This is a genomic window from Burkholderia sp. CCA53 (assembly GCF_001685525.1).
GTDB classification, from domain to species: Bacteria; Pseudomonadota; Gammaproteobacteria; order Burkholderiales; family Burkholderiaceae; genus Burkholderia; species Burkholderia multivorans.
Genome location: NZ_BDDJ01000001.1, coordinates 1414488 through 1872119 on the forward strand (window position 1 = coordinate 1414488; position 457632 = coordinate 1872119).

The 457632-nt window shown below is 67.5% G+C and carries 414 protein-coding genes, 5 tRNA genes, 4 pseudogenes and 3 riboswitches (2 of these 426 running past the window's edge); of the genes and pseudogenes, 193 read left to right on the forward strand and 230 right to left on the reverse strand.

From position 1 onward, the window contains the following. A protein-coding gene (locus BCR55_RS06625; RefSeq protein WP_006401319.1) for a DUF2957 domain-containing protein crosses the window boundary here: on the forward strand, nt 1-1045 show its 3' portion. Its footprint begins 203 nt before the window's first position; 1045 of the gene's 1248 nt are visible here — the last part of the coding sequence; the start codon falls outside the window, past its left edge; the stop codon is at nt 1043-1045. Between the two features lie 15 nt (nt 1046-1060). Next, entirely contained in the window at nt 1061-1894 is an 834-nt protein-coding gene (locus tag BCR55_RS06630) for an OmpW family protein (protein ID WP_006408260.1), read from the forward strand. A gap of 213 nt (nt 1895-2107) precedes the next feature. Here BCR55_RS06630 and BCR55_RS06635 read toward each other — a convergent pair whose 3' ends face one another. Then, entirely contained in the window at nt 2108-3037 is a 930-nt protein-coding gene (locus BCR55_RS06635; protein ID WP_065494353.1) for a LysR family transcriptional regulator, read from the reverse strand. 97 nt (nt 3038-3134) lie between these two features. Between BCR55_RS06635 and BCR55_RS30295 the strand changes: the two are divergent. Continuing rightward, nucleotides 3135-4412, forward strand: a pseudogene (locus tag BCR55_RS30295) (MFS transporter); the annotation flags it as partial. A gap of 81 nt (nt 4413-4493) precedes the next feature. Here BCR55_RS30295 and BCR55_RS06650 read toward each other — a convergent pair. Then, a complete protein-coding gene (locus BCR55_RS06650; protein WP_006401327.1) occupies nt 4494-5132 on the reverse strand; it encodes a LysE family translocator in 639 nt (212 codons plus the stop codon). A gap of 76 nt (nt 5133-5208) precedes the next feature. Then, nucleotides 5209-6078: an NAD(P)-dependent oxidoreductase gene (locus tag BCR55_RS06655; protein WP_006401329.1), complete on the reverse strand. Its 870-nt coding sequence runs from the start codon at nt 6076-6078 to the stop codon at nt 5209-5211. Nucleotides 6079-6199: 121 nt separating this feature from the next. Between BCR55_RS06655 and BCR55_RS06660 the strand changes: the two genes are divergently transcribed. Further along, the gene (locus tag BCR55_RS06660; protein WP_065494356.1) at nt 6200-6940 is read left to right on the forward strand and encodes a Mut7-C RNAse domain-containing protein; all 741 of its coding nucleotides are present in this window, start codon (nt 6200-6202) and stop codon (nt 6938-6940) included. 74 nt (nt 6941-7014) lie between these two features. Here BCR55_RS06660 and BCR55_RS06665 read toward each other — a convergent pair whose 3' ends face one another. Continuing rightward, nucleotides 7015-7251: a hypothetical protein gene (locus BCR55_RS06665; RefSeq protein WP_006413521.1), complete on the reverse strand. Its 237-nt coding sequence runs from the start codon at nt 7249-7251 to the stop codon at nt 7015-7017. A gap of 340 nt (nt 7252-7591) precedes the next feature. On the opposite strand from BCR55_RS06665, the gene BCR55_RS06670 reads away from it, so the two are divergent. The 4 genes from BCR55_RS06670 to BCR55_RS06685 are packed head-to-tail and all read left to right on the forward strand — an operon-like array spanning nt 7592 to nt 11847. Next, nucleotides 7592-8794 (forward strand): efflux RND transporter periplasmic adaptor subunit, encoded by a 1203-nt coding sequence (locus BCR55_RS06670; RefSeq protein WP_065494357.1) that lies wholly within the window; start codon nt 7592-7594, stop codon nt 8792-8794. 1 nt (nt 8795) lies between these two features. Further along, a complete protein-coding gene (locus BCR55_RS06675; protein WP_053296713.1) occupies nt 8796-9494 on the forward strand; it encodes an ABC transporter ATP-binding protein in 699 nt (232 codons plus the stop codon). Nucleotides 9495-9515: 21 nt separating this feature from the next. Continuing rightward, nucleotides 9516-10670 (forward strand): ABC transporter permease, encoded by a 1155-nt coding sequence (locus BCR55_RS06680; protein ID WP_006413518.1) that lies wholly within the window; start codon nt 9516-9518, stop codon nt 10668-10670. A gap of 10 nt (nt 10671-10680) precedes the next feature. Then, the gene (locus tag BCR55_RS06685) at nt 10681-11847 is read left to right on the forward strand and encodes an ABC transporter permease (protein WP_065494358.1); all 1167 of its coding nucleotides are present in this window, start codon (nt 10681-10683) and stop codon (nt 11845-11847) included. A gap of 18 nt (nt 11848-11865) precedes the next feature. On the opposite strand, the gene BCR55_RS06690 is transcribed toward BCR55_RS06685, so the two are convergent. Continuing rightward, a complete protein-coding gene (locus tag BCR55_RS06690) occupies nt 11866-12501 on the reverse strand; it encodes a DUF2239 family protein (protein ID WP_065494359.1) in 636 nt (211 codons plus the stop codon). A gap of 289 nt (nt 12502-12790) precedes the next feature. Here BCR55_RS06690 and BCR55_RS06695 point away from each other — a divergent pair, with 289 nt between their 5' ends. Together BCR55_RS06695 and BCR55_RS06700 are read left to right on the forward strand one after the other, a co-directional pair. Next, the gene (locus tag BCR55_RS06695; protein WP_065494360.1) at nt 12791-14131 is read left to right on the forward strand and encodes an MFS transporter; all 1341 of its coding nucleotides are present in this window, start codon (nt 12791-12793) and stop codon (nt 14129-14131) included. A 58-nt stretch (nt 14132-14189) separates the two neighbouring features. Then, nucleotides 14190-15587, forward strand: a complete 1398-nt coding sequence (locus BCR55_RS06700; protein ID WP_065494361.1) for an enolase C-terminal domain-like protein — start codon at nt 14190-14192, stop codon at nt 15585-15587. Between the two features lie 59 nt (nt 15588-15646). Here BCR55_RS06700 and BCR55_RS06705 read toward each other — a convergent pair. The 5 genes from BCR55_RS06705 to BCR55_RS06725 form a co-directional block, all read right to left on the reverse strand. Beyond that, nucleotides 15647-15722 (reverse strand) — tRNA-Ala (locus tag BCR55_RS06705). 100 nt (nt 15723-15822) lie between these two features. After that, nucleotides 15823-16179: a c-type cytochrome gene (locus BCR55_RS06710; RefSeq protein ID WP_006408249.1), complete on the reverse strand. Its 357-nt coding sequence runs from the start codon at nt 16177-16179 to the stop codon at nt 15823-15825. An 11-nt stretch (nt 16180-16190) separates the two neighbouring features. Then, nucleotides 16191-16988, reverse strand: a complete 798-nt coding sequence (locus BCR55_RS06715; protein ID WP_006408248.1) for a BON domain-containing protein — start codon at nt 16986-16988, stop codon at nt 16191-16193. Between the two features lie 17 nt (nt 16989-17005). Continuing rightward, entirely contained in the window at nt 17006-17590 is a 585-nt protein-coding gene (locus BCR55_RS06720; protein WP_006408247.1) for an SIS domain-containing protein, read from the reverse strand. Nucleotides 17591-17726: 136 nt separating this feature from the next. Beyond that, on the reverse strand, nt 17727-18143 hold the full coding sequence (locus BCR55_RS06725) for a YraN family protein (protein ID WP_172488706.1): 417 nt from the start codon (nt 18141-18143) through the stop codon (nt 17727-17729). A gap of 46 nt (nt 18144-18189) precedes the next feature. On the opposite strand from BCR55_RS06725, the gene rsmI reads away from it, so the two are divergent. Then, entirely contained in the window at nt 18190-19068 is an 879-nt protein-coding gene (gene rsmI / locus BCR55_RS06730; protein ID WP_059938212.1) for a 16S rRNA (cytidine(1402)-2'-O)-methyltransferase, read from the forward strand. An 81-nt stretch (nt 19069-19149) separates the two neighbouring features. Here the strand turns inward: rsmI and BCR55_RS06735 are convergent, their stop codons facing one another. Further along, entirely contained in the window at nt 19150-19758 is a 609-nt protein-coding gene (locus BCR55_RS06735) for a septal ring lytic transglycosylase RlpA family protein (protein WP_006401362.1), read from the reverse strand. Between the two features lie 655 nt (nt 19759-20413). On the opposite strand from BCR55_RS06735, the gene BCR55_RS06740 reads away from it, so the two are divergent. From BCR55_RS06740 to BCR55_RS06750, 3 genes are all read left to right on the forward strand, one after another. Continuing rightward, nucleotides 20414-21058, forward strand: coding sequence for an MBL fold metallo-hydrolase (locus tag BCR55_RS06740; protein ID WP_006401365.1), 645 nt, complete (start codon nt 20414-20416; stop codon nt 21056-21058). Then, nucleotides 21055-21714: a hypothetical protein gene (locus BCR55_RS06745; RefSeq protein WP_006401366.1), complete on the forward strand. Its 660-nt coding sequence runs from the start codon at nt 21055-21057 to the stop codon at nt 21712-21714. Before BCR55_RS06740 ends, BCR55_RS06745 begins: the two co-directional genes overlap by 4 nt. A gap of 79 nt (nt 21715-21793) precedes the next feature. Then, nucleotides 21794-22264 (forward strand): Lrp/AsnC family transcriptional regulator, encoded by a 471-nt coding sequence (locus BCR55_RS06750; protein ID WP_006477376.1) that lies wholly within the window; start codon nt 21794-21796, stop codon nt 22262-22264. A 45-nt stretch (nt 22265-22309) separates the two neighbouring features. Here the strand turns inward: BCR55_RS06750 and BCR55_RS06755 are convergent, their stop codons facing one another. From BCR55_RS06755 to BCR55_RS06765, 3 genes are all read right to left on the reverse strand, one after another. After that, nucleotides 22310-23464, reverse strand: coding sequence for a cation diffusion facilitator family transporter (locus BCR55_RS06755; RefSeq protein WP_035489615.1), 1155 nt, complete (start codon nt 23462-23464; stop codon nt 22310-22312). 245 nt (nt 23465-23709) lie between these two features. Next, entirely contained in the window at nt 23710-24003 is a 294-nt protein-coding gene (locus BCR55_RS06760) for an H-NS family nucleoid-associated regulatory protein (protein WP_006401369.1), read from the reverse strand. A gap of 342 nt (nt 24004-24345) precedes the next feature. Beyond that, nucleotides 24346-25005, reverse strand: coding sequence for a HugZ family protein (locus BCR55_RS06765; protein WP_065494362.1), 660 nt, complete (start codon nt 25003-25005; stop codon nt 24346-24348). A 280-nt stretch (nt 25006-25285) separates the two neighbouring features. On the opposite strand from BCR55_RS06765, the gene BCR55_RS06770 reads away from it, so the two are divergent. Continuing rightward, a complete protein-coding gene (locus tag BCR55_RS06770) occupies nt 25286-26440 on the forward strand; it encodes an MFS transporter (RefSeq protein ID WP_244104647.1) in 1155 nt (384 codons plus the stop codon). Nucleotides 26441-26519: 79 nt separating this feature from the next. On the opposite strand, the gene BCR55_RS06775 is transcribed toward BCR55_RS06770, so the two are convergent. Both BCR55_RS06775 and BCR55_RS06780 read right to left on the reverse strand, forming a co-directional pair. Continuing rightward, complete coding sequence (locus BCR55_RS06775) at nt 26520-27662, reverse strand: branched-chain amino acid ABC transporter substrate-binding protein (RefSeq protein ID WP_006401372.1); 1143 nt, start codon at nt 27660-27662, stop codon at nt 26520-26522. Nucleotides 27663-28078: 416 nt separating this feature from the next. Beyond that, the gene (locus tag BCR55_RS06780) at nt 28079-29155 is read right to left on the reverse strand and encodes a nitronate monooxygenase family protein (RefSeq protein ID WP_065494918.1); all 1077 of its coding nucleotides are present in this window, start codon (nt 29153-29155) and stop codon (nt 28079-28081) included. Nucleotides 29156-29385: 230 nt separating this feature from the next. Here BCR55_RS06780 and BCR55_RS06785 point away from each other — a divergent pair, with 230 nt between their 5' ends. Both BCR55_RS06785 and BCR55_RS06790 read left to right on the forward strand, forming a co-directional pair. Then, nucleotides 29386-30078 carry a dienelactone hydrolase family protein gene (locus tag BCR55_RS06785; protein ID WP_006401375.1) on the forward strand — a complete coding sequence of 231 codons (693 nt, stop codon included), beginning with the start codon at nt 29386-29388 and terminating at the stop codon, nt 30076-30078. 88 nt (nt 30079-30166) lie between these two features. After that, complete coding sequence (locus BCR55_RS06790) at nt 30167-31645, forward strand: amidase (protein ID WP_006409585.1); 1479 nt, start codon at nt 30167-30169, stop codon at nt 31643-31645. 67 nt (nt 31646-31712) lie between these two features. Here BCR55_RS06790 and metF read toward each other — a convergent pair whose 3' ends face one another. The 23 genes from metF to flhD form a co-directional block, all read right to left on the reverse strand. Then, nucleotides 31713-32543, reverse strand: a complete 831-nt coding sequence (metF, locus tag BCR55_RS06795) for a methylenetetrahydrofolate reductase [NAD(P)H] (RefSeq protein WP_006401377.1) — start codon at nt 32541-32543, stop codon at nt 31713-31715. A 19-nt stretch (nt 32544-32562) separates the two neighbouring features. Beyond that, nucleotides 32563-32916, reverse strand: a complete 354-nt coding sequence (locus tag BCR55_RS06800) for a phage holin family protein (protein ID WP_006401378.1) — start codon at nt 32914-32916, stop codon at nt 32563-32565. A 151-nt stretch (nt 32917-33067) separates the two neighbouring features. Then, complete coding sequence (gene ahcY, locus BCR55_RS06805; RefSeq protein WP_080512292.1) at nt 33068-34489, reverse strand: adenosylhomocysteinase; 1422 nt, start codon at nt 34487-34489, stop codon at nt 33068-33070. A gap of 31 nt (nt 34490-34520) precedes the next feature. After that, a riboswitch (S-adenosyl-L-homocysteine riboswitch) is annotated at nt 34521-34635 on the reverse strand. 293 nt (nt 34636-34928) lie between these two features. Continuing rightward, nucleotides 34929-35663: an RNA polymerase sigma factor FliA gene (locus BCR55_RS06815; RefSeq protein WP_006401381.1), complete on the reverse strand. Its 735-nt coding sequence runs from the start codon at nt 35661-35663 to the stop codon at nt 34929-34931. Between the two features lie 22 nt (nt 35664-35685). Then, nucleotides 35686-36510: a flagellar biosynthesis protein FlhG gene (locus BCR55_RS06820; protein WP_006408236.1), complete on the reverse strand. Its 825-nt coding sequence runs from the start codon at nt 36508-36510 to the stop codon at nt 35686-35688. Beyond that, a complete protein-coding gene (flhF, locus tag BCR55_RS06825) occupies nt 36503-38311 on the reverse strand; it encodes a flagellar biosynthesis protein FlhF (RefSeq protein WP_065494364.1) in 1809 nt (602 codons plus the stop codon). Before flhF ends, BCR55_RS06820 begins: the two co-directional genes overlap by 8 nt. Continuing rightward, nucleotides 38308-40410, reverse strand: a complete 2103-nt coding sequence (flhA, locus tag BCR55_RS06830) for a flagellar biosynthesis protein FlhA (RefSeq protein WP_006410632.1) — start codon at nt 40408-40410, stop codon at nt 38308-38310. Before flhA ends, flhF begins: the two co-directional genes overlap by 4 nt. Then, nucleotides 40407-41606, reverse strand: coding sequence for a flagellar biosynthesis protein FlhB (flhB, locus tag BCR55_RS06835; RefSeq protein ID WP_059938201.1), 1200 nt, complete (start codon nt 41604-41606; stop codon nt 40407-40409). Before flhB ends, flhA begins: the two co-directional genes overlap by 4 nt. 238 nt (nt 41607-41844) lie before the next feature. Then, complete coding sequence (locus tag BCR55_RS06840; RefSeq protein WP_065494365.1) at nt 41845-43140, reverse strand: DUF3443 domain-containing protein; 1296 nt, start codon at nt 43138-43140, stop codon at nt 41845-41847. Nucleotides 43141-43156: 16 nt separating this feature from the next. Next, a complete protein-coding gene (locus BCR55_RS06845) occupies nt 43157-43660 on the reverse strand; it encodes a DUF2844 domain-containing protein (RefSeq protein ID WP_006408232.1) in 504 nt (167 codons plus the stop codon). Nucleotides 43661-43852: 192 nt separating this feature from the next. After that, nucleotides 43853-44584: a protein phosphatase CheZ gene (gene cheZ / locus BCR55_RS06850; protein ID WP_006401388.1), complete on the reverse strand. Its 732-nt coding sequence runs from the start codon at nt 44582-44584 to the stop codon at nt 43853-43855. Nucleotide 44585: 1 nt separating this feature from the next. After that, the gene (gene cheY / locus BCR55_RS06855; protein ID WP_006401389.1) at nt 44586-44981 is read right to left on the reverse strand and encodes a chemotaxis response regulator CheY; all 396 of its coding nucleotides are present in this window, start codon (nt 44979-44981) and stop codon (nt 44586-44588) included. A gap of 67 nt (nt 44982-45048) precedes the next feature. Beyond that, nucleotides 45049-46140, reverse strand: a complete 1092-nt coding sequence (locus tag BCR55_RS06860) for a chemotaxis response regulator protein-glutamate methylesterase (RefSeq protein WP_012212515.1) — start codon at nt 46138-46140, stop codon at nt 45049-45051. Then, complete coding sequence (cheD, locus tag BCR55_RS06865) at nt 46137-46967, reverse strand: chemoreceptor glutamine deamidase CheD (protein ID WP_065494366.1); 831 nt, start codon at nt 46965-46967, stop codon at nt 46137-46139. Before cheD ends, BCR55_RS06860 begins: the two co-directional genes overlap by 4 nt. Then, nucleotides 46964-47950 (reverse strand): CheR family methyltransferase, encoded by a 987-nt coding sequence (locus BCR55_RS06870; RefSeq protein WP_059938193.1) that lies wholly within the window; start codon nt 47948-47950, stop codon nt 46964-46966. Before BCR55_RS06870 ends, cheD begins: the two co-directional genes overlap by 4 nt. Before the next feature lie 3 nt (nt 47951-47953). After that, complete coding sequence (locus BCR55_RS06875) at nt 47954-49933, reverse strand: methyl-accepting chemotaxis protein (RefSeq protein ID WP_065494367.1); 1980 nt, start codon at nt 49931-49933, stop codon at nt 47954-47956. Between the two features lie 40 nt (nt 49934-49973). Continuing rightward, nucleotides 49974-50498: a chemotaxis protein CheW gene (cheW, locus tag BCR55_RS06880; RefSeq protein WP_006401394.1), complete on the reverse strand. Its 525-nt coding sequence runs from the start codon at nt 50496-50498 to the stop codon at nt 49974-49976. A 47-nt stretch (nt 50499-50545) separates the two neighbouring features. Further along, a complete protein-coding gene (cheA, locus tag BCR55_RS06885; protein WP_065494368.1) occupies nt 50546-52807 on the reverse strand; it encodes a chemotaxis protein CheA in 2262 nt (753 codons plus the stop codon). A gap of 33 nt (nt 52808-52840) precedes the next feature. Then, nucleotides 52841-53218, reverse strand: a complete 378-nt coding sequence (locus tag BCR55_RS06890) for a response regulator (protein ID WP_006408310.1) — start codon at nt 53216-53218, stop codon at nt 52841-52843. A 106-nt stretch (nt 53219-53324) separates the two neighbouring features. After that, nucleotides 53325-54341, reverse strand: coding sequence for a flagellar motor protein MotB (motB, locus tag BCR55_RS06895; protein ID WP_006408309.1), 1017 nt, complete (start codon nt 54339-54341; stop codon nt 53325-53327). A gap of 13 nt (nt 54342-54354) precedes the next feature. Beyond that, a complete protein-coding gene (gene motA, locus BCR55_RS06900) occupies nt 54355-55215 on the reverse strand; it encodes a flagellar motor stator protein MotA (protein WP_006408308.1) in 861 nt (286 codons plus the stop codon). 200 nt (nt 55216-55415) lie between these two features. After that, nucleotides 55416-55970, reverse strand: a complete 555-nt coding sequence (gene flhC, locus BCR55_RS06905; RefSeq protein WP_006401399.1) for a flagellar transcriptional regulator FlhC — start codon at nt 55968-55970, stop codon at nt 55416-55418. Nucleotides 55971-56060: 90 nt separating this feature from the next. Then, a complete protein-coding gene (gene flhD / locus BCR55_RS06910) occupies nt 56061-56381 on the reverse strand; it encodes a flagellar transcriptional regulator FlhD (RefSeq protein ID WP_006401400.1) in 321 nt (106 codons plus the stop codon). A gap of 50 nt (nt 56382-56431) precedes the next feature. On the opposite strand from flhD, the gene BCR55_RS32985 reads away from it, so the two are divergent. Both BCR55_RS32985 and BCR55_RS06915 read left to right on the forward strand, forming a co-directional pair. Beyond that, nucleotides 56432-56806: a hypothetical protein gene (locus tag BCR55_RS32985; RefSeq protein ID WP_155490603.1), complete on the forward strand. Its 375-nt coding sequence runs from the start codon at nt 56432-56434 to the stop codon at nt 56804-56806. Between the two features lie 409 nt (nt 56807-57215). Continuing rightward, nucleotides 57216-58280 (forward strand): glycosyltransferase family 4 protein, encoded by a 1065-nt coding sequence (locus tag BCR55_RS06915; RefSeq protein WP_053296697.1) that lies wholly within the window; start codon nt 57216-57218, stop codon nt 58278-58280. A gap of 103 nt (nt 58281-58383) precedes the next feature. Here BCR55_RS06915 and BCR55_RS06920 read toward each other — a convergent pair whose 3' ends face one another. Next, the gene (locus BCR55_RS06920) at nt 58384-58680 is read right to left on the reverse strand and encodes an H-NS histone family protein (RefSeq protein ID WP_006401402.1); all 297 of its coding nucleotides are present in this window, start codon (nt 58678-58680) and stop codon (nt 58384-58386) included. A 289-nt stretch (nt 58681-58969) separates the two neighbouring features. On the opposite strand from BCR55_RS06920, the gene aqpZ reads away from it, so the two are divergent. After that, nucleotides 58970-59716 carry an aquaporin Z gene (aqpZ, locus tag BCR55_RS06925; RefSeq protein ID WP_006408306.1) on the forward strand — a complete coding sequence of 249 codons (747 nt, stop codon included), beginning with the start codon at nt 58970-58972 and terminating at the stop codon, nt 59714-59716. Nucleotides 59717-59809: 93 nt separating this feature from the next. Here aqpZ and BCR55_RS06930 read toward each other — a convergent pair whose 3' ends face one another. Both BCR55_RS06930 and BCR55_RS06935 read right to left on the reverse strand, forming a co-directional pair. Beyond that, complete coding sequence (locus BCR55_RS06930) at nt 59810-60643, reverse strand: Cof-type HAD-IIB family hydrolase (RefSeq protein WP_006408305.1); 834 nt, start codon at nt 60641-60643, stop codon at nt 59810-59812. A 545-nt stretch (nt 60644-61188) separates the two neighbouring features. Beyond that, entirely contained in the window at nt 61189-62073 is an 885-nt protein-coding gene (locus BCR55_RS06935; protein WP_006408304.1) for a BadF/BadG/BcrA/BcrD ATPase family protein, read from the reverse strand. Nucleotides 62074-62215: 142 nt separating this feature from the next. On the opposite strand from BCR55_RS06935, the gene BCR55_RS06940 reads away from it, so the two are divergent. Next, the gene (locus BCR55_RS06940; RefSeq protein ID WP_065494369.1) at nt 62216-62818 is read left to right on the forward strand and encodes a DNA-3-methyladenine glycosylase I; all 603 of its coding nucleotides are present in this window, start codon (nt 62216-62218) and stop codon (nt 62816-62818) included. Between the two features lie 36 nt (nt 62819-62854). On the opposite strand, the gene BCR55_RS06945 is transcribed toward BCR55_RS06940, so the two are convergent. Both BCR55_RS06945 and rpsU read right to left on the reverse strand, forming a co-directional pair. After that, nucleotides 62855-64093, reverse strand: coding sequence for a PepSY domain-containing protein (locus BCR55_RS06945; RefSeq protein WP_035489566.1), 1239 nt, complete (start codon nt 64091-64093; stop codon nt 62855-62857). Nucleotides 64094-64454: 361 nt separating this feature from the next. After that, nucleotides 64455-64667 (reverse strand): 30S ribosomal protein S21, encoded by a 213-nt coding sequence (gene rpsU, locus BCR55_RS06950; RefSeq protein ID WP_006401410.1) that lies wholly within the window; start codon nt 64665-64667, stop codon nt 64455-64457. Between the two features lie 510 nt (nt 64668-65177). Between rpsU and BCR55_RS06955 the strand changes: the two genes are divergently transcribed. The 5 genes from BCR55_RS06955 (at nt 65178) to vioA (ending at nt 72060) form a co-directional block, all read left to right on the forward strand. Continuing rightward, a complete protein-coding gene (locus tag BCR55_RS06955; RefSeq protein ID WP_006408301.1) occupies nt 65178-66335 on the forward strand; it encodes a flagellin in 1158 nt (385 codons plus the stop codon). Nucleotides 66336-66466: 131 nt separating this feature from the next. Further along, the gene (gene fliD / locus BCR55_RS06960; RefSeq protein WP_006408300.1) at nt 66467-67975 is read left to right on the forward strand and encodes a flagellar filament capping protein FliD; all 1509 of its coding nucleotides are present in this window, start codon (nt 66467-66469) and stop codon (nt 67973-67975) included. A 25-nt stretch (nt 67976-68000) separates the two neighbouring features. Further along, nucleotides 68001-68300 (forward strand): flagellar protein FliT, encoded by a 300-nt coding sequence (locus tag BCR55_RS06965; protein WP_006408299.1) that lies wholly within the window; start codon nt 68001-68003, stop codon nt 68298-68300. A 250-nt stretch (nt 68301-68550) separates the two neighbouring features. Further along, nucleotides 68551-70890: a tetratricopeptide repeat protein gene (locus BCR55_RS06970; RefSeq protein ID WP_065494370.1), complete on the forward strand. Its 2340-nt coding sequence runs from the start codon at nt 68551-68553 to the stop codon at nt 70888-70890. A gap of 27 nt (nt 70891-70917) precedes the next feature. Further along, nucleotides 70918-72060 (forward strand): dTDP-4-amino-4,6-dideoxy-D-glucose aminotransferase VioA, encoded by a 1143-nt coding sequence (vioA, locus tag BCR55_RS06975; RefSeq protein WP_006411258.1) that lies wholly within the window; start codon nt 70918-70920, stop codon nt 72058-72060. An 11-nt stretch (nt 72061-72071) separates the two neighbouring features. On the opposite strand, the gene BCR55_RS06980 is transcribed toward vioA, so the two are convergent. The 4 genes from BCR55_RS06980 to BCR55_RS06995 form a co-directional block, all read right to left on the reverse strand. Beyond that, nucleotides 72072-72734, reverse strand: coding sequence for an acetyltransferase (locus BCR55_RS06980; protein ID WP_065494371.1), 663 nt, complete (start codon nt 72732-72734; stop codon nt 72072-72074). Nucleotides 72735-72830: 96 nt separating this feature from the next. Beyond that, complete coding sequence (locus tag BCR55_RS06985) at nt 72831-74771, reverse strand: tetratricopeptide repeat protein (RefSeq protein ID WP_244104646.1); 1941 nt, start codon at nt 74769-74771, stop codon at nt 72831-72833. Nucleotides 74772-75060: 289 nt separating this feature from the next. Next, nucleotides 75061-76632 carry a TIGR04222 domain-containing membrane protein gene (locus BCR55_RS06990; RefSeq protein WP_371492603.1) on the reverse strand — a complete coding sequence of 524 codons (1572 nt, stop codon included), beginning with the start codon at nt 76630-76632 and terminating at the stop codon, nt 75061-75063. A gap of 212 nt (nt 76633-76844) precedes the next feature. Continuing rightward, nucleotides 76845-76920: transfer RNA gene (locus BCR55_RS06995), tRNA-Arg, on the reverse strand. A gap of 255 nt (nt 76921-77175) precedes the next feature. On the opposite strand from BCR55_RS06995, the gene BCR55_RS07000 reads away from it, so the two are divergent. After that, nucleotides 77176-78069 (forward strand): cytochrome c5 family protein, encoded by an 894-nt coding sequence (locus BCR55_RS07000; RefSeq protein ID WP_006408293.1) that lies wholly within the window; start codon nt 77176-77178, stop codon nt 78067-78069. Between the two features lie 87 nt (nt 78070-78156). Here the strand turns inward: BCR55_RS07000 and BCR55_RS07005 are convergent, their stop codons facing one another. After that, nucleotides 78157-80244, reverse strand: a complete 2088-nt coding sequence (locus BCR55_RS07005) for a UvrD-helicase domain-containing protein (RefSeq protein WP_012467743.1) — start codon at nt 80242-80244, stop codon at nt 78157-78159. A 316-nt stretch (nt 80245-80560) separates the two neighbouring features. Here BCR55_RS07005 and BCR55_RS07010 point away from each other — a divergent pair, with 316 nt between their 5' ends. From BCR55_RS07010 to BCR55_RS07040, 7 genes are all read left to right on the forward strand, one after another. Continuing rightward, the gene (locus tag BCR55_RS07010) at nt 80561-81613 is read left to right on the forward strand and encodes an oxidoreductase (RefSeq protein ID WP_006401418.1); all 1053 of its coding nucleotides are present in this window, start codon (nt 80561-80563) and stop codon (nt 81611-81613) included. Nucleotides 81614-81859: 246 nt separating this feature from the next. Next, entirely contained in the window at nt 81860-82237 is a 378-nt protein-coding gene (locus BCR55_RS07015) for a hypothetical protein (protein ID WP_065494374.1), read from the forward strand. 111 nt (nt 82238-82348) lie between these two features. Next, nucleotides 82349-82452, forward strand: a riboswitch (glycine riboswitch). Nucleotides 82453-82486: 34 nt separating this feature from the next. After that, nucleotides 82487-82618: riboswitch (glycine riboswitch) on the forward strand. Nucleotides 82619-82702: 84 nt separating this feature from the next. Continuing rightward, nucleotides 82703-83821 (forward strand): glycine cleavage system aminomethyltransferase GcvT, encoded by a 1119-nt coding sequence (gene gcvT / locus BCR55_RS07020; protein WP_006408844.1) that lies wholly within the window; start codon nt 82703-82705, stop codon nt 83819-83821. Between the two features lie 114 nt (nt 83822-83935). After that, nucleotides 83936-84316, forward strand: a complete 381-nt coding sequence (gcvH, locus tag BCR55_RS07025) for a glycine cleavage system protein GcvH (RefSeq protein ID WP_006401422.1) — start codon at nt 83936-83938, stop codon at nt 84314-84316. A gap of 142 nt (nt 84317-84458) precedes the next feature. Then, a complete protein-coding gene (gene gcvP / locus BCR55_RS07030; protein ID WP_006408288.1) occupies nt 84459-87386 on the forward strand; it encodes an aminomethyl-transferring glycine dehydrogenase in 2928 nt (975 codons plus the stop codon). A 146-nt stretch (nt 87387-87532) separates the two neighbouring features. Continuing rightward, complete coding sequence (locus BCR55_RS07035; RefSeq protein WP_053296686.1) at nt 87533-88675, forward strand: alginate lyase family protein; 1143 nt, start codon at nt 87533-87535, stop codon at nt 88673-88675. A gap of 26 nt (nt 88676-88701) precedes the next feature. Then, nucleotides 88702-90090, forward strand: coding sequence for an L-serine ammonia-lyase (locus tag BCR55_RS07040; RefSeq protein WP_065494375.1), 1389 nt, complete (start codon nt 88702-88704; stop codon nt 90088-90090). 121 nt (nt 90091-90211) lie between these two features. On the opposite strand, the gene BCR55_RS07045 is transcribed toward BCR55_RS07040, so the two are convergent. After that, a complete protein-coding gene (locus BCR55_RS07045) occupies nt 90212-90613 on the reverse strand; it encodes a type II toxin-antitoxin system VapC family toxin (protein WP_065494376.1) in 402 nt (133 codons plus the stop codon). Continuing rightward, nucleotides 90613-90849 (reverse strand): type II toxin-antitoxin system VapB family antitoxin, encoded by a 237-nt coding sequence (gene vapB / locus BCR55_RS07050; RefSeq protein ID WP_006408845.1) that lies wholly within the window; start codon nt 90847-90849, stop codon nt 90613-90615. Before vapB ends, BCR55_RS07045 begins: the two co-directional genes overlap by 1 nt. Before the next feature lie 187 nt (nt 90850-91036). Between vapB and BCR55_RS07055 the strand changes: the two genes are divergently transcribed. Together BCR55_RS07055 and BCR55_RS07060 are read left to right on the forward strand one after the other, a co-directional pair. Continuing rightward, the gene (locus BCR55_RS07055; RefSeq protein WP_065494377.1) at nt 91037-92740 is read left to right on the forward strand and encodes a thiamine pyrophosphate-binding protein; all 1704 of its coding nucleotides are present in this window, start codon (nt 91037-91039) and stop codon (nt 92738-92740) included. Further along, on the forward strand, nt 92737-93834 hold the full coding sequence (locus tag BCR55_RS07060) for a glycosyltransferase family 9 protein (protein ID WP_065494378.1): 1098 nt from the start codon (nt 92737-92739) through the stop codon (nt 93832-93834). Before BCR55_RS07055 ends, BCR55_RS07060 begins: the two co-directional genes overlap by 4 nt. Nucleotides 93835-93952: 118 nt before the next feature. Here the strand turns inward: BCR55_RS07060 and BCR55_RS07065 are convergent, their stop codons facing one another. The 3 genes from BCR55_RS07065 to BCR55_RS07075 form a co-directional block, all read right to left on the reverse strand. After that, complete coding sequence (locus BCR55_RS07065) at nt 93953-94984, reverse strand: helix-turn-helix domain-containing protein (protein ID WP_012212492.1); 1032 nt, start codon at nt 94982-94984, stop codon at nt 93953-93955. 170 nt (nt 94985-95154) lie between these two features. Next, nucleotides 95155-95697 (reverse strand): hypothetical protein, encoded by a 543-nt coding sequence (locus BCR55_RS07070; protein ID WP_053296681.1) that lies wholly within the window; start codon nt 95695-95697, stop codon nt 95155-95157. Between the two features lie 175 nt (nt 95698-95872). Then, the gene (locus tag BCR55_RS07075) at nt 95873-97399 is read right to left on the reverse strand and encodes an aldehyde dehydrogenase family protein (RefSeq protein WP_006401434.1); all 1527 of its coding nucleotides are present in this window, start codon (nt 97397-97399) and stop codon (nt 95873-95875) included. Between the two features lie 138 nt (nt 97400-97537). On the opposite strand from BCR55_RS07075, the gene BCR55_RS07080 reads away from it, so the two are divergent. Next, nucleotides 97538-98134, forward strand: coding sequence for a pyridoxamine 5'-phosphate oxidase family protein (locus tag BCR55_RS07080; RefSeq protein WP_065494920.1), 597 nt, complete (start codon nt 97538-97540; stop codon nt 98132-98134). A gap of 45 nt (nt 98135-98179) precedes the next feature. Here BCR55_RS07080 and BCR55_RS07085 read toward each other — a convergent pair whose 3' ends face one another. Beyond that, on the reverse strand, nt 98180-99772 hold the full coding sequence (locus BCR55_RS07085; RefSeq protein WP_065494379.1) for an MFS transporter: 1593 nt from the start codon (nt 99770-99772) through the stop codon (nt 98180-98182). Nucleotides 99773-99914: 142 nt separating this feature from the next. Here BCR55_RS07085 and BCR55_RS07090 point away from each other — a divergent pair, with 142 nt between their 5' ends. Then, complete coding sequence (locus BCR55_RS07090; protein ID WP_065494380.1) at nt 99915-100799, forward strand: LysR family transcriptional regulator; 885 nt, start codon at nt 99915-99917, stop codon at nt 100797-100799. On the opposite strand, the gene eutC is transcribed toward BCR55_RS07090, so the two are convergent. The 4 genes from eutC to BCR55_RS07110 all read right to left on the reverse strand — a co-directional run bounded on the left by eutC (nt 100792) and on the right by BCR55_RS07110 (nt 106127). Beyond that, nucleotides 100792-101598, reverse strand: coding sequence for an ethanolamine ammonia-lyase subunit EutC (gene eutC, locus BCR55_RS07095; protein WP_053296679.1), 807 nt, complete (start codon nt 101596-101598; stop codon nt 100792-100794). The genes BCR55_RS07090 and eutC overlap by 8 nt on opposite strands. After that, nucleotides 101595-102992, reverse strand: coding sequence for an ethanolamine ammonia-lyase subunit EutB (locus tag BCR55_RS07100; RefSeq protein ID WP_065494381.1), 1398 nt, complete (start codon nt 102990-102992; stop codon nt 101595-101597). Before BCR55_RS07100 ends, eutC begins: the two co-directional genes overlap by 4 nt. A gap of 90 nt (nt 102993-103082) precedes the next feature. Then, nucleotides 103083-104468: an ethanolamine permease gene (gene eat, locus BCR55_RS07105; protein WP_006401441.1), complete on the reverse strand. Its 1386-nt coding sequence runs from the start codon at nt 104466-104468 to the stop codon at nt 103083-103085. A gap of 195 nt (nt 104469-104663) precedes the next feature. After that, nucleotides 104664-106127 (reverse strand): mechanosensitive ion channel, encoded by a 1464-nt coding sequence (locus tag BCR55_RS07110; protein ID WP_006408118.1) that lies wholly within the window; start codon nt 106125-106127, stop codon nt 104664-104666. Nucleotides 106128-106444: 317 nt separating this feature from the next. Between BCR55_RS07110 and BCR55_RS07115 the strand changes: the two genes are divergently transcribed. Then, nucleotides 106445-106924, forward strand: a complete 480-nt coding sequence (locus tag BCR55_RS07115; protein ID WP_083211777.1) for a GyrI-like domain-containing protein — start codon at nt 106445-106447, stop codon at nt 106922-106924. A gap of 24 nt (nt 106925-106948) precedes the next feature. Here the strand turns inward: BCR55_RS07115 and BCR55_RS07120 are convergent, their stop codons facing one another. Together BCR55_RS07120 and BCR55_RS07125 are read right to left on the reverse strand one after the other, a co-directional pair. Beyond that, nucleotides 106949-107302: a zinc ribbon domain-containing protein gene (locus BCR55_RS07120; RefSeq protein ID WP_053296677.1), complete on the reverse strand. Its 354-nt coding sequence runs from the start codon at nt 107300-107302 to the stop codon at nt 106949-106951. A gap of 14 nt (nt 107303-107316) precedes the next feature. Then, nucleotides 107317-109869, reverse strand: coding sequence for a heavy metal translocating P-type ATPase (locus BCR55_RS07125; protein ID WP_065494382.1), 2553 nt, complete (start codon nt 109867-109869; stop codon nt 107317-107319). 83 nt (nt 109870-109952) lie between these two features. Between BCR55_RS07125 and cadR the strand changes: the two genes are divergently transcribed. Both cadR and BCR55_RS07135 read left to right on the forward strand, forming a co-directional pair. Then, the gene (gene cadR / locus BCR55_RS07130) at nt 109953-110384 is read left to right on the forward strand and encodes a Cd(II)/Pb(II)-responsive transcriptional regulator (RefSeq protein WP_006401446.1); all 432 of its coding nucleotides are present in this window, start codon (nt 109953-109955) and stop codon (nt 110382-110384) included. A gap of 68 nt (nt 110385-110452) precedes the next feature. Then, on the forward strand, nt 110453-111025 hold the full coding sequence (locus BCR55_RS07135) for a PadR family transcriptional regulator (RefSeq protein ID WP_006408113.1): 573 nt from the start codon (nt 110453-110455) through the stop codon (nt 111023-111025). A 28-nt stretch (nt 111026-111053) separates the two neighbouring features. Here BCR55_RS07135 and BCR55_RS07140 read toward each other — a convergent pair whose 3' ends face one another. From BCR55_RS07140 to BCR55_RS07155, 4 genes are all read right to left on the reverse strand, one after another. Next, nucleotides 111054-112484: an FAD-binding oxidoreductase gene (locus tag BCR55_RS07140; RefSeq protein WP_065494383.1), complete on the reverse strand. Its 1431-nt coding sequence runs from the start codon at nt 112482-112484 to the stop codon at nt 111054-111056. 13 nt (nt 112485-112497) lie between these two features. After that, nucleotides 112498-113286 (reverse strand): ABC transporter substrate-binding protein, encoded by a 789-nt coding sequence (locus BCR55_RS07145; protein ID WP_059784610.1) that lies wholly within the window; start codon nt 113284-113286, stop codon nt 112498-112500. Between the two features lie 42 nt (nt 113287-113328). Then, nucleotides 113329-114483, reverse strand: coding sequence for a pyridoxal phosphate-dependent aminotransferase (locus BCR55_RS07150; protein WP_006401450.1), 1155 nt, complete (start codon nt 114481-114483; stop codon nt 113329-113331). Between the two features lie 217 nt (nt 114484-114700). Beyond that, a complete protein-coding gene (locus BCR55_RS07155; protein WP_059938133.1) occupies nt 114701-115369 on the reverse strand; it encodes a TetR/AcrR family transcriptional regulator in 669 nt (222 codons plus the stop codon). Between the two features lie 89 nt (nt 115370-115458). Between BCR55_RS07155 and BCR55_RS07160 the strand changes: the two genes are divergently transcribed. Next, nucleotides 115459-117111, forward strand: a complete 1653-nt coding sequence (locus BCR55_RS07160) for an acyl-CoA dehydrogenase family protein (RefSeq protein ID WP_065494384.1) — start codon at nt 115459-115461, stop codon at nt 117109-117111. 217 nt (nt 117112-117328) lie between these two features. Here BCR55_RS07160 and BCR55_RS07165 read toward each other — a convergent pair whose 3' ends face one another. The 4 genes from BCR55_RS07165 to hemE all read right to left on the reverse strand — a co-directional run bounded on the left by BCR55_RS07165 (nt 117329) and on the right by hemE (nt 126636). Continuing rightward, nucleotides 117329-118468, reverse strand: a complete 1140-nt coding sequence (locus tag BCR55_RS07165; RefSeq protein ID WP_006408106.1) for a branched-chain amino acid ABC transporter substrate-binding protein — start codon at nt 118466-118468, stop codon at nt 117329-117331. Between the two features lie 84 nt (nt 118469-118552). After that, a complete protein-coding gene (gene putA, locus BCR55_RS07170) occupies nt 118553-122485 on the reverse strand; it encodes a trifunctional transcriptional regulator/proline dehydrogenase/L-glutamate gamma-semialdehyde dehydrogenase (protein WP_065494385.1) in 3933 nt (1310 codons plus the stop codon). 331 nt (nt 122486-122816) lie between these two features. After that, entirely contained in the window at nt 122817-125090 is a 2274-nt protein-coding gene (locus BCR55_RS07175; RefSeq protein ID WP_065494386.1) for a primosomal protein N', read from the reverse strand. Nucleotides 125091-125541: 451 nt separating this feature from the next. After that, entirely contained in the window at nt 125542-126636 is a 1095-nt protein-coding gene (hemE, locus tag BCR55_RS07180; protein WP_302622064.1) for a uroporphyrinogen decarboxylase, read from the reverse strand. A 149-nt stretch (nt 126637-126785) separates the two neighbouring features. On the opposite strand from hemE, the gene BCR55_RS07185 reads away from it, so the two are divergent. Together BCR55_RS07185 and BCR55_RS07190 are read left to right on the forward strand one after the other, a co-directional pair. Then, nucleotides 126786-127562 (forward strand): transporter substrate-binding domain-containing protein, encoded by a 777-nt coding sequence (locus tag BCR55_RS07185; protein WP_012212477.1) that lies wholly within the window; start codon nt 126786-126788, stop codon nt 127560-127562. A gap of 4 nt (nt 127563-127566) precedes the next feature. Next, nucleotides 127567-127842: a hypothetical protein gene (locus BCR55_RS07190; RefSeq protein ID WP_065494388.1), complete on the forward strand. Its 276-nt coding sequence runs from the start codon at nt 127567-127569 to the stop codon at nt 127840-127842. A 413-nt stretch (nt 127843-128255) separates the two neighbouring features. Here BCR55_RS07190 and BCR55_RS07195 read toward each other — a convergent pair whose 3' ends face one another. The 25 genes from BCR55_RS07195 to BCR55_RS07320 form a co-directional block, all read right to left on the reverse strand. Continuing rightward, nucleotides 128256-129983 carry an AMP-binding protein gene (locus BCR55_RS07195; RefSeq protein WP_006408100.1) on the reverse strand — a complete coding sequence of 576 codons (1728 nt, stop codon included), beginning with the start codon at nt 129981-129983 and terminating at the stop codon, nt 128256-128258. Nucleotides 129984-130223: 240 nt separating this feature from the next. Further along, nucleotides 130224-130649 (reverse strand): F0F1 ATP synthase subunit epsilon, encoded by a 426-nt coding sequence (locus BCR55_RS07200; RefSeq protein ID WP_006401461.1) that lies wholly within the window; start codon nt 130647-130649, stop codon nt 130224-130226. A gap of 244 nt (nt 130650-130893) precedes the next feature. Further along, the gene (gene atpD / locus BCR55_RS07205; RefSeq protein ID WP_006401462.1) at nt 130894-132288 is read right to left on the reverse strand and encodes a F0F1 ATP synthase subunit beta; all 1395 of its coding nucleotides are present in this window, start codon (nt 132286-132288) and stop codon (nt 130894-130896) included. 66 nt (nt 132289-132354) lie between these two features. Beyond that, nucleotides 132355-133230: a F0F1 ATP synthase subunit gamma gene (gene atpG, locus BCR55_RS07210; protein ID WP_006401463.1), complete on the reverse strand. Its 876-nt coding sequence runs from the start codon at nt 133228-133230 to the stop codon at nt 132355-132357. A gap of 119 nt (nt 133231-133349) precedes the next feature. After that, entirely contained in the window at nt 133350-134891 is a 1542-nt protein-coding gene (atpA, locus tag BCR55_RS07215; RefSeq protein WP_006401464.1) for a F0F1 ATP synthase subunit alpha, read from the reverse strand. Nucleotides 134892-134935: 44 nt separating this feature from the next. Continuing rightward, nucleotides 134936-135475: a F0F1 ATP synthase subunit delta gene (locus tag BCR55_RS07220; RefSeq protein ID WP_006401465.1), complete on the reverse strand. Its 540-nt coding sequence runs from the start codon at nt 135473-135475 to the stop codon at nt 134936-134938. 2 nt (nt 135476-135477) lie between these two features. After that, nucleotides 135478-135948, reverse strand: coding sequence for a F0F1 ATP synthase subunit B (locus tag BCR55_RS07225; RefSeq protein ID WP_006401466.1), 471 nt, complete (start codon nt 135946-135948; stop codon nt 135478-135480). Between the two features lie 129 nt (nt 135949-136077). Next, complete coding sequence (atpE, locus tag BCR55_RS07230) at nt 136078-136347, reverse strand: F0F1 ATP synthase subunit C (protein WP_004195828.1); 270 nt, start codon at nt 136345-136347, stop codon at nt 136078-136080. 76 nt (nt 136348-136423) lie between these two features. Further along, nucleotides 136424-137275: a F0F1 ATP synthase subunit A gene (atpB, locus tag BCR55_RS07235; protein WP_006411132.1), complete on the reverse strand. Its 852-nt coding sequence runs from the start codon at nt 137273-137275 to the stop codon at nt 136424-136426. A gap of 110 nt (nt 137276-137385) precedes the next feature. Continuing rightward, nucleotides 137386-137910: an ATP synthase subunit I gene (locus BCR55_RS07240; protein WP_006401468.1), complete on the reverse strand. Its 525-nt coding sequence runs from the start codon at nt 137908-137910 to the stop codon at nt 137386-137388. 591 nt (nt 137911-138501) lie between these two features. Next, nucleotides 138502-139638: an SLC13 family permease gene (locus tag BCR55_RS07245; protein WP_053296669.1), complete on the reverse strand. Its 1137-nt coding sequence runs from the start codon at nt 139636-139638 to the stop codon at nt 138502-138504. Nucleotides 139639-139645: 7 nt separating this feature from the next. Further along, a complete protein-coding gene (locus tag BCR55_RS07250; RefSeq protein WP_006401471.1) occupies nt 139646-140539 on the reverse strand; it encodes a ParB/RepB/Spo0J family partition protein in 894 nt (297 codons plus the stop codon). Nucleotides 140540-140569: 30 nt separating this feature from the next. Continuing rightward, nucleotides 140570-141349 carry a ParA family protein gene (locus BCR55_RS07255; protein WP_006401472.1) on the reverse strand — a complete coding sequence of 260 codons (780 nt, stop codon included), beginning with the start codon at nt 141347-141349 and terminating at the stop codon, nt 140570-140572. A 52-nt stretch (nt 141350-141401) separates the two neighbouring features. Continuing rightward, a complete protein-coding gene (gene rsmG, locus BCR55_RS07260) occupies nt 141402-142088 on the reverse strand; it encodes a 16S rRNA (guanine(527)-N(7))-methyltransferase RsmG (RefSeq protein WP_065494389.1) in 687 nt (228 codons plus the stop codon). Further along, on the reverse strand, nt 142085-144055 hold the full coding sequence (gene mnmG / locus BCR55_RS07265) for a tRNA uridine-5-carboxymethylaminomethyl(34) synthesis enzyme MnmG (RefSeq protein ID WP_065494390.1): 1971 nt from the start codon (nt 144053-144055) through the stop codon (nt 142085-142087). Before mnmG ends, rsmG begins: the two co-directional genes overlap by 4 nt. 340 nt (nt 144056-144395) lie before the next feature. Beyond that, nucleotides 144396-145151 carry an ABC transporter ATP-binding protein gene (locus BCR55_RS07270; RefSeq protein WP_053296667.1) on the reverse strand — a complete coding sequence of 252 codons (756 nt, stop codon included), beginning with the start codon at nt 145149-145151 and terminating at the stop codon, nt 144396-144398. Then, on the reverse strand, nt 145151-146935 hold the full coding sequence (locus BCR55_RS07275) for an ATP-binding cassette domain-containing protein (RefSeq protein WP_006411130.1): 1785 nt from the start codon (nt 146933-146935) through the stop codon (nt 145151-145153). Before BCR55_RS07275 ends, BCR55_RS07270 begins: the two co-directional genes overlap by 1 nt. Nucleotides 146936-146939: 4 nt before the next feature. After that, nucleotides 146940-147995 carry a branched-chain amino acid ABC transporter permease gene (locus tag BCR55_RS07280; RefSeq protein ID WP_006411131.1) on the reverse strand — a complete coding sequence of 352 codons (1056 nt, stop codon included), beginning with the start codon at nt 147993-147995 and terminating at the stop codon, nt 146940-146942. Nucleotides 147996-148184: 189 nt separating this feature from the next. Further along, the gene (locus tag BCR55_RS07285) at nt 148185-149342 is read right to left on the reverse strand and encodes an ABC transporter substrate-binding protein (protein ID WP_065494391.1); all 1158 of its coding nucleotides are present in this window, start codon (nt 149340-149342) and stop codon (nt 148185-148187) included. A 1108-nt stretch (nt 149343-150450) separates the two neighbouring features. Continuing rightward, nucleotides 150451-151425: a branched-chain amino acid ABC transporter permease gene (locus BCR55_RS07290; protein WP_012212466.1), complete on the reverse strand. Its 975-nt coding sequence runs from the start codon at nt 151423-151425 to the stop codon at nt 150451-150453. Next, a complete protein-coding gene (locus BCR55_RS07295) occupies nt 151425-152309 on the reverse strand; it encodes a branched-chain amino acid ABC transporter permease (RefSeq protein ID WP_006401481.1) in 885 nt (294 codons plus the stop codon). Before BCR55_RS07295 ends, BCR55_RS07290 begins: the two co-directional genes overlap by 1 nt. Before the next feature lie 132 nt (nt 152310-152441). Then, nucleotides 152442-153641, reverse strand: a complete 1200-nt coding sequence (locus BCR55_RS07300) for an ABC transporter substrate-binding protein (protein WP_006401482.1) — start codon at nt 153639-153641, stop codon at nt 152442-152444. A 76-nt stretch (nt 153642-153717) separates the two neighbouring features. Further along, nucleotides 153718-154473 carry an ABC transporter ATP-binding protein gene (locus tag BCR55_RS07305; protein WP_006411523.1) on the reverse strand — a complete coding sequence of 252 codons (756 nt, stop codon included), beginning with the start codon at nt 154471-154473 and terminating at the stop codon, nt 153718-153720. Next, the gene (locus BCR55_RS07310) at nt 154470-155249 is read right to left on the reverse strand and encodes an ABC transporter ATP-binding protein (protein ID WP_006401484.1); all 780 of its coding nucleotides are present in this window, start codon (nt 155247-155249) and stop codon (nt 154470-154472) included. The genes BCR55_RS07305 and BCR55_RS07310 overlap by 4 nt, the downstream gene beginning before the upstream one ends. 433 nt (nt 155250-155682) lie before the next feature. Next, nucleotides 155683-157371, reverse strand: a complete 1689-nt coding sequence (locus BCR55_RS07320; RefSeq protein ID WP_175403813.1) for a GMC family oxidoreductase — start codon at nt 157369-157371, stop codon at nt 155683-155685. A 286-nt stretch (nt 157372-157657) separates the two neighbouring features. Between BCR55_RS07320 and BCR55_RS07325 the strand changes: the two genes are divergently transcribed. Next, the gene (locus BCR55_RS07325; RefSeq protein WP_006401488.1) at nt 157658-158557 is read left to right on the forward strand and encodes a LysR family transcriptional regulator; all 900 of its coding nucleotides are present in this window, start codon (nt 157658-157660) and stop codon (nt 158555-158557) included. 138 nt (nt 158558-158695) lie between these two features. Next, nucleotides 158696-159229 carry a class IV adenylate cyclase gene (locus BCR55_RS07330; RefSeq protein WP_006401489.1) on the forward strand — a complete coding sequence of 178 codons (534 nt, stop codon included), beginning with the start codon at nt 158696-158698 and terminating at the stop codon, nt 159227-159229. Between the two features lie 91 nt (nt 159230-159320). Here BCR55_RS07330 and BCR55_RS07335 read toward each other — a convergent pair whose 3' ends face one another. Further along, nucleotides 159321-159806, reverse strand: coding sequence for an Lrp/AsnC family transcriptional regulator (locus tag BCR55_RS07335; protein WP_006408082.1), 486 nt, complete (start codon nt 159804-159806; stop codon nt 159321-159323). Between the two features lie 139 nt (nt 159807-159945). On the opposite strand from BCR55_RS07335, the gene phhA reads away from it, so the two are divergent. Further along, the gene (gene phhA, locus BCR55_RS07340) at nt 159946-160839 is read left to right on the forward strand and encodes a phenylalanine 4-monooxygenase (RefSeq protein ID WP_006414047.1); all 894 of its coding nucleotides are present in this window, start codon (nt 159946-159948) and stop codon (nt 160837-160839) included. 144 nt (nt 160840-160983) lie between these two features. Continuing rightward, a complete protein-coding gene (locus tag BCR55_RS07345; RefSeq protein WP_006408080.1) occupies nt 160984-161292 on the forward strand; it encodes a 4a-hydroxytetrahydrobiopterin dehydratase in 309 nt (102 codons plus the stop codon). A 108-nt stretch (nt 161293-161400) separates the two neighbouring features. On the opposite strand, the gene BCR55_RS07350 is transcribed toward BCR55_RS07345, so the two are convergent. Beyond that, nucleotides 161401-161631, reverse strand: coding sequence for a DUF3717 domain-containing protein (locus tag BCR55_RS07350; protein WP_006401493.1), 231 nt, complete (start codon nt 161629-161631; stop codon nt 161401-161403). A gap of 123 nt (nt 161632-161754) precedes the next feature. Between BCR55_RS07350 and BCR55_RS07355 the strand changes: the two genes are divergently transcribed. After that, a complete protein-coding gene (locus BCR55_RS07355) occupies nt 161755-162447 on the forward strand; it encodes a response regulator transcription factor (protein WP_006401494.1) in 693 nt (230 codons plus the stop codon). Between the two features lie 118 nt (nt 162448-162565). After that, nucleotides 162566-164047 carry a sensor histidine kinase gene (locus BCR55_RS07360; protein ID WP_012212460.1) on the forward strand — a complete coding sequence of 494 codons (1482 nt, stop codon included), beginning with the start codon at nt 162566-162568 and terminating at the stop codon, nt 164045-164047. 43 nt (nt 164048-164090) lie between these two features. On the opposite strand, the gene BCR55_RS07365 is transcribed toward BCR55_RS07360, so the two are convergent. The 7 genes from BCR55_RS07365 to mnmC all read right to left on the reverse strand — a co-directional run bounded on the left by BCR55_RS07365 (nt 164091) and on the right by mnmC (nt 173009). Next, nucleotides 164091-164624: an SET domain-containing protein gene (locus tag BCR55_RS07365; RefSeq protein WP_006410299.1), complete on the reverse strand. Its 534-nt coding sequence runs from the start codon at nt 164622-164624 to the stop codon at nt 164091-164093. A gap of 205 nt (nt 164625-164829) precedes the next feature. After that, on the reverse strand, nt 164830-165942 hold the full coding sequence (locus BCR55_RS07370; RefSeq protein WP_065494392.1) for an NADH:flavin oxidoreductase/NADH oxidase: 1113 nt from the start codon (nt 165940-165942) through the stop codon (nt 164830-164832). A gap of 183 nt (nt 165943-166125) precedes the next feature. Then, nucleotides 166126-166836: a glutamine amidotransferase gene (locus BCR55_RS07375; protein ID WP_035489573.1), complete on the reverse strand. Its 711-nt coding sequence runs from the start codon at nt 166834-166836 to the stop codon at nt 166126-166128. 28 nt (nt 166837-166864) lie between these two features. Then, entirely contained in the window at nt 166865-167503 is a 639-nt protein-coding gene (locus BCR55_RS07380; protein ID WP_006408074.1) for a MarR family winged helix-turn-helix transcriptional regulator, read from the reverse strand. A gap of 510 nt (nt 167504-168013) precedes the next feature. After that, nucleotides 168014-169129 (reverse strand): YbdK family carboxylate-amine ligase, encoded by a 1116-nt coding sequence (locus tag BCR55_RS07385; RefSeq protein WP_006408073.1) that lies wholly within the window; start codon nt 169127-169129, stop codon nt 168014-168016. A 17-nt stretch (nt 169130-169146) separates the two neighbouring features. Further along, nucleotides 169147-170361: a cation:proton antiporter gene (locus BCR55_RS07390; RefSeq protein WP_006408072.1), complete on the reverse strand. Its 1215-nt coding sequence runs from the start codon at nt 170359-170361 to the stop codon at nt 169147-169149. 674 nt (nt 170362-171035) lie between these two features. Next, complete coding sequence (mnmC, locus tag BCR55_RS07395; protein ID WP_065494393.1) at nt 171036-173009, reverse strand: bifunctional tRNA (5-methylaminomethyl-2-thiouridine)(34)-methyltransferase MnmD/FAD-dependent 5-carboxymethylaminomethyl-2-thiouridine(34) oxidoreductase MnmC; 1974 nt, start codon at nt 173007-173009, stop codon at nt 171036-171038. Between the two features lie 389 nt (nt 173010-173398). On the opposite strand from mnmC, the gene BCR55_RS07400 reads away from it, so the two are divergent. Further along, nucleotides 173399-173677, forward strand: a complete 279-nt coding sequence (locus tag BCR55_RS07400; RefSeq protein WP_006401505.1) for an HU family DNA-binding protein — start codon at nt 173399-173401, stop codon at nt 173675-173677. Nucleotides 173678-173792: 115 nt separating this feature from the next. Here the strand turns inward: BCR55_RS07400 and BCR55_RS07405 are convergent, their stop codons facing one another. Next, entirely contained in the window at nt 173793-175106 is a 1314-nt protein-coding gene (locus BCR55_RS07405) for a GTP-binding protein (RefSeq protein ID WP_269147904.1), read from the reverse strand. A 151-nt stretch (nt 175107-175257) separates the two neighbouring features. Next, complete coding sequence (locus BCR55_RS07410; protein WP_006401507.1) at nt 175258-175704, reverse strand: lytic transglycosylase domain-containing protein; 447 nt, start codon at nt 175702-175704, stop codon at nt 175258-175260. Nucleotides 175705-176081: 377 nt separating this feature from the next. Here BCR55_RS07410 and gspD point away from each other — a divergent pair, with 377 nt between their 5' ends. The 3 genes from gspD to gspF are packed head-to-tail and all read left to right on the forward strand — an operon-like array spanning nt 176082 to nt 181106. Then, nucleotides 176082-178391, forward strand: a complete 2310-nt coding sequence (gene gspD, locus BCR55_RS07415) for a type II secretion system secretin GspD (protein WP_065494394.1) — start codon at nt 176082-176084, stop codon at nt 178389-178391. Continuing rightward, nucleotides 178388-179884: a type II secretion system ATPase GspE gene (gene gspE / locus BCR55_RS07420; protein ID WP_006401510.1), complete on the forward strand. Its 1497-nt coding sequence runs from the start codon at nt 178388-178390 to the stop codon at nt 179882-179884. Before gspD ends, gspE begins: the two co-directional genes overlap by 4 nt. Before the next feature lie 4 nt (nt 179885-179888). Further along, on the forward strand, nt 179889-181106 hold the full coding sequence (gene gspF, locus BCR55_RS07425; RefSeq protein WP_006401511.1) for a type II secretion system inner membrane protein GspF: 1218 nt from the start codon (nt 179889-179891) through the stop codon (nt 181104-181106). A gap of 28 nt (nt 181107-181134) precedes the next feature. Here the strand turns inward: gspF and BCR55_RS07430 are convergent, their stop codons facing one another. Beyond that, the gene (locus tag BCR55_RS07430; protein ID WP_006401512.1) at nt 181135-181545 is read right to left on the reverse strand and encodes a type II secretion system protein N; all 411 of its coding nucleotides are present in this window, start codon (nt 181543-181545) and stop codon (nt 181135-181137) included. Nucleotides 181546-181722: 177 nt separating this feature from the next. Between BCR55_RS07430 and gspG the strand changes: the two genes are divergently transcribed. The 8 genes from gspG to BCR55_RS07470 are packed head-to-tail and all read left to right on the forward strand — an operon-like array spanning nt 181723 to nt 187845. Beyond that, nucleotides 181723-182175: a type II secretion system major pseudopilin GspG gene (gene gspG / locus BCR55_RS07435; RefSeq protein ID WP_035489561.1), complete on the forward strand. Its 453-nt coding sequence runs from the start codon at nt 181723-181725 to the stop codon at nt 182173-182175. 39 nt (nt 182176-182214) lie between these two features. Beyond that, nucleotides 182215-182847, forward strand: coding sequence for a GspH/FimT family pseudopilin (locus BCR55_RS07440; protein ID WP_083211778.1), 633 nt, complete (start codon nt 182215-182217; stop codon nt 182845-182847). Continuing rightward, nucleotides 182844-183287: a type II secretion system minor pseudopilin GspI gene (gene gspI, locus BCR55_RS07445; protein ID WP_006415278.1), complete on the forward strand. Its 444-nt coding sequence runs from the start codon at nt 182844-182846 to the stop codon at nt 183285-183287. The genes BCR55_RS07440 and gspI overlap by 4 nt, the downstream gene beginning before the upstream one ends. Continuing rightward, the gene (locus BCR55_RS07450) at nt 183265-183960 is read left to right on the forward strand and encodes a type II secretion system protein J (protein WP_088923770.1); all 696 of its coding nucleotides are present in this window, start codon (nt 183265-183267) and stop codon (nt 183958-183960) included. Before gspI ends, BCR55_RS07450 begins: the two co-directional genes overlap by 23 nt. Nucleotides 183961-183966: 6 nt before the next feature. Further along, nucleotides 183967-185091, forward strand: a complete 1125-nt coding sequence (gene gspK / locus BCR55_RS07455) for a type II secretion system minor pseudopilin GspK (protein WP_065494395.1) — start codon at nt 183967-183969, stop codon at nt 185089-185091. Between the two features lie 24 nt (nt 185092-185115). Then, the gene (gspL, locus tag BCR55_RS07460; RefSeq protein WP_065494396.1) at nt 185116-186522 is read left to right on the forward strand and encodes a type II secretion system protein GspL; all 1407 of its coding nucleotides are present in this window, start codon (nt 185116-185118) and stop codon (nt 186520-186522) included. Continuing rightward, the gene (gene gspM, locus BCR55_RS07465) at nt 186519-187025 is read left to right on the forward strand and encodes a type II secretion system protein GspM (protein WP_006401703.1); all 507 of its coding nucleotides are present in this window, start codon (nt 186519-186521) and stop codon (nt 187023-187025) included. The genes gspL and gspM overlap by 4 nt, the downstream gene beginning before the upstream one ends. Nucleotides 187026-187056: 31 nt before the next feature. Continuing rightward, entirely contained in the window at nt 187057-187845 is a 789-nt protein-coding gene (locus tag BCR55_RS07470) for a type II secretion system protein N (RefSeq protein ID WP_065494397.1), read from the forward strand. Between the two features lie 45 nt (nt 187846-187890). Here BCR55_RS07470 and BCR55_RS07475 read toward each other — a convergent pair whose 3' ends face one another. Then, the gene (locus BCR55_RS07475; RefSeq protein ID WP_065494398.1) at nt 187891-189465 is read right to left on the reverse strand and encodes an efflux transporter outer membrane subunit; all 1575 of its coding nucleotides are present in this window, start codon (nt 189463-189465) and stop codon (nt 187891-187893) included. A gap of 195 nt (nt 189466-189660) precedes the next feature. After that, nucleotides 189661-189945 carry a hypothetical protein gene (locus BCR55_RS07480; RefSeq protein ID WP_006407294.1) on the reverse strand — a complete coding sequence of 95 codons (285 nt, stop codon included), beginning with the start codon at nt 189943-189945 and terminating at the stop codon, nt 189661-189663. A gap of 164 nt (nt 189946-190109) precedes the next feature. Here BCR55_RS07480 and BCR55_RS07485 point away from each other — a divergent pair, with 164 nt between their 5' ends. Then, nucleotides 190110-190598: a MarR family winged helix-turn-helix transcriptional regulator gene (locus BCR55_RS07485; RefSeq protein ID WP_006407293.1), complete on the forward strand. Its 489-nt coding sequence runs from the start codon at nt 190110-190112 to the stop codon at nt 190596-190598. A 160-nt stretch (nt 190599-190758) separates the two neighbouring features. Further along, nucleotides 190759-192321, forward strand: a complete 1563-nt coding sequence (locus BCR55_RS07490) for a DHA2 family efflux MFS transporter permease subunit (RefSeq protein WP_006401709.1) — start codon at nt 190759-190761, stop codon at nt 192319-192321. Between the two features lie 88 nt (nt 192322-192409). Here BCR55_RS07490 and BCR55_RS07495 read toward each other — a convergent pair whose 3' ends face one another. Further along, complete coding sequence (locus tag BCR55_RS07495; protein ID WP_006401710.1) at nt 192410-193336, reverse strand: LysR family transcriptional regulator; 927 nt, start codon at nt 193334-193336, stop codon at nt 192410-192412. Nucleotides 193337-193475: 139 nt separating this feature from the next. Here BCR55_RS07495 and BCR55_RS07500 point away from each other — a divergent pair, with 139 nt between their 5' ends. From BCR55_RS07500 to BCR55_RS07580, 17 genes are all read left to right on the forward strand, one after another. After that, nucleotides 193476-193922, forward strand: coding sequence for a CidA/LrgA family protein (locus tag BCR55_RS07500; RefSeq protein ID WP_006401711.1), 447 nt, complete (start codon nt 193476-193478; stop codon nt 193920-193922). Between the two features lie 25 nt (nt 193923-193947). Next, nucleotides 193948-194670, forward strand: a complete 723-nt coding sequence (locus BCR55_RS07505; RefSeq protein WP_006401712.1) for an LrgB family protein — start codon at nt 193948-193950, stop codon at nt 194668-194670. A gap of 78 nt (nt 194671-194748) precedes the next feature. Then, nucleotides 194749-195279: a flagellar basal body-associated protein FliL gene (gene fliL / locus BCR55_RS07510; protein ID WP_045593759.1), complete on the forward strand. Its 531-nt coding sequence runs from the start codon at nt 194749-194751 to the stop codon at nt 195277-195279. Between the two features lie 22 nt (nt 195280-195301). Next, entirely contained in the window at nt 195302-196300 is a 999-nt protein-coding gene (gene fliM, locus BCR55_RS07515; protein ID WP_006401714.1) for a flagellar motor switch protein FliM, read from the forward strand. After that, complete coding sequence (gene fliN / locus BCR55_RS07520) at nt 196293-196772, forward strand: flagellar motor switch protein FliN (RefSeq protein WP_006407291.1); 480 nt, start codon at nt 196293-196295, stop codon at nt 196770-196772. Before fliM ends, fliN begins: the two co-directional genes overlap by 8 nt. Continuing rightward, the gene (gene fliO / locus BCR55_RS07525; protein ID WP_045593756.1) at nt 196769-197344 is read left to right on the forward strand and encodes a flagellar biosynthetic protein FliO; all 576 of its coding nucleotides are present in this window, start codon (nt 196769-196771) and stop codon (nt 197342-197344) included. The genes fliN and fliO overlap by 4 nt, the downstream gene beginning before the upstream one ends. A gap of 41 nt (nt 197345-197385) precedes the next feature. Further along, nucleotides 197386-198147, forward strand: coding sequence for a flagellar type III secretion system pore protein FliP (gene fliP / locus BCR55_RS07530; protein ID WP_006407289.1), 762 nt, complete (start codon nt 197386-197388; stop codon nt 198145-198147). 16 nt (nt 198148-198163) lie between these two features. Next, nucleotides 198164-198436 carry a flagellar biosynthesis protein FliQ gene (gene fliQ, locus BCR55_RS07535; RefSeq protein ID WP_006401718.1) on the forward strand — a complete coding sequence of 91 codons (273 nt, stop codon included), beginning with the start codon at nt 198164-198166 and terminating at the stop codon, nt 198434-198436. A gap of 23 nt (nt 198437-198459) precedes the next feature. After that, a complete protein-coding gene (gene fliR / locus BCR55_RS07540; RefSeq protein ID WP_006411157.1) occupies nt 198460-199242 on the forward strand; it encodes a flagellar biosynthetic protein FliR in 783 nt (260 codons plus the stop codon). Between the two features lie 198 nt (nt 199243-199440). Further along, a complete protein-coding gene (locus tag BCR55_RS07545; protein WP_035489485.1) occupies nt 199441-200445 on the forward strand; it encodes an ABC transporter substrate-binding protein in 1005 nt (334 codons plus the stop codon). 107 nt (nt 200446-200552) lie between these two features. Continuing rightward, nucleotides 200553-201350, forward strand: coding sequence for an ABC transporter ATP-binding protein (locus tag BCR55_RS07550; RefSeq protein WP_006407286.1), 798 nt, complete (start codon nt 200553-200555; stop codon nt 201348-201350). Nucleotides 201351-201366: 16 nt separating this feature from the next. Then, nucleotides 201367-202224, forward strand: a complete 858-nt coding sequence (locus BCR55_RS07555) for an ABC transporter permease (RefSeq protein WP_088928974.1) — start codon at nt 201367-201369, stop codon at nt 202222-202224. Between the two features lie 85 nt (nt 202225-202309). After that, a complete protein-coding gene (locus BCR55_RS07560; protein WP_045593751.1) occupies nt 202310-203677 on the forward strand; it encodes a sensor histidine kinase in 1368 nt (455 codons plus the stop codon). 13 nt (nt 203678-203690) lie between these two features. After that, complete coding sequence (locus tag BCR55_RS07565) at nt 203691-204368, forward strand: response regulator (protein ID WP_053296650.1); 678 nt, start codon at nt 203691-203693, stop codon at nt 204366-204368. Nucleotides 204369-204643: 275 nt separating this feature from the next. Then, a complete protein-coding gene (locus BCR55_RS07570; RefSeq protein WP_059938084.1) occupies nt 204644-205777 on the forward strand; it encodes a porin in 1134 nt (377 codons plus the stop codon). A gap of 766 nt (nt 205778-206543) precedes the next feature. Continuing rightward, complete coding sequence (locus BCR55_RS07575; protein ID WP_006401726.1) at nt 206544-208562, forward strand: site-specific DNA-methyltransferase; 2019 nt, start codon at nt 206544-206546, stop codon at nt 208560-208562. Next, entirely contained in the window at nt 208562-211588 is a 3027-nt protein-coding gene (locus BCR55_RS07580; protein ID WP_065494399.1) for a type III restriction-modification system endonuclease, read from the forward strand. Before BCR55_RS07575 ends, BCR55_RS07580 begins: the two co-directional genes overlap by 1 nt. A gap of 217 nt (nt 211589-211805) precedes the next feature. On the opposite strand, the gene BCR55_RS07585 is transcribed toward BCR55_RS07580, so the two are convergent. The 5 genes from BCR55_RS07585 to egtB form a co-directional block, all read right to left on the reverse strand. Continuing rightward, entirely contained in the window at nt 211806-212171 is a 366-nt protein-coding gene (locus BCR55_RS07585; protein ID WP_006407278.1) for a hypothetical protein, read from the reverse strand. A 206-nt stretch (nt 212172-212377) separates the two neighbouring features. Beyond that, complete coding sequence (locus tag BCR55_RS07590) at nt 212378-212632, reverse strand: glycine zipper 2TM domain protein (RefSeq protein WP_035946387.1); 255 nt, start codon at nt 212630-212632, stop codon at nt 212378-212380. A 52-nt stretch (nt 212633-212684) separates the two neighbouring features. Continuing rightward, the gene (locus BCR55_RS07595) at nt 212685-212975 is read right to left on the reverse strand and encodes a hypothetical protein (RefSeq protein ID WP_006407276.1); all 291 of its coding nucleotides are present in this window, start codon (nt 212973-212975) and stop codon (nt 212685-212687) included. A gap of 225 nt (nt 212976-213200) precedes the next feature. Further along, a complete protein-coding gene (egtD, locus tag BCR55_RS07600; RefSeq protein WP_065494400.1) occupies nt 213201-214214 on the reverse strand; it encodes an L-histidine N(alpha)-methyltransferase in 1014 nt (337 codons plus the stop codon). Next, nucleotides 214198-215412: an ergothioneine biosynthesis protein EgtB gene (egtB, locus tag BCR55_RS07605; RefSeq protein ID WP_053296645.1), complete on the reverse strand. Its 1215-nt coding sequence runs from the start codon at nt 215410-215412 to the stop codon at nt 214198-214200. Before egtB ends, egtD begins: the two co-directional genes overlap by 17 nt. 629 nt (nt 215413-216041) lie before the next feature. Here egtB and BCR55_RS07610 point away from each other — a divergent pair. After that, nucleotides 216042-216515, forward strand: coding sequence for a carboxymuconolactone decarboxylase family protein (locus BCR55_RS07610; protein ID WP_006407272.1), 474 nt, complete (start codon nt 216042-216044; stop codon nt 216513-216515). Continuing rightward, nucleotides 216515-217384 carry a sigma-70 family RNA polymerase sigma factor gene (locus BCR55_RS07615; protein ID WP_006409651.1) on the forward strand — a complete coding sequence of 290 codons (870 nt, stop codon included), beginning with the start codon at nt 216515-216517 and terminating at the stop codon, nt 217382-217384. Before BCR55_RS07610 ends, BCR55_RS07615 begins: the two co-directional genes overlap by 1 nt. Before the next feature lie 147 nt (nt 217385-217531). Here the strand turns inward: BCR55_RS07615 and BCR55_RS07620 are convergent. Beyond that, nucleotides 217532-217608: transfer RNA gene (locus tag BCR55_RS07620), tRNA-Val, on the reverse strand. Nucleotides 217609-218090: 482 nt separating this feature from the next. On the opposite strand from BCR55_RS07620, the gene BCR55_RS07625 reads away from it, so the two are divergent. The 5 genes and pseudogenes from BCR55_RS07625 to BCR55_RS07645 form a co-directional block, all read left to right on the forward strand. After that, nucleotides 218091-218273 carry a type IV secretion protein Rhs gene (locus tag BCR55_RS07625; protein ID WP_254661820.1) on the forward strand — a complete coding sequence of 61 codons (183 nt, stop codon included), beginning with the start codon at nt 218091-218093 and terminating at the stop codon, nt 218271-218273. A 2-nt stretch (nt 218274-218275) separates the two neighbouring features. Further along, entirely contained in the window at nt 218276-219856 is a 1581-nt protein-coding gene (locus BCR55_RS07630; protein ID WP_006409649.1) for a hypothetical protein, read from the forward strand. Continuing rightward, the gene (locus tag BCR55_RS07635) at nt 219853-220923 is read left to right on the forward strand and encodes an Imm72 family immunity protein (protein WP_006409653.1); all 1071 of its coding nucleotides are present in this window, start codon (nt 219853-219855) and stop codon (nt 220921-220923) included. The genes BCR55_RS07630 and BCR55_RS07635 overlap by 4 nt, the downstream gene beginning before the upstream one ends. A 162-nt stretch (nt 220924-221085) precedes the next feature. Continuing rightward, a complete protein-coding gene (locus BCR55_RS07640) occupies nt 221086-222162 on the forward strand; it encodes an Imm72 family immunity protein (RefSeq protein ID WP_065494402.1) in 1077 nt (358 codons plus the stop codon). Between the two features lie 166 nt (nt 222163-222328). Further along, nucleotides 222329-223222: pseudogene (locus tag BCR55_RS07645) on the forward strand (Imm72 family immunity protein); the annotation flags it as partial. A 472-nt stretch (nt 223223-223694) separates the two neighbouring features. On the opposite strand, the gene BCR55_RS07650 reads toward BCR55_RS07645, so the two are convergent. Both BCR55_RS07650 and BCR55_RS07655 read right to left on the reverse strand, forming a co-directional pair. Continuing rightward, a complete protein-coding gene (locus BCR55_RS07650) occupies nt 223695-224456 on the reverse strand; it encodes an anti-sigma factor (protein ID WP_006407264.1) in 762 nt (253 codons plus the stop codon). Further along, nucleotides 224453-224971: a sigma-70 family RNA polymerase sigma factor gene (locus tag BCR55_RS07655; protein WP_006407263.1), complete on the reverse strand. Its 519-nt coding sequence runs from the start codon at nt 224969-224971 to the stop codon at nt 224453-224455. Before BCR55_RS07655 ends, BCR55_RS07650 begins: the two co-directional genes overlap by 4 nt. Nucleotides 224972-225126: 155 nt before the next feature. Here BCR55_RS07655 and BCR55_RS07660 point away from each other — a divergent pair, with 155 nt between their 5' ends. The 3 genes from BCR55_RS07660 to BCR55_RS32310 all read left to right on the forward strand — a co-directional run bounded on the left by BCR55_RS07660 (nt 225127) and on the right by BCR55_RS32310 (nt 227947). Beyond that, on the forward strand, nt 225127-226218 hold the full coding sequence (locus BCR55_RS07660) for a catalase family peroxidase (RefSeq protein WP_065494404.1): 1092 nt from the start codon (nt 225127-225129) through the stop codon (nt 226216-226218). Beyond that, a complete protein-coding gene (locus BCR55_RS07665; protein WP_006401747.1) occupies nt 226215-226748 on the forward strand; it encodes a cytochrome b in 534 nt (177 codons plus the stop codon). The genes BCR55_RS07660 and BCR55_RS07665 overlap by 4 nt, the downstream gene beginning before the upstream one ends. A gap of 653 nt (nt 226749-227401) precedes the next feature. After that, complete coding sequence (locus tag BCR55_RS32310) at nt 227402-227947, forward strand: hypothetical protein (protein ID WP_139094024.1); 546 nt, start codon at nt 227402-227404, stop codon at nt 227945-227947. Between the two features lie 309 nt (nt 227948-228256). Here the strand turns inward: BCR55_RS32310 and BCR55_RS07670 are convergent, their stop codons facing one another. The 4 genes from BCR55_RS07670 to dnaA form a co-directional block, all read right to left on the reverse strand. Beyond that, nucleotides 228257-229507 (reverse strand): IS256 family transposase, encoded by a 1251-nt coding sequence (locus tag BCR55_RS07670; RefSeq protein ID WP_065494405.1) that lies wholly within the window; start codon nt 229505-229507, stop codon nt 228257-228259. Nucleotides 229508-229573: 66 nt separating this feature from the next. Beyond that, nucleotides 229574-232048, reverse strand: a complete 2475-nt coding sequence (gene gyrB, locus BCR55_RS07675; RefSeq protein ID WP_006401749.1) for a DNA topoisomerase (ATP-hydrolyzing) subunit B — start codon at nt 232046-232048, stop codon at nt 229574-229576. Nucleotides 232049-232239: 191 nt separating this feature from the next. Beyond that, nucleotides 232240-233346 (reverse strand): DNA polymerase III subunit beta, encoded by a 1107-nt coding sequence (dnaN, locus tag BCR55_RS07680; protein ID WP_006401750.1) that lies wholly within the window; start codon nt 233344-233346, stop codon nt 232240-232242. A 168-nt stretch (nt 233347-233514) separates the two neighbouring features. Then, nucleotides 233515-235089, reverse strand: a complete 1575-nt coding sequence (dnaA, locus tag BCR55_RS07685; protein ID WP_006407258.1) for a chromosomal replication initiator protein DnaA — start codon at nt 235087-235089, stop codon at nt 233515-233517. Between the two features lie 418 nt (nt 235090-235507). Between dnaA and rpmH the strand changes: the two genes are divergently transcribed. The 5 genes from rpmH (at nt 235508) to BCR55_RS07715 (ending at nt 239490) form a co-directional block, all read left to right on the forward strand. Beyond that, a complete protein-coding gene (gene rpmH, locus BCR55_RS07690; protein ID WP_004198824.1) occupies nt 235508-235642 on the forward strand; it encodes a 50S ribosomal protein L34 in 135 nt (44 codons plus the stop codon). Nucleotides 235643-235657: 15 nt separating this feature from the next. Next, nucleotides 235658-236119: a ribonuclease P protein component gene (gene rnpA, locus BCR55_RS07695; protein WP_012214387.1), complete on the forward strand. Its 462-nt coding sequence runs from the start codon at nt 235658-235660 to the stop codon at nt 236117-236119. Nucleotides 236120-236195: 76 nt separating this feature from the next. Continuing rightward, nucleotides 236196-236462, forward strand: a complete 267-nt coding sequence (gene yidD, locus BCR55_RS07700) for a membrane protein insertion efficiency factor YidD (protein WP_006401754.1) — start codon at nt 236196-236198, stop codon at nt 236460-236462. 8 nt (nt 236463-236470) lie between these two features. Next, nucleotides 236471-238129, forward strand: coding sequence for a membrane protein insertase YidC (gene yidC, locus BCR55_RS07705; protein ID WP_035489466.1), 1659 nt, complete (start codon nt 236471-236473; stop codon nt 238127-238129). 138 nt (nt 238130-238267) lie between these two features. Continuing rightward, nucleotides 238268-239490, forward strand: a protein-coding gene (locus BCR55_RS07715; protein WP_105775252.1) for an IS3 family transposase whose coding sequence is annotated in 2 segments (ribosomal slippage) — nt 238268-238633 and nt 238636-239490 — 1221 coding nt in all. Because the reading frame shifts where the segments join, the coding sequence is not laid out codon by codon here. A gap of 56 nt (nt 239491-239546) precedes the next feature. On the opposite strand, the gene BCR55_RS07720 is transcribed toward BCR55_RS07715, so the two are convergent. Beyond that, the gene (locus tag BCR55_RS07720) at nt 239547-239981 is read right to left on the reverse strand and encodes a transcriptional regulator (RefSeq protein ID WP_006407253.1); all 435 of its coding nucleotides are present in this window, start codon (nt 239979-239981) and stop codon (nt 239547-239549) included. Nucleotides 239982-240314: 333 nt separating this feature from the next. Between BCR55_RS07720 and mnmE the strand changes: the two genes are divergently transcribed. Next, the gene (gene mnmE, locus BCR55_RS07725) at nt 240315-241709 is read left to right on the forward strand and encodes a tRNA uridine-5-carboxymethylaminomethyl(34) synthesis GTPase MnmE (RefSeq protein ID WP_053297846.1); all 1395 of its coding nucleotides are present in this window, start codon (nt 240315-240317) and stop codon (nt 241707-241709) included. Between the two features lie 438 nt (nt 241710-242147). Here mnmE and BCR55_RS07730 read toward each other — a convergent pair whose 3' ends face one another. Then, a complete protein-coding gene (locus BCR55_RS07730; protein ID WP_006407251.1) occupies nt 242148-242396 on the reverse strand; it encodes a DUF2795 domain-containing protein in 249 nt (82 codons plus the stop codon). A gap of 79 nt (nt 242397-242475) precedes the next feature. Continuing rightward, entirely contained in the window at nt 242476-242646 is a 171-nt protein-coding gene (locus BCR55_RS32990; RefSeq protein WP_006407250.1) for a hypothetical protein, read from the reverse strand. A 150-nt stretch (nt 242647-242796) separates the two neighbouring features. On the opposite strand from BCR55_RS32990, the gene speG reads away from it, so the two are divergent. The 3 genes from speG (at nt 242797) to BCR55_RS07745 (ending at nt 244885) form a co-directional block, all read left to right on the forward strand. Then, nucleotides 242797-243339: a spermidine N1-acetyltransferase gene (gene speG, locus BCR55_RS07735; RefSeq protein ID WP_006411849.1), complete on the forward strand. Its 543-nt coding sequence runs from the start codon at nt 242797-242799 to the stop codon at nt 243337-243339. 453 nt (nt 243340-243792) lie between these two features. Beyond that, complete coding sequence (gene sap1, locus BCR55_RS07740) at nt 243793-244140, forward strand: surface attachment protein Sap1 (RefSeq protein WP_006401763.1); 348 nt, start codon at nt 243793-243795, stop codon at nt 244138-244140. 190 nt (nt 244141-244330) lie between these two features. Further along, the gene (locus BCR55_RS07745; protein ID WP_065494406.1) at nt 244331-244885 is read left to right on the forward strand and encodes a YaeQ family protein; all 555 of its coding nucleotides are present in this window, start codon (nt 244331-244333) and stop codon (nt 244883-244885) included. A gap of 24 nt (nt 244886-244909) precedes the next feature. Here BCR55_RS07745 and BCR55_RS07750 read toward each other — a convergent pair whose 3' ends face one another. Next, a complete protein-coding gene (locus tag BCR55_RS07750) occupies nt 244910-245323 on the reverse strand; it encodes a VOC family protein (RefSeq protein ID WP_006407247.1) in 414 nt (137 codons plus the stop codon). 378 nt (nt 245324-245701) lie between these two features. Here BCR55_RS07750 and ada point away from each other — a divergent pair, with 378 nt between their 5' ends. From ada to gshA, 3 genes are all read left to right on the forward strand, one after another. After that, a complete protein-coding gene (ada, locus tag BCR55_RS07755) occupies nt 245702-246799 on the forward strand; it encodes a bifunctional DNA-binding transcriptional regulator/O6-methylguanine-DNA methyltransferase Ada (protein ID WP_065494407.1) in 1098 nt (365 codons plus the stop codon). Beyond that, nucleotides 246796-247767, forward strand: coding sequence for a DNA-3-methyladenine glycosylase (locus BCR55_RS07760; protein WP_065494408.1), 972 nt, complete (start codon nt 246796-246798; stop codon nt 247765-247767). The genes ada and BCR55_RS07760 overlap by 4 nt, the downstream gene beginning before the upstream one ends. 282 nt (nt 247768-248049) lie before the next feature. Beyond that, nucleotides 248050-249663 carry a glutamate--cysteine ligase gene (gshA, locus tag BCR55_RS07765; RefSeq protein ID WP_006410378.1) on the forward strand — a complete coding sequence of 538 codons (1614 nt, stop codon included), beginning with the start codon at nt 248050-248052 and terminating at the stop codon, nt 249661-249663. 84 nt (nt 249664-249747) lie between these two features. Here gshA and BCR55_RS07770 read toward each other — a convergent pair whose 3' ends face one another. Continuing rightward, the gene (locus BCR55_RS07770) at nt 249748-250059 is read right to left on the reverse strand and encodes a DUF4148 domain-containing protein (RefSeq protein ID WP_065494409.1); all 312 of its coding nucleotides are present in this window, start codon (nt 250057-250059) and stop codon (nt 249748-249750) included. Between the two features lie 367 nt (nt 250060-250426). Between BCR55_RS07770 and BCR55_RS07775 the strand changes: the two genes are divergently transcribed. Further along, the gene (locus BCR55_RS07775; protein WP_065494410.1) at nt 250427-252091 is read left to right on the forward strand and encodes an L-lactate permease; all 1665 of its coding nucleotides are present in this window, start codon (nt 250427-250429) and stop codon (nt 252089-252091) included. 136 nt (nt 252092-252227) lie between these two features. Then, a complete protein-coding gene (locus tag BCR55_RS07780; RefSeq protein WP_006410383.1) occupies nt 252228-252953 on the forward strand; it encodes a phosphonate utilization associated transcriptional regulator in 726 nt (241 codons plus the stop codon). Between the two features lie 119 nt (nt 252954-253072). On the opposite strand, the gene BCR55_RS07785 is transcribed toward BCR55_RS07780, so the two are convergent. From BCR55_RS07785 to BCR55_RS07805, 5 genes are all read right to left on the reverse strand, one after another. After that, nucleotides 253073-254461, reverse strand: coding sequence for an FAD-dependent oxidoreductase (locus tag BCR55_RS07785; RefSeq protein ID WP_065494411.1), 1389 nt, complete (start codon nt 254459-254461; stop codon nt 253073-253075). Nucleotides 254462-254530: 69 nt separating this feature from the next. Beyond that, complete coding sequence (locus BCR55_RS07790; protein ID WP_065494412.1) at nt 254531-255661, reverse strand: 2-aminoethylphosphonate--pyruvate transaminase; 1131 nt, start codon at nt 255659-255661, stop codon at nt 254531-254533. 46 nt (nt 255662-255707) lie between these two features. Beyond that, the gene (locus BCR55_RS07795; RefSeq protein ID WP_065494413.1) at nt 255708-257435 is read right to left on the reverse strand and encodes a putative 2-aminoethylphosphonate ABC transporter permease subunit; all 1728 of its coding nucleotides are present in this window, start codon (nt 257433-257435) and stop codon (nt 255708-255710) included. After that, nucleotides 257432-258523, reverse strand: a complete 1092-nt coding sequence (locus BCR55_RS07800; RefSeq protein WP_006407233.1) for a putative 2-aminoethylphosphonate ABC transporter ATP-binding protein — start codon at nt 258521-258523, stop codon at nt 257432-257434. Before BCR55_RS07800 ends, BCR55_RS07795 begins: the two co-directional genes overlap by 4 nt. Nucleotides 258524-258614: 91 nt before the next feature. Next, nucleotides 258615-259670, reverse strand: coding sequence for a putative 2-aminoethylphosphonate ABC transporter substrate-binding protein (locus BCR55_RS07805; protein WP_006407232.1), 1056 nt, complete (start codon nt 259668-259670; stop codon nt 258615-258617). Nucleotides 259671-259879: 209 nt separating this feature from the next. On the opposite strand from BCR55_RS07805, the gene phnA reads away from it, so the two are divergent. Beyond that, nucleotides 259880-261118 (forward strand): phosphonoacetate hydrolase, encoded by a 1239-nt coding sequence (gene phnA / locus BCR55_RS07810; protein WP_059940132.1) that lies wholly within the window; start codon nt 259880-259882, stop codon nt 261116-261118. Between the two features lie 24 nt (nt 261119-261142). Next, a complete protein-coding gene (gene phnY, locus BCR55_RS07815) occupies nt 261143-262597 on the forward strand; it encodes a phosphonoacetaldehyde dehydrogenase (protein WP_045593739.1) in 1455 nt (484 codons plus the stop codon). Between the two features lie 66 nt (nt 262598-262663). On the opposite strand, the gene BCR55_RS07820 is transcribed toward phnY, so the two are convergent. From BCR55_RS07820 to BCR55_RS07830, 3 genes are all read right to left on the reverse strand, one after another. Continuing rightward, nucleotides 262664-263572, reverse strand: a complete 909-nt coding sequence (locus BCR55_RS07820; RefSeq protein WP_006407229.1) for a DUF3592 domain-containing protein — start codon at nt 263570-263572, stop codon at nt 262664-262666. Nucleotides 263573-263986: 414 nt separating this feature from the next. After that, the gene (locus tag BCR55_RS07825; protein WP_006401782.1) at nt 263987-264811 is read right to left on the reverse strand and encodes a glycosyltransferase family 2 protein; all 825 of its coding nucleotides are present in this window, start codon (nt 264809-264811) and stop codon (nt 263987-263989) included. Continuing rightward, a complete protein-coding gene (locus BCR55_RS07830) occupies nt 264798-266312 on the reverse strand; it encodes an O-antigen ligase (protein ID WP_254661821.1) in 1515 nt (504 codons plus the stop codon). Before BCR55_RS07830 ends, BCR55_RS07825 begins: the two co-directional genes overlap by 14 nt. Before the next feature lie 136 nt (nt 266313-266448). Between BCR55_RS07830 and BCR55_RS07835 the strand changes: the two genes are divergently transcribed. Continuing rightward, on the forward strand, nt 266449-267642 hold the full coding sequence (locus tag BCR55_RS07835) for a glycosyltransferase family 9 protein (RefSeq protein ID WP_065494415.1): 1194 nt from the start codon (nt 266449-266451) through the stop codon (nt 267640-267642). A gap of 148 nt (nt 267643-267790) precedes the next feature. Here BCR55_RS07835 and BCR55_RS07840 read toward each other — a convergent pair. Next, nucleotides 267791-267866 (reverse strand) — tRNA-Lys (locus BCR55_RS07840). A gap of 191 nt (nt 267867-268057) precedes the next feature. Between BCR55_RS07840 and BCR55_RS07845 the strand changes: the two genes are divergently transcribed. Further along, nucleotides 268058-268462: a PaaI family thioesterase gene (locus BCR55_RS07845; protein ID WP_012467421.1), complete on the forward strand. Its 405-nt coding sequence runs from the start codon at nt 268058-268060 to the stop codon at nt 268460-268462. Between the two features lie 8 nt (nt 268463-268470). Continuing rightward, the gene (locus BCR55_RS07850) at nt 268471-269337 is read left to right on the forward strand and encodes a patatin-like phospholipase family protein (RefSeq protein ID WP_065494416.1); all 867 of its coding nucleotides are present in this window, start codon (nt 268471-268473) and stop codon (nt 269335-269337) included. Between the two features lie 19 nt (nt 269338-269356). Here the strand turns inward: BCR55_RS07850 and BCR55_RS07855 are convergent, their stop codons facing one another. Further along, nucleotides 269357-270370, reverse strand: a complete 1014-nt coding sequence (locus BCR55_RS07855) for a D-2-hydroxyacid dehydrogenase family protein (protein ID WP_006401838.1) — start codon at nt 270368-270370, stop codon at nt 269357-269359. A 423-nt stretch (nt 270371-270793) separates the two neighbouring features. Between BCR55_RS07855 and BCR55_RS07860 the strand changes: the two genes are divergently transcribed. After that, the gene (locus BCR55_RS07860) at nt 270794-271843 is read left to right on the forward strand and encodes a LysR family transcriptional regulator (RefSeq protein WP_006401839.1); all 1050 of its coding nucleotides are present in this window, start codon (nt 270794-270796) and stop codon (nt 271841-271843) included. Nucleotides 271844-271989: 146 nt separating this feature from the next. Here the strand turns inward: BCR55_RS07860 and BCR55_RS07865 are convergent, their stop codons facing one another. From BCR55_RS07865 to dprA, 3 genes are all read right to left on the reverse strand, one after another. Beyond that, nucleotides 271990-274587 carry a DNA topoisomerase III gene (locus BCR55_RS07865; protein ID WP_006401840.1) on the reverse strand — a complete coding sequence of 866 codons (2598 nt, stop codon included), beginning with the start codon at nt 274585-274587 and terminating at the stop codon, nt 271990-271992. A 204-nt stretch (nt 274588-274791) separates the two neighbouring features. Further along, nucleotides 274792-275172: a thioredoxin family protein gene (locus BCR55_RS07870; RefSeq protein ID WP_065494417.1), complete on the reverse strand. Its 381-nt coding sequence runs from the start codon at nt 275170-275172 to the stop codon at nt 274792-274794. A gap of 37 nt (nt 275173-275209) precedes the next feature. Continuing rightward, nucleotides 275210-276547 (reverse strand): DNA-processing protein DprA, encoded by a 1338-nt coding sequence (gene dprA / locus BCR55_RS07875; protein ID WP_175403814.1) that lies wholly within the window; start codon nt 276545-276547, stop codon nt 275210-275212. Between the two features lie 186 nt (nt 276548-276733). Here dprA and def point away from each other — a divergent pair, with 186 nt between their 5' ends. The 14 genes from def to BCR55_RS07945 all read left to right on the forward strand — a co-directional run bounded on the left by def (nt 276734) and on the right by BCR55_RS07945 (nt 289450). Next, nucleotides 276734-277237: a peptide deformylase gene (def, locus tag BCR55_RS07880; RefSeq protein ID WP_006410713.1), complete on the forward strand. Its 504-nt coding sequence runs from the start codon at nt 276734-276736 to the stop codon at nt 277235-277237. A 34-nt stretch (nt 277238-277271) separates the two neighbouring features. Next, a complete protein-coding gene (gene fmt, locus BCR55_RS07885) occupies nt 277272-278255 on the forward strand; it encodes a methionyl-tRNA formyltransferase (protein WP_006407222.1) in 984 nt (327 codons plus the stop codon). 121 nt (nt 278256-278376) lie between these two features. Beyond that, nucleotides 278377-279018 carry a LysE family translocator gene (locus tag BCR55_RS07890; protein WP_006407221.1) on the forward strand — a complete coding sequence of 214 codons (642 nt, stop codon included), beginning with the start codon at nt 278377-278379 and terminating at the stop codon, nt 279016-279018. Between the two features lie 97 nt (nt 279019-279115). Next, nucleotides 279116-279973, forward strand: coding sequence for a zinc metalloprotease HtpX (htpX, locus tag BCR55_RS07895; protein WP_053297820.1), 858 nt, complete (start codon nt 279116-279118; stop codon nt 279971-279973). A gap of 183 nt (nt 279974-280156) precedes the next feature. Further along, a complete protein-coding gene (gene rsmB / locus BCR55_RS07900; protein ID WP_065494418.1) occupies nt 280157-281560 on the forward strand; it encodes a 16S rRNA (cytosine(967)-C(5))-methyltransferase RsmB in 1404 nt (467 codons plus the stop codon). Further along, nucleotides 281557-282147: a DUF4390 domain-containing protein gene (locus BCR55_RS07905; protein ID WP_006401849.1), complete on the forward strand. Its 591-nt coding sequence runs from the start codon at nt 281557-281559 to the stop codon at nt 282145-282147. The genes rsmB and BCR55_RS07905 overlap by 4 nt, the downstream gene beginning before the upstream one ends. After that, nucleotides 282137-284590 (forward strand): sensor histidine kinase EsaS, encoded by a 2454-nt coding sequence (gene esaS / locus BCR55_RS07910; protein ID WP_012214364.1) that lies wholly within the window; start codon nt 282137-282139, stop codon nt 284588-284590. The genes BCR55_RS07905 and esaS overlap by 11 nt, the downstream gene beginning before the upstream one ends. Beyond that, a complete protein-coding gene (gene esaR, locus BCR55_RS07915) occupies nt 284591-285292 on the forward strand; it encodes a response regulator transcription factor EsaR (RefSeq protein WP_006401851.1) in 702 nt (233 codons plus the stop codon). It begins immediately after the preceding gene. Nucleotides 285293-285354: 62 nt separating this feature from the next. Further along, nucleotides 285355-285430 (forward strand) — tRNA-Phe (locus BCR55_RS07920). Nucleotides 285431-285755: 325 nt separating this feature from the next. Further along, entirely contained in the window at nt 285756-286490 is a 735-nt protein-coding gene (queC, locus tag BCR55_RS07925; protein ID WP_006401852.1) for a 7-cyano-7-deazaguanine synthase QueC, read from the forward strand. 74 nt (nt 286491-286564) lie between these two features. Further along, a complete protein-coding gene (gene queE, locus BCR55_RS07930; RefSeq protein WP_006401853.1) occupies nt 286565-287197 on the forward strand; it encodes a 7-carboxy-7-deazaguanine synthase in 633 nt (210 codons plus the stop codon). A gap of 19 nt (nt 287198-287216) precedes the next feature. Then, a complete protein-coding gene (gene queD, locus BCR55_RS07935) occupies nt 287217-287669 on the forward strand; it encodes a 6-carboxytetrahydropterin synthase QueD (protein ID WP_006401854.1) in 453 nt (150 codons plus the stop codon). Between the two features lie 225 nt (nt 287670-287894). Beyond that, the gene (locus BCR55_RS07940; RefSeq protein ID WP_006401855.1) at nt 287895-288680 is read left to right on the forward strand and encodes an HpcH/HpaI aldolase/citrate lyase family protein; all 786 of its coding nucleotides are present in this window, start codon (nt 287895-287897) and stop codon (nt 288678-288680) included. Next, complete coding sequence (locus tag BCR55_RS07945) at nt 288677-289450, forward strand: tetratricopeptide repeat protein (RefSeq protein WP_006407216.1); 774 nt, start codon at nt 288677-288679, stop codon at nt 289448-289450. Before BCR55_RS07940 ends, BCR55_RS07945 begins: the two co-directional genes overlap by 4 nt. Nucleotides 289451-289492: 42 nt before the next feature. Here the strand turns inward: BCR55_RS07945 and rodA are convergent, their stop codons facing one another. The 5 genes from rodA to BCR55_RS07970 all read right to left on the reverse strand — a co-directional run bounded on the left by rodA (nt 289493) and on the right by BCR55_RS07970 (nt 295843). Further along, nucleotides 289493-290641 carry a rod shape-determining protein RodA gene (gene rodA / locus BCR55_RS07950; RefSeq protein WP_006401857.1) on the reverse strand — a complete coding sequence of 383 codons (1149 nt, stop codon included), beginning with the start codon at nt 290639-290641 and terminating at the stop codon, nt 289493-289495. A gap of 11 nt (nt 290642-290652) precedes the next feature. Continuing rightward, nucleotides 290653-292980 (reverse strand): penicillin-binding protein 2, encoded by a 2328-nt coding sequence (gene mrdA, locus BCR55_RS07955; protein ID WP_053297817.1) that lies wholly within the window; start codon nt 292978-292980, stop codon nt 290653-290655. A gap of 102 nt (nt 292981-293082) precedes the next feature. Beyond that, the gene (gene mreD / locus BCR55_RS07960) at nt 293083-293595 is read right to left on the reverse strand and encodes a rod shape-determining protein MreD (RefSeq protein WP_006401859.1); all 513 of its coding nucleotides are present in this window, start codon (nt 293593-293595) and stop codon (nt 293083-293085) included. Next, a complete protein-coding gene (gene mreC / locus BCR55_RS07965; protein WP_006407214.1) occupies nt 293592-294674 on the reverse strand; it encodes a rod shape-determining protein MreC in 1083 nt (360 codons plus the stop codon). The genes mreD and mreC overlap by 4 nt, the downstream gene beginning before the upstream one ends. Before the next feature lie 125 nt (nt 294675-294799). Further along, nucleotides 294800-295843, reverse strand: a complete 1044-nt coding sequence (locus tag BCR55_RS07970) for a rod shape-determining protein (protein WP_004189550.1) — start codon at nt 295841-295843, stop codon at nt 294800-294802. Between the two features lie 364 nt (nt 295844-296207). Here BCR55_RS07970 and gatC point away from each other — a divergent pair, with 364 nt between their 5' ends. The 5 genes from gatC to BCR55_RS07995 all read left to right on the forward strand — a co-directional run bounded on the left by gatC (nt 296208) and on the right by BCR55_RS07995 (nt 301309). Beyond that, nucleotides 296208-296507 (forward strand): Asp-tRNA(Asn)/Glu-tRNA(Gln) amidotransferase subunit GatC, encoded by a 300-nt coding sequence (gene gatC, locus BCR55_RS07975; RefSeq protein WP_006407213.1) that lies wholly within the window; start codon nt 296208-296210, stop codon nt 296505-296507. Between the two features lie 70 nt (nt 296508-296577). Further along, nucleotides 296578-298068, forward strand: coding sequence for an Asp-tRNA(Asn)/Glu-tRNA(Gln) amidotransferase subunit GatA (gatA, locus tag BCR55_RS07980; RefSeq protein ID WP_006407212.1), 1491 nt, complete (start codon nt 296578-296580; stop codon nt 298066-298068). A gap of 4 nt (nt 298069-298072) precedes the next feature. Then, a complete protein-coding gene (gatB, locus tag BCR55_RS07985) occupies nt 298073-299545 on the forward strand; it encodes an Asp-tRNA(Asn)/Glu-tRNA(Gln) amidotransferase subunit GatB (protein WP_006407211.1) in 1473 nt (490 codons plus the stop codon). 115 nt (nt 299546-299660) lie between these two features. Further along, nucleotides 299661-300500: a polyphosphate kinase 2 family protein gene (locus BCR55_RS07990; protein ID WP_006407210.1), complete on the forward strand. Its 840-nt coding sequence runs from the start codon at nt 299661-299663 to the stop codon at nt 300498-300500. 38 nt (nt 300501-300538) lie between these two features. Beyond that, nucleotides 300539-301309 carry an exodeoxyribonuclease III gene (locus BCR55_RS07995; RefSeq protein ID WP_006407209.1) on the forward strand — a complete coding sequence of 257 codons (771 nt, stop codon included), beginning with the start codon at nt 300539-300541 and terminating at the stop codon, nt 301307-301309. A 102-nt stretch (nt 301310-301411) separates the two neighbouring features. Here BCR55_RS07995 and BCR55_RS08000 read toward each other — a convergent pair whose 3' ends face one another. After that, nucleotides 301412-302464, reverse strand: a complete 1053-nt coding sequence (locus BCR55_RS08000) for an NAD(P)-dependent alcohol dehydrogenase (RefSeq protein WP_006412226.1) — start codon at nt 302462-302464, stop codon at nt 301412-301414. 229 nt (nt 302465-302693) lie between these two features. Here BCR55_RS08000 and BCR55_RS08005 point away from each other — a divergent pair, with 229 nt between their 5' ends. Further along, nucleotides 302694-303644: an AraC family transcriptional regulator gene (locus tag BCR55_RS08005; protein ID WP_006407207.1), complete on the forward strand. Its 951-nt coding sequence runs from the start codon at nt 302694-302696 to the stop codon at nt 303642-303644. 13 nt (nt 303645-303657) lie between these two features. On the opposite strand, the gene BCR55_RS08010 is transcribed toward BCR55_RS08005, so the two are convergent. The 13 genes from BCR55_RS08010 to argB all read right to left on the reverse strand — a co-directional run bounded on the left by BCR55_RS08010 (nt 303658) and on the right by argB (nt 320667). Then, complete coding sequence (locus BCR55_RS08010) at nt 303658-304716, reverse strand: M48 family metallopeptidase (protein WP_065494419.1); 1059 nt, start codon at nt 304714-304716, stop codon at nt 303658-303660. Continuing rightward, the gene (locus BCR55_RS08015; protein ID WP_006407205.1) at nt 304706-306127 is read right to left on the reverse strand and encodes an AmpG family muropeptide MFS transporter; all 1422 of its coding nucleotides are present in this window, start codon (nt 306125-306127) and stop codon (nt 304706-304708) included. The genes BCR55_RS08010 and BCR55_RS08015 overlap by 11 nt, the downstream gene beginning before the upstream one ends. A 141-nt stretch (nt 306128-306268) precedes the next feature. After that, the gene (metW, locus tag BCR55_RS08020) at nt 306269-306877 is read right to left on the reverse strand and encodes a methionine biosynthesis protein MetW (RefSeq protein WP_006401872.1); all 609 of its coding nucleotides are present in this window, start codon (nt 306875-306877) and stop codon (nt 306269-306271) included. Beyond that, a complete protein-coding gene (locus BCR55_RS08025) occupies nt 306874-308019 on the reverse strand; it encodes a homoserine O-acetyltransferase (protein WP_006401873.1) in 1146 nt (381 codons plus the stop codon). Before BCR55_RS08025 ends, metW begins: the two co-directional genes overlap by 4 nt. Nucleotides 308020-308308: 289 nt before the next feature. After that, nucleotides 308309-311299, reverse strand: a complete 2991-nt coding sequence (locus BCR55_RS08030; RefSeq protein WP_065494926.1) for an autotransporter outer membrane beta-barrel domain-containing protein — start codon at nt 311297-311299, stop codon at nt 308309-308311. 568 nt (nt 311300-311867) lie between these two features. Then, nucleotides 311868-312407, reverse strand: a complete 540-nt coding sequence (locus BCR55_RS08035; RefSeq protein ID WP_006407200.1) for a fimbrial protein — start codon at nt 312405-312407, stop codon at nt 311868-311870. Between the two features lie 232 nt (nt 312408-312639). Next, on the reverse strand, nt 312640-313683 hold the full coding sequence (locus BCR55_RS08040; protein ID WP_065494420.1) for a fimbrial protein: 1044 nt from the start codon (nt 313681-313683) through the stop codon (nt 312640-312642). Continuing rightward, nucleotides 313680-316403, reverse strand: coding sequence for a fimbria/pilus outer membrane usher protein (locus BCR55_RS08045; RefSeq protein WP_006407198.1), 2724 nt, complete (start codon nt 316401-316403; stop codon nt 313680-313682). Before BCR55_RS08045 ends, BCR55_RS08040 begins: the two co-directional genes overlap by 4 nt. A gap of 70 nt (nt 316404-316473) precedes the next feature. Further along, on the reverse strand, nt 316474-317238 hold the full coding sequence (locus BCR55_RS08050; RefSeq protein ID WP_053297810.1) for a molecular chaperone: 765 nt from the start codon (nt 317236-317238) through the stop codon (nt 316474-316476). Nucleotides 317239-317331: 93 nt separating this feature from the next. After that, nucleotides 317332-317895 carry a fimbrial protein gene (locus tag BCR55_RS08055; protein WP_006407196.1) on the reverse strand — a complete coding sequence of 188 codons (564 nt, stop codon included), beginning with the start codon at nt 317893-317895 and terminating at the stop codon, nt 317332-317334. 452 nt (nt 317896-318347) lie between these two features. Beyond that, complete coding sequence (slmA, locus tag BCR55_RS08060; RefSeq protein WP_065494421.1) at nt 318348-319013, reverse strand: nucleoid occlusion factor SlmA; 666 nt, start codon at nt 319011-319013, stop codon at nt 318348-318350. After that, nucleotides 318980-319771, reverse strand: coding sequence for a pyrimidine 5'-nucleotidase (locus BCR55_RS08065; RefSeq protein WP_065494422.1), 792 nt, complete (start codon nt 319769-319771; stop codon nt 318980-318982). Before BCR55_RS08065 ends, slmA begins: the two co-directional genes overlap by 34 nt. Further along, the gene (gene argB, locus BCR55_RS08070; RefSeq protein ID WP_006401887.1) at nt 319768-320667 is read right to left on the reverse strand and encodes an acetylglutamate kinase; all 900 of its coding nucleotides are present in this window, start codon (nt 320665-320667) and stop codon (nt 319768-319770) included. The genes BCR55_RS08065 and argB overlap by 4 nt, the downstream gene beginning before the upstream one ends. A 293-nt stretch (nt 320668-320960) precedes the next feature. On the opposite strand from argB, the gene BCR55_RS08075 reads away from it, so the two are divergent. The 3 genes from BCR55_RS08075 to BCR55_RS08085 all read left to right on the forward strand — a co-directional run bounded on the left by BCR55_RS08075 (nt 320961) and on the right by BCR55_RS08085 (nt 323245). Next, complete coding sequence (locus BCR55_RS08075; protein WP_006407190.1) at nt 320961-321185, forward strand: cysteine-rich CWC family protein; 225 nt, start codon at nt 320961-320963, stop codon at nt 321183-321185. Between the two features lie 99 nt (nt 321186-321284). Then, entirely contained in the window at nt 321285-322688 is a 1404-nt protein-coding gene (locus BCR55_RS08080) for an ATP-binding protein (protein ID WP_006407189.1), read from the forward strand. Between the two features lie 14 nt (nt 322689-322702). Then, nucleotides 322703-323245 carry a response regulator transcription factor gene (locus BCR55_RS08085; protein WP_006402999.1) on the forward strand — a complete coding sequence of 181 codons (543 nt, stop codon included), beginning with the start codon at nt 322703-322705 and terminating at the stop codon, nt 323243-323245. Between the two features lie 93 nt (nt 323246-323338). Here BCR55_RS08085 and hslU read toward each other — a convergent pair whose 3' ends face one another. The 8 genes from hslU to dapF form a co-directional block, all read right to left on the reverse strand. After that, entirely contained in the window at nt 323339-324682 is a 1344-nt protein-coding gene (gene hslU / locus BCR55_RS08090; protein WP_006402997.1) for an ATP-dependent protease ATPase subunit HslU, read from the reverse strand. Nucleotides 324683-324692: 10 nt separating this feature from the next. Next, on the reverse strand, nt 324693-325229 hold the full coding sequence (gene hslV, locus BCR55_RS08095) for an ATP-dependent protease subunit HslV (protein WP_006402996.1): 537 nt from the start codon (nt 325227-325229) through the stop codon (nt 324693-324695). 234 nt (nt 325230-325463) lie between these two features. After that, the gene (gene dksA, locus BCR55_RS08100) at nt 325464-325880 is read right to left on the reverse strand and encodes an RNA polymerase-binding protein DksA (protein ID WP_006402995.1); all 417 of its coding nucleotides are present in this window, start codon (nt 325878-325880) and stop codon (nt 325464-325466) included. 475 nt (nt 325881-326355) lie between these two features. After that, nucleotides 326356-327429, reverse strand: a complete 1074-nt coding sequence (locus BCR55_RS08105; RefSeq protein ID WP_006409693.1) for a GTP-binding protein — start codon at nt 327427-327429, stop codon at nt 326356-326358. Nucleotides 327430-327682: 253 nt separating this feature from the next. Further along, the gene (locus BCR55_RS08110) at nt 327683-328897 is read right to left on the reverse strand and encodes a class I SAM-dependent rRNA methyltransferase (RefSeq protein ID WP_065494423.1); all 1215 of its coding nucleotides are present in this window, start codon (nt 328895-328897) and stop codon (nt 327683-327685) included. 76 nt (nt 328898-328973) lie between these two features. Then, on the reverse strand, nt 328974-329894 hold the full coding sequence (gene xerC, locus BCR55_RS08115; RefSeq protein WP_006402990.1) for a tyrosine recombinase XerC: 921 nt from the start codon (nt 329892-329894) through the stop codon (nt 328974-328976). Nucleotides 329895-329907: 13 nt separating this feature from the next. Further along, complete coding sequence (locus BCR55_RS08120; protein ID WP_006407184.1) at nt 329908-330645, reverse strand: DUF484 family protein; 738 nt, start codon at nt 330643-330645, stop codon at nt 329908-329910. A gap of 39 nt (nt 330646-330684) precedes the next feature. Further along, a complete protein-coding gene (gene dapF, locus BCR55_RS08125) occupies nt 330685-331554 on the reverse strand; it encodes a diaminopimelate epimerase (protein WP_006407183.1) in 870 nt (289 codons plus the stop codon). Nucleotides 331555-331962: 408 nt separating this feature from the next. On the opposite strand from dapF, the pseudogene BCR55_RS33360 reads away from it, so the two are divergent. Beyond that, nucleotides 331963-332073: pseudogene (locus BCR55_RS33360) on the forward strand (XRE family transcriptional regulator); the annotation flags it as partial. A gap of 36 nt (nt 332074-332109) precedes the next feature. Here the strand turns inward: BCR55_RS33360 and lpxL are convergent. Further along, a complete protein-coding gene (lpxL, locus tag BCR55_RS08130) occupies nt 332110-332994 on the reverse strand; it encodes a lauroyl acyltransferase LpxL (RefSeq protein WP_006407180.1) in 885 nt (294 codons plus the stop codon). A gap of 265 nt (nt 332995-333259) precedes the next feature. Between lpxL and metK the strand changes: the two genes are divergently transcribed. After that, a complete protein-coding gene (gene metK / locus BCR55_RS08135) occupies nt 333260-334447 on the forward strand; it encodes a methionine adenosyltransferase (RefSeq protein ID WP_006407179.1) in 1188 nt (395 codons plus the stop codon). A gap of 95 nt (nt 334448-334542) precedes the next feature. On the opposite strand, the gene BCR55_RS08140 is transcribed toward metK, so the two are convergent. Further along, complete coding sequence (locus BCR55_RS08140; RefSeq protein ID WP_006413290.1) at nt 334543-334884, reverse strand: hypothetical protein; 342 nt, start codon at nt 334882-334884, stop codon at nt 334543-334545. Nucleotides 334885-335236: 352 nt separating this feature from the next. Between BCR55_RS08140 and BCR55_RS08145 the strand changes: the two genes are divergently transcribed. Next, nucleotides 335237-336010, forward strand: a complete 774-nt coding sequence (locus tag BCR55_RS08145; protein WP_065494424.1) for a phytanoyl-CoA dioxygenase family protein — start codon at nt 335237-335239, stop codon at nt 336008-336010. A gap of 165 nt (nt 336011-336175) precedes the next feature. Here the strand turns inward: BCR55_RS08145 and BCR55_RS08150 are convergent, their stop codons facing one another. Then, nucleotides 336176-336385 carry a DUF3185 family protein gene (locus BCR55_RS08150; protein ID WP_006402979.1) on the reverse strand — a complete coding sequence of 70 codons (210 nt, stop codon included), beginning with the start codon at nt 336383-336385 and terminating at the stop codon, nt 336176-336178. 178 nt (nt 336386-336563) lie between these two features. Here BCR55_RS08150 and mgrA point away from each other — a divergent pair, with 178 nt between their 5' ends. After that, nucleotides 336564-337607 (forward strand): L-glyceraldehyde 3-phosphate reductase, encoded by a 1044-nt coding sequence (mgrA, locus tag BCR55_RS08155; RefSeq protein WP_065494425.1) that lies wholly within the window; start codon nt 336564-336566, stop codon nt 337605-337607. 87 nt (nt 337608-337694) lie between these two features. Here mgrA and BCR55_RS08160 read toward each other — a convergent pair whose 3' ends face one another. Both BCR55_RS08160 and BCR55_RS08165 read right to left on the reverse strand, forming a co-directional pair. Further along, the gene (locus BCR55_RS08160) at nt 337695-337880 is read right to left on the reverse strand and encodes a hypothetical protein (RefSeq protein ID WP_006402976.1); all 186 of its coding nucleotides are present in this window, start codon (nt 337878-337880) and stop codon (nt 337695-337697) included. A gap of 292 nt (nt 337881-338172) precedes the next feature. Then, complete coding sequence (locus BCR55_RS08165; RefSeq protein ID WP_006407174.1) at nt 338173-339054, reverse strand: DMT family transporter; 882 nt, start codon at nt 339052-339054, stop codon at nt 338173-338175. A gap of 683 nt (nt 339055-339737) precedes the next feature. On the opposite strand from BCR55_RS08165, the gene BCR55_RS08175 reads away from it, so the two are divergent. Both BCR55_RS08175 and BCR55_RS08180 read left to right on the forward strand, forming a co-directional pair. Next, nucleotides 339738-339950, forward strand: a complete 213-nt coding sequence (locus tag BCR55_RS08175; protein WP_006402972.1) for a hypothetical protein — start codon at nt 339738-339740, stop codon at nt 339948-339950. Nucleotides 339951-340008: 58 nt separating this feature from the next. Continuing rightward, on the forward strand, nt 340009-341031 hold the full coding sequence (locus BCR55_RS08180; protein WP_006407170.1) for a serine/threonine protein kinase: 1023 nt from the start codon (nt 340009-340011) through the stop codon (nt 341029-341031). Between the two features lie 147 nt (nt 341032-341178). Here BCR55_RS08180 and BCR55_RS08185 read toward each other — a convergent pair whose 3' ends face one another. Further along, complete coding sequence (locus tag BCR55_RS08185) at nt 341179-342621, reverse strand: coniferyl aldehyde dehydrogenase (RefSeq protein WP_006409946.1); 1443 nt, start codon at nt 342619-342621, stop codon at nt 341179-341181. Nucleotides 342622-343247: 626 nt separating this feature from the next. Here BCR55_RS08185 and BCR55_RS08195 point away from each other — a divergent pair. Continuing rightward, entirely contained in the window at nt 343248-344888 is a 1641-nt protein-coding gene (locus BCR55_RS08195) for a GMC family oxidoreductase (protein ID WP_065494426.1), read from the forward strand. A 24-nt stretch (nt 344889-344912) separates the two neighbouring features. Here the strand turns inward: BCR55_RS08195 and BCR55_RS08200 are convergent, their stop codons facing one another. The 6 genes from BCR55_RS08200 to fliF are packed head-to-tail and all read right to left on the reverse strand — an operon-like array spanning nt 344913 to nt 351781. Then, nucleotides 344913-346262: a flagellar hook-length control protein FliK gene (locus BCR55_RS08200; RefSeq protein ID WP_045594310.1), complete on the reverse strand. Its 1350-nt coding sequence runs from the start codon at nt 346260-346262 to the stop codon at nt 344913-344915. 32 nt (nt 346263-346294) lie between these two features. Further along, a complete protein-coding gene (gene fliJ / locus BCR55_RS08205; RefSeq protein WP_065494427.1) occupies nt 346295-346753 on the reverse strand; it encodes a flagellar export protein FliJ in 459 nt (152 codons plus the stop codon). Between the two features lie 41 nt (nt 346754-346794). Beyond that, the gene (gene fliI / locus BCR55_RS08210; RefSeq protein WP_233632825.1) at nt 346795-348327 is read right to left on the reverse strand and encodes a flagellar protein export ATPase FliI; all 1533 of its coding nucleotides are present in this window, start codon (nt 348325-348327) and stop codon (nt 346795-346797) included. Nucleotides 348328-348362: 35 nt separating this feature from the next. Continuing rightward, nucleotides 348363-349040 (reverse strand): flagellar assembly protein FliH, encoded by a 678-nt coding sequence (gene fliH / locus BCR55_RS08215; protein WP_053297799.1) that lies wholly within the window; start codon nt 349038-349040, stop codon nt 348363-348365. Then, nucleotides 349033-350028 carry a flagellar motor switch protein FliG gene (gene fliG, locus BCR55_RS08220; protein WP_006402963.1) on the reverse strand — a complete coding sequence of 332 codons (996 nt, stop codon included), beginning with the start codon at nt 350026-350028 and terminating at the stop codon, nt 349033-349035. The genes fliH and fliG overlap by 8 nt, the downstream gene beginning before the upstream one ends. Next, a complete protein-coding gene (gene fliF / locus BCR55_RS08225) occupies nt 350018-351781 on the reverse strand; it encodes a flagellar basal-body MS-ring/collar protein FliF (RefSeq protein ID WP_006407162.1) in 1764 nt (587 codons plus the stop codon). Before fliF ends, fliG begins: the two co-directional genes overlap by 11 nt. A gap of 248 nt (nt 351782-352029) precedes the next feature. Here fliF and fliE point away from each other — a divergent pair, with 248 nt between their 5' ends. The 6 genes from fliE (at nt 352030) to BCR55_RS08255 (ending at nt 356113) form a co-directional block, all read left to right on the forward strand. Continuing rightward, nucleotides 352030-352374 (forward strand): flagellar hook-basal body complex protein FliE, encoded by a 345-nt coding sequence (gene fliE / locus BCR55_RS08230; protein ID WP_012214333.1) that lies wholly within the window; start codon nt 352030-352032, stop codon nt 352372-352374. A 199-nt stretch (nt 352375-352573) separates the two neighbouring features. Continuing rightward, entirely contained in the window at nt 352574-353008 is a 435-nt protein-coding gene (fliS, locus tag BCR55_RS08235) for a flagellar export chaperone FliS (protein ID WP_006402960.1), read from the forward strand. Then, nucleotides 353005-353337, forward strand: coding sequence for a flagellar protein FliT (locus BCR55_RS08240; RefSeq protein ID WP_006407159.1), 333 nt, complete (start codon nt 353005-353007; stop codon nt 353335-353337). The genes fliS and BCR55_RS08240 overlap by 4 nt, the downstream gene beginning before the upstream one ends. A 78-nt stretch (nt 353338-353415) precedes the next feature. Then, nucleotides 353416-354810 carry a flagellar hook-length control protein FliK gene (locus BCR55_RS08245; protein ID WP_065494429.1) on the forward strand — a complete coding sequence of 465 codons (1395 nt, stop codon included), beginning with the start codon at nt 353416-353418 and terminating at the stop codon, nt 354808-354810. After that, the gene (locus BCR55_RS08250) at nt 354807-355124 is read left to right on the forward strand and encodes an EscU/YscU/HrcU family type III secretion system export apparatus switch protein (RefSeq protein ID WP_006402715.1); all 318 of its coding nucleotides are present in this window, start codon (nt 354807-354809) and stop codon (nt 355122-355124) included. The genes BCR55_RS08245 and BCR55_RS08250 overlap by 4 nt, the downstream gene beginning before the upstream one ends. Nucleotides 355125-355378: 254 nt before the next feature. Next, entirely contained in the window at nt 355379-356113 is a 735-nt protein-coding gene (locus tag BCR55_RS08255) for a PepSY-associated TM helix domain-containing protein (RefSeq protein WP_065494430.1), read from the forward strand. 58 nt (nt 356114-356171) lie between these two features. Here BCR55_RS08255 and BCR55_RS08260 read toward each other — a convergent pair whose 3' ends face one another. The 8 genes from BCR55_RS08260 to BCR55_RS08295 form a co-directional block, all read right to left on the reverse strand. Next, on the reverse strand, nt 356172-357197 hold the full coding sequence (locus tag BCR55_RS08260; protein WP_006409350.1) for an XdhC family protein: 1026 nt from the start codon (nt 357195-357197) through the stop codon (nt 356172-356174). 156 nt (nt 357198-357353) lie between these two features. Continuing rightward, complete coding sequence (locus tag BCR55_RS08265) at nt 357354-358754, reverse strand: amino acid permease (protein ID WP_006402719.1); 1401 nt, start codon at nt 358752-358754, stop codon at nt 357354-357356. Between the two features lie 221 nt (nt 358755-358975). Next, nucleotides 358976-359632, reverse strand: a complete 657-nt coding sequence (gene rqpR, locus BCR55_RS08270) for a response regulator transcription factor RqpR (RefSeq protein ID WP_006402720.1) — start codon at nt 359630-359632, stop codon at nt 358976-358978. 7 nt (nt 359633-359639) lie between these two features. Next, entirely contained in the window at nt 359640-360452 is an 813-nt protein-coding gene (gene rqpS, locus BCR55_RS08275; protein WP_065494431.1) for a quorum system sensor histidine kinase RqpS, read from the reverse strand. Nucleotides 360453-360866: 414 nt separating this feature from the next. Then, a complete protein-coding gene (locus tag BCR55_RS08280; protein ID WP_012214327.1) occupies nt 360867-361637 on the reverse strand; it encodes a ferredoxin--NADP reductase in 771 nt (256 codons plus the stop codon). 253 nt (nt 361638-361890) lie between these two features. After that, a complete protein-coding gene (locus BCR55_RS08285) occupies nt 361891-362706 on the reverse strand; it encodes an endonuclease/exonuclease/phosphatase family protein (protein ID WP_053297794.1) in 816 nt (271 codons plus the stop codon). 5 nt (nt 362707-362711) lie between these two features. Beyond that, nucleotides 362712-363200: a hypothetical protein gene (locus tag BCR55_RS08290; RefSeq protein WP_059939325.1), complete on the reverse strand. Its 489-nt coding sequence runs from the start codon at nt 363198-363200 to the stop codon at nt 362712-362714. Between the two features lie 244 nt (nt 363201-363444). Continuing rightward, nucleotides 363445-364164 carry a nitroreductase gene (locus BCR55_RS08295; protein WP_065494928.1) on the reverse strand — a complete coding sequence of 240 codons (720 nt, stop codon included), beginning with the start codon at nt 364162-364164 and terminating at the stop codon, nt 363445-363447. A 227-nt stretch (nt 364165-364391) separates the two neighbouring features. Between BCR55_RS08295 and BCR55_RS08300 the strand changes: the two genes are divergently transcribed. The 11 genes from BCR55_RS08300 to BCR55_RS08350 all read left to right on the forward strand — a co-directional run bounded on the left by BCR55_RS08300 (nt 364392) and on the right by BCR55_RS08350 (nt 377377). Continuing rightward, nucleotides 364392-365372, forward strand: a complete 981-nt coding sequence (locus tag BCR55_RS08300; protein WP_006402726.1) for an AAA family ATPase — start codon at nt 364392-364394, stop codon at nt 365370-365372. A 141-nt stretch (nt 365373-365513) separates the two neighbouring features. After that, entirely contained in the window at nt 365514-366623 is a 1110-nt protein-coding gene (locus tag BCR55_RS08305; protein ID WP_065494432.1) for an NAD(P)/FAD-dependent oxidoreductase, read from the forward strand. A 170-nt stretch (nt 366624-366793) separates the two neighbouring features. Next, complete coding sequence (locus BCR55_RS08310) at nt 366794-367105, forward strand: high-potential iron-sulfur protein (RefSeq protein ID WP_006402728.1); 312 nt, start codon at nt 366794-366796, stop codon at nt 367103-367105. 189 nt (nt 367106-367294) lie between these two features. Further along, nucleotides 367295-368602 (forward strand): MFS transporter, encoded by a 1308-nt coding sequence (locus BCR55_RS08315; protein WP_006408783.1) that lies wholly within the window; start codon nt 367295-367297, stop codon nt 368600-368602. A 340-nt stretch (nt 368603-368942) separates the two neighbouring features. After that, nucleotides 368943-370571, forward strand: a complete 1629-nt coding sequence (locus BCR55_RS08320; RefSeq protein ID WP_053297790.1) for an ABC transporter substrate-binding protein — start codon at nt 368943-368945, stop codon at nt 370569-370571. A 112-nt stretch (nt 370572-370683) separates the two neighbouring features. Then, nucleotides 370684-371694, forward strand: a complete 1011-nt coding sequence (locus tag BCR55_RS08325) for an ABC transporter permease subunit (protein WP_035952688.1) — start codon at nt 370684-370686, stop codon at nt 371692-371694. Nucleotides 371695-371697: 3 nt separating this feature from the next. Beyond that, nucleotides 371698-372615 carry an ABC transporter permease subunit gene (locus BCR55_RS08330; RefSeq protein WP_006408053.1) on the forward strand — a complete coding sequence of 306 codons (918 nt, stop codon included), beginning with the start codon at nt 371698-371700 and terminating at the stop codon, nt 372613-372615. Nucleotide 372616: 1 nt separating this feature from the next. Further along, nucleotides 372617-373615: an ABC transporter ATP-binding protein gene (locus BCR55_RS08335; protein WP_065494433.1), complete on the forward strand. Its 999-nt coding sequence runs from the start codon at nt 372617-372619 to the stop codon at nt 373613-373615. Next, the gene (locus BCR55_RS08340; RefSeq protein WP_006408052.1) at nt 373612-374628 is read left to right on the forward strand and encodes a peptide ABC transporter ATP-binding protein; all 1017 of its coding nucleotides are present in this window, start codon (nt 373612-373614) and stop codon (nt 374626-374628) included. Before BCR55_RS08335 ends, BCR55_RS08340 begins: the two co-directional genes overlap by 4 nt. After that, nucleotides 374621-375769, forward strand: coding sequence for a TraB/GumN family protein (locus BCR55_RS08345; protein WP_035488790.1), 1149 nt, complete (start codon nt 374621-374623; stop codon nt 375767-375769). Before BCR55_RS08340 ends, BCR55_RS08345 begins: the two co-directional genes overlap by 8 nt. 822 nt (nt 375770-376591) lie before the next feature. After that, nucleotides 376592-377377 (forward strand): response regulator transcription factor, encoded by a 786-nt coding sequence (locus tag BCR55_RS08350; protein WP_226823100.1) that lies wholly within the window; start codon nt 376592-376594, stop codon nt 377375-377377. Nucleotides 377378-377439: 62 nt separating this feature from the next. Here the strand turns inward: BCR55_RS08350 and BCR55_RS08355 are convergent, their stop codons facing one another. The 8 genes from BCR55_RS08355 to pxpB all read right to left on the reverse strand — a co-directional run bounded on the left by BCR55_RS08355 (nt 377440) and on the right by pxpB (nt 386186). After that, complete coding sequence (locus tag BCR55_RS08355) at nt 377440-378879, reverse strand: TolC family protein (RefSeq protein WP_065494434.1); 1440 nt, start codon at nt 378877-378879, stop codon at nt 377440-377442. Beyond that, a complete protein-coding gene (locus BCR55_RS08360) occupies nt 378876-381041 on the reverse strand; it encodes a peptidase domain-containing ABC transporter (RefSeq protein WP_065494435.1) in 2166 nt (721 codons plus the stop codon). Before BCR55_RS08360 ends, BCR55_RS08355 begins: the two co-directional genes overlap by 4 nt. 13 nt (nt 381042-381054) lie before the next feature. After that, a complete protein-coding gene (locus tag BCR55_RS08365) occupies nt 381055-382323 on the reverse strand; it encodes an HlyD family secretion protein (protein ID WP_006408046.1) in 1269 nt (422 codons plus the stop codon). A gap of 462 nt (nt 382324-382785) precedes the next feature. Beyond that, on the reverse strand, nt 382786-383052 hold the full coding sequence (locus tag BCR55_RS08370; RefSeq protein ID WP_048995242.1) for a hypothetical protein: 267 nt from the start codon (nt 383050-383052) through the stop codon (nt 382786-382788). An 83-nt stretch (nt 383053-383135) separates the two neighbouring features. Further along, nucleotides 383136-383330, reverse strand: a complete 195-nt coding sequence (locus BCR55_RS08375; protein ID WP_006402740.1) for a hypothetical protein — start codon at nt 383328-383330, stop codon at nt 383136-383138. A 310-nt stretch (nt 383331-383640) separates the two neighbouring features. Next, nucleotides 383641-384405, reverse strand: a complete 765-nt coding sequence (gene pxpA / locus BCR55_RS08380) for a 5-oxoprolinase subunit PxpA (RefSeq protein ID WP_065494436.1) — start codon at nt 384403-384405, stop codon at nt 383641-383643. Between the two features lie 60 nt (nt 384406-384465). Then, entirely contained in the window at nt 384466-385533 is a 1068-nt protein-coding gene (locus tag BCR55_RS08385) for a biotin-dependent carboxyltransferase family protein (RefSeq protein ID WP_065494437.1), read from the reverse strand. Then, nucleotides 385530-386186, reverse strand: a complete 657-nt coding sequence (pxpB, locus tag BCR55_RS08390; RefSeq protein ID WP_006409605.1) for a 5-oxoprolinase subunit PxpB — start codon at nt 386184-386186, stop codon at nt 385530-385532. Before pxpB ends, BCR55_RS08385 begins: the two co-directional genes overlap by 4 nt. A 148-nt stretch (nt 386187-386334) precedes the next feature. On the opposite strand from pxpB, the gene BCR55_RS08395 reads away from it, so the two are divergent. Beyond that, complete coding sequence (locus BCR55_RS08395; protein WP_006408041.1) at nt 386335-386847, forward strand: winged helix DNA-binding protein; 513 nt, start codon at nt 386335-386337, stop codon at nt 386845-386847. Between the two features lie 56 nt (nt 386848-386903). On the opposite strand, the gene BCR55_RS08400 is transcribed toward BCR55_RS08395, so the two are convergent. Beyond that, nucleotides 386904-387512 carry a 5-formyltetrahydrofolate cyclo-ligase gene (locus BCR55_RS08400; RefSeq protein WP_044582484.1) on the reverse strand — a complete coding sequence of 203 codons (609 nt, stop codon included), beginning with the start codon at nt 387510-387512 and terminating at the stop codon, nt 386904-386906. 8 nt (nt 387513-387520) lie between these two features. On the opposite strand from BCR55_RS08400, the gene BCR55_RS08405 reads away from it, so the two are divergent. From BCR55_RS08405 to BCR55_RS08420, 4 genes are read left to right on the forward strand one after another with little or no spacing between them, the layout of a single operon-like run. After that, on the forward strand, nt 387521-389473 hold the full coding sequence (locus tag BCR55_RS08405; protein ID WP_006409600.1) for a lytic transglycosylase domain-containing protein: 1953 nt from the start codon (nt 387521-387523) through the stop codon (nt 389471-389473). A gap of 58 nt (nt 389474-389531) precedes the next feature. Continuing rightward, complete coding sequence (locus BCR55_RS08410; RefSeq protein ID WP_065494438.1) at nt 389532-390491, forward strand: complex I NDUFA9 subunit family protein; 960 nt, start codon at nt 389532-389534, stop codon at nt 390489-390491. A 59-nt stretch (nt 390492-390550) separates the two neighbouring features. Continuing rightward, entirely contained in the window at nt 390551-391198 is a 648-nt protein-coding gene (locus BCR55_RS08415; protein WP_059939346.1) for a glutathione S-transferase family protein, read from the forward strand. Then, nucleotides 391195-392436 (forward strand): multifunctional CCA addition/repair protein, encoded by a 1242-nt coding sequence (locus BCR55_RS08420; protein ID WP_065494439.1) that lies wholly within the window; start codon nt 391195-391197, stop codon nt 392434-392436. Before BCR55_RS08415 ends, BCR55_RS08420 begins: the two co-directional genes overlap by 4 nt. A 117-nt stretch (nt 392437-392553) precedes the next feature. Here the strand turns inward: BCR55_RS08420 and BCR55_RS08425 are convergent, their stop codons facing one another. After that, nucleotides 392554-393402: a helix-turn-helix domain-containing protein gene (locus BCR55_RS08425; RefSeq protein ID WP_065494440.1), complete on the reverse strand. Its 849-nt coding sequence runs from the start codon at nt 393400-393402 to the stop codon at nt 392554-392556. Nucleotides 393403-393885: 483 nt separating this feature from the next. Between BCR55_RS08425 and BCR55_RS08435 the strand changes: the two genes are divergently transcribed. Then, nucleotides 393886-395736: a M24 family metallopeptidase gene (locus BCR55_RS08435; RefSeq protein ID WP_006409598.1), complete on the forward strand. Its 1851-nt coding sequence runs from the start codon at nt 393886-393888 to the stop codon at nt 395734-395736. Nucleotides 395737-395803: 67 nt separating this feature from the next. Here BCR55_RS08435 and BCR55_RS08440 read toward each other — a convergent pair whose 3' ends face one another. From BCR55_RS08440 to flgA, 3 genes are all read right to left on the reverse strand, one after another. Continuing rightward, nucleotides 395804-396244, reverse strand: a complete 441-nt coding sequence (locus BCR55_RS08440) for a flagella synthesis protein FlgN (RefSeq protein ID WP_006402753.1) — start codon at nt 396242-396244, stop codon at nt 395804-395806. A gap of 45 nt (nt 396245-396289) precedes the next feature. Beyond that, on the reverse strand, nt 396290-396628 hold the full coding sequence (gene flgM / locus BCR55_RS08445; RefSeq protein WP_006402754.1) for a flagellar biosynthesis anti-sigma factor FlgM: 339 nt from the start codon (nt 396626-396628) through the stop codon (nt 396290-396292). Nucleotides 396629-396728: 100 nt separating this feature from the next. Further along, nucleotides 396729-397895: a flagellar basal body P-ring formation chaperone FlgA gene (gene flgA / locus BCR55_RS08450; RefSeq protein ID WP_065494442.1), complete on the reverse strand. Its 1167-nt coding sequence runs from the start codon at nt 397893-397895 to the stop codon at nt 396729-396731. Nucleotides 397896-398096: 201 nt separating this feature from the next. Here flgA and flgB point away from each other — a divergent pair, with 201 nt between their 5' ends. The 13 genes from flgB (at nt 398097) to BCR55_RS08515 (ending at nt 411625) form a co-directional block, all read left to right on the forward strand. Then, nucleotides 398097-398585 (forward strand): flagellar basal body rod protein FlgB, encoded by a 489-nt coding sequence (gene flgB, locus BCR55_RS08455; RefSeq protein WP_006402756.1) that lies wholly within the window; start codon nt 398097-398099, stop codon nt 398583-398585. A 40-nt stretch (nt 398586-398625) separates the two neighbouring features. Further along, nucleotides 398626-399051, forward strand: coding sequence for a flagellar basal body rod protein FlgC (gene flgC / locus BCR55_RS08460; RefSeq protein WP_006402757.1), 426 nt, complete (start codon nt 398626-398628; stop codon nt 399049-399051). Nucleotides 399052-399106: 55 nt separating this feature from the next. Beyond that, nucleotides 399107-399850, forward strand: coding sequence for a flagellar hook assembly protein FlgD (gene flgD / locus BCR55_RS08465; protein ID WP_006402758.1), 744 nt, complete (start codon nt 399107-399109; stop codon nt 399848-399850). Between the two features lie 27 nt (nt 399851-399877). Beyond that, the gene (gene flgE, locus BCR55_RS08470; protein ID WP_006409603.1) at nt 399878-401119 is read left to right on the forward strand and encodes a flagellar hook protein FlgE; all 1242 of its coding nucleotides are present in this window, start codon (nt 399878-399880) and stop codon (nt 401117-401119) included. Between the two features lie 20 nt (nt 401120-401139). After that, nucleotides 401140-401898: a flagellar basal-body rod protein FlgF gene (gene flgF, locus BCR55_RS08475; protein ID WP_065494443.1), complete on the forward strand. Its 759-nt coding sequence runs from the start codon at nt 401140-401142 to the stop codon at nt 401896-401898. Nucleotides 401899-401936: 38 nt separating this feature from the next. After that, nucleotides 401937-402725: a flagellar basal-body rod protein FlgG gene (gene flgG, locus BCR55_RS08480; protein ID WP_006402761.1), complete on the forward strand. Its 789-nt coding sequence runs from the start codon at nt 401937-401939 to the stop codon at nt 402723-402725. 18 nt (nt 402726-402743) lie between these two features. Next, nucleotides 402744-403433 carry a flagellar basal body L-ring protein FlgH gene (gene flgH / locus BCR55_RS08485; RefSeq protein WP_059939364.1) on the forward strand — a complete coding sequence of 230 codons (690 nt, stop codon included), beginning with the start codon at nt 402744-402746 and terminating at the stop codon, nt 403431-403433. A gap of 5 nt (nt 403434-403438) precedes the next feature. Further along, nucleotides 403439-404611, forward strand: coding sequence for a flagellar basal body P-ring protein FlgI (locus BCR55_RS08490; protein ID WP_035946349.1), 1173 nt, complete (start codon nt 403439-403441; stop codon nt 404609-404611). Then, nucleotides 404612-405577: a flagellar assembly peptidoglycan hydrolase FlgJ gene (flgJ, locus tag BCR55_RS08495; protein ID WP_065494444.1), complete on the forward strand. Its 966-nt coding sequence runs from the start codon at nt 404612-404614 to the stop codon at nt 405575-405577. It begins immediately after the preceding gene. Between the two features lie 214 nt (nt 405578-405791). Further along, nucleotides 405792-406547 carry a flagellar brake protein gene (locus BCR55_RS08500; protein WP_006408025.1) on the forward strand — a complete coding sequence of 252 codons (756 nt, stop codon included), beginning with the start codon at nt 405792-405794 and terminating at the stop codon, nt 406545-406547. A gap of 181 nt (nt 406548-406728) precedes the next feature. Continuing rightward, nucleotides 406729-408708 carry a flagellar hook-associated protein FlgK gene (flgK, locus tag BCR55_RS08505; protein WP_065494445.1) on the forward strand — a complete coding sequence of 660 codons (1980 nt, stop codon included), beginning with the start codon at nt 406729-406731 and terminating at the stop codon, nt 408706-408708. A 17-nt stretch (nt 408709-408725) separates the two neighbouring features. Next, a complete protein-coding gene (flgL, locus tag BCR55_RS08510; RefSeq protein ID WP_065494446.1) occupies nt 408726-409961 on the forward strand; it encodes a flagellar hook-associated protein FlgL in 1236 nt (411 codons plus the stop codon). A gap of 356 nt (nt 409962-410317) precedes the next feature. Next, nucleotides 410318-411625, forward strand: a complete 1308-nt coding sequence (locus BCR55_RS08515) for a solute carrier family 23 protein (protein ID WP_065494447.1) — start codon at nt 410318-410320, stop codon at nt 411623-411625. Between the two features lie 64 nt (nt 411626-411689). On the opposite strand, the gene BCR55_RS08520 is transcribed toward BCR55_RS08515, so the two are convergent. Next, complete coding sequence (locus BCR55_RS08520) at nt 411690-412574, reverse strand: transcriptional regulator GcvA (RefSeq protein ID WP_006408020.1); 885 nt, start codon at nt 412572-412574, stop codon at nt 411690-411692. 95 nt (nt 412575-412669) lie between these two features. Between BCR55_RS08520 and BCR55_RS08525 the strand changes: the two genes are divergently transcribed. Continuing rightward, nucleotides 412670-413296, forward strand: a complete 627-nt coding sequence (locus tag BCR55_RS08525) for a chromate transporter (RefSeq protein ID WP_006408019.1) — start codon at nt 412670-412672, stop codon at nt 413294-413296. Continuing rightward, nucleotides 413293-413820, forward strand: a complete 528-nt coding sequence (locus BCR55_RS08530; RefSeq protein WP_065494448.1) for a chromate transporter — start codon at nt 413293-413295, stop codon at nt 413818-413820. Before BCR55_RS08525 ends, BCR55_RS08530 begins: the two co-directional genes overlap by 4 nt. Here BCR55_RS08530 and BCR55_RS30430 read toward each other — a convergent pair. Then, nucleotides 413819-414130, reverse strand: a pseudogene (locus BCR55_RS30430) (hypothetical protein); the annotation flags it as partial. The gene BCR55_RS08530 and the pseudogene BCR55_RS30430 sit on opposite strands and share 2 nt — an antisense overlap. 219 nt (nt 414131-414349) lie before the next feature. Here BCR55_RS30430 and BCR55_RS08535 point away from each other — a divergent pair. From BCR55_RS08535 to gor, 4 genes are all read left to right on the forward strand, one after another. After that, nucleotides 414350-415060 carry a YoaK family protein gene (locus tag BCR55_RS08535; protein WP_059939377.1) on the forward strand — a complete coding sequence of 237 codons (711 nt, stop codon included), beginning with the start codon at nt 414350-414352 and terminating at the stop codon, nt 415058-415060. Between the two features lie 281 nt (nt 415061-415341). After that, entirely contained in the window at nt 415342-416463 is a 1122-nt protein-coding gene (locus BCR55_RS08540; RefSeq protein WP_006402775.1) for a porin, read from the forward strand. A gap of 326 nt (nt 416464-416789) precedes the next feature. Continuing rightward, nucleotides 416790-417017 (forward strand): hypothetical protein, encoded by a 228-nt coding sequence (locus BCR55_RS08545; protein ID WP_035488925.1) that lies wholly within the window; start codon nt 416790-416792, stop codon nt 417015-417017. Between the two features lie 238 nt (nt 417018-417255). Then, a complete protein-coding gene (gor, locus tag BCR55_RS08550) occupies nt 417256-418611 on the forward strand; it encodes a glutathione-disulfide reductase (protein ID WP_065494449.1) in 1356 nt (451 codons plus the stop codon). A 45-nt stretch (nt 418612-418656) separates the two neighbouring features. Here the strand turns inward: gor and BCR55_RS08555 are convergent, their stop codons facing one another. The 11 genes from BCR55_RS08555 to BCR55_RS33365 form a co-directional block, all read right to left on the reverse strand. Further along, complete coding sequence (locus BCR55_RS08555) at nt 418657-419958, reverse strand: FAD-binding oxidoreductase (RefSeq protein WP_059939380.1); 1302 nt, start codon at nt 419956-419958, stop codon at nt 418657-418659. A gap of 25 nt (nt 419959-419983) precedes the next feature. Further along, on the reverse strand, nt 419984-421285 hold the full coding sequence (locus tag BCR55_RS08560) for an FAD-binding oxidoreductase (RefSeq protein ID WP_065494450.1): 1302 nt from the start codon (nt 421283-421285) through the stop codon (nt 419984-419986). 113 nt (nt 421286-421398) lie between these two features. Then, nucleotides 421399-422976 carry a DUF3138 family protein gene (locus tag BCR55_RS08565; protein WP_065494451.1) on the reverse strand — a complete coding sequence of 526 codons (1578 nt, stop codon included), beginning with the start codon at nt 422974-422976 and terminating at the stop codon, nt 421399-421401. 101 nt (nt 422977-423077) lie between these two features. After that, the gene (locus tag BCR55_RS08570) at nt 423078-423917 is read right to left on the reverse strand and encodes an ABC transporter permease subunit (RefSeq protein WP_012214289.1); all 840 of its coding nucleotides are present in this window, start codon (nt 423915-423917) and stop codon (nt 423078-423080) included. Beyond that, complete coding sequence (locus tag BCR55_RS08575; protein ID WP_006408008.1) at nt 423914-424900, reverse strand: ABC transporter permease subunit; 987 nt, start codon at nt 424898-424900, stop codon at nt 423914-423916. The genes BCR55_RS08570 and BCR55_RS08575 overlap by 4 nt, the downstream gene beginning before the upstream one ends. A gap of 10 nt (nt 424901-424910) precedes the next feature. Next, nucleotides 424911-426065, reverse strand: a complete 1155-nt coding sequence (locus BCR55_RS08580) for an ABC transporter ATP-binding protein (protein WP_065494452.1) — start codon at nt 426063-426065, stop codon at nt 424911-424913. Between the two features lie 188 nt (nt 426066-426253). Continuing rightward, on the reverse strand, nt 426254-427369 hold the full coding sequence (locus BCR55_RS08585; RefSeq protein WP_006408006.1) for a polyamine ABC transporter substrate-binding protein: 1116 nt from the start codon (nt 427367-427369) through the stop codon (nt 426254-426256). Nucleotides 427370-427430: 61 nt separating this feature from the next. After that, nucleotides 427431-428858 carry an aspartate aminotransferase family protein gene (locus tag BCR55_RS08590; RefSeq protein WP_065494453.1) on the reverse strand — a complete coding sequence of 476 codons (1428 nt, stop codon included), beginning with the start codon at nt 428856-428858 and terminating at the stop codon, nt 427431-427433. 28 nt (nt 428859-428886) lie between these two features. Beyond that, nucleotides 428887-430224 carry a glutamine synthetase family protein gene (locus BCR55_RS08595; RefSeq protein WP_006408004.1) on the reverse strand — a complete coding sequence of 446 codons (1338 nt, stop codon included), beginning with the start codon at nt 430222-430224 and terminating at the stop codon, nt 428887-428889. Nucleotides 430225-430252: 28 nt separating this feature from the next. After that, nucleotides 430253-431038 carry a gamma-glutamyl-gamma-aminobutyrate hydrolase family protein gene (locus BCR55_RS08600; RefSeq protein ID WP_065494454.1) on the reverse strand — a complete coding sequence of 262 codons (786 nt, stop codon included), beginning with the start codon at nt 431036-431038 and terminating at the stop codon, nt 430253-430255. 283 nt (nt 431039-431321) lie between these two features. Continuing rightward, a complete protein-coding gene (locus tag BCR55_RS33365) occupies nt 431322-431504 on the reverse strand; it encodes a hypothetical protein (protein WP_006402789.1) in 183 nt (60 codons plus the stop codon). Between the two features lie 437 nt (nt 431505-431941). On the opposite strand from BCR55_RS33365, the gene BCR55_RS08605 reads away from it, so the two are divergent. Continuing rightward, a complete protein-coding gene (locus tag BCR55_RS08605) occupies nt 431942-432511 on the forward strand; it encodes a cupin domain-containing protein (protein WP_065494455.1) in 570 nt (189 codons plus the stop codon). Between the two features lie 83 nt (nt 432512-432594). Then, a complete protein-coding gene (locus BCR55_RS08610) occupies nt 432595-434085 on the forward strand; it encodes an aldehyde dehydrogenase (RefSeq protein ID WP_006409659.1) in 1491 nt (496 codons plus the stop codon). Nucleotides 434086-434130: 45 nt separating this feature from the next. Here BCR55_RS08610 and BCR55_RS08615 read toward each other — a convergent pair whose 3' ends face one another. Continuing rightward, nucleotides 434131-434331, reverse strand: a complete 201-nt coding sequence (locus BCR55_RS08615; protein ID WP_065494456.1) for a heavy-metal-associated domain-containing protein — start codon at nt 434329-434331, stop codon at nt 434131-434133. Nucleotides 434332-434677: 346 nt separating this feature from the next. Here BCR55_RS08615 and BCR55_RS08620 point away from each other — a divergent pair, with 346 nt between their 5' ends. Beyond that, nucleotides 434678-435010, forward strand: a complete 333-nt coding sequence (locus BCR55_RS08620; protein WP_059939260.1) for a cupredoxin domain-containing protein — start codon at nt 434678-434680, stop codon at nt 435008-435010. A gap of 6 nt (nt 435011-435016) precedes the next feature. Further along, on the forward strand, nt 435017-435853 hold the full coding sequence (locus BCR55_RS08625) for an FTR1 family protein (protein WP_006402795.1): 837 nt from the start codon (nt 435017-435019) through the stop codon (nt 435851-435853). A 117-nt stretch (nt 435854-435970) separates the two neighbouring features. On the opposite strand, the gene BCR55_RS08630 is transcribed toward BCR55_RS08625, so the two are convergent. The 9 genes from BCR55_RS08630 to BCR55_RS08670 form a co-directional block, all read right to left on the reverse strand. Beyond that, nucleotides 435971-436189 carry a hypothetical protein gene (locus tag BCR55_RS08630; protein ID WP_012467437.1) on the reverse strand — a complete coding sequence of 73 codons (219 nt, stop codon included), beginning with the start codon at nt 436187-436189 and terminating at the stop codon, nt 435971-435973. Then, the gene (locus BCR55_RS08635) at nt 436189-436653 is read right to left on the reverse strand and encodes a hypothetical protein (RefSeq protein WP_065494457.1); all 465 of its coding nucleotides are present in this window, start codon (nt 436651-436653) and stop codon (nt 436189-436191) included. Before BCR55_RS08635 ends, BCR55_RS08630 begins: the two co-directional genes overlap by 1 nt. A gap of 60 nt (nt 436654-436713) precedes the next feature. Continuing rightward, nucleotides 436714-437034 carry a DNA-binding transcriptional regulator gene (locus BCR55_RS08640; protein ID WP_006402798.1) on the reverse strand — a complete coding sequence of 107 codons (321 nt, stop codon included), beginning with the start codon at nt 437032-437034 and terminating at the stop codon, nt 436714-436716. Next, nucleotides 437027-437392 (reverse strand): type II toxin-antitoxin system RelE/ParE family toxin, encoded by a 366-nt coding sequence (locus BCR55_RS08645; RefSeq protein WP_053297768.1) that lies wholly within the window; start codon nt 437390-437392, stop codon nt 437027-437029. Before BCR55_RS08645 ends, BCR55_RS08640 begins: the two co-directional genes overlap by 8 nt. Nucleotides 437393-437534: 142 nt before the next feature. Then, nucleotides 437535-439352 carry a glutamine--fructose-6-phosphate transaminase (isomerizing) gene (gene glmS, locus BCR55_RS08650; RefSeq protein WP_012214280.1) on the reverse strand — a complete coding sequence of 606 codons (1818 nt, stop codon included), beginning with the start codon at nt 439350-439352 and terminating at the stop codon, nt 437535-437537. Nucleotides 439353-439405: 53 nt separating this feature from the next. Further along, nucleotides 439406-440767, reverse strand: coding sequence for a bifunctional UDP-N-acetylglucosamine diphosphorylase/glucosamine-1-phosphate N-acetyltransferase GlmU (gene glmU, locus BCR55_RS08655; protein WP_035952612.1), 1362 nt, complete (start codon nt 440765-440767; stop codon nt 439406-439408). Between the two features lie 136 nt (nt 440768-440903). Further along, nucleotides 440904-441899 carry a tRNA 2-thiocytidine(32) synthetase TtcA gene (gene ttcA / locus BCR55_RS08660; RefSeq protein WP_053297767.1) on the reverse strand — a complete coding sequence of 332 codons (996 nt, stop codon included), beginning with the start codon at nt 441897-441899 and terminating at the stop codon, nt 440904-440906. Further along, nucleotides 441896-442300, reverse strand: a complete 405-nt coding sequence (locus tag BCR55_RS08665) for a dihydroneopterin aldolase (RefSeq protein WP_006407992.1) — start codon at nt 442298-442300, stop codon at nt 441896-441898. The genes ttcA and BCR55_RS08665 overlap by 4 nt, the downstream gene beginning before the upstream one ends. A gap of 76 nt (nt 442301-442376) precedes the next feature. Then, nucleotides 442377-443120, reverse strand: coding sequence for a Rossmann fold domain-containing protein (locus tag BCR55_RS08670; protein WP_065494458.1), 744 nt, complete (start codon nt 443118-443120; stop codon nt 442377-442379). Nucleotides 443121-443133: 13 nt separating this feature from the next. Between BCR55_RS08670 and BCR55_RS08675 the strand changes: the two genes are divergently transcribed. Further along, nucleotides 443134-444324: a class I SAM-dependent methyltransferase gene (locus tag BCR55_RS08675; protein WP_065494459.1), complete on the forward strand. Its 1191-nt coding sequence runs from the start codon at nt 443134-443136 to the stop codon at nt 444322-444324. Between the two features lie 10 nt (nt 444325-444334). Further along, a complete protein-coding gene (locus tag BCR55_RS08680; RefSeq protein WP_006398048.1) occupies nt 444335-444529 on the forward strand; it encodes a DUF2905 domain-containing protein in 195 nt (64 codons plus the stop codon). Between the two features lie 66 nt (nt 444530-444595). On the opposite strand, the gene BCR55_RS08685 is transcribed toward BCR55_RS08680, so the two are convergent. The 6 genes from BCR55_RS08685 to BCR55_RS08710 form a co-directional block, all read right to left on the reverse strand. Further along, nucleotides 444596-444817 carry a hypothetical protein gene (locus BCR55_RS08685; protein ID WP_006398049.1) on the reverse strand — a complete coding sequence of 74 codons (222 nt, stop codon included), beginning with the start codon at nt 444815-444817 and terminating at the stop codon, nt 444596-444598. Nucleotides 444818-444908: 91 nt separating this feature from the next. Continuing rightward, nucleotides 444909-445817, reverse strand: coding sequence for a carbohydrate kinase (locus BCR55_RS08690; RefSeq protein ID WP_053297763.1), 909 nt, complete (start codon nt 445815-445817; stop codon nt 444909-444911). Further along, complete coding sequence (locus tag BCR55_RS08695; protein WP_012214275.1) at nt 445814-447094, reverse strand: AGE family epimerase/isomerase; 1281 nt, start codon at nt 447092-447094, stop codon at nt 445814-445816. The genes BCR55_RS08690 and BCR55_RS08695 overlap by 4 nt, the downstream gene beginning before the upstream one ends. Next, entirely contained in the window at nt 447091-448110 is a 1020-nt protein-coding gene (locus BCR55_RS08700) for a LacI family DNA-binding transcriptional regulator (protein WP_006398052.1), read from the reverse strand. The genes BCR55_RS08695 and BCR55_RS08700 overlap by 4 nt, the downstream gene beginning before the upstream one ends. Nucleotides 448111-448618: 508 nt before the next feature. Then, nucleotides 448619-450460 carry an EAL domain-containing protein gene (locus BCR55_RS08705; protein ID WP_006407153.1) on the reverse strand — a complete coding sequence of 614 codons (1842 nt, stop codon included), beginning with the start codon at nt 450458-450460 and terminating at the stop codon, nt 448619-448621. Between the two features lie 157 nt (nt 450461-450617). After that, entirely contained in the window at nt 450618-451649 is a 1032-nt protein-coding gene (locus BCR55_RS08710; protein WP_012214273.1) for a bile acid:sodium symporter family protein, read from the reverse strand. 362 nt (nt 451650-452011) lie between these two features. Between BCR55_RS08710 and BCR55_RS08715 the strand changes: the two genes are divergently transcribed. The 3 genes from BCR55_RS08715 to BCR55_RS08725 all read left to right on the forward strand — a co-directional run bounded on the left by BCR55_RS08715 (nt 452012) and on the right by BCR55_RS08725 (nt 455025). Continuing rightward, nucleotides 452012-452479: a peptide-binding protein gene (locus BCR55_RS08715; RefSeq protein WP_065494460.1), complete on the forward strand. Its 468-nt coding sequence runs from the start codon at nt 452012-452014 to the stop codon at nt 452477-452479. A gap of 343 nt (nt 452480-452822) precedes the next feature. Further along, a complete protein-coding gene (locus BCR55_RS08720) occupies nt 452823-453899 on the forward strand; it encodes a porin (RefSeq protein WP_006407148.1) in 1077 nt (358 codons plus the stop codon). A gap of 163 nt (nt 453900-454062) precedes the next feature. Then, nucleotides 454063-455025, forward strand: a complete 963-nt coding sequence (locus BCR55_RS08725) for a LysR family transcriptional regulator (RefSeq protein ID WP_006410047.1) — start codon at nt 454063-454065, stop codon at nt 455023-455025. A gap of 123 nt (nt 455026-455148) precedes the next feature. Here the strand turns inward: BCR55_RS08725 and BCR55_RS08730 are convergent, their stop codons facing one another. Then, nucleotides 455149-456108 (reverse strand): nitronate monooxygenase family protein, encoded by a 960-nt coding sequence (locus BCR55_RS08730; RefSeq protein WP_006410436.1) that lies wholly within the window; start codon nt 456106-456108, stop codon nt 455149-455151. A 263-nt stretch (nt 456109-456371) separates the two neighbouring features. Here BCR55_RS08730 and BCR55_RS08735 point away from each other — a divergent pair, with 263 nt between their 5' ends. Further along, complete coding sequence (locus BCR55_RS08735) at nt 456372-457268, forward strand: alpha/beta fold hydrolase (protein ID WP_006407145.1); 897 nt, start codon at nt 456372-456374, stop codon at nt 457266-457268. Nucleotides 457269-457309: 41 nt separating this feature from the next. Here BCR55_RS08735 and BCR55_RS08740 read toward each other — a convergent pair whose 3' ends face one another. Further along, a protein-coding gene (locus BCR55_RS08740) for an Lrp/AsnC family transcriptional regulator (RefSeq protein WP_065494461.1) crosses the window boundary here: on the reverse strand, nt 457310-457632 show its 3' portion. It continues 169 nt past the right edge of the window; the window shows 323 of its 492 coding nt (coding positions 170-492); its start codon lies off the right edge, out of view; it ends in the stop codon at nt 457310-457312.

Consider the following 457632-nt stretch of genomic DNA (forward strand, 5'->3'; position numbering starts at 1 on the left):
GCAGGTCACGTACATCGAATCGCCGGTGCCGCGCACGACGGGCACGGTGACGCCGACGCGCGCGGGCACCGTCGACAGCGGCACGCTGACGCAGGAAACGCTGCTGCCGACCAACAAGCTGAATCAGTGCGCATTCCGGCTGAACGGCGCGAGCCTCGACGCGTCGCGCCCGGCGCGCATCTTCGTCGGCTACGGCGTGGCGGGCGGCACGATTCCCGGCAAGGAGATCCAGTTCGGCGGCGTGCTCGGCCAGGCCGCGGTGCCCGACACGAAATTCCCGTACTACCCGTTCATCGGCTTCTCGCAGATCGAGACGAACATTGCCAACGTGGCCGGCACATACAGCCACGTCGGCTTCGGCGAAGTGCCGTCGCAGAACTTCGCGCCGGTGTCGATCGACGCGAAGGTGACGATCAACGCCGACGGCACGTGGAGCAAGTGCGATTCGACCGGCCAGTTCGCGGGCGGCGCCTGCGTGCAGCGCGGCACGAACTTCGTGCAGTCGGCCGACGGCAGCGGCGCGTTCGAGACCGACCACTATCAGAGCCAGATCAAGCCGACGCTGTCGGCGACGCCGCAAGGCAAGGGCTTCATGGTCGTCGGCAAGCTGCGCAACCAGCTCGTGCCGATCCTCGTGCGCACGGGCGTCGCGAACCCGAACCCGACACCCGACAGCAACGGCGTGCCGGGCCTCACCGCCGACGACGAGTCGAGCATTTCGATCCTCGCCCCGCAGACGGCCGTGTCGGTCGGCTCCCAGAACGGCGAGTACATCGGCGTCGACAGCCAGTTCGACTATCGGACGACGGCGCTGATCAACACGCAGGCGACGCTGCTCGATCCGTTCCAGCCGTCGCAGGCGTCGCTCGCGACCGCGCTCGACCTCGACTACACGCAGAAGGTGCCGGGCACGGTCACGACGATCCATACGGGCTCGGGCAGCACGTCGCCGACCGGCAAGTTCATCTTCACGGGCGGTGTGTTCGGCTTCCTCGACAACGCGGGTTCGACGCCGTATTTCACGATCGGCGCGTTCGTCCAGTAAGCGGAGGCTGCCGTGATGAAGAAGACCTTCCTGTGCGCGGCGGCCGGCGCCGCCGCGCTGGCGCCGCTCGCGGCCCACGCACAGAGCGCCGGCAGCAACGTCGTCACGCTCGGCTGGTTCCACGTGATGCCGCAGCAGAGCAGCACGCCGATGACAACCAATGTCGCGCCGACGCCGATCAACACGCCGCTGCGGCTGCCGCCTTCGTTCACGTCGCCCGGCACCGGGCTGCACACGAGCGGCGCGGACACCGTCGGGCTGACGGTCAGCCACTTTCTGACCGACCACATCGCGGTCACGTCGGTCGCCGGCGTACCGCCGGTGTTCAAGGTGTCGGGCAAAGGCACGATCAATCCGCCGGGCCCGGCCGGCGCACTCGGCACGCAGAACATCGGGATCGCGGCGGTCAATCCGATCGTGAAAAGCGTGCGGCAATGGAGCCCCGCGGTGCTGCTGCAGTACTACTTCGGGCAGGCCACCGCGCGGTTCCGGCCGTTCCTCGGGCTCGGCGTGTCGTACAACTGGTTCAGCGACCTGCAGCTGAACTCGAACTTCATCAAGCAGACGCAGGACAACCTCGGCGCGATTCTCGCGGCAGGCGCCGGCAAGCCGGGCACGACATCCGTGGAAGCGAAGGCCTCGTCGTCATGGCAGCCGGTGTTCAACGCGGGCGTGCAGTACAACATGACCGAGCATTTCGGGTTGATCGCGTCGGTGACCTACATCCCGCTGAAGACGACGTCGACGGTGACGATCAAGGCGGCCGACGGTACGGTGCTCGCGGAATCGAAGTCGGAGCTGAAGGCCGATCCGATCATCAGCTACGTCGGGCTGACCTACAAGTTCTGATGCCCGGCCGCACCGGCGGCGGCGCAGCGGCTCGCCCGCGGCCGGCACGCAGGCAAAAAAAAGCCCGCCTTGAGAGGCGGGCTGAATCCATATCAGAGGAGACATGGAGGAGACAGGTGTAACTATAGCGAATCGATTTGCGCAGCGCAACATTTCCGTAGAGAAAATAAGGATTTTCCCTCGAATGGCGCCTCTAACGCCGTCCGGCGGGTGCTAGGCCGCCGCGCTTACACCCGACCCCGTTTCAATCTCCCGCGCCAGCACGGCGCCGAGCGCTTCCCGCAGCAGCGCGGCGGGCCGCATCAGCCGGCCCGGCAACGCGCCGTGCACCATCCAGACGCCGATCCGCGTATCGAGCCCGTCGGTCGGCACGATCTTCAGCGCGTCGCGATGCGCGCTGCGCGCGAGCGCGTTCGGCGGCGCGATGCCGATCCCCGCGCCGCGCGCCACCAGCGACAACTGCAGCTCCGAGCCGAACGCCTCGACCGCGACGTCGAACGGCAGCCCGGCCGCGCCGAGCGCTCGGCTCAGCGCCGAACGCATCCCGCAGCCGTCCTGGCTCAGCACCCACGGAAAACGCGACAGCGCGTCGAGCGTCAGCGGCCCCTCCGGCAGCGGAAACTCGCGTGCGGCGACGAGCACGGTCGGCTGCGTGCCGAGCCGCGTTGCGCTCAGCGTGTCGGGCAGCGCCGTGCCGACCGGCACCATCACGGTCGCCATGTCGAGCGTGCCGCGCTCGACGCCCTGCAGCAGCGCCGGCGACCAGCCGGCCGTCACGCGCAGCGTGAGGCGCGGGAACGCTTCGCGCAGCCGGTCGATCGGCTGCTCGAGCGCCAGTTCGGACAGGAACGGCGGCACGCCGATCCGCAGTTCGCCGGTCGGCTCGCTATCCGGCGTGCCGGCCGCCAACAGTGCATCGACCGCACTCAGCACGTTGCGCGCGAGCACGTACACGTCGCGCCCGGCCGCGGTCGGCTTCAGCGGCTTGCTCTGCCGGTCGAGCAGCGGCACGCCGAGCAATGTTTCGAGGTTCTGCACGCGCCGCGTCAGCCCCGGCTGCGTCAGATGAAGCCGCGTGGCCGCGGCCACCATCGAGCCGCTGTCCACCACCGCGACGAACGCCTGGAGATCGCGTGTATTCAAAGCAAATTCGCATAATGATGTTAGAGATATTTCAATTGTCGCATAACGTGACGCCGCCTAGGATGGGGTTTCCTTCAACTATTCCGGTGGCCCTTCCATGAACTGCCCTGCCCCTGCCCGTCCCGGCGCCGCGCGCGCGGCGCACGACGCCCGGCCGACGTTGAGCGCCGGCATGACGCTCTTCTTCGCGGCGACGGTCGGCGTGATCGTGATCGACCTGTTCGCCGCGCAACCGCTGACGGGCCCGATCAGCGCCGACCTGCAGCTGCCCGCGAGCCTCGCCGGGCTCGTCGCGATGCTGCCGCAGCTCGGCTACGCGGCCGGGCTCGCGCTGCTCGTGCCGCTTGTCGATCTGCTCGAGAACCGCCGCGTGATCGTGGCGACGCTCGCCGTATGCGCGGCGATGCTCGCGCTGCCGGCCATCACGCACTCGGGTACGGTGTTTCTGTGCGCGACGCTGATCGCGGGCGCCGCGTCGAGCGTGATCCAGATGCTCGTGCCGATGGCGGCGTCGATGGCGCCGGAAGCGCAGCGCGGGCGCGCCGTCGGCAACGTGATGAGCGGGTTGATGCTCGGCATTCTGCTGTCGCGGCCGCTCGCGAGCCTGATCGCGGGCTCGATCGGCTGGCGCGCGTTCTATGCGCTCGCCGCCGCGGCCGACGTCGCGATCGCAGCCGTGCTGGCGCTGCGACTGCCGACACGCACACCGCCCGTCACGGCGAGCTACCGCGCGCTGCTGGCATCGATGGGACGGCTGCTCGCCGACGAACCCGTGCTGCGGCGGCATGCGCTGTCGGCCGCGCTCGCGATGGCGGCGTTCAGCGCGTTCTGGACGGCGATCGGATTGCGGCTCGCGCAGCCGCCGTTCGGCCTCGACCTGCATGGAATCGCGCTGTTCGCGTTCGCCGGCGCGAGCGGCGCGATCGTCACGCCGCTCGCCGGTCGCGCGGGCGACAGCGGGCGCGGGCCGCTCGCGCAGCGCGCCGCGTTCGGCGCCATGCTCGCGGCGCTCGTCGTGCTCGGCATCGCGGGCGCCGGCTGGCTCGGCTTCGACGCGCACGCGCAGCGCGGCCTCGCGCTGGCGCTGCTGGCCGGCGGCGCGGCGCTGCTCGATGCGGGCGTGATCGTCGACCAGACGCTCGGCCGCCGCGCGATCAACCTGCTGAATCCGGCCGCGCGCGGGCGCCTGAACGGCCTCTTCGTCGGGCTGTTCTTCGTCGGCGGCGCGATCGGCGCGGCCCTCGCGGGCAGCGCATGGGCCTGGGGCGGCTGGAGCGCCGTGTGCACGGTCGCGCTCGTCTTCGCCGGCGCATCGGGCCTGGCCGGGCGCTCCGCCGTGCGCGTGACCGGCCGCGCGGCGCTGCCCGACACGCAGGCCAGAAAGACGAACGCCCCGCCCTCTGGCGAGGCACGGGGCGTCCGGTGTGGGGCGTTCGGCGCGCGGCGGCGGCGCGAATCAGTGACGGACCAGCGCCATCATCGCGCCGAAGCCGACGAACAGTCCGCCCGTCAGCCGGTTGAAGATCTTCGCGACGCTGCGGCTTTTCAGCGTCGCGCCGATGCGCGTGCCGAACGACGCATAGACGAGATACCAGCTGACCTCGATCACCGCGAACGTGACGACGAGGATGCCGAACTGCGGCAGCGTCGGCTCGGCCGCGTTGATGAACTGCGGCAGCAGCGCGGCCGCGAACAGGATCGCCTTCGGGTTGCTGCCCGCCACCAGGAAGCCGTTGCGGAACAGCGCCCAGCGCGACGCATTGGCCGCATGGCGCAGCGCGGGCTCGGCATCGGCGGCCGGCACGTCGTCGGCGCTTGCGCGCCACGCCTTCACGCCGAGGTAGATCAGATAGGCGGCGCCCGCGAAGCGCAGCGCGTTGAACATCGCGGGCCACGCCTCGAGGAACACGCCGAGGCCCGCTGCCGACACCGACAGCATCAGCACGAGCGCGCTCAGACAGCCGGCCATCGTCGCCGCCGAGCGCCGCAGGCCGTGGCGCGCACCGTGTGTCATCACCAGCAGCATGTTCGGTCCGGGAATCGCCGACACGACGAACACCGTCGCCACGAAAAGCCACCAGGTATGCAGGTTCATTGCGCGCCTCTGCGTGAAGTCGTCAAAACGAAACGTCGATTATGCCGTGCGCGCGACGCCGCTGTCGCGCGCGCCCTCAACGGGCCGCGCGGCGCAGTGCCGCGTCGCCGAGCGCGGCGAAGTCGAGATCGCCGCCGCCGTGCGCGAGCACGTCGAGCAGGCTGTCGCGCACGACGCTCGCGACCGGCAGCGGCACCGACGCCGCGTCGCCGGCTTCGAGCGCGAGCCGCACGTCCTTCAGCCCGAGCCGCGCCTTGAAGCGCGCGGGCTCGTAGCGGCGTTCGGCGATCATCGCGCCGTAGCCTTCGTAGACCGGCCCCGGAAACACGCTGTGCGTGATCACGTCGAGGAAGTCGCGCATCGCGACGCCGTGCGCGCCGAGCAGCGCCGACGCCTCGCCGAGCGTCTCGATCGCCGAGGCGAGCGTGAAGTTCGCCGCGATCTTCGCGACGTTCGCGTGCTGCGGCAGCGACCCGAAACGCCAGGTCTTCTGGCCGATCGCATCGAACAGCGGCTGCACGCGGTCGATCGCCTCGGCCGGGCCGCCGGCCATGATCGTCAGGCGGCCGGCGGCCGCGACGTCGGGCCGGCCCATCACCGGCGCGGCGACGTACTGCAGGCCGCGCGACGCATGCGCGTGCGCGAGCGATTCCGCGAGCGCGACCGATATCGTCGCCATGTTCACGTGGATCAAGCCGCGCGGCGCCTGCGCGAGCAGCGCGTCGTCGAACACGGCGCGCGCGGCGGCGTCGTCGGCCAGCATCGAAAACACCGCGTCGCCGCGAAACGCGTCGGCCGGCGCATCGACGATCCGGGCGCCGAGCTCCGCCAGCGGCGCCGCGCGATCGCGCGAGCGGTTCCACACGCGCACCGTATGTCCGGCCTTCAGCAGGTTCGTCGCGATTGCCTGCCCCATTTCGCCCAGCCCGATAAATCCGAGATCCATTGCCCGCTCCTTCGATCGTCAAGCCGCGAGTTAAACACAGATGCGTGCAACGCGCAGCGCACGCCTCAGGCCTGACGGCGCACGCCGCACGCCGCGCGGCTCGCGATGCGATACTGCGCGGATGGCGACCGCGACCTTCCGCTTCCACGGCGAACTGAACGCGTTTCTCGCGCGCGAGCAGCGCGAGCGCGCGTTCGCGCATGCGTGCGCGCGCGACGCGACCGTCAAGCATGCGATCGAGGCGCTCGGCGTCCCGCATACGGAAATCGGCCGGCTATCGGTCAACGATGCGCCGGCCGCGCTCGAGCGGCGCGTCGACGACGGCGACCGCATCGACGTGTACCCGGAGCGCGCACGCGGCGCCGCGAGCGCGCCGCCGCCCGACGCCTGGCGCTTCGTCGCCGACGCCCATCTCGGCGGGCTCGCGCAGCTGCTGCGGCTCGCCGGTTTCGACACGCGCTACGACAACCACTTCCGCGACGACGAGATCGCGGCGCTCGCCGAGCGCGAGGGCCGCATCGTGCTGACGCGCGACCGCGAGCTGCTGAAGCGCCGCGCGATCGTGCGCGGCTGCTACGTCCATGCGCAGCAGCCGGCCGAGCAGTTGCGCGAGCTGTTCGCGCGGCTCGATCTCGCGCCGCACATGCAGCCGTTCCGGCTCTGCCTGCGCTGCAACGCGCCACTGCATGCGCTCGACGCCGCGGCGGCCGCGCCGCGCGTGCCGCCCGGCGTGCGGCAGCGGCACCGGCGCTTCGCCGCGTGCGACGTGTGCCGGCGCGTGTTCTGGGAAGGCTCGCACTGGCGGCGCATGCAGGCGCTCGTCGAGGCGATGCGCTCGCACCGCGCCGCGAGCGGCGGCTGAAAAAACAAAACCCCGTCTGCCGAAGCAAACGGGGTTTCGCGACGGGGCCGGCCGCGCCGGCCTGCACCGCGTGCTTAGTTCTGCGTGCCTGCGTCGTTCGTGCCGGCTGCCGAAGCCGCTGCGGCCTTCGCCTTGCCCTTTGCCGAACCGTGGTGCTTCAGCTGGTGCTTCGGCTTGCTGTGATCCTTCTTCTTGGCCGGTGCCGGGGCCGAAGCCGACGTGTCGGCGGCCGGCGCGGAAGCCTGTGCGAATGCCGAAACCGATGCGAGAGCGAATGCTGCGGTCATGATCGAAGCGAGCGTCTTCTTCATTGTTCTTCCTTTAGCGGAGAAAAAATTCAAACGTACCGGTACGAAAAGATGCGAGGCATCCGCATCGGAGCGTCAGTCGCGCCGGCCGGCTTGCACCGTTCCGCCGCACTGGAATCCTGACGCACTGGCTCGATAACGCACCGGCTTCGCGGCCAGTTGACACGTGCGCGGCGTTTACCGGGTTTTCCCGGGGGCACACGCGCGGGCACCGGCCGCATGCCGGCGAACCGGTGCGCCGGCCGTGCGCGGCGACGCTATACTGAGCGACCTTCCGTCCCTTTCCCGGACACGCTCCCGGCACCGGACCGCGGCCCCGAGACGGCCGCCAAGAGGCACCCAATTGCCCGATCACAATCTGGACAAGCTGAAGATCGACCGAGGCCCGATCGCAGCGCCGCGCCGGCGACGCTGGGTTCGCTATGCGGCGGCCGCCGCGCTCGCCCTCGTCGCGCTCGCCATAGGCCTCGCCGTCACACGCCGGCCGACCGTCGACACGACGGCCGTCACGTCCGCGTATCCCTATCAGAACGACACGCAACTGAACGCGACCGGCTACGTGGTTCCGCAGCGCAAGGCGGCCGTCGCATCGAAGGGCCAGGGACGCGTCGAATGGCTCGGCGTGCTCGAGGGCACGCGCGTGAAGAAGGACGAAATCATTGCGCGGCTCGAAAGCCGCGACGTCGAAGCGTCGCTCGCGCAGGCGCTTGCCCAGGTGAAGGTGGCACGCGCGAACCTCGGCGTGCAGCAGGCCGAGCTGAAGGATGCCGAGATCGCGCTGCGCCGCACCGCGGCGCTCGCGCCGCGCGGCGCCGTGCCGGCTGCGCAGCTCGACACCGACACCGCGCGCGTCAACAAGGCGCGCGCGTCGGTGAACAGCGGCGAGGCCGCCGTCGCGTCGGCCGAAGCGAATGCCCGCGCCGCGCAGGTCGCCGTCGACCAGACGGTGATCCGCGCGCCGTTCGACGGGATCGTGCTGGCGAAGCACGCGAACGTCGGCGACAACATCACGCCGTTCTCGTCCGCATCGGACAGCAAGGGCGCGGTCGTGACGATCGCCGACATGGATACGCTCGAAGTCGAGGCCGACGTCGCCGAATCGAACATCGCGAAGATCCGCGCCGGGCAGCCGTGCGAGATCCAGCTCGACGCGCTGCTCGACATGCGCTTCGCGGGCCGCGTGTCGCGGATCGTGCCGACCGTCGACCGCTCGAAGGCGACCGTGCTCGTGAAGGTGCGCTTTGTCGATCGCGACGACCGCGTGCTGCCCGACATGAGCGCGAAGATCGCGTTCCTGTCGAAGCCCGTCTCGGCGCAGGACCGCCAGCCGGTGACGGCCGTGCAGGCGAGCGCCGTCGTCGAGCGCGACGGCCGGCCGGTCGTGTTCGCGCTGCAGGACGACACCGTGCACGCGGTGCCCGTCGCGCGCGGCGCGCGCATCGGCGAGCTGGTCGCGGTGCGCGGCGTGAAGCCCGGCGACACGGTCGTGCTCGCGCCCGGCGCGGCGCTGAAGGACGGCGCGAAAGTGACCGTCGCGAAGAAGTAGCGTGAGCGCCGCACCGCCGCCCCTCGTCGAGATCCGCCACGTCGCGAAGTCGTACCGGCGCGGCAGCCAGATCGTGCCCGTGCTGACCGACATCACGCTCGGCATCGGCGAAGGCGACTTCGTCGCGCTGATGGGACCGTCCGGCTCCGGCAAGAGCACGCTGCTCAATCTCGTGGCCGGCATCGACCGGCCGGATGCCGGCGAACTGCGCGTCGGCGGGCTCGACATCACGCAGCTCGCGGAAGCGCAGCTCGCCGAATGGCGCGCGGCGAACGTCGGCTTCATCTTCCAGTTCTACAACCTGATGCCGGTGCTGACCGCGTTCGAGAACGTCGAGCTGCCGCTGATGCTGACGCCGCTGTCGCGCCGCGAACGGCGCGAGCGCGTCGAACTCGTGCTCGACATGGTGAATCTCGGCGAGCGGACCGCGCACTATCCGTCCGAGCTGTCGGGCGGCCAGCAGCAGCGCGTCGCGATCGCGCGCGCGCTGATCACCGATCCCGCGCTGATCGTCGCCGACGAGCCGACCGGCGATCTCGACCGCGCCTCGGCCACCGACGTGCTCGCGATGCTGCAGCGGCTGAACGCCGAACTCGGCAAGACGATCATCATGGTCACGCACGACGCGCATGCGGCCGCGGCCGCGAAATCGCTCGTGCATCTCGAAAAAGGGGAGCTGATCGATGGGCATGCCCGCTGACCGTTCGCCCCGGCGCGTGCGATGTTCGTGCTGAAGCTGATCGCGCGCAACGCGCTGCGGCACCGGCTGCGCACGCTGCTGACCGTGCTCGGCCTGACCATCGCGGTGCTCGCATTCGGGCTGCTGCATACGGTCGTCGACGCGTGGTACGCGGGCGCGGCCGCCGCGTCGAGCGGCCGGCTCGTCACGCGCAACGCGATCTCGCTCGTGTTTCCGCTGCCGGTCAGCTACGAGAACCGGATCCGCGGTGTCGACGGCGTGACGGCGATCGTCCGCTCGAACTGGTTCGGCGGCATCTACCGCGATCCGAAGAATTTCTTCGCGAGCTTCGCGGTGTCGGACAACTATCTCGATCTGTATCCCGAGTTCATCGTGCCGGCGCAGCAGCGCGCCGACTATGCGCGCGACCGCCGCGGCTGTCTCGTCGGGCGGCAGCTCGCGACGCAGTTCGGCTTCAAGGTCGGCGACGTGATCCCGCTGAAGGGCACGATCTATCCGGGCACGTGGGATTTCGTCGTGCGCGGCATCCTCGACGGGCGCGACGAATCGACGATCACGCGGCAACTGGTGTTCCACTGGGACTATCTCAATGAAACGGTCCGCCAGCGCACGCCGAAGCAGGCCGATCAGGTCGGCGTGTTCGTGCTCGGCGTCGCGAACCCGGACGACGGCGCGGCGATCGCGCGCAACGTCGACGCGACGTTCCGCAACTCGCTCGCCGAAACGCTGACCGAAACCGAGCAGGCGTTCCAGCTCGGCTTCGTCGCGATGTCGAACCAGATCATCGCGGCGATCCGGCTGGTGTCCTACGTCGTGATCCTGATCATCATGGCCGTCATGGCGAACGCGATGGCGATGAGCGCGCGCGAGCGCACTGCCGAATACGCAACGCTGAAGGCCCTCGGCTTCGGGCCCGGCTTCCTCGCGCTGCTCGTGTTCGGCGAATCGGTCGTGATCGCGGCGATCGGCGGCAGCCTCGGCATGCTCGCGACGCCGCCGGCCGCGAGCCTGTTCAAGCAGGCGGCCGGCGGGATCTTCCCGGTGTTCCACGTGTCCGCGCGCACGCTCGCGCTCCAGGCCGCCTGCTCGGTCGCGGTCGGCGTGGCGGCCGCGCTGGTGCCCGCCTGGCAGGCCGCGCGCGTGCGCGTCGTCGAAGGCCTGCGGGCGATCGGCTGACGGGCGCGGCATGGCGATCCCGCTCACCTACATCGCGCGCAACCTGTGGGCGCGCCGCCTCACCACCGCGCTGACCGCCGGCGGGATGGCGCTCGTGATCTTCGTGTTCGCGACCGTGCTGATGCTCGACGCCGGGCTCACGCAGACGCTCGTGTCGACCGGCGAGCCCGACAACGTCGTCGTGATCCGCAAGGGCGCGGAGACCGAAATCCAGAGCGCGATCGATCATCAGCAGGCGAACGCGCTCGAGATGCATCCGGCCGTCGCGCTCGGCGCCGACGGCCGGCCGCTCGTGTCGAAGGAAGCGGTCGTGCTGATCTCGCTCGTGAAGACGTCGACCGGCAAGCCGTCGAACGTCGTGATCCGCGGCGTGTCGCCGGCCGGGCTCGCGCTGCGCCCGCGCGTGCAACTCAAGGCGGGCCGCATGTTCGCGCCGGGCTCGTCGGAAATCATCGTCGGCAGCGCGGTCGCGAAAGGCTTCAGCGGCACGCAGCTCGGCGACCGTCTGCATTTCGCGCAGCGCGACTGGACCATCGTCGGCGCGTTCGACGCGGGCGGCAGCGGCTTCGATTCGGAAATCTGGGGCGACGTCGATCAGTTGATGCAGTCGTTCCGGCGCACCAGCTATTCGTCGATGGTGCTGCGCATTCCGAGCGCCGACGGCTTCGCGCGCTTCAAGGCCGACATCGACGTCGATCCGCGGCTGACCGACGAAGCCAAGCGCGAGCAGACGTTCTACGGCGATCAGTCGAAGGCGCTGTCGACCTTCATCAACATCCTCGGAATCACGCTGTCGACGATCTTCTCGATCGCCGCGATGATCGGCGCGACGATCACGATGTATGCGTCGGTCGCGAACCGCACCGCCGAGATCGGCACGCTGCGCGCGCTCGGCTTCAAGCGCGCGAACGTGCTCGCGGCGTTCCTGCTCGAAGCGCTGCTGCTCGGCTTCGTCGGCGGCGTCGCGGGGCTCGCCTGCGCGTCGCTGATGCAGTTCGCCTCGTTCTCGACGACCAACTTCCAGACCTTCTCGGACCTGTCGTTCCGCTTCGTGCTGACGCCGGCGATCGTCGTCAAGACGCTGCTGTTCTCGCTCGTGATGGGGCTCGTCGGCGGCTTCCTGCCGGCGCTGCGCGCCGCGCGGCTGAACATCGTCGATGCGTTGCGCGCGCGGTGATGCACGGCGCGCGCGCGCTCAGCACGTTTCCGTCGACGGCGGCAGCTCGCCGCGCGCCAGCGCGAGCGCGTGGTCGCGCACATCCTCCGGCCAGCCGGCGATCAGTTCGGCCATCCGCGCGAGATCGTTCGCATACAGCATGCGCGCCGCTTCCTCGAAACCGGGCAGATCGCCGGCCAGCGCCGACATGAAGTGATAGGCGCGCGCCTGCGCGTCGCGCCGCCGGTCGGCGGCCGCATGCGTGCGGCGCGCGTCTTCGACGAGCTTGCGCAGCGCGACCGATGCACCGCCCGGCTGCGCGGCGAGCCAGTCCCAATGGCGCGGCAGCAGCGTGACCTCGCGCGATACGACGCCGAGCTTCGGCCGGCCGCGGCCGCGTTGTTCGGCCGCGCCGACAGGATCGCGGGCGATGCCTGCGTCCTGCGCGGCATCGCGCGCCGGCGGCGCATGACGCGCGCGCACTTCGTCGGCCGTGCCGCGCAGGTCGAGGTCGATCGAGCGCCCCGTCGCATCGTCGAAGATCAGGACCGTGCCGGCCATGCCGTCGCCGGCGATGCGCTTGACCGCGACCGCCACCGTCGCGAGCGGGCCCGACGCGATGCGGCGATGGCCGTCGAACGCGGTATAGGAAGGGAGAAACGGAGTCGCAGTCATCGCGGTCGCCTTGGATGCAAAATCGGAGTAGCGACATTTTTATCCGGGTATAAATCGGATGTCAATATCACCCGGATAAAAATCGTCCGCGCCGGTCGCCGTCGCCGCGAACGATTCAATTGCTGAATCGATCAAGTCAGCAATTGGCATGAATGTGCAAATGTCGCCGTGACAGAATGACCCGGACGCCCGCCCGCTCGCCCGGCCCGGGCGTCGCGACACGACAGATCGCGCGCACATCGACGCGCCGGCCGCAGGACGGCCCGCCTTCCGCCTCGGAGGAGACAGCATGAATCCGCTTCACGCGCTGCCGGCGTCCGCGTCGGCAACGGCCCGGCGCACACGCGTGCGCTGGCTCGTGCTGACCGTGCTGTTCGCGGTCACGACGATCAACTACGCGGATCGCGCGGCGATCTCGATCGCCGGCCCGAGCCTCGCGCGCGCCCTGCATCTGAACCACGTGCAGATCGGCTTCATCTTCTCCGCGTTCGGCTGGTCGTACGTAGTCGCGCAGCTGCCCGGCGGCTGGCTGCTCGACCGCTACGGCTCGCGCATCGTCTACGCGTTCAGCATCTTCTTCTGGTCGCTGTTCACACTGCTGCAAGGCGCGATCGGCTTCTTCGGCGGCGCGGCCGCGTTCGCGCTGCTGTTCGGGCTGCGCTTTCTCGTCGGCGCAGCGGAAGCACCATCGTTTCCCGCCAACAGCCGGATCGTGTCCGCGTGGTTTCCGGCCGCCGAGCGCGGCACCGCGTCGGCCATCTTCAATGCCGCGCAGTATGCGGCGACCGTCGTGTTCGCGCCGCTGATGGGCTGGCTCGTGCACGCGTTCGGCTGGCAATCGGTATTCGCGGTGATGGGTGTGCTCGGCTTCGCGTTCGTCGCGGTCTGGCGGCGCACTGTCTACGATCCGAAGGACCATCCGCAGATCAACCGTGCCGAACTCGACTATCTCGCGGACGGCGGCGCGCTCGTCAACATCGATCAGACGAGCGGCGCGCGCGACGGCGGGCCGTCGCTGCGGCACGTGAAGGCGCTGCTGAAGAGCCGGATGCTGATCGGCGTCTACGTCGCGCAGTACTGCATCAACGCGCTCACCTACTTCTTCATCACGTGGTTTCCCGTCTATCTCGTGCAGGCGCGCGGGATGTCGATTCTCAATGCGGGGCTCGTCGCGTCGATCCCGGCGGTGTGCGGGTTCCTCGGCGGCATTCTCGGCGGCATCGTCTCCGACGCGCTGCTGCGGCACGGCCGCTCGCTGTCGGCCGCGCGCAAGGTGCCGATCGTGATCGGGATGCTGCTGTCGATGTCGATGATCGTCTGCAACTACACGGATTCTCACGTGCTCGTCGTGCTGTTCATGGCGCTGTCGTTCTTCGGCAAGGGGCTCGGCGCGCTCGGCTGGGCCGTCAATGCCGATACCGCACCGCGCCAGATCGCCGGGCTCAGCGGCGCGCTGCTGAACACCTGCGGAAACCTGTCGAGCATCACGACGCCGATCGCGATCGGCTATATCGTCGACCGCAGCGGGTCGTTCAACGGCGCGCTGGTCTATGTCGGCGCGCACGCGCTCGTCGCGGTGATCTGTTATCTGTTCGTCGTCGGCGAGATCCGCCGCGTCGAGCTTCGTTGAACCGACGCGGGCCGAGCCGGCGCGGCCGGCCGCCCGCTTTCGAGAGGAACCCCGAACGATGTCCGAAGCCCGTCATGCCGGCACGCCGCGCGTCACGCGGATGCAGGTGATTCCCGTCGCCGGTCGCGACAGCATGCTGCTCAATCTCTGCGGCGCGCACGCACCGTATTTCACGCGCAACCTCGTGATACTCGACGACAGCAGCGGACGCACCGGCGTCGGCGAAGTGCCGGGCGGCGAAGGCATCCGGCACGCGCTCGAGCGCATGATCGATCTCGTCGTCGGCCAGCCGATCGGCCGCTACCAGGCGACGCTGAACGCGGTGCGCGCGGCGCTGTCCGGCCCGGCCGCGGGCGCGGGGCGCACGATCCGGCACGAGGTCACGTCGGCCGGCGAAGCCGCGGTGCTGCGCCAGCCGCACGAGATCAACCTGCGGCTCGACAACGTGATCACGGCGATCGAGGCCGCGCTGCTCGACCTGCTCGGCCAGTATCTCGACGTGCCGGTTGCCGCGCTGCTCGGCGAAGGTCAGCAGCGCGACGCGGTGCCGATGCTCGCGTATCTGTTCTATATCGGCGACCGGCGCCGCACCGATCTGCCGTACCGCGACGAGGCGCACGCGAGCGAGCCCTGGTTCCGGCTGCGCAACGACGAGGCGCTGACGCCGGCCGCGATCGCGCGGCAGGCGGAGGCCGCGGTCGAACGCTATGGATTCGCCGATTTCAAGCTGAAGGGCGGTGTGATGGACGGCGCCGACGAGATGGAAGCGATCGCGGCGATCAAGGCGCGCTTTCCCGACGCGCGCGTGACGCTCGATCCGAACGGCGCCTGGTCGCTCGACAAAGCGATCGCGCTGTGCCGCGGGCAAGGCCACCTGCTCGCGTATGCGGAAGATCCGTGCGGGCCGGAAGCCGGCTATTCGGGACGCGAGGTGATGGCCGAATTCCGCCGCGCGACCGGCATTCCGACCGCGACCAACATGATCGCGACCGACTGGCGGCAGATGGATCATGCGGTGCGGCTGCAGGCCGTCGACATTCCGCTCGCCGACCCGCACTTCTGGACGATGCAGGGCTCGGTGCGGCTCGCGCAGCTGTGCCGCGACTGGGGGCTCACGTGGGGCTCGCACTCGAACAATCACTTCGACGTGTCGCTCGCGATGTTCACGCAGGCGGCAGCCGCGGCGCCGGGCACGATCACCGCGATCGACACGCACTGGATCTGGCAGGAAGGCGATGCGCGGCTCACGCGCGAACCGCTCGAAATCGTCGGCGGCAAGGTCGCCGTGCCGGAGCGGCCGGGGCTCGGGATCGAGCTGGACCTCGAGCAGGTCGAGGCCGCGCATGCGCTGTACCGGCAGGTGGGCGGCACCGCGCGCGACGATGCGGTTGCGATGCGGTATCTCGTGCCGGGGTGGACCTACGATCCGAAGCGGCCGAGCTTCGGGCGGCGCTAGGGCGCCGGCGCGCATAAACAAAAAGGGCTCGATCTTGCGATCGAGCCCTTCGAATTCGTTGGTGGAGCGGAGGAGGATCGAACTCCCGACCTTCGCATTGCGAACGCGACGCTCTCCCAGCTGAGCTACCGCCCCAACAAACCGTCATCATACACACGCATTTCCGCGCTTGGCAATAGGGTTGCCCCCAAGCGCTTGCGCCCGCGCAAGATCGCGCGCGGCGGCCCGCCGAACGTTACTTTTGCGGCGCGCCGGCCAGCACCCATTCGACGACCGAGCGCAGATCGGCATCGCTCATCCGCGGGTGCGCAGGCATCGGAATCGCGCCCCAGACGCCCGAGCCGCCGTCCTTCACCTTCTTCGACAGCTTCGCGACGGCCTGCGGATCGCCCTTGTAGCGCGCGGCGATGTCCTTGAACGACGGGCCGACGAGCTTCCGGTCGACCGCGTGACAGCCCAGGCAGGCGTTGCTGCGCGCGACCCTGAGCCCGTCGCCGACCTGCGCGTGCGCGCTCGCGCCCCACGCACCGACGAGCGACGCCGCCACGGCGCCCTGCACGATGCGGCGTGCCACCTGCCTGAACGACTTCATCGGCGCAGCCCTCATTGCGGCGTCGCCTTCGGGTTGCCCGGATGCACGCCCGACGAATTCGAGATCGGCGCGGGCGGCTGCAGCGGCGTGGACTGCACCGACGCATCGGGCACCGCGCCGACGGTCGCCGCGTCGGCCGGCGCGGCCGCGGCCTGCGTGCCCGACGCGTCGCTCGGCGCCGCGGCCTGCAGCGCCTGCGCATCCTGCGGCTTGATGTACTGGAATACCTTCACGACCTTCTCGACACCGGGCACCTGGCTCGCCGCCTCGGCGCCGCGATTGCCTTCGTCGACCGTCACGAGGCCCATCAGATAGATGTTGCCGCGCTCGCTGACGACCTTGTAGTTGTTCGCCGAGATGCCCTTCGTCGCGATCAGCTCGGACTTCACGCGCCCTTCGAGATACGAGTCGTTCGCGCGCGACGACAGCGACGCCGCCGGCTCGACCGACAGCTCGTTGACGATCCCGTTCACGTTGTTGATGCCGCGCACGATCTCCTCGGCGCGCTGCTTCGATGCATCGTTCGGCACTTCGCCGGTCAGCAGCACGCGGCGGTTGAACACCGTCACGTTCACGTGCGACTGATCGGGCAGCCCGTTGTTGATCTGCGTGAGCGCCTTGACCTGGATCTCGCGATCTTCGGTCTGCGCGCCGAGCGTGCGGCGGTCGGTCGCGATCAGCGCGCCGCCGCCGGCTGCCGCACCGACCACCCCGAGCACGCAGCCCTGCAGCGACACGGCGAGGCCCGCCGTCAGCGCGGCGAGCAGCGTGGTTCTGACGAGCGTCTGTTTGACGCGGCTTTGATTCATCGACGGCTCTCCTTCGTTCAATCCTCACCCAGCAGCATCGCGTCGATGCCGTCGCACAGGCAGTGGATGGTCAGCAGATGGACTTCGTGAATGCGCGCCGCCCGGACGGCGGGCACGCTGATCGCAATATCGGTGTCGGACAGCGCGGCCGCGACTGCATGGCCGCTGCCGCCCGTCAACGCGACGACGGTCATCTCGCGCTCGTGCGCTTCGTCGATCGCCGCGAGCACGCGCGGCGAGGCGCCGCCCGAATCGAGCACCAGCAGGATGTCGCCGGTCTGGCCGAGCACGCGCACCTGTTGCGCGAACAGTTGATCGGCGGCCGCCGCGCCGGCGAGGCCGGCCTGCGACGCATCGGTGCCGAGCGCGATCGCGGGCAGGCCCGGACGCTCGCGCTCGAAGCCGCCGACCAGCGACACGGCGAGGTAGTGCGCTGCGGCGGCCGACGGGCCGTCGCCGCATGCGACGATCTTGTTGCCGTTCGCCAGTGCGGCGAACATCGCGTCGACCGCGGCTGCGATCGGCAGCGACAGCGTGTCGGCGGCTTCCGCATGAAGCGCGGCACTGTCGCGGAAATGTTGCTGAATACGTTCGACTGACATCGATTCCTGGTGAACTGGGCGCGCAGCACGCTTCGGCGCGTCGCGCGACACATCGTGAGTGCGGCGAGTTTACCGTACTCCGGCACCGTGTCCCGCGGTCCGGCAAGAACTCTTTACATCTCGTCACAGCTGGCGGCTACGCATCGTCGGCACGAAATGCATCGCGTAGCCAGACGAGCCGCCCGGCCTCGAACGCGATCACGTCGAAGCGGCACGCGGCCGCCGGATCGTGATGCGCCCAGAAGCGCAGCGCCGCGGCGACGAGCCGCTGCCGCTTGCGCGCACCGACGCTCGCGGCCGCGCCGCCGTGGCGCGTACTGCGTCGCGCGCGCACTTCGACGAACACGAGCGTGCCGTCGGCGTCGCGCATCACGAGATCGAGTTCGCCGCCGCGCATCGTCACGTTCGCCGCGACGAACGCGAGCCCGCGGCGCGCGAGGAACTGCCGCGCGCGCAACTCGAACGCGGCGCCGATCGGCTTGGATCGCGCCGCGCAGGAAAAGTTGTCGGCCGCGCACGCGTCGTCCGGCCGCGCGGCGCGCGCGTGGCACAATGCCGTCCTTGTTCCGCTTGCGCGGCGATCGCGCGCATTGCCTGCCATGACTGCCCTCCTCGAACTCGCGCACACGCAGCACTACCCGGAAGCCGCCCTCTACGTCGTCGCGACGCCAATCGGCAACGTCGCCGACATCACGCTGCGCGCGCTGCACGTGCTCGGCCTCGTCGACCGCATCGCCGCCGAAGACACACGCAACACGGGCCAGCTGCTCGCGCGTTACGGCATCTCGAAGCCGCTCGTCGCCGTGCACGAACACAACGAGCGCGAAGCCGCGCTGCGCGTGATCGAGCTGCTGCGCGCCGGCGAGCGCGTCGCGTACGTATCGGACGCCGGCACGCCCGGCATCTCGGACCCCGGCGCGCGGCTCGTCGACGCGGTGCGCGCCGCCGGTTTCGCGGTGATTCCGCTGCCCGGCGCGAGCGCGGCCGTGACGGCGCTCAGCGTGGCCGGCGACTGGGTCGGCGCGTTCACGTTTGCAGGCTTCCTGCCGCCGAAGGCGAAGCAGCGCGCGGCCGCACTGCAGGCGCTCGCGTCGCATCCGTACGCGCTGGTGTTTTACGAAGCGCCGCACCGGATCGCGGAAACGGTCGACGCGCTCGCCGGCGCGTTCGGCCCCGCGCGCCGGCTCCTGATCGCGCGCGAACTGACGAAGCTACACGAGCAGCTGTTCGCCGGCACGCTGGCCGAAGGACAGAGCTGGCTCGCCGGCGATGCGAACCGGCAACGCGGCGAATTCGTGCTGGTCGTCGAAGGCGCGCCGGCCGCGCGCGACGACGCGGACGACACCGCGCACGACGCGCTGCTCAAGCTGCTGCTGGAAGAAGTGCCGGTGAAGAGCGCGGCGAAACTCGCGGCTGCGCTGACGGGCGCGTCGCGCAACGCGCTCTATGCGCGCGCACTGGCGCTGAAGGAAGGTTGACGGCGGGCGCACACGCACCGCGCATCAATGACGAAGGGCTGCCGACGGCAGCCCTTCTGCATGCGGAAACGCTCCGCGACGTTACTTCGACGAGATCGACGCGAGCATCTCGTCGCGCGCCTCGCGCGCTTCTTGCGGCGAGAGCCCTTCGATCTTCACGCGGCCGGTGCCGGCGTGCACGAGGCCGATCACCTTCGCGGCCGCATACGACAGGTCGAGCACGCGGCCGCGCTTGAACGGCCCGCGATCGTTGACCTTCACGACGACCCACTTGCCGTTCGACGCGTTGGTCACCTTGATGTACGACGACAGCGGCAGCGTCCGGTGTGCGGCCGTGAACGCGTTCATGTTGAAGCGCTCGCCGTTCGCCGTGCGGCGGCCGTGGAAGCCCTTCCCGTACCACGATGCGCGCCCGGTCTGGCGGAAATCGGAGACGTCCTTGCCGTCGATCGGCTCGGCGTCGGCCAGCGACGATTTCTTCGCGTCGTCGCTGCCGGTGGCCGGCATCGATGCCAGCGCGGAATCGAAATTGAGCGGTTGCTGATCGTCCGCTTTCGCGGCCGCGGCCGTCTTGTCGACCGCGTTCTTCTGCGACGCGCTCCCGGTGGTCTGGCTGGGTGGCACCGCACAGCCCGCGAGCGCAAAAAATAAAGCAATGGTCCCGAATCGATTCGGAAGTCGTAAATTCATCGACGTGTCGCCTTCTGGTTCGGGCCGCCTGTTCCTGACGCTGTTTCGCGACGCGGATACGCGGCCCGGACGGCAAATGCGTGCACGTCCCGCTCGAGCGCGAGCGGGCGGCTTGCATGGGCGCGGCTTTCGTCTGTGCCGCAACCGTCCTGATTAGCTTTCACGTCTGGCGCAACCTGTCCCCGGCAGCCTGACCAGACCCCACATGCCGCCATCGAACATGGCTTTCACGTTCGCGCGCGTCGATACGATGACGCACAGGAACGGCGGCACAGGCCCCGTCCGGCGGCGCGGCAGCAAGGCCGCAGGCGGGCGCGCAGCGCCCGGCCGGACAAGACGTGAGCACCGAATGCACGGTGCTGGATACACCGCCGGAAACCCCCGGCGGCTGATGCTTGACGGTGAACCCGACGCCCCTCTCTGACGGGGCCGGAACACCAGCGAATTGCGTGAAATTCACGTGCAATGGGCCGCATTATACATAAATCAAAATCGCGTCTCGAAAAGCGCCTCGCGCGGACCATTGATTCTCTCTATGGCGGTAACCATCGGGATGCTGCGGGATTGCCCGAACAACGGCCCTGCACGCCGCCGCACGGCCGGCAGCCCACGCGCCCGACCGGTACAATCGATCCTTTTAGCCGCCGGTGCTTCCATGAAAGTCACGCTCATTCCGGTCACGCCGTTCCAGCAGAATTGCTCGCTGCTCGTCTGCGAGAAGACGGGCCGCGCCGCCGTCGTCGATCCGGGCGGCGACCTCGAACGGATCGAACAGGAGATCGCGCGGCAGAACGTGCAGGTCGACAAGGTGCTGCTCACGCACGGGCACATCGATCACTGCGCGGGCGCGAAGACGCTCGCGACGCACTACGGCGTGCCTATCGAAGGGCCGCAGGAAGACGAGCGCTTCTGGATCGAGAAGCTGCCGACGCAGAGCGAGCGCTTCGGCTTCCCGGCCGCGGAAGCGTTCGAGCCCGATCGCTGGCTGAACGACGGCGACACCGTGCAGTTCGGCGACGAAACGCTCGAGGTCTATCACTGCCCGGGCCATACGCCGGGCCACGTCGTGTTCTTCAGTCGCGCGCATCGCGTCGCGATCGTCGGCGACGTGCTGTTCGCCGGCTCGATCGGCCGCACCGATTTTCCGCGCGGCAATCATGCGGACCTCGTCCGCTCGATCAAGGAGAAGCTGTGGCCGCTCGGCGACGACGTGACGTTCGTGCCGGGCCACGGCCCCGTGTCGACGTTCGGCGACGAGCGCCGCACGAACCCGTTCGTGTCGGACAAGGTGTTCGGATGAACCAGACCGCGATTCCCGAAATCTACGTCAGCACCGACGTCGAAGCGGACGGCCCGATCCCCGGCCCGCACTCGATGCTGAGCTTCGCGTCGGCCGCCTATACGGAAGACAAACAGCTGATCGCCACCTTCTCGGCGAACCTCGAGACGCTGCCCGGCGCGCACGCGCATCCCGTGCAGGAAGCGTGGTGGAAGACGGAGCCCGACGCCTGGGCCGCGTGCCGGCAGAACCTGCAGGCGCCGGAAACGGCGCTCGTCGCGTACGTCGAATGGGTCGAGGCGCTGCCCGGCAAACCGGTGTTCGTCGCGATGCCCGCCGGCTTCGACTTCACGTTCATGTTCTGGTACATGATGCGCTTCGCGGGACGCTGCCCGTTCTCGTGGTCGGCGCTCGACATCAAGACGCTCGCGTTCGCGATGACGGGGCTGCCGTACCGCAAGGCGATCAAGCCGCGCTTTCCGAAGCACTGGTTCGACGATCATCCGCACACGCACGTCGCGCTCGACGATGCGATCGAGCAAGGCGCGCTGTTCTGCAACATGCTGGCCGACCTGCGCCGCCAGCAGGCCGCGCTTGCGGGCCTCGCCGTATCGGACACCGATCGGTCCGACGACGCGGGCGCGGGACGATCTCCCACGGATCCACGGACAAATTAGGGAATCTCGCTCACCGACGGCACGTCAGATTGCCTTTCCTTTCGCGGCCCTCTAACATTCAGCGTGTTGTAGCTGCCGCATGGAGGCGCAGGTGACGCTCGATTCCTTTTCGCAAAAAATCCTTCGCCTGTTGCAGCTCGACGCGCGCCGCTCCGTGCAGGAAATCTCCGACCAGGTCGGCCTGTCGAGCACGCCGTGCTGGCGCCGCATCAAGGACATGGAACAGTCGGGCGTGATCCAGCGCTACACCGCGCTGCTCGATCGCGAGAAGCTCGGGCTGCACGTCTGCGCGCTCGCGCACGTGCATCTGACGCGCCACAACGAGGGCGGCGTCGAACAGTTCGAGCGCGAGATCGCGACCTGCCCGGAAGTCACCGAGTGCTACAGCACGACCGGCGAAGCCGACTACATCCTCAAGATCGTCGCGCCCGACATCAAGGCCTACGACGTGTTCCTGCACGAACGCATCTTCAAGATTCCCGCCGTCTCGCAGGTCCGCACGAGCGTCGTGCTGCGCGAAATCAAGTTCGACACGCAGTTGCCGCTTTGATCGGCGGGCGGGCCGCGCGCAGCGCCGCGCCGCGCGACCCGTCGTTCATGCGTGCGCCGGCAGCGCGCGCGTGAAGCCGATCCGGCGCGCGCCGAACTGGCGCTTCAGCGCGTCGATGTCGAGCTTGTCGGCGAGCGCCGCGTCGGAGCCTGTCTCCGCGGGCAGCGTCACGTCGATTTCGAGGCCCGTACTCAGGTAATGCAGATTGATCGCGGTGGCGCGCAGCCCGCGCTGCGCGAGCGCCGCTTCGAGCCGCGTCGCGATTTCGTCGCGAGGCGGCAGCGCGAGCGCCGGACGGCGTGCCGCGTCGTTCTCCGGATCGACGTGAATCAGCGCGTCGAGCACGCGCGGATCGGCCAGCACGCGCGCACGCGCCGTTTCGGCGATGTAGTGGCCTTCGGACACGGAAATCATCGGATCGACGAGGATATGCGCGTCGACGAGCGCCGCGTCGCCCATCTTGCGCGTGCGCAGATCGTGCACGTCGCGCACGCCGGGCGTCGCCGCGAGCAGCGCGCGGATCTCGGCAGTCTCCGCCAGGCTCAGCGCGCGATCGGACAGATCCTGCAGCGCGTCATAGCCGAACGTCCAGCCCATGCGCGCGACCATGAAGCCGACGATCGCGGCCGCGATCGGGTCGAGCAGCCGGAAGCCGAACAGGCTGCCGACGATGCCGATCGCGACGACGAGCGACGATGCGGCATCCGAACGCGCATGCCACGCGTTGGCGACGAGCATCGCGGAGCGCACGCGTCGCGCTTCGCGCAGCATGTAGCGGAACAGCGCTTCCTTCGACACGAGTACCGTCAGCGCGACGAGCAGCGCGGAAAAATGCACGGGCGGAATGGTCTCGAGATGCACGAGGCGCTCGCCGCCGCGCCATAACATGCCGATTCCGACCGCGATCAGGATCGCGCCGAGAAACAGCGAAGCGACGGTCTCGTAGCGACTGTGTCCGTAATTGTGGTCGGCATCGGGCACCGCGCCGCTGTGCCGATTCGCAACCAGCACGACAAAATCGGAGATCAAATCGGAAATCGAATGCACGCCGTCGGCAATCAATGCCTGCGAATGTGCAATCACGCCGACCGCGATCTGAAATGTCGCCAGTACGACATTCAGCACGATACTGACGAAGGTACTCTTGCGCGCGACCGCGTGCTTATCCGCACTTTGCGCGTCGCCGGTAAAGGTAGACATGGAATACGAGATATCGGTGTGGATACGTGATTCTATCAAACGCGACCCGCTCCATATCTCGATAACACGAAATTTCCCATTCAAATCAATTGCTTATGCGAACGCATCGCATTTTCATTCACGTCGCTTTGTGACATTTTTGTTACAAATCACGACAGCCGCAGCCGGACGCCTTGAAAACAAAAGAGCCGCGCGCCTCAACGGCACGCGGCTCTTCTGCTTGAATGAGCGATGTAAGCGCGTGTTTAAATCGCAAACTGTTCGCGATTCTTGCCGGCGATCCAGCGCGGCGGCTTGCCGCGGCCCGACCACGTCGCGCCCGTTTCCGGATCGCGATATTTTGCCGCCACACCGGCGCGCGGGCGGCCGACCTTGCCGGCCTTCGCGCGGCTCAGGCCGAGTTCCGCGAGCGAAAAGCCGTAGTCGGCGATTTTCTGCTTCACGTCGTTGAGTACTTCGGCGTATTCACGCGCCTTCGCTTCTTCGATTTGCTTCTCCAGCTTCTCCCGCTGGGCCAGCAGGTCCTTGTAAGAAGACATAGTTTTCCTTTCGATCTGACCAATGGCGCCGGTCTGCAGCCGGCTCACCACTCATGAAATATATGTGCCTCGGATTTTGAAGGCAGAGATTAGCACAAAAAAGAATTGAGAGAAGAGGGATTCATGAAAATCCCGATGTCGATTGTAATTCAGGCCCGTCATTTTGACCGGCTACGAACTTTCTCAAAATGTTACGAACCGGTGTCGAGATTAGGACATTACCGGTTGTCGATTCGGTCTATCAACATACGCAATTACCCGACATGCGTAAAAATCAAAACTTTCATCCGGCGACAATTTCGGAAAATCGTTGCACCGCGTACGAGCCGGCACGCCGCGACATCACGCCGCATTTCGCGCGCAGTCGAGCAGCCGTTCGCGCAGGGCGCGCAAGTCGGCCTGCGGCATGTCGAACGACGTCCGGATGCGGCGCCCGTCGTATCGCCAGTCCGCGCCGTAACGGTCCACGCCGAGCAGCTCCAGCCCGTCGCGACGCTCGGCGCCGGCTTCGTATGCGGCCCACAGTTCCTGCTCGTCGTCGAACGAGAGCGGCGGCAGCGTGTCGAGGCCCGTGCCGTCGACCCAGCCCATCCGGCCGAAGCCGCCGATATAGCGCAGCCGCTCGACGTCCAACGCCCAGAACGTGAAGTCGCCGAGTGCCAGATAGCGCGCGGCGTCCGGCTCGTAGCGGCAGTAGCGCGCGGCGACGTGCGGATCGTCGTCGAGCGGGACGAAGCGGCCGAGCAGCGTCGCGCGCTCGGCGTTCAGCACGTCGCCGTCGCGCGCATCGACGACCAGGAATCCCGCGCGCGGATCGGCGACGAGGTTGCGCGTGTGCTCGGCAAGCGCGCTGACGAGAATCACGGGCCGGTGGCCGGCGTCGGGGGCGAACGGCACGACGGTCGGATACGGAAATCCCTGCGGCTCGCGCGCATGGGTCGCGAGCGTACCGAGCGCGCAGCGGTGCAGCAGATGCAGGGCGAGGGCGGGATCGATGTTCAAGATGGCTCCACGATGAACGCGCGGCGCGTCGGCGCGCCGCCTGCGCTCCGATGTTACTCGCGGCCGAGCGTGCCGCGCATGGGCCGTCGGCCCATCCGGCCGTCATGCGCCAAACCGGTGCAGCATCGCGCGGGACGGCGCCGCTCGGCAAGCGCGCAAGCGGTTCGATAGAATCGGACCAATCAGACGAGCGCCCGTCATCCGGCGCATTCAGACTTCCAACGAGCGTTCCGTGTCCCCATCTTCCTCCGATCTCGCCGCCGCGCCCGACGCGCACCGCATGCTGTCGCTTCCCGTTCGTCAGCGTGCGCGCACCGCGACGATGGCGCTGTTCTTCGTTGCCGGCATGATGTACGCGTCTTGGGGCGTCCACGTGCCGACCGTGCGCGACAAGTTCGCGCTGAGCCCCGCGCTGCTGTCGATCGCGCTGTTCGCGGTCGCCGGCGGATCGATCGCCGCGATGCTGACGATCGCGCGCTGGATCGCGCGCGTCGGTTCGCGCGTCGCGTGTCTCGCGGGCGGACTCGTGATGTCCGCGTGCGCGGCACTGATCCTCGTCGTGCCCGACTATCCGATGCTGCTCGTCGTGCTCGCGCTGTTCGGCTTCTCGATGGCGACGCTGGACGTCGCGATGAATGCGGAAGCGAGCGCGGTCGAACTCGCGCTCGGCAAGCCGATCATGTCGTCGCTGCACGGGATGTTCAGCATCGGCGGGATGGCGGGCGCCGCGGCCGGCGGCGCGCTGCTGTCGGCCGGGATGTCGCCGGCCGTGCATCTCGCACTCGCGGCCGCCACCTGTGCGGCCGTACTCGTCGCGGCGAGCCCGGCCGTGCTGCCGCACGTCCCGCATCACGACGAAGCGCACGGCAGCGGCAACCGCTGGCGCTCGCCCGCACTGTGGATGCTCGGCGGGATCGCGCTCGTCGCGCTCATCGCCGAAGGCGCGATGTACGACTGGGCGACCGTCTACATGCGCGACGTCGTCGCTGCGAGCCCCGGTGCGGCGAGCGCCGCGTACGCGGCGTTCTCCGGCGGGATGGCCGCCGCGCGCTTCGCGGGCGACGCGGTGCGCGCGCGATTCGGCGCGCCGCAGCTCGTGTTCGCGAGCGCGTCGCTCGCCTGCGCGGGGATGATCGGCGCGCTGCTGGTGCCGCACGCGGCGGCCGTGCTGATCGGCTTCACGCTGATGGGGCTCGGCCTCGCGAACATGATGCCCGTGCTGTTTGCCGCCGCCGCGCGCGTGAAAGGCATCCACGCGGCCGAAGGCCTCGCGCACGTCGCCGGCCTCGCGTACTTCGGACTGCTGTTCGGGCCGGTCGTGATCGGCGCGGTCGCGCAGGCCGCGAATCTGTCCATCGGCCTGTCCGTCGTCGCGCTCTGCGCGGCGCTCGTCGCGATCGTGGCGCCGAAGGTGCTCGCGCATCTGAAGATCTGAGCGGCGCGCCGGCACAAAAGAAAACGCGCATGCGTCGCCGCATGCGCGTTTTCACCCCTGCTGTTGACCGCTTGTCGCGTTACATCTTCACTTCGTCGAGCAGCGTCTTCTTGCCGCTCTTGTAGTTGTACAGCGAAATCACGCCGTGCCGCAGGTCGCCCTTCGAATCGAAGGTCGTCGTGCCGATCACGCCCGTGTAGTTCGTCGCCGGCATCGCCGCGACGATCTTCGCCGGATCGGTCGAGTTCGCGCGCTTCATCGCGTCGACGATGATGTACACGGCGTCATACGTGAACGGCGCATAGATCTGGATCGGCTGGCCGAAGCGCTTCTCGTACTTGGCCTTGAACGCGGCGCCGCCCGGCATCTTCTCGAGCGATGCACCGGCTTCCGAGCACACGACGTTGTCGGTCGCGTCGCCGGCCAGGTCGGCCAGCTTTTCCGTGCACACGCCGTCGCCCGCGAAGATCTTCGCGCGCAGGCCGAGCTGCTTCGCCTGTTTCGCGAACGGGCCGCCGGTCGCGTCCATGCCGCCGTACATGATCGCGTCGGGGTTTTCGCCCTTGATCTTCGTCAGGATCGCGCGGAAGTCGACCGCCTTGTCGTTCGTCGCGTCGTGCGACACCACCTTCAGGCCGAGCGCCTTCGCCTTCTTCTCGAATTCGTTCGCGAGGCCCTGGCCGTAGGCCGTCGAATCGTCGACCACGGCGACGCTCTTGATGCCCTTCGAATGCGCGTAGTTCGCGAGTGCCGGGCCCTGCTGCGCGTCGGTCGCGACGACGCGATACGTCGTCTTGAAGCCTTGCTGCGTGTAGGCGGGGTTCGTCGCCGACGGCGAGATCTGCACGATGCCCGCATCGCTGTAGATCTTCGATGCCGGGATCGACGTGCCCGAGTTCAGGTGGCCGACGACCGCGACGACCTTGTCGTCGACGAGCTTCTGCGCAACCTGCGTCGCCTGACGCGGGTCGGCCGCATCGTCCTGCGGGTCGAGCTGCAGCGTGATCTTCTGGCCGCCGATCGTCAGTCCCTTCGCGTTGATCTCCTCGACTGCGAGACGTGCACCGTTTTCGTTGTCCTTGCCCAGGTGTGCAATGCCGCCCGTCAACGGCGCGACGTGGCCGATCTTGACGACTTGATCGGCGGACGCGTTGCTTGCGGCTGCAGCGCACAGCATCGCCGCCGCGGTGATCGGCAACAGCTTTTGCATCTTGATATTCATGTAAGTCTCCAGTTTCGGTCCCAATAAACGCCATCGCCCGGTGCCCCGCTGCCATCCCTGTGTTTGCATCACTGGACGATTCGCCGGTTGCATCGTTCATGCACTTGGCCTCAAGCACGTGAAACAGCCGCTTTTAGCAGCTGCCCGCCCGTGCTTGCGCGCAGTGTAGGTGATCAAATTAATTTGTGGGACTTTTTTGAGTTAGTGGTAACACTACCGCCACGAGCGCACTGGAGGGCTCGCTCGAAAACGGCTGGAAGCCCCGCCGGATAAGGGTTTCCGCTAATTACCCGAGGGCTTTTGAAAGGGACTTTTAAAGCGTTTCCGCGCCTTTTCGAATCGGTATTGGGTGCGCGCGTTCATTGAATGAAACGCGCGTGACGGCACGCGCGTTTCGGCGTCCGATACGAACGCATTCAGGCTGCCGCGCGCCATTCGGCCGCGAGCGCATCGACCAGTTGCGCGGTCGTCAGCGCATCGCCGCGCCGGCGTGCGAGCGCCGCGCCCTGCCCGGCCCACAGCGACAGGTAGTCGCCGTCGTTCGCGCGCGCGGCCGCCTGGCGCAGCGGCTGCGTGAGTGCGTTCTGCACGGGATACGGCGCGACGTCGTCGAGCCGTTCGCCGAGGCGCGTCATCAGCGCGTTGCGCAGCCCGCGTGCGTGGCGCCCGGTGATCGCGCGCGTGACCTGCGTCGACGTGTCGTCGCACGCGAGCAGCCGCGCCTTCCAGTCCGCCGCGATCGCGCTTTCCGCGCACGGCAGAAACGCGGTGCCGAGCTGCGCGGCCTGCGCGCCGAGCGCGAGCGCCGCGGCAATGCCGCGGCCGTCCATGATGCCGCCCGCCGCGAGCACCGGCAGCCCGGTCGCATCAACGAGCTGCGGCACGAGCGCGAGCGTGCCGATCAGCGCGTGCTCGGCCGGGCCGATGAACGTGCCGCGATGGCCGCCCGCTTCGGCGCCCTGCGCGGACAGCGCGTCGGCGCCGGCCGCCTGCCACGCGAGCCCTTCGGCGACGTGCGTCGCCGTGCCGATCACGTACGTGCCCGCAGCCTTCAGGCGCGCGACGTCGGCCGCGTCGAGCACGCCGAACGTGAAGCTCGCGACCGGCACACGCAGTGCGACGAGTGCATCGAGCTGCGCGCGGAAGTCGGGCGCGTACCGTGCGGGCGCGGTGCCCGGCGGCAGGCCGAGCGCCGCGTTCAGCGGATCGATCGCGGCGAGCGCACGCGCGACGGTCGCCGCATCGGCTGCGGTGTCGGGCAGCACGAACAGGTTGATGGCGAACGGGCGATCGGTCGCCGCGCGGATCGCGTCGACTTCGGCGGCGATGCGATCCGCGTCGAATGCGCCGGCGCCGAGGCTGCCGAGCGCGCCGGCGTTCGATGCGGCGGCGACCATCGCGGCCGTGGTCGCGCCGACCATCGGCGCCTGCACGAGCGGCACGCGCAAGCCGAAGCGTTCGGCGAACGGAGTGGAAAACGGACGAGCGGACATGGCGGATCCTTCGAAAACGATGCGCGAAAGCGCTTTGTAAAAGCCTGTGCATCGACTGTAGCGAAGCACCGCGCGGCCGAAAAATGAATAATCGAGATCGAATCGATCGCTGCGCGAGAAGCGCGCGACGCGCACGGTGCGCGCACTGCAACGGCACGCGATTGGTGGCACACTAAGCCGCCTCTATCGTCCCCGAGGCCGCATGCGCCTCGTTTGCCAGGAGTTCCCACGTGACTGCCCAATGGATCGACATCCCGACCGGTAACGACAGCTTCGGCGGCTATCTCGCGCTGCCGAAGCGCGGCAAGGGTCCTGCCGTCATCATCATTCAGGAAATCTTCGGCGTGAATTCGCACATTCGTGCGGTCGCCGACCAGTACGCGGCCGACGGCTACGTCGCGCTCGCGCCCGACGTGTTCTGGCGCACGCAGCCGCGCGTCGAGCTGACGTACGACGGCGCCGATCGCGACAAAGGCATCGAGCTGTTGAAAAAGACCGACATCGGGCTCGCGGTCGCCGATCTCGGCGCGGCCGCCGACGCGCTGCGCGCGCGGACCGAAACGACCGGCAAGGTCGCCGCGATCGGCTACTGCTTCGGCGGCCACCTCGCCTATCGCATGGCTGCGGCCGGCAAGGTCGACGCCGCGGTTGCGTATTACGGCGGCGGCATCCAGAACGCACTCGACCTCGCCGGCAAGATCGCGCAGCCGATGCTGTTCCATTACGCCGAAAACGACCACGCGATTCCGCTCGATGCGGTCGAGCAGGTGAAGGCCGCGTTCGCCGGCCGCGACAACGCCGCGTTTCACGTCTATCCGGGCGCCGAGCACGGCTTCAACTGCCCGGAGCGCGCGTCGTACCAGCAGCGCGCATCGGCGCTCGCGCACGGCCGCACGCTGACGTTCCTCGCCGAGCACCTGTAAGCCCGGCCCGCCGCGGGCCCGCACCGCCGCGTGCCGCGCCCGCGTTATGCTTGGCCCATCGCCATACGTCACAACAGGAGTGACCGCGATGCATGACGACTATCTCGCGCACGACGCGATCGGCCTCGCGACGCTCGTGCGCGAACGCCAAGCAAGTCCGCTCGAACTGCTCGACGCGGCCATCGGCCAGGCCGAGGCCGTCAACGGCGCGATCAACGCGATCGTGCTGCAGGATTACGACGCCGCGCGCACGCGTGCGGCGGCTGCGTCGGCGGCAACCGCCGATGCGCCGTTCGCGGGCGTCCCGTATCTCGTGAAGGATCTCGGCGCGGCCGTCGCCGGGCTGCCGCTGTCGATGGGCAGCCGCCACTACCGCTACTTCGTGCCCGGCGACGATTCGCCCTTCATCGCGAAAAGCCGTGCGGCCGGGCTCAACGTGTTCGGCAAGACCAACACGTCGGAGATCGGCCAGATGCCCTACACCGAGCCCGACCTGTTCGGCGCGTGCCGCAATCCGTGGAGCCTGGACCATACGAGCGGCGGCTCGAGCGGCGGCGCGGCGGCCGCCGTCGCGGCCGGCGTCGTGCCGCTCGCGCATGCATCGGACGGCGGCGGCTCGATCCGCATTCCCGCCTCGTGCTGCGGGCTGTTCGGCCTGAAGCCGAGCCGCCATCCTGCGCTCGTCGATCTGCCGACCCACGGCGATCTCGTCGTCAATCATGCGGTGTCGCGCAGCGTGCGCGACAGTGCGCTGCTGCTCGACGTGACGACCGGCGCGACGCGGCCGCCCGGTGCGCCGGGCACGTTCCTCGCGGCGCTCGATACGCCGCCCGGCCCGCTGCGGATCGGCCTCGTCACCGATCCGATGCTCGCGCCGGCGCTCGCCGACGATACGCGCGCGGCGCTCGACGACGCGGCCGCGCTCGTCGAATCGCTCGGCCATCACGTCGAACCGGCGACGCTGCATGTCGACTACGCGCGCGCGGCCGAAACCTTCCTGACGCTGTGGGCGACGATCGCCGAGGAGATCGTCCTCGGCGCGCGCGCACTGACCGGCCGCACGCCGCGGCGCGGCGAGTTCGAGGCGGCGACCTGGGCGATGGCCGTGGTCGGCCGGCGGCTCGCGCGTGCGCGGCTGCAGGACGTGCTCGAATGGCAGCGGCAGCTGACCGTGCAGGTGTCGGGTTTCGTGTCGCGCTACGACGCGATCCTCTGCGCGTCGCTGGCCGGGCCGCCGGTGAAGATCGGCGAACTGCAGCCGACGCCGCTCGAAGCCGCGCAGATGAAGCTCGTGGCCGCGCTGCCCGCGAAGCCGCTGCTGCGCGAGCTGCTCGCGAAGGCGTCGCAGAAGGCGTTCGCGTGGGCCGGCTGCACCGAGCTGTTCAATCTGACGGGCCAGCCGGCGATGTCGGTGCCGCTCTACTGGAACGCGCGCGGGCTGCCGATCGGCGTGCAGTTCGTCGCGCGTCACGGCGACGACGCGCTGCTGCTGCAGCTCGCGCGGCAGCTCGAGCAGGCGCGGCCGTGGTTCGATCGCCGTCCGCCGCTGCTGCAGGCGCAGCGCTGACGGACGAAAAAAAGCCCCGCCGGCCGAAGCCGACGGGGCATGCAGCGGCAGGCCGCGTGCGCGACGCTTACACGTCGAGGCGTTCGCAGATCGCCTTCGTCGCGGCGGCCGCGTTCAGCGTATAGAAGTGCAGCCCCGGCACGCCCGCGTCGATCAGACGCTGGCACAGGCCGGTGACGACGTCGGCGCCGAACGCGCGGATCGATTCGCGATCGTCGCCGAAGCTCTCGAGCCGGCGCGCGACCCAGCGCGGCACTTCGGCGCCGCACATTTCCGAGAAGCGCATCAGCTGCGAGAAGTTCGTGATCGGCATGATGCCCGGCACGATCGGCACGTCGACGCCGAGCTTGCGCACGTCGTCGACGAAACGGAAATACGCGTCCGCGTTGAAGAAGTACTGCGTGATCGCGGAATTCGCGCCGGCCTTCACCTTGCGCGCGAAGTTCTCGAGATCGGCCTTCGGCGAGCGCGCCTGCGGATGGTATTCCGGATAGCCGGCGACTTCGATGTGGAACCAGTCGCCGTGCTCCGCACGGATGAAGCTGACGAGTTCCGACGCGTAGCGCAGCTCGCCCACCGAGCCCATCCCGGACGGCAGATCGCCGCGCAGCGCGACGATGTGACGAATGCCGCACGAGCGGTACTGGTCGAGGATCGCGCGCAGGCTGTCGCGCGACGAGCCGATGCACGACAGGTGCGGCGCGGCGTCGAGGCCGTCCTTCTGCATGTCGAGCACGGTATCGAGCGTGCCTTGCTGCGTCGAGCCGCCGGCGCCGAACGTCACGGAGACGAATTTCGGCTTCAGCGGCAGCAGCTGCGCACGCGTCGCGCGCAGCTTCTCGACGCCGTCCGCCGTTTTCGGCGGAAAGAATTCAAACGAGAGTTCGATCGGTTTCATGATTCGGAGGGTTCAGCCCTCAGCCGAGGTTGCGCTGACCGAAGATGAGTGCGGACAGCAGCCACGACACGATGCTGTACAGGATCGAACCGAAGAACGCGGACCAGAACCCGGACACCTCGAAGCCCTTCAGCAGCGACGACGCGAACCAGAAGCACAGCGCGTTCACGACGAGGATGAACAGCCCGAGCGTGACGACCGTCACGGGCAGCGTCAGCAGGATCAGCACCGGACGGATCACCGTGTTGATCAGGCCGAGCACGACCGCGACGATCAGCGCGGTGCCGAAGCTCTTGATGTGGATCGACGGCACGAGGTACGTGATGATCAGCAGCGCGAGGGCATTGATGACCCAGGTCAGGATGAGGCTCATGGTGTGCTCCGGTTCTTCGGTTGTCGATCGGTGGCCGCCGGCGCGAGCGGCCCGCGCGCAAATGCGTGCGGCAGGCCGCCCGGCCGGATGACGCCGCGCTGCCGCGCCGCGTGCGCGCGAGGCGCATGCGGCGTGGCAGCGGCGGCACGCATCAGTAGCGGTAGTGGTTCGGCTTGAACGGACCTTCCTTCTGCACGCCGATGTACGCGGCCTGCTCGTCCGACAGCGTCGACAGCTGCGCGCCGATGCGCGCGAGGTGCAGACGCGCGACCTTCTCGTCGAGATGCTTCGGCAGCACGTAGACCTTGTTCTCGTACTGGTCGCCGCGCGTGAACAGTTCGATCTGCGCGAGCGTCTGGTTCGCGAACGAGTTCGACATCACGAACGACGGGTGGCCGGTCGCGCAGCCGAGGTTCACGAGGCGGCCTTCGGCCAGCAGGATGATGCGCTTGCCGTCCGGGAAGATGATGTGGTCGACCTGCGGCTTGATGTTTTCCCACTGGTACTGGCGCGTCGACGCGACGTCGATTTCCGAATCGAAGTGGCCGATGTTGCAGACGATAGCGTTGTGACGCATCGCCTTCATGTGATCGTGCGTGATCACGTGATAGTTGCCGGTCGCGGTCACGAAGATGTCGGCCTTGTCGGCCGCGTATTCCATCGTCACGACGCGGTAGCCTTCCATCGCCGCCTGCAGCGCGCAGATCGGATCGATTTCGGTAACCCACACGGTCGCGCCAAGGCCGCGCAGCGACTGCGCGCAGCCCTTGCCCACGTCGCCGTAGCCGGCGACGACCGCGACCTTGCCCGCGATCATCACGTCGGTCGCACGCTTGATGCCGTCGACGAGCGACTCGCGGCAGCCGTACAGGTTGTCGAACTTCGACTTCGTGACCGAATCGTTCACGTTGAACGCCGGGAACGGCAGGCGGCCGTCCTTTTCCATCTGGTACAGGCGGTGCACGCCGGTCGTCGTTTCTTCGGTCACGCCCTTGATGTGCGCGAGGCGCTTCGAGTACCAGTTCGCGTCGATGTCGAGGTGGCGCGCGATCGACTTGTACAGCGCGACTTCTTCCTCGTTGGTCGGCTTCGCGATCACCGAGCGATCCTTCTCGGCCTTCGCGCCGAGGATCAGCAGCAGCGTCGCATCGCCGCCGTCGTCGAGGATCATGTTCGCGAATTCGCCGTTCGGCCATTCGAAGATACGGTGCGAGAACTCCCAGTATTCGTCGAGCGATTCGCCCTTGAACGCGAACACCGGCGTGCCGGCCTCGACGATCGCGGCGGCCGCGTGGTCCTGCGTCGAGAAGATGTTGCACGATGCCCAGCGCACGTCGGCGCCGAGCGCCTTCAGCGTCTCGATCAGCACGCCGGTCTGGATCGTCATGTGCAGCGAACCGGCGATGCGCGCGCCCTTCAGCGGCTGCTGCGCCTTGTATTCGTCGCGGATCTGCACGAGGCCCGGCATTTCGGTCTCGGCGATGTTCAGCTCCTTGCGGCCCCAGCCGGCAAGTGCCATGTCGGCGACGACGTAATCCTGGGAAGCTTTCGAATCGATAACGGCGCTCATCACGCCCTCCTTTCTAAAAAAGTTCTAGAAATTGATGACGTGAGCGCCGTTCAGGAGGCGGGCCGGCGCGAATGTCGCCGCACGGCTGCCTGGTGAAGCCTTCCGAGCCTGGCGGACGCAGAAGGTCCGTCGCAACGCTCCTCGGAAAACGGCTGCGATTGTAGCAAATCGCGACGGAAATTTCTTGCGTCGGCCGCGTCGATCGCCGTCGCGACGGGCGCGCAGAGCGAAGCGCGCCCCTTTATCGAGATGCGCGCGGGCGCTCTGGGTCGCGATGCTCGCACGCGCGATCGGCTGGCCGATCGATCGGGAGACTCGTGCTGCCGACGCGGTCGCACCGATTCTCGACGCGTGCAATCTCACCATGCTGCAGTAGAGCAGGCCGCGTCCGATCGAGGAACTGCCGGGCGAACGGCGCGATGCGCCGCCGGCCGCGCGCGCTTCAGCTTTCCGCGCCGACCCACGCCTGCTCGCGCAGCCGCGCGCGCAATCGCGCGACCGCCTGGCTGTGCAGCTGGCACACGCGCGATTCGCTGACCTCGAGCACGGCGCCGATCTCGCGCAGATTCAGTCCGCGCTCGTAGTAGAGCGACATCAGCAGCTTCTCGCGCTCGGGCAGCCGCTCGATCGCCTCGACGAGCGCGCCGCGCAGATGCTCGTCGAGCAGCGCCGACAACGGATCGGCGTGATCGACGCGATAGCGGTCGAGGAACGGCTCGTCGTCGGCCGCACGGTCGAAATCCTCATAGTAGATGAGCTGGCTGCCGTGCAGGTCCTGCAGCATCGCCTGGTATTCGTCGAGCGGCATGTTCAGGTGCTGCGCGATTTCGGCCTCGCTCGCGGCGCGGCCGAGCCGCTGCTCGACCTGGTGCACCGCGAGTTCGACCTCGCGCGAGGTCTTGCGCAGGCTGCGCGGCAGCCAGTCGTTGCTGCGCAGCTCGTCGAGCATCGCGCCGCGGATCCGCTGCGTCGCGTAGGTCTCGAACTGCGCGCCCTGATCTTCCTTGTAGCGGCCGGCCGCATCCATCAGCCCGATCATGCCGGCCTGGATCAGGTCGTCGAGATCGACGCTCGCCGGCATCTTCGCGACGAGCTGCAGCCCGAGACGACGCACGAGCGGCGCGTACTGCGCGAGCACGTCGGCCTGCGAGATCTTTCCCTGAGCGTTGTACATCATGGCTCTCTCCTTCCGGTGGCGCTCATGCGGCGTGCGCCGCGCCCGTCCGGTACGACGGCTGCCCGCCCGCGCGCAGCTCGCGCGCGGAACCTGTGCCCGCACGCGGGCGCATCGGCCAGTACAGCAGGTCGGCCGCGATCTTTCGGTAGTCGCGCGCCGCGGGCGACGACGGAAACGCGTCGACCGCGGAGCGCGTCAGTGCACGCGCGTGCTCGACGAGCGGATCGGCGCTCACGCAGCCGGCATCGGCGATCGACACGGTCAGATAGCGGCTCGCGACGCCCGCGAGATTGTCGAACGCGGTCTTCGCATCGGCATGGCTGCCGACGTGGTTCACGAGCACGCGGAACTGCGCGGTCGCGTGCGCGAAATGCAGCCGCTTCATGCACGCGTACGCTTCGGTGATCGCGTGCGCGGCCACGCGCGTGACGATCAGCACGTCGTGCGCTTCGCGCGCGAGCGTCGACAGCGTACCGTCGGCGCCGCGCTGCGCGTCGATCAGCACGATGTCGGCCGGGCCATCGACGAAGTCGCTCAGCTGCGCATCGCCGTAGCCCGCTCGCGCGGCCTGCGCGCTCGCGCACAGCCAGAAGCCGGCGGCGACGCGCGTGCGCTCGCCGTCGCGCAGCCATGCGCCGGCGAGCGTCGCGGCGGCCGAATGCACGTCCGCGCGCTCGTCGACGACGAGCACGTCCTTGCCGAGCGCCGCGAGCGCGGCAGCGACGTTCACGACGGTCGACGTGCAGCCGACGCCGGTCGGCCCGCCCGTCACCGCGACGATGCGCGAACCGCGCCCGGCCAGCAGGCGCCGCAGTCCTTCGGCCTGGTCGATCGTTCGTTTATCCAAATCGCACCTCGTGCAGATCGGCGGCCGCGCGGGCGGTCAGCGCGGACAGCAGCAGCGGCATGTCGTCGTCCTGCGGGACGAACGGCGAGCCGTCGCGCGGCACGCAGAACGCGCTCTTCAGCAGGAAGCGCGTGGTCGCGACGTACAGGTTTTCCGGCACCTTCTGGCCGGTCGACACGTAGTGCACGGGCAGCTTGTAGCGGATCACGGTGTCGAGCGCGCCGCCCAGATGCGTCGCCTCGTCGAGCTTCGTCAGGATGCAGCCGGCCAGGTCAGGCCCAGCCAGGTCAGGCCCAGCCAGGTCAGGCCCGGCCAGGTCGGGCCCCGCGAGATCGGCGCGGTCGCCGGCGCTGCGATACGCCTGCACGACTTCGTTGAGCGTGTCGCCGTGGCTCGTCGCGTTGAGCAGCAGCAGCCGCTGCACCGGCGTGCTCGCGCCGTGCAGCATCGCGATCTGGTCGGACACCGCGCGGTCGCGCTGGCTCATCCCGATCGTGTCGATCAGCACGATGTGCTTGTTGCGCAGCTCGGACAGCGCGAGCGACAGATCGCCGGCGTCCTTCACGGCGTGGACCGGCACGCCGAGGATCTTGCCGAAGATGCGCAGCTGCTCGTGGCCGCCGATCCGGTAGCTGTCGGTCGTCAGCAGCGCGACCTTGCTCGCGCCGAAGCGCATCACGCAGCGTGCGGCGAGCTTCGCGGTCGTGGTCGTCTTGCCGACGCCGGTCGGCCCCATCAGCGCGAATACGCCGCCGCGCTCCATCAGTGCGTCCTCGCTGCCGAGCACCGGCAGGTTCGCGGCGAGCACCGACTGCGCCCATTCGAGCGCCGCGTCGAACGTCTGCGCACCGTCGCCGGCCGGTAGACGATCGACGAGCATCCGCACGAGCTGCGCGGAAAAACCGGCGGCGAACAGATGCTTCGACAGTGCGCCGTGCACCGGGCTGCGGCGTTGACGGTCGTGCCACATCAGGTTGTCGAACTGCGCTTCCATCATCCCGCGCAGCGCGCCGAGCTCGTGCATCACCGTGTCGTTGACGATGCGCTCGACGCCGGACTTCACCGCGTCGGCGACGGCAGCCGCCGTATCGGCGGACAGCCGCGCGCGGTCGGCCGCTTTCGCGGCAGCCGCGTCGGTCGTGCGCGCGGCGGCCGGCGCGCGCCGTTCCGCCTCGCGTGCGACATCGCGCATCCAGTCGGGCGACGCCGCGGGCGCTGCGTCCTGCGGCGCGTGTGCGGCGCCGGCCGACGCGGCGGGCGCGGTTTGCGTACGGGCGCGCAGCGCATCGCGCTGCTGCGTCAGGCGTTTCGCGTGCTCGACGAGCCATGCGGCCGGTTCGCCGCTCGCGGCGGGCGCCGCCGCATGTGCCGGCGCCGGCGCAGCGGCATTCGCGCGCACCGCGCCCGGCTCGTCCGCGGCCGGCGCGGCAGAGCCGGCGGCCGCCTGCGGCGTATCGGCGCTCGCGCCGAACACCGACGAGAACACGTCCGGCAGCCCGTGTTCGTCCGTCGCATACGGATTCGCGACCGCGCGTGCGGGCGCGGCGGGCCGCGCGACGATCCCGGGCACGGCGGCCGCGGGCACGGCGGCGGGCAGCGCCGATTCCGGCAGGCGCGCTCGCACGGCAGCGGCGGCCGGCGGTGCGACCGCGGCCAGTTCGGCGTCGGCGAGTGCGACGATTTCGACGCTGCCGTCATCGAGCGCGCGGTTCGACAGCACGACGGCGTCGGCGCCCAGCGCCTCGCGCACCAGACGAAGCGCGTCGCGACTCGTCGCGCCGGTGAATTTGCGAATGTTCAAGCGGAACCCCCGATGACGTTAACAACCTTGATCGTGCGTGTATCCGGCACTTCGGCATACGACAGCACTTTCAATTGCGGCAGGCTGCGGCGCAGGAAGCGCGCAAGCATCGCGCGCAACGCGTGCTGCACGAGCAGCACGGGCGGCAGCCCGAGATTCTGTTGACGCAGCATCGCCTGTTGCGTGCCGGTCAGAAGCGTGTTCGCGAGTCCGGGCTCGAGGCCCGGATTCGCGCCGGTCGCGAGCGCCTGCGACAGCACGCGCTCGAGATTCGCGTCGAGCCCCATCACCTGCATGTCGCCCGTGCCCGGATACCACTGCTGCGTGATCGCGCGGCCGAGCGCGAGGCGCACGGCGGCCGTGATCTCGTATGCGTCGCCGCGGCCCGCATGCTCGGACACGGCCTCGAGGATCGTGCGCATGTCGCGGATCGGCACGCCTTCGTCGAGCAGGTTCTGCAGCACCTTTTGCAGCGTCGTCAGCGAGACCGTCTTCGGCACCAGATCCTCGACGAGCGACGGCGCGTCCTTGCCGGTGCGCTCGACGAGCGCCTGCACTTCCTGCCGGCCGAGCAGCTCGGCCGCGTGCTGGACGACCAGATGGTTCAGGTGCGTCGCGACCACGGTGCTCGCATCGACGACCGTGTAGCCGTACACCTGCGCCTGCTCGCGCATCGCGACGTCGATCCACACGGCGGGCAGCCCGAACGCCGGATCCTGCGTCGCGGCGCCCGGCAGCGCGGCCGTCACCTGCCCCGGATTGATCGCGAGCCACTGACCCGGAAACACTTCGCCCGTGCCGATCTCGACGCCCTTCAGCGCGATCCGGTACGCGTTCGGACGCAGTTCGAGGTTGTCGCGGATATGGATCACCGGCGGCAGGAAGCCGATTTCCTGCGCGAATTTCTTGCGGATGCTCTTGATCCGCTTGAGCAGCTCGCCGTCGCTGTTGCGATCGACGAGCGGAATCAGCCGGTAGCCGACTTCGAGGCCGAGCGGATCGATCAGCTGCACGTCGTCCCATGTCGCTTCGTGGCTGTCGGACGGCAGCGCGGCGGGCGGTGCGATCTCGGTCACGTCGCCGGCCGCCTTGCGTGCGGCCGCGCGCTTCGTCTGCGTGCGGGCAAGCCAGATCGCGCCGGCGCCGAGCGCGAGAAACGCGAAGTGCGGCATGCCGGGGATCAGCCCCATCAGCACGATGATCGCGCCCGTGATCGTCAGCACGCGCGGGTTCGTGAACAGCTGGCCGGTGATCTGCGTGCCGATGTCCTCGTCGGTCGCGACGCGCGACACGATCACGCCGGCCGCGGTCGAGATCACGAGCGACGGAATCTGCGCGACGAGGCCGTCGCCGATCGTCAGCAGCGTGTAGTTCTTGCCCGCGGCCGCGAAGCTCATGTCGTGCTGGATCATCCCGACGATCAGGCCGCCGATCACGTTGATCGCCATGATGATCAGGCCGGCGATCGCATCGCCGCGCACGAACTTCGACGCGCCGTCCATCGAGCCGTAGAACTCGGCCTCCTGCGCGACGGCCTGGCGGCGCTTGCGCGCCTGCTCCTCGTTGATGAGGCCCGCGTTCAGATCGGCGTCGATCGCCATCTGCTTGCCGGGCATCGCGTCGAGCGTGAAGCGCGCGGACACTTCCGCGATGCGCCCCGCGCCCTTCGTGATCACCATGAAGTTGATGATCATCAGAATCACGAACACGACGATGCCGACCGCGAAATTGCCGCCGACGAGGAAGTGGCCGAACGCCTCGATCACCTGGCCGGCCGCGTCCGGGCCCGTGTGGCCTTCGAGCAGCACGACGCGCGTCGACGCGACGTTCAGCGACAGCCGCAGCAGCGTCGAGAACAGCAGCACGCTCGGGAATGCCGCGAAGTCGAGCGGCTTCATCGTGTACATGCTGACGAGCAGCACCATCACCGACAGCGCGATGTTGAACGTGAACAGCAGATCCAGCAGCAGCGGCGGCAGCGGCAGGATCATCATCCCGAGGATCATGCAGATCAGGATCGGCCCGGCCAGCGCGCGCAGGTTGGTGCCGGCAAGCAGGTTCGCGCGCTTCGCGAAGAGCCCCGTGGTCGGCGTGCTCATGCGGCGCCTCCGTGCGTGCCGAGCGCGTCTTCGGCCTCGTCGCGCGCGTCGTCGGCAGACACCGTCGCACCCTTGTCGAGCTCGGCCGGCACGTCGAGATCGACGGGCGCGGCCGGGAACGCGCCGCCTTCGGCGCGGAAGCGCTTGAGCTGATAGACCCACGCGAGCACTTCGGCGACGGCCGAATACAGCGCGCCCGGAATCTCGCGTTCGAGTTCGACGTTGTGATAGAGCGCCCGCGCGAGCGGCGGCGCCTCGAGCAGCGGCACGTTGTGCTCGGCCGCGAGCTCGCGGATGCGCGCGGCGACGAGGTTCACGCCCTTCGCGACGACCTTCGGCGCGCGCATCTCGCCGTCCGCGTACTGCAGCGCGACCGCGAAGTGCGTCGGGTTCGTGACGACGACGTCCGCCTTCGGCACGGCCGCCATCATCCGGCGACGCGCGATCGCGCGCTGCTGCTGGCGAATCCGCCCCTTCACGTGCGGATCGCCTTCGTTCTCGCGGTGTTCGCGCTTCACTTCTTCCTTCGTCATGCGCAGCTTCTTGTTGTACTGCCAGAGTTGATACGGGACGTCGAGCGCGGCGACGACCAGCATCCCGGCCACCGTCGTGCCGCAGCACACGGCGACCAGATGCAGCGCGTCGACGAGCGCCGTATCGAGCGGCTGCGTCGCGAGCCCGAGCAGTTCGTCCTTGCTGCGCCAGATCGCGACGCCGCCGATGCCGCCGACGACGAGCGTCTTCGCGATCGACATGCCGAGCTGGATCGGCCCCTGGATCGAGAAGATGCGGCCGAGACCCGCGACCGGATTGAGCCGGTCGAACTTGAGCTCGAAGGTTTTCGGCGAGATCAGCCAGCCGCCGAGCGCCATCGGCGCGAGCAGCGCGGCCGCGCCGGTCAGTGCGAGGATCGGCAGCAGCGCGGCAAGCCCCTCGAGGCTCGCGCTGCCGGCCGCCGACAGCATCCGGTGCGTGTCGAATGCGGTCGCGCGGTCAAACTCGAACGCGCCGCGCAGCATCGCCTGCAGATGCGCGCCCGCCGGTCCCGCGAGCAGCCACGCGCCGTAGAAGCCCGCCGCGAGCAGCGCGAACGAAGCCAGCTCGCGCGAACGCGCGACCTGCCCCTCCTCGCGCGCCTTCTCGCGGCGTCTCGGAGTGGCGGCTTCGGTCCGGTCGAGATCGCTCTCGTCTGCCACGGGGCCTCCAGTCGGCTACGGCTACGGCGGAATGCCGCTTTTCACTGACAGCGATTATTGATGGACGCGTCAACCGCCGATCGGTCGAGCAAAGCCGGGAAAGGGGGGTATTTCTGCGAATCGGGCGGGCGCGATCGCCCGCCCGGCGCGGCTCGGCGGCGGGTGCCTGCGTGCCGCGTGCGGATGAAAAAAGGGGGCGACCGAGTCGCCCCCTTTTCGGTACGGCCGGCCGGGCCGCTCAGAATGCGACGTAAGGCGCTGCGCCGCCCATCGACCGGCGGTCCATGCCGAAGTAGATCGTCTTGCCGTAGAAATGCGGCAGGCCGAGATCGAGCCATTGCGACGAGCCGAACGGGCCGGCGATGTCGTTGAACGCGAACGTCGACGTGTTCGCGAACACCGCGTCCGCGTTCACGACTGGCATCGTCACGCCGGCCGACGTGCCGTTCTGGCCGGTCAGCGTCGCCGAGTAGGTCGTCGTCGACGTCGGGCAGTAGAACGACGTGTTGCGCGAACAGACCGCCTGCGAGGCGTCGTCGAAGAAATACGCGTTCGAACCCGTATCGAAGAACGCCGTCACGGTGCGGCCGAGGAACGTCGCGGTGACGTCGCCGGCCGTCGTCGACGTCAGTGTCGACGAAGCGCCCAGCGCGTTGTTGCTCTGCGTGCCGATGCCGAAGGTCAGCAGGCCCGTCGCGCTCGCCTGCCCGCTGTTCGAGATGTTCGGCATCTGCACGATCACGCCGTTGTTGTCGGTCGCGAAACGATGGACCGGATTCGCGACCTGCTGCGCGAGCGGCACGAGCGTGACCGTACAGCTCGCATTGCCGTTCGGGCACGCGTAGTAGTTGTTGTAGTCGGACGATGTCGACGTCACGCAGTTGTCGCCGCAGTCGTACGGTGCGGGCCCGATGCCCAGAATCCCGTTTGCGCCGAGCGTGCCGGCCGAGTTCGCCGATGTGTTGCCGTTCGTGCAGGACGTCGGCACGTTCGAGGTGCCGAGATCGCCGATGATCTGCACCGGCAGCGACGACGCCTGTTCGGAGCCGATCGACAGGTCGACCGTGCGCACCGAACCCCAGGTGTAGCTCGACACGAACTTGCCGCATTCGGCGAGCGGCGCGCCGCCGCTCGTCGTCTGCGGTAGGCTGCCGAGCAGGCCCGATACCGCGGTGCCGACGAGCCTCAGGCCGTACGACGCAGTGTCGACGAGCACGTTGTTGACGACCTGGCAATTCGTGGTGCCCGGCGCACAGACCGTCACGCTGACCGTCGGAATGTTGATGACGCTCGCGACACCGGAATTGACCGTGATGACGGCCGTGTTCGCGGTGTTGGCCGTGCCGCCGCCCGAGCCGGAGCCGCCGGTGCCGCCCGATCCGCCGGTATTGCCGCCGCCCGTCGAACTGCCGCCGCCTGCGGCACTACCGCCGCCGTCCCCATCGCCGCCGCCGCACGCGACGACCGTCAACGCCGTCGCGATCGCCAGACCCGCGACGCCGACCCAGCGGATGAAAGTACGAGGAATTCGCAAGATCGTTCTCCCGCAGTCACTGGATGTCGTTGCCGGTCAGCCCGGCGGGCAGTGCGTTCGGCAGCCATGCCTGGCCCGAGAACGCGCCCATGTGGCCGCCCGTGCGGATCACGAGCCCGCTGGTCGCGACGGACACCGGCGCGCGCCAGCCGCGTGCCGCGTGCGCGGCTTCGACGCCGGCCGTGTACTGCGGGAAATAGCTGCCGAGCAGCGACGCGAGATCCGGTACCGTCGGCCCGCGCCATGCGAGACCGAACACGGTGCCCGCGCTCGAGGTGTATTCGTGGATCACGGTGCCGGAACCGAGCGTGATCTCGCGCATCGTGTACGCGGCCGCGCTCGTCGGCGCGCCGTCGGCCGAGCGCATCGCGCGCTGCATCGCGCGCACGGTGGCCGCCGGATCGTTGGCGGGCGGCGACATCGGCGCCCCGCCCAGTTCGGCGTACGCGTGGGTCGCCCACAGCACGCCCGTTGCAACTGCCGCGTGCGCGGCAGCCCTACCCAAACGTTTCAGCTTCACGTTCCCCCCCAGGGACTGGCGTCGACGCGGGCGCCGCCGCCCGCGATCGCGATGATCGTATGAATGACGCTGCGTTGCTGCTGACGCGTAGTATGCCCGCGGAGTGTGTCCAAGTGTCAATTCCGCACGGAAATGCCGACGCGCGGCCGCCGCCCAGGGGGACGGCGCGGCCGCGACGCTCGACGCGCCGTGTCAGAAGCCGAGGCTGGCGAGCAGGTCGTCCACCTGCGCCTGGTCCTGCACGACGTCGGGCTTGCCTTCCGGCGCGATCTGCGGGCCGTTCAGCAGCGACTCGGGGCTGCCGGTCGCGCTCGTCTTCTCGGCCGCGAGCGCAGCGGCCGTCGCCGCGAACTGCTCGCGCCGTTCCGGCGCAATATTCTCGACCAGCACGGTCAGCAGCTGCTGCTCGATCAGGTAGACCATGTCCATGATCTTCTTGATCACCTGGCCGGTCAGATCCTGGAAGTCCTGCGCGAGCATGATTTCGAGCAGCTGGGCGTTGGTCGCCGAGGTCGCGTCGGGCAGCGCGCGCAGGAACGCGCGCGTGTCGTCCATCAGCTCGCGCACTTCCGCATGCTCGATCGGTGCCGCATACCACTGCGCCCAGCGCGCGTCCAGTGCCTCCGCTTCGTTCTGGACGCGCTCCTGCACCGGCTTGGCGATCTCGATCGCGTTCAGCACGCGCTCGGCAGCCTGCTCGGTCATCGTCGCGACGTAGCGCAGCCGGTCGCGTGCATCGGGCACCGCTTCCGCCGCGCGCTCGACGTGCTTGTCGAGCCCGAGCTCGCGCATCGAGTCGCGCAGCGTGCGCGTGAGCTGGCCGATGCGCGCGAGGATGCGGTCGCTCGCGAGATCGGCGCCTTCGGGCTGGCTGTCGCCGCCGAACGGCGCATCGCCCGGCGCGGCATGGATCGGCTCGTTCACGTCAGCTCCCGGCCTTGGCCATCTTGTCGATGATCTTGTTCAGCTTCTCGTCGAGCGTCGCGGCCGTAAACGGTTTCACGACGTAGCCGCTCGCGCCGGCCTGCGCGGCCGCGATGATGTTCTCCTTCTTCGATTCCGCGGTGACCATCAGCACCGGCAGATGCGCGAGCGACGCGTCCGCGCGGATTTCCTTCAGCATCGCGAGGCCGTCGAGGTTCGGCATGTTCCAGTCCGAAATTACGAAATCGAAGCCGCCGCCGCGCAGCCGCGCAAGACCGGCCGCGCCGTCCTCGGCCTCGTCGACGTTCGTATAGCCCAGTTCCTTGAGCAGGTTGCGGACGATCCGGCGCATCGTCGGGAAATCGTCCACCACCAGGATTTTCATGCTCTTGTCCATCGTCGTTCCTTTCCAGATTCGTTTCCGTCCGGGCGCGCGTCATCGCACGCGTCCCGCGACATTCCATTCAGACGCGCTGCACGCGATCGCCCATCGTCGCGAGCCGCGCCATCACGCGGCGGCTCATTTCCGCCAGCGGCGCGACCTCGTCGGCGGCGCCGAGCGCGATCGCCTCGCGCGGCATCCCGAATACGATGCAGCTCGCCTCGTCCTGCGCGAACGTATGCGCGCCCGCACGCTTCATCTCGAGCAGTCCGGCCGCGCCGTCGCGGCCCATCCCCGTCAGAATCACGCCGAGCGCGTTCTTGCCCGCGTGCGTCGCCGCCGAGCGGAACAGCACGTCGACCGACGGCCGGTGACGGTTTACCGGCGGCTCGTCCGAGAGCTGCGCGATGTAGTTCGCGCCGCTGCGCGCGAGCAGCAGGTGCGCATGGCCGGGCGCGATGTACGCATGGCCCGGCAGCACGCGCTCGCCGTGCTCGGCTTCCTTCACCGCGATCCGGCACAGCCCGTTGAGCCGCTGCGCGAACGACTTCGTGAAGCCGGGCGGCATGTGCTGCGCGATCAGCACGGCCGGCGCATCGGGCGGCAGCGGCGTCAGCACCTCGCGGATCGCCTCGGTGCCGCCCGTCGACGCGCCGATGATGATCAGCTTCTCGGTACTGACGAGCGGGTTGTTGACCATCGGCGCGGCCGGGTGCCCGCCCGCCGCGCGAGCGGCCGCCTGCGGCTGCGGCGTCTGGCGCACGCGCGCGCGCGATGCCGCGCGGATCTTGTCCGCGAGCTTTTCCGCGTAGTCGAGCATCCCGTCGCGAATCCCGACGCGCGGCTTCGTGACGAAATCGACCGCGCCGAGTTCGAGCGCGCGCAGCGTGATCTCCGAGCCGCGCTCGGTCAGCGACGACACCATCACGACCGGCATCGGCCGCAGGCGCATCAGCTTCTCGAGGAAGTCGAGCCCGTCCATGCGCGGCATCTCGACGTCCAGCGTCAGCACGTCGGGGTTGTGCTGCTTGATGAGCTCGCGCGCGACGAGCGGATCGGGCGCGGTCGCGCATACCATCATGTCCGGCTGGCCGTTGATGATCTCGGTCATCAGGCTGCGGATCAGCGCCGAGTCATCGACGCACAACACTTTGATCTTCTGCACTACGTTCACGCCTCCTGCTTTTTCGATGGGGTCGCGGGGTGCGCGGCCCCGGCAATCGGGCTGCCGGCATACGGGCTTCCGGCATACGGGCTTCCGGCGTACGGGCTGCCGCCGCTTGCGCTGCCGGTCCGCGCAGCGCCTGCCGTGCCGCTCGCGCCCGCCCTCGTGCTCGCGCCGCGCGCGCCGAACAGCTCGATGCGCGGCCGCGCCGGCTGCGGCGCAGCCGGCGGCTTCGTCCGGAACAGCTCGACGTGCGCGCGCGCCGCCCGCAGCCGCTCGGCCTCGCGCGCGAGCGCGGCTTCGCGCTCGGTGACGCCCGGCACCTGCAGCCGCAGCTTCTTCACCATCGCGCGGCCGGTGTGCGGCATGAACGCGACCTTGCGCGGATGCACGCCCTGCAGATCCTCGGCGGTGATGCGGATGCGTTCGAGCGCGAGGTAGCGGCGCACGAAGTCGGCGTTGCGATCGCCGATGTTGATCGTCGTCATGCCGGCGAGCACGGCCGCGCCGCCGAACACCTTCGCTTCGAAGCGATCGCGGCGCGCGCCGGCCTTGATCAGTTCGTTGATCAGCACTTCCATCGCGTACGCGCCGTAGCGCATCGATTCCGATGCGGGCGCGCCGGCGTCCGCGCCGTCGTCCGGCAGCATGAAATGGTTCATCCCGCCGATGCCCGCGAACGGATCGTGCAGGCAGGCGGCGACGCACGAGCCCAGCACGGTCGTCAGCACCATGTCGTCGGCCGTCGTATAGAACTCGTTCGGCAGCAGCTTCACGCCGGGCAGGCCGAAGTGGTTGTCGAAGTAGCGGTTCGTCGCAATCGGCAGCGCGCTCATCCGCGGCCTCCGGACACGCCCGCGGCGGCGGCGGCGTGCGCGCGCAGGCGCGGCGGCGCGGCGTCGGCCGGCGGCGCGCCGCGCGGGCGTGCGCCGCCCGCCGCATCGCGCGTCAGCTCGTAGACGGTCTGCCCGCGCAGCCGGAACGCCTGCGTCACGTACGTGAAGTTCTCCGAGTGGCCGGCGAACAGCAGCCCGCCCGGTTTCACGAGCGGCTCGAAGCGTGCGAGTACCTGGCTCTGCGTCGGCTTGTCGAAATAGATCATCACGTTGCGGCAGAAGATCGCGTCGAACGGCTTCGCGATCCCGTAGTCGGCATCGGTCAGGTTCAGCTGCTCGAAGCGGATCATCGCGCGCAGTTCGGGCCGCACCTTCACGCGGCCCGCCTGCGCGCCCGTGCCCTTCAGGAAGAAGCGCTTCAGCCGCTCCGGCGACAGATGCTTGACCTGATCGTAGGTATAGATGCCGGCCTCGGCCTTCGCGAGCACCTGCGTGTCGAGGTCGGTCGCGAGGATCGACGCGCTGCGCGCCGCCGATTCGCCGAGCGCCTCGATCAGCGTGATCGCGATCGAGTACGGCTCCTCGCCGGTCGATGCCGCCGAGCACCACACCGACACCGGCGCCGCGCGGCCCTTCACGAACTCCGCGAGGATCGGGAAATGGTGCGACTCGCGAAAGAACGCGGTGAGGTTCGTCGTCAGCGCATTCGTGAACGCTTCCCACTCGGCCGCGTCGTTCTCCTGTTCGAGCAGGTCGAGATACTCGCGAAACGAGTCGAGCCCGCGCGCGCGCAGCCGCCGCGCGAGCCGGCTATACGCCATGTCGCGCTTGTGATCGGACAGCGAGATGCCCGCACGACGATGGATCAGCGCGCGGATGCGCGCGAAATCCGCGCCCGTGAACGCGAAGTCGCGCCCCGGCTCGCCCGCGCGAGGCGAGGCATCCGGTGCATCGGGTCGAAACGGCACGCGCGCGGCCTGCATGATTTAGAAGGTCTCCCAATCGTCGTCGGACGCGCCGGCCGTCGCCAGCGCCGGCTTCTCGCCGTTCAGCGCCGGACGCACGAGCGCGGGCTTCGCGGCCGGCTTGTCCGCCGGTGCGGCCGCCTTCGCGACGCGCGGGCCGTAGCCCGACGCGGCCGGCGCGTCCTTCGCCGCCGGCGTGCGCGCGGCCGAGTCGGCGGCCGTGCGGGCGGCGCTCGACGATGCGGCCGAGCCGGATGCACGTCGAGCCGGCTGCGATGCGGTGTTCGATGCGTTCGATCCGTTCGATGCAGCATGCGATGCGTTCGATGCGCCCGGCGCCGGCAGCGCGGCGACCGGCGCGTCGTCGCGCGGCGTGCCGGCCGGCAGCGCGGGCACGGCCGCCGCTTCGACCGCACGCGCGGTACGCATCGGCGCGAGCGCCGTGCCGCCCGCGACGCGCCAGCTCGACACGATCGCCTTCATCTGACGCGTCTGCTCCTCGAGCGACGCGGCCGCAGCGGCCGCCTGCTCGACGAGCGCCGCGTTCTGCTGCGTGACGGCGTCCATCTGGCCGACCGCGCGATTGACCTGCTCGATGCCGGTCGACTGCTCGTCCGACGCGGCGCTGATTTCGCCCATGATGTCCGTCACGCGGCGCACGGCCTGCACGATCTCGTCCATCGTGGAGCCCGCGCGCGCGACGAGCGCCGAGCCGCTATCGACCTTCGCGGCCGAATCGCCGATCAGCTGCTTGATCTCCTTGGCGGCCGTCGCGCTGCGCTGCGCGAGCGAGCGCACTTCGCCGGCGACCACCGCGAAGCCGCGGCCCTGCTCGCCTGCGCGCGCCGCTTCGACCGCCGCGTTCAGCGCGAGGATGTTGGTCTGGAACGCGATCCCTTCGATCGTGCCGATGATGTCGACGATCTTGCCCGAGCTCGCCGCGATGTCCTGCATCGTCGACACGACCTGGCCGACCACCTCGCCGCCCTGCGTCGCGATGTCCGAAGCGTTCACGGCGAGCTGGCTCGCCTGCCGCGCGTTCTCCGCGTTCTGGCGCACGGTGCCGGTCAGCTGCTCCATGCTCGACGCGGTTTCCTGCAGCGACGCGGCCTGTTCCTCGGTGCGCTGCGACAGATCCGTATTGCCGGTCGCGATCTCGCGCGCGCCGACGTCGATCGATTCGGTGCCGCGGTGCACGGCCTGCACCATCGCGGTCACGGCATCCTGCATGCGCTTGATGCCGCCGAACAGCCGGCCGATCTCGTTCTTGCTGAACACGTGCACCGGCTGCGTGAGGTCGCCGCCGGCGACCCGTTCGAAATGCGCGATCGCGTCCTCGAGCGGCTTGACGATCAGCCCGCGCAGCGCGAAGCGGATCGCGATCACGACGACGAACGCGATCGCGATGCCGGCCGCGATCAGCGCGATCATCAGCGAGATCTGCGATTGCGTCGACGCGTGGCGGTCGTTCGCGCGCTGCTGCAGCGACGCGATCACGGCCGCGGCGGCCTGGTCGTATGCGACGAACATCGGGCTGATCTTCGTATCGGCGACCGCGTGGTAAGCGGCCATGTCGCCCGCGCGCGCGGCCGCGAACTCCGGCTCGACGCCTTCCTTCACGATCGTCGCGTAGCGCGCGGCGAGCTCGTCGACGAGCGCCTGCTCGACGCCGAGCTTCGGCGTCGACTGGAACGTCTGCCAGTTCTGGTTCGACTTCGCGAACAGCTCCTGCGCACGATCGAGCACCTTCGCGGCCTCGGCCGCGTTGCCGGCCTCGGTCAGCGAGCGGAAGCGGTCGAGCGACACGCGCGCGCGCAGCAGATACGACGACGTGTCGTCGAGCGCGTGGATCGCCGGCAGATCGACGTGCGCGATCTCGTCGAGCGAGCGGCTCGCGTGATTCAGCGCGAACAGACCGAGGCCGCCGATCGCGGCGGCAAGACAGACGAGGATGAGTCCGACCGCCGTGAGCGTCGTGCGGATCGACCAGTTTTGCAGCATCGCAGATTCTCCCGAAGTTCCGTGCGCGCGTATCGCGCGCTTATGCGCCGAGCGTTTCGATCAGCGCCATTTCCCGGCTCGACATCAGCTTCTCGATGTCCATCAGGATCAGCATCCGGCCGTCGACGGTGCCGAGGCCCGTCAGATATTCGGTGGTCAGCGTCGCGCCGAATTCGGGCGCCGGCATGATCTGCTCGGCCGACAGCGTGAGCACGTCCGACACGCCGTCGACGACCATCCCGACGACGCGATGCGCGACGTTCAGAATGATTACGACCGTCTGGTGGTCGTACTCGACGCGGCCGAGGTGGAACTTGATCCGCATGTCGACGATCGGCACGATGATGCCGCGCAGGTTGATCACGCCCTTGATGAAATCGGGCGCGTTCGCGATCCGCGTGACGCTGTCGTAGCCGCGGATCTCCTGCACCTTCAGGATGTCGATCCCGTATTCCTCGTCGCCGAGCGTGAACACCAGGAATTCCTGGCCCGTCGCGTCGCCATGTTCCGCGTCGCGGCGGCCGGTCGTCGCGTTGGCCGCGTTCGCCGCGGCCGGATTGATCATTTGGACTTCAGCAGACACGTTTGCCCCCAATCGGTTGATGGCGAGAGTCAGAACATCGCGAGCTCGGCGCCCGCCCGGGCGCCGTGCGTCGCACGGGTTTCGCGGTTCAGCGCCGCGACGTCGACGATCAGCGCGACGCTGCCGTCGCCGAGGATGGTCGCCGCGGAGATGCCGTGCACCTTGCGGTAGTTGGTCTCGAGGTTCTTCACGACGACCTGCTGCTGGCCGACCAGCTCGTCGATCAGCATCGCGAAGCGGCGCCCCTCGGTTTCCATGATCGTGACGATCCCCTGCGTCGGATCGGTGCGCGCGCCCTCGACCGAGAACACCTCGTGCAGCGCCACGAGCGGCAGGTACTCGCCGCGCACGCGCACCACGCGCTCGCCGTTGCCCACCGTGTAGATGTCGTCGTTCGACGGCTGCAGCGACTCCATCACGAAGTTCAGCGGCAGAATGAAGATCTCGCTGCCGACCTTCACCGACATCCCGTCGAGGATCGCCAGCGTGAGCGGCAGCACGATCCGCGTGGTCGTGCCGCGCCCGGCCTGCGACGAGATCTCGACGTGGCCGCCCATCGACTGGATGTTGCGCTTCACGACGTCCATCCCGACGCCGCGGCCCGACACGTCGGTCACCGTCTCGGCAGTCGAGAAGCCCGGCGCGAAGATCAACTGCCAGACTTCGTCGTCGCTGATGTTCTCGGGAATCTGCATGCCCTGCTTCGCGGCCTTCGCGAGGATCCGCTCGCGGTTCAGGCCCGCGCCGTCGTCGCTGACCTCGATCACGATGTTGCCGCCGTGATGCGCGGCCGACAGCACGAGCTGGCCGACCGCATCCTTGCCGGCCGCGATCCGCTTGTCGACCGTCTCGATGCCGTGGTCGAGACTGTTGCGCACGAGGTGCGTGAGCGGATCGATGATCCGCTCGATCAGGCTCTTGTCGAGTTCGGTCGCCTGACCGAACGTGACCAGTTCGACCTGCTTGCCGAGCTTGCCGGCGAGATCGCGCACGAGGCGCGGGAAGCGGCTGAACACGTAGTCCATCGGCATCATGCGGATCGACATCACCGCTTCCTGCAGATCGCGCGCGTTGCGCTCGAGCTGCGCCATCCCGTTGAACAGGCGGTCGTGCAGCGCCGGGTCGAACGCGCTCGCGGTCTCGGCGAGCATCGCCTGCGTGATCACGAGTTCGCCGACGAGGTTGATCAGCTGGTCGACCTTCTCGACGCCGACGCGGATCGAACTGCCTTCCGCGCCTGCCGCGGCGGCCGCGGCCGGACGTGCGCGCTTGTCGTCGTGATGCGCGGCCGGCTGCGCGGCCGCGGACGGCACGGGCGATTCGGCGTGCGCGGCAGGCGCGGCGGCCGCTGCGGCGGATGTGGTCGATGCGGCCGGCGCCGGTGCCGGTGCGGCGGCAGTTGCCGCGGACGCCGCTGCCGGCGCGGCAGGCGGCGGCTCGGCGACGACCGGTGCAGCCGCAGCCGCAGCCGGCTGCGTGGCGGCCGGCGCGGCGCCGCGCGCGATCCGGATCTGGCTTTCGTCGATCACGAAGCAGCACACCGCGACGATGTCGTCGGACGGCACGTCGGATTCGAGCCACAGCGTCAGCGCGTCGCCGACTTCGGTGCGGCCGACGATCCGGCCGAGATTGCCGAGTTCCTCGACGAGCAGCGCCTGATCCTTCGCGTCCACGCCGGTCAGCGTGATCTTCAGGTGCGGACCGTCGCCGTCGGCGGCGGCGTCGGCCTGCGGCGCCGGTGCGCCGGCCGCGGACGGATGCGCGGCCGCGACCGCCTGCTCGACGACATGGTCGGGCGCGCGCTGGCCGGCCGCCGCTGCGGATGCAACGGCCGGCGTGGCGGGCGCGGGCGCCGCGACGGCGACCGCCGCCGGTGCGGCCAACGATGCCGCCGCGCCGCCGCTATCGGCCTGCAGCCGCTCGAGCTTTGCGCAGATCGCCGCGGCGGCCGCCGCGTCGGGTTCGGCGCTCGCGCGGTAATCGGCAAGCTGGTCGGACAGCACGTCCTTCGTCTCGAGGAACGCGTCGACCATTTCCTTCGTCAGCGTCAGCTCGTGGTTGCGCGCGCGGTCGAGCAGCGATTCGAGAATGTGCGTGGTGTCGGTCAGCGCGGAGAACCCGAACGTCGCCGCGCCGCCCTTGATCGAATGCGCGGCCCGAAAGATCGCAGCGAGATCCTCGGCGTCGGGCGAGCCGACGTCGAGGTTCAGCAGCAGTTGCTCCATCTGCGCGAGCAGCTCGTCCGCTTCGTCGAAGAATGTCTGGTAGAACTGAGTGATGTCGAGAGTCATGCCCGGTCACCGGTTGGGTTCATCGCGTTCATGTCAATTGGCGGCCGGCTCGGACAGCGTCGCGACAAGCTCGACGAGCACGCCCGGGTCGATCGGCTTTTCGATCCAGCCGGTCGCGCCCGCGTCGCGCGCCGCCGCCTTGAACGCATCGCTGCCTTCGGTCGTCAGCACGAGGATCGGCGTGTCCGCATACGCGCTCAGTTGACGCAGCGCGGCGATCAGCTCGAGCCCGCTCTTGCGCGGCATGTTCTGGTCGGTCAGCACGAGGTCGTATGGCGTCGTCGCCGCGAGGTCGAAGCCGGCTTCGCCGTCCGCCGCCACCGTCACCTCGTAGCCCGCCTGCGCGAGCGTCGCGTGCAGCAGCGCGCGCATCGTCGCGGAATCGTCGATCGCGAGAATGGTCCGGATCATGCGTGCCTCCGACCTGCCGCACCGGCAAGGCGGGCCGCGCTGTCGGGCGGCAACGGACGTCGTGCGCGTGAAGATCGTTTCATGGGTGTCTCGAATCGAATCAACATCAGGGTTTCGGCGCGGCCGCAACGGGCGACACCGGCGCGACCGGCGCCGGATGCGCGCCGGCGAGCTGCTGCGCGAGCTGCGTCGAGCCCGCGGCGTCGGCCGACAGCGTCGTGGTCGTCGTGTCGTCGCGCGTCAGCGCCTCTTCGGATTTGCGGTTCAGCACGATCACGCTGATCCGGCGGTTTTCCGGGTCCAGCGGATCGGCCTTGTTCAGGTTCTGCGTCGACGCGAGGCCGAGCACGCGCAGCACCTTCGCCTCGTCCATGCCGCCCGCGATCAGCTCGCGGCGCGACGCGTTCGCGCGATCGGCGGACAGCTCCCAGTTGCTGTAGCCGCCCTCGCCGCCCGCGTACGGCACCGCATCGGTGTGGCCCTGCACGATGATCCGGTTCGGCACGTCGTTCAGCGTCTTGCCGATTTCACGCAGGATGTCGCGCATGTACGGCTCGACCTGATCGCTCGACATCGCGAACATCGGCCGCTTCTGCGTATCGACGATCTCGATGCGCAGCCCCATCAGCGTCGAGTCGATGCGGATCTGCTGCTTGAACTGGCGCAGCGTCGGGTTCGCTTCGATCGCGGCCATCAGCTTGATCTGCAGGTCGTGCAGCCGCACCTGCTCGCGCCGCTCGAGCGCGCCCTGCATCCGCGCCTGAGCGGTATCGTCGGTCGGCTTCGCGACGCGCTCGGCCAGTTGCGTCGTGCCGTCGGTGCGGCGCAGCGTGCCCGCGTCGACGCTCGACAGGTCGCGCCCGCCACCGTTGATGATGCTCGAGTCCTGCGAGCTGCGATCGCCGCTGCCGAACAGCGCCGCCCTCAGCGGCGTGTTGAAGTATTCGGCGATTCCCTTCAGCTGTACCGGCGTGACCGAGCTCAGCAGCCACATCAGCAGGAAGAAGGCCATCATCGCCGTCATGAAGTCCGCATACGCGAGCTTCCATGCGCCGCCGTGATGGCCCTTCTTCTGCGGGGCCACCCGCTTGACGACGATCGCGCGTTCCTTGCCCTTGCTCATCGCTCGCTCCGCGTCATTTCGCCTTCACGCGGCGCACGTGCTCTTCGAGTTCCGCGAACGACGGGCGCTCCGGCGAGAACAGCACCTTGCGGCCGAACTCGACCGCGATCGCAGGCGCATAGCCGTTCAGGCTCGCGAGGATCGTCACCTTGATGCACTGGAACATCTTCGTCGACTCGGCCACGCGCTGCTCCGCGAGGCTCGCGAGCGGCCCGATCAGCCCGTACGACAGCAGGATCCCGAGGAACGTGCCGACCAGCGCCTGCGCGATCATCGCGCCGAGCACCGCGGGCGGCTTGTCGGCCGACGCCATCGTGTGCACGACGCCCATCACCGCCGCGACGATCCCGAATGCCGGCATCGCGTCGCCGACGCGCATCAACGCATGCGCGGGGCCTTCGCCTTCCGCATGGTGCGTCTCGATCTCCTCGTCCATCAGGCTCTCGATCTCGAACGCGTTCATGTTGCCGCCGACCATCAGGCGCAGGTAATCGGTCAGGAATTCGACGATGTGGCGATCGGCGAGGATCTTCGGGTACTGCGTGAAGATCGGGCTCTTCTCCGGATCGTCGATGTCGGCCTCGAGCGTCAGCGTGCCTTCCTTGCGCGCCTTCGCGAGCAGCACGTACAGCAGCGCCATCAGCTCCATGTACACGTCCTTCGTGTATTTCGAGCCCTTGAACAGCGTCGGCAGCACGCGCACCGTCGCCTTGATCGTCTTGGTGCCGTTGCCGAGGATGAACGCGCCGAGGCCGGCGCCCGCGATCATCAGGATTTCGAGGGGCTGGACCAGCGCGCCCAGATGCCCGCCCGCCAGCGCATAGCCGCCGAAGACGGACAACAGCGTCACGAGTGTTCCTACGATAATCAGCACTGCCTGTCCCTCACGAAAGACCGGCGGGGAGACCGCCGTTAAGTGGTTTACGGCAGTGGGCAGGAAAACTTTCGCGGCCGCGCGGGCACACGCGGACGGTGTTTACCAGCAATCCGCCGGGGGCGGCGCGGCGCGCACGACGCCGCACGCACGCGTGCCGGACGGCCGTGCGGCACGGCCAATGCGCCGCGCGGCGCGCGTCAGGCGGCCGCGGCGGCCAGCTCGGCGCGCGCGGCTGCCGCCTTGCGCGTCTTGCCCGCGCGCGACGGCGGCTGGCACAGCCCGCAGACGAAACCTTGCTGCGGATCATGCGCATGGGCGACGAAATGCCCGCCGCAGCGCGTGCACGGCGTCATCTGCAGCATCCCGGAATCGAAGAAGCGTACGAGCGTCCAGGCGCGCGTGAGGCTCAGCGCCGCTTCGTCGCCGGACAGCGAGACGTGCTCCAGATAGAGCCGGTACGCCTTCACGATCGCGTGGATCGGCTCGCAGCGGCCGTGATCCTGCATGAAGCGGTAGATGTTGTAGAACAGCGACGAATGGATGTTCGGCTGCCACGTCATGAACCAGTCGGTCGAGAACGGCAGCATTCCCTTCGGCGGCGAAACGCCCTTCAGTTCCTTGTACAGCTTGATCAGACGATCCCGCGACAGGCTCGTCTCCGCCTCCAGCAGCTGCAGCCGGGCGCCCAGTTCGATCAGTTCGATGGCGAGGGTGATTTCCTTCACCTCGATCACGACGCTTTTGCTTGCCATGGTGATAACGTTCGCGTGTCGTTGTTCGGATGCTGCGCCCATGCGCCGGCGCCGGCGCGGCGCGCCGGCTCGAACGCAGGACAGGAAGGATCAGCGGACGCTTTCGACCGGTTGTCCGGCCATCAGGATCGCCGAGTGCGCGCGTGCGACGACGTCGCTGCGGCCTTTGTCGGCGAGCGACGACAGCAGCGCGTGATCGTCGAAGCGGAAGCGGCACAGCATCTGATTCGACGCGGCGAGCTTGACCGTCTGCGCGAGCGTGAGGTTTGCAAGCACGTCGGCCAGTTCCTCGGAGATGCCCATCCGGAACATGCCCATTGCCTTGTCTTCGCGCAGCAGGCGCTGCGCGAGCAGCAGGTACGACAGGTTGACCTCTTTGATCTCGCCTAGCATTTCGCTGGTGGCGCTCATGATTCCCCCGTGAGAAGCGTTGCTTTGGCCATTCATGTTTATGGAAACGTTTGCTCGATCCGGCGCACCTGATGCACTCGGTCGGCATGTTTATAGTCTTACAGCGCGAATTTTGGCCAAACGGGAATGGCACCGGTATCAGCGAAGTGGCGTATGCAGTGCAGGATTTGTCTGTAAACCGTGTAGGAATTTTTCCGACAAGGCGAATTGAAAGCTTGAATGAGGACAAATGCGGCGTGCGATTTGGCGAGACCTGCGCCGATACGCCGCGGAGGGCCGTCCGGCAAGGCATGCCGGGACGCGAATCGGTAAAAATTATAGTGGTTTTTCATGATGGTGCAACAATCGCGTTGACCATCTCCATTCGTGTTTCCGTGCCCTTTTTATTCGGGTTTTCGCGTATTTCATCGTGTAACAAGCCTTAAGTGTTTGAAAAAACACTCGAACCCCGCCGAGCGATCCCGATAATGGACTCCAACGGGCGTCGACACGACGCGTGTCGCACCGCCCCGGCATCGCGTGGCGCCGGCCCGCCGTTCTCGTCGAACCGGCCCGCCAGCCCCGCCGACCGTAGCGTCGGCACTTTCCGCAACCGCAGTACGGGACCGAGCGAGCCGCATCCCGCGGCTCGGACGGATCGAACGACGAACCGGGGCGCCGCTTCCGGTCCTCATCGACCGTCTTGCAGGGCCCGAGCAACGTCGAGGCGGCCGGTTCGGGCCGACCGTTTTACAAGGGACCCGGAGCCAGGGCCGAACGCTCCCGGGTCGACCGTGGTACATGGGACCCGGCCAGCGCTGCGGCGCGAATCCGGGTCGACACAGGAGAACGTCCATGCGCATTGCCCAGATCGCGCCGCTGTATGAAGCCGTCCCGCCGAAACTGTACGGCGGCACCGAACGCGTCGTGTCCTATCTCACCGAGGCGCTCGTCGAGCTCGGCCACGACGTGACGCTGTTCGCCAGCGGCGACTCGGTGACGTCCGCGCGCCTCGAAGCGGCATGGCCGCGCGCGCTGCGGCTGGATCCGTCGATCCGCGATTCGATGGCGCCCCATATGCGCCTGATCGAGCAGGTGGCGCGCGTCGCGCATGAATTCGACGTGCTGCACTTCCATCTCGACTATCTGCCGTTTCCGCTGATGTCGCGGCTCGACACGCCGTACGTGACGACGCTGCACGGCCGCCTCGACCTGCCCGAACTGCAGCCCGTATTCGACGCGTTCCCGAACGCGCCGGTCGTGTCGATCTCGAATTCGCAGCGCAAGCCGCTGCCGCAGGCCGCGTGGGCCGGCACCGTCTATCACGGGCTGCCGGAGACGCTGCTCACGCCGCAGCCCGACGTGAAGCCCGAATATCTGGCATTCCTCGGCCGCATCTGTCCCGAAAAGCGCGTCGACACCGCGATCCGGATCGCTGCGCAAAGCGGGCTGCCGCTGAAGATCGCCGCGAAGGTCGACAAGGCCGACGCCGACTACTTCAAGGAAGTGATCGAGCCGCTGCTCGGCCAGGCGCACGTGGAGTTCATCGGCGAGATCAACGAGGCGCAGAAGCCGGCGTTCCTGTCGGGCGCGAAGGCGCTGCTGTTCCCGATCGACTGGCCGGAGCCGTTCGGCCTCGTGATGATCGAGGCGATGGCGTGCGGCACGCCGGTCGTCGCGTTCAACCGCGGCTCGGTGCCGGAGGTGATCGAGGACGGCGTGACGGGCTTTATCGTCGAGGATGTGCAAGGCGCGGTCGGCGCGCTGCACCGGATCGACAGCCTGTCGCGCGACGCGATTCGCGCGCGTTTCGATACGCGATTCAGCGCCAAGGCGATGGCGCAGCGCTACGTCGAAACTTACGAATCGCTTTGCGCCAACGCCCGACGGCCGGCATTGCGCCGCGTGGCCGGCGCGTAACGCCGAAATCCGCGCGAAATAGCCGGTGAAAATCGCGCCGAAATCCGGCGCGTAAAACCAAAGAGCCGCATCGACGATGCGGCTCTTTCTTTTTGGCTGTCGGTCACTCCATCAGGAAACGGTCGCGGTTTTTGCCGACGATCCAATTCGGCGGCTTGCCGCGACCGCTCCAGGTCGCGCCCGTCTTCGGATCGCGGTATTTCGGCGGCAGCGGCGCCTTTTTGGGCGGACGGCCGCGGCGCGCGCGCTCGGCAAAGCCGAGATCCTGCGCGGTCAGCCCGTATTCGTCGATCAGGCGCCGGATATCGGCAATCACGGCTTCGACTTCCTGACGCCGCACCTCGTCCGCCTGGGCCTGCAATTCGGCGATCTGGGCCTTGAGTTTTGCGTATTGAGACATTTTTTGACTCCCCTTTCCATGATGCGCCCCGGCGCATCCGCCGCGACACGGCCCCCGCTCAATCCGTCCTGCGCCGTGCCAATCGAAATTAATGCCGACATTTTTAACCGGTCCGCATATATCGAGAATGCGGACTTATTCTAATAAAGCGATTTGTCAGCTACTCAAATTTAACAATCGTTGACCACGATGCGGCGTTTCATTTCCTATAATCCAGACCAATTCCGGACGGCGGCTAAATCGTAACCGTCGCCGGTTTGTCTTCAACCCACTTGAACGAGGTCCTCACATGAATCTTTCTCAGCGGCTCGCTGCAGAGGTATTCGGCACGTTCTGGCTGGTGCTCGGCGGGTGCGGCAGCGCCGTGCTGGCCGCCGCCTTCCCGGGCCTCGGCATCGGATTTGCCGGCGTCGCGCTCGCATTCGGGCTCACCGTCCTGACGATGGCGTTCGCGATCGGCCACATTTCGGGCTGCCATCTGAATCCGGCCGTGAGCGTCGGCCTGACGGTCGCCGGGCGCTTCCCGGCACGCGACCTCGTCCCGTACATCGTCGCACAGGTGGTGGGCGCAACGATCGGCGCGTTCGTGCTGTATCTGATCGCGACCGGCAAGCCGGGCTTCGACGTCGTCGGCAGCGGTTTCGCGACGAACGGTTTCGGCGAGCGCTCGCCGGGCCACTACTCGCTCGCGGCGTCGTTCATCTGCGAAGTCGTGATGACGGGCTTCTTCCTGTTCGTGATCCTCGGCGCGACCGACAAGCGCGGCGTGCCGGCAGGCTTCGCGCCGATCGCGATCGGGCTGTGCCTGACGCTGATTCACCTGATCTCGATCCCGGTCACCAACACGTCGGTGAACCCCGCTCGTTCGACCGGCCCGGCGCTGTTCGTCGGCGGCGATGCGATCGGCCAGCTCTGGCTGTTCTGGATCGCGCCGCTGATCGGTGCGGCGCTCGCCGGGGTCATCTACCCGCTGGTAGCGGGCCGCGACGACGCGCTCGACCTGCTGCCGACGGCATCCGCTCGCACAAGCGAATAACCACTACGGGGTCATGCGAGCAGAGCAGCGAGCCTCACGCTGCACAAGAAGATAGAGGCAAGCCATTTGACGGGCGCCGCTGGCGCCCGTTTTTCATGTCGGGACTCGGGACGCGGCGAGATCCTCGAGCGCGAACAGCGTACGGAGATGACGCGCGACGCCCGCGTCGAAGTTGTTGCCGATCCGCGGGATGTGCGGCAGCCGCGCGATCAGATCCGGGTTTGCGTTGTTCATCATGAACGCATGGCCGGCCGTTTCGAGCAGGTCGATGTCGTTCATGTTGTCGCCGAACGCGACGCAATGGCCGGCGTCGACGCCGAGCCGCCCGAGCACCGCGCGCAGCGCGCGGCCCTTCGACACGTTCGCGGTCATCACTTCGAGACAGTCGGGCAGCGAGTACGTGACGTACAGCGCATCGCCGAACTGCACGCGCATCTGCTCGGCGACGACCGCCAGATCGGCCGGTTCGCCGATATACAGCACCTTCGCGATGTCCGCGCCGTCGTGCGCGAGCATGTCGATTACTTCGTACCGGAAGCCCGAGTCCTGATGGAATTCGAGCAGGTGCGGGGCATCGCGGTCGATCAGCCAGCCGTGTTCGGTAAACAGATTGACGATCACGCGGCCGTGCGCGCCGGCAATCTCGGGCAGCACCAGACGGCGGACGATGGCCGGATCGATGTCCTGGGCGTGGATCGTCGTGTCGTCCGGCGCATGGACGCGCGCGCCGTTCGACGTGATCAGGTACGGGCGGATGCCGAGCACGTCGCGGATGCCGGCGACGTCCGCGTAGTGGCGCCCCGTCGCGATCACGAACTGCACGCCGTCGCGGTCGAGGCGGCGGACGGTCTCGATCGTGTACGGATCGAGCTGGTGGTCGCTGTTCAGCAGCGTGCCGTCGAGATCGGTGGCGATGACTTTGTACATGGGGAGCAAGGAAGGCGCGCAGCGCGCTGCGGAGCCGTCATTTTAGCGTCGGGCGGGGGTGGGTGGTGGGGCGTCGGGCTCGGGCTCGGGCTCGGGCTCGGGCTCGGGCTCGGGCTCGGGCTCGGGCTCGGGCGTCGGGCGTCGGGCGTCGGGCGTCGGGCTCGGGCGTCGGGCTCGGGCTCGGGCTCGGGCTCGGGCTCGGGCTCGGGCTCGGGCTCGGGCTCGGGCTCGGGCTCGGGCGTCGGGCTCGGGCTCGGGCTCGGGCTCGGTGCTCGCTGCTCGGTGCTCGGTGCTCGGGCCTCAGTGCTCGGGCTTCGGGCTTCGAGCCTCGGGCCTCGGGCCTCGGGCCTCGGGCCTCGGGCCTCGGGCCTTGCGCCTTGGGCGTCTGCGGGGCTGCGGCGCGTGTCGCCGTTATAGCGAGCGCGCGCACCGCCTGCGCCTGTCGCGCGTTGTCCTCGTGCCGGTCCGTCCGTCACCGCCCCGTCCTCGTTCCGCCCCGGCTGCGCTCTTGCGTCCCGCCCTAGCCCCGTCGCGCTCCGCCTCCCTCAGCCGCCGTCGCCCGCCGCGCGCAACGTCCGTAGTGCGAGCTGCAACGCGCCGTGTGCGGAGTCCTCGAGCGGCGCGCGCAACCGCGCCGTGTGCCGGGCCGGCACGGCCGGCGAGAGCGCATCGGCCAGGCCGCCGCACAAGGCGACCGGCAGCGTCTGCCCGGGATCGAGCGCGTCGATCATCTTGCCGATCTCGTCGCCGGCCTGCGCGATCAATGCGCGCGCAACCGGATGCGCACCGTGCGCGAACACGATCGGGGCAAGCCGCGCATAGACCGTCTGGTTCGCGTCGCACGACCACTGGACGAGCGCATCGCGATCCTGCGCACCGGTTTCCGCGAGCAGCGCCTCCGCAAACGCGTCGCGCGGCGCGCGTCCGTCGAGCGCCTGTTGCGCATAGGCGAGCGCGCGCATGCCGAGCCACGCGCCGCTCGCCTCGTCGCCGGACGGGAAGCCGAAGCCGCCGGCGATCCGGCATGCGCCGTCGGCATCGAGCGCGGCCGCGATGCTGCCGGTGCCGAGCGCGACGATCAGCCCCGGTGCGCCGCCGTGCGCGCCGAGGACCGTCGTATAAGCGTCGCTCTCGATCGCGAGCGCCGCGAGCGGTGCCTGCGCCCGGAAAGCGGCGAGCCACGCCGCGTTGTTGACGCCCGCCAGCCCGCAGCCAAGCGCGCACTGCGCCCAGTCGAACGCGAGCCCGGCGCGCGTGAATGCGTCCGCGCACGCGGCCGCGATCGACGCCCACGCACGCTCGATGCCGAGCCCCAGCCCCGACGGGCCGCCGCGCCCCTGCGCGAGTTCGCGCCCGTGCCGATCGGCGAGCACCGCGCGCGTGCCCGTGCCGCCGCCGTCGATGCCGATCGCAAAAGGTAATGCCGTCATGCCTTCATCCCGCTGATTCGAACAGGCGCCAAGCTTAACCGGATCGGCGGCGCGCGCCCATCTGCCGTACGGCCAGCTATCCCGCGCCGGGGCCTTCCGCTATGCTGGCGCGATCGAATCGATACGGGAAGCGAGGCAGACGATGTCGGCGCGATGCAACTGGGTCAAAACCGAAGCGGACGCTCACTATCACGACACCGAGTGGGGTGTGCCGTCGCACGACGATCGTCACCTGTTCGAGATGCTGATCCTCGAAGGCGCGCAGGCCGGGCTGTCGTGGTCGACGATCCTGAACAAGCGCGCCGGTTACCGCGACGCATTCGCCGATTTCGACGTCGACGCCGTCGCGCGCTTCACGCCGAAGCGTATCGAGAAGCTGCTGGAAAATCCGGGCATCGTGCGCAACCGCGCGAAGGTGGAAGCCGCCGTCGCCAATGCGCGCGCGGTGCAGCGCATCCGCGAGGAGCACGGTTCGCTCGCGCACTTCCTCTGGTCGTTTGTCGATCACACGCCGATCCAGAACGCGTGGCAGTCGTACCGCGACGCACCGGCGTCGACGGAGCGCTCCGATGCGCTCAGCAAGGCGCTGAAGGCGTACGGCTGCAAGTTCGTCGGCTCGACGATCTGCTACGCGCTGATGCAGGCAACCGGAATGGTCAACGATCATGAAGTCGGCTGCCCGTGCCATGCGCGATGCGCGGCGCTCGGCGGCAAACAGCCGGCGCGCGCGCGCAAAGCGGGCTGACGAATCGGCGGCGCGCGGGCAGCCGCCGTTCGGCGCTCAGCGCGCGGGCCGCGACGAAGCGGGCACGGCTGTCCGCGACGCGCCGCGCGCCGCCCGCACGCGTGCACTGCGCTTCTTCACCCAGATGCAGATGCCCGTCACGCTGAGCATCGCGATGACGATGCCGAGCACGCTGACCGCGACGCGCCCCGCCACGCCGGCGATGCGTCCCGAATGCAGCGGAAACTGCACCTGCATGAAGAGGTCGCCGAGCGAGCCGCGCCCCGGCAGCTGGGCCGCGACGGGCTTACCCGTGACGGCGTCCCAGTACAGCCACGCGTTGCCGAGGCCGGCATCGCCGTGATCGTTACCCGGCTCGAAGAAGCCGACCGCATAGACGTTCATCGCCGGCGCGTAGAGCAGCGCACCGGGCGGCGCCGCGATTCCCGCGTCGCGGGCGGCCGGGCCGGCAAGTTCGACGATGCGCTCGCGCGCCAGCACCTTGCTGCCCGGCGGCGCGGGCGGGAAATGCTCGGGGTTTGTATACGGCGTCTCCGACAGCGGCGAGAACAGCGACACGAGCGGACGCACGACCGGGTTGCCGAGGTTCATCGAGATCGACGTGATCGCGACGACGAGCAGCAGCCCCCACACCCACACGCCGCCCGACCGATGCAGGTCGAACACGAGCGGGTAGCCGCCGCGCCGCACGCGGAACGCGAATGACTTGCGCCAGCTTTTCATGCTCGGAAAGGCGAGCACGAGCGCGATCAGACTGTCGAACGCCCATACGATGCCGACGACGCCCATCACCCAGAAGCCGAAGTTCACGCCGCCGTACACGGGCAGGAACAGCGAGTAATGCAGCCGGTAGATGAACGGAATCAGATCGAGCCGCGCGAGCGACAGTGCGCCCCATTCGCGGCGCGCCTGCACGGCGCCGGTCGCCGGATCGACGGCGATCTGGTTGAAATCGATCGCATAGGGCTGCCCCGTCGCCGGATCGGTACGCGGCATCACGCCGGCCTGCAGCGTATGGCCGGGCTCGACGGCGAGCGGCAGATAAGTCACCTGCACGCGCGGGTCGGCCGCTTCGATCCGCGCGGCGAGCACGAGCGGCGAAAGCGGCTTCCCGCCGCTGCGCGCGACGTAGAAGTCGCGGTTCAGCGCCGCGTCGAGCTCGTGATCCCAGGCGATCAGCGCGCCGGTGAGCCCCGCGACGAACAAAAACAGCGCGGTCGCGAGGCCGAACCATCGATGCAGGCGGACGAACAGCGGTCGCACGAACGCATTCATCGCGCGCACCGCGGATGACGAGCAGGCCGAATCGGACGATGGCCCGGAAGGGACGGATTGCGGATCATGGAAGCTACGCACACGCAGCGGCGTTTGCGGCAGCGACTGACGGGCGCGGCATCGCAGTGTTGCGCGTGTTGCGGATGGAGTGACAACGCGCGACATTCTAACGCAATGCAAATGATTCTTACTTTCGTTCCGTTCGCGTGAACCGCTTTGCGTCGCGCGACACCGTGGTTGCGATGACTCCACACCGGCGCCCGGCCGATCGAGCAGACGCTTTCCGCGCCTCAAAAGCAAAACGGCGGAGCGGCTTCTTTCGAAGCACGCTCCGCCGTTTCGCGGCGAACCGTCGATGCTCTTAGTGGAGCTTCTTCGGCAGCATCTGGCTGCGCAGACGCTTGTGCAGGCGCTTGACGGCTGCTGCCTTCTTGCGCTTGCGGACTGCGGTCGGCTTTTCGTAGGACTGGCGCTCGCGCAGTTCAGCGATCAGGCCATTTTTTTCGATAGCGCGACGAAAGCGGCGAATCGCCACTTCGAACGGCTCGTTTTCTTTCAGAAGAATCGTCGTCATGTCGTTCCTAAATTGCTTAAACGGTCAAAAACGTAGCGGCCAAGCGCCACGCACCGGCCATCCGGGCGTTCCCACAACAGGCGAAACGAGCGGAAATACGGCCTCGGAGGCCGGAAAAGAGAGGCGGAAAGCACCGCGAGTACGCTTCACAAGCCGCGTGCAGCGCCGCGTTTGACTGCCAGCAGACATGCCGAAAACGGCAAAGGCGTGACAGAAATCTCAATTCAGCCCGCCATCATAGCAGGGAATCACAGACAAAACCACCCTTTTGTCGTCCGCGCGTGGGCGAGCGACGAAAGGGCTCACGCCACGGCGCGCTCAACGTCCGACCGCCATCGCGGCACAGCAATCCGACCCCTCGACATAAAAATCGGGCCGAATCTCCTCGATCCCCTCAAGTTTTGTTTTGTGCCGCCGAAATCCTGCTCTGAGGCGGCCAGCAATGAACGAGTGCTTCCGCCGACGCCAAAACGGCTTTCCAAGGCTTTCGGCTTAACAGGAGATTTTTCCATGCTCGGAATCAATAGCAACATCAACTCGCTGGTCGCACAGCAGAACCTGAACGGTTCGCAGAACGCGCTGTCGCAAGCGATCACGCGTCTGTCGTCGGGCAAGCGCATCAACAGCGCAGCGGACGACGCAGCGGGTCTCGCGATCTCGACGCGGATGCAAACGCAGATCAACGGCCTGAATCAGGGCGTGTCGAACGCAAACGATGGCGTGTCGATGATCCAGACCGCATCGAGCGCGCTGTCGTCGCTGACGAACAGCCTGCAGCGTATCCGCCAGCTGGCCGTGCAGGCATCGACGGGCACGATGTCGTCGACCGACCAGGCCGCGCTGCAACAGGAAGTCGCGCAACAGATTCAGGAAGTGAACCGTATCGCGTCGCAAACGACGTACAACGGCACGAACATCCTGAACGGCAACGCCGGCATCGTGTCGTTCCAGGTCGGCGCGAACGTCGGTCAGACGATCTCGCTGGATCTGAGCCAGAGCATGTCGGCAGCACAAATCGGCGGCGGCCTTGTGCAGGCAGGCCAGACGGTCGGCACGGTCACGGGTCTGAGCCTCGACTCGAGCGGCGCATACACGTCGTCGGGTGCGGTCATCACGGCAGTCAACGTGCTGTCCGACGGCAAGGGCGGCTTCACGTTCACCGACCAGAACGGCACGGCGATCACCGGCGCAACGGCAGCGGCGATCTTCGCGACGTCCACCGCCGCAGCATCGAACGGCGCAACGGTCGAGCAAATCTCGATCAGCGCAGGCGCGACGAACGCGAGCATGTCGCAAGCTTCGCTCACGGCGATCTCGAATGCCGTTGCGCAAATCAACGCCGTCAACAAGCCGGCGACCGTGTCGAACCTCGACATCAGCACGGTCAGCGGCGCGAACGTCGCGATGGTCTCGATCGACAACGCACTGCAAACGGTGAACAACCTGCAGGCAGCGCTCGGCGCCGCACAAAACCGCTTCACGGCGATCGCAACCGCGCAGCAGGCCGAGTCGACCGACCTGTCGTCCGCTCAGTCGCAGATCACCGACGCGAACTTCGCGCAGGAAACCGCGAACATGTCGAAGAACCAGGTGCTGCAGCAAGCCGGCATCTCGGTGCTCGCACAGGCGAACTCGCTGCCGCAGCAGGTCCTGAAGCTCCTGCAGTAATCGCGTAGCAACCGACGGCCGGGCCCGCGCAATGCGCGGCCCGGCTGCCTGCATCCGGCGTGCGACCGCACCTGTCGCCGCCGGACCTTCTTCACCGATTTCACGCATTCACCGCCGCACGGAGCACTACGATGTCGACGATCAACTCCGCCGTCACTTCCGCCACCAACTCGGCCAACAGCCTGCTGCAGCAAGCTGCGCAATCGATCATCAGCGGTTCGACCGGCAACTCGTCGATGGACGTGAACTCGCTCGTGACGGCGCTCGTCAATGCGAAGACCGCCGGTCAGGCCGCCGCGCTCACCGCGCAGCAGACCAGCGACAACACCCAGATTTCCGCGTTCGGCGCCCTGTCGGCCGCGCTGAGCGCCTTGCAGGCCGGCCTCACGACACTGTCGAACGGCTCGCTGCAGAACACCTTCACCGCCACCGCAAGCGGCACCGGCCTCACCGCGACCGCTGGCGCCGGCGCCGTTGCGGGCAGCTACTCGGTCGGCGTTACGCAGATCGCGACGTCGCAGTCGCTGTCCTCGGCCGCATTCGGCGCGTCGACCGCGCTCGGCACCGGCACGATGACGCTGTCGCTGGGCAGCCAGTCGTTCACCGTCGACGTCAACGGCGCGAACAACACGCTGTCCGGCATCGCCGCCGCGATCAACAACGCGACCGGCAACCCGGGCATCGTCGCGTCGGTCGTCAACGGCAGCGACGGCGCGCATCTCGTGCTCAGCTCGACGCCGACGGGCGCGGCCAACACGATCAGCGTCTCGCTCAGCAACGTCGCCAACGACAAAGGGCTGTCGAGCCTCGGTGTCACGTCGACGGCCAGCACGACGGGCGGGCAGTCGACGGTCACGTCCGCGAACGGCAGCGCAGCGTGGAAGCAAAGTACCGCCGCGCAGGACGCCGCGTTCACGATCAACGGGATTGCCGGCACGAGCGCGACCAATGCCGTGACGGGCGCAATCACGGGCGTCACGCTGAACCTGACCGCCGCGGCCGTCAGCGCGACGCAGCCGATGACGCTGACCGTCGCGGCCGATACGAAGAGCCAGGCCAACGCGATCAGCAATTTCGCGACGCTCTACAACACGCTCGTCACGACGATGGGCTCGCTGTCGAGCTTCACGTCCGGCGCGTCGTCGCAGGGCCCGCTGCTGGGCGACTCGACGCTGAATACGATCCGCAATGCATTGGCGTCGATCGTCGCCGGCGGCGTCACGAACAACGGCTCGACCGTGAACCTCGCGTCGATCGGCGTCACGCTGCAGGCCGACGGCACGCTGCAGGTCGACAGCACGGCGCTCAATAGCGCGCTGCAGAACAATCCGACGGGCGTCGCATCGCTGTTCAACTCGACGAACGGTATCGGCGAGCAGCTGACGACCAGCATCACGAACTACACGAAGACGAACGGACTGATCGCCGCGCGGACGACCGCGCTCAGCAACGACCTGAAGAGCGTCGCGCAGCAGCAGACGGCGCTGTCGACCTATGCGGCGCAGCTGACGAGCCAGTACCAGGCGCAGTTCACGGCGCTCAATACGCTGATGGCGACGATGAACAACAATTCGCAGTACCTGACGCAGCTGTTCGGCGGCACGAACAGCGCCGGCGCGCTGTCGAGCAACAAGAGCTGAGCGCGATCCGGACCCGGGAGCCACGATGGAACAGACCGAACTGATCGCGCAGCTCGACGCGCTCACCGATGCAATCGAGCACGCGGCCGCGATGGCCGACTGGACCGAGGCGGTACGCCTCGCCGCGGCGCGCGAGCCGCTCGTCCTGTCGCTCTCGGCCGACCAGCCGCCCGCCGGCATCGCCGCGATCCGGCGCATGCAGGCCAGCAACGAGCGCATCTTCGCCGATGCGCAGCGCGCACAGCGGGAACTCGCCGACGAATACCAGGCGGCGATGAGCCGCGTGCAGGCCGCCGGCCAATACCAGAACATCGCCAGCCGCTGACGCGCGCCGGCTGCTGCGCGTGACCGTGCGGCCCACCCGACAACAAGAACAACGCGCTGATGTGAGGGCGCGCTCGTTCGACTCCGCCCGCCTCGCGCGGGCGTTTTTTTGCGCGTCGCACGCCCTGTCGCCGTGCCGTCGTCGGCCGGTCAATTGCCCAAACTGACCGTGCTTTTACCGTCACCTCGCGGCATCGGTGCGGCGGCCCGCTACCCATAATCGTAGGGACCGACTTTCCGCAGATTCGATCATGCCCCCGTCCGCCCCGGCCACGCTCACGCCCGAACAGCAGCTCGCGCAGGATATCGCGCTCGTCATGGAAAACGCGCTCGAGCGCCAGCGCAGCGGCGCGTTTGCCGAAGCGCAGGCGCTGTACGAGGCGATCCTCGATGCGATGCCCGCGCATGCGGACGCCCGCTACAACCTCGCGGTCCTGATGGTCGATACGGGCCGGCCGGCCGACGCGCTGCCGCATTTCGAAGCCGCGCTCGGCGCGAATCCGGCGAACGGTTACTACTGGGTCAGCTACATCCACGCACTCCATCGCAGCGGACAAACGCCGGCCGCCTGGATCGCGGTCGAGATCGCCCAGCAGCGCGGCGTGCGCGGCCCTGCACTCGACGGACTGATCGCCCAGATGGCCATGCCGGACGCGCGGCTCGCGACGGCCGCGGCGGCGATCGCGCCAACGGGCGTCGGCGCGGCGATCGTGGCCGAGACCGTCGCCGAAGCGGCCGCGCCGAACGGCGCCGGCAAGGCGGTTCGCCGCGCGAGTGCGCATCTGCTGCAAAAGCACGCCGCACTGTTCGAGAAGGGCAAGCACGACGAAGCGACTGCACATGCACAGCGGCTCGTCGCGGAATACCCGGACGACGGCGCGTGCTGGCGCGCACTCTCTGCGTCGCTGCACAAGAGCGGCCGCTATGCGGAGATGATCGACGCCGGTCAGCGCACCATCGCGCTGCTGCCCGACGAAGTGCTCGTGCGGATCCTGCTCGCCGACACGCTGCGCGTGATGAACCGCCTCGCGGAAGCCGAGGACGTCTGCCGGCGTCTGCTCGAACTGCGGCCCGATCACGCGGAAGCGCTCCGTATCCACGCTCTCGTGCTGTTCGCGCTGCGTCGCGCAGACGAAGCGATCGCCACATGCCGGCGCGCGGTCGAACTCGCGCCCAACGCTGCGGCACCGAACGGCACGCTCGGCTTCCTGCTGCTCGAACTCGGCGTGACCCAGGAAGCACTCGGCTGGCTTCGGCGTGCAATCGAAATCGATCCGACCGACAGCGTCACGCACAGCAGCATGCTGTTCTGCCTTGCGCACAGCAGCGATCTCGATCCGCAAGCGCTGGTGGCCGAACATCGCAAGTTCGGCCAGCGCTACGAAGATCGCAAACGCAAGCGAGCGGCGGCTTTCTCGAATTCGCGCGAGCCGGCACGCCGGCTTCGGGTCGGCTTCGTATCGGGCGACCTGTTCAACCATGCGGTGGCGTCCTACGCGGTTCCCGTGATCGAACATCTCGCCGCCGACACCGGCATCGCGATGCACTTCTATCACAACCATGTCGAAGAAGATCAGACGTCCGAACGCTTCAAGGCCTGTGCGGCAGGCTGGCGCAACGTCGCCGGCATGAGCGATCACGCGTTCCTCGAGCGCGTTCGCAGCGACCGTATCGACATCATGATCGATCTGTCGGGCCACACCGGGCGCAACCGGCTCGTCGCGCTCGCACAACGTGCGGCGCCGGTGCAGGCGTCCTGGATCGGCTATCCGGCGACGACCGGCCTCGCGTCGATCGACTACTACCTGACCGATCGGTTCGTCGCGCCGCATGGCTTATTCGACGATCAGTTCGTCGAGCAGATCGTGCGGCTGCCCGCGATCGCACCGTTCATGCCGCCGCCGCACTGCCCGCCCGTCAACGCGTTGCCGGCTCTGCACAACGGCTATACGACGTACGGCAGCTTCAACCGCCTGAACAAGCTGAGCCCGCAAGTCATCGCCGTCTGGGCGCGCGTGCTGCACGCAGACCCGACGGCACGCATGGCGCTCGGCGCGATCGGCAATGCCGGCGATCAGCGCACGCTGACCGAATGGTTCGCCGCGGCCGGCATCGACGCGAGCCGTCTGACGTTCCATCCGCGCTCGAACATCCCCGTCTACATGCAGCAGCATCACGGCGTGGACCTTTGCCTCGATGCCTTTCCGTACACCGGTTCGACGACCACGCTGAATGCGCTGTGGATGGGCGTTCCCACCGTGACGATCCCCGGCTCGACGGTGGCCGGGCGCGGTAGCGCCGGTTGGCTGCAGCATGTCCGGCTCGACGAATATATCGCGAAGGACGAGGACGACTTCGTCGCGAAGGCCGTCGCGCTCGGCCGCGACACCGCCGCGCTGCACGTGCTGCGCACGGGTCTTCGCGCGCGCTGCGCGCAGTCGGCTGCGTTCCGGCCGGCCGTCGTCGCGGCGGGTCTGTCGTCGGCGCTGCGCACGATGTGGCGGCGCTGGTGCGCAGGCGAACCCGCCACAGCATTCGATACGCCGTTGTTCGACGATGCGGCCGCCGTGCCCGATGCGGTCGACGCCTGATCGCCGCGCCATTCGAGAGAGACCGCCATGACCGCCAGCCTGCCCGCCTCGTCCGTCGCGCAATTGCCGAACGAACGCATCTACGTCACGCAACCGCACTTGCCGCCGCTCGAAGACTTCCTGCCGTACCTCGAGAAGATCTGGGAAAGCAGGACGCTCACCAACGGCGGCCCGTTCCACCAGCAGTTCGAGCGCGCGCTCTGCGAGTATCTCGGCGTTCCGTATCTGTCGCTGTTCGCCAACGGCACGCTCGCGCTCGTGACCGCGCTGCAGGCCCTGCGCATCAACGGCGAGGTCATCACGACGCCTTATTCGTTCGTCGCGACCGCGCATTCGCTGCTGTGGAACGGCATCAAGCCGGTATTCGTCGACGTGACGCCCGGCACGCTCAATCTCGACCCGGCGCGCATCGAGGCGGCCATCACGCCGCAAACCACCGCGATCATGCCCGTGCATTGCTACGGCAATCCGTGCGACGTCGACGCAATTCAGAAGATCGCCGACAACTACAACCTGCGCGTGATTTACGACGCCGCGCATGCGTTCGGCGTACGCACCGACACCGGCAGCGTGCTGACCCACGGCGATTTGTCGGTGCTGAGCTTCCATGCGACGAAGGTGTTCAACACGTTCGAAGGCGGCGCGATCATCTGCCCCGACGCGAAGACCAAGCAGCGGATCGACCATCTGAAGAATTTCGGGTTCGTCGACGAAGTCACGGTCGTCGCGCCCGGCATCAACGGGAAAATGAGCGAGATCAACGCCGCGTTCGGGATGCTGCAGCTGCAGCACATCGACGCCGCGCTTGCGCGCCGCCGCGAGATCGACACGCTGTACCGCACGCTGCTGAGCGACGTGCGCGGGATTCGCTGCCTGCCGCGCGGCGACCATGCGGTCGCGAACTACGCGTATTTCGCGATCCTCGTCGACGAAGCATATCCGCTCGACCGCGATGCGCTCTATCGCAAGCTGCGCGACTACGACGTCTACGCGCGCCGCTACTTCCATCCGTTGATTTCGGAGTTTCCGATGTATCGCGGCTTGCCGTCCGCGAACCGCGACAACCTGCCCGTCGCGTCCGAGGCGTCGCGCAAGGTGCTATGCCTGCCGATCTATCCGGCGCTGACCGATGCGATGGTCCACCGCATCGTCGATCTGATCGCCGGCTGAGCCCGCGACATTCATAGATAGCGCTCGCCCGCCGCAAGTTCGCGAATCCGGCGCGCCGGATTGCCGTATGCGACCGTGTACGGGTCGACGTCGTGCAACACCACGGCGCCCGCGCCGACGACTGCGTGCTCCCCCACCGTGATCCGGTGCCGCAGCATCGCGCCGAGACCGATCGCCGCGCCGCGTCCGATCCGGCAGTTGCCGCCCGTCACGACGCCGGGCGCGAGGCTCGAGAAATCCACCATGACACCGTCGTGATCGAGCGACGCATTCGTGTTGACGATGCAGGCTGCGCCGATCGTGCAGCATGGATTGATCACGGCACCCGCCATCACGACCGTGCCCGCGCCGATCGTCGACGCCTTGCCGATTCGCGCGGCCGGATGAACGGCCGTTACGTGCGGCAGGTCCGGCACGATCGACGCGACCGTCGCGGTCACTTGCTCGCGCGCATGGTTGTCGCCGATGGCGACCAGCACGCCCGTGATCCGATGCGCGTCGACCAATTGCGGCAGGTCGCGCTCGGCGCCGAGGACCGGATAACCGAGCGTCTGCTCGCCGCGCGATCGGAACGAATCGATCAAGCCGGCAATCCGGTAGCGGCCCGCCTGCTCGACGATGTCGATCACGACTTTGGCGTGCCCCGACGAACCCACGATCACGATGTTGTCCACGCGTGCCTCGATTGAACGGAAAAACAAAAATGCGATGCGTGCCGCCGCACGGTCTCGCACGGTGTGCCCAAGCGGCACGCCACGTGCAATGCGTCGTCAGTCGACACGGGCCGGCTCGTTCGCGGCCGTACGGCGGTTCGCGAAATACGCCGCAAACGCCTCCCGCAAGCGCTCGGCCACCCTGATCCAGCTTTCCTCGCGCCCGCGCCGAAACAAACGCATCGTGCCCGGATACCACGGCGAATCGTCGCGCTCGTGCAGCCAACGCCAGTCGACGTCCTGATTCGGCAACAGCACCCAGCATGGTTTGCCGAGCGACGCCGCCAGATGCGCGATCGACGTGTCGACGCAGACCACGAGATCGAGTTGCGCGACGATCGCCGCCGTATCGGCGAAATCGCCGATCTCCGAACCGAGATGCAGCAGCGGCAGGCCGCCCGGCGGCATGCGCGCCTCGTCTTCGCCCTGCCCCTTCTGCAGGCTCACGAATTGCACGCCCGGCACGCTCCACAATGGCGTCAGCAACGCGAGCGACGGCAGCGAACGATGCGCGTCGTTGTGATGCTTCGGGTTGCCTTTCCAGACGAGACCGACACGCGGACCGGCAGGCAGCGCGTCCAGCCGCACCCGCCACCGCGCGACGCGCTCGGGATCGGGCACGAGCCGCACCGGCGGCGGGATCGTGTCGAGCGTCGTCCCCGCATACAGCGGCGCGCTGAGCGGGCTCGTCCAGTAATCGAATTCGGCCGAACGCGCGATGGCCGCGTCGTGATCGAGCACCGCGTCGATGCCGTCGACCGTTTCCATGAGCCGATGCAGCGCCGGCTGACACGCGAATACCACACGCGCCGCGCCCCGCGCACGAAACTCGCTGAAATAGCGGCTGAACTGCAGCATGTCGCCGAGGCCATCCTCCTGCCACACGAGCAGCGTGCGGCCCGCGAGCGGCTCGCCCTGCCACTGCGCGCATCGCAGTATCTCGCGCGTGCGCCGATGGACGAACGTCGACTGCGCGTAGCGCGATTCATAGCGCCGCCAGCCTTCGTCGAACCGACCGAGGCCGAGCAGCAGCGTCGCGAGACCGAACTGCGCGTCCGCATAGTCGCCGCGCAGTTCGAGCGCGCGGCGGTATGCGCGCTCCGCATCCGCAAAGCGACCGGCATGCGCGAACGTCGCGCCGAGGTTGTAGTGCACTTCGGCCATCTGCGGCGCAAGGGCGAGCGCGTCGGCGAAGACCGCCATCGCTTCGTCGTGGCGTCCCTGCGCGCGCAGCACGCAGCCGAGATTGTTGTGCGCCTGTGCCAGGCCGGGGCGGCAGCGAATCGCATCGCGATACGCTGCTTCCGCTTCGGCGAGACGATCGAGATTCTGCAGCGCGACGCCGAGGTTGTAATGCGCCTCCGGATGATCGGGGCACAGGGCGAGCGCTTGCCGGCTCGCGGCTTCCGCTTCGGGCAGGCGCTGCATGTCGACGAGGATCGCGCCGAGATTCGCATGGGCGAGCGCGTGATCCGAACGCACGGCGATCGCGAGCCGATACGCGAGTTCGGCCTCGGCCTGCCGTCCGACGACACGCAGCACGTTGCCGAGATCGTTCAGCACTTCCGCCGACTGCGGCTCGAGCAGCAGTGCCTGCCCGAACGCCTGTTCGGCCTCGCTGAAGCGGCCGAGCATTTCGAGCAGCTTGCCGAGCCGATGATGATGCGACGCGCGCAGCGGCTGGACCGACTCGAGTTGGCGACGCAGCGCGGCTTCCGCGTCGGCGTATCGCTGCTGCGATACGAGCAATGCGCAGAGGCCGTCGTAAGGGGGCTCGAATGCCGGCATCGTGTCGATTGCGCGCCGCCACCAGTGTTCCGCGTCCGCGTGCCGATTCATGCCGAGCGCGCAGACGGCTGCGACATGCAGCGCCGTGGCATCGGGCGCGGGCCTGTCGAGCAACGGCGCGACCAGCGACAGCGCGGCAGCGAACTGCCCGCTCTGGCATAGGGTCGCGGCTTCTTGAACGGGCGCGGAATCGTCGGAAACGGGCGTCATAATCGGAGGCGAGGCAAAGGGCCGTGCGCGCGACGATTTCGTTTCAGCGTGAACGGCTTCGGATGACAGATTACCGAAGGGGATGTACGCGCGATGCGAGGAGATGAGCCCGTTCCGCGTGGCTGTTCGGCGGATGGGGTGTGGTGGCGGGTTGGCGGGTTGGCGGGTTGGCGGCTTAGCGGCTTAGCGGCTTAGCGGCTTAGCGGGTGGCAGGGTGGCCGGTTGGCGGTGGCAAGCGGCCACCGCCATCGACGGTTCATCTGACGCCGCCACCGCCCACACCAACGACTCAACTGTTCGACGAACACCCGCCGCAACTCGCCGCGCAGGAACTGGAACTGCACGAACTCGACGACGAGCAGCTCGGCCCGAAATCGCTCGCGTGGCTGCTGGGCGACGACCCGCTCGTTCCGTCCGCGCGCATCGCGGCCGTCATCAGCGGCGGCGGCTCCATCAACGCGCTCGCATGCATGCCCCACGCGGTGCCGACCAGCGCGCCCGCGCCGAACAGCGCGGTGGCCCACAGCAAATCGTCCGGCGTACTGGGTTCGTCGTGGCGATCGTTGCGGTGCGCGTCAAGCGTTGCCCGGCCGCCCACCGACAGGCCGCCGCGCCCGAAGCCCGTCAGGCGCTCGGCGATGATGCCGTAGGCGATCGCGAATGCGGCCATGCTGATGCCGAGCAGCAGCACGGGCCGCCCGCGACTGAGCCCGACCGCGAGCTTTGCGACGCCCGTGCCCAGCACGATCAGTACGATCGCGCGCGCGGCCAGCCGCGCCGCACGCATCTCGCCCGGCGCCCACAGCCATTCACGCCGGCGCACGGCATCCGCGTATTGGGCCGCGCGGCGCGCGAGGACCTGGCGGAACGCGCCGAAGCTCACTTCGCCGTCCGGTTGAGCGGCCAGCCATTCGCACTCGTCCGCGTAGGCGCCGGCGCGCGCCGGATCGACGAGCGTCACGCGCGTGCCCAGCCGGCCGGCCCGCCTCAGATCGATCGCGCCCGCCTGGATCAGCGACAGCGTCATCACCTGCACGACGCGCGTCTCTTCGCCGGCGATATAGGCGACCTGCTCGGCGCTCAGGTCCGGCACCGCTTCGCGCGTGAATACACGTCGGCGCCGGCAGCGGTATTCGACCTGCTGCAGGCCGACGATCAGCAGCAGCGCAACGATGCAGGCCGGGATATAGAACGTGAGGAACTGCGGCCCCGTGTAGTTCAGCAGGTTGAGGTCGTGCGCCGACGCACAAGTCGCCGCGACACTTGCGGCGGCCGCCGGCCACGCCAGCTTGGGCAGACGATTGCGCCAGTTGCGCCGCGCCGCGGATGCCGCAGCCCCGCGCTCGCCCGGCTCGCGTGCGGCCGAGCCGCCGTCGGCACGCGACGATGCGGTGTCAGCGCGCGCACGCGCCGGACGAGGCCAGATCGATTCGGGCGGCTCGCAGCCGAACAGCCGACGATAGCTGTCGAGCGTATCGCGATAGCGCTGCTCGTACATGCGTGCCTCGTCCGGCGCGCCGGTACCGGGCATGTGATGCAGCGGCGCCTGCAATACGTCGGCACAGAACACGTCCCAGTATTCGCGCGTGTATTGCAGATGGAGATGCCATGCGGCGTCGACCGCGACCGACGGCGTAACCGGATGCCCGGCCGCCTGCGCAAGGAATGCGAAACGCTTGTATTCCTCGATCACAGCCAGTGCGCGATCGTGCGACCAGCCTTCGGCGTCGGCGAGCCGCCGGCTGTATGGCAGCGGCGCATGGGGGTCGTCGGGAGAATAGGCGTTCAGGCGCGCGAGCAGCGCCTGCTGCCAGTCGGCCGGCATGTCGCCGGCGATCGGGGAAGACGGGGTGGTAGCCATCGGCATGGGCGCGATGCGCAGACGGCCGCCGCGATCGTCGCTCGAGTTGTCGTTGCGGGCGATTCTCGCATAACGCGCTTACGCGACGGCGAGGCGGCGTGAGGTGCTCGCGCCTTCACGCATGACTGCGCTGAGACCGGCGATGTATGTCAGTGCGATCGAAACAACGACGAAGCGGAAAGCTACAGAGAGGAACGCCTGAACAGGCAATTTGGCGCGCCCGGCTGGGATCGAACCAGCAACCCCTGCCTTCGGAGGGCAGTACTCTATCCATTGAGCTACGGGCGCCTGAGACAGTGAAACGACCCCAATAAACAAGATCGCCCACGATTTGGCAAGACGGCAAGGATACCCTGTTTCCGATGACGCGTCCACCTTGCGCGCCGGCCCCCGCCGCCACCCGCATCCCGTGCGGGTAAACACGCGCCATCGCGCCGCTCGCCGTGATGTAAACGTTCCGTCTATAATCGTCCGTGCTTCATTGGACAGCCATTTTGCCGTTGCACCGCGCTCACAATTCCTATTCACGGAGACGAGGCAAGCATGAGCGAAGCACCCCACGAATCTCCCGTCAAAACCCCCGGGCAGCTGATTGCCCTCATCATCGCGTCGTTCGCGATTCCGATTGCCCTCATCGTTCTGTTTGCCACCTATGCGAACCACGCGTTCCGCGCGGGCGCCGGCACGGACGCGCTGTCCGACGACCAGGTCGCGCGACGCATCGCGCCGATCGCGCAGGTCGACGTGAAGGATGCCAACGCACCGCGCACTTACAAGACGGGTGAGGAGGTGTACAAGGCGGTCTGCGTCACGTGCCACGGCACGGGCGCCGCGGGCGCGCCGAAGTTCGGCAGCAAGGACGACTGGGCGCCGCGCATCGCGCAAGGCTTCGACACGCTGCTGAAGACGGCGCTCGCCGGCAAGGGCGCGATGCCGCCGCGCGGCGGCACGAACCCGGACGACGTCAGCGACTACGAGATCGCGCGCGCGATCGTCTACATGGCGAACAACGACGGCGCGAACTTCCCCGAACCGGCCGCACCGGCCGCCAACGCCGCGCAGCCCGCCAGCGGCGCGGCAGGCGCATCGGGCGCCGCCGACGCGGCCAGCGCGCAGATCGCCGCCGCGCAGGCCGCGATCGCCGCGATTCCGAAGGCCGGCGAAAAACCGGCAGCCGCGCCGACGAGCGCCGACGCCGCCTCGGCCGGCAAGGCGCTGTACACGCAGGTCTGCCAGGCCTGCCACGCAGCCGGCGTGCTCGGCGCGCCGAAGTTCGGCAGCAAGGAAGACTGGGCGCCGCGCCTGAAGGACTCGATGGACACCGTCTACAACTACGCGCTGCACGGCAAGGGCGCGATGCCGCCGAAAGGCGGGTCGAACGCGTCGGATGCCGACGTGAAGGCGGCCGTCGACTACATGGTCAACGCAGCGAAATAACGCACGCCGCGCCATAAAAAACCCGCGACGCGTTGCGCGTCGCGGGTTTTTGTTTGTCCGCGCAATCGCCGCACCGGCGCTGCGGCATCACTTCTGCAGCAGCGCCTTCAGGCTCGCGAGGCGGTCCTTGGGCGTCATCGGCGCTTCCTCGGGCGTCGGCGGCGGCGCATCGTCGAGGCCCATCTCCGGAATGAACCGCGACGGCTCGCACACGACGGTCTCGCGCGCCCGCTTGCGCTTCTTGCACCAGTTGAGATGCAGGCTGCGCTGCGCGCGCGTGATCGCGACGTACATCAGCCGGCGCTCCTCCTCGATCCGCTCGTCGTCAATCGGGCCGTCGTCCTCGCTGCCGCCGCGGTGCGGCATGATGCCCTCCTCGACGCCGACGAGGAACACGTGCGGATACTCGAGCCCCTTCGACGCATGGACGGTCGACAGCCGCACGGCGTCCGGGTCCTCTTCCTTGCCTTCGAGCATCGACATCAGCGCGACGGTCTGGATCAGCCCGAGCAGGTTCTTGCCGGTATCGGCGAGCCCGTCCGCGTTGTGGAAACCGTCGGCCTCGCCGTCGACGGCTTCCGTCTCGGGCTTCGTGCCCTTGCGCTTCAGCCATTCGAGGAACTCGAGCACGTTCTGCCACTTCGACTGCGCCTGCCGCTCGTCGAACGCGTCGTACAGATACGCCTCGTAGTGGATCGCTTCCATCATGTCGTCCAGCACGACGGACGCGGGCTCCTTGTCCGCGCGCTCGGTCAGCCGCTGGATGAAGTCGCAGAACATCCGCAGCGGCTCGATCTGCCGCGCCGACAGCCGCGCCTCGATCCCGCCCATATAAACGGCCTCGAACAGCGATACCTTCGCCTGCCCGGCAAATGCGCCGAGCGCCTCGAGCGTCGTGTTGCCGATCCCGCGGCGCGGCGTCGTGACGGCGCGAATGAAGGCGGGATCGTCGTCGGCGTTCGCGATCAGGCGCAGATACGCGCACAGATCCTTGATCTCGGCCTTGTCGAAGAACGACTGGCCGCCGGACAGCACGTACGGAATCCGCTCGCGCCGCAGCACCTGTTCGAAGATTCGCGCCTGGAAGTTGCCGCGATAGAGGATCGCGTAGTCGCGGAACTGCGCGCGCCGCTCGAACTTGTGCGCGGACAGCCGGAACACGACCGATTCGGCCTCGTGCTCCTCGTCGTTGCACGCGGTGACGGTGATCGCGTCGCCCATCCCGTGCTCGGACCACAGCTTCTTCTCGAACAGCTTCGGATTGTTCGCGATGACGTTGTTCGCGGCAGTCAGGATCCGCACCGTCGACCGGTAGTTCTGCTCGAGCTTGATCACGTGCAGCTTCGGAAAATCCTTGCCGAGCTGCGCCAGGTTCTCGAGCGTCGCGCCGCGCCAGCCGTAGATCGCCTGGTCGTCGTCGCCGACCGCCGTGAACGCGGCGCGCGGGCCCGCGAGCAGCTTCAGCAGCTGGTACTGGCACGCGTTCGTGTCCTGGTATTCGTCGATCAGCAGGTAGCGCAGCTTGTTCTGCCAACGGTCGCGCACCTGCTCGTTCTTCGCGAACAGTTCGGTGGGCAGCCGGATCAGGTCATCGAAGTCGACGGCCTGGTACGCGTGCAGCGTCGCGACGTAGTTGCGGTACACGAGCGCGGCCTGGTGCTCGTCCTCGTTCGCGGCGATCGTCATCGCCTCCTCGGGCGTGACGAGGCCGTTCTTCCACAGCGAAATGATGTTCTGGATCTTGCGGATCAGGCCCTTGTCGGTCGTGCCGATCTGCTCCTGGATCATCCCGAAGCAGTCGTCCGAATCCATGATCGAAAACTGCGGCTTCAGGCCGACGTGCTCGGCCTCCTGGCGCAGGATCTGCACGCCGAGCGAGTGGAACGTGCAGACGGTCAGCTGGTTCACGGGCACCTTGCGCCCTTCCTTGCCGGGCGTCGTGAGCGTCTTGCCTTCGAGCAGCTTCGACACGCGCTCGCGCATTTCGGCGGCCGCCTTGTTCGTGAACGTGACGGCCGCGATGTGGCGCGGCTCGAAGCCCTTCGCTTCGATCAGGTGCGCGATCTTCTGCGTGATCACGCGGGTCTTGCCGCTGCCCGCGCCGGCGAGCACGAGGCAGGGACCGTCGAGGTAGCGCACCGCTTCGTTCTGAGCGGGGTTCAGGCCTGCGGACATGATGTCGGATGATGTTGCGGTTGACGGCGATAGGCCGGGAGGATGCCGCGCGCGCCGGAGGCTGCGAAGCACGCGCATGCGCGGACAGGACGCGCATGTTAACACGTCGGCGGCGCGCGTTTCGCGAAGCCCGCCGCCGAGCGCCGGCACGCCGCGCACGCGATCGCGCGGTTGGCGCAGCGCCGGCGCGCACCGCGCTCGCACCTCGGCCGAACGGCCGATCGCGCCCCACCGCGGCGTCATGCCAAAATAGCCAGTCGTCATCGCGCCGCCCCGGCGCGCGATCCTTCCGTTTCATTCGTCGCCAGGAATTGCCATGTCGTCATTGCTCAGGATTGGTCTGATGGGTTTCGGTTTCGCGGGCGCCACGTTTCACGCGCCGGTGATCGCCGCGAGCGGCCGCACGGAAGTCGCCGCGATCGCGACGGGTCAGCCCGATCGCGCGCGCGCCGCGTATCCGGGCGCGCGCATCGTCGCCGATCTCGACGCGCTGCTCGCACTCGACGACATCGATTGCGTGGTGATCGCCACGCCGAACGACACGCACTTCGCGCTCGCGCGCCGCGTACTCGAGGCGGGCCGCCACGTCGTCGTCGACAAGCCGGTCACGCTGACCGCCGACGAAGCGCTCGCGCTCGCCCGGCTCGCGAATGCGCGCAGCCGCCTGTTCGCGCCGTTCCACAACCGCCGCTGGGACGGCGATTTCCTCACGGTGCGGCGACTCGTCGAATCGGGCGAGCTCGGCCGCCTCACCTATTTCGCATCGCACTTCGACCGCTTCCGGCCCACGCCGCGCACGCGCTGGCGCGAGGAACCGGCCCGCGGCGGCGGCCTGCTGCTCGACCTCGGCCCGCACCTGATCGATCAGGCGCTCGCGCTGTTCGGGCTGCCCGAGACGGTGAGCGCGACCGTCAAGACGCGCCGCGACAACGGCACCGCGCCGGATTTCGTGCATCTGCTGCTCGGCTATCCGGACAAGGATGTCGCGCTGCACGCGAGCGCGCTGTCGGCGATCGAGCCGGCGCGCTTCACGCTGCACGGCACGCGCGGCAGCTATCAGAAATACGGCCTCGACACGCAGGAAGACCAGCTGAAGGCCGGCCTTACGCCCGACGACGTCGAATTCGGCGGCGGCAACCGCCCGGGCGTGCTGCGCGTACTCGAGGGCGAGATCGAAGTGGAGCGGCCGGTGCCGACGCTCGACGGCCAGTACGCCGAGTTCTATCGCGCGCTCGCCGCGGCGGTGCAAGACGCTGCGCCGTTCCCGGTCACGCCGCAGGACGCGGTCGATGTGATGACGATCATCGAGCTCGCCGCACAGAGCGAGCACGACGGCCGACGGCTGCCGTTCGTGCGGCGCACGATCTGACGGAGCGCGGCGCGGCAGCGCGGCTCGAGCGTCGCTGCTCGCACGCTTGCGGCGGCCGCTTTCCCGCGGCCGCCTGCGCGCTGCCGCGCGAGCGCGAGCCGCTATCGGCGGCCGTCCCGCTCGCGCCGCCCCGCCGCCCCGGCCCAACATTCCGTTACAACTGGCGCGGGAACGAAAGTCAGCGGTGCGCCGGTCTGACGCGTTTCCCAAAAAGCCGATCCGACACCCTATCCTCAGGAGAATTCGATGCAACGGTTGGTTCGCGCAGCGCTCTGCTGCGTCCTGATTTCCTCGCTCGCTGCGTGCGTCGTCGAGCGGCCGCGGCCCGTGCGTCCGGCGCCCGCCCCTGCAGCCCCGGCACCGCGCCCGAATCCGCAGGCGGCGGCCAACGAGCGGATGCAGCAGGTGCTCGGCCGCATCGACATCCTTCACCGCCGCATCGAGACGCGCGTGAACGGCGGCGCGTATCCGCCGCCGTACGGCGCCCAGCTGCACCATCGTCTCGACGTCATCCGGCAGGAATCGAGCGACATGGCCGGCCAGCACGGCGGCGGGCTGTCGGCCGACGAACAGCGCGTGCTGAATCAGGAACTGGACACGGTCGCGCGCGCGATCGGCGAGTGATCCGGCACCCGTCGCGGCTGGGAAACGGGGCGGTGTCGGGCACCGCCGCTTGTCGCGAAGCGACATTCTTTTGCTCAAATTGACAAGGCTCGACCGCTCGCGTACAGTCGCCCGCACGCGTCGGGAGAGCGCGTGACCGCAGCGTTTCAGCACCGGTCGCGCCGCCGAAGGGGCACACCCGCAAACTCTCAGGCAAAAGGACCGACCGCGTCGGGGAATCCCGTCCGCGCCTCGCGCGGGCCGCACCACTCCCCGCACTCTGGAGAGCGGCAGTAGCCGGCTGCGCATGCAGCGCCGGCAGGCTGCCCACCGAAGGGGCGCGCGTTCGCCGGGGCAATCCCGCAGCGCAATCTCTCAGGTATCGAGGACAGAGGGGCATGTACAGGATCGCTCGCCGGCCCATCGCCGCAGCGGTCGGCACATGGCCGTTCTGATCCGCGCGCAAGCGCCTTGCCTGAGGCCTCGATGACTGCACTGAAACATACCCCGCTCAACGCCGCGCATCGCGCACTCAATGCCCGCATGGTCGATTTCGGCGGCTGGGACATGCCCGTCAACTACGGCTCGCAGATCGAAGAGCACGAAGCGGTGCGCACCGACGCCGGCATGTTCGACGTGTCGCACATGTGCGTCGTCGATTTCACCGGCAGCCGCGCGCGCGCCTTCTTCGAGCACGCGATCGCGAACAACGTCGGCAAGCTGAAGACGCCCGGCAAGGCGCTCTACTCGTGCCTGCTCAATCCGCAAGGCGGCGTCATCGACGACCTGATCGTCTATTACTTCACCGAAGACTTCTTCCGCGTGGTCGTCAACGCCGGCACGGCCGACAAAGACATCGCCTGGTTCAACCAGCTCAACGAGCAAGGCGGCTACGGGCTCACGATCGCGCCGCGCCGCGATTTCGCGATCGTCGCCGTACAGGGTCCGAACGCACGCGAAAAGGTCTGGGCGACCGTGCCCGCCGCGCGCGCCGCGACGAGCGAGCTGAAGCCGTTCAACGCCGCGCAGGTCGCCGGCACGCCGTTCGGCGATCTGACGGTCGCGCGCACCGGCTACACGGGCGAGGACGGCTTCGAAGTGATCGTCCCCGCCGTGCACGTCGAGGCGCTGTGGAACGCGCTGCAGCAGCACGGCGTGCGTCCGTGCGGGCTCGGCGCGCGCGACACGCTGCGGCTCGAAGCCGGCATGAACCTGTACGGGCAGGACATGGACGACACCGTGTCGCCGCTCGACGCGGGCCTCGCGTGGACGGTCGACCTGTCGACGCCGCGCGCGTTCGTCGGCCGCGAAGCGCTCGAGCGCGACGGCACGCGCGCCGCCTTCGTCGGCCTGATCCTGCAAAAGGAAAACGGCAAGGCGGGCGGCGTGCTGCGCGCGCACCAGAAGGTCGTCACGCCGCACGGCGAAGGCGAGATCACGAGCGGTACGTTCTCGCCCTCGATGCAGGAATCGATCGCGTTCGCACGCGTGCCGACGGCCGTTCAGGTCGGCGACACGGTTCATGTGCAGATTCGTGACAAGCAACTTCCCGCGCGCGTGGTAAAACTGCCGTTCGTGCGCAACGGCAAGGTCCTCGCTGCGTAACGACCGGGAGTGCCTCCCGGTTCGCCGGGATATGGCGCCCGGCAAAACAACCGCATCGGCGCGCCCGCCCGGCGCGCCGGCACAACGAATCACACTTTTATCCAGGAGCATCCGATGAGCAACGTCCCGGCCGATCTGAAATACACCGAGGAACACGAGTGGATCCGTACCGAAGCAGACGGCACGCTGACGGTCGGCATCACCGATCACGCGCAGAGCACGCTCGGCGACATCGTCTTCCTCGAACTGCCGGAAGTCGGCAAGCAGGTGACGGCCGGCGACGCGGTGGGCGTCGTCGAGTCGGTGAAGGCCGCGTCCGACATCTATTCGCCGGTGTCGGGCGAAATCGTCGAGATCAACTCGGCGATCGTCGACACGCCGGACTCGGTCAACAGCGACGCATACGCGAGCTGGCTGTTCAAGATCAAGCTTGCCGACGGCGCATCGACCGACAAGCTGATCGACGCGGCCGCCTACGGCAAGCTGATCGACTGATTTTTCCGACCCGAAACGCGCGGGGCCGGCAGCCATCCGGTGCCGCGCAAGCCGGAGGCGGCCGCCGCGCCGCTTCCGGTCGACCCGCCCAGCATGGGGCCGGACCGGCGCCGATACGCCGCTCCGTCCCGATAGGAACGCCATGAAGCTCGAACACCCGGACCGCCTGATGAACCGCACGCCCCTCTCGCTCGCCGCGCTCGAAACGCACGACGCGTTCGCCGAACGCCACATCGGCCCCGATGCCGCCAGCCAGCAGGCCATGCTCGACACGCTCGGCTTCGCGTCGCGCGCCGCGCTGATCGACGCCGTGATCCCGGCCTCGATCCGCCGCAACGAAACGCTGCCGCTCGGCCCGTTCTCGCAGCCGAAGAGCGAAGCCGAAGCGCTTGCCGCGCTGCGCGCGCTCGCGGACAAAAACCAGGTGTTCCGCTCGTATATCGGCCAGGGCTATTACGACACGCATACGCCGGCCGTGATCCTGCGCAACGTGCTCGAGAATCCGGCGTGGTACACGGCCTACACGCCGTACCAGCCCGAAATTTCGCAGGGCCGTCTCGAGGCGCTGCTGAACTTCCAGCAGATGGTGACCGACCTGACCGGCCTCGCGATCTCGAACGCATCGCTGCTCGACGAGGCAACCGCGGCGGCCGAAGCGATGACGCTGCTGCAGCGCGTCGGCAAGCCGAAGTCGAACGTGTTCTACGTCGCCGACGACGTGCTGCCGCAGACGCTCGAAGTGATCCGCACGCGCGCGCTGCCGATCGGCATCGAAGTGAAGACGGGCCCGGCGGCCGACGCCGCGCAGTCGAACGCGTTCGGCGTGCTGCTGCAATATCCGGGCGTGAACGGCGACGTGCGCGATTACCGCGCGCTCACCGATGCGATCCATGCGGCCGGCGGCCACGTCGTCGTCGCGGCCGACCTGCTCGCGCTGACCGTCCTGACGCCGCCCGGCGAATGGGGCGCGGACGTCGCGGTCGGCAACACGCAGCGCTTCGGCGTGCCGATGGGCTTCGGCGGGCCGCACGCCGCATATCTCGCGGTGCGCGACGAATTCAAGCGCCAGATGCCTGGCCGCCTCGTCGGCGTGACGGTCGACGCGCAGGGCAAACCGGCGCTGCGCCTCGCGCTGCAGACGCGCGAACAGCACATCCGCCGCGAAAAAGCGACGTCGAACGTCTGTACGGCGCAGGCGCTGCTCGCGATCATGGCGAGCATGTACGCGGTCTATCACGGCCCGCACGGCCTGAAGACGATCGCGCTGCGCGTGAACCGCATCGCCGCGCTGTTCGCGGCCGGCGTGAAGCAGCTCGGCTTCGCGACGGTCAACGACACGTTCTTCGATACGGTCACGGTCGACACCGGCGCACGCACCGCGCAGGTCCACGCATTCGCGAACGCGAAGCGCATCAACCTGCGCCGCGTCGGCGACACGCGCGTCGGCGTATCGATCGACGAAACGACGACGCGCGACGATCTCGCCGATCTGCTCGCCGTGTTCGCGCAGGCGGCGGGCGGCACCGCGCCGTCCGTCGACGCATTGGATGCGGGCCTGGGCGGCGAAGCCGCGCTGCCGGCCTCGCTCGTGCGTACCAGCGCGTACCTGACGCACCACGTGTTCAACCGCCACCATTCCGAAACGGAAATGCTGCGCTACCTGCGCAGCCTGTCGGACAAGGATCTCGCGCTCGACCGCTCGATGATCCCGCTTGGCTCGTGCACGATGAAGCTGAACGCGACTTCCGAGATGCTGCCGGTTACGTGGCCCGAATTCGGCCGCATCCACCCGTTTGCGCCGGCCGAGCAGACCGTCGGCTATCGCGAGATGATCGACCAGCTCGAGCAGATGCTCGTCGCGGCCACCGGCTACGCGGCCGTGTCGCTGCAGCCGAACGCGGGTTCGCAGGGCGAGTACGCGGGCCTGCTGATCATTCACGCGTACCATGCATCGCGCGGCGAAGGCCACCGCGACGTGTGCCTGATTCCGGCGTCCGCGCACGGCACCAACCCGGCGTCCGCCCACATGGCCGGCATGAAGGTCGTGGTCGTCGCGTGCGACGCGCAAGGCAACGTCGACATCGCCGATCTGAAAGCGAAGGCCGAGCAGCATTCGGCGAACCTCGCGGCGATCATGATCACCTATCCGTCGACGCACGGCGTGTTCGAGCAGAACGTGCGCGAGATCTGCGAGATCGTGCATGCGCACGGCGGCCAGGTGTACGTCGACGGCGCAAACATGAACGCGATGGTCGGCCTGACCGCGCCGGGCCAGTTCGGCGGCGACGTGTCGCACCTGAACCTGCACAAGACGTTCTGCATCCCGCACGGCGGCGGCGGCCCGGGCGTCGGCCCGGTCGCGGTCGGCGCGCACCTCGCGAAGTTCCTGCCGAACCAGCGTTCGACGGGCTACACGCGCGGCGAAGACGGCATCGGCGCGGTATCGGCCGCGCCGTACGGCTCGGCGTCGATCCTGCCGATCTCGTGGATGTACATCGCGATGATGGGCGCGAAGAATCTGACGGCCGCCACGGAAACCGCGATCCTCAACGCGAACTACATCGCCAAGCGCCTCGCGCCGCACTATCCGGTGCTGTATTCGGGCCCGGGCGGGCTGGTCGCGCACGAGTGCATTCTCGATCTGCGTCCGATCAAGGAATCGAGCGGGATCACCGTCGACGACGTCGCGAAGCGCCTGATGGACTACGGCTTCCACGCACCGACGATGAGCTTCCCGGTGCCGGGCACGCTGATGGTCGAGCCGACCGAATCGGAGTCGAAGGAAGAACTCGACCGCTTCATCGACGCGATGATCGCGATCCGCGACGAAATCCGCGCGGTCGAGGAAGGCCGCGCCGATCGCGAGGACAACCCGCTGCGTCACGCGCCGCACACGGCCGCGGTCGTCACCGCGAACGAATGGCCGCATGCGTACTCGCGCGAGCAGGCTGCGTACCCGGTCGCGTCGCTCGGCACGAACAAGTACTGGCCGCCGGTCGGCCGCGCGGACAACGCGTACGGCGACCGCAACCTGTTCTGCGCGTGCGTGCCGATGTCGGAATACGCATAACGCAGCGCCGGCCCGCTCGTCCGGCACGCCTTGCCCCGCACGCCGCCGCGCGCAGCGTGCGGGGCGCGCGCCGCAGGCCGATCCGCCTCACATTCGTCCGCCAATCCGGCTAACATCACGCGATCCAGCCAAACGAGGAGTTCCGTATGGTGCGTCCGATGTTTCCGGGCCACGACGCGACGCAGACGCAGCGCCGCATGCGCGCCGGCCGCTTCGTGCCGACGCTCGCCGCGTCGCTGTCGCTTGCCGCTGCCGGCTTCGGCGCGGCCGGCAGCGCGCACGCGGCGATGAATTTCTGCGCGGCGCCTGCCCTGCAGGCGAGCGAGACGACGCATGCCGAACCGGGCGTGCAGGCGCTGATCCGCAGCGTCGACGCGCGCATCGGCGAGCAGCCGCACGCGATGGCGCGCGTGCACACCGAAGGCACGCTGCCGCACGAGGGGATCTACGATCAGAGTGTCGAAGCACTGAAGGACATGGATCTGATGCGCGACGCCGCGCTCGCCTGGCGCGTGACGAATACGCCGCGGTATCTGCAGCTCGTTGACCGGTTCCTGTCCGCGTGGGTTTCGACGTATCAACCGAGTTTCAATCCGATCGACGAGACGCGCTTCGAGAGTCTGATCCTCGCGTACGACATGACCGCGAGCGCGCTGCCGGTGAAGACGCGCAACGCGACGTCGGCGTTCATCGCGAAGCTCGGCGCCGGCTATGTCGCGCAGATCGACGCGCAGAAGCGGCCGCTCACCGGCATCTGGCGCAACAACTGGCAGAGTCATCGGATCAAGCTGATCGCGCTGTCCGCGTTCACGCTCGGCGACCGCAAGATGATGAACGCCGCGCAGCGGCTGTTCGTCGAGCATCTGGCCGACAACATCGGCCCGGACGGCGCGACCTCGGATTTCGGCGAACGCGATGCGCTGCACTATGCGGTCTACGATCTGCAGCCGCTCGTCACGGCGGCGCTGGCCGCGCGCCGCTTCAACCGCAACTGGCTGCGCGAGCGCGGAACGAACGGCGCGACGCTCGCCGCGGCGCTCGACTGGCTCGTACCGTACGCGCTCGGCGAGAAGACGCACGAAGAATTCGTGCATTCGACGGTACCGTTCGATGCGAAGCGTCGCGAGGCCGGCTTGCCGGGCTACACGGGGCAGTGGGACCCGAAAAACGCCACCGAACTGTTTCATCTCGCTGCGCGGCTCGATGGACGCTACGCCCGCGTCGCGCAGCAGCTTTCTCCAACGCCGCCCGCATGGCTCGCCGCGTGCCTGCCGTTGCAGGCGCGCTAGTTTTTTATCGCAAGGCAGGAATTCAAATGGCAGTCAGCGTGTTTGACCTCTTCAAGATCGGCATCGGGCCGTCCAGTTCGCATACGGTCGGACCGATGCGCGCAGCGCTGATGTTCGTCCAGGGCCTCGAGCGCGACGGACTGCTCGACGCGACTGCGCACGTGAAGGTCGAGCTGTACGGTTCGCTCGGCGCGACCGGCAAGGGTCACGGCACCGACCGCGGCGTGATGCTCGGCCTGCTCGGCGACGCGCCCGACACCGTCGATCCGGACACGATCGGCGCACGGCTCGAGCAGGTGCGCACGTCGAAGCAGCTCGCGCTGCTCGGCAAGCGCCCGGTGCCGTTCGTGCTGAAGGAGAACATCGCGTTCTACCGGCAGGCGCTGCCCGAACACCCGAACGGGATGAAGCTGCGCGCGTCCGACGCGAACGGCGCGGTGCTCGCCGAGCGCACGTATCTGTCGGTCGGCGGCGGCTTTGTCGTGACGGCCGGCGCACCGAACACGAAGGTGCTGAGCGCGGCCGAACAGATGACGCATCCGTTCCGCACCGGCGCCGAGCTGCTCGCGCTGACCGAGTCGACCGGCAAGTCGATCGCGCAGCTGATGTGGGAAAACGAGCGTGCGTGGCATACCGAGCAGGAGACGCGCGACGGCCTGCTGAAGATCTGGGCCGTGATGCAGTCGTGCGTGTCGCGCGGCTGCGGCATCGGCAACCCGGACGCCGAAGGCAACCTGCCGGGCCCGTTCCAGGTGAAGCGCCGCGCGCCGCAGCTGTACCGCGCGCTGACCGGCAACCCGGAGCGGGCGCTGCAGGATCCGCTGTCGATGGTCGACTGGATCAACCTGTATGCGATCGCGGTGAACGAGGAAAACGCGGCAGGCGGGCGCGTCGTCACCGCGCCGACCAACGGCGCGGCCGGCATCATCCCCGCCGTACTGCATTACTACACGCGCTTCACGCCGGGCGCGAACGAACAGGGCGTGATCGACTTCCTGCTGACGGCCGCCGCGATCGGCATTCTGTACAAGCTCAACGCGTCGATTTCGGGCGCGGAAGTCGGCTGTCAGGGCGAAGTCGGCGTCGCCTGCTCGATGGCGGCCGGCGCGCTCGCGGCGGTGCTCGGCGGCACGCCGCGCCAGGTCGAGAATGCGGCCGAGATCGGCATGGAACACAACCTCGGCCTCACGTGCGACCCGGTCGGCGGGATGGTGCAGATTCCGTGCATCGAGCGCAACGCGATGGCATCGGTGAAGGCCGTCAACGCGGCGCGCATGGCGCTGCGCGGCGACGGCTCGCACTACGTGTCGCTCGACTCGGTGATCAAGACGATGCGCGAAACCGGCGCCGACATGAAGACGAAGTACAAGGAAACGTCGCGCGGCGGGCTGGCCGTGAACATCGTCGAGTGCTGAGCGGCGGCCGTCGCGGCCGCTCGCCCCGACCGCGCGATACGCGCCCGCCTTACATCGGCGGGCCGTCGCGCGCCGGCCGCCGTCGCGACCGTTCGAACCGGCTGGCCGCGATGTCCGCGTGCTAGCCGATCAGCCAGTTCTCCAGCCTCAAGCGCGGATAACTCGCGAAATCACGCTCGTTGTTGGTCACCAGCACGACGTCGAGCGATACGGCGTGCGCGCCGATCAGCTTGTCGAGATGATCCTTCTTGCGTTCGCGCGTCGCCTCTCGAATGGGGCCGTATGCCTGCGCAGCCGCTCCGTCGAACGGCGCCACCGGGATATCCTCGATCAGCGCGGCGAGATTGCGGCGTTCGCGGGCCGGATTGGCGCATAGCGTCACGCCGTACTCGAGCTCCGCATAGGTGACCGCCGACATGACGACGTCCCCCGTGTAGCACTGCGCGAAACGCCGCGCGACCTGCTCCGGCTGGTTCTTCATCAGATAGATGCACATGTTGGTGTCGAGCATGTAGCGCGGCATCACCAACCCTCGCGCTCGGCCTGTTCCTGATCGCCGCGCCCCTCGGCCATGAAATCGGGCCCGAATTTCGCGAACTTGCCGAGCACGCCGGTCAGCGGCCGCCGCGCAGGCCGGATGCGAATTTCGTCACCGACACGCTCGATTTCGAGTTCGATATCGCTGCGCTCATAAGCAAGATCCGCAGGAATCCGCACCGCCTGCGAGTTGCCATTCCGGAAGACCCGGGTGGTATGCATGTCATCTCTCCCATTACGGATGTACGATGGATGTACATTAGGTCATTCTTCGTCCAATGTAAATCCATGTGTGTACACGACGCCGCTTGCGCCCTCCCGTGTTCCGACACTTTTCATCGGCCGGCATACCGTAGCCCCGCCAACGAGCGTAATCTGTACGTCCCGCTACCCAGGGAGACGGCAGCCCATGTCGCATTCCAAGGATCTCGAGCAGCCCGCCACCACCGGCGCGCGACTGCTCGTCGATGCGTTGCTCGCCAATCACGTCGAACGCGTGTTCTGCGTGCCGGGCGAGAGCTTTCTCGCCGTACTCGATGCGCTCGCGGACGACACTGCGCGCATCCAGACGGTCGTCTGCCGCCACGAGGCGGCCGCGGCGAACATGGCGGAAGCGGTCGGCAAGCTGACCGGCCGCCCCGGCATCGCGTTCGTCACACGCGGGCCCGGCGCGACGCACGCGTCGATCGGCGTGCATACCGCATTCCAGGATTCGACGCCGATGATCCTGTTCGTCGGCCAGTGCGCGCGCGAGCATCTCGACCGCGAGGCGTTCCAGGAAATCGACTACCGCCGGATGTTCGGCCAGATGGCGAAATGGGTCGCGCAGATCGACGATCCGCGCCGCATCCCCGAATACCTGAGCCACGCCTTTCACGTCGCGACGTCCGGGCGGCCGGGGCCGGTCGTGCTCGCGCTGCCGGAAGACGTGCTGTCCGACGCGTGCGCGCCGCAGCCGCCGGTGCCCGCCGCCAAGCGTGTCGCGGCCGCGCCGTCGCCGGCCCAGATCCACGAGCTGCGCGAACGGCTCGCGCGCGCGGAACGCCCGTTCGCGATCGTCGGCGGCAGCGGCTGGACGCCCGAGGCCTGCGCGAACCTGCGCACGTTCGCCGAACGCTGGCAGCTGCCGGTCGGCTGTGCATTCCGGTATCAGGACACGTTCGACAACGCGCATCCGAACTACGCGGGCGACGTCGGGCTCGGCATCAATCCGGCGCTCGCGAAGCGCATCCGCGACGCCGACTTGCTGCTCGTGCTCGGCCCGCGCCTCGGCGAAGCGACGACCGGCGGCTATACGCTGCTCGACATCCCGAAGACGCGGCAGACGCTGATCCACGTGCATCAGGGCGCGGACGAGCTCGGCCGTGTCTATGCAGCCGACCTGCCGATCGTCTCGGGGATGCCCGAGATCGCCGCGCCGCTCGCCGCGCTCGAGCCGCCCGCGCCGCTTCCGTGGGCCGGCACGGCCGCCGACGCGCACCGCGCCTACCGCGAGTGGCATGCGCCGCTGCCGATGCCGGGCGACGTGCAGCTCGGCGACGTGATGGTGCAGCTGCGCGAACGGCTGCCGCACGATGCGATCGTGACCAACGGCGCGGGCAACTATGCGATCTGGCTGCATCGTCATTTCGCGTACCGGCACTTCCGCTCGCAGCTCGCGCCGACGAGCGGCGCGATGGGCTACGGCGTGCCGGCCGCGCTCGCCGCGAAGTCGCTCCATCCGTCGCGCGCGGTGGTCGCGCTGGCCGGCGACGGCTGCTTCATGATGGCCGGCAACGAACTGGCGACCGCGATGCAGTACGGGCTGAACATCGTCGTGATCGTCGTCAACAACGGGCATTTCGGCACGATCCGCATGCATCAGGAGCGCAACTATCCGGGCCGCGTACACGGCACGGGCCTCACGAACCCCGACTTCGCGGCGTACGCGCGCGCGTTCGGTGCGCATGGCGAGACGGTCGTGCGCACGGCAGAATTCGCGCCGGCGCTCGACCGCGCGCTGACCTGCGGGCTGCCCGCGCTGATCGAGATCCGCATTCCGCAGGACGCGAGCACGCCGGCCGCGACGCTCGAACAGATCCGCGAGCAAGGCCGTCGCGCGCGCGGCGCATGATGGTGGCCACGCTCGCCGCGCCGGCCGCCGCCGCCCCCGCCGCGCTGTCGCACGACGCGGCGCTCGCGTTTCCCGGCACGCTGCTCGCGCCCGACCGCACGCTCGTCGCGCCGTACGACCTCGAGCACGGCATGGCGCGCGCGACCGGCTACGTGCCGGCCGCGCCGGCGCTGCAGCTGCTGCATGCCGCGCAGCGCCCGTTCCGGCTCGACTACAGTCGCGCGACGCAGGTGCACGTGATCAACGGGATGGGCGTCGCGCTCGGCGATTCGGTGATCGGACTGACCGCGCTCGCCGCGCTGCGCGAAGCGCATCCGGACCTGCGCTTCACGCTGTATCGGCCCGCGCGTGCGCCGCGCTACGTCGAGGCGCTCTATGCGCTCGCGGCCGACGTCGTCGCGCCGACGCGCGCGCTGCCGTGCGCAGCCGACGCGCTACCCGCGCACACACCGTGCATCGACATCGGCAATCACCTGTACTGGCCGGCGTTCGCGCATATGCCGATGATCGACTTCTTCCTCGATGCGCTCGGTGCGGAGCCTGCCGCCGTGCCGCCATCGGCGAAGCGCAACGGCTGGCTCGCGCGGCTGCAGCTCCCCGCGCTGCCGGCGGCATGGCGGCGGCCTTACGTCCTGTTCTGCGCGGACGCGAGCACCGCGGTGCGCAGCGTGCCGCCGGCCCGGCGCGCGATGCTCGTCGATCGGCTCGCGCAGCGCTACGGGTTACCGGTGGTCGGGTTCGGGGCGGTCGCGCATCGGGCCTACGTCGACGTGAGCGAGGAGGCGGCCGGCGACACCGCGCGCTTCATCGCCTGGGTGAAAGGCGCGAGCCTGCTGTTCGCACCGGACACGGCCGCGCTGCACGTCGCGGCCGGCTTCGATGTGCCGAGCGTCGCGTGCTTCACGACAATCGAGCCGGCACTGCGCGTGCGCGACTACCCGCATTGCGTGTCGATCGAACTCGAGGTGCCGGCCGAACTGCGCGGGCTGCATCGCAGCGAGCAGCCCGACGACATCGCGGCGATCGATGCGGCCTACGGCGCGCTCGACTGGGATGCGGTGCCGTGGCCGGCTGCGCGGACGGCGGCGGCATAGCGCGCACCGGCAGCGGCCGGATGCGTGCGCAACGCGATCGGCAGCACGCACGACGGCGACGCTGCGCGCGAGCCGCGCGACGTGACCGTTGCGGCCGATACGCGCGCCCGCGCGTGTATCACCCGGCGGCGAGCGCGTCGCGCTCGCGCAGCGTATCGGAGGGCCGCTTGCCGAACAGCCGGCGGTAATCGGTCGCGAACTGGCTCAGATGCCAGAATCCCCACGCTTCCGCGACATCCTGCACCGAGCCGGCCGCGCGGCCGCACAGATCGCGCCGCGCGCCGTTCAGCCGCAGTGCGCGCAGATACGACGCGGGCGCCATGCCGAGCACGTCCTGGAAGCAGTACTGCAGCGTGCGGCGGCTCACGTGGAGCTGCTCGCACAGTTCCGGCACGCCGACCGGCCGCGTGCGATGCGCCAGCACGTAGTCGCGCGCCTGCTCGACGATCCAGCGCCGCGTCGAGGGCGCAGCGCCGCTGCCGTCGTCGCCCGGCTGCGCGCAGGCGTCGAACAGCGCGGCCAGCACCTCGGCCTGCAGCGCATCGCGCTGCGCGCCGGGCAACGGACCGCCGCCGGCCGCCGCGCCGTCGAGCCGGCGGCCGAGCAGCGCGCACAGGCGCGCGAGCCGCGCGTCGCCGATCCGTATCACGCGCTGCGCGAACAGCCGCTCGTCGAGCGCGCGATGTTCGACCTGCTCCGCATAGCGGCGCAGCACCTCGCCGCGCACGACGACGCCGTAGATCGAAAACTGCGCGGGCGTCAGCAATTCGAATTCGACGTTGCCGGGCCGGAACGCGAGCGCGCCGGGGCCGATCCGGCATGCGTCGACGCGCGCGGTGCCGTCGCCGGCGAGCGGAATGCCGAACCAGTACGCGTCGCCGCGCACTTCGCACGCCTGGCGCAGCACATGGCTCGTCGATTCGCGAAACAGTTTCATCGTGTCGAGCGGCAGCTCGGTCAGCGTGCCGACGAAGCGGCCCGCCGCGAGCTGGTCGTAGGTTTGTCGCCAGCCGATCAGGTTGCGCGCCTGCTCGTCCGCGTCGTGCGCGACGCTGACGACCGCCTGCCCGGCCGACGCGTCGTCGCCGTGCGCGCTGCGCTGCGTGTCTTCGGCCGTCGGTTCGTCGTGACGTGCCTGTCGTGCATCCATCGTGCTCTCCTTCACCTGCCGGAACCGCGTCGGTCACGCAAGTCCCGTGCCGAACCGCGCGCGAGGCGGCCACGCCCGAGATTCAACGCTGCGCGGGGCGTACGCCCCGCCCGGCGCGCGCGCCGCGCGCACCGCCACGGTGCGTACGTGCATCGCGGCACGTTCACCGGCTAGCGGCCGGCGGCCGGCTGCAGCCGCACGACGCGCGTGCTGCAGTTGCCGTACGCCTGCGCGACGGCGAGTTCGACGATCGGGCTGCCCGCCGGCCAGGGCGCGGCGTCCGCGTCGGACAGATCGGTGCGCAGCGTCGCGCGACCGTTGATCCGGTAGCGGATCGCGCGCACGAAATCGACGAACAGCAGCCCGATCCCGCTGCCGTCGCATCGCGCCGCATCGATCCGGCATGCGTCGCGCCGGGCGGGCAGCGCGAACCGCAGCGTCTTCGTATCGATCACGCGAACGACGGGCAGCAGCTCGCCGTTCGGATCGCGGCCGCCCTGCACGATGTCGCAGACGAGCGGCGCGCCGCCGCCGCTGCTCGTGCCGACGAACATGAACGGCTGCGTCTCGACGAATTGCCGCACGCCGATGCTGAGCCGCGTCGTCACGACGTCGCTCATCCGTTCGGCTTCGTCGGCGACGCCGAACCGGCGATGCGCGTCGAGCTCGCCTGCATGAAATACCGGATGTCGCGAACGGGGCGTGTCTGTCATGTCGGATGGAACCGCCGCGCGCAGGCGGCGGACGAGGTCGTGGCCGGCGCGGGCTGCAACGCGATGCGCTGCGGCCTGCGCCGGATTTCCGGAAAGGCGGCGCGATCACGAGACGGACGGGCGCGCCGCCGGCTGCCCGGCTTGCGCCCGTGCGTCCGCGCCCGCGTGGCGGCGATCAGAAGAAGCCGAGCGCTTCCGCCTGATAGCTGACCAGCAGGCACTTCGTCTGCTGATAGTTCGACAGCGCCATCTTGTGCGTCTCGCGGCCGATCCCCGACTGCTTGTAGCCGCCGAACGCCGCGTGCGCCGGGTACAGGTGATAGCAGTTCGTCCAGACGCGGCCCGCCTCGATCTCGCGGCCCATGCGGTACGCGCGCGTGCCGTTGCGCGTCCACACGCCGGCGCCGAGCCCGTAGAACGTGTCGTTCGCGAGTTCGATCGCTTCCTGCTCGTCCTTGAACGTCATCACCGACGCGACCGGCCCGAAGATCTCCTCCTGGAACACGCGCATCTTGTTGTTGCCGAGCAGCATCGTCGGCTTCACGTAGTAGCCGGTGTTCAGTTCGGCGGCCGGCGCCGTGCGTTCGCCGCCCGTCAGGCATTGCGCGCCTTCGCCGCGGCCGATATCGATATACGAGAGGATCTTGTCGAGCTGCTGCTGCGACGCCTGCGCGCCGATCATCGTCTGCATGTCGAGCGGATGGCCGGCCTTGATGCGCTCGACGCGCGCGACGGCCTTCTCGATGAAGCGGTCGTAGATCGATTCCTGGATCAGGATCCGCGACGGACACGTGCAGACCTCGCCCTGGTTCAGCGCGAACATCGCGAGCCCTTCGAGTGCCTTGTCGAGGAACGCGTCGTCCTGGTCGAGCACGTCGGCGAAGAACACGTTCGGGCTCTTGCCGCCCAGCTCGACCGTCGACGGGATCAGGCTGTCGGCCGCCGCGTGCAGGATGTGCTTGCCGACCGGCGTCGAGCCCGTGAACGCGATCTTCGCGATCCGCTTGCTCGTTGCGAGCGCTTCGCCCGCTTCCTTGCCGAAGCCGTTCACGATGTTGACCGCGCCCGGCGGAAACAGGTCGCCGATCAGCTCCATCAGCACGAGCACCGACGCGGGCGTCTGCTCGGCCGGCTTCATCACGACGCAGCAGCCGGCCGCGAGCGCCGGCGCGAGCTTCCATGCGGCCATCAGCAACGGGAAGTTCCACGGAATGATCTGGCCGACGACACCGGCCGGCTCGTGGAAGTGATACGCGACCGTGTTGTCGTCGATCTCGGAGATCCCGCCTTCCTGCGCGCGGATGCAACCCGCGAAATAGCGGAAGTGGTCGATCGCGAGCGGCAGGTCGGCCGCCATCGTCTCGCGCAGCGGCTTGCCGTTGTCGATCGTTTCCGCGACGGCGAGCAGCTTCAGGTTCTTTTCCATGCGGTCGGCGGCCGCGAGCAGCAGGTTCGCGCGCTCGGCCACGGACGTCTTGCCCCACTTGCGGCGCGCGGCGTGCGCGGCGTCGAGCGCGAGCTCGATGTCGTCGGCGCCCGAACGCGGCACGCGGCAGAACGGCTGGCCGTTGATCGGCGACACGTTCTCGAAATACTCGCCCTTCACGGGCGGAACCCACTTGCCGCCGATGTAGTTGTCGTACTGCTGACGATACGGATATTCGACGTCGAGGCCCAGTTGCTTCAGGTCAAACGGGTTCATACATGTCTCCTGTTCATCGTGCTTGTGAGTGCAGCGCCGGTTGGATTGCGCGTCGACGTTTACGCAACATGCATGCCATCCGGTCGCGGCGCCGCGCCGGCACGTGCGCACGGCACGGCACGCGGCGCGCTAGCACGCATGCGGTACGCGACTGTGTCGAAACTGAACACTGCGGCTGCGCAGCAAGGGCGGGCGGTGTTCGGAATTTTCACAATGCGCGCCTGCGTGCCGGCCGCGATCGCGTGGCATGCGGCTTGCGTATGCATCGCGCATCGTCCTTCGCCGGCCGCCGCGCCGATTCGTTCCATGCATGCACCCGCCCCGCTGACCGACGACGCCATCACATTCATCGAGGAACAGGCGTTCCTGATCGTCGCGACCTCCGACGATGCCGGCAACAGCGACTGCTCGTACCGCGGCCGGCAGCCGCGCGCCGATGGCACGCCCGCGCCGCTCGTCGCGTGCGTCGACGCACGTACGCTCGTGCTGCCCGACTTCGCGGGCAACAACCTGTTCAATACGATCGGGAATCTGCTCGTGAACCCGGCGATCGCGCTGCTGTTCGTCGATTTCGTCCGACAGACGACGTGGCTCGTGCAGGGACGCGCGACGATCGACGAAGACGCGGGACGCTTCGCCGCGCTGTGGCCGGATGCGCGGCGCTATGTGATCGTCGACGTCGAATGCGCGCAGCCGCGCACCGACGCGACGCTGCCGCCGCTCGTACTCGCGTGACACGCCGCGCACGCGAACGCGGCGCCGCGTAACGGGCCGCGCCGCTCAGCGGCCGTTCGTTTCCGCGCATGCCGGTCGTCGCGTGCGGCGGTTGGGCGGCAGGCTCGCGCGCGTGTCGGCGTGCGTGCCGTCGGCCGTCTGCCGCGCACCGAGAAATGCGAATACGATCGCCGCGCACAGCACGGTGACGATCGCGAGCGCGATCAGCAGGCGGTCGAACGCATGCGTGTAGCTTGCGAGCAGCACCGTGCGGTCGACGCCCGGCAGCGCGGCCGCCGCGCCGGCGAGATCGCCGGTCGCGAGCCGCGCGGCGGCATGCAGCACGGCGTCGGCCGGCGCGCCGGGCGCCGCGCGTTGCAGCCCGGCATGCGCGAGCGCCGCGAGCAATGCGCCGACGATCGCGAGCGCGATGCCCTCGCCGGCCACGCGCGTCGTGCTGAAAATGCCGGTTGCCATCCCCGCGCGCTCCTTCGGCACGACGCTCACCGAGAGCCCGTCCATCAGCCCCCACGGCATCCCGGCCCCGATGCCGATCGCGACCATCGGCGCGATCGCGGCGGCCCCCGCACCGCCGCGCAGCGCAACGCCGAGCCACACGAGGCCGGCGGCCGCGACGAGCAGCCCGAGCCCCGAGACGATGCCGGCCGGCCACCAGCGCGTGAGCGTCGCGGCCGCGATCGGCACGACGAGCATCGGCGCGGAGATCGCGAGCATCAGCCAGCCCGCGTCGATCTCGCTGAAGCCGTCGATCCCGATGAAGCGCAGCGGCAGCACGACGAGCAGCACGATGTAGCAGCAGCACGTCGAGATCGGCAGCACCTGCACGCCGACGAAACGCGGAATCCGGAACAGCGACAGATCGAGCATCGGCCGCGCGACGCGCGTCTCGATCGCGACGAACGCCGCCGCGCCCAGCGTCGCACCGGCGAGCAGCGCGACGACGAGCGGCGCCGTCCAGCCGCGCGCGGGTGCCTCGATCACGCCGAACGTGAATAGCGTCAGCGCGGCCGTGAATGCGACCGTGCCCGGCCAGTCGAGACCCGTCGCGTGCGGGTCGCGCGACTCCTGCATGCGCGGCAGCCCGAACGCGAGCGACAGCGCGCCGGCCAGCGCGCCCGTCACGAAGATCGCGCGCCAGCCGTAGTGCTCGATCAGCCAGCCGGCCATCACCGGCCCGAACGCGAGCCCGATCCCGAAGGTCGTGCCGAGCAGGCTGAACGCGCGCGTGCGTTCGGCGCCGTCGAACGTCTGCGCGAGCGCGGCCGTGCCGCCGGCCAGCGCGGCCGCCGCCGCGAGCCCTTGCGCCGCGCGCAGCAGGTCGACGGCGAGCATCGACGGCGCGAACGCGAGCGCGACCGACATCAGCGTGAAGCCGCCGACGCCGGCCGCGAACACGCGCTTGCGGCCGAACTGGTCGGCCAGCGCGCCGGCCGCCATCAGGAAACTGCCGAACGCGAGCATGAACGCGTTCGTGATCCAGTTCATCGCGACCGCGCTGCCGTGCAGGTCGCGGCCGATCGCCGGCGTCGCGACGGCGCCGCCGGAAAACGACAGCGGCAGCGCGACGGCGGCCGCGCAGACGGCGAACAGCACGAGCGCGCGCCGACGCGGCGATACCGCGGAAAACGGTTGATCCATCATCGCTCCTCGAAAAGCCGGCGCATCGGCGCCGCAACGCGACACAAGATAAATCCGATCCAATCCGCGAAAAACCACGCGAAGCTCCGCATATAACGGACTAGAATTCCGCAATCTGTCTTCACTGGAGCGCGTTTCGTCGATGGACAACCTGAACGGCATCGTCGCCTTCGTGCGCGCCGCCGACGCGCTGAGCTTCGTCGCGGCCGGCCGTACGCTCGGCATCTCGGCGTCGGCGGTCGGCAAGACGATCGCGCGGCTCGAGCAGTCGCTCGGCATACGGCTGTTCAACCGCACCACGCGCCGCATTACGCTGACCGACGAAGGGCGGCATTTCTACGAGCGCTGTCAGCGCATCCTCGAGGATCTTCGCGACGCGGAGGCGACCGTGACGGCATCCGCGCAGCGCCCGCGCGGCAAGCTGCGCGTGAGCCTGCCGGTGATCGGCTATCGGTTCCTGCTACCGGTGCTGCCGGAATTCAGGCAGCGCTATCCGGACGTCGAGCTCGATCTCGATTTCAACGACCGGATGGTCGACGTCGTCGAAGGCGGGTTCGATGCGGTGATCCGTAGCGGGCCGCTATCCGATTCGAGCCTGATGTCGCGGCGGCTCGGCCCGTTCGCGTTCGTGCTGTGCGCGACGCCCGCGTATCTCGCGCGGGCCGGCACGCCGCGCGCGCCGTGCGACCTCGAAGCGCACGACTGCGTGCGCTACTGCTTCCCGACCACGGGCAAGCTGCAGGATTGGGCGCTCGCCGCGGACGACGGCACGCCGCTGAAGCTGCGCACCGCAATGACGTGCAACAACATGGAAGCGCTGCGCGGCGCGGTGCTCGCGGGGCTCGGCATCGGCTACATGCCGGACTTCCTCGCGCGCGGCGCAATCGAGCGCGGCGCACTCGTCACCGTGCTCGACGACTACCGGATCGCGCCGGGCCAGTTCTCAATCGTGTGGCCGTCGAGCCGGCAGCTGTCGCCGAAGCTGCGCGTGTTCGTCGACTTCCTGTGCGAACGGCTGTTCAAGTAGCCGGATCGCAGGCCGCGCCGATGCGCGCCGGCTGCGCGGCAGGCAGCAGCGCGTCGCTGTCGTCCTTGAGCCCGACGCCCGTCAGCCCGAGCCGGCGCGCGTGCGTGACGAGGTAGTGCAGCTTGTGCGCGGCCGCGTCGTACGACAGCCCTTCGGGCCGCACGTTGGAGATGCAGTTGCGCTGCGCGTCGTGGCAGCCGACCTGCGGCGCCCACGTCAGATACACGCCGAGACTGTCCGGCGAACTGAGGCCCGGCCGCTCGCCGATCAGCACCGCGACCAGTTTCGCGCGCAGCAGCTCGCCGATTTCGTCACCGAGCGCGACGCGCGCCTGCGTCGCGACGATCACGGGCCCGATCTGCCAGCCGTCCGCCTCGAGCCGCGGGCGCACCGCGCGCAGCAGCGGCACCGCCTGCTTCGCAGCCGCGAACGCCGACAGCCCGTCGCCGACGACGAACACGATATCGGGCGCATCGTCGAGCGCGGCGCCGTAGCCGGCGAGCAGCGCGCGGCCGTCGTCGGACAGCTTGCGGCCGAGATCGGGCCGGCGCAGGTAATGCTGACGATCGGGTGCCGCGCTTTGTACGCCGAGCGTCGCGAAACCGGCGGCATCGAGCTCGCGCCGCAGTGCATCGGCGTCGAGCGGCTGATGCACGGCGTCGCGCGCCTGCGCATGCGACAGGTTGAAGGCGAGCAGCGGCGCGGTCGGCAGGCTGCTGCCCGCGCGGCCGAGCGCGATCCGCGCATTCGTGAACGACTTCAGCTCGCTCCACGGATTCTTTTCGACGGCATCGCTCATGCGGACAGCCCCATCCAGTCGTTCGCGCCCGCGAGCAGCGGCACGCGCGACGTCGCCGTGCGCAGCACGCCGTGCGCATCGGCGATCTCCATCGTCTCCAGCCACTCCTCGAATTCGGGCGCGCGGCGCAAGCCCAGCACCTCGCGCACGTACAGCTGATCGTGAAACGACGTGCTCTGGTAGTTCAGCATCACGTCGTCGGCGCCCGGAATCCCCATGATGAAGTTGATGCCCGCCGCGCCGAGCAGCGTCAGCAGGTTGTCCATGTCGTCCTGATCGGCTTCGGCGTGGTTCGTATAGCAGATGTCGCAGCCCATCGGCACGCCGAGCAGCTTGCCGCAGAAGTGGTCCTCGAGCCCCGCGCGGATGATCTGCTTGCCGTCGTACAGATATTCGGGCCCGATGAACCCGACGACGGTGTTGACGAGGAACGGCTCGAACTTGCGCGCGACCGCGTACGCGCGCACTTCGCAGGTCTGCTGGTCGACGCCGTGATGGGCGTTCGCCGACAGCGCGCTGCCCTGCCCGGTCTCGAAATACATCAGGTTGTCGCCGACCGTGCCGCGCTTGAGCGACAACGCCGCTTCGCGCGCCTCGGCAAGCAGCGCGAGCGAGATCCCGAAGCTCGCATTGGCCTGTTCGGTGCCCGCGATCGACTGGAACACAAGATCGACCGGAGCGCCCTTCTCGATCGCCGCGATCGTGTTCGTCACGTGCGTAAGCACGCACGATTGCGTCGGCACGCGGTAGCGCTCGCGAAACCCGTCGATCATCGCGAGCAGCTTCACGATCGCCGCGAGGCTGTCGGTCGCCGGATTGATGCCGATCATCGCGTCGCCGCAGCCGTACATCAGCCCGTCGAGCATCGACGCGGCGATCCCCTTCACGTCGTCCGTCGGATGATTCGGCTGCAGCCGCACCGACATGCGGCCCGGCAGCCCGACCGTATTGCGAAAGCGCGTGACGACGCGGCGCTTGCGCGCGGCCGCGATCAGATCCTGGTTGCGCATCAGCTTCGACACCGCCGCGACCATCTCGGGCGTGAGGCCCGGCGCGATCCGCTCGAGTGCGGCGCCGTCGGCGGCGGGCGAAAGTAGCCAATTGCGGAAATCGCCGACCGTCAGGTGCGCGATCTCCGCGAACGCGCCCGCATCGTGATCGTCGACGATCAGCCGAGTGACTTCGTCGGCCTCGTACGGAATCACGGCTTCGTTGAGAAACGCGCGCAGCGGCACGCCGGCAAGCGCGATCTTCGCGGCGACGCGCTCCTCCTCGCTCGCCGCCGCGACGCCCGCGAGCTGATCGCCGGAACGCAGCGGGCTTGCCTTGGCGAGCAGCGTCTTCAGGTCCGCGAAGCGGTAGGTGCGCGAACCGATCGTCTCCGTATAGGACATCGTGCGTGTCTCCTTGCAAAAACCGGCGGCGCGCCCGCTGCGGCCGGGCGCGCCGATGCCGTCAGAAACGGCCGTTCGGCTTCGTCATGCTCAATCCTCCAGCAGTGCGTCGGCCGGTGCGTTCGCGGCGCGCTGCGCGCGCGTCGCGAGGAAGTACGCGTAGCCGAGCGCGAGGAACACGACGAACACCAGCGCGACGAGGCCGTTGAAGTACACCATCGTACCGAGACAGACGAGCGCCGCGACGATCGCGAACGCCGGGAACAGCGGATACAGCGGCGCACGGAACGGCCGCGCGAGGTTCGGCTGCGAACGGCGCAGCTTGAACAGCGCGGCCATGCTGACGATATACATCACGATCGCACCGAACACCGACATCGTCACGATATTCGCAGTCAGCGTCTGACCGCCGAACTGGATCAGCTCGTCGCTGTAGATCGCCGCGATGCCGACCACGCCGCCGGCGAGGATCGCGCGATACGGCGTCCGGAAGCGCGGGTGCACCTTCGCGAGCCATTCCGGCAGGTAGCCCTCGCGAGCGAGCGCGAAGATCTGGCGCGAATAGCCGAGGATGATTCCGTGGAACGATGCGACGAGCCCGAACAGCCCAAGCCAGACGAGCATGTGCATCCAGCCGCTGTTCGCGCCGACGATGTACTTCATCGCCTGCGGCAGCGGGTCGTTGATGTTCGCGAGCTTGGTCCAGTCGCCCGCGCCGCCCGCGAACACCATCACGCCGATCGCGAGCGCGACGAGCGTGAGGATGCCCGCGACGTACGCGACCGGAATCGAGCGCTTCGGATTCTTCGCTTCCTCGGCCGCCATCGCGACGCCTTCGATCGCGAGAAAGAACCAGATCGCGAACGGGATCGCCGCGAACATCCCGTGGAATGCGCCGACGCTGAAATGGTCGGCGCCGGCCCAGCCGCCCTTCGTGAAATTGCTCCACGCGAAGCCCGGCGACACGACGCCCATGAACACGAGCAATTCGAAGATCGCGAGCAGCGTGACGACCAGTTCGAACGTCGCGGCGATCTGTACGCCGACGATGTTCAGCGCCATGAACACGAGATAGGCGCCCATCGCCGCGTGTTTCGGTTCGAGCCCCGGAAACTGCACGTGCAGATACGCGCCGATCGCGAGCGCGATCGCGGGCGGCGCGAACACGAACTCGACGAGCGTCGCGGCGCCGGCCAGATAGCCGCCGGTCGGGCCGAACGCGCGGCGCGCGTACGCGAACGGGCCGCCCGCATGCGGAATCGACGTCGTCAGTTCGGTGAAGCTGAAGATGAAGGTCGTATACATCGCCGCGACGAACAGCGCGGTGATCACGAAACCCAGCGTGCCGGCGCTGGCCCAGCCGTAGCTCCAGCCGAAGTATTCGCCGGAGATCACGAGGCCGACCGCGATGCCCCACAGTTGCCAGGTGCCGAGCGTCTGCTGCAGCGCGGGCTGGCCTTTCGACTCTGCTTTCATCGGACTCTCCTCAAAAGCGCGAGGCGTGCGGCCCGCGCGACTGAGAATCGATGCTAGAGAGTCATTATTTGACGTGTTATCGAAATTCGGCAAAGACGGCAGCCGACGTTTCGCTGACGGAAACGCCGGCCGCACCGCCCGACTGGTCGCCCGACCGACCGCGCGCGACCGCGCGGCAGCGCGCGACCGACGTGCTTACTGACCGCCGCCGCGCTGGTTGAACCAGCGATCGAGCAGCTTGCCGGCCGCCTCGCGGCCGCCGAGGCCGAACGACAGCGCGACCGCCACCGCGATCGCGCCGAGCACGAGGCCGAACGCGAGCTGCACGATCTCGTTCGCGATCCCCATCGCGCGCAGCCCCATCGCGAACACGAGGCCGAGAATCGCGAACTGCGCGATGCGCGCGAACAGCACGCTGTGCTCGCGGTCGGCCTGCTCGATCACGCGGCGCGCGAGGCCCGCGAGCCACACGCCGATCACGAGGATCACGCCGCCCGTCAGCACGTGGCCGCCGAATTCGATGAACAGCGTGACGACGTCGCGCACCTGCGTGAAGCCGAGCCGGTTCGCCGCTTCGACCGCGGCGAACAGCATCGCGAAGAACACGATCAGCCGCGCGACCAGCACCGACGGCTGCAGCATGCCGCTGAACACGCGCTCGACGCCGAGCACGGCCGGCAGCCCGTCCGCGCCGGCCGCCTCGAGCAGCCGCTGCGCGAGCGCCGCGACGAAGCGCGCGAAATAGAACGTGACGAGCACGATCACGATCGCCGCGACGATGTCCGGCACGGCGCTCAAGAACTCGTTCAGCATGTTCGTCGCGGGCACCGAGATCGCGTCGATCTTCAGCGCGTCGAGCGCCGAGATCAGCGTCGGCACGAACACGAATACATAGACGATCGTGCCGACGAGGCTCGACACGCGTACGGGCGTCGGGCTGTCGAGGCGCTGCGTGAGACGGTCGGCGCCGGCCGCGACGAGCAGGTTCGTCACGAGGCCGCGCAGCACGCGCGCGACGATCCAGCCGACCACGCCGATCACCGCGGCCGCGAACAGGTTCGGCACGATCGCGAGCAGCCGGTCGATCATCCCCTGGACCGGCGACAGCAGCCCCGACAGCGCGAACGCCGACAGGATCGCCGGCAGGAACATCAGGATCACGAGCCAGAACAGCACGTCGCCGAGATAGCCGCTCATCGGCTGCATGCCGGCGCTGCCGGACAGCTTGTCGTCGACCTTGCTCGCCTTCAGCGCGCGATTCGCGACGCTACGCAGCAGCGACGCGATGAGCCACGCGACGAGCGTGAGCGCCGCGCCGCCGATCAGGTTCGGCAGATAGTCGACGATGTGCGTGACGAGCAGCGAGAACGGGTTGGACACCGCGTACAGATTGAGCACGTTGAAGATGCCCACCGCGGTGACGAGCAGCACGAGCCAGAACAGCCCGCCGGCGACGATGCGCTCGACGCAGGCGCCCTGCCCGGTGCTTTCGGTGATTCGCTGATCGACCTTCAGCGCACCGAGCAGGCGCAGCGCGCCGGCCCGCACGATCACCGCGATCAGCCAGCCGATCACCAGAATGCCGATCGCACCGGCGATCTTCGGCAGATATCCGCCTAACGTGGTCTGCAGCGACGTAATGAAGCTGGAAGCATCCATTTCTTGTTCTCCCGAAAACGTGCGTTGTGATTGGACTTCGACACACTCCCTGCGGACTCCGACAAGATGCGCTTTCCCGCTCAAGCAACTTACTCGAGAAAAATGACGGCTTCACCCGATTTCACCGTCTTTAACTTTAATCATAGATCGGTGGGGACGTGACCCTTTTCGCCGAAATATAAAAAGGGGCGGAATATCGGCAGCGACTACGCGTTGGCATGCGCGCGGCGATGGTGCGTCGTGCTACCGTGGCGCGCGGATACAGGCGTACAGACGAGCGCGCGCGGTGCGCATCGCGATGAAAAGGAGTACAGCGGATGTTCAAGCACGAAGTCGAAATCCGTCGGCTGCCGGCGCAGCACGGTTATGCGGTCGCGCATGTCGGCGCGTACATGAAGGTCGGCGACGCGTTCGCGCAGATCGGCGCGTGGGCCGCACGTCGGGGGCTCATCGGCCGCGGCGCGAAGATGGCCGGGATCTACTACGACGATCCCGATACGGTTCCGGAGGCGCAGCTGCGCGCGCATGCGTGCATCGTGCCGCCCGACGACGCGCCGGCCGTCGAACCCGATGCGCCCGTGGAGCGCGTGACGATCGCGGGCGGCGATTATGCCGTGCTGCTGCATACGGGGCCGTATGCGGAGCTGAAGGCGGCGTATCAATGGCTATACGGCGAGGGGCTGCAGCAAGCGGGTCGCACGCCGGCCGCCGCGCCGCCGTTCGAGCTGTATCTGAATACGCCGCTCGATACGGCCCCGGCGGATCTGCTGACGGAGATTCACGTGCCGGTGCGTTGAGGCGGCCGGGCCGGCGCCTCGGCGTCAGCCCGCATGCGCGCGCGTACCGCATGCGGGGCAAAAGCGCGCATCGGCCGGCAGCATGGCCTGACAGCGCACGCAGGCGCGACCGCGCTGCACGCTGCCGCAGCGGATGCAGTAGCGCGCGCCGGCCGCATTGGGCGCCCCGCACGTCGCGCAGATGACGTCGCGCGGCGGCGCGTGCGTATCCGCGCGATGCGCGGCCGCGCGGCCCCAGCCGTGATGTTCGCCCGGGGCGCCATGGCCGTCATGGCCGCCGTGCCCGCCGCGCCGATCGCGGCCGTGATGGCCACCATCGGCGTAGGTAGCGCGATGGCCGTCACCGTGCCCGCGCAGCAGTCGTTTGAGCCAGTCCATCGTCGCCGCCGCGCTCAGCGTGCGGCCGGCGCGCCGCCGAACGCGCGTGCGTTCGACAACAGCCGCAGCCCGTTGCCGACGACGATCAGGCTCGCGCCCGCATCGGCGAACACGGCCATCCACATCGTGCCGAGCCCCGCGACCGTCAGCCCGAGAAACACGAGCTTCACGCCGAGCGCGAAGCCGATGTTCTGCACGAGCACGCGGTGCGTCGCGCGCGACAACCGGACGAACGCGGGAATCTTGCGCAGGTCGTCGTCCATCAGCGCGACGTCGGCCGTCTCGATCGCGGTGTCGGTGCCCATCGCGCCCATCGCGAAGCCGATATCGGCGCGTGCGAGCGCCGGCGCGTCGTTGATCCCGTCGCCGACCATCCCGACCGCCCCCGCGCCGCCGCGCGCGAGCTCGTCGACGGCCGCGAGCTTATCCTCCGGCAACTGGTTGCCGCGTGCGTCGTCGATGCCGGCCTGCGCGGCGATCGCCCGCGCGGTATGCGGGTTGTCGCCCGTCAGCATCGCGGTGCGGATGCCGAGCGCGTGCAGATCGGCAATCGCTGCGCGGCTCGTGTCCTTGATCGTATCGGCTACAGCGAAGATCGCGAGCACGCGCGCATCGTCGATCAGCATCACGACGCTCTTGCCCTGCCGCTCGAGCGCATCGAGCTTCGCCTCGAGTGCCGGCGAGCAGCGCTCGAGCTCCTCGACGAGCCGATGATTGCCGAGCCAGTAGCGCACGCCGTCGATCGTGCCCCGCACGCCGCGACCGAGCAGCGCTTCGAAATCCTGCACGTCGGCGAACGCCGGCGCGTTCGCGTCGCGCGCGGCCGCCGCGATTGCCTGCGAAACAGGATGATCCGATCGCGCGGCGAGGCTCGCGGCGAGGTGCCGCGCGCGCGGGAGATCGACGTCGGCCGCGTGCGCGTCGACATCGGTCTGCACCGGCTTGCCATGCGTGATCGTGCCGGTCTTGTCGAGAGCGAGCCATGCAAGCTTGCGCCCTTCTTCCAGATAGACGCCGCCCTTGACCAGGATCCCGCGCCGCGCGGCGGCCGCGAGCCCCGACACGATCGTCACCGGCGTCGAGATCACGAGCGCGCACGGACAGGCGATCACGAGCAGCACGAGCGCGCGATAGATCCAGTCGTGCCATGCCCCGCCGACGACGAGCGGCGGCGCGACGGCGACGAGCAGCGCGACCGCGAACACGATCGGCGTATAGATGCGCGCGAAGCGGTCGACGAAGCGCTGCGTCGGCGCCTTCGCGCCCTGCGCTTCCTCGACCGCGTGAATAATGCGCGCGAGCGTCGAGTTCGACGCCAGCGCGGTCACGCGATAGTCGAACGAGCCCGACTCGTTGATCGTGCCGGCGTACACCGCGTCGCCGGCCGCCTTCTCGACCGGCAGACTCTCCCCGGTGATCGGCGCCTGGTTCACCGTCGAGCGTCCGGACACCACTTCGCCGTCCAGCCCGATCCGCTCGCCGGGCTTCACGCGCACGATCGCGCCGAGCACGGCGCGCGCGGCATCGATCGTGCGCCACGTGCCGTCCGCGTCCTGCACGGTCGCGGTATCCGGGGCGAGCCGCATCAGCCCCTGGATCGCGTTGCGCGCGCGGTCGAGCGACTTCGCCTCGATCAGTTCGGCGATCGTGAACAGCACCATCACCATCGCCGCCTCCGGCCACTGGCCGATCGCCATCGCGCCCGTCACCGCGATGCTCATCAGCGCGTTGATGTTCAGGTTGCCGTTGCGCAGCGCGATCCAGCCCTTGCGGTAGGTCGTGAGCCCGCAGCTCAGCACCGCCGCGATCGCGAGCAGCGCAGACAGCCACGCGGGCAGGCCGGCCCAGCTCGCCGCCTCGGACGCGATCGCGGCCGCGCCGGCCAGCGCGAGCGGCCACCACGGTTTCGCGGGCGCTTCGGCGGGCGCCGCCGAGGCCGGCGTGCCGGCCGATGCGGCCTCGGGCGTCATTCCGAGCGTGCGGATCGCGCGCTCGATCGCGGGCTGCGCGCCCGGCACGTGTTCGACCGTCAGCATCCGCTGCATCAGATTGAATTCGAGCGCGGACACCTCGTCCATTCCGCCGAGCTTCTTGCGGATCAGCGTTTCCTCGGTCGGACAGTCCATCTGCATGATGCGGAACGCGGAGCGCACGTTGCCGGCTGCGGTCGCCTCGGCGGCCGGCAGCGGCGCGAGCGTCGAAACGGCCGGCGCGCAGCAGCTGTCCTCGTGGTCGTGGCCGTGGCCGTCGCCGTGGCCGTGCTGGTGCTCGTGGCTGTGGCCATGCGGATGAGCGTGGCGGTGCTCGTGCCCCGCCTCGTCATCCCCGTGCCCGTGCGCGGCGTGATGTTCGTGCTTGCGGTGCGCATCGGTACCGACGGCCGGCGCGGCGCCATGATCGCGACTGCTCGCGTGCGACGACGCGCCGCACGACGCTGCGTCGCCGTGCGCGCGGCACGCCGCGTCGGCCGTGCGTTGCGCGGGCGCGCTGCGGGCCGGGCCGGTGCAGCACGCGCCGCTGCCGTCCGTGTCGTCGCGCGGCTCGCGCAGACGCTGGGCGTCGCTCATGACGTTCTCCTTTCGATGACTTGACGGTGTAGAGTTAACACCCTGTAGCCACTACAAGGTCAACCGTTGACCGGGAGAGCGACATGAAGATCGGCGAACTGGCCAAAGCGGCCCGCTGCACGCCGGAGACGATCCGCTTCTACGAGAAGGAGGGTCTGATGCCAGATGCGCAGCGTACCGACTCGAACTATCGGAACTACACCGACGTACACCTCGAGCGGCTGCGCTTCATCCGCAACTGCCGCGCGCTCGACATGGCGCACGACGAAATCCGCGCGCTCCTGCGCCTCACCGACACGCCGGGCGACCGCTGCGATTCAATCAATGCGCTGCTCGACGAACACATCGGACACGTCGACGCGCGCCTCGCGGAGCTCACGCATCTGCGCGATCAGCTCACCGAACTGCGGCGGCAATGCGTCGGCGAGCATTCGGTGGAAGACTGCGGGATCGTGCATGGGCTCGCGACGATGGAAACCGTCGCGCCGGCCGCGAAGCGCACGCATCTCGGCTGAAATCCTTGTCAAACAAGATAGTCGATCCGATACTAGTCATAATTTGACTAGATATATCGAGACTATTCATGCCCGCTGCCCGCCCGTCCCCGCTCGCGCTCGCCGTGCTGGCGATGCTGACCGAAGCACCGATGCATCCGTACGGGATGCTCCAGCAACTGAAGGCGCGTGGCTACGACGAAGTCGTCAACGTGCGACAGCGCACGAGTCTCTATCAGACGATCGAGCGGCTGCTGCGCGACGGGCTCATCGTCGTGCACGACACCGAGCGAGACGGGGCGTTTCCGGAGCGCACGCTGTACACGCTGACCGAAGCCGGGCACACGGCCGGGCAGGCGTGGCTGTACGCGCTGCTCGCGGAGCCGGTGCGCGAATTTCCGGCGTTCGGCGCGGGTCTCGCTTTCCTGCCGCTGCTCGACGCCGACGATGCGCGCCAGCAACTCGAGCGCCGCATTGCCGCGCTCGAAGCCGAGCGCGCGCGCGTCGAAGCGCTGCGCCACGCCGCGCAGGCCGATCAGGTGCCGCGTCTGTTCCTGCTGCACAACGAGCACGCGCTGGTGCTGCTCGATGCCGAACTCGACTGGACGCGCAGCGTCGTCGAGCATCTGAAGATCGGTGCGCTGCGCTGGGTCGACGCCTGACGCGCGCCGCCCGCGCGGCCGCCGCCGCTCACAGCACCTTGCCGGGATTCAGGATGCCGCCGGGGTCGAGCGCGGCCTTCAACGTGCGCATCAGCGCGATTTCCGCGTCGCTGCGCGTGTGCGCGAGATAGTCGCGCTTCAGCACGCCGATTCCGTGTTCGGCCGAGACCGAGCCGCCCATCTCGCGCACGATCGCGTAGGTGCGGCGATCGATCTCGTCGGCGTCCGCGTCGGTCGTCGCGGCGAGCGACACGCCGATATGCACGTTGCCGTCGCCGACATGGCCGAAGAACAGACACACGATATCGGGCCAGCGCGCACGCAGCGCCGCGTCGCAACGTGCGGCGAATGCGTCGAGTGCTCCGGTCGGCAGACTGACGTCGAAATTCACGAGGTTCGGCAGCGCATCGATGGCAAGCCCCTCGCGCAGCGTCCACAAATCGCGCGCCTGCCGCTCCGACGTCGCGAGCGCCGCATCGTCGGCGAGCCCGGCGTCGATCGCATCGGCGAGCGCCGTTTCGAGCGCGGCGCGCGCGTCGCGCCCCGGCGCGCTCGTTGCGCATTCGATCAGCACCGCAAAGCCGCCGTCGGCCGCGAACGGTGCCGCGACACCCGCCGTATGACGCGCGACGTAGTCGTAGAACGCGGGCCACATCGCTTCGAAGCTGACGAGTTCCGGCAATGTGCGCATCCGGTTCCACAGCGCGACGACCGCCTCGTAGTCGCGCACGCGGCACAGCGCCGTGGCCGGCGCGGCGAGCTTCGGATGCAGCCGCAGCACGGCGCGCGTGACGACGCCGAGCGTGCCCTCGCTGCCGATGAACAGCTGCTTGAGGTCGTAGCCCGCATTGTTCTTCAGCATCCGGTTCATCGACGAGACGACCGTGCCGTCCGCAAGCACCGCTTCGAGCCCGAGCACCTGCTCGCGCATCGTCCCGTAGCGGATCGCGCGCGTGCCGCCCGCATTGGTCGCGAGCATCCCGCCGATCTGGCACGAGCCGCGTGCGCCGAGATCGACGCCGAACGTGAAGCCGGCGGCATCGGCTGCTTCCTGCACGACCTGCAGCGGCGTGCCGGCGCGCACGGTGAGCGTGCCCGCCGCCGCGTCGAGCGCGTCGATGCCCGCAAAGCGCTCCATCGACAGCACGACTTCGCCGCCGAGCGCGACCGCGCCGCGCGCGAGGCCGGTGAGCCCGCCCTGCGGCACGACGGGCTGCACAAGTCGCGTACAGAGCGCCAGCGCGCGCGACACCTCGTCGACGCGGCGCGGGCGCACCAGCGCACGCGGCCGCACGCCGGGCCGCTCGTTGTACGCGGTGAAGTAGCGCGGCTCGATGTCGGCCGCGCGCGTCACGCATGCGTCGCCGAGCTCGGCGACGAGCGCCGCTTCGAGCGCGATATCCGACAGCCGCGCCGCGCGCGGCGTGCCGCGCGCGGCGGCCGTATCCGGCATCGACATCGTGCGTTCCCGCTTACTTCGCCGAGATGTCGATGTCGCCGAAGTACTTGCGGCCGAGCGACTTCACGGTGCCGTCCGCCTTCAGCTTGTCGATCGCCGCGTCGAGCTTCGCCTTCAGCGCGTCGTCGCCCTTGCGCAAGCCGAACGCGATGCCGCTGCCGAGGATCCGGTCGTCGCGCACCGGCTGACCGACGAACGAGAAGCCCTTGCCGTCCGGACGCGACAGGAAGCCGCGCTGGCCGGCCGGCGCGAGCACGAGCGTCGCATCGAGGCGGCCCGCGACGAGATCGGCATAGGCCTGGTTCTGATCCTGATACGCGACGATCGCGACGCCGGCCGGCTCCCAGTGCGCCTTCGCATAGGTTTCCTGAATCGACGCCTGCAGCACGCCGACGCGCTTGCCCTTCAGCGATTCGGGCGTCGGCAGCAGCCCGCTGCCGGTGCGCGCGATCAGCTGCGTCGGCACGCGGTAGATGATCGTCGTGAAGTCGATCGCCTGACGGCGCTGCTCGGTCGCGTTCATCGCCGAGTTGATCGCGTCGAACTTGCGGCCCTTCAGCGCCGGAATCAGCCCGTCGAACGAGGTCTCGACCCATTTGCACGTCAGCTTCGCGGTTTCGCACACCGCATTGCCGACGTCGATGTCGAAGCCCTGCAGTTCGCCGTTCGGCGCTTTCGATTCGAACGGCGGATATTGCGCCTCGAGGCCGAAGCGCAGCGTCTGCGCGTCGGCGACGGCCGCGGCGGAACCGAGCGCGCATGCGAGCGCGATCGCCAGTTTCAGGGAGTGCGTGGGTTTCATCGTGATCTCCTGTTGTCGATTGCAGCGGCGGGGGCGCCGCGCCTACAGCGAACGCAAGCGCCGCGCGCCTTCGATCAGCGTCGCGTCGTCCTTCGAGAAACTGAGCCGGATCAGGCCCGCATCGGTGCCGTCGGTATAGAACGCCGACAGCGGAATCGTCGCGACGCGCGCATCGCGGATCAGCCGCAGCACGAAATCGCTGTCGCGCTCATCCGAGAAATGCCGGAACCGCGCGAGCATGAAGAACGAGCCCGCGCTCGGCAGCAGCTCGAACCGTGAACCGGCGAGCTCGCGCGCGAGCAGGTCGCGCTTGGCCTGATAGAACGCCGACAGCCCGAGGTAGCTGTCCGGGCGCGCGAGGATGTCGGCGAACGCGATCTGCATCGGCGTGTCGGCCGAGAACACCATGAACTGATGCACCTTGCGGATCTCGTCCATCAGCGCGGCCGGCGCGAGACAGTAGCCGACGCGCCAGCCCGTCACGTGGAACGACTTGCCGAACGACGACACGATCACGCTGCGCTCGGCCAGCTCGCGGTGCCGCGCCATGCTCTGATGCAGCGCGCCGTCGAACACGACGTGCTCGTACACCTCGTCGGACAGGATCACGATGTCGGTGCCGCGCGTGAGCTGCGCGAGCCGCGCGAGATCGTCGCCCGACAGCACGGTCGCGGTCGGGTTGTGCGGCGTGTTGACGATGATCATGCGCGTGCGCGGCGTGATCGCGGCCGCGACCTCGTCCCAGTTCACGCGGAAATCCTCGGGCGACAGCTTGATCGCGACCGGCGTCGCGCCCTGCATGCGCACGATCGGCGCGTAGCTGTCGAACGACGGCTCGAAATAGATGACCTCGTCGCCCGGATGCACGAGCGCGCTGATCGCGGCATAGAGCCCTTCGCTCGCGCTCGCGATCACAGTGATCTCGGTCGCCGGATCGTAACGGGTGCCGTACAGCGTCTCGGTCTTCTCCGCGAGCCGCTCGCGCAGCGCCGCGACGCCGGCCATCGGCGCGTACTGGTTGTGGCCGTCGCGCATCGCGCGCGCGACGCCCTCGACGAGCGCCGGATCCGGCGCGAAATTCGGCGCGCCCTGCGACAGGTTCAGCGCGTCGTGCTGCGCGGCGAGCTGGCCGATCACGGTAAAGATCGTCGTGCCGACGTCGGGCAGTTTCGAACGGGGCGCAGTGGCGCTTCGCATGTCTCCTCCTCCTTCCGGTGTCTGTCGGGCCGGCCGCACGCTCGCGCGGCCTGCGCGTTCCGCATGATTTAGCCCGAGCCAATATCGGCGGACAACCGAAAGTTCGTCATGGCGGCCATGCATTTTGCTCATGGCGAACGAGGAAAACGGTTCAGCCGCCGGGCACACCGGCGGCGCCGGCATGCGCGTCGGGCATTGCCGGCTACGGACGGCGCGCTCAGGCGGGCAGCACGGCCAGATACGCGCGCAGCGCCGCGTGCAGCTCGCCGCGCAATGCGGCGGCGTCCCACGCTGGGCCGAGCGTCAGCAGCGCCTGCGAGATGCCGCCGTAACAGATCGTATGCGCCATGCGCGCGATGGCATCGAGACGCGCAGCCGGCGGCGGGTCCGCCGTGTACGCGAGCGCGTCGCGCCACAGCGCGACATACGCGTCGTAATGCCGGCGATACGCGGCCAGCGACGATACCTGCCGTTCGAGTGCGAACAGCAGGCTCCATAGCGCCGCGTCGCCGGCAACCGCATCGACCTGCAGATCGACGAAGGCGGCGGCCAGCGCGGCGCGCGCCTCGCCGCGCAGCGCGTGCGCCGCCTCGCGCAGCCGCTCGGCCAGCGCAAGCACGTGACGGTGGATGCAGAAGGCCGCGAGGCTCTGCTTGTCGCCGAAGTACTCGTAGAACGTGCCGACGCTGACGCCGGCCACCGCCGCGATCTCGCGGATCGTCGTCTTCGCGTAGCCGCGCTCGCGCAAAAGCTGAACGAACGCCTGCTGCAGCGCGTCCGAACTCGCGCGTGCGCGCGGCTGGCGCGGCCGGCGGCGCAGTACCGGCGCGGAAGGCGCCGCGGGCGAGCCTGACGGCGCGGGAACCTGAACATGTCGCGGCGGCATATTTGCTACCCTCGAATTCGAGACGAACGCGCTTCGTCGCGCGGCCCCACGCGGGTCGAACGCGCGGCCGCGCCGACAGGAGACATTCGATGAGCGAACCGACCCACGTCGTCACGAACCAGTTCGACGAACTGGTCGACTATAACCCGTTCGCGACCGACATCGCGCTGCGCGACGCGCTCGCGCGCGCCGGCGCGGACTGGGCCGTGCCGCAGCTCGACGCATACGGCGCGCGGCTCGGCAGCGCCGACACCGCGCGGCTCGCCGACGAAGCGAATCGCCATACGCCGGAACTGAACGTGTTCGACCGGCGCGGCCGCCGGATCGACCGCGTCGAGTTCCATCCCGCGTGGCACGCGTTGCTCGGGCTGTACCGGAACGAAGGCTTCGTGTCGCTCGCGTTTCGCGATACGCGGCGCGGCCGCTGGGCCGCGACCGCCGCCGGCTTCTATCTGCACGGGCAGATCGAGGCCGGCACGCTGTGCCCGGCGACGATGACGCAGGCGGCGATTCCGGTGCTGCAGAAGGAGCCCGCGCTCTGGGAAGCGCTGCGCGACAAGCTGTACAGCGACGACTACGATGCGCGCGACGTGCCGATCGCCGACAAGCGCTCGATCTGGTTCGGCATGGGGATGACCGAGAAACAGGGCGGCTCGGACGTGCGCGCGAACACGACGCTCGCGACGCCGGCCGGCGCGGGCGGACGCGGCGGCGAATACCGGCTGCGCGGCCACAAGTGGTTCTTCTCCGCGCCGATGTGCGACGCGCACCTCGTCGTCGCGCGCACCGAAGCCGGCAGCCCGTCGTGCTTCTACGTGCCGCGCTGGCGGCCGGACGGCACGAAGAACGCGGTCGAGATCCAGCGTCTGAAGAACAAGGTCGGCAACCGCAGCAATTCGAGCAGCGAGATCGAGCTCGACGACGCGTGGGGCATCATGCTCGGCGACGAAGGGCGCGGGATCCCGACCATCATCGACATGGCGACCTACACGCGGCTCAACTGCGTGCTCGGCAGCGCGGCGATGCTGCGCCAGGGCGTCGTGCAGGCGATCGCGTACACGCGCCAGCGCCACGCGTTCGGCCGCGCGCTCGCCGAGCAGCCGCTGATGCGCACGGTGCTCGCCGATCTCGCGCTCGAAAGCGAAGCCGCGCTCGTGCTCGCGATGCGGCTCGCCGATGCGTTCGAGCACGACGACTCGCCGCGCGAGCGCGCATGGAAGCGGATCGTCACGCCGGCCGCGAAATTCTGGGTCTGCAAGCGCGCGGTCGAGCTGACCGGCGAGGTCATGGAAGTGTTCGGCGGCAACGGCTACGTCGACGACGGCCCGATCGCGCGGCTGTTCCGCGAGGCGCCCGTCAATTCGATCTGGGAAGGCTCGGGCAACGTGATGTGCCTCGACGTGCTGCGCGCAGTGTCGCGCGAGCCCGATTCGGCTGCCGCGCTGTTCGCCGAACTGAGCGAGCTCGGCGCCGGCGAACCGCAGATCCGCGCGGCGTTCGACGCGCTGCGCGCGATGCTCGCCGCGCCGGCCGACACGCTCGAGGCGTCGGCGCGCCTGTTCGCCGAGCGGCTCGCGCTGACGGCCCAGGCCTGCCTGCTGCGACGCGATGCGCCGGCGGCCGTGTCGGATGCGTTCATCGCGACGCGGCTCGGCGAAGCGTCGTGGGGACGCGTGGCCGGCGCGTTCGACCCGCATGCGATCGACGTCGGCGCGCTGCTCGAGCGCGCGTATCCGCAGTGACGGCGCGCCCGATTCGCGAATTCGCGCGCGTGTCGCCGGTACCGGTCGATGCAGCGATACGGCGCTCGACGAAGTCAAGTCGCCGCCCCATCGCTCGACCGCCGAAAAACAAAACCCGCCGCGAGCGCTCGACGCTCGCGACGGGTTCCGAATGCCGGACCGGCGCCGCAGGATCCCGCGGCCCGGCCGTCATGCTGCTGTAGCTACACCGTGCGGCTTACTTGCCGCCGATGCTCTTCAGCGGCTTCCACTCGCCCTTCTCGACCTTGTACATCGTGATGCCGCCGTTCTTCAGGTCGCCCTTCGCGTCGTACGCGACATGCGTCGACGTGACGCCGGCCATGTCGGTCTTCGCGAGCACCGGCAGGTACTTCGCCGGATCCGTCGAATCGGCCTTCTTCATCGCGTTCAGCATCGCCATCGCGCCGTCGTACGAGTACGGCGAGTAGGTCTGCACGTCTTCGCCGAAGCGCTTCTTGTACTTCTCCGCATACGCCTTGCCGCCGGGCATCTCGTCGAGCGGCAGACCGGCCAGCGACGCGATCGTGCCTTCCGCCGCGTTGCCCGCGATCTTCAGGAACGTCGGCGTCTTCACCATTTCGCCGCTCATCAGCGGCGCCGTGATGCCGAGCGCCTTCATCTGCTTGACCATCGGCGCTGCCTGCGAATCCGCGCCGCCGTAGTAGATCAGGTCCGGCTTCGCGGCCTTCAGCTTCGTCAGGATCGCCTTGAAGTCGACGGCCTTGTCGTTCGTGAACTCGCGGTCGACGATCGTCGCGCCGCCGGCCTTCGCGGCCTTCTCGAACTGGTCGGCGAGACCCTGGCCGTACGCGGTGCGATCGTCGACGATCGCGATGCGCTTCATGCCGAGATCCTTCGATGCGAACGTGCCCGCCACCGAACCCTGCTGCGTGTCGGACGTCATCATCCGGAACGTCGTCTTGTAGCCCTGCTGCGTGTATTCCGGCGCCGTCGCCATCGCGATTTCCGGAATGCCCGCGTTCGCATAGATGCGCGAAGCCGGGATCGTCGTGCCCGAGTTGAAGTGGCCGAGCATGCCCTTGATGCCGTCGTCGACGAGCTTCTGCGCGACCGTCGTGCCGGTGCGCGGGTCAGCCTGGTCGTCCGCCGTTTCGAGCACGAACTTGACCGGCTTGCCGCCGATCTTCGGGTTCGTCGCGTTGAAATCCTCCAGCGCGAGCACGATCCCGTTCTGCATATCCTTGCCGTAGTGCGCCTGCGCGCCCGTCATCGGCCCTGCGTAACCGATTTTCACGTCGTCCGCGTGAGCCGTCCCCGCCAGCGACATGACAGCGACGAACGTCGCGCCTGCCAGCTTTTTCATCGTGTGTTGCATAGCATCTCCTAGGTACCAGGGTAAGTGGAGCGGCTTCGGGATCGCCTTGCCGCTTCCATTGTTTGAGCCGAGCGGCAAGGATGGTCAGCCGATCGTCATCAAATTCGCATTGCCGCCCGCCGCGGCCGTATTCACGCTGACCGAGCGCTCGGTCAAGAGCCGCTCGAGCGCGTAGTCCTCCGCGTCGCCGTGCTCGAACGCGCCCGCGGACACGCCCTGCACCGACACGATCGGGCCCGGCCGCTGCGCGACTTCCTTCACGAGCGTCAGCAGTTCGTCGCTGTCGCCTTCGAACAGCACCGCGTCGAACGCCGCGTCGGCCTGCTTGCGCACCGTCGCATGCGCCTTCAGCGAGGCGGGCAGCGCGGCGACCAGCGCCTCGCCGGCCGCGCCCGAGAACAGCGCGCGGTTGCCGGTCGCGAGCACCGCCGCGAGCTGCGCGCGTGCGCCGGACGGCGTCGCTGCGACGCACAGCACCGTGCCGCGCGGGCCGAGTGTATACGTGTTTCGCTCGCCCGTCGGCCCCGTCAGCACGGCGGTCGCGCCGGCCGGCACCTGCGCGAGGTAGCCGTCGCAGCGCGCGGCCAGCGCCGGCTCGCGCTGCTCGATCAGCCAGTCGCGCAGCGCCGTGAGCGCCGCCGCCGGGTGCGCACGCTCGCCGCCTTCCACCGCGCCGTCCGCGACGAGCGACTGCGCGAGCGAACGCGGCAGGCCCGACGGACGCGTCGCGAGCAGACGCTGCAGATACAGCGCCCCGCCGGCCTTCGGCCCGGTACCGGAGAGCCCTTCGCCGCCGAACGGCTGCACGCCGACCACCGCGCCGATCACGTTGCGGTTCACGTAGATGTTGCCGACGTGCGCGCGCGAGATCACGTGCGCGATCGTCTCGTCGATCCGCGTATGGATCCCGAGCGTGAGGCCGTAGCCCGTCGCGCGGATCTGCTCGAGCAGCTTGTCGAGCTGGCTGCGGCGATAGCGCACGACGTGCAGCACGGGGCCGAACACTTCGCGCTTCAGTTCGTCGATGCTGCCGATCTCGATCAGCGTCGGCGGCACGAACGTGCCGTGCGCGCACGCTTCCGGCATCGCGAGCTGCGTGACCGCATGGCCCTTGTCCTTCATCGTCGCGATATGTGCGTCGATCGTGCGCTTCGCCTCCGCGTCGATCACCGGGCCGACGTCGGTCGACAGACGGTCCGGGTTGCCGAGCGACAGTTCCTGCATCGCGCCCTTGAGCATCGTCAGCGTGCGATCGGCGACGTCGTCCTGCAGACACAGAACGCGCAGCGCCGAACACCGTTGACCGGCCGAGTCGAACGACGACTGCATCACGTCCGCGACGACCTGTTCCGCGAGCGCCGACGAGTCGACGATCATCGCGTTCTGGCCGCCCGTCTCCGCGATCAGCGGAATCGGCTTGCCGTCCGGGTCGAGGCGCGTGGACAGCGTCTTGTTGATCAGGCGCGCAACCTCGGTCGAGCCCGTGAACATCACCGCGCGCGTGCGCGGATCGGCGACGAGCGCCGCGCCGACCGTCTCGCCGTCGCCCGGCAGCAGCTGCACCGCGCCGGCCGGCACGCCGGCCTCGCGCAGCAGGCGCACGGCCTGCGCCGCGATCAGCGGCGTCTGCTCCGCAGGCTTCGCGAGCACCGTGTTGCCGGCCGCGAGCGCGGCGGCGACCTGGCCCATGAAGATCGCGAGCGGGAAGTTCCACGGGCTGATGCAGACGACCGGGCCGAGCGGACGATGCGTATCGTTCGAGAATTCGCCGCGGATCTGCGCCGCGTAGTAGCGCAGGAAGTCGACCGCTTCGCGGATTTCCGCGATCGCGTTCGGCAGCGACTTGCCGGCTTCGCGCACGATCAGGCCCATCAGCGTGTGCATCTGCGCCTCGAGCAGATCGGCCGCGCGCACGAGGCAGTCGGCGCGTGCATCGACCGGCGTCGCCTGCCAGATCGGCGCGGCCGTGACCGCATGCGCGAGCGCCGCGCTCACGTGCTCGGCCGTCGCTTCGCTGACCGTGCCGACGATGTCGCGCTGGTCGGCCGGATTGCGTACGTCGCGCGCCGGCGCGTCGGCGAGCGCGTCGTCGGCGAGCATCGGCGCCGCGCGCCACGGATGATGCGCGCTCGCGAGCAGCGCGGACGACAGCGATGCGAGACGATGCTCGTTCGACAGATCGAGGCCCATCGAGTTGGGACGCTCGTCGCCGTACAGGTTGCGCGGCAGCGGAATCTTCGGATGCGGCGCGCCGAGCGGCACGACCTTCGATGCCTCGTCGACCGGATCGGCGACCAGTTCCTTCACCGAGACGGATTTGTCGGCGATGCGGTTCACGAACGACGTGTTCGCGCCGTTTTCGAGCAGGCGGCGCACGAGATAGGCGAGCAGCGTCTCGTGCGTGCCGACCGGCGCGTACACGCGGCACGGACGGTTCAGCTTGTCGCGGCCCGTGACTTCCTCGTACAGCGGCTCGCCCATGCCGTGCAGGCACTGGAATTCGTACTGGCCCGGGTAGTAGTTCTGGCCGGCCAGGTGATAGATCGCGGCCAGCGTGTACGCATTGTGCGTCGCGAACTGCGGATACACGGCATCGGGCGCCGCGAGCAGCTTCTTCGCGCACGCCAGATACGACACGTCCGTGTAGATCTTGCGCGTGTAGACCGGGTAGCCCTCGAGCCCGTCGACCTGCGCGCGCTTGATTTCGGTATCCCAGTACGCGCCCTTCACGAGCCGGATCATCAGACGATGACGGCTGCGGCGCGCGAGGTCGATCAGATAGTCGATCACGAACGGGCAGCGCTTCTGGTAGCCCTGCACGACGAAACCGATTCCGTTCCAGCCCGCGAGATCGGGATCGAAGCACAGCGCCTCGAGCAGATCGAGCGACAGTTCGAGACGATCGGCCTCTTCCGCGTCGATGTTCAGGCCGATGTCGTAGCGGCGCGCGAGCAGCGCAAGCGCGCGCACGCGCGGCAGCAGCTCGGTCATCGTGCGTTCCTGCTGCGAACGCGAATAGCGCGGATGCAGCGCGGACAGCTTGATCGAGATGCCCGGCCCTTCGTAGATGCCGCGGCCGCCGGCCGCCTTGCCGATCGCGTGGATCGCCTGCTCGTACGACGCGTAGTAGCGCTGCGCATCCTCTTCGGTCGTCGCCGCTTCGCCGAGCATGTCGTACGAGTAGCGGAAGCCGCGCGCTTCGTACTTGCGGCTGTTCGCGAGCGCTTCGGAAATCGTCTCGCCGGTGACGAACTGCTCGCCCATCAGGCGCATCGCCATGTCGACGCCCTTGCGGATCAGCGGCTCGCCGCCCCGGCCGATCAGGCGCGTGAGCGCGGACGACAGCCCCGCTTCGCTGTTCGTCGTCACGAGCTTGCCGGTGATCATCAGCCCCCACGTCGCCGCGTTCACGAACAGCGACGGCGCATGGCCGACGTGCGAGCGCCAGTCGCCCTTGCTGATCTTGTCGCGGATCAGCGCGTCGCGCGTCGCGCGATCCGGGATGCGCAGCAGCGCTTCGGCGAGGCACATCAGCGCGACGCCTTCCTGGCTCGACAGCGAGAACTCGTGGATCAGCCCTTCGACGCCGCCGCCCGAGCTCTTCTCGCGCAGCGCCTCGACGAGCCTGGTCGCGAGCGACTGCACGTCGGCCTGCAGATTCGCGGGCAGACGCGCCTGGCCGATCAGGAACGGCACGCACTCCGGCTCGGGCCGGCGATACGCGGCCGTGATCGCCGCGCGCAGCACCGACTGCGGCTGCACGTTCTGCGCGAACTCGAGGAACGGGTGCGGCGAGTTGTCGTCCTCGCCGTCCGTCGCGTGCCCGTCGGCAAGATCCGCGACGCCGCTGTGGCCCGACAGCTCGGGCGGCAGCTGGCCGTGCTCGATCCGCTCCAGATACGCGAAGATCGCCTGCTTGATGAGCCAGTGAGGCGTGCGTTCGAGACGCGTCGCCGCATCTTTCAGACGTGAGCGGAGAAGGTCGTCGACTTTGACGCCGAGGGTCGTGCTTGCCATGGTGGGTTCATGCGCCGGCGCAAGGCCGGCAATGTGGTGTGAGAGGATGCGCGAAATCCTACGGCACGCAATAAAAAGGTGCAACCGAATTTCAAGACGGGTTGCACCATCGATTTGATCAATATAATCAGACACTTATCCGGTCGCAACCTAGGGGTTGCCCGTGGTCGACGGATCGGTGTTTTCCCTGATCGGACGCATTCGCGCACGGCCGCGCCGTCCGGCGTGCACGGACGGGCGACGAAAACGGGTTGCACTGGGATGGCCGCGTGGCCGCGGCGGGTGTAAGGAAGAAGCGGCGCCGGGAGCAAGCGCGCGCCGCTGCGGCGCGTCAGATGTCGAGCGGATCGACCTCGACGCTCCACCGCAGCACGCCCTTCAGCGCGCGCAGTTCAGGCTGCCATGCGCGCAGCGCATGCTGGAGCGCCGCACGCGACGCGCTTTCGAGCAGCAGTTGCGCACGATGGACGTTCGCGACCTTGACGATCGTCATCGGCACCGCATCGTAGACGGTCACGCGATCGGCGCCCGGCAGCCCGGGCAGCGCGGCCGCGGCCTGCTGCAGAAACGCGAGCGCGGCATCGAGCGTGCGCGCTTCCGCGCGCAGCAGCGCCTGATAGACGAACGGCGGCAAATGGGCGTCGCGACGCTCGCCGAGCGTCGAGTTCGCGAAGCCGACGTAATCCTGCCGCGCGAGCGCGTGATAGAGCGCGTGACGCGGGTAGCGCGTCTGCACGAGCACCTCGCCCGGCAGCCCTGCGCGCCCGGCGCGTCCGCTCACCTGCATCAGCTGCGCGAACAGCCGCTCGCTCGCGCGGAAGTCGTGCGAGAACAGCGCGGTATCGGCGTTGAGCACGCCGACGAGCGACACGCGCTGGAAATCGTGCCCCTTTGCGATCATCTGCGTGCCGACCAGGATGTCGACTTCGCCCGCGTGCACGTCGGAAAACAGCGCCTGGGCGCTGCCCTTGCGGCGCGTGCTGTCCGCGTCGATGCGCAGCACGCGCGCGCCCGGCACGGCTTCGGCGAGCGTCTCCTCGATACGCTGCGTGCCGCGCCCGAGCGGCGCGATGTCGACGTTGCCGCATTCGGGGCACGAGCGCGGAATGCGCGCTTCCCAGCCGCAGTGATGGCAGCGCAGCGCATGCTCGGGTTTGTGCAGCACGACATAGGCGCTGCAGCGTGGGCATCCTGCGACCCAGCCGCACGCGTCGCAGGCGAGCTGCGGCGCGTAGCCGCGCCGGTTCAGGAACACGAGGCTCTGCTCGCCGCGCTCGAGCCGCGTCTTCAGCGCGGCGATCAGCGGCCCGGACAGCCCGCCCGTCGATGCGCGCCCGCGCCGCCGCTCCTCTTCGAGGTCGATCAGCCGCACCGTCGGCAGCACCGCATCGGCCACCGCGCGGCGCGACAGCGTGAGCCGCGTGTAGCGTCCCTGCTCGGCCTGCCACCAGCTCTCGAGCGAAGGCGTCGCCGAGCCGAGCACGACCGGAATGTCGAGATGCTTCGCGCGCCAAACCGCGAGATCGCGCGCCGAATAGCGCAACCCTTCCTGCTGCTTGTACGCCGGTTCGTGTTCCTCGTCGACGACGATCAGCGCGAGCGTCGGCAGCGACGCGAGCACCGCGAGCCGCGTGCCGAGCACGATGCGCGCGCGGCCCGTATGCGCGGCGAGCCAGTTGCGCGCGCGTTCGCCTTCGGCCAGGCCGCTGTGGAGCGTGACGATCGCGTCGTCGGCGAGCGTGCCCGCGAAGCGCGCGCGGAACGCGGCCTCGAACTGCGGGGTGAGGTTGATTTCGGGGACGAGCACGAGCGCCTGCGCATCGGGGCGCGTGTCGAGCAGCGACGCGAGCGCGTGCAGATAAACCTCGGTCTTGCCGCTGCCGGTCACGCCGTGCAGCAGGAACGGCGCGAAACCCCGCGCCGCGCGGATCGCGTCGAGCGCTTCCGCCTGCTGGTCGGTCAGCGCCGGCCGCACAGTTCTTCCACCGGTTGTCGACAGGTTATCCACACCGTTGGGCACAGGATTGCCCACAGCCGCGTCCGACCAGCCGATCTCCTGCACGTCGACCCAGCCGCGCGCCGCCCAGTCGTCGAGCGTCGCGGCCGCCTTCGGATGCAGCGCGCGCGCGTCGGGCAGCGTCAGCGCGTTCGCGTCGGCGAGCGCCTGCGCCAGCCGCCGCAACGCAGCGGCGCGCGCCGGCAATGCGTCGGGCAGTGCCGCTCGGCCGGCGCCGGTGAGCCGGTATCGCACTTCGGGCGCGAGCAGCCGCCCCCAGCGCTGCGCGTCGCGCAGCGCTTGCGGCAGCGCCGGCAGTGCGACTTCGCCGCGGCCGCGCTGATAGTAGTCGGCCGCGAACGACACGAGCGCGAGCCAGTCGGCCGACAGCGGCGGCAGCTCGGTGCAGACCGCGTCGATCGCCCGCAGCCGCGCCGGCGGCACGTCGGTGTGAGCCGTCACTTCGCAGACGAGGCCCACCGCGCGGCGTTTGCCGAACGGCACCTGCACGAGCGTGCCGGGGCCCGGCGGCGGGTCGACGTCGCATCGGTAGTCGAACAGCGTCGCGAGCGGATGGTCGAGCGCGACGCGCAGATACGTGCCGCTCATCGCGGGGCTCCGGCGACCGCTGCTGCGGTGGCACAGACGGTATAGGCGCGCGTCCGCATCGCGTCGGCGAACTTAAAGTAAAACTTCAGATTCGGCGCTAAGTTTTGGATTCTCATTAGGAATCGCCGTATACCCTGCACGACCTGTGGATAACTTTGTTGAGAACTTGCGGTCCTTTACGCGCGCCGCGCGCCGTGTCGCGCTTGCCGCTGCTTCCGCCCGACCTTCGGCGGGCCCCGCGAAGCCTTATCCCACAAGGCTGCTATTCAAATTCCCGAATCATAGCGGGACGGATGGACCGACATCGGACTCTACCGCGGTGCAACGAGGAAAATGTGTATAAGTCAAGTCTTGACAAGCATCGAATCGGCGGCCGGTGCGGGGTTGCGCCCTGTTTAGCGCCGGCTGCGCAACGCCGCCACGCCGCACTGCAGCATGACGGCGCTTGCGTTCAGCGCGCGGCTCCGCTACGGATCGCGCGGCTGTGGCGATGCACTTCGTCGACGAGTTCGGCGACGTGCTCGGGCGGCGTGAACTGCGAGATGCCGTGGCCGAGGTTGAACACGTGGCCCGGATGATTGCCGTAGCTGTCGAGCACCGCACGCGCCTGCTCGCGCACGACGGCCGGCGGCGCAAACAGGATCGTCGGATCGAGGTTGCCCTGCAGCGCGACGCGGCCGCCGACACGCTCGCGCGCGGCGCCGACGTTGACCGTCCAGTCGAGCCCGACCGCGTCGACGCCCGTCGCCGCGATTTCCTCGAGCCATAGCCCGCCGCCCTTCGTAAACGTGATGACCGGCACGCGCCGGCCGTCATGCTCGCGCTTGAGCTGTGCGACCACGCGGCGAATGTAGTCAAGCGAGTAGCGCTGATACGCACCGTCGGCGAGCGCGCCGCCCCACGTGTCGAAAATCATCACCGCCTGCGCGCCCGCCTCGATCTGCGCGTTCAGATACGCGGCCACGGCCTGCGCGTTCACGTCGAGAATCCGGTGCATCAGGTCGGGACGCGTATACGCCATCGACTTCACGGTGCGGAAATCGTCCGAGCCGCCGCCCTCGACCATGTAGCACGCGAGCGTCCACGGGCTGCCGGAGAAGCCGATCAGCGGCACGCGCTGGCGGCCCTGGCCATCGGTGAGCGCGCGCCGGATCTCGCGTACCGCATCGGTCACGTAGCCGAGCGTCGCGCCGATGTCGGGGACCGCGAGCTTCGCGACGTCGGCCTCGGTGCGCACCGGATGCGCGAACTTCGGCCCTTCGCCGACCTGGAAGTCGAGGCCGAGGCCCATGGCGTCGGGAATCGTCAGGATGTCGGAGAACAGGATCGCGGCGTCGAGCGGAAAGCGCTCGAGCGGCTGCAGCGTCACTTCGGTCGCGAAATCGGGATTCTTCGCGAGGCCGAGGAAGCTGCCGGCCCGCGCGCGCGTCGCGTTGTATTCCGGCAGATAGCGGCCCGCCTGGCGCATGAGCCAGATCGGCGTGTAGTCGGTCGGCTCGCGCAGAAGCGCACGCAGGAAGGTGTCGTTGAGCAGGGTATGGGCCACGGTGTGAGCGACGGTGCGTAGGCAAACCGGCATTTTACCGGACAGCCGCGCTCGGACTGCGCGTGCCCGCGCGATGGCGGCCATATGACGCGCGCGATGGCTCCGTTATGATCGGACGCTCATATCGAACCGAACCCAGGAGGAGACAGATGAAGACACTCGCCACGATCGCCGCGGCTGCGATGCTGTGCTGCGCCGGCGCCGCGCAGGCGGAAGGCGCCGGCGCTTCCCGGCTCGACGACGTGCTCGCGCGCGGCACGCTGCGCGTCTGCACGACCGGCGACTACAAGCCGTATTCGTACTACCGCACGGACGGCCGCTTCGAGGGCATCGACATCGACATGGCCGAATCGCTCGCGAAATCGCTCGGCGTGAAGCCCGACTACGTGAAGACGAGCTGGTCGAACCTGACCGCCGACTTCGTCGCGAAATGCGACATTGCGGTCGGCGGCGTATCGACGACGCTCGAACGGCAGAAGCGCGCGTTCTTCACGCAGCCGTACGTCGTCGACGGCAAGACGCCGATCGTGCGCTGCGGCGACGTCGACAAATATCAGACGGTCGCGCAGATCGACCGGCCGGAAACGCGCGTGATCGTGAACCCCGGCGGCACGAACGAGCGTTTCGCGAAGCAGTATTTCACGCATGCGAACCTGACCGTCTATCCCGACAACGTGACGATCTTCAAGCAGATCCTCGCGGGCAAGGCCGACGTGATGGTGACCGACGCGTCCGAGACGCTGCTGCAGCAAAAGCTGAATCCGGGCCTCTGCTCGGTGCACCCGGACAAGCCGTTCCAGTTCGGCGAGAAGGCGTACATGGTGCCGCGCGGCGACGTCGTGTTCCAGCAGTACGTCGATCAGTGGCTGCACCTCGCGCTGTCGACGGGCGAATACCAGGCGATCTCCGATAAATGGCTCAAGTAACGGCATGATCGACGGCGATGCGCGTGCTTCGGTTCACGCGCTTCGCTTCGCGCGCCGGCCGCCGCACGCGCGTTCGAACTCACCTCGCCGATCGCCGCGCGTCGAACTGGCCGAACGGCCGACTGTTTTCGTCGACGATCACGTTTCAAAATCTTTCCAACGGATGAAGCGGCGATCGTCTTCGCTTGCACGCCGCGCACTTTCCGGCGTGCAAATCGACATTTCATCGAGCGTCATGCGCGTGAAAATCGCATTGCACGCACGCGATGAAAACGCATGAGAAAAGGTGGGTAAAAATGACCTTTTTCAGGATGCCGAAAACAGCAAAAAATCCCGGAAAGCCTTATCTGACGGGCGTTACAACCTGAAACACTTTGTTACCGCGATAGTCCATCAATTCGCCCACAATGGCCTCAACGGTTTCAACACGGATGCGGTCTCGTGTGCCAAGTGTGAGCGGACGCGAAGCGCTGCGAGCCAGTCGGTCACGTACCGAAGCCCTTCCGAGGGGCATCCTTGTTGGAGTCGTTTCCGGCCCCCCGCCGGATCCGGTTTCATCTTTGGTCTCCTCGCGCTAACCCCGTAGCGTGTGGTTTTTAGCGGGCTAATAAGCCCGCTTTTTTTCGTCCATCGAAAACGCAACGGCCCGAAGCAGGCCGCCGCGTTTCCCGTCTCTCCCGTTCAGCCGAATCGTCAGGCGGTCTTCTGCACGTCGAGTTTCAGCTCGTCGATCATCCGTTCGCGCATCACGAACTTCTGCACCTTGCCTGTCACCGTCATCGGCAGTTCGTCGACGAAGCGGATATAGCGCGGAATCTTGTAGTGCGCGATCTGCCCTTGGCAAAACGCGCGCACGTCGTCCTCGGTCATCTGCTCGTCCGCGCGCAGCACGATCCACGCACACAGCTCCTCGCCGTACTTCGGATCGGGCACGCCGAACACCTGCGCGCTCTGAATCTTCGGATGCCGGAACAGGAATTCCTCGATCTCGCGCGGATACACGTTCTCGCCGCCGCGAATCACCATGTCCTTCAGGCGGCCGACGATGTTGCAGTAGCCTTCCGCGTCGAGCGTCGCGAGATCGCCCGTGTGCATCCAGCCGTCGATCAGCACTTCGCGCGTCTTCGCGTCGTCGTCCCAGTAGCCGAGCATCACCGAGTAGCCTTTCGTGCAGAGCTCGCCCGTCACGCCGACCGGCACGATCTCGCCGCTCGGATCGACGATCTTCACCTCGAGATGCGGCTGCACGCGTCCGACGGTCGTCGTGCGTTTCTCGAGCGGATCGTCGGTCGAGCTCTGGAACGATACGGGGCTCGTTTCCGTCATCCCGTATGCGATCGTGATCTCCGACAAGTGCATTTGAGACACCACGCGCTTCATCGTCTCGATCGGACACGGCGAGCCGGCCATGATGCCGGTGCGCAACGTCGAGAGGTCGAACTTCGCGAACTCGGGATGATCGAGTTCCGCGATGAACATCGTCGGCACACCGTGCAGCGCGGTACAGCGCTCTTCGGCGACGGCCGCGAGCGTCGCGACGGGGTCGAACGCCTCGCCGGGAAACACCATCGCCGCGCCGGTCGACACGCACGCGAGCACCGCGAGCACCATCCCGAAGCAGTGATACAGCGGCACCGGAATGCAGAGCGCGTCCTGCTCGGTAAAGCGCATCGCCATCGCGATGAAGCGCGCGTTGTTCACGACGTTGCGGTGCGTGAGCGTCGCGCCCTTCGGGCTGCCGGTCGTGCCGCTCGTGAACTGGATGTTGATCGGATCGCTCGGTGCGAGCGTCGCACCGAGCGCGTCGAGTGCGGCCGAATCGACGCTGGCGCGCCCGCGCGCGATCACGTCGGCAAAGCGGAACATGCCGGGCGGCGCGACGTCGCCCATCGATACCACCGTGCGCAAGCTCGGCACGCGTGCCGCGCGCAGTTCGCCGGGCGCCGCGTTCGCCAGCTCGGGCGCAATCGTCTGCAGCATCTCGACGTATGCCGACGACTTGAAGCGTTCGGCCGCGATCACGGCCTTGCAGCCGACCTTGTTCAGTGCGTATTCGAGTTCCGCGAGCCGGTATGCGGGATTGATGTTCACGAGAATCGCGCCGATGCGCGCAGTCGCGAACTGCGTGAGCAGCCACTCGCTGCGGTTCGGCGACCAGATGCCGACGCGGTCGCCCTTTTCGATGCCGAGCGCCGCAAGGCCGGCGGCGAGCACGTCGATTTCGGCCGCGAATTCGCGCCAGGTCCAGCGCACCTGCTGCTCGCGGAACACGACCGCGGGCCGCTCGGGAAAGCGCTCGGCCGTGTCGCGCAGGAAGCGGCCGATCGTCGCCTCCGACAGGGGCACGTCGATCGCGCCGCGCACGTACGACAGTCCGTTCTCGGGCGCGATCAGCGCCCGTACGCCAAGGTCTGCTGCCATGAGTGTCTCCGTCCGTTTTTGTCTGAGCGGCGCGGGCCGGCCGGCTGCGCGGGCGGGCGCACCGCGGCGAGCCGCATCGCGGATGATGCCGCGCTCCGCTGACGACACTCTGACATCAAATCGCGGCGTCGGGATGAAATAGCACGACCGGACGCAACGATGCGCGCGCGCGGACCGAAACTGCAGGCGAAAAAAAAGCAGCCCGAAGGCTGCTCTCTTTTCGCGCGATACGCGGCCGGCTCAGTGCCGGCTGCGGATCTTCGCGAGACGCTGGATCGCCTCGAGCTGCGCCATCGCGGTCGCGAGCTCGGACTGCGCCTTCGCGAGGTCGAGGTCCGACTTCGCGTTCTGCAGCGTTTCCTCGGCACGCTTGCGCGCTTCCTCGGCCTTCGCCGCGTCGAGGTCCTTGCCGCGGATCGCGGTATCGGCGAGCACCGTCACGGCGCCCGGCTGCACTTCGAGAATGCCGCCGGCGACGAACACGAATTCGTCGCTGCCGCCCTCGACTTCGATGCGCACCGCACCCGGACGAATCCGCGTGATCAGCGGCGTGTGGCCCGGCAGAATACCCAGCTCACCCGTTTCGCCCGGCAGCGCGACGAATTTCGCCTCGCCCGAGAAGATCTGCTCTTCCGCGCTGACGACGTCTACTTTGATGGTTGCCATATCGACTCCTGTCGATCGGTGCGAGCGCTTCGGCGCGACGTCCGACCGATGCCGCGGCGGGCCTGCGTTCGCGCTTGCGCGGATCGCGGCCCGTCGGCCATCGACCGGAACGGGCACTTCGGCCTCGCTCCAATCTCATGCACGGCGGGTTGAGCGTGTTGCGATCGGCGCGGTCGGCCGCGGCGATAAATCAGCGATGACTTATGCGCGGCCGCATGCGCCGGCGTGCGACTCACTCGAACCCTTACTGGATCTTCTTGGCCTTCTCGAAGGCTTCGTCGATCGTGCCGACCATGTAGAACGCCTGTTCCGGCAGGTGGTCGCACTCGCCGTCGACGATCATCTTGAAGCCGCGGATCGTTTCCTTCAGCGGCACGTACTTGCCCGGCGAGCCCGTGAACACTTCAGCGACGTGGAACGGCTGCGACAGGAAACGCTGGATCTTACGCGCACGGGCGACCGACAGCTTGTCTTCCGGCGACAGTTCGTCCATGCCCAGAATCGCGATGATGTCGCGCAGTTCCTTGTAGCGCTGCAGCGTCTGCTGAACGCGACGCGTGATCGAGTAGTGCTCTTCACCGATCACGTTCGGGTCGATCTGGCGCGACGTCGAGTCGAGCGGGTCGACCGCCGGGTAGATACCCAGCGACGCGATGTCACGCGACAGCACGACGGTTGCGTCAAGGTGGCCGAAGGTGGTTGCCGGCGACGGGTCGGTCAAGTCGTCCGCAGGGACGTACACGGCCTGAACCGACGTAATCGAGCCCTTCTTGGTCGACGTGATGCGTTCCTGCAGCTTGCCCATTTCTTCAGCCAGCGTCGGCTGATAGCCCACTGCCGACGGCATACGGCCGAGCAGTGCCGACACTTCGGTACCGGCCAGCGTGAAACGGTAGATGTTGTCGACGAAGAACAGCACGTCGAGGCCTTCGTCACGGAAGAACTCGGCCATCGTCAGGCCGGTCAGCGCGACGCGCAGACGGTTGCCCGGCGGCTCGTTCATCTGGCCGTACACGAGCGCGACCTTGTCGAGAACGTTCGAGTCCTTCATTTCGTGGTAGAAGTCGTTCCCTTCACGGGTACGCTCGCCCACGCCCGCGAACACGGAGTAGCCGCCGTGCTCCTTCGCGATGTTGTTGATGAGCTCCATCATGTTGACGGTCTTGCCCACGCCTGCACCGCCGAACAGACCGACCTTGCCGCCCTTTGCGAACGGGCAGATCAGGTCGATGACCTTGATGCCCGTTTCGAGCAGTTCGGTCGACGGCGACAGTTCGTCGAACGCCGGCGCCTTCTGGTGGATCGAACGCTTCGTTTCGCTTTCGATCGGGCCCGCTTCGTCGATCGGACGGCCGAGCACGTCCATGATGCGGCCGAGGGTCGGCTTGCCGACCGGCACCGAGATCGGGTTGCCCGTGTTCTTCACGGTCAGGCCGCGGCGCAGGCCGTCGGATGCACCCAGACAGATGGTACGGACCACGCCGTCGCCCAGCTGCTGCTGGACTTCGAGCGTCAGTTCCGAGCCATCGAGAATGAGCGCGTCGTAGATCTTCGGCATGCTGTCGCGCGGGAATTCCACGTCGATAACGGCGCCGATGCACTGTACGATCTTGCCTTCTACCAAAGCAGCAGTACTCATCGCTTTTCCTTTAAATACCTGATTCTTTACTCGCGCAAAGGCGCAGTTGTCGTCCCGGGCGCGCGCTTAAACAGCGGCTGCGCCGCCGACGATCTCCGACAGTTCCTTCGTGATCGCGGCCTGACGGCTCTTGTTGTAGACGAGCTGCAGTTCGCTGATCACCGTCTTCGCGTTGTCGGACGCGGCCTTCATCGCGACCATCCGCGCCGATTGCTCGGACGCCATGTTCTCCGCGACGGCCTGGTACACCAGCGCCTCGACGTAACGCACGAGCAGTTCGTCGACGACTGCCTGCGCGTCCGGCTCGTAGATGTAGTCCCACGACGTGGCCGGCGTACCGTCGTCGGCCTCGAAGTGCTCCGACGACAGCGGCAGCAGCTGCTCGATCACGGCTTCCTGCTTCATCGTGTTGATGAAGCGCGTGTAAGCGAGATAGACCGCCGACAGCTTGCCTTCCGAGTACAGATCGAGCTGCGTCTTGACCGCACCGATCAGCTTGTCGAGATGCGGGGTGTCGCCGAGATGCACGACCTGCGACAGCACCTTCGCGCCGAAGCGGTTCAGGAAGCCGAGACCCTTGCCGCCGATCGCGGTGGCTTCGACCTTCTGGCCCTTCTCTTCGAGCTCCTTGAACTTCTGCACCGACGCACGCAGCACGTTCGTGTTCAGACCGCCGCACAGACCCTTGTCCGTCGTGACGAGGATGATGCCGGCCGTCTTCGCGCCTTCGTTCGCCACCATGAACGGGTGGCGGTACTCCGGGTTCGCGCGGCTCATGTGCGCGGCGATGGCACGGACCTTGTCCGCGTACGGACGAGCGGCGCGCATGCGTTCCTGCGCGCGGCGCATCTTCGATGCGGCCACCATCTCCATCGCCTTCGTGATCTTGCGCGTGTTCTGCACGCTCTTGATCTTGCCGCGAATTTCCTTCATTCCAGCCATAGCTTGCTCCTTTGCGCCCCGAGTTGGCGCTTCAGCGCTTTACTCGGGGCTCATGCACCGCTCACCGAAGCGGCGCGGGCGCCTCGGCTCCCGCGCGGCCTCGGTGTGTCACCCACGGATCAATAGGCACCCGACTTCTTGAAGGATTCGATCGCCGCGCGCAGCGCGCCTTCGTCGTCCTTCGAGAGATCCTTGGTGTCTTCGATGCGCTTGATGAGGTCAGCGTGGCTCGTCTTCAGGAATTCGCGCAGGCCCTTCTCGAACGGCAGCACCTGCTTCACGTCGAGATCGTCGAGGTAGCCGTTGTTCGCGGAGAACAGCGACACGGCCAGTTCCCACACCTGCAGCGGCTGGTACTGCGGCTGCTTCAGCAGTTCCGTCACGCGGCGGCCGCGCTCGAGCTGCTTGCGGGTCGCTTCGTCGAGGTCCGATGCGAACTGCGCGAATGCGGCCAGTTCACGGTACTGCGCGAGGTCGGTACGGATACCGCCCGACAGCTTCTTCACGACCTTGGTCTGCGCGGCGCCACCGACGCGCGACACCGACACGCCGGCGTTGATTGCCGGGCGGATGCCTGCGTTGAACAGGTCGGTTTCCAGGAAGATCTGGCCGTCGGTAATCGAGATCACGTTCGTCGGAACGAACGCCGTCACGTCGCCTGCCTGCGTTTCGATGACCGGCAGTGCCGTCAGCGAACCGCTCTTGCCCTTCACTTCGCCGTTCGTGAACTTCTCGACGTACTCTTCCGAGACGCGCGCCGCACGCTCGAGCAGACGCGAGTGCAGATAGAACACGTCGCCCGGGTACGCTTCACGGCCCGGCGGACGGCGCAGCAGCAGCGAAATCTGACGGTATGCCCAAGCCTGCTTGGTCAAGTCGTCGTAAATGATCAGCGCGTCCTGGCCGCGATCGCGGAAGTATTCGCCCATCGTGCAGCCCGCGTACGGTGCGAGGTACTGCATCGCGGCAGAATCCGATGCCGAAGCGGCGACGACGATGGTGTACGCCATCGCGCCCGTTTCTTCGAGCTTGCGCACCACGTTCATGATCGACGAAGCCTTCTGGCCGATCGCGACGTAGATACAGATCAGGTCCTTGCCCTTCTGGTTGATGATCGCGTCGAGCGCCACCGCGGTCTTGCCGGTCTGGCGGTCGCCGATGATCAGCTCGCGCTGGCCGCGGCCGATCGGCACCATCGCGTCGATCGACTTGATACCCGTCTGCACCGGCTGCGACACCGACTTACGCCAGATCACGCCCGGGGCGATCTTTTCGATCGCGTCGGTCAGCTTCGCGTTGACCGGGCCCTTGCCGTCGATCGGGTTGCCGAGCGCGTCGACCACGCGGCCGATGAGTTCCGGACCGACCGGGACTTCGAGAATGCGGCCCGTCGTCTTGACGACGTCGCCTTCCGAGATGTGTTCGTATTCGCCGAGAATCACCGCGCCGACCGAGTCGCGCTCGAGGTTCAGCGCGAGGCCGAACGTGTTGCCCGGAAACTCGAGCATTTCGCCCTGCATCACGTCCGACAGGCCGTGGATGCGCACGATACCGTCGGTCACGGAGATCACGGTGCCCTGGTTGCGAACGTCTGCGCTCGCTTCAAGGCCCTGGATCCGGCTCTTGATCAGCTCGCTGATCTCAGAGGGATTGAGTTGCATTATTCGCTCCTGATAGTCAATTCTGTTGCGTGCCGGCGTGGCGCTCAGGCGGTCAAGGCAGCCTGCATCGATGCGAGGCGCGCGCGAACCGAGGTGTCGAGCACTTCGTCGCCGACCGTCACGCGCACGCCGCCGATCAGCGACGAATCGACTTCGACCGTCGGCTTCAGCTTGCGCTTGAACTTGCGTTCGAGGCTCGCGACGAGACTGTCGAGATCCGCGCCGTCCAGCGGGAACGCGCTCACGATCTCGGCGTCCGCTGCGCCTTCACGTTCGTTCTTGAGCGCCTCGAACTGCTCGGCGATTTCCGGCAGCAGCGCGATGCGATGATTGTCGACCAGCATCTGCACGAAGTTCTTCGCTTCGGCGCCGGCCGCGAGCGGCGACTTCAGCGCGGCAAGCAGCAGCTCGGCCACTTGCGCACGCGTCACCTTCGGGCTCGACGCGACCGACAGCACTTCCGGCAGACGCGCAACCTGGGCCAGCTCTTGCACGAGCGTGGACCAGGCGGCGATGTCACCGCCCTCGGCCACGCGGAACAGCGCTTCTGCGTAAGGGCGGGCGATGGTTGCAAGTTCGGCCATGATCAGAGCTCGGCTTTCAGTTGATTCAGCAGTTGGGCGTGGGCCGTTTGATCGACTTCGCGCTTCAGGATCTGCTCGGCGCCCTTCACGGCCAGCGCAGCGACTTCGCCGCGCAGCGCTTCTCGCGCCTTCACGATTTGCTGTTCTGCTTCCGCTTTCGCCTGCGCGACGATGCGGGCGGCTTCAGCCTGGGCGTTGGCCTTGATTTCCTCGGCGACCGCCTGGGCACGCTTTTCGGCGTCGGCGATGCGCTGCTGGCCGTCGTTGCGGGCCTGCGCGAGTTCCTGGTCCACGCGCTTGTGCGCTGCTTCGAGTTCCGCCTTGCCCTTTTCCGCGGCGGCGAGGCCGTCGGCGATCTTCTTCGAACGTTCGTCGAGGGCGTTGATCAACGGCGGCCACACGAACTTCATCGTGAACCACGCGAGGACCAGGAACACGACCATTTGCGCAAACAGAGTTGCGTTGAGATTCACGGTGTTTCCTTATCTGCTATTCCGGAAAAATGAAACGGTAAGGCGCTCATCGAGTTGCATTCGATCAGCGCCCCAAGTCTCCGTTCCGCCCTGCGCCGGCTCACGCCGGGCGCATATTTCCGAGGAACCTTAGCCTGCGAGCTTCGACAGGAGCGGGTTCGCGAACGCGAACAGCATTGCGACACCCACGCCGATCAGGAATGCCGCGTCGATCAGGCCGGCCAGCAGGAACATCTTCGTTTGCAGCGGGTTGATGAGTTCCGGCTGACGTGCGCACGCTTCGATGTACTTGCCGCCCATCAGCGCGATACCGATACAGGCGCCGATTGCACCCAGGCCGATGATGATGCCGATACCGATGGCGGTCAGACCCTGGATGTTGGCGATGAAAGCTTGCATGATCACTCCTTTGTGAAAAGACTTGGAACTAGAGATTTAAGAAAATAAAACGAAGACTCTTTTTTGCACGCCGTGCTTAATGCTTGTCGTGCGCCTGGCCGAGATACACCAGCGTCAGCATCATGAAAATGAATGCCTGCAACAGAACAATCAGGATGTGGAAGATTGCCCAGACGCTGCCCGCGATCACATGACCAACGAAGCCGAGGAACGTTGCGTCGCCACCGAAGCTCCACATGCTGCCGAGCAGGGCGATCAACAGGAACAACAGCTCACCCGCGTACATGTTGCCGAACAACCGCATGCCGAGCGAGACGGTCTTCGCGACGTATTCGACGACGTTGAGCGCGAGGTTCGGGATCCACAGCAGCGGGTGCGCGCCGAACGGCGCCGACAGCAGCTCATGCGCAAAACCGCCCGGGCCCTTGATCTTGATGCTGTAGTAGATCATCAGGACGAACACGCCGAGCGCGATGCCGAGCGTGCCGTTGAGGTCGGCCGTCGGAACGATGCGATGGTGGGAGATCACGTTCGACAGACCCAGCCAGCCGATCACGCGGCCCGGCAGATCCACCGGAAGGAAGTCGAGCGAGTTCATCAGCGCGACCCACACGAACACGGTGAGCGCGAGCGGCGCGATGAACGTGCGGTTGCCGTGAACGATGGCCTTCGATTGGTCTTCGACCATCTCGACGAGCATCTCGATCGCGCACTGGAAGCGGCCCGGTACGCCCGGCGTCGCCTTGCGGGCGGCCAGACGCAGCAGGACGATCGTCACGATGCCGCAAACGATCGACCAGAACAGCGTGTCGAGATTCCAGACGTGGATGTCGAAAATCGACGTCTGATGCGAGGTGGAAAAATTCTGCAAGTGGTGCGCAATGTACTCGGACGGATCCGGACTGCGCGTGCCTTCGCTAGCTGCCATATCGTTAATGCCACCCTAATTGTCGAAAATCGTTTTGCCTGTTCCGCAACACGCTATTGCGGGAACGGGCCCGTGCGATTTCGTGTCGAAAACCGCACGCTGCTTGTTTCTTACCGCCAGGCCAGCGCGATCCAGTACGTCTTCAGCACGACGAGGTAGGTGACGAGGAGCGCCGGCCAGTGCACGCCGGCATAGCCGTACGCCACTGCGGCGAACATGCCGATCGTCACGCCGAGCTTCAGCGCTTCGCCGGCCACCCAGCTCATCACGGTGGCCGAGCCACCCGCCTTCAGTCGTGCCACGAACAACGCGCTTGGCACCCAGCCGATCGCCCCGCCCAGAAACGCGGATTGCGCAGCGGCGCCGGGCGACTTTGAAAACAGCCACCACGCCAGCGTTGCAACCAGGGACAGTGCCACCTGCGCGATCACCACTTTGTACGGGGTCACGCGCGACGGCTTGCTCACGTTCGGGCCGAAGAGCTTCTCGGCCTCCGCCCGTGTGAGCGGAACGATGTTGTTATCTTGCTGCTCGACATCCCAGTCGTCATCGGATTCGCGCCGCTCGCCGGCCGCTGAAGCGGTGCGTTGCGCGCGGTGATCATCGTGCCTATCGTTCGGCGCCTGACCCGCCATCGCAGTCTTCCGCAAAATCCTGAAACCGGCCCCAAGCTTTCCGAAAGCTTTCAGGGGTGCCGAGCTAACAAATCCGGGCGATTGTAAGCGATAGTTGCAACTGATTCAAGGCTTTAGACGCGACAAAAACCGGCGTGAAACGACGCGTCATGATGCGAGAAAACGCGCGATTCGGGGACGTACGATGACAGTTGTAAGGTCAACTTTTGCGTCGTCATCGGTCGAAGAAAATGTGTGGTAATGCGATCGTCGCGGCGATCCGCACAGGCGTGCGGCGGGAGACGTCGTTGGTCGAACGGCCGGCGTTTGTCGCCGTCGCGATGCGGTGGAAAGCGTGGCACACGATCGAACGGGTGAAGCGTGCGTCGCCGGACGCGGAAATTTGCCGTGAAGCTGCATTGCGGACTGCTCGGCCGGATTCGCGAATTCGAAGATCCGCGCGCATCGGTTGCAGTCGCACCACAGCCGATTCACTGGGCCCGTCGCACCCCGCCGTGTCCGCCCCGCACCCCGCGCGCGCGGCGCACGCCGGCACAGCGCAGGCTGTGCGTCGCCACCGCCGAGGCCAGCCGATATTCTGTGCAGCGATCGTCAGAGATGCGCGAGCAGCCATGCGCCGAGCACGGCGCTCGCGAGCGCGAACGGAATCGACACGAGGTGGAACGGCAGCCACATGCGCGGTTCCTTCGCGAGACGAACCGCGATCAGATTCGCGAGCGAGCCGATCGCGAATCCGAAGCCGCCGACCGATACGCCGAACGCGAGCGCACGCCAGTCGTGCGTGAACTCCGACAGCAGGATCGCGGCCGGCACGTTGCTGATGCCTTGCGACAGGATCGCGCCCGCCGCGAACACGCGCAGCGGCGAATCGAGCCGCGCGTGCGCGATCGCGTCGTGTATCCACGGCAGCGCCGCGGCCGTGCGCAGCACGACGAACATCAGCACGAAAATCAGCAGCAGCAGCCAGTCGATCTTCAGGACTGCCTTGCGTTGAACGGCGAGCAGCACGATCGTCACCGCAATCAGCGCCGGCAGCGGATGATGCGCGTCGGCCAGCAGCACGAATGCGGCGAACAGCACGGCCGCGATCAGCGCGTGCGTGCGGTGCACGTCGACGCCCGCGACGTCGCCGGACAGATCGAGCGGTTTCGCGCGAAACGCGCATGCAGTCAGCGCGAGCAGCAGCACCATCAGCGCGACGGCGAGCGGCCCGAGCGTCACGACGAAGCGGCCGAACGACACGCCGCTCAACTGCCACAGAAAAAGATTCTGCGGATTGCCGAGCGGCGTCGCGATCGATCCCGCATTGACGGCCAGCGCGACCACGATCACGAGGCGCCGGAACGGCAGCGGCGTCAGTTCGCGCAACGACACCATCAGCGGCACGACGACGAACAGCGCGACGTCGTTCGTCAGCCACATCGAGAGCACGGCCGCGAACACCACGAGCAGCATCGCGAGCCCGCGCTCGGAACGCACGTGATGCACGATCCGGTGCGCGAGCCACATCAGGCAGCCCGACAGTTCCAGCGCCTTCGTCAGCATCAGCAGGCCCGCGAGCGTCGCGACCGTCTGCCAGTCGACGCGCTCGGCCAGAACGCGAATCGGTTGCGGACGCAACCATTCTAGCACGATCAGGCCGAGCGCCAGCACGGACAGCACGGGCTCCTGTGCAAGCCAGCCGAGCCACCGGCGCGACGCCGGCGCGCCCGTGTCGTTAATCGACATGCTCGCGTTATTCCTCGGCCGCGACGTTGCCGCGCAGGCGCACGAGAATGCCTTCGAGCGCATCGAGGTTGCCAAAGTCGATCGTCACCTGCCCTCGCCCGCGACGGCCCAGCTTGATCTTCACCGTCGACGCCAGCAGATCCGACAACTCCTCTTCGAGACGACGCGTATCGCGGCCGCCGTCGTCCTTCGCGCGCGCCTTCACGGCAGGCGCTTCCTTCGTCGTCTGTGCGACGAGCTTCTCGGTCTCGCGCACCGACATCCGCTTGTTGACGACCTGATGCGCGAGCGTGATCTGCGTCGCCGCATCGACCGCGAGCAGCGCACGCGCGTGGCCCATGTCGAGATCGCCCGCGAGCAGCATCGTCTGCACGGGCGCCGCGAGGTTCAGCAGACGCAGCAGGTTCGACACCGCGCTGCGCGAACGGCCCACCGACTCGGCCGCCTGCTCGTGCGTGAAACCGAACTCGTCGAGCAGCCGCTGAATGCCGTGCGCCTCTTCAAGCGGATTCAGATCCTCGCGCTGGATGTTCTCGATCAGCGCCATCGCCGCCGCAGCCTGATCGGACACCTCCTTCACGAGCACCGGCACTTCCTCGAGGCCCGCGAGACGCGCGGCGCGGAAACGTCGCTCGCCCGCGATGATCTCGTATTTGTCTGATGAAATGGGGCGTACCAGGATCGGCTGCATCACGCCCTGGGCGCGAATGCTGGCCGCGAGCTCCTGCAGGCTGCCTTCGTCCATCCGCGTGCGCGGCTGGTATTTGCCGGCCTGCAGTTTGCCGAGTGCGAGCGTGTTCGGCGCCCCTTCGATCTTCACCGCTTCGGTGATGTCGGCGCTGCCGCCGAGCAGCGCTTCGAGGCCACGTCCCAAGCCCTTCTTCTTCGGTACGGCGTTCATGTCTTTCTTCCTCGCTTCGCTCATGTCCGGTTACGACGCCTCGAACGCGCGCACGCGCTCGATCATCTCTGCACCGAACTGGAGATAGGCCTGCGCACCGCGCGAGCTGCGGTCGAACACGACGCCCGGCAGCCCATAGCTCGGCGCTTCCGCGAGGCGCACGTTACGCGGAATCACCGCGTCGAACACCTTGTCGCCGAAGTGCGCTTTCAGTTGATCGGAGACCTGCTGCTGCAGCGTGATGCGCGGATCGAACATCACACGCAGCAAGCCGATGATCTTCAGGTCGCGATTCATGTTCGCGTGCACCTGCTTGATCGTGTTGACGAGATCCGAGAGCCCTTCGAGCGCGAAGTACTCGCACTGCATCGGGATCACGACGCCGTGCGCTGCGCACAGGCCGTTCAGCGTCAGCAACGACAGCGTCGGCGGACAGTCGATCAGCACGAAGTCGTAATCGTCCTCGACGCGCTCGAGCGCCGCCTTCAGCTGGCGCTCGCGGTTCTCGATACCGATCAGCTCGATCTCCGCACCGGACAGCTCGCGGTTCGCCGGCAGCACGTCGTACGTGACGGCTTCGGGCCGGATGCGCGCGTCGGCCACCGACACGCCGTCGACCAGCACTTCGTACACCGTCGCTTCGCATGCGGCCTTGTCGATCCCGCTGCCCATCGTCGCGTTGCCCTGCGGGTCGAGATCGATCAGCAGGACTCGTTGCTCCTGCGCTGCAAGGCTTGCGGCGAGATTGACCGATGTCGTCGTCTTGCCGACGCCCCCCTTCTGGTTCGCAACGCAGAAGATCTTTGCCATCGTTGGTGTGTTCCTCTTACCTTCAAACATTCGGCGCGCCGTTCGCGCGCCGTCAAATCGCCTCGTCGACGGCCACCTCGATCAGATGCCGTTCGGCATCGAGCATCGGAACCGCCAGACGCATCGTCTGCTTCACGCGGCTGCCTTCGGGCAGCCGCGCAATCTCGTCGTCCGGATGCACGCCCTTCATCGCCCAGATCGAACCGCCCGGCGCAACGAGATGCCGAGCAAGTTTAACGAAGTCGGACAGGTCCGCGAAGGCGCGCGACACGATGATGTCGAATTTTTCCGGCACCTCGACGCCGGGCCGCAGCGATTCGACGCGCCCCGTGACCACCGACAAATTCGTGAGCCTCAGTTCCGCACGCGTTTGCGTCTGGAACGCGGACTTCTTCTGCACGATGTCGTTCAGCGTTACCTGCCAGTCCGGCTCGACGATCGCGAGCACGATGCCCGGCAAGCCGCCGCCCGAGCCGACGTCGAGCGCGCGTGCCGACGCGCGGCCGCGCAGATGCGGCACGATCGACAGCGAATCGAGGATGTGCTGGATCAGCATCTGCTGCGGATCGCGAATCGCGGTCAGGTTGTAGACCGCGTTCCACTTGCCCAGCAGCGCGACGTAGTCGAGCAGCCGGTTGCGTTGCGTATCGGATAGCGCGACGTCGAGCGACGCCGCGCCGTCGACGAGCATCCGTTCAAGTACGTCCCGATTAACCGCCGGCGCGCGACGCGCCGTCATTGTTGCGTCGGGACGGCGCCGTCCCCCTGCTCGGCAGCCGATGCGGCCGCGCCGTTACGGCGGCCCAGCCCGCGCCGCTTCAAGTGCACCATCAGCAGCGAAATGGCCGCCGGCGTGACGCCGGAGATGCGCGATGCCTGCCCGATCGTTTCAGGCCGGAACTGATTGAGCTTCTGGCTGACCTCGAACGACAAGCCGCGCACTTCGCGATAGTCGATCCCGTCCGGCAGACGCGTGTTCTCGTTCGCGTCGTTGCGCTCGATCTCGGTCGCCTGGCGTTCGATATAGCCCTGATACTTGATGCCGATCTCTACCTGCTCCTTGATCTGCGCGAGCAGCACCGGATCGTCGGCCAGCGGCTCCGCCGGCCCGCACTCGCCGCCCTTCAGCCCGCAGACACCGTCGTAGTCGACGCCCGGACGCCGCAGCAGCTCCGCCAGGCTGTATTCGTGGTCGATCGGCTTGCCGAGCAATGCGGTCGCCTCTTCCGGCGGCAGCGTCTTCGGCGTCACCCAGGTCGTTTTCAGTCGCTCGGTTTCACGTGAAACAGCGTCGCGCTTCCGGCAGAAGGCGTCCCAGCGCACGTCGTCGACGAGGCCCAGCTCGCGGCCGATCTCGGTCAGACGCATGTCCGCGTTGTCTTCGCGAAGGCTCAGGCGGTATTCGGCACGGCTCGTGAACATCCGGTACGGCTCGGCGACGCCGCGCGTGACGAGATCGTCGACCAGCACGCCCAGATACGCCTGATCGCGACGCGGGCACCATGCGTCCTTTTCCTGCACGTAGCGGCCCGCGTTGACGCCTGCGAGCAGGCCCTGCGCAGCCGCCTCTTCGTAGCCTGTCGTCCCGTTGATCTGGCCCGCAAAGAACAATCCGTTGATCGCCTTCGTCTCCAGCGACGCCTTCAGCGCGCGCGGATCGAAGTAGTCATACTCGATCGCATAGCCGGGCCGCAGGATATGCGCCTGTTCGAGGCCGCGCATCGAATGCACGAGATCGAGCTGCACGTCGAACGGCAGGCTCGTCGAAATCCCGTTCGGGTAGAACTCGTTGGTCGTCAGCCCTTCCGGCTCGAGGAAGATCTGGTGCGACTCCTTCGACGCGAATCGATGAATCTTGTCCTCGATCGATGGGCAGTAGCGCGGCCCCACGCCTTCGATCACACCCGTGTACATCGGCGAACGGTCGAGGCCGCCGCGAATGATGTCGTGCGTGCGCTCGTTCGTGTGCGTGACCCAGCACGGCAGCTGCTGCGGATGCTGCTCGGCACGGCCGAGGAACGAGAACACCGGAATCGGATCGAGATCGCCCGGCTGCTCTTCGAGCTTCGAGAAATCGATCGTGCGGCCGTCGATACGCGGCGGCGTTCCGGTCTTCAGCCGCCCTTGCGGCAGCTTCAGCTCCTTCAAGCGCGCAGACAGCGACACGGCGGCCGGGTCGCCCGCGCGACCGCCCGTATAGTTGTTCAGGCCGACGTGGATCTTGCCGTCCAGGAATGTACCGGCCGTCAGCACGACCGCGCGCGCGCGGAACCGGATGCCGATTTGCGTGACAGCGCCGACCACGCGATCGCCCTCGACCATCAGGTCGTCGACCGCCTGCTGGAACAGCCACAGATTGGGCTGATTCTCGAGGCGGCGACGGATCGCCGCCTTGTACAGGATGCGGTCCGCCTGGGCGCGTGTCGCGCGTACGGCCGGGCCTTTCGACGAATTGAGGATCCGGAACTGGATCCCCGCTTCGTCGGTGGCGGCCGCCATCGCGCCGCCCAGCGCATCGACTTCCTTGACCAGATGGCCCTTGCCGATGCCGCCGATCGACGGATTGCAGCTCATCTGCCCGAGCGTTTCGATGTTGTGGGTCAGCAGCAGCGTCTTCGCGCCCATTCGGGCGGACGCCAACGCGGCTTCCGTGCCGGCATGACCGCCGCCGACGACGATGACGTCAAATTCTGTGGGATAAAGCATGGTGGATTCCGTACGCAGGACCGCGCACGAACCTATCTGAGAAATGTATGGGGCGAATTATAGCGGGTTCGCTTTTCGCCCGAAGGCCGTCCGAATGGTAGGGTCCGTACGTTTCGACGATTTTTTCGTCGATGCGCCTGAAAAACCGTGCCGCTGCGGCGCATCACGGCGGGCCTCCGAGCCGCTCGCTCCTTCACAGCGTCCGCGCTCGATCGCCCTGAAGTTGTCCCCAACCCGATTCTGCTTTTGTGCCTGCCCTTCCCCACGTCGCCCGACCGCAAACAAAAACGGCGTGTTTCACGTGAAACACGCCGTTCGTTTCCCGCTGCCAGCGGTTCGATCAGGCCGTCTTCCTTGCGAGCCCCAGGTACGTCTCGATGACGCGCGGATTCTGTGCAAGTTCCGACGCCGGCCCTTCAAGCGCAAATTCGCCGGTCTCCAGCACGTAGCCGTAGTCCGAAATCTGCAGCGCCGCACGCGCGTTCTGCTCGATCAGCAGCGTCGCGACGCCTGTGCCGCGCAACGCGCTGATGATATGAAAGATCTCCTTCACGATCAGCGGCGCAAGCCCGAGGCTCGGCTCGTCGAGCATCAGCAGGTCTGGCTTGCCCATCAGCGCGCGCCCGACCGCGAGCATCTGCCGCTCGCCGCCCGACAGCGTACCGGCCGCCTGCCTGCGCCGCTCCTTCAATCGCGGAAACAGCGCGAACACCGGGTCGAGCTGGTCGAGAAAGTTCGCGTCGCCGGCCTGCTTGCGGCGATAGGCGCCGAGCACGAGGTTGTCTTCCACCGTCATCGTGCCGAACAGCTCGCGCTTCTCCGGCACGAGGCACATCCCGCGCGCGACACGCTGCTCGACCGGCAGCGCGCCGACGTCCCCGCCGCGATAGAGGACCGCACCGGACGCATGGCCGGTCACCGGCAGCGCGCCCATGATCGCGTTCAGCAGCGTCGATTTGCCGGCGCCGTTCGGGCCGATCACGCTGACGATCTGGCCCGCCCCGACCTTGATCGCCGCGCCGTGCAGCGCCTCCACCTTGCCGTACCGGACCGCCAGCCCGCGCACTTCGAGAATCGGCATCGTCGTGTCCGTCATCACTCCACCCCGCCCAGATACGCTTCAAGTACCGCCGGATCCTGCTGCACGTCCTGCGGCAGCCCTTCGGCGATGCGCGTGCCGAATTCCATGACGACGAGCCGGTCGGTCAGGTTCATCACGAAGTCCATGTCGTGTTCGACGAGCAACACGCTCATGCCTTCGGCCTTCAGCCGGCGCAGCAACTCGGCGAGCTGCTGCTTTTCCCGGTAACGCAGGCCGGCCGCCGGCTCGTCGAGCAGCAGCAGCGTCGGGTCGCAGCACAGCGCGCGCGCGATTTCGAGAATTCGCTGCTGACCGAGCGCGAGGCTCCCCGCTTCTTCGTACATATGCTGTTCGAGACCCACACGGCGGATCTGCCGGGCCGCCTCTGCGAGCAGCTGCGCTTCCTCGTGCGCATTGAGCCGCGCAATGCTGCGCCATACGCCCGTATGCCCGCGCAGATGGGCGCCGATCGCGACGTTCTCGAGCACCGTCATTCCCGGCAGCAGCTTCACGTGCTGGAACGTGCGGCCGATCCCGCGCTGCACGATCTGTCGCGACGTAAGCCCGTCGATCCGTTCGCCGCGGAACGTGATCGTGCCGCCGGTCGGCTGCAGCACGCCGGTCACGAGGTTGAAGGTCGTCGACTTGCCGGCGCCGTTCGGGCCGATCAGCCCGACGATCTGCCCCGCTTTCACGTCGAAGCTGACGTCGTTGACGGCCACGAGCCCACCGAATTGCTTGCGTGCGTTGTCGACGACGAGCAGCGGCTCGCCGGCCACCGGTTTCGCGCGCTGCGGCAGCGGATCGGCGTGCTCGGGCACGTGCGCACGCGGCCCGCGCGGGAACAGTCGGGCGACGAACGGCCACACGCCCTGCCGCGCATACTGCAGCAGCAGCACCATCAGCACGCCGAACACGATGATCTCGAAGTTGCCTTCGGAGCCGAGCAGCTTCGGCAGCAGCGTCTGCAGGTAGTCCTGCAGCACCGTGAGGATCGCCGCACCGAGCACGGCGCCCCAGACATGTGACACGCCGCCGACGACGGCCATGAACAGGAATTCGATGCCGTGGTTCAGCCCGAACGGCGTCGGGTTCACGGCCCGCTGCAGATGCGCGTACAGAAAGCCGGACACCGCGGCGAGCACCGCCGCGTAGACGAAGATCACGACGCGCATCCACGCCGTGTTCACGCCCATCGCCTCGGCCATCACGCCGCCGCCGCGCAGCGCGCGAATCGCGCGGCCCGGCCGGCTGTTCAGCAGGTTCTGCACCGATACGATCGCCGCGAGCACGACTGCCCAGATCAGGAAATACAGGCTGCGGCCGCTGTCGAGTTCGAGCCCGAATAGGCTCAGCGCCGGAATGCCGTTGATGCCGTCGTATTTGCCGAGCACCTCGAGATTGCCGAACAGATAGAACAGCGCGAGGCCCCACGCGATCGTGCCGAGCGGCAGGAAGTGTCCCGAGAGCCGCATCGTGACCGCGCCGAGCACGAGCGCGACGAGCGCCGTCAGCGCGACGCCGACGATCAGCGCAAGCCACGGCGACACGCCGTAGCGCGTGGTCAGGAATGCGGTCGCATAGGCGCCGACGCCGACGAACGCGGCCTGCCCGAAGCTCGTCATGCCGCCGACGCCCGTCAGCAGCACGAGCCCGATCGCGACGATCGCATAGAGCCCGATGTAGTTGAGCAGCGTGATCCAGTATTCGGGCACGTGCAGCGCGCCGGGCAGCACCGGCAACGCGAACAGCACGACGAGAAACGCCCAGAACGTCTTGTTGCGCAGCATCGTCTTCATCGCGTCACTCCTCTTCCTCTTCCGCATGCGGCGTCGCGAAGCTGCGCCACAGCAGCACCGGAATGATCAGCGTGAACACGATCACCTCCTTGTACGAACTCGCCCAGAACGACGAATACGATTCGAGCACACCGACCAGCAGCGAGCCGGCCGCCGCGAGCGGATAGCTGACGAGCCCGCCGATGATCGCGCCGACGAAACCCTTCAGGCCGATCAGGAAGCCGGAGTCGTAGTAGATGGTCGTCAGCGGGCCGACGAGAATGCCGGACAGCACGCCGAGTCCGGCCGCGAACGTGAACGCGAGCCGCCCCGCCTCCGTCGTGCCGATGCCGACGAGGCGCGCGCCGAGCCGGTTCACCGACGTCGCGCGCAACGCCTTGCCGGCGATCGTGCGGCCGAAGTACACGTACAGCGCCGCGATCAACACGAGCGCCGTGACGATCACGACGATGCTCTGCGCCGACACCGTCATGCTGCCGATCGACAGCGCCGCATCGGAGAACGCGTTCGTGCGCGAACCTTCGGCGCCGAACATCACGAGGCCGAGGCCGACCATCGCGAAGTGCACGGCGACCGACACGATCAGCAGCAGCAGCGTCGTGCCCTCGGCGATCGGCTGGTACACGAGCCGGTACACGAACGGCCCCATCGGCACGACGATCGCGAGCGTCAGCGCGATCTGCGCGAGCATCGGCAGCGGCTGGGCGGCAAAGCTGCGCGTCACGGCGAATACCGCGAGCGGCAGCAGCACGTAGCGGCTGCCGAGCGTCGCGAGCGTGCGGCCGAGCGGACGACGCCGCTCGCGATGCCGGATCAGCCCGCCCACTTCGAGCAGGAAGCAGGCGATGCCCATGACAAACAGCAGCCAGCAGGTCGCGGGGAATTTCTGCGCCTGCAGCGCGGCGAGCGTCAACGCGCCGTATGCGACGAACTCGCCCTGGGGAATGAAGATCACGCGCGTGACGGAAAACACCAGCACGAGCGCCAGCGACAGCAACGCGTAAATGGCGCCGGTCGTGATGCCGTCTTGCGCGAGGATCGCCGCAATCGAAAGATCCATACGTATCGTGTATCGAGAATGCTGCGGAGAAACGGCGACGGGGACGGCGCGCGCGTACGCGGCGACACGGCCTCACGTATCGTGGCGCCGCCCCGAAGGATTCGTGCGACGACGCGCGACGCACCCGCTCGCGCGCGACGACGGCATGCGCGGCCCGCTCGGCTCGCGCACGCCGATTTCACGTGACACTTACTCGGCCTGCAACTTCCACTTGCCGTCGACGATCTGCACCATCACGCGTGCGCGCGAATCGAAGCCGTTGTGATCGGTCGGCGTCATGTTGATCACGCCGTGCGACACCGGCAGATCCTTCACGCTTTCCAGCGACGCGCGCAGCGCCTCGCGGAAGGCCTCGGTGCCCGGCTGCCCCTTCTTCAGCGCGTCCGGAATCGCGCGCTGCAGCAGCAGCCCCGCGTCCCACGCGTGGCCGCCGAAGGTCGACAGCGAACCGGCGCCGTACGCCTTCTCGTAGGCGGCCTTGTACGCGAGCGCGGGCTTCTTCACCGGGTTCGAATCGGGCAGCTGATCGGTCACGAGCACCGGACCGGCCGGCAGGAGCTCGCCGTCGCAATCCTTGCCGCATACGCGCAGGAAGTCGTTGTTCGCGACGCCGTGCGTCTGATACACCTTGCCCTTGTAGCCGCGCTCCTTCAGCGTCTTCGCCGGCAGCGCCGCCGGCGTGCCGGAGCCGGCGATCAGCACCGCGTCCGGGTTCGAGCCGACCAGCTTTAGCACCTGCCCCATCACCGACGCGTCGGTGCGGTTGTAGCGCTCGTTCGACACGATCTTGATGCCGTTCTTCTGGGCGGCCGCGCTGAACGTGTTATACCAGCTGTCGCCGTACGCGTCGGCGAAGCCGATGAAGCCGACCGTCTTCACGCCGTGCTTGGCCATGTAGCCGGCGATCGCATCGGCCATCAGCTGGTCGTTCTGCGGCACCTTGAACATCCACGCGCGCTTCGCGTCCATCGGCGAGATGATCTGCGCGCTCGCGGCGAGCGAAATGGTCGGCGTCTTCGCCTGCGACACGGGGTCGAGCATGGCGAGCGAGTTCGGCGTGACCGACGAACCGATGATCGCGTCGACATGATCCTCGTCGATCAGCTTGCGCACGTTCTGCACGGCGCGGCTCGTGTCGGATGCGTCGTCGAGCACGATGTACTGCACGCTCTTGCCGGCGATCTCCTTCGGCAGCAGCGCGATCGTGTTCTTTTCCGGAATCCCGAGCGACGCGGCTGGCCCCGTCGCCGACAGCGTCACGCCGATCTTCACCTGCGCCGACGCCGTCGCGGCCGCGCATGCGAGGCCCGCGGCAAGCAAAACCTCCATCCATCGATTCATCTTCATTTTCGTTGTCTCCAAACGCTGCTCGAAAAATCCGCGGGCCGCTCGGGCGACTCCCGGCCTCAAACAAGTTAATAATTTAACTATCTCGCATTGCGGTGCCTACACTCGTTTTCCCGCGAAAAACCGTGTGCACCGCGAGCCCGGCAACATCGCGCGGATCGGCCTGAAAACGACGCACGACGCCCGTTACCGTGCGCGAGCGCAATGTCGTCAGGATGAAGCAGCGCGAAATATGGGAAAAGGATCGGTGCGAATGCAACGACGGACCAACTGTCCGGAACAGGAAAACGACGGCTCACGCTCATGCGGGACGGCACCCCGAGAAAGCGCCACGCGATGCCGGGCCGGACCGCGCGAGTTCGGCGCCTGCCGACGCGCGCGACGCCGTGCGGCCCAGGCGCGGCCACGTGCGCGGCTCGGCGCTGCCGCGACCACACCGCGGCGCGGCCTGGCCGTGCATGCCGCCCGGCGCGCGCACACCCCGTGCCGCGCGGCTCGCCCCGCTCCATCGTCCTGCGCTTCTCATTCAACCGCACTCCATCTTCTGCATTCTGCTTGTAGGAGGACTGCCGACCGATTTCGCCGACCGCTCGGTCGGCGAAAGCTGAGTGTAACGGACGCCTTTTGCGCACGCCAACCGGGTAAGCCCGGACGGTATGCGCGCGGCTGCGCGCCGTACGCCGCTGCGTATGCGAAAACGGAAATACGAAGGAAGACAAAGAATACGCGCCCGAATGCGGTGCGATGAATGCGAACCGCCACTGCGAGTCGGCCGTTGCACGCGCATTGAATGCAATGAAAATCCGCGCGCAAATGAAAAAGCGCTGTTGGATTCCGTCCAACAGCGCTTTGGGGTCCGGGCACTTTGTGCCTCGATTGTCTCCTCGTTCTCCACCTGCAAATTCGATTCGCGGTGCATCAGAACTGAAACGAAGCTTAAAGAAGCTTAAGGCCGCCGGCAACTTAGCATTTACCCCTATGGTGCATCGCCGCACGAAAATGGGGCACCACTTTGCCGCGCGGCGCGTGCCGGAGGGCGCTTCGGCGCCGTTCCGAAGCATGCCGGATGGTGCTTCGCATCAAGGCGCCGGCGGCCGTGCGCACGCCGTTACGACGCGCCGAGCGGCTTGATCCGCGCGATCATCTCGCCGACGATCCCGCGCCGGAACGCGAGCACGCAGGCGATGAAGATCAGCCCGGTGACGATCGTCGCCGATTCGCCGAGCGAATGGAACCAGCCGATGCCCGTCGTCGAGGCCAGCCACTCGCCGATGTCGCCGAGCCGGTCTTCGAGCGCGACGATCAGCGCCGCGCCGAGCAGCGGCCCGAACAGCGTGCCCATGCCGCCGACGAGCGTCATCAGCACGACGAGGCCCGACATCGTCCAGTAGGCATCGGACAGCGTCTCGAAGCCGAGCACGAGCACCTTCAGCGATCCTGCCAGCCCCGCGAGCCCCGCCGACAGCACGAACGCGAGCAGCTTGAAGCGATCGGTGTCGTAGCCGAGCGAGATCGCGCGCGCCTCGTTCTCCTTGATCGCGACGAGCACCTGGCCGAACGGCGAATGCACGATCCGCACGATGAACGCACAGGCGGCGACGATCACGACGAGCACGACGTAGTACAGCGCGAGGTCGTTCGACAGGTCGAGCAGCCCGAACAGCCGGCCGCGCGGCACGCCCTGCAGCCCGTCCTCGCCGTGCGTGAACGGCGCCTGCAGATAGATGAAGTACACCATCTGCGCGAACGCGAGCGTGATCATCGCGAAATAGATGCCTTGCCGGCGAATCGCGAACAGGCCGACGACGAGCCCGAGCAGCGTCGCGATCGCGGTGCCGGCCAGCACGCCGAGCTCGGGCGTGAAACCGAGCGTCTGCATCGAGTAGCCGGTCGCGTAGCCGGCCGTCGCGAGGAACATCGCATGGCCGAACGACAGCAGCCCCGTATAGCCGATCAGCAGGTTGAACGCGGCCGCGAACAGCGCGAACGCAAGCACCTTCATCACGAAGACCGGATACGCGCCGACGAACGGCGCGACGAGCAGTGCGGCGAGCAGCACGCCGTAGAGCACTTTTCTCTGCATCATTTTTCCTTGCCGAACAGGCCGGCCGGGCGGATCAGCAGCACGATCGCCATGATGACGAACACGACCGTCGCGGACGCTTCCGGATAGAACACGCGCGTAAAGCCCTCGATCACGCCGAGCAGCAGGCCCGTGACGATCGAGCCGAGAATCGACCCCATCCCGCCGATCACGACCACCGCGAACACGGTGATGATCATCGGCTGGCCCATCAGCGGCGACACCTGGATCACCGGCGCGGCGAGCACGCCTGCGAAGGCGGCGAGCGCGACGCCGAAGCCGTAGGTGAGCGTGATCATCATCGGCACGTTCACGCCGAACGCCTCGACGAGCTTCGGGTTCTCGGTGCCCGCACGCAGGTAGGCGCCGAGCCGCGTCTTCTCGATCACGAACCAGGTGGCGAGGCACACCGCGAGCGACGCGACGACGACCCACGCACGATAGTTCGGCAGGAACATGAAGCCGAGATTGGTCGCGCCGGACAGCTGCGACGGCACGTCGTACGGCTGCCCCGACGAGCCGTAGATCGAGCGGAACACGCCTTCGACGACGAGCGTGAGGCCGAATGTCAGCAGCAGCCCGTACAGGTGATCGAGCTTGTACAGCCAGCGCAGCATCGAGCGCTCGATCGCGATGCCGAACGCACCGACGATCAGCGGCGCGAGCACGAGCATCGCCCAGTACGGCAGCCCGAAGTACGACAAGCCCATCCAGGCGAGCATCGCGCCCAGCATGAACAGTGCGCCATGCGCGAAGTTGATCACGTTGAGCAGCCCGAAGATCACCGCCAGCCCGAGGCTCAGGATCGCGTAGAACGAACCGTTGACGAGCCCGAGCAGCAACTGGCTCAGCATCGCCGGCAACGGAATGCCAAAGATTTCCATCGAGTTTGCCGTCAGAATGAGTTTCGTTGCGCACGCAACCGTATCGGGCCGCGTGCGCCGGCGGCGCAGCGGACGTACCGCGACGGCCGCCGGTGCGGCGCGGCGCGCGCTAGGCGCGCCGCCGCGTCACGTCTACTTCCACAGCGCGCAGCGCGATTCCTGCTTGGTCGCGAATGCCTGTTCGCCCGGGATCGTCGCGAGCACCTTGTAGTAATCCCAGGGCTCCTTCGACTCGGACGGCTTCTTCACCTCCATCAGATACATGTCGTGGATCATGCTGCCGTCCTGACGGATGTAGCCCTTCGCGTAGAAGTCGCTGATCTTCATCTTCTTCAGCTCGGCCATCACCTTGTCGGAATCGGTCGTGCCGGCCGCCTGCACGGCCTTGAGGTACGTCGTCACCGACGAATAGTCGGCCGCCTGCAGGCTCGACGGCATCTTCTTCATCTTGCCGAAGTAGCGCTGCGCCCACTGGCGCGACGCCGCATCGCGGTTCCAGTACCAGCTGTCGGTCAGCACGAGGCCCTGCGTCGTCTCGAGGCCGAGGCTGTGCACGTCGTCGATGAACATCAGCAGCGCGGCGATCTTCATCGTCTTCGTGATGCCGAATTCCTTCGACGCCTTGATCGAATTGATCGTGTCGCCGCCGGCATTCGCGAGGCCGAGGATCTGCGCCTTCGACGACTGCGCCTGCAGCAGGAACGACGAGAAGTCCGACGCGGACAGCGGATGGCGCACCGAGCCGAGCACCTGTCCGCCGTTCGCCTTCACGACATCCGACGTGTTCTTCTCGAGCGCCTTGCCGAACGCGTAGTCGGCGGTCAGGAAGAACCACGTCTTGCCGCCCTGCTTCACGACCGCGGAACCGGTGCCTTTCGCGAGCGCCATCGTGTCGTACGCGTAGTGCACGGTGTACGGCGTGCACTGTTCGTTGGTCAGCGTGTCGGCGCCCGCGCCGATGTTGATGTAGACCTTCTTCTTCTCGGCCGCGACCTGATTCATCGACAGCGCGGTCGCCGAGTTCGTGCCGCCGACGAGCAGGTCGAGACCGCCGCGGTCCATCCATTCGCGCGCCTTCGACGCGGCGATGTCGGCCTTGTTCTGGTGATCGGCATAGACGACCTCGATCGGCTTGCCGAGCACCTTGCCGCCGAAGTCGGCGACCGCCATGCGGATCGCCTCGAGGCCGCCCTGCCCGTCGATATCCGCGTAAAGCCCCGACATGTCCGTGATGAAGCCGATCTTCACGGTATCCGCCGCGTGGGCGGCGCCGGCGGTGAATGCGGCGGTCGCGAGTGCGAGACACGCGTGGGCGAGGGTCTTCATTTTCATTGACGTCTCCTGTTGTTCTGATGCGTTGTGGTTGTTCGTGCGCCGCGACGGCCGGCGGCAAGGAAACGGGGCGGCGTCACACCCCGAGCAGGTCGTGCAGGACCGGCATCTTGCCTTCCAGTTCCGACGCGCGGAAATGTTCGACGATGCGGCCGTGCTCCATCACGTAGAAGCGGTCGGCGAGCGGTGCGGCAAAGCGGAAATTCTGTTCGACCATCACGATCGTGTAGCCGCGCGACTTCAGCGCGACGATCATGCGCGCGAGCGCCTGCACGATCACCGGTGCAAGACCTTCCGAGATCTCGTCGAGCAGCAGCAGGTTCGCGCCCGTGCGCAGGATGCGCGCGACCGCGAGCATCTGCTGCTCGCCGCCGGACAGCCGCGTGCCCTGGCTCTGCCGCCGCGAAGCCAGGTTCGGGAACATCGCGTAGATGTCGTCGAGCGACATCGCGTTCTCGCGCGCGCCGATCAGCGGCGGCAGCATCAGGTTCTCCTCGCACGACAGGCTCGAGAAGATCCCGCGCTCCTCCGGGCAATAGCCGACACCGAAATGCGCGATGCGGTGCGTCGCGAGACCGATCGTCTCGTTGCCTGCGACCTTGATCGAGCCGCTGCGGCGGCCCGTGAGCCCCATGATCGCGCGCAGCGTCGTCGTGCGGCCCGCGCCGTTGCGGCCGAGCAGCGTGACGACCTCGCCGCGATGAACGGTCAGGTCGACGCCGTGCAGAATGTGCGATTCCCCGTACCAGGCCTCGAGGCCCGTGATTTCCAGCGCGGGCGTGCCGCTTTCGACACCGCTCAACTCGCGTTCCTCCCGTTCGCTGTGCTTCATGCGTGCGCCCCCGCGAGCGCCGCGTCCGCGCTGCCCATGTAAGCCTCGATGACGAGCGGATTCTTCGACACCTCCGCATACGAACCCTCGGCGAGCACCTCGCCGCGCTGCAGGACCGTGATCGTGTCCGAGATGCCGGCGATCACGTTCATGTTGTGCTCGACCATCAGGATCGTGCGGCCGCTCGCGACCTTCTTGATCAGTGCGGTCACGCGATCGACGTCCTCGTGGCCCATCCCCTGCGTGGGCTCGTCGAGCAGCATCAGTTCGGGTTCCATCGCGAGCGTCGTCGCGATCTCGAGCGCGCGCTTGCGCCCGTACGCGAGCTCGACGGTGCGCACGTGCGCGAAATCGGTGAGGCCGACTTGCGTGAGCAGATCCATCGCGCGATCGTCGAGACGCTTCAACGTGCGCTCGCTGCGCCAGAAATGGAATTCGGTGCCGAGCGCGCGCTGCAGGCCGATGCGCACGTTCTGCAACGCGGTCAGATGCGGGAACACGGCCGAAATCTGGAACGAGCGGATGATCCCGCGGCGTGCGACCTGGGCCGGCCGCTCGTCGGTGATATCGATGCCGTTGAAGACGATCTGGCCGGCCGTCGGCGTCAGGAACTTCGTCAGCAGGTTGAAGCAGGTCGTCTTGCCGGCGCCGTTCGGACCGATCAAGGCGTGAATGGCACCGCGACGCACGCGCAGGTTCACGCCATTCACGGCCGTGAAGCCCCTGAATTCCTTGGTGAGTCCGCGTGTTTCCAGAATCGTGTCGCCGAGAATCATGTTCCCTTCCGTACGAAGTCAGGCGAAGCACCGGGAAAGTTCGCGCAAGCGGCCGCGAAACAGGTCAGCGGATCGACGGGCTGCCCCCGAGCGCCGTGTTACGCCTCGAGGGTGGTCTCCCGCGCCGACGCGTAGGCACGCTGCGCGTCATTGTCGCGCCGTTGGTGCAGTGCAATCATCGGGATTTGCACTTATAGGGATGGCCGCGATACGCACGCCGCTGCGCATGCCGCTGTCCGCGCCGCTGCACGCGCCGTTCGCGTGCATCGGATGCACGCGAACGGCGCGCGAACGCACGGTGTGCACGAATCGTGCCGCGCAGCACACACGCGGCGTGCACAAGCATGCGTTGTTTCGCAGCGCGAAGCAGCGCGTGGCGCGACGCGTCCGCGATTGCGGCGCAATCGATGCCCACGCGCGCGTCAGTGTGTCGTCATGCGGGCGTCACGACCGCGTCGGTGTGCACCGAGGCGGCCGCGTCGCGGGCTGCACGGCGGTCCGCGCGAATCATGTCGCTCGCGCGCTCGGCGATCATCAGCGTCGGCGAATTCGTGTTGCCCGACGTGATGAACGGCATCACCGACGCATCGACGATGCGCAGCCCCGCGATACCGCGCACGCGCAGCCGGCTGTCGACGACCGCGCGCGGATCGTCCGCGCGTCCCATGCGACACGTGCCGACCGGATGGAAGATCGTCGTGCCGACCGCGCCGGCCGCTTCCTGCAGCTCGGCTTCGGTCTGATAGCGCGCGCCCGGCAGGATTTCCTCGGGACGGTAGCGCGCGAGCGCCGGCGCGGACGCGATGCGACGCGTGAGACGCAGCGCGTTGGCGGCGACGTGGCGGTCGTAGTCGGTCGACAGGTAGTTCGGCGCGATCACGGGCGCCGCATGCGGATCGGCGCTCGCGACATGCACGCTGCCGCGCGAGGTCGGCCGCAGATGACACACGGACGCCGTGAACGCATTGAAGCTGTGCAGCGGCTCGCCGAAGCGGTCGAGCGACAGCGGCTGCACGTGATACTCGAGATCGGGCGACGCGAGCGTCGGATCGTCCGGATCGGATTTCGCGAACGCGCCGAGCTGCGACGGCGCCATCGACATCGGCCCGCGCTGCAGCAGCGCATATTCGGCGCCGATCATCAGCTTGCCCCACCAGCGCGCGGACAGCGTGTTCAGCGTGCGCACGCCCTGCACGCGAAACGCCATGCGCAGCTGCAGGTGGTCCTGCAGGTTTTCGCCGACGCCCGGCAGATCGTGTACGACGTCGATGCCGAGCGCCTGCAGCCGCCGGCCGTCGCCGACGCCGGACAGCTCGAGCAGCTGCGGCGAATTCACCGCACCCGACGTGAGCAGCACTTCGATGCGCGCACGCGCGACGTACTCGGTACCGCCCCCGCGATATTCGACACCGACCGCACGCCGCCCCTCGAAAATCACGCGCTGCGCGTGCGCGCCGGTGATCACGGTCAGATTCGCGCGCGCCATCGCGGGCCGCAGGAATGCCTTCGACGTGTTCCAGCGCACGCCGCGCTTCTGGTTCACCTCGAAGTAGCCGACGCCCGTGTTGTCGCCGCGATTGAAATCGTCGGTGGCCGGAATGCCCGTCTGCTGCGCGGCCTGCGCGAACGATTCGAGGATCTCCCAACGCAGCCGCTGCTTCTCGACGCGCCAGTAGCCGCCCGCGCCGTGCGCGTCGCTCGCGCCGGCATGATGATCCTCGCTGCGTTTGAACACCGGCAGCACGCTGTCCCAGGACCAGCCGGCGTCGCCGGTTTCCCGCGCCCAGCGGTCGTAATCGTCGCGCTGGCCGCGCATATAGATCATCCCGTTGATCGACGAACAGCCGCCGAGCACGCGTCCGCGCGGATACGACAGCGCGCGGCCGTTGAGCCCTGCTTCCGGCTGCGTCTTGTACAGCCAGTCGGTGCGCGGATTGCCGATGCAATACAGATAGCCGACCGGGATATGAATCCAGTGATAGTCGTCCTTGCCGCCCGCCTCGAGCAGCAGCACGCGAACGTCCGGGTCCTCGGTCAGCCGGTTGGCCAGCACGCAGCCGGCCGTGCCCGCGCCGACGATCACATAATCGAATTCGCCTTCGAGCGTACGCTCCGTACTCACGATGTGTCTCCTGTCGATCGGCGTGCACGCCGATTCGATGCAAAGCATGTTGTTATCGCGTCGCGCGGCGCGATTCCGCGCGTCGTTTTCAGCATAGTGCGCCTGCGCCGCCTGCGGCGCATCGCGTGCCGCACGTCGGCCTACGGCGCGACGCCGCAATCGCCGCCGTGCCGTTCGCGTCCGGCACACGGCGCGGAACGCGACCGATGAAGCGTACTCCCGGCGCCGCCCGCCGATCCAATGAGTTATGCTCAACTGCGTTATAAGCGGCGCTCATATCACGACGATGGATCTCACCCTGCTACGCGCGTTCGCGACGGTCGCCCGTGAAGGCAATCTGACGCGCGCGGCCGCGCAGCTGCATCTGACGCAGCCCGCTGTGAGCCTGCAGATCAAGCATCTTCAGGAGACGCTCGGCGTCGCGCTGTTCACGCGCACGTCGCGCGGGCTCGCGCTCACGCGCGACGGCCAGACGCTGCTGCCGCACGCGGAACGCGCGCTCGCGGCGGCCGCCGACGTCGAGCGCGCGGCAGCCGCGCTGCGCCACGAGGTGCGCGGCCGGCTGCGGATCGGCACGATCCTCGATCCGGGATTTCTGCGGCTCGGCGGTTTTCTGCGCGCGCTCGTCGAAACCCACCCGCAAATCGAGACCGCGCTGCGGCACGGGATGTCGGGCTGGGTGCTCGACCAGGTGCGCGCGCAGGCGCTCGATGTCGGCTACTACATCGGCCGGCCCGGCGACGACGATCCGCGCGACGGTGCGCCGTTCCATACGGTCACGCTCACGCATTTCCAGTACCGCGTGCTTGCGCCGGCCGGCTGGAAGGAACGCGTGCAGCGCGCGCACGACTGGCGCGCGCTCGCCGCGCTGCCGTGGATCTGGACGCCGCCCGCGTCGGCGCACAACCGGCTGCTGTCGCGGCGCTTCGCGCAGGCCGGCGTGCAGCCGCTGAAGGTCGCCGAAGTCGATCAGGAGCAGTCGATGCTCGATCTCGTGAAATCGGGGATCGGTCTGACGCTCGCGCGCGACGCGATCGCGCTCGCCGAAGCGCACGCGCATGCGCTGACGATCGTCGAGCGCGTGACGGTGCCGACCGAGCTGACCTTCGTCACGCTCGCCGAGCGACGCGACGAACCGGCGATCGCGGCCGCGCTCAGGCTGATCGAAGCGCAGTGGGCAATATGAGCGCCATTGATGATGCGGGCCGCGGCGCGCGCCGCACGCTGCGATTCGGCGCGGCAGGCTTCACGTCGCCGTCGCAGCCTTTTTGCTAGATTGTGCGTTCGCACATCCGTACATCGTCGTCGACCGAAGGAGGTCCGCATGGCCCGCAACATCGAGATCAAAGCCCGTGCCCGCGAATTCGACCGTCTGCGCGAACGCGCGGCCGCCCTGGCGACCGAAGCGCCGCTGTTCTACCGCCAGCAGGATTTCTTCTACGACGTGCCGCGCGGCCGGCTCAAGCTGCGCCGCTTCGAGGACGGCACGCCGGCCGAGCTGATCTTCTACCAGCGCGACGATCGAGACGGCCCGAAGGCGTCGTACTACACGCGCAGCCCGGTGACGAACCCGGACGCGATGCACGCGCTGCTCGCGACCGCGCTGACGACGCGCGGCATCGTCACGAAGGAGCGTCACGTGTATCTGGCCGGCCGCACGCGCATTCACCTCGATCGCGTCGACGGCCTCGGCGACTTCATCGAGCTCGAAGTCGTGCTCGGCCCCGACGACGACGAAGCAGGCGGCGAAGCGGAAGCGCACGACGTGTTCGCGAAGCTCGGCGTCGCGCATGACGATCTCGTCGCGCTCGCCTATGTCGACCTGCTGAACGCGGCCGAGCGCGAAACGGCCGCGTGATCGTGCGCGGCGTGCATACGCGCGGCGTGCCTATGCGCGGCATGCGCACGCGCGGTACAAACGCGCGGCGTCTGCGGACGCCGCGCGCCCGTCAGGCCGCGCCGGGCGCCAGATGCGCGAGCGGCAGCGCGCCGTTGCGCTTGAACGTCGTCAGCACGATGTTCGAACGCACGCTGTCGACGCCCGGCACACGCATCAGCTTCTTCATCACGAACTGCGACAGCGCGTTCAGATCCGGCGCGACGATCCGCAGCAGATAGTCGGCATCGCCGACCACCGCGTGACATTCGAGCACTTCGGGCAACACGTCGATCTGCTGCTGGAACTGCTCGATGATCGAATCGCCATGATGCTTGAGCTTCAGGCTCGTGAACGCGGTCACGCCGAGCCCGAGTTTTTCGGGCCGCAGCATCACGCGATACCCCTCGATCACGCCGGCGGCCTCGAGCCGCTGCAGCCGGCGGCCGATCTGCGACGGCGACAGCGGCACTTCCTCGCCGAGCTGCTGATGCGTCGCGCGGCCGAAGCGCTGCAGCACGTCCAGCAGCGCGAGATCGAAGTGATCGAGTTCCAGCATGTCCATTCTCCGCATGATTCAATGATTCAATGCGCGATTATCGCATTACATCTCGAATATGCGCCAATTTTGCGCCCAATCCGCGCGTACCCCGCTCTACACTTGCATGCATCCGAAACCCCAGCATGCCGAGCGTCTCATGTCCACCGTCGTCACCGCGAAACTGCAGGAGCAGTTCGATGCGGGCCTCGAAACCCGCGCCGATTTCACCATCGACCAGCCGCTGCAGCGTTACGGCCGCGTCGACCACGCGGTGTGGCAGCAGCTCTATGCGCGCCAGTCGGCGCTGCTGCGCGGGCGCGCATGCGACGCGTTCGTCGCCGGGCTCGGCAAGATCGACCTGCCGGCCGATCGCGTGCCGTCGTTCGCGGACGTGAACCGTCAGCTGATGCCCGCAACGGGCTGGCAGATCGTCGCGGTACCGGGCCTCGTGCCCGATCGCGTGTTCTTCGAACACCTCGCGAACCGGCGCTTTCCGGTTACCTGGTGGATGCGTCGCCCCGATCAGCTCGACTACCTGCAGGAGCCCGACTGCTTCCACGACCTGTTCGGCCACGTGCCGCTGCTGATCGAGCCCGTTTTTGCCGACTACATGCAGGCATACGGCCGCATCGCGCTCGCGGTCGCCGACGACGAAGCGGCGCTCGCGCGCCTCGCGCGGCTCTACTGGTATACGGTCGAATTCGGACTGATCCGCGACGGGCGCGGCCCCGGCGGGCTATCGATCTACGGCGCCGGCATCGTGTCGAGCAAGGGCGAGAGCCTGTACAGCGTCGAAAGCGCGGCGCCGAACCGGCTCGGCTTCGATCTCGAGCGCGTGATGCGCACGCGTTACCGGATCGATACGTTCCAGAAGACCTACTTCGTGATCGACGACTTCGCGCAGCTGTTCGCGCTGGCGGAGCTCGACGGCCGCGCGCTTGCCGCGCGCCTCGCGGGACTGCCGGAGTTCGACGCCGGCGCGGTGCTCGACACCGACCGCGTGCTGCATCGCGGCACCGGCGAAGGCTGGCCCGACGACGCCGACGCGTAATGTGACGGACGCCACATCCCGCACACCGCACACCGCATGCCACACGTGCCGACGCGCGGCGCGCAACTATGAAAGAATGACCGGTGCAGGCCCCGCCGCGCGGCGCATGCCGCGCGCGAGCGCCGTTACCGAACGAGGTGCAACATGGTCCACAAGCTCACATCAGAAGAACGCAAGACGCGACTCGAACGCCTGCCGCAGTGGTCGGCGGTGCCGGGCCGCGATGCGATCCAGCGCAGCCTGCGCTTCGCCGATTTCAACGAAGCGTTCGGCTTCATGACGCGCGTTGCAATCAAGGCACAGGAAATGAATCATCATCCGGAATGGTTCAACGTCTACAACCGCGTCGACGTGACGCTGTCGACACACGACGCCGACGGTCTCACCCAACGCGACATCGAACTGGCCCTCTTCATCGACGCGGTCGCCGCACAGGCGCGTCCGGCGAGCTGAGCGCGCGCGGCCCGACCACGAGCGAACGCGCCGCGCGCTTTTTCGGCGCGCGGCGCGTCAACTTTTCATTTGCATGAACGTTTTCTAGGATGTACTCAGCGAAAGCCTTCAGCTTTCCAAGCCGTCCTTAAGGCGCACGTAAGTCTCGTACGCTTTCCGCGCCTTGGGGTCCAAACCTTCCAGTTGCAGCGCGCTTTCGCGCTGTACAATCAGCAGCGCATACGGCTTGGAGAGCGCGCTGGCCTCTTCGCAGAGTTTGAGTTCGTCGCCGCTCGACGGCGAGCGGGCGCGCCAGAAATTGATCGCGGCTTCGAGATCGTGGATCGAAATATCGGACATGATTGGTTGTCATCGTGCGCTGGCCGCCATGCTTGATTGTCACGCGATGCGGCGGCCCTGTGGAAACGGCGTCGTGCTGTCCGCGTGCCTGAACCGCCAACCCATTGTACTTGAGCGAACTTCATGCGACTCCTTCTGATCGAAGACGACCGCCCCATCGCACGCGGTATCCAGAGCAGCCTCGAACAGGCTGGCTTCACCGTCGACATGGTGCACGACGGCATCTTTGCCGAACAGGCGCTGGCACAAAACCGCCACGAACTCGTAATCCTCGACCTCGGCCTGCCGGGCATCGACGGAATGACGCTGCTCACGCGCTTTCGCCAGACCAACCGCCACACGCCCGTCATCGTGCTGACCGCGCGCGACGAACTGAACGACCGCATCCAGGGCCTGAATTCCGGCGCCGACGACTACATGCTGAAGCCGTTCGAACCGGCCGAGCTCGAAGCGCGGATCCGCGCCGTGATGCGCCGCAGCGGCCCGCACAGCGACATGCCGCGTCCGGAAGTGTCGCTCGGCGGCGTCCGCCTGTCGGGCGTCGATCGCCGCATCTTCAACGACGACAAGCCGCTCGAACTGTCGCCGCGCGAATTCGCGGTGCTCGAAATGCTGCTGCTGCGTCACGGCCGTGTCGTCAGCAAGGCGCAGCTGCAGGATCACCTCACGCACTTCGGCGGCGATCTCGGCGACACCGCGATCGAAGTCTACGTGCACCGCGTGCGCAAGAAACTCGAACAGTGCCGCGTCGAAATCGTGACCGTGCGCGGCTTCGGCTACCTGCTGCAGGAAATCCGCCAGACGGCCAGCGTCTGAGCGGCACCGCCGTCGCCGGCGCGTCGTGCGTCGGCGGCCGGCTCGCCGCGCGGCGTCGCCGTCCGGCGCACGACCGCGCCGCTCCGCGTGAGCGGCGCTCATTCATTTGCCCGTCGACATGTCTTCTGATCCGGCTGTGACCAGCCTGCGCCGCTCGCTGCTGCGGCGCCTCGCCGCGCCGCTGTCGATGCTCGCGCTGATGAGCGGCCTGATTGCGTACTGGCTCGCGTGGCAATACACGCAGCACGTGATCGACCGCTCGCTCGCCGATCTCGCGACCGCCATCTCGAAACAGATCCAGATCGCCGGCCCCGACGCGCCGTTTACGGTGCCGCCGCTCGCGCAGGCGATGTTCTCCGATCCGGCCGAAGCGCTGATCTACCGGATCAGCGACGGCGAGCAGGAACTCGCCGGCGATCCGAAGCTGCCGCTGCAGGGCATCAACGTGCGGCGCATGCATCATGCATACGTGTTCGAAGCGGAATACGACAACCGCGCGGTACGCGTGGCGCAGGTGCGCGTCGACAACGTCGAAGGCGGCAAGCCGATGGTCGTCGAAGTCGCGCAGCCGGTGCGGCACCGCTACCGCATCGCGGCGGAATTCCTCGTCGCGATCATGATGCCGCTGCTGCTGCTGCTGCTCGCGGGCTGGGGGATCGTGTGGCGCGTCGTCAACCAGCAGCTCGGCCCGCTCACGCATCTCGCCGATTCGCTGAACCGGCAGACGCATACGTCGCTCGAGCCGGTCGACGAAACCGACGTGCCGCTCGAAATCCGGCCGCTGACGAGCGCGATGAACGCGCTGCTCGGCCGCCTGAAGACCGCCCTCGACGCGCAGCGCAAGTTCATCGCGGACGCCGCACACCAGCTACGCACACCGCTCACGGCCGTGAAACTGCACGCGGAGCAGGCCGCGGTCGCGCGCGATACGCAGCAGACGTATGCCGCGTTGCGCGAGCTGCGCGCGGCGGCCGACCGCGCGGTGCGGCTCTCGAATCAGCTGCTGTCGCTCGCGCGCGCGGAGCCCGGCGAACAGGCCGCACGCTTCGTCGATGTCGATCTCGCGGCGATGGCATTCGAGACCGGTGCCGAATGGGTGCCGCGCGCGCTCGCCGCGCATGTCGATCTCGGCTTCCAGCGCAGCGACGATCCCGGCGAGGACGAGACGCTGCCGGTGCGCGGCAATCCGGTGCTGCTGCGTGAAGTGATCGCGAACCTGCTCGACAACGCGCTGAAATACGTGCCGCTCGCGCGGCCGAGCGGCGCGCGAATCACGGTGAACGTCGCGCGCGGCACGCTCGACGACGGCCAGCCGGCCGCGGAAATCGTCGTCGAGGACAACGGCCCCGGCGTGCCGGCGAACCAGCAGGCCGACCTGTTCAAGCGCTTCTTCCGCGGCGATGCGCACAACGGTAACGGCGTCGAAACGGGCGCGGGGCTCGGTCTTGCGATCGTCCACGACATCGTGGCGATGCACGGCGGCACGGTGTCCTACGAGGATGCACCGGAAGGCGGTTCGCGCTTCGTCGTGAAGGTGCCGCTCGCGGCACGCGCGGCGACGCCGGTCAGCGCGACGCCGGCCGCCGCACCGACGCACTGAGCGACCGATGCAGGCGCGGCGCATGCAGGCGCCGCGCACTTGCCTACTTCTTCTTTTTCTTGTCCTTCGACTTGTCCTTCGCGGACGCGTCGGACTTGCCGTCCTTCTTCTTTTTCTTCTTGCCGCTCTCGTCCGACGTCGCGAGCAGCGTGCCGCGGCACGCATCGGTGCCGCAGTGGCATGCATATTCGCGCTTCAGCTTTTTCGTCAGCTTCGCGTCGATCACGAGACCGTAGTCGTAGAACAGCTCTTCTTCCGGCTCGATGTCGCGCAGCGCGTGGATATACACGCGCCCGCCGACTTCTTCCGCTTCGCAGTTCGGCGCGCACGAATGGTTGATCCAGCGCGCGCTGTTGCCGTTGACCTTGCCGTCGATCACGCCGCCCTCTTCGAGCGCGAAATAGAACGTGTGGTTCGGTTCGTTCGGATCGTGCGGATGGCGGCGCAGCGCTTCCTTCCACGAAATTCGCTCGCCCTTGTATTCCACTACGCGCTCGCCGGCCTTGATCGGCGCCACGGCGAATACGCCCTTGCCGTGTACTCCCGAGCGGCGCACCGCGATCCTGCGTGAACTCATCGAACGAATCCTCGTGAAGACGACTTGAATGGAAGACAGCCGCGATCGCGGCCCGACGTCGCCGCTGCACGGCCGCCGGCATCGGTCGGGCCGGAAACGAAAACGCGGCACCGGTCGGTGCCGCGTCGGGGCATGCGGCGAATCACCCGCATCCTACACGTTCGCGATTGCTTCGTTCAACATCGCTTGCGATGCCGCGTGTCGCTCAGCGCTGGCCGAATGCGATGTCGCCGAACAGCGCCTTGTATTCGCGCGGCTGCGAGCGCCAGTACTGCGGCGGCGCCGACACCTGCGCGCCGAGTTCGGCAGCCGCGTGCCACGGCCAGCGCGGGTCGTACAGCATCGCACGCGCCATCGCGACGAAGTCCGCATCGCCCGCTTCGATCAACCGGTTCGCATGCGCGGGCTCGTTGATGAGGCCGACCGCGATCGTCGGCATGTCGACCGCGCGCTTCACGGCCTGCGCGAACGGCACCTGATAGCCGGGCGACAGCGGAATCTTCTGCAACGGCGATACGCCGCCCGACGACACGTCGATCCAGTCGCAGCCGCGGCGCTTCAGTTCGTGCGCGAACGCGATCGTGTCCTCGAGCTCCCAGCCGCCTTCGACCCAGTCGGTGGCGGACACGCGCACGCCGACCGGCCGATCCGCCGGAAACGCGGCACGCACGATGTCGAAGATCTCGAGCGGGAAGCGCATCCGGTTTTCGCGCGAGCCGCCGTATTCGTCGGTGCGCCGGTTCGCGAGCGGCGACAGGAACTGATGCAGCAGATAGCCGTGCGCCGCATGCACCTCGATCGCGTCGATGCCGAGCCGCGCCGCACGTTTCGCGGACGCAGCGAATGCCTCGCGGACGCGGTTCAGCCCGGCCGCGTCGAGCGCGAGCGGCGGCGTCTCGCCGTCCTTGTGCGGAACGGCCGACGGCGCGTGCGGCAGCCAGCCGCCATCGGCGACGGGCACCAGTTGCCCGCCTTTCCACGGCACCTCGCTCGACGCCTTGCGTCCCGCATGCGACAGCTGCATCGCGACGCGAATCGGCGAGTAGCGGCGGATCGCGGCGAGCACGGGCTTCAGCGCCGCTTCGGTCGCGTCGTCCCAGAGGCCGAGGTCGCCGTGCGTGATGCGGCCGTCGGGTTCGACCGCGGTCGCCTCGATGCAAAGCAGCGCCGCGCCGGACAGCGCGAGATGGCCGAGGTGAATCATGTGCCAGTCGGTCGCTTCGCCGCGCTCCGCGGAATACTGGCACATCGGCGAAATCACGATCCGGTTCGGCAGGGTCACGCCGCGCAGCGTGAACGGTGAAAACAGCGCAGTCATGGTGGCCGCTCTCGAGAAATGGAAGAGCGCACGAGCGTAGCACGCACGACCGAAGCCTGCAGACGGCGGCAACGGCAGTAAGCGATTGGTCAGGAACAGGGGACGACCGACGCGCCGCTTGCGGGCCCGACGGTCAGCATGCGATCGGCGATCGCTGCAGCGGCGCGAGCGGCACCGTGCCGCTCAGAGCCCGACGCTGTCGAGCCATTCGCCGAACATCGTGCGCGCGGCGATTTCGAGCGTTGGCCCGTGCTGCGCGGTATCGTCGCGCAGCTGTCGCGCGTCGATACCGGGCGTCGATGCGATCTCGCCCGCGTTCGCGATCAGCCAGGGTTCGAAGCGATCCGCACGGATCTCCGGATGGCATTGCAGCGCGAGCACATGCTGGCCCCACGAGAACGCCTGATGCCGGCAGGCCGGCGTCGAGGCGAGATGAATCGCACCGCCCGGCAGATCGAACGTATCGCCGTGCCAGTGGAGCATCGACGTCGTCGCGCCGTCGAGATGACGCAGCGGCGATGCGCGGCCGGCGTCGGTCAGCGTCAGCGGCGACCAGCCGAGTTCGACCTGCGCGGCCGGATAGACGCGCGCGCCGAGCGCGCGGGCGATGAACTGTGCACCGAGGCAGATGCCGAGAATCGGCAGCGTGGCATCGATCCGCTGCTTCACGAGCGCCGCGAGCGGCGCGATCGTCGGATACTGCGCGTCGTCGTAGACGCTGAGCGGGCCGCCGAGCACGACGAGCAGCGACGGCTCGAGCGCATCGAGCACCTCGACGCGCGACGAGCCGACGTCGACGTAGCGCACACGCCGGCCGCGCTCGCCGAGCACCTGCTCGAAACTGCCGAGATCCTCGAAATGCACGTGGCGGATCGCCACGACTTCAGCGTTCATCATCGGCCTCCCGGTCGATCGACGGACGTCAGCCTGCGAAAATCTTCCAGGTCTTTTTCTGCGTGGCCACGTCGGCTTCTTCGTGCATCGAACAGTCGAGACGCAGATCGCCGTCCGCGAGCGGCGTACCGAACGATGCGCAGTGATGCACGGCCTTCTTCGACGGCTTCGACGGCTGGAAATGCACGCACGTGAGGCACATGCGCTGCGGCGGCGTCGCGCCGGCGACCTGCAGCTCGCGCAGCGTCTTCAGCAGCGCGCGGTACAACGCGCCCTGCTCGTCCGCACCGAGCTTGCCGACCGCCTTCGTCAGGAATTCCGGCCATTGCAGCGCCTTCTTCGCGGCCGTGCGGCCGCGTGCCGACAGGCGCACGGCAAGCGCGCGGCCGTCGTCGAGCGCGCGGCGCTTCTCGACGAGCCCCTTCATCTCGAGCGTGCTGACCGCATCGCTCGTGGTAGCCGCGGTGAGCTGCGTCTCGCGCGCGATTTCGCCGAGCCGCATCGGGCCCTTGCGTTGCAGCAGCAGCACGAGGATTTCGCCCTGCGTCGGCGTGAGGCCGGCGCCTTCCGCCCAATCCCATGCCTCGCTCCGCATGGCCGTACTCAACCGCAGCAGGCTGTGGGTCACACGTCCCGCAGCCTGATTCCCGTAAACGCCTTCGCTCATAGTCTTTTCGCTTTGCCGCCGCCCGGACTTGCCGAGCGGCCGTAGTGTGGAGATCGAATCTCTGTCTCAGGGGCGGACCGGATCGTCGAATCCGTCCGGCACGGCCGTCGCGAGGCACACGCGGCGGTCGCGTCCGCGGCGACCGGTAAGACGCGCGGTGCTTCCGGTGTCCGCAAAGCCGACATTCTAAGCGAGAGCGGAAAATCGCACAGCTAAGTTATCCCCTTCGCACTGTGGAAAATCACGGGATAACTGCGTTTTTTCATTGTGCGGCCAATGCGGCGTGCCGGCGGCACGTGTCGCGCGGCCATCGAGCGGCGCGCGCCGGCGATCGCGCGAGGTACGGCGATCCACCGGGTTATCCATTCCACAGACCTTTGACTTTGCAGCGGAATATCCGGTTATCCACAGCATGGCGGCAGAACCGGCAACAGTTGCCGGCTCGACGCGCGCCGGTTCGCATTCAGCGAATCGCGACGCGGTCGAGTCCGCAAACTGCAAAACATTTTTTCATTCGCGCCAACGCAGGCACTGCTGGCGAACGGTTTCGTTCAGCGATTTTTCCTGCTTGAAGACGGTTCGCAGCCACGATGCGTCGTTCACGCGCGCTTTCGCGAGCGCGCCGATCTCGTCGAGCGCCGCGCGCGAGCCGAGCTCGGCCGCATGCGGCGCGATCCGGTCGAGCGTGTCGAGGATGTCTTCGGCGATCGTGCGGCGCTCGCCGGTCTGAGGATTCACGCACGTGCCTTCGAGCCCGAAGCGGCACGCTTCGAAACGGTTGAACGTGTAGACGAGATAGTCGTCCTCGGTGAGCGTCAGCGGACGATCGAGCAGCAGATAGCGCGCGAGCGTCTGGATGTAGCACGCGATCGCAGCGGCGCGATCGACCGACAGCGGCGTATCCATCACGCGCACTTCGATCGTTCCATAGCCGGGCTTCGGGCGGATGTCCCAGTAGAAATCCTTCATCGAGTTCACGACGCCCGTGTTCACCATCTTCGTGAAGTATTCCTCGAAGTCGTGCCACGTGAGCGCGAACGGCGCGCGGCCCGACAGCGGAAACGCGAACACCGAATTGAGCCGCGCGGAATGGAAGCCGGTGTCGACGTTCTGCACGAACGGCGACGACGCCGACAGCGCGATGAAGTGCGGAATGAAGCGCGACATCGAATGCAGCAGGAACAGCGCGCTGTCCGGATCGGGGCAGCCGATGTGCACGTGCTGGCCGAACACCGTGAACTGTTTCGCGAGATAGCCGTACAGCTCGGACAGATACTGGAAGCGCGGCGCGTCGTAGATCTGCCGGTCGCTCCATTGCTGGAACGCGTGCGTACCGCCGCCGGCCAGCCCGACGTTGAGCTGGTCGGCCGCCTTCACGAGCACGTCGCGGATCGCGTGCAGCTCGCCGAGCGCCTGCTCGTGCGTATGGCAGATGCCGGTCGACAGCTCGATCATGCTCTCGGTGATTTCCGGCGTGATGTTGCCCGGAAAGGACTCGCCCTGGATCAGCCGCATCAGGTCCGATGCGGCCTTGGTGAGGTCGTAGTTGTGCGTGTTGACGACCTGGATTTCGAGTTCGACGCCGAACGTGAACGGCTCGGAATTGACGAAGGTTTCGAGTGCCATGGCAGGGGGTTCCGGAATCAGTTGCCGTCGCTGCGCTCGCCGACCGCCGACAGGCATCGGTAGACGACGAACGGGCTGACGAGCTGCAGGATCACGATCGTGCACATCACGATCGCGCGCAGATGCGGATCGAAGTTCGGGTAGAGCTGGTAGGTATCGTCGACGAGCAGGTAGCTCAGCGCGGACATCGGCGTCAGCGCGATGCCGAGCGCGACGCCCTGCTTCATCCCGATCCCGCTCGGCTTCGCGAACGCGACGACGCCGCCGAGTTTCGCGACGAGCCGCGTGACGATCAGCACGATCGCGAACAGGCCGCCGAGCGCGATGTCGCCCCATGTGAACGAGGTGAGCGTGAGCACGAACAGCACGACCGTGAGCAGCCAGCCGGCCGTGCCGAAATGCTCGGGCCACAGCTGGGGGCGCGCTTCGAGGTTCTTGACGATGATCCCCGCGAGCAGCAGCGTGAGCAGCGTCGACAGCTTCAGCGCCTGCGCGACCGCGATCGCGAGCATGACGAGGCCGAACAGCGCGACGAACGAATGCTCGTCGCGCATCGTCGACGTCATGTGGCGGAACAGGTAGTTGCACGAACGCGCGACCAGATACGCGACGATGAACGAACCGACGAGCAGATAGACGGGCTGCAGAATGGTGGCGAACACGTTGCCGTACGCTTCCTGATGCAGCCAGCTCGTGACGAGCTTGGTCAGCACGATCGCGTAGACGCTGTTCAGCGCGGTCAGCGTAATCAGCCGCTGCGACACCTGCCCTTCCGCGCGCAGCTCGGTCTTGAGCTGGATCACCATCGACGGCGACGTCGCGATCGCGATCGCCGACAGCACGAGCGCGACCATGCCCGACACGCCGAGCGCAAGCATCACGAACAGCACGAGCACGAACGTCAGCGTCGCTTCGGCGAGGCTGGACGCAATGAGCCACGGATTGCGGCGGATCCACCGCAGGTCGAGGCGGCTGCCGAGTTCGAACAGCAGCAGCCCGAGTGCGACGTTGATCAACAGCCGCGACGTTTCGTCCGTGCTCGAATCGATCACGCCGAAACCGAACGAACCGGCGATGAGACCGATCACCGCATAACCGGTAATGCGCGGCAGCCGCCACGCGCGATAGCAGAGCTCGCCGCACAGCCCGGCCGCGAACAGCGCGAGCCCGGCCCAGAACACGGCATCCGGCGTAAGCGGCCAGTTGGGCAGAAATGAGAACGCCGACTTCATCGTGGTGACTTCTCCTTTGGAAGCAACCGCCAGCGACGCGGGGTCAAGCGTCAGGAATGAGTGCGCGCCGGCTGGGTATCGCCCCGAATGTGATTGTTGTGGTTCACGACGGCGGGACATGGGGTCCGCCTGTACCGCCATTCGGCGGATATGTCGCTCAGGTCTGCCGATCTGGATTGTCGGCCTGATGTGTGAACGGACTGCGCTGCCTCGAAGACTCAGATTCGAAACTGTGCGGACCGTTCCGTTGAAGCATGTCCGGCGCCTGGCCGGACGAACGCGAAGGAAACCGATTGTGCCACAGCTTTTTCACTCTGGAACCCATTCGATCGAACCCGAAACGCTGTGCGGGGCACAGGTCTTTGGTTTAAAAGGTTTATCTGTATATATACGTAGTAGAAGTTAACAAGGCGCTCGCAGTTCTGTGGATAACCTCCGTTTACGCTGCCGGATCAACGGCTTGTTGAAAACATAACCGGTTGCACAGCGTGTTCGTGCACAGTAGTTTGAGATGAGCAACTTTTGGACCCTGTGCGCGACCTGCCGAGTTACCCCGTTTACGTCCACTGTGATTGCACACGAACCGAGCATGGATTTCGCGCGGTTATCCACAGCATCGCGTGGATAACTTTGCGCGGGAAAATCGGGAAACTGTGAGGAAACGGTGCGCCGGATCAGTCGGCGGCGCTCACCTGGCGTGCGCGCAATGCGCGGATCAGGAAACGGGCGGGATCGACCGCTTCTGCGAGTTCGCGCTCGATCGGCCAGGGCTCGCCGTCGAGCTGCGAGGCGATGAGCTCGGCGCCGAGCGCGGCCCAGACGAGACCGCGCGAGCCGTAGCCGAATGCGCCGTAGAGCCCCGGCATGCGTGGCAGGTCGCGGGCTTTGGCACCGCTCAGCGCGCGGGCGTTGGCGACCGCCTGCGCTTCGTCGGCGAGCGGGCCGATCAGCGGCAGCCGGTCGCCGGCGACCCAGCGGAACGCGACGCGGCCGCGCAGCGTGTCGAGCGCGGGCACGTCGTCGATCAGTCCCGGCAGCAGGCGCCGCACGCGCTCGAGGTTTTCCGCATGGCCGGCCACGCGTATCGCCGGATCGACGTCGTCCGGTTCGAACGTCGCACCGATCAGCAGCGTGCCGTCGTCGAGCGGCACTGCGTAGCCGTCGCCGATCGCCGGGCACGGCAGCGGCGATGCGCTGCCTGCCGGCAGCAGCGTCAGCTGCCCGCGCACGGGTTGCAGCGCGACGTGCCGCAGCCCGGCAAGCCGCACCGCATCGCCGGCATTCGCGAGTACGACGACCGGCGCCTGCGCGAGCGTGCGTCCGTGCGCGTCGAGCGCATGCCACTCGTCGCCGTTTCGTTCGAGCCGCGCGACTTCGGTGCGCGTCAGCCGTTGCACGCGATCGCCGGCGGCCGCGCATTGCGCGTCGGCCAGTGCGGCCGGCCACACCGCGCCGCCGTGCGGAAACAGCAGCCCGCCATGCGCGACCGGCAGATCCAGATACGCGCGCGCGGCGTCCGTGTCGAGCAGCTTCGCGTAGTCGGACGGTGCGCCCAGCGCATCGAATGCATCGCGCATGCGCGCGAAGTCGTCCGCCGATTCGGCGAGATGAACCATGCCGCGCGTGCTGCGCGCAAACGCGTGACCGCCCTTTTCGAGTGCTCGCCAGCGCGCGACCGCGTAGAGAAAACCGGCGCGCGTAAGACGGCTCGCGACGTTGTCGTCGCGCGTCATCAGCGGATGGAACACGCCGGCCGGATTGCCGGACGCTTCGCTCGCGATCCGTTCGTGCCGTTCGATCAGCGTCACGTTCCAGCCGCGCGCGGCGAGCCGCTCGACCACGGCACAGCCGGCGACGCCGGCGCCGATCACGAGCGCACGGCGCGCGGCGGCGTTCGGCCATGCGCGCGGCGGTTCGTGCCGGCGCATGCGCCAACGCGGCGCATATTCGCCGACCAGCATCGCGCGCTTGCCGGCGAAACCGTCGACCTTGCGATACGCGAAACCCGCTTCGTCGAGCGCCCGTTTCACGACGCCGGAACTCGAATACGTCGCGAACGTCGCGCGCTCGTCGGCCATGCGCGCAAGCGCGCGAAACACGTCGATCGACCAGAGATCCGCGTTCTTCGACGGCGCAAAGCCGTCGAGATAAAACGCATCGGCGCGCGCGACGAGTGTCGGCAGCCGCTCGAGCGCATCGCCGAACACGAGCGTGAGCACGACGCGGCCTGCGTCGAATTCGAGTCGATGCAGGCCCGGCACGAGCGGCGGCCATGCATCGGCAAGCTCATCGACGTTCGCGGAGATCGTTGTGTTCGCAACGATATGCGCAGCGGCGCGACGCAGGTCTTCGCGCGAGAACGGATGTTTTTCGACCGACACGAAATGGAGACGCTCGCAGCGTGCGGGATCGTCGCGCCACGCGGCCCACGTGGCGAGGAAGTTGCAGCCAGTGCCGAAGCCCGTCTCGACGATCGTAAACGTGCGGCGCTGCTGCCAGCGCGCGGGCAGCCCGTTGCCCGCGACGAACACGTGGTTGGCCTGCGCGATCGCGCCCGCGGCACTGTGATAGATGTCGCCGTACGCGGGCGAGACGAGGGTGCCGTCGTCGCGGAACGCGAGCGTGGCAGGGACGAGTCGGTCGGGCATGCGAAACAAAAATCGTGACAGCCAAGCCTGGCAAGGGATTGCGGCGCACGTGCCGATCGGCCGTTGGCAAAATCCAACGGCGCGACGCAGGCGCGCAGCGGGCTGCGTATCCTGTCCGGTTGGCGCTGGTCAAAAAACGGGCAATCGACGATCGATTCGGCGAAATACCGATGAAAATCTTTGAAACCCTTGTCGTTATTGGGTTTGCGCTGCGCTATCATAGCAACGCCGTACCGCGGGGTGGCCGCCGGCGTAGCCGGTAGGCGCGTCGCGCGGGCCAGGATTCGGCGCTGTGCCGTCAGAGTCTGACTCTCGACGGCACGGTTCGCGCACGTATAATCGGCGCGTTCGCGCTGTTCGTGTCAACCTAACCTGAAAAAGGAACCTTAATGAACAAACAGGAACTGATCGACGCCGTCGCCGCCCAAACGGGCGCCAGCAAGGCTCAAACCGGCGAAACGCTGGACACGCTGCTCGAAGTCATCAAGAAAGCCGTGTCGAAGGGTGATGCGGTTCAGCTGATCGGCTTCGGCAGCTTCGGTTCGGGCAAGCGCGCAGCACGTACGGGCCGCAACCCGAAGACGGGCGAAACCATCAAGATCCCGGCAGCCAAGACGGTCAAGTTCACGGCTGGCAAGGCGTTCAAGGACGCCGTCAACAAGCGTTAATCCAGCGCCTGTTCGAAAAAAACCCGCCTTTCGGCGGGTTTTTTGTTGGGCGCGCGCGGCATTTTTGCCACAGTCCGTCACACCTTTACAAGATTTTACGGTTCGTCGATCGCTGTTACGGGCGCACGATCTGCGCGTCGCCGGGGTCTTCGTCGTCGTGCGCGTCGACGTCCCATGCGGGGAACGGGTCGTCGAACGCGGCCCATCCGGCCGCGCCGAGCGCGAATTCCGCATCGGTCAGCAGGCAGGCGTCGAGCTTCGCGCGCCATGCGTCGGCGTCGAGCGCGATGCCGATCAGCACGAGTTCCTGACGGCGATCGCCGATCGAGCGGTCGTCGAAATCGCCTTCCCATTCAGTGCGAATTTCGGCGAGCAGTTCGTCGTCGTCCGGCCATTCCGCGCGATCCTGCGCGGCCCACCAGAGCCCCGCCGGACCGTGCCGGCACACGCCGCCCGCCTGCGACAGCGAGCCGGCGATGTCGTTGCGCGTCGCGAGCCAGAAGAAGCCCTTGCTGCGCAGCACGCCCGGCCATTGCTGATGGAGCAGCGCCCAGAGTCGCGCCGGATGAAACGGCCGGCGCGCGCGGTAAACGAAATTCGCGATGCCGAATTCGTCCGCTTCGCCGTGCACGTGCGCATGATGATGCGCGTCGCAGTCGGGATCGTCGCAGTACGCATGATCGCGATCGAGCGACGCGAGCCAGCCGGGCGCATTCGCCGCTTCGTCGAAATCGAAGCGGCCGGTGTTCAGCACCGCGTCGAGCGGCACGTTGCCGAACGTCGACACGACCTGATGCGCGCGCGGATTGAGCCGCGCGAGAATGTGCTGCAGCCGCGCGAGTTCGTCCGCGCTGACGAGGTCGGCCTTGTTGATCACGAGCACGTCGCAGAATTCGATCTGCTCGATCAGCAGCTCGACGAGCGTGCGATCGTCGTCTTCGGAGGCGGCGATGCCGCGCGTCGCGAGTGCATCGTCCGAGCCGTAGTCGCGCAGGAAATTGAATGCGTCGACGACCGTGACGAGCGTGTCGAGCCGTGCGGTGTCGCCGAGCGACGTGCCGTCGTCGTCGACGAACGTGAAGGTCTCGGCGATCGGCATCGGCTCCGCGATACCGGTCGATTCGATCACGATCGCGTCGAAGCGGCCTTCCGCCGCGAGCTGGCGGATCTCGACGAGCAGATCGTCGCGCAGCGTGCAGCAGATGCAGCCGTTCGACATCTCGACGAGCCGTTCCTCGACATGCGACAGCGCCTGCGCGTCGCGCACGATCGACGCGTCGATGTTGACCGCCGCGAGGTCGTTGACGATCACGGCGACTTTCAGGCCCGCGCGGTTCGCGAGGATATGGTTGAGCAGCGTGGTCTTGCCGGCGCCGAGGAAGCCGGACAGCACGGTGACGGGCAACGGCTGTTTCATTGCGGTACGCACCAACGGAAAAGTGAAAAAGCGGCCGCGGCGCCGCTGCGCGGCACGAGCGGCCGGGCCGTTCGCACGCGCGAAGCCGCAGCGTAAGCCCGCATTGTGCATCAAACGCGCGCGCGACGGCCGGGGCGCGATCGGCCCCGCGTGCGGCGCACCGCTATTGCGGCGGCAGCAGTTTCCACTGCGCGAGGATCGCCGCGATCTGCCGCGCGTACTTGTCGCGCAGTGCCGGCGTTTCCGAATGATAGGCGCCGACGGCCTGCCACGTGTTGCCGTAGCGGTTCATTTTCTGCCGCAGATGCCACGCGGCGATATAGACGTTCTTGCACGGCTCCATCAGCGTGTCGCGATCGATGCCGTAGCGCGACAGCGTCGACAGATGGACCGAATTGATCTGCATGAGCCCGTAATCGACGGACCCGTTCGTGTTCTTGTTCAGTGCGCTCGGACGGTTGCGCGACTCCTGCCAGGCGATCGCACGCAGGATCAGCGGATTGACCTTCTGGTAGCGGGCAGCCTCGTCGAAACAATCGGCATGCGCGTTCGCGCTGGCGAACCACGCGCCGGCGGCGATCCACACGAGCGAAGCGAACCGTCTTTTCATGGGGCGAAAGCGGAAAGAAAATGCGCGGGGTCGGGAAAACCCGTGCCCGTCATTCGTGCGACGAGAAACGCGCCGCCCGTATCATACCGGCAGTTCGTGACTGTGCGACAGCCCGGCATGACGGCTATCGCGTGCCGGCCGGACGCCTCTCCGGATCGCCGGCCGGCGACAGCCGACGCGATGCGCGTGCGACCTTACATATCGCATACGGGCCGCCGGGCGCCTGTCGTATGTGAGACAGTCCTCGGATCAATGTGATATTTCGGACATGAAAAACTGCTAATGTCGCCTTTTTCGGATTTGGATCCCAGCACTACCGCCGGAAGTGGCCTGAGCCGGCATCGCCCCATTCATCCATGACAAGAAATCGCTTCGTTATGCGGCGCGTCGCCACGACGCTGATCATCGCCGGCATCATCGGTTCGCAGGCTGCCTACGCTCAGGTCACGCTCAATTTCGTCAATGCGGATATCGACCAGGTCGCGAAGGCGATCGGCGCCGCCACCGGCAAGACCATCATCGTCGACCCGCGCGTCAAGGGGCAGCTGAACCTCGTCGCCGAACGCTCGGTGCCCGAAGATCAGGCGCTGAAGACGCTGCAGTCCGCGCTGCGCATGCAGGGCTTCGCGCTCGTACAGGATCACGGCGTGCTGAAGGTCGTGCCCGAAGCCGACGCGAAACTGCAGGGCGTGCCGACCTACGTCGGCAACGTGCCGCGCGCACGCGGCGACCAGGTCATCACGCAGGTGTTCGAACTGCACAACGAATCGGCGAACAACCTGCTGCCGGTGCTGCGGCCGCTGATCTCGCCGAACAACACCGTGACCGCGTATCCGGCAAACAACTCGATCGTCGTTACCGACTATGCGGACAACGTGCGCCGCATCGCGCAGATCATCGCGGGCGTCGACAGCGCCGCGGGCGCGCAGGTGCAGGTCGTGCCGCTGCGCAACGCGAACGCGATCGACCTCGCGTCGCAGCTGCAGAAGATGCTCGACCCCGGCGCGATCGGCAACAGCGACGCGACGCTGAAGGTCTCGGTCACGGCCGATCCGCGCACCAACTCGCTGCTGCTGCGCGCCTCGAATGCGTCGCGGCTCGCGGCCGCGAAGCGGCTCGTGCAACAGCTCGACGCGCCGAGCGCGGTGCCCGGCAACATGCACGTCGTACCGCTGCGCAACGCGGATGCGGTGAAGCTCGCGAAGACGCTGCGCGGCATGCTGGGCAAGGGCGGCAACGACACCGGCTCGTCCGCATCGTCGAACGACGCGAACAGCTTCAACCAGAACGGCTCGTCCTCGAGCGGCAACTTCTCGACCGGCACGGCCGGCACGCCGCCGCTGCCGTCCGGCGGGCTCGGCGGGACGTCTTCGTCGTCGTACGGCAGCGGCGCGTCGGGCAGTGGCGGCCTCGGCAATGCGGGGCTGCTCGGCGGCGACAAGGACAAGAACGACGACAACCAGCCGGGCGGGATGATCCAGGCCGATGCGGCGACCAACTCGCTGATCATCACCGCGTCCGATCCCGTGTACCGGAACCTGCGCGCGGTGATCGACCAGCTCGACAAGCGTCGCGCGCAGGTCTATATCGAAGCGCTGATCGTCGAACTGAATTCGACGACGGCCGGCCAGCTCGGGATCCAGTGGCAGGTCGCGAGCGGCGCGCTGCTCGCCGGCACGAACCTCGCGGCGACGGCCGGCAGCGTCGCCGGCAACAGCATCATCAACCTGACGACGGGCTCGGTGAACAGCAGCACGGGCACCGCCACCGGCGTCGGGCTGCCCGCCAATCTCGCGAACCTGAACCAGGGCCTCAACATCGGCTGGCTGCACAACATGTTCGGCGTGCAGGGCCTCGGCGCGCTGCTGCAGTACTTCGCGGGTGTGAGCGACGCGAACGTGCTGTCGACGCCGAACCTGATCACGCTCGACAACGAGGAAGCGAAGATCGTCGTCGGCGAGAACGTGCCGATTCCGACCGGCTCGTATTCGAACCTGACGAGCGGCACGACGAGCAACGCGTTCAACACCTACGATCGCCGCGACGTCGGCCTGACGCTGCACGTGAAGCCGCAGATCACCGACGGCGGGATCCTGAAGCTGCAGCTCTACACCGAAGATTCCGCGGTCGACACCGCGACGACGAACGCGCAGACGGGCCCGTCGTTCACGAAGCGCTCGATCCAGTCGACGATTCTCGCGGACAACGGCGAAGTGATCGTGCTCGGCGGCCTGATGCAGGACGCGTACAACGTGTCCAACAGCAAGGTGCCGCTGCTCGGCGACATCCCGTGGATCGGCCAGCTGTTCCGCTCCGAAAGCAAGCAGCGCAAGAAGACCAACCTGATGGTGTTCCTGCGCCCGGTGATCATCGCCGATCGCGATACGGCGCAGGCCGTCACCTCGAACCGCTACGACTACATCCAGGGCGTGACGGGCGCGTACAAGTCGGACAACAACGTGATCCGCGACAAGGACGACCCCGTCGTGCCGCCGATGCCGCTCGGCCCGAGCCAGGGCGGCACGGCCGCGGGCAACCTGTTCGATCTCGACAAGATGCGTCGCCAGCAGATGCAGCGCCAGATCGCGCCGCCGGCGGCCGCCGAGCAGGCGCCCGCGCAATCGCAGGGCGTGCCGGCGCAGACGGTGCCGCAGCAGCCGCTGACCGCGCCGGGAGCGTCGCAGTGAGCGACCTGCTGTCCTCCGCCCACGACGGCGCGCCCGGCGAACGGCAGCCGCCCTCGCCGCTCGCCGCGCGGCTGCTGCCGTACGGCTTCGCGAAGAACGGCCAGGTGCTGATCGCGCATCAGCTCGACGACACGCTCGAGGTATGGATCAGCGATCGCACGAACGACGCCGCTTTGGCCGAGATCGCACGCAATTTCGGCTCGATCGTCGTGCAGCGTGTGCCGGCCGACGAGCTCGCGCAGGCGATCAACCACGCGTATGCGCGGCAGGACGGCAGCGCCGCGCAGATCGTCGGCGAGGTGGAAGGCGAAGTCGATCTGTCGCGGCTGATGCAGGACATCCCGGAAGTCGAGGATCTGCTCGAATCGGAGGACGACGCGCCGATCATCCGGATGATCAACGCGCTGCTCACGCAGGCCGCGCGCGAACAGGCGTCGGACATCCATATCGAACCGTTCGAGAACGCGTCGGTCGTGCGCTTTCGCGTCGACGGCACGCTGCGCGACGTCGTGCGGCCGAAGAAGGCGCTGCACGGCGCGCTGATCTCGCGCATCAAGATCATGGCGCAGCTCGACATCGCGGAAAAACGTCTGCCGCAGGACGGCCGCATCACGCTGCGCGTCGGCGGCCGGCCGGTCGACGTGCGCGTGTCGACGCTGCCGACCGGCCACGGCGAACGCGCGGTGCTGCGTCTGCTCGAGAAGGACGCGCAGCGGCTGAACCTCGAAGCGCTCGGGATGGGCCGCGACACGCTCGTGCAGTTCGACAAGCTGATCTCGCGTCCGCACGGCATCGTGCTCGTGACCGGGCCGACCGGCTCCGGGAAGACGACGACGCTGTACGCGTCGATGTCGCGGCTCGAAACCGCGACGACCAACATCATGACCGTCGAGGATCCGATCGAATACGACCTGTCGGGCATCGGCCAGACGCAGGTCAACGAGCGGATCGGGATGACGTTCGCGCGCGCGCTGCGCTCGATCCTGCGTCAGGACCCGGACGTGATCATGATCGGCGAAATCCGCGACCTCGAAACCGCGCAGATCGCGGTGCAGGCCTCGCTCACGGGCCACCTCGTACTCGCGACGCTGCACACGAACGATGCGGCGTCGGCCGTCACGCGTCTGACCGACATGGGCGTCGAGCCGTATTTGCTCGCGTCGTCGCTGCTCGGCGTGCTCGCGCAGCGGCTCGTGCGCCAGCTTTGTCCGGTCTGCAAGGAAGAGCGGCACGAGGACGGCCGCAGCGTGTGGCATCCGGTCGGCTGCGACAAGTGCGGGCATTCGGGCTACACGGGCCGGCGCGGCGTGTACGAGCTGCTGATCGTCGACGATGCGATTCGCACGCTGATTCACCGCAACGCGGCCGACGCGGAGATTCTCGCGGCCGGCCGCGCGCAGGGCATGCGCACGCTGCGCGACGACGCGGAGCGCTGGCTCGCGGCCGGTGCGACGTCGCTCGAGGAAGTGCTGCGCGTGACGGGAGGCGCATAGCGCGATGCCCGCATTCCGTTTCGAAGCGATCGATGCGGCCGGCCGCACGCAGAAGGGCGTGGTCGATGCCGACAGCGCGCGCGCCGCACGCGGACAGCTGCGCACGCAGGGGCTGACGCCGCTCGTCGTCGAACCGGCCGGAAGCGCGACGCGCGGCGCGCGTTCGCAGCGGCTCGCGCTCGGCCGCAAGCTGTCGCAGCGCGAGCAGGCGATCCTCACGCGCCAGCTCGCGAGCCTGCTGATCGCCGGCCTGCCGCTCGACGAAGCGCTCGGCGTGCTGACCGAGCAGTCCGAGCGCGACTACATCCGCGAACTGATGGCCGCGATCCGCGCGGAAGTGCTCGGCGGTCATTCGCTCGCGAACGCGCTGAGCCAGCATCCGCGCGATTTTCCGGAAATCTATCGCGCGCTGGTCTCGGCCGGCGAGCATACGGGCAAGCTCGGGATCGTGCTGTCGCGGCTCGCCGACTACATCGAGCAGCGCAACGCGCTGAAGCAGAAGATCCTGCTCGCGTTCACCTATCCGGCGATCGTCACGGTGATCGCGTTCGGGATCGTCACGTTCCTGCTGAGCTACGTGGTGCCGCAGGTCGTCAACGTGTTCGCGAGCACGAAGCAGCAGCTGCCGCTCCTGACGATCGTGATGATGGCGTTGTCCGGATTCGTGCGGCACTGGTGGTGGGCGATCCTGATCGCGGTCGCGCTCGTCGTGTGGTTCGTGAAGGCGACGCTGTCGCGCGCGGGGCCGCGGCTCGCATTCGATCGCTGGCTGCTGACCGCGCCGCTCGCGGGCAAGCTCGTGCGCGGCTACAACACGGTGCGCTTCGCAAGCACGCTCGGCATTCTGACCGCGGCCGGCGTGCCGATCCTGCGCGCGCTGCAGGCGGCCGGCGAGACGCTCAGCAACCGCGCGATGCGCGCGAACATCGACGACGCGATCGTGCGCGTGCGCGAAGGCTCGGCGCTGTCGCGCGCGCTGAATAACGTGAAGACGTTTCCGCCGGTGCTCGTGCATCTGATCCGCTCCGGCGAGGCGACCGGCGACGTGACGACGATGCTCGACCGTGCGGCCGACGGCGAAGCGCGCGAGCTCGAGCGCCGCACGATGTTTCTGACGAGCCTGCTCGAGCCGCTGCTGATTCTCGCGATGGGCGGGATCGTGCTCGTGATCGTGCTCGCGGTGATGCTGCCGATCATCGAGCTGAACAACATGGTGCAGTGACGGCGGCAGCGGCCGTCACCGCCGCGCTTCAGCGCATGTAGATCGCGGGGGACGGCGTGTTGGCCGGAAGCTGGATTTCCGCGCGCGCGCCGTTGCGTTCGACGACGATCGAGCGGTTGCGGACTTCGGCGAGCTTCGCGCCGGGCGTGAGTTCCGCGCCGAGCGACACCGCGCGCGGCGGTTCGCCGCCGACGCCGACGATCGCCGCGCCGCCGTGCTGCAGCGCGAGGATGCCGAACAGGTGGATGTCCTGCACGGGATTGCGTTCGAGCTGTCCGCCGAACAGCGCCGCGGCGTCCTCGGTGCGGATCGGCGGCCGCGCGGCGGCTGCGGGCAGCGGCGCTTCGCGGGCCGACAGCGTGACGACCCAGTACGTGGCCGTCGCGCACAGCGCCGCGAAGAGGGCGAGGGAAAGGATCCGGATCGAGAGCGCGTTCATGCGCGCTATTGTACGGATCTATGTGAAATTTGCGTTGAGTGAAAGCCCTCGACGATGCGCGCCTTACAATGCGTGCTCCGCTCCCGCGGGTCGTGGAAGGTGGCCGTCAGGCGATCGTCCGGATGCCACGGGCGCGTTGTTCAATCGACGATATTTTTTGGAAAGAGGTAGTCAGTCATGCAAACGTGGATCACTCGCCGCAATGGAGCCGTGCGCCGTCAGCGCGGTTTCACGCTGATCGAGATCATGGTGGTGGTCGCGATCCTCGGGATCCTTGCCGCGCTGATCGTGCCGAAGATCATGAGCCGCCCCGACGAGGCGCGCCGCATCGCCGCGAAGCAGGACATCGGCACCATCATGCAGGCGCTGAAGCTGTACCGTCTCGACAACGGCCGCTATCCGACGCAGGAACAGGGCCTGAACGCGCTGATCCAGAAGCCGTCCACCGATCCGATTCCGAACAACTGGAAGGACGGCGGCTATCTCGAACGGCTGCCGAACGATCCGTGGGGCAATCCGTACAAGTATCTGAACCCGGGCGTGCACGGCGAGATCGACGTGTTCAGCTACGGCGCCGACGGCAAGGAAGGCGGCGACGCCAACGATACCGATATCGGCTCGTGGCAGTAAGCCGCCGCCGACCGGTCCGATCCTTCTCTCCCGCGCTTCATGCTCGCACTTCGTACGACCCACCGCTGCGCCTGCCACGGCCGCCTGCGCCGCGCGGCGGCATCGCCCGTTCGGGCGTGTGCGGCGGGTGAGCCGGGATCTCGCCGCAGGCAAACGCGGGCGATCGGGCCGTGCGCGGCGAGCACCGCCTTCGGACGGCAGTGTACGCAGCATCGCCGTCGCGCCGCGCGCGGCTTCACGCTGCTCGAGATGCTCGTCGTGCTCGTGATCGCGGGCCTGCTGGTGTCGCTCGCGTCGCTGTCGCTGACGCGCAATCCGCGCACCGACCTGCGCGAGGAAGCACAGCGGCTCGCGCTGCTGTTCGAAACGGCCGGCGACGAAGCGCAGGTGCGCGCGCGGCCGATCGCGTGGCAACCGACCGCGCACGGTTTCCGTTTCGACGTCAGTTCGTCCGACGGCTGGCGCACGCTGCACGACGACCTGCTGCGCCCGCGCGACTGGGACGGCGGCGTGACGGGCGCGGACATCGACTACCCCGGTTCCGACACGCGCGCGAGCCGCGTCGTATTCGGCACCGAAAGCATCGACACGCCGGTGCGCGTGACGCTGCATTCGGCCGTCGGCAGCGCGACGATCGTGGGCACCGGCAACGGCCGCTACGAGGTGCAATGACGATGCGTGGTCGCATGCGCCGCCCTGCCCGCTCGCCGCGCATTGCCGGCGCCCTGCGCATGCGCGGCGCGGCGCGCGGCTTCACGATGATCGAGGTGCTGGTCGCGCTCGCGATCATCGCGGTTGCGCTCGCGGCATCGATTCGCGCGGTCGGCACGATGGCGACCGGCGCATCGGAACTGCATCGGCGGCTGCTCGCCGGCTGGAGCGCCGACAACGCGCTCGCGCAGCTGCGGCTCGCGCATGCGTGGCCGCAGATCGGCGAACAGAACTTCGACTGCTCGCAGGGCAACGTGCCGCTCGTATGCACGCAGCGCGTCAGCGCGACGCCGAATCCGGTGTTCCGGCGCGTCGAGGTGTCGGTCAGCATGCCGGGCCGCTCCGGCGTGCTCGCGCAGATGGTCACGGTGGTCGCGAATGAAACCAGCCGTTCGCTCTGACGCGCCGATGCCGCGCCCGTTCGCCCGCGCGGCCCGCGCACGCGGCTTCACGCTGATCGAGCTGATGATCGCGATCGCGATTCTCGCCGTCGTCGCCGTGCTCGCGTGGCGCGGGCTCGACCAGATCATGCGCGGCCGCGACAAGGTGGCGTCCGCGATGGAAGACGAACGCGTGTTCGCGCAGATGTTCGATCAGATGCGCATCGACGCGCGGCTCGCCGCGACCGACGACGAAGCCGGTCAGCCGGCGATCGGCGTGGCCGGCAACACGCTGCAGATCATTCGCGCACTCGACGTGCCGGGCGCCGCGCCGCGGCTGCAGGTCGTGCGCTACCGGATCGCCGGCGGGCGCGTCGTGCGCTATGCGTCGCCGCCGCTCGACGACGCGAACCGGCTGCACGCGCTCCTGAAGGACAGCAGCGTCGACGGCTGGAGCGCAGTCGCCCTGATGGGCGGCGTCGGTGCGATCGACGCGAAGCTCTACGTGCCGCGCGTCGGCTGGACGACCAGCGTGCAGGCGGCGAACGACGCGCTCGCGCAGAACAACGATGCGCTGAAGGTGCCGCAGATCGGCAACGCGCCGCCGCCGCGCGCGGTCACGGGGCTGCAGGTCAGCATCGGCGCGACGTCGCTGCGCGTGCCGATCACGCGCGTATTTCTCGTCGGGGAGTGACGCACGATGCGAACGCGCCCTCACCTTTCGATGCCGGAGCGCCGCGCTTGCCGACGCGCGCACGGCTTGCCGCGCGGCGAGCGCGGTGCGGCGATCATCACGGCGCTGCTGGTCGTCGCGCTGGCGGCGATTCTCGTGTCCGGCATGCTGTGGCGCCAGCAGGTGCAGGTGCGCCGCATCGAAAATCAGCGGATGCTCGCGCAGGCGCAGTGGGTCGCGCGCGGCGCACTCGACTGGACGCGGATGATCCTGCGCTCGGAAGGCGACACGGCGCCCGGCATCACGTATCTCGGCGGGATCTGGGCGGTGCCGATCGCGAAGACGAAGCTGTCGGATTTTCTCGGCCGGATCGGCGCGCCGAACCAGGGCGGCGACGACACCTATATCTCCGGCTCGATCGAGGATGCGCAGGCGAAGTTCAACCTGCGCAACCTGATCGCGTCGCCGGCGCCCGGCGTGCTGCAGCTGAACGTCGCGCAGCTCGCGGCGTTCCAGCGGCTGCTGACGACGCTCGGCTACGACGGCGCGTTCGCGAAGCGGATCGCGCTGCAGGTGCGCGCGGGGCTCATGCATTCGGCGACGCGCTTTCAGTTGCCGACGCTGCCCGGCGGCGGCATGGCGCCGACGGCGCCGGTGACGGGCGGCGACGCGCAGGGGGGCGGCTTCACCGACGAGCCGGGCCTCGCCGACGGCGAGCGCGGGCCCGCGCCGCTGACGATGACGAGCGTCGACAGCCTGCTCGACGTCGACGGCGTGACGCCCGAGATGGTCGCGCGGCTGCGCCCGTTCGTGACCGTGCTGCCGACCGCGACGCCCGTGAACATGAACACCGCGCCGGCCGAGGTGATTGCCGCGCTGGTGCCTGGCATGAGCGTGTCGTCCGCGCAGGCGCTCGTATCGCGCCGCGAAACCGTGTTTTTCCGCAACGTCGGCGACGTGCAGCTCGCGCTGCGCGGCGCGGGCGCGCCGGGCGTACAGCTCGATGCGAGCCTCATCGACGTCAATTCGAGCTACTTCGTCGTGCACGGCCGGATCCAGCACGATCGCGCGGAGGTCGATCGCATCTCGCTCGTGTATCGTGATCCGACCACGCACTCGACGCGGGTCGTGCGCATCCGCGATCAGCTATAACGACGCCATTCGGGAGAGGAGCCCTTGAGCACGTTGATTGTTTCATTGCCGCCGCGCGAGCCTGCCGTGCCGTTGCAGGAATGGCAGTGGCCGGAGCTGCCGTTCATGCTCGTCGACAAGGCCGGCCACGTGCAGCGCGCGGGCCGCGCGGCGCTGTCGCTGCTGCCGCGCGCGAGCGCGACGGTGCTGATCGTCGCCGCGCGCGACGTGCTGCTGCTGGCCGCGAGCGTGCCGCCGCTCAAAGGGCCGAAGCTGCGCCAGGCGCTGCCGAACATCGTCGAGGATCAGCTGATCCAGGATCCGCTCGGCTGCCATATCGCGCTCGATCCGGTCGCGCTGCCGGACGGGCGCCGCGTGCTGGGCGTCGTCGATCGCGCATGGTTCCGCGCGATCTGCGACGCGTTCACGGCAGCCGGCCACCGGCAGCTGCGCGCGGTGCCCGCGACGCGCTGCCTGCCCGCGCCGCTCGCGGCCGCACCTGCACCGTCGGCCGCGCCGGCCGACGACGACGCGCCCGATATCGCCGCCGCGGCCGACGGCTTGCCGCTTGCTTCGCCGACCGGCACGCCGTTGGCCGCGCCGCTCGTGCGTCCGGCCGCGGTCGCCGCGGTGCTCGGTGTCGCGACGGCGGTCGAACCGGCGCTCGTCGAAGCGGGCGCGCAGCCGCTCGCCGCGAGCGCGCCGCGGCTCGAACTCGCGATCGCGCGCGGCGCGCTCGGCGAAGGCTTCGCGGCACCGGCCGCGCGCGCGCCCGGCACGCTCGCCGCGCTCGCCGGCGGCGGCGCGGTCGAGCTGTACGAGCTCGGCGAGCCCGGTGCGGAACCGCGCGTCGCGTCGTCCGGCCGCGCGGGCGGCGCTCCGCTGCTGCCCGGCGCGATGCCGCTGTCGTTCGACGCATTCGCGCGCCGGGCGCTCGCGGAGCGCTTCGACCTCTGCCAGTTTGAATTCGAGTCGCAGCCGTGGCGTTTCGACCGCGCGACGCTGAAGCGCCTGCGCCTGCCGATCGCGCTCGCGGCGGCGACGCTCGGCATCGCGGTGATCGGGATGAATCTGCATTGGTGGAAGCTGTCGCGCGAACGCGATGCACTGTCGGCGCAGATCACCGAAACGCTGCTGTCTGCCTTCCCGAAGACGACGACGGTGCTCGATCCGCCCGCGCAGATGCAGCGGCAGCTCGACCAGTTGCGCCTCGCGGCCGGCGAGCTGTCGCCGAACGACTTCCTCGCATTGTCGAGCGGACTCGCGCGTTCGATGGGTGCGCTGCCGCTGAACGGCATCGCGTCGCTCGACTATCACGACCGGCGGCTCGACGTCGGCTTCAAGCCGGAGGTCAAGGTCGATCCCGACTTCCCGCAACGCCTCGCGCGCAACGGGCTGGCCGGCGAAGTCGACAGCAACACGGGCAAATGGACGATCCGGAGCCGCTCATGAACACCGAACGACTGACTCAGGCGCTGACGCAGTTCTGGGGCGAGCGCACGCCGCGCGAAAAGACGCTGCTCGGCTGGGGCGGCGCCGTGCTGGCCGTCGCGATCGCCTATTCGGTGCTGTGGTCGCCCGCGCAGGAAGGCCGCGCGCGCATCGAACGCGAGCTGCCGACGATGCGCCGCGAACTCGCGCAGATGACCGCGCAGGCGAACGAAGCGAAGTCGCTGACGGCCGCCGCGCAGGGCGTCGCGCCGACGGGTCTCGCGCTGAAGGATGCGCTCGCCGCGTCGCTGTCCGATCACGGGCTGCCGGGCGCGCAGGTGCAGATCGTCGGCAACGGTGTGCAGATCCAGATGAAGAACGTGTCGTTCCCCGCGTGGACGCAGTGGCTCGACGACGTGCGCCGGCAACTGAAGGCGCAGGTCGGCGAGGCGCACGTAAGCGCGCTGAAGGAAGACGGCCAGGTCGACCTGACGGCCGTGATGCAGCCGTCGATGCCGAAATGAGGACAGCGGCAATGCAAGCGGCGGGCGCTCGATGAACCGATGGACGATGCGGCTCGTCGCCGTGCTGCCGTGGGTCGCGGTCGGCGCGCTCGCGACGGCAATCACGCTGATCGCGCTCGCGCCGGCCACGTGGATCGCGCCGCAGTTCGCGCGCGCGACCGGTGGTCATGTCAACCTCGTCGATCCGGCCGGCTCGCTGTGGCACGGTTCGGCCACGCTGATGCTCGCGCCCGGCGCGGACCAGAGCGCATCGACGCTGCTGCCGGGCCGCGTCGAATGGACGACGCGCTTCTGGCCGCTGCTGACCGGGCGCGTGCAGATGCGTCTGCGCCAGACCGATGCGATGCCGCAGCCCGTGACGCTCGACGCGACGTGGCGCGGCGCCGTGCTGTCGGCCGGCGCGATGGCGGTGCCCGCGTCGCTGCTCGCGGGGCTCGGCACGCCGTTCAATACGCTCGATCTGCAGGGCGACGTGCGGCTCGGCTGGACCGACTGGCGGCTGATCGGCCGCAATGCATTCGGCCAGCTGACGGTGACGATCGACGGGATGAGTTCGCGCGTGTCGCGCGTGAAGCCGCTCGGCTCGTACCGCGCGGTGCTGCAGGCGAAAGGCACGGGCGCCGATCTCGATCTGACGACGACGCAGGGCCCGCTGTTTCTCGACGGGCACGGTACGTTCGGGCCCGGCAGCGGCGCGTTTCGCGGCACCGCGCACGCGGCGCCCGAACAGCAGGCGAACCTTGCGGGCCTGCTGAACCTGCTCGGCCGCCCGATCGGCAACGGCCAGGTGTCGTTGATCTACGGCGGCGCGATGCGCTGAGCGAGCGCCGCACGCGGTGCGGCGCGGCCTGCCGATTGCGGTGACTTATTGGCGCGCGAGCATGCCGGTCGCGGGCACGGCCGACACGGCCGACGCAGCGGCTGCACCGGATGCCGGCACGGCCGGCGGCGCCGCCATGTCGCCCGTCTCGCGCGCGATATCCGACACGTTCCAGCCGCCGCCGAGCGCCTTCACGAGTGCGACCGACGACACCATCCGCTGCCCGGTGATCGTCGCGAGCTTCTGGCGCGCGGTGAAGGCCGTAGTCTGCGCGGTCAGCACGTTCAGATATGCGACGGTGCCGGCCTTGTACTGGTTCGTGACGATCGCGAGCGCATGCTCGGCGCTCTCGACCGCCTGTCGCTGCACGTCGATTTCCTGCGCGAGAATCCGCTGCGACGCGAGGTTGTCCTCGACGTCCTGGAACGCGCTCAGCACCGCGAGCCGGTATGCGGCGACGTCCTGATCGTAGGTCGCGCGCGCAGCCTGCGTTTGCGCGGCGCGCAGCCCCGCGTCGAACAGCGTCGCCGCGAGCTGCGGGCCGACGGTCCAGAAACGCGCCGGCAGCGTGAACAGCTGCGACCAGACCGAGCTTTCGAAACCGCCGCTCGCCGACAGCGTGAGCGTCGGGAAGAACGCGGAGATCGCGACGCCGATCTGCTCGTTCGCGGCCGCCGCGCGGCGTTCGGCCGCCGCGATGTCGGGCCGGCGTTCGAGCAGCGTGGAGGGCACGTCGACCGGCGTGACGGGCGGCTCGGCCGCGAGCGGCATCGGCGGCAGCGAGAACGTCGACGCGGGCTCGCCGATCAGCGTCGCGATCGCATGCTCGTACTGCGCGCGCGCGACGCCGTTGTCGATCGCGGCGGCCTGCGCGCTTTGCAGCTGCGTCTGCGCCTGGATCACGTCCGCGCGCGCGGCGACGCCCTGCGCATACTGGTTTTGCGTGAGCTGCAGCGATTGCCGGTACGACTGCACGGTTTCGTCGAGCAGCTTCTGCAGCGCATCGGACGTGCGCAGCTGGAAGTAGGTCTGCGCGAGCAGCGCCTGCTGCGACAGCCGCGCATTCGCGAGATCGGCCGCGGCCGCCGCTTCGCCGGCGCGCTGTGCGCTGACGGTGCGGCTCACCTTGCCCCACAGATCGGGTTCCCAGCTCGCATCGAGGCCGACGCTGTAGCTGTTGTTGATCGATCCCGACGTGCTGCTGCCGAACGACGACGAGGTGCCCGACGAGAACGACGAGCGCGGCGTGCGCGCGCGCGAGCCGGACGCGCTCAGGCCGACGGTCGGGAAATACGCAGCGCGCGCCTCGCTGACGAGCGCGCGCGCCTGACGGTAGGCGGCCGCCGATTGCGCGATCGTCTGGTTCGACGCGTTCAGCTTGTCGATCAGCGCGTTCAGCTGCGGATCGTCGTAGACGGTCCACCACGGGCCGCGATCGGCTCGGTCGGCAGGCTGTGCGACTTTCCAGCCGGCTGGCGCTTCCTTGAACGCGGCCGGAATCGACGTATCGGGGCGGTGGTAATCGGGCCCGACGGCGCAGCCGGCGAGCAGCACGGCCGTCGCGACGGCGACGGCGGCGCTCAGCGGGCGGAGGGCGCGCGGGAGTGGGGCGTACGGCATCGTATTTTTCCTGTCTGGGCGCAACGGGCCGCGAGCGGCGCCGCGCGGTGCGGACGTCATGCCGCTGGCGGACAAATGGTAACTGACGGCGGGGAGCCTGCGCAGCCGTTAGGGTACGGTGCGCGACGACAGGAATGTGTTACCGGCGCGGGCGACCGGTTTACCGGCCATTACGGATCGCTTGCGGGACCGGCGTCAGCGGCGCACTGGCAGCGGCTGGGCGGCGAGCCGCCATGACGGCGGCTCCGTTGCCGCGCGCCCGGGCGTGCGGCGCGATGCGCCCTTCGCGTTGCGCTGCCGCCGATGATCGAACCATGCGAACCCGAGCGCCGCGAGCGAGCCGCCCGGCAAGACCAGCATCGCTACGTACAGTGCGATCTTCCAGCCGCGGTGCGGCCCGGAGAACACGTGATGAGCGGTATCGGTCAGGGTGCGGCGCAGCGCGCCGGCGGCATTTTTCAGGAACAGCATCGCGAACATCCTCGGGGTGCCCGGCAAAGCGGGCGGATCGGTCAGAACATAGTCTCCGGCAGTGCAACATGCACGTCGTAACTGGTTGCCTGAAATAATATTGACTATGCAAGCAATTTTCAAGATACTGGGCGCGTTTTGACCTGAAACGCACTCTTGCTGCGCGCGAACGCATGGCTGGCGGCCTCTACGATCCCGACTCCATCGAGCTGGAAACCAGTCTCGGCTACTACCTGACGAAGGCGCGTCAGGTGTTGTTCGAGCGGATGGATCGTGCGCTCGAGCCGTTCGATCTCACCGCGCAGCAGATCGGCGTGATCCTGCTGCTGTCGCGCGGCTATGCGCGCACGCCGTTCGAGCTGTCGCGCAAGATGGCGTACGACAGCGGCTCGATGACGCGCATGCTCGATCGCCTCGAGCGCAAGGGACTCGTCGCGCGTTCGCGCAGCGAGCAGGACCGCCGCATGATCGAGCTGGCGCTGACCGAGCGCGGCGCCGACGCCGCGCGCGCACTGCCCTCGCTGATCGCGACCGCGCTGAACGCGCAGCTCGCCGGCTTTTCCACCGACGAACTCGCGACGCTGACCGGGCTGCTGCAGCGCTTCATCGAGAACGGGCCCGGCCCGGCCGGCTGTCCGAAACCCGACGACGGGCACGACTGACGCGGAGGGTCGCTTGCGCTCGATTGTTCCGATTAAACGTTCGCTTATTTCTCTGTCTGGGCAGAAGATGACGCGACATATGCCCGTCTTCCGCCGCCTGCCGCTCCGCCCCGCCGCGCGTTGCTGCGCTGCGGGCGCGAGCCGATCCTAGGAGATTCCGATGTCCGCCACCACGGCATCCGCCGCGTCCCCTGCCGCCGAACCGGCGCCGCTGTCCGGCGGCGCCCTCGCGCTGCTCACCGTCGGGCTCGCGCTCGGCACGTTCATGGAAGTGCTCGACACGTCGATCGCGAACGTCGCGGTGCCGACGATTTCGGGCAGCCTCGGCGTCGCGACCAGCGAAGGGACGTGGGTGATTTCGTCGTACTCGGTCGCGTCCGCGATCGCGGTGCCGCTGACGGGCTGGCTCGCACGGCGCGTGGGCGAAGTGCGGCTGTTCACGCTGTCGGTGCTCGCGTTCACGATCGCGTCGGCGCTCTGCGGCCTCGCGTCGAACTTCGAGACGCTGATTGCGTTCCGGCTGCTGCAGGGCCTCGTGTCGGGGCCGATGGTGCCACTGTCGCAGACGATCCTGATGCGCAGCTATCCGCCCGCGAAGCGCGGGCTCGCGCTCGGCTTATGGGCGATGACGGTGATCGTCGCGCCGATCTTCGGCCCGCTGCTCGGCGGCTGGATCAGCGACAACTACACATGGCCGTGGATCTTCTACATCAACCTGCCGATCGGGATCTTCTCCGCGACCTGCGCGTTCTTCCTGCTGCGCGGCCGCGAGACCAAGACGACGAAACAGCGGATCGACGCGGTCGGCCTCGCGCTGCTCGTGATCGGCGTGTCGTGCCTGCAGATGATGCTCGACCTCGGCAAGGACCGCGACTGGTTCAGTTCGTCGTTCATCGTCGCGCTGGCGCTGATCGCGGTCGTGTCGCTCGCGTTCATGCTCGTCTGGGAAGCGACCGAGAAGGAGCCGGTGGTCGACCTCACGCTGTTCAAGGATCGCAACTTCGCGCTCGGCGCGCTGATCATCTCGTTCGGCTTCATGGCGTTCTTCGGCTCGGTCGTGATCTTCCCGCTGTGGCTGCAGACCGTGATGGGCTACACGGCCGGCAAGGCCGGCCTCGCGACCGCGCCGGTCGGGCTGCTCGCGCTCGTGCTGTCGCCGCTGATCGGCCGCAACATGCACCGGCTCGACCTGCGGATGGTCGCCAGCTTCGCCTTCATCGTGTTCGCGATCGTATCGGTATGGAACTCGACGTTTACGCTCGACGTGCCGTTCAACCACGTGATCCTGCCGCGGCTCGTGCAAGGGATCGGCGTCGCGTGCTTCTTCGTGCCGATGACGACGATCACGCTCTCGAGCATCCCCGACGAGCGGCTCGCGAGCGCCTCGGGCCTGTCGAACTTCCTGCGTACGCTGTCGGGCGCGATCGGCACCGCGGTCAGCTCGACGTTCTGGGAGAACGACGCGATCTACCACCACGCGCGGCTCGCCGAATCGGTGAGCGTCTATGCGCAGAACACGACCGACTATCAGGGCGCGCTGGCGCAGCTCGGCGTCGTCGGCCAGACCGCGAATGCGCAACTGAACCAGATCGTCACGCAGCAGGGCTTCATGATGGCGACCAACGACTTCTTCCACCTGTCGGCGATCGTGTTCGTCGCGCTCGCGGCGCTCGTGTGGATCACGAAGCCGAAGAAGGGCGCGGGGCCGGCGATGGGGCATTGACGGTCCATCGCCCGCGGGACGTGTCCCGTGTCGTCCGGACGGTGGCGTCGCTTCGGCCAAAGTCGGTTCGAATCCAAATCGAACCGCGTCACTCCCTCGCCCGCAAGCCGCCGAACGCCAGATCGTCGCCCGGCGCGATCGGCAGCGTCGCGCGCGCGACCTCGAGCCACGCGCGCGCCGCGTGCGACAGATAGCCCTTCTTCACCCAGCCGAGCGCGATCGCCCACGTGATCTCCGGTTCGACGATCGGCCGGCACGTGAACTGCCCCGCATCGAGCCGCCGGCAGTACGGCTCCGGCAGCAGCGCGATGCCGACGCCCGCATGCACGAGCGCGGCCATGAAATCCCAGTGCCCGCTGCGGCTCACGATCGACGGCGTGAAGCCGACCTGCCGGCAGGCGTCGAGCACCGCGTCGTGCAGCGCAAGGCTTTCCGCATAGAAGACGAACGATTCGCGCGCGAGATCCGCGAGCGGCACGGCCGCGTGGTCCTCCCAGCGCGATTCGCGCGGTGCGACGAGCCAGAGCGGCGCGCGCACCATCGGCAGCCGCTCGAACGTGGCCGGATCGACCGGCTCGAGCAGCCCGCCGAGCTCCAGCTCGCCCGACATCAGCGCGGCCTCGATCATCCGGGCGCCCTGCTCGAACAGCTTCAGCTCGATGTTCGGATAGCGCTGTTTGTACGCGGCGATGATCGGCGTGAACAGCGACCCGCCGAGCGGCGGAATGCCGATCGTCAGCTCGCCGCGGCCGAGCGTGCCGAGGTCGTTCAGTTCCGACTGCAGTTGCGCCTGCGCGGCGAGCACGTCCTGCCCGCGCTGGAACACGATCCGCCCCGCGTCCGTCAGCACCATCTGCCGGCCGTCGCGCAGCAGCAGCGGCGAGCCGATCTCGTCCTCGAGCGCCTTCACCATCTTGCTGATGGTCGGCTGCGTGACGAACAGCTTGTCGGCGGCCGCGGTGAAGCTCTGTTGGCGGACGACCTCGATGAAGTACCGCAGCGCGCGCAATTCCATCGGCGACTCCCCAAAATGGTGCAAATGAACGAATTAATTCCGAATCGGAATGATAAGAATAGAGACAAGTCATTTTATTTATGGATGAGGGAATCCTATACTTGCGACATCCTAGAAATTTCTGTATGTGAGCCCAGCCATGAATCGACCGACCGCCGTTCCCGCCCGTCCCGCCGGTGCCGCGCATGCCGGACGCATCGCACTGCAGGCCGCCGCGCTCGGCGTGCTGTGGCTGGCGGTCGATTGGGCCGTGCGCGCGGTCGGGCTGCCGGTACCGTCCGGCGTGATCGGCCTCGCGGTGCTGCTCGTGCTGCTGTTCTCCGGCCGCGTCGCACCGACGTGGGTGAAGGACGGCGCGAACTGGCTGCTGTCCGACATGCTGCTGTTCTTCGTGCCGGCCGCCGTCGCGGCGGTCCAGTACGGCGGCCTGTTCCGCGAGGACGGCTGGCGGCTCGCGCTGGTCGTCGTCGCGGGCACCGCGTTCGTGATGGTCGCGGTGGCCGTGGCGGTCGATCTCGCCGCACGGCTCGAACGCCGCTTCGTCGTGCAGCGCGTGTACGCCGAACGCCGCCGCGCACGCGCGTAACGCCCTCAGCGAACCGGAGCCCGTCATGTTTGCCGCGTTGTCGAACCTGCCCGCCGATCGCGTGAACGCCGCGATCTCGTTCGGCTGCTTCGTGCTGACCGTCGCGCTGTATTTCGCGTCGAAGCGGCTCTACGCGTACAAGAAGACGCTGCTGTTCTCGCCGCTCGTGTTCGTGCCGGGTGTGCTGGTGCTGCTCGTGCTGCTGACCGGCATTCCGTATTCGGTGTATTTCCGCGACACGCGCTGGCTGATGTGGCTGCTCGGCCCCGCGACGATCGCGTTCGCGGTGCCGATCTACGACTATCGCGACCTGATCCGCCGGCACTGGCTGTCGCTGTCGGTGGGCGTCGCGGTCGGGATCGGCGCGGGCGTATGCGGCTCGCTGCTGCTCGCGAAGCTGCTGCACCTGTCGCCGGAGCTGCAGCGCTCGCTGATGACGCGCTCGGTGTCGACACCGTTCGCGCTCGCGGTGTCCGACAAGATCCACGCGCCGAAGGACCTGACCGCGCTGTTCGTGATCGCGACCGGCATCTGCGGGATGCTGCTCGGCGAGATCGTGCTCGCGCTCGTGCCGATGCGCACGCGGCTCGCGCGCGGCGCGCTGTTCGGTGCGGCCGCGCACGGCGTCGGCACCGCGAAGGCGCGCGAGATCGGCAGCGAGGAAGGTGTCGTGTCGAGCCTCACGATGATGATCGCGGGCGTCGCGATGGTGCTGATCGCGCCGCTGCTGTCGCGGCTGCCGATCTGACGCGCGCCGACAATCGGCTGAGATAGCCGCAAATCCCCCCTCTTTTCCGCCCATCGGGCGCGGCCCGGATGCCGAACAATGCATGCTACGAGTCATCACGCACGCATTCACATGGCCTCCACGACCGCAAATCCGCCCGCCGACAAACCGGCTTCGTCCGGCAAGTTCAAGCGCATCGCGCTGATCGCCGTCATCGCGCTCGGCGCGGCCGCGGCTGCCGCGGCCGGCATGTACGTGTTCATGGGCCGGCAGGGCGCGACCCACGCGAGCGCCGAGCCGGCGCCGCTTGCCGCGCCCGTGTTCTTCCCGCTCGATCCGCTGACCGTGAACCTGCAGTCCGACGACGGCGTCCAGCATTACCTGCGCGTCGGGCTGTCGCTCAAGCTCACCGACCCGAAGGCGCAGGAGCAGCTGACCGCCCGGATGCCGGAGATCCGCAGCCGCGTACTGCTCGCGCTGTCGAACAAGCATCCCGAGGACATCGCGACGCCCGACGGCAAGCAGGCGCTCGCGCAGCAGCTGCGCAACCTGATCGAGGAGCCGACGCAGCCGGGCAACCAGCGCACGAAGGTCGACGACGTGCTGTTTACCGAATTCGTCGTCCAGTAACGCGGCCGCGAAAGGAGCGCGCATGGGCCACGAAGAATTCATGTCGCAGGAGGAGGTCGATGCCCTCCTCAAAGGCGTCACGGGCGAATCCGACACGGTCGACGAAGAGCGCGACACGGCGGGCGTGCGCCCGTACAACATCGCGACGCAGGAGCGGATCGTCCGCGGCCGGATGCCCGGCCTCGAGATCATCAACGACCGTTTCGCGCGCCTGCTGCGGATCGGCATCTTCAACTTCATGCGGCGCACGGCGGAAATCTCCGTCAGCCAGGTGAAGGTGCAGAAGTACAGCGAATTCACGCGCAACCTGCCGATCCCGACGAACCTGAACCTCGTGCACGTGAAGCCGCTGCGCGGCACGTCGCTGTTCGTGTTCGATCCGAACCTCGTGTTCTTCGTCGTCGATAACCTGTTCGGCGGCGACGGGCGCTTTCATACGCGCGTCGAGGGGCGCGACTTCACCGCGACCGAGCAGCGCATCATCGGCAAGCTGCTGAACCTCGTGTTCGAGCACTACACGGTCGCGTGGAAGAGCGTGCGGCCGCTGCAGTTCGAATTCGTCCGCTCGGAAATGCACACGCAGTTCGCGAACGTCGCGACGCCGAACGAGATCGTGATCGTCACGCAGTTCTCGATCGAGTTCGGGCCGACCGGCGGCACGCTGCACATCTGCATGCCCTATTCGATGATCGAGCCGATCCGCGACGTGCTGAGCTCGCCGATCCAGGGCGAGGCGCTCGAAGTCGACCGCCGCTGGGTACGCGTGCTGTCGCAGCAGGTGCAGGCCGCCGAAGTCGAGCTGACCGCGGATCTCGCCGAGATCCCGACGACCTTCGAGAAGATCCTGAACCTGCGCGCGGGCGACGTGCTGCCGCTCGACATCGCGGACACGATCACCGCGAAGGTCGACGGCGTGCCGGTGATGGAATGCGGCTACGGGATTTTCAATGGCCAATATGCGCTGCGCGTGCAGAAGATGATCAGCGCGAGCGACACGATGAAGGAAGGTGGATATGACTGAGCTGAACCCGACGCCGGAACTCGACCCGCAGGCGCTCGCCGATGCCGCGCTGGCGGACTCCGCGGGCGCGCAGCAGGCGGCCGACGCCGATCCGGCAATGGACGACTGGGCCGCGGCGCTCGCCGAGCAGAACCAGCAGCCGGTACAGGCCGGCGCCACGGGCGCGGGCGTGTTCCAGCCGCTGTCGAAGGCCGCGGCCAGCTCGACGCACAACGACATCGAGATGATTCTCGATATCCCGGTCAAGATGACCGTGGAGCTCGGCCGCACCAAGATCGCGATCCGCAACCTGCTGCAGCTCGCGCAGGGCTCGGTCGTCGAGCTCGACGGGCTCGCCGGCGAGCCGATGGACGTGCTCGTGAACGGCTGCCTGATCGCGCAGGGCGAGGTCGTCGTCGTCAACGACAAGTTCGGGATCCGGCTGACCGACATCATCACGCCGTCCGAACGCATCCGGAAGCTGAATCGATGAGCGTCGCGCCGTCCGGCCGCCGCGCTGCGTTCGCGGCCGCGGCCGCCTGTGCGGCGTCGGCCGTCGGCATGCCTGCGTGCGGCGCCGATCTGAACGCCGTCAATCACGCGGGCGCGATCGCGTCGAGCGTGGTGGTCGGTTCGGCCGCGCCGTCGCTCGGCGTCGGCGCGGTGCTGCAGACGCTCGTCGGGCTCGCGGTCGTGATCGGCCTCGTGTTCGGCTGCGCCTGGCTCGCGCGCCGCTTCGGCTTCCAGCCGGCACGGCGCGGCGGCCCGCTGAAGGTCGTATCGAGCGTCGCGGTCGGCGCGAAGGAAAGCGCGACGATCGTCGAGATCGGCGATACGTGGCTCGTGCTCGGCGTCGCGCCGGGCAACGTGCGGCTGCTGCATACGCTGCCGGCCGGCTCCGTGGCGGCCGTGCCGGTGGACGCCCCCGCCGGCGTCGCGCCGTCCGGACGCGCTGCGCCCGGCAGCGGCGAGCTGTCCGTCAACGGCGCATCGTTCGGTGCGCGCTTTCGTGACGCGCTCGCCGGCGAAGCCGCGAAGCGCCTCGGCCGCGGCAAGGAGCGCTGACATGCGCGCGTGCCGTCGCTGTTCCCTCTTTCTGTAATCCGATGAACCACGTCTTCCTGCGCCGCGCCGCGCGCATCGCGCCTGCGCTGCTTCTCGGCCTCGCCCCCGCGCTTGCGTGCGCGCAGGCGGCCGGCCTGCCCGCGTTCAACGCGAGCCCGGGCCCGAACGGCGGCACGACCTATTCGCTGAGCGTGCAGACGATGCTGCTGCTCACGATGCTGTCGTTCCTGCCGGCGATGGTGCTGATGATGACGAGCTTCACGCGAATCATCATCGTGCTGTCGCTGCTGCGCCAGGCGCTCGGCACCGCGACGACGCCGCCGAACCAGGTGCTCGTCGGCCTCGCGCTGTTCCTCACGTTCTTCGTGATGTCGCCGGTGCTCGACCGCGCGTACACCGACGGCTACAAACCGTTCTCGGACGGCACGCTGCCGATGGAACAGGCCGTGCAGCGCGGCGTCGCGCCGTTCAAGGGCTTCATGCTGAAGCAGACCCGCGAGACCGATCTCGCGCTGTTCGCGAAGATCTCGAAGGCCGCGCCGATGCAGGGCCCCGAGGACGTGCCGCTGTCGCTGCTGGTGCCCGCGTTCGTGACGAGCGAGCTGAAGACGGGCTTCCAGATCGGCTTCACGATCTTCATCCCGTTCCTGATCATCGACATGGTCGTCGCGAGCGTGCTGATGTCGATGGGGATGATGATGGTGTCGCCGTCGACCGTGTCGCTGCCGTTCAAGCTGATGCTGTTCGTGCTGGTCGACGGCTGGCAGCTGCTGATCGGCTCGCTCGCGCAGAGCTTCACGTAAGCGACGGAGGCCCGCAATGACGCCCGAACAGGTAATGACGCTCGCGCACCAGGCGATGATGGTCGGCCTGCTGCTCGCCGCCCCGCTGCTGCTGGTCGCGCTCGCGGTCGGCCTCGTCGTGAGCCTGTTCCAGGCCGCGACGCAGATCAACGAAGCGACGCTGTCGTTCATTCCGAAGCTGCTCGCCGTCGCCGCGACGCTCGTGATCGCCGGCCCGTGGATGCTGACGACGATGCTCGACTACCTGCGGCAGACGCTGCTGCACGTCGCGACGCTCGGCGCCGGCTGAGCGGCGCGCGGCGGCCGGTTCCGATGTTTTCCGTTACGTATGCGCAGCTCAACGGCTGGCTGACCGCGTTCCTGTGGCCGTTCGTGCGGATGCTCGCGCTCGTCGCGACCGCGCCGGTGGTCGGACACGCGTCGGTGCCCGCGCGCGTGAAGATCGGCGTCGCCGCGTTCATGGCGCTGATCGTCGCGCCGACGCTCGGGCCGATGCCGGCCGTCACCGTGTTTTCCGCGCAGGGTATCTGGATCGTCGTCACGCAGTTTCTGATCGGCACCGCGATGGGGTTCACGATGCAGATCGTGTTCGCGGCCGTCGAGGCGGCCGGCGACTTCATCGGGCTGTCGATGGGGCTTGGCTTCGCGACCTTCTTCGATCCGCATTCGAGCGGCGCGACGCCCGTGATGGGCCGGTTTCTGAACGCGGTCGCGATGCTCGCGTTTCTCGCGGTGGACGGGCATCTGCAGGTGCTGGCCGCGTTGACCGCGTCGTTCCAGTCGCTGCCGGTATCGGCCGATCTGCTGCACGCGCCGGGCTGGCGCACGCTCGCGGCGTTCGGCGCGACCGTGTTCGGGATGGGGCTGCTGCTCGCGCTGCCGGTCGTCGCGGCGCTCTTGATCGCGAACCTGGCGCTCGGGATTCTGAACCGTGCGGCGCCGCAGATCGGCGTGTTCCAGGTCGGCTTTCCGGTCACGATGCTGGTCGGGCTGTTGCTCGTGCAACTGATGGTGCCGAACCTCGTGCCGTTCGTGTCGCGGCTGTTCGACATGGGGCTCGACGCGATTGGGCGCGTCGTGCTGGGGTGGCGTTGAGGCGGTGAGGGGCGGCGAATGCGACGCGCTTGGCGCCGCCGGCCGGCCGCTCGACCGCACCGGTGCCCCCAATTGCTGGAAAACCCCTAAACGAATCGCGCCCCCGTGAAAGGTTGCGGAAGGTTTCGCGTTCCTATACTCGATGCGACGATGCAGCAAGCATCACGCCACACGAATACAACGAACGGAGACAACCCGATGCGACCCATCCTGCGCACCCTCGCCGTCGCAGCCAGCCTGAGCTGCGCGCTCGCCGCGCACCCCGCCCTCGCCGACGACGGCGGCAAGATCACCATCATGGTCGGCGGGATCGCGAAGCTGATCTATCTGCCCGCGCGCCTCACGCAGGAACTCGGCTACTTCAAGGCCGAAGGGCTCGACGTCGAGCTGCTGTCGCAGCCGGCCGGAGTCGACGCGGAGAACGAGCTGCTCGCGGGCGCCGTGCAGGCCGTCGTCGGCTTCTACGACCATACGATCGACCTGCAGAGCAAGGGCAAGGACGTGAAGGCGATCGCCGTGTTCGGCCAGGTGCCGGGCGAGGTCGAGATGGTGTCGACGAAGGCCGCGCCGACGTTCAAGTCGATGGCCGACGCGAAGGGCAAGACGCTCGGCGTGACGGGCCTCGGCTCGTCGACGAGCTTCCTCACGCAGTATCTGGCGCTGCAGCACGGCGTGCCGTCGACGCAGTACACGATGCTGCCGGTCGGCGCCGACGCGAGCTTCATCGCCGCGATCAAGCAGGGCCGCATCGATGCCGGGATGACGACCGAGCCGACCGTGTCCGCACTCGAGAAGATGGGCGACGCGAAGGTGCTGGTCGACATGCGCACCGTGGACGGCACGCGCGCGGCGCTCGGCGGCACCTATCCGGCCGCGAGCCTCTACGTGCAGTCCGCGTGGGCCGATTCGCACAAGGCGCAGGCGACCAGGCTCGCGCACGCGTTCGCGAAGACGATGCAGTTCATCCACACGCACAGCGCGGAGGAAATCGCCGCGAAGATGCCGGCCGACTACCAGAAGGACAAGGCGCTGTACGTCGCTGCGCTGAAGGCGTCGCTGCCGATGTACACCGCCGACGGCAAGATGCCGGCCGACGGCCCGGCCACCGTGCTGAAGGTGCTGTCGGCGTTCAACCCGTCGGTGAAGGGCAAGCACATCGATCTCGCGCGCACCTACACGAACGAATTCGTCGCCGCGAAATAGACGCAGGTTCGCGCGCGGGCGGCCCGAGCGCCGTCGCGCGCGCCGTTCCGGCCCGGCTGGCCGGCCAGGCGCCGCCTCGGCGCCATCTTCACGCGCAGGACTATGCGATGAACCAGGCAGTTTCCGCGAGCACGCCGGCGATCGAGTTTCGCAACGTGTCGTGCCGCTTCATTTCACCGGAAGGCAAGGCGACCGTCGCGCTGCGCGAGTTCAGCATGAGCGTCGCGCGCGGCGAGTTCATCGCGATCGTCGGGCCGACCGGCTGCGGCAAGTCGACGACACTGAACCTGATCACCGGGCTGCTCAAGCCCGCCTCGGGCGAAGTGCGCGTGATGGGCCGCCCGGTCGACGGCATCGATCCGCGCATCGGCTTCGTGTTCCAGGCCGACGCCGTATTCCCGTGGCGCAACGTGATCGACAACGTCGCGGCCGGCCCGCTGTTTCGCGGCCGCTCGAAGGACGTCGCGTATGCGCAGGCCGAGGAATGGATCCGCAAGGTCGGCCTCGACAAGTTCACCAAGCACTACCCGCATCAGCTCTCCGGCGGGATGCGCAAGCGCGTCGCGCTCGCGCAGACCTTCATCAATCAGCCGGAGATCCTGCTGATGGACGAGCCGTTCTCCGCGCTCGACATGCAGACGCGCACGCTGATGCAGGACGAGCTGCTGCAGCTCTGGTCCGCGAACAAGGGATCGGTCGTGTTCGTCACGCACGATCTGGAGGAAGCGATCGCGCTCGCCGATCGCGTGTTCGTGCTGACTGCGCGCCCGGCGACGCTCAAGCGCGTGTATTCGATCGACCTGCCGCGCCCGCGCGTCATGTCGGAGGTGCGCTACGACGCACGCTTCATCGAGATTTCGAAGGACATCTGGCACGACCTGCGCGAAGAAGTGCAGATCGGCTGACAGCAAGGACAGGAGCATGACCGACATGACGCTTCCCCCCACCGCCCTGCCGGCGACGTCCCTCGAGGACGACGAGCGCGCCGCGCAACGCCGGCTGCGCCGCCGGCGCACGCTGATCGTCACGCTGCGGATCGCCGTACTCGTCGTCGTGCTCGGCGGCTGGGAGCTGGCCGCGCGGCTGAAGTGGATCGATCCGTTCTTCTTCTCGATGCCGTCGCTGATCTTCGATCAGATCCGCGACTGGTTCGTGAACGGCACCTCGCAGGGCCCGCTGCTCACGCAGGTCTGGGTCACGCTCGAGGAGACCGCGATCGGCTTCCTGATCGGGTCGGTCGCCGGCGTGATCTGCGGGATCGTGCTCGGCCGCAACAAGCTGATGGCCGACGTGTTCGGGCTGTACATCCAGATCGCCAACTCGATTCCGCGCGTCGTGCTCGGCTCGGTGTTCGTGATCGCGCTCGGCCTCGGGATGGCGTCGAAGATCGCGCTCGCGGTCGTGATGGTGTTCTTCGTCGTGTTCGGCAACGCGTTCCAGGGCGTGCGCGAAGCCGACCGCTACCTGATCGCGAACGCGCAGATCCTCGGCGCGTCGCGCCGGCAGATCACGACGGCCGTCGTGATTCCGTCCGCGCTCAGCTGGATTCTCGCGAGCCTGCACGTGAGCTTCGGTTTCGCGCTCGTCGGCGCGGTGGTCGGCGAATTCCTGGGTTCCAAACAGGGGATCGGCCTGCTAATCTCCACCGCCCAGGGTGCGTTCAACGCGAGCGGCGTGTTCGCGGCGATGATCGTGCTGGCCGTGGTCGCGCTCGCCGCCGACTATCTGCTCACCTGGGTCGAGAAACGGCTGCTGAAGTGGCGCCCCGCCGTATTCTGAGCGCCGCCGTCACGTAGAACACGACACCGCCACCGCGCCGGCCACCCCGGCGCGGCGGCGTTTCGAGCACAAGGAGCGACGATCGATGGCGCACAGCCTGCGCGGACGGCTGCTGTGGTGGCTGCTGCTGCCGCTCGCGGTGTTCGTGCTGATCGCGGCCGCGATGGCCTACGACGCCGCGCGGCGCACCGCCGATCTCGTGCAGGACAGCACGCTCGTCGCGTCCGCACGCACGATCGGCGAGGACATCGAGTGGCGCAACGGACTGCCGGTCGCCGACGTGCCGCCCGCCGCGCTCGAAATCTTCGAATCGCCGTCGCGCGATTCGGTGTTCTACAAGGTGATCGACAGCGACGGCCGTCTGCTGGCCGGCAATCCCGCGCTCGACGTCGTTGCGCGGCACGGCGCAGAGCCCATCGCGTACGACACGACGCTCGACGGCACGCGCTTGCGCGCCGTTGCCTACGACCGCCAGCTGTACGACGAAGGCCAGGTCGATACGGTGACGGTCGTCGTCGCGAAGACGACGCGCTCGCGCAGCGCGATGGTCGCGACGATCTGGCGGCCGCAGCTCGTGCGGCTCGCGCTGATGCTGGTGCTCGCGGTCGTGCTCGTCTATCTCGGCCTCACGTTCGAGCTGCGGCCGCTGATGAAGCTGAAGGACGATGTCGCCGATCGCGGGCCGATGGAGCTGGAGCCGATCCGTCCGGAGCGATTGCAGCATGAGCTGCGGCCGATCGTCGACGCGATCAATCAGTGCATCGCGCGGCTGAACACACACACGGCGACGCAGCGGCGCTTCATCGCCGATGCGGCGCACCAGCTGCGTACGCCGATCGCGGTGCTCGACACGCAGATCCAGTACGCGCAGCAGCGCGGGCACGAGGATCGCGAACTCGCGTCGGTGCTCGACAGCATGCAGCGCAGCAGCCGCAAGATGGCCGACGTGACCGACAAGCTGCTGCTGCTCGCGCATGCGGAAGCGACGCCGTCGACGCTGCTGACGCAGCGCGTCGATCTGGCCGCGCTCGTGTCGAGCGTGCTCGAGGAGACGATCGTGCTCGCGCAGCGGCGCGACATCGATCTCGGCGCGGAGCTCGGCGAGCGGCTCGACGTCGCGGGCAGCGGCAGCCTGCTGAGTGCACTCGTGACGAATCTCGTCGACAATGCGGTGCGTTACACGCAACCGGGCGGCTGTGTGACCGTGGCCGCGCGACGCGACGGCGACACGGTCGTGCTCGACGTGATCGACGACGGCCCCGGCATTCCGGCGGAAGCGCGGCCGCACGTGTTCAAGCGCTTCTACCGCGTGTCGTCCGACACGGAGGGCTCGGGGCTCGGCCTCGCGATCGTCAGCGAGATCGCGCAGGCGCACGGCGGCAGCGCGACGCTCGCGCCGGGCCCCGGCAACCGGGGCGTCGTCGTGACGGTGCGGCTGCCTGCGTACGATTGAAGAGAACGCTGCGATGAAACTCCTGCTGGTCGAAGACAACGCCGAACTCGCGCACTGGATCGTGAACCTGTTGCGCGGCGAGGATTTCGCCGTCGACTGCGTCGGCGACGGCGAACGCGCGGACACCGTGCTGAAGACCGAGCGCTACGACGCGGTGCTGCTCGACATGCGGCTGCCGGGCATCAGCGGCAAGGAGGTGCTCGCGCGGCTGCGGCGCCGCAACGACAACGTGCCGGTGCTGATGCTGACCGCGCACGGGTCCGTCGACGACAAGGTCGACTGCTTCGGCGCCGGCGCCGACGACTACGTCGTCAAGCCGTTCGAATCGCGCGAGCTCGTCGCGCGCATTCGCGCGCTGATCCGGCGGCAGGCCGGCGTCGGCTCGACGCAGCTCGTGTGCGGCGACCTCGTCTATGCGTTCGGCACGCGCGAATTCCGCTGCGGCGACGCGCCGCTCATGCTGCGCCGACGCGAGCATGCGATCCTTGAAACGCTGATGCTGCAGCAGAACAAGACCGTGTCGAAGGCGCGGCTGATGGACAGCGTGTTCGCGCTCGACGACGAACCGAGCGCGGATGCGATCGACATCTACATCCATCGGTTGCGCAAGCATCTGGCCGCGAGCAGCGCAGAGATCATCACGCTGCGCGGGCTCGGTTACATCCTTCGCGCGAAGGCCGGCACGGCCTGAGCGTTCCTCGCGCGGGGGCCCGCGCCTGCAGTGCGCCGCGTGCCGGCCGCGCCTCCGCTTCGCATCGATTCGCATCCCCAATCATCGACTAAACCGTGAGCGGCATGCACGCGCTCGGTGTTTTCACCCATTCGTGCACGGCAACCGGGAAAGCGGCGTGAAGGATTGCGCGCTCTACGATGATGCGCGTCGGTCGACTCGCAGCGACCGGCATGTGCGGGCATCCATTAGGGATACCAATAACCGAATTTCGATGCGGCAGCTCGGAGGAGACGATGTTGAAACGCAAAACCCTGACCCTTTCCATCGCGGCGGCCGGCCTGTGCGCCGCGACCGGCGCGTATGCGCAGTCCAGCGTGCAGCTCTACGGCCTGATGGACCTGAGCTTTCCGACTTATCGCACGCACGCGGATGCGAACGGCAAGCATGTGATCGGCATGGGCAACGACGGCGAGCCGTGGTTCAGCGGCAGCCGCTGGGGGCTCAAGGGCGCGGAAGACATCGGCGGCGGCACGAAGATCCTCTTCCGGCTCGAAAGCGAATACGTGGTCGCGAACGGCCAGATGGAAGACGAAGGCCAGATCTTCGACCGCGACGCATGGGTCGGCGTCGAGGACGAGCGCTTCGGCAAGCTGACGGCCGGCTTCCAGAACACGATCGCGCGCGACGCGGCGGCGATCTACGGCGACGCCTACGGCGCCGCGAAGCTCAGCACCGAAGAAGGCGGCTGGACGAACTCGAACAACTTCAAGCAGATGATCTTCTACGCGGCCGGCCCGACCGGCACGCGTTACAACAACGGGATCGCGTGGAAGAAGCTGTTCTCGAACGGCATCTTCGCGAGCGCCGGCTATCAGTTCAGCAACTCGACCGCGTTCGCGACCGGCTCCGCGTACCAGGCCGCGCTCGGCTATAACGGCGGCCCGTTCAACGTGTCGGGTTTCTACAGCCACGTAAACCATGGCGGCTTTCGAAACCAGACGTTCTCGGTCGGCGGCAACTATACCTTCAGCATCGTGCGCGTGAACGCCGGCTACTTCCGCTACAACGGCGATCAGGGTTCGCTCGGCCAGCGCCACGACAACGCATGGACCGTGTCGCTGAAGGTCGCGCCGCAGGGCCCGCTCGACTACGAACTCGGCTATCAGCAGATGCGCATCAAGAACGCCGCATACAACGCGGACGGCTTCACGCCGAACGCGAACCTCGGCGCGTTCAGCCTGACCAACGGCGTCGGCAACGGCTTCAAGGAGACGCTCTACGCATCGTTGTTCTATCACCTGAGCAAGCGCACCGAGCTGTATCTGGCCGGCGACTATATGAAGCTGCACGGCGGGTATAAGGTCGCGTCGACGTTCGGCTCGAACAACCAGCTCGAACTGACGACGGGTATTCGGACGCGGTTCTGACCGCTGCTTCGCGCAGGGCCGGCCGTCGTGCCGTGCCCGCGCGCGGCTCCGCGATTGTCGATACAGGCACGCCGGCGTATTGCACCGGTCGTGCCTTTTTTGTCTTGCGGTGGCAGACGGCCGGTCGGCTGTGAGTGTCGACGCACGAGCGAGGCCTTCGCTGTCGGCTGCCCGCCGACCGCATACCAAAATGGACGCAATACGATATCTCGTCGTCGCGCGTTGCTGAAGAATTCAGCGTTTTCGAGGCGCGACGACCGTCGTGTCGCGGCGGCCCGACGGCCGTCAGGTACTGACGCAGATGATATCGACACGACGTTTCCAACGAATCGCCGTTCTCGGCTGGCTGGCCGCCGGCTGGCCCGCGTACGCGGCAAGCCTGCTCGACGCGGTCAATGCGGCGCGAGGATTCGACGCGGGCATTGCTGCGGCACGCGAGGCGCGGTTGGCCGGCCACGAGAAGCGCTGGCAAGGGCCGGCAGGTCTATTGCCGCGCGCGCAGATCGACGGCCACTACACGAAACAGGACATTTCGCATCGCTGTTTACGCTTGAACCGCTGGAATGGGGCAAGCGGTTCGCACCGTGCGAAAATCCGGCGGCTGCCGCGCCGCGCGTCCCGTGCCACGCCGACTCGTGATTTCGGGCCATATCAACGCTTGACCTGCGCCGACCGACTCGCTAGCGTTTCGGGTTTGCCCGGGCGGCCGTTGCCGCCGATGCCGCGGCCGCGCCCCACGTTGCCGGCGCGGGCGGCCGGGCCCCCGATGGAAAAGACGATGCAGAAACTCGATGCGGCGAACCCGCTGGCGATGTCGACGGATTTCACGGCCGACAACGTCGCGCGCCTGAAGGCGCTGTTCCCCGAACTCGTGACCGAAGGCCCGGAAGGCGTATCGGTCAACGTCGACGTGCTGAAGACGCTGGTCGGCGACCGCACGGTCAGCGACGCCGACGAGCGCTACGGCTTTCACTGGCACGGCAAGCGCGACGCGCGCCAGGCCGCGCTGACGCCCTCGACCGGCACGCTGCGGCCCTGCCCCGACGACAGCGTCGCATGGGACGACACGCGCCATCTGATGATCGAGGGCGACAACCTCGACGTGATGAAGCTGCTGCACAAGAGCTACGCGGGCAAGGTGAAGCTCGTCTATATCGATCCGCCGTACAACACGGGCAACGACTTCGTGTATGCGGACGATTTCAGCGACAGCATCCGCCACTACCTCGCGATGACGGGGCAGACCGAAGGCGGCGTGAAGCGCAGCACGAACACCGAGGCGAACGGCCGGTTCCATACCGACTGGCTGAACATGATGTATCCGCGGCTGAAGCTCGCGCACGCGCTGCTGTCCGAAGAAGGGCTGATCGTCGTACATATCGACGAGCACGAAGTGCACGCGCTCGTGCTGATGCTGCGCGAGATCTTCGGCGAGGAGAACGAGCTCGGCGTCGCGGTGTGGGACAAACGCAATCCGAAAGGCGACGCGCGCGGCATCGCGTACCAGCACGAGTCGCTCGTGCTGTTCGCACGCAATGCGGAAACGCTGCTCGAGCGCGCGCCGCTGAAGCGGCCGAAGCGCAACGCGCAGCGCATGCTCGACGCCGCGCACGACGCGATGTACCGCAGCGGCACGCCGAAGGATGCGGCGAAGGCATACCGCGCGTGGGTGAAGGCGCAGACGAACCTGTCCGGCGGCGAGGCGATGTACGACCGGCTGTCGGAGGACGGGCGCGTGTACCGTCTCGTGTCGATGGCGTGGCCGAACAAGAAGAAGGCGCCCGACGAATACTTCACGCCGCTGCTCCACCCGGTCACCGGCAAGCCGTGCGCGATGCCCGCGCGCGGCTGGCGCAATCCGCCGGCGACGATGCAGGCGCTGCTCGAGCGCGGACAGATCGAGTTCGGCCCGGACGAAACCACGCAGCCGCAGCGCATCTACTATCTCGACGAAAACATGTACGAGAACGTGCCGTCGGTGCTGCCGTTCGGTGGTTCCGACGACGCGCTGCTCAAGGCGCTCGGGATTCCGTTCGAGCAGCCGAAGCCGGTCGACTTCGCGGCGGCCGTGATCGGCTGGTGCACGCGCGGCGACGACATCGTGCTCGACTGCTTCGCGGGCTCCGGCTCGACCGGCCACGCGGTGATGCAGGTGAACGCGACCGACGGCGGCGCGCGCCGCTACATCCTCGTGCAGCTGCCCGAACCGCTCGATCGTCGCGACAAGACGCAGCAGGCCGCCGCCGATTTCTGCGCGAAGCTGAAAAAGCCGGCGACGCTCGCCGAAGTGACGAAGGAGCGTCTGCGCCGCGCCGCGCAGCAGGTCGCGCGCGACTATCCGGAAAGCTATGGCGACCTCGGTTTTCGCGTGTACCGGCTCGACACGACGAACGTGATCGAGTGGGATCCGCGCCGCGACGACTTCGACCATGCGCTGTTCGCCTCGGTCGAGCACGTGAAGACCGGCCGCACCGACGACGACCTGCTCGCCGAACTGACGCTGAAGCTCGGCCTCGACCTGTGCACGCCGGTCGAGCATCACACGATCGCCGGCAAGACCGTGCATCTGATCGGGCGCGAGATCGTCGCGTGCTTCGACGCACGCGTGTCGCGCGACGACGCCGAGCCGCTCGCCGACGGGATCGTCGCCCTGCTCGACGCGAGCGGCGCGACGCGCGACGTCACGTGCCTGTTCCGCGACAGCGGCTTCGTCGACGACGTCGCGAAGCTCAATCTCGCCGCGCTGCTCGAACAGCACGGCGTGAAGCGTGTGCGGAGCCTGTGATGCGGCTGCACTTCGAAGCGGATCTCGACTATCAGCGCGACGCGATCGACGCCGTCTGCGACCTGTTTCGCGGCCAGGAATCGTATCGCGGCGACTTCAGCGTGCTCGCGAGCGCGGCGCCCGGCACGACGGCCGCCGCGCAAGGCTCGCTCGGCTTCGCGATGTCGGAGCGCGGCGTCGGCAACCGGCTGTCGCTGACCGACGACGCACTCGCGCGCAACCTCGCCGACGTGCAGCTGCGCGGCGGGCTGCCGCCCTCCGGCTCGCCGGGCTCGCGCGATTTCACGGTCGAGATGGAGACCGGCACCGGCAAGACTTACGTATATCTGCGCACGATCTTCGAGCTGAACCGCCGCTACGGCTTCACGAAATTCGTGATCGTCGTGCCGTCGATCGCGATCAAGGAAGGCGTGCACAAGACGCTCGCGATCACCGAGGATCACTTCCGCGCGCTGTATGCGGGCGTGCCTTACGACTACTTCCTGTACGACTCCGCGAAGCTCGGCCAGGTGCGCCACTTCGCGGCGAGCGCGACGATCCAGATCATGGTGATGACGGTCGCCGCGATCAACAAGAAGGAAGTCAACAACCTCTACAAGGACAGCGAGAAGACCGGCGGCGAGAAACCGATCGACCTGATCCGCGCGACGCGGCCGATCGTGATCGTCGACGAGCCGCAGAGCGTCGACGGTGGGCTCGAAGGGCGCGGCCGCGAGGCGCTCGCCGCGATGGATCCGCTCTGCACGCTGCGCTATTCGGCCACGCACGTCGACCGTCATCACATGGTGTACCGGCTCGATGCGGTCGACGCGTACGAGCGCAAGCTCGTCAAGCAGATCGAGATCGCATCGGCGATCGTCGAGGATGCGCACAACAAGCCGTACGTGCGGCTCGTCGGCGTGTCGAACCGGCGCGGCGCGATCAGCGCGCGTCTCGAGCTCGACGTCGCGACCGCGAACGGCGTGAAGCGCCAGCTCGTGTCGGCCACCGACGGCGACGATCTCGAGCGCCTGACGAAGCGCGCGCTCTACGCGGGGCTGCGCATCGGCGAGGTGCATGCGGCGAAGGGCGCCGAGTACGTCGAGTTGCGGCATCCCGAAGGCGAAACGTTCCTGTCGCTCGGCGAGGCGTTCGGCGACATCGACACGCTCGCCGTGCAGCGCGAGATGATCCGCCGCACGATCCGCGAGCATCTGGACAAGGAGTTGCGCCTCGCGGAGCGCGGCGTGAAAGTGCTGTCGCTGTTCTTCGTCGATTCGGTCGAACGGTATCGACGCTACGACGAGAACGGGATGCCGGTCAAAGGCGAATACGCGCTGATCTTCGAAGAGGAATACGCGCGCGCGGCGCGCGTGCCCGCGTATCGTGCGCTGTTCGACGGCGTCGACATCGCGCGCGAGGTCGAGCGCGCGCACAACGGCTACTTCTCGATCGACCGCAAGGGCGGCTGGACCGACACGAGCGAAAGCAGCGCCGTCGCGCGCGAGAACGCGGAACGCGCGTACGGGCTGATCATGCGCGAGAAGGAAGCGCTGCTGTCGTTCGACACGCCGCTGAAATTCATCTTCTCGCACTCGGCGCTCAAGGAAGGCTGGGACAACCCGAACGTATTCCAGATCTGCACGCTGCGCGACATCCAGACCGAGCGCGAGCGCCGCCAGACGCTCGGCCGCGGGCTGCGTCTCGCGGTCGACCAGGACGGCGAGCGCGTGCGCGATCCGGGCGTCAACACGTTGACCGTGATCGCGACCGAGCGCTACGAGTCGTTCGCGGAGAACCTGCAGAAGGAAATCGAGGCCGACACCGGCATCCGCTTCGGGATCGTCGAGCAGCACCAGTTCGCCGCGCTGCCCGTGCAGGAAGGCGACGGACCCGCGCATGCGCTCGGCGTCGAACTGTCGCGCGTGCTGTGGATGCATCTGCACGAGCAGGGCTACGTCGACGCGCAGGGCAAGGTGCTCGACCGGCTGAAGGACGCGCTGCGGCAAAGCGCGCTCGTGCTGCCCGACGCGTTCGAGTCGCTGCGCGCGCCGATCGTCGCGACGCTGCGCAAGCTGTCGGGCCGCTTCGCGGTGCGCAATGCCGACGAGCGTCGCGCGATCGCGCTGCGGCGCGATGCATCGGGCAAGGCCGTCGTATTCGGCGACGATTTCCGCGCGCTATGGGATCGCATCCGCCATCGCACCGTGTATCGCGTCGATTTCGACAATGCGAAGCTGGTGCGCGACTGCGCGGCCGCGCTGCGCGACGCGCCCGACATCGCGCGCGCACGCCTGCAATGGCGCAAGGCCGAGATCGACATCGGCAAGTCGGGCGTCGAGGCGATCGAGGTCGGCGGCGCCGGCACCGTGCTGATCGACGAAGGCGAACTGCCGCTGCCCGACCTGCTGACCGAACTGCAGGACCGCACGCAGCTCACGCGCCGCTCGCTCGCGACGATCCTCGCGGACAGCGGCCGGCTCGACGATTTCCGCGTGAATCCGCAGCAGTTCATCGCGGTCGCGGCCGATGCGATCAATCGCTGCAAGCGGCTCGCGCTCGTCGCGGGCATCGCGTACCGGAAGCTTGGCGATCGTCACGTACACGCGCTCGAATCGTTCGAGAGCGAGGCGCTGACCGGCTATCTCCGCAACCTGCGGCTCGAGGCGCGCAAGTCGATCCACGAGGCCGTCGTCTGCGAGACCGACGCGGAGCGCGCATTCGCGGACGCGCTCGAGGCGCACGGCAGCGTGAAGCTGTATGCAAAGCTGCCCGCGTGGTTCCGCGTCGCGACGCCGCTCGGCAGCTATCACCCCGACTGGGCCGTGCTCGCCGAGCAGGACGGCAGCGAGCGGCTGTACTTCGTCGTCGATACGCCGAATGCGGACGGCGATACGCCGACCGAGCACGAGCGCGCGAAGCTCGCGTGCGGCGAAGCGCATTTCCGTGCGCTGGCCGACGGCGACGATGCGGCGCGGTTCGTGCGCGTCCGGCACGTCGACGCGCTGTTCGACGTCGCTGCGGCGCCGACGCGCACGGCGCGGTAAGGCGAGCGTCGGCGGCAATGCTGTCGCCGCCGACGGGACGCGCGGCTGGAGCGGGCGCACGTGTCGCGGCGCCTGTCGACATGAAACGAGCATCGCGTCTGCACGACGCGACGCGCGAGCAAAGGGCGCACGCCCGAATGCACGGTGAGCCGGATGCGATTCCGGCGCCGCCATGCGATTCGGACGTGCGCCCTTCCCTTTTTTCCTGCAGGCCGCGTTACAGCGTCGTCTTACCGAACGCGTTGCGCTTCGTATGCTTGCCGTGCGACGCCGTGTGCGCGGCATGGCCGTGCGTATGCCCGCGTCCCGGCTGCGTGCCGGCGCGATCGGCGATCGTATCGGAGCGATCGGCCGCACGCGCGAGGCCCTTGTCGCGATCGCCCGCGTGAAAGCCGTTCGAATTGCTCAGCGCTTCGCCGCTCATGTGGCCGCCCGACATGCCGCCCGCATTGCCGCCGGAACCGCCCGCCCCATGACCGCCGCCATTCCCGCCACCGTTGCCGCCGGCCGCCGCGTGTGCGGAGACCGTCCCCAGTGCGAGCAGCGCGGCTGCCAGCACGGACAGATATCGTTGTTTTTTCATCGAGTGCTCCTCCCTTGTGTGTATTCGAGTGACTGCATTCTAGGAACGCACGCGATCGGCGTGCATCGCGACGTTGTAAATGATCGTAACGACGCGCGTTGCGTGCTTTGATAGGACGAATACGCCGGAGCCCGGCGATAGCGGAGAAGAAAAATGAAACGCGGAAGCGGCGCCGTGGCGCCCTTCCGCCTGGTGGCTGCGCTGACTTACTGCTTCGGCGGCGCCGACTGCGCGCGTTCGTTGCGCTGCTCGGCCTGCTCCTGCGCGTGCTTCTTCGCCATGTGATGGCCGACGACGCAGCCGCCGACAGCGCCTGCCACCGCGTGGTGGCCCGCGTAATGGCCGGCGACGCCGCCGACCACCGCCCCTTTCATACAGCCGGCCGCATGCGCGCTGCCGATCGTTGCGAGCGCAACGATAACGGCGGCGGCACAGGTACGGAAACTTCGAATCGACATGATGCGATCACGCTCCTGTCGCATCGATCAGGCCGACCGGCGAGCCGGCCGGCGTTCAATCCCAGCGGCCACCGCGCCAGCCGCGGTCGCGCTCGCGCCATTCGTGTTCGCGCCACTCGTGACGACGCCATTCGCGTTCACGCCATTCGCGCGCACGCCAGTCGTCGTAGCGATAGCCGACCGGCGCATACGTGACGGGCGGCGGCGCCACATAGACCGGTGCCGGCGCCGTGTAGACGCCCGGCACGCCGATGCCGACCGACAGGTCGACGTGGGCCGATGCCACGCCCGACGCGGCGAGCGCCGCTACACCGATAACCGCACCGAGAAGAAGTTTCTTGCTCATCTCGCGACTCCCTGCACGTATGTCGTGCTTCGTGTGAATACGGTTTGGAGTCTAGGCAACACGCGCGGATACAGGTGAAACCGGTGTGCGAGACCGGTAACGGGCGTTTACGGTCGTCGGCAAGTACTTGTCGCTAAAGGAAAAAACGGCCGTGCGTCGCGCGTGGCGCACGCGCATCGGCATGCGGAACGCAACGCCGGGGCCGGCCCGGCGATGGGCTCGAATTCACGCGCGAATATCGTCGACGCTGCGCAGCCAGTGCACGCTGAACAGCCGGTCCGCGTCGGTCCACACCGTATCGGGCACGAACCCGGCGCGTCGCGCGATCGTGCGAAAGCCGTCGATCGTGAACTTGTACGAGTTCTCGGTGTGGATGCGTTCGCCCGCATCGAAATGAAACACGTGACCGCGTACCTGCACCGTTTGCGCGACGTCGCTGACGAGATGCATCTCGATGCGCTGGCGCTGCGGATCGTAGAACGCGCAGTGCGAGAACGCATCGAGATCGAAGTCCGCGCCGAGCTCGGCGTTCGCGCGCGCGAGCAGGTTCAGGTTGAAGCGTGCGGTTACGCCCTGCGCGTCGTTGTACGCGTCGTGCAGCACGCGCTCGTCCTTCACGAGGTCCGCGCCGACCAGCAGGCCGCCGCCGCGCAGCAGTTGCGCCGCATCGCGCAGGAATGCGTCGGCTTCTTCCGGCGAGAAGTTGCCGATCGTCGAGCCCGGAAAAAAACCGATGCGCCGCCGCGGCGTCGCGGTGAGTTCCGCGAGCTGTTCGGCCTTCGTGTAGTCGGCCGCGATCGGCGCGACATCGAGCCACGGATACTCGGCGCGCAGCCGCGCGGCCGCGCCGTGCAGATAGTCGGCCGAGATGTCGATCGGCACGTAGCGCAGCGGCGCGTTGGCGCCGTGCGCGGCGAACGCGTCGAGCAGGATGCGGATCTTCTCGAGCGAGCCCGCGCCGAATTCGACGATGTCCGCATGCGGGCCGACGCGCTGTACGATCTCCGCGGCACGCGCGCGCAGGATTCCGAGTTCGGTGCGCGTCGGGTAATACTCCGGCAGTTCGCAGATGCGATCGAACAGCGCGGAGCCCGTCGCATCGTAGAAGTATTTCGGCGGGATGCTGCGCGGCGTGCGCGACAGTCCGTCGATCAGGTCGCGCTCGAACGCGCTCGGCCGCACTTCGCGGGCGGGTAACTGGCCACCGGTCGTGGCCGTCAGGTCAGACGTCTCGCGCAAGTCGAACTCCCGTGAATTGCCAGCGCGCAGCCGGCGGAAAGAAATTGCGGTACGTCGGCCGTTCATGGCCCGGCGGCGTCGCGATGCTGCTGCCGCGCAGGACCTGCTGGCCGACCATGAACTTGCCGTTGTATTCGGCCGCGACACCGGCAAGCGGCCGGAAGCCCGGATACGGCTCGTACGACGAACGCGTCCACTGCCATACGTGGCCGAGCATCTGCCGGATGCCGTCCGCGCCGAACGCGGCTTCCCATTCGAATTCCGTCGGCAGCCGCGCGCCCGCCCATTCCGCGTACGCGGCCGCCTCGTAGAAGCTCACGTGACAGACCGGTGCGTCCGGCGCAAGCGATTCGACGCCGTGCAGCCCGAAGGTGCGCCATCCGTGCGCGGCTTCGTCGTCGGCGATCCAGTACGCGGGCGCTTGCCATCCTTCGCGCTGCACCGTCGCCCAGCCGTCCGACAGCCAGTATTCCGGGCGTGCATAGCCGCCGTCGGCGACGAACGCCGCGAATTCGGCGTTCGTGACGAGCCGATTCGCGATCTCGTACGGCCGCACGAGCGCCGTATGACGCGGCCGCTCGTTGTCGAACGAGAACGTATCGCCGCCGTGACCGATTTCGACGAGCCCGCCCGGCCGATGCAGCCAGCGCAGCGGGCCTGCGTCGCCCGCGGCAAGCGCCTGCGTGTCGGCATCGCTGCGCGGGCGGTAGGCCGGCTTCAGCGGATTGCACGAGAACGCGTGCAGCATGTCGGTGACGATCAGTTCCTGGTGCTGCTGCTCGTGATGCAGGCCGAGTTCGATCTCGGGCGCGATCGTATCGAGCAGCGACGGATCCGCGCCGGCGAGCGCGTTCAGCATCGCTTCGTCGACGTACTGCCGGTACGCGTGCACTTCGTCGAGCGACGGGCGCGTGAGCAGCCCGCGCTGCGGACGCGGATGACGCGGGCCGAGCGCTTCGTAGTAGGAATTAAAGAGGAACTGGAAGGCGTCGTTGAACGGCGTGTAGCCGTGCACGCGACGCATCAGCACGACCGTTTCGAAGAACCAGGTCGTATGCGCGAGATGCCACTTCGTCGGGCTCGCGTCGGGCATCGACTGCACGGCCTGGTCTTCGGCGGACAGCGTCGCCGTCAACGCGACGCTATGGGCGCGCACGTCCTGATAACGGCGCTGAAGCTGGGATGCAAGGAGGCTCATCGGTTTACCGTCCACGTCGCAATTCGCTGCGTTGCGTTGCCGGAAAAAGGAAAGCCTCGCGCTCGGTTGCGCGCGGCTGACGTGCGACCTTCGGTGCTGCGTCCATCGGGCAGCCGGCGCGCGCGCCGGGCCGCAAAAGCGGCGTCAGTCCATCTGCCCGTGCAGAACAGTATGGTCCAGAAATGTGAAGGTCGCGAATCGGATTGCGCGGAAAGCGGAAAACGAAAGAAATTTGAAAGCATGCGTCGGTGTGCGTGCGGCAATGAGCGGTGAAGCGCTATCGCTTATGCGGCGGCCCGCGCGGACGGCCGCAAGGCGCATGCCCGCTCGGCGGCCTGCTGACGCCTTCTGACACTCACGCGGCGATTGTCTTCGCGCTGGCGTGACATGCGGCGCGGTTTCGCGAATGCCGTCGCACGCCGCGACAGCGTTCCCCCGGGCCGATGGACGGGTGGCTTCCGTCATTCGGATCCGCCGATGCACGTTCGAACCGCCGCACGCATCGCTTTCCGTTTCCCCTCCTCGGCCTCTCGATCGTCACGCGCATTGAAAAATTTTTCGTCGGGATGTCACACGGGCCGGGTGCTCGCTCGTCATGTCATCGGAACCCACACGAAAGGAGAAGGACCATGACCGCGAAACTCAATCCGTTTGCCGTTGCGCCCGCACTAATGAAGGACTGGATGGCCGTATCGGTCGCCGCGGCCGGAAGCCTCGAGCCGACGCTGATCGAGCTCGTGAAGATCCGCGCATCGCAGATCAACGCGTGCGCGAACTGTCTTAACATGCACACCGTCGAAGCGCGCGCGCAAGGCGAGACGGAGCAGCGGATCAACCTGCTCGCCGCCTGGCGCGAGGCGCCCTGCTACACCGACCGCGAACGCGCGGCGCTCGGCTGGACCGATGCGCTGACGCGACTGTCCGAAGGCCACGCGCACGACGCCGCGTATGCCGACCTGAATGCGCACTTTACGCAGGAGGAACAGGTGAAGCTCACGCTGATGATCAACGTGATCAACGGCTGGAACCGGCTGGCCGTAGGCTTCGGGCTATGGGTCGACCCGGCCGAGGCGAAGGCCGCCGCCGCGAAGATGGTGGCCTGATGACGAACGTCGATCCCGCGGACACGATGGGCGACGCGGCCGCGAGCTTCGATCCGCTGCGCCGGATGCTGATTCGCGTCGCGTACCGGATGCTCGGGTCCGTCGCCGATGCGGAGGACGTCGTGCAGGACGCGTTCATACGCTGGATGGACGTCGACCGCACCGCGATCCGCGTGCCCGAGGCGTTCCTGCGGCGGATGGTGATGCGGCTGTGTCTCGATCATCTGAAGTCGGCGCGGTATCGGCGCGAAACGTACGTCGGGCCGTGGCTGCCCGAGCCCGTCGTCGACGAAGACGAACAGGAAGACGTGACGTTGCCGCTGATGCTTGCGCTCGAACGGCTTTCGCCACTGGAGCGTGCGGCGTTTCTGCTGCACGACGTGTTCGGGCTGGAGTTCGACGAAGTCGCCGCGACGATCCAGCGCGAGCCCGCTGCGTGTCGGCAGCTCGCCGCGCGTGCACGCACGCATGTGCGTGAAGCGCGGCCGCGGTTTCGCGTCGACAGGCAGCGCGGAATCGAGCTCGCGGAAGCCTTCTTCGCGGCCTCGCGCAGCGGCGACATGCGCATGCTCGGCGCGATGCTCGCCGAAGACGTGAGCCTGCATTCGGACGGCGGTGGCAAGCGCACGGCCGCAGCCAAACCGGTGTTCGGGTTCGAGCGCGTGATGAAGGTGCACGCGCATTTGGCCGAGCTGTTCGCGACGCAGGCGTCGATGCTCGTGCGGGCAGGCTTCATCAACGGCCTGCCCGGTTTCGTCACGCGCGAAGCCGACGGCGAGCTGCAGACGACGGCGCTCGAGATCGAGGACGGCAAGATCGTCGCGATCTACGTCGTGCGCAATCCGGACAAGCTGAAGCATCTGCATTGATGCGCGACGGCGCGGTGCCGAAGCGCAAACGCAATATGCAATGCGGAAAAGAAAAACGCCACGCGAACCTGCCGCGTGGCGTTTGATCATTTGGCGAGCCGGATTGCATGAAGCAATGCGTGCTGCCGGACCCCTTCGATTATTCGTTGGTAGGCTCGATTGGATTCGAACCAACGACCCCCACCATGTCAAGGTGGTGCTCTAACCAACTGAGCTACGAGCCTAAGAAGCCGCGAATTATAGAGAGGGTTTGGGAGGAGCACAAGCCCTTTCGTGAAAATTTTTTGACGCGCGTGGTGAGGACGGGCGGGGTGCGATGCGGGAGCGCCGGCGATGGTGCGGTCTGTCTACGGACGTGCGGGCACAGCGCAACGAGTCGGTGTCGTCACGTTATCCACATTGGGCTCTGGATAACCATTCGGCAAGCCTCTGGATTCACAGTGGAGCGATTGAGGATAGGTTCGCGAAGCTGTGAATGGCCGGAAAGTTGTTCTGTGCTGCACAGAGCTGTGCACGCGCATCGCGTGCGGTTATGCATTGCGCTTCGTGTCGACAATTCAGTGCGTTACGGAGGTTATCCACTGTGATGCGGAGGGCTTGTTAACTATCACTACGTATGTATACGAACTCTGTTAACACCTTTGGATAAGCACAGTCCGGCGACTGTGATTCGAGCAGGCTGCCCGACGGCAGCACGCGCGAAGGGGTGCTCGATTCGCATGGGCGGATGCGTCTGGAGGACGTGCCTGCGGGAGCGATCAAGGCTGAACTCGGGCCGGATGCGCGCGCGTATGCGCGAAAGGATACGACCGCGAATCCCGACTACAAGGGAGAGCGTCTTTCCGATGCCGACATCGATTCAATCATCAACAGGCACGGGGGAGCGTAAGCGTGAGCTGGACGATTGAGGATTTCAGGGCAACGTCGCTGGAAGTCGGGCAATGGTGCTGGGGAACGCTCGAAGGCGCATTCAATGAAAAGCAGACGATCAGCCAGATCATCGTCGATGCCGTGATCGGCATGATTCCGCTCGTGGGCGATGCGACTGCGGTTCGGGACCTGTTGGCCGTCAGCATCGGTATGAGCCAGGATCCGGTCAAGCGGAACGATACGACGCAACGCGTGTTGCTGGTCGTCCTGATCTTTGCGCTGATCCCGGTGGTGGGCGGTGTCATCAAAGGCGTCGGGCGTTTGCTGCTGAAAGTCACCGGAGATGTCGCGAAAGATGCCGAGTTGCTGAAGGCGGTCGTGCAATTCCTGAACCGGATGGGGCATGGCGACGCACCGAAGTGGCTCAAGGCCCTGGATCTCGCCAAGTATCAGGCCCAGGTCGTTACCAGGCTGAAGGATTTTTGCGCCACGGTCCGCGTGGCCATTCAGCGTTCGCTCGCGGCGCGCGTCGGACGAATGTTGCCGGACAAATGGCGGGCGGCCCTCGAGCGTGTCAGCAGCGGCTTCCACGCGATCCAGGACATGGCCGACCAGATCGTGCCGGAGGCGATCAAGGAGCTGAACGCGAAGCTCAAGGTGCTGCAGAACATGGTGTATCGCGGTGAGGTGCACGAAATCGCGACGGGTGGGGCGCCGAAACTGGAGCGTGAGGTCGAAGCGTATCTGCAGGAGCGCAGGCTGGCTCGTGATATTCGTCGGGGTCGTTTTCCGTCGGCGCAATGCCTCGCTGACGACGGTGAGGTCGAAGCGTGGCTCAAGGCAAAGTACGGCCCCAAGATTGCCGAAGGATGGCCGGACATTCTCAAGAGAAAGGGAGCGATGCCGATGTTCGAAGAAGCCGAAGTCTTTCTCGACGTCGCGTCGTTCAGTGGCACCATCAAGGCGTTGACCGCAAAGGAATTGGCCGGCAAGAAGGTGTATCGCGTATTCGGTAACCCGTCTGAACTCGCGACTTACAAAGGCGGTAGCACGGCAGGTGGCAGGAATCCCGCGTTCTGGGGTGTCGGGGAACCGCCGAAGACCGCGGAGGAGTGGCGCAGGCTCTCCGCGGTGCTGGATACCTGGAACGGTAATGGATTCATCGTCATCATGCAGTTGCCGCACGATTTCGGCGAGCGGATGCCGACGGCCAATGCCTGGGGCGGAAAGATTGCCGAGCAGTACGGCACCGCGACGCCGATGCAGTATCTCGAGGGCGGCGGTGACCAATTGGTAGTCGACTTCGGCAAACTGTCGGAATACGTGACCGAAGAAGGGAACAAAATCAAGCAGCAGTTCCTAAACGTTACCGGTCACGCCGAGCTGCACGTTCAACGAGAGTTCGACGGCGTCAAGATCGAGTTCCACAAGACGAACTGGGAAAATGTCGAGAAGGTCTACGGCTACAGTAAATATGAGGGCGACATTAAGTACTCGACGAAGACGCGCCGGCTGGCTAGCGACGAAATCCAGACCAAGACGACCAACAGCACAGTAACGGCAACGACGCGATCAGCAGTGAATTACGAAGGCCAGCGATGACGAATACGATCAAGCAATACGACATGTCGGACGACGCCACGCGCCGCAAGGTTTTCTGGCTGCTTCAACGCCTGACCAGCTTTTCGCTGTGGAAGCGCAAGCGTGATGCATTTGCGTTGTTCGCGAACGAATACGAGCACGCGGTGAAGACCTGGCCCGAAGATGATCCGGAGTCGATGCCGGCAGACAATTTGCCCACGATCTTCGAGATTCTCGCTGCTTACGACAAGGGGTTACGCGAACTGGGCCGAGGGTACCGATTCGTCTGGCAGCGTGGTGAGCCGCTGCAACACGTGATCGACCGCTATCAGCATCTGAACGCGTATTTCTTCCCTCATCCCGATTACTGGGATCGCGGTGCGCAGGCAGCTCCTTACCCGCCGAAGGTCGATGCACTGGCCCGACTGTTGCATGCGTCGGAATATCAGATGGAGTACGCGCCTTTGGAACCGGGACATACCGATCTTGCGAAAGTGCGATCCGTAGGATTGCTGCTGTCTCCGACGGCATACAAGCACAGCTTCTATACGCTCCCGTATCCAGTGTTCCCACAGGATTTGCGCGAGGTTCCGGAACCGGAAGGTCCGGTCATCAAGTCGGGCGACAAGGTGCCTTGCGATGGAATATGGGAACCCGTTGCCGTCGAGCAATCGAAGTTGCTGGGCGTCGTGCCGGTCGGCAATCGAAGTTTGCGCAATAACGGCTGTTTCAATTACTTCATCCGCGATATTCGAGCGCCGAATCTTATGAACAACCAGACCGGTGGGCTTGTTCAGGTGCACTGGCGACTACTGTGGGAAGACAAGCGATACGCCGACGGCATCATCCCGGACGAATCGCAGTATTTCCTCGAGCCGCCGTCGATGCCAGCACCAGACCGTCATTCCGTCGCGAAAGTCCGAACGGGGGACATTTGTCCGGTCTCCGGCGAGTGGCACACGGACGAATATGGCGGCAAGACCGTGCGCGTCGAAGCCGGCGCTGCGATGCCCGACATGCTGGTCAGGGACAATCTTGGCGAGCTCAAGGTGCACTGGGTGACGTGGCATCTGGTGACGCGTTCGTAATACCGACATGCGCTATTGACGTCGACGCGTTGAACGTGATGTTGGCGCCTACGTATTGGCGTTTGTCGGAGAAATACACGCGGTACGGGGGCGGCATTGTTCCAAACGAATCACAGTACTTGGGGGTCATCCGAATCGGGGCTCGTCGCTCCCGTTCCCACGATGATGAACACGATCAAGCTATACGACATGGCGGACGACGCGACGCGGCGCAGCGTTTTCTGGCTGCTTCAACGCCTGACCAGCTTCTCGCTCTGGAAACGCAAGCGTGATGCGTTTGCGACGTTCGCGAACGAATACGAGAAGGCGGTGAAGACATGGGCGGAAGATGATCCGGAAGCCGTACCGCCACAGAATTTGCCGATCATTTTCGAGATCCTTGCCGCTTACGATCGAGGTTTGTCCGAGTTGGCCCGAGGGTGCCGGTTCGTTTGGCGGCGCGGTCAGCCGTTGCAGTACGCAATCGATCGGTATAACCATTTGAACGCACACTTCTTTCCGCACTCCGATTACTGGGATCGCGGTGCGCAGGTTGCCCCATACCCGCCGAAGGTCGATGCGCTGGCCCAATTACTCCATGCATCGGAGTACCAAGTAGAGTACGCGCCGCTCGAACCGGAACCTTTGGACAACTGTCTCGCACAACTGAGTTCGATAGGGTTGCTGCTATCCCCCGAGACATACAAGCACGGCTTCTACACGCTTCCGTATCCGGTATTTCCGGACGACCTGCCGGAGGTTCCAGGAGCTGTCGGTCCAGTGATCAAATCCGGCGACAAGGTGCCTTGCGACGGCATCTGGGAACCCGTTGCTATCGAGCAATCGAAATTGCTGGGCGTCGTGCCGGTCGGCAATCGCAGTTTGCGCAACAACGGCTGCTTCAATTATTTCGTTCGGGACATTCATGCGCCGAACGTCAGAGATGACGATACGGGCGCGATCGTCAAGACACACTGGCGACTGTTGTGGGAAGACAAGCGATACGCCGACGGTATCATCCCTGACGAATCGCAGTACTTCCTCGAGCTGCCGTCGTCACCGCAGCCGAGCCGCGACATGGCCGCGCCGGTTCGGACCGGCGATATTTGCCCGGTCTCCGGCGAATGGCGAACGGACGAATACGGCGGCAAAACCGTGCGGGTCGAAGCCGGTGCGGCGATGCCGGACATGCTGGTGAGGGACAACCTGGGTGAACTCAAGGTGCACTGGGTAACGTGGCATCTGGTGACGCGTTCGTAATACCGACATGCGCTATTGACGTCGACGCGTTCAACGTGATGCTGGGGCCTACGTATTGGCGTTTGTCGGGGAAATACACGCGGTATGGGGAGGGCATTGTTCCAAACGGATCACAGTACCTGCTGGAATCCGGGCCGACGCCGCAACCGTCGACGCCCTTTGTCCGATGACGAACACAATCAAGCTATACGACATGACAGACGACATGACGAGGCGCAGAGTCTTCTGGCTGCTTCAGCGTCTGACCAGTTTTTCGCTCTGGAAGCGCAAGCGTGACGCGTTTGCGCGTTTCGCGAACGAATACGAGAACGCGGTAAAGACATGGCCGGAAGATGATCCGGAAGCCCTACCGCCGCACAATTTGTCGATCATTTCCGAGATCCTTGCCGCTTATGATCGAGGGTTGTCCGAGTTAGCCCGCGGGAACCGATTCGTCTGGCAGCGCGGCGAGCCGTTGCAATACGCAATCGATCGGTATAACCATTTGAACGCGTATTTTTTCCCTCATCAGAATTACTGGGAGCGCGGCGCGCAGTTTTCCCCGTACCCACCGAAGATCGATGCGCTGGCCCAATTGCTCCATGCATCGGAATACCAGATGGAGAATGTGCCGTTGGAACCGGCGAGTTTGAACAACGATCTCGCACAATTGCGCTCGGTAGGGATGCTGCTGTCCCCGAGTGCGTACGAGTACACCTTCTACACGCTTCCGTATCCGGTATTTCCCGATGACTTGCGGGCGGTTCCACAGGCTATCGGCCCGGTAATCAAGTCCGGCAACAAGGTGCCTTGTGACGGCATCTGGGAACCCGTAGTCATCGAGCGAGAGAAGTTGCTCGGCATCGTGCCCATCGGCCATCGCCGTTTGCGCAACAACGGCTGCTTCAACTACTTCATTCGCGACATCCGCGCGCCGAAGCTGAGGGATAACGACCTCGGACTACCCGTCAAGACACACTGGCGACTGTTGTGGGAAGACAAGCGATATACGGACGGCGTCATTCCCGACGAATCGGAGTATTTCCTTGAGGGACCACAGCCGAACCGCGATATCGTCGCGTAGGTCCGGACCAACGGTTTGATGATTCGCGCTGCCACGGACCGGCGTGTCATGAAAAGGCAAAGCCTTGTAGCGTTACCGCTCGTCCATGTGGACAACCGGGCCGCACATCAGTCGCAACGCTGTGAACCAAACAGGCGAGCGCGTTGTGGATATGCTCTTCCCAAGCCACTCGAAGCACTGTGGGCGTCGAAATTGAGAAGATTCGACGAGCTTGAATGCGCCCACCATCGTGACGGATGTGGATATCCCGATCCGAAAGGACATCAAACCCTGTGGATCCGAACAAGAAAATCCGGCTCACGTGGTACGCATCGCACGGAGATTCCACGGTGTGGACAACGACCACAAAAGCAAACCCAAACGCTGTGCATCGGAATCGACGATATGAGCGCTTTCAAGCCACCGAAAGACTACACCCGACGAGCCTGACAACGGCATCCACCCGCAGCCGCACCCCGAGCCGCCCGGCTCAAGTCTGCTGATCCAGCGCCCGCACGACGGCCTTCTCCTCGAGACTATCCGCTGGCCCGACCACCGCGAAGTTGAGCCCGTTCACCGATCCATACCGCGCCAGTAGCGCACCGTCCACGCGTTGTCCGGCCGGCAGCAGCCGGCGCGACGATTCCGCGGGCCGGACATAGAAGCTCAGCGTTCGCCCCGCATCGTCCTCATAGAGCACCATCGCGGACGTGGCGCCAACGTCCGTCGTGAACAACCGCCCGCCGACCGGCCTGAACCCTGCGGCGCTCAAATCCGGCAGCTTCGCCGACGTGCCGACGCGCGTGGTGAGCCACCGTTGCAGATCGCTTGCACCCGTCGGCCGGTAATCGACCTTTGCCGTCCGATTGACCACCAGCATCCGGTAAGCGTTGAGCGCATCGCTCATCGGTGCGACAGCCGGCTGCGCGTTCCACCCGCGCGCCTGCCATCCGCCGAACGTGCCGAGCCCGACGCAGAACACGAACGAGGCCGCCATCGCGAATCGCATCCGCGCGCGCTCCGCGCGTCGCGCGCGAATCGCGGCCGGATCGAGCGCCGGGTTCTCGCCCGGCATCCGCACGCTTTCGAGCGCGGCGCGCAGACGCTGCGCATCCTGCTGCCATTGCTTCACCTGTTCCGCACTCTCCGGGTGCAGCGCGAGATAGCGCTCGACCGCGGCGCGTGCGTCGTCGTCGAGCTGGCCGTCGACATAGGCCTGGAGATCGTGTTCGTCGGGACGGATCGGATTCATTTCATCAACCGCAGTGAAGGGGCCGGCAGTTCGCCGTCGCTAAGCAAACGCAGCGCCTGACGCGCGCGCGACAGCCGCGACATCACCGTGCCGATCGGCACGTCGAGCAGATCGGCGACTTCCTGATACGTAAAGCCCTCGACCGCGACGAGCAGCAGCAGGCTGCGCTGCTCGTCGGACAGCCGGCCGAACGCCTCGAGCGTCGCACGCGCGGCGACTTCGCGCTCGGCGGACGGCCAATGCGGCTCTTCGTCGTCGCGCATGCGGCCGAGCAGCCACGCGTAGCGTTTCGCGCTGCGTTTGCCGTCGAGAAACTGCCGGTAGAGGATCGTGAACAGCCAGCTGCGCAGCGACGCGTCGTCGCGACGGCTCGTCCAGCGCGACAGCGCGCGCTCGAGCGTCGACTGCACGAGATCGTCGGCCGCATGCACATCGCGCGCGAGCCACAGCGCGAAGCGGCGCAGCCGAGGGATGAGTTCGCGTAACGCGTCGTCGTCGAGGGCGTTTGAGGGCATGGCCGGACCGTTGCCGGAAACGTGGAGATGCCGCGTAGGACGCCGGTCGACGTCCGTTATTCCATCAGCATACGAAAAATTTTTTCATGGAATAAAGGCGGGCGGCCGGCGTCCTACGCGCGTTCGACAATGATCTGACGATCGGGAGTGTATTCATGGAACGATCTTCCTCTTCTTCGCCGCCGCCGCGCGAGCCCGGCCGCGGATGGTGGCGCTGGGCCGCGATCGGCGGCGCCGTCGCGGGCGCTGCGCTGGCGTTCGGCTATGTCGGCGGCTGGCTTGCGCCGGCGCGCCTGACCCCGCACCGGCTCGTCGACGCGCTGCAGACCGCCGGCGGCCTGCATCCCGGCTTCCGGCGTAATCACGCGAAGGGCGTCTGCGTGACCGGCTACTTCGAAGGCAACGGCACGGCGAGCCAGTATTCCGTCGCGCCGTTCTTCAAACCCGTGCGCACGCCGGTGGTCGGGCGGTTCGCGTTGCCGGGCGGGAATCCGTATGCGCCCGACAGCAGCGTGCCGATCCGCAGCCTCGCGTTGAAGCTGACGGCGCCCGATGGCGAGCAATGGCGCACCGGGATGAACGCGATGCCCGTGTTTCCGATCGCGACGCCGCAGGCGTTCTACGCGCAATTGCTCGCGACGCGACCCGACCCGGCGACCGGCAAGCCCGATCCGGCGAAGGTAAAGGCGTTTTTTGCCGCGCATCCGGAGACGGCCGCGTTCCGCGAATGGGTGAAGGGCGCGAAGCCGAGCGCGAGCTACGTCACCGAGAGTTATTACGGGCTGAACGCGTTCTACTTCGTCGACGCGGCCGGGCAGCGGCACGCGGTGCGGTGGCGCGTCGTGCCGGAGCAGACGGCCGGCGCCGGCGACGTCGCTACCGCCGCGGATCCGAACGTGCTGGAGCAGGATCTGACGCGGCGCATCGCGGACGGTGCGCAGAAGTGGAAGCTGCTCGTCACGCTCGCCGAGCCTGGCGATCCGGTGGACGACGCGACGAAGGTCTGGCCTGCGCAGCGCACGACGATCGACGCGGGGACGCTCGTGCTCGATCACGTGGAGCCGCAGGACAGCGGGCCGTGCCGCGACGTCAATTACGACCCGACGGTGCTGCCGCGCGGGATTCAGGTGTCGGGCGATCCGTTGCTGGCGGCGCGGTCCGCGGCGTATGCGGATTCGTATCTGCGCAGGACAAGCGAAGAGGCCGGCGTGGCCGACGCGGCGCGGTTGAGTGCGGAGGGACGATGATGAAGGCTTCTACGACTTTCAGTTTGCCGGCGCGCGTGCTGCATTGGGTGATGGCCGCGATGGTGCTCACGATGCTGTTCGTCGGCGTGGGGATGGTGGCGTCGGTGTCCGAGCGGCACGATTTTCTGGTGGCGTTGCATAAGCCGCTGGGTGTGGCCGTGCTGGTGCTCGTTTGTGTGCGGATCGTGGTGCGGCTTTCGTCGAAGCCGCCGGCGTTGCCTGACGATTTGCCGTGGTGGCAGAAGGTGGCCGCGCATGGGTCGCATCTTGTGCTGTATGCGTTGATGGTCGCGATGCCGCTGATTGGATGGGCAATGCTGTCGGCGGGTGGGTATCCGGTGACGTTGGGTGGCGGTGTGCAGTTGCCCGCGATCGTTGCGGCGAATCCGGTGACGTTCGCGTGGCTCAGGGTCGCGCATCGCGTGCTGGCTTATTTATTCTTTTTGACGTTCCTCGCGCATTTTGGCGCGGCGCTTTATCACGGGTTGATTCGGAGGGATGGGGTGCTGCGGGCGATGGTGGGGAGGTGAGGGCGGGGCGTTGCCGTGCTCACGTCTGTAACGGTTGATGACGGAAGTGATTTGCGTTGAGCCAGCCGTGGATGAAGCAAGGGCCGCGTGAAGCGGCCGTTGTCGTTTATTTACGTTGCTTGCGCTGTGTCGGCTTCGTCGTACGGCTGTTCTCGCCAGTCCAATACGCTGTAGTCCGGCGTGACCGTAAGCCGCCGGGCATCGTGCTTGATGTCGAGATACACGAGCGCCAGGCTCGAAACCGAACAGGTTCAAATGTCGATGGCGTGCGCGCACGGCGTGCATGACCAGCTTTGCTCGGATCGGCCCGGGTCGCGTCGAGGATTATTCAGCACACCGCATCCGGTGTTTCTGTTCCAGCATCGTGGAGTGTGACTTATGATTGGCATCAGCCATTTCCCACTTCTGCGTTGAACTGGTAGTCGTCAAGAGGTTGTATGTACGGCAACCCGTGTGCCCCGCGCCTTTTGGGGGGGCGGGAGCTGTCCCAAGTTCAAGGAACGGCTTGGACAGGTCAGTACTCGACCCGCGCAACAGTTGAACGGCATATGGGCCGGGCGTGTCAGCATAAAATTGCGAGGGGTGCCTATCAGAGAGATCTGATAGTGAAATATTCGATTTCAAAGAAAAGCATTTTTTAATCAACAATATAAATGGAAAACTGGAAAGATAATTTAGGTCGCCATGCGCTACGCATTGCTTCGGTTAGCCCAAAAAGCTTCGCATTCGGAGTAGTCATTGGCGTCGCTATAAGTTCGTATGTCATTTGGAGTTCTCTACACTTGATACCGTGGCCTGGCGGGCCATTTGTTTGGATATCCGAATCCGAGCGCGACGCACTGAAGAACGACCTGAAAAACTTGCGATCACGTGCTTCCGAGCTGGAGAGCGTGCGGGACGGGTTGCTCGAGAAAAACGCGGTACTCGAGGCTAAGCTGGCTACCAGCCTTGATCGGCGACAAGCATGTGGTCGGTTGGAACGGGAAATATCGGCTAAGGAGGCGCAAATTTCCGCGTTGACCAGAGCACGTGAGGACGCGGTTCATCGTGCAGCTCCTATCTCCGTACCTTTGGACGGCTCGCGCCTCGATTATGCGGGTATTAGAACTCCAGAAACAGATCGTTACGATGCCGATATAAATCTGCTTAAGTCATCTTTGCAAGCTATACGCGAGCGTGTTGCGCAGAGTTGCATTTGATCGCTTTGAAAGAATATAGTGTCCTCACGGCGTGGTACTCGAACGCCGGTATACCAGGTTCACTGCAGATTGTAATTGTGTAAATGCTCGAGAAGCTGCCTGTTGATGCGTTTGATCAGGAAGGACTATTAGAGTCGTGCCTCCTTCTTCTTACAATGGCTGTTGATCATTGTTCTGTCAAAAAAATGGCGGCCACTCGATGAGGTAACCGCCATTTTTACAACAACCGCATCTGCCTAGCGTCAAATACGGCCCGGTTCGTCAAGGATGGGGGTGTCAGGATTTCCGTGTTCAAGGCGGGTGGAACAATTACACGGAAGGTCGAACGAACCGATCTGCATAAAGGATAGCGAATTGGTTCATGGCCGTCTTCCAGTCATGCGCGGCACTTCCCCAATTCGCGGTGATGTTGCGCAAGGCCAGCCAGATGAGCTTGGTGGCGGCCTCGTCGGTCGGGAAGTGACCACGGGTCTTGATGATCTTGCGCAACTGCGAGTTGATGTTTTCAATCGCGTTCGTCGTGTAGATGATCTTGCGCACACCCGGCGGAAACGCAAAGAACGGGATCACGCGATCCCAGGCGTTGCGCCACGCGCTACTGACGGTCGGGAATTTCTGGCCCCACGGACCATCCGCAAACGCATCGAGTTCGGCCTGAGCGGCTTCCGCACTGGGGGCGGCGTAGATCGGTTTGATCGCGGCGGCCAGTCCTCTGCGGTCCTTCCAACTGGCGTAATCGAGGCTGTTGCGGATCAAATGGACGATGCAGGTTTGCAGCGTCGTGGCCGGAAACACTGCTGCCAGCGCTTCGGGCATGCCCTTCAGTCCGTCAGTGACGGCGATCAGGATGTCGTGAACGCCGCGCGTCTTCAAGTCATTGAACACCTTCATCCAGAACTTGGCGCCCTCGGTATTCTCGATCCACAGGCCCAGGATCTCCCGCGTGCCGTCGGGCAGCACACCCAGCGCCAGGTACACCGCCTTGTTGCGCACGACGGCGTCTTCGCGAATCTTGACCCGCAGTGCGTCGAAAAACACGACCGGATACATTGGCTCGAGCGGCCGGGCCTGCCAGGCGGTTACTTCGGCCATGACCTCGTCGGTGACCGAGCTGATGAAGTCGGGCGAGACCTCAGTGCCGTACTGCTCCAGCAGGAAGCCTTGGATCTCGCGTACGGTCATGCCCCGGGCATACATTGCGACGATCTTGTCGTCGAAGCCCGTGAAGCGCCGTTCGTGCTTGGGAATCAGGATGGGTTCGAAGCTGCCGTCGCGGGCACGCGGCACCTCGATACGGATCGGACCGTCTTCGGTCAGAACCGTCTTGGCCCCTTTGCCGTTGCGCTGATTCGTGGCGTTGGCCGGCTTGGCAGCACCGGGAGGGTAGCCGAGATGATGGTTCATCTCGCCGCCCAGTGCCCGTTCGATCAGCGCCTTCTTGAGCGCCAGCGTCGCGGCATTGATGGCTTCAGCCGTCATCGGACCGTTGCCGAACTGCTCAAGCAACTCGGCCGGAATCGCCGGCAGAGCCGCCGGCTGGGCTTTCGGTTTGCGAGGCATAAATTCTCCTTGGGAGCATGTTATGCCTTAAACACAAAATTCCTGACAGGCCCTCAAGGATCGATATCAAACATCAATATTCCCCGCCCTCAACGCATTAGACTCGATAAACGCCCGCCGCGGCTCCACCTCATCGCCCATCAGCGTCGTAAAGATCCCGTCCGCCGCAATGGCATCCTCGATCTGCACACGCAGCAACCGTCGCACATTCGGATCCATCGTCGTTTCCCACAGCTGCTCCGGGTTCATCTCGCCCAACCCCTTATACCGCTGTTTCGAAACATTCCGCTCCGCATCCGCGAGCAGCCACTTCATCGCGTTCTTGAAGTCCGTCACGGCCATGCTGCGCTCGCCGCGCTTGATCACCGCGCCGGCCTGAATCAGCCCTTCGAACGTCTTGGCCGTATTCACAAGCTGCTGATAATCCGCCGTGTGCTGGAACTCCTCGTCGATCACGGAAACGCGCACGTTGCCGTGATGCGCACGCTCGACGCGCAGCGACCGCAGTTCGCGCACCGGATCGTAAGCCGGCACCACACGCACTTCGTTCTTCAGCGTGTCGTCATGCAGAGCCGCGTGCAGCGCCTTCGCCGACGCCTCCGTCGACGCCTCGCTCGACAGATCGATCGAAACGCCATCCATGATCGCCTCGAGCGCCGCCGGGTCGTACAGGCGGCTCAGCCGCTCGATCACGCTCTGCGACATCAGATACGACCGCGCGAGCTCGCCGAGCGCATCGCCGGTGATCGGCGTCGCGTTCTCGCTCGGCAGCAGTTCCGAACCCTGCAGCGCGAGCCGCAGCATGTGCGCGTTCAGCTCCGCATCGTCCTTCAGATAGCGCTCGTCCTTGCCGGCCTTCACCTTGTACAGCGGCGGCTGCGCGATATACACATACCCGCGCTCGATCATCTCCGGCATCTGACGGTAGAAGAACGTGAGCAGCAGCGTGCGGATGTGCGCACCGTCGACGTCCGCGTCGGTCATGATGATGATCCGGTGATAGCGCAGCTTGTCGAGGTTGTAGTCGTCCTTGCCGATCCCGCAGCCGAGCGCGGTCACGAGCGTGACGATCTGCTCCGACGACAGCAGCTTGTCGTAGCGCGCCTTCTCGACGTTCAGCACCTTGCCGCGCAGCGGCAGGATCGCCTGGAACTTGCGGTCGCGCCCTTGCTTCGCCGAGCCGCCCGCCGAGTCGCCCTCGACGATGTAGATTTCCGACTTCGCCGGATCCTTCTCCTGGCAGTCCGCGAGCTTGCCCGGCAGCCCGACGCCGTCGAGCACGCCCTTGCGGCGCGTCATCTCGCGCGCCTTGCGCGCGGCATCGCGCGCGCGCGCAGCCTCGACGATCTTCCCGCAGATGATCTTCGCGTCGTTCGGCGTTTCGAGCAGGAACTCCTCGAGCGCCTTCGCGACGACTTCCTCGACCGGCGCACGCACTTCCGACGAAACGAGCTTGTCCTTCGTCTGCGAGCTGAACTTCGGCTCCGGCACCTTCACGGAGAGCACGCACGACAAGCCTTCGCGCATGTCGTCGCCGGTCGTCTCGACCTTCGCCTTCTTCGCGATTTCGTTATCGGCGATGTACTTGTTGATCACGCGCGTCATCGCGGCGCGCAGGCCGGTCAGATGCGTGCCGCCGTCGCGCTGCGGAATATTGTTCGTGAAGCACAGCACGTTCTCGTTGTAGCTGTCGTTCCACTGCATCGCGACTTCGACGCCCACGCCGTCCTTCTCGCCGATCACGTGGAAGATCGTCGGGTGCAGGTTGCTCTTCGTCTTGTTGATGTACTCGACGAAGCCCTTCACGCCGCCGGCGAACGCGAAATCGTCTTCCTTGCCCGAACGCAGGTCGGTCAGGCGGATCCGCACGCCGTTGTTCAGGAACGAGAGCTCGCGCATCCGCTTCGCGAGGATGTCGTAGTGGTACTCGACGGTGCCGAAGATCGTCGGATCGGCCATGAAGTGCACTTCGGTGCCGCGGTTCTCGGTATCGCCGATCACCTGCATCGGCGACACTTCCTCGCCGTCGACGACTTCGATCACGCGATCCTGCGCGACGCCGCGATGGAACTCCATGAAGTGCTTCTTGCCGTTGCGGCGCACGGTGAGGCGCAGCCAGCTCGACAGCGCGTTCACGCACGACACGCCGACGCCGTGCAACCCGCCCGACACCTTGTAGCTGTTCTGGTCGAACTTGCCGCCCGCGTGCAGCTCGGTCATCACGATCTCGGCGGCGCTGCGCTTCGGTTCGTGCTTGTCGTTCATCTTCACGTCGGTCGGAATCCCGCGGCCGTTGTCGACGACGGAAATCGAATTGTCGGCGTGAATCGTCACGTGGATGTCGTTGCAGTACCCGGCCAACGCTTCGTCGATCGAGTTGTCGAGCACCTCGAAGACGAGGTGGTGCAGACCGGTGCCGTCCGACGTGTCGCCGATGTACATCCCGGGGCGCTTGCGCACCGCCTCCAGACCCTCGAGGATCTGGATCGACGAGGCGCCGTAGCTGCTGTTATCGGGCTGCGAATTGTGCTGTTCACTCATGGATATCTTCCGGTTCTGCGAGGCCACTCAAGCGGCGGCGCTGTGCGTTTCCGCGAGGAAACGCCGGGCCGCTCCAGTTTTCCTGGCCCCTCCAGGGCGCCGGCCCGGCGCGGGGAGGAGGGGTTGTCGAATCGCCATAAAAACGCCAAAGGGGCTTGCCGCCCCCTGGAATGTGTCGTGTGTCGCGCGCGTCAGATGCGCATCGGCATCACGACATACTTGAACTCGTCGTTCTCGGGCACGGTGATCAGTGCGCTCGAGCTGGCATCGCCGAGGCTCACCTGCACGGTGTCGACCTTCAGGTTCGCGAGCACGTCGAGCAGATACGTGACGTTGAAGCCGATGTCGACCGTATCGCCCTGATACGCGATTTCCAGTTCTTCCTGCGCCTCTTCCTGATCGGCGTTGGTCGACATGATCTTCAGCTGACCGGGCGCGACGATGCAGCGTACGCCCTTGAACTTGTCCGAGGTCAGGATCGCCGCACGTTGCAGCGAACGCTGCAGTTCCTCGCGGCCGATCTGGAACGTGTTCTTGTGCGCCTTCGGAATCACGCGCTGGAAGTCGGGGAACTTGCCCTCGACGAGCTTCGACACCAACTCGACCTGGCCGAACGTGAACTTCGCCTGCGTCTGGGCGATGTCGATCGTGACGGTGTCGTCGATGTCTTCGAGCAGGCGCTGCAGCTCGAGAATGGTCTTGCGCGGAACGATCACTTCCTGGCGCCCGAACGTGCCGCCGTCGATCTTCATCGACGAGAACGCGAGGCGGTGGCCGTCGGTGGCCACGGCCATCAGCTGATCGCCGTCGACGACGAGCAGCATGCCGTTCAGGTAGTAGCGGATGTCCTGCTGCGCCATCGCGAAGTGCACCATGCCGAGCAGCTGGCGGAACGACTTCTGCGGGACGGTCAGGCTCGCGCCGAAATCCTTCGCCTGCGCGACGGTCGGGAACTCGTCGGCCGCGAGCGTCTGCAGTGCGAAGCGGCTCTTGCCCGACTGAACGGTGAGGCGCTTGTCCGCGAGCGACAGCGTGACCTGGCCGTCGGGCATCGCGCGCAGGATGTCGAGCAGCTTGCGGGCCGCGACGGTGGTGGCCACCTGGTCGCTGCCGACGCCGAAATCGGCGCGCGTCGTGATCTGCAGCTCCAGGTCGGTCGACAGGAAAGAAACGTCCGGGCCGTTCTTCGTGATCAGCAGGTTGGCGAGGATCGGCAACGTGTGGCGGCGCTCGACGATGCCGCTGACCGTTTGCAGCGGCCTGAGGAGGGTGTCTCGTTCGGTCTTGACCAGTTGCATAGAGTTCCTTCGTTGAGATGACGGCCTGCAGCGCAGCAGCCTCGCAGCGCCCCGCGGCCGGACGTATTGCCCGCCGACGCCGGGGCGGTCAAACCTGTATTGTGCCTCAAAACCGAATCGCCCCTCCTAAATTGGGGCGGACTCATGATTCTCAAGTGCGCGGCGCGCTCAACCCTTCAGCGTCTGCTCCAGCACGTGCAGTTCGTGGTTCAGCTGCGCGTCCTTGCTGCGTTCGTCGGCGATCTTGCGCACCGCGTGCAGCACGGTCGTGTGATCGCGTCCGCCGAACAGCTCGCCGATCTCGGGCAGGCTCTTTTGCGTCAGTTCCTTCGCCAGATACATCGCGATCTGCCGCGGCCGCGCGATGTTCGCCGGACGCTTCTTCGAATACATGTCGGCGACCTTGATGTTGTAGAAGTCGGCGACGGTCTTCTGGATGTTCTCGACCGAAATCTGCCGGTTCTGCACGGTCAGCAGATCCTTCAGCGCTTCCTTGGTCAGCTCGATCGAGATCTCGCGGCCGTGGAACTTCGAATACGCGAGGATCTTGCGTAGCGCGCCCTCGAGCTCGCGCACGTTCGAGCGCAGATGCTTCGCGACGAAGAACGCGACGTCTTCCGACAGGTTCACGCCTTCGGACTGCGCCTTGCGCATCAGGATCGCGACGCGCATCTCGAGCTCGGGCGGCTCGATCGCGACGGTCAGCCCGGAATCGAAGCGCGAGATCAGGCGATCGTCGATCCCCGAAATCTCCTTCGGATACGTATCGCTGGTGATGATCACCTGCGCCTTGTTCGCGACGAGCGCCTCGAACGCGTAGAAGAATTCCTCCTGCGTGCGCGACTTGCCCGAGAAGAACTGGATGTCGTCGATCAGCAGCAGGTCGAGCGAGTGGTAGTAGCGCTTGAAATCGTCGAACGCCTTGCGCTGGTACGCCTTCACGACGTCCGACACGTATTGCTCCGCGTGGATGTAGCGGATCCGCGCGCCGGGCTTGTCGAGCAGCAGCTGGTTGCCGATCGCGTGGATCAGGTGCGTCTTGCCGAGGCCGACGCCGCCGTACAGGAACAGCGGGTTGTACGAGATGCCGGGGTTGTCCGCGACCTGGATCGCGGCCGCGCGCGCGAGCTGGTTCGCCTTGCCGGTCACGAAGTTGTCGAACGTGAGCACCGGGTTCAGCTTCGAGCGCTCGTACATCGAATCGGCCTCGCCGCCTGCCGCGGGCGCGGCGCCGGGGCCCGGACGCCAGGTGCGCCGGCCGGCCGCCGCCTCGTGGGCGGGCAGGCTCGGCAGGTCGATGTCGGCGTCGTCGTTGTTCAGATGATGCGCGGCGGCGGCCGACGGCGTCATCGGCACGTCGGCCGGCGCGGCGGGCGCGGCCGACTGGTTCGCGGTCAGATTCGCCGCGATCGCGGCCACCGTCGCGGCCGGGCCGCTCGCGAGCGGCGCGCGCGGCGCAGCGGGCGCCGCGCCGGCCGCCGGGCTGCGCATGCCGGCCTTCGGATCGAGGACGAACTGGACTTCGATCGGCGCGTTCCAGAAATCGCGGGCCAGATCGGCGATCCGACCCGAAAACTGGCTCTTGACCCAGTCTAGCTTGAAGCGGTTCGGCGCAGCGATGGACAGCGTGTTCGCCGACGCATCGAAGGCCACCGGGGCCAAGGGTTTGATCCACGTCACGTACTGCTGGGGCGTCAATTCGCGCTCCAGCAGTGCGGAACAGTGTTGCCAGAAATCGTTCATCAAATGACTGTCGTTTTATGCGTGCACAGCGACTCGCCGGCGCCCTTGTCGCGGTCGCGCAACAAGGCCCGAAGCGGCGTGCGAGCGTGCTTCGGGCGCCTGCGTCACGGTCTGGGGCGAGGCAGGCGCGAGCCGAAGCGGCGTGCGGGATTCTTGGAGATAAGGCGAGATTCTAACGCCAAACGCGGTCACAGCGGGACTTATCCACAGGGTGCGATTGTGGGTCGCGGGGCCGGATCGGCGAGGGCCGGCACAGGCGCAAGCACCGTAAAGTATTGACCGTCAAGAGAAAAACGGTTTAAATAGCGGGTTCCGCGAAAACCAATCCTGTATTTCCGGCGATTGCGTTCGCCCGAAGGCGTCCGGTAAGGGCACGCGGTCCCCTGAATTTCGACATTCTCGAACAAGTGAGAGCATCATGAAACGTACTTACCAACCGTCCGTGACGCGCCGCAAGCGCACCCATGGCTTCCGTGTCCGCATGAAGACGGCAGGCGGCCGCAAGGTCATCAACGCTCGCCGCGCGAAGGGCCGCAAGCGCCTCGCCATTTAAGGCGGGTTGCGCGCTGTGTCCGCCGTCCGCAGCCCTGCGGAGGGTGCCGTCGAACCGGGTGCGAATCCGTTGCAGACGAAAGCCGCCTTCCCGAAAGCTGCGCGACTTCTGAAAACGGATGAATTTTCATCCGTTTTTCGTTTGCGCCCGTGGCGGCGCTCCGCGCATTTCGTGATCTACGGCAAGCCGACCGGCCAGCCCGCGCGACTGGGGCTCGTCGTCGGCAAGAAGTACGCGCCGCGTGCCGTGACGCGCAATCTCGTGAAGCGGCTTGCGCGCGAAGCGTTTCGCGTGCGGCGGGCCGAATTCGCGGGATACGACCTGCTGCTGCGGCAGCACACGCGCTTCGACAAGAAGGCGCTGCCGAGCGCGGCTTCCGCTCCGCTCGCGGCGATGTGCGCGGCCGAAATCCGCGAGCTGCTCGACAGAGCGGCCCGGGAAATCGCCCGCCGCGCGTCGAAGCCCGCGTCCGAGTGACGCATCCGTGCCGAAGCGCGGCGTTCGCGCCCGCGCGGCCGGTTTTGACGCGGCGCCGAACGGCGTCGCCCCAGGTATGAAAACGGTATTGACCGCCTTGCTGCGCTTCTACAAGGTTGCCGTGAGTCCGCTGCTCGGCAACCGTTGCCGTTTTTATCCTTCCTGTTCGGATTACGCGCGCGAGGCAATCCAGTATCATGGCGCCGCGCGCGGCACGTATCTCGCCGTCAGGCGCGTGTGCCGATGCCATCCGTTTTCCGCGGGCGGCATCGACCTCGTCCCGCCGCCCAACTCCGACACTCGCGCGCGCGGCGACGCCGACGCGCAGTCCCATCGACTCTGAGACAACGCATGGATATCAAACGCACCGTCCTATGGGTGATCTTCTTCATGTCAGCTGTCATGCTGTACGACAACTGGCAGCGGTCCCATGGACGCCCGTCGATGTTCTTCCCGAGCGCCACGCAGACGGCCCCCGCGGCTGCCGGCGGCGCGTCCGGCACCGGCGCGACGACGACGGCCGGCAACGTGCCGGCCCCCGCTGCCGGCGCCGCGCCCGCAACGACGGCGCCCGCCGCACAGGCGCAGCTCGTGAAGTTCTCGACCGACGTGTATGACGGCGAAATCGACACGCGCGGCGGCACGCTCGCGAAGCTCACGCTGAAGAAGCAGGGCGACGGCAAGCAGCCCGATCTGTACATCACGCTGTTCGACCACACGGCGGGCCACACGTACCTCGCGCGCACGGGCCTGCTCGGCGACTTCCCGAACCACAACGACGTCTATACGCAGGTCAATGCGGGCCCGACGTCGCTGTCGGGCGACCAGAACACGCTGAAGCTGTCGTTCGAGTCGCCGGTGAAGGGCGGCGTGAAGGTCGTGAAGACGTACACGTTCACGCGCGGCAGCTACGTGATCGGCGTCGACACGAAGATCGACAACGTCGGCACGACGCCCGTCACGCCGACGCTCTACATGGAACTCGTGCGCGACAACACGGCCGTCGAAACGCCGATGTTCTCGCATACCTTCCTCGGGCCGGCGGTGTACACGGACGCGAAGCACTTCCAGAAGATCAACTTCAGCGACCTCGACAAGAACAAGGCCGACTACGTGACGTCCGCCGACAACGGCTGGGTCGCGATGGTGCAGCACTACTTCGCGTCGGCGTGGATTCCGCAGCAGGGCGCGAAGCGCGACATCTACGCGGAGAAGATCGATCCGTCGCTGTACCGCGTCGGCGTGAAGCAGCCGGTCGCCGCGATCGCGCCGGGCCAGTCGGTCGACGTGCAGGCGCGCCTGTTTGCCGGTCCGGAAGAAGAGCGCATGCTCGAAGGCATTGCGCCGGGCCTCGAACTCGTGAAGGACTACGGCTGGGTGACGATCATCGCGAAGCCGCTGTTCTGGCTGCTCGAGAAGATCCACAGCTACGTCGGCAACTGGGGCTGGGCGATCGTGCTGCTCACGCTGCTGATCAAGGCCGTGTTCTTCCCGCTGTCGGCGGCGAGCTACAAGTCGATGGCGCGCATGAAGGAAATCACGCCGCGGATGCAGGCGCTGCGCGAACGCTTCAAGAACGATCCGCAGAAGATGAACGCGGCGCTGATGGAGCTGTACAAGACCGAGAAGGTCAATCCGTTCGGCGGTTGTCTGCCGGTCGTGATTCAGATCCCGGTGTTCATCTCGCTGTACTGGGTGCTGCTCGCGTCGGTCGAAATGCGCGGCGCGCCGTGGATTCTGTGGATTCACGATCTGTCGCAGCGCGATCCGTACTTCATCCTGCCGGTGCTGATGGCCGTCTCGATGTACGTGCAGACGAGCCTGAACCCGACGCCGCCGGATCCGGTCCAGGCCAAGATGATGAAGTTCATGCCGATCGCGTTCTCGGTGATGTTCTTCTTCTTCCCGGCCGGCCTCGTGCTGTACTACGTCGTGAACAACGTGCTGTCGATCGCGCAGCAGTACTACATCACGCGCAAGCTCGGCGGCGTCAAGAAGAAGCCCGCATGACGCAACGGCGCGCGCGCGATCTGCCCGCGCGCCGCGCATGCAAAAAAGCCGCATGGTTCCGCCATGCGGCTTTTTGTTTTCAGGCTGACCCGTCCTGAAATAGGTTGACACTTTTTCGCCGAGACGAAGAGGTGGCAAGTGGAACAAGGGATCAAGCGGACGCAGCGGGACTACAGCTTGGCTTTTAAGCTATCGGTGGTGGCCCAAGTCGAAAAAGGCGAGCTGACGTATAAAGAGGCGCAGCGGCGCTACGGCATCCAAGGACGCTCGACCGTGCTGGTATGGTTACGTAAGCACGGCTTGCAGGATTGGGCCGATCCATCCGGCCGTGCGCGATCGGGTTCTACTATGTCAAAGCAAGACGCCAAGCCGCTCACGCCGGAGCAGCGCATCAAGGAATTGGAAACGCAGCTGCGAGAGGCACAGGAGAAAGCTGCGTTGTTCGAGGCCGTGCTCGACGTGATGCGCAAGGACTACGGGATCACCGTAAAAAAGCCTTCGGGCAGGTCGTCGCGCAAAAGCGGATCAAAAAGCTGAGCGTCGAACGAGCCTGCCGCTACATGGGCATCAGCCGGCAAGCGTATTACAAGCGATGTCGCAGCGAGGAACGCCGCAGCACGCAAGCCGAAGTCGTGACGACGCTGGTGCGCGATATACGGCTGCGCCAACCGAGACTCGGGGCACGAAAGCTGCACCATCTGCTCGGGCCTGTCTTGGGTGAGCGCGGCATCAAGCTCGGGCGAGATCGATTGTTCGATGTGCTGCGCGCCGCGCGCCTGTTGGTCGTGCCACACCGGGCGTACCACAAGACGACGCAGAGCCATCATCGCTTCCGGCGACATCCGAATCTGCTTAAACCCGGGCCGGATCAGGTCGTGCCGACTGGGCCCGAACAAGTGTGGGTGGCCGACATCACCTATCTGCCCACGGCTGGCCCGTTCGTGTACCTGAGCCTGATTACCGATGCGTTCTCGCGCAAGATCGTCGGTCATCACGTTCACGACAGCCTACAGACCGAACAGGTCAGTCAGGCGCTGAAGAAGGCGTTGCGCACGCGCCAGACCAGCCAGCCCTTGATCCATCATTCCGATCGTGGGATCCAGTACTGCTCGACCTACTATCAGGACATCCATCGGCGTCACGGCTTGCGCTGTTCGATGACGGACGGCTACGACTGCTATCAAAATGCGCTGGCCGAGCGGGTCAACGGCATCCTCAAGGGTGAGTTCTTGCTGCAGCGTCCTGCTGACCTCGAGCAGGCCACCAAGATGGTCGAACAGTCCGTGCGCACCTACAACCACGAGCGGCCACATGCTGCCCTGAAATACAAAACGCCCGATGCGGTGCATCGGGCGTTCTAGCGTACGGATACTGTCAACCTATTCTAGGACTTGACAGGCGGCGCTTGGCGCGCCGCTCACGGTTTCTTTGCGTCGCCCTTCGGTTCGCCGTAGAACTGTTCGACGAGTTCCTGCACCAGATAACGCTGATGCGGCGACAGCGCTTCGATCTTCGATGCGAGCTCGATCGTCTCCGGTGTCGGCGGATAGCGTTCGTCGCGCGGCAGCGGTTGCGGCGTCGCATGATCGGCCGCGCTCGGCGACGGGCCGTAGTGCAGCCAGTGCAACTCGACGCGCAACCATTCGGCGAGCGTTTCGAGTTTGTCGGGCGTCGGAATGGTGCGGCCCGTCAGCCATTTGTGCGCGGTCTGCGGCGAAACCGGATGCGTTCCGCGATGACGCAGATTGAAGCGGTTGGCAAGCTCCGTCGCACCGGCGATCTTTTCCGGGCTGCGCCGCAAGGCGAATTTCAGGCGTTCCGAGAACGCCGCTTTTTCTTCGGGTGTCGGCATGGACGGGATTGTGCAATTCCGCCGACCCGTTTCAGACAACCGTATGGGATAAACATATCCTATGCAGACGAATCCCAACCTGTCGACCGGCGGGTGCGGAACGAAACGACCGGGCGCGAATGCGCGCCGGACGGCATACCGGTCCGAAGCGCGTCGCGCGACAGTGTACGGGACTGAGACACGGCTTATCCCCACCGGGATAAATTCGATACCGTCTGAAACGGCCAGATGCGCCCGCCGTGCGGGTGCGGGCGCGCTACAATGCCGGCGTTCGTTTGCCCGACCTGTTGCGCGGGCGCACCACTGACTGCCTGATCACCGCCTCCGATCCCCATGCTCGCTACCGATTCCGATCCGATCGTCGCCATTGCCACTGCTGCCGGCCGGGGCGGCATCGGCGTCGTCCGCGTATCGTTCGGGCGCGGCGGCGAGGCGGCGGCGCTGCCGATGATCGACGCACTATGCGGTCAGCGGCTCGCGCCGCGCCATGCGAGCTACGTGCCGTTCCTCGACGCGCAGGGCGCGCCGCTCGATCGCGGCATCGCGCTGTACTTCCCGGCGCCGCACTCATATACGGGCGAGCACGTGCTCGAACTGCAGGGGCACGGCGGCCCGATCGTGATGCAGCTGCTGCTGCAGCGCTGCCTCGACGTCGGTCGCGCGGTCGGACTGCGGCTCGCGGAGCCCGGCGAATTCACGCGCCGCGCATTTCTGAACGACAAGCTCGATCTCGCGCAGGCCGAAGCGGTCGCCGATCTGATCGAGGCAAGCACCGAGGCAGCCGCGCGCTCGGCCGGGCGCTCGCTCGACGGGGCGTTTTCGCGGCAGATTCATGCACTCGTCGACGACGTGATCGATCTGCGGATGCTGGTCGAGGCGACGCTCGATTTTCCGGAAGAGGAAATCGACTTTCTCGAAGCGGCCGACGCACGCGGCAAGCTCGCGAAGATCCGCGCGCAGCTCGCGCACGTGCTCGGCGATGCGCGGCAGGGCGCGCTGCTGCGCGAAGGGCTGTCGGTCGTGCTCGCGGGGCAGCCGAACGTCGGCAAGTCGTCGCTGCTGAACGCGCTGGCCGGCGCGGAGCTCGCGATCGTCACGCCGATCGCCGGCACGACGCGCGACAAGGTCGCGCAGACGATCCAGGTCGAAGGGATTCCGCTGCACATCATCGATACGGCCGGCCTGCGCGAGACCGAGGACGAGGTCGAGCGGATCGGGATCGCGCGCACGTGGAGCGAGATCGAGCGCGCGGACGTCGTGCTGCATCTGCTCGATTCGCGCACCGGGATGACCGCGGACGACGACGCAATCGCCGCGCGTTTCCCGGCCGGCGTGCCGGTCGTGCGCGTGCTGAACAAGACGGATCTGACCGGCGTGCCGGCATCGGCTGCACATCCGGCCGAGGAAGGCGATCTGACCGAAGTGCATCTATCCGCGAAGCGCGGCGACGGGATCGACCTGCTGCGTGCGGAGCTGCTGCGCATCGCCGGCTGGCAGGCCGGCGCGGAAGGCGTGTATCTCGCGCGCGAGCGGCATCTGATCGCGCTGCGCGCCGCGCAGGATCACCTCGCGCGCGCGGCCGAGCATGCGGAACAGCGTGCGCAGTCGCTCGATCTGTTCGCGGAGGAGCTTCGGCTCGCGCAGGAACAGCTCAATGCGATTACGGGGGAATTTACTTCGGACGATCTGCTGGGCGTGATCTTCAGCAGGTTTTGCATCGGGAAGTGACGCGGCAATCGCCGCCATCACTTCACCTTCAACGCCGCGCGCCGAGGCGCGGCAAGCGGGGCGTCATCGCGTTGCCGAAGCGCCCGTGCGCGGCATCGGCATCAGTCCCAATGCCGATGATGATGGTGATACCCGCCGTCGTAATAGCCGCCGTCCGGCACGACGATGCAGCCGCTCAGCAACGCGGCCACACCGGCAATCAGCAACAGAGTCTTTTTCATCGCGTTCACCCGCTGGATTCGATATGGAACCCAGCATAGCGAGCGCCCCGAACACCGGCTGTAAGGATTCGTTTCCCCGGCGTCCATTGCGTAACGGCGCATTATTCCGGTCAGAATGACCGTAACAAATCGCCGAAACCGCTGACGTTTCGAGCTGTCGGGCCGCAAAAGGACGCGCAGGACGCGTGGCGCGGCGGCGGCGTGCGCGCGCGTCGCCTCAGGTGCCGATGCCGGGCCCGAAATTGCCGGCGACCCAGCGCGTGACGGCATCGACGTCCGGATAATCCTGCTCCGGCAGGCCGTCGAGCATCGACAGCACTTCGTTGCTCGCGCCGGCGTCGCGCGCGGCGTCCACGATCGCGTCCTTGTTCGCCGGGTAGCGGACGGCGGCGAGCACGTCGGCGATTTGCAGATCGATCGCTTCGTTCGGAATGTCGTGTGCGGGAGTGGGCAGTTTGTCGTTCACGTCGGAATCTCGCGGTCGGGGCAGATGAGGCCGCCGCGCGGCGGCGCGGCCGCGGGCGCGTCGCCGCGCGGCGGGCGATTCAGTGGCCGCGACGCACGCGGCGCCACGGATGCTTCCAGTCGATATGCGGCGCGTGTTCGTCGCGCGGATGCTGGCGGCGATGTTCCTGCCAGAGTTCGTCGGAAAACAGCGCTGCGACAATGACGAGCGGCAGCACGAGAAAGATGCCGAGAATGACATGCTCGATCACGATAGCCTCCTTGCGGTGGCAGGAACCCTTGCTCCCATTCTAGGCTCTGAACTTCGCCGGCGTTCAACTTCTTACAACGCGCCGCGCGGCGGCCGCGACAGCGGACGCACGCGTTCGACGCACACGCCGGCCTCAAAAAAGGACGCGAATATGCAACTTCAGAACGAGACCCATACGCTTGCGCTGCGCCCGCTGGAACGTCAGGACCTGCGCTTCGTTCACGAGCTGAACAACGACGCGAAAATCATGCGCTACTGGTTCGAGGAACCGTACGAAACGTTCGCCGAGCTGTCGCAGCTGTACGACCGCCACGTGCACGATCAGCGCGAACGCCGCTTCGTCGCGGTCGACACGCAGGGCGAACTGGTCGGGCTCGTCGAGTTGATCGAGCTCGACTACATCCATCGCCGCGGCGAGTTCCAGATCATCATCGCGCCGCAGCGTCAGGGGCGCGGCTATGCGGGGCAGGCAACGCGGCTCGCGATCGAGTACGCGTTCAAGGTGCTGAACCTGCGCAAGCTGTATCTGATCGTCGATACGTCGAACGCGGCGGCGATTCACATCTACGAAAAGTGCGGTTTTCAGCACGAGGCCGAATTGAAGGAAGAATTTTTCGGCAACGGCACGTATCACAACGCGTATCGGATGTGCATCTTCCAGCGCGACTATTTTGCGAAGCAGCAAGCGGCGTAATCGAACCGCGCGAATGGCCGGGCCGATCCGGATAAATACGGATCGGCTTATTTCTGGCATTTTTCTTGAATGATGTAAATCGGATAGCGCAGCGCAATAATCGGGCAGCGCGTCGCACGACTTTATGTGCGTTGCATCAAAATGGTCTGGACATCGAAATGGATTATCCAAACCGTTCATGCCGTGCGCTGTAACTGCGTTGAAAGCCTTGTCACGTAACGCTCTGCGAACTGTCGCCATCAATCCGGCCGCCGTGTAGCCGAAGCGCGGCGGGCGTTGCCGACGCCAAAAAACGCTCGCGCGCAGGGTGCGACAATTCGCCGCTATTGCGATCGCACAACAAATGTGCTTGCTATCGTTTGCCGGTCTTCTAAAGTGAAAAACGCGGGTTCACGATCACCTTTAAACACATAGCTAACCCCAGCCTGGTGCCCGCAAGCCTGGAGACAAAACATGATGAAGCGTACCGGTGTCTTTCTTGCCCTCGTCGGCGCGTGTGCGATGGTGTCGATTGCCCAGGCGGGCGGCGATGTAGCCGTTCAGCCGAAGCAGGAAATCCAGTTGACGAAGAATGCCTGGGGCTGCCTGTCGAAAGACAATCTGGATTCCGTACTGAGTCACGAACGCGACGGCAAGGCGCAGGCGAAGCAGCAGTACTTCGACGACTTCCGTTGCCTGTCGGTACCGGAAGGCCAGCGTTTCCGCGTGGTGTCGGTCGAGCACGGCGACGTGCAGTTCGTCAGCGCGGACAACAGCGACCAGCAAGGTCTCTGGACGGACGCGCGCTTCATCAAGCAGTAACGCGCAGTCGCACGACGACGCGACGCGGCAGGCACCGCGTGCGCCGGCTCGCCGAGCTGGCGGCGCGGATCGGACGCGGCCCGGCAATGCCGGGCCGTTGTGCTATGGGCATGCGGCGACACGCGCGGCCGCACGCATTCGGTATCATCACGGCCCGACCGAACCGAATGCCCGCCCGGGCCGCATCCGCATGGCGCTGAAATCCACGATCTACAAAGCCGAACTGCAAATCGCCGACATGGATCGGCATTACTACGCCGATCATGCGCTGACGGTCGCGCGTCATCCGTCCGAAACCGACGAACGGATGATGGTGCGGATCGCCGCGTTCGCGCTGCTCGCGCACGAGCGTCTCGAGTTCGGCAAGGGATTGTCGGACACCGACGAGCCCGATCTGTGGCAGAAGGATCTGACCGGCGCGATCGACGCATGGATCGAGGTCGGCCAGCCCGACGAGCGGCGCATCGCGAAGGCAGCGGGCCGCGCCGCACAGGTCACGGTGATCGCGTACGGCGGGAAGACGTCGGATATCTGGTGGCAGGGCGTGCGCAGCAAGGTCGAGCGGCTGCGCAACGTGCAGGTGCTGTCGCTCGCGGAAGGCGTCGCGGCCGCGCTTGGCCGCCTCGCGGAGCGCACGATGCGCCTGCAGTGCACGGTGCAGGACGGCGCCGCGTGGATCTCGAGCGCCGATCACGATCCGGTCGCGGTCGAATGGACGACGCTGAAGGCGCGCGCCGACGCGTGAGCGCGCCATCCGCGGCCCGCACGCTCAGCCGACGACGGCAGGCGGCCCCTTGAACTCCAGCATGTTTCCTTCCGGATCGAACAGGTAGATCGACGGCCCGTAGCCGCCGGCGCCGTAGCGCTCGATCGGCTCGCCGGGCCGCGCACCGAAACGGGCGAAGTGCGCGATCAGCGCGTCGGGGTCGAACGGTTCGACGCGCAGGCACACGTGATCGACGTTGCGCCCGGCGCCGGGCGGCCCGCTGTCGGCGCGGTCGATCTTGCTGCCGACGGCGAGCAGGTCGATCAGCGCGTCGCCGGCGCGCAGTTGCACGAGGCCGAGATCGGGCTGCTCCTTCTCGACGTGACAGCCGACGGCATCGCAGTAAAAGCGCGTCATCGCAGCCATGTCGGTGACGCGCAGCACGACGTGGTCGATGCCGCGCAGGGTCGGTTTCATGGACGAACGCTCCTTCGCCAGGCAAGGTTCATCGAGTGTAGACCACGCACGCGCATCGGCCGGAACACGGCACAATCGACGGACGAAAAAAAGCCCGTTCACGCGGAACGGGCTTAATCCATATCAGGAGGAGACATGGAGGAGACAGGAACCACTATACACATACGAATGGTGCGATGCAATATCGTGTGTGTAAAAAAACGTCAGGACGGCGTTTTGTCGCACCCGCAGTGCAGCAAAATTGTGACGGCGCGATGACAGGCGGCGTCGCTTGCGGCCCCGATTTGCGCCGCGGATGACAGCGCAAGATTCGGCGCGCGACTGTACGTGCCGGCGCCTAAAGTGGGCACCGTCTACACTCGAGAGTGCGAGGTTACGATGAAAACCGCCTATCCGACCGACGATGCCCGCTGGGGCGCCGTGACTGCCCGCGATCCGCACGCGGACGGCGCGTTTTTCTACGCAGTCCGCACGACGGGCGTGTTCTGCCGTCCGAGCTGCGCGTCGCGGCTGCCGCGCCGCGAGCACGTGGCGTTCTTCGACGATCCGGCCGCCGCGCGGGCGGCAGGCTTCCGGCCCTGCAAGCGCTGTCAGCCGGAAGGGCTGCCGCGCGAGTTCGAGATCGTCAATCGCGCCTGCGCGGTGCTCGATGCCCATTCGGAGCGGCTGACGCTGCAGCAGCTGAGCGACGCCGTGCATGTGAGCCCGTTTCATCTTCAGCGGCTGTTCAAGCGCGTCGTCGGCGTGTCGCCGCGGCAATACCAGGCCGCACAGCGCGGCGCCGCGCTGCGCCAGGCGCTGCAGCGCGGGCAGCCCGTCACGCGCGCCGCGGTCGACGCCGGCTTCAATTCGCCGTCGCGGCTCTACGCGTCGGTGCCGCGCGAGCTCGGGATGGCGCCGTCCGCGTTTCGCCGGCAAGGCGCGGGGCTGCGGATCGACTATGCGACCGCGCCGACGTCGCTCGGCACGGTGCTCGTCGCCGCGACCGACAAAGGCATTTGCCGGATCGCGTTCGGCGACGAACCGGCTGCGCTCGTGCACGAACTGAAGGCGAGCTTCGCGCGGGCCGAGCTCGTCGAATCGCCGGCGCGGCTCGCACCGTTCATCGCGCAGATCGGCGCCTATCTGGACGGCACGCGGCACACCTTCGACTTGCCGCTCGACATCGCGCCGACCGCGTTCCAGCAGCGCGTCTGGGAAGCGCTCACGCATATTCCGTACGGCGAGACGCGCAGCTATTCGGAGATCGCCGCAGCGCTCGGCGCGCCGGGCGCGGTGCGCGCGGTTGCGTCCGCGTGCGCGTCGAATCCGGTCGCGCTCGCGATTCCGTGTCATCGTGTCGTGCAGAAGGGCGGCGCGCTCGCCGGCTATCGGTGGGGCGTGCGCCGCAAGGCGACGCTGCTCGCATCCGAAGCGCGCCGCGCACGCGACGACGAACCGGCCACGGCCGCCATCGAGGAGGACAGCACAGCTTGAGCATCGAAATCGCAACGATCGCATCGACAGCGGACGGCGGCCACGTGCCGCCGTCGGCGCAACTGGAACTGCGCTTCAAGGCGCCGTACGACTGGCCGCGCGTGCTGCGCTTTTTCAGCGGCCGCGCGATCCCCGGCGTCGAGCAGGTCGCGCACGGCGTCTATCGACGCATCGTCGATCTGCACGGCGAACCGGGCCGGCTCACCGTGACGCGGCATCCGCGTCGGCATTGTCTGATCGCGACCGTCGAAGGCGCGGCGGCGCGCCACGTCGACGATGCATTCGCCGCGCGTGTCGCGTCGATGTTCGATCTCGGCGCGGACCCGGCCGCGATCGGCAGCGGGCTCGCGCGCGACCCGTGGTTCGCGCCGCTCGTCGCGGCCGCGCCGGGGCTGCGCGTGCCCGGCGCGTGGTCGGGTTTCGAGCTGGCGGTGCGGGCGATCGTCGGCCAGCAGGTTAGCGTGAAGGCCGCGACGACGATCGTCGGGCGGCTCGTCGAACGCGCGGGCGAGCGCGTGCGGCATGACGATGCAGATACGGCCGACGGTGCGCCCGCCTGGCGCTTTCCGACGCCGGACGCGCTCGCCACGTGCGATCTCGCGAAGATCGGCATGCCGGGCAAGCGCGCGGCCGCGCTGACCGGGATGGCGCGCGCGGTCGCGGCCGGCGACGTGCCGGTCGACACCGCGCAGGCCGATCTCGCGACGCTGCGCGCCGCGTGGCTCGAATTGCCCGGCATCGGCCCGTGGACGGTCGAATACATCGCGATGCGCGCATGGCGCGATCCGGACGCGTGGCCCGCGTCTGATCTGGTCCTGATGCAGTCGATCGCCGCGCGCGATCCGTCGCTCGACCGGCTCGCGAGCCAGAAGCAGCGCACCGAGGGCTGGCGGCCGTGGCGCGCGTACGCGGCGCTGCATCTGTGGAACGAGGTCGCGGACCGGATGGGCGCCGCGCGCGGCGGCTAGCCGCTATTGCATCGGAACCGGCGCTGCGTACGATGGCCGCGCGCCGCGTTCCGTCGGACGAATCCGCAACCGCCTGCGCAGCCGCCTCGCTGCGTGCTGCATAACGTCGGCGCAACGCCGCACGCCGCGCGCCCGGACCGTCGATTTCACGCCCGCGCGCGCGCCGGCGCACCTCAAGCGCGTGTTTCGGCGAGATGTTAAAGTGCCCGCTACCAACGAAGCGACCAATAATCCAGCCGGCCGCGCGGCATCGTCCTGCGGCCGTCCCGCACTTGCGCATCCATGTCGAACACCATGACTCACCGCCAGTCCGAACTGCTGCTGAATCGCCTCGATGCGCTGAGCACGGGCCCGACGCGGCAGCATCTGCCCGACGGCCTGCGCGGCATCGAAAAGGAAAGCCTGCGCGTGACGCGCGACGGGATGATCGCGTTCACGCCGCACCCGCGCGCGCTCGGATCGGCACTCACGCATCCGTCGCTGACGACCGATTATTCCGAAGCGCTGCTCGAGCTGATCACCCCCGCGGAAGGAGACGCCGCGCTGACGCTCGAACGCCTCGACGAACTGCATCGCTACGTGTACGCGTCGCTCGGCGACGAGCTGCTATGGAACAACTCGATGCCCGGCCTGCTGCCCGCCGACGACGAGATCCCGATTGCGAACTACGGCACGTCGAACATCGGTCGGCTGAAGACGGTGTATCGCCGCGGCCTCGCGTATCGCTACGGCCGCACGATGCAGTGCATCGCGGGCATCCACTACAACTACTCGCTGCATGAGGAAGTGTGGCGGCGGCTGCATGCGGACGAAGGATCGACCGCGACGCTCGTCGACTATCAGTCCGAGCGCTATCTCGCGCTGATCCGCAACTTCCGGCGCCGCAGCTGGCTGCTGATGTATCTGTTCGGCGCGTCGCCCGCGCTCGACACGAAGTTCCTGCGCGGCAAGCCGAACACGCTCGAAGCGTTCGACGCCGATACGCTGTACCGCCCGTATGCGACGAGCCTGCGCATGAGCGATCTCGGCTACTCGAACACGACCGCACAGGCCGCGCTGCACGTCGACTACAACACGCTGCCCGGCTATCTCGACGCGCTGTCGAAGGCCGTCAGCGAGCCGTATCCGCCGTACGAGGCGATCGGCACGCACCGCGACGGCGAGTGGATCCAGATCAACACGAACGTGCTGCAGATCGAGAACGAGTTCTACTCGACGATCCGGCCGAAGCGCGTCACCTATTCGGGCGAGCGTCCGCTGCATGCGCTCGCGTCGCGCGGCGTGCAGTACATCGAAGTGCGCTGCCTCGACATCGATCCGTTCGAGCCGACCGGCATCGCGATCGACACCGCGCGCTTTCTCGACGCGTTTCTGCTCGCATGCGCGCTCGACGCGAGCCCGACGCTCGACTGCGACGCGTACAAGGAAGCGAATGCGAACTTCGCGAGCGTGACGATGGAAGGCCGCAAGCCGGGACTGATGCTGACGCGCGACGGCGAGCCGATCGCGATGCGCGCGTGGGCCGATGCGCTGATGGCCGACATCGAAACGATCGGCCGCCGTCTCGACGAGATTCGCGGCGACGATGCGCATGCGCGCGCGATCGCCGCGCAGCGCGAGAAGCTCGCCGATCCGGAACGCACGCCGTCGGCGCGTGTGCTGCGCACGATGCGCGAGAACGGCCACTCGTTCCTCGCGTTCGCGCGCGCGCAGAGCGAAGCGCATGCCGCGTACTACCGTGCGCATCCGCCGTCGGCGGACGCGATGCGCGCATCGACCGCACTGGCCGAGCAGTCGCTCGCCGAGCAGGCGGAGCTGGAAGCGAAGGAGGCCGGATCGTTCGACGCGTTCGTCGCGGCCTATCGCGCATATACGCTGAACCGCTTCAGCGTCTGACGTGCGTCGCGGCGCACTGCGCCGCGCACGTCGGCGCCCGTCGGGCGATCTTGCTGCGAGCGCCTCAGCACGTGCGGCGCGCCATCAGTGGTGCGCATACGTCTCGCGATCGGCTGCGCGCGGCAGCGCCGGCTTGCCCGATTCGACATTCGCACGGCCGGTGCCGCCATATCCGGCGCGTTCGCGCGCAGCGGCCGCGCGTCGCATGATCGTCTGCATGTCGTCCGGGAAGTTCGGGCTGCTCGCGAGGCTCGCGCGATAGCCAACCGCCTGCAGTTCGGCGAGTTCCTGACGAACCTCGGCGCGCGTCAGCGGCCGCGATGCGGGCTGCGCGTGCGCCGCGCACGTCGAGCCGATCAGCAGCGCAGCACATACGGCCTGTTTCAACGTGTTCATATCGTGTTTGGCTCCATGGCATGCCGGCGCGGCGCCGTCGGCGGCGCGGCCGGATTCGATGCAGCGAGTCTAGACTTCGGACGCCCAACGAAACATCCCGCTCGCAGACAGGCTCCTTTGTTCGACACGCAACATTGCGGCGGCGCGACGCGACGCGACGCGCGCGTAGCTGTCGTGCCTGTCAGCGCGCTGCCCGCTGCGCGTCGGCGAACGGCCGCGCACAGCGGCCGGCCTCGGGCTTGCCCTCCCTTGTACAAGCGGCACGTGGCTCCTAACCTCTTTTAAGCGACCGATCGGTTGGCGACGCAGACCGTTGCATGCGCAAGCGGCCGATCGATCGGCTCGTCGTCCATCCAGAGGAGACACGATGAATCCCACAGTCGCTCTACCGCCCGGCATCGTCTTCGCGCAGCCGCTGACGCCCGTCGCCGGCTCGCTGCTGCTCTCGTTCCTCGTCGCCGTGATTCCGATCGCCGTTGCGCTGATCGCGCTCGGCGTGCTGCGCCGCCCTGCGTGGCAGGCGTCGCTCGCCGGGCTCGTCGCGGGCCTCGCGGTCGCGATCGGGGCGTGGGGGATGCCGGCCGGTCTCGCGTTCGATGCGGTCGGCGCCGGAATGGCGCTCGCCGTCGTGCCCGTGATGTGGATCGTCTTCAACGCGCTGCTGCTGTACAACATCGCGGTGAAGTCGGGCCGCTTCGACCAGTTCCGGCAATGGATGCTCGACAATCTGCCCGACGACCGCCGCCTCGTGCTGCTGGTCGTCGCGTTCTCGTTCGGCTGTCTGCTCGAAGGGATCTCGGGGTTCGGCACGCCGGTCGCGATCACCAGCGCGTTGCTGATCGCGCTCGGCTTCCCCGCGCTCGAAGCGCTGACCTATACGCTGCTGTTCAATACCGCGCCGGTCGCGTTCGGCGCGCTCGGCGTGCCGATCACGGTGCTCGGCGCCGTCACGTCGCTGCCGCCGACGACGCTTGCCGCGATGGTCGGCCGCCAGCTGCCGTTCTTCGCGCTGCTGCTGCCGTTCTACGTGGTTGGCGCGTACGGCGGCATGCGTTCGATCGCGCGGCTGTGGCCTGCGCTGCTCGTATCGGGCGGCAGCTTCGCGCTCGCGCAGTTCGTCACGTCGAACTATCTCGGCTATCAGCTGACTGACGTGCTGTCGTCGCTCACGTCGCTGATCGTCACGATCGGCTTCCTGCAGATGTGGAAGCCGCAGCCCGATCCGCAGTTCTCGCTCGCACGCGGCGCGGGCGCGGGCACGGAGACGGGCGTGGGCACGGGCGGCAGCGGCATGCGCGCCGGATTCGGCGGCTGGCTGCCGTGGATCGTCGTGTCGGTCGTCGTGATCGTGTGGGTGCATGCGAACATCGCGGCGATCGGCGACGTGAAGATCAAGTGGCCGGGGCTGCACAATGCGGTGTTCGTGTCGCTGTACCAGAAGCCGTATGCGGCGATCTGGGACTTCCAGCCGCTCGGCACGGGCACCGCGATCCTCGTGGCCGCGATCATCACCGCTGCGCTCACGCGCACGGGCGTCGGCGCGTTCTTCGAGTGCGTGGTGAAAACGTGGCGGCAGACGTGGATCGCGATCGTCACGGTGATGATGATCGTCGGGCTCGCGTACCTGCTCAACTACTCGGGCATCAGCTATACGCTCGGCACCGGCGTCGCATCGACGGGCGCGCTGTTTCCGCTCGTGTCGGCGTCGCTCGGCTGGATCGCGGTGTTCCTGTCGGGCAGCGATACGTCGGGTAATGCGCTGTTCGGCAATCTGCAGGTCGTCGCCGCGCGGCAACTCGGCCTCGATCCGGTGCTGATGGCCGCGACCAATTCGTCGGGCGGCGTGATGGGCAAGATGATTTCGCCGCAGAATATCGCGACCGGCGTGTCGACGACCGATTTGAAAGGGCGCGAAGGGATCGTGTTCGCGCGCACGTTCTGGCACAGCGTCGTGCTGACGCTGCTGCTCGGCGTGCTGGTCTTCCTGCAGCAGCACGTGCTCACATGGATGATCCCGGCGCTGCCGAAGTGAGCGCTGCGCCGCCGCGGCGGCGCAAGCTTTTTGGAAACTGAAAACTGTTGACAATATGTCGGGCTAAGGGTATACAGGGATCATTCGCCGATATGGCGCCCCTGTTTCCTGCCGCAGCCTTGCTGCCTGCCCGACCATGACTGCCCCGAACGCGCTGAACGCCATCGAACTCCTGCAAAGCCAGTCGCTCGCGATGATCGTCCAGGACATGCTGGAGCGCGCGATCGTGTCCGGCGAATACGCACCGGGCGAGAAGCTGAACGAAGTCGAGATCGCGACGAAGCTGAACGTGTCGCGCGGGCCGGTGCGCGAAGCGTTCCGTGCGCTCGAGCAGGCCGGCCTGCTGCGCAACGAGAAGAACCGCGGCGTGACCGTGCGCGTCGTGCCGCTGCGCGAGGCCGAGGAAATCTACGAGGTGCGGGCGATGCTCGACGAATCGGTCGCGCGCGCGCTCGCGAAGCGCATGTCGGCCGACACGCTGAAGATCCTGAAGGGCATCGTCAAGTCGATGAAGGAGGCCGCGAAGACACACGACGTCACGCGCTACACCGAGCTCAACGTGCAGTTCCACGATGCGATGGTGGTCGGCGTCGGCAATACGCATCTCACCGATACGTATCGCCGGCTCGTTCGCCAGCTCGGGCTGCTCCGCCAGGCGGCGATCGAGGCGGAAGAGGATGCGATCGCGGTGTCGGCGGCCGAGCACGACAAGATCGTGCAGGCGCTCGCCGACGGCGACGAGGAGAAGGCCGTCGCGCTCGTGCGCGAGCACGTCGCGCACGGTCTGGCGCGGATGCGGCGCACGCACGAGCAGGGCCTGCCGGCGGCCGGCAAGGCGGCGCGCGAGAAGGCGCGCGCGTAGCGCTCGGCACGCGCGGCCGTGCACCGCGCCGCGTACGCAGGTCACGCGGCATGAACAAAGGGACGCCTTTCCGGCGTCCCTTTTTTCATCTGCTGCTGCGGCGGCGCGCGACGCGCGACTCATCCCTTGTCGGCCTTGCCGGCCGCGCTCGCGAACTTCGCGAGCCACGTGTCGACGGCCGCCGGCCGTCGGTTTTCGTCTTCCGCGCGTTCCTTGCGGCGGATCGCATTGCGCACGACATGCGCACCTACGTAGCGCAGCGGCTCCGGCGGGAAGCGGCCGAGCGGCCCTCGCACGAGCGGGCTGCGTGTCCATGCGTTGTCGGCGTCGAGCACGAGCGACGACAGGATCTGCCCGCCCATGTACGTCGGCCCGACGCCGTTGCCGGAATAGCCGAAGCCGTAGTACACGTTCGGCGCGCCGTCGAGCCGGCCGAAGAACGGAAAGCCCGTCACCGAACGGTCGGACGGCCCGTTCCAGCTCGCGGTGATCGGCACGCCGGCGAGCGACGGAAAGAACGCGTGCAGGCTTCGCGTGAGTTCGCTCTCGTACGGCGAGCGGCGATCGAAGACAGGTGCGATCCGGCTGCGCCACGAGAACGTGTTGCCGCCCTTGCCGAGCATCAGCCGGCCGTCGACCGTCGTCCGGTAGTAGTAGACGAAGATCCGCGAGTCGAGCACCGACACGCCGTCGACGAGCCCCGTGCGTTCGAGCAGCTCCGGGCATCGGTCGGTGATCACCATGTCGCTCGAGACGACCGCGATCGTCCGTTCGAACTGCGGGAAACGGCTCGCCATCCATGCGTTGATGGCGAGCACGAGTTTCTTCGCGGTCACGCTGCCGCACGGCGTGCGCACGACCACCGGCTGGCCCGGCGTAAACGCGAGCATCGGCGTGCGTTCGTAGAGGCGGATGCCCATCGCGAGCGCGACGCGGCGCAGGCCGCGCACGAGCTTGCCCGGATGGACGGTCGCCGCGATCGGCGAGTACACGCCGTCCAGATTGCGTGCGGACCCCGAGCGGCGCGCGACCTCGGCCGGCGGCAGCGGCTCGTAGCTGTGGATGCCGCACGCGGCCAGCGCATCGAGCACCGGCGCGAGCGTGCCGATCTGCGCAGGCGAGGTCGCGGTGTAGAGCGTGCCGTCGAGCCGCAGTTCCGCGTCGACCGCATGCTCGCGGCAGAAGTCCGCGATGTGCTGCACGGCCGCTTCCGATGCCTTCACGAGCCGGATCGCCTCGGCCTCGCCGAACAATCGCCGCAACGTCAGGAATTTCGCGGACCACGTGAGCAGGCATCCGCCGTTGCGGCCGCTCGCGCCGGCGCCGCACAGGTCGCTCTCGACGATCGCGATGTCGAGCGCCGGATTCTGCCGCTTCGTCTGGATCGCGGTCCAGAGTCCGGTGAAGCCGCCGCCGACGATGCAGACGTCCGCCTGCGTCGCGCCCTGCAGCGCGGGCGCGAGATCGCCGTCGTTGAACAGCGCTTGTTCGATCCAGAAAGGTCGCATCGAAGGTTCAGCCGGTTGAGTGGAGGGCCGCGCGCGTGCACGGCCCGAACGGTGTCGGTGTGGCATGCATCACGCGGCCGCTTCGGCGGACATGCGCTGCACGCCCATCGCCTTGAGCGTGTCGGCGATCGCGGCGACGGCGCCCGGAATGCCCGCTTCGCCGAAGTGGCCGATGCAGCCGACGCGGAACGTCTCGACCTGCGTGAGCTTGCCCGGATACAGAATGTAGCCGCGCTTTTTGACCTCTTGATAAAAGGTCTTGAAGTCGTACTTCGGATCGTCCGGCGCATGGAACGTGACGATGATCGGCGCCTGGATCGCCGGATCGAGGAATGGGCGGAAGCCGAGCGCGCGCATCCCGTCGATCAGCGCACGATAGTTGCGCTGATAGCGGCCGCCGCGCGCGGCGAGCCCGCCTTCGTCGAGGTATTGCGCGAGCGCCGCGTCGAGTGCCGCGACGACGTGCGTCGGCGGCGTGAAGCGCCACTGCGTCGTGCGCTGCATGTAGACCCACTGGTCGTACAGGTCCATCGCGAGCGAATGGCAGTTGCCTTCGCAACGTTCGAGCGTGCTGCGCTTCACGATCACGAAGCCGATGCCTGGCACGCCTTCGAGGCACTTGCCCGACGCCGCGATCACCGCGTCGAACGGCGTCGTGCGCGCATCGATCTCGATCGCGCCGAACGAACTCATCGCGTCGACGATCAGCCCGCGGCCGTGCTTCGCGACGACCTGCGCGATCTCGTGCAGCGGATTCATCACGCCGGTGCCCGTCTCGCAGTGCACGAGCGCGACGTGCGTGATGCCGGGATCGGCGGCGAGCGCGCGATCGACGTCGGCCGGATCGACGCGGCGGTCTTCGCTGTAGTCGATCGTCGTCAGCCGGCGGCCGAGCACGCGGCAGATCTTCGCGATGCGCTGGCAGTACGCGCCGTTGTTCGGCACCAGCACGTGGCCGTCGCGCGGCACGAGCGTGCCGATCGCCGCTTCGACCGAGAACGTGCCGCTGCCTTGGAGCGGCACGCATTCGTGCGTGTCTTCGCCGTGCACGATCTGCACGAGCCGCGTACGCAGCCGCGCCGTGATCGCGTTGAAGTCGCTGTCCCACGACCCCCAGTCGTGCAGCATCGCGTCGCGCGTGCGCGCGGAGGTCGTCAGAGGGCCGGGCGTGAGCAGGATGGGCTGATCGGCGAGCGTCATGGTTTCTCCTTGAGGAAGTCGGGCATCGGATCGGTGCATCGGGAAATCAGCGGCGATACGGCGTGCGCCAAGCCTGCGTGCGACGCAGCAGCACGTGCGACACGCAGGCAAACAGCAGGCACGCGCACGACGACGTCGCGAGCACGAGCGTCGCCATCGCGGCGGCCGGGCCCATCTGTCCCGCATCGTCGAGGTTCAGGATCGCGACCGACGCGGGCTGCGTCTCCGGCGAGTAGAGGAACGCGACGGCCGATACGGTCGTCATCCCGTTCACGAACAGATAGCGCGCGATCAGCAGGATCGCGGGCAGGCACACCGGCACCGTGACGCGCACGAAGGTCTTGTAGAACGGCACCTTCAGTGATGCCGACACGGCCTCGAATTCGCCGTCGATCTGCCGCAGCGCGGTGACGGCCGTCAGGTGGCTCGATGCGTAGTAGTGGACGACGGTGACGATCGCAAGCAGCCACAGCGTGCCGTACAGCCCGCTCAGCGGATTGCCGGGCGCATTGAACAGGAAGATGTAGCTGATCCCGAGCACGAGCCCCGGCACACCCATCGGCAGGATCGCGCACAGGCTGATGAAGCCGCGCAGCCAGCGCGCGCCGCGCGTCTTCTCGATCAGATAGGCGCCGCCGAACACGACGATCGTGCCGCCGATCGCGACGGTCGCCGCCATCTTCAGGCTGTTCTTGTACGCGTCGAAGATGCCGGCCGCGATGAGTCCCATCCGATAGTGCTGCAGCCCGACGCTCATCTGATACGGCCAGAACTTCACGAACGACGCGAACACCGCGATCCCGACGACCGCGAGGAAGAACGCACAGACGATCGCGCAGTACGCGAACATCGCGAGATCGAAGCCGCGCGACGGTTTCGGCTGATACGGCGTCGAGCGTGCGCCGAGCTGCGACTGCTGGCGGCGGCGGATGAAGTAGTCGACGCCGAACGCGACGAGCGCCGGGCACAGCAGCATCAGGCTCACGACCGCGCTGCGGTTGAAGTCCTGCAGCCCGATGATCAGCTTGTAGATGTCGGTCGACAGCACGTTGTACGATCCCCCGATCACGACCGGCACGCCGAAGTCGTTGATGCACATCGTGAACGACACCATCGTCGCGCTGATGAGCCCGTATTTCGCGCCGGGCAACGTGATCGTGAAGAACTTGCGCGTGCGGCTCGTGCCCATCGCGGCGGCCGCTTCGTACAGGCGCCCGTCCGCGAGCGACAGCGCGGTGACGAGGATCATCAGCACGTGCGGAAACGACGCGTAGACCATGCTGACGACGATTCCCGGCAGCCCGTAGATCGAGTGACCGTGCAGCAGCGGCTTGAGCAGCCCCGCGTTGCCGAACCAGTAGATGAACGACACGGCAGACAGCAGCGTCGGCGCGAGCAGCGGCAGCAGCGCGATCGTGCGCGCGGCATTCTTGAACGGCATACACGAACGCGTGAGCGCATAGGCGAACGTGAACGCCATCGGCACGACGATCGCGGTGACGAGCGCGCCGACCGTCAACGAATGCAGCATCGAGCGCAGCACGGCGCTGTCCTCGAGATACGTGACGAAGTTGTGCAGGCCGACGAAATGGCCGTCCGCATCGACGAAGCATTTATGCACGACGAGCGCGAGCGGCAGCAGCAGGAACAGTGACAGCAGCGCGGCCATCGCGACGAGCGCGAGCTGCGCGACGCGATCGTGCCAGTGCGTGATCTGCCGCACGTCGGCGGGGGCGGTAGCGCCGCGGCGGCGCTCGGCGAGGACGGCGCTCATTGCAGTCGCTCCTGGGCAACGGGGAACACACGGACATGCTCGCGATCGAGCGCGAGATCGACGCGCGCGCCGGCGCACACGCCGGTGCGGTCGACGTCGCGATACGACAGATCGGCGACGATCTCCTGGCCGTCGAGCCCGTCGATCCGGAAGCTCACGCGGCAGAACGCGCCGAGGAACTCGAGTTTCTCGACGCGGCCCGCGAGCACGTTGTCGGCCGCTTCGCCGGCGACGCGGATGCGCAGGTCTTCGGGCCTCACGTACACCGAGACGGCCGCGCCCTGCGCCGGCCGTGCGGCGCCGTGCCGGCAGTCGATGCCGACGCCGCCCGCGCGCAGCGTGCCGTCGTGCGCGACCTCGGCCGGAATCGTATTGACGCGCCCGATGAAATCGGCGACGAACGGCGACGCGGGCTGCCGGTAGATCTCGAGCGGCGTACCGATCTGCTCGATCACGCCCTGGTTCATCACGACGATGCGATCGGCCATCGACAGTGCTTCTTCCTGATCGTGCGTGACCATGATCGTCGTCACGCCGAGCCGCTGCTGCAGCGCGCGAATCTCCTGACGCAGCCGCACACGCACGCGTGCGTCGAGCGCCGAGAGCGGCTCGTCGAGCAGCAGCAGGCCCGGCGACGTCGCGAGCGCGCGTGCGAGCGCGATGCGCTGCTGCTGGCCGCCCGACAGCTGGCCCGGATGCTTGCGATGACTGTCGGGCAGGCCGACGAGCGCGAGCAGCGTATGCACGCGTTCGTGGATCGCGTCGCGCTTCATCTTGCGATTGACGAGCCCGTACGCGACGTTGTCGTAGACGGTGAGGTTCGGAAACAGCGCATACGACTGGAAGACGATCCCGTAGTCGCGCAGCTGCGGCGGCAGCCGCGAGATGTCGCGGCCGTCCTGCATGATGTGGCCGCCGTTCTGCGTCTCGAGGCCCGCGATGATGCGCAGCAGCGTCGTCTTTCCGCAGCCGGACGGCCCGAGGAAGCAGATCATTTCGCCCTTCATCACGCTGAGGTTGATGTCGGACAGGACCTGCGTGTCGTTGTACCGCTTCTCGATGCGTTCTACGCTCAGATAAGGTGCCATGCGCGCCTCCACGCTGCGGCCTGCAGGCCGCGTTCGACGAGGAAAGGGACGCGGGGCGGCGCGCGGCGCGGCCCCGCTGCGGGTCGCGGCGTTACTGCTGCGCTTTTGCTCCGTAGCGCTTCTGCCACGTGTCGAGAATCGACGTGCGGTTCTTCGCGGACCAGACGAAGTCGTTCTTCACGAGCAGATCCGCATAGTTGTCCGGAATGCCGGCAAGCTTGCGCGCGACGCCCGGATACGCGACGATTGCCCACCAGCGCGCGGTGATTTCGTTCGCCTGCTTGCTCGCCATGAAATCGGCGAGCTTTTTCGCGGCGTCGGGCTGCTTCGTCGTCTTCATGATCGCGGTGCCTTCCATGTCCCAGCCGAGCCCTTCTTTCGGGAACACGAGATCGATCGGCGCGCCCTGCGCCTGCAGTTCGTGGCCGCGAAACTCGAACGAGATGCCGACCGGGAACTCGCCGGTGCCCGCGAGCGTGCAGGGCTTCGAGCCTGAGTGCACGTACTGCGCGACGTTCTTGTCGAGCGCGTCCATGAATTTCCAGCCGCGGTCTTCGCCGAACGTCTGCAGCCACGCCGTCACGTCGAGATACCCGGTGCCCGACGACACGGGGCTCGGCATCACGATCGCGCCCTTGTAGACGGGCTTCGTCAGGTCTTCCCACGACGTCGGTTTCGGAATGCCCTTCGCCTGCCCGACCACGCGGTTGTAGCAGATCGTCGCGCCCCAGACGTCCATCCCGACCCAGTGCGGCGGATTGTTCGCGTCGCTGTATTTGCGCGTGAGCTGCTCGAAGCCCTTCGGCGCGTACGGCATCAGCATGCCTTGCAGATCCAGCAGCGTGAGGCTCGACGCGGCGAGCCCGAGCACGACGTCCGCGCGCGGATTGTTCTTTTCGGCGAGCAGCTTCGCGGTGACCGAGCCGGTCGAGTCGCGCACCCAGCGGATCTCGATGTCGGGGTTCGCTTTCTCGAACGCATCCTTGTACGGCTTCATCGCCTCGTCTTCGAGCGCGGTATAGACGAGCAGCGACGTTTTCGCGTGCGCCGCCTGAGCCGCGCCGAGCGCGATCGCCGCGACCAGGGCGCAGCGGGCCGCGCCCGCCGCCCATGCCTTCACACGCTTGCATACCGGCACTTCGTTCATCTCAGACCCCTTGACTGTGACGCCGCGGCACGCGGCGGTTAAGTGAAGACCTGCCCTCTCTTTGTTGTCGGTACTCTGCCTGCTGTTCTTTGCATGTTGTTGACAATCTACAAATCGTCGATTTTAATGTCAAGCATGGAAAACACCTCCTCGGCGCGGCGCGGGCGCCGGCAGCTCAATCGTTGTTCGAACCGAAAGGACTCAATGTCATGACTGAAACGCCTGTTTCCGTGGAAGTGAACGGCCGCCGCTACAAGTGGATGAGTCGTCCGGTCGTGGTCGTGTGCGTCGACGGCTGCGCGTACGAGTATCTGGAGCGGGCCGCCGAGGCCGGTGTCGCGCCGTATCTGCGCACGCTGCTGAAGCCGGGCACGGCGCTGAAGGGCGAATGCGTGGTGCCGAGCTTCACGAACCCGAACAATCTGTCGATCGTGACAGGCGTGCCGCCCGCCGTGCATGGGATAAGCGGCAACTATTTCTACGATCGCGACACCGGCGCCGAGGTGCTGATGAACGACCCGAAGTACCTGGTCGCGCCGACCGTGCTCGCGACGTTCGCGGAGCAGGGCGCGCGCGTCGCGGTCGTCACGGCGAAGGACAAGCTGCGCCGGCTGCTCGGCAAGGGGCTGAAGGGCATCTGCTTTTCGTCGGAGAAGGCCGACGAGGCGAGCCTCGACGAAAACGGCATCGACAACGTGCTCGAACTCGTCGGGCGGCCGGTGCCGAGCGTGTATAGCGCGGAGCTGTCGGAGTTCGTGTTCGCGGCCGGCGTGCGGCTGCTCGAGACGCGGCCGATCGACCTGATGTATCTGTCGACGACCGACTACGTGCAGCACAAGTGCGCGCCCGGCACGCCCGGCGCGAATGCGTTCTATCAGATGATGGATGCGTATCTGAAGCGGCTCGACGAGCTCGGCGCGATCGTCGCGATCACCGCCGATCACGGCATGAACGCGAAGCACGACGGCGAGACGGGCGAGCCGAACGTGATCTATCTGCAGGAGCTGTTCGACGAATGGCTCGGCCACGATGCGGCGCGCGTGATTCTGCCGATTACCGATCCGTACGTCGTGCACCACGGCGCGCTCGGCTCGTTCGCGACCGTCTACGTGCCCGCGTCGGCCGACGTCGACGCGCTGCGCGCGCGGCTCGCTGCCGTCGACGGTATCGAGCTCGTGCTGAGCGGCGCCGAAGGCTGCGCGCGTTTCGAGCTGCCGCCCGACCGGATGGGCGACCTGATCGTGATCTCGGAACAGGACGTCGTGCTCGGCACGCGCCGCATCAAGCACGACCTGTCGGGCCTCGACGTGCCGTTGCGCTCGCACGGCGGACTCTCCGAGCAGATCGTGCCGCTGATCTTCAGCCAGCCGGTGAGTGCCGACGTCGCGGGCCGCGCGCGGCTGCGCAACTTCGACATCATCGACATCGCGCTCAACCATCTGCGCTAAGCCCGCATCGGGAAGGAGACACCCATGAATGCCATTGCAGAATCGACGGCAGCCTGCGACGTTCGTCATGAAGCGCTCCGGATCGATGGCGAGCGCATTCGTCGCGACGCGACGATCGACGTGCGCAACCCCTACGACGGCACGCTCGTCGGCACGGTGCCGAAAGCGACGCTCGACGACGTGCGGCGCGCGTTCGCGGTGGCGCGCGCGTATCGGCCGACGCTCACGCGCCACGAACGCGCGGCGATCCTGCGTCGCGCGGCCGACATCGTGCGTGCGCGCACGGCAGAGATCGCCGCGCTGATCACGGCGGAAGCGGGCTTGTGCATCAAGGATTCGACCTACGAAGCGGGGCGCGTGGCCGACGTGCTGACGTTCGGCGCCGGCGAAGTGCTGAAGGACGACGGGCAGATCTTCTCGTGCGATCTGACGCCGCACGGCAAGAAGCGCCGCGTGTACACGCAGCGCGAGCCGCTGCTCGGCGCGATTTCGGCGATCACGCCGTTCAACCATCCGATGAACCAGGTCGCGCACAAGGTCGTGCCCTCGATCGCGACGAACAACCGGATCGTCGTGAAGCCGTCGGAGAAGGTGCCGCTGTCGTGCTACCTGTTTGCGGACATCCTCTATGAAGCGGGCCTGCCGCCGCAGATGCTGCAGGTGATCACCGGCGACCCGAACGAGATCGCGGACGAGCTTGTGACGAATCCGGCGATCGATCTGATCACGTTCACGGGCGGCGTGTCGATCGGCAAGTCGATCGCATCGCGCATGGGCTACCGGCGCGCCGTGCTCGAGCTCGGCGGCAACGATCCGATCATCGTGATGGAAGATGCCGACCTCGACGAAGCGAGCACGCTTGCGGTGTCGGGCTCGTACAAGAATTCCGGGCAGCGCTGCACCGCGATCAAGCGGATGCTCGTGCACGAGGCGGTGGCCGATCGCTTCACCGAGCTCGTCGTCGAGAAAACGCGCGCGTGGTCGTACGGCAATCCGGCCGATCCGTCGAACGACATGGGCACGGTCATCGACGAGGCGGCCGCGATGTTCTGCGAGTCGCGCGTAAACGATGCGATCGCGCGCGGCGCGCGGCTGCTGGTCGGCAATGTACGCGACGGCGCGCTCTATTCGCCGACGGTCGTCGATCGCGTAACGCCCGACATGCCGCTCGTGAAGTACGAAACGTTCGGGCCCGTGTCGCCGATCATGCGCTTTCGCGACATCGACGAAGCGATCCGGATGTCGAACAGCACCGACTATGCGTTGTCGTCGTCGATCTGCACGAACCGCTTCGACTACATCACGCGTTTCATCACCGAACTCGAGGTGGGCAGCGTGAACGTGCGCGAGGTGCCGGGCTACCGGCTCGAACTGACGCCGTTCGGCGGCGTGAAGGATTCGGGGCTCGGCTACAAGGAGGGCGTGCAGGAGGCGATGAAGAGCTTCACGAATACGAAGACGTATTCGCTGCCGTGGTAGGCAGGCGCGATGCGCGCGGGCCGTCGCCGGATGTCGGCGGACGGCGCGCGCGATCGCACGAAGAAGTCAGTGCGCGCGCTCGTACGGCGGCTGACCGGGCCATAGCGTCGCGGCGACGAACAGGCCGGCCGCGAGGAACGGCGCGCCGATCGCGAACAGGATCGCGGTGATGCCCCAGCGATCCCAGAAGCGGTCGACGATCGCGCGTTCCGGCATCACGGGGTCGTACAGCACGGTGACGGCTTCGCCCGCCTGCAGACGCGAATGTGCGACGGGCGTGCGCTGCCGGAACGTGATCCGCCGGCCGCCGTCGGCCGTGAACGCGACGAGCGCCGCACAGCGCGACGAGGCTGATGCGCCGTGCGCTGCGTGCGTGTTGTCCGCAAACGCGATGACGCGCCCCGTCGCATACGCGTAATGGCGCACGGTCTGCCACTGACGCAGGCCAGTCGCGCCCGCGCCGGCGAGGAAGCCGGTGCCGATCGCGATCGGAATCAGGACGACCGCGACGTCCCAGCGCTGCAGCGCGCGTTGGCGCGCAGCGGCGCCCGGCATCGTGTCGCGTGCCGCGTGGCGGCGCGCGTTGACGTACAGCAGGCTGCCGATCGCAAACGACGCGACCGCGAGCAGCGCCGCGGCGCAGGCCGGAAACCAGCGCTGCGCGAAGTCGTCGATCGTGGCGGGGCGGTTCGGATGGGCGGGATCGAGCAGCACGTCGACGTGCTCGCCGATATCGTAGGCGGGGACGATCGATGCGGTGCTGCCGGCGATCTCGCGACGCTCGCCGTTGTCCGCGACGTACGCGACGATCGGCCGATACGCGCGCATCGCGTCGCTGTCCTGGACGATGCGCACGACCGTGCCCGGCATGCGGATCAGATGGCCGGTCGCGTGGCCGGCCGTGACGGCAAGGATGGCTGCCGCAACGAGCAGCGCGATGCCGAGTGCGAGCGCGATCCGCGCGTTAAGCGGCATGACCGGATCCGGTTCGCGCAATGCAGGGCGGAGGGCGGTGCGGGCGACCGAGTCGCGCGCGCCGACGGACAGCCCGATCTCGGCGCCACCGTACCGCCCGAATGGTCGCGTCCCGCTCACATGTTCCCATGTCTGACGTCCCATGTTCTCTCAGTGCCGACGCGGGAACGGCAAGGCCCGCGCCGATCGTGTGATTATTTGTCGGAGGATTCTAGCGGAAACGGCGCGGGAAATGCGTTCGGTGGCTTACCGACGTGCCCTATCGAGGCGGCGATGCAAAAAAAGGGGGCCAACGGAGGGATGCCGATCGTCGGCGTGCTGCGCGGTACAGGAGGTGGGAGGGCGTGCTGCGGCGGAGCGGACGAGCCGCGGGTCAGCCGCAGCAACACGCCTTCGGAGGGACAGCGAGCGGCGTCAAAGCCAGTGATAGTCGCCGCCCTCGCGCTTGCCGTGCAAGGTCATGCCGTAGCGCGCCAGTTCCGCCTCGCGCCACGCGTTCAGCATCCGGTTGCGCTTGAGCTTGTTCATCTTGCGCGTCAGCCAGCTCTGATTCAACAGCCGATAGTTCTTTCGGTTGGCGAGACCTTGCTTGCTCGACAGCCCGCGCTCCTGCTTCATCGCGGTCTGCGTGATCGAGCCGTAGTGGTGCAGCCACGCCGCACCGGTGATCGCAGTGCGAATGCCGACCTTGTCGAGCTCGCTGAAAAACAGCGTGTCCTCATAGCCGAGCAGCTTCGGTACGGGCTGGAAGTAGCCGACCTCATGCCATACGCTTCGATGCACGGCGAGACAGACGGCATGGCGAGTGCCGACGCGAAGGGTGTCGCGCATGCGGTCGCTCCACACGAGCGACTGGTCGTCGAAATCGTAGTCGAGCGGCCCCTCGACCAAGGCCGGCGACGCGACCTTCAGGTTGTGTTTCTCCGCCGCATGGATCAGTCGTTCGATCCACTCCGCGGATACCAGCACGTCATTGTTCATGACGACGGTCCACTCGGCCTGTTGATGCAGTGCGCCCTGGTTCCATGCGATCCCGCACCCGAGATTCTCGGCATTGTGGATGACGCCGCCGAGCGGCAGGCTCTTCAGATACTCGAGCGTATCGTCGCTCGACGCGTTATCGACGGCGACGACGCGATCGAGCGGCGTGCCATGTTTCAGCATGCTGTCGATGCACTTCTTCGTATATTCGACCTGGTTGTAGCAGGCGAACGTAATCGAGTATTTATTCTTTTCCATAGCGAATGATCGAGGCACCGCACAACGCTGCGATGAAAATCGCACTGAAGCTGGCCGTAAATTTGAGGTTGAACACCTCGGTCGTCATGCCGCTCACAATCTGGCAGATCATGAACACGAGGCCCATCGTGCCATTGGCGACGCGATCGCGGTCGGGCGAGCGGATGGCCCGCACGAAAATGACCATCGGTACGATGAACAAGGCGAGCGTCGACAGGATCCCCCAGATGCCGGAGCGTACCGCATTCGTCATCAGCTCGTTGTGAAAGCCCGCATGCAGGGCGAAGCTGCGCGCATACGGAGAAGCGAATGCCGCGAGTTCGGGCGCCTTCAGCGCCGACTCGAAACCCGTGTCTCCGAGTCCGCCGAGCGGATGCGTCGCCGCGAGATAGGTGCCAATGCGCAGGAAGGTGATGCGCAGCCCCGCGGACGTGTCGGGCGCAATGCCCGAAAAGTGGTAGCTCGCGTAGTCTTGCTGCGCGGCGTCGATGCGGGCGCGGACCGTCTGCGAGAACTCGTAGCTGGAAACCAGTAGCACGGCCACGACGCCGAGTGCCAACGCGACGTTGCGTGCGCGCAATTGGCGATGCCGCGGCAGCGCGAGATAGGCGATCACGATCGGCATCGCCAGCCAGCCGGTGCGGCTGCCCGAGCGAATCGACAGATAGAACCCGAGCGCGGCAGCCGCGCACTTGAACGCGATCAGCGGCGGGCGGTCCTTGCCGAACAGATTGATCGACGCGAGGCTCATCAGTCCGAGCGTCATCATGTATTGACCGAACGTCAGCGGATCCGCGAAGTACGTCGCCATCCGGTCGCCGTCCCAGAAATGGGGGCCTTCGAAGAAGTGGAGCTGCACGAACGTGACGACCAGCCCGAGCGGAATCGTGTACTGCAGCCACCGGCCGACGCTGAACCGATAGTGCACGACCAGCAGCAGAATCGGGATCGCGGCGGCGAAGCGGGACGGGCTGTCGAACATCGGTGCGGCGAATTTGCCGCGGAAAGCCGAGCTGATCAGGATCGATGCGACCGGAAGCAGCAGCACGATCGCCATGCGCATCGTGGCCGGCCGTTCCGCGACTGCGACGAAGGGCGATGCGCGTCGCTGCGCCAAGGCAACGGCGGCACAGAGCGCCGCGACAAACAGGACCGCGCTGCTCCAGCCACGAATGGTGACGAGGAACAGCGGGGCGGCTGCAATCACGATGTAGGCTGCGACGGCTGCGAGCGGCGGGCGTTCATCACGACTGGGTAGCCGGGCGGGGGACGACAAGCAATCACGCCTCAACACGGGCTCCGGAAGAAATCTGAAATTGAGATTGGCTTGGTGACCGCCCCGTCGACGTAGGCAAGCGCGATCCTTGCCGGCAAGCGGCGAACCGCGCCGTTGGCTGCATGCGCCACCTCGATGGCGTTGCCTATCGCAGGCGATGGCGGGCGCGATGCGGCGCGGATACGGCAAATGGTCGATTGGATTGACTGCGCCATCCGGCGACATGGCGTGCGAGACGTTACTTTAGAAGCTGCCGCCGGTCAAGAATGCGGGTTCGGTGTCGCGAGCCCCTATAATGGAGCGTTCGCGGCGGGCGCCATGGTGCACGTGCATCGACATTCGTCCCGGGGAAAGGCCGTCGATGCCGTTCCGTCACGAGAAACGGCGCGATATGTCGGCAACGGCGCGGGCACGGCCGACGAAAATGACAACGATACCAACCATGTTTCGATTGATCGACCATTGTGTCGCACGCTCTACGTCGATTCCTTACGAATCGGTGCCTCATGATCCGGCGCGCTATCTCGCGCAGGCCTCGAAGTTGACCGTCGCGAAAAAATATCTTCACCGCCGATGGTCGCTCGCGCTGGGTGGGCAGACGGCGCTTTATCGCGACACGTTGCCGAACAATGCGCGGATTTTGTGGCTGTACACCGGCAAGGCGAATTTCGGCGACGCGACCATGGACATGGCCGGCCGAAGCCTGCTGCGCGGCACGGGCGTGAAGGCGGATCTGCTGACGCTGCCGAAACTGCGCCCGCTGTTCGAGGAAGACGATGTTTTCGCGAATGTGTTCGACCGCGTGGAAGACGCGCTGGCGCGCGACTACGATGCGGTGCTGCTGAACGAATTCAATCTGCCGTCGATCCGATTGAAGCGCAAGCATTTCAGGCACCTGCCGTTCGCGTGCCTGTTCGGCTACTTCTACGGTCCGGATCGCAATCAGACGCAGTTCAGCTTTGCTGCGATCAACGACGTATTCGGACTCGGTCTGACGCCCGCGCGGCTGCACGCGCTCGCGCAGCCCTACCTCGGTTGCAGCGATCCGACGGAACGCAGCGTCGACGCGCTCGTGCCCGAAACGCCGTATCTGTGCATCGCGGTCGGCGGCATCGAGCCAAGACGCACCTACGACCGCTGGCCCGAGTTGTTGTGCGCATTGGACGCGGCGGACGATCTCGACGTGCCGCCGTCCGTCTTGCTGCTCGGCTCGGACAACGGGCGCGATGCCGCGGACGCAATCGGCCGACAGACCTATGCGCGCTTTACCGTGCGCTCTCTGGTGGGGAAGCTGAGCCTGCTGCAATCGCGCGCGGTCATCGCGCGCAGCGCAGGATTCGTGGGGTGCGATGGCGGGCTGATGCATGTCGCACACACCACCGATGCCGGCTCGGTCACGCTGTTTGCGCACGCGGAGCCCATGCACTTGCGACTCACGCCGCGCTGCAAGTCGATCGGTATCCAGAGCAGCGGTGCGGTCAGCGATATCGACGTCGGCACCGTTGTGTCAGCGTTACGGACGAAGCTGGGAACGGTGGCTGACTACGTCGTGTGACATCGTTGCGGAAGCAAGGGATTCGGGGAAGTGTCGAGCACTGAGGCTGCGCCGCGATTCGAACTTGCCCGACGCGGCCATCGCGGTGTGCGGTGCTACACAGACGAAAAAGGCCGGTCAGCTTGCGCTGACCGGCCTTTGAAATTCCTGGTGGGGCGTGAGTGACTCGAACACTCGACCTACGGATTAAGAGTCCGCTGCTCTACCAACTGAGCTAACGCCCCCCGACAGAAGCGAAATTATGCATGGCTTTTCGGGACATGGCAAGCCCTTTCTGCATATTTCGCGAAAATATTTCGTCACGACAACGCGACCTGACGGCGGGATAACGAGCCATCGCAGTTTCCGTGCTCCCGGTATGATGACGTCCAACCTGTTGCGCGGCGGTCGCGCAACGTTTTCTGGACATTCGAAGATGGACGAGAACGCAGTCCGCGAATTGCTCGATCGCCTGCTGGCCCCGTGGGTCCGCTCGCTCGATCTGGTCCCCGTATCGATCGGCGACGACAGCGTCACGCTGCGCCTGCCGTTTTCCGGCGAATTCCGCCATTCGGGCGGCGTGATCTGCGGTCAGGTATTCACGGCCGCCGCCGACACCGCGATGGTCGTCGCCATCTCGGCCGCGCTCGGCGAGTTCCGGCCGATGACGACCGTCTCGCTGAACACGAACTTCATGCGTCCGGTGCGCAAGGGCGACGTGCTTGTGACCGCGCGCGTGCTGCGAATGGGCCGCAACCTCGTGTTCGGCGAAGTCGAACTGTTCGACGAGGACGGCAAGATGGCCGTCCACGCGACGTCGACCTACGCGCTGACGAGCTGAGCGGCGCGATGTTCGACCAGATCGTTTTCGCGGGCGGCGGCAATCGCTGCTGGTGGCAGGCCGGTTTCTGGGACGTCGCGCAGCCGGCGCTCGGCCTGCGCCCGCGTGTGATCGCCGGCATTTCGGCCGGCGCGGCGACGGCCTGCATGCTGTACACGCGCGATGCCGCGTGGGTGATGCGCTATTACGAAGAGGCGCTGCGCGAGAACCGGAAGAACGTGTACTGGCGCAATCTGTTCGGCCGCGAGCCGATGTTTCCGCACTACCGGATCTACCGGCAGGCGCTGCTCGACATCTACGGCGAGCCGTTCGCGCAGCTCGCGAGCGCGCCGGAGATCCGTATCGGCGTGTCGCACGTGCCGCGCTGGCTCGGCGCGCGCAGCGCCGTGGCCGCGGGCCTCGTCGCGTACAACATCGAAAAGTACCTGCGCAAGACGCTGCATCCGACGCTCGGCCGCACACTGGGCTTTCGTCCCGAATTCGTGCGCGCGCAGGATTGCGCGCACGTCGACGAACTGGCCGACCTGATCCTGCAGTCGTCGTGTACGCCGCCGTTTACGCCGGTGCTGCGGCGCGGCGGCCGGCCGGTGCTCGACGGCGGGATGGTGGACAACGTGCCGGTCAGCGCGCTCGACGCCTCGCCGGGCGACGTGCTGGTGCTCGTCACGCGGCGGTATCCGCGTCCGCAGATGTTTACGGTCGCGCACGGCGATCAGCGTCGGCTGTACGTGCAGCCGTCGACGAAGGTGCCGATTTCCAGCTGGGATTACACGAGCCCGTCGCAGATGCAGCACGCATACGATCTCGGGCGCCGCGACGGCGAACATTTCCTCGCGCGCGTCGGCGCGATGACGGACGGCCGCGTCGCCGCGTGAAGCGGCGCGCGGCGTGTGATCAGCGCTTGCGGACCGGCAGCAGCGCTTCGGGGTTGACGACGCTCGACGTGTCGCCCTGGTCGAACGCGAGGATGTTCTTGAACGCGGCGCTGAAATACAGCTCGTAGCTTTCGCGTTCGACGTAGCCGATGTGCGGCGTGCAGATCACGTTTTCCATCCGCAGCAAGCTGTAGCCCTGCAGGATCGGCTCGCTTTCGTACACGTCGATCGCGACCATCCCCGGCCGGTTGTGCGACAGCGCGTTGACGAGCGCGTTTTCCTCGAGCAGTTCCGCGCGGCTCGTGTTGACGAGCAGCGACGTCGGCTTCATCCGCATCAAGTCTTCCTGCTTGACGATCCCGCGCGTGTCGTCATGCAGCCGCAGGTGCAGCGACAGCACGTCGCTCTGCTCGAACAGCGCTTCGCGGCTCTCGGCGGCGGTGTAGCCGTCCGCGCGCGCGGCCTCGAGCGAATGTTCGCGGCCCCAGATCATCACGTTCATCCCGAACGCCTTGCCGTAGCCGGCAACGAGCCGGCCGATCTTGCCGTAACCCCAGATGCCGAGCGTCTGCCCGCGCAGCACCTGGCCGAGACCGAAGTTCGGCGGCAGCGCCGACGTCTTCAGCCCCGACTGCTGCCACGCGCCCTGCTTCAGGTTCGCGACGTATTGCGGAATGCGGCGCTGCGCAGCCATCACGAGCGCCCACGTCAGTTCGGCCGGCGCGATCGGCGAGCCGGTGCCTTCGAGCACCGCGATCCCGCGGTCGGTACACGCGTCGAGATCGATATGGCTCGAAATACGGCCGGTCTGGCTGATCATGCGCAGATTCGGCAATTTGGCAAGCAGTTGCGACGAGATCGGTGTGCGTTCGCGAATCAGCACGAGCGCCTCGACTTCCGCGAGGCGGCTCGCGAGTTGCCCCAGCCCGCGCACCGTGTTGTTGAAGACCTTCACGTCGTGGTCGGCGAGCATCTCGAAGCAGTTCAGCTTGCGGACGGCGTCCTGGTAGTCGTCGAGGATGGCAATTTTCATGGTGAGCGGGGTGGTGTTGCGCGTTGAATCCGGCAGCGGCGGCGCACAGCGCGCCTGTCCCGCGCGGCCGGGGCCGACATGATGCTACGCCGGCCGCGCCCGTGGGGCCTTTTTAACAGGTTGTTACGCTCCGCCGCAATCGGCCGCGGCCGTCCCGGCGCCGCGCAACGTCGACCGCCGGGGTGCGATGTTGTGTCGCATCAAATACGTCCTTCCTGATTCGGCCGCCTGGCGGACGAGATTCACCCAATTGTTGCTCCAACCAGAATAATTGGATCAATTATCCGCGCACACCAAGGATGTTTGATGGTTTTTATCTCGATTCGCGGACGCGATAGGCAACTCTGCATCTTTTCCGCTGTCGTAGGAGAATTACGCATTTGCTTCAACTTTTTGAAGTTGTAACAGCGGCAGGAGTCGTTTATGGATCATTTGCAGTCGATGCGCGTGTTCGTCAAGGTTGCGGATCTCGGCAGTTTCGCGCGGGCCGCGAGTGCAATGGATATCTCGAACGCAGTCGCGACGCGCCATGTCGCCGATCTCGAAGGCCGGCTCGGCACGCGGCTGCTGAATCGCACGACGCGCAGCCTTTCGCTGACGGAATCGGGGCAGGTCTATCTGGAGCGTGCGCGCCAGATTCTGGACGAGCTCGAAGACGTCGAGCAGATGGTCGTCGCGCGCAATCACGAGCCGGTCGGCACGCTGCGCATCGTCGCGCCCGTCGTGTTCGGCCTGCATAACCTCGCACCGGTGCTGCAGTCGTACACCGAGCAGTTCCCGAAAGTGGTGCCGGATCTGACGCTCGTCGATCGGCAGGTCGACCTCGTCGAGGAAGGCTTCGACGTCGGCATCGTCGTGACGCGACAGATGCGCAGCGCGAGCATCGTCACGCGGCGTCTGACCACGGGCTGCATGACGGTATGCGCGACGCCGAGCTATCTGGAAAAGCACGGCGTGCCGACGCATCCGGAGCAGCTCGCCGAGCATCCGAGCCTGAGTCTGCCGACCGAATACTGGGGCGACGAGCGCGTGTTTACCGGGCCGGATGGCGAAGTGCGCGTGCGTCCGACCAACGTGATCGTCGCGAACAACACCGCGATGCTGCGGCAGTTCGCGCTGCTCGGGATGGGCGTTGCGATCCTGCCGAGCTACCTGATCGGCGGCGACATCGCGCGCGGTGCGCTGGTGCGGCTGCTGCCCGATTTCAAGCTGCCGCAGGTCGAGATCAACATCGCCTATCCGAGCCGGCGCCATCTGCCGGCGAAGGTGCGCACGTTCATCGATCACCTCGTCGAGTACTTCAGCAAGTCGACCGACGCGACGATGGGCGAGCAGTGGGCCGCGCAGGGCGCGACGCTCCCGCCGATCGGCGTCGAAACGCGTGCGGAGCAGCCGGAACCGGCGGATCCGAACCTGTCGCCGCGGCTGCCGCGCGCAGGCCGTCAGCGCGTCTCGGCGCCGTCGCCGCTGTAACGGCGACGCGCGGGCGCCCGAACGGAGGCGCCAAAAAGAAAACGCGGATCGAGCGATCGATCCGCGTTTTTTGTTTGGCCGACGGCCCGACGGGCCGGCGGGCTGGCGAGCCGCCGCGACGCACGCGCGACTCGCGGCGGCGCTCGTTACGAGCCCGTCTTGCGCGTTGTCGTCTTGCGTGCGGCGGTCTTGCGTGCCGGCGCCGGCTTCTCGTCGGCGCCTTCGGTGACGGTCTCCGCGTCCTTCGTCGCCGATTTCGCCGTCTTCTTCGCGGCGGCCGCCTTCGGCTCCTTCTTCTCGAACTCGAAGCCGATCTTGCCGTCCGGCTGCTTCACGAGGTACGCCTTGAAGTTGCGGCCCGTGCGCGACGACTTGAAGTTCGGCAGCAGATCGGTGCGGCCGTCCGCAAGCAGCTTGGCCATCTGCTCGCGCGTGATTTCCTGCTGCAGGATCACCTTGCCGGAGCGGAAGTCGCACGTCTTCGGGTTCGCGACCGAGTGCTCGCAGACGTAGCTCATCCCGTGCTCGAACACGCGGCCCTTGCACTTCGGGCACGTGCCGACCGGCTCCTGCGCGGAGAAGTCGGGCGCTTCGCCTTCGTCGCCGCCCTGATCCTGCCCGAAATCGAACTCGAGCTTGTAGTTCTTGATTTCGTCGTCGAACGTCAGCTTCAGGATCGCCGAGAACGGACGGCCCATCTTGCTGCGGAAGCCCGACAGCGGACCGATCTCCTTCTTCTGCAGCAGCTCCTCGACTTCGGCGATCTCGAACTGCCGGCTGCCCGGAATCTTCGAGATCGAGAAGTCGCACTTCGTGCACGCGAAGCGCCGGTAGTTCTCCTTCACCTGGCCGCCGCAGTTCGGGCAGGGCGTTTCGAGCGTCGCGTAATCGCCGGGAATCGTGTCGGAATCGTATTCCTTCGCGCGCTTGACGATCTGCTGCGTCATGCGCGCGATTTCCTGCATGAATGCGTCGCGTCCGAGGTTGCCGCGCTCCATCTGCGACAGCTTGTATTCCCATTCGCCCGTGAGCTCGGGTGCGGTCAGTTCCTTCACGCCGAGCCCGCGCAGCAGCGTCATCAGCTGGAATGCCTTCGCGGTCGGGATCAGTTCGCGGCCTTCGCGCACGAGATATTTCTCGCCGAGCAGGCCTTCGATGATCGCCGCCCGCGTGGCCGGCGTACCGAGGCCCTTCGCGGCCATGGCCTCGCGCAGTTCGTCGTCCTCGACGAGCTTGCCCGCGCCTTCCATCGCCGACAGCAGCGTCGCTTCCGAGTAGCGTGCGGGCGGCTTCGTGACGAGCGCGACGGCGGCGATCTCGTCCGTCTTCACCTTCTCGTCCTTCTGCACCTGCACGAGGTTCGCGTCGGCGCCTTCGGCGTCGCGGCCGTAGACCTGCAGCCAGCCCGGCTCGACGAGCACCTTGCCTTCGGTCTTGAAGTGATGGCCGGCGACTTCGGTGATGCGTGTCGTCACGCGGTATTCGGCGGCCGGGAAGAACACGGCGAGGAAGCGCTTCACGACCATGTCGTACAGCTTCTGCTCGGGCTCGGACAGCGATTTCGGCGCCTGCAGCGTCGGGATGATCGCGAAGTGATCGCTGATCTTCGAGTTGTCGAAGATCCGCTTGTTCGGCTTGACCCAGCCCTTGTCGAGCACCTGCTTCGCGTGCGGCAGGTAGTTGTGGCTCTCCTTGAGCATCTCGAGCGTCGACTTCACCGTGCCGATATAGTCCTCCGGCAGGGCGCGCGCGTCGGTACGCGGGTAGGTCAGCACCTTGTGCTTTTCATACAGCGCCTGCGCGAGGCCCAGCGTGTTCTTCGCGGAGAAGCCGAAACGGCTGTTCGCTTCGCGCTGCAGGCTCGTCAGGTCGAACAGCAGCGGCGACAGCTGCGTCGACGGCTTCGATTCCTCGCTGACCGTGCCGACCTGGTCGCGACACGCGGCGACGATCGTCTCGGCAGCCGGCAGGCTCCAGAGCCGCGAATCGCGCTTCTCGGGATCGAACTCGTCGCGCTTGAATTTAGGGTCGAACCACTTGCCTTCGTAGAAGCCGGCCGCGCACGCGAATTCCGCCTTCACTTCCCAGTAGTCGCGCGGGACGAAACGGCGGATTTTCTCTTCGCGTTCGACGACGATCGACAAGGTCGGCGTCTGCACGCGCCCGACGGTCGTCAGGAAGAAGCCGCCGCCCTTGCTGTTGAAGGCCGTCATCGCCCGCGTGCCGTTGATGCCGACGAGCCAGTCGGCTTCGGAGCGGCAGCGCGCGGCGTCGGCGAGCGGCTGCATGTCGGCGTCGCTGCGCAGGTGCGCGAAACCGTCGCGGATCGCCTGCGGCGTCATCGACTGCAGCCACAGGCGCTGGACCGGCTGCTTCGCCTTCGCGTGCTGCACGATCAGGCGGAAAATCAGCTCGCCCTCGCGCCCCGCGTCGCATGCGTTGATCAGGCGATCGACGTCCTTGCGCTTCATCAGCTTCGTCAGCACTTTCAGGCGCGACTCGCTTTTCGCGATCGGGTTGAGGTCGAAATGCGGGGGGATGACGGGCAGATGCGCGAAGCTCCATTTCCCGCGCTTGACCTCGTACTCTTCCGGAGCGGCGATTTCCAGCAGGTGGCCGACAGCGGACGAAAGCACGTATTCGTCGCTTTCGAAGTATTCGTCATGCTTGGTAAAGCCGCCCAAAGCGCGCGCGATGTCGTTCGCGACAGAAGGCTTTTCCGCAATGATCAGTGCTTTGGACATGACAGATGTGTGTTGGTAGACCGGGTTCGCCGGTGTGGGTCCCTTTTACGACGGCTTTATAGCACACGCCGCCGCGACGGCGGCCGGACGTGTAAAAAGCGGCCCATCATAGAGGGGGGGCGCAGCGGCGGCAAGCGCCCGGTACGGCGCAAGGCCAAACGCGCGAACGCCGACTCGTGAAAAAATGCGCGCGGCCGGGCGCGCTCAGGCCTCGACCGTCAGCACGTTGCGCAATTTCGGTGCGTGCGGCGCGCCGGGCACGGCGGTCAGGTCGGACAGCATGCGTTCGACGATCGCCGCGTGCGGCAGTACCGTACCGAAAAAGCGGGCCGTATGGGCGTCCTCGATCAGGATCGTCGGGAAGTTCTCGACGTCGAGGTCGTCGAGCCGGTCGGCATGGGTTTCGATGTCGATCCAGGCGAAGCACGCGTCCGGATGCGCGTCGGCCAGCTGGTCGAACAGCGTACGGTAGTCGCGGCAGGTGCCGCACCATTCGGCGCACAGGCAGGCGACGAGCAGCGTGGCGGGATCGGCGAGACGCTCGGCGATCCGATCGGCGTCGGTGTCGAGATTCAGCGCGGGCATGAGTTTCCTTCGAATGTCGTCGGCGGCACGGCCGCCGCTATGCGGGGGAATGTAGCACGCCGCGTGCAGCAGGGTTGGGCGGCCCGTCGAGCCGACCGTAGCGGCCGCCGGGCAGCGGCGCGACGCGACCGGCCAGTTCGAGCGCGAGCAGCGCGCGGTGCAGTGCGTCGTCGGGCAGCCTGCAGCGCTCGGCGAGCCATTCGTACGTCACGGGGCCATATCCGAGCGCCGTCAGCACGGCCTGCTCGGCCGGGCACGCGGGCAGTTCGGCGGCGGCTTCGGCGGCGGCTTCGGCCGCGGCGGTGTCCGGCGGCGCGGTGGCGGGTGGCGACGCTGCGGCAGCGGTCACGTCGTGGAGGTCCGCCACGCCGACGTTCGCGCGCGCATCGCCGGCGGCCGATTCGGCGCACGTGTGCGCGCCGCGCGCTGCTGGCTCGCCGAGCCCGTATTCCTCGAGGATGTCGAGCGGCGTCGCGGTGAGCTTCGCGCCGTCGCGGATCAGCGCATGGCAGCCCTGCGCGAGCGGCGCGTGAATCGAGCCCGGCATCGCAAATACGTCGCGGCCCAGTTCGTTCGCCAGTCGCGCGGTGATCAGCGAGCCGGAGCGCGGCGCGGCTTCGACGACGAGCGCGCCGATTGCGAGCGCCGCGATCAGCCGGTTGCGCTGCGGAAAGTGCGACGCGCGGGCCGGCGTGCCGAGCGGCCATTCGGACACGATCGCACCGTGCGCGGCGATCGCATGCGCGAGCGCATGGTGGCGCGCCGGATAGACCAGGTCGGCGCCCGTCGCGATTACCGCGATCGTGCTCGACCGGCCGTCGAGCGCCCCCTGGTGCGCCGCTGCATCGATACCGAGCGCGAGCCCCGACACGACCGTGAGCCCCGCATCCGACAACGCACGCGCGAAGCGCGTCGCGTCCGCGAGCCCCTGCGGCGTCGCATGCCGGCTGCCGACCACCGCGATGCCGCGCGCGTGCAGCAGGTCGAGCCGCCCCTTTACATATAGCAGCGGCGGCGGATCGTGCAGATCGCGCAGGCGTGGCGGATAGGCCGGATCGTCGAGCGTGACGATCGCGTTGCCGCGCACGTCGAGCCACGCGAGTGCGGCATCGGTGCGCGCGTCGAGATCGGCGCGCTCGCTCGCGCGCACGGCGCGCACGGCGGTCGGGCTGCTCGCCGCGGCGATCGCATCGTCCGGCGCGCGCAGCAGTGCGTCGGCCGACCCGAATGCGTCGAGCAGTGCGCGCAGCACGGCCGGCGGCAGCGACGGTGCGTGCGCGAGCTGCAGCCATGCGCGCAGCCCGGCACGCGTCAGCGCTTGCGGCGACATGAGATTTCCCTCGACGGAAGCGGCCAGCGAGCGGCGTGACGCCATGATAAAATTTTCATCATCCGAAATACTCGTCGAGGCCGCGTGCGCAGGCGCGCGGCCGAATGCAGGAGGCGCGATCCGCGGCATTGATTCGCCGCGCATCCGCCTCATCTTCATTGCATCGCGGCGGCAGCGCCAGCCGGCCGGATGGCCGATGCGGCACACCGCTTCACCGAATACCGAAAGACCATGGCTTTGCTGAACATTCTTCATTACCCCGACAAGCGGCTGCACAAGGTCGCGAAGCCCGTCGACAAGGTCGACGACCGCATCCGCAAGCTCGTTGCCGACATGGCCGAGACGATGTACGCGGCGCCGGGCATCGGCCTCGCGGCCACGCAGGTCGACGTGCACGAACGCGTGATCGTGATCGACGTGTCCGAAGACAAGAACGAGCTGCGCGCCTTCATCAACCCCGAGATCATCTGGTCGAGCGACGGCAAGCAGGTCTACGAAGAAGGCTGTCTGTCGGTGCCCGGCATCTACGATGAAGTCGAGCGCCCGGACCGCGTGCGCGTGCGGGCGCTCAACGAGCAGGGCGAGACGTTCGAGCTCGACTGCGAAGGCCTGCTCGCGGTATGCATCCAGCACGAAATGGACCACCTGATGGGCCGCGTGTTCGTCGAATACCTGTCGCCGCTCAAGCAGAGCCGGATCAAGACGAAGATGAAGAAACTCGAACGCGCGATGTGACGCGCGTTCGCCGAGACCGACCCCGAACGCTGTCATGACCCATACGTTGCGCGTGATTTTTGCCGGCACGCCGGAATTCGCCGCGGCCGCGCTGGCCGCGATCCACGACGCCGGTTTCGCGGTGCCGCTCGTGCTCACGCAGCCCGACCGGCCCGCCGGGCGCGGCATGAAGCTGCAGGCGAGCGCCGTGAAGCGCTACGCGCTCGAGCACGGGCTGCCCGTCGCGCAGCCGCCGTCGCTGCGCCGCGCCGGCAAGTATCCGGCCGAGGCCGTCGAGGCGATCGAGCTGCTGCGCGCGACGCCGCACGACGTGATGGTCGTCGCCGCATACGGGCTGCTGCTGCCGCAGGAAGTGCTCGACATTCCGCGCCACGGCTGCATCAACATCCATGCGTCGCTGCTGCCGCGCTGGCGCGGCGCCGCGCCGATCCACCGCGCGATCGAGGCGGGCGATGCCGAAACGGGCGTCACGCTGATGCAGATGGACGCCGGGCTCGACACCGGCGCGATGATCCAGGCATCGCGCAGCGCGATTGCGCCCGACGATACGACGGCGACGCTGCACGACCGGCTCGCCGCCGACGGCGCGCAGCTCATCGTCGACGCGCTCGCGCGGCTCGAACGCGACGGCACGCTCGCGGCGACGCCGCAGCCGGCCGACGGCGTGACCTACGCGGAAAAGATCGGCAAGCACGAAGCGGCGCTCGACTGGCGCAAGCCCGCGGACGTGCTTGCGCGCCAGGTGCGTGCGTTCGATCCGTTCCCCGGCGGCGTCGCGACGCTCGACGGCGCCGCGATCAAGATCTGGGCGGCCGAGCCCGCCACGGGGCGCGGCGACGCGGCGCCCGGCACGATCGTCGAAGCGGCGCCGGACGGCGTCATCGTGGCGTGCGGCACCGGCGCGCTGCGCGTGACGCAGTTGCAGAAGCCGGGCGGCAAGCGGCTGCCGGCACGCGAATTCCTCGCCGGCTCGCCGCTCGCCGCAGGCCAGCGCTTCGCGCTGCCCGACGCGGGCTGAGCGGCCGGCGAGACGCCATTCGACACGGTGCGCGGACCGCGCGCAATCGGCCGTTCGGCCGAGTCGCGCGGCCTGTCCGGCGCGCGTAGAATTTCCCGGCATTCCCAGTTGCGAGGCTTTCATGTTCGGCATCGTCCATTTCGGATTCTTTCTGCCAGCGGTGTTCCTGCTGAACGTCACGCCCGGTCCCGATACCGCGTACATCGTCGGCCGCAGCGTTGCGCAGGGCCGCCGCGCGGGCCTGATGTCGGCGCTCGGCATTTCGGCCGGCTGCTGCGTGCACGTGCTCGCATGCGCGTTCGGGCTGACCGCGCTGCTCGCGGCATCGGCGGCCGCGTTCACCGCGATCAAACTGGTGGGCGCCGCCTATCTGATCTATCTCGGCGTGCGCATGGTGCTTGCGAAGCCCGCCGCCGCGACCTCGGACGCCGGCACCGCCTCCGCGTCGCCCGCGAAGCCGCTGCGCCAACTTTTCCTGCAGGGCTTCTGGACGAACGTGCTGAATCCGAAGGTCGTGCTGTTTTTCGTGTCGTTCTTCCCGCAGTTCGTGGCGGCCGACAGCCCGCACAAGACGCTCGCGTTTCTGACCCTCGGCGCCGTGTTCGTCACGATGAGCACGATCTGGAGCGGCATGGTCGCGTGGGTCGCGGGCAGCGTCACGCAGCGCTTTTCCGGCAAGCCCGGCGTCAAGAAATGGCTCGATCGCACGGTCGGCAGCGCGTTCGTCGGGCTGGGCCTGCGGCTCGCGACGGCGCAGCGCTGAAATTGAATTTTTCCGGCGAGCCCTTATCTAACAGATCGCTTACAATTTCCCGCCGCACATCGTGACGGCGGGTTTCCCCGACGGATAAGGAGTGGGTATGTTCAATTGGGTCAAAACGGCGATGCTGATGGCCGCGATCACGGCCCTGTTCATCGTGATCGGCGGCATGATCGGCGGCTCGCGCGGCATGACGATCGCCCTGCTGTTCGCGCTCGGCATGAATTTCTTCTCGTACTGGTTCTCCGACAAGATGGTGCTGCGCATGTACAACGCGCAGGAGGTCGACGAGAACACGGCGCCGCAGTTCTACCGGATGGTCCGCGAGCTGGCCACGCGCGCGAACCTGCCGATGCCGCGTGTCTATCTGATCAACGAGGATGCGCCGAACGCGTTTGCGACGGGCCGCAACCCCGAGCATGCGGCCGTGGCGGCGACCACCGGCATACTGCGCGTGCTGTCCGAGCGCGAGATACGCGGCGTGATGGCGCACGAGCTTGCGCACGTGAAGCACCGCGACATCCTGATCTCGACGATCACTGCGACGATGGCCGGTGCGATCTCGGCGCTCGCGAACTTCGCGATGTTCTTCGGCGGGCGCGATGAAAACGGCCGGCCGGTCAATCCGATCGCAGGCATCGCGGTCGCGTTGCTCGCGCCGATCGCGGGCGCGCTGATTCAGATGGCGATCTCGCGTGCGCGCGAGTTCGAGGCCGACCGTGGCGGCGCGCAGATCTCCGGCGACCCGCAGGCGCTCGCGAGCGCGCTCGACAAGATTCATCGCTATGCGGCGGGCATCCCGTTCCAGGCGGCCGAGGCGCATCCGGCCACCGCGCAGATGATGATCATGAACCCGCTTCACGGCGGCGGTCTGCAGAATCTGTTCTCCACGCACCCGGCCACCGAGGAGCGCATCGCGCGGCTGATGGAAATGGCGCGCACCGGCCGCTTCGACTGACGGCGCCCGTTCGCGGCGCCTGTTCCGCGGTCCTTCCCCCATCACCCCGCATGCGTCGCGCTGCGGGGTGATTCATTTGCGTGTCGTCCGGGCCGCATCCGGTCGCACGCTACAATGCGCGGTTTGGGATCGGCGCGGCGTCGGCGTCGCCCGGCTCCCGCCCCGCTTGCCGATTTCGCCCCGATGACACGAACCCGTTCCGCCTCCCCGTCTTCTTCCGGCCGCGCCGCGCGCCTGTCGGCATTGCGTGTCGCGCCCGACTCGCTCGGCTTCGCGCTGGACGCGGCCGCGCAGGCCGTCGACGCGGTGCGGCGCGGCACCGCGTTGCCGGCCGCGCTCTCCGCGGTGTTCGCGCAGATGGCATCGGGGGCGCAGGCGCTCGCGCGCGGTGCGACGCAGGACGTCGCGTATCGCACGATGCGTCGTCTCGGCAGCGTCGACTGGCTGATCGCGCGCCTCGTCGGCAAGGCGCCGCCCGCACACGTACATGCGGTGCTCGCCGGCGCACTCGCGCTGCTGCTCGACGCGGACGGCGAAGCGGCGTATCCGCCGTTCACGGTCGTCGATCAGGCCGTGACCGCCATCGGCGCGCGGCGCGAGTATGCGTTTGCGAAGGGGATGGTGAACGCCGTGCTGCGACGCTTTCTGCGCGAGCGCGACACACTCGTCGCCGCGATGCATGCCGATCCGGTCGCGCAATGGAACTACCGCGCATGGTGGATCGACGCCGTGAAGCGCGCATGGCCCGACGCCTGGCAGGCGATACTCGCGGCCGGCGACCGGCAAGGTCCGCTGACGTTGCGCGTGAACGCACGTCGCGCGAGCGTCGACGCGTATCTCGGCACGCTGCGCGATAACGGAATCGAGGCCGCCGCGATCGGCCGGCATGCGGTGCGGCTCGCATCGGCGTTGCCGGTCGAGCGCATTCCGGGTTTCGCCGACGGCGTCGTGTCGGTGCAGGATGCGGGCGCGCAGCTCGCGGCCGAATGGCTCGGCGCGCGCGACGGCATGCGCGTGCTCGATGCCTGCGCAGCACCGGGCGGCAAGACCGGCCATATCCTCGAACTCGCCGACGCGGAAGTCGTTGCGCTCGAAAGCGACGCGAGCCGCGCGACGCGCATCGGCGAGAACCTCGCGCGGCTGTCGCTCGCGGCCGATGTGCGCGTCGGCGACGCGGGCGCGCCCGACACCTGGTACGACGGCCGACCGTTCGACCGGATCCTGGCCGACGTCCCGTGCTCGGCGTCCGGGATCGTGCGACGTCATCCGGACATCCGCTGGCTGCGCCGCGAGGCCGACATCCCGGCGCTCGTCGCCGAACAGCGACGCATCTTGTCAGCGCTGTGGCCGCTCCTGAAGCAGGGCGGCGAACTGCTGTACGTCACGTGCTCGATCTTTCCCGAAGAAGGCGAGCAGCAGGCGCGCTGGTTTGAAGCGGCCTGCGAAGATGCGGTACGATTGGACGCGCCCGGCCAGCTGCTGCCGCGTGCCGCTTCGGGCGGAGCGGGCAGCGAAGGCACTGCCGGCGTGCCCGACCCGACCACCGATCACGACGGATTTTTCTACGCGCGGTTTCAGAAACGGTGACGATCAAACACCTTTTTCCACTTCGGCTCGCGGCCGTCCTGCTGGTCGCGTTGACGCTGTGCGTGGCCATCGTGCGGCCGGCGCACGCCGAATCGATTGCCGTGCAGCGCGCCTCGCTGCAGGCCGACGGAAACGGCTGGAGCCTCGACGCCCGCTTCGATTTCGAACTGAACCCGAACCTCGAGGATGCCGTGAACAAGGGCATCCCGCTTTATTTCACGACCGACTTCGAACTGAGCCGCGCGCGCTGGTACTGGTTCGACGAGCAGCCGGTGTCGGTGTCGCAGACGATCCGCCTGTCGTTCCAGCCGCTCACGCGCGAATACCGCGTGTCGACGGGCGGCCTGCAGCTCGGCTTCGGCACGCTGAAGGATGCGCTCGCGGTCGTCAAGCACATCACGTCGTGGCACGTGATCGACCGCAACCAGGTGCGTGCCGGCGAGACGTACACGGCGTCGGTGCGGATGCAGCTCGACACGGCGCTGATGCCGAAGCCGTTCCAGGTCGACGCGGTGAACAACCGCGACTGGACACTGGCCTCGGACTGGAAGCGCTTTACGTTCACGGTGGCCGAACGTGCTAAATAAAGTGCGCCGCGCGACGAGCGGAAAGAGCCTCCTCATACGCGTGATCGTGTCGACCGTCGCGATCACCGCGCTGCTGCTGCTCGTGCTGCTCGCGGCGGCGAGCGCGAACACCGAATTCTTCGATCGCTACTACTCGTGGCTGTACGCGGCGAACATCATCGTCGCGCTCGTGTTCCTGCTCGTCGTGCTCGGGCTGATCGGAATGATCGTCGTGCGCCTGAGGAAGGGCAAGTTCGGCACGCGGCTGCTCGCGAAGCTCGCGATCTTCTTCGCGCTCGTCGGTGTCGTGCCGGGCGGCATCATCTATATCGTGTCGTACCAGTTCGTGTCGCGCAGCATCGAGTCGTGGTTCGACGTGAACGTCGAAACCGCGCTGACGGCCGGCCTGAATCTCGGCCGCGGGATGCTCGACGCGTCGCTGTCCGATCTGCAGACGAAGGCGCGGCTGATGTCCGATCAGCTCGCGAGCGTCGACGCGAACACGAACGGCACGACGCTCACGCTGCTGCGCCTGCGCGACCAGTTCGGCGTGCAGGACGCGACGATCGTCGAGCCGAGCCGCGGCGGCTCGGGTGCGTCGCCCGATCTGCATATCGTCGCGCAGGCGTCGGGCAATTTCGCGGCGCTGATTCCGGACGATCTGCCGACGCCGCTGATGCTGAGCCAGGCGCGCGAGCACGGCGCGTATGCGGCGATCGAGGGCGAAGTCGACGGCGATCCGCGCGCGCACGGCGCGAAAGGCGCGCTGCGGCTGCGCGTCGTGCGGCCGATTCCCGACGCAACGACGTCGATGCTGCAGCCGGCCGAACGCTTCCTGCAGCTCACGCAGCCGGTGCCGCCGACGCTCGCGCACAACGCGGACGCCGTCCAGCGTGCCTATCGCGAATATCAGGAGAAATCGCTCGGCCGCACGGGGCTGCGCAAGATGTACATCGGCACGCTGACGCTCGCGCTGTTCCTCGCGACCTTCATCGCGATGATGCTTGCGCTCGCGCTCGGCCAACAGCTCGCGCGGCCGCTGTTCCTGCTTGCGCAGGGCACGAAGGAAGTCGCCGAAGGCGACTACACGCCGAAGCGCGAGATCAAGACGCGCGACGAGCTCGGCTTCCTTACGCAGTCGTTCAACGCGATGACGCGCCAGCTGTCCGAGGCGCGGCTTGCGGTCGAGAAGAACCGGATCGCGCTCGAGCATTCGAAGGCCTATCTCGAAAGCATTCTCGCGAACCTGACGGCCGGCGTATTCGTGCTCGACCGCCAGTTCCGGCTCACGACGGCGAACCGCGGCGCCGAGCGGATTTTCCGGCAGCCGTTCAATTCGCTGATCGGCACGACGCTCGACCAGATCGGCGTCGTCGCCGGGTTCGGCGCGATGGTGCGCAAGGCCTTCGCGGATCGCGAGGCGGCGTCCGACAGCGGCAGCGGCGATACGGGCCACTGGCAGCAGCAGTTCGCGGTCGAAGTGCCGGGCGAGACCGATCCGCTGACGCTGCTCGTGCGCGGCACGCGGCTCGTGTCGACGGTCGAAGGGCAGGCCGACGATCCGCAGACGTCGGGCTACGTCGTCGTGTTCGACGACATCTCCGACGTGATTTCCGCACAGCGCTCGGTCGCATGGGGCGAGGTGGCGCGCCGGCTCGCGCACGAGATCAAGAACCCGCTGACACCGATCCAGCTGTCGGCCGAACGGCTGCAGATGAAGCTGTCGGACAAGCTCGCGCCGCACGACGCGGACGTGCTCAAGCGCGGCGCGACGATGATCGTCAACCAGGTGGCCGCGATGAAGCGGATGGTCGACGACTTCCGCGAATACGCGCGCACGCCGCCGGCCGTGCTCGCGAACCTGCAGCTGAACGATCTGGTGAGCGAAGTGTTGGGGCTGTACGGCGTCGGTGAAGGCAAGAATCCGATCGTCGTCGAGCTCGCGCCGTCGCTGCCGGTGATTCGCGGCGATGCGACGCAACTGCGTCAGGTGATACACAACCTGCTGCAGAACGCGCAGGATTCGGTCGCGGAGTCCGAGCATCCGCGTGTGTTGATCGAAACCAAGACAGTAGAATATGGCGACCCCGACGCCGAGGGCAAAACGCGCGTCGCGGTTCGTCTTACCGTGTCCGACAACGGGCCCGGTTTCCCGGCGCGCATCCTGACGCGCGCGTTCGAGCCTTACGTGACGACGAAGGCGAAGGGTACGGGGCTCGGGTTGGCCACGGTCAAGAAGATCGTCGACGAGCATGGCGCGCGGATCGATCTGCGCAATCGCATGCACGGCGAGACCGTCGAAGGTGCGCAGGTGTCGATCCTGTTCCTGCAGATGGCGAGCGATGCGCCGAATGCGGGGCCCGACGGAGCGGCGCCCGCGGCGGCGTCGGCCGCCGGCAAGCCGGCCGCCGGACGGTCGGCCTCGACGAAGACAAAAGCAAGTGAGCAGACAAAGGCAGCGTAAATGGCAACCATCCTGGTGGTAGATGATGAAATGGGCATCCGGGAATTGCTCTCGGAGATCCTCAGCGACGAAGGACACGTCGTCGAGGCGGCGGAGAACGCGCAGGCTGCGCGGGAATACCGGCTGAATCAGGCGCCCGATCTCGTGCTGCTCGATATCTGGATGCCGGATACCGACGGCGTCACGCTGCTCAAGGAATGGGCGGCTCAAGGCCTGCTGACGATGCCGGTAATCATGATGTCCGGGCACGCGACGATCGACACGGCCGTCGAGGCGACGAAGATCGGTGCGCTCGATTTCCTCGAGAAGCCGATCGCGCTGCAGAAGCTGCTGAAGGCCGTCGAGCACGGGCTCGCGCGCGGCGCGGCGCCGGTGTCCGCGAATGCGGCGGCGAAGGCCGGCGCCGGGCAGGCGGCGGGGCCCGCAGCGGTCGCGTCGGCGGCTGCGCTGCCGACGCTCGGCGACGACGTCGCAGCGGCGCTCGGCCTCGCGGGCCAGACGGCCGCGATTCCGTTCGACATTCCGCTGCGCGAAGCGCGCGATGCGTTCGAACGCGCGTACTTCGAATACCACCTCGCGCGCGAGAACGGCAGCATGACGCGCGTCGCGGAAAAGACCGGCCTCGAACGCACGCACCTGTATCGCAAGCTCAAGCAGCTCGGCGTCGAACTCGGCAAGAAGCCATCCGAAGGCGCGGCGTAAAAAATTTCACGAAAAGGGCTTGTACAGTTCAAAAGAGGTCGCTATACTCTCGTTTCTTCGTTGGCCCGGTAGCTCAGTTGGTAGAGCAGCGGATTGAAAATCCGCGTGTCGGTGGTTCGATTCCGCCCCAGGCCACCAGCAGTTCCAACCCCAAGAATCGTCAGGTTCTTGGGGTTTTTCGTTTGGGGCGGGTCTCGCGTGCCCGGCAGCATTGGCGGCGGCGTGATAAAATCCGTGCCCGCTCAATGACTTAGCGCACCGCCCTCTGCATCCGGCGCAATCGGTCGAATGTCCGCGCCGCGATGCCGCGCGATGGGCGGTATAAGCGCCGTACCGCGTTGCCGGGCTGCGGCGCTGCCTATACTGGTCGCGCCGGCGCAGGCCGGCACGCGTCGGGCCGTTCGGCGGCAGCCGGCCATCGGGCGCAGCGCGACGCGAGCCTATACATTCACGGAGTATCACGGTGATTCGGACAGACGCTAAAGACGGCGCGCTCGTGCTGTTTTCCGGCGGGCAGGACTCGGCCACGTGCGTGGCGTGGGCCCTCGAACGCTACCAGACGGTCGAAACGCTCGGCTTCGACTACGGCCAGCGCCATCGCGTCGAACTCGAGTGCCGCGAAGGCGTGCGCGAAGCGCTGAAGCGGCAGTTCCCCGCGTGGGCGGACCGGCTCGGCGACGATCACATGATCGATCTGTCGGTGCTCGGCGCGATCAGCGATACCGCGATGACGCGCGCGATCGAGATCGAGACGGCTGCGAACGGCCTGCCGAACACGTTCGTGCCGGGCCGCAACCTGCTGTTCATGACGATCGCCGCGGCAATCGCGTATCGTCGCGGGCTGCGCGTGCTGGTCGGCGGGATGTGCGAGACCGATTTTTCGGGCTACCCGGACTGCCGCGACGACACGATGAAGGCGCTGCAGGTCGCGCTGAACCTCGGGATGGACACGCGCATCGTGCTCGAGACGCCGCTGATGTGGCTCGACAAGGCGCAGACTTGGCAGCTCGCCGAGCAGCTCGGCGGCCAGGCGCTCGTCGAGCTGATTCGCGTCGAGACGCATACCTGCTACGTCGGCGAGCGTGCGGAACTGCACGACTGGGGTTTCGGCTGCGGCGAATGCCCGGCATGCAAGCTGCGCAAGCGCGGCTACGAAGCGTATCTGAAGGGCGAGCGGGTGACCGAAGCGCCGCTGTGACGCGGCGTGCGGGCGGCGCGGGCCGATGAACGGATTCTGATCGACAACGAGCGGCGCAAGCCGGACGAAGGACGATGACTTACGCGGTCAAGGAAATTTTCTACACGTTGCAGGGCGAGGGCGCGAACGCGGGCCGGCCGGCCGTGTTCTGCCGGTTCGCCGGCTGCAATCTGTGGTCGGGCCGCGAAGAGGACCGTGCGCAGGCCGTCTGCCGCTTCTGCGATACCGACTTCGTCGGCACCGACGGCGAGAACGGCGGCAAGTTCAAGGATGCCGACGCGCTCGTCGCGACGATCGCGGGCCTGTGGCCGGACGGCGAAGCGCACCGCTTCGTCGTCTGCACGGGCGGCGAGCCGATGCTGCAGCTCGACCAGCCGCTCGTCGACGCGCTGCACGCGGCCGGCTTCGAGATCGCGATCGAGACGAACGGCTCGCTGCCGGTGCTCGAATCGATCGACTGGATCTGCGTGAGCCCGAAGGCCGATGCGCCGCTCGTCGTCACGAAGGGCAACGAGCTGAAGGTCGTGATCCCGCAGGACAACCAGCGGCTCGCCGATTACGCGAAGCTCGACTTCGAGTATTTTCTGGTGCAGCCGATGGACGGCCCGTCGCGCGACCTGAACACGAAGCTCGCGATCGACTGGTGCAAGCGGCATCCGCAGTGGCGCCTGTCGATGCAGACGCACAAATATCTGAACATTCCCTGAGCCACGGCTTTTTGACATCGTGCTGATTACCCGAAAACTCGAATTCGACGCGGGCCACCGCATTCCCGATCACCGCAGCCAGTGCCGGAACCTGCACGGCCATCGCTATGTGCTCGAAATCACGCTGCGCGGCGATCTCGTCGATACCGAGGGGGCGCCCGATCGCGGCATGGTGATGGATTTCGCCGACGTGAAGGCGCTTGCGGTCGAGCACCTCGTCAGCAAGTGGGACCACGCATTCCTCGTCTACGCGCGCGACGAAGTCGTGCGCTCGTTCCTCGAGCAGATGGCCGACCACAAGACGGTCGTGCTCGACCGCATTCCGACCGTCGAAAATCTCGCCGCGATCGCGTTCGACATCCTCGCGAGCGTGTACGACGCGCACTACGGCGTGAACCTGCGCCTCGAGCGCGTGCGTCTCTACGAGACGCCGAACTGCTGGGCCGACGTCGAGCGCGACGCAGGCCGCTGATCTGCGCCGCATCGAGCCGCCGGTGCGCCGGCCGGCGCGTCCGTCCGGCCGCCGCAGCGTGCGCGGCGCCTCCCTGCGCGTTTTCCTACCCGCATTCCGTCCGGCGCCGCGCTATGATCGCTGCGTGAGGCGGCGAAGCGCCGCCCGTCGCGCCGTCGTGCGCGACCGACACACCCTGCCGTTGCTTGTCCCGTTCGATTGCCTGTCCGCCGGGAGGCCGTATCGATGAGCACGCTGACCAATTCCCTGAAACAACGTCTGCACGACGGCGACGAGCCGCTGTACGGGCTGTGGCTGACGCTCGCGAGCGACACGGCGGCGGAAGCGCTCGCGCATGCGGGCTACGACTGGCTCTGCATCGACATGGAGCACGCGCCGAACGACAGCCGCGACGTCGCCTCGCAGCTGCGTGCGATGGCCGCCGCGCGCCTGCCGACCGAGCCCGTCGTGCGCGTGCCGGCCCGCGAGCCGTGGCTCGTGAAGCGCGCGCTCGACGCCGGCGCGCGCACGCTGATGTTTCCGTGCATCGAGACGGCGGACGATGCCGCGCACGCCGTGCGCCTCACGCGCTTTCCGTCGCCCGAGTCGCCGGACGGCGTGCGCGGCGTGGCCGGCATGGTGCGCGCGGCGGCGTTCGGGATGCGGCGCGACTACGTGCAGACCGCGAACGCGCAGATCGCGGTGATCGTGCAGATCGAATCCGCGCGCGGCATCGACGAGGTCGAACGAATCGCCGCGACGCCCGGCGTCGACTGCGTGTTCGTCGGGCCGGCCGATCTCGCGGCAAGCCTCGGTCATCTCGGCGACGTCCGACATCCGGACGTCGAATCCGCGATCGCGCGCGTGCTCGCGGCCGGCCGGCAGGCGGGCGTCGCGGTCGGCATCTTCGCGTCGGACAGCGCGAGCGCACGCCAGTGCCGCGACGCCGGCTACCGGATGATCGCGCTGTCGGCCGACGTGATCTGGTTGCTGCGGGCGACGCGGCAGGCACTGCAGGAGGTGCGGTCATGAACGCGGCCGAGGGCGCGTGTCGCGGGCGGGCCGCGCGTAGGGCACCGCGCGCCGCGCGGCTGGCGGCGGCGCTCGGCCTCGGCGCGCTATGCGCGGCGGCGGCCGCGCAGCGTGCGCCGCATGCGCAGCCGGAACCGGCGCGCGAGACGCAGTCCGCGATCGCCGACTACAACGCGGGCGACTATCGCGCGGCGCTCGTCCAGTTCCATGACGCGGCCGAGCGCGGCGATCGCCTCGCACAGTTCAACTACGCGATGATGCTGCTGACGGGTGAGGGCGTGACGGCGAACGTCGACGAAGGGCTGCGCTGGCTGAAGCGTGCGGCGAACGCGAACATGTCGCACGCGCAGTACGTGTACGGGCGGATGTTCGACGACGGCGAATTCGTCGCGCGCAATCCGGCCGAAGCGCATCGCTGGTTCCTGCGCGCGGCGAAGCAGGGGCACGTGCAGGCCGCGCTGTCGCTCGCGAACCAGTTTCTCGACGGACGCGGCACGCCGCGCGACAACCGGCAGGCGTTCCTCTGGTACAAGCAGGCGGCCGATGCGGGCGAGCCGACCGCGCAGTACGTGACCGCGTCGTTCTACGAGCGCGGCGGCGACGGCGTCACGCGCGATCTGAACATCGCGCGTGCCTATTACGCGGCGGCGGCTGCGCAAGGCGACGAGACGGCGGAATTGAAATACCAGGAACTGAGCGCGCGGCTGAAGGCGCAGGGGCCGGGCGCGGGCAGCGGCGCGCAGGGCGATTCACACGCGGCGCCGCAGTAAGAAGCGCGCGCCGCGCGCACGGGCGGCCGGCGCCGCCCGCGCTCAGCTTTTCATCAGCCGGCGCTGGCGGCCGACGCTCATGATCATCCCGATCGCGATGCCGAGCGTCGTGAGCGCGGTGCCGCCGTAGCTCATGAACGGCAGCGGCACGCCGACCACCGGCAGCACGCCGCTGACCATCCCGATGTTCACGAACGCATAGACGAAGAACGCGAGCGTCAGCGAGCCCGCGAGCAGCCGTCCGAACAGCGTCGCGCCCTGCGCGGCGATATACAGCCCGCGCGCGATCAGCGCCATGTAGAGCGTGAGCAGCACGAGGCCGCCGACGAGCCCCCATTCCTCCGAGAACACCGCGAAGATGAAGTCGGTGTGCTTTTCCGGAATGAATTCGAGGTGCGCCTGCGTGCCTTTCAGATAGCCCTTGCCGAGCACGCCGCCGGAGCCGATCGCGATCACCGCCTGGATCGTATGGAAGCCCTTGCCGAGCGGATCGGACGTCGGATCGAGCAACGTGCAGACGCGGTGCTTCTGGTAGTCGTGCATCAGCGGCCACTGCACTTCGGGCTGGCAGATGCGCTCCTCGAACACGGCGATCGAGCCGACCGCGATCACGCCGGCGACGAGCACCGGCACGATCAGCTTGAACGACAGGCCGGCCAGATAGATCACGAAGAAGCCGGCCGCGAACACGAGCAGGCCGGTGCCGAGGTCGGGCTGCTTCGCGATCAGGCCGACCGGCACGAGCAGGATCCCGAACGCGGCGACGAAGTCGTACCAGCGCAGCGCGCCTTCGCGGCGCTGGTAGTACCACGCGAGCATCAGCGGCGTCGCGATCTTCAGAATCTCGGACGGCTGGATCACGACGCCGACGTTCAGCCAGCGTTTCGCGCCCTTCTTGGTCATGCCGAACAGCGCGACCGCGACGAGCAGCGCGACGCCGAACGTATAGAGCGGGACCGCGAAACGCATCAGCGTCGTCGGCGGAATGTTCGCGATCACCCACATCAGCACGAACGTCAGCAGGATGTTGCGCAGTTGGTCCTCGACGCGGCCCGGCATGTCGATGCTCGCGCTGTACAGCGTGACGATCCCGACGCACAGCAGCAGGAACACGATGAGGGCGAGCGGGCGGTCGAAGCCCGCGAACATCTGCTTGATCTTGTCGAGCCAGGCGCGCTTGTCGAATTGCATGCCTTTCTCCGTTAATGAGCGGTGCCGGCGTTTGCCGCGTCCGCGGCCGCCGTGGCACGAGAGTGGTCGTCGCGCGGGCCGGCCGCGAACGGCTGCCCGTCCTGCGGCGGCTTGCGCGGATCGTCGCCGGCCGGCCGGTGCGGCCGGTGCATGCGGCGCATCGGCGGCAGGCTCGCGGCAAGCGGTGCCGCTGCGCTCGCGTCGGCCGGCGGCGCGGCGCTTGCAGCGGCCGCGCCTGCGGCGCCGGGCGTGTCCGATGCGCCGGCTGCCGACGCAGCGGACGCCGCCTGCGCCGCACTGGCCGCGTTCGGCACGACCGGCTGCGGCAGCGGCTTGAAGCCGGCCGCGACGGTGACGGGCTTCGATCCGTCGCCGATCACCGGCGCGTTCACGGGTTCCGTCGCCGACGCGGCGGCCGCGACCGCCGCCGCCTCGTTCTGCGCGTTCTGGCGCTCGACGAGGTAGAAGTCGAGCACGCGCCGCGCGATCGGGCCCGCCGACTGCGCGCCCCAGCCGCCGTTCTCGACGATCAGCGCGAGCGCGATCTGCGGATGGTCGACCGGCGCATATGCGATGAACAGCGCGTGGTCGCGCAGATGCTCGGCGAGCAGGTGGCCCTTGTAATTGCCGCCCTGCAGCGAGAACACCTGCGCGGTACCGGTCTTGCCGGCCGCCAGATACGGCGCGCCGCGGAACACCTTGTACGCGGTGCCCGACGGGTTCTCGATCACGTTCTCCATCCCGCGCTTGACGACGTCGATGTCGGCCTGCTTCAGCGGGATCACGCCGCTTTCCTTCGGCACGGTCAGATGGCGCGCGCGCGTGATCGGATCCTCGATCTCCTTCACGAGGTGCGGCTTCATGACGATGCCGTTGTTCGCGAGCGTCGCGGTCGCGTGCGCGAGCTGCAGGATCGTGAACGAGTTGTAGCCCTGGCCGATGCCGAGGCTGATCGTCTCGCCGTCGAACCACTTCTGCTGCGCGGCCTTCTTGAACGCCTTCTTCTTCCAGTCGGTCGACGGCAGGATCCCGCGCGCCTCGCCCTGGATGTCGATGCCGGTGATCTGGCCGAAGCCGAACGGCTTCATGAAGTTCGCGATCGCGTTCACGCCGAGATCGCGCGCGAGCATGTAGAAGTAGGTGTCGTTCGACACCATGATCGCCTTGTTCATGTCGACCCAGCCCTGGCCCGAGCGCACGTCGTTGCGGAACGTATGGCCGCCGAACGTGAAGTAGCCGGGATCCTGGAAGCCCCAGCCCGGCGTGCGCTTGCCGAGCGTCAGGCCCGCGAGCGCCATGAACGGCTTGTAGGTCGAGCCGGGCGGGTAGGTGCCGTGCAGCGGACGGTTCAAGAGCGGCTTGTCGGGCGAGTTGTTGAGCTCGTCCCAGGTCTGCTGGTCGATGCCGTCGACGAACGAATTCGGATCGAAGCTCGGCGACGACACGAACGCGAGCACGTCGCCCGTCTTCGGCTCGATCGCGACGAGCGCGCCGCGCTTGCCCGCGAACGCCTGCTCGGCGACCTGCTGCAGCCCGATGTCGAGCGACAGCACGAGGTTGTCGCCGGGCGTGGCCTGCGTGCGCGAGAGCGTGCGCACCGGCCGGCCGCCGGCCGTCACCTCGACTTCCTCGAAGCCCGTCAGTCCGTGCAGCTCCGTTTCGTAGCTCTGCTCGACGCCGATCTTGCCGATGTAGTCGGTGCCCTTGTAGTTGTTCGCGTCGCGCCGCGGATCGTAGGTTTCCTGGTCGCTGTCGTTCTCGTCGCTCATCGCGTCGATCCGGTCCTGGTCGCGCTTCGAGATCCGGCCGATATAGCCGATCACGTGCGCGGCGGTCGTGCCGAGCGGGTACTGGCGGAACAGCCGCGCGCGCACGTCGACGCCCGGAAAGCGGAAACGCTGCGCGGTGAAGCGCGCGACTTCGTCGTCGGTGAGCCGCGTGCGGATCGGCAGGCTTTCGAAGTTCTTCGAGTCTTCCTGCAGCTTCTTGAAGCGGCGGCGGTCGCGCGCGTCGATCGGGATGATCTGCGACAGCTTGTCGATCGTGTTCTCAAGCGTGTCGTCGAGCTTCGACGGCGTGATCTCGAGCGTGTAGGCCGAGTAGTTCTTCGCGAGGATCACGCCGTTGCGGTCGGTGATGATCCCGCGGTTCGGCACGATCGGCGCGACGGAGATGCGGTTTTCCTCGGCCTGCAGCGCATATTTGCCGTGCTGCATCAGCTGCAGATAGAAGAAGCGGCTCGCGAGCAGCCCGAAGCAGACGAACACGAACACGCCCGCCGCCGCGACGCGCAGGCGGAACTTCGAGAGCTGCTGTTGGGTGTCGTTGAATTCGGTCATGCGATTACGGTCGGTCGGCCCGGCGCGCGCACGGGCGAGGTGCCGCCCCGGGGCGCGGCGCGCGGCGGGTGCGGAGGCGGCGGGTCATCAAGGTGCGGTCCGTCAGATCGGGCGCGTATCGTCCGGGTCGACCGGGCGGCGTTGCGGCATCAGCAGCAGATGGCTGGCGAGCGGCCACAGCGCGGCTTCGACGAAGCCGTCGACCAGATAGCGCCAGCCGGGGAACGCGGCGCCCATCATCAGGCGGATCACGAACGGCACGAGCTGCGCGCCGACCAGCAGCGGCGTCACGTACAGCACCTGCACGCCGATCGGCATCCACAGCACGCGGCGATGGATCGTGATCGCACCGTACGACAGCAGCGTGTACGCGAGTGCGTGCTCGCCGAGCAGCCCTGCGTCGTGCACGTCCATCAGGATGCCGAGCGCGAACGCGACGCCCATCCCCACCTTGCGCGGCTGGTGGATGTTCCAGAACAGCAGCACGAGCGCGACGAAGTCGGGCACGCCGGGCAGGCGGCCCCACGGCATCAGGTTCAGCAGGAACGCGGCGGCGAGGCTGAACGCGATGAAATACGGGTTGACCGGCTGCAGGATGTATTGCGGGCGATTCATCGCTGGGCTCCTGAGGGCGCGGTCGCCGGCTTCGCGGCGTTGCCGCCCGGCTTGCCGGACGCGGCCGGTTTCGCGGGCGCGGGCTGCGCGCCGGCCGGCGGCGCGGCGTCGGCCGGCTTGGCCGCGTCGGCAGGCTTTCCGCTCGCGTCGGCCTTCTCGCCCTTCGCGGCGGCCGCCTTCGCCGCCTTCTTGCCTTTCGCGTTCTTCTCCGCGGCCGGCTCGGGATCGGCCGGACGCGGCGGAATGTCGTTCCGGTAATGCAGCACGAGCATCTGCCGCGCACCGCGCACGGCCGCGACCGGCGCGCAGGTGACGCGCGCGAATGCGGTATCGGCGAGCTTGTCGACGCGTACGACCTTCGCGACCGGCAGGCCCGGCGGATAGACGCCGTCGAGCCCGCTCGTCACGAGTTCGTCGCCGGCGACGAGATCGGCGCTGGTCGGCACGAAGCGCAGATCGAGCGAATCGCCCTTCGGCGTGCCGTAGATCACGCTGCGCAGGCCGGTGCGCAGCACCTGCACGGGGATCGCGAGATCGCGATCGGTGATCAGCGTGACCTCGGCCTGCAGCGGGAACACGCGCGTGACCTGGCCGACCACGCCGTCCTCGCTGACGACGGGCGCGCCGTCCTGAATGCCCTGCTGCGAGCCCTGGCCGATCACGATCTTCTGCGTGAACGGATCGCTGGTGTCGTACTGGATCTCGACCGGCGTCGACTGCGCGGCGATCTGCTGGCGCAGCGCGAGCAGCGCGCGCAGATGCACGTTCTCCTGCGTGAGGATCGCGGCCTGGTTCGCGAGCGTCGACAGCTGCAGGTTGCGCTTGCGCAGCTGCTCGTTCTCGCCGCGCAGCGTCGCGCCGGTCACGGCGAGATCGGCGGCGCCCATGAACAGGTCGCGCGGCACGAGCGCCGCGCGCTGCAGCGGATACAGCACGGTACCGAGCACGCCGCGGACGATTTCGAGCGTGCTGAAGCGCGCGTCCGATACGAGGAGCGCGATGGCGAGGGCGACGAAGAAGATGAGCCGCGCGAGCGCGGGCGGACCTTGCTTGAAGAGAGGCGGCGGACTGTATTCCATGGTCGGCGCCGGGCGCGGGTGACCGGTCAAATGATGCTCAGACGCGCAAACGGCGCGGCGGTTCGTTCTGAACGAGCGATCCGGCCACGCCGCGCGTGCGTCATGTCAAGAAACGGCTTATACGATCACTCGTACGAGAAGATGCTGCCCAGCTTGTCCATGCGTTCGAGCGCCATGCCCGAACCGCGTACGACGCAGGTGAGCGGATCTTCGGCGACGAGCACCGGCAGGCCGGTTTCTTCCGCGAGCAGGCGATCGAGGTCGCGCAGCAGCGCACCGCCGCCCGTCAGCATCATGCCGCGCTCGGCGATGTCGGCGCCGAGTTCCGGCGGCGTCTGCTCGAGGGCGATCTTCACCGACGACACGATCTGGTTCAGCGGATCGGTCAGCGCTTCGAGGATTTCGTTGCTCGAGATCGTGAAACTGCGCGGAATGCCTTCCGACAGATTGCGGCCCTTCACTTCCATTTCCTTCACTTCGGAGCCCGGGAACGCGGAGCCGATTTCCTTCTTGATCGCTTCGGCCGTCTGTTCGCCGATCAGCATCCCGTAGTTGCGGCGGATGTAGTTGACGATCGCCTCGTCGAACTTGTCGCCGCCGACGCGCACCGAGCCCTTGTAGACGATGCCGCCGAGCGAGATCACGCCGACTTCGGTCGTGCCGCCGCCGATGTCGACGACCATCGAGCCCGTCGCTTCCGACACCGGCAGGCCCGCGCCGATCGCGGCGGCCATCGGTTCTTCGATCAGGTAGACCTGCGAGGCGCCGGCGCCGTGCGCGGCTTCCTTGATCGCGCGGCGCTCGACCTGCGTCGAGCCGCACGGCACGCAGATGATGATGCGCGGCGACGGCGAGAACATCCGCGACTCGTGCGCCGTCTTGATGAACTGCTTGATCATCTGCTCGGTGACGGTGAAGTCGGCGATCACGCCGTCCTTCATCGGGCGGATCGCCTCGATGTTGCCCGGCACCTTGCCGAGCATCTGCTTGGCTTCCTTGCCGACGGCCTGGATCGTCTTCTTGCCGTTGGGGCCGCCTTCCTGGCGAATCGACACGACGGACGGCTCATCGAGCACGATGCCTTTGCCGCGCATGTAGATCAGGGTGTTTGCGGTGCCGAGATCGATCGCCAGATCGTTGGAGAAATAGCTGCGCAAAAAACCGAACATTCAGAATCCTGTCTCGCTCTGGGGCCGGCCCTGCGTCACGGGTCTCAGGGCGGCAGCGGAAAAAATAACAGCCTCGGATCGTGGCGGAACGGGCCGCCGCGGCGCTCGAAGCTGCAAGTGATATTTACCGGAAATCGCACGAAGCACGCACGGCTTGCCAAAGCAGGGGCGAAACGGTGCGGGAAAAGGCTGCCGGGTCTGGGTCGAACGCGTAATGATACCTTATAATTTCGCGGTATTTGAATCGAAACGGGCGGTATTTTTGCCGCTTCGGCCCCGATTTTTGAGGGTGGGATCGCACCCTTCAACCCCCGCCGCGGCGCCGCTTTCGCGCGCCGCGCAGCCTTGTTTTTCCGGTGATCGCATGGCCCTGACCCTGACCGATGTGAAACGCATCGCCCACCTCGCGCGACTCGAAATGGCCGACGCCGACGCCGAGCACACGCTCGGCCAGCTCAACGAATTCTTCGGCCTCGTCGAGCAGATGCAGGCGGTCGACACCGCCGGCATCGCGCCGCTCGCGCACCCGATCGAACAGATCCAGGAAGTCGCGCAGCGGCTGCGGGACGACGCCGTCACGGAAGTCGTGAACCGCGACGACAACCAGCGTCCGGCGCCGGCCGTCCAGGACGGCCTCTACCTCGTGCCGAAGGTGATCGAGTAAACGCTCGACGACAAGCGCGCCGGCCCACATGGCGCCGCGCGCGACCCAGAATTCCCAGGAAGACTCCCTCATGCACGCAAAAAGCCTGACCGAACTGCGCGCCGCGCTCGCCGCCAAGGAATGCTCGGCCGTCGAGCTCGCGCAGCACTATCTGAAACGGATCGACGCCGCGCGCGACCTGAACGCGTTCGTCCACGTCGAGCCGGAGCTCACCCTCGCGCAGGCGAAGGCCGCCGATGCCGAACTCGCGCGCGGCGCGGGCGGGCCGCTGACGGGCCTGCCGATCGCGCACAAGGACGTGTTCGTCACGCGCGGCTGGCGCTCGACCGCCGGCTCGAAGATGCTCGCCAACTACGAGAGCCCGTTCGACGCGACCGTCGTCGCCCGCCTGCAGGCGGCCGGCATGGTCACGCTCGGCAAGACCAACATGGACGAGTTCGCGATGGGCTCGTCGAACGAGAATTCCGCGTTCGGCGCGGTGAAGAACCCGTGGGACACGAACGCGGTGCCGGGCGGCAGCTCGGGCGGCAGCTCGGCCGCGGTGGCCGCGCGTCTCGCGCCGGCCGCGACCGGCACCGACACCGGCGGCTCGATCCGCCAGCCGGCGTCGTTCGCGGGCGTGACCGGCATCAAGCCGACCTACGGCCGCGTGTCGCGCTACGGCATGATCGCGTTCGCGTCGTCGCTCGACCAGGGCGGCCCGATGGCGCAGAGCGCATCCGACTGCGCGCTGCTGCTCAACGCGATGGCCGGCTTCGACGAGCGCGACTCGACGAGCCTCGAGCGCGACGACGAAGACTTCACGCGCCACCTCGGCCAGCCGTGGGCCGCGGGCAACGATGCGGCGAAACCGCTCGCCGGCCTGCGCATCGGCCTGCCGAACGAGTATTTCGGCGACGGTCTCGCCGACGACGTGCGCGCGGCCATCGACGCGGCGCTGAAGCAATACGAGGCGCTCGGCGCGACGCTCGTGCCGGTGTCGCTGCCGAAAACGGAATTGTCGATTCCGGTCTACTACGTGATTGCGCCGGCCGAGGCGTCGTCGAACCTGTCGCGGTTCGACGGCGTGCGCTTCGGCCATCGCGCCGCGCAGTACGGCGATCTGCTCGACATGTACAAGAAGTCGCGGGCCGAGGGCTTCGGGCCCGAGGTGAAGCGCCGCATTCTCGTCGGCACGTACGTGCTGTCGCACGGCTACTACGACGCGTACTACCTGCAGGCGCAGAAGATCCGCCGCATCATCGCGAACGACTTCCAGGAAGCATTCAAGTCCTGCGACGTGATCATGGGGCCGGCGTCGCCGACGGTCGCGTGGGACCTCGGCGCGAAGGGCGACGATCCGGTGCAGATGTATCTCGCGGACATCTACACGCTGTCGGTGAGCCTCGCCGGCCTGCCGGGCATGAGCGTGCCGTGCGGCTTCGGCGCGGGCGCGAATGCGAAGCGTCCGGTCGGCCTGCAGATCATCGGCAACTATTTCAACGAAGCCCGGATGCTGCAGGTCGCCGACGCGTTCCAGCGCGCGACCGACTGGCACAAGCAAGTTCCGGCAGGGGTGTAAGCATATGACTCAATGGGAAGTCGTCATCGGTCTCGAGACGCACGCGCAACTGTCGACCGTCTCGAAGATTTTCTCCGGCGCCTCGACGCAGTTCGGCGCGGAACCGAACACGCAGGCCTGCCCGGTCGACCTCGCGCTGCCGGGCGTGCTGCCGGTGCTGAACCGCGGCGCGGTCGAGCGGGCGATCCGCTTCGGCCTCGCGATCGGCGCGACCATCGCGCCGCGCAGCATCTTCGCGCGCAAGAATTATTTCTATCCCGATCTGCCGAAGGGCTATCAGATCAGCCAGTACGAGATTCCGGTCGTGCAGGGCGGCGCGATCACGATCCAGGTGCCGGCCAACGAGAAGGCCGGCAAGCCGGCGTACGAGAAGACGGTCAACCTGACCCGCGCGCACCTCGAGGAAGACGCGGGCAAGTCGCTGCATGAAGACTTCGCCGGCATGACGGGCATCGATCTGAACCGCGCGGGCACGCCGCTGCTCGAGATCGTCACCGAGCCGGAAATGCGCAGCGCGGCCGAGGCCGTGGCCTACGCGAAGGCGCTGCATGCGCTCGTCGTGTGGCTCGGCATCTGCGACGGCAACATGCAGGAAGGCTCGTTCCGCTGCGACGCGAACGTGTCGGTGCGTCCCGTCGGCCAGGAAAAGTTCGGCACGCGCGCCGAGATCAAGAACCTGAACTCGTTCCGCTTCCTCGAGGAAGCGATCAACTACGAAGTGCGCCGCCAGATCGAGCTGATCGAGGACGGCGGCGAGGTCGTGCAGGAAACGCGTCTGTACGATCCGGACAAGCGCGAGACGCGCTCGATGCGCAGCAAGGAAGACGCGCACGACTACCGCTACTTCCCCGATCCGGACCTGATGCCGCTCGTGATCGGCCGCGACTGGGTCGAGCGCGTGCAGGCCGGGATGCCCGAGCTGCCGGCCGCGATGCAGCAGCGCTTCGTCGAGCAATATGGCGTGTCCGCGTACGACGCCGGCGTGTTGACGTCGACGAAGGCGATGGCCGCGTACTTCGAGGCCGTCGTCGCGAAGGCGGGCGCCGCGAACGCGAAGATCGCCGCGAACTGGCTGATGGGCGACGTGTCGTCGCAGCTGAACCGCGACGGCATCGACATCGACGCGATTCCGGTGTCGGCCGCGCAGCTCGCGCTGCTGCTGCAGCGTATCGCCGACGGGACGATCTCGAACAAGATCGCGAAGGAAGTGTTCGCGACGATGTGGGAAGAGAAGGCGAGCGACGACGGTGCGGCCGATCGCATCATCGACGCGAAGGGCCTGAAGCAGATCTCCGACACCGGCGCGCTCGAGGCGATCATCGACGAGGTGCTCGCGGCGAATGCGAAGTCGGTCGAGGAATTCCGCGCGGGCAAGGAAAAGGCGTTCAACGCGCTGATCGGCCAGGCGATGAAGGCGACCAAGGGCAAGGCCAATCCGCAGCAGGTCAACGAACTGCTGAAGAAGAAGCTCGGCTGAACATGACCGCGCGCCTGAACCGCGCCTGACGACGGGCCGCTGCCGAACCTGTTCGGCGCGGCCCGTCGCGTTTCGATGCGAGCGCCCGCGCGCCGCGTCGTACAAGGAGGAACGAATGGCGAAACAACCGTCGCTCGACGATTTCCGCGTGCCGTACTTCAAGCACGGCAAGGATGGCGCCGCATTCCGGCTCGACGCGTTCGATCCGTCGGCGAAGCCGTTTTCGTCGGGCTCCAAGGATGCCGACCGCGAACGGCTGTCGATCGTATCGACCGAGCTCGACGTGCAGCAGGAGCGGCTGCACACGCAGCAGAAAAAGCGCGTGCTGCTCGTGCTGCAGGGGATGGACACGAGCGGCAAGGACGGCACCGTGCGTGCGGTGTTCCGCGACGTCGATCCGCTCGGGCTGCGCATCGTGCCGTTCAAGGCGCCGACGCCGATCGAGGCCGCGCACGACTTCCTGTGGCGCGTGCACGCGCAGGTGCCGGCCGCGGGCGAGCTCGCCATTTTCAACCGCAGCCATTACGAGGACGTGCTGGTGCCGCGCGTGCTCGGCACGATCGACGACAAGGCATGCGAGCGCCGCTACCGGCAGATCCGCGATTTCGAGACGATGCTCGCGGAGAACGGCACGACGATCGTCAAATGCTTCCTGCACATCTCGAAGGACGAGCAGCGCGAACGGCTGCAGGCGCGCATCGACGATCCGACCAAGCACTGGAAGTTCGACATCGCCGATCTCGACGCGCGCAAGCACTGGGATGCATACCAGGACGCGTACCGCGACGCGCTCGCGGCGACGTCGGTCGAGCATGCGCCGTGGTACGTGATTCCGGCGAACTCGAAGACGCATCGCAACGTGATGATCGCCGAGCTGCTGCTGCGCACGATGACGGACATGAAGCTGGAATTCCCGCCGCCGAAGCCGGAGCTCGACGGCGTGAAGGTCCGCTGAACCGCTACCTCGAATACTGAACTGAAACGGAACCCGACATGATGCGTGTCATTACCGCCAACCTGAACGGCATCCGCTCGGCCGCGAAGAAGGGCTTCTTCGACTGGCTCGGCGAACAGAACGCCGATTGCGTCTGCGTGCAGGAAATCAAGGTGTCGGCCGACGATCTGCCGGCCGAATTCGTCGCGCCGCACGGCCTGAAGAGCTATTTCCACCATGCCGCGAAGAAGGGCTACAGCGGCGCGGGCCTGTACAGCCGCCGCGAGCCCGACGACGTGATCATCGGCTTCGGCAGCAGCGAATTCGATCCGGAAGGGCGTTACGTCGAGGCGCGCTACGGCAAGCTGTCGGTCGTGTCGGTGTACGTGCCGTCCGGCTCGAGCGGCGACGAGCGCCAGCAGGCGAAGTACCGCTTCATGGACGAATTCATGCCGCATCTCGCGGCGCTGAAGAAGACGCGCGAGGTGATCCTCTGCGGCGACGTGAACATCGTCCACAAGGAGATCGACATCAAGAACTGGAAGAGCAACCAGAAGAACTCCGGTTGCCTGCCCGAAGAGCGCGCGTGGCTCTCGAAGCTGTTCGACGACGTCGGCTACGTCGACGTGTTCCGCACGCTCGATCCGCGGCCCGAGCAGTACACGTGGTGGAGCAACCGCGGACAGGCGTATGCGAAGAACGTCGGGTGGCGGATCGATTACCAGATCGCGACGCCGGGCGTGGCGGCGACCGCGAAAAGCACGTCGATCTTCAAGGACATCAAGTTCAGCGACCACGCGCCGCTGACGGTGGATTACGACTACGCATGACGGCTCGCGCCATGCGGCGCGCGCTCGATCACGCCGCATCGTAGAAACGAAACAACGGGCCGCATGTCGCACATGCGGCCCGTTTCGTTTCGGCGGCGCGGCTTACTGCTTGATCGACGCCATGTCGATCACGAACCGGTACTTCACGTCGCTCTTCAGCATCCGCTCGTACGCAGCGTTGATCTCCTGCATCGGAATGATCTCGATGTCGGACGTGATGCCGTGCTGCGCGCAGAAGTCGAGCATTTCCTGCGTCTCCGCGATCCCGCCGATCAGCGAGCCGGCGAGGCGGCGGCGCTTGAAGATCAGGTTGAACACCTGCGGCGACGGGTGATCGTGCTCGGGCGCGCCGACGAGCGTCATCGTGCCGTCGCGCTTGAGCAGATGCAGGAACGGATTCAGGTCGTGCTGCGCGGCGACCGTGTTGAGGATGAAGTCGAAGCTGTTCAGGTGCGCGTTCATCTGCGCTTCGTCCTTCGACACGACGACTTCATGCGCGCCGAGCCGCTTGCCGTCCTCGATCTTCGACGGCGACGTCGTGAACAGCACGACGTGCGCACCCATCGCGCGCGCGAGCTTCACGCCCATGTGACCGAGCCCGCCGAGGCCCACGATCCCGACCTTCTTGCCGGGCCCGACGTTCCACTGACGCAGCGGCGAATACGTGGTGATCCCCGCGCAGAGCAGCGGCGCGGCACCGGCCGCGTCGAGCGTGTCGGGCACGCGCAGCACGAATGCTTCGTCGACGACGATCTGCGTCGAATAGCCGCCGTACGTTATGTCGCCCGTCACGCGATCCTGGCCGTTGTAGGTGCCGACGAAGCCGTTTTCGCAATACTGCTCGAGGCCTTCCGCGCAGCTCGCGCAGGTGCGGCACGAATCGACGAGACAGCCGACGCCGACCAGCTCGCCGACCTTGAAGCGCGAGACCTGCGGCCCGGTTGCGGTCACGCGCCCGACGATTTCGTGGCCCGGCACGACCGGATAGATGGTGTTGCGCCATTCGTTGCGCGCCTGATGGAGGTCGGAATGGCAGACGCCGCAGTAGAGGATCTCGATCTGCACGTCGAGGTCGCGCAGCGCGCGACGCTGGAATTCGAACGGGGCGAGCGGCGATTGCGCGTCGGTCGCCGCGTAGGCATAGGTGGTGCTCATGCGTAAGGCTCCTTGTCCGGTTAAACATCCGGCAAAACGGACGGCACGCCGCGCGGTGTGGCGACGCGGCGAGACAGGTCCCCATCGTAAGGAGCGCGGCGCCGCGATGAAATACACGAAGGTCTCGAACCTTTGCCTATTCCTCTTGAATTTCTCGCGAAAGGCCGTCGAAACGCTGACACGGTGCTAAATTGCGAGCCAGATTCTCTTGCAGTACAGGAACTTGCCGATGAGTTTCCAGCCCCTTTTTGCCGATTCGGCCGACCGCGTGCGGCGCCGCATGATCGAGCTGCATACGCGTCTCGCGCCGAACGAGGGCGACACGCCGGCCGCGATCGACGGCGTGCGCTTCATCCGCGTGAGCCGTCCGGCGCCGCGCTTGCCGGTGCTCTACGAGCCGAGCATCGTCGTCGTCTGCCAGGGTCGCAAGTTCGGTTATCTCGGCGAGCGCTCGTTCGTGTACGACGCGCAGCAGTACCTCGTGCTGTCGGTGCCGCTGCCGTTCGAATGCGAGACGCATGCGAGCGCCGACGAGCCGTTCCTCGCGATCTCGATCCGCGTCGATCTCGCCGTGATCGCCGAGCTGGCGATCCTGCTCGACGAGACGCTCGGCGCGGCCGTCAGCGAACCGCACGGCGTCTATTCGACGCCGCTCGACGCGCCGCTCGCGGACGCGGTGCTGCGGCTGCTCGAGACGCTCGCGTCGCCGCACGACACGCGCGTGCTCGGGCCGTCGATCATGCGCGAGATCGCGTATCGCGTGCTGACCGGCGCGCAGGGCGACGCGATTCGCGCGGCGCTCGTCCAGCAGCATCATTTCGGCCGGATTGCGAAGGCGCTGCGACGCATTCATGCGGACCTGCGGGCCGACCTCGACGTCGAGACGCTCGCCCGCGAGGCCGGAATGAGCCTCGCAGTATTCCATGCGCAGTTCAAGCACGTGACGGCGACGTCGCCGATGCAGTACGTGAAGACCGCGCGGCTGCATCAGGCGCGGCTGATGATGGTGCAGAACGGTCTGGGGGCGGGCGCCGCGGCCGCGCGCGTCGGCTATGCGAGTGCGTCGCAGTTCAGCCGCGAGTTCAAGCGGCTGTTCGGGCGCAGCCCCGGCGACGAGGTGCGCGCGATGCGCGAGAGCAGCGAGCGCGTGGCCGCCGCGGCTACTGCGGCGCAGCGATAGGCGCCCGCGCCGCTCAGCGCCGCACGACCTTGCGCCGCTGCGCGCTGATGCCCGCGTAGTCGGGCAGCGCATCGACGCGCTTGCCGATCGCCTTCGCGTACAGCGGCATCAGGTCCGGCAGCCGGTTCAGCAGATCCTGGCGGCGCGATGCGCCGTACGGATGCGTATAGATGAAGCCGGCCGCCTTGTTCGCGCGCGTGGCGGCCGCGAGCTTCTCCCACAGCGTGATCGCCGCGCGCGGATCGAAGCCGGCGCGCGCGGCGATGTCGCCGCCGATCACGTCGGCCTCGGTCTCGTCGGTCGGATCGTAGCGCAGCGTCTGCAGACGTTCGCCGAGATGCAGCGATTGCGGCAGCGGATCGCCGACGCCGAACAGCGGCGGCAGCGTCGCCGCGCGCAGCGACGTCTGCGACGTTGCGCCGAAGTTGCTGCGCGCATGTTCGCGCAGCGCGTGCGCGATGCCGTGTGCGATCAGCACGCCGAGCTCGTCGTCGTTCAGGCGCACGCGATCGAGCAGGCCCGTATACACGAGGATCTTGCCGCCCGGCAGGCACGTCAGGCGGATGTCGCGCGAGCGGATCGCGTTGACGTCCCACGTCCAGCCCTTCACGCGATCGTTCCATTTGACCGAGTACGGCGCGAGTTTCGCGACGATCGCGTGCAGGCGTTTCATCCGCGGCTGGCTGGCGGGCAGCAGCCGTTTCTCGTCGGCGGCCGTCTGCACGATCTGCGCGTATTCGCTCGCGGTGAGCTGTTCGAGCAGCGGCGACGGAATCAGCGAGCGGAACGCAATCGCGTTGCCGAGACGCACTTGCTGCGGCGCCGGCGTGTAGGCCTTCCCGGATGCCGCCGCGCCGCTCGGCTGTGTCGCGTCGGCCGCGGGCGCCGGTGCGGGCGTGGCCGCGGCGGGCGCCGGTGCGGCAGGCGCAGCGGACGGTGCCGCGCCGGTTGCATTGCCCGTTGCGTTGCCGGCCGCGTCGGTCGCCTGCGCGGCCGGTACGCCGAGCGCAGCCGCGCCGACGCTCAGCGACGCGACGAGACGCGCGAGAGCGCGCAGCCGATCATTGCGCACGGCTGGCCTCGCCGTTGCGTGCGGTGCCGTTCCACGGCGCGATCCAGAACAGCAGCAGCATGCCGGGGATGCCGAGCGCGGTGCAGACGAGGAAGTAGTCGAACCAGCCGATCTTCGCGACGATGAAGCCGCTCGCGGCCGACGCGAGCGTGCGCGGCACCGATGCGAGACTCGTGAACAGCGCAAACTGCGTCGCCGTGTAGCGCGGATCGGTCGTGCTCGCGATATACGCGACGAACGCGGCCATCGTCAGGCCCGTCGCGAACGTCTCCGCGCCGTAGACGATCGCGAGTGCGACCGTCATCGGGCTGAAATGCGGCGTGACCGCGACACCGAACACCGACAGCCCCGACGCGATCGCATGGCTCGCCGCGACCGTGAAGTCGTAGAGCACCGCGAGCACCGGCGAGCCGGGGCCGAGCTGTGCAAGCCACGCGAAGCCGAGCGTCGAGACCATCTGCAGCACGCCGAAGATCCACAGCCCGCGGCCGATCCCGATCTTCACGAGCCATACGCCGCCGATGATGCCGCCGGCCACGCTCGCGACGAGTGCGGTCGTTTTCGCGACGATCCCGATTTCGGTCCGCGTGAAGCCGACGTCGAGGAAGAACGACGTCGACAGCGTGGTGGCCATCGTATCGCCGACCTTGAACAGGAAGATGAATGCGATCACGAGCAGCGCGCCGGCCCAGCCGTCGCGCTGGATGAATTCGCGAAACGGCAGCACGATCGCGTCGCGCAGGCTGCGCGGCGGCGAGCCGACCACGTCGGGCTCGCGCACGACGAGCGTCATCAGGATGCCGGGCAGCATGAACGCGCCGGTGACCGCGAACACGACGTCCCATGGCAGGTGATCGGAGAGGATCAGCGACAGCGAGCCGGGGATCAGCGCGGCGATCTTGTATGCGTTCACATGCACCGCATTGCCGAGCCCCTGTTCGGTGTCGCGCAGCAGTTCGCGCCGATAGGCGTCGATCACGATGTCGGAGCTCGCGCCGAAGAACGCGACGAGCGTGGTCAGCGCGGCGACCGTCCAGATCGAGTCGCGCGGCGACACGAAGCCGAGCGCCGCGATCGCACCGGCGACGAGCACCTGCGTGAGCAGCATCCAGCCGCGCCGGCGGCCCGGCCGCCAGCCGGGCAGGCGCGGGATGTAGCGGTCCATCAGCGGCGCCCACAGGAACTTCCACGTATAAGGGAACTGGATCAGCGCGAACAGGCCGATTTCCTTCAGGTTCACGCCTTCGGAGCGCAGCCATGCCTGCACGAGATAGACGAGCGTGAAGAGCGGCAGGCCCGACGTGAAGCCGAGAAACACGCAGATCAGCATGTGCGTGTTCAGGTAGGCGCGCCAGCCGGGATGTTCCTCGTGAGCGGTGAGTGCGGGCGCCTCGTGTGGCGTTTTCGACATGGATGACAGAAACCGGATAGCGTTGGCGGATTGCGGCGGCAGGGCAGGCAGCCGCGCGCGGCGCGAAGCCGGGCCCGCGCGTGCGGGCGAACCGGCGCGGCCGGAACTGCCGGCCGGGCGTCCCGTCAACGGCTTCCCGGCTCAGCTGCGCTTGACGCGGTAGACAGCAAGACTACCACGCCAGTTCGCTCCCCATCGAATCGGCTGACCTTCGTGCAGCACGACGCGGTCGAGGATCGTGATGCCGACTTCCGGGGCGAGCGCCTCGAAATCCTTGATCGTCAGCACGCGCACGTTCGGCGTGTTGTGCCACTGGTACGGCAGCGATTTCGACACCGGCATCCGGCCGCGCAGCACCGACAGCCGGTGCGCCCAGTAGCCGAAGTTCGGGAACGACACGATGCATTCGCGGCCGACGCGCGCCGTTTCGCGCAGGATCGCGGCCGTCTGGTGGATCGTCTGCAGCGTCTGCGAGAGGATCGCGAAATCGAAGCTGTGATCCTCGAACAGGCGCAGCCCGTCCTCGAGGTTCTGCTGGATCACGTTGATCCCGTTCTTCGCGCTCGCGAGCACGCCCGCGTCGTTCAGCTCGATCCCGTAGCCCGTCACGTCGAGTTCTTCCATCAGCAGCGACAGCAGCGAGCCGTCGCCGCAGCCGAGGTCGAGCACCGTCGAGCGCGGTTCGACCCAGCGCGCGATCGCGCGGAAGTCCGCGCGCGCGGACAGGGAGTTCAGCGCCTGCTGGTTCATGCACCCACCTCGTTGGCGATTCGTTCGTAATACGCGCGGATCAGGTTGTGATAGCGCGCGTCGTCGAGCAGGAACGCGTCGTGGCCGTGCGGCGCATCGATCTCCGCGTAGCTGACCGTTCGCTTGTTGTCGAGCAGCGCCTTCACGATTTCGCGCGAGCGTGCGGGCGCGAAGCGCCAGTCGGTCGAGAAGCTCGCGATCAGGTATTTCGCCTGCGTGTGCGCGAGCGCGGCCGTCAGATTGCCGTCGAACGCCTTCGCCGGATCGAAGTAGTCGAGCGCGCGCGTGATCAGCAGATAGGTGTTCGCGTCGAAGTAGTCGGCGAACTTGTCGCCCTGATAGCGCAGGTACGACTCGACCTCGAACTCGACGTCGAAGCTGAAGTTGTACGCGTCGAGCGCGCCGTCCGCGCGGCGCAGTGCGCGACCGAATTTCTCGGCCATGTCGTCGTCGGACAGATAGGTGATGTGGCCGATCATCCGCGCGACGCGCAGCCCGCGCTTCGGCTTCACGCCGTGCGCGTAGTAGTCGCCGCCGTGGAAATCCGGATCGGACAGGATCGCCGAACGCGCGACCTCGTTGAACGCGATGTTCTGCGCGGACAGCTTCGGCGTCGACGCGATGTCGATGCAGTGCGCGACGCGCTCCGGATACATCAGGCTCCACGCGAGCGCCTGCATGCCGCCGAGGCTGCCGCCCATCACCGCGGCGAAGCGTTCGATGCCGAACGCGTCGGCGACGCGCGCCTGCGCGTGTACCCAGTCTTCGACGGTGACGACCGGAAAGCGCGCGCCGTACGGCTTGCCGGTCGACGGGTCGATGCTCATCGGGCCGGTCGAGCCGAAGCACGAGCCGAGGTTGTTCACGCCGATCACGAAGAAGCGGTTGGTGTCGAGCGGCTTGCCGGGGCCGACCATGTTGTCCCACCAGCCGGTGCTGCGCGGATCGTCCGCGTAGACGCCGGCGACGTGATGCGACGCGTTGAGCGCGTGGCAGACGAGCACCGCGTTCGAGCGCGCGGCGTTGAGCTCGCCGTAAGTCTCGACGACGAGCTGATAGTTGCCGATCACGCTGCCGCTTTGCAAGCGCAGCGGTTCGGCGAAGTGCATGGTCTGTGGAGCGACGATGCCGATCGATTCCATTCGTTCCGCCTTATGACTGGGCGGCTAAACGGTGTCGGCGATGCGCGGAGTCGAAGATGCGCGGCTGACGACCTCTTTAGCCGCATTTGTAGTGAACCGCCGGGGAACGACGCATCGATGCATCGACGCCCCGGCCGGTTCGCGCGCCCGCAATCGAGTCAGCAAATCGGCGCGCTTCCGACATGCCGCCCAGGTGGCGGCAGTCGGCAGAGTATAGCGGAAATTGTCGGGGCGGGAAGCGCCGCCGCCGCGGCATCGACGGCCGCGGCGGCGGCGGGCCGCCCGCGTGTCATCGCCAGCGATACTTCGCGGCGAGCTGCCCCTTCACCGTCGCGTAGTTCGAGAAGTTCGAGTCGACGCCGACGCTCGCCGACACGGACAGGTTGCGCGTGAACTGGCCGGTCGCGCCGAGCTTGAACTCCGCGCGATCGCGCGGCATGCGCAGCTCGAACGGGTTGCCGTCGACGCTCAGCCGGTGCGATCCCGGCCCGTGCCACCAGTTGGCCTCGATGAACGGGCGCAGCGCCTGCGACGCCGAGATCGGCGTGACGCCATGCACGCGCACGCCGATGCGTGCGAGCACGTCGTTCGAACGCTGCACGCCGATGTAGCCGCCCGGCGAATCGTGGCCCTTCGCCTGGTAGTTCGCATAGACGATCTGGGCGGCCGGTTCGACGAAAAAGCGCGAACGGCCGTCGTCGTACACGCCGAACGCATAGCCGCCTTCGACCGATGCGGTGATCGTGCGCGACCGGTAGCTGTCGCCCGGCAGGCTGCCGCCGATGCGATTGCTGTATGCGCCGAACATCAGCCACGTATCGACATGAGGCCCGGTCAGGATGTCGCGGTTGCCGTACCAGGTCGCGTACAGGCCGGCGTTGTAGCCGTCGATGCTGCCGCGCGCCGTGGCGGGCATATAACGTTGCGCGACCGGATTCCACAACGTGCGCGTCGACCAGCTCGTCGCGCTCGCGTACAGCCCCATCGCGCCGATTCTGAAGCTGCCGCCGCGGCCGTCTTCGAGCCGGAACATGTCCGCCCCGAGGTGAAGCAGACGACCGTTGCCGCTGACGCTGCGGCCGCCGCTGCCGTTGCCGCCGCCGAGCGACGTGGACTGCCCTTGGGCGCGCAGCCATACGGCGCCGTCGCGCGCGTTCTCGTCGGTCTCGGCGCGCAGCGTCTGATCGCTGCGCTCGTGCAGCGTATGGATCGGCATCAGGATCGCGGCGTCCGCGTTCGCGAGATAGGCGTCGGGTTCCGGCGCGATCGCGCGCACGGGCGGCGGCGGCACGACTTCGGGCTTCGGCGGCACGGTTTCCGGTTCGACCGGCTGCGGCGGTGCAGGCGGCGTGGGCGGCTCAGGCGGCGCCGGCTTGGCCGCGGACACGAGGTACCAATCGTCCGCGTGGCCGGACGCGCCGCCGCGCGTCAGCATGTAGTCGTAACCGCCTGCCGAGATCGTGCCGAAATCCTTGCGATAGCCGTCGGACGCGGCGTCGAGCGCGAATGCGGCCGCCTCCGTGGTGCCGCCGTTGCGGGTTTCGACGAGCGGGATGCCGACCGTCGTCGCCGCGCCGTCGCCGCTCGTGCGCTTCAGGACGAGCGCGGTGTTGCCCGACGCGTGTCCGCCGTCGATCACGAGCTTGTCGCTCGGCGCGAGATCGTCGCCGTATACGGTATTGAGCACGACCCTGCCGTCCTGCGCCGCATAGTCGCCGTGGATCACCAGCGTCTTGTGTGCGCCGCCGGACGGCGCGGCGAACGCAATCGTGGACCGATCGAGCTTGACGCCTTGCACGGCGGAATCGCCGGTGACGGTCCACTGGCTGCCGTCCCGCATCGACACCGCGCCGACGGCCTGCGTCGCGCCTTCCCACGCCGCGCCGCGCGATAGCGCGACGTTCGTGACTACGGGCGTCGGGGTGCCGTCCTCGGCCGGCACGTTGACGATATTGCCGCGCGCGGTCGCGTTGTCGAGCAGGAGATGCACCGGCTCGCCGGCCTTGGCCGCGACGGCGAGCAGCGTGCCGTTGCCGCCCTCGATGTGTGCGCCGCCGGAGGCGCGCACGAGGCCGGCGGTCGCTTCGATCGCGCTGCCTTGCGCGCTGACGATCGAGCCGCCTTCGACGTGCAGTTCGCCGTTGAACAGGCCGGCGCCGGCCGCGTGCTCGCCTTCGGTGCGCACCGCCGTGTTCACGAGGTCGACCAGGCCGCCGTAGCTTGCCTGCACGCCGCGCGCGCGGGCACCGTGGGTGGTGATGGTGCTGTCGACCACGCTGGCGACGGAGTCGTCGCGCACCGACAGCACGCCGATCGCCCTGTCGCCGTGCGTGTCGATGCTGCTGCGGGCCACCGACACCTCCGCGCCGTCCCGCGCGATCGCGCCGGCTGCGCCGAGGCCGTGCGTGGTGACGCGCGAGTCGGCGACGTCGAGCTGCGCGCTGAGCGCGCCGAGCACCAGCTCGCGCGACGCATAGAGGCCGTGCGAGCTTTCGCCGGTCGTGATCACGTCGGTGCGCGCCATCGTCAGCGCGCCTTCGCGCAGGTTCACGCCCGGAGCGAGGAACCCGTTGGTGCGCAGCGTCGAGTCGGTAACCGAGATCGTGTTCTCGCCGATCTGGTTGATCGCCGACGACTCCGTGCCCTCCGCGGTGACGTCGACCCGTTCGAGCGTCGCATGGTTGCCGTCCGAATCGGACGACAGGCCGTGCGCGTACGCGCCGACGGTGCGGATCCGCGTGTCGGCGACCGAAACCGATGCGCCCGGGCCCGGGCCGAGGTAGATGCCGTATGCCTCCTGGCCGAGCGTGTCGATCGAGCCGCCGGTCATGTCGAGCCGGTTGCCGGTGCCGTACATGCGCACGCCCGCGCCGTGGGCGTCGAGCGTATTGATGGTGGTGTTGTCGAGCCGCGCGCTGGCACCGTCGGGCAAGCCGCTGCCGTTGAACAGGTACAGACCGTAGGCCGAATTTCCGGTCGTGTGCACCTGGCTGTCGCCCAGTTCGATGCGCGAGCCGGGGCCCTCCACGGACAGGCCCATCGCGCCGTTGCCCTTCGAAAACACGCGCACGGGGCCCGCCGATGTCATCGAGCCGCCGTCGCTGACGTTCAGCACCGAATCGTAGTTGACGGTCGCGTAATCGCCGGCCGCGATCTCGACGTGCTCGCCGATCGCGTACTGCGGGTTGTTGACGACCTGCGCGACCGCGGGCAACGGCGCGAGGATCGCGGCGATCAGCGCGGAGCAGACCGATCTCGGTACGGGCGGCCGGCCTGGCATGCCGGCAGCCGCGCACAAGCCGACGCCGGCCCGACGCGTCGCGGCATGCGCGTTCGCGCGAAGGGGGAGGGATGCAGTCATGAGTCTCGAGAAAGGTGAGTGAAAGATAAAATTAAATCAATCGAGCTAAATCCCGGCAATAGGACGTGTCTGGAATTGGGGCGGCGATGGAGTGGAGGCGATGACGTGGACGCGATGAAAGCCAGGCAATGAATGAGGGCGCGTCGCGACGAGCGGTGCCGGCGTGCGGCACGCGGATCGTGCAGCCCTGCGGCAGGCGCGAGGTTGCGCTTCGGCTTTGACGCCGCGGTATCGTCAGGTCATGCCGCGGTACGCGCGACATCGCGGCTCGTGAGGTGGGCGTCGCAGTCGGATCCGGCGGCGCGCAGTGCAAGGCGGCCGGCGAGCGTCGATCGAAGCCGCGCGGTGCGGGCGGCCGCTCGATGCGGCTGTTGGCCGGTGCGTGCCGGCAAGGCCGGAGGTAACCGACTTTGCCGTCGCGTGCCGGAAGATGCATCGCGATCCCGGGCCCGTGTTCGCTCCGGGCCCAGGATCGTCGTACGGCGCGTTACTGATAGGCGATCGAGTACATCACCGACGTCTTCACCGAGCCGGCCGTGGCCGGCCCGCCCACTGCGACGTATTGCGCGAAATACGCGAGCGTCGCCGCGCCGTTCTGGAGCGCGACCGGCTTCGAGTTTTCGTTGGCCGAGCCGAGTTTGATGATGCTCGTGTCCGCGTTCAGAACGTTCACCTCGATGGGCGTTGCGGTGCCTTCCGCGTTGATCAGGTTGCCGCTCGCCGTGTTGATGGTGTCGCCCGGTTCGAAGTGCGTATAGACGTTCCCGGTCGCCGGCGAGCAGTTCGTCAGGCTGATCGTGAACGGCGTGCGGCCTGCGCTTTTGCCGCCCTGATCCAGCGCCGTGATCGAGACCGGCGGCAGTGCGACGGTGAAGTTCGGGTTGCCGCTGTTGTTGCCGCTGATCTTGCAGGTCTGGGCCTTGATGGTGCCCGTGAACGTGATCTCGCCGTTGGCTGCATGCGAAACCGACGGTGCGAGCGACGCGAATGCCGCCACGGCGACGAGCGAGCGAAGAGTTGCTTTCATGAGTTCTCCATATGGACATCGGTAAATCAATGAAGCGAAGCGGCCGGCGCCGTGTTGCAGGGCATGGTCGAACCGGTTTCCGGCCATTCGCGTCATCGGGGGAATCCGGCTGCCTGCATTGCGCAGGCGTCCGGAAACGGTTGTCGTCCGGCATCGTTCGACAGGGAGCGCAAACGCTGCCGGGCGAGCATCGGGTCAGGCCGCGCGCTGCACGGCCTTCGATGGTCGGTGCTCACTGGTAGCTCAGCGTGAACGACGCCACGCCTTTGACCGATCCGGCCGTCACCGCGCCGGTGGCGATGTACTGGGCGGTCAACGGAATGCCGGTCGTGCTGCCCGACGCGCCGAGATGCCACTGATTGAGGTTGCCGGGGCTCGAGCTGTCGGGCCCGAAGCTGACCGGTACGCCGCCCGGCCTCAGCAGCCGCAACTGGACGCCCGAAGCGGTCGAGCCGGGCGCGAGCGTCAAGCGATCGGTCGTGTTGCCGGGTTGAGTCAGGTCGGTCAGCGTCACGTAGACGTTCGTGCCGGGCGAGCAGGACAGGCCGACGTTGAATGGCTTGTCGCCCGCGGTCGATCCGGGCGTCGGTAGCCGTGACGTATAGATGCGGTCCAGTTGCACGGACGTGTCGGACAGCGTGGCGCGGCAGCTCTGCGGCAGCGAGGTGAGCGTTATCGGGCCGTTATGCCAAAAGATGTTGACGCTGCGGCCGGTGAGTGTCGCGTTGTTGACGATCCTGAATAAGCCGAACGTATCGTTGATGCCCCCCTGCGCCAGGTAGGGAGGCGGGTTGTAGATCAGGTCGTTCAGCTTCACGAGTTCGATCTTGAATTGCACCGTGCCGGAGATCGGGGCCGTGCCGGTCCGGGGCGGCATCCATTGCACGAGTCCGTGGCTGATATCGTTCTTCATTCGCTGCCCGGTGTTCAGGTTGGTGACCCGGATCCCGAGGCCGAAGTTGGCGAAGTGGTACAGGTCGCCGGGCACGCTCGTCGAAGACTTGTACATCGTGCTATAGACGAAGCTCCAGCCGGAAGGACTGGTTGTCGGCGGACAACTGTAGCCGATCGTCATGATGGTCGAGGCGAGTACCGTGCCGTCCGGCGCGCCGGCCGGCACGCCGATCCACTGCGGGAAGCCGAAGCGGACCGAGTGGTCGTTCACCGCCGGTACGTACGAGCAATATTGCGCATGGGCGGGCGCGGCCCACGCGATGGCGACCAATATTGCGGACAGCCAACGGACGATGTGTCTGCGTTGCACCGATCGAATCATTGCGAGATTTCCTTCATGGCGGAGGGGTTCCGGGATGCCGACACGTGCGTGTCGGCATGCTGCGTCGGCACGGCTGCTTCGCTGGCGTCGCTCACGGCCGGCCGCGAGGACAGCGGAATCGCGTACGACGGCGCGTCGGCCAGTGCGCCGCTGCCGCAGGTCGCATCGACGCGCGCATAGTCCGCGTCCTTGTGCGGCGCCGTCGGAAGCCGGTACGAAAACGAGCAGGCGTCCTGCGGGCCGTTGCCCCACTTCGCGGTCAGCACGCCGCTGTCCGGGATGCCGCGCACGAACAGGTGGCTGCTCTGCGCGATCACGCCGACGCTGGCGCCGCTGCTGTCGAACACGTGGGTGCCGAACGGCAGCGGCTTGCCGTCCGGCAGGCGCGGCGTGATCAGCGCCGAGCGGCCGGTCGTGGTGGCGAAGCGCACGGCCACGAGCGCATTGGCGCGCGGCGCGATCTGCTGGCTCGTCGATTGCAGCTCGACGTCGAGCGGAATGCCCTTCGGATCGATGCTGATCGTGTTCAGCGTGTAGGGCGTCAGCGACGGCACGATCGCATAGCCGCGGCCGTCGATGCGGGTGCCCGTGCCGCTCGTGACGCGCGCGCCTTTCGCGTCGCGCGCTTCGACGAGCGCAGCCGTTTCGCCGAGGTCGTTGGCGAGCGTGATGCCGCCGGCATGCGCGACGACTGCGCCGGACAGGCCGGCAGAGAACTGCGATTGCCCGGTGCCGCCCGATGCGCCCGCCGATACGCTCGCATACGGTGCGCGATATTGCGCGGTACCGCCGCCGTTCAGCGTGCCCGGCGTGCGGCTGCCCGTGACGCCGTACGAGAATTCGCCGCTCTCGCCGGCGGAGCCGGTCAGCCCGACCAGTTGCGACGTGCCGCCGCGCGTGTCGCGTGACAGCGAAGCCGACAGCGTCGGCGCATACGCGCGCTTGCCCAGCGGGATCGTCACATTGGCGTAGAGCAGGTTGCTGAACGCCTGCGAAAAGCCGTCGCGCTGGCGCGAGAACGACAGGTTGTAGCCGACGTTCTGGCCGGCCAGCTTCAACGTGTTGCTGTAGCCGAACTGGAGGCTCGTCGTCGAACCCGGCTGATTCCAGTAGTTCTGCATCGACCCGATCGCATACGCGCTGCCCCAGCGCGTGCCGAAGCTCTGGCTGACGGTCAGTTGCAACTGGCTGCGTTCGCGTGCGACGTCGTCGGGGTTGCGGCCGGCCGCCGCCGCGCTGCGCGCATAAAACGCGTTGCGCGCCGTCCAGAAGCCGCGCGACGAGTAGCGATAGGCGGCGATCGCGATATTGGTGTCGGTCGCCGGCAGCCGCTTGCTGTAGGTGACGCGGGCGCTCTGGCCGGTCGTCGCGGCGGCGCCCGGAATGTCGGCTTTCGCCTGCGTGAAGTCGACCGCGAACGCACCCCAGTGCGTATTGAACGCGCTGCCGACGAGCCCCGCGACATAGCCGCGCGCCGCGATCATGCCCGCGTAGCCGGTGAACAGGTTGCTGAAGCCGTGCTGGATCGTCGCCTGAGAGAAGTTCGGGTGCGCATCGACCAGCGGCTCGCGGAACTGGCCGAGCGCGACGCTGAAGCGCGTATTTCCTTCGCGCAGCGACTGCGATACGGACGCATACGGCACCGTGAAGCTGTGTGTGCTGCCGTTCGCCTCGGTGACCGTCACCAGCAGGTTGCCGCCATAGCCGGTCGGATAGAGATCGTTGATCTCGAACGCGCCGGGCGGCACGTTGGTTTCGTACAGCGTGTTGCCGTTCTGCGAAATCTTCACGTGCGCGTTGCTGTTCGCGACGCCGCGAATCAGCGGCGCATAGCCGCGCAGCGAGTCGGGCAGCATGCGGTCGTCGGTGGCGATCGTAACGCCGCGCAGCCCGACGCTGTCGAAGATCGAGCCGTCGGTGAACACCTCGCCGAACGTGACCTGGCTGCGCAGCGCCGGCAGGTCGCGCTGAACGTAGGTCGACACCGGGCTGTAGCGGCCGGCATTGCCCGAACTCCACATATACGAGCCGTTGTGCCGCAGATGCCAGCCGGCGACGTTGATGCCGCCGTTCAGGCCGAGGTAGGCCTGCGTGCTCGAGCGTCCGAAAGACGACGAGCGGTAGGTGTTGAAGTTGTACTTCAGCGTGGCCGACGGAATGCCGGCGTCCCACAGTTCGGGACTCACGTAGCCGCGCGGCCGACGTTGCAACGCAGCCTGCGGAATGGTCAGATCGAGGCGGAATTCTGCTTGATCGAAACGGTACGACGCGCCGTCGGCGAGCAGCGCGAAGCGTCCGCACTCGCCGGCCTGGATCTTCGCGAGCTCGGCGCGGCCGGCCTCAGTCAGCGCGGCGTCGTCGAGCGCGATGCGGGTCGCGAGCGACGTGTCGACGCACAGCGAGGCGTCGTCGCCGCCCGGCGCACCGACGAATCGGACGGCCGAGCGGCCGATCCAGGTGCCGTTCAGCACGATATCGGCCGTGTATTGGCCGGGCGCGACCGGATTGCCGCGCGCGAATCGCGACACGTCGATGCGCTGGCCCTGGCCCTTCAGCAGCAGCGCGTCGCTAAAGCGGACTTCGGGCGCCTGCCGTGCTTCCGAAGCAGCGGCCCAGCCGGCATGCGTGGCGGCGACGCCGCCAAGCGCCGCCAGTACGCACGCATGACTCGGCTTGAGCGCGAACTGCAATCGCTCGCGCGACTTGATTGACTTGCGCATCCGGTAAAGGATCCTGTTGGATGAAGAATTTCCTGGGTGCCGGCGTGGACGCCTGCGCGACGGGCGCCGGTTATCTGGCGGGTTGAGGCACGGCCTTGCCGGCAACGCCGGTGCCGTAGTCGTCGAGATACGTGTAGTCGACTTCCACCGGGCCGCCGGGCAGGGCCGTGAGCCCGTCGATGCCGAACGTGGCGGTCGCGCCGGGGTCGACCATTCCGCCGAGCAGATTCGTTCGGACCGTATTGCCCGTCTTGAGCGCGACGCGGCTGAACGTGACGTGGTAAGGCGTCGGGTTGTGCGCTTCGAGGCCGTAGCGGCCGCCGTCGATGCGTGCGAGCTTCCACGTGACCTTCGACGGAGCGTCGGCGGCGCTGCTTTCCAGCGCGGCCGGCCGGAAGAACAGCTTGATGCGCGAACGGAACGCCAGTTGCAGCGCGTTGGGCTGCGCTTCGGCGTTGTCGGCTTCGGGTGGGACTTCGAGCACGTTGAGCCAGAACAGCGATTCCCTGTGTTGCGGAAGTGCGTCTTTCGTGTAGAGCACGCGCAGGCTCTGGCCCTGGCCGGGATCGATGCGGAACAGCGGCGGCGTGAGGATGAACGGCGCGTTCGTTTCGTCGGGCAGCGCGTTGGCATTGCCCGCATCGATCCACGCCTGAACCAGCGCCGGCTTTTCCCCTTCGTTGGTGAGCCTCACCGTCACTTCGCGGTCCTTTTCCGGATAGACGACGCGTGTGCCGCCAATCACGACGCTCGCCTGAGCGCTTCCGGCGACGAGCGAGACGAGCGTAGCGACGGCGAGCGTCCACGCTTTCCATTTTCCGGCGTATCGATTCATATTGATCTGGAGTGGCGGAGTAATCGAATGCGGCAATTCGGCGATCGGGTTATTCAAAAAAAGAAAAAACCGATCGCCGAGATTTACCGACCTTTATTGATAAACGAGCGAATAGAGAACCGAGGTGTTGACGGAGCCGGAGCCTGCGGCGCCGCCCGTCGCGACGTATTGCGCGATGTACTCGAGCTTCGCCGAGCCCGACGCGATCGCGACCTTCGCGGTGTTTTGCGACGGATGGCCGACGCCGAGCTTGATGACGCTGCGGTCCTTGTTGAGCAGCCCGACTTCGACGTTCTGCGCGGTGCCCGACGCGTTTTTCAACTGGCCGGTTGCGGCGTTGACCGTCGTGCCCGGTTCGAAGTAGGTCGACACGTTGCCGCTGCCCGGCTGGCAGTTGGTCAGCATGATGTTGAACGGCGTATCGCCGGTTCTCGTGCCCGCCGAACCGAGCGACGACGCGACGATTTCAGGCAGCGCCACCGTGAAGTTGGGGCCGCCGGTGCTGTTGCCGGAAATCTTGCAGGTCGTGCCGGAGATGTCGCCGGTCACCGTGATGGTGCCGTCCTGCGCGTGGGCGGCCGGCAGCGCGCAGATGCCGGCTACCAGCAGAGCGGCGCGCAGCGCCCGGGGTAATCCTTGAGTCGAAAATTGAACCATCGTTCTGAATCTCGCAGGTTGGTTATGAACGAATTCGAAATGTTTCAATCATTTGTCATTTCGGTGCTTTGTAATGCGAATGAAAGAAAATTTCTGCGAGATTTTCGCTTTGGCGGTATGACGGGGCAAGTTGGATGAGTACGAAAAATTATCGAAAGCGAGATTGATAAGACCGGTTTTGTTTTGAGATTTTTCGTCTCGATTTATTTTGTCGATTCGATCGGAAATCGTTATCCCGCTCGGGCTGCGTGTGCGCGGCCTGCTCGAAGCGGACGACGTGCGGCCGGTCGCGGGCCGGGTGTCGGGCGATCGGCAAGGGAGGAGGAGGAGGGCGCGGCATGCGTGCGGCACCCCCGATGCGCGGCTTCGGACGGGTTCGACCGGCCGCCGCGGATGAACGGCCGAGCGATCGGGCGATCGGGCGCGCGGCGCGGCCGCGTGCCGCCGATGCGTTACTGGAGGATCAGTTGCAACTTCTGTTCGGCAAGTTCGCCGGGCGGTTTCGTGAAGCCGCTGCGCGTGTAGCGCTGCCACGCGCCGACCGCGTAGCCGACGAGGAGGCTCGCGCGAACGGCCGGATCGTAGCCGGCCGGAAGCGGCGCGCCGCTGCCGGCGGCCGCCGTGCGCTCGGCCAGCGCGACGCGCAGGCACTGCCGGACCGATGCCTCGATCCGCTCGAGCATGCGATCGATGCGCTCGGCGAGCCGCTCGTGCTCGCCGACGAGCGCCTCGCCGGTCAGCACGCGCGTCATGCCGGGGTTCTTCGCCGCGAAATTGAGCAGCATCATGCCGATCGCGCGCGCCTGGAGCACGCCGTCGGGCTCCTTCGCGGCGATCTGGTTGATCAGCCCGAAGAACGTTTCTTCGATGAATTCGATCAGGCCGTCGTACATCTGGGCCTTGCTCGCGAAATGCCGGTAGAGCGCGGCTTCGGACACGTCGAGCCGTGCCGCGAGCGCGGCCGTCGTGATCTTCTCGCGCTTCGGCGCCTCGAGCATCGACGCGAGCGTCTGCAGGATCAGCATGCGGCGCTCGCCCGGCTTCGGTCGGGCGCGCGCTCGCGCGGGTGTGGCCTGGTCGTCCGTTACGCAGTGGTCCTGCGGGTGAGTCGGCTGCATTTTTGTCGCCCCGATCGAGTGCCCAGTCGGAGCGATTTTAGCGAACGAATCCGCCGGTCGACATAATGCGGGCGGCCGGTGGCCGGCAGATGGCCCGGCAGGTGGCCGGTGATCCACACCGTGCCGATGCCGAGGCGCTTGTAGCGCTTCAGGTGGCCGCGCGTATCCTCGACGAGGATCGCGTCGGTCAGCCGCGCGTGCGCGGCGCGCAGCGCGCGGCGCAGCATCGTGTGGTCGGGCTTCGCGCGCCAGGTGCGGCGGTCGCGCATGTGCTCGATCGCGATCACGCGCTCGAACAGCCGCTCGATGCGCAGCTCGCGCAGCACCGCGCGCGCATAGCGCTCCGGCGCGTTGGTCAGCACGATCTTGCGGCCCGGCAGGGCGGCGACGATGCGCGCGAGGCCGCGCTCGGCGCGCAGCATCGCCGGCAGGTCCGAAAACGTGTGGACCGCGCGCAGGAAGTCGTGCGGATCGATCGGATGATGGCGCGTGAGGCCGAGCAGCGCGGCGCCGTAGCGCTGCGTGTAGCCGGTGCGCAGGCGGTCGGCTTCGGCGCGATCGACGCCGAGCGTGTCGATGATGTATTGCGTCATCGCGCGGTTGATCTCGGGAAAGATCGCGTGCGATGCGTGGTGCAGCGTGTTGTCGAGATCGAACAGCCACACCGGCGCGCCGGCGTGCGGCCGGCTGCGCGAGATGCGCCGGCGCCGCAGCGGGGCCGGCAGGTCCGGACTGGCCGGCGGGCGGCGCGTGCTCAATGCGAGCGGATCATCGTGCCGAACGGCTGCTCGGTCAGGATTTCGAGCAGCACCGAATGCTCGATGCGGCCGTCGACGATATGGACCGATTTCACGCCGCTCTTCGCTGCGTCGAGCGCCGACGAGATCTTCGGCAGCATGCCGCCCGAAATCGTGCCGTCTTCGAACAGCGCGTCGATCTCGCGCGCGGACAGATCGGTCAGCAGGTTGCCTTCCTTGTCCATCACGCCCGGGATGTTGGTCATCATCACGAGCTTTTCGGCGTTCAGCACCGTCGCGAGCTTGCCGGCGACGAGGTCCGCGTTGATGTTGTACGACAGGCCGTCTTCGCCGAAGCCGATCGGCGAGATCACGGGGATGAAGGCGTCGTCCTGCAGCGCCTTCACGACGGCCGGGTTGATCGCCTCGACTTCGCCGACCTGGCCGATGTCGATGTACTCGCCCGGATTGTCGCGGTCCGGCATCAGCAGCTTGCGTGCATGGATCAGGCCGCCGTCCTTGCCGGTCAGGCCGACCGCATGGCCGCCGAAGTGATTGATCAGCATCACGATGTCCTGCTGCACTTCGCCGCCCAGCACCCATTCGACGACTTCCATCGTCTCTTCGTCGGTCACGCGCATGCCCTGGATGAACGTGCCCGCCTTGCCGATCTTCTTCAGTGCGTGATCGATCTGCGGACCGCCGCCGTGGACGATCACCGGATTGATGCCGACCAGCTTCAGCAGGATCACGTCGCGCGCGAAGCCCTGCTTGAGCCGTTCTTCCGTCATCGCATTGCCGCCGTATTTGATGACCACGGTCTTGCCGTGATAGCGGCGGATATACGGCAGCGCCTCGGCAAGGATTTCTGCTTTCAGCGTAGGGGCGATCTGCGAGAGGTCGAGGGGCTCGGACATGGCGGCGGCTCTGGCTGGGAACGGTTGAAACAGGGCGAATTGTACAGGAGTGGCGCAGCGCAGCATCGGTTTTTGGGTCGGCCGAACGGCCGGTGCCGAGCGCCGCGCAGAACGCGCGGCGCCCCGCCAGTCATGGCCGGGCGGCCTGTGCGCGGCGCCGGCCGTGCAGCGATCGGCCCGGATGCGCACCCGCGTGCGATGCGCCTCGGCCGATCGGCCGACGTGCAAAATCCGGCTGCCGCGCTATGCTTGTCGCGTAGGGCGCTGCGTCGCCCGTTTCCGCGATTTTCGTCATGACCGATTCCGCCGCCGGCGCCCGTTCGGTTCCGCGTCGCGTGCGCTGCGCGCGCTGCGGGCGCGGCTTCGATTGCGGCGCGCACACGCAGCCGTTCGAGTGCTGGTGCGCGTCGATGCCGACGCCGCCCGGTGCGCCGCCGTCGGCACCCGGCGTGCGCTGCCTGTGCCCCGAATGCCTCGCCGCCGAGATCGCGCAACGGATGGCGGGCGCGCCCGGCTGACGCGCAACGCGCGAAACCGGCGGCGAACGATCGTGCCGGCGCGCGGCCGCGATCCGGCCCCGCTGGAGGCGCCGCACGCGAAACGGGTAAACTGCCCGGATGCAACGAATCACCACCACCGGGCGCGTCAATCTGAGTCATCTGTTCTGGCTGCGCAATCTCGCGATCATCGGCCAGCTCGTGACGATCGGCGTCGTGCAGACGTATTTCGGCGTGCATCTGCCGCTGCCGGCGATGCTGATGGTCATCGCGCTCGAAATCGTCTTCAACGCGCTGACATGGGTGCGCGTGTTGCGCGCGCGTCCGGAGACGAACTTCGAGCTGCTCGGCCAGCTGTGGGTCGACCTCGGTGCGCTGTCGGCGCTGCTGTTCCTGTCGGGCGGCACGACGAATCCGTTCGTGTCGCTGTATCTGCCGTCGCTCGCGATTGCGGCGGCCGTGCTGCCGTGGCATCTGATGATCTGGCTCGCGGCGTTTGCCGTCGCCTGCTACGCGGCGCTCGGTTTCGATTCGGTGCCGCTGAACATGGACAATCCGGCGAACCTGTTCGACTACTACCGCACCGGGATGTGGGTGAACTTCATGGTGAGCGTCGGGCTGATCGCGTGGTTCGTCGCGCGCATGTCGAATGCGCTGCGGCAGCGCGATTCGGCGCTCGGCGACGCGCAGCAGCGGCTGCTGCGCGACGAGCGCGCGGTCGCACTCGGCGTGCAGGCCGCGACGGTCGCACACGAAATGGGCACGCCGCTGTCGACGATCGCGATGCTCGCCGAGGAACTGCGCGACGCCGCGCGCGACGATCCGGGGCTCGCGCGCTACGAGGCCGACCTGAAGGTGCTCGAAGAACAGATGATGCTGTGCACGTCGGCGCTCGCGCGCCTGCGCAGCCGCGCGAGTGCGCCGGCGAGCCGGCAGCCGGTCGACGAGTGGCTCGACACCTTCGTCGAGCACTGGCGCCTGCGGCATCCGCACGTGCAGTTCGAGCTGCTCGGGGCGCGCCCGTCCGGCGTCGCGCTCGACGATACGGTCGCGGCCGGCCAGATCCTGACGATCCTGCTCGACAACGCGGCGCGCGCGAGCCCGCACCGCGTGACGCTGGCCGCGAAGGTCGTGCACGATCGCACGCCCGACCAGATTGCATTCGAAGTATGCGACGACGGGCCCGGCATTCCGGCCGCGCTGCGCGAATCGCTCGGCGCGATGCCGGTCGACAGCACGCAGGGCGGGCACGGTGTCGGCCTGTATCTCGCATTCAGCGCGGCGGCGCGTCTGGGCGGCGAGATCGAGCTGTCCGACGTGACGCCGCGCGTCGGCGGCGCGGCACGTGCCGGCGCCGCCACGGCGGCGGCCGCGCAGGCATCGGGTCAGAGCGCTGCGCCGGGCGAACGCGCGGCAGGCGCGGACGGCCGGCCGGCCGCCGGCGGCCGCGGCACGCGCGCGGTGTTGCGACTGCCGGTCGCGCGCATCGCGGTGCAGCCGGCGGCCGCCTCCAACCACACGTAGACGGAGAGAAACCTATGAGCGACAACAATTTCCTGGTGATCGACGACAACGAGGTGTTCGCGGGCACGCTTGCACGCGGCCTCGAGCGTCGCGGCTATGCGGTCCAGCAGGCGCACGACAAGGAGACGGCGCTCAGGCTCGCCGCGGCGGGCAAATTTCAGTTCATCACCGTCGACCTGCATCTCGGCGACGATTCGGGCCTGAGCCTGATTGCACCGCTGTGCGACCTGCAGCCCGACGCGCGGATTCTCGTGCTCACCGGCTACGCGAGCATCGCGACGGCCGTGCAGGCCGTGAAGGAAGGGGCCGACAACTATCTCGCGAAGCCCGCGAACGTCGAGTCGATTCTCGCCGCACTGCAGACCAACGCGAGCGAGGTACAGGCCGAGGAAGCGATCGAGAACCCGGTCGTGCTGTCGGTCGACCGGCTCGAATGGGAACACATCCAGCGCGTGCTGGCCGAGAACAACAACAACATCTCGGCTACCGCGCGCGCGCTGAACATGCACCGCCGCACGCTGCAGCGCAAGCTCGCGAAGAAGCCGGTCCGGCAGTAAGCGGCCGCGTCGCGGCAACGCGCGCCACAGCGAAAACGGGCGGCCCCGCAAAAGGCCGCCCGTCGTTTCATCGTGCGTCGGGTGCGCCGCGCGTTACAGCACGTAGCGCGACAGATCCTCGTCCTGCGAGACTTCGCCGAGCGCACGGTCGACATACTTCGCGTCGATCGTCACGCGCTCGCCGGCGTGATTGCCGGCCGAGAACGACACTTCCTCGAGCAGCTTCTCGATCACCGTGTACAGGCGTCGCGCGCCGATGTTCTCGGTCTTCTCGTTCACCGAGTACGCGATTTCCGCGAGGCGGCGAATGCCGTCGTCCGCGAATTCGAGCTCGACGTCTTCGGTGGCGAGCAGCGCCTGGTACTGCTTGACGAGGCTCGCGTCGGTCGCGACCAGGATCGCCTCGAAGTCGTTCACCGACAGCGAGTCGAGCTCGACGCGGATCGGGAAGCGCCCCTGCAGTTCGGGGATCAGGTCGCTCGGCTTCGCGAGATGGAACGCGCCGCTCGCGATGAACAGGATGTGATCGGTCTTCACCATCCCGTACTTCGTGTTGATCGTCGTGCCTTCGACGAGCGGCAGCAGGTCGCGCTGCACGCCCTGGCGCGACACTTCGCCGCCGCTGCCTTCGTTGTTGCGCGACGTGATCTTGTCGATCTCGTCGAGGAACACGATGCCGTTCTGCTCGACGTTCTGCACGGCCTTCGTCTTCACTTCCTCGTCGTTGAGCATCTTCGCCGCTTCCTCGTCGGTCAGCAGCTTCAGCGCTTCCTTGATCTTCACCTTGCGGCGCTGCTTCTTGCCGCTGCCGAGGTTCGAGAACATCGAGCGGATCTGCTCGGTCATCTCTTCCATGCCCGGCGGCGCCATGATGTCCATCCCGACGCTCGGCTGTTCGAGATCGAGCTCGATCTCCTTGTCGTCGAGCTGGCCTTCGCGCAGGCGCTTGCGGAAGGTCTGACGCGTCGCGTTGTTGTCGTCGTTCGCATGGTCGGCGTTGCCGCCGAAGCCGACCGCGCGCGGCTGCGGCAGCAGGATGTCGAGGATGCGGTCTTCCGCCTGATCGGTCGCCTTGCTGCGCACCTTGCGCATTTCGCTTTCGCGCGTCTGCTTGACCGAAATCTCGACGAGGTCGCGCACGATGCTGTCGACGTCGCGGCCGACATAGCCGACTTCGGTGAACTTGGTCGCTTCGATCTTGATGAACGGCGCGTCCGCCAGCTTCGCGAGGCGGCGCGCGATTTCGGTCTTGCCGACGCCCGTCGGCCCGATCATCAGGATGTTCTTCGGCGTGATTTCCTGGCGCAGCGGTTCGGCGACCTGCTGGCGGCGCCAGCGATTGCGCAGCGCGACCGCGACGGCTTTCTTCGCCTTCGCCTGGCCGATGATGTGCTTGTCGAGTTCCGAGACGATCTCGGCAGGGGTCATGGTGCTCATGGTACGGTCCTTACTCGATCGTTTCGATGACGCGGTTGTGGTTCGTGTAGATGCACATGTCGCCGGCGATCTCGAGCGACTTTTCGACGATCTCGCGCGGCGACAGCTCGGTGTTCTCCGCGAGCGCGCGCGCGGCGGCCTGCGCATACGCGCCGCCCGAGCCGATCGCGCAGATGCCGCCTTCCGGATCGAGCACGTCGCCGTTGCCGGTGATCACGAGCGTCGTGTTCGCGTCGGCCGTGATCAGCATCGCCTCGAGGCGGCGCAGCATGCGGTCGGTGCGCCAGTCCTTCGCGAGTTCGACGGCCGCGCGCGTCAGATTGCCCTGGTGCTTCTCGAGCTTCGCCTCGAAGCGGTCGAGCAGCGAGAACGCATCGGCGGTGCCGCCCGCGAATCCGACCAGAACCTGGTTGTTGTAGATCCGCCGCACTTTCCGCGCGCCACCCTTCATGACGATGTTGCCGAGGGTCACCTGGCCGTCGCCGCCGAGCGCGACCTTGTCGCCGCGCCGGACCGAAACGATGGTCGTGCCGTGAAATTGCTCCATCTGCGTTCCTTGAGAAAAACGGGGAATGAGTCGGGCGGCGCGCCGCGCCGCCGGGTGAATCGCAGTGCGCCGGGGAGCGGCCCGGCGCGCGTCCGTTTCATTTTAGGGCGGGCGCCGCGATATCAAGGGGCGGCGGCAAATCGCGCGAGCGCGAACCGGCGCCCGAAAAACAAAAAGCGCGCGGCAGGCCGCGCGCTTTCGGGAAGCAGCGTGTCGGAGCGGAACGTCGCCCGGTCAGTCGCCGAACAGCTTCTGGCGCAGCTCGCGGCGCTCCTGCGCCTCGAGCGACAGCGTCGCCGTCGGGCGCGCGAGCAGACGCGGGATGCCGATCGGTTCGCCGGTTTCCTCGCACCAGCCGTATTCGCCGGACTCGATGCGGGCGAGCGACTGCTGGACCTTCTTGAGCAGCTTGCGCTCGCGGTCGCGCGTGCGCAGCTCGAGCGCATGCTCTTCCTCGATCGTCGCGCGATCGGCAGGGTCCGGCACGATCACCGTCTCGCGAAGGTTCTCGGTCGTCTGGCCGGCGTTGTGGAGAATTTCCGCCTGCAATTGTTCGAGCCGAGCTTTGAAGAAGGCGAGCTGATCCTCATTCATGTAATCCTTGTCGCTCATCTTCAGGATTTCGGCTTCGGTCAAGAGTTTCTTCGTCATCTGCTTGCTTCTTCAATGTGCGGCAAATCAGGAGATATTGCCTGCACTTTGGGATTACCCGCAACTGCGCTTGCAATCATTTGCGATTGGCCGCTGCGGGGCCGAAAGCCTCTGGAAAACCGGTTCTCAAATACCAGGATAGGCCTGGCGCGGACCTGCGCGCGCGGCGAACCGGTGTGCTGCGTGGCAGATCGCATCGGGCGCGGCCGGTGGCGGATGGGCGATCCGGCGCGGTTGCGATGCCCGGACGATGTTCTGCAAGAACCGGGCCTGTTATTGCCGTACTCCAGCGGGCACGTATTGTAACTGAATCGCAAGCGTGCGCCGTATCGGGTCGATCCCCGTCGGCTGCGCCAATATCTAGAAAATATAACGCGCAAATCGCGAAAAAGCGATGACGGCAAAACCCTTCCCGGCGGCGGCCGCGGGCGCCGCCCGAAAGCGGCGCCGCGCCGGTGCGCGAAGGGCGCGGGCGTTACGCCAGGCAGGCGTCGAGGCCGTCGGTGATCAGGTCCTGCGGCAGGTCGACGCCGATGAACACCATCTTGTTGGTCTTCTTCTCGGCCGGCAGCCACTTCGCGGCGAGATCGCTGCCCATCATCTGGTGCACGCCCTGGAACACGACCTTGCGATCGACGCCCTTCATGTACAGCACGCCCTTGTAGCGCAGCATGCGCTCGCCGTAGATCTGCAGGATGCCGCCGAGGAAGTCCTCGAGCTTGTTCGGATCGAACGGGCGGTCGTTGCGGTACACGAACGACTTGATCTTGTCGTCGTGGTGCGCGTGGTGATGGTTGTGGTGACCATGGTCGTGATCGTGCGCGCATTGGCCGTGATCGTGATCGCAATGCGCGTGATCGTGGTCGTGATCGTGATCGTGGTGCGCGTGATCGTCTTCGGCGAGGAAGTCCGGATCGATCTCGAGCTTCGCGTTCAGGTTGAAGCCGCGCAGGTCGAAGATTTCCTTGATGTCGGCGTCGCCGAAGTTCACGAGCTTGATCGTAGCCTTCGGGTTCATGTGCATCAGGCGGTGCTTGAGGCCCGCGACGGTCTCGTCGTCGACGAGATCCGACTTCGTGATGAACAGGCGATCGGCGAAGCCGACCTGGCGCTGCACGACTTCGTGCTCGTCGAGCTGCGCGTTCGCGTGCTTCGCGTCGACCAGCGTGATCACCGCGTCGAGCAGGAAGTCGTCGGCGATCTCGCTGTCGATGAAGAAGGTCTGCGCGACCGGGCCCGGGTTCGCGAGGCCGGTCGTCTCGATCACGATGCGGTCGAAGTCGAGCTTGCCTTCGCGCTTCTTCGCGGCGAGATCGCCGAGCGCGCGCGCCAGATCGCCGCGGATCGTGCAGCAGATGCAGCCGTTGCTCATCTGGATGATCTGCTCGTTCGTGTCCTGCACGAGGATCTCGTTGTCGATGTTCTCTTCGCCGAACTCGTTCTCGATCACGGCGATCTTCATGCCGTGATGTTCGTTCAGGATGCGCTTGAGCAGCGTCGTCTTGCCGCTGCCGAGGAAGCCGGTGAGGATGGTGACGGGAGTGGCCATGTCGGTCGCCTGTGGTTCGTGAATCGGGGTCAAAACGAGGATGTGCAACGCGCCCGCTCAGCGGGGCGCACAGCCATCCATTGAAACATATCTGTCAAGCCCGCGTCGGTCGGCCGGACGACAGAGGCGAGCATGAAGCCGTCATGCGCCGCCCGCCGCGTGCGTCGCGTCCGGCTGCGTGGCGCGCAGCGGGCGGCGGGCAGCGGCCCGCCGGGCCTGCCGCGTCGCACGCCGCGCGCGAAGATCGGGGCGCTTACACGACTTGCAACAGCAGCCCTTTCAAATATTCCCCTTCCGGGAACGCGGCGAGCAGCGGATGATCGACGCCCGCGCCCAGGCGCTTCAAAATCCGCGCGTCGACTTTCGCGTCGGCTGCCGCGCCCGCGACGATCTTCTGGAACAGATCCATGTCGATCGCGCCCGAGCACGAATAGGTGAACAGCAGGCCGCCCGGACGCAGCAGGCGCAACCCGCTCAGGTTGATGTCCTTGTACGCGCGCGCGGCGCGGTCCACGCTGTCGCGCGTCGGCGCGAACTTCGGCGGATCGAGCACGATCAGGTCGAAGCGCTCGCCTTCGTCGACGAGGCGGCGCAGCGTCTTGAACGCGTCGGCGTCGAGCCAGGTCGCGCGCGCCGGATCGAAGCCGTTCGCGACGACGTTCTGCTGGGCGAGCGCAAGCGCGTCGCCGGACGAGTCGATCGACACGACGCGCGTCGCGCCGCCCTTGAGCGCCGCCAGCGAAAAGCCGCCCGTGTAGCAGAAGCAGTTCAGCACGTCGCGGCCCGCGGCATGCTGCGCAACGAGCGCGCGGTTGTCGCGCTGATCGACGTAGAAGCCGGTCTTGTGGCCATTCGGCACGTCGACGTGATAGCGCACGCCGTTTTCGTCGACGATCAGCGTCGCGGGCGGCGCGTCGCCGGCCAGCACGCCGGTCGTCTGTTCGAGCCCTTCCTTGTCGCGGATCGATACGTCCGAGCGCTCGTAGACGTTCGGGCAACCGGTCGCGCCGACCAGCGCCGCGACGATCGCGTCCTTCCACGCTTCGACGCCCGCGGCCATGAACTGGCAGACGAGTTGGCCGCGCGGCGCGGCGCCGGCTTCGGCGGTGTCCGCCACGTAGTGGTCGACGATCAGGCCCGGCAGCCCGTCGGCCTCGCCGAACACGAGGCGCACGGCGCCGGTGCCCGACACCATCGCGGTGCGGTGCGCGACCGCGCGTTGCACGCGGCGCTTGAAGAACGCGTGATCGATCGGCTCGTTCTCGTCGAAGCTCCATACGCGCACGCGGATCTGCGATTGCGGGCTGTACGCGCCGCGCGCGAGAAAGCGGCCGTCGTGCGCGCGCACGACGACCGTCGCGCCCGGCGCGGGCTTGCCCTCGACGCGGTCGATCGCGTTCGCGTAGATCCACGGATGGCGGCGCAGCAGCGATTTTTCCTTGGACGGCTTCAGTGTGACGGTTTGCATGATGAATTCGAAATGGGCCGCGGGCGGAGCCAACCGTCGCCGGTCGCCGCGCGCGGCGGATAACACGGAACGCGCGTCAGTCGCGCTTCTTCGCGCGCGGATGCGCGCTGTCGTAAATCTTCGCGAGATGCTGGAAGTCGAGCGACGTGTACACCTGCGTCGCCGAGACGCTCGCATGGCCGAGCAGCTCCTGCACCGCGCGCAGGTCGCCGCTCGACTGCAGCACGTGCGTCGCGAACGAATGGCGCAGCACGTGCGGATGCACGTGCGCCGGAATGCCGGCGGCGAGTGCCGCGCGCTTCACGCGCTCGCGCACGACGCCGGGCGACATCCGGTTGCCGCGCACCGACAGGAACAGCGGATGCGGATCGTGCTTCACGAATTCGCCGCGCACCGCGAGCCACGCGTTCAGCGCGTCGATCGCCTTGCGGCCGACCGGCACCTTGCGCTCCTTGTTGCCCTTGCCGCGCACGGTCACTTCCGCTTCGGCGAGATCGAGCCAGCCGGCCGACCGGTAATCGCCGGTCTGCGTATACGCGACGTCGAGGCCGATCAGCTCGGCGAGGCGCAGGCCCGACGAATAGAACAGCTCGAGGATCGCGTGATCGCGGATGCCTTCGGTCGTATCGGCGAGCGGCGCGTCCATCAGCGCGGAGGCATCGTCGACCGACAGCGCTTTCGGCAGCGTCTTCGGCCGCTTCGGCGCGCGCACCGCGGCGACCGGATTCGCCGGCATCTCGACGCGCTGCGCGAGCCAGCGGTAGAACGCGCGCCACGCGGACAGCCGGTGCGAGATCGATCGCGCCGACAGCCCGCCCGCATGCGCACGCGCGACGGCGCCGCGTATGTCGGCCGCGACCAGCGTGTCGAGCGGGCGGCCGGCGGCGAGTTTCTTCAGCTCGTCGAGTTCGTGCGTATACGCGCGCAGCGTGTGTTCCGACAACTGCCTGACGTGCTTCAGGTTCGACAGGTAGGCGGCGATCGGATCGTCGGTCATCGCGAGCGGGGCATCAGTGCGGCAGCAGGCGCGTGAGCGCGGCGCTCGCGAGCGTCGCGATCTGCGCGAGGAAGTCGGTCGCCATGCCGTCGTGGAAGCGGCGCGGATCGGGCGAGCCAAGTACGAGCAGGCCGAATGCGGGCGCGTCGGCGCCGGCCTGCGGCGCGCGCAGCGCGAGCAGCGCGACCGATGCGGCCGCACCGTCTCCGGCCGGCGCCGCGGCGTCGCCGCCGTCCGCCGCATTCGCGGCCGGCGCGGCCGGCGCGGCCACCGCCGGCGCGAGCCACTGCGCGGCTTCGAAGCCGGTGTTCGCGCCGCAATACGGCGTCACGAGGCCGTTGGCGAAGAGCCGCACTTCCTCGCCGACCTGGCGCGCGAAGTCTGCTTGTGCGTACGTATCGGCGACGTCCCAGACGCGCAGCGCGGTCTGCGGCACGTCGAACACGTCGGCGATGCCGTCGGCGATCGTGCGCGGCAGCGCGTACGGATCGCGCTCGGCAATCACGCGCGCGGTCCAGCGGCCGAACTTCGCGGACAGGCTGTCGTTCTCGTGCCCGTAGCGCACGAGTTCGGCGAGCCGGCGTTCGAGATGCTTGTTCTTGTCGCGCAGCATCTCCATCTGCCGTTCCTGCAGCGAGATCGCGGCCTTGCCGTGCGGGTTCGCGAGGCGGATCGTCGCGAGCAGTTCGGCGTGCCGCGCGAAGAATTCGGGGTTGGCGAGCAGGTAGTCGGCGACTTCGCGATCGTTCATGTGACTGGCGCGTTCTTCGGGTTATCGGACGTTGAAAGGTCAGGCGGGCAGGTCGATCTCGCCTTCGAACACGGTCGCCGCGGGGCCGGCCATCATCAGCGCGGCCGATTCGTCGCGTGCGCCGTCCCAGCCGATCGTCAGCGTGCCGCCGTGCGTGTGCACGGTGACCGGCGAATCGAGCAGCCCGCGCCGGATCCCGGCCGCGACGGCCGCGCATGCGCCGGTGCCGCACGCGAGCGTTTCGCCGGCGCCGCGTTCGTACACGCGCAGCTTCACCTCGCTGCGCGACACGATCTGCATGAAGCCGGCGTTCACGCGCTGCGGAAAGCGCGCGTGGCGCTCGATCAGCGGGCCTTCGTCGAGCACCGGATACGCTTCGGCATCGTCGACGACCTGTACCGCATGCGGATTGCCCATCGAGACCGTCGAGATCCAGCGCGTGCGGCCGCCGATCTCGAGCGGCCACAGCGTGTCGCGGCCTTCGGTGCGGCCGTCGAGGCCTGACGCGTCGAACGGCACCTGCTCGGGCGCGAACACGGGCGCGCCCATGTCGACGACCACTTCGCCGTTGTCCTGCATCGTCAGCGTGATGAGGCCCTTCATCACCTGCACGCGCACGCTGCGCTTGTCGGTGAGGCCGCGATCGCTGACGAACTTCACGAAGCAGCGCGCACCGTTGCCGCAGTGTTCGACTTCGCCGCCGTCGCAGTTGAAGATCCGGTACTTGAAGTCGGCGCCGTCGACGGTCGGCTTCTCGACGAGCAGCAGCTGGTCGGCGCCGATGCCGAAGTGGCGGCTGGCGAGCGCGCGCACCTGCGCGGCGGTGAGCGGTGGCAGCGTGCGCGAATAGCCGTCGAGCACGACGAAGTCGTTGCCCGCGCCGTGCATCTTGGTGAACGAGAGTTTCACTGGGTCCGGAATTCCATGGCGAACGAGGCGGTCGGCACCGCGCGGACGACGACGCGCGCTATCGCGCGGCGCCATTCGTCGGGCCGATCTCAACCGCAAATGATACATGCAGCGGACCGGGGCGTCCCGCGCGGACGGGCGCTTCGCGTCGGGCCGCGGGCATGAACGCACGCCGATTCGGCCGATTGGCCGACTGCTTGCGCGCGCGACGACGGCGCAGATTGACCCGGCGCGGCATGGCACGCATGCGCCGGCCGACGCAGTTCGCGGCATGGGCCGCGAGACGCACGCATGCGCAAACCGGCGCGCGTGGTTTCGTACGCGTCAAATTGACAACCCGATCACGCGATTCGTGTGGCTATACGCCGTGCAGCCCATGCTGTCGAACGCCGCGCTCGACAGCGCGAGGAGAATGGCGGCCGCGCCGATTTGTGGCTCGCGCAGCAGTCGGCCTACGATCCATGGCAGGCGCGCGCGAAGGGCGCGCCGAAAGTCGCGCGGGCGCAGGCTCGCACCTGAACCGCGCCCGTACCTCCGCGCCGCTGCGCCGCCGCCTCAGTAAAGGCTCGGCTCGCCCGGCGGCCGCGTCTTGAAGCGCTTGTGCACCCAGTAGTACTGCTCGGGCATCAGCGGAATCTGCTCCTCGAGGAATTCGTTCATCCGCCGCGCATCGAGATCGTCGTCGCCGGTCGGGTAGTGGTCCCACGGCTTGAACACCCTCAGCCGGTAGCCCTTGTAGTTCGGCAGCACCTCGCCGATGAACGGGACGACCTGCGCGTGGCCCGTCTTCGCGAGCCGGCCGACGGCCGTCAGCGTGCAGGCCGGCACGCCGAAGAAGGGTACGAACGTCGAGTTGCGCAGCCCGTAGTCCATGTCGGCGCCGAGCATCACCGGCTTGCGGTCGCGCAGCCAGCGCAGCACGACGCGCGCGCTGTCGGCGCGCCCGACCATCTCCGCGTCGAAGCGGCCGCGCGCCTTCTTCGCTTCGGCTTCGAGCACCGGATTCGAGAACGGCTGGTACAGCGACCCGCAGCGGCGGTGCAGCGACCGGTTCAGCCAGATCGAGCCGGCCTCGATGCCGACGAAGTGCAGGCCGAGGAACAGCGTCGGCGGCAGGTCGGGATCGTCCAGATCGATCGCGCTGTCGACCTGGATCAGCTTCGCGAGCTTCTTCTCGGAGCCGAACCACTGGACGCTGCGCTCGACGTAGCTGCGGATCGCATGGCGGAAGTGCCGGCCGGCGACTTCCTCGCGGCGTGCGTCGCTCCAGTCCGGAAAGCAGAGTTTCAGGTTGGTGTGTACGATGCGCTTTCGCCGGCTGGGAATCTGGTACAGCAGCCAGCCCAGGCCGTCGCCGATGCGCGCGGTGAGACCGTACGGCAGCAGGGCGAACAGCTTCAGCAAGCCGATGGCGAGGTGCGTGCCGAGACGGCCTAGCATGCGGGACCTCCGAGGGACCGGCGGGCCGGCGCGTTGCGAACAGGGGGGTAGGACAGCGGAAGATGCAGCACGGGCGGCGCTCTGTGACAATTCACGAAAGCCGCTATAATACGGGCTTCGCCGAGTTAACTGACAACTTGCGGGGCGAAGCCGGTTGGCGCGATGCGCGCTGCCCGGCACTGGTAATCCGCTAAAGCGTCGCCGCTTCAGGCCGAAAGAAGCTGGCTACGTGAAACCAACCGTAACCACACAGGAGCCTGAAAAAGTGGCAAACGATTATCTCTTCACGTCCGAATCCGTCTCCGAAGGTCATCCGGACAAGGTCGCCGACCAGATCTCGGACGCGATTCTCGACGCCATCCTCGAACAGGACAAATACTCCCGCGTTGCCGCCGAAACGCTGTGCAACACGGGTCTCGTCGTCCTGGCCGGCGAAATCACCACGACGGCCAACATCGACTACATCCAGATCGCGCGCGATACGATCAAGCGCATCGGCTACGACAACACCGACTACGGCATCGACTACAAGGGCTGCGCGGTGCTCGTCGCGTACGACAAGCAGTCGCCGGACATCGCGCAGGGCGTCGATCGCGCGCACGACGACAACCTCGATCAGGGCGCGGGCGACCAGGGCCTGATGTTCGGCTATGCCTGCGACGAAACGCCGGAACTGATGCCGCTGCCGATCTATCTGTCGCACCGCCTCGTCGAGCGCCAGGCGAGCCTGCGCCGCGACGGCCGCCTGCCCTGGCTGCGTCCGGACGCGAAGTCGCAGGTCACGATCCGCTACGTCGACGGCAAGCCCGATTCGATCGATACCGTCGTGCTGTCCACGCAGCACGCGCCGGACATCGAGCTGCCGGCGCTGCGCGAAGCCGTGATCGAGGAAATCATCAAGCCGACGCTGCCGGCCGACCTGATCAAGGGCGACATCAAGTTCCTCGTGAACCCGACCGGCCGGTTCGTGATCGGCGGCCCGCAGGGCGACTGCGGTCTGACGGGCCGCAAGATCATCGTCGACACATACGGCGGCGCGGCTCCGCACGGCGGCGGCGCGTTCTCGGGCAAGGATCCGTCGAAGGTCGACCGTTCGGCTGCGTATGCGGGCCGTTACGTCGCGAAGAACATCGTCGCGGCGGGCCTCGCGTCGCGCGCGCTGATCCAGGTGTCGTACGCGATTGGCGTGGCCGAGCCGACCTCGGTGATGGTCAACACGTTCGGCACGGGCCGCGTGTCGGATGCGGTGATCACGAAGCTCGTGCGCGAGCATTTCGACCTGCGTCCGAAGGGCATCATCAAGATGCTCGACCTGCTGCGCCCGATCTACGAGAAGACGGCCGCTTACGGCCACTTCGGCCGCGAAGAGCCGGAATTCTCGTGGGAAGCGACCGACAAGGCGCTCGCGCTGGCCGAAGCGGCCGGCGTGGAGCCGACGGCACGCGTCGCGTAAGCGCGGTTCGCCCCAAAACGAAAAACCCCGGCGTGCCGGGGTTTTTTCTTGTGCGTCGCCCGCGCACGGGCGCGGATGCGGTGATGCCGCTCGATTCAGCGGCCGCCGAACCCGAACCAGCCGTTGCTCGCCGCGAGGCGGCGCGGCCGGTTGACGCGGCGCTGCGGCGCCTGCGCGCGGCGCAGCGCGAGCGCGCGCAGCGACGACGGCTTTTGCAGCAGCGAGCGCAGGCCCGCGCGGCGCGCGAGCGCCTGCGCGCTCATCAGCGACAAAAAGGCGTGAAACCACGCGCGGATGCCGTCGAGCCGGCTGAGCGCGTGCGTACGCTCCGCCAGCGCGCGCACGCGCGTCCGGTGATGGCGCAGCGGGCGGGCGGGAGCGGACGGTACGACGCGCTTGGCAGCGCGGCTGAGACGGGAAGTCAGACGGAATGGCATGTGAACGATGCTTCGCTTGAATGGTGGCGCCCTTGAAGAGCGCACTGGTATGAACGGCCTCGGATGGCGCAACGCATCTTACCGAAAGTCGTTGCGCGCCGCGCCCGCCAGAATTGACAGGCCGCGACAGGCTACAGCGGTTTCATGACGGGCAAAAGTCGCGATAAACCCTTGTGCCGTCTGGCACGCGCCGAATTGCGCCTGTCGCTGAGGCCGCTGCGGCGCCGAACAGTTCCGTTGATCGCGATCAAATTGCCGATTGGCATGCCCCTGCGCACGACAATGGTGCTGTTCGCCCGATCGGACGCCGATTTACAATCGTCACATTCTCACAATAATCGCGTGGCATCCCATGTCGTCTCCCTTGCAGTCGGAATCGATCCGCGAGCAGGTCGCGGAATTGCGCGAACGCGGCTTCGTCGTCGCGCGCGGCCTCGTCGGCGAGCAGCAATGCGCGACGCTCAAGCGCATCGCGCAGCAGCAGCTCGAAGAGGCCGCGGCGCCGATCGAGTTCGAAGCGGATCTGCGCTATCCGGGCGCACCCGAGTCCAAGCATGCGCCGGGCGGACACACGGTGCGGCGGCTGCTCGACGCGTACGGCCGCGATCCGGCGTTCGCCGAGCGCGCGATCGCGCCCGAGATCGGCGCATGGATGCGCACCTACTTCGGCGAGCAGCCGGTGCTGTCGCGCGCGCATCACAACTGCATGATGACGAAGCACCCCGCGTACGGCAGCCTGACCGGCTGGCATCGCGACTTTCGCTACTGGGCGTTCGAGCGCGCCGACATGGTGTCGGTGTGGCTCGCGCTCGGCCCCGAGACGAACGAGAACGGCGCGTTGTGGCTCGTGCCGGGCTCGCATACGGCCGAATTCGAGGCCGATGCATTCGACGACGCGAAGTTCTTCCGCAGCGATCTGCCCGCGAACCGCGCGATGATCGACGCGGCGACGTGCCCGTCGCTGAACGCCGGCGACGTCGTGTTCTTCCATTGCAACACGCTGCATTCGGCCGGGCAGAACCGCTCCGACGACGTGAAGTTCTCGCTCGTCTACACGTATCACGGGATCAGCAACCGGCCGATCCCCGGCACGCGTTCGGCATCGAAGCCGGAAGTGCAGTTCTAGGCGCGCTGCATGGGCGCGAGGCGCAGCGAGCGACGGCCGCTGCGACGGACCGAAACGACGGACCGAAACGACGGACCGAAACGACGGGCGGCCTGGCCGCCCGTTGCGCTGTGCGCGGGCCGGTGCGTGCGACGCGTTCATGCGCGCCCGAACCGGCGCGATCGATCAGCGCTTGTTGCTGCCCGGCATCGCGAGGCCGATCAGGCCGACCAGCAGCGCGACGGCGCCGCCGGCGATCAGCAGGATCGTCTTCGTCGCCGGCGAGCCGGTGAAGAAGCGCGACAGATTGTCGTTGAGCGAATGAAACGACTGCCCGCCGAAATACAGCAGCACGATGCCGCCGACGAGCAGCGCAACCGAGATGACCCGGGACATACCAACCTCGCGGAAACGGTGATTCGAGACGCCGCAGTGTAGGGGACGACCGCCGCTGCGTCCATCGCCGTGCGCGCTTGCGCGGCGTTCGCTACCATTACCGGCGTGCTTGCTTGCCGCCGGCGCGCGCATGCGCGTTCGGCGCGTTCCTCCTCCGATGTCCTCACGGGAAAAATCCATGGCCTACGAAGCAGCTTCCGAACGTTATGCCGACATGCAATACCGCACCTGCGGCAAATCCGGGCTCAAACTGCCCGCGTTGTCGCTCGGTTTGTGGCACAACTTCGGCGATTCGACGCCGATCGCGACGCAGCGCGACATCCTGCGCACCGCGTTCGATGTCGGCATCACGCATTTCGATCTCGCGAACAACTACGGGCCGCCGTACGGCAGCGCGGAAATCAACTTCGGCCGGCTGCTGAAGGAGGATTTCCGTCCGTACCGCGACGAGCTGCTGATTTCGACGAAGGCGGGCTGGGACATGTGGCCGGGCCCGTACGGCAGCGGCGGCGGCTCGCGCAAGTACGTGCTCGCGAGCCTCGATCAGAGCCTGCAGCGGATGGGGCTCGATTACGTCGACATCTTCTATTCGCATCGCTTCGACGCGCATACGCCGCTCGAAGAGACGGCCGGCGCGCTGGCAGCGGCGGTGCAGCAGGGCAAGGCGCTGTATATCGGCATCTCGTCGTACTCGGCGGCGAAAACGCGCGAGATGGCCGAACTGCTCGCGCAGTACAAGGTGCCGCTGCTGATCCATCAGCCGTCGTACAACATGCTGAACCGCTGGATCGAACGCGAGCTGCTCGACACGCTCGACGAGATCGGCACGGGCAGCATCGCGTTCACGCCGCTCGCGCAAGGGCTGCTGACGTCGAAATACCTCGGCGGCGTGCCGGCCGATGCGCGCGTGAACAAGCCGGGCGGCGGCTCGCTGAAGGAGGAGCATCTGAGCGCGACCAACCTCGAGCACGTGCGCAAGCTGAACGAGATCGCGCAACGGCGCGGGCAGAGCCTCGCGCAGATGGCGCTCGCCTGGGTGCTGCGCGGCGGCCGCGTGACGTCCGCGCTGATCGGCGCGAGCCGCGCGGAGCAGGTGCGCGAAAACGTCGGCGCGCTGAAGAACCTCGAGTTCTCGGCCGAGGAGCTCGCCGAAATCGATCGCTACGCGACCGAAGGCGGGATCAATCTGTGGGAAAAGCCGTCGACCGATCAGGCGATCTGAACGGCAAGCGATGCGGCGTGCGCGCGTTCGCGCGCGCCGCAGCAGCGCGGCACGACGAGCGCATCGGCAGCGCGCCGGCGCGTGCCGCTAGATCAGCGCCGGTAGCCCTTCGACGAGCAGCACCGCCACGCCGACGCCGAGAATCACGCCCAGCGCGCGCAGCAGGTTGTGGCGGAACTGCGTCGCACACGGCACTGCGCCGAGAAATAGCGCGCCGGCGAGCGCCATCGGGATCAGAAGGATGAAGTCGCCGATCGTGAAATAGGTCGTCATGCGTGTCTCCTACGTGTGCCGAAGCCGCATGCGGCTCCGGCGCCATGCCGGGCATGTCTCGTTTCATGCGTCCCGATCGCGAGCGGGACGTCGTTTCGAGTATAGGCAACGCGGCGGCGTTTTTCGCTATCCGAACCATTAAAAAGTCTGCGGAAAACCCGGAAAACCGCGCATTTTTTCGCGTATTCGACGAATGCCTTGCATCAGTCTTTCATATTGATTTCGGTTTCCCGGCGCAACGCCGCATCGTCGGCGAGGCGGCCGCCACACCGGCTGTGCGGCGGCCGCTCGCTCATGCGCGGCCGGACTGCACGCGTGTAGCCGGCGTGCGGAACACCAGCGCGAGGCCGGCGACGATCGCCGCCATGCCGACGAGCGCGAGCGGCGCGGGGCGATTGCCGAGCCACATTGCGTCCATCAGCGTGGTGACGATCGGCACGAGGTAGAACAGGCTCGTCACGTTGACGAGATCGCCGCGCTGCATCAAGCGGTAGAACAGCAGCTGCGCGACGACCGAGATCACGATGCCGAGCCACAGCAGCGGGACGACGAACGCCCAGCTCACGTTAAACGCGATCGGCCGGAACGGCAGGACCATCGCGCACAGCACGAGCCCGATCGCGTTCTGCAGCGGCAGCACGTCGGCGGGCGCGGCGCGCACGCGCTTTTGCAGCAGCGAGCCGACCGTCAGCGCGCCGAGCGCCAGCAGCGCGCATGCAATGCCGGACATCGGCAGCCGCGCATCGCCGATGCCGCGGCAGACGACGAGCGCCAGTCCCGCGAGCGCCAGCGCGAGCCCGGCAACGCGCATCGGTTGCCAACGACGCTCGACGAAAGCGAGCGTCAGGATCGGCTGTACGCCGAGGATCGTCGCGAGCACGCCGGGCGCGATGCCGCGTTCGAGCGCGAGCAGATAGAAGATCGAGTAGCCGCCCATCATCAGCACGCCGGTCAGTACCGTCATGCGCCGTTCGCCGCGCGGCGGCAGCCAGCGCCCGCGCAGGCGCGCGAGCACGAGCAGCACGAGCGAGGCGAGCGCGAAGCGCGCGGCGAGAAATACGAAGGCGGAGGCATGACGCAAGCCGAGTTCGGCGAAGATCGCGCCGCTGCTCCAAAGCAGCACGAACAGCGACGTCGCCCCATGCGCGCGTAGCGCGGGTTTGAACGAAACCATAGGAATTCACCTGTCTGAACGAATCGGAACGTTCCATGCGCACGCGTCACGACGCGCGTGCGTCAAGGCGCACGAACGTCGACAGGCGGCGAATGGAAGACGAAGCGAAAGGCCGGCCGATCAGCCGGCGAGTGCCGGCGGGGGCGGCGCGGCGCCGACGAGCGGCGGTGCGACAGGCGGGGGAAGAATCGACGGATGCGTGCACGCCCGCGGCCGCGCGTCGGGCAGCGGCCGGCATCTCGCAAAGGCGGACGTGAGCGAATGCATCGTGTCGAAGGCAGTGGAATGCGAATGAACGTCAAAGGTACCGCATTGCGCGCACGCCGGCAACGGATGCGTGGATCGCCGCCGCTCGACATGCATGCCCGCTGCGCGCGCCTGCTGCGCGCGCCCGCTGCGCGCGCCTGCATACGCGCCGGATGCGCTTGCGCGGAATCGGCGGCGGCCGACAGGCGACAGGGTATGATGGGGGCATCCGCGCGAGCAAGCGCCCGTGCGGCGCAGTGGTTGATTGGAGACATTCGACGAAATCGCGGCGCTTTGCCCGCTTCTTCTTCTTTTCGCGCTTCGATAAACCGTGAACAATGGGATCGCGCGCAACGCTCCGGCGAGAGCGGCGCCGATCGCGCGTTTGCCGGCCTTCCACAAGGCCGCGTTTCAAGTTTCAAGAGTGGGGAACCATCATGCATGTCGGGTCGATTGTTTGCACTACCCATATCGCGGTGCCGAAGGGCGCGCGCGGGATCGTCCAGCGCATCCTGGGCGACATGGCCATGGTGACCTGGTACGCGGGCGTGCCGGGCGAGTCCAAGGAACTCAACACCGAGCCGTTCTTTCTCGAGGATCTGATCGACACCGGCGAATCCGTGCTGCCGGCCGGCGCGGCGATCCACTGATCGAGCGCGCCGTGCCGAACGCTCGTCTTTCGGCGCGGCGCGCGGCACAATGCGAGGGATGAACGACGTCACCTCCGCCCCCGCTTCTCCCGACGGCCCGCCGTTTGCCGGTCTCACGCCCGAGTGCGTGCTCGATGCGCTCGACAGCGTGCTGATGCCGGCCGGTCTGCGGACCGACGGGCGCCTCCTTGCGCTGAACAGCTACGAAAACCGCGTCTATCAGGTCGGCGTCGAAGACGGCCCGCCCGTCGTCGCGAAGTTTTACCGTCCGGCGCGCTGGTCTGACGAAGCGATCCTCGAGGAACACGCATTCGTCGCCGAACTCGCCACGCGCGAGATTCCGGCCGTGCCGGCGCGCCCATTCGACGGCCGCACGCTGCATGCGTTCGGCGGCTTCCGCTTCTCGATCTTCGAGCGCCGCGGCGGCCGCGCGCCCGATCTCGATCGCAGCGATACGCTCGAATGGCTCGGCCGCTTCATCGGCCGCATTCATGCGGTCGGTGCGACGCAACCGTACGTCGCGCGTCCGTCGCTCGACATCCGCACGTTCGGCTACGAGCCGCGCGACTATCTGCTCGCGCACGATTTCATTCCCGACGACGTACGGCCCGCGTACGAAACGGCCGTCGCGCTCGCGCTCGAAGGCGTCGAGGCGGCGTTCGAGCGCGCAGGCGAGATCCGCATGCTGCGCACGCATGGCGACTGCCATCCGAGCAACGTGCTGTGGACCGATGCGGGCCCGCATTTCGTCGACTTCGACGACAGCCGGATGGCGCCCGCGGTGCAGGATCTGTGGCTGTTGCTGCCCGGCGATCGCGCGGGCGCATCGCGCGCGCTCGCGGACCTGCTCGCCGGCTACGAGGATTTCTGCGAATTCGAGCCGCGCGAGCTGCATCTCGTCGAAGCGCTGCGCACGTTGCGGCTGATCCATTACGCGGCGTGGCTCGCGCGACGCTGGGACGATCCCGCATTCCCGGCAGCGTTTCCGTGGTTCAACACGCATCGATACTGGGAAGCGCGCGTGCTCGAACTGCGCGAGCAGATCGGTGCGATGCAGGAAGGGCCGTTGTGGCCGGTGTGACGGCACGCGCGGCAACCGCGGCCGCTTGCATCTGCCGATGACGGCCGCTCGCCGCCGGGCGAATCGTGCCCGATACGCCAAGCATTCGCTGCGTCGCGCGCAACCGTTCTCGTCGCGACGCCCGCCCCTTCCGTATGTCGGCAGACCCTAGAACTTCAGCATCAGCTTGATCACCGCCGCGAAGCGCTTGCCGTACGGCGGTGCGATCAGTCCGCGCAGGTTGATCCGCGGCTGCATGACGACCGGCTTCATCTTCGAGAACGTGACGAAGCCGTCGTAGCCGTGATACGCGCCCATCCCGCTCGCGCCCACGCCGCCGAACGGCAGGCTGCCGCACGCGATGTGCATCAGCGTCTCGTTGACCGTCACGCCGCCGGAGATCGTCTCGTGCATCACGCGCTCGATCGTGCCCGCATCCTCGTCGAACAGATAAAGCGCGAGCGGACGTGGGCGCGCGTTCACGTACGCAATTGCTTCGTCGAGCCGCTCGTACGGCACGAGCGGCAGCAGCGGCCCGAAGATCTCCTCGTGCATTACCTGCGCCGACGCCGGCACGTGCGTGAGCGCACACGGCACGAAGCGGCGCGACGCCGGATCCGATGCCGCGTCGGACAGCGCGTGCAGCTGCGCGCCCGCCGCCTGCGCGTCGCTCGCGAGTTGCTGCAGTCGCGCGAAATGGCGGTCGGACACGATCGTCGTGTAGTCGCCGTTGTTTTGCAGATCGGGATAGAGCGTCGCGAAGCGGGCGCGCGCGCGCTCGATGAACGCGGCCTCCATGCCGCGCGGCAGCAGCACGTAGTCGGGCGCGATGCAGGTCTGCCCGGCGTTCAGCGTCTTGCCGGCGACGATCGCGTCGACGGCCGCATCGAAGCGCGCGTTCGGACCGATGATCGCCGGCGACTTGCCGCCGAGTTCGAGCGTCACGGGCGTCAGGTTGTCGGCCGCCGCGCGCATCACGTGGCGGCCCACTTGCGTCGAACCGGTAAACAGCAGGTGATCGAACGGCAGCGCGCTGAACGCGGCGCCGACCTGCGCATCGCCGTTCACGACGGCGACGTGGTCGCGCGCGAACGTCGTCGCGATCAGCTGCTCGAACAACGCAGCGGTGCGCGGCGTCAGTTCGGACATCTTGATCATTGCGCGATTGCCGGCCGCCAGCGCGCAGACGAGCGGGCCGGCCGCGAGCAGCACCGGGTAGTTCCACGGCGCGACGATGCCGACCACGCCGAGCGGCTGCGGGATCACCTTCGCGCGTGCGGGGCGCAGCCACTTGTTCATCGGCTTGCGCATCGGCTTCATCCAGCGTTTGCCGTGCCGCAGCGCATCGTCGATCTCTTCCTTCGCCATCCAGATTTCCGCGAGCAGCACTTCCTGCTTCGAACGATGGCCGAAGTCCGCGCTGATCGCATCGGCGAGCGCGTCCGCGTGGTCGATCAGCATCGTGCGCAGCGCGCGCAGATGCCGCGCGCGCGTCTCCCATGCCGGATACGGCGCACGCAGATAGGCCGCGCGCTGCTCGCGCAGCAGCGTATCGAGTGCGTCGATCGACGGCTGCGCTTGCGGCGCCAGTTCGGGCAGATCGTTCTTCATGTCGTCTCCTTCAGGATGTCGGTGCGCGTCGGGCGGCAGCAGGCGAGGCGGGACGGCAAGCGTCGCGCCCGCGCGACGGTGACGCCGCACGGAGTACGCCGCGCGCGGCATGCGTGCGCGGCATCGCGCAGCGTCGAATGGCGCCGCACGTGCAACGAGCGATCACCGGGCGATGCACCGTTGCCGTGCGCGGCAACGCGCGCACGGGACACTGCGCGCGACCCGTCGAATCGTTGCGCGCGCAGACCGTCCAAACGGTCGGCAATGGCTATCGCCGTTCGATTCGCGCCGGACGCGCGCGTCGTACCATGCGCGGCCGTGCACGTGCGCGTTTGAAATGAAATGCGCAGGCCGCGCGGCGCGTCCCGGTCGTCCGGGCGGCATGCGGCCTGCAGAACCTGACGCTGCATCGTCTCTCTCCCGTTTCGCGACGGATCGGCTTCTGGCGGCCGGTGCATCGCGCGCAGTCAATCGGCACATCTTAAATTTAGTCCACGCGCACGTTTAGAGGAATCGCTCTTGAATCGTCGCGCCGCGCAGCAGACGGCCGTTCCTACAATGCCCGAACATTACAAGCGGGACCCGGGCCGCGCCGGGCGCCCCGCATGACACGAAGGAGACGTGACATGCAATACGACTACATCATCGTCGGCGGCGGCTCGGGCGGTTCGAGCGTCGCCGCGCGCCTCGCCGACGCGTGCCCGGACGCGACGATCGCACTCATCGAAGCCGGCCCGCACACCGAGCGCAATCTGCTCGTCAACATGCCGGTCGGCATCGCGGCGCTCGTGCCGTTCAAGCTGCGCACCAACTACGGCTACGAGACCGTGCCGCAGCCGGGCTTGGGCGGGCGCCGCGGCTATCAGCCGCGCGGCCGCGGCATGGGCGGCTCGAGCGCGATCAACGCGATGATCTATACGCGCGGCCATCCGAGCGACTACGACGAATGGGCGCAGATCGGCGCGACCGGCTGGGGCTGGCAGGACGTGCTGCCGTATTTCCGCCGCGCGGAAGGCAACCAGCGCGGCGCCGATGCATGGCATGGCGCCGACGGTCCGCTGACGGTATCGGATCTGCGCTTTCGCAATCCGTTCTCCGAACGATTCATCGCGGCCGCGCATGCGGCCGGCTATCCGCTCAACGACGACTTCAATGGCGCGACGCAGGAAGGCGTCGGCTTCTATCAGGTCACGCATCGCGACGGGTCGCGCTGCAGCGTCGCGCGCGCATACATCTACGGCCGCAACAGGCCGAACCTCCACGTGATCACCGATGCGACGGTGCTGCGCGTCGGCTTCGACGGCAAGCGTGCGGTCGGCGTCGCGGTGTCGCGCAACGGACGCATCGAGACGCTCGGCGCGCGCGCGGAAGTGATCCTGTCGGCGGGCGCGTTCAACTCGCCGCAACTGCTGATGTGCTCGGGCATCGGGCCCGCCGCGCAGTTGCGCCGGCACGGGATCGCGGTCGTGCACGATGCGCCGGACGTCGGTGAAAACCTGATCGACCACATCGACTTCATCATCAACACGCGCGTGAATTCGTCGGAGCTGGTCGGCATCTGCCTGCGCGGGATCGCGAAGATGACGCCCGCGCTTGCCCGCTATTTCTCGAGCCGCACGGGAATGATGACGAGCAACGTGGCGGAAGCGGGCGGCTTCATCAAGAGCGATCCGTCGCTCGATCGGCCGGACCTGCAGCTGCATTTCTGCACGGCGCTCGTCGACGATCACAATCGCAAGATGCACTGGGGATTCGGCTATTCGCTGCACGTGTGTGCGCTGCGGCCGTACAGCCGCGGCACGGTCGCACTCGCGAGCGGCGACGCGCGCGACGCGCCGCTGATCGATCCGCGCTTTTTCAGCGATTCGCGCGATCTCGACCTGCTCGTGCGCGGCGCGCAGGCGATGCGCCGCATCCTGTCGCAGCCGCCGCTCGCCTCGCAGGGCGGTCGCGAGCTCTACACGCATCCGGATCAGAGCGAAGCCGAGCTGCGCGAAGCGATCGTCGCGCATGCGGACACGATCTATCACCCGGTCGGCACGTGCCGGATGGGCTCGGACGCGCGTGCGGTCGTCGATCCGCAACTGCGCGTGCGCGGCGTCGAAGGGTTGCGCGTCGTCGATGCGTCGGTGATGCCGACGCTGATCGGCGGCAACACGAATGCGCCGTCGGTGATGATCGGCGAACGCGCGGCGGACTTCATCGTCGCCGCGCGCAGGGGCGGCGTGCCGCGCGATCAGCCCGCGGCTACCGTGCACGGCCGCTGAGCGGCGTGCGGCGCGGCGCGATGTTCAGGCAAACGTATCGACGAGGCCCGCGCGGCGCGCGACGGCGGCGCTCGATGCGGCCGTCGCGGATGGCGCGGCGTCGACCGGCGCATCGGCGCCTGACGACCCGCCGCCCGCGCGCTGCGACGGCCGGCCGCCGGCGAACTGCTGTTGCGGCTGCTGCTGCGATGCGAAGCCGCCGTCGCTGACGGTCGCGCTGCCGAGCCCGAGCCCGCCCGCTTCCATCGCGTCGCGCAGCTTCGGCAGCGCGGCTTCGACCGCGTCGCGCACCTGCGCATGCTGCGATACGAACAGCGCATGCGCGTGGTTGTCCGCGACGCGCAGCACGACCTGCAGCGGCCCGAGGTCCGGCGGGTTCAGCGTCAGCTCGGCGCTTTGCTGGTGCGCATTCGACAGGAACACGACCTTCTGGCTCAACGCGTCCGTCCAGTCGGCGGTGCCGACCGGCGGCGCGAGCACGTGCGCGTTCGCCGCGGCGATCGCGGCCGATGCCGGCGGCGTCGGGAGATTCGCATGCGCGGCGGCGGTCGCGGCGGCCGCCGCGAGCGTTGCGGCGGCATTCGGTTCGGCCGCGTCGGTCGCGGCAGCGGCCGTATGCGCGTCGGGTTGCGTCGCCGCTGCGCTCGGCGGCGTGGCCGATGCCGGCTGCGCGGCGGCTTGCGCTTGTGCCTGCGTTTGCGCTTGCGCCTGCGGCGCCGCGCCCTTCGCATCGGCGAGCACATGGCCGAAGGTTGGCGCCTTCGGGATCGGCGGCGTCAGCGGCGCCGCGGCCGTTGCGGCGCTCGACGGCGCAGCCGCGCCCGACGCCGGCAGCGCGACGGCACCGGCACCGCCCGTCAGCTTGTCGAGCGCCGCGTGCAGCGCGTCGCGCGCCGTCGCGGGGGCGGCCGCCGACGCGGCCTCGGGCGAGGTGCCGGACGGCGTCGAAGCGGTCGTTGCCAGCGCCGGCTGACCGTCCGCTGCGGCGGACTGCGCGGATGCGTCGGCAGGCGACGTGCCGTCCGCGTGCGCCTGCAGTTGGGCCTGGACGGCCGCGGCCGCCGCGAGTGCGGCCGCATCGGGATTCGTCGCGGTCGATGCGTGCGCCTGGTCCGGCGACGCGTCGTCCTCGTCCGGTTTGGCCGCAACCGGCTTCGCGTCGGCCGATTTCGGCGGCGCGGCATCTGCGGTGGCGGTCCGGTCGGCATCGTGCCGCGTGTCGACGCGTTGCTGCAGCGTCTGCGCGAACGGCGCCGTGGTGGGCGTCGCGGCATCGCGGTCGCTGCTCGCGGCAGACGACGCGCTGCGGCCCGCGGCTTTCAGCGCGGCACCGACGGTATCGATCAGGGCGCCGGTCAGGGACAGGGAAGGCATGGCGATTCTCTCGTTCGAAGGCGGTGGGCGGATTACGACGTCCGGGCCGCGTCGGCCCGCATGCGCAGGATCTTCGCCGCGTGCTCGTCGGCTTCGCGCTGCTCGCGCTTGGCCGCGCGCTGCGCTTCCTGCGCGACGCCGCGCGCCTGCAGGATCTCGTACGAACCGACGGTGCGCTTCTTCTGCTGCCAGTTCGGCCGCGCCTCGTCGATCCGCAGTTCGGCAGCGGCGAGCACGCTGCGCTGCTGCGCGATCGCCGCATCGAGCGTGTCGATGAACGCCTGGAAGTTGCGCCAGTTGCCGGCCGGCATCCCATGCTGCGCCGACTGCGCGAAGCGCGCGTGATATTCGTCGCGATAGCGCAGCAGCGCGTCGAGCTGCTCGGCGGCGGCCGTGCGGTCGCGCTGCGCGGTGCCGAGCTGCTTCGCGGCCGCGTCGAGGTCTGCCTGCGCGCGATCGAGCAGCAGTTGAAGCGGGAAACCGTGTGCCATTTGCGTGAGCCTCCAGGGACCGGGTGGATCCGCGAACGGATTCAGGAATCGAACAACGCATCGAGCGCCGCGAGGCTCGACGCGAACGGTGCGCATTCGCGAAAGCCCTGCTGCAGGAACGCCTCGATGCGCGGATAGAGCGCGATCGCGCGGTCGAGCTGCGCGTCGCGGCCCGGTGCGTACGCGCCGACTGCGATCAGATCGCGGTTGCGCTGATAGCGCGACAGCATCTGCTTGAAATGGCGCACGCGGTCGAGATGCGTATCGTCGATCAGCGCGGTCATCGCGCGGCTGATCGACGCCTCGATGTCGATCGCCGGATAGTGGCCGGCCTCGGCGAGCGCGCGCGACAGCACGATATGGCCGTCGAGGATCGCGCGCGCCGAATCGGCGATCGGGTCCTGCTGATCGTCGCCTTCGGTCAGCACCGTATAGAACGCCGTGATGGAACCGCCGCCTTCGGGCCCGTTGCCGGTGCGCTCGACGAGCGCCGGCAGCTTCGCGAACACCGAGGGCGGATAGCCCTTCGTCGCCGGCGGTTCGCCGATCGCGAGCGCGATCTCGCGCTGCGCCATCGCATAGCGCGTCAGCGAATCCATCAGCAGCAGCACGTGCTTGCCCTGGTCGCGGAAGTATTCGGCGAGCGACGTCGCATACGCGGCGCCTTGCATCCGCAGCAATGGCGACACGTCGGCCGGCGCCGCGACGACGACCGAGCGCGCGAGCCCGTCCTCGCCGAGGATCTGCTCGATGAATTCCTTCACTTCGCGGCCGCGTTCGCCGATCAGGCCGATCACGATCACCTCGGCGCTCGTGTAGCGCGCCATCGTGCCGAGCAGCACCGACTTGCCGACGCCCGAGCCCGCGAACAGTCCCATGCGCTGGCCGCGGCCGACGGTGAGCAGCGCGTTGATCGCACGGACGCCGACGTCGAGCACGTGATGAATCGGTTCGCGATCGAGCGGATTGATGGACGGCGCGGACAGCGGCGCGTCGACCTTCGACGCGAGCGGGCCGAGCCCGTCCAGCGGGCGGCCGGCCGCGTCGACGACGCGGCCCAGCATTTCCCAGCCCACCGGCAGCCGTTTCGCGCCCGCGAGCGGATCGGCGACGGGCGCCCGTTCGAGCGGCCACACGCGCGCGCCGGGCAGCACGCCCGCGACGTCGGTGGTCGGCATCAGGAACAGGCGCTCGCCGGAGAAGCCGACGACTTCCGCCTCCGCATAGGGCAGCGTGCTGCCCGGCGGCAATTCGATCGTGCATTCGGCGCCGACCGACAGACGCAGTCCGATCGCCTCGAGCACGAGCCCGGCCGCGCGCGTGAGGCGCCCGCACGGGCGCAGCGGCAGTGCGCGCTGGCTCCGTGCCGAGAGCGCGTGCAGATGTTCGCGCCAGTGCGCGAGATGCGGATTGTGCGGGGCGCGCCGCGCGTCGGGCGCGGACGACGTACGCTGCGTCGCCCGCTCGGCGGACGGTGCGGCGTGGGCATCGTCCGCGTCGTGCGTCTCGTGCGCATCGTCCACGACGTCCGACCCGCGCGACGCGCGCGCGAGTTCACGCTCGAGCGGCGTCATCGCGCCATGCGCGAGCGACTCGGGCGTAGGCGGCGTCACCACGTGCTCACCTTGCCGATCGCGGCCGCGACGCGCTGCCAGCGCGTCGGCAGCGTCGCGTCGACTTCGCCGGTCGCCGCGTGTGCGCGGCAGCCGCCGCGTTCGATCGACGCGTCGGTGCGCACGCTCCAGCCGAGCGCATCGAGATCGTCCTGCAGATAGGCTTCGACGACCGGCAGATCGGCCGGGTTGACGGCCAGATGCGGCGCGCCGGACAGCGCGGGCTCGGCGGCCAGCACGTCGCGCACCGCCGCGACGAGCGCGGCCGGATCGTGCTTCACGTGCTGACGCACGACCTGCTGCGCGATGTCGAGCGCGAGCTGCGCGACGTCGGCCGCGAGATCGTGCTCGGCGCTCGCGAGCGCTTCGCGAAACGATGCGGCCAGCGCCGCGAGCTGCGCGGCCTGTTCGCGCGCTTCGGCCTGGCCGGCCTCGAATCCCTGCTGCCGGCCCTGCTCGAAGCCGGCCTGATAGCCGCGCGCCTGGCCTTCGACGTGGCCGGCCGCATGCCCTTCGGCGTGCGCGGCGTCGCGCACGCGCTGCAGTTCCTCGGCGAGCGCGGCGGCGGCCGCGGCCGCATCGTCGGGCGGCGGCGGGGGGGGCGGCGGATCGAACGACGCCATCTCCCACCGCTGGTACGCGGTGAGCGTGCGGACGCTGGCCGGATCAGACATACGCGTCTTCCGCCTTCCCGCCGATCACGATCTGGCCGCTCTCGGCGAGGTTGCGCACGATCTGCAGGATGCGGCGCTGCTGCGTCTCGACTTCGGACACGCGCACCGGCCCGCGCGCGTCGAGATCCTCGGCGAGCAGTTCGGCCGCGCGCTGCGACATGTTCGCGAGGAACTTCTGGCGCAGCGGCGGCGGCGCGCCCTTGAGCGCAACGATCAGCGTCTCCGACTCGACTTCCTTCAGCACCATCTGGATCGCGCGATCCTCGAGGTCGAGCAGGTTCTCGAACACGAACATCTGGTCGACGATCTTCTGCGCGAGGTCCGGGTCGTACTGGCGCACGCTTTCGAGCACGCCTTCCTCGTGCACGCTCGTCATGAAGTTCAGGATCTCGGCCGCGGTGCGGATACCGCCCATCGGGCTGCGCTTCAGGTTGTCGCTGCCGGACAGCAGGCTCGTCAGCACGTCGTCGAGCTCGCGCAGCGCGGCCGGCTGAATGCCGTCGAGCGTGGCGATGCGCAGGATCACGTCGTTGCGCAGCCGCTCGGTGAAGCACGACGCGATCTCGGAGGCCTGATCGCGATCGAGATGCACGAGGATCGTCGCGATGATCTGCGGATGCTCGTTCTTGATCAGCTCGGCCACCGCGCCCGAGTCCATCCACTTGAGCCCTTCGATGCCGCTCGTGTCGCTGCCCTGCAGGATGCGGTCGATCAGCACGCCGGCCTTGTCCTCGCCGAGCGCCTTCGTCAGCACCGAGCGGATGTACTCGCTCGAATCGAGCGACAGCGCGGTGTGCTGCTCGGCTTCCTTCACGAACTCCTGCAGCACGTCCTCGACCTGCTCGCGCGTGACGTTCTTCAGCGCGGCCATCGCGGCGCCGATCTTCTGCACCTCGCGCGGCGCGAGGAAGCGGAATACCTGCGCGGCTTCTTCCTCGCCGATCGACATCAGCAGCAGCGCGCTTTTGGTCAAGCCTTCAGCGTTCATCGGACACCCAGTTCTTCACGACGGTCGCAACGATCTTCGGATCCTGGCGGGCGATCGTGCGCGCGTAGTCGAGGTTGCGTTCGTAGCGGTTCTTCTCGTTTTCGAAGGCGAGCAGCGCCGTATCGGACTCGTTTTCCGGCTCGGGCGCCGGCAGCCCGTCGAGCACGACCGGCTCGCCCGGCAGCGCGAGCGCCGGCGCCGGCGGCTCGGGCGGCGGGAACGCGCGGCGCATCGCCGGCCGCACGAACATGAAGTAGAGCGCCGCCGCGGCTGCCGCAATGCCGAGCCACTTCGCCGCTTCCTTCGCGAGCGCGATCATGTCGGGCTGGCGCCACCACGGCAGGTCGGCGTTCGGATCGGTCGCGGTCGAGAACGCGCTGTTCATCACGTTCACCGAGTCGCCGCGCTTCGCGTCGTAGCCCATCGCGTCCTTCACGAGCTGCTCGATCTGCGCGAGCTTCGCGGGCGGCAGCGGCTGCATCGTCACGTGGCCCTTCGCGTCGGCGACCGGCTGATAGTTGACGACGACGGCGACCGACAGCCGCTTCACGGTGCCCATCGGCTGCTCGACGTGGCGGATCGTCTTGTCGAGCTCGTAGTTGGTCGTCTGGTCCTTGCGGTCGCTGACCGGCGTCGTCTGCGGTGCGTTCGCGCCGTTGCCGGCGACGATCGGCGCGGAAGCCGGCTGCGGCGGCGTGTTCGACAGCGCGCCCGGCACGCCCGACGCGCCGCTTTGCGCGAGCTCGGTCGAGGTGCTGGTCTGCTGGCTGCGGATCGCCGCCTGCTGCGGCGAACCGTTCGGGCCGTAGCTTTCGGACGTCTGTTCGAGCTTCGAGAAGTCGATGTCGGCGCTGACCTGCGAGCGCGCGTTGCCGGCGCCGAAGATCGGGGCGAGGATCGCGTCGATGCGCTTCTGCGTGTTGCGCTCGACTTGCTGCACGTATTTCAGCTGGCTCGCGTCGAGGCCGGTTGCCGACGCCGGCTGCGTGAGCAGATTGCCGTCCTGGTCGACGATCGTGACGTTCTTCGCCGGCATGTCGGGCACGCCGGACGACACCATCCGGGTGATCGCCTGCACCTGGCCTTCGTCGAGCACGCGGCCCGGGTACAGATCGACGAACACCGACGCGCTCGGCGCCTCGCGATCGCGGACGAAGACGGACGGCTTCGGAATCGCGAGATGCACGCGCGCGCCGCGCACGGCGTTGATCGACTCGATCGTGCGCTGCAGCTCGCCTTCGAGCGCGCGCTGGTAATTGACCTGTTCGGCGAACTGGCTGATCCCGAACTTCTGGTTGTCCATCAGCTCGAAGCCGACCGCGCCGCCCTTCGGCAGCCCCAGCGCCGCGAGCTTGAGCCGCGTTTCGTGCACCTGGGCCGCCGGCACGAGGATCGCGCCGCCGGCGTCGGCGAACTTGTAGGGCACGTTGGCCTGCTGCAGCGCGGCGATGATCGCGCCGCCGTCGCGGTCGGACAGGTTGCTGTACAGCACGCGATAGTCGGGCGCCCGGCTCCACAGCACGAGCGCCGTGACGACCGCGACCGCGAACGCGACGGCGATCAGGAACGGCAGCTTCGGATTGCCCTTCATCCGCGCGATGCCCGGGATGCGTTCCGCGAAGCCGCCGAGCCCGAAATCCGCGCCCGCGCCGCCCGCGCCCGGCAGCGCGGCGGCCGCGGCGGCGCCGGGCACCGGGCTGGCGAGGCCCGCGCGGGCATCGGGATTGATCAGCGAATTGGCCTGCGAATCCATGCGTCGAGGTTCTCCGGAGCGGGACGACTGAGCCGCTCGGACGAGCGGGCGGACAATGACACGATGCGATTATCGGTATCCGGGGCCGGTCTCGATCGACCGAAAAGAGCCAGGTTTCCCCCGTACTTTCGCGGCTTTGCCGCACGGTGCGCTGCTATTCTTTTTCGCGATCCGGGATGGTGCGGCCATTGCGCACGCGCGGATCGCCCGGTACGGCCGGGTCATTTCTTTCTATGTCTGGGGACAGCATGACTGCGAACGTCAGCGGAATCGGTTCGGTGTTGCAACAGATGCAGGCGATGGCCGCGCAGGCGTCGGGCGGCGTCGCGAGCCCGGCGGCCGCGCTCGCCGGCTCGGGCGCGGCGACGGCCGGCACGTTTGCGAGCGCGATGAAGGCCTCGCTCGACAAGATCAGCGGCGACCAGCAGCGCGCGCTCGGCGAAGCGCAGGCGTTCGAGGTCGGTGCGGCGAACGTGTCGCTGAACGACGTGATGGTCGACATGCAGAAGGCCAATATCGGTTTCCAGTTCGGGCTGCAGGTCCGCAACAAGCTCGTGAGCGCTTACAACGACATCATGCAGATGTCGGTGTGACGCGCGGGCCGCTGCCCCGCCTTCGTCGCCGGCCGGCGCGCCGGCCCGCTGCGGCGCTCGCCGCACACCGCTCGCCGCGCATCGCGCGCCGCGCGCCTAAAGCTTTCCCGTTCCTTTCCGATAACTCAGGGAGAAAACCGCGCCGTGCGACGCACGGCAGCGGCCCCCGTCATAGCCAAGCATCAACAAGGAGAAGCGCATGTTTTCCCCAGGACACGCTGGAGCCAATGCCTACGCGCGTGTCGGCGTCGAGACCGGGGTGATGGGCGCCTCCCCGCACCGGCTGATCGCGATGCTCTATCAGGGCGCGCGCCAGGCCGTCGCGCTCGCGCGCATGCATCTGCAGCAGGGCAACGTGCCGGCGCGCGGCGACGCGATCGGCAAGGCGATCCGCATCGTCGAAAGCGGCCTGCAGGCCGCGCTGAACCGCGAGGCGGGCGGCGAGATCGCCGCGCGCCTCGACGCGCTGTACGCGTATATCGGCCGGCGGCTGCTCGAAGCGAATGCGCAGGCGAGCGACGCGATGCTGGTCGAGGTCGACGGACTGCTCGCGACGCTCGAGGAAGCATGGACCGGCATCGGCCCCGAAGTCGCGCGGATGGCCGCGCAGCAGACGGGCGATATGCCGAGATGAATCGCAAGGCCGACTACTTCGCACGCTACGAGGCGCTCGCGGCCGTGTCGGGCCGGATGCTGCGCGCGGCGCGCGGCGCCGACTGGCATGCGCTGTCGGGGCTGCAGGACGAGTATCTGCGGCTCGTCGATGCGCTGAAGGAGGCCGAGCGGGACATCGCGCTCGACGAATCGGAACTGGGCCGCAAGCTCGCGCTGATCCGCCGGATCCTCGCGGACGACGCGGCGATCCGCGATCTCGCGAGCCCCGAAGTCGCGCGGCTGTCCGCGTTGTTCGAGACGCGGCGTTCGACCAAGGTATTGACCGAGCTCTACCGCACGCGCGGCTAGAGCCCGTATTCCGGGGCGGCGCGGCGGCCTCGTTCCCGGAGTGCGCAACGATGTGGCCGAGGTGAGCAGGCTCCGATCATGACCGGTATCGACTCCGTTGCGGCCGCGCTGCTCGCGAGCCGTCTCGACAGCCTGCTGACCGGCGGCGTAGCGTCGGCGGCGGCCGGCGGCGCCGCGGCGCAGGTCGGCACGCCGGGCGCCGGCGTCGCGCCGTCGTCCGAGGCGAGCGGGGCGCTGCCGCAGCCGCCCGCGGCCTCCACGCAGACCGCGCTGTCCGATGTCGCGCGCGTGCTCGATGCGATCGCGCGCACGGGCGGCGATGCCACGCCTGCCGTCGTCGGGCGCATGCCGCTCGTACCCGATCCGGTCGCGCTGTTCGCCGCGGCGGCGGATGACGCCGCCGGACAGTCCGGGCATGCGACCGCAGCGGCCGCTTCGGGCCCCGCGCCGGGCGCTGCCGCCGCCACTGCCGCCGCCACTGCCGCCGCCACTGCCGCCGACGCCGCGCCGCCGTCGCTTGCCGGCGCCTTGCGGGCGGCGCTCGCGCAGGCCGTCGGCGAAAGCGGTCTCTTCTACGAATCCCATCTCGCGCAGTGGTTCGCCGGCCAGCGGCCGCTCGCGACGCTGCTGCGCGAGCCGCAGGCGCGCATCGCGAGCGCGCAGACGTCGGCCGATCCGGACGCCGCGTCGGACGACGATGCGCTCGATGCCTTGCTCACGCCACGCCTGTCGCTGCCGTCCGCGCGCGCGACGGTTCAGCCGGGCGCCGCTGCGTCGGGCGCCGCTGCGTCCGGCGGCGCGCGGTCGGCCGGCTCCGCCCCGGAACCGATGCCGGGCGCTCAGCCGCATCCGCCGCTCGCGCGCGCGGCGGCGGACGCAACCGATCCGCTGCACGAACTCGCCGACTGGCGCGCGTCGGTCGCGCGCCCGGCCGACGCCGCAGCGCCGTCCGACGCGGCGCCGCCGACGCCCGTGCATCCGGCGGCCGTGCCGGTCGTCCGGCAGCAGCTCGACACGCTCGCGACCGACCAGTTTCGCTGGACCGGCGAAGCGTGGCCGGGCGTGCGCGTCGACTGGACGATCGAGCCCGACGAGCCGGGCGGGCGCGCGCCGCGCAGCGGCGACGACGCGGGCGACGGCATCGCGTGGCGCACGCGGCTCACGCTGACGCTGCCGACGCTCGGCACGGTCGACGCCGAACTGCAGCTGAACGGCGCGCAGCTCGTCGCGCGACTGCGCGCGAACCAGGCGGGCGCCGCGCGGCTCGCGCAGCACGAACCTGCGCTGCGGCGGCGGTTCGAGGGATCGGGGCTGCAGCTCGGCGGGCTGTCGATTCGCGCGGTCGACGAGCAGCCCGAGCCGTTCGACGCGTTTGCCGCGCAGGCGGCCGCAAGCGCCTATGCGCAGGCGGCGGCCGGAAGCGCTGCGGTGCCGGTACCGCCGGTGCCGCCCGACGACGGAGCCTTGCGATGACGACGCCGCACCGCAAGCGCGCCGCGGCGCTCGTCTACGATCCGAAGGGCGGCGATACGGCACCGCGCGTCGTCGCGAAGGGCTATGGCGCGCTCGCGGAGATGATCGTCGCGCGCGCGAAGGAGGCCGGGCTCTACGTGCATACGGCGCCCGAGATGGTGTCGCTGCTGATGCAGGTCGATCTCGACGACCGGATCCCGCCGCAGCTCTATCAGGCCGTCGCGGACCTGCTCGCGTGGCTCTATGCGCTCGATCGCACGGATGCGCCGGCCGACGCCGCCGCGCCGCGTTTTCCGTTGCCGCCGCTGCGCTGAGCGCGATCCGGCGGTCGCGCGCTGCGCAAATAATACAAACGGCTTTCTGTCGTTATTCGGGCGCAACGGTCTGCCATCTCCCTTCGATCGCACGTCTTCTTATCGCTTTTTCACGATCGCGCGGCGTCGCCGCGGGCTCGCCGCCGTTGAGGCGCATCTCGATTTGTGTAATGATAGCCATTCTCATTTCATGTTGAACGGGCGGCGCGCGAACCGGCGCGCCGCCCGTCGTTTTGAAGAATGGAAGCTTTCGCGTGAACGCGCCCGAAACGATCGATCCGCTCCACGCGGACTTGCCCCGCGAGGGCGTTGCCGTGCTGCACCCGGCCGCACGTCCGCTGACCGATGCCGAGCTGGCGGCACGTCGTTCGCGGTCGCGCCGCGCCACCTTCATCAAGTGGCTGCGCAAGGTGCACGGTTGGGTCGGGTTGTGGGGGGCGGTGCTCGGGCTGCTGTTCGGCGTGACGGGCGTGCTGCTCAATCATCGCGCGCCGCCGCTGAAGATCGCGACGGGCGAGCCGCAGGTCGAGCAGTTGCAGCTCGCGCTGCCGGACCCGGCGCCGAAGACGCCGGCCGCGATGACGAAGTGGCTGCAGCGCGAACTGCATTTCGAAGGCCGGCCGGGGCGCGTGCGCAAGGAGCCCGCGCAGCCGGTCGCGTGGGGCGACCGGCACGTGATGCAGCCGGAGCACTGGCAGATGGGCCTGTTCGGGCCGCGGCAGAACCTGCAGGCCGAATACTGGGTGGGCAACGGCTACGTGTCGGTGAAGCGCACGGGCAACACGTTGCTGGCAACGCTGAACAACCTGCATCGCGGCGTCGGAATGAGCATCGGCTGGGTGCTGCTGATGGATACGATCGCCGGGTCGCTGATTCTGCTGTCGCTGACCGGCGTGCTGCTCTGGACCGAGCTGAACAAGCGGCGCACCGTCGGCGTCGTGCTGGTCGCCGGCTCGGTGGCCGCGGCGCTCGCCGCCGGCCTCGCGTGATCGCAGGGCCGGCGCCGCGCAGTGCACGCGGCGCCTTCGCGGTGCGGCCGCGCCGGCGTCAGAGCCCGCAGGTCGCGCCGCCGTTCGCGGCGATCTCGCGCGCGGCTTTCGCGCCTTCGACCTGCAGGATCGTCGGCAGCGACACGTTGTTCTTCGCGGCCGTGACCTCGGCGAGAATCGAGATCGCGATTTCCGGCGGCGTGCGGCTGCCGATGTAGATGCCGGCCGGCCCGTGCAGCCGGCTCAGTTCCGCTTCGCTCAGATCGAATTCGCGCAGCCGCTCGCGGCGCGCCGCGTTGTTGCGCCGCGAGCCGAGCGCGCCGACGTAGAACGCGGGCGTCTTCAGCGCCTCCATCAGCGCGAGATCGTCGAGCTTCGGATCGTGCGTGAGCGCGATCACGGCCGAGCGCGCGTCGAGCTTCATGTGGAGCACCGTATCGTCGGGCATCGTGCGCACGATGCGCGTGCCGGGCACGTCCCAGCCGTCCGTGTATTCTTCGCGCGGGTCGCAGACGGTCACCTGATAGTCGAGCCCGACCGCGATCTGGCACAGATAGCGCGACAGCTGCCCGGCGCCGATCACGAGCATCCGGTAGCGCGGGCCGTGGATCGTCACGAGCCGCTCGCCGTCGAACGCGAGCCCGTCGGTCGCCTGCGCGGGCGACAGCGACGCGCGGCCCGTCGCGAGCGTCATCGTGCGCGTGACGAGGCGGCCCGCCTCGACCTCCGCGCAGAGCGCCGCGATTCCGCTGTCGCGCGTCAGCGGCTCGAGCACGAGCTGGATCGTGCCGCCGCACGGCAGCCCGAAGCGGTGCGCTTCTTCGGCCGTCACGCCGTACTTGACCGCTTCCGGCCGCGCGTCGCGCGCGATGCCGTTCGCATGCACGCGCGCGATGAGATCGTCCTCGATGCAGCCGCCCGACACCGAGCCGACCACGAGCCCGTCTTCGCGCACCGCGAGCATCGCGCCTTCCGGGCGCGGCGACGAGCCCCAGGTCTTCACGACCGTCACGAGCAGCACGCGGCGACCTTCGTCGAGCCAGCGCGCGCTCGATTTCAGCACGTCGAGATCCACACTTTCCATCGTCGTTCCCTCGTTGATTGCGCGCATTATGAACCGCCTGCCGCGGACGTGCTCGGCGTGCCGCGCGCGTGCGGCGGCTGCTGCAAAGCAAAACGGCGCGCTCGCAAGGCGGCGCGCCGTCAGTGCGGGCGGCGCGTCGCTGCGCCGCGCGCGGGATCACTCCGCGTGGCCGCGGGCGAGCTTCGAATGGTGTCGCGAATAGAGGAAATAGACGGCGAGACCGATCACGAGCCACACGCCGAACGCGATCCAGGTGACCGGCTGCAGGTTCACCATCAGGAACACGCACGCCGCGACCGCGAGCAGCGGCACCACCGGCACCCCCGGGCAGCGGAACGCGCGCGGCAGGTGCGGGTGCGTGCGGCGCAGCACGAGCACCGCGATCGAGACCATCGAGAATGCGGCCAGCGTGCCGATGTTGATCAGCTCCGCGAGCACGTTCAGCGGCACGAGCGCGGCGATCAGTCCGAAGAACAGGCCGACGAGCCAGGTCGTCAGGAACGGCGTCGCGTAACGCGGATGCACGCGCGACAGCGTGGCCGGCAGCAGCCCGTCGCGCGACATCGCGAAGATGATCCGCGTCTGCCCGTAGCTCATCACGAGAATCACGGTCAGCATGCCGAGCACCGCGCCGAGATCGATGAAGCCGGCGACCCATTTCTCGCCGGCGACCTGCAGCGCGTACGAGATCGGGTGCGAGATGCTCGCGTACTGCGCGGACGGCACGATGCCGGTCGCGACCGCCGCGACCGTCACGTAGAGCACCGCGCACACCGCGAGCGACGCGATGATGCCGATCGGCAGGTCGCGCTTCGGATTCTTCACTTCCTCGGCCGCGGACGACACCGCGTCGAAGCCGATGAACGCGAAGAACATCACGGCGGCCGCGCCGAACACGCCGTTCCAGCCGTGCGGCATGAACGGCTTCCAGTTCGCGGGCGTCACGTGGAACAGGCCGACCGCGATCACGAGCAGCACGACCGAGACCTTGATGAACACCATCACGTTGTTGATGCGTGTCGATTCGCGGATCCCGATCGACAGCAGCGTCGTGATCACGATCATCACGAGGAACGCGGGCAGGTTGAACCACGTGACGACGCCCGGCACCGCGCCCGGCGCGGCGGTCAGCACGGTCGGCAGCGTGAGCCCGAAGCCCTGCAGCAGCGACTGCAGATAGCCCGACCAGCCGACCGACACGGCCGATGCCGCGAGCCCGTATTCGAGCATCAGATCCCAGCCGATGATCCACGCGACGAGTTCGCCGAGCGTTGCATACGAATACGTGTAGATCGAGCCGGCGACCGGGATCGTCGACGCGAATTCCGCGTACGACAGCGCGGCGAGGCCGCAGGCGATCGCGGCGATCACGAACGACAGCATCAGGGCGGGGCCGGCCTGCACGGCGCCGGTGCCGGTCAGCACGAAGATGCCGGTGCCGATGATCGCGCCGATGCCGAGGAAGGTCAGGTCGATCGCGCCGAGCGCCTTCTTGAGTCCGGCGGCGTGCGCGCCGGCGATCATGCGATCGACGTTTTTCTTGCGAAAGAGAGACATTGCGGGTGGATCGTCAGCGGGGCGCGCGGGGGCGGCGGTGCTGACTGAGTGAAAACCCGCAATTTTAGCCGATTTGACGCAAAAGGCTCGCGCTCGCGCAGCGTTGCGTCGCCGAATCGTCCGATAAAACAAGCGCTTGCGTGCGCAACGGCCGGGCGGCGGCCGAGCGGCCGCGCCGGAACCTTGCGGACGGGACAGCGAGAGGGTGTGCGCGCGGTGCGTCAGGTGCCCGACGCGGGCGACATGTCGACGAGCCGGTTGCTCATCACGTAGAACGTGAGTTCCGCGTTGTTCGACAGCCGCATCTTCTCGAGCAGCCGCGACCGGTACACGCTGACCGTCTTCACCGACAGCGACAGCGTGTTCGCGATGTCGGTGAGCCGCTTGCCCGAGGCCAGCATGCAGAGCGTCTGATATTCGCGGTCGGACAGTTTTTCGTGCGGCAGCGGCTCGTTCTCGAACGACACGTATTCGGCGAGCGCTTCGGCCATCGCGGGGCTCACGTACTTGCGGCCCGCGGCGACCTGCTGGATCGCGCCGATCATCTGCGCGGCGTTGACCGTCTTCGACAGATAGCCGGCGGCGCCGGCCTTCAGCGCGCGCACCGCGTACTGATCCTCGCGGTACATCGAGAACATCAGCACCGGCGTGCGCGGCAGCTTGCGCTTCAGGCGCTTGAGCACCTCGATGCCGTTCGTGTCGGGCAGCGAGATGTCGAGCAGGATCACGTCGAACGTCTGCCGGTCGACGGCGGCGAGCGCGTCGGCGCCGTTTTCCGCTTCGGTGACCTCGCGCGCGACGCCGCGGTCGACGAGCAGCTGGCAGATCCCTTGCCGGACGATCGCGTGGTCGTCCACGAGCAGGATGTTCAGGCCCATCGCGACCTCACGACAGCGACGCGAAACGGGCCGCGGCGGGCGCGCCGAGCAGCGCGTCCCACGCGAAGTACGCGGTCACGCGCGTGCCGCGCCCGGCCGCGCCGGACGCCGTGTCGAGCCGGCCGCCGAACGCGGCGCAGCGCGCCTGCATGCCGGTGAGACCGTAGCCGGCGCGGCGCTTGCGCGCGAAACCGGTCCCATCGTCGGTGACGATCAGCGACAGGAACGTGTCGTCGGCGTCGATCCGCACGTCGGCCGAGGCGGCGCGCGCATGCTTCGCGACGTTCGACAGTGCTTCCTGCGCGACGCGGAAAATCGCGAGCGCGGCGTCGCCGGCGAGGTGCGGCACGCGCGCATCGGCCGCGCAGACGAAGCTCGTGCGCAGGCCGGTACGGGCCGCGAAGCCGTCGATCCACGCGGACAGCGCGGGCACGACGCCGCTGTCGAGCGCCGGCACGCCGCGTGCGTCGATCAGCCGGCGGTTCGCGTCGGTCGCCGCGTCGAGCGCGCGCTGCGCGAGTTCGAGCGCGCGCAGGCAGCCTTCCGGCGCGTCGGCCGGCAGCCACGCCTGGGCGTTGGCGAGCGCGAAACGCGCGGCGGTGAGTTCTGCGCCGAGGCCGTCGTGCAGCTCGCCGGCCAGATGGCGGCGCGCGGCTTCATCGGCGGCGAGCAGCTGCGCGGACAGCACCGCGATGCGCTGCGCGCACGGATCGGATTTCGGGATGGGATCGGCCGACGTTGCGGCGGCGCAGCCATGCGCGGGCAGCCGCGACGGGAACGGGGCGTGAGCGCCGTGGGGCGCATTAAGCGACGTATCCATGACTCTCCCTGCTGTCAGAAAGCGGTTCAGACACCGGTCGGCGGCGCGGGTCGGCGGCCGTCCGGCTCCCGCATGCGGCCGGAAAACGGCGGCATGCCAAGGTAACAAAAGTTACATTCAGTAACACCTGAGTCCGACCCCTTGCGTGCGGCCAAGTCAGCGTCACGCGCCGCGCATAATATCTCAAAAATGGCGAAAAGGTCATGTCGGGCGGACATTTAAGGGTAAATGTGAATAATCGGATTGAACGCGGCGTAGGAAAAAAACCGACATCGAAGGTCGTCGATGCGGCGCGTCAAATGTAACTATTTGAGATGAAATGGTCCGTCATTGTTACGAATTCGCCAAGCGCGGACGAAAAAAAACCGGAGCTTTCGCTCCGGTTTCTTGATGCTGCACAAATTTGGGGATGGATCAGTCGACGAAAGCGCGCTCGATCACGTAGTGGCCCGGTGCGTTGTTCTTGCCTTCGACGAGGCCGGCTTGCTTGAGCAGCGCGGTCGTGTCCTTCAGCATCGCGGTGCTGCCGCACAGCATCACGCGATCGTTTTCCGGCGAGAACGGCGCGACGCCGAGATCGGTGAACAGCTTGCCCGACGCGATCAGGTCGGTGATCCGGCCCTCGTTGTCGAACGCTTCGCGCGTGACCGTCGGGTAGTAGACGAGCTTTTCCTTGATGATGTCGCCGAGGTACTCGTGGCCCGGCAGGTCGTGCTTGATGTAGTCCATGTACGCGAGCTCGCCTTTCAGGCGGCAGGTGTGCGTCAGCACGACCTTCTCGAAGCGGTCGTAGATGTCCGGATCGCGGATGATCGACATGAACGGCGCGAGGCCCGTGCCCGTCGACAGCAGCCACAGCGTCTTGCCCGGCAGCAGGTTGTCGACGACGAGCGTGCCGGTCGGCTTCTTGCCGATCAGCACCGTGTCGCCCACCTTCAGGTGCTGCAGGCGCGACGTCAGCGGGCCGTCCTGGACCTTGATACTGAAGAATTCGAGGTGCTCCTCGTAGTTCGGGCTCACGATCGAGTAGGCGCGCGCGAGCGGCTTGCCGTCGACCTCGAGGCCGACCATCGTGAACTCGCCGTTGTTGAAGCGCAGGCTCGGCTCACGGGTGCAGGTGAAGCTGAAAAGCGTGTCGGTCCAGTGATGGACGGATTGGACGATGGCGGTGTCGTATTTGCTCATGGCTTTCAAAACGGACGCGCGTAGCGGACGCGTGTAACGGGCCCAAAAACGGGCAAAAACCGAGTGCGTCGGCCCGATCGCGGATCGGCCGGCCGGCGCGTCGGACACGCGCCTTCTCGATGACAGACGTTTGAGGAACTGGCTATTTTACCCTGCCTGCGCGAATCGCGGGCTTGCCCCCCGTGGCCGCGCGGATTTGGCGCAACGCGCGCTTACGATGCGCTTTCGGTCGCGCGGGCGCGCCGGGCGGCGTTTATCGCGGATCGAGACGCAGCCGCGCGATGTACGGCAGGTGGTCCGACAGCCACGCGGTTTCGCTCGACGGCGCGCGCCACTCGAGCGGCGTGAGGCCGCGCACGAACATCTTGTCGAGCGCGAGCGCCGGCGAGAACGCCGGGAACGTCCGCCCGGACTCGCCGAGCAGCGTCGCCACTTCGGACAGCCCGATCTCGCCGAACACCGCGACCGAATCGTTGCGCCAGTCGTTGAAGTCGCCGGCGAGCACGAGCGGATCGTCGCCCGCGTTGCGCACGATCCAGTGCGCGATCCAGTGCATCTGGCGCAGCCGCGCCGCGCGCGTGAGCGCGAGGTGCGCGCACAGCAGCGTGACGGGGCGCGCGCCGGCGAGCGTCGCGCGCGCGACGAGCAGCCCGCGCCGCTCGAAGCGGTGCGCGGAAATATCCCAGCGGCCGCCGAGGTCGAGCGGATGCGGCGACAGGATCGCGTTGCCGTGCCGCCACGACGGCTTGAACACGTTCGGCCCGAGCGCGATCTGCCAGTCGAGCGCGCGTGCGATCTCGGTCGCCTGGCAGTGCCAGACGTCGTCGTCGACATCGTCCATCGGCGCGCCGAAGCCCGGCGCGAGCACCGGCCGCGGCATGCGCCGCGCCATCGCTTCCTGCAGGAAATACACGTCCGCGTGCGTCGACTGCATCCAGTCGCGCATCGCGTTCCATGCGGTGAAGCCGAGCGGCGAGCGGCCCTTGTGCAGGTTCCAGCTGACCGCGGTGATCTCGTCGGGGGCCGCGTGCGGTTCGGCGAACGGGACGGATAGCGCGTCGGCAGCCATGGCGATCAGTCCTTCGCGACGTGCGCGCGCACGCGGTAGACGAGATGCGGATGCTGCTCGACGAGCGTCCAGTCGGTCCACGCGTCGGCGCCGACCGACAAGCCCGGATGGCTCGCGACGATCTGGCGCGGCGACGCCGGCATGCACGGATCGCTCTGCCGTGCGCTTTCGTCGTCGAGCGTTTCCTGCACGTCGAGCGCGAGCGAGACGGTGCCGGCCGCGGTATCGACGCCGAGCGGCGCGACCGTGACGGCGCGCGAACGCTCGGTCGGCACGACGCGCGCGGCATTGCCGCAGCCGACCGGCACGGCGGACGGATAGCGATGGGTGTCGGTGCGCGTTTGACCCACGGTGGTCTGCTGCTGGAACGTGTCGATCGTCTGACCGTCGCGCACGACCTCGATCTCCCACGCAACGACGGCCGGTGCGGGGCTCTGCGCATGGGCCGCGAGCGCGACGCTCGCGAGCAGGACGGCCAGGCCGTGTTTCAGCATGAAGCTTCTCCGGAAACGCGGGGTAGTGGGGAACGGACGCTCATCTTACGCCCGATCGATTTCGGCAGCGTTGTCGCCGCACGCGGCGGCGAGCGGTGCGGAGCACGACGCGGTCCCGCTACGGTCCCGCTTTGGCTCGGGTACGGTCGCGCTGCGGTTCCGCTGCCGGCCGTGCGCCGGCGCGACACATCGGCGTGCCGGCGACGGACGGATGCTGTGAAAAGTAGGTACGCGTCACGCGTTTTCAAGCGAAAAAACGCGCGAACTCGGCGACGCTCGCACGCTCGGTGACGAGGCGGTTCTCGACCGCATGCGGATCGGCGTAGCCGAGCGACATCCCGCAGACGAGCTGTTCGTTGTCCGGGATGTCGAGGTGTTCGGCGACGATCCGGTGAAACGGCACGAACGCGGCCTGCGGGCACGTATCGAGCCCGCGCGCACGCGCGGCCGTCATCACGCCTTGCAGAAACATCCCGCAGTCGAGCCATGCGCCGTGCGTCATGATCCGGTCGAGCGTGAAGAACAGCGCGACCGGTGCATCGAAGAAGCGGAAATTGCGCGCGTGCTGCGCATGCATGCGCGCTTTCTCGTCGCGACCGATGTTCAACAGGCCGTACAGATCCCAGCCGACCTTGCGGCGCCGGTCGATATACGGCGAGACCCATTCGCGCGGGTAGTAGTCGTATTCGGGGACGTATTTTTCGTCGCGCGCGGGATCGTCGTATGCGGCGGTGAGCGCGGCCGCGAGCGCATCGCGCGTCGCGCCCGTCGCGACGTACACGTGCCACGGCTGGATGTTCGTGCCGGACGGCGCGCGGCTCGCGGCTTCGAGGATCGCCTCGAGCGTCGCGCGCGGCACCGGCGTCGGCACGAATGCGCGCACCGAGCGGCGCGACGTCAGTGCGGCGTCGACGGCGCGGATCGCGTCGGGATCGACGTTCGAAGGAGCGGCGGGGACGGACATCGGCATACCCTGGGGACGAAAGCGGACGCGGTACGCGGTGCGCCGCCGGCCATGCGCGGCGACCTGTGAACTGACGATGATACGCCGCGCGGCGCGGGCCTGCAGCGCGCGGCCGGTGTTAGCAGCAGCCTCGCGCGGCTGCTTGCTTGCACGCGCGACGCGCGCCGCTACACTGAAAATCGTAAGGGTCTGATGATCGTGTGACAGCAAGCAGCGGTGAGGTTGGTATGACGACGGCGATGGTGAAACAGGAACTGGCGGTGGCGTCTTTCAGCACGGTGTACGACCTCGAGCAGGTCGAGACGGCACTGAACGATTTGAACGAAAGCGCGAGCGATGCGTTGCGCGCGACCTACGAGCGGATGCTGAAGACCGGCAATCTGCGTTTCTGCGTGAAGCCGAACCGGATGCCGTCGTTCGACGCGCTCGGCGAAGCGCTGCCCAATTTCGCCGAACCGCTCGACGACGTGCGCAAGCAGGTCGCGCTCTGCCTCGAAACCGACGATCGGCTCGAACTGATGCCGATCCTGCTGCTCGGCCCGCCGGGGATCGGCAAGACGCATTTCGCGAAGGCGCTCGCGCAGATGCTCGGCACCGCGTATCACTACGTGCCGATGAGTTCGCTGACGGCCGGCTGGATCCTGTCGGGCGCATCGTCGCAATGGAAGAACGCGAAGCCCGGCAAGGTGTTCGACGCGCTCGTGAACGGCAGCTATGCGAACCCCGTGATCGCCGTCGACGAAATCGACAAGGCGGGCGCCGATGCGCAATACGATCCGCTCGGCGCACTCTACGCGCTGCTCGAGCACGACACGGCGCGCGCCTTCGTCGACGAATTCGCCGAAGTGCCGATCGATGCGGGCAACGTGATCTGGATCGCGACCGCGAACGACGCGCACGCGATTCCGGAGCCGCTGCTGAACCGCATGAACGTCTACGAGATCGCGCCGCCCGATGCGGCCGGCGCGCGCCGCATTGCGCAGACGATCTACGACGAGATCCGCATGTCGCACGCGTGGGGCCGGCGCTTCCCGGAAACGCTCGGCGATGCCGCGCTCGACGTGCTGGCCGCGACGCCGCCGCGCACGATGCGCCGCGCACTGCTGCACGCGTTCGGCGCCGCGCGGCTCGACGGGCGCGACGCGATCGAGCCGCGCGACATCCGCGCGGACGAAGGCTCGGCTCGGCGCAGGCCGATCGGGTTCTGAGCGGCGCGCGACGGGCGCGCGCCGCGCCGCGTGTGCGATGCGTAACAGTCGTGACGAGACGTACATCGCGATCGGCAGGCGGGCGAACCGGGACGTACAATTCCGCTGTCTCCCCTCTACGCGCGAGCGACGCGACAAGTCATGGAGCAGATGGATTGTGTAGTGATCGGCGCGGGCGTCGTGGGTCTGGCGATCGCGCGGGAGCTGGCCGCGCGCGGACGAGAGACGCTCGCGCTCGAGGCGGCCGACGCGATCGGCACCGGCACGAGCTCGCGCAACAGCGAGGTGATCCATGCGGGGCTCTACTATCCGCGCGGATCGCTGAAGGCGCTGTCGTGCGTGCGCGGGCGCGACCTGCTGTACGAATTCTGCGACACGCATCACGTGCCGCACCGGCGCGTCGGCAAGCTGCTCGTCGCGACGACCGCCTCGCAGGTGAAGCAGCTGAAGGCGATCGCCGCACGTGCGGAAGAGAACGGCGTGCTCGATCTGCTGCCGCTCACGCGCGCCGAAGCGCAGGCGCTCGAGCCCGCGCTCGAATGCGTGGAGGCGCTGTTCTCGCCGTCCACCGGCATCGTCGACAGCCATCAGCTGATGCTCGCGCTGCTCGGCGACGCGCAGCGCGACGGCGCCGTATGCGCGCTGAAGTCGCCGGTCGAATCGATCGACGTGCTGCGCGGCGGGCGTTTCGTCGTGCGTACCGGCGGCGACGCGCCGACCGAGATCGAAGCCGCGTGCGTGATCAATAGCGCGGGCCTCGGCGCGCAGGCGCTCGCGCGCCGCACGCGCGGCCTCGATCCGCGCTGGGTGCCGCCGCTCTATCTCGCGCGCGGCAACTACTTCAGCTTGTCCGGTCGCGCGCCGTTCTCGCATCTCGTCTATCCGATGCCGGACCGCGCGGGGCTCGGCATTCACCTGACGTTCGATCTTGCCGGGCAGGCGCGCTTCGGTCCGGACGTCGAATGGATCGACGCGCTGCGCTACGAAGTCGATCCGGCGCGCGCGGACGCGTTCTACGCATCGATCCGCGCGTACTGGCCCGAGCTGCCCGACGGCGCGCTGCAGCCCGCCTACGCGGGCATCCGGCCGAAGGTCGCGGGGCCCGGCGAGCCGCCCGCCGACTTCATCGTGCAGGGCGCCGCGCAGCACGGCGTGCGCGGGCTCGTGAATCTGTTCGGCATCGAATCGCCGGGGCTTACCGCGTCGCTCGCGCTCGCGCAGCGCGTGGGCGAGATGGCCGCATACGGCTAGAGCGCGCTCGCGCGACGCGGCGCGAACGGCGGCCGGCGCGCATCGCAGGCGCGCCGTGTGAAATTCGTTATTTCCGGCATTTCGGGACGCACGTTTCGGCGCTTGGCGGTTATGCTGTAGCGGCTGTCGCCAGAACAGCTTTCAAACCGATAACGTTGGAGCGAGTCCCCATGAAAACATCCCGTCGGAGTTTCCTGATTTCGAGCGTCGGCGTCGTGTCCGCGCTGGCGCTGTCGCGCGAAGCGCTGGCCGATGCGCCGATGCTGTCGGAAAGCGACCCGACTGCGCAGGCGCTCGGCTACAAGGCCGACGCGACGAAGGTCGACAAGGCGAAGTATCCGAAATATGCAGCGGGCCAGGATTGCGCGGCCTGCATGCTGTACCAGGGCAAGAAGGGCTCGACGTCGGGTCCGTGCGCGGCGTTCGGCGGCAAGCAGGTCGCGGCGAAGGGCTGGTGCAGCGCGTTCTCGAAGATGGGCTGAGGCCCGGCGGCATCGTGCGATGCCGCGATATGTGGTGAAAACCGCACAACGCCCGCGATCCTGCGATCGCGGGCGTTTTTATTGCTTGAAAACGGTTCCGGTGCTTTCTACACTCGCTGCACATCGATGCGCGGGGCAACGCGCACGCCGCGCCGTCCGCGACGGCGAACTCTCCACGACGAGGCACGCATGGCGACGATTGCGAATTCAACGAAACCGGTCCGCCCCGAGCGTGCGCTGAACCGGCGTGCGGTGGCCGCTGCGGTGATCGGCAACGCGCTCGAGTGGTACGACTTCACGGTGTTCAGCTTCATGGCCGTCGTGATCGCCGAGCTGTTCTTTCCGACCTCGAGCGAATACGGGTCGCTGCTGCTGACCACCGCCACGTTCGGCGTCGCGTTCTTCATGCGTCCGATCGGCGGGATCGTGCTCGGCCTGTATGCGGACCGCGCGGGCCGCAAGGCCGCGCTGTCGCTCGTGATCCTGCTGATGACGGCCGGCATCTTCCTGCTCGCGGTCGCGCCGCCGTATGCGGCGATCGGCATCGGCGGCCCGTTGCTGATCGTGTTCGGCCGGCTGCTGCAGGGCTTCTCCGCGGGCGGCGAATTCGGCAGCGCGACCGCGCTCCTGATCGAGGCCGCGCCGTTTTCGAAGCGCGGCTTCTACGGCAGCTGGCAGATGTCGAGCCAGGCCGCCGCGCTGCTGATCGGCGCGGTCGTCGGCGCCGCCGTCACGCGCGGCCTGTCGCCCGAAGCGCTGCGCGCGTGGGGCTGGCGCGTGCCGTTCATCATCGGGCTGATGATCGGCCCGATCGGTTTCTACATCCGCCGCCATCTCGCCGATTCGGAAGCATTCCTGCACGCGCAGCAGAGCGCGCGCCGCGCGACGCTCGGCGAAGTGTTCGCGCGCCACTCGCGCGAAGTGCTCTGCGGGCTCGGCTCGGTGATCGCGCTGACCGTGACGATCTACGTGCTGATCAGCTATCTGCCGACCTTCGCGGTCAAGCAGCTGAAGCTGCCCTACGCGGAATCGTTCTACGCGGTGATCGCAGGCAATCTGCTGCTGACCGTGCTGTCGCCGCTCGCCGGCGCATGGTCGGACCGCATCGGCCGCAAGGGGCTATCGCTCTGGTCGCTGGTGCTGACGCTCGCGCTGATCTATCCGCTGTTCGCATGGCTCGACGCCGCGCCGAGCATCGGCCGGCTGATCGCGGTGCAGGTCGTGCTGTCGATCACGCTTGCCGGCTACTACGGGCCGTTCGGCGCGATGATCGCCGAACTGTTTCCGGCCAACGTGCGCTCGACCGGACTGTCGATCGCCTACAACGTCGCGGTGATGCTGTTCGGCGGCTTCGGCCAGTTCATCGTCACGTGGCTGATCAAGGTGACGGGCACGCCGCTCGCGCCGACGTACTATGTGATGGCGGGGCTCGCGCTGTCGATCGTCGCGGTCGCGTTCGTCCCCGCACGCAGCGCGGACCTCGACGCGCCCGCATGAAGCGCACGCGCGCCGGCCGTTGCGGCGCGTGCAACGCAGCGCGCGAAATACGCGAAAACGCCGCAAAAGCGCGGTAAAGGCGCACCGTGTGGCCATGCGCTGCACGTCTGCTTCGGCGTCCCTCCTGTTTAGTTGCCGACGGAAACACGCGTGCGATGCGCGGAACCGTCGCTCGCGCACGCGTTGACAGCTTTCGATTGCGCAAACATCGGCAAAAACCCGCGCAAATGCGTGTAGAGAGGTTTTTTCTCCGGCTTGTTGCAAAATCGCTTGCTCAAGTAATATCCGCGTACGCCGGCCCCGGGAGGGACCGGTTCCGATCTGGAGACCTGGAGGAAACATGGAACACAACCGTCTGTTGCACACCCTGCGTGTTACCGCCATTGCAGGCGTGGCAGCGGCATCGCTCGGCGTCGCGGGCTCTGCATTCGCACAGATCCCGAACAAGACGCTCGTCTACTGCTCAGAAGGCAGCCCGGCGGGCTTCGATTCCGCGCAATACACGACCGGCGTCGATTTCACGGCCGCCACGTTCACCGTCTACAACCGCCTCGTCGAATTCGTGCGCGGCGGCACGAAGGTCGAGCCCGGCCTCGCCGAGAAGTGGGACGTGTCGTCCGACGGCAAGGTCTATACGTTCCACCTGCGCCACGGCGTGAAGTTCCACACGACCGACTTCTTCAAGCCGACGCGCGAATTCAACGCGGACGACGTCGTGTTCACGTTCGAGCGCATGCTCGATCCGAACAACGCGTTCCGCAAGGCGTATCCGGTGTCGTTCCCGTACTTCACCGACATGGGCCTCGACAAGCTGATCACGAAGGTCGAGAAGGTCGATCCGTACACGGTGAAGTTCACGCTTGCCGAACCGAACGCGCCGTTCATCCAGAACATGGCGATGGAATTCGCGTCGATCCTGTCGGCCGAATACGCGGATCAGCTGATGAAGGCCGGCAAGGCCGCCGACATCAACCAGAAGCCGGTCGGCACGGGCCCGTTCATCTTCCGCAGCTACACGAAGGACGCGACGATCCGCTTCGACGGCAATCCGGATTACTGGAAGAAGGGCGAAGTGAAGCTGTCGAAGCTGATCTTCTCGATCACGCCCGATCCGGGCGTGCGCGTGCAGAAGATCAAGCGCAACGAATGCCAGGTGATGAGCTATCCGCGTCCGGCGGACATCGCGACGCTGAAGGCCGACTCGAACATCGACATGCCGTCGCAGCCGGGCTTCAACCTCGGCTACCTCGCGTACAACGTCGAGCACAAGCCGGTCGACAAGCTCGAGGTGCGTCAGGCGCTCGACATGGCGATCAACAAGAAGGCGATTCTCGAATCGGTCTATCAGGGTGCGGGCCAGGCCGCGAATGCGCCGATGCCGCCGACGCAGTGGTCCTACGACAAGAACCTGAAGATGGCCGCCTACGACACCGCCAAGGCGAAGGCGCTGCTCGCGAAGGCCGGTTATCCGAACGGTTTCGAGATCACGCTGTGGGCGATGCCGGTGCAGCGCGCGTACAACCCGAACGCACGTCTGATGGCCGAGATGATCCAGGCCGACTGGGCGAAGATCGGCGTGAAGGCGAAGATCGTCACGTACGAGTGGGGCGAGTACATCAAGCGCGCGCACGGCGGCGAGCAGGACACGATGCTGATCGGCTGGACCGGCGACAACGGCGACCCCGACAACTGGCTCGGCACGCTGCTCGGCTGCGAGGCGATCAAGGGCAACAACTTCTCGCACTGGTGCTACAAGCCGTTCGACGACCTGATCCAGAAGGGCCGCACGACGACGGGCCAGGACGCGCGCACGAAGCTCTACACGCAGGCGCAGCAGATCTTCGCGCAGCAGCTGCCGTTCTCGCCGATCGCGAACTCGACGGTGTACCAGCCGGTGCGCAAGAACGTGGTCGACATGCGCATCGAGCCGCTCGGCTACGCACGCTTCGATGGTGTGAGCGTGAAGTAACGCAGCAGGCGTAAGCTGTCACGAAGACCGAGACCTACCCATCCGGCGGCGGGGGGCCACGAGCTCCCCGTCGCCGGTCGCACATTTCCCACAAGAAAAGACGAGACGCATCATGCTCCGATTCGTGTTGCGCCGCGTGGGCATGGTGATTCCGACCTTCATCGGCATCACCATCCTCGCGTTCGCGCTGATTCACCTGATACCGGGCGACCCCATCGAAGTGATGATGGGCGAGCGCGGCGTCGACCCCGCGATGCACGCGGAGGCGATGAAACGCCTCGGGCTCGACCAGCCGCTGCCCGTGCAATATTTCCACTACATCGGCCGGGCGCTGCACGGCGACCTCGGCACGTCGATCGTCACGAACACGAGCGTCGCCGGCGAGTTCTTCGCGCGCTTTCCGGCGACGGTCGAACTGTCGCTGTGCGCGCTCGTGTTCGCGCTCGTCGTCGGGCTGCCGGCCGGCGTGATCGCCGCGCTGCGGCGCGGCTCGGTCGTCGATCACGGCGTGATGGGCACCGCGCTGACCGGCTATTCGATGCCGATCTTCTGGTGGGGGTTGATCCTCATCATGGTGTTTTCGTCGTATCTCGGCTGGACGCCCGTGTCGGGCCGCATCGCGGTCGAATACGACTTCCCGCATCCGACCGGCTTCATGCTGATCGACGCGCTGCTCGCGCCGGACGAAGGGTCGTTCAAGTCGGCGGTCAGCCACCTGATCCTGCCCGCGATCGTGCTCGGCACGATTCCGCTCGCCGTGATCGCGCGGATGACGCGCTCGTCGATGCTCGAAGTGCTGCGCGAGGACTACATCCGCACCGCGCGCGCGAAGGGGCTGTCGCCGGCGCGCGTGGTCGTCGTGCATGCGCTGCGCAATGCGCTGATTCCGGTCGTCACCGTGATCGGCCTGCAGATCGGCACGCTGCTTGCGGGCGCGGTGCTGACCGAGACGCTGTTTTCGTGGCCCGGCGTCGGCAAGTGGCTGATCGATGCGATCGGCCGTCGCGACTATCCGGTCGTCCAGGGCGGCATTCTGCTGATCGCGACGCTCGTGATCGTCGTGAACCTGATCGTCGACCTGCTGTACGGCGTGCTGAATCCGCGCATCCGCCACACGAGGTAATCCATGAGCAATCTGCAAAACACCCTGCCGAGCGAATCCGCGCCGGCCGGCGGCCGTGCGCTCGCGCTGCGCGAGTTCTGGGCCAACTTCTCGCGCAACCGCGGCGCCGTCGGCGCCGGCATCGTCGTGCTGGTGTTGATCGCGGTCGCGATCTTCGCGCCGCTGATCGCGCCGCACAGCCCGGTCGAGCAATACCGCGACTACGTGAAGATTCCGCCCGCGTGGCTCGACGGCGGCAACTGGCAATTCATCCTCGGCACCGACGAAGCGGGCCGCGACATTCTTTCGCGCCTGATGTTCGGCGCACGCATGTCGTTCTGGATCGGCTTCGTGTCGGTCGTGCTCGCGCTGATCCCCGGCATCGTGCTCGGCCTCGTGGCCGCGTTTTTCCAGAAGTGGGCCGACACGGCCGTGATGCGCATCATGGACGTGCTGCTCGCGCTGCCGTCGCTGCTGCTCGCGGTCGCGGTCGTCGCGATCATCGGGCCGGGGCTCACGAACACGATGTTCGCGATCGCGATCGTCGCGCTGCCCGCCTACGTGCGTCTCACGCGCGCGTCCGCGCTCGGCGAGCTGCAGAAGGAATACGTGACCGCCTCGCGCGTGGCCGGCGCCGGCACGCTGCGCCTGATGTTCTCGCAGGTGCTGCCGAACTGCACGGCGCCGCTGATCGTGCAGGCGACGCTCGGCTTCTCGTCGGCGATTCTCGATGCGGCCGCGCTCGGCTTCCTCGGCCTCGGCGTGCAGCCGCCGACCGCCGAGTGGGGCGCGATGCTCGCCTCGGCGCGCGACTACATCGACAACGCATGGTGGATCGTCACGATGCCGGGCCTGTCGATCCTGATTTCGGTGCTCGCGATCAACCTGCTCGGGGACGGGCTGCGCGACGCGCTCGATCCCAAACTGAAACGGATGGCGTGACATGACTTCGAATCTACTGACCATCCGCAATCTCGCGGTGAACTTCAACGGCCTGCCCGCGGTCGACCGGATCAACCTGTCGATCGCGCCGGGCGAGGTGGTGGGCGTCGTCGGCGAATCGGGCTCCGGCAAGAGCGTGACGATGATGGCGCTGATGGGGCTGATCGATGCGCCGGGCAAGATCACGGCCGACGAGATCACGTTCGACGGCGTGGATCTGCTGAAGGCGTCGCCGAAGGTGCGGCGCAGGATCGTCGGCAAGGACGTCGCGATGGTGTTCCAGGACGCGCTGACGAGCCTGAACCCGAGCTATACGGTCGGCTACCAGATCAAGGAGGTGCTGAAGCTGCACGAAGGGCTGCGCGGCGACGCGCTGCACCGGCGCGCGCTCGAGCTGCTCGACCAGGTCGGTATTCCCGACGCGAAGAACCGGATCGGCGCGTTTCCGCACCAGATGTCGGGCGGGATGAACCAGCGCGTGATGATCGCGATGGCCGTCGCATGCAACCCGAAGCTCCTGATCGCCGACGAGCCGACCACCGCGCTCGACGTGACGATCCAGGCGCAGATCATGGATCTCCTCGTCAAGCTGCAGAAGGAGCGCGGGATGGCGCTCGTGCTGATCTCGCACGACCTGGCCGTGGTGTCGGAGGTCGCGCAGCGCGTCGCCGTGATGTACGCGGGCGAGATCATCGAGACCAACCGCGTGCCCGACATCTTCCGCGCGCCGCATCATCCGTACACCGAAGCGCTGCTCGCGGCGATTCCCGAGCACAATAAGGGGGCGCGTCGCCTTGCCGCATTGCCGGGCATGGTGCCGGGCCGCGATGATCGCCCGTCCGGGTGCCTGTTCGCGCCGCGCTGCAAGTACGTCGTCGACGATTGCCGCAAGGCGCGCCCGGCGCTCGATACGCTGGTGCCCGGCAACGATGCAATGCGCGCGCGCTGCATCAAGCCGCTGAACCTGTCCCATGTCGACCTGAACGGAGGCGCACGATGAATGCTGTCAACGAAACGCGCCGCGTCGAGCACGACGAGGACGACGTGCTGGTGGCCGACCAGCTCGCGAAGCACTACACGGTGCGGCGCGGGATGTTCGGGCAGGGCACGGTGAAGGCGCTGAACGGCGTGTCGTTCGCGCTGAAGCGCGGCCGCACGCTCGCGGTGGTCGGCGAGTCGGGCTGCGGGAAATCGACGCTCGCGCGCCAGCTCACGATGATCGAAACGCCGACGTCCGGCCGTCTCTCGATCGACGGCCAGAACGTGGCCGGCGCGAGCCGCGACACGATCGCCGAGCTGCGCCGCCGCGTGCAGATGGTGTTCCAGAATCCGTTCGCGTCGCTGAATCCGCGCAAGACCGTCGAGCAGACGCTCGCCGAGCCGCTCGAGATCAACACGAAGCTGACCGCGGTCGAACGCGCGCAGCGCATCGCGCAGATCATGCGCACGGTCGGGCTGCGGCCCGAGCACGCGAAGCGCTATCCGCACATGTTCTCCGGCGGGCAGCGCCAGCGTGTCGCGATCGCGCGCGCGATGATCCTCGAGCCGCGGATCGTCGTCGCCGACGAGCCGGTGTCCGCGCTCGACGTGTCGATCCAGGCGCAGATCCTGAACCTGTTCATGGATCTGCAGGAGCAGTTCAAGACGAGCTACGTGTTCATCTCGCACAACCTCGCGGTGGTCGAGCACGTCGCCGACGACGTGATGGTGATGTACTTCGGCAGCGTCGCCGAGCTCGGCGACAAGGCGACGATCTACGCACGGCCGCGCCATCCGTATACGCGCGCGCTGATGTCGGCGACGCCGGCGATCTTCGAGGAAGACCGCCGCGTGCAGATCAAGCTGCAGGGCGAGCTGCCGTCGCCGCTCAATCCGCCGTCGGGCTGCGCGTTTCACCAGCGCTGCCCGTATGCGATCGAGCGGTGCCGTGTCGAGGAACCGCAGCTGCGCGACGTCGACGGACGCCGCGTGGCCTGCCATCGCGCCGAGGAGGTGGGGGAGGCGAATGCCTGAACGGTTGGCGGCGCGCGCGTCGAGCGCGCGCCGTTCGGGAGCGGGCAGCGCGCGCATGCTGCGCGCCTGCCGCAGCGCGCGGCGCTGGAGCGTGCGCACCGTGACGGGCGCTGCGCTGGCCGGTGCATGCCTTGCGGCTGGCATCGGCGTGCCGGTCGACGTGGCGCGCGCCGAAGGGCGAGCGCCCGCCACGTCGCCGATCCATCCGTCACAGGTGCCGCCGCCCGGCGTGAGCCTGCCGGGCTTTCACGTGCCGCCGTCCGAGTCGAACGGCACCGTCGCGCGCGGCGCGGTGCGCGTGCAGCCCGCGCGCATGCCGTTCTACGTCGCGACCAAGGGCCGCGTCACGCTCTACGTGCTCGGCACGCTGCATACGGGCGACCCGTCCGACTATCCGAGCGCGCAGCCGTTCCGGCCGCGCATCCTCGCCGCGCTCGCCGCGTCGCCGACGCTCGCGCTCGAGCTGTCGCCCGACGATCTGCTCGAATCGCAGGACGACGTCGCGAAGTACGGCGTCTGCCGTTACGCCTGCCTGCCCCGGCTGCTGCCCGAGCCGCTGTGGCAGCGGCTCGCGGCGCGTCTGCACGGCAATCCGGCTGCGCTCGCGGAAATCCGCAAGATGCGGCCGTGGCTCGCGTCGCTCGTCGTCGAGACCTACGATTCGCTGTCGGCCGGCCTGCAGACCGAGTACGGCACCGAGGCGCAATTACAGAACGTATTCCTGAAGAAGAAGGGCGGCCGCGTGATCGGGCTCGAGACGCTGGCCGAGCAGATGCGCGCGTTCACCGGCCTGACGCTCGCCGAGCAGCGCGAAATGCTCGCGCAGGACATGGTGCAGACGCCCGCGCAGAACGCCGACGACGTGAAGACGCTGCACCGACTGTGGCGAATTGGCGACGCCGATGCGATCGCCGCATGGGCGGTCGCGAAGAGCGAACGGCTGGCGCGATCGAAGGCGTTGTCGGCGTCGATCGACAACAAGATCCTGTACGAACGCAATCGGCGCTTCGTTGCACGGATGACGGCAATTGCGGCGCCGAACCGCCCGCTGTTCGTCGCGATTGGCGCGCTGCACCTGGGCGGCCCGCGCGGCGTGCTCGAATTGTTGCGTCGACAAGGTTACAGCGTCGACGCGAACTGAAGGCGCCCGACGCGCCGCTTCGATCCATCCCCGTTTGATTGCCTGCGCATCGACGGCACGCGACGTGTGCGGCGCGCGGCGCACCGATCAGGAAAACCCTCGATTCGTCGGAAAATAGCGTTTAAAACGATTGACATCCGGTTCGGCCAATCTCTATTCTTCGCATCACAAGTTGAAAAAATGAAAAGAACAGATAAGTACAGGTAAGTTCTACGGGGTAGCAAAAAAAGCGCGGGGTGAGCGCAGCCGGCACGTCGTCAGCGTGCCGGCCACGGCGTGGCTGCATGCACGGCGGGGCCATCATCGTCGGATAACAAATGCATGCGGACCGACTTGCGAAAAGCAGCGTTCCGTCGTCCGACCGGGGAATGCAGTATCGGGCGGCGGCGGACGTTTTTTCATCCGGAGCAGCTTTCCGGTCGCTGCCGACAGACGGTTTGGTGGACGTATCGACAGACGGCGAAGCCGCGGCGAATACGTCGACAGAAAAGCGCTACGAGGGCGCTTTTTTCTTTTGTGCGGCGCCCGATCGACAGCGCCGTCGCGTTTGTCCTGCGTCACCGGGACCTCTCCTTTCACCGACAAAATGCCGCTCGAGCCGCGCCGCGCAACACGACGTTGCGAGCCGCAGGTCAGTTTGCGGTTTGTAATAGTTTTTGGCGCTAGCCATCGTCGCGGGTCGACCGATGCCCGTCTGGGTTTGCGGCGATTCCTGTTGCGTCTCTTTCCGTCGTGTCCTGCGACATGCCGGCCGCGGACTTTCCCCGTCAAGCCTCCAGACGATGCGTAGCCCGATAGTCGAATCTTTTCTTCGATTCGGTCGTGGCGACCGTGCGCTGGCCGGTCGTTGTTTTGAGATGGTTGTCGTGGCAGGGTTGGGACGATGTGCCCGCCATCCAGGAAAACGCCAGAACCATGGATAAGGAATCGATGAACGACCGGTATCGGACGCGACCTATTCTGCTGATCGAATCGCAGCCGATCGTCGCGCATGCAATGGAGCTCGCGTTCGCGATGATCGACGAGCGGGTGAAATTGACCGTTTGTCATTGTGCGGAAAGCGCCATGAATTCGGTTCGGGATACGTGCAGATGGTTTCGCATCTTTGTCGATCTCGATGTTCGTGGCGGTCACGGCCTGTCGCTTGTCCATCAGTGTTGCGAGAGGGGAGCGGCGAATCGATGCGTGGCGGTCACGTCGGTTCATCGCCCATTCTGGATCAGGGAGGCCAAGCGGATGGGGATGGCGGGCTGCATCGACAAGATGGCGTCGGTCGACGAGTTCACCGCAGCGTTGCGCTCCGTGCTCGACGGCCGCCGATGCTTTCCCGATCCGGGATCAGAGTGCGACCCGCTGCAGCGTCTGACGAATCGCCAGCGCGACGTGTTGTCGCTGCTGTGCGTCGGCTATCCGACGAAGGTCATCGCGTCGACGCTGAGGCTTGCGGAGGGAACCGTCGACAATCATATCGGCAACGTATTGCGCGTCTTGAACGCCCATAACCGGGCGCATGCCATCTACAAGGCCGTGGCGCTGGGTTATCTGCCGAACGTTCCTCAGGAGCCTGGAGTGGCGCGGGTGGCCGTAAGGGAGCCAAAGCGTATTTGATCGTGGTCGTCGGAGCGGATGTTTCCGCAAATCGGTGACAGCGGATTGCCAACGCGAGGAAGTCAATCGTATCGGCCGATCCAATCGGGCCTCGATAATCGCAGATTGCCGAGGCTGGTCGCGAGCCTCAGTCGCGACATTCTCCATTTCGATACGGCCTGCACACGTTGCCGTTCTGCATCGGCCCGGGCTGCCTGAGCATTGAGCAATTCGGTAAATGTGCCTACACCTTCTTTGTAGCGTCCGCGCGCAATATCGAGCGAGCGATCGGCGTCCTCGAGCAGGTCTCTTGAGTTTGTCAGGTTGGCCGCGTCGGCTTGCAGGCCGTGATAGCTCTTCCAGACTTCCGCCGATATCAGCAGCTCGGTGTTACGCAACTCTGCCTCCCGCTCGTCCGCTCGGGCCCGAGCATGTGCAACGCGATAGCGGGAGCCGAAGCCATCGATCAGCGGAATCGTCAACTGAATGCCAATCGTACTGCTGCCGTTGGGGGAAACGGGTGCTTCTCCCGAGCGCTGTCCGAAGGACTTGTTGCGCGTTCGTTTGCCGGCCAACGACAGCGTAGGGCGGCCTTCAGCATGAGCGGCGTCGACGTCCGCCCGGGCCGCATCGAGTATTGCGCGTGCAGCTACCAGTGCGGGATGACGGGTTTTTGCCTCGTCGATCAACGAGTCGATGCCTGCGGTCACGGCGCGTTCGTCCGGTATCGTGTCTGCAGTCGAAATCCTGATCGGTACGTTGGGGCCAAGGCCCATCGCAACCGACAGCAGGCCTGCAGCCGTGCGCGCATCGCCTTCGGCTGTGACGCGGTCCAGCACGGCCCGACGATAGCTCGTGATCGCTTGCAATTGGTCGCTTAAGGTTCCGGCGCCCGCTTCATGTTTTGCGCGTGCGATCGCTACGCTTTCCACCGCCACGTCTTCGGTCAACTGCGCAGCACGAACGGCAGCCTGTGAATCACGCACCGCGTAAAAAGCGCGAGCGGCATCGAAAAAGATCGTCTGAAGCGTCTCGTCGTGGTTTGCATGGGCGGCAGCGAGCAGCGCGCGTGTTTGTCGTACGTTCGCGCCGCGCCGACCGAAATCGAAAAGCAGCCAGGTCAGCTCCAGTGAGCCATCGCTTGCCGACATCGTCTGAGAACGGTCAACTGAGCCGAGACCATATGCACTGTAGTCATGTCGTGTCGAAACCGTATCGCGCTGAATTCCGGCTCTCGCGCTGAGCGACGGTAGATACGCACTCCTGGCCGATCCGACTGCAGAAATACGTGCTTGTATGGCCGCCCACGTCTGGCGCGCGCGAGGATGCATGCAGATGGCTCGAAGAATCACATCTTCCAGTTCGAACGGCGCGTCGATCTCGGCAGTCGGGCATGCGGCAGCTTCGATAATCGAAAACGCCGGGGTGCCGATGCGACCTGCGAGCATGTCGATTGGGGCGGCCAGGGCGGTCAGAGGAAATGCGGAAATGGCAATGAGCAGGGCGGACGCGCAACGTTTCATCGGGCGGAGCGTTCCTTGGACGCCGATACCGGGTTAGCAAACGGCGAAGTCGGCCGATTGAACGCGACCTTGCCGCCATTCAGAACGATCACGCGTGACGCGGATGCGATCGTTTCCGGGCGATGCGCGACGATGACGCGGGTTATCTGTAATGTGCTGACGGCTGCATTGACCTGGTGTTCGCGTTGCAGGTCGAGATGGCTTGTGGCCTCGTCGAGCACGAGGATCTTCGGGCGTTTGTAGAGTGCGCGCGCGAGCAGAATCCGTTGCTTCTGTCCACCCGACAGCACGGTTCCCATGTCGCCGACAAGCGTGTTGTATCCCATCGGCATCGTCACGATATCGTCGTGCACCGCAGCGATTGATGCGCATTCGGCGATCCAGTCTGCATCCGGGCTGGCATCGAAGAAGCTGATGTTGTCTGCGATGGACCCCGCGAACAGGACGTCGTCCTGCATTACGGTTCCGACGAGCGTCCTCAGTTGATCAAGTCCGATACGGTCTAGATCAATTCCGCCGATCCGCACCGTGCCGCGGACCGGTTCGAGAATGCCGAGCAGTATGTTAACGAGAGTCGTCTTGCCGCACCCGGACGGGCCGACGAGCGCAACCGATTCACCGGCGTGGATTTTCAACGAGAGGCCGTCGAGCACGGCCGGTTCTCCGTCTGCGTAAGAGAACGTCAGATTGTCGACCTCGATGCTCGCGGCAAGCTGTTCCGTTTCTCCAGGCACGAGACGCTGCGTCATGTTGGGCTCGGCAGCTTCGAGCACGATATCGGAAAGCCGCTCGCCCTGAAGTTGCAACATTTTCACTTCGAAGAACTTGTCGATCAGACTGCCGACCCGGCTATCGAACTGGCCTTTGTACGCATTGAACGCCATCAGCACGCCGACCGTGAACTGACCGTCCATCACCATCGTCGCGCCGAGCCAGATAATCAGCAGGCCCTGGATACCGAAGAGCAGCGCGTTGAGCTGCTGGTACAGCAACTGGAGTTTTTGCCCGCGCAAACCCGAATTCACCTGATTGACCAGCAGCGTCAACCAGGTGGCGCGGCGCTCGCTTTGCCGGTTGAACAACTTGATGGTCTTCACGCCTCTGACTGTCTCCAGAAAATGGCTGTGTTGCTTGGCGCCATGCACGATTTCGTCTTCGGTCGCTTGTCGAAGCGGGTGATACCAGAGCCAGCGCAGCAGGAGGTATATCAGCATCGTGCCGAGTGCGACGAGCGCCAGTGCACGGCTGTACAGAAACATCATGAGCAATGTCGCGATCGTCATCAGACCGTCGATGATTGCGCTCAGGAACGATGTGGTGAGCGTTTTCTGGATCGTGTCGATGGTTCCGAATCGAGAAACGATGTCTCCCAGATGGCGTCGCTCGAAGTAGCGGACCGGGAGGCTGAGCAAATGAGCAAACAGGTTCGCGCGCCACTGCACGTTCAATGTCGTGCTGAAGTACATCAGTATCCAGACCCGCACCGCATGCGTGCCTTGCTGCATGAGCAAGAGTAGTCCGAAGCCGAGCACGAGCACGGTGAGCAGGTCGCGGTCCGTGCTGACGATGACTTCGTCTATGACCCACTGCAGGAAAAGAGGCGATGTCAGCGCGAAGATCTCGAGGGCCAGTGCCAGCAGCAGGACTTGGCCCAGAGAGCGGCCGAGCCCTGAAATCGGACCGATCAGCGCACGCAACCTGATTGGCGGAGCAGGATCGACACGCTTGAATCGATTTGTCGGCCACAGTTCGAGCGCGACGCCGGTAAAGGCTCGCGATACCTCGTCGAGCGACAGTGTGCGACGGCCGTGAGCGGGATCATGAATCGTGGCGAACTTGGCTCCGACGGACTGCAATACGACGAAGTGGTTGAAGTTCCAGTGCAGGATGCAAGGCACTCGCAGTTGGGCAAGTTGCTCCAGTTCGAGCTTGAGTGCGCGGGTGCCGAACGCGAGGTGATCGGCGATCTCCATGAGCCGCGCGAGACCGACTCCTTTCAGTGAGATGCCGAATTGGCGACGCAGCGCCGCGAGGTCGACATGATGGCCGTGATGTCCGGCTACCATCGCAAGACAGGCCAGCCCGCATTCTGTTGCTTCAGTTTGCAGGACGATCGGAAGCTTCCGACGGAGAGGGAGGGAGAGGCGGTCGATAAGCGACATGGACGATGAGATGTCAGAGTTTGCCGGTCATGCTGTAGAGCGGTTCGAGCACCCATTCGTACAGCCGGCGCCGTTCCCGAAAGACATCCGCGTGAAGCGACATGCCGGCTTGAAGCTTTTGCGATGCGCCGTACGCGGTGACATCCTGCTCTTTCAACGCAACGGTGACGCGGTAAAAGCTGCCCATGATCTCGGGCGGTGCGCCGCTGTTCGAGAGTTCGGCTGCAGACAGCGCGGAGCGCGCAATCGACACGACCTTTGCCGCGTATTGCCCGAATTTCTGGTATGGATACGCTTGATAGCGAATCAAGACGGAATCGTCGGTCCGGATGAATCCAATTGCTTCGCTCGGTACGAAAAGATGGGCCTGCCAATGGGCGCCGTCTGGCACGATACTGGCGAGTGGACGCGAGCCATCGGCTGTCTGTCCGGGCTCCGTCAGGACAGCCGCCACGGTTCCCGATTCTGGAGCGGTCACGATGAATTCGCGCTGCGCCTCGCTCTCGATCACTGTCTGATCGACGTCGATGACACTGCGTCTCATTTGCGACACCTGGTTCTGGTGCTTCGGTCCCAGTCCGGACAGTTCATTGATTGCATCGTTGAGCGCCAGGGCGGATGCGGCGCGTTCACGCTTCAGACCCTGCAACCTCGATTGCTGATCGAACAGGTCGGCGTGACGTTGCTGCGCCTCGTCCTTCGAGATGAAATCATTTGCAAGCAGTCGGTCGTAGCGTAGCGTCGCATCGACCGCAAGGTGGGTGCGACGCTCCTGGCTCGCAAGCTGCACGTCGATGCGTCCGAGTTCGGCGCGTAGATTGGCGATCCGCGCGTGCAGCCTGTCCAGTTCGCTTCGGTGCAGGATGCGCACCTTGTCTATCTCATGCTGCAGGGCGATTTTGCGTTGGTGTGCGCTCGCGATGAGCGCCGCGTGGGTTTGACCGTTGGCCGCGCTGTGCAACTCGCGCGAGACGACGAACATAGAGTGCCCTTTCTCGACATGTTGCCCTTCGGTGACGTGTCGGACCAGGACGATGCCCGGCTGGGGGGCGTAAATCTTGACCAACCCGGTATTCGGTACGACGACGCCGGCCACCGTTGTCCGCCGTGTGTAGCTGCCAAACACGAACAGCAGGATGACGCCGAGCGCGATGCAGATCGCAACGGCAGTTGCCGTCGCGAACGAGACGGGGCCTGCGAGGACGATCGAACCGAAGACCGGTGTGCGTTGTGCGTCCTGCGCTTCCTTGCGAAAAAGAGGGGAGCGTGATCCAGGCATCATGCTGATTTTGCGTGTGTCAGCTTCGGTCGAAAGCGTCAATGCAACGACCGGAAAATCGAAGCGCGCGGTAAATCACAGGCGAAATGCCGATCGTTGTGCGCGACTCGATCTCAATGAGCGCGCGTCGCTTGTTCTCCGTGAATTGCGCCGGCCATACTGCCGGATCGGACGATCTTGCATGAAAATAAAATATCGAAGGAGGTGACATGTGCATGGCGGTGTCGGTAGGATTAATGAGCCCCAGTTCGTGTATTTTCATTTCTTGTGCGAATTAATGGTTTGGATTCCTTGGTCGGAGTTTTGGTAAATGTATTTTGTTGAAGGTTTTTGCGAATTCTATTCCATCTCGAAAATAAGAGTTTGCTCGCGATTTTTTGTTCAAGCGAGCGGTGAGGTCGTGAAGTAAGGTTTAAGTACGGTTTCCGTCGTGGCCATGGGCGGAGACCGAGTGGAGCGAGCGTTCTACTGCTGCTTCCGTCGGCTTCCATATATCTCGAGCACGAACGCATACAGCAGGAAAGCGACAGTGCCCGCCAGCCATTTGAATGGCGACCACGTGTCAAGCGCATATAGCAAGAGCGCGTATCCCGCTGCGAATACGAGCCCTCTGGCTGTGCCGCCCACCAGGACGCCAACGCATCGGTTTTTTGCACGGCTGGCAAGCGGCCCCAGGAAGATGCCATAACGAGAAAACTGCCGTGCCGCCTCAGCAATGTCTTTCATTTTCATTGATTAACCAAAAAAGAAGGGCTGATTCTAGCGAGTGGGTGGCCGAGTCCGACGCTCAGTGAGCGTGAGCGCCGGATCCGTATTTATCGCCAGACGCAATTCCAGCTTTGCGACAGGTAGTTGATGCCTCCGCCAAGAATCGCTCCCGGCCAGTTTCCGCCGAGCGCGCCGAGAGCAATGGCACCGCCCAGTTCGGCGTAATTGATCGGATTCGGGTTGAGTGTGCAGGTAATCGCACCGCTTGCGTGCGAGATTTCCTCTTTGGTCAGGACGCGCATGACTTGATTTTCCTCTCGATTGATTACGGGTGATGAGTCGGCTCGATTGCCGGCCTCGAGAGTGAAGGCTATCAGCGGTTTAATTTCGCGAGAATATGGAATTTCTCACGGTTCTTGTGAAATCGGCGAGAAATATACGACTTATCGGCGGAGGGCGAGTAACGCCGGTCCTTGAAAGCCCGACGCGTTATCGGTTGTTTGGATATGCAGGTCCCGTCGCGGGACGACAGGGACAACGACACTTGTTTGATCGCACGGCCGGAGATCGTCAGCGCTCGCCGCGCTGTGCCGCACTTGTGGAACGACCCCGCTAAACCCCTTCTCCCGCCTGCAACGCCCCCGGCGCCGCCACCGCCACCCCCGCCTTTTCCAGCGCCTCCCGAATCCTTCTCGCGAACGCGAGCGCATGCGGTCCGTCGCCGTGCAGGCAGACCGTCTGCGCATTGAGCGGCACCCATTCGCCGCTCACCGCACGCACCTGCCGGTCGCGCACCATGTCGAGCGTCCGCGCGAGCACCGCGTCTTCGTCGTCGATCAGCGCGCCGGGCTCGCTGCGCGGGACGAGCGAACCGTCCGCGCGATAGCCGCGATCGGCGAAGACCTCTTCGACGGCCGCAAGCCCCGCTTGCCGCGCGGCGGCCACGAACACGCTGTTCGCAAGCCCGAACACCGCGAGCGACGGATCGAAATCGTGGATCGCCGACACGACCGCATCCGCGATCATCGGATCGCGCGCCGCCTGGTTGTACAGCGCGCCGTGCGGCTTCACGTGCGCGATGCGTCCGCCTTCCGCCTGCGCGATCGCGGACAGCGCACCGAGCTGATAGAGCACGCCGGCATAGATGTCGCCGGCCGGCAGCTGCATTTCCTTGCGCCCGAAATTCTCCGGATCGTGAAAGCTCGGATGCGCGCCGATCGCCACGCCTTTCTGCACGGCCCAGCGCACGCAGTCGCGCATCGCATTGGCGCCGCCCGCATGCCAGCCGCATGCGATGTTTGCCGATGTGACGAGGTCGAGCAGCGCCTCGTCCGATCCGCATCCTTCGCCGAGATCGGCATTCAGATCGATTTCCATGATGTTCCTCATCCACTCATTGCGCGGCGCGCCCGGAACGTCGTCGCGTTCCGGACGTCGTCACGCGGCGCGCGACTGCGCGCGGCGGCGCGCCTCCTCGCGCATCTCGATCGCGACGTCGATCTGACGCAGATAGGCGCGTTCCGCGATCAGCGCGGCGCGCGCGGCTTCGGGCGTCGTGCGCACGAAGCGGATCGGCAGGTTCAGCCGCGCCTGCGCGAGCTTCCACAGATCGGCGCGGATCACCGTGCCGATCTTCGGATAGCCGCCGGTGGTCTGCGCGTCGTGCATCAGCACGATCGGCTGACCGTTCGGCGGCACCTGGATCGTGCCGGGCAGCACCGCGTGCGACAACAGTTCGGCCGGCCGCTCGCGCACGAGTTCGACACCCGCGAGGCGATAACCCATCCGGTTGCTGTTCGCGGTGACGAGCCATTCCTCGTCCCAGAACGCCTGCTGCGAATCGGCCGCGAACGACGCGAAGTCGGGGCCCGGCAGCACGCGCACGGGCATCGCCCACGGCGCATGCGCGGGCCGATGGCGGCGCGGCGGCTCGTCGACGCGCACGAACGCACACCAGGCCGGCGCCTTCACGCCGAACTCCGGGGCGTCGGGCGCGAGGCAGCCGATGCCGGCCGGCGGCACGCCCACGGGCAGACGATCGCCGTCGCGCAGCGCGCGACCGCCGAGGCCGCCGAAATGCGAGGCGAGATCGGTGCTACGCGAGCCGAGCACGGGCAGCACGTCGATGCCGCCGGCGATGCACAGATAGCCGCGCATCCCGCGCTTGGCGGCCGGCAGCACGAGCGTCTGTCCGGCTTCGACGGGCAGGCTCCACCACGAATACACGGGCTTGCCGTCGAGCGTCGCGCCGAACTCGGTGCCGGTGATCGCGATGCGCGCCGCGCGCGTGAAGCGGAACACGGCGGGGCCGAACGTGATTTCGACGGCGGCCGCGTCCGGCCGGTTGCCGACGAGCCGGTTGCCGACTTCGAGCGCGAGCCCGTCCAGTGCGCCGCCGAGCGCGACGCCGAGATGGCGCGCGCCGCGCCGGCCGAGATCCTGCACGCTCGACAGCGGGCCGGCGCGCATCACTTCGATGTTGCCCGGTGCGTGGTTCTGGCTCATCGTGCGTCGACTCCGGCAATGACGAATCGCACGCGGTCGCCGGGCAGCAAGAGCGTCGGCGGCTGCCGCGACGGATCGAACAGCGCGAGCGACGTGCGGCCGATCAGCTGCCAGCCGCCGGGCGACGTGGCCGGGTAGATGCCCGTCTGCGCGCCGCCGATGCCGACCGAGCCGGCCGGCACCTCGAGGCGCGGCACGGTGCGGCGCGGCACATGCAGCGCCGGCTCGAGACCGCCGAGATACGCGAAGCCCGGCTGGAAGCCGATGAAGAACACCACGTATTTCCCGGCCGCATGGCGTTCGACGACCTCGTCGGCCGATAGCCCGGTGTGCGCGGCGACGGCCGCCAGGTCGGGACCGGCCGCACCGCCGTACTCGACCGGAATCTCGACCTCGCGCCCGTCCGCGTGCTCGACGTCGGCCGTCTGCCAGGCGTCGCGCAGCAGCGGCGTCAGCGATTCGGCGCTCGCGGCGAGCGCGTCGAACACGATCGTCAGGTTGTTCATGCCGGGCACGACATCGACGACGTCGGGCCACGTGCGCGCGTGCGCGGCAACGGCCCAGACACGGCGCTGGCAGTCGAGCGTGGCGGGCGGCGGCACTTCGCAGACGAGTGCGGTGTCGCCAAGCGGATAGATGCGAGGTTGCGTCATCGGACTGGCACGGTTCGGACGGCAATGTTAACGTACATTCTCGATAAAATATCGATAAGTTACCAATAAGCGTTTTTGCCTAGCGTGTGCGCCAGACCTTCTGGCGTACACTCGGCACACCCTGACAACCCGCTTGCGCCGCCTCTCCATGAAGCGTCATCCGACCAAGATCGTCTCGTCCGAACATCTCGTCTCCGACTCGAGCGCCGAACTGTCGGAACTCGAATATGGGCTGATCATGGCCGGCAACGCATTCAACCGATGGATGGTGCGTTGCATGTCGGCGGCGGGCGCGAAGGACATGACGGCGGTCGAAGTATCGCTGCTGCATCACGTCAGCCATCGCGAACGCAAGAAGAAGCTCGCCGACATCTGCTTCGTGCTCAATATCGAGGATACGCACGTCGCGACCTATGCGCTGAAAAAACTGATCGCGCGCGGCTACGTGCAAAGCGAGAAAAGCGGCAAGGAAGTGTTCTTCTCCGCGACCGACGCGGGGCGCGACTTGTGTCTGAAGTATCGCGAGGTGCGCGAGCACTGTCTGATCGAGACGCTGAAGGACAGCGGCCTCACGAACGAGCAGATCGGCGACGCGGCGCAGCTGCTGCGCCACGCATCGGGCCTGTACGACACGGCCGCGCGCGCGGCGGCATCGCTGTAAACGATTGCGCGCCTCGGCGCGACGGCGGCATGCATGCGGCACGCCGCCGTGCGTCCTCATTCGGCGGACGGATAGAGTTGCGCGTCCGTCACGATCCAGTCCATCGCGAGATCGTGCGCTTCGGCCGGTAGCGCGTCGACGCGGCATGCGTCGTACGCGATGCCGACCGTGACCGGGAGCGACGCGCCCGGCCATGCGGCGAGCGTGCGATCGTAATAGCCGCCGCCGTAGCCGAGCCGGTAGCGCTGCAGATCGAAGCCCACGCACGGAATCAACAGCAGGTCGGGCACGACGACGACACCGGATGCAGGCTCCGGAATGCGGTGATGGCCTTCGCGCATCGGCGTGTGCGCATCCCACGCGTGAAACGCGAGCGGCGTGTGGCGCTCGCCGATCACGGGCAACGCGGCGCGGCGCCCGCTGCCGGCCGCGCACCACGCGAGCACCGCATCGCGCGCATCGAATTCACCGGGAAGCGGCCAGTAGAAGCCGACGGTCACGGGCGCGAGCCGCTCGAGCAACGCACGCAATCGCGCCTCGAGCGAAGCGTTCGCGGCGGGGCGCGACGCGGCGTCGCGGCGTGCGCCGGACAGCGTTTTGCGAAGCGCAACCTTCGGGTTCGGCACAGGGTTGCGTGCTATGCTTTCGCTCAATTCGTGCTCCATTCAAAACGATGTCGAACAGCCTTTTCCGAGTATATCGTGCGGTCGCGCTCGCGCTGTCGGCCGCCGCGCTCGTCGCGGGCACGGCCGCCTGTGCCGCCCCGAACGACGACACGCTGGCCGGGGACGACCAGATCTTCGTGCAGCTTCGCGAAGCGGCGCGCCGCAACGACGCAGCGAAGGCTGCGCAGCTCGCCGCGATGATTCCGAACTATCCGGTGCCGTCGTACGTCGAGTATTTCCAGATCAAGCCGCAGCTGTTCGACTCGACGGGCCGCGCGCGCGTGGATGCGCCGGACGCGCCCGTGGTGTCGTTCCTGCAGCGCTACGACGGGCAGGCGATCGCCGATCGCATGCGCAACGATTATCTGCTCGTGCTCGGCGCGCGCCACGACTGGCGCAATTTCGACGAGCAGTACAAGCGTTTCGTGCTCGACGACGACACGCAGGTCAAGTGCTACGCGCTCGAGTCGCGCGCGGCGCGCGGCGAGAACGTCGCCGATGCGGCGCGCGCGCTGCTCGTCGAGCCGAAGTATTACGGCGACGCGTGCGTCGACCTCATCACCGCACTCGCGGTCAATCAGCAGTTCACGAGCGACGACGTGTGGCAGCAGGCGCGCTTCGCGTACGAGCAGAACTACACGTCGCTCGGCGGCAAGATCGTCGATGCACTCGGCGCGCGCCCGGTCGGCTTCGATCAGGCGACGAGCGCGCCGCCGCTGTACCTCGCGCGCGGCGTCGGCGCCGACGCGGCCTCGCATCAGCTCGCGCTGATCGCGCTCGGCCGGATGGCGCGCAACGATCCGGACTCGGCGGCCGCGATGCTGACGTCGATCGCGCCGTCGCTGACGAAGCAGGAGCAGGCGATCGCGTGGGGCGCGATCGGCTATCAGGGCGCGCTGAAGCGCTCGCCGCTCGCGTCGGTCTGGTATGCGAAGTCCGCGAACGCGCCGCTGTCGAATTCCGGCTACGAATGGCGCACGCGCGCGGCGCTGCTCGCCGGCAACTGGCCGATGGTGCGCTGGTCGATCGAGCAGATGCCGCCATCGCTGCGCGAAGATCCGGCGTGGATCTACTGGCATGCGCGCGCGCTGAAGCAAAGCGGCGACACGCTGCAGGCAAACCAGGAATTCGAGCAGGTCGCGGGCCAGTTCAACTTCTACGGGCAGCTCGCCGGCGAGGAGCTCGGTCAGCGCACGACGATTCCGCCGCGCACGCGCGTCAGCGACGCGGAGATCGACGCGATGAGCAAGGTGCCGGGCTTCGCGCTCGCGCAGCGCTTCTATTCGCTGAACCTGCGGCTCGAAGGCAACCGCGAATGGAACTGGCCGCTGCGCGGCATGACCGACCGTCAGTTGCTCGCAGCCGCGGAATACGGCAAGCGCATCGGGCTGCTCGACCGCACGGTCAACACGGCCGATCGCACGAAGGCCGAGCACGATTTCACGCTGCGCTATCCGTCGCCGTATCGCGACATCGTCGAGCGCTACGCGCAATCGACCGGCCTCGACATCGAATGGGCGTACGGGCTGATCCGCCAGGAATCGCGCTTCATCACGAGCGCGCGTTCGTCGGCGGGCGCCGGCGGCCTGATGCAGCTGATGCCGGCCACGGCGCAGCTCGTCGCGAAGAAGCTCGGCATGGGCACGATCACGCGCGCGCAGATGCACGACATCGATACCAATATCCAGCTCGGCACCTGGTATCTGGCCGACATCTACAACAACTTCGACAGCTCGCCGGTGCTCGCGACGGCCGGCTACAACGCGGGCCCCGGCCGCCCGCGCCAGTGGCGGCAGGTATTGACGCAGCCCGTCGAAGGCGCGATCTTCGCGGAAACGATCCCGTTCAACGAGACGCGCGACTACGTGAAGAACGTGTTGTCGAACACCGTGTATTACGCGGCGTTGTTCGAAGGCAAACCGCAGTCGTTGAAGAAACGGCTGGGCATGATCTCGCCCTGATCCGCAACCTTCACACTGCCGCGCACGACGCGGCAGTGTCCTTTTTGAGGTTCCGACCATGGATGGCCAGACCGTCGCGCTGCTGGGCGGCACCGGCTTTATCGGCAGCCGGCTCGTCGCAGCGCTGATCGACGCCGGCAAGCACGTCCGGATCGGCACGCGCCGTCGCGAGCACGCGCGCCATCTGTCGATGCTGCCGGTCGACATCGTGGAGCTCGAGACGTTCGACACGCGTTCGCTCGCGCGCTTCGTCGCCGGCGCGCAGGCGGCCGTCAATCTGGTCGGTGTGTTGCACGGCGGCCGCGGCACGCCGTACGGCGCCGGCTTCGAGCGCGCGCACGTCGCGCTGCCTGCCGCGCTCGCGCGCGCGTGCGCCGAAGCCGGTGTGCGGCGTGTGCTGCACATGAGCGCGCTCGGCGCCGACTCGCACGGGCCGAGCATGTATCAGCGTTCGAAAGGCGACGGCGAGGCCGCGCTGCACGCGATCGCCGCGACCGAGCCGCTCGCGGTGACGATCTTTCGTCCGTCGGTCGTGTTCGGGCCCGGCGACGCGTTTCTCAATACCTTCGCGCGGCTGCAGCGCGTCGCGCCGGTGCTGCCGCTCGCGATGCCCGACGCGCGCTTTCAGCCGGTATTCGTTGGCGACGTCGTGCGCGCGTTCGTCAACACGCTCGAGCTGAGCGCCGCGCACGGGCGCACGTACGAACTGGGCGGGCCGACCGTCTACACGCTCGAGCAGCTGGTGCGTTACTGCGGCACGCTGGTGGGCCGGCAGGCACGCATCGTGCGGCTGCCCGACGCGCTCGCGCAGCTGCAGGCGCGCGTGTTCGAGTGTCTGCCCGGCGAGCCCGTGATCACGCGCGACAATCTCGCGTCGATGTCGGTGCCGAACGTGCTGTCGGGGCCGCTCGCGCCGGAACTCGGCATCGTGCCCGCGAGTCTCGAGAGCATCGCACCGGCCTATCTCGGCGACGCCGCGCAGCGCTCGCGATTCGAAGCGCTCCGCTCGCGCCGCTAGCGCGGCGTCGGCGGCGCGCCCATCCCCGTTTTCACTTTCGCGCTTTTCGGAAGACCATCATGAAACTCGTCATTGGTGACAAGAACTACTCGTCGTGGTCGATGCGGCCGTGGCTGCTGCTCACGCATTTCGGCATTCCGTTCGACGAGATCGCGATCGAGCTGCGGCGCGACGATACGGCCGCGCGCATCCGCGAATATTCGCCGTCCGGCAAGCTGCCGTGTCTGATCGACGATCACGGCGTCGCGATCTGGGAATCGCTCGCGATCGCCGAGACGCTCGCCGAGCGCTATCCGCAGTACCCGATGTGGCCGGCCGATCCCGCGCGGCGCGCGCATGCGCGCAGCATCTCGGCCGAGATGCACGCGGGCTTCGCCGCGCTGCGCACGCAGATGGGGATGAACGTGCGTGCGTCGATGCCGGGCCGCGGCGCGACGCCCGAAGCGCTCGCCGACGTCGCGCGGATCGACGCGCTGTGGAGCGAGTGCATCGCGGCCTCGGGCGGCCCGTTCCTGTTCGGCGAATTCGGCATCGCCGACGCGATGTACGCGCCGGTCGTGATGCGCTTCAACACGTACGCGCCGACGCTTTCGCCCGAGGCGGCCGGCTATGCGGCGCGCATCACCGCGCTGCCGGCGGTCCGGCAGTGGATCGACGCGGCGCGGCGCGAGACGAACGTGATTGCCGAATACGAGCCGGCGCGATGAACATCTACGCTGTGGGCGGTGCGATCCGCGACGAACTGCTCGGCGTGCCGGTGCAGGACCGCGACTACGTGGTGGTCGGCGCGACGCCCGAGCAGATGATCGCGCAGGGCTTCCGGCCGGTCGGCAAGGATTTCCCGGTGTTCCTGCATCCGGACACGCACGAGGAATATGCGCTTGCGCGCACCGAGCGCAAGACGGCGGCCGGCTATCACGGCTTCCAGTTCCACTACGCGCCCGACGTGACGCTCGACGAGGATCTCGCGCGCCGCGACCTGACGATCAACGCGATGGCGCGCGAGGTGAGCCCGGACGGCACGCTGATCGGCCCGGTCATCGATCCGTTCGACGGCCAGCGCGATTTGCGCGCGCGCGTGTTCCGGCACGTGAGCGACGCGTTCGTCGAGGACCCGGTGCGGATTCTGCGGCTCGCGCGCTTTGCCGCGCGTTTTGCCGACTTCACGGTGGCCGACGATACGCTCGCGCTGATGCGGCGGATGGTCGACGCGGGCGAAGTCGATGCGCTCGTGCCCGAGCGCGTATGGCAGGAGCTCGCGCGCGGGCTGATGGAAGCGAAGCCGTCGCGGATGTTCGCGGTGCTGCGCGACTGCGGCGCGCTCGCGCGGATCCTGCCGGAGGTCGACGGGCTGTGGGGCGTGCCGCAGCGCGCCGACTATCACCCGGAAGTCGACACGGGCGTGCACGTCATGATGGTCGTCGACTACGCGGCGAAGCAGCGCTATTCGCTGCCGGTGCGCTTCGCGGCGCTTACGCACGATCTCGGCAAGGCCACGACGCCCGACGACGTCCTGCCGCGCCACACCGGCCACGAAGGCCGCAGCGTCGATCTGCTGAAGCCGCTGTGCGAGCGGCTGCGCGTACCGAACGAATGCCGCGACCTCGCGCTCGTCGTCGCGCGCGAGCACGGCAACCTGCATCGCGTGATGGAGATGGGCGCGGCGGCGCTCGTGCGGTTCTTCGAGCGCACCGACGCGCTGCGCAAGCCGGCGCGTTTCGCCGAGATGCTGCAGGCATGCGAGGCGGACGCGCGCGGGCGGCTCGGGCTCGAAGCGCAGCCGTATCCGCAGGCCGAGCGGCTGCGCGTCGCGCTCGCGGCCGCGCGCAGCGTCGACGCGGGCGCGATCGCGCGCGAGATCGGCAGCGATTCGGCGAAGATCAAGGACGCCGTGCATCGCGCACGGATCGAGGCGGTCGCGCACGCGCTCGAGATCGGCGAGTAACGGCGGCGGACGGCAGGACGGCGTATGCGGTGCGGGCCACGGTGTGCGCCCGAGCGCAGACAGGTTCGGCGGTCGGCGTATGCGGCGGGCAGGTTGCGCCGCTGCCGGGGCGACGCTTTAGGGCTTCGCGCGCGCCGCGCGTTTGGGGCGCGGGGCGCGTGCGCTCGCCGTGCGGCGGCCGACGCGCGCAGGCGATTCGCTATCGGATGCCGCCGCGCCGGCATCGGCGGGTGTGGATGCCGATTGAGCGGCGGGCTTGGCGGTGCGCTTTGCCGCGCGCTTCGTCGCGACCGGCGCACGGCGGCGCGGCGCTGCATCGCCTGTGCGCGTCTCCGCGTGCCGCGCGTCGGCCTGCGCGTCGCCCGTGCGCTGCGCGACTTCCATCGTCGCCGAGACGAACGTCGCGCGGCTGTCGTCGAACAGCGGCAGCGTGCCGACCGCGATCACTTCCGCCGGCCCGTCGCCGACGTTCGCGACACGGTGCCGCTTGCGCGCATCGAAGTGCAGCGAATCGCCCGGCGACAGCGGGTAGTCCTTCTTGCCGATCGTGTAGCAGATGCGACCGCTCAGCACGTACACGAACTCGTCGCCGCCGTGCGCGACCCATTCGGAGCGGTAGCCCTCCATCATCCGGACCTTCAGCGCATTGAGCTGGCTGCCGTCGAACGTCGTCGACAGCCGTTCGTACCACTGCGATGTGCGGTCGACCGCATACGACTCGCGCCGGCCCGCGTGCGAATCGGGCTGCGCCTGGCGCGGCTGGTCGATCAGCGCGCCGAGCGGCACGTTCAGCGCCTTCGCGACGTTCACGAGCGACGAAATGGAGATGCCCGTCAGATGGCGTTCGACCTGGGACAGGAATCCGACCGACAGCTTCGCTTCGGTCGCGACTTCCAGCAGCGTCTTCTTCGCTTCCCGGCGCAGGCGGCGAATGCGCTGGCCGATACGCATGATGTCTGAATCCATGAATCTCTTTCGTGGCAGCGAGCCGGAAGGCGGGGACGGACGGCGCCGGCGGCCCGGATGCGGTTTTCCGCGAATCGCACGCGGCACGGCCGGTTCGGGCGGCGATGCCGGCGCATTGTACCGCGCGACATCGTTCGGCCGCGTCGGCGCGGCGGGCGTCGCGCGTGCATCGTGGAATTTTAGTGGCACCAAAATTTAAGCTTGACCTCAATTCCGCGCTGCTCTAGATTCTGTCGCGCGTGCGTCGAAATTTTAGTGTGACGAAAATTCTCGCGCGCCCGGCACGTGCGGATCGTGAAGCATCCGCGCATCCGCGCATCCGCGCGCCGGCGCTGCGGCATATCGCGCGAGCGCGGGCCACGCCGCACGGCCGACGCCTTTGCGGCATGCGCGCCGCCCGGCCGTCGGCCGGTCCCGCCGCATGCGAGCACAACGCGCACGCCGCAGCACGCGTGCCGATAACAACGACAGGACGACACTTCGATGATCGATCGACTGACATACAGCTTTTCCAGCCTCTCGCCGTATCAAGCTTCCGTTGCCGACACGCAGGCCGCGCTGTCGCGCGCACTCGACACGCTGCAGCTCGACGCGTTCGTCGTCACGTCGCAGGACGAATACGTGACCGAGTATTTGCCGCGCCACAACAATCCGCGCTACGCGCTGTCCGGTTTCGACGGCTCGGCCGGCTGCGGCGTGTTTCTCGGCGAAGCGGCCGCGCGTGCGCTCGGCATGCCGCCGTTCGTGCTGTTCGTCGACGGTCGCTATCACCTGCAGGCCGAGCAGCAGTGCGACCCCGCGCGCGTGCGCGTCGAGAAGCTCGGCCTCGATCGGACCATCTGGGCCGCGATCGCCGACTGGCTGGTCGCGCACGCGGCGCACGTGCCGCGCATCGGCTACGACGGCTGGCGCGTCAGCGTCGGCCAGCGCGAGCGCCTGTTCGCCGCGACGCGCGACGCGGCGCTGACGTGGTCGAGCGTCGCGGATCGCGCCGTCGATCGCGCGATCGCGCTGCCCGGCTGGCACGTCGAGCGGCCGATCTTCGAGCTGCCGGAGTCGATGACGGGCGCGCGCGTCGCCGAGCACGTCGCGGCGTTGAACCGGCGGCTCGCCGCGCGCACCGGCGCAGCCGACGGCAAGACCGCGTTCGTCACCTGCGCGTCCGACGATCTCGCCTATCTGCTGAACAGCCGCGGCTACCATCTGCCGAACGCGTCGTCGCATCTGGGCTTCCTGTTCGTGATCGGCGAGCAGATCGTGCTGTTCCTGCCGGAAGGCTGCGATCGCTGTCCGGTCGAGCTCGTGTCGTATCCGGCGCTGCACGTGATCCGGCGCGACTTCGGCGCACTCGAGCGCTTCGTTGCGCAGTTCGCGGTCGAGCACGTCTGCTACGGCTTCGACGCGGTGAACTGCGCGCTCGCCGACAGCGTGCGTCGCGTCTGGCCGCATGCGACGCACGCCGACTTCAATCCGGTCGAAGCGATGCGGGCCGCGAAGACGCCGGCCGTGCTCGACCGGTTTCGCGACGCGTTCGCGCGCAGTTCGGCGGCGATCGCCGAGACGATGCGCTGGGCGAAGGCCGGCGAGCCCGGCCGGCGGCACACCGAATACGATCTCGCGCGCGCGATCAACGACGCGTACGGCGCGCGCTCGGCCGTCGCGCTGACGTTTCCGTCGATCGCGGCGAACGGCGCGAACAGCGCGCACGCGCATTACACGGCCGCGAGCGCCGACGTCGAGCTGACCGAAGGCGAACTCGTGCTGCTCGACAGCGGCGCGTATTACGAAGCGGGGTTCGCGACCGACTGCACGCGCGTCGTCCTGCGGCGCACGCGTGCGGACACGGTCGCGCAGCCGTGGCAGCGCGAGATCTACACGGTCGCGCTGAAGGCGTGCATCAAGGGGCTCGTCACGCATTACCCGAAAGACGCGACGGGCGGCGACGTCGACGCGCTCGTGCGCCAGGTCTGCCGCGATCACGGCTACGACTACGGGCACGGCACCGGACACGGCGTCGGCATCCACGTGCACGAAGGCGGCGTGCGTTTCGCGCCGGGCGCGCCCTACGGGCTCGTGCCGAACGCGGTGATTTCGGTGGAGCCCGGCATCTACGTGCCGGGCAAGGGTGGCGTGCGGATCGAGAACATCGTCGTCATCCGCCCGAGCGAGCGGGAGCCGGACAAGGTGCGCTTCGAGAATCTCGTTGCGGTCGGCTACGACTGGGATCTGATCGATCTGGCGCTGCTCGACGACGACGAGCGTGCGTATCTGCGCGACTACGAGCGGATGTGTGTGGAGCGCGGCACGCAGGTGACGGCGTGCCCGCTGCTGTAACTTCGCCGTCGGTGGGCGGCGCGGCGGCCGCGCAGGCGACGCGGCGCTCGCCGGCCGTCTCGGCGCGTCAGCGCATCAGCGCCGACACGCGTCCGTCCGGGCCGTACACGCCGGCCGGCGCGGGCGCCGAGCGCAGCACGGCGAGCGCGCGCTCGTTGTAGTCCATCCGGATCCGGATCAGCATTCCGTTGTTCGCGTTCGCGCGGCGCGCGCGTTCGGCGGCCTGCTGGAGCAGCGTCCAGCAGCCCGCGAGGCGCGTGTCGCGCTCGGCCGCGAGATCCATGCCCTTCTTGCCGGCCGGAAAGCCGAGCGCCGCGAGCTGCGTGTCGCGCGTGCGCTCGAGCTGCGCGAGCCGGTCGAGCAGCGCGGTCTTCTTCTCGACGATGTCGGGCAGCATCGCGAGCGGCTCGGCCGTCGTCAGCGCCTTTTCCTCATACGCGAGCAGCGACGCGAACGCTTCGACCGTCGCGTGCTCGTCGTTGACCGTGGCCAGCAGTTCTTCTCTCATCGCGTGATGCTCGTCGCGCCGGGCGCCGGCAAACCGGAGGCCGGCTCAGTTGCCGCGCGGCCGCTGCTGCTGCAGCAGTTCGCGCGCGGTGTTCAGCACGCCGTCGGCGATCTTGTTCGCGTCGATCGTCAGCGTGCCGTCCTTCAATGCGTCCTTGATCGACTGGACGAGGCCCATGTCGATGTCCGCGCCGCCGGAGGCCGACTGCGCGCGCAACTGGCCCGACAGACCGGACAGGTTCACGGTCGCGTCGCCGCCGGCGGACCCGGCGTCGGACGCCTGCGGCGCCGTCGACGCGGCCGCGCCGGATTGCGGGCGAGCGGCGCCGTTGCCGGTGCTGGCCGGCGCGACGGGGCTCGGGTTCGGAGTGGTATCGATTTTCACGATGGCGTTCCTGTACGGTTTGACCCAGATAACGGCAGGTGCGGCCCGAACTTTAGCATCGCGCGCTCGAAATTCTCCGAATAAACAATCCTTTGCATTCTTACAGCGGGATCTCCACCGTCCCCGCGTCCTTCACGATCGCGGTGACGATCTGGCCCGCCGCCATCCTGACCCTGACCGACTGGCCGGGCGCCGCATTCGCGAGCGCGCTGCCTTCGGCCGAGATCGTGAAGCCGGGCCCGGCCGCGACGACGCGCACCGTCTGCCCGGCCGACACCGACGCCGCGCTCTTCAGCATGTCCTGGCGCAGCGGCAGGCCGGCTGCGATCCGCGCGAGCGCGGTCGCGCCGATCGCCTGCGCGGGGTCGGTGATCACCGCGAGCGGCAGCACCGTCAGATCGCCGTCGCGTGCGACGAGATCGGCCGCGCTCAGCGGCTCGCCGGGCGCGATCTGCCGCGCGGCGACGTAGTAGGTCGCGTGCACGGTGACCTTCGCCTGCAGATAGACGGTCCACGGCCGCTCGCCCGCGCAGCGCACGCCGACCGTCGTGCGGCCCCAGAGCCGTGCGCCGGTCGGCAGGAACGGCTCGAGCGTCGTGCAGGCGGCGAGCCCGCGCGGGAACGCCGGCGCGACGGTCGCGCTCGTCTTGCCGGGCAGCCCGGCGATCTGCTGCTGCAGGAACGCGAGCGCCGCGCGCCGGATCGTGTCGGGGTCCTGCTGGGCGGGGGCGCCGGCCGATTGCGTCGGCGGCGGCGAAGCGGGTGCGGCTGTCACGGCCGCGGTGACGGCGGCAGGGCGTGTTGCCGATACGGCCGATACGGCGCGCGTCGCGAGCGCCGTGCGCGGCGGCGTTTTCACGATGTTCGGCACCGCGTCCGACGCGCCTGCAACGACCGTCACGATACCGCTCGGATCGGCCGCGCGCGGCGCGACGGCTGCCGGTGCGACGGCGGCTGCATTGCCGCGCGTGCCCGGCGCCGCATCGACCGGCCCGTTCGCCACGAAGCTCGTGGTGCCCGTGGCCCCCGCATTCGCTGCGGCGCGCGTCGGCGCGGCGTCGTTCGCGCCGAGCCGTCCGCCGCTCGCGGCATTCGCGCTCGCGAGTGCGTGCTCGGCCGTGTCGCCGCGTCCGGGAATCACGATCATCCCGTCGTCCGCGTGCGCGACCGCCGCGACGACCGACAGCGCGGCGGCGAGCCCGAGCGCGCGCGCACGCCGGCGCTGCGTCCGCCGTTCGTCCGTTCCGCGAAGTGCGCCGCCCGTCATCGCCGTGTCCTCGATCCGTTGATCCGCTTCGCATTCTAGGGAGCGCGCCCGGCGCGCAAACGATGAATAGAGGGGGGCTTTGCCGCGTTATTCGCACGATTGCCGGTTGCGCGCGCCGCCTACCATCGCTGTCATGGAAAAAAGCCTTCCGGGCCCGCGCGGCGCGGCAGGCGTGCAGCGCTTCATCCGGAGGACGCACAGATGCTGGACAAACTCGATGCCGAATTCGCGTTCGGGCGACAGGCGCTCGACGTCCGCGCCTATCGGCAGGAACTGCTGTCGTCGAACATCGCGAACGCGGATACGCCGGGCTATCGGGCACGCGACGTCGATTTCGCGTCGACGCTCGCACGCTCGCTGAAGCAGGCGAACGGCGGACTCGCGCCGAGCAACGCCGCGCAGCTGCCGCTCGCGCAGCCGGCCGGCGTGACGAGCGGGATGACGATGGCCTCGACGGCGCCCGGCCACATGGCGGGCACCGTGAAGCTGATTCCGACCGGCGGCCCGTCCGACGACTACGGGCGCGCGCAGTACCGGATGCCGCTGCAGCCGTCGCTCGACGGCAACACGGTCGATCTCGACGTCGAGCGCGTGCAGTTCGCGAACAACGCGCTGCACTACGAGACCGGGATGACCGTGATGACGCAGCAGATCAAGGCGATGATCGCCGCGATCACGACGAACTCGTGAGCGCGCGCGCCGTTTCCGAACCCGAGCACAAGGAGCCTTCATGCCCTCGTTGATGAACATCTTCGGCGTCGCCGGCTCGGCGCTGTCCGCGCAGTCGCAGCGCCTGAACGTCACCGCATCGAACCTCGCGAACGCCGACAGCGCGACCGGCCCCGACGGCAAGCCGTACAAGGCGAAGCAGGTCGTGTTCGCGACCGATCCGATCGGCGGCGCGCGCACCGCGTCGGGCCAGGGCGTCGGCGGCGTGCGCGTGACGAAGGTCATCGACGATCCGTCGCCGATGAAGTCGACCTACGACCCCGCCAACCCGGCCGCCGACGCGAACGGCTACGTGCAGATGCCGAACGTCGACCCGGTGCAGGAAATGGTGAACATGATCTCGGCGTCGCGCTCGTATCAGGCCAACGTCGAGACGCTGAACACCGCGAAGCAACTGATGCTGAAGACGCTGACGATCGGCTCGTGAGCCGCGCGGCGCCCGATTCGACCGACCCGACAGTTTCGACACAAGGCCACCGAGCATGACCTCCTCCTCCACGACGATCGGCAGCAACGGCGCGAACGTATCGACGCTGCCGACCGACACGATGAACACCAACAACGTGTCGACGACCGGCACGTCGGCGAGCGACCTGCAGGCGACGTTCCTGAAGCTGCTCGTCACGCAGCTGCAGAACCAGGATCCGACGAGCCCGGTCGACAGCTCGCAGATGACGTCGCAGCTCGCGCAGATCAACACGGTGAGCGGCATCGCGCAGCTGAATACGTCGCTGACGTCGCTGTCGACGCAGCTCGCGGCCGGCCAGCAGACGCAGGCCGCGCTGCTGATCGGCTCGAACGTGCTCGCGCCGGGCGATACGGTGGCGGTGAAGAGCGGCGCCGCGTCGCCGTTCGGCGTGTCGCTGACTTCCGACGTGTCGAACCTGACGATCACCGTGAAGAACTCGGCGGGCGCGGTCGTGAACACGATCAACGCGGGCAGCCAGTCGGCCGGCACCGTGCCGTTCAACTGGACGCCGACCGACGCGGCCGGCAACGCGCTGCCGGACGGCCAGTACACGATCAGCGCGCAGTACACGGGCACCGACGGCAAGAGCTATGCGCCGACCGTGCTGACCGCCGCGCAGGTGCAGAGCGTCATCAAGCAGTCGGACGGCACGCCGGGGCTCGTGCTGTCGAACGGTTCGACGGTGGGCCTCACGCAGGTCGCGTCGATCTTCCCGAACACGGGCTCGTCGTCGTCCGGCAGCGCGTCCACCAACTGATCCAGCTTCCTCGAAACGGAGACCGAAATGGGTTATCAACAGGGTCTGAGCGGCCTCGCCGGCGCATCGAACGCGCTGGACGTGATCGGCAACAACATCGCGAACGCGAATACGGTCGGCTTCAAGTCGAGCACCGCGCAGTTCTCCGACATGTACGCGAACTCGATCGCGACGTCGGTCAACACGCAGATCGGGATCGGCACGGCGCTCGCGTCGGTGCAGCAGCAGTTCGGGCAGGGGACGATCAACACGACGAACTCGTCGCTCGACGTCGCGATCAACGGCAACGGCTTCTTCCAGATGTCGAACAACGGCACGATCACGTACACGCGTGACGGCACGTTCCAGCGCGACAAGAACGGCTACATCGTCAACTCGCAAGGCCTGAACCTGATGGGTTACGCGGCCGACAAGAACGGCGTGATCAACACCGCGCAGACCGTGCCGCTGCAGGCGCCGACGACCAACATCGCGCCCACCGCGACGACCAAGATCACCGGCCAGTTCAACCTGAACTCGCAGGACACGGTGCCGACCAAGACGCCGTTCGACGCGACCGACACGACGACCTACAACTATTCGACGTCGATCCAGGTGTACGACTCGCTCGGCGGCTCGCAGGCCGTCAACATCTACTTCGTGAAGTCCGCAGCCGGCACCTGGGAAGCGTATGCGGGCGTGCAGGGCGGCACGACGAACGATCTCGGTACGATCCAGTTCGATTCGTCGGGCGCGATCTCGGGCACGACGACGGGCTCGCCCGCCACGCCGACCGCGGCGCTCGGCCAGTTCCAGTTCACGGTGCCGAACACCGACGGCTCCGCGACGCCGCAGACGCTGACGCTCGACCTGACCGGCACCACGCAGTACGGCGGCAAGGACGGCGTGAACAATCTCGCGCAGGACGGCTACGCGAGCGGCACGCTGACGACCTTTACGATCGGCACCGACGGCAAGCTCACCGGCAACTACTCGAACGGGCAGACCGCCGTGCTCGGCCAGATCGCGCTCGCGAACTTCAACAACCCGAACGGGCTCGTCAACATCGGCGGCAACCAGTACGCCGAGACGGCCGCGTCGGGCGTCCCGCAGATCTCGGTGCCGGGCAGCACGAACCACGGCACGCTGCAGGGCAGCGCGCTCGAGAACTCGAACGTCGACCTCACGTCGCAGCTCGTGAACCTGATCACTGCGCAGCGCAACTACCAGGCGAACGCGCAGACGATCAAGACGCAGCAGACCGTCGACCAGACGCTGATCAATCTGTAACGCGCGGATAACGGGCAGCCATGGACCGACTGATCTATACGGCGATGACCGGCGCGTCGCAGTCGCTCGACCAGCAGGCGATCGTCGCGAACAACCTCGCGAACGCGTCGACGACGGGCTTTCGCGCACAGCTCGCGACCTACCGCGCGGTGCCGATGAATTTCGGCGACGGCAGCGCGATCGATCCGAACACGACGCGCACCTACGTGCTCGCGTCGACGCCGGGCGCCGACTTCGCGCCGGGCCCGATCACGCGCACCGGCAACCCGCTCGACGTCGCGGTGCAGGGCCCCGGCTGGCTGTCGGTGCAGCTGCCGGACGGCAGCGAGGCGTACACGCGCGCGGGCAACCTGCACGTCGACCAGAACGGCCAGCTCGTGAACGCGAGCAACCTGCCGGTGGTCGGCAACGGCGGCCCGATCTCGGTGCCGCCGAATGCGGAAGTGACGATCGGCAAGGACGGCACGGTGTCCGCGCTGATGCCGGGCGATCCGCCGACGGCCGTCGCGATCGTCGATCAGATGAAGCTCGTCAATCCCGATCCGGCCACGCTCGTGCGCGGCAACGACGGCCTGTTCCGCACCGCCGACGGCAATCCGGCCGACGCCGATCCGAACGTCGCGGTCGTGCCGAATTCGCTCGAAGGCAGCAACGTGAATCCGGTCACCGCGATGGTCGCGATGATCGACAACGCGCGCGCATTCCAGCTTCAGTCGAAGCTGATCCAGACGGCCGACCAGAACGAGCAGTCGGCGAACCAGTTGCTCAACTTCAGCTGAGCGAGCCGCGCCAGCCCCCCCGCAGGAGAACCTGACAAGTGAATCGTTCGCTTTATATCGCCGCTACCGGCATGAACGCGCAGCAGGCGCAGATGGACGTGATCTCGAACAACCTCGCGAACGTCAGCACCAACGGCTTCAAGGGCTCGCGCGCGGTGTTCGAGGATCTGCTGTACCAGACGATCCGCCAGCCGGGCGCGAACTCGACGCAGCAGACCGAACTGCCGTCCGGGCTGCAGCTCGGCACCGGCGTGCAGCAGGTCGCGACCGAGCGGCTCTACACGCAGGGCAGCCTCACGCAGACCGGCAACTCGAAGGACGTCGCGATCAACGGCGCGGGCTTCTTCCAGGTGCTGATGCCGGACGGCACGAACGCGTACACGCGCGACGGCTCGTTCCAGACCAACGCGCAGGGCCAGCTCGTCACGTCGAGCGGCTATCAGATCCTGCCGGCGATCACGGTGCCGCAGAACGCGACGTCGCTGACGATCGGCAAGGACGGCGTCGTGTCGGTCACGCAGCCGGGCTCGAGCAACGCGGTGCAGATCGGCTCGCTGCAGATCGCGACCTTCATCAACCCGGCCGGCCTCGAGGCGAAGGGCGAGAACCTGTTCGCGGAGACGACGTCGTCGGGCGCGCCGAACGTGTCGCAGCCGGGGCTGAACGGCGCGGGCACGCTCAATCAGGGCTACGTCGAGGCGTCGAACGTGAACGTCGTGCAGGAACTCGTGAACATGATCCAGACGCAGCGTGCGTACGAGATCAACAGCAAGGCCGTGACGACGTCCGACCAGATGCTGCAGACCGTCACGCAGATGAAGAGCTAACCGGACCGAGTCGTTGCCATGAAGCAGGTTCGCCTTCTCCCGCCCACCGCCGTCCGCGCCGCCTGCGCGCTCGCGGCGGCGGCGCTCGCCGGTTGCGCGCAGATTCCGCGCGAGCCGATCGTCCAGCAGCCGATGACCGCGCAGCCGCCGCTCCCGGTATCGATGCAGGCGCCGGGTTCGATCTTCAATCCCGGCTACGCGGGCCGGCCGCTGTTCGAGGATCAGCGGCCGCGCAACATCGGCGACATCCTGACGATCGTGATCGCGGAAAACATCAACGCGACGAAATCGTCGGGCGCGAACACGAACCGGCAAGGCAACACCGACTTCAACGTGCCGACCGCCGGCTTCCTCGGCGGGCTGTTCAGCAAGGCGAACCTGTCGGCGGCCGGCACCAACAAGTTCGCGGCGACCGGCGGCGCGAGCGCGGCGAACACGTTCAACGGCACGATCACGGTGACCGTCACGAACGTGCTGCCGAACGGCAACCTCGTCGTCAGCGGCGAAAAGCAGATGCTGATCAACCAGGGCAACGAATTCGTGCGCTTCTCGGGCGTCGTCAATCCGAACACGATCTCCGGGTCGAACTCGGTGTACTCGACGCAGGTCGCCGACGCGCGGATCGAATACTCGGCGAAGGGCTACATCAACGAGGCCGAGACGATGGGTTGGCTGCAGCGCTTCTTCCTGAACATCGCGCCGTGGTGAAGACGATGCACGACACCGTATTGCGCCGCCTCTCGTCGCGCGTGCCGGCCGCGGCCGCCGGCCTGCTGATCGCCGTCGCAGGCGCGCTCGGCGCGCCCGCGGCGCATGCGGAGCGGCTGAAGGACCTTGCGCAGATCCAGGGCGTGCGCGACAACCCGCTGATCGGCTACGGGCTCGTCGTCGGCCTCGACGGCACCGGCGACCAGACGATGCAGACGCCGTTCACGACGCAGACGCTCGCGAACATGCTCGCGAACCTCGGCATCTCGATCAACAACGGCTCCGCGAACGGCGGCACGTCGTCGCTGAACAACATGCAGCTGAAGAACGTCGCGGCCGTGATGGTGACCGCGACGCTGCCGCCGTTCGCGCGGCCGGGCGAGGCGCTCGACGTGACGGTGTCGTCGCTCGGCAACGCGAAGAGCCTGCGCGGCGGCACGCTGCTGCTCACGCCGCTGAAGGGCGCGGACGGGCAGGTGTACGCGCTCGCGCAGGGCAACATGGCGGTCGGCGGCGCCGGCGCGAGCGCGAACGGCAGCCGTGTGCAGGTGAACCAGCTCGCGGCCGGGCGCATCGTCGGCGGCGCGATCGTCGAGCGCTCGGTGCCGAACGCGCTCGCGCAGATGAACGGGATGCTGCAGCTGCAGCTCAACGACATGGACTACGGCACCGCGCAGCGCATCGTCGCGGCCGTCAATTCGAGCTTCGGTCCGGGCGTCGCGACCGCGCTCGACGGGCGGACGATCCAGCTCGCCGCGCCGGCCGATCCCGCGCAGCAGGTCGCGTTCATGGCGCGGCTGCAGAACCTCGACGTGAGCCCCGACAAGGCGGCCGCGAAGGTGATCCTGAACGCGCGCACGGGCTCGATCGTGATGAACCAGATGGTCACGCTGCAAAGCTGCGCGGTCGCGCACGGCAACCTGTCGGTGGTCGTCAACACGCAGCCGGTCGTGTCGCAGCCGGGGCCGTTCTCGAACGGGCAGACGGTCGTCGCGCAGCAGTCGCAGATCCAGCTCAAGCAGGACAACGGCGCGCTGAAGATGGTGACGGCCGGCGCGAATCTCGCGGACGTCGTGAAGGCGCTGAACACGCTCGGCGCGACGCCGGCCGACCTGATGTCGATCCTGCAGGCGATGAAGGCGGCCGGTGCGCTGCGCGCGGACCTGGAGATCATCTAAATGGCGAATTTCCCCGGTACCACCGACCTCACGCAGCGCTTCGCGCTCGACGTGCAGGGCTTCGACGCGCTGCGCGCGCAGGCGAAGCAGTCGCCGCAGGGCGGCGCGAAGGCGGTCGCAGGCCAGTTCGACGCGATGTTCACGCAGATGATGCTGAAGAGCATGCGCGATGCGACGCCCGAAGGCGGGCTGTTCGACTCGCATACGTCGAAGATGTACACGTCGATGCTCGACCAGCAGCTCGCGCAGCAGATGTCGTCGCGCGGCATCGGCGTCGCCGACGCGCTGATGAAGCAGCTGATGCGCAACGCCGGGCAGGGCGCGGGCGCCGGCGCGGCGGGCGATCTCGGCGCCGGCCTCGGCGCGGCCGGCAACGAAGGCAGCCTCGCCGCGATGAGCGCGATGGCGAATGCCTATGCGAACGCGGCGGCGAACAACGGCGGCCTGTCGCGCGCGCGCGGCTATTCGGCCGGCAGCGCGCTGACGCCGCCGCTGAAGGGCGCGACCGGTGCGCCGGACGCGGACGCGTTCGTCGACCGCCTCGCCGGCCCCGCACAGGCGGCGAGCGCGGCGACCGGCATTCCGGCGCGCTTCATCGTCGGCCAGGCGGCGCTCGAATCGGGCTGGGGCAAGCGCGAGATCCGCGCGGCCGACGGCTCGACCAGCTACAACGTGTTCGGCATCAAGGCGACGCGCGGCTGGACCGGCCGCACGGTATCGGCGCTGACGACCGAATACGTGAACGGCACGCCGCGGCGCGTCGTCGCGAAGTTCCGCGCGTACGACTCGTACGAGCACGCGATGACCGACTACGCGAACCTGCTGAAGAACAATCCGCGCTATGCGGGCGTGCTGAGCGCGAGCCGCAGCGTCGAGGGCTTTGCGCAGGGGATGCAGAAGGCCGGCTATGCGACGGACCCGAACTACGCGAAAAAGCTGATTTCGATCATGCAGCAGATCGGCTGACGAATCGCTGACGCTTTGGCCTCCGACGGACCGCGCCCGGCACCCCGCCGCGCGCGGTTTCAACGTTTGCGCAAAAAAATTCGGCAAATCGATCTAAACTTTCGGTCAGCACTGCCGCTAAGTGTGAGAGACCTGCGTCCGGGCCCCGTATTCTGGCCCGGTTTTATCGCGCACCGGTTACGCGTGCGCCCATGACAAGAAAGACCGGCTAGCCATGAATATCGAAACGTCGACGGACCCGAGCCTGGACTCGGGCCACTCCGGCCCCGACTACGCCCGCCGCAATCCGCTGGAAATCGGCGTCCAGTTGCGCAATCTCGTGAACCGCGGCGATTTCCTGACCGTCGAGTATCCGGGCGGCCAGCTCGTCACGCGCCTGCTGGAAGTCGATGTCGGCGCACGCACGTTCACGTTCGACTGGGGCGCGCTGTCCGAACAGAACGCGAGCATTCTCGGCGCGGCGCATTGCGCGTTCTCGGCCGCGCCCGAAGGCGTGCGCGTCGAATTCACGACCGGCACGCCGCGCGAGACGCGCTACGAGGGGCTGCCGGCGTTCGTCGCCGATTTCCCCGACGTGCTCGTGTGCATCCAGCGCCGCGAGTATTTCCGTGTGGACGCGCCGGTCGTCGATCCGTTCCTGTGCCGCGGCGCGCTGCCGGACGGCGAGCGCTTCCAGTTCGAGGTGCACAACCTGTCGCTCGGCGGCGTCGGGCTGCGCACGGCCGACGAACGCGTCGAGGCGCTCGCGCTCGGCACGGTGCTGCCGGACGTCGAGCTCGAGCTGACCGGGCACGGCAAGCTGTCGCTCGACTTGCAGCTCGTGTCGCAGCGCGCGACGCAGCTGCCGAACGGCGCGCGCCGCTATCAGCTCGGCTTTCGTTTCCTGTCGCTGCCGGGCAGCGCCGAAAACACGCTGCAGCGGCTGATCACGCAGCTCGAGATGAAGCGCCGCTCGCTCGCGCGCGCCTGACGCGCCGCGCCGCGACGGCGCGCGGCAGGCTCGCCGGCGTCGCTTCGGGCAGCGCCGGCGCCCGATGCGCGACATGCGCGTCGGGCGGCCATTTTTCCCTCAATTTTTTCGATCCGCGGCCGTTATACCGGGAGTCACGCAACCCGGCGGCCGCAGCGCGGCCGGCTCATCAGGATCGCGCATGTCCAACACACTCATGAACCTCGGCGTCAGCGGCCTCAACGCCGCGCTCTGGGGCCTCACGACGACCGGTCAGAACATCAGCAATGCCGCGACGCCCGGCTATTCGGTGGAGCGGCCCGTCTACGCGGAAGCGAGCGGCCAGTACACGAGCAGCGGTTACCTGCCGCAGGGCGTGAACACCGTCACCGTGCAGCGGCAGTACAGCCAGTACCTGAGCGACCAGCTGAACACCGCGCAGACGCAAAGCGGCGCGCTGTCGACCTGGTATTCGCTCGTCGCGCAGCTGAACAACTACATCGGCAGCCCGACCGCCGGCATTTCGACCGCGATCACGAACTACTTCACGGGGCTCCAGAACGTCGCGAACAACGCGGCCGACCCGACGGTGCGGCAGACGGCGATAAGCAACGCGCAGACGCTCGCGGACCAGATCACGGCCGCCGGCCAGCAGTACGACGCGCTGCGCCAGAGCGTGAACACGCAGCTCACGAGCACCGTATCGCAGATCAACACCTACACCGCGCAGATCGCGCAGTTGAACCAGCAGATCGCGGCCGCGAGCAGCCAGGGGCAGCCGCCGAACCAGCTGATGGACCAGCGCGACCTCGCGGTCTCGAACCTGTCGAGCCTCGCGGGCGTGCAGGTCGTGCGCAACAGCGACGGCTACAGCGTGTTCCTCGCGGGCGGCCAGCCGCTCGTCGTCGCGGACAAGAGCTATCAGCTCGCGACCGTCACGTCGCCGTCCGACCCGAGCGAGCTGACCGTCGTGTCGCAGGGCATCGCCGGCGCAAATCCGCCGGGCCCGAACCAGTACCTGCCCGACACGTCGCTGTCCGGCGGCACGCTCGGCGGCCTGCTCGCGTTCCGCAGCCAGACGCTCGATCCGGCGCAGGCGAAGCTCGGCGCGATCGCGGCCAGCTTCGCCGCGCAGGTCAACGCGCAGAACGCGCTCGGCATCGATCTGTCGGGCAACGTCGGCAGCAACCTGTTCGCGGTCGGCGCGCCGACCGTCTATACCGACACGCGCAACCAGGGCGACGCGACGCTGTCGGTGTCGTTTTCGAACGCGTCGCAGCCGACCACCGGCGACTACACGCTGTCGTTCGACGGCACGCAGTACACGCTGACCGACCGTGCGACGGGCTCGGTGGTCGGCACGTCGAACACGATGCCCGGCTCGATCGGCGGGCTCGACTTCTCGGTGTCGTCGGGCACGATGCAGGCCGGCGACCAGTTCACCGTGCTGCCGACGCGCGGCGCGCTCGACGGCTTCCAGCTCGCGACCTCGAACGGTTCCGCGATCGCGGCCGCGTCGCCGGTCGTCACGTCGGCCGCGTCGACCAACGCGGGCACCGCGACCATCACGCAGGGGCCGGTGAGCGCCGGCTATCAGGTGCCGGCCACGACGCTGACCTACGACGCGGCGACGAAGTCGCTGTCGGGCTTCCCGGCCGGCACGACGGTGACGATCGCCGGCACGCCGCCGCAGACCGTGACGATCACGAGCTCGACGACGCCCGTGCCGTACGACCCGGCCGCCGGCGCGACGCTGACGATGTCGGGCACCGCACCGGGCGCGCTGAGCGGCGTGACGGTGTCGCTGTCCGGCGCGCCGGCCGACGGCGATACGTTCCAGATCGGCCCGTACGCGGGCGGCACGAACGACGGCACCAACGCGCTCGCGCTCTCGAAGCTCGTCACCGCGAAGTCGTTCGGCAACGGCACGGTCACGCTGACCGGTGCGTACGCCAGCTACGTGAACGACATCGGCAACGCGGCGAGCCAGCTCAAGTCGTCGAGCGCCGCGCAGACGGCGCTCGTCGGCCAGATCACGTCCGCGCAGCAGTCGGTGTCGGGCGTGAACCAGAACGAGGAAGCGGCGAACCTGATGCAGTACCAGCAGCTCTACCAGGCGAACGCGAAGGTGATCCAGACGGCGGCGACGCTGTTCCAGACCGTGCTCGGCCTGTTCAACTGATTCCGGGGATCGAAGCGATGCGGATTTCCACAGCCCAGTTCTACCAGCTGAACGTCGCGCAGATGAGCGACCAGCAGGCGCAGCTCGCGCAGCTGTATCAGCAGATTTCGAGCGGCGTGAGCCTGTCGACGGCCGCCGACAACCCGCTCGGCGCGGCGCAGGCCGTGCAGCTGTCGATGACGTCGGCGACGCTGTCGCAGTACGCGACGAACCAGAACGTCGCGCTGTCGTCGCTGCAGAAGGAGGATCAGGCGCTCACGAGCGTGAACAACCTGCTCAACAGCATCCATTCGATCGTGATCCGGGCCGGCGACGGCGCGCTGTCCGACAGCGACCGGTCGGCGCTCGCGACGCAGCTGCAGGGCTATCGCGACCAGTTGCTGACGCTCGCGAACTCGACCGACGGCGCCGGCAACTACCTGTTCGCGGGCTACCAGTCGACGACGGCGCCGTTCGCGAACGACACGGGCGGCGGCGTGGTCTACAGCGGCGACCGCGGCGCGCGGCAGGTGCAGATCGCCGACACGCGCACGATCGCGCAGGGCGACGACGGCGCGAGCGTGTTCCTGTCGGTGCCGATGCTCGGCAGCCAGCCGGTGCCGGCCGCCGGCGCGGCGAATCAGGGTACGGCGACGATCGGCGCGGTGACGATCACCGATCCGTCGGCCGCGACGAACACGCATACCTTCACGATCACGTTCGGCGGCACGGCGGCCGCGCCGACCTACACGGTGACCGACGAGACGGTCGCGCCGCCGACGACCACGGCGCCGCAACCGTATGCCGCCGGCACGGCGATCGCGCTCGGCAGCGGCCTGTCGGTGCCGGTGTCGGGCACGCCGTCGCCGAACGACACGTTCTCGGTCACGCCCGCGCCGCAGGCCGGCACCGACGTGTTCGCGACGCTCGACACCATGATCGCGGCGCTGAAGGTGCCGATCGGCAGCGACACGGCCGCGGCCGCGAAGCTCGCGAACGCGATGACGACCGGCACGACGAAGCTCGACAACACGATGACGAACATCCTCACCGTGCAGGCGTCGGTCGGCGGTCGCGAGCAGGAAATCCAGGCGATGCAGGCCGTGAACCAGACGAATACGCTGCAGGTGACCAGCAACCTCGCCGATCTGACGAGCACCAACATGGTGTCGACGATCAGCCAGTTCCTGCAGATGCAGAACGCGCTGACAGGCGCGCAGAAGGCGTACGCGCAGCTGCAGAACCTGTCGCTGTTCCAGTACATCAACCCGTGACGGACCGCGCGCGTCGCGCGATGTGAGCGCCCGCTCACGTCGCGCGACGCGGCAGCGGGCCACGGGCGCGATCGGCGTGCGCATAAAAAAGCCGCCCGACGCAACGCGCGGGCGGCGAGAGGGAGCCACTCACAACCCGCTGCGCCCTGGTATCGCAGCGGTCCGCGTACTGTAGGGCAGCGCGCCGCGCGCTGGAAGCGGACAGGTTCGAAATTGCGCGGCCGTCGGTTCGTACCGCCGCGCGCCGCCGAGTGTGCGGGCCGCGCTTGCCAGCCCCATTTCCGCTCCGTAAACTCGCGCGAGTTTCCAGACCGGCGCACCGTCGCAGCCGGCGACCGACAGGAGCCCTTTTTCCCATGTCCGATTCCTACTTCCCGCGCTGGCGGGTGCAGTCGACCGGCGCGTCCGCGCGCGTGGTCGGCCCCGACGAGCGCCTGCCGTGGCCGCAGATGGTCGCGATGGGCGTGCAGCACGTCGTCGCGATGTTCGGCTCGACCGTGCTCGCACCGCTGCTGATGGGCTTCGATCCGAACCTCTGCATCTTCATGTCGGGCATCGGCACGCTGCTGTTCTTCGTGCTGGTCGGCGGCCGCGTGCCGAGCTATCTCGGCTCGAGCTTCGCATTCATCGGCCTGGTGATCGCGGTGACGGGCTACGGCGGCAGCGGCCCGAACCCGAACATTCCCGTCGCGCTCGGCGGCATCGTCGCGTGCGGCGTCGTGTACGTCGCGCTCGGCGCGCTCGTGTCGGCGATCGGCACGCGCTGGATCGAAACGCTGATGCCGCCCGTCGTGACGGGCGCGGTGGTCGCGGTGATCGGGCTGAACCTCGCGCCGATCGCGGTCAAGGGCGTGTCGGCGTCGAACTTCGATTCGACGATGGCGCTCGTCACCGTGCTTTGCGTCGGCGGCGTCGCGGTGTTCGCGCGCGGCATGATGCAGCGGCTGCTGATCCTGGTCGGCCTCGTGATCGCGTACGTGATCTATGCGATCGCGACCAACGGCATGGGGCTCGGCAAGCCGATCGACTTCTCGATCGTCTCGCATGCCGCGTGGTTCGGGATGCCGGCCTTCACCGCGCCGGTGTTCGATCCGCACGCGATGCTGATGCTCGCGCCCGTCGCAGTGATCCTCGTCGCCGAGAACCTCGGCCACATCAAGGCCGTCAGCGCGATGACGGGGCAGAACCTCGACCGCTACGTCGGCCGCGCGTTCATCGGCGACGGGCTCGCGACGATCGTGTCGGGCAGCGTCGGCGGCACCGGCGTGACGACCTATTCCGAAAACATCGGCGTGATGGCCGTCACGCGCATCTATTCCACGCTCGTGTTCGCCGTTGCCGCGGTGATCGCGATCGTGCTCGGCTTCTCGCCGAAGTTCGGCGCGGTGATCCAGACCATTCCGGGCGCCGTGCTCGGCGGCGTGTCGATCGTCGTGTTCGGGCTGATCGCCGTGACGGGCGCGCGGATCTGGGTCGTCAACAAGGTCGATTTCTCCGACAACCGCAACCTGATCGTCGCGGCCGTCACGCTCGTGCTCGGCGCCGGCGACTTCTCGCTGAAGATCGGCGGCTTCGCGCTCGGCGGCATCGGTACCGCGACGTTCGGCGCGATCATCCTGTACGCGCTGCTGCGCAAGGAAAAGGAGCCGGGCCCGGTGGTCTGAGCGATGCGCGGCAGCGGGCGGTGCAAGGCCGCCCGCGCCGCCTGCCCGGTCGAACTGGGCGGTACTACGCGCCGACGTTCGACTGCGCTTCCAGCCACCCGCAGAACTGCGCGACGAGCGGATCGTCCGCCGGCGCGCGCGGCGCGATCCACCAGTAGCTGCGCGTCGCGATGCGCGGGCCGGCGAGCGGCATCACGAGGCGGCCGCTCGCGAGTTCGTCGTCGATCAGCGGCAGCGGGCCGAGCGCGACGCCGAGCCCGTCGACGGCCGCCTGCAGCGCGAGATAGAAGTGGTCGAACGACTGCCGCTTGCGCGCCTTCATCGTCACGCCGGCCGCCGCGAACCAGTCGCGCCAGCCTTCCGGCCGCGTATCCGAATGCAGCAGCACGTGCCGCGCGAGATCGTCCGCGCGCGCGATCGGCGCGCGCTTGAGCAGCGCCGGGCTGCAGACCGGAATCACGCTTTCGTCGAGGAAGTGGCCGCTCGTGCATGCCGGCCAGTGGCCGGGGCCGCGCCGGATCGCGACGTCGAAGCCGTCGAGCGTGTCGAGCGGCGCATTCGACGTCGACAGCTTCAACTCGACGTTCGGCACGTCGCGCTGGAACCGCGACAGCCGCGGCAGCAGCCATTTCATCGCGAAGGTCGGCAGTGCATTGATGCGCAGCACGCGCGCGGTGCCGGTGTGGCGCAGCTGCTCGGTCGCGAGCGCGATGCTGTCGAACGCGGCGCGCACGGTGTCGAGATAGCGGCGGCCTTCGTCGGTGAGCTTCACGCGCTTGCCGTAGCGGTGAAACACGGGCTTGCCGAGCCATGCCTCGAAGCCGGCGATTTGCCGGCTGATGGCACCGTGGGTCACATGCAGCTCGTCGCCGGCAGCGCTGAAGCTTTCATGGCGGGCCGCGGCTTCAAAGGCCCGAAGCGCGGAGAAGGGTGGCAGGTCGCGACGCATGCTTGTGATTCTAGATCACAAAGGCGCGTCGATAAAATCGTTTTGCCGCCGCGCGGATCGGCGGTAACCTCGGCCTACTTTCGATGAGGAACCCCATGCCATCCGCTTCTCCGCCGCCCGTCACGCCGCCGCGACGGGTCGGCCTCGCCGAGCTGTTCACCGGTTTTCTGTCGCTTGGCCTCATGTCGTTCGGCGGTGCGCTGCCGTTCGCGCGGCGCACGATCGTCGAGGAGCGCCGCTGGCTGTCCGCCGACGAATTCACCGATCTGCTCGGCCTCTGCCAGTTCCTGCCCGGCGGCAACGTGATCAACCTGTCGGTCGCGGTCGGCATGCGCTTTCGCGGGATACCGGGCGCGTTCGCCGGCATTCTCGGGCTGATCGCGGGGCCGACGCTCGTCGTCGTCGCGCTCGGCGTGCTGTACGCGAAGACGCAGAACGATCCGCGCGTGCAGCATCTGTTTGCCGGGCTCGCGGCCGCGGCGGCCGGGCTGCTCGCCGCGATGGCCGTGAAGGTCGCGAAGCCGCTGCGGCACGCACGCGCGGCGGCCGGCATCGCGGCGCTCGCGTTCGTCGCGATCGCCGTGCTGCGCATTCCGCTGCTGACGACGATGCTCGTGCTGACGCCCGTCAGCATCTGGCTCGCGGCGCGGCGCCGCGACACCGCGGCGGGCGCCGCCGCCCGCGCGCCCGCGCCCGACCCGCGCGACGGAGGCCGCCGATGAACGACACGCTGATCGCGATCGCGACGATCTTCAGCCAGCTGTCGCTGCTTGCGTTCGGCGGCGGCAACACGATCCTGCCGGAGATGCAGCGGCAGGTCGTCGACGTGCATCACTGGATGAGCGCGCACGAGTTCACCGCGCTGTTCGCGCTCGCGCAGGCGGCGCCCGGCCCGAACATGATGATCGTGTCGCTCGTGGGCTGGCACGTCGCCGGCTGGCCGGGGCTGCTCGTCGCGTCGCTGGCGAAGTTCGGGCCGTCGTCGATCGTCACCGTGCTCGCGCTGCACGCGTGGGAGCGCTTTCGCGACCGGCCGTGGCGCCGCTACGTGCAGCAGGGGCTGATGCCGGTCACGGCCGGGCTCGTCGCGGCGAGCGCGGTGCTGATCGCGCAGGCGTCGAACCGCACGGCGATCCAGTGGGGCATCACCGCGGTCTGCGCGGTGCTCGCGTACCGCACGCGGATTCATCCGCTGTGGCTGCTCGCGGGCGGTGCGCTGATCGGACTGACCGGCTTCGGTCAGTAACCGCGCCGAGCAGCCGGCCGCGCTCGCTGCCGACGTCGCTCGCCGCGGCGGGCCAATCGATCACGTAACCGGCGTCGAGCGCATCGCGCATGATCGCCGCGTAGTCGTTCTTCGCGAGCCGGCCGCCGCGCAGCGCATCGGCGACCTCGCGCTTCAGCTTCGGCGTGAAGTTCGGATACGCGGCGGCGAGCGCCGCATACTGGCGCGCATCGATCTCGCCCGATTCGCGGTTGAAGGCCCAGACGGCCACCAGCACGATCGCGACGAACGGGATCACGGTGTAGCGCAGGAAGAATTTCGCGGGTGTCATGCGGAGCATCGATGAAGCGGCGGCGCGCCGGCGTGCGGCGGCACGGCCGGTATACTCGGCGCGCCGCCCGTTGCAGCGACGCGGCAGGCCCGCGCCGCACGACGCGCGACGCGCGTCCGAAGGCGTTCATTATATGGGCCCGGCCGATGCGCCGCGCGCGTCGCGACGGCCGGCCGGGCCCGACCTCGCACCGCACGCGGTGCGCTACACGGAGGATCGATGGATCTCGACGGCGCCAGTCGCAATCTCACCGTCGCGGCACTGCTGACCTTGTCGGGCGGCTATCTCGATGCGTACACCTACGTCGGGCACGGACACGTGTTCGCGAACACGATGACCGGCAACGTCGCGCTGCTCGGCATCAACCTGTCTGCCGGCGAATGGGGCGCTGCGCTGCACCACGTGCCGCCGCTCGTCGGCTTCGTGATCGCGGTGCTGGTCGCGCACCTGCTCGGGCTCGCCGCCCAGCGCGGCTGGGTGCGGCACACCGCGTTCGCGAGCCTGATCGTCGAGATCGCGTTTCTCGGCATCGCCGCGAGCGGCATCGTCGGCGTGTCGAGCGCGTGGCTGATTCCCGGCATTTCGTTCGTCGCGACGCTGCAGACGCTGTCGTTCACGCATCTCGAGGAACTGTCGTACACGTCGGTGATGACGACCGGCAACCTGCGACGCGCGACGCAGAAGCTGTTCGTCGGGCTGATTCCGCGCTACGACGCCGGCGCGCTGCACGATTCCGCGCTGCTCGCGACGATCAGCTTCTGCTTCATGGCCGGCGCGGTGCTCGGCGGATTCGCGACGCGCATCGCGCCGGCCGTCGCGCTGTGGGGCGCGGTGCTGCTGCTCGTCGGCGCGTTCGCGGAGATCGTGCGACGCGCGCGGCGCCGCGTGGGGCGCGGCGACACCGGCGGCGGCGACGCGCGAGCGGCCTGAGCGCGCCGGTTGCGCCCGTCGCGGCGGCCGATGCTTACAGTCGCACGGGCGCGGCCGCGCGCGAAACCGATGGCGCGGGATGCGCGGCAGGCAAGGCCGGGCGCGCCAAGCGTTGTGCCAGGGCGACAAAACCGGCCGCCGCCGCGGATTCAATTTCTTTCAGCGGTCGGCCTGGTCTTATGATTCAGCCCACATCGCGCGCGCCATGAGCGTGGCGCGATCGCCACCCGGTTGCGCACGCGGCCGGCAATGAACGGAGACACCTACAAAAGGGCAAGCTCATGAAGCAGACCACCAGACTCGCAGCACTTGCAGGGGGCGCGGCGCTGGCTTTCGCCAGCCAGTACGCGGCGGCACAAAGCTCGGTCACGCTGTGGGGCGTCGCGGACGTCAGCGTTCGCTACCTCACCAACGCGAACGCGAACAACGACGGCCTGCTGCAGATGACCAACGGCGCGATCACGAACAGCCGCTTCGGCATCTACGGTACGGAAGATCTCGGCGGCGGCCTGAAGGCGCTGTTCAATCTCGAAAGCGGCGTGAACCTGCAGAACGGCGCATTCGCCGACAGCGGCCGCCTGTTCAACCGCGCTGCGTACGTCGGCCTGCAGAGCCCGTACGGCACGGTCACGCTGGGCCGTCAGAAGACGCCGCTGTTCGACCTGCTGTCGGACACCTACGATCCGCTGACCGTCGGCAACTACCTCGAAAACGCGTGGCTGCCGGTCGCACTCGGCGGCGGCCTGTATGCGGACAACCAGATCAAGTACACGGGCAAGTTCGCGGGCCTGACCGCGAAGGCGATGTACTCGACGGGCACGAACTACGAATCGACCGGCGCCGGCGGCTTCTCGGGCCAGATTCCGGGCTCGCTCGGCAAGGGCAATGCGTGGGGCGTGTCGCTGTCGTACGTGATGGGTCCGCTCAGCATCGCGGCCGGCGCGCAGCAGAACAGCGACAACTCGGCACGCAAGCAGACGATCTACCACGCGAACGTCGTCTACGCGTTCAGCAAGGCGAAGATCTACGCGGGCTACCTGCGCTCGAAGGATGACACGGGCTTCGTCGACAGCCTGCTCGCGCAGCAGACGATTCCGAGCGCGAAGGGCACCGGCCGTATCGACGACGGTCCGTTTGCGGGCGTGAGCTGGCAGGTCAGCACGCCGCTGACGCTGACGGGCGCGTTCTACTACGACCACATGCGCAACGCGATGACCGCGAACGGCACGCTCGCGAGCGGCAACCGCTATGCGATCGTCGGTATCGCCGAATATGCGCTGAGCAAGCGCACCGAAATCTACGGCACGATCGACTTCAACAAGACGAACGGCGCGGCCAACGTCGAACTGCCGGGCCGCAGCAACCAGACCGGCATCGCGATCGGTCTGCGCAATATCTTCTGACGAACGTCGGATCGCCGACGCCGGACGCGAGTCCGGCGCGCGCTCGAAGAGGCTCCTGCGGGAGCCTCTTTTTTTTGCGCGCGCAACCTTCATATGCGTACGCGACTATTCGGCGAACGCTCCATTGCGCACGGCCCGCGGCGTAAGCCGTTCGTCGGTATTGCCGAACATACTTTGACAGTGCGCGCGAGCGCTTTCCGCTACGCTGCCTGCATGGCTCCGGTACTTGCCGGCGCGTAACTTGTGTATCCGGCGATCACAGACACATTGCGCCGGTTTTTTTCGTGTGACGATGCACGTCACGATTGCTCGAAAAGGGGTTGACGATGGGTATCCTGAACACCGTAGGTGAAATCGCCGGTGCCGTGGCGGCTGTCGAAGCGGCCGAGAAGCTCGACCCGGATGCGGGCCTGTTGACGAAGGCGGCCGCGGCCGTCGCGGGCTTCAAGGGCGCCGAAGCGCTCGAAGGGCTGCTCGAGAAGAAGGAAGACGCGACCGAACAGGCAGCGGACGACACGCAGGCGACGGACGGCAGCGACACGTCGCAGGCATGAGCATGGCGGCCGGTCCGGCCCGTTCGCGCAGCGCGCGCGAATGCGGCGGACCGGTGCCGCGCGACCGGCGCGCCGGACATGCGGTCGATCGGTGACGCATGACGACCCGGCAGTCGGATTGACCGGCGAGAGGCGACGTCTCTCGCCGTTTTTTATGCGCGCCCGCCGAGGGGGCGTTCCGCACGAATTCCCGAATCTTGCTATCGTGCCGTCATCCTGATCGAGATGAGGGCATGCGATGGACTTCGACTACGACCTGTTCGTGATCGGCGCCGGCTCGGGCGGCGTGAGGCTCGCGCGGATGTCCGCGTCGTACGGCGCGCGCGTGGGCATTGCGGAGCAAGAACAGATCGGCGGCACGTGCGTGCTGCGCGGCTGCATCCCGAAGAAGCTGCTCGTCTATGCCTCGCATTACCCGCACGACATCGAGGACGCGAAGGGCTTCGGCTGGACCTTCGGCGCCGGCACGCTCGACTGGCACGCGTTGATCGCCGCGAAGGATCGCGAGATCAACCGGCTCAGCGACATCTATGTGAACCTGCTGCGGCAATCGGGCGTCGACATGATCGCCGGGCGCGCGACGATCGTCGATGCGCATACGGTCGCCGTCGGCGAGCGGCGGATTCGCGCGCGCCACATCGCGATCGCGACCGGCTCGCGTCCGTCGCTGCCGCCGCGTCCGGGCATCGAGCACGCGATCACGTCGCGCGAAGCGCTGTCGCTCGACGCGCTGCCCGCGCGCATCGCGGTGGTCGGCGGCGGGTATATCGCGGTGGAGTTCGCGGGCATCTTCAACGGCTTCGGCAGCCGCGTCGACCTCTTCTATCGCGGCGAAACGATCCTGCGCGGCTTCGACGACGACGTGCGACAGTTCCTGTCCGACGAGATGACGAAGCAGGGCATCGCAATTCATACGGGCGCGACGATCCAGGCGATCGAGCGCGCCGACGACGGCACGCTGAGCCTGCGTGTCGGCGACGCACAGCATGGCCCGTACGATGCGGTGCTGTACGCGACGGGCCGCGTGCCGAACGTCGAAGGGCTCGGCCTCGAGGCGGCGGGCGTCGTGCTCGATGCGCGCGGCGCGATCGCGGTCGACGCGTATTCGGCGACGTCGGTCGATTCGATCCACGCGATCGGCGACGTGACGTCGCGGCCGCAGCTCACGCCGGTCGCGACGCGCGACGGCGCGCTGCTCGCGATGACGCTGTTCGGCGGCCGCCGTGTCGCGACCGATCACGAATGGGTGCCCTCGGCCGTGTTCAGCCAGCCGGAAGTCGCGACGGTCGGCCTCACCGAGGCGCGCGCGCGCGAGCAGTACGGTGCGGTCGACATCTACCGCACGTCGTTCAAGGCGCTGCGCCATACGCTGTCGGGGCGCGACGAGCGCACGCTGATGAAGCTCGTCGTCGCGCGCGACAGCCAGCGCGTGGTCGGCGCGCACATGGTGGGCCGCGAGGCGGGCGAGATCATCCAGGGCATCGCGATCGCGATCCGCGCGGGCGCGACGAAGGCGCAGTTCGACGAAACGATCGGCATTCATCCGACGGCGGCCGAGGAGTTCGTGACGATGCGGCAGAAGGTGGCCGACTAGCGGGGTGGGTGCGAACGTGCGTGGGTGCGCTCGCGCCCCGCGCGCTCAATGCACGCCGAACGCGTCGAGCAGCCGGTACCAGCTCATCGCGAGCACCAGCGCCGGCGTGCGCAGCGCGGCGCCGCCCGGAAAGTCGCGATGGCGGATCCGGCCGAACAGGTCGAAGCGGCTCGCCTGCCCGTCGATCGCCTCCGCGATCAGCTTGCCCGCCAGCGCGGTCGTGTTCACGCCGTGCCCCGAAAAGCCCTGCGCGAAATACAGCGTCGGTGCGATGCGGCCGAAGTGCGGCGCGCGGTTCATCGTGATGTCGACGAAGCCACCCCATGCGTAGTCGATCTTCACGTCGGCGAGCTGCGGGAACGTCTTCAGCATGTCGCGGCGCATCGCGTCCGCGAGATTGCGCGGCGGCAGCGTCGAATAGCTGACCTTGCCGCCCCACACGATGCGCGTGTCGGGCGCCGGCCGGAAATAGTCGAGCACGAAGCGGCTGTCGCAGATCGCCGCGCGTGCCGGCATCAGCGCGGCCGCGCGCGCGTCGCCGAGCGGTTCGGTCGCGATCACGTAGGTGCCGACCGGCATGATCTTTCTCGACAGTGCGGGCGCGAGCGTGCCGACGTAGGTATTGCAGGCGAGCACGACGTAGCGCGCGCGCACGTGGCCGCGTTCCGTCTCGACCAGGTGCCCGCCCGCGATGTCGCGCACGCGCGTCGCGCAGCTGTCCTCGTGAATGCGCACGCCGGCCTCGGTCGCCGCGCGCGCGAGCCCGAGCGTGTAGTTGAGCGGATGCAGGTGGCCGCTGTCCGGGTCGTACAGGCCGCCGCGATAGCGTGTCGACTGCACGTAGTCGCCCAGATCGGCACCGTCGACGAAGCGGAAACGGTCGTAGCCGAAGCGCGTCGCCGCTTCGTCGCGCCAGCGCTTCAGCGCATCGACGTCGCGTGCGGTATTCGCGGCGGTCAGGTAGCCCGGCACGAACGCGCAGTCGATGCGGTGCTGCGCGATGCGCGACTTCACGAGCGACAGCGTTTCGATGCCCATGTCCCAGATCCGCTTCACGTCCTCTTCGGGCATGAAGCGGCCGAACGTGTCGATGTCGCAGGCGAAGCCGCCGATCAGCTGCCCGCCGTTGCGGCCGCTCGCCGCCCAGCCGACGCGCGACGCCTCGAGCACGGTCACCGAATGGCCGCGCTCCGCGAGATTCAGCGCCGCCGACAGCCCCGTCAGCCCGGCGCCGATCACGCAGACGTCGGCGTCCGTGGCGCCGTCGAGCGGCGCGTGGCGCGTGACGTCGTTGGCGGTCGCGGCGTAGTACGACGCGGTGTGCGGCTGGTTCGCGAATGTCTGCATGGTCGAAAGACGAAGAAGAAGGAAGTCAGAACAGCTCGCGCACGCGGTGATAGAGCATGCCGAGTTCGAGCGCCGGTTGCCGCCAGGCGTCGCCGCCCGGAAAGCGGCGATGGCGCACGCGCGCGAACAGGTCGAAGGTGCGCGTGTCGCCGGCGATCGCGTCGGCGATCGCGCGGCCCGCGATGCCGGTCAGCGCGACGCCGTGCCCGCTGAAGCCCTGCACGTAGAAGAAGTTCGGATCGAGCGCGCCGAAGTCCGGCGCGCGGTTGCGCGTGACGTCGACGAAGCCGCCCCACGCATGCGCGACGCGCACGTCGGCGAGCTGCGGGAACACGCGCACCATGCGCTGCCGGATCGCATCGGCGAGCGTGTCGGGCGACGCGCCGGCCGAATTCGCGCGGCCGCCGAACAGCATCCGGTTGTCGGCCGACAGCCGGAAATAGTCGAGAAAGAAGTTGTTGTCGCACACGGCTTCGCGCCGGGCGATCAATGCATCGGCGCGATCCTGCGCGAGCGGTTCGGTCGCGATGATGTACGACGCGATCGGCGCGATGCGCGCGGCCGTCGCGGCCGGCAGGATGCCACCCGGCCCCGCGTTGCAGCACGACACGACGAAGCGGCAGCGCACTTCGCCGCCGGGCGTACGCACGACGGGCCGTGCACCGCGCACGACGTCGAGCGCCGGCGTATGCGCGTGCAGGGCGACGCCTTCGCGGCGCGCGGCCTCGGCAAGACCGAGGCAGTACTTCAGCGGATGCAGATGGCCGGACAGCGGATCGTGGACGCCGGCGAGATAGCGCGTCGAGGCGATGCGCGTGCGGATCGCATCGGCATCGAGCCACGCGAGCGACGGATGACCCCAGCGCGACGTCGCCGCGTCCATCCACGCGCGCAAGGCGTCGACGCCGCGCGGCTTCGTCGCGACCGTCAGATAGCCGCGCGTGAAGTCGCACTCGATGCCGTAGCGCGCGATCCGCTCGGCGATCAGCGCGAGGCCGTCGAACGACAACGACCACGCGGCGCGCGCGCCGTCGGCGCCGAGCTGCCGCTCGATTTCGTCGTCCTTCGCGAAACCCGCGATCGCCTGGCCGCCGTTGCGGCCGGATGCGCCCCAGCCGGGACGGTGCGCGTCGATCACCGCGACCGATAGCCCGCGCGCGCGGCAGTCGAGCGCCGTCGAGAGCCCGGCGAAACCGGCGCCGATCACGCAGACGTCGACATCGAGCGCGCCGTCGAGCGGCGCGTCGTCGGCCGCGCGTACGACCGACGCTTCGTAGTACGAGTCGCGCGCGAGCGCATCGGCGCGGCGGGCAAAAGACTGCTTCATGAACGGACTCCTGAATGGCGACCGGCGGCGGTCGTGCGGCACCGCGCGCCGGCCGGCCGAAACGGCGCGGGGCGCGCGGCACCACGCGGTACCGTGCGCCCGCGCGAACGCGATCAGAACGAATAGATGAACTGCGTCGCGAGCAGATCGTTCGACTTGCCGTACGAACCGTCGTTGCGCAGGAACACCTTGTTGTTCGCCCAGTCGTGCCGGTATTCGACCTTCACGGTGATCTGCTGCGTCGGATAGAACAGCAGGTCGAGCGCGACGTCCTGACGGATCGCGCCCTTGCAGTCGAAGCCGAGCCCGCCGTTCGCCTTCGACGTCGCGAGGCAGTCCGCGTCGACGCCGAAGCCGTTGTACGGATCCATCCCGTTGCCGTTCAGCGCGATGCCGCCGCCGCCGCCGCCGTTCTTGCGGTTCACGAGCGCATCGTAGCGCAGCGTCACGCCCATGCGGCCGACCACCGGCGCGTTGAACTTGCGGTGCGCGAGCAGCGACAGCCCGTACCACTGCGCGAGCCCGCCGTTGTACGCCGCATGCTGCTGCTGGCCGTAGTCGAGTTCGGCGTTGTATTGCACGTCGGCGAGCGTGTAGGTCGCGTCCGCTTCTGCGAAGAAGAACGTGCCGTAGGCGCTCGGCGCGGCGCCGCCAACGCCGTACGACACGTTGCCGGTCGCCGGGTCGATCGCGCTCGGCAAGGTCTGCCGGCCGATGTTGAACGACCCGCCGATGTCGAGCGCGCTCGACCAGGTGTAGTCCGCGCGTGCGGTGAAGGTCGGCACCTTGTTGCTGGTCGTGATCGGATCGCCGAGCGCGTTGGTGCCGGTCTGCGTGACCGAGCCGTAGGTGCGGTACTGCTCGTTGCCGAGGAAGAACTTCCACGCCCAGGCGCCCTTCGTGTAGTTCATGCCCGCGCCGACGTAGCTGCCCGGATCGGAGAAGTCGTACAGCAGGTTGTGCGTGAGCGTGAGCATCTGGTTCGACTGCTGGACCTCGTAGCCGCCGAAGCTCGGAATCAGGCCGGCGACGAGCGTCGTCGTCGCGGTGATCGGCACGTTCACGACCGCCGTGTTCAGCAGGTTGTCGGTAATCGAGCCGCGCGAGTTCTGCAGCAGCGTGATGCCGTTGCCGCGGTTCGGCATCAGCGTGATCTCGGCCGACGGAGCCATCGGGCCGACGCCGAACGTCTTCTTGATGTCGAGATAGAGGTCGCCGAACGTGCTGTTGAAGTAGTTGTACGCGTTCTCGTGGTTCGCGAACAGGAACGACGACGTGCCGGCCGCGCGGTTGTAGATGTAGGTCGGGTCGATGTAGCCGGTCACCGACAGCCCCGCGAGCGGCCCGACGTTCGCCGCGTCGGTCAGCGTGTCGACCTTCAGCTGCTGGCTCGCGATCTGCTGCTTCATCTCGGTCACGTCGTCGTTGGTCAGCATGGCCGGCGCCTTGCCGTAATCAGGCGAGCCCGGATCGGCGGCCACCGCGACCGGTGCGACGGGGGCCTTCGTGCCGCCCGACGTATTCGCGGCGGCGCCCGGCCGCGCGGCGAGCTGCGCCTGCATCGCCTTCATCTGCTGCTGCAGCGCCGCCACCTGCGCCTGCAGCGCCTTGATCTGCGCGGATGTCGAGTCGGCCAGCGCGATGCCCGGCAGTGCGCCGGCCACCAGCAGACAGATCAGTTTCTTCTTCATTGCGGATTCTCCTTGTCGTGCGCGTCGTCAATGCGTGGTCGAACGGCGCGCCGCCTAGCGCGACGCGCCGGGTTGTTTTCGGTACGGATGGCAGGGCGGGCTTACGCGGCCGCGAACGCGTGCTTCAAATCGGCCACGCGTCGGCGTTCGCGCGCGATCATCATCTGGTTCACGACGATCACGCCGATCGTCACGGCGGTGATGAACAGCGTCGCGAGTGCATTCATCTCCGGATTGAGTCCGAGCCGCACGCGCGAGAACACGACGAGCGGCAGCGTCGTCGAGCCGGGGCCCGACAGGAACGCCGACAGCACCAGATCGTCGATCGACAGCGTGAACGACAGCAGCCAGCCCGACAGCAGCGCCTGCGAGATCAGCGGCAGCGTGACGACGAAGAAGACCTTCAACGGCGTCGCGCCGAGATCGAGCGCCGCCTCCTCGAGCGACTTGTTCATCTCTTTCACGCGCGACTGCACGATGATCGCGACGTACGACACGCAGAGCATCACGTGGCCGATCCAGATCGTCACCATCCCGCGGCCCTTCGGCCAGCCGAACATCTGCTCGAGCGCGACGAACAGCAGCAGCAGCGAGATCCCTTGAATCACTTCGGGAATCACGAGCGGCGCGTTGATCATCCCCGTGTAGAGCGTGAAGCCGCGGAAGCGCCCGAAGCGCGCGAGCACGAAGCCGGCCCAGGTGCCGATCACGACCGACGCGGTCGCGGTCAGCAGGCCGATCTTCAGCGACAGCCAGGCGGCCGTCAGCAGCTCGTCGTCCTGCCAGAGCGCCGCATACCACTTCAGCGAGAAGCCGGACCACACGGTGACCAGCTTCGACTCGTTGAACGAGTACACGACGAGGCTGATGATCGGGATGTACAGAAACAGGAAGCCGAAGGCGAGAACGCCCGTCGACAGCGGTTTGCTCGGCTTGATCATTTCGCTTCCTCCAGTTCCTTGACCTGGTAGTACTGGAACAACGCCATCGGCACGAGCAGCAGCAGCACCATCGCGACGGTGACCGCGGACGCCATCGGCCAGTCCATGTTGTTGAAGAACTCATCCCACATGACGCGCCCGATCATCAGCGTGTCGGCGCCGCCGAGCAGCTCCGGAATCACGTATTCGCCGACCGCCGGAATGAACACGAGCAGGCTGCCCGCGATGATTCCGTTTTTCGACAGCGGCAGCGTGATGCGCGTGAATGCGACCCACGGCTTCGCGCCGAGGTCGTATGCGGCTTCGAGCAGCGTGAGGTCCATCTTCACGAGGTGCGCGTACAGCGGCATCACCATGAACGGCAGGTACGAATAGACCATCCCGATGTAGACGCCCGCGTCGCTGTGATAGAGCCGCAGCGGCGTGTGGATGATGCCGAGCGCGATCAGCGCGTGGTTCAGCAGGCCGTCGTCCTTCAGGATGCCGATCCACGCGTACACGCGAATCAGGAACGACGTCCAGAACGGCAGCATCACGGCCATCATCAGCACGTTGCGCGTGCCGGGCTCCGAGCGCGCGATGTAGTACGCCATCGGATAGCCGATCAGCAGGCAGAACACCGTCGATACGGCCGCCATCTTCAGCGAGCTGAGATAGGTCGCGACGTACAGGTCGTCCTGCAGCAGAAACGCGTAGTGCGACAGTTGCAGCGCGAAGTGCACGACGCCGTCCTTGACCTGCACGAGCGACGTGTACGGCGGAATGCCCATCACCTGATCGGCGAAGCTGATCTTCAGCACCAGCACGAACGGCAGCGCGAAGAAGACCGCGAGCCACAGGAACGGCACGCCGATCGCGACGCTGCGCCCGGACGGCAGCAGGCGAGACAGCGTGGGGAAACGCGCGCGGCGGCGCGGCGCCGCGGCAGCCGGCACGGCGCCGGGCGACACCGGCGCGGACGAAGGGGAAGCGGAGGTTCTCATCGTCGGCTCCTCACTGCGTCAGCACGACGCCGCTCGCCGGCGACCACGAGACGAACACGTCGTCGTTCCACGACGGCGCGCCGTCGTGCATCAGATGCGAGCTCGACAGGTTCGACACGACCGTCTTGCCGCTCGGCAGCCGCACGTGATACAGCGAGTAGCTGCCCATGTAGGCGATGTCGGTGACGACGCCGCGCGCCCAGTTGTGCGGTGCCTTCGGCTTCTCGCGCGACACGTGCACGCGCTCGGGGCGCACCGAGATGCCGACCGGCATCCCGAGCGGTCCCGTCACGCCGTGGCTCACGTACATGCGTGTTTCGAGATCGTCGCTCTCGACGAAGATGTGGTCGGGCTCGTCCTCGACGACGCGGCCCTCGAACAGGTTCGTCGAGCCGATGAATTCGGCCGAGAAGCGGCTGTTCGGATACTCGTAGACTTCGCCCGGCGTGCCGATCTGCACGATGCGGCCTTCGCTCATCACCGCGAGGCGGCTCGCCATTGTCATCGCTTCTTCCTGATCGTGCGTGACCATCACGCAGGTCACGTCGACCTTGTCGATGATGTTGACGAGTTCGAGCTGCGTCTTCTGCCGGATCTTCTTGTCGAGCGCGGACATCGGCTCGTCGAGCAGCAGCAGCTTCGGACGCTTGACGAGCGAGCGCGCGAGCGCGACGCGCTGCTGCTGGCCGCCCGACAGCTGGTGCGGCTTGCGCTTCGCGTACTTGCTCATCTGCACGAGCGCGAGCGCATCGGCGACGCGCTCGCGAATCTCGTGCTTCGGCGTGCCTTCCTGCTTCAGCCCGAACGCGACGTTCGATTCGACGCTCATGTGCGGAAACAGCGCGTACGACTGGAACATCATGTTCACCGGCCGGCGGTACGGCGGCAGCGACGCGAGATCTTCGCCGTCGACGTAGATCTTGCCCGACGTCGCGGTTTCGAGGCCGGCGAGCATGCGCAGCAGCGTCGACTTGCCGCAGCCCGAACTGCCGAGCAGCGCGAACAGCTCGTTCTTCGCGATCGTCAGGTTCACGTTGTCGACGGCGGTGCTGTCGCCGAACTTCTTCACGACGTTTTCGATGCGCACGAACGCGTCGTTGGCCGCACGGACCGGCGCGGCCGGCTGCACGTGGCGCGCAGCGGCGGAAGAGGGAATCGATTGCATGGGAGTCACCATTCGTTCTTCACGGATTGCAGGCGCGAGCGCTCCCGCACGAGGCGCGCAACGCGACTCGCGGAAAACGGCTCGGGCCGGATGGAACAGGTGCGCGCGGCGCGCGCGGGCGGACCCTGTCCGCGAATGTCAGGCGCGCGGCAGGCGGGCGGCCTGCGCGACGCCGTGCGGCATCGCGGTCAGTGGCCGGTCTTCAGCTGCGCCCACAGGCGGTTTTCCAGCCGCAGGATCTCGGCCGGCATCGGCTTCATCAGCACCATCTTCTTCAGCACCTCTTCCGAGGGATACACGGTCGGGTCCTGGGCGACGGCCGGCGTCACGAACTGGCGCGCGGCCTTGTTCGCGGTCGGATAGAACACCGTGTTCGTGATGGCCGCGTTGACCTTCGGATCGGACACGTAGTTGATCCACTTCAGCGCGTTCTCGGGATGCGGCGCATCCTTCGGGATCACCATCACGTCGAACCACAGCAGCCCGCCTTCCTTCGGATTGGCGAAGCGGATGTCGTACGAGCGCTTCGCTTCGGCCGCGCGGCGATGCGCGATGCCGACGTCGCCCGACCAGCCGAGCGCGACGCAGACGTCGTTGTTCGCGAGGTCGTTGATGTAGCCCGACGAATTGAACTGCGTGATGTACGGCCGGACTTTCTTCAGCACGTCGAAGGCGGCCTGATAGTCGGCCGGATTCGTGCTGTTCGGGTTCTTGCCCATGTATTGCAGCGTGGCCGCGAACACGTCGACGGCCTGATCGAGGATCGACACGCCGCAGCTCTTCAGCTTCTCCATGTTGGTCGGATCGAACACGAGCGCCCAGCTGTCGACGGGCGCCTTGTCGCCGAGCGCCTTCTTCACCGCCTGCACGTTGTAGCCGATCCCGTCGGTGCCGTATGCCCAGGGCACGCCGTACTGGTTGCCCGGATCGGCGTCGGAGATCATCTTCATCAGCACGGGATCGAGGTTCGCGAGATTGGGCAGCTTCGACTTGTCGAGCTTCTGGTACACGCCGGCCTGAATCTGCTTGGCCATGTAGTTCGACGTCGGCACGACGATGTCGTAGCCCGAGCTGCCGGCGAGCAGCTTGGCCTGCAGCGTGTCGTCGCTGTCGTAGTTGTCGTACTTCACGTGGATGCCGGTCTGCTTCTGGAAGTTCGGAATCGTGTCCGGCGCGATGTAGTCGGACCAGTTGTAGACGTTCAGCTCGTCGGCATGCGCCGATGGGCTGGCGACGGACGTGAACGCGGCCGCTGCGGCAAGGGCAGCGGCGGAGCAGGCATGACGAAGAAAGCGAGCACGCATGGTGGAGTTCCCCTGGTTGTGGCGGCGTGCGGCGCCCGCCGCACACCTGTAGGCAAAGCCGTTACGAAAGGCCCAGCTGCTGGGCGGTCGCATCGACGGCCCGCTTCGCCTTCGACACGAGTTCATCGATTTCCTGCCGCGAGATCACGAGCGGCGGCGACAGCAGCATCCGGTCGCCGGTCGCGCGCATGATCAGGTTGCCGTTGAAGCAGAAGTCGCGGCACATCGTGCCGACGTCGCCGCCGTTCGCGAAGCGGCGGCGTTCGGCCGGCGCCTCGGCGAGCTGCAGGCTCGCGACGAGCCCGTGGCCGTGCACTTCGCCGACGATCGGATGACGTGCGAACGTCTCGCGCATCAGTGCCTGGAAGTACGGGCCCGTGTCGCGCTTCACGCGCTCGACGATGCCCTCGTCGCGCAGCAGCTTGAGGTTCGCGACCGCCACCGCCGCGGCCACCGGATGCCCCGAATACGTGAGCCCGTGATTGAATTCGCCGTTGTCGATGATTGGCCGCGCGACGCGCTCGTGAATGCCGACCGCGCCCATCGGCACGTAGCCCGACGTGAGCCCCTTGGCCATCGTGATCAGATCGGGTTCGAAGCCGAAGTGCTGATGCGCGAACCATTCGCCGGTACGGCCGAAGCCGCCGATCACTTCGTCGGCGACGAGCAGAATGTCGTACTTGCGGCAGATTCGCTGGATTTCCGGCCAGTACGTCGACGGCGGAAAGATCACGCCGCCGGCACCCTGGAACGGCTCGCCGATGAATGCCGCGACATTCTCCGCGCCGAGCTCGAGAATCTTCGCTTCGAGCTGCTGCGCACGCGCGAGGCCGAACGCTTCGGGCGTCTCGCCCGGCTGCGCTTCGCCGAAGAAATACGGCTGATCGATATGGACGATGTGCTCGACCTTCGACGGCATCTGCTCGTGCATGTAGCCCATGCCGCCGAGCGTGCCGCCCGCGATCGTCGAGCCGTGATAGCCGTTCTTGCGCGAAATCACGTACTTCTTCTGCGGCTTGCCCTGCACGCGCCAGTACTGATGCACGACGCGCAGCACGGTGTCGTTGCCTTCCGAGCCGCTGTTGCAATAGAAGAAGTGGTTGAAGCCGGGCGGCGTGACTTCGGCCAGCATCGCCGAGAGTTCGATCACCGGCGGGTGCGTGGTCTTGAAGAACGTGTTGTAGAACGGCAGCTCTTGCAGTTGCCGATAAGCGGCGTCGGCCAGCTCCTTGCGGCCGTAGCCGACGTTCACGCACCAGAGCCCGGCCATGCCGTCGATGATCTGGTTGCCGTCGGAGTCCCACAAATAGACGCCGTCGGCCTTCACGATCACGCGGCTGCCGGCGCGGTTCAGCGCGCCCATGTCGGAGAACGGATGGATGTGGTGCGCGGCGTCGAGCGCGCGGTATTCGGCGGTCGAGCGCGCCTGCGTCGCGCGGGCCGCCGGTGCGGCGGGCTGGATCCACGCGGATTCGTTGCGATAGGTCATGTTTCCTCCGGATTGCGGTTGTGCGCGCTTACACGTGCAGCAGCAGATGACGGCGTTCCCACGAGCTGATCACGCGGAAGAACGCTTCGTATTCGGTCTCCTTCAGCGCGAAATACGCTTTCAGGAACTTGTGGCCGAGGATCTCGCCGAGCGGCTCGCATGCCGACATCAGCGTGAGCCCGTCCTCGAGATTGCGCGGCAGCTGATACGGCAGCGAGTAGCCGTCGCTGACGAGCGGCTCGGTCGGCTCGAGCCGCTGCGTGATGCCGAGATAGCCGGCCGCGAGCGTCGCGGCGAGCGCCAGATACGGATTGCAGTCGACGCCCGGAATCCGGTTCTCGATGCGCCGCGCGGCCGGGCTCGAATGCGGAATGCGAAAGCCGACCGTGCGGTTGTCGTAGCCCCACTGCACGTTGATCGGCGCGGCCATGAACCGCGACAGCCGGCGATACGAGTTGATGTACGGCGCGAAGATCGGCATCAGCGCGGGCGTGTACTTCTGCAAGCCGGCGAGGAAGTTGTAGAACATCGACGTCGCGCCGCCCGTTTCCGGCGACGTGAACAGGTTCTGGCCGCTTTCCTCGTCGACGATGCTCTGATGCACGTGCATTGCCGAGCCCGGTTCGCCTTCCATCGGCTTCGCCATGAAGGTCGCGTACATGTTGTGACGCAACGCCGCTTCGCGCACCGTGCGCTTGAACAGGAACACCTGATCGGCGAGCGACAGCGCATCGCCGTGCATGAAGTTGATCTCCATCTGCGCGGCACCGACTTCATGGATCAGCGTGTCGATGTCGAGGTCCTGCGTCTCGCAGTATTCGTAGATGTCTTCGAACAGCGGATCGAACTCGTTGACGGCCTCGATCGAATACGACTGGCGGCCCGTTTCCGGCCGGCCCGTGCGGCCGACGGGCGGACGCAGCGGCAGGTCGGGGTCCTTGTTCATGTCGACCAGATAGAACTCGAGCTCGGGCGCGACGACCGGCTTCCAGCCTTTCTTCTTGTACAGGTCGAGCACGCGGCGCAGCACGTAGCGCGGCGAGATCTCGACGGGCGAGCCGTCGAAGTGCACGCAGTCGTGGATCACCTGCGCGGTCGGATCGACGGCCCACGGAATCAGCCGGATCGTCGACGTGTCGGGTACGCACACCATGTCGGGATCGGTGACGCCGGAGAGCGACCCGTCGTCCGGATAGTCGCCGGTGACGGTCTGCACCATCACGGCCTGCGGCAGCCGCATCGATTCGCCGGACGTGAACTTGTTGCGCGGCGTGATCTTGCCGCGCGCGATGCCGGCCATGTCGGGAATGATCGCTTCGATCTCGGTAATCCGGTGCTGCTTCAGAAAGTCTTCGATGTCTTGCATGTTCGTTCTCGTAAGTGGGTCCGCGCGCTCAGGCGAGCGCAGCGGCGGGCCGGGCATGCGAACGCGCGTCGCGGCGCGCGCGGCACGCACCGCCGAACGCGCGGAAGATCGCGCTCGACAGCGGGTCGTACGCGTGCCGCCATTCCGGATGCCATTGCACGGCGAGCGCGAAGGCGCGCGCATCGACGACGCTGACGGCCTCGATCAGCCCGTCCGGCGCGACGGCTTCGATCGCGAGGCTCGAACCGAGCTGCGCGATGCCTTGCTTGTGCAGCGAATTCACCTGCACTTCGTCGCGGCCGCCGGCGAGCTTGTGCAGGATGCCGCCCGGCGTCACCCGCACCGTGTGCGCGGGGCCGTACTGCACGTTCAGCGGCGCGTCGTCGTCCTCGCGGTGATCGGCGAGGCCCGGCACTTCGTGCACGCGCTGATGCAGCGTGCCGCCGCAGACGACGTTCAGCTCCTGAAAGCCGCGGCATACCGCAAGCACGGGCACGCCGGCCGCGATCGCGGCGCGCATCAGCGGCAGCGTCGTCGCATCGCGGGCCGGGTCGTGCTTCGTGCCCGGTGCGCTCGGTTCGCCGCCGTATCGGTGCGGCTCGATGTTCGAATAGCTGCCGGTAAACAGCAGGCCGTCGACGACGTCGAGCACGTCGTCGACCGATTGGCGTTCGCCGAGCGCGGGCAGCAGCATCGCGAGCGCCTGCGCGCCGTCGACGATGGCGGCGACGTACTTGTCGCCGACCGTATGCGACGCGTGTGCGCCGATCTGCGTGTAGTCGGCGGTGATGCCGACGAGAGGTTTCCTTTCCATGACGTCGATCAGTGCTCCATAGGATCGTTGCACGCGCATCGCCGCGTCGGGAAAAACGCAGGCGTGCAACGGCCCCGCAGCCTCGCGAAACACGCGAGGCCGCTGCCAAGGGCGCGCAGCGGGACGACAGCGCGATCGGCGCTGCGCATGACGGTCAGGCCGTCGTTCGTTTCATTGCGGCATGCGCCGCGGCAATGAGCGTGCGAACGCATTCCGTCACCGCGCGCGAGCGGCGGCTGACGAATCGGCTAACGAAACGAACGACGTGCAGAAAGGAGAGGCGCTACGGCAGCAGCGATGCCACTTCGTCGGTATCGACGGCGACGAATGCGCGTGCGGACACGGCGTTGTGACGCCGAACGGAACGACGAGACAGGATGGTGTAGATGGACAGATGCAGCAGGCGAGGACTATGCCAGCCGCAACTGCCGTCGGAAGCGGGAGCGGCGCTGCGCAGACTTCGCACATCGCCTCGATCCCACCTCACCAGAGGGCCACGGACTCTCACGATTACACTCGACTGGTTCGTTGAAAGTATTGAACACCTGATCGTTTCAACGCGCGGGGCGTTTAAAATAATCGAGGCGCCGGTTTTGCGTCATTTACATCGACGGGTATCGATTTTTGCACTGCGATAACCCGTTTTGGCGTTGATGCAAGCCAATGACGCCAACCTGAGAGCCAGCATATACGAGCCAAAAACGGCGTCAAATGTTTTTTGACGGTGTCGTATCAGGGCTTTCCCGATGCAGTCCGAACAAAATATTCGACAAAGGAATAAGCTCGGACGTGTTCATTATTTCGATCGGCTTTCAGGGTTTTCCCCGCTGATGCGCGGCATAAAGTGATTAGAATATTCAACGGCTGCTCCAGCGTCGTTTTCACTTTTTCACCGCGCCTATCGTGTCCGAAACCGAATCGAAGTCCACCGAAGTCGCCGAGCGCCTGCGTTTCGTGCGCAACAAGCATGGCCTGTCGCAGCGCGAACTCGCGAAGCGCGCGGGCGTCACCAACGGCACGATCTCGCTGATCGAGCAGGGGCGCGTCAGTCCTTCCGTCGGGTCGCTGAAGAAGCTGCTCGAATGCATTCCGATGAGCCTCGCGGAGTTCTTCACGTTCGAGCTCGTCGAGTCGCGTTCGGTCGTGTCGCGTCGCGACGAGATGCCGAACCTCGGCAACGAGTCGCTCGCGTTTCATCTCGTCGGCGCCGGCGTGAAGGATCGCAACATGTGCATCATGCGCGAGATCTATCAGCCGCACGCCGATACGGGCCCCGAGATGCTCGCGCATGCGGGGCACGAGGGCGGCGTCGTCGTGTCGGGCCGGCTCGAGCTGACCGTCGACGGCGCGACGTGGCTGCTCGACCCCGGAGACGGCTACTACTTCGAGAGCCGTTTGCCGCACCGTTTTCGCAATCCCAGCGCGGACCAGATTTGCGAGGTCGTGTCGGCCAATTCGCCGGCGACCTTCTGACCGCGCGTCACCACATTCGCGGCGGCCGCGCATCGCGCGCACCGGACGTCGAGCCGCGAATGCCATCACATTGAGGCATCCTGATGAACAAGTTGACTTTGGCTGACTGGCAGGACAAGGCGGCGTCGCTCGCGATCGAAGGGCGCGCATTCATCGACGGCACGCTGCGCGATGCGCATGGCGGCCGCACGTTCGACTGCGTGAGCCCGATCGACGGCCGCGTGCTGACGAAGGTCGCCGATGGCGGCGAAGCCGACGTGAACGCAGCCGTCGCGGCCGCACGGCGCGCCTTCGACGCGGGCGTCTGGGCCGGCCTGAATCCGCGTGCGCGCAAGGCCGTGCTGCTGCGCTGGGCCGCGCTGATGCGCGCGCATCTCGACGAGCTCGCGCTGCTCGAAACGCTCGATGCCGGCAAGCCGATCGGCGACACGACGACGGTCGACGTGCCGGGCGCCGCGTACTGCGTCGAGTGGTTCGCGGAAGCGATCGACAAGGTCGGCGGCGAAGTGGCGCCGGCCGATCATCATCTGGTCGGGCTCGTCACGCGCGAGCCGGTCGGCGTCGTCGCGGCGGTCGTGCCGTGGAATTTCCCGATCCTGATGGCCGCATGGAAGTTCGGCCCCGCGCTCGCGGCCGGCAACAGCGTCGTGCTGAAACCGTCGGAGAAGTCGCCGCTCACCGCGATCCGCGTCGCGCAGCTCGCGTTCGAGGCCGGCATCCCGCCGGGCGTGTTCAACGTCGTGCCGGGCGCGGGCGAACCGGGCAAGCTGCTCGCGCTGCATCCGGACGTCGACTGCATCGCGTTCACGGGCTCGACGGCGGTCGGCAAGCTGATCATGCAGTACGCGGCGCAGTCGAACCTGAAGCGCGTGTGGCTCGAACTCGGCGGCAAGTCGCCGAACATCGTGCTGCCCGATTGCCCGGATCTCGACCGTGCGGCACAGGCGGCGGCCGGGGCGATCTTCTACAACATGGGCGAGATGTGCACGGCCGGCTCGCGCCTGCTCGTGCATCGCGACATCAAGGACGCGTTCGTCGAAAAGCTCGTCGCGGCCGCGCGCGCGTACGTGCCCGGCAATCCGCTCGATCCGTCGGTGTCGATGGGGGCGATCGTCGATCGCGTCCAGCTCGAGCGCGTGCTCGGCTATATCGACGCGGGCCGCAAGGAGGGCACGCTCGTCACGGGCGGCGCGCGTGTGAAGGAAGAGACGGGCGGCTTCTACGTCGAGCCGACCGTGTTCGAGGTGAAGCCCGACGCGAAGATCGCGCGCGAGGAAATTTTCGGGCCGGTGCTGTCGCTGATCGTGTTCGACGATGTCGACGAGGCCGTGCGGATCGCGAACGACACCGAATACGGGCTTGCGGCCGCCGTGTGGACGTCGAACCTGACGACCGCGCACGACGTGTCGCGCCGGCTGCGCGCGGGCACCGTGTGGGTGAACTGCTACGACGAGGGCGGCGACATGAACTTCCCGTTCGGCGGCTACAAGCAGTCGGGCAATGGCCGCGACAAGTCGCTGCACGCGCTCGAGAAGTACACGGAACTGAAGTCGACGCTCGTGCGGCTGCGCTGACGTGCATGCGCGCGCATCGTCGAGCGACGATGCGCGCGGTGCGCGTTACGCGCTGCGCAGCGCCGGATGGAACCCGGCTGCCTCGATGACGGCCTGCACGCGCTCGGCGCCTTGCGCGGATTCGACCTTGACGGTCTTCGCCGCGACGTCGATATCGAGCTTCGCGCCCGGATCGGCGGCCGTCACCGCGCGCGTGATCGCGCTGGCGCAGCCGCCGCAGGTCATGTCCTGAACTTCGAATTCCATCGTGCTCTCTCCTTGGCTGATTGACGGTCGATGAATGGTCCGATGATGAAGCTTGCCACGGTGGGAAGGTCAAGCGTCGTCATCGGTGCGTTCGGCGTCGCGCGCTGTCGGCCGCGCGTAAGGCGGTCGTCCGACGAATGCGTGCGGCAGGATACGCGCGCCGCTCGGTGTTTGGCCGAATTGACCGCGCACGCGCGGCGGCGCATTTGCGTATGAGCCTTGTCGGGCCGCACGCGCTGCGCGCGCTATGGAGCGGCATCCCCATTGCGTTCACAAGGGCATTCGGATTGAAAATGCGAATCGCTCTTAGTATCGAGGCCCCTCAAGCTCTGTTCGGTCTTCGATCATGAATCGTATCGCTTTCGGTTTCGCGCTGGCGCTGATCGGCGCCAGCGTCACGCCCGCGTTCGCGGCGGACGACGTCGTCAACCTGACGCTGAAGGATCACAAGTTCTCGCCGGACGGCGTGACGATCCCGGCCGGCAAGAAGGTGAAGTTCGTCGTGAAAAACCTCGACGCGACGCCGGCCGAATTCGAAAGCGACGACTTCAAGGCCGAGAAGGTCGTTCCGGCCGGCAAGTCGGTCGAGATTCTCGTCGGGCCGCTGAAGGCCGGCACGTACGAGTTTCACGACGAGTACCACGAAGCGCAGTCGAAGACGCATCTGACCGTCAAGTAAGCCTCCATGCTGTCCACTGCGCTGATCGTCTTCCGGGAAGTGCTCGAGGCCGCGCTCGTGGTCTCGATCGTGATGGCCGCCACGCGCGGCGTGCCGCGGCGCGGCTGGTGGGTCGGCGGCGGGCTGGTCGGCGGCGTGATCGGCGCGGGGCTGATCGCGGCGTTCGCCGACGTGATCTCGCAGTGGGCGTCGGGAATGGGGCAGGAAGTCTTCAACGCCGGCGTGATGTTCGTCGCGACGCTGATGCTCGCGTGGCACAGCATCTGGATGAGCCGCCACGGCCGCGAAATGGCGATGCAGATGAACGCGGTGGGCCGTGCGGTCGCCGCGGGCAGCAAGCCGCTGACGGGGCTCGCGATCGTCGTCGGCGTCGCGGTGCTGCGCGAAGGCTCGGAAGCCGTGCTGTTCCTGTACGGGATCGCCGCGGGCGACCCCGGCCAGACGCCGCAGATGATCGCCGGCGGCCTGCTCGGCGTGCTCGGCGGTGCGGGGCTCGGCTACGCGATGTATGCGGGGCTGCTGCAGATTCCGCTGAAGCGTCTGTTCTCGGTCACGAACTGGCTGATCGTGCTGCTCGCGGCCGGCATGGCGAGCCAGTGCGTCGGCTTCCTGCTCGCGGCCGGCCTCGTGCCGTCGTGGGGCGACACGATCTGGGATACGTCCTGGCTGCTGAAGGAATCGAGCCTCGTCGGCAAGGCGCTGCATACGCTGATCGGCTATACCGCGCGGCCGGCCGGCATCCAGATCGCCGCGTACGTCGCGACGCTCGCGGCGATCGTCGTGCTGTCGCGCGTCGTCGGGCGTCAGCAGCGCACGGTGCAGCCGCCGCGTTCGGCGGCGTAGCGCGCGTTTGCGGATCGCAGATGAAAGAAGGGGCGTCGTGGACGCCCCTTCTTTCGTTTGGCACGGCGACAACCGCACGCGTACCGCTGCGGCGACCGGCGCGATCCGGCGAATCGGTCAGCGGTGGTTGTCGATCCACGCGCGCGCCCATTCGAGCCCTGCTTCGCGCGCTTCGTCCTCGGTATCGAACACGCCGAGCACGCCCGACGCTTCGACGAGCTTGTTGTTCTGCGTGATCGTGCCGCTCGCCGCGAAGCGCTCCGGCTGCAGGATCTCGTCCTGCTGCAGGATCGCGTGGCCCCAGATCTGGTAGCCGCAATAGTTTTCCGCTTCCATCATCGCGTCACCTCGGCCGCGCCGTGGCGCGTGCCGACGCGCAGCACGTTGCCGTCCGGCGTGTACTGTCGCGGAATGTCGGAGAAGTCGAGCGCGTGCGGTGCATCGGGCGCGGCCGGCTGCATCACGGTGAGCCGGCCCGGCGCGGGCTGCTCGACGGGACGCGGCGCGACCGGCGTGTCGACCGCGGCGGGCGCGCGATGCGGCTCGGCTTTCAGCGCTTGCGCGACACGGCGCTTGTGTGGCGGCTTCGCGATGGCTTTCGATTGCGCGCTTGCGTGCTTCTCCGCGCCTTTGGTCGCATGCGCGTCGGCGCTCGGGCGTGCACCCGGCGTGCGCGAAGGCGTACGAGCCGCCGGCAAGCGCGCCTCGGGCGGGTTCCAGACCTCGACGTAGTGCTCGGCCGCCCAGCCCGTCGACGCGAACGTCAGCGCCAGCAATCCGCATCCAAACAGTCTTACCATGGTCTCTCCGTCAAATTCTTTTCGGCGCGCGAGGGCGGCCGGCGAGGCGTAAAGGCGTGCTCAGGAGAACACCTCGAGCCCGTGCTTCTCGACGATCTGCAGCATGCGCGCTGCGATGCCGCTCGGCCGCTTGTCGCCCTGTTCCCATTGGCGGATCGTCGACGTCGTCGTGTTCAGATAGAGCGCGAACACGCTCTGGCTGACGTTGACCGATTTGCGGATGCGCGCAATCGCCTCCGGCGCGAACTGCGGCGCGGCCTCGATGCAGAGCGCGTCGTATTCGCGCATCGTCTTCTTGTCGATCAGGTTGGCGCGATAAAGACCGGACGCGGCGCTGTGGATCGCCTCCGTTGCGTCGCTCTTGAACCGACTCTTAGCCATTGCAAATCTCCACAAGCTCATCCAGTGCGATCAGCGTTGCGAGGTCGCCGTCGGTGCGATGCCCGAAATCGACCGCAAGCTGTCTGAAGACGCGCAGTTCGCGTTCGTCGATGTCGTCCCGGTCGCATTTCGCGAACAGGAACACGAACACCCACGCCTGCTCGATCCTGCCCAGCACGATTGCGCGCCGACGGTTGCCGTCGAGGCGCTTCTTCCAGACGTTGCCGCCGAGATCGACGCCCTGGCCGCGCGCCAGCTCGCGCACTGCGCGGCATAGCTCGGCGTCGACGATTCTCGCTTTTCGGGCGGCCTTGTGAAACCACTTGGTCTTGAAAACGCGTCGTGCGGAAGCAGGCATGACGGGCCGATCGAGCTAGCACAGCATTATATACCACTTAGTGGTATAAATCTCGCGCTGGCCGAACGGCCGACAGCAGCCGGCCCGGCACCGGCGCGCGACCGGGATGGCCCCGTGGGGCGTTCCCGAGCGCGGTACTGCCTTATTCCACCGTCACCGACTTCGCGAGGTTCCGCGGCTTGTCGACGTCGGTGCCGCGCGCGCATGCGGTGTGATACGCGAGCAGCTGCAGCGGCACCACGTGCAGGATCGGCGACAGTTGCCCGTAGTGCTCGGGCATCCGGATCACGTGCAGGCCGTCGCCGTTGACGATCTGCGTGTCCGCATCGGCGAACACGTACAGCTCGCCGCCGCGCGCACGCACTTCCTGCATGTTCGATTTCAGCTTCTCGAGCAGCGTGTCGTTCGGCGCAACGGTAATCACCGGCATCGCTTCGGTGACGAGCGCGAGCGGGCCGTGCTTCAGCTCGCCGGCCGGATACGCCTCCGCGTGGATGTACGAGATTTCCTTCAGCTTCAGCGCGCCTTCGAGCGCGATCGGGTAGTGCAGCCCGCGGCCGAGGAACAGCGCGTTTTCCTTGCGCGCGAATTCGTCGGCCCACGCGATGATCTGCGGCTCGAGCGCGAGCACGCTGTTCAGCGCGGCCGGCAGATGGCGAAGCTGCTTCAGATATTCCGTTTCCTGCGCGGCGTCGACGTGCCCGCGCAGCTTGCCGAGCGTCGCGGCGAGCACGAACAGCGCGACGAGCTGCGTCGTGAACGCCTTCGTCGACGCGACGCCGATCTCGGTGCCCGCGTGCGTGAGGAACTGCATGCCGGTCAGGCGCACCATCGCGCTCGTCGCGACGTTGCAGATCGCGAGCGTGTGCGTATGGCCGAGCGCTTGCGCGTGCTTGAGCGCGGCGAGCGTGTCGGCCGTTTCGCCGGACTGCGAGATCACCAGCACGAGCTGGCGCGGGTTCGGCACCGAGTCGCGATAGCGGTATTCGCTCGCGATCTCGACCTGCGTCGGGATCTTCGCGATCGACTCGAGCCAGTATTTCGCCGTCAGCCCCGAGTAGTAGCTCGTGCCGCACGCGAGGATCAGCAGGCTGTCGATCTGCGCGAACGCGGCGGGCGCGGCGTCGCCGAACAGCGTCGCGTCGAACGCGTCCGTCTGCGGTACCGTGTCGCCGATCGCGCGCGGCTGCTCGAAGATTTCCTTCTGCATGAAGTGGCGATACGGGCCGAGTTCGACCGCGCCGCCGTAGGCGCTGACCACGCGGATCTCGCGCTGCGCGAGCGCGCCGTGGCGATCGACGATCTTCACGCCGTCGAGCGACAGCTCGCAGACGTCGCCTTCCTCGAGGAACGTGAAGCGGTCGGTGCTGCCGGCGAGCGCAAGCGCGTCGGACGCGACGAAGTTCTCGCCGTCGCCGTGGCCGACCACGAGCGGCGAGCCCTGACGCGCGCCGACGACCGTATGCGGCTGATCCTTGTGGATCACCGCGATGGCATACGCGCCGTGCAGCTGCTGCACCGCTTCGCGCACGGCGTCGAACAGATCGCCGCGGTAGAGGCTGTGCACGAGGTGCGCGATTACTTCGGTGTCCGTTTGCGACACGAACTCGTAGCCCTTCGCGCGCAGCGCGTCGCGCAGCGGCTCGAAGTTTTCGATGATGCCGTTGTGCACGAGCGCGAGCGCGCCGGACGAGAAGATCGGATGCGCGTTGTGCGTCACGGGCGCGCCGTGCGTCGCCCAGCGCGTATGCGCGATGCCGGTCGTGCCTTCGAGGTGCGAGTCGCGAACCTGCGCGTCGAGATCGGCGACGCGCGCGACGCTGCGCGCGCGCTTGGGCGCATCCGCTTCGAGCACGGCGACGCCGCACGAATCGTAGCCACGGTATTCGAGGCGCCGCAATCCTTCGATCAGCACCGGAACGATATTACGCTGCGCAACTGCGCCGACAATGCCGCACATGAATGGTCAATCCTGTAAGTCGACGCGGGCGCCGCGCGGCGCCCGCAAAGGGTTCAGCTCTTCTTCTTGACGGGGCGCACGTAGCCGCTCTTCGCGGTCTGCGTCTTCTCGTTCAGCGCGAGCACGCCGTCGGCGACATCCTTCCACACCGTCGTGCCGGCCGCGATCGTCACGCCGCGGCCGACGTGCACCGGTGCGACGAGCTGCGTGTCGGAGCCGACGAACACGTCGTCCTCGATCACGGTGCGGAACTTGTTCGCGCCGTCGTAGTTGCAGGTGATCGTGCCCGCGCCGATGTTCACGCGCGCGCCGATGTCGGCGTCGCCGATATAGGTAAGGTGATTCGCCTTCGAGCCGTGGCCGATCACCGCGTTCTTCACCTCGACGAAGTTGCCGACGTGCGCTTCGTCCGCCAGCTGCGCGCCGGGGCGCAGCCGCGCGTACGGGCCGATGACCGTGTGCGCGCCGAGCTCGGCGCCGTCGATATGCGTGAACGCGTCGATGCGCGTGCCGGCGCCGACCGACGCATTGCGGATCACGCAGTTCGCGCCGATCGTCACGTTGTCGGCGAGCGTCACGTCGCCTTCGAACACGCAGTTCACGTCGATCGATACGTCGCGCCCGCAGCGCAGCGTGCCGCGCACGTCGATGCGTGCGGGATCGGCGAGCGTGACGCCGTCGGCGAGCAGCGCGTCGGCGACGTTGCGCTGATGGATGCGCTCGAGCTCGGCGAGCTGCGCCTTGCTGTTCACGCCGAGCGTTTCCCATTCCTCGTCGGGCTGCGCGGTGACGATCTCGAAGCCGGCCTCGATCGCGAGTTCGACGACGTCGGTCAGGTAGTACTCGCCCTGCGCGTTCTCGTTCTTCAGCGCGCCGAGCCACATCGCGAGCTGCGCGGTGGGCGTGACGATGATGCCGGTGTTGATCTCGGCGATCTTCAGTTCGTCGGGCGACGCGTCCTTCTGCTCGACGATGCGCGTGACGAAGCCCGAGGCGTCGCGCACGATGCGGCCGTAGCCGGTCGGATCGTCGAGCGTGACGGTCAGAATCCCGTAGCGGCCGTCGCGCGCGGCGTCGACGAGCCGCTGCAGCGTCGATGCGCGCGTGAGCGGCACGTCGCCGTAGAGCACGAGCGTCGGCTGCGCGGGATCGAGCAGCGGCAGCGCCTGGCGCACCGCGTGACCGGTGCCGAGCTGCTCGGCCTGCACCGCGAACTGGATATCGGGCGCCGCGACGGCCGCACGGACCTGCTCGGCGCCGTGACCGACGACGACGACGAGCCGGGACGGCTGCAACGTGCGCGCGGTCGCGATGACGTGGGAGAGGAGCGGCCTGCCGGCCACGGGATGGAGCACCTTCGGCAGCGCGGAACGCATGCGCTTGCCGGTGCCTGCCGCCAAAATCACGATATTCATGGCGCCAGCTTGTCAGAGGAGTTTGAAGCCGACCATTTTAGCATGCGGCCCCCGTCGCTCCGGGCGCTGCGCCACCTTCGAACGGGGCCGGAACAGGGCGGCGGAACCCTGATCCGGCGGGCGTTCCGGCCCTGTCTTACAGGTCGTCGAACTGGACGATCGAGATCGGTTTTGCGCCGCCCGGCGGGGCCGTCTCGTCGCCGCTCGCGCACGGTTCCTCGTCGAACGCGATGTCGCCCTGCGGGTCGGCCTGGCCGGTCGCGCGCAGCGACGCGAACGGGAACAGCGTCGTATCCATCAGATGCGACGGCACGACGTTCGCGAGCGCGTTGAACATGTTGTCGACGCGGCCCGGGAAGCGCTTGTCCCATTCGCGGATCAGCGCCTTCATTTCCGCGCGCTTCAGGTTCGGCTGGCTGCCGCACAGATTGCACGGAATGATCGGGAATTCGCGCAGCTCCGCGTATTTCTCGAGGTCGGTTTCCTTCACGTAGGCGAGCGGCCGGATCACGACGTTCTTGCCGTCGTCGGACTGCAGCTTCGGCGGCATCCCCTTCAGCTTGCCGCCGTAGAACATGTTGAGCAGCAGCGTCTGCACGATGTCGTCGCGGTGATGGCCGAGCGCGACCTTGGTCGCGCCGAGCTCGCCGGCGACGCGGTACAGGATCCCTCGGCGCAGCCGCGAGCACAGCGAGCAGGTCGTCTTGCCTTCCGGCACGAGCCGCTTGACGATGCTGTACGTATCCTGGTTCTCGATGTGGAACGGCACGCCGATCTGCGTCAGGTACTCGGGCAGCACGTGCTCGGGAAAGCCCGGCTGCTTCTGGTCGAGGTTCACCGCGACGATGTCGAAGTCGATCGGCGCACGCTCGCGCAGGCGCAGCAGGATGTCGAGCATCGCATAGCTGTCCTTGCCGCCCGACAGGCAGACCATCACCTTGTCGCCGTCCTCGATCATGTTGTAGTCGCCGATCGCCTGGCCGACCTGGCGCACGATCCGCTTGAACAGCTTGTTGTTCTCGTACGCTTCCTTCTGCTCGCGGCGCGTCAGCGCGCGGCGGCCGACTTCGGCGGCGCTTGCTTCGATGGTGGCGACGTCGGCCGCCGTGTCGTTCGTTTGGGGGGCGTTCATGCTCGCTCCTCGTCCTTGATGCGAAAGACTTCGACGCCGACGGCGTCGCAGTCCGGATAGGCGTCCGGTTTCTCGGTACAGACGCGTACCGCGCGCACGGCGTCGTGCGCCAGCAGGTGCGCGGCGATCGCGTCGCACAGCGTTTCCTGCAGATGGATGTGGCCGCGCGCCACGCACTGCGCGACGCTCTGCTTCATCAGGTCGTAGTCGACGACTTCGTGCAGCCGGTCGTCCACCGGCGTCGAACGCGCGAGCGGCACGAACAGGTCGACGTTGATGACGACGCGCTGCTCGCCGCGCTTCTCGTGTTCGAAGGCCCCGATGTTGATGTGCACCTCGTAGTCGCGCAGGTAGAGCCTGCGGCAATCCGCGAGGCGGGGGTGCAGGAGAGCGGAAAACATGGTCGTCCCAGTCAAATTGGCGTGCGCACACGCAAAGCGGCGCGGGCGGCGGCGCGATGCCGCACGCCCGCGCGGTTCATTCATTCGGGCCGTCCGCCGGCGGCACGAGGTGCTCGCCGCCGTCGACGGTCAGCGTCGCGCCCGTCACGCCGGGCGCGTTCGCGAGATAGCAGGCGGCCGCCGCGATGTCGTCCGCGTGCGGCGCGCGGCCGCGCACCAGCGCCGCGACGCGTACCTTCGGCGCGAGTGCGAGCGCGAGCGCCGACGTCGCGCGGCTCAGCGCGGCCTGCATCAGCGCATGCGACAACTGCGCGGGCGCCGGGTGAAACAGTGCCTGATCCAGCACGTGGATCGCGCACGCCCTTAGCGATTCGTCGTCGCGCGCGGCGTCGGGCGTCGCGTCGGCGAGCGCACGTGCCAGCGCGAGCGGCGCCGTCACGTTGCGTGCGAGCGCGGCGGCGAGCGCCGCGCCGTCGATCGTCTGCGCATCGTCCGCACCGGCGCACGCGCTGACGAATACCGCGCATGCGGGCCGGCCGAGCGTAGCGCCGCATGCGGCGATCAGCGTCGCGGCATCGCCCTCCAGGGCCAGATCGGCGTCGAGCACGGCGGCGCGACGGCCGAGCGCCGCGGCGTCGGCGGCGGCCGCGTCGGCGTCTGCGCGCGCGGCGCCGGGGCCGCACTGCAGCGCGACGTCCCAGCCGCGCCGCGCGAACGCCGCAGCGAGCGCGCGCCCGAGCGGCACGGGATCGGCGCGGCGGTCGAACGCGCCGGCGACGAGCGCCACGCGCGCGGCCGGCGTATCGGCTGAAACGGTCATTTACAATGCCGGGATGAACCCGAAAGCTCACGAACCCGCTAGTTTACCTGCTCCCGGCCCCGATGCGCTCGCGCAGTCCGAAACGCTCGCCGCGCAACTGCGCGCCGAGATCGCGGCGGCCGGCGGCTGGCTGCCGTTCTCCCGCTTCATGGAGCGCGCGCTGTACGCGCCGGGCCTCGGCTATTACAGCGGCGGCGCGCGCAAGTTCGGCCGCCGCGCGGACGACGGCAGCGACTTCGTCACCGCGCCCGAACTGTCGCCGCTGTTCGCGCAGACGCTCGCGCAGCCGGTCGCCGACGCGCTCGCGGCGAGCGGCACGCGGCGCGTGATGGAATTCGGCGCCGGCACCGGCAAGCTCGCGGCCGGCCTGCTGGCGGCGCTCGATGCGCTCGGCGCGACACTGGACGAGTACCTGATCGTCGACCTGTCCGGCGAGCTGCGCGCGCGCCAGCGCGACACGATCGCGGCGGCCGCGCCGGCGCTGGCCGCGAAGGTCCGCTGGCTCGATGCGTTGCCCGAGCGGTTCGAGGGCGTCGTGATCGGCAACGAAGTGCTCGACGCGATGCCGGTGCGGCTGTTCGCGAAGGCCGGCGGCGCCTGGCGCGAGCGCGGCGTCGCGCTCGACGCGCAGCACGCGTTCGTGTTCGACGATCGCGCGGTCGCGCCGGCCGCCGTGCCGCCGGCGCTCGCGGGCCTCGACGTCGACGACGGCTACGTGACCGAGACGCACGAGGCCGCGCTCGCGTTCACGCGCACGGTCTGCACGATGCTCGCGCGCGGCGCGGTGCTGCTGATCGACTACGGGTTCCCGGCGCACGAGTACTACCATCCGCAGCGCGACCGCGGCACGCTGATGTGCCACTACCGGCACCACGCGCACGACGATCCGTTCCTGTATCCGGGGCTGCAGGACATCACCGCGCACGTCGAATTCACCGGCATCTACGAGGCCGGCATCGCCGCCGGCGCGGACCTGCTCGGCTACACGTCCCAGGCGCGCTTTCTGCTGAATGCCGGCATCACCGACGCGCTCGCCGCGATCGATCCGTCCGACGTCACGCAGTTTTTGCCGGCCGCGAACGCGGTGCAGAAGCTGATTTCGGAGGCGGAGATGGGCGAGCTGTTCAAGGTGATCGCGTTCTCGCGCGGCATCGACGGCACGCTCGACGCATTCGTGCGCGGCGACCGCTCGCACGCGCTGTGACGGAGGCCGCATGCTGCGCTGGCTGATGGCGTCGTTCGTCGCGGTGATGATCCTGACGCGCTGCTGGCCGTGGCTCGGCAAGCTCGGCATCGGCCGCCTGCCCGGCGACGTCACGCTGACGCTCGGCGGCCGGCGCTATCCGTTCCCGTTCATGTCGACGCTGGTCGTGACGATGCTCGTGTCGACGCTCGCGCGTCTGCTTTGATGCGATAGCGAACGCGCGTGCTGCCGCGCGCCGCGTCGGACGGGCCGCGACGGGCGGCCCTTGCCCTTACAGCTCGATCTCGCCGAGTATCCGGTGGGCGAGCGCCTTCGCTTCCTCGAACGCCTCTTCCTCGCTCGAACTCGTCGCGCCGACCTCGTAGACCGTGTTGTCCGGCGTATCGCCTTCGTCGCGCGTGAGGATCACGTAGCCCTCGAACTGGCCGCCGTCCGCCTTGCGCGTGTGCGCCTTCGCCGTGTAGATGCCCTTCGTGAACGTGTTCGTGTCCATGATGCCTCTCCCGCAAAAGGACGCTTCATCGTAGCACTGCGGCGCAGCATGTCCAGCGCGGTGTATCGGCGGCCGATCGATCGACGCGCGTTCAGCGTTCGAGCAGGGCGACGACTTCGTCGAGCGTCGGCGCATGCGCGCCCGTGTGCCGGCACGCGGCCGCACCGGCAGCGAGCGCGAAGGCCAGATGTTCGCGCCACGACCGCTGCGGCGCCGCCATCAGGCTGAACAGCATCCCGCCGATCGACGCGTCGCCCGCGCCGACGGTGTCCGCGACCTCGACGCGCGGCGGCCGCGCGTCGTAGCGTTCGCCGTCCGCATAGAGCGTCGCGGGCTGCGCGCCGCGCGTGACCAGCACGGCCGCGCGCGGATTCAGCGCGCGCACTGCCTCGATCGCGTCGTCGCCATCGCTGCCGAACAGATGCCGCAGATCCTCGTCGGACACCTTGATCAGATCGGCGAGGCCGGCCATTTTCTCGAGCGTCGGCCGGTACGCGGCCGTCATCAGGTTGCGCACGTTCGGATCGAAGCTGATCTTCACGCCGCGCGCATGGAGATCGGCCGCGAGTGCGACGAGCGTGCCCGCGAGTGGTTCGCGCACGAGGCTGATGCAGCCGAAATGCGCCCATTGCACGTGCTCGGCCCAGCCGGCCGGCAGACGCGCCGGGTCGAACGCGAGATCCGCGCTCGCTTCGCCGATGAAGAAGTACGCGGGCGGCCGCGTCTCGTGGACGATCGCGAGCAGCGGCGGCCGCGCGACGCGCTGCAGGAAGCGCAGATCGAGGCCGGCCGCTTCGCTCGTGTGCCACAGCACGTCAGAAAAGCAGTCTTCGCCGATCGCGCCCGCGAGCGCACTCGGCACGCCGAGCCGCGCGACCGCGCGCGCGACGTTCCAGCCGGCGCCGCCCGGCACCGAGGTCCATTGCGCGTCGCCTGCGCGCACCATGTCGGTCAGGATGTCGCCTGCCGACACGAAAGCCGGAAACGTGCCGCCGCTCATTGCGCTTGCTCGCTGCGCGCCGTGCGCGCGAGGGTCGCGAGCACGTCGTAGCACGCGCCCATCGTGTGATAGTCGGTTTTCCCGGCCGGGCTCTTCTCGTCGCTGTACTTGCGGTTGTCGCAGGTGAGGATCCGGTACCACGCGCCGTAGCGGTGATCGACGAAATGCGCCCAGCTGTAGCGCCAGATCTCGTCGTACCAGTCCCAGAAGCGCTCGGCGCCGGTGCGCGCGCCGAGCATCGCGGCGGCCGCGAAGGTTTCGGCCTGCACCCAGAAATACTTGTTGTGGTCGCAGATCGTGAAGTCGGGGCCGAAGCCGTAGCAGAGGCCGCCGTGGTCGGTGTCCCAGGCGTGCGTGAGCGCGGCGTCGAACAGTTCGGCCGCGCGCGGCACGAGCCAGTCGAGCGGACGGTGCCGTTCGAGGATCAGCAGCAGCTTCGCCCATTCGGTCTGGTGGCCCGGCTGGAAGCCCCACGGACGGAAGATGTTCGAGCTGTCTTCCTTGTTGTAGTCCCAGTCGACCGACCAGTCCGCGTGGTAGTGCTCCCAGACGAGCCCGCCGGCGAGCGCGGCCTGGCGTTGCGTGATGTTCGTCGCGACCTTTTCCGCGCGATCGAGATACGTCAGGTGGCCGGTCGCTTCGTACGCAGCGAGCAGCGCTTCGGTCATGTGCATGTTCGCGTTCTGGCCGCGATACGTCGAAACGATCCAGTTCGGCGTCGCATCGTCGGCATAGAGGCCCGCGGCGGGATCCCAGAAGCGGTGCTCGGCGAGCTCGTAGGTCGCGGCGATCAGCGGGCGTGCTTCCTCGATGCCGGCCATCGTCGCATGCGCGGCCGCGAGCAGCACGAACGCGAGCCCGTAGCAGTGGCGCGTGCCGTCGAGCGTCGCGCGCTTCGCGCCGTCGCGCCACTCGAGCTCCCAGTCGTAGCCCTGCAGCTGTTCGTCCCAGTGTGCGTCGCGCAGGAAGCGCAGCCCGTGGCGCGCGTAGTCGAGATGGCGCGGATCGCCGAAATGCCGGTACGCCATCGCGTAGTTGAACACGAACCGGCAGCTGCTCACGAGGTGGCGCGACGTGCGGTTATAGACGCTGCCGTCGTCGCGGAAGTAATGGTAGAAGCCGCCGGTCGGATCGAGCACGTTCGGCGCGTAGAAGCGCAGCGTGTCCTCGACGTGCGACAGCAGGAACGACGGATCGCGGAAGTTTGCGACGAACGGCGCCGGCTGCGCATGGGCGGCCGGCGTGGCGGGGCAGGACTGGACCGGAGGCATGTTCATGATTCGGTGACCGTGGCGGTATCGAGGGCCGGCGAGCCGGCGGACTGGCTGCTGGCCCGCACGATCAGCTCGACGGGCAGCGAGATCTCGGTGTGCTCGGGCGACTCGGCGAGCAGCAGTTCGACGCCGCGGCGGCCGAGCGCTTCCTTGTCGACCGCGAGCGTCGTCAGCGGCGGGTTCGCGTGCGCGGCGGCGGGAATGTCGTCGAAGCCGACGATCGCGATATCGTCCGGAATCCGCAGCCCGCGGGCGAGGCACACGCGCTGGGCGGCCAGCGCGGCCGCGTCGTTGTACGCGAACACCGCGTCGGGCCGCGGGCCCGGCGCATCGAGCAGTTGCTGCATCGCGCGCGTGGCGCCGGTGTCGGGATCGAGCCCTGCGTCGATCGTCACTTCGTACGCGGGATCGAACAGTCGGCCGGCCTCGAAGAATGCGCGGCGATAGCCGATCGCGCGCTGCGCGATGCTGTAGTGCGCGGGCGAGCCGCCGATGAAGGCGATCCGCGAACGGCCCGTTGCGAGCAGATGGCGCATCGCGAGTGCGGCGCCCGTCGCGTTGTCGATGTTCACCGAACGCAGGCCCGGCGCCCACAGGTCGATCAGCACGAGCGGGCGGCCCGTCGCGGCGAGCGCCTCGATCGTTTCCGGTTCGATGAAGCCGGCCACCGCGATCGCGTCGGGCGCGTGCGGACGCATCTGGCGCAGCACGTCGTCGTTCGGGCCGACCGTCAGCAGCGTCGGCACGATGCCGCGCTCGCGGCAGGCATCCTCGACGCCGTGCAGCACGTGCGAGAAGAACGGGCTCGCCGGAAAGCGGTTGTGCTGCCGATGCAGCAGGAACGTGAGCCGGCGGATGCGCGGCCGCAGTTGCGCGTGGTCGTAGCCGAGCCGCTGCGCGATCTCGACGATCCGCGCGCGCGTCGTTTCGGACAGGCCCGGCTGGTTCTTCAGCGCGCGCGACACGGTGCCGATCGAGACCTCTGCCGCCCGCGCCACGTCGCGAATGGTGGTGCCCATCGTTCGGGTTCCGGAATGTTTAGGTTGACGGCGATTGTATAGTAAAACCCGTTTGTGAAAGCGGGTCGGATAACCGGGGAATACCCGCAAATAACAGCTTTTAGCGTGCTAATCAGTGAAAACGACGTTACTAAAAATACTAAACAAAGCGCGAAAAAGGCAAGGTGAACGAGTGACGGCACGCTGGATGGGGCCGCGGGCGGGCGTGGTGCGCCGGAAGCATGCTGGGAGCGGGGCGGGCTGAACTGGGCCGCAGCTGGGCAGAGCAGGTCGGAGCAGACCGGAGCAGACCGGAACTGGCGAGAGCTGCCTTGAGCAAGTAGAAGCATGCCGGGGCAGGCGCGAGCATGGCCCAGAGCGGGCTGGAACGGGCCCGAGCACGCCGACGCGGGCTGGCGGCGCGCGAAGGCGCGATGGCCCGAAGGTCGCCTGCGTGGCGCAATCCGGGAAGAGGCGAGACAAGGCGGCAACGCAGCAGGCGGCGGGCTGAAGCCTCGCCCCGCGCGGTTCAGCCCGCGCTCGCGCCGGGCGGCTCGCCGCGCTCCCGCAGCGCCGCGCGGCCCGCATCGAGGTCGACCACCGCCAGTCCGCCCGGCTGTTGTTTCGCGCGCCGCTTCGCGAGCGCGGCGACCGACGCGATTTCGTCGCTGCCATAGCGCTTCGCGCCGTGTGCGCCGGCCGGTACGCTGACCGCGCCGATCGCCATCGTCACGAAACCGAAGAACGCAGGGTTGCCGTGGCGATCCTCGCCGCGCAGGCCGCCTGCCTGCCGGTCGGCCTGCGTATAGAACAGCTGCGCGCCCTGATTGAAGCGCTCGATCGCGGCGAGCGCGCGCGACCGCCAGTCGTCGCGCTGAAACAGCACGAGGAAATCGTCGCCGCCGACGTGCCCGAGAAAGTCGCGCTGCGGATCGCAGACGCCGGCCAGCACCGTCGCGGCGAACTTCAGCACCTCGTCGCCTTGCCAGTAGCCGTACTGGTCGTTGAAGGGCTTGAACTGGTTCAGGTCGACGTAGCACGCGTGAAAGCCCGCGTCGCGCGCGAGCAGGCGATCGATGTGCGCGCTGATCGGGATGTTGCCGGGCAGGAACGTCAGCGGGTTCGCATAGCGTGCGGCCTCGATGCGCATCTCGGTCACCGCGCGCACGAGGCTTTCGCCGGTGCCGAGCCCGACGTAGCGGCCGTGCTCGGTGATCACGAAGCCGTCCGCGAGATAGCGCTGGTCATGGCTCGCGAGCAGCATCGCGAGCTGCTCGAAGGTCGTCGAGTTCTCGATCATCAGCGGCGCGTCGTTCGCGAACTGCAGGCACGGCTTCTTGCCGAACACCTCGCGGTGGTACGGCAGCGCGAAGCGGTCGATGAAGCCGCGGCGGTTGACCAGCGCGACGGGCCGCCCGCGCTCGACGAGCGCGACCGCGTGCAGGTCGGGCATCCGGTTGAACAAGTCCAGCACGTCGTTGCTGGTCGCGTCGCGCGGCAGCGCCGGCGCCGGCACGAGCATCTTCGAGGCGATCGTGCCGGCCGGCCGCGCGATGCGCGTCGCACCGGGGAACACGGCGATGTGCGGCGTGCGGATCGCGTCGCGCGCGGCGGGCGCGACGACGCGCGAAGGCCGCGCATTCGGGCGGCCGAGCAGGAAGCCCTGCACGCAGCAGATGCCCATGTCGCGCACGACGATCAGGTCGCATTCGTTCTCGATGCCTTCCGCGATCAGTTTCGCGCCGCTCGCATGCGCGAAATGCTGCATCGCCTTCACGGCTTCGAACTTGAGCGGGTCGCGCGCGATGTCGTGGATGAAGAAGCGGTCGATCTTCACGACGTCCGGGTGCAGGCGCAGCCAGAGGTTCATGCTCGCGTTCGCGGTGCCGTAGTCGTCGAGTGCGAGCTGGATGCCCGCATCGCGCAGCGACGCGATCGCCGGCACGATATGCGCGACATCGGTCGTCGCGTTCTGCTCGGTCAGCTCGATCACGATGCGCTCGGCGCCGACCCGCGCGCGCCCGAGCAGCATGCGGGCACGCTCGCGTTCGCGCGCGAGCTGCAGGATCGTGCCGGCGCTGAAATTGAGGAACAGCTTGCCGTCGCAGCCGAGCGCCGCGAACGCGTCGAGGCAGGTGAGCGCGGCCGCCTGTTCGAGCGCGAGCGTCTCGCCCTCGCGCGCGGCCTGCGCGAACAACGCGGCAGGCGGCTCGAGCTCGGTGCCGTGCGGCCCGCGGATCAGCCCCTCGTAGCCGATGACGGTTCCGGACCCGAGGTCGACGATCGGCTGGAACACGGCGGCGAGCGCGCGATCCGCGATCAGGCGCGAGGTGCTGCCGGCGGCAGCGGGAGCGGGAGGGGGCGCGGGCATGAGCGTGGCGGCCGAAGCGACGGGACCCACGACTTAACGGCAGCGCGCGCGCAGAATTGAATGAAGATTGTGTGACGCGATGCGCGATGTTGGCGCATCGTGCCGCCCGCTGGCCGTGGGCCTCAGGTCGCGCACCTCATGAGCGGCACCAGTCGCGTCAGCGCTTGCCCGCGCTCAGCGTGCGGGGCGCAGCGCTCGCGTCGCCCTCGTCGCGCTCGCCGCTCATGTCGCGCGCGCCCCAGCGCTGCGCGAGCGCCGCACACGCCATCAGCTGAATCTGGTGGAACAGCATCAGCGGCAGCACGATCGCGCCGACCGCCTGCGCCGAGAAGATCACCTTCGCCATCGGCACGCCGGCCGCGAGGCTCTTCTTCGATCCGCAGAAGATGATCGTGATCTGATCGGCGCGATTGAACCCGAGCCGCTTGCTGACGAACGCCGTCAGCAGCAGCGCGATCGCGAGCAACACGAGGTTCACCGCGACGAGGCCGGCGAGCGCGTGCGCCGGAATCTGGTGCCAGAGCCCCTGATTCACGGCCTCGCTGAACGCGACGTAGACGACGAGCAGGATCGAGCCCTGGTCGACGAAGCGCAGCACGCCGCGGTTGCGATCGATCCAGCCGCCGATCACGGGCCGTAGCAGCTGGCCGGCGATGAAGGGCACGAGCAGCTGCATCACGATGCTGCCGACCGTACTCCACGGCGAAGCCGCCGCCGCCGATTGCGACGTGATCATCAGCCCGACCAGCGCGGGCGTCACGAAAATGCCGAGCAGGCTCGACGCGGACGCCGCGCACACCGCCGCCGGCACGTTGCCCTTCGCGATCGACGTGAACGCGATCGACGATTGCACCGTCGACGGCAGCGTGCAGAGAAACAGCACGCCCGCATACAGCGTCGGCGTGACGAGCGGCTGCAGCACGGGCTTCAGCGCGAGGCCGAGCAGCGGAAACAGCGCGAACGTGCTGAGCAGCACGACCGCGTGCAGCCGCCAGTGCGTCGCACCGGCGATCACCGCTTCGCGCGACAGTTTCGCGCCGTGCAGGAAGAACAGCAGGCCGACCGCGATATTGGTCGCCCAGTTGAACGCATGGGCGGCCGGGCCGCGGCACGGCAGCAGGCTCGCGAGCACGACGGTGCCGACGAGCGCGAGCGTGAAGTTGTCGGGAAGAAAACGGGGACGGGCCATCGGAATCTCGATCTGAAACGGCGGATGCGCGGCGAACGGGCAGCGCAGGGCGGCCGCGCGCTGCGCGCGATTGGCGATATTGTCGCGATAGTCGATTCAATACACAAATTCATTGTGTGAATCGATTGATGAATCGTAGGCATTGACAGAGCACGCTCGGCGGCGCGGCGAAACGTCGTCCAAAAGCATCGTCGGCGATGTGCTCCGGCGCGAAAAAACCTAGCAGTAACATGGTGTTACACCGATGCCCGGGGCCTAACACTTTTTGGCTCGACACGTTTTTCGCCGGCTCATAAATTACTGCTGAAAGGCTCGCGTCGGCCGCGCAACCAACGGCGGCGAGCGTGAACAGGCACTGAACGATGACGGAACGGTTGAAACGCAACATCGCACGATGGGTGGCCGGCGCGCTGGGCGCGCTGCTGATGCCGCTCGCGCTCGCGCAGCCGCCGCACGGCAGCCACGGCTTCGGCGGCGGCGACATGCACGCGTACGGCCAGCCGGCCGGCGGCGCGACGGTGTGGCGTCGTGCGACGCCGCTCGCGCGTGCGCCGGGCCCCGGCGTCCGCGCGGGCGGTTCGCGTTGGGGCTTGCGTCCGACGCCGTCGTACGGCCATTACGCCGCGCAAAGCCCGTATCGGCCGATCAGCGCCGAGGTGCGCCAGATGACGCGTCCGTCGGGCGCCGGCAACATGCCGCTGCGCGCGGGCTCGATCCGCGCCGACGTCGCGCGCTACAACGAGGAGCGCGGCGGCCGCCCGATGCCGCCGCCGCGGTCGCAGGAAGAACCCGCACACTCGCCGTTTTTCTCGCCGTTCTACCGCAACTGAACGCGCCCGCGTTCGGCCCTCCGAAGCCGGCTGATGCGAATTCGCCACAGTCGCGCGCACATTTCCGCTGATTTTCCCGTCGCATTGCGCTATCTTTCGCGCCCGGCACGCGCGCGAAGCGCCGCCGTCCCGTCGTGCGCGCCCCGCGCGGGGCCGCGCCGCGAGCGCCGGCCACGTATCGCCTTCGCGAAGTTAATCACGCAGCTATACCCGCAATAAGTGCGCGCAATTTTGACCGGACAAATGATCCGTAAAGATGGCTGCGCCCCACACGACGCAAGCATCGGCTCCGATAACAACGCTCGCGCCACTTATCGATACATCGACAAAACCTGGAGATCCCATGAAAGCATTCGCCCGCCGTGCGTCGCGCACGTCCGTCAAGCTGATTGCAGCGGCCGCCTGTGTGGCCGCTGCCGCGCCCGCCCATGCGCAATCGAGCGTGTCGCTCTACGGTCAGGTCGACGAATGGATCGGTGCGACGAAGTTCCCCGGCGGCGACCGCGCATGGAACGTGAGCGGCGGCGGGATGTCGACGTCGTACTGGGGGATGCACGGCGCCGAGGATCTCGGCGGCGGCTACAAGGCGATCTTCACGCTCGAAAGCTTCTTCCGCGCGCAGAACGGCCAGTACGGCCGCTTCACCGGCGACACGTTCTTCGCGCGCAACGCGTACGTCGGCATCAGTTCGCCGTACGGCACGGTGACGGCCGGTCGCCTGACCACGCACCTGTTCCTCTCGACGATCCTGTTCAACCCGTTCTACGACTCGTACACGTTCTCGCCGATGGTGTACCACGTGTTCCTCGGCCTCGGCACGTTCCCGACCTATCCGAGCGATCAGGGCGCGGTCGGCGATTCGGGCTGGAACAACGCGGTGTCGTACACGTCGCCGTCGTTCGGTGGACTGAATTTCGGCGCGATGTACGCGCTCGGCAATCAGGCCGGCGACAACGGCTCGAAGAAGTGGAGCGCGCAGTTCAACTATGCGAACGGCCCGTTCGCGGCGACGGCCGTCTATCAGTACGTGAACTTCAACAACGGCCCGCGCGACCTGAGCGCGCTCGTCGCCGGCATGAAGAGCCAGGGCATCGCGCTCGTCGGCGCGACCTACGATCTGAAGTACGTCAAGCTGTTCGGCCAGTACATGTATACGAAGAATGACCAGGTCGCGGGCAGCTGGCACGTGAACACCGCGCAAGGCGGCGTGTCGGTGCCGATCGGCGTCGGCAACGCGATGGCGTCCTACGCTTATTCGCGCGACGGCGGCGGGCTCGACCAGACGCGTCAGACCTGGGCGGTCGGCTACGACTATCCGCTGTCGAAGCGCACGGACATTTACGCGGCCTACATGAACGATCACATCAGCGGACTGTCGACGGGCAACACGTTCGGCGCCGGCATCCGCGCGAAGTTCTGACCCTCTGTCGCGCGCGGCGCTCGTGCCGCGCACGCTTTGCGCCCGACACGAAACGGCGCCGCGATATCGCGGCGCCGTTTTGCCATTCTTGACCTTTCGCTTCGCGTGCCTTTGTTACCCTATCTCGCAATAGCATCATCACCTGGAATTGCGAGCTAGTTAGATGGATACCCTCGTCAGCATGAATGTGTTTCGCTACGTCGTCGAAGTGGGCAGCTTCGTCGGCGCGGCGGAGCGCATGCAAATGTCGGCGGCGATGGCGAGCAAGCACGTGATGCACCTGGAGCAGCAGCTCGGCGCACGGCTGCTGCATCGTACGACGCGACGCGTCGCGCCCACCGAGGCGGGACGCGAATATTACGAGCGCCTCGTGCAGGCGCTGTCCGAACTCGACGAAGCGGGACAGGCCGTCGGCGCCGCGAGCGTGGTGCCGCAAGGGCGGCTGCGCGTGACGTCGCTGTCCGCATTCGGCTTGCGTCACGTGATGCAGGCCGTCACCGATTATGCGGAGCGCTTTCCGGACGTGACGGTCGAGATTACGTTGTCCGATCGAGTCGTCGAACTGATCGACGAGGGCTACGACGTCGCCGTGCGCGCGGCGCCGAGCGGACTGAAGTCGTCGTCGCTCGTGGCGCGCCAGATCGCGACCGCGCACATTCTGCTCGTCGCGTCGCCCGAGTATCTGAAAAAGCACGGGACGCCCGAGACGCTCGCGGATCTCGCGCGGCACAACTACCTGCGGCGCGACTCGAACGCGTCGACGCTCGACGCGATGCTGAACGACGCGGCCGCCGCGTCGCGCGTGGCGCTGAACGGCAATCTGATCGTCAACCATCTCGAAGGCCTGCGCGCGGCCGTGCTGGCCGGCGCCGGCATTGCGCTGCTCGGCACCGAAGTGGTCGGCGACGACATCGAGGCGGGGCGGCTCATGCCCGTGCTTGTCGATGCGGTACCGCCGCGCGAGCTGCCGATCTATGCGGTGTATGCGAGCCGGCGTCACGTATCGGCGAAGGTGCGCTCGTTCGTCGATTTTCTTGCTGCGCGCTTCGAAGGGCAGTCGTTGTGTCCGTCGATCGAATCGCGCTCGCACGTGCTGCCGATGTCGCGGATGAAGCGCACGGGCTGAACGCGCCGCTGCGCATCGACATAAAAAAATCGCGGACCGTGCAGCAGACGGTCCGCGATTTTTTTTGTCCGACCGATTCGCGGGTCGGCAACGTCACATGCCGCTTCAGCAGCGATAGCGACGTCAGCGCGTCACGCCGAGCCGCGCCTTCGCGGCGTCGTATTCGGTCTTGAGCCGCTCGACGAGCGCGCCGACGCTCGGCAGGTCGTCCATCAGCCCGACGCCCTGACCGGCGCCCCAGATGTCCTTCCACGCCTTCGCCTTGTCGCCGCCGAAATTCATCTTCGATTTGTCGGATTCGGGCAGCGCCTCCGGATCGAGTCCGGCCTTCTCGATGCTTTCGCGAATGTAGTTGCCGTGCACGCCGGTAAACAGGTTCGTGTAGATGATGTCCGACGATTTCGCGTTCAGGATCGCGCGCTTGTAGTCTTCGACCGCATGCGCTTCCTGCGTCGCGATGAAGCGCGTGCCCATGTAGGCGAGATCGGCGCCCATCGCCTGCGCGGCGAGAATCGAGCCGCCGTTCGCGATCGCGCCCGACAGCACGATCGGGCCGTCGAAGATCCTGCGCACTTCGCCGACCAGCGCGAACGGCGAGGTCGTGCCCGCATGGCCGCCCGCACCTGCCGCGACGAGGATCAGCCCGTCGACGCCCGCTTCCAGCGCCTTTTGCGCATGGCGGAGATTGATCACGTCGTGCAGCACGATACCGCCGTAGCTGTGCACCGCGTCGACGATCTCGCGCGCCGGCGCGCGCAGGCTCGTGATGAAGATCGGCACCTTGTGGTCGACGCACACGCGCACGTCGTGCTCGAGCCGCACGTTCGACTGATGCACGATCTGGTTGACCGCGATCGGCCCGATGACGGCGTCGGGATGGCTCGACTTGTACGCGGCGAGCTCCGACTGGATCTGCGTGAGCCACTCGTCGAGCAGTTCGGCGGGGCGCGCGTTCAGTGCGGGAAACGAACCGACGATGCCCGCCTTGCATTGCGCGAGCACGAGTTCGGGATAGCTGACGATGAACATCGGCGACGCGATGACGGGCAGCGTCAGGTTCTGCAGGACGGCAGGCAATGCCATAGGAAGTCTCCAATATCGACCCGGCGGCGCGTCGGCGTGCGCGTGAGGCATGGTGGCCGGCGCTCCGAGTGTAATCGCGAACGGCACCGTACGCAGCGAGTGATACGAACGGTCGTGCGATTTTACGCCAGCTTGGCGAAACGTGCGACGCGCGTGCGCTCGAACGAGTGCTCTGTCTCTATGTGTTTTGGCTGCTGCGCCGCTCTTCGCGGTGGCCGGCGCTCCTACAATAGCCGCCATAACGAACCTACGAGAAACAGACCATGTCGTTCGACGCGTTCGCACCGTTTCGCGTGACGGTGCAGGACACCGAGATCTTCGGTGTCAAAGGAGGCGCGGGGCCGCCGCTTCTGCTGCTGCACGGTCACCCGCAGACTCACGTGATCTGGCATCGCGTCGCCGCGACGCTCGCGAATCACTTTACGGTGATCGCCACCGATCTGCGCGGTTACGGCGCGTCCGGCAAGCCGCCGAGCGACGCCCGGCATGCGCCGTATTCGAAACGCGCGATGGCCGCCGATCAGGTCGCCGTGATGCGCCATTTCGGCTTCACGCAATTTCATGTCTGCGCGCACGACCGCGGCGCGCGTGTCGCGCATCGGCTCGCGCTCGATCATCCGTCCGCCGTCGAGCGGATGATGCTGCTCGACATCGCGCCGACGCTCGCGATGTACGAGCAGACCGACCGCGCGTTCGCGACCGCGTATTTCCACTGGTTTTTCCTGATCCAGCCCGAGCCGCTGCCCGAAACGCTGATCGAAGGCCATACCGACGCCTACATCGAGCGTGTGATGGGCAACCGGTCGGCCGGGCTCGCGCCGTTCGCGCCGCATGCGCTCGACGCGTACCGCACGGCGCTCGCGCAGCCGGGCGCCGTGCACGCGATGTGCGAGGACTATCGCGCCTCGGCGACGATCGATCTCGAGCACGACCGTGCCGATCTCGAACGCGGCAACAAGATCGCGTGCCCGCTGCGTGTGCTGTGGGGCGCGAATGGTGTCGTCGCGCGCTGCTTCGAGCCGCTCGACGAATGGCGGCGCGTCGCGCGCGACGTCAGCGGCCGCGCGCTCGACTGCGGGCACTACATCCCGGAAGAAGCGCCCGTCGCGCTGATCGACGAGATGCTCGCGTTCTTCGAGGCGCGCGAACCGGCCGTTTAAGGCGCCGGTTCGGCTCGCTTCCGCGCGGCGCGCGCCGCACGTCAGCGGTGCGACTCCTCTTCTTCGACGAGCGGCGGCAGACGGCGCGGCACGGGCGTCGACTTCACGATCGCCGTGCTCGTCTCCGCACGCTCGGTGACCTTCGACAGAATGCCGTCGAGGTGCTCGATCGTGCGCAGATAGAGGCGGCAGATGAAGCAGTCGTCGCCGGTCACCTTGTCGCATTCGACGAATTCGGGAATGCGCTGCAGCAGTTCCTCGACGAGATGCAGCTGGCCCGGCAGCGGCTTCACGCGGACGATCGCCTGCAGCGTGTAGCCGAGCGCGCGCGGATCGAGCTCGACGGTGAAGCCGGCGATCACGC

Bases quoted from the DNA above. Each gene is read 5' to 3' on its own strand.
- BCR55_RS06630 (WP_006408260.1), top strand. From the start codon at position 1,061: ATGAAGAAGACCTTCCTGTGCGCGGCGGCCGGCGCCGCCGCGCTGGCG.
- BCR55_RS06650 (WP_006401327.1), bottom strand. From the start codon at position 5,132: ATGAACCTGCATACCTGGTGGCTTTTCGTGGCGACGGTGTTCGTCGTG.
- BCR55_RS06655 (WP_006401329.1), bottom strand. From the start codon at position 6,078: ATGGATCTCGGATTTATCGGGCTGGGCGAAATGGGGCAGGCAATCGCG.
- BCR55_RS06660 (WP_065494356.1), top strand. From the start codon at position 6,200: ATGGCGACCGCGACCTTCCGCTTCCACGGCGAACTGAACGCGTTTCTC.
- BCR55_RS06665 (WP_006413521.1), bottom strand. From the start codon at position 7,251: ATGAAGAAGACGCTCGCTTCGATCATGACCGCAGCATTCGCTCTCGCA.
- BCR55_RS06680 (WP_006413518.1), top strand. From the start codon at position 9,516: ATGTTCGTGCTGAAGCTGATCGCGCGCAACGCGCTGCGGCACCGGCTG.
- BCR55_RS06685 (WP_065494358.1), top strand. From the start codon at position 10,681: ATGGCGATCCCGCTCACCTACATCGCGCGCAACCTGTGGGCGCGCCGC.
- BCR55_RS06690 (WP_065494359.1), bottom strand. From the start codon at position 12,501: ATGACTGCGACTCCGTTTCTCCCTTCCTATACCGCGTTCGACGGCCAT.
- BCR55_RS06695 (WP_065494360.1), top strand. From the start codon at position 12,791: ATGAATCCGCTTCACGCGCTGCCGGCGTCCGCGTCGGCAACGGCCCGG.
- BCR55_RS06700 (WP_065494361.1), top strand. From the start codon at position 14,190: ATGTCCGAAGCCCGTCATGCCGGCACGCCGCGCGTCACGCGGATGCAG.
- BCR55_RS06710 (WP_006408249.1), bottom strand. From the start codon at position 16,179: ATGAAGTCGTTCAGGCAGGTGGCACGCCGCATCGTGCAGGGCGCCGTG.
- BCR55_RS06715 (WP_006408248.1), bottom strand. From the start codon at position 16,988: ATGAATCAAAGCCGCGTCAAACAGACGCTCGTCAGAACCACGCTGCTC.
- BCR55_RS06720 (WP_006408247.1), bottom strand. From the start codon at position 17,590: ATGTCAGTCGAACGTATTCAGCAACATTTCCGCGACAGTGCCGCGCTT.
- rsmI (WP_059938212.1), top strand. From the start codon at position 18,190: ATGACTGCCCTCCTCGAACTCGCGCACACGCAGCACTACCCGGAAGCC.
- BCR55_RS06735 (WP_006401362.1), bottom strand. From the start codon at position 19,758: ATGAATTTACGACTTCCGAATCGATTCGGGACCATTGCTTTATTTTTT.
- BCR55_RS06740 (WP_006401365.1), top strand. From the start codon at position 20,414: ATGAAAGTCACGCTCATTCCGGTCACGCCGTTCCAGCAGAATTGCTCG.
- BCR55_RS06745 (WP_006401366.1), top strand. From the start codon at position 21,055: ATGAACCAGACCGCGATTCCCGAAATCTACGTCAGCACCGACGTCGAA.
- BCR55_RS06750 (WP_006477376.1), top strand. From the start codon at position 21,794: ATGGAGGCGCAGGTGACGCTCGATTCCTTTTCGCAAAAAATCCTTCGC.
- BCR55_RS06755 (WP_035489615.1), bottom strand. From the start codon at position 23,464: ATGTCTACCTTTACCGGCGACGCGCAAAGTGCGGATAAGCACGCGGTC.
- BCR55_RS06760 (WP_006401369.1), bottom strand. From the start codon at position 24,003: ATGTCTTCTTACAAGGACCTGCTGGCCCAGCGGGAGAAGCTGGAGAAG.
- BCR55_RS06770 (WP_244104647.1), top strand. From the start codon at position 25,286: ATGCTGTCGCTTCCCGTTCGTCAGCGTGCGCGCACCGCGACGATGGCG.
- BCR55_RS06775 (WP_006401372.1), bottom strand. From the start codon at position 27,662: ATGAATATCAAGATGCAAAAGCTGTTGCCGATCACCGCGGCGGCGATG.
- BCR55_RS06780 (WP_065494918.1), bottom strand. From the start codon at position 29,155: ATGTCCGCTCGTCCGTTTTCCACTCCGTTCGCCGAACGCTTCGGCTTG.
- BCR55_RS06790 (WP_006409585.1), top strand. From the start codon at position 30,167: ATGCATGACGACTATCTCGCGCACGACGCGATCGGCCTCGCGACGCTC.
- metF (WP_006401377.1), bottom strand. From the start codon at position 32,543: ATGAAACCGATCGAACTCTCGTTTGAATTCTTTCCGCCGAAAACGGCG.
- BCR55_RS06800 (WP_006401378.1), bottom strand. From the start codon at position 32,916: ATGAGCCTCATCCTGACCTGGGTCATCAATGCCCTCGCGCTGCTGATC.
- BCR55_RS06815 (WP_006401381.1), bottom strand. From the start codon at position 35,663: ATGATGTACAACGCTCAGGGAAAGATCTCGCAGGCCGACGTGCTCGCG.
- flhA (WP_006410632.1), bottom strand. From the start codon at position 40,410: ATGAGCACGCCGACCACGGGGCTCTTCGCGAAGCGCGCGAACCTGCTT.
- cheY (WP_006401389.1), bottom strand. From the start codon at position 44,981: ATGGACAAGAGCATGAAAATCCTGGTGGTGGACGATTTCCCGACGATG.
- cheD (WP_065494366.1), bottom strand. From the start codon at position 46,967: ATGAGCGCGCTGCCGATTGCGACGAACCGCTACTTCGACAACCACTTC.
- BCR55_RS06870 (WP_059938193.1), bottom strand. From the start codon at position 47,950: ATGCAGGCCGCGCGCGTGCCGTTTCGACCCGATGCACCGGATGCCTCG.
- BCR55_RS06875 (WP_065494367.1), bottom strand. From the start codon at position 49,933: ATGCTGCAAAACTGGTCGATCCGCACGACGCTCACGGCGGTCGGACTC.
- cheW (WP_006401394.1), bottom strand. From the start codon at position 50,498: ATGATCAATCCGGCCGCGGCGAACGCGGCCAACGCGACGACCGGCCGC.
- cheA (WP_065494368.1), bottom strand. From the start codon at position 52,807: ATGACTCTCGACATCACTCAGTTCTACCAGACATTCTTCGACGAAGCG.
- BCR55_RS06890 (WP_006408310.1), bottom strand. From the start codon at position 53,218: ATGATCCGGACCATTCTCGCGATCGACGATTCCGCGACGATGCGCGCG.
- motB (WP_006408309.1), bottom strand. From the start codon at position 54,341: ATGAGCAAGGGCAAGGAACGCGCGATCGTCGTCAAGCGGGTGGCCCCG.
- flhC (WP_006401399.1), bottom strand. From the start codon at position 55,970: ATGGCAAGCAAAAGCGTCGTGATCGAGGTGAAGGAAATCACCCTCGCC.
- flhD (WP_006401400.1), bottom strand. From the start codon at position 56,381: ATGAGCGCCACCAGCGAAATGCTAGGCGAGATCAAAGAGGTCAACCTG.
- BCR55_RS06915 (WP_053296697.1), top strand. From the start codon at position 57,216: ATGCGCATTGCCCAGATCGCGCCGCTGTATGAAGCCGTCCCGCCGAAA.
- BCR55_RS06920 (WP_006401402.1), bottom strand. From the start codon at position 58,680: ATGTCTCAATACGCAAAACTCAAGGCCCAGATCGCCGAATTGCAGGCC.
- aqpZ (WP_006408306.1), top strand. From the start codon at position 58,970: ATGAATCTTTCTCAGCGGCTCGCTGCAGAGGTATTCGGCACGTTCTGG.
- BCR55_RS06930 (WP_006408305.1), bottom strand. From the start codon at position 60,643: ATGTACAAAGTCATCGCCACCGATCTCGACGGCACGCTGCTGAACAGC.
- BCR55_RS06935 (WP_006408304.1), bottom strand. From the start codon at position 62,073: ATGACGGCATTACCTTTTGCGATCGGCATCGACGGCGGCGGCACGGGC.
- BCR55_RS06940 (WP_065494369.1), top strand. From the start codon at position 62,216: ATGTCGGCGCGATGCAACTGGGTCAAAACCGAAGCGGACGCTCACTAT.
- BCR55_RS06945 (WP_035489566.1), bottom strand. From the start codon at position 64,093: ATGAATGCGTTCGTGCGACCGCTGTTCGTCCGCCTGCATCGATGGTTC.
- rpsU (WP_006401410.1), bottom strand. From the start codon at position 64,667: ATGACGACGATTCTTCTGAAAGAAAACGAGCCGTTCGAAGTGGCGATT.
- BCR55_RS06955 (WP_006408301.1), top strand. From the start codon at position 65,178: ATGCTCGGAATCAATAGCAACATCAACTCGCTGGTCGCACAGCAGAAC.
- fliD (WP_006408300.1), top strand. From the start codon at position 66,467: ATGTCGACGATCAACTCCGCCGTCACTTCCGCCACCAACTCGGCCAAC.
- BCR55_RS06965 (WP_006408299.1), top strand. From the start codon at position 68,001: ATGGAACAGACCGAACTGATCGCGCAGCTCGACGCGCTCACCGATGCA.
- BCR55_RS06970 (WP_065494370.1), top strand. From the start codon at position 68,551: ATGCCCCCGTCCGCCCCGGCCACGCTCACGCCCGAACAGCAGCTCGCG.
- vioA (WP_006411258.1), top strand. From the start codon at position 70,918: ATGACCGCCAGCCTGCCCGCCTCGTCCGTCGCGCAATTGCCGAACGAA.
- BCR55_RS06985 (WP_244104646.1), bottom strand. From the start codon at position 74,771: ATGACGCCCGTTTCCGACGATTCCGCGCCCGTTCAAGAAGCCGCGACC.
- BCR55_RS06990 (WP_371492603.1), bottom strand. From the start codon at position 76,632: ATGGCTACCACCCCGTCTTCCCCGATCGCCGGCGACATGCCGGCCGAC.
- BCR55_RS07000 (WP_006408293.1), top strand. From the start codon at position 77,176: ATGAGCGAAGCACCCCACGAATCTCCCGTCAAAACCCCCGGGCAGCTG.
- BCR55_RS07005 (WP_012467743.1), bottom strand. From the start codon at position 80,244: ATGTCCGCAGGCCTGAACCCCGCTCAGAACGAAGCGGTGCGCTACCTC.
- BCR55_RS07010 (WP_006401418.1), top strand. From the start codon at position 80,561: ATGTCGTCATTGCTCAGGATTGGTCTGATGGGTTTCGGTTTCGCGGGC.
- BCR55_RS07015 (WP_065494374.1), top strand. From the start codon at position 81,860: ATGCAACGGTTGGTTCGCGCAGCGCTCTGCTGCGTCCTGATTTCCTCG.
- gcvT (WP_006408844.1), top strand. From the start codon at position 82,703: ATGACTGCACTGAAACATACCCCGCTCAACGCCGCGCATCGCGCACTC.
- gcvH (WP_006401422.1), top strand. From the start codon at position 83,936: ATGAGCAACGTCCCGGCCGATCTGAAATACACCGAGGAACACGAGTGG.
- gcvP (WP_006408288.1), top strand. From the start codon at position 84,459: ATGAAGCTCGAACACCCGGACCGCCTGATGAACCGCACGCCCCTCTCG.
- BCR55_RS07035 (WP_053296686.1), top strand. From the start codon at position 87,533: ATGGTGCGTCCGATGTTTCCGGGCCACGACGCGACGCAGACGCAGCGC.
- BCR55_RS07040 (WP_065494375.1), top strand. From the start codon at position 88,702: ATGGCAGTCAGCGTGTTTGACCTCTTCAAGATCGGCATCGGGCCGTCC.
- BCR55_RS07045 (WP_065494376.1), bottom strand. From the start codon at position 90,613: ATGCCGCGCTACATGCTCGACACCAACATGTGCATCTATCTGATGAAG.
- vapB (WP_006408845.1), bottom strand. From the start codon at position 90,849: ATGCATACCACCCGGGTCTTCCGGAATGGCAACTCGCAGGCGGTGCGG.
- BCR55_RS07055 (WP_065494377.1), top strand. From the start codon at position 91,037: ATGTCGCATTCCAAGGATCTCGAGCAGCCCGCCACCACCGGCGCGCGA.
- BCR55_RS07060 (WP_065494378.1), top strand. From the start codon at position 92,737: ATGATGGTGGCCACGCTCGCCGCGCCGGCCGCCGCCGCCCCCGCCGCG.
- BCR55_RS07065 (WP_012212492.1), bottom strand. From the start codon at position 94,984: ATGGATGCACGACAGGCACGTCACGACGAACCGACGGCCGAAGACACG.
- BCR55_RS07070 (WP_053296681.1), bottom strand. From the start codon at position 95,697: ATGACAGACACGCCCCGTTCGCGACATCCGGTATTTCATGCAGGCGAG.
- BCR55_RS07075 (WP_006401434.1), bottom strand. From the start codon at position 97,399: ATGAACCCGTTTGACCTGAAGCAACTGGGCCTCGACGTCGAATATCCG.
- BCR55_RS07080 (WP_065494920.1), top strand. From the start codon at position 97,538: ATGCGGTACGCGACTGTGTCGAAACTGAACACTGCGGCTGCGCAGCAA.
- BCR55_RS07085 (WP_065494379.1), bottom strand. From the start codon at position 99,772: ATGGATCAACCGTTTTCCGCGGTATCGCCGCGTCGGCGCGCGCTCGTG.
- BCR55_RS07090 (WP_065494380.1), top strand. From the start codon at position 99,915: ATGGACAACCTGAACGGCATCGTCGCCTTCGTGCGCGCCGCCGACGCG.
- eutC (WP_053296679.1), bottom strand. From the start codon at position 101,598: ATGAGCGATGCCGTCGAAAAGAATCCGTGGAGCGAGCTGAAGTCGTTC.
- BCR55_RS07100 (WP_065494381.1), bottom strand. From the start codon at position 102,992: ATGTCCTATACGGAGACGATCGGTTCGCGCACCTACCGCTTCGCGGAC.
- eat (WP_006401441.1), bottom strand. From the start codon at position 104,468: ATGAAAGCAGAGTCGAAAGGCCAGCCCGCGCTGCAGCAGACGCTCGGC.
- BCR55_RS07110 (WP_006408118.1), bottom strand. From the start codon at position 106,127: ATGGATGCTTCCAGCTTCATTACGTCGCTGCAGACCACGTTAGGCGGA.
- BCR55_RS07115 (WP_083211777.1), top strand. From the start codon at position 106,445: ATGTTCAAGCACGAAGTCGAAATCCGTCGGCTGCCGGCGCAGCACGGT.
- BCR55_RS07120 (WP_053296677.1), bottom strand. From the start codon at position 107,302: ATGGACTGGCTCAAACGACTGCTGCGCGGGCACGGTGACGGCCATCGC.
- BCR55_RS07125 (WP_065494382.1), bottom strand. From the start codon at position 109,869: ATGAGCGACGCCCAGCGTCTGCGCGAGCCGCGCGACGACACGGACGGC.
- cadR (WP_006401446.1), top strand. From the start codon at position 109,953: ATGAAGATCGGCGAACTGGCCAAAGCGGCCCGCTGCACGCCGGAGACG.
- BCR55_RS07135 (WP_006408113.1), top strand. From the start codon at position 110,453: ATGCCCGCTGCCCGCCCGTCCCCGCTCGCGCTCGCCGTGCTGGCGATG.
- BCR55_RS07140 (WP_065494383.1), bottom strand. From the start codon at position 112,484: ATGTCGATGCCGGATACGGCCGCCGCGCGCGGCACGCCGCGCGCGGCG.
- BCR55_RS07145 (WP_059784610.1), bottom strand. From the start codon at position 113,286: ATGAAACCCACGCACTCCCTGAAACTGGCGATCGCGCTCGCATGCGCG.
- BCR55_RS07150 (WP_006401450.1), bottom strand. From the start codon at position 114,483: ATGCGAAGCGCCACTGCGCCCCGTTCGAAACTGCCCGACGTCGGCACG.
- BCR55_RS07155 (WP_059938133.1), bottom strand. From the start codon at position 115,369: ATGCCGCCGCGACATGTTCAGGTTCCCGCGCCGTCAGGCTCGCCCGCG.
- BCR55_RS07160 (WP_065494384.1), top strand. From the start codon at position 115,459: ATGAGCGAACCGACCCACGTCGTCACGAACCAGTTCGACGAACTGGTC.
- BCR55_RS07165 (WP_006408106.1), bottom strand. From the start codon at position 118,468: ATGCAACACACGATGAAAAAGCTGGCAGGCGCGACGTTCGTCGCTGTC.
- putA (WP_065494385.1), bottom strand. From the start codon at position 122,485: ATGGCAAGCACGACCCTCGGCGTCAAAGTCGACGACCTTCTCCGCTCA.
- BCR55_RS07175 (WP_065494386.1), bottom strand. From the start codon at position 125,090: ATGAGCGGCACGTATCTGCGCGTCGCGCTCGACCATCCGCTCGCGACG.
- BCR55_RS07185 (WP_012212477.1), top strand. From the start codon at position 126,786: ATGAAGACACTCGCCACGATCGCCGCGGCTGCGATGCTGTGCTGCGCC.
- BCR55_RS07190 (WP_065494388.1), top strand. From the start codon at position 127,567: ATGATCGACGGCGATGCGCGTGCTTCGGTTCACGCGCTTCGCTTCGCG.
- BCR55_RS07195 (WP_006408100.1), bottom strand. From the start codon at position 129,983: ATGGCAGCAGACCTTGGCGTACGGGCGCTGATCGCGCCCGAGAACGGA.
- BCR55_RS07200 (WP_006401461.1), bottom strand. From the start codon at position 130,649: ATGGCAACCATCAAAGTAGACGTCGTCAGCGCGGAAGAGCAGATCTTC.
- atpD (WP_006401462.1), bottom strand. From the start codon at position 132,288: ATGAGTACTGCTGCTTTGGTAGAAGGCAAGATCGTACAGTGCATCGGC.
- atpG (WP_006401463.1), bottom strand. From the start codon at position 133,230: ATGGCTGGAATGAAGGAAATTCGCGGCAAGATCAAGAGCGTGCAGAAC.
- atpA (WP_006401464.1), bottom strand. From the start codon at position 134,891: ATGCAACTCAATCCCTCTGAGATCAGCGAGCTGATCAAGAGCCGGATC.
- BCR55_RS07220 (WP_006401465.1), bottom strand. From the start codon at position 135,475: ATGGCCGAACTTGCAACCATCGCCCGCCCTTACGCAGAAGCGCTGTTC.
- atpE (WP_004195828.1), bottom strand. From the start codon at position 136,347: ATGCAAGCTTTCATCGCCAACATCCAGGGTCTGACCGCCATCGGTATC.
- atpB (WP_006411132.1), bottom strand. From the start codon at position 137,275: ATGGCAGCTAGCGAAGGCACGCGCAGTCCGGATCCGTCCGAGTACATT.
- BCR55_RS07240 (WP_006401468.1), bottom strand. From the start codon at position 137,910: ATGGCGGGTCAGGCGCCGAACGATAGGCACGATGATCACCGCGCGCAA.
- BCR55_RS07245 (WP_053296669.1), bottom strand. From the start codon at position 139,638: ATGTCGATTAACGACACGGGCGCGCCGGCGTCGCGCCGGTGGCTCGGC.
- BCR55_RS07250 (WP_006401471.1), bottom strand. From the start codon at position 140,539: ATGAACGCCGTACCGAAGAAGAAGGGCTTGGGACGTGGCCTCGAAGCG.
- BCR55_RS07255 (WP_006401472.1), bottom strand. From the start codon at position 141,349: ATGGCAAAGATCTTCTGCGTTGCGAACCAGAAGGGGGGCGTCGGCAAG.
- rsmG (WP_065494389.1), bottom strand. From the start codon at position 142,088: ATGACGGCGCGTCGCGCGCCGGCGGTTAATCGGGACGTACTTGAACGG.
- mnmG (WP_065494390.1), bottom strand. From the start codon at position 144,055: ATGCTTTATCCCACAGAATTTGACGTCATCGTCGTCGGCGGCGGTCAT.
- BCR55_RS07270 (WP_053296667.1), bottom strand. From the start codon at position 145,151: ATGACGGACACGACGATGCCGATTCTCGAAGTGCGCGGGCTGGCGGTC.
- BCR55_RS07275 (WP_006411130.1), bottom strand. From the start codon at position 146,935: ATGAAGACGATGCTGCGCAACAAGACGTTCTGGGCGTTTCTCGTCGTG.
- BCR55_RS07280 (WP_006411131.1), bottom strand. From the start codon at position 147,995: ATGGATCTTTCGATTGCGGCGATCCTCGCGCAAGACGGCATCACGACC.
- BCR55_RS07285 (WP_065494391.1), bottom strand. From the start codon at position 149,342: ATGAAGATGAATCGATGGATGGAGGTTTTGCTTGCCGCGGGCCTCGCA.
- BCR55_RS07290 (WP_012212466.1), bottom strand. From the start codon at position 151,425: ATGCAGAGAAAAGTGCTCTACGGCGTGCTGCTCGCCGCACTGCTCGTC.
- BCR55_RS07295 (WP_006401481.1), bottom strand. From the start codon at position 152,309: ATGGAAATCTTTGGCATTCCGTTGCCGGCGATGCTGAGCCAGTTGCTG.
- BCR55_RS07300 (WP_006401482.1), bottom strand. From the start codon at position 153,641: ATGAAAATGAAGACCCTCGCCCACGCGTGTCTCGCACTCGCGACCGCC.
- BCR55_RS07305 (WP_006411523.1), bottom strand. From the start codon at position 154,473: ATGAAGCACAGCGAACGGGAGGAACGCGAGTTGAGCGGTGTCGAAAGC.
- BCR55_RS07310 (WP_006401484.1), bottom strand. From the start codon at position 155,249: ATGATTCTCGGCGACACGATTCTGGAAACACGCGGACTCACCAAGGAA.
- BCR55_RS07325 (WP_006401488.1), top strand. From the start codon at position 157,658: ATGGATCTCACCCTGCTACGCGCGTTCGCGACGGTCGCCCGTGAAGGC.
- BCR55_RS07330 (WP_006401489.1), top strand. From the start codon at position 158,696: ATGGCCCGCAACATCGAGATCAAAGCCCGTGCCCGCGAATTCGACCGT.
- BCR55_RS07335 (WP_006408082.1), bottom strand. From the start codon at position 159,806: ATGCTGGAACTCGATCACTTCGATCTCGCGCTGCTGGACGTGCTGCAG.
- phhA (WP_006414047.1), top strand. From the start codon at position 159,946: ATGTCCACCGTCGTCACCGCGAAACTGCAGGAGCAGTTCGATGCGGGC.
- BCR55_RS07345 (WP_006408080.1), top strand. From the start codon at position 160,984: ATGGTCCACAAGCTCACATCAGAAGAACGCAAGACGCGACTCGAACGC.
- BCR55_RS07350 (WP_006401493.1), bottom strand. From the start codon at position 161,631: ATGTCCGATATTTCGATCCACGATCTCGAAGCCGCGATCAATTTCTGG.
- BCR55_RS07355 (WP_006401494.1), top strand. From the start codon at position 161,755: ATGCGACTCCTTCTGATCGAAGACGACCGCCCCATCGCACGCGGTATC.
- BCR55_RS07360 (WP_012212460.1), top strand. From the start codon at position 162,566: ATGTCTTCTGATCCGGCTGTGACCAGCCTGCGCCGCTCGCTGCTGCGG.
- BCR55_RS07365 (WP_006410299.1), bottom strand. From the start codon at position 164,624: ATGAGTTCACGCAGGATCGCGGTGCGCCGCTCGGGAGTACACGGCAAG.
- BCR55_RS07370 (WP_065494392.1), bottom strand. From the start codon at position 165,942: ATGACTGCGCTGTTTTCACCGTTCACGCTGCGCGGCGTGACCCTGCCG.
- BCR55_RS07375 (WP_035489573.1), bottom strand. From the start codon at position 166,836: ATGAACGCTGAAGTCGTGGCGATCCGCCACGTGCATTTCGAGGATCTC.
- BCR55_RS07380 (WP_006408074.1), bottom strand. From the start codon at position 167,503: ATGAGCGAAGGCGTTTACGGGAATCAGGCTGCGGGACGTGTGACCCAC.
- BCR55_RS07385 (WP_006408073.1), bottom strand. From the start codon at position 169,129: ATGGCACTCGAAACCTTCGTCAATTCCGAGCCGTTCACGTTCGGCGTC.
- BCR55_RS07390 (WP_006408072.1), bottom strand. From the start codon at position 170,361: ATGAAGTCGGCGTTCTCATTTCTGCCCAACTGGCCGCTTACGCCGGAT.
- mnmC (WP_065494393.1), bottom strand. From the start codon at position 173,009: ATGCCCGACCGACTCGTCCCTGCCACGCTCGCGTTCCGCGACGACGGC.
- BCR55_RS07400 (WP_006401505.1), top strand. From the start codon at position 173,399: ATGAACAAACAGGAACTGATCGACGCCGTCGCCGCCCAAACGGGCGCC.
- BCR55_RS07410 (WP_006401507.1), bottom strand. From the start codon at position 175,704: ATGAAAAGACGGTTCGCTTCGCTCGTGTGGATCGCCGCCGGCGCGTGG.
- gspD (WP_065494394.1), top strand. From the start codon at position 176,082: ATGCGGCGCGTCGCCACGACGCTGATCATCGCCGGCATCATCGGTTCG.
- gspF (WP_006401511.1), top strand. From the start codon at position 179,889: ATGCCCGCATTCCGTTTCGAAGCGATCGATGCGGCCGGCCGCACGCAG.
- BCR55_RS07430 (WP_006401512.1), bottom strand. From the start codon at position 181,545: ATGAACGCGCTCTCGATCCGGATCCTTTCCCTCGCCCTCTTCGCGGCG.
- gspG (WP_035489561.1), top strand. From the start codon at position 181,723: ATGCAAACGTGGATCACTCGCCGCAATGGAGCCGTGCGCCGTCAGCGC.
- BCR55_RS07440 (WP_083211778.1), top strand. From the start codon at position 182,215: ATGCTCGCACTTCGTACGACCCACCGCTGCGCCTGCCACGGCCGCCTG.
- gspI (WP_006415278.1), top strand. From the start codon at position 182,844: ATGACGATGCGTGGTCGCATGCGCCGCCCTGCCCGCTCGCCGCGCATT.
- BCR55_RS07450 (WP_088923770.1), top strand. From the start codon at position 183,265: ATGAAACCAGCCGTTCGCTCTGACGCGCCGATGCCGCGCCCGTTCGCC.
- gspK (WP_065494395.1), top strand. From the start codon at position 183,967: ATGCGAACGCGCCCTCACCTTTCGATGCCGGAGCGCCGCGCTTGCCGA.
- gspM (WP_006401703.1), top strand. From the start codon at position 186,519: ATGAACACCGAACGACTGACTCAGGCGCTGACGCAGTTCTGGGGCGAG.
- BCR55_RS07470 (WP_065494397.1), top strand. From the start codon at position 187,057: ATGAACCGATGGACGATGCGGCTCGTCGCCGTGCTGCCGTGGGTCGCG.
- BCR55_RS07475 (WP_065494398.1), bottom strand. From the start codon at position 189,465: ATGCCGTACGCCCCACTCCCGCGCGCCCTCCGCCCGCTGAGCGCCGCC.
- BCR55_RS07480 (WP_006407294.1), bottom strand. From the start codon at position 189,945: ATGTTCGCGATGCTGTTCCTGAAAAATGCCGCCGGCGCGCTGCGCCGC.
- BCR55_RS07485 (WP_006407293.1), top strand. From the start codon at position 190,110: ATGGCTGGCGGCCTCTACGATCCCGACTCCATCGAGCTGGAAACCAGT.
- BCR55_RS07490 (WP_006401709.1), top strand. From the start codon at position 190,759: ATGTCCGCCACCACGGCATCCGCCGCGTCCCCTGCCGCCGAACCGGCG.
- BCR55_RS07495 (WP_006401710.1), bottom strand. From the start codon at position 193,336: ATGGAATTGCGCGCGCTGCGGTACTTCATCGAGGTCGTCCGCCAACAG.
- BCR55_RS07500 (WP_006401711.1), top strand. From the start codon at position 193,476: ATGAATCGACCGACCGCCGTTCCCGCCCGTCCCGCCGGTGCCGCGCAT.
- BCR55_RS07505 (WP_006401712.1), top strand. From the start codon at position 193,948: ATGTTTGCCGCGTTGTCGAACCTGCCCGCCGATCGCGTGAACGCCGCG.
- fliL (WP_045593759.1), top strand. From the start codon at position 194,749: ATGCATGCTACGAGTCATCACGCACGCATTCACATGGCCTCCACGACC.
- fliM (WP_006401714.1), top strand. From the start codon at position 195,302: ATGGGCCACGAAGAATTCATGTCGCAGGAGGAGGTCGATGCCCTCCTC.
- fliN (WP_006407291.1), top strand. From the start codon at position 196,293: ATGACTGAGCTGAACCCGACGCCGGAACTCGACCCGCAGGCGCTCGCC.
- fliO (WP_045593756.1), top strand. From the start codon at position 196,769: ATGAGCGTCGCGCCGTCCGGCCGCCGCGCTGCGTTCGCGGCCGCGGCC.
- fliP (WP_006407289.1), top strand. From the start codon at position 197,386: ATGAACCACGTCTTCCTGCGCCGCGCCGCGCGCATCGCGCCTGCGCTG.
- fliQ (WP_006401718.1), top strand. From the start codon at position 198,164: ATGACGCCCGAACAGGTAATGACGCTCGCGCACCAGGCGATGATGGTC.
- fliR (WP_006411157.1), top strand. From the start codon at position 198,460: ATGTTTTCCGTTACGTATGCGCAGCTCAACGGCTGGCTGACCGCGTTC.
- BCR55_RS07545 (WP_035489485.1), top strand. From the start codon at position 199,441: ATGCGACCCATCCTGCGCACCCTCGCCGTCGCAGCCAGCCTGAGCTGC.
- BCR55_RS07550 (WP_006407286.1), top strand. From the start codon at position 200,553: ATGAACCAGGCAGTTTCCGCGAGCACGCCGGCGATCGAGTTTCGCAAC.
- BCR55_RS07555 (WP_088928974.1), top strand. From the start codon at position 201,367: ATGACCGACATGACGCTTCCCCCCACCGCCCTGCCGGCGACGTCCCTC.
- BCR55_RS07560 (WP_045593751.1), top strand. From the start codon at position 202,310: ATGGCGCACAGCCTGCGCGGACGGCTGCTGTGGTGGCTGCTGCTGCCG.
- BCR55_RS07565 (WP_053296650.1), top strand. From the start codon at position 203,691: ATGAAACTCCTGCTGGTCGAAGACAACGCCGAACTCGCGCACTGGATC.
- BCR55_RS07570 (WP_059938084.1), top strand. From the start codon at position 204,644: ATGTTGAAACGCAAAACCCTGACCCTTTCCATCGCGGCGGCCGGCCTG.
- BCR55_RS07575 (WP_006401726.1), top strand. From the start codon at position 206,544: ATGGAAAAGACGATGCAGAAACTCGATGCGGCGAACCCGCTGGCGATG.
- BCR55_RS07580 (WP_065494399.1), top strand. From the start codon at position 208,562: ATGCGGCTGCACTTCGAAGCGGATCTCGACTATCAGCGCGACGCGATC.
- BCR55_RS07585 (WP_006407278.1), bottom strand. From the start codon at position 212,171: ATGAAAAAACAACGATATCTGTCCGTGCTGGCAGCCGCGCTGCTCGCA.
- BCR55_RS07595 (WP_006407276.1), bottom strand. From the start codon at position 212,975: ATGAGCAAGAAACTTCTTCTCGGTGCGGTTATCGGTGTAGCGGCGCTC.
- egtB (WP_053296645.1), bottom strand. From the start codon at position 215,412: ATGAGCCTCCTTGCATCCCAGCTTCAGCGCCGTTATCAGGACGTGCGC.
- BCR55_RS07610 (WP_006407272.1), top strand. From the start codon at position 216,042: ATGACCGCGAAACTCAATCCGTTTGCCGTTGCGCCCGCACTAATGAAG.
- BCR55_RS07615 (WP_006409651.1), top strand. From the start codon at position 216,515: ATGACGAACGTCGATCCCGCGGACACGATGGGCGACGCGGCCGCGAGC.
- BCR55_RS07635 (WP_006409653.1), top strand. From the start codon at position 219,853: ATGACGAATACGATCAAGCAATACGACATGTCGGACGACGCCACGCGC.
- BCR55_RS07640 (WP_065494402.1), top strand. From the start codon at position 221,086: ATGATGAACACGATCAAGCTATACGACATGGCGGACGACGCGACGCGG.
- BCR55_RS07650 (WP_006407264.1), bottom strand. From the start codon at position 224,456: ATGAATCCGATCCGTCCCGACGAACACGATCTCCAGGCCTATGTCGAC.
- BCR55_RS07655 (WP_006407263.1), bottom strand. From the start codon at position 224,971: ATGCCCTCAAACGCCCTCGACGACGACGCGTTACGCGAACTCATCCCT.
- BCR55_RS07660 (WP_065494404.1), top strand. From the start codon at position 225,127: ATGGAACGATCTTCCTCTTCTTCGCCGCCGCCGCGCGAGCCCGGCCGC.
- BCR55_RS07665 (WP_006401747.1), top strand. From the start codon at position 226,215: ATGATGAAGGCTTCTACGACTTTCAGTTTGCCGGCGCGCGTGCTGCAT.
- BCR55_RS32310 (WP_139094024.1), top strand. From the start codon at position 227,402: ATGGAAAACTGGAAAGATAATTTAGGTCGCCATGCGCTACGCATTGCT.
- BCR55_RS07670 (WP_065494405.1), bottom strand. From the start codon at position 229,507: ATGCCTCGCAAACCGAAAGCCCAGCCGGCGGCTCTGCCGGCGATTCCG.
- gyrB (WP_006401749.1), bottom strand. From the start codon at position 232,048: ATGAGTGAACAGCACAATTCGCAGCCCGATAACAGCAGCTACGGCGCC.
- dnaN (WP_006401750.1), bottom strand. From the start codon at position 233,346: ATGCAACTGGTCAAGACCGAACGAGACACCCTCCTCAGGCCGCTGCAA.
- dnaA (WP_006407258.1), bottom strand. From the start codon at position 235,089: ATGAACGATTTCTGGCAACACTGTTCCGCACTGCTGGAGCGCGAATTG.
- rpmH (WP_004198824.1), top strand. From the start codon at position 235,508: ATGAAACGTACTTACCAACCGTCCGTGACGCGCCGCAAGCGCACCCAT.
- yidD (WP_006401754.1), top strand. From the start codon at position 236,196: ATGAAAACGGTATTGACCGCCTTGCTGCGCTTCTACAAGGTTGCCGTG.
- yidC (WP_035489466.1), top strand. From the start codon at position 236,471: ATGGATATCAAACGCACCGTCCTATGGGTGATCTTCTTCATGTCAGCT.
- BCR55_RS07720 (WP_006407253.1), bottom strand. From the start codon at position 239,981: ATGCCGACACCCGAAGAAAAAGCGGCGTTCTCGGAACGCCTGAAATTC.
- mnmE (WP_053297846.1), top strand. From the start codon at position 240,315: ATGCTCGCTACCGATTCCGATCCGATCGTCGCCATTGCCACTGCTGCC.
- speG (WP_006411849.1), top strand. From the start codon at position 242,797: ATGCAACTTCAGAACGAGACCCATACGCTTGCGCTGCGCCCGCTGGAA.
- sap1 (WP_006401763.1), top strand. From the start codon at position 243,793: ATGATGAAGCGTACCGGTGTCTTTCTTGCCCTCGTCGGCGCGTGTGCG.
- BCR55_RS07745 (WP_065494406.1), top strand. From the start codon at position 244,331: ATGGCGCTGAAATCCACGATCTACAAAGCCGAACTGCAAATCGCCGAC.
- BCR55_RS07750 (WP_006407247.1), bottom strand. From the start codon at position 245,323: ATGAAACCGACCCTGCGCGGCATCGACCACGTCGTGCTGCGCGTCACC.
- ada (WP_065494407.1), top strand. From the start codon at position 245,702: ATGAAAACCGCCTATCCGACCGACGATGCCCGCTGGGGCGCCGTGACT.
- gshA (WP_006410378.1), top strand. From the start codon at position 248,050: ATGTCGAACACCATGACTCACCGCCAGTCCGAACTGCTGCTGAATCGC.
- BCR55_RS07770 (WP_065494409.1), bottom strand. From the start codon at position 250,059: ATGAACACGTTGAAACAGGCCGTATGTGCTGCGCTGCTGATCGGCTCG.
- BCR55_RS07775 (WP_065494410.1), top strand. From the start codon at position 250,427: ATGAATCCCACAGTCGCTCTACCGCCCGGCATCGTCTTCGCGCAGCCG.
- BCR55_RS07780 (WP_006410383.1), top strand. From the start codon at position 252,228: ATGACTGCCCCGAACGCGCTGAACGCCATCGAACTCCTGCAAAGCCAG.
- BCR55_RS07785 (WP_065494411.1), bottom strand. From the start codon at position 254,461: ATGCGACCTTTCTGGATCGAACAAGCGCTGTTCAACGACGGCGATCTC.
- BCR55_RS07790 (WP_065494412.1), bottom strand. From the start codon at position 255,661: ATGACGCTCGCCGATCAGCCCATCCTGCTCACGCCCGGCCCTCTGACG.
- BCR55_RS07795 (WP_065494413.1), bottom strand. From the start codon at position 257,435: ATGAGCGCCGTCCTCGCCGAGCGCCGCCGCGGCGCTACCGCCCCCGCC.
- BCR55_RS07800 (WP_006407233.1), bottom strand. From the start codon at position 258,523: ATGGCACCTTATCTGAGCGTAGAACGCATCGAGAAGCGGTACAACGAC.
- BCR55_RS07805 (WP_006407232.1), bottom strand. From the start codon at position 259,670: ATGAACGAAGTGCCGGTATGCAAGCGTGTGAAGGCATGGGCGGCGGGC.
- phnA (WP_059940132.1), top strand. From the start codon at position 259,880: ATGACTGAAACGCCTGTTTCCGTGGAAGTGAACGGCCGCCGCTACAAG.
- phnY (WP_045593739.1), top strand. From the start codon at position 261,143: ATGAATGCCATTGCAGAATCGACGGCAGCCTGCGACGTTCGTCATGAA.
- BCR55_RS07820 (WP_006407229.1), bottom strand. From the start codon at position 263,572: ATGCCGCTTAACGCGCGGATCGCGCTCGCACTCGGCATCGCGCTGCTC.
- BCR55_RS07825 (WP_006401782.1), bottom strand. From the start codon at position 264,811: ATGGAAAAGAATAAATACTCGATTACGTTCGCCTGCTACAACCAGGTC.
- BCR55_RS07830 (WP_254661821.1), bottom strand. From the start codon at position 266,312: ATGTCGCCGGATGGCGCAGTCAATCCAATCGACCATTTGCCGTATCCG.
- BCR55_RS07835 (WP_065494415.1), top strand. From the start codon at position 266,449: ATGCCGTTCCGTCACGAGAAACGGCGCGATATGTCGGCAACGGCGCGG.
- BCR55_RS07845 (WP_012467421.1), top strand. From the start codon at position 268,058: ATGGACGAGAACGCAGTCCGCGAATTGCTCGATCGCCTGCTGGCCCCG.
- BCR55_RS07850 (WP_065494416.1), top strand. From the start codon at position 268,471: ATGTTCGACCAGATCGTTTTCGCGGGCGGCGGCAATCGCTGCTGGTGG.
- BCR55_RS07855 (WP_006401838.1), bottom strand. From the start codon at position 270,370: ATGAAAATTGCCATCCTCGACGACTACCAGGACGCCGTCCGCAAGCTG.
- BCR55_RS07860 (WP_006401839.1), top strand. From the start codon at position 270,794: ATGGATCATTTGCAGTCGATGCGCGTGTTCGTCAAGGTTGCGGATCTC.
- BCR55_RS07865 (WP_006401840.1), bottom strand. From the start codon at position 274,587: ATGTCCAAAGCACTGATCATTGCGGAAAAGCCTTCTGTCGCGAACGAC.
- BCR55_RS07870 (WP_065494417.1), bottom strand. From the start codon at position 275,172: ATGCCCGCGCTGAATCTCGACACCGACGCCGATCGGATCGCCGAGCGT.
- dprA (WP_175403814.1), bottom strand. From the start codon at position 276,547: ATGGCGTCACGCCGCTCGCTGGCCGCTTCCGTCGAGGGAAATCTCATG.
- def (WP_006410713.1), top strand. From the start codon at position 276,734: ATGGCTTTGCTGAACATTCTTCATTACCCCGACAAGCGGCTGCACAAG.
- fmt (WP_006407222.1), top strand. From the start codon at position 277,272: ATGACCCATACGTTGCGCGTGATTTTTGCCGGCACGCCGGAATTCGCC.
- BCR55_RS07890 (WP_006407221.1), top strand. From the start codon at position 278,377: ATGTTCGGCATCGTCCATTTCGGATTCTTTCTGCCAGCGGTGTTCCTG.
- htpX (WP_053297820.1), top strand. From the start codon at position 279,116: ATGTTCAATTGGGTCAAAACGGCGATGCTGATGGCCGCGATCACGGCC.
- rsmB (WP_065494418.1), top strand. From the start codon at position 280,157: ATGACACGAACCCGTTCCGCCTCCCCGTCTTCTTCCGGCCGCGCCGCG.
- esaR (WP_006401851.1), top strand. From the start codon at position 284,591: ATGGCAACCATCCTGGTGGTAGATGATGAAATGGGCATCCGGGAATTG.
- queE (WP_006401853.1), top strand. From the start codon at position 286,565: ATGACTTACGCGGTCAAGGAAATTTTCTACACGTTGCAGGGCGAGGGC.
- BCR55_RS07940 (WP_006401855.1), top strand. From the start codon at position 287,895: ATGAGCACGCTGACCAATTCCCTGAAACAACGTCTGCACGACGGCGAC.
- BCR55_RS07945 (WP_006407216.1), top strand. From the start codon at position 288,677: ATGAACGCGGCCGAGGGCGCGTGTCGCGGGCGGGCCGCGCGTAGGGCA.
- rodA (WP_006401857.1), bottom strand. From the start codon at position 290,641: ATGCAATTCGACAAGCGCGCCTGGCTCGACAAGATCAAGCAGATGTTC.
- mrdA (WP_053297817.1), bottom strand. From the start codon at position 292,980: ATGACCGAATTCAACGACACCCAACAGCAGCTCTCGAAGTTCCGCCTG.
- mreD (WP_006401859.1), bottom strand. From the start codon at position 293,595: ATGAATCGCCCGCAATACATCCTGCAGCCGGTCAACCCGTATTTCATC.
- mreC (WP_006407214.1), bottom strand. From the start codon at position 294,674: ATGGAATACAGTCCGCCGCCTCTCTTCAAGCAAGGTCCGCCCGCGCTC.
- BCR55_RS07970 (WP_004189550.1), bottom strand. From the start codon at position 295,843: ATGTTCGGTTTTTTGCGCAGCTATTTCTCCAACGATCTGGCGATCGAT.
- gatC (WP_006407213.1), top strand. From the start codon at position 296,208: ATGGCCCTGACCCTGACCGATGTGAAACGCATCGCCCACCTCGCGCGA.
- gatA (WP_006407212.1), top strand. From the start codon at position 296,578: ATGCACGCAAAAAGCCTGACCGAACTGCGCGCCGCGCTCGCCGCCAAG.
- gatB (WP_006407211.1), top strand. From the start codon at position 298,073: ATGACTCAATGGGAAGTCGTCATCGGTCTCGAGACGCACGCGCAACTG.
- BCR55_RS07990 (WP_006407210.1), top strand. From the start codon at position 299,661: ATGGCGAAACAACCGTCGCTCGACGATTTCCGCGTGCCGTACTTCAAG.
- BCR55_RS07995 (WP_006407209.1), top strand. From the start codon at position 300,539: ATGATGCGTGTCATTACCGCCAACCTGAACGGCATCCGCTCGGCCGCG.
- BCR55_RS08000 (WP_006412226.1), bottom strand. From the start codon at position 302,464: ATGAGCACCACCTATGCCTACGCGGCGACCGACGCGCAATCGCCGCTC.
- BCR55_RS08005 (WP_006407207.1), top strand. From the start codon at position 302,694: ATGAGTTTCCAGCCCCTTTTTGCCGATTCGGCCGACCGCGTGCGGCGC.
- BCR55_RS08015 (WP_006407205.1), bottom strand. From the start codon at position 306,127: ATGTCGAAAACGCCACACGAGGCGCCCGCACTCACCGCTCACGAGGAA.
- metW (WP_006401872.1), bottom strand. From the start codon at position 306,877: ATGAACCAGCAGGCGCTGAACTCCCTGTCCGCGCGCGCGGACTTCCGC.
- BCR55_RS08025 (WP_006401873.1), bottom strand. From the start codon at position 308,019: ATGGAATCGATCGGCATCGTCGCTCCACAGACCATGCACTTCGCCGAA.
- BCR55_RS08030 (WP_065494926.1), bottom strand. From the start codon at position 311,299: ATGCCAGGCCGGCCGCCCGTACCGAGATCGGTCTGCTCCGCGCTGATC.
- BCR55_RS08035 (WP_006407200.1), bottom strand. From the start codon at position 312,407: ATGAAAGCAACTCTTCGCTCGCTCGTCGCCGTGGCGGCATTCGCGTCG.
- BCR55_RS08040 (WP_065494420.1), bottom strand. From the start codon at position 313,683: ATGATTCGATCGGTGCAACGCAGACACATCGTCCGTTGGCTGTCCGCA.
- BCR55_RS08045 (WP_006407198.1), bottom strand. From the start codon at position 316,403: ATGCGCAAGTCAATCAAGTCGCGCGAGCGATTGCAGTTCGCGCTCAAG.
- BCR55_RS08050 (WP_053297810.1), bottom strand. From the start codon at position 317,238: ATGAATCGATACGCCGGAAAATGGAAAGCGTGGACGCTCGCCGTCGCT.
- BCR55_RS08055 (WP_006407196.1), bottom strand. From the start codon at position 317,895: ATGGTTCAATTTTCGACTCAAGGATTACCCCGGGCGCTGCGCGCCGCT.
- slmA (WP_065494421.1), bottom strand. From the start codon at position 319,013: ATGCAGCCGACTCACCCGCAGGACCACTGCGTAACGGACGACCAGGCC.
- argB (WP_006401887.1), bottom strand. From the start codon at position 320,667: ATGTCCGAGCCCCTCGACCTCTCGCAGATCGCCCCTACGCTGAAAGCA.
- BCR55_RS08075 (WP_006407190.1), top strand. From the start codon at position 320,961: ATGACCGATTCCGCCGCCGGCGCCCGTTCGGTTCCGCGTCGCGTGCGC.
- BCR55_RS08080 (WP_006407189.1), top strand. From the start codon at position 321,285: ATGCAACGAATCACCACCACCGGGCGCGTCAATCTGAGTCATCTGTTC.
- BCR55_RS08085 (WP_006402999.1), top strand. From the start codon at position 322,703: ATGAGCGACAACAATTTCCTGGTGATCGACGACAACGAGGTGTTCGCG.
- hslU (WP_006402997.1), bottom strand. From the start codon at position 324,682: ATGAGCACCATGACCCCTGCCGAGATCGTCTCGGAACTCGACAAGCAC.
- hslV (WP_006402996.1), bottom strand. From the start codon at position 325,229: ATGGAGCAATTTCACGGCACGACCATCGTTTCGGTCCGGCGCGGCGAC.
- dksA (WP_006402995.1), bottom strand. From the start codon at position 325,880: ATGACGAAGAAACTCTTGACCGAAGCCGAAATCCTGAAGATGAGCGAC.
- BCR55_RS08105 (WP_006409693.1), bottom strand. From the start codon at position 327,429: ATGGCCACTCCCGTCACCATCCTCACCGGCTTCCTCGGCAGCGGCAAG.
- BCR55_RS08110 (WP_065494423.1), bottom strand. From the start codon at position 328,897: ATGCAAACCGTCACACTGAAGCCGTCCAAGGAAAAATCGCTGCTGCGC.
- xerC (WP_006402990.1), bottom strand. From the start codon at position 329,894: ATGACCGACGATCCGATCGCCGCCTACCTGTCGAACCTGAAGCACGTC.
- BCR55_RS08120 (WP_006407184.1), bottom strand. From the start codon at position 330,645: ATGAACGATCGCGAAGTCGCCGACTACCTGCTCGCCAACCCCGAATTC.
- lpxL (WP_006407180.1), bottom strand. From the start codon at position 332,994: ATGCTAGGCCGTCTCGGCACGCACCTCGCCATCGGCTTGCTGAAGCTG.
- BCR55_RS08140 (WP_006413290.1), bottom strand. From the start codon at position 334,884: ATGCCATTCCGTCTGACTTCCCGTCTCAGCCGCGCTGCCAAGCGCGTC.
- BCR55_RS08145 (WP_065494424.1), top strand. From the start codon at position 335,237: ATGTCGTCTCCCTTGCAGTCGGAATCGATCCGCGAGCAGGTCGCGGAA.
- BCR55_RS08150 (WP_006402979.1), bottom strand. From the start codon at position 336,385: ATGTCCCGGGTCATCTCGGTTGCGCTGCTCGTCGGCGGCATCGTGCTG.
- mgrA (WP_065494425.1), top strand. From the start codon at position 336,564: ATGGCCTACGAAGCAGCTTCCGAACGTTATGCCGACATGCAATACCGC.
- BCR55_RS08160 (WP_006402976.1), bottom strand. From the start codon at position 337,880: ATGACGACCTATTTCACGATCGGCGACTTCATCCTTCTGATCCCGATG.
- BCR55_RS08165 (WP_006407174.1), bottom strand. From the start codon at position 339,054: ATGGTTTCGTTCAAACCCGCGCTACGCGCGCATGGGGCGACGTCGCTG.
- BCR55_RS08175 (WP_006402972.1), top strand. From the start codon at position 339,738: ATGCATGTCGGGTCGATTGTTTGCACTACCCATATCGCGGTGCCGAAG.
- BCR55_RS08180 (WP_006407170.1), top strand. From the start codon at position 340,009: ATGAACGACGTCACCTCCGCCCCCGCTTCTCCCGACGGCCCGCCGTTT.
- BCR55_RS08185 (WP_006409946.1), bottom strand. From the start codon at position 342,621: ATGAAGAACGATCTGCCCGAACTGGCGCCGCAAGCGCAGCCGTCGATC.
- BCR55_RS08195 (WP_065494426.1), top strand. From the start codon at position 343,248: ATGCAATACGACTACATCATCGTCGGCGGCGGCTCGGGCGGTTCGAGC.
- BCR55_RS08200 (WP_045594310.1), bottom strand. From the start codon at position 346,262: ATGCCTTCCCTGTCCCTGACCGGCGCCCTGATCGATACCGTCGGTGCC.
- fliJ (WP_065494427.1), bottom strand. From the start codon at position 346,753: ATGGCACACGGTTTCCCGCTTCAACTGCTGCTCGATCGCGCGCAGGCA.
- fliI (WP_233632825.1), bottom strand. From the start codon at position 348,327: ATGACGCCGCTCGAGCGTGAACTCGCGCGCGCGTCGCGCGGGTCGGAC.
- fliH (WP_053297799.1), bottom strand. From the start codon at position 349,040: ATGTCTGATCCGGCCAGCGTCCGCACGCTCACCGCGTACCAGCGGTGG.
- fliG (WP_006402963.1), bottom strand. From the start codon at position 350,028: ATGAACGCTGAAGGCTTGACCAAAAGCGCGCTGCTGCTGATGTCGATC.
- fliF (WP_006407162.1), bottom strand. From the start codon at position 351,781: ATGGATTCGCAGGCCAATTCGCTGATCAATCCCGATGCCCGCGCGGGC.
- fliE (WP_012214333.1), top strand. From the start codon at position 352,030: ATGACTGCGAACGTCAGCGGAATCGGTTCGGTGTTGCAACAGATGCAG.
- fliS (WP_006402960.1), top strand. From the start codon at position 352,574: ATGTTTTCCCCAGGACACGCTGGAGCCAATGCCTACGCGCGTGTCGGC.
- BCR55_RS08240 (WP_006407159.1), top strand. From the start codon at position 353,005: ATGAATCGCAAGGCCGACTACTTCGCACGCTACGAGGCGCTCGCGGCC.
- BCR55_RS08245 (WP_065494429.1), top strand. From the start codon at position 353,416: ATGACCGGTATCGACTCCGTTGCGGCCGCGCTGCTCGCGAGCCGTCTC.
- BCR55_RS08250 (WP_006402715.1), top strand. From the start codon at position 354,807: ATGACGACGCCGCACCGCAAGCGCGCCGCGGCGCTCGTCTACGATCCG.
- BCR55_RS08260 (WP_006409350.1), bottom strand. From the start codon at position 357,197: ATGGAAAGTGTGGATCTCGACGTGCTGAAATCGAGCGCGCGCTGGCTC.
- BCR55_RS08265 (WP_006402719.1), bottom strand. From the start codon at position 358,754: ATGTCTCTCTTTCGCAAGAAAAACGTCGATCGCATGATCGCCGGCGCG.
- rqpR (WP_006402720.1), bottom strand. From the start codon at position 359,632: ATGGGCCTGAACATCCTGCTCGTGGACGACCACGCGATCGTCCGGCAA.
- rqpS (WP_065494431.1), bottom strand. From the start codon at position 360,452: ATGGATACGTCGCTTAATGCGCCCCACGGCGCTCACGCCCCGTTCCCG.
- BCR55_RS08280 (WP_012214327.1), bottom strand. From the start codon at position 361,637: ATGAGCAAATACGACACCGCCATCGTCCAATCCGTCCATCACTGGACC.
- BCR55_RS08285 (WP_053297794.1), bottom strand. From the start codon at position 362,706: ATGGCTGCCGACGCGCTATCCGTCCCGTTCGCCGAACCGCACGCGGCC.
- BCR55_RS08290 (WP_059939325.1), bottom strand. From the start codon at position 363,200: ATGCTGAAACACGGCCTGGCCGTCCTGCTCGCGAGCGTCGCGCTCGCG.
- BCR55_RS08295 (WP_065494928.1), bottom strand. From the start codon at position 364,164: ATGTCCGTCCCCGCCGCTCCTTCGAACGTCGATCCCGACGCGATCCGC.
- BCR55_RS08300 (WP_006402726.1), top strand. From the start codon at position 364,392: ATGACGACGGCGATGGTGAAACAGGAACTGGCGGTGGCGTCTTTCAGC.
- BCR55_RS08305 (WP_065494432.1), top strand. From the start codon at position 365,514: ATGGAGCAGATGGATTGTGTAGTGATCGGCGCGGGCGTCGTGGGTCTG.
- BCR55_RS08310 (WP_006402728.1), top strand. From the start codon at position 366,794: ATGAAAACATCCCGTCGGAGTTTCCTGATTTCGAGCGTCGGCGTCGTG.
- BCR55_RS08315 (WP_006408783.1), top strand. From the start codon at position 367,295: ATGGCGACGATTGCGAATTCAACGAAACCGGTCCGCCCCGAGCGTGCG.
- BCR55_RS08320 (WP_053297790.1), top strand. From the start codon at position 368,943: ATGGAACACAACCGTCTGTTGCACACCCTGCGTGTTACCGCCATTGCA.
- BCR55_RS08325 (WP_035952688.1), top strand. From the start codon at position 370,684: ATGCTCCGATTCGTGTTGCGCCGCGTGGGCATGGTGATTCCGACCTTC.
- BCR55_RS08330 (WP_006408053.1), top strand. From the start codon at position 371,698: ATGAGCAATCTGCAAAACACCCTGCCGAGCGAATCCGCGCCGGCCGGC.
- BCR55_RS08335 (WP_065494433.1), top strand. From the start codon at position 372,617: ATGACTTCGAATCTACTGACCATCCGCAATCTCGCGGTGAACTTCAAC.
- BCR55_RS08340 (WP_006408052.1), top strand. From the start codon at position 373,612: ATGAATGCTGTCAACGAAACGCGCCGCGTCGAGCACGACGAGGACGAC.
- BCR55_RS08345 (WP_035488790.1), top strand. From the start codon at position 374,621: ATGCCTGAACGGTTGGCGGCGCGCGCGTCGAGCGCGCGCCGTTCGGGA.
- BCR55_RS08355 (WP_065494434.1), bottom strand. From the start codon at position 378,879: ATGAAACGTTGCGCGTCCGCCCTGCTCATTGCCATTTCCGCATTTCCT.
- BCR55_RS08360 (WP_065494435.1), bottom strand. From the start codon at position 381,041: ATGTCGCTTATCGACCGCCTCTCCCTCCCTCTCCGTCGGAAGCTTCCG.
- BCR55_RS08365 (WP_006408046.1), bottom strand. From the start codon at position 382,323: ATGATGCCTGGATCACGCTCCCCTCTTTTTCGCAAGGAAGCGCAGGAC.
- BCR55_RS08370 (WP_048995242.1), bottom strand. From the start codon at position 383,052: ATGAAAATGAAAGACATTGCTGAGGCGGCACGGCAGTTTTCTCGTTAT.
- BCR55_RS08375 (WP_006402740.1), bottom strand. From the start codon at position 383,330: ATGCGCGTCCTGACCAAAGAGGAAATCTCGCACGCAAGCGGTGCGATT.
- pxpA (WP_065494436.1), bottom strand. From the start codon at position 384,405: ATGGAAATCGATCTGAATGCCGATCTCGGCGAAGGATGCGGATCGGAC.
- BCR55_RS08385 (WP_065494437.1), bottom strand. From the start codon at position 385,533: ATGAGCCAGAACCACGCACCGGGCAACATCGAAGTGATGCGCGCCGGC.
- pxpB (WP_006409605.1), bottom strand. From the start codon at position 386,186: ATGACGCAACCTCGCATCTATCCGCTTGGCGACACCGCACTCGTCTGC.
- BCR55_RS08395 (WP_006408041.1), top strand. From the start codon at position 386,335: ATGAAGCGTCATCCGACCAAGATCGTCTCGTCCGAACATCTCGTCTCC.
- BCR55_RS08400 (WP_044582484.1), bottom strand. From the start codon at position 387,512: ATGGAGCACGAATTGAGCGAAAGCATAGCACGCAACCCTGTGCCGAAC.
- BCR55_RS08405 (WP_006409600.1), top strand. From the start codon at position 387,521: ATGTCGAACAGCCTTTTCCGAGTATATCGTGCGGTCGCGCTCGCGCTG.
- BCR55_RS08410 (WP_065494438.1), top strand. From the start codon at position 389,532: ATGGATGGCCAGACCGTCGCGCTGCTGGGCGGCACCGGCTTTATCGGC.
- BCR55_RS08415 (WP_059939346.1), top strand. From the start codon at position 390,551: ATGAAACTCGTCATTGGTGACAAGAACTACTCGTCGTGGTCGATGCGG.
- BCR55_RS08420 (WP_065494439.1), top strand. From the start codon at position 391,195: ATGAACATCTACGCTGTGGGCGGTGCGATCCGCGACGAACTGCTCGGC.
- BCR55_RS08425 (WP_065494440.1), bottom strand. From the start codon at position 393,402: ATGGATTCAGACATCATGCGTATCGGCCAGCGCATTCGCCGCCTGCGC.
- BCR55_RS08435 (WP_006409598.1), top strand. From the start codon at position 393,886: ATGATCGATCGACTGACATACAGCTTTTCCAGCCTCTCGCCGTATCAA.
- BCR55_RS08440 (WP_006402753.1), bottom strand. From the start codon at position 396,244: ATGAGAGAAGAACTGCTGGCCACGGTCAACGACGAGCACGCGACGGTC.
- flgA (WP_065494442.1), bottom strand. From the start codon at position 397,895: ATGACGGGCGGCGCACTTCGCGGAACGGACGAACGGCGGACGCAGCGC.
- flgB (WP_006402756.1), top strand. From the start codon at position 398,097: ATGCTGGACAAACTCGATGCCGAATTCGCGTTCGGGCGACAGGCGCTC.
- flgC (WP_006402757.1), top strand. From the start codon at position 398,626: ATGCCCTCGTTGATGAACATCTTCGGCGTCGCCGGCTCGGCGCTGTCC.
- flgD (WP_006402758.1), top strand. From the start codon at position 399,107: ATGACCTCCTCCTCCACGACGATCGGCAGCAACGGCGCGAACGTATCG.
- flgE (WP_006409603.1), top strand. From the start codon at position 399,878: ATGGGTTATCAACAGGGTCTGAGCGGCCTCGCCGGCGCATCGAACGCG.
- flgF (WP_065494443.1), top strand. From the start codon at position 401,140: ATGGACCGACTGATCTATACGGCGATGACCGGCGCGTCGCAGTCGCTC.
- flgH (WP_059939364.1), top strand. From the start codon at position 402,744: ATGAAGCAGGTTCGCCTTCTCCCGCCCACCGCCGTCCGCGCCGCCTGC.
- BCR55_RS08490 (WP_035946349.1), top strand. From the start codon at position 403,439: ATGCACGACACCGTATTGCGCCGCCTCTCGTCGCGCGTGCCGGCCGCG.
- flgJ (WP_065494444.1), top strand. From the start codon at position 404,612: ATGGCGAATTTCCCCGGTACCACCGACCTCACGCAGCGCTTCGCGCTC.
- BCR55_RS08500 (WP_006408025.1), top strand. From the start codon at position 405,792: ATGAATATCGAAACGTCGACGGACCCGAGCCTGGACTCGGGCCACTCC.
- flgK (WP_065494445.1), top strand. From the start codon at position 406,729: ATGTCCAACACACTCATGAACCTCGGCGTCAGCGGCCTCAACGCCGCG.
- flgL (WP_065494446.1), top strand. From the start codon at position 408,726: ATGCGGATTTCCACAGCCCAGTTCTACCAGCTGAACGTCGCGCAGATG.
- BCR55_RS08515 (WP_065494447.1), top strand. From the start codon at position 410,318: ATGTCCGATTCCTACTTCCCGCGCTGGCGGGTGCAGTCGACCGGCGCG.
- BCR55_RS08520 (WP_006408020.1), bottom strand. From the start codon at position 412,574: ATGCGTCGCGACCTGCCACCCTTCTCCGCGCTTCGGGCCTTTGAAGCC.
- BCR55_RS08525 (WP_006408019.1), top strand. From the start codon at position 412,670: ATGCCATCCGCTTCTCCGCCGCCCGTCACGCCGCCGCGACGGGTCGGC.
- BCR55_RS08530 (WP_065494448.1), top strand. From the start codon at position 413,293: ATGAACGACACGCTGATCGCGATCGCGACGATCTTCAGCCAGCTGTCG.
- BCR55_RS08535 (WP_059939377.1), top strand. From the start codon at position 414,350: ATGGATCTCGACGGCGCCAGTCGCAATCTCACCGTCGCGGCACTGCTG.
- BCR55_RS08540 (WP_006402775.1), top strand. From the start codon at position 415,342: ATGAAGCAGACCACCAGACTCGCAGCACTTGCAGGGGGCGCGGCGCTG.
- BCR55_RS08545 (WP_035488925.1), top strand. From the start codon at position 416,790: ATGGGTATCCTGAACACCGTAGGTGAAATCGCCGGTGCCGTGGCGGCT.
- gor (WP_065494449.1), top strand. From the start codon at position 417,256: ATGGACTTCGACTACGACCTGTTCGTGATCGGCGCCGGCTCGGGCGGC.
- BCR55_RS08555 (WP_059939380.1), bottom strand. From the start codon at position 419,958: ATGCAGACATTCGCGAACCAGCCGCACACCGCGTCGTACTACGCCGCG.
- BCR55_RS08560 (WP_065494450.1), bottom strand. From the start codon at position 421,285: ATGAAGCAGTCTTTTGCCCGCCGCGCCGATGCGCTCGCGCGCGACTCG.
- BCR55_RS08565 (WP_065494451.1), bottom strand. From the start codon at position 422,976: ATGAAGAAGAAACTGATCTGTCTGCTGGTGGCCGGCGCACTGCCGGGC.
- BCR55_RS08570 (WP_012214289.1), bottom strand. From the start codon at position 423,917: ATGATCAAGCCGAGCAAACCGCTGTCGACGGGCGTTCTCGCCTTCGGC.
- BCR55_RS08575 (WP_006408008.1), bottom strand. From the start codon at position 424,900: ATGAGAACCTCCGCTTCCCCTTCGTCCGCGCCGGTGTCGCCCGGCGCC.
- BCR55_RS08580 (WP_065494452.1), bottom strand. From the start codon at position 426,065: ATGCAATCGATTCCCTCTTCCGCCGCTGCGCGCCACGTGCAGCCGGCC.
- BCR55_RS08585 (WP_006408006.1), bottom strand. From the start codon at position 427,369: ATGCGTGCTCGCTTTCTTCGTCATGCCTGCTCCGCCGCTGCCCTTGCC.
- BCR55_RS08590 (WP_065494453.1), bottom strand. From the start codon at position 428,858: ATGACCTATCGCAACGAATCCGCGTGGATCCAGCCCGCCGCACCGGCG.
- BCR55_RS08595 (WP_006408004.1), bottom strand. From the start codon at position 430,224: ATGCAAGACATCGAAGACTTTCTGAAGCAGCACCGGATTACCGAGATC.
- BCR55_RS08600 (WP_065494454.1), bottom strand. From the start codon at position 431,038: ATGGAAAGGAAACCTCTCGTCGGCATCACCGCCGACTACACGCAGATC.
- BCR55_RS08610 (WP_006409659.1), top strand. From the start codon at position 432,595: ATGAACAAGTTGACTTTGGCTGACTGGCAGGACAAGGCGGCGTCGCTC.
- BCR55_RS08615 (WP_065494456.1), bottom strand. From the start codon at position 434,331: ATGGAATTCGAAGTTCAGGACATGACCTGCGGCGGCTGCGCCAGCGCG.
- BCR55_RS08620 (WP_059939260.1), top strand. From the start codon at position 434,678: ATGAATCGTATCGCTTTCGGTTTCGCGCTGGCGCTGATCGGCGCCAGC.
- BCR55_RS08625 (WP_006402795.1), top strand. From the start codon at position 435,017: ATGCTGTCCACTGCGCTGATCGTCTTCCGGGAAGTGCTCGAGGCCGCG.
- BCR55_RS08630 (WP_012467437.1), bottom strand. From the start codon at position 436,189: ATGGAAGCGGAAAACTATTGCGGCTACCAGATCTGGGGCCACGCGATC.
- BCR55_RS08635 (WP_065494457.1), bottom strand. From the start codon at position 436,653: ATGGTAAGACTGTTTGGATGCGGATTGCTGGCGCTGACGTTCGCGTCG.
- BCR55_RS08640 (WP_006402798.1), bottom strand. From the start codon at position 437,034: ATGGCTAAGAGTCGGTTCAAGAGCGACGCAACGGAGGCGATCCACAGC.
- BCR55_RS08645 (WP_053297768.1), bottom strand. From the start codon at position 437,392: ATGCCTGCTTCCGCACGACGCGTTTTCAAGACCAAGTGGTTTCACAAG.
- glmS (WP_012214280.1), bottom strand. From the start codon at position 439,352: ATGTGCGGCATTGTCGGCGCAGTTGCGCAGCGTAATATCGTTCCGGTG.
- glmU (WP_035952612.1), bottom strand. From the start codon at position 440,767: ATGAATATCGTGATTTTGGCGGCAGGCACCGGCAAGCGCATGCGTTCC.
- ttcA (WP_053297767.1), bottom strand. From the start codon at position 441,899: ATGAACGCCCCCCAAACGAACGACACGGCGGCCGACGTCGCCACCATC.
- BCR55_RS08665 (WP_006407992.1), bottom strand. From the start codon at position 442,300: ATGTTTTCCGCTCTCCTGCACCCCCGCCTCGCGGATTGCCGCAGGCTC.
- BCR55_RS08670 (WP_065494458.1), bottom strand. From the start codon at position 443,120: ATGACCGTTTCAGCCGATACGCCGGCCGCGCGCGTGGCGCTCGTCGCC.
- BCR55_RS08675 (WP_065494459.1), top strand. From the start codon at position 443,134: ATGAACCCGAAAGCTCACGAACCCGCTAGTTTACCTGCTCCCGGCCCC.
- BCR55_RS08680 (WP_006398048.1), top strand. From the start codon at position 444,335: ATGCTGCGCTGGCTGATGGCGTCGTTCGTCGCGGTGATGATCCTGACG.
- BCR55_RS08685 (WP_006398049.1), bottom strand. From the start codon at position 444,817: ATGGACACGAACACGTTCACGAAGGGCATCTACACGGCGAAGGCGCAC.
- BCR55_RS08690 (WP_053297763.1), bottom strand. From the start codon at position 445,817: ATGAGCGGCGGCACGTTTCCGGCTTTCGTGTCGGCAGGCGACATCCTG.
- BCR55_RS08695 (WP_012214275.1), bottom strand. From the start codon at position 447,094: ATGAACATGCCTCCGGTCCAGTCCTGCCCCGCCACGCCGGCCGCCCAT.
- BCR55_RS08700 (WP_006398052.1), bottom strand. From the start codon at position 448,110: ATGGGCACCACCATTCGCGACGTGGCGCGGGCGGCAGAGGTCTCGATC.
- BCR55_RS08705 (WP_006407153.1), bottom strand. From the start codon at position 450,460: ATGCCCGCGCCCCCTCCCGCTCCCGCTGCCGCCGGCAGCACCTCGCGC.
- BCR55_RS08710 (WP_012214273.1), bottom strand. From the start codon at position 451,649: ATGGCCCGTCCCCGTTTTCTTCCCGACAACTTCACGCTCGCGCTCGTC.
- BCR55_RS08715 (WP_065494460.1), top strand. From the start codon at position 452,012: ATGACGGAACGGTTGAAACGCAACATCGCACGATGGGTGGCCGGCGCG.
- BCR55_RS08720 (WP_006407148.1), top strand. From the start codon at position 452,823: ATGAAAGCATTCGCCCGCCGTGCGTCGCGCACGTCCGTCAAGCTGATT.
- BCR55_RS08725 (WP_006410047.1), top strand. From the start codon at position 454,063: ATGGATACCCTCGTCAGCATGAATGTGTTTCGCTACGTCGTCGAAGTG.
- BCR55_RS08730 (WP_006410436.1), bottom strand. From the start codon at position 456,108: ATGGCATTGCCTGCCGTCCTGCAGAACCTGACGCTGCCCGTCATCGCG.
- BCR55_RS08735 (WP_006407145.1), top strand. From the start codon at position 456,372: ATGTCGTTCGACGCGTTCGCACCGTTTCGCGTGACGGTGCAGGACACC.